The following is a 458,663-nucleotide window of genomic DNA, read 5'->3' as shown; positions in this document are numbered from 1 at the left end:
TGGCAACGGTTTTCATATTCGTTATCTGCATCAATTGACTTCGCCATGGTGGCATCTCTGCCGCTAGCGAGCTTTCAGAATCAGCCGAGGTATACCGATGATCACGCCTAAAGCACCTTCGCAGCCGAGAAGCATAACTATCGACCCCAACCCCAAGGGTGAATTAAAGCGCATTGGCGGCAGCTTGGCTGATGAATGGAATTTGAGGCTGCTTAACCTTGTGGGCGGCTCAATGCCAATCGATCATTCTGACCGCGAAACCAGCAACGAGGCGATTAAGGCGGTGATCCAGGCGACGGCGGATATAGCACCGGCTGATCCGATTGAGGGAATCCTGATCGCACAATTGATGGCGGCAAACGAGGCATCGCTGGCGATGTATCGGAAGGGATGGGCGCAGCCACCTGAGTATTTCGCAGCAAGGACCAAGTATTTGCAACTGGCGGATAAAGCCACTCGCACCGTCATGATGCTGACGGAACGGCTCGACCATCACCGGGGCCGAGGCCAACAGCAGATCACCGTCAAGCACGTGACCACGAATAACGTCACAGCAGACCAGGCGATAATTGCCGATAGCGTCGCAAAGGGCGGCGCCACCCGAAGCAATGTCGCGTCTCCTGCGCTCCTAGCCACTAGCTCCGAGCGACCCATGCCGATGCTGATCGAGGCAGGGCCCGATCCTGTGGGGGCGGGGGGAGGTACCAAATCGAAATGACCATCAACCCCATGCAAAGCGCCCACGACGCGCCTCGGTGCACAGCCACATCCAAACGGACGGAAAAGCGCTGTCGAGCGCCTGCGGTCCGCGGCTGTCGCGTCTGTCGAATGCATGGAGCCAGAGGGGGCGCGCCGAGCGGCCAGCGCAACGGAAATTTTCGTAATGGCACTCGAACGAAGGAGGCGATCCAAGCAGCGAGATTAATCAAACTTCTTTCGCGCTTTGCTCGGAAACCTTGAGAAAGGCGAGTTGTCTGGCACCGTGGTTAGTCAACGTCTGGGTCGCGAATTACTTTCGGAGCCTGAAGTACGGCGCTCTGTTAAGCTGCGTTTCGCCAGCATGGCTATCGGCCTCAATCCGCTTCAAACGCCTGGCTGTAGTCCTGCTTCAACGCAGGGTCTTGCTCCCTCTTCTCGAGCACGCATTCGCCTATGACGAGCACGTCGAGCTCGTTGCCCATGAAGCAGCGGAAGGCGTCTTCCGGCGTGCAGACGATCGGCTCGCCGCGCACGTTGAAGCTGGTGTTGACCAACACGGGGCATCCCGTGAGTTCCTTGAAGCGGCTCAGCAGGCGGTGAAACAGCGGATTGGTGTTGCGGTGCACGGTCTGGATGCGCGCGGAATAATCGACATGTGTCACCGCGGGGATTTCCGAGCGCGACACGTTCAGCTTGTCGATGCCGAACAGCGCCTGCTCCTCCGTGCTCATCTGGCGGCGCTTGCTGTCCTTCACGTCAGCAACAATGAGCATATAAGGGCTGTCGGATTTCAGGTCGAACCAGTCGGCGACATCCTCGCGCAGCACCGCGGGCGCGAAGGGACGAAAACTCTCGCGGTACTTGACCTTGAGATTGAGGTTCTTCTGCATAGCGGGCGAGCGAGCATCGCCGAGGATCGAGCGCGCGCCGAGCGAGCGCGGGCCGAACTCCATGCGGCCCTGGAACCAGCCGACGGCTTTTTGATCTGCGAGCGCTTGCGCGGCGGCATCGATCATCGCGGCCTCGCCGAGCACTGAAAATTTCGCCCGTGCTGCGGTCAGCCGCCGCTCGATCTCGGCCTGCGAATATTGCGGGCCAAGATAGGCGCCGGCCATGCCATCGGCGCCATTCGTCTTGCGCGGCTTTCCGACAAAGCCGTGATAGGCCGAAAGCGCCGCGCCCACCGCGCCGCCGGCATCGCCTGCGGCCGGCTGAATCCAGATATTTTCGAAATGGCCGTCGCGCAGCACTTTGCCGTTGGCGACGCAGTTCAGCGCCACGCCGCCGGCGAGGCAAAGGTTGCGCGATCGGGTTTGTTTGGCGAGGCTGCGCGTCAGCCGCAGCACGGCCTCGTCTAGCACCGCCTGGATCGAGGCTGCGACATCCATGTGGAACGGCGTCAGCAATTGATCCGGCTTACGAACCGGCTGGCCGAACAGCTTTGCGAAGCGTTCGTTGGTCATGGTGAAGCCGGTGCAATAGTCGAAATAGGAGAGATCGAGACGAAACGAGCCGTCCGCCTTCAGATCGATCAAATGATCGAGGATGAGATTTGCGTATTTCGGCTCGCCATAGGGCGCGAGTCCCATCACCTTGTATTCGCCGGAGTTAACCTTGAAGCCAGCGTAATAGGTCGCCGCCGAATACAACAAACCCAGCGAATGCGGGAAATGGATCTCCTGGAAGATCTCCAGCTTGCTGCCGTCGCCGGTCGCCGCCGACGTCGTCGCCCATTCGCCGACGCCATCCATGGTGAGCACGGCGGCGTTCTCGAACGGCGAGGGATAGAAGGCGGAGGCGGCGTGGCTCAGATGGTGCTCGCAGAACAGCAGTTTCGTGCGATCGAATTCCGGCGCGAATTTCTTCAATTCGTCCGCGAGCAGGCTCTTCTGAAACAGCTTTTCCTTCAGCCAAAGCGGGATCGACATCTTGAAGGAGGAAAAGCCGCGCGGCGCCAGCGCGACATAGGTCTCCAGCAGGCGCTCGAATTTCAGGAACGGCTTGTCGTAGAACACGACATGGTCGAGCGCGTCCATCGTGGTTCCGGCTTGCGCAAGACATGAGGCGATGGCGTTGTGCGGGAAGGAAGGGTCGTGCTTCTTGCGGGTGAAGCGCTCCTCCTGCGCGGCGGCGACGATGCGGCCGTCCTCGATCAGCGCCGCGGCGCTGTCGTGATAGAAGGCGGAGATTCCGAGGATGCGCATCGGCTAAAAATCCGCTCGCTCAGAACAGCGTGTAGATGAACGGCGCGATTGCCGAGCCCTTGGTCAGCACAACGAGGCCGCCGAACACCACCATCATGGTCAGGATCGGCAGCAGCCAGAATTTCTTGCGCACACGCATGAAGCGCCAAAGTTCTTTCAAAAAATCCATTCCGCGTACTCTCTAGAATTGATCCTTCATCGTCTCAGGCGACGGTCCGGGCGGCACGCGCACGATCCAGTAACTGTTCGCATCGGGCTCGCGCTTCAGCCGCAGTAGGTCCTTGCCCATGGCACGCAGCACAAGCCCCGTAGGCAGCACCGTGCCGTAGAACAACAGCGCCATGACCAATGGATTGACAATCTGGTGCAGCAACAGGCCGAATTTCAGCCAGATTCGGTTCAGAGGATTAAGCACGGCCGGCTTCAGCAGCGATGCGATCAGGAAGCCGGCGGCGAGGCTCGCGGTCCACGGCCAGATGCGACCTGCATGCCAGGCGTTCAGCACAGTGACCACCGCAAACGCGCCGGCCATCACCAGCCCGAATGAGCGATCGGTGCCGGCTACGATCTGCTCGTCGCGCTCAAAGGCTTCATGGGTCGCCGGGGTACGCTTGTTCATCGGCCTAGTGTCTCATATTGCTTCGCAATCTCGCCGGCCAAGCGCCGATATCCCTCCGGGGTGTAGTGGTTCTTGATCCGGAACGGGAAGTAGCTCAGCGGATCGTCGGATTCGTCGAGCACGCGGGCGAAATCCACGGTCGGGAAACCCAGCCGCCGCGCGATTTCGAGCACCGGCTGGCGATTGGGGGAGGGTGCCTTGGCGTAGTGCTCCCATTCGGGCAGGTAGACGAAGACGATGCGGCCGTTCCATCCGGAAGCGACTGAGCGCGCCTCCCGCAGCACCTGCTCGAAGAGCGCGAGTTGAGCCTCGGGCTTCTTGTTCGGATTCCAGCTGTCGCGGTCGAGACGGAGAAAGCGGCGAAGCCTGCTGGCGGTGAGGAATCCTCGGATTCTGTCAGCGATCGGCACGGGTTCCTTTAGCCGTTGCTGCCATTCGACCTCCTTCGCATCGATGAACGATGTGAGCAGCGCGTCGAGCTCGGCCGTTCGCGCCGCGAGGTTCTGGGTGCGTCCCTCAAGATATCCGCGCAGCACCGGGTTGTCGCGTTCGAACGCGAGGTCGGACAGGTCGTTGCCGTTGAAGTAAAGCCATAGCACGGTCTTCGGCCGGAGGAGCGATCCATACTCCATGAGGCTCGCCAGGGCGAGGAGCGCCCCGTTCCCGCCCGAGCCGACCGAAACGGCACTTTGCCCGTGCGCCCGCAATTGCGCCGCGACGTCGTCCTCCGGTGGCACGCAGAAGCCCTGTGCGTACGAGTCGCCGACGACGAGAGTGTCGACCGGCCTGTCGTACGCCGCGTCGTCGTTCTTGAAACCGTAACGATCGCTGTTGAAGAGCGTGTATGTCCCGGTCTCGTTGCATAAGACGCTGAGCACGCGAGTGACACCGCCGAGCGGGACCACGCCGCGCAATGCGCTCATCGAAGGCGGATCATTCAGCAAGTCGCCGACATGGACCGTCGGGTAGGCACGACGACCTTCGGCGCGGAGGTCCGCCACTACTTGGTACTTGCTGCGTTCGTCGAACGGCACTCCCTGCTCCCGTGCGATCTTGATCCCCTCAGGCGGCCTTTCCCAGCCCCGCGGACGGAAAAACTCGAGATAAACGTTGGCGGCGAAGAGGCAAAGGAGGATCGATACAATCGAAAGCGCGCCGTTGGCCTGCCGATCCGTGCCGCCGGCCGCGAGGAACCCCGCAAAAGCCACGAGCGCGCCGCCGAGAACGAGGAGAACGACGCCCCATTGCCATTCATCGGGAGAAAAAGTCCAAATCCCGTAGGAAACAATGAGAATTCCTGCGGTGCCGAGCAGCCGTATCAGAAAGGTCGCGATGCGCTGCAGCCATCTCGGCGCTTCGATCCCGCGAACAGGTCGGTGAACGGAGGAAGAGCTATCGGACATGGAAAATCCAGCGCGTCAAGGCTGCGACAGAGGCCCAGTTCAGGTGATCAGGATCAGTGAAGTCGCTATCCTGTACGGGCGGGCCGTCCCGTCCCGGTCTTTTTGGTGTCACAGTTGAAAAATTGGTGTCACAGTTGAAAAAACTTGATTGCGCCACGTGACGGAAGAGCCAACGGCCACGAGGTTGCAATCCTCAAGAGAGGTCTCACGCATGAACTTGAACTTTTCATCGTGCAGTTCGTCGCGGTTATCGGAGGTGGGGGGTGACGATCAAGTCGACCGAGTTCCCAGAGAGCGACAGCGTCGAAAGCGACGAGTGCGAAGCAGCACGCCGCCAGCGCAAGATTGTAGCGGATGAATTGATTGTAGCGTATGAATTGCGCCATCCGAAAACTCCAAACGAACATGCGCCGACCTTGCGGTCGGCGACCGTCGGATCAGATCGGGATGGAGCTAGGTGGGACTGACAGGAACGCGGCGCTGTCCTCGGCGACCCACAACAGCTCGCAGAAACAATCTCGGACGCCGATGGCTCGGCATTCGGACGCACCAGAGCCCGCTGCGCAGATCTCGGCAATTTTCATAGACGGCTCCTGGTCGGGCTGTCCAAATGCGCACGTATTGGGCCTCCAAGCTGAACATTAACGCGTTCTCGATAAGTATTCAAGTGGCGTCGCGGCTCAACTCAACGAGGATCACCCCGCTTGGTGCTAAGGCACTAAAGTGGGGTCGCTGTTGGGCTTTCAAGAGGGGTGAACCGACGACCCCTTATCGGCCGAGCTGTTTGGGACTCACTGGCCGACCTGATTCAACGGCCAGGTGCCCGCGTGGTTTCTATTAAATGAGAGGCGGGGCCGCCGGGAGGAGCTCAATCTGCCCACGGCCCCGATCGACCGCGGCTGACCTGGATGTGCGGGCGACCTGATTCAACGGCCGGTGCCCGCGCGAGTTTCCACTAAAAGAGGCTGAGAGCGGTGAAGCTGATCGAGTTAAATGAGTGGGCCGCCGGAGGGCCTCTCGATACCCCTGACGGCCCTGTCGACCGCTTCTGGAACCCGTAGTCGCGGCCAACACGATCCAACAGCGACGTGCGCGCATAGTTTCTAGCCCTTTACAACTGTCGTCAATACAGTCATGATGTCGACAGTTGATCTGCTCTAAGGGGAATTTGCCAATGAATATGGTTGTCCAATTACGGGCCTCGCAGTCTGAAAAGCCGACAGTTCGCGGCGGTCGGGCTAAGAACGCTGATTACCGGCAGCGCGAGTACCTGACGGAGGGCGAGATCGATAGCCTGCTGGCCACCGCCGGCAACAGCCGTAACCCGGTCCGCGATCGGCTGCTCATCCTCATGGCCTTCCGGCACGCCTTGCGGGTCAGTGAGCTGGTCGACATTCGCTGGCAGCAGATTGATCTCGATACCGCGACCGTCCATATCCGCCGCGCCAAGAACGGCACGCCTGGCATCCACGGCTTGCAGGGTGACGAGCTACGGCTGTTGCGGGCGCTACGGCGCGAGCGTCCTCACGCTGATTTCGTGTTCCTGTCCGAGCGCAAGGCGCCCCTATCCGTCGACGGTGCTCAGAAGCTAATAGAACGGCTTGGCGTGGCCGCTGAGCTGCCATTCCCGATCCATGCTCACATGCTGCGCCATGCTGCGGGGTACGCCCTGGCTGGTCGAGGGATCGATACAAGGACGCTGCAGGCCTTTATGGGCCATCGCTCGATCGCGAACACGGTTGTCTACACCGCGGTGGCTGACAAGCGCGTCCGCAACATCTGGGGCAAATAAGATGAACCCTAAGTTATTCAGAGCGCTCTCGTGGATCGTGCTGATCGCTGGCGTCGGCGGGCTGATCACCGGCTATATCAACCTCGAGCGTTGGCCGAAGGACGCCCAGGTCATGGTTTTTTTCTTAGCCTGATGTCTTTTTTGCCCCTTGAGGGATGATTAGTGCAGAGCGCATTCGTTGGCTTTGGAGGGTTGAGCGAATGAGAGCGGGGTACTTGCGTGAGGCGATCGCACTGCTGGAACGTGCACAACAAACTGAAGATCCTCGGGAAGCATCAGAGCTGGTCAAGCAGGCGGCCGATATCCTGGCGTTGGTTGCGGAGTTGAGTGCGTCCGATAACCCAGACGTCGGGGTCCGCTAATGCCCACGGCCTCCCGCAGCCTTAGAGACTCGCTGAGAGTCGTTTGAGTGCACGGCTAGGTGTATAGCGGCCAGCCATCAAAACGCATGGACGGCCCGCGCTGAGTCATTGAGGGCACGTAGGAGGGAATTGGAGTGAAACATATTCAACTTGCTCTGCTGATTGTCGCCGGGGCTCTCGCTACCGCATCCCCGGCCAGGGCCGAGTTGGCGGAATAAGAGAAGCTATTCGTCCAGCTCCTGGTGACTGCAAATTTCGTTTCGGTCAAATGCAGGGGGTACGATACAGACGTCGATGGAACGGTGAAGTACGCCGATAAGATCGGGGTGAATGGTCCGCGCCTGTCACTCGCTGCCATAGCTGCTGCAGCGGCAGGGAGCGGCAGAGACTACGATCGCTCCGAACTCATTCCGGAGTGACGAGGCTTACGCGTGCCACGATGGTATCACTCATGAACAAGCAAGAAAAAGGCGTTTGCGCCAACGCTTCTAAGCTGCAGCAACTTGGGTTATTGAAGCAATAATGAGCCTCATGGACGGCCTGCGCTGAGTCACGGCGGCCATATTCTTATTTGAGTGTGTTGCGTAGAGCGTTGCCTTTCAACATTAAAGGATATTCATCACATGACCGGCAACTGCCGCGCCACTGCGCTTCAACCGCCTCCGCGGTTGGACGGGTCAAGATTTCTATTCTGCTCCGGAGGTATGGGCGGATAGCCGGGAAACTTGTACCACCCCCGGGGGACGGCCTCATCTTGGCTAGGACGAACGATGACATCTCGCGGTTGGGAGTGATGCGGACCGGAGCGATGCACTTTTGCAGCGTTGGCAGAAGTGCAGAGGGCGATCAAAATGCCTAAGGCAAAAATAGCACGCATTGCATTTGCTCTGTTGCTACGCCTCGAAGCTTTGACGGCACCCGCCGCGCTGGCGTCACAGAGGGCCGGTTCGGGTTCGTGACTAGGGAGCAATCCAGATCCAGATCCCGATCCCGATCACCAGCAATACGAGGATTACCAGCACGTCAATCGTCAGCCATGTGGGTATGCGCTTCTCAGGTTTTTGAGTCATGGCTTGGTCCCTCCTGCGAGAATTTTGCAATGGAGGTCCGCGAGTGGCAGTGAACGAGTTCACATGCCCTGGGGATTGATGGGATAGGCCGCAGAGAGCGGCCATACGACCGCCGCACCGCCAAGAAGACTGATGAAATCGCGCCGTCTCATGCAGCCCTCCAAGGAGGCTCAGGACCACGCTAAATTCAGGTCGAAGCATACCACATCGGGGCATGGGAGTCCGGGGAGTTGGAGGCGCAAAATGTCGAGCGCGGCAACCCGCTATTCTGCGTTGCGCCATGACCGTTAAGGGTCAATCGCGTCGTTCTGGTCGTCGGCCGACTACTTCCGGTCTTCCCCTGGAAACGGACATCGTCAGGGTCGGTCGCCATGTCTCAAAGATGCCAGAAGCTGCCCTTCACTTGCAGCGTGGTGTTTCCCGGTGCTCTCCCGGCCATTTTTGCGGTAGGCTCGAGCGCCTAGGGCTCTGAAGATTACGGCAGCAACACCTGAGAATGGGAGACGTACAATGTTGATCTTTCTCAAGACAGGAGAGCTTGGCATATGTTTTGCAACAGCGATCCTACTCGCCTGCTTTGCCCCAACCGCACGAGCCCTGGATAAGCTCACCGACCTGCTGGACATCGATCCAAAAAAGTTCACCCGGCCGACCATCATCGACAACAAGTGGATGCCGCTGAAGCCCGGCACGCAGCTGGTGTTTGCTGGGACGACGGTCGACGACAATGGCAAGCGCAAACCACATAGCATCGTGTTCACGGTCACTGACCTTGTAAAAAAGATCAACGGGATTGACGTCGTCGTCGTCTGGGACCGCGATCTAGCCGACGGCAAGCTCGAAGAAAGCGAGCTAACCTTCTTCGCTCAAGACGATGATGGTAATGTCTGGCATCTCGGCCAATACCGAGAATTGTACGAGGGTAACGATCTGGTCGGCGGACAAGCTTGGATGGTCGGCCATTTGAACGGTGCCAAGGCCGGCATCATGATGAAGGCCGACCCGAAACAGGGCACGCCGAGTTACTCGCAGGGCTATGCACCACCACCGTTCAATTGGACCGATCGTGGCCAGGTGTTCAAGATGGGCCAGAAGGTCAAGGTTCCTGCCGGTATCTTTGAGAACGTCCTGGTGACCGAGGAATGGGCCCTGTCAGAGGCGAGTGGCGCTCGTCAACTCAAGTACTATGCCCCGGGTATCGGCAACATCAGGTCGGCTATGCCGGCAACGATGAGAAAAAGGAGATGCTCGACCTAATCAAGGTCGTGCAGCTCAGTCCCCAGGAGATGGACGAGGTGCGTGCCGAGGCGCTGAAGCTGGACGGGCGCAACTACGTCTATGGCTCGACCGAAAAAGCACGGCGCCGTTCGCAATAAACGGCGCGCGCCGCCGCCGTTCCCGTACGTGGTTGCGGCCGCGCGCTGTCCTGCTCGCGCCTGGATGCGAATCAGGGCGCTGCCGCAGACCGTGGTCATCGGCCATCCACTTATGCTTCGGCCTCGCGCCGAAGCGTAAGCGGCTTCGGACGTGATTACGCCGGTCTTCGGATCGGCGTGAAAGTCCATCTTCTGGCCGTTCTTGATGCCTTCGCCTTCCCATTGATCGTCGTCGGCTTCTAGTTTGGGGCAATCAAGCTTTTGATGAAACGATACGCCGTCGATCTGACAGATGTCCAAAAGCAGGGCTCCAAACCGAGGCGCAGATTTCTGCTCGGAGCATGGTATACAGACGAATAGGGCGCCTCTTGAATCGATGGCCCTTCCTTTGCAATATCGCATGCTGGCACCTGGGTGGCCATGGACAGGATGATTGGGGCGGTATTAGGCTGTCCGGCTTTCATTATTGCTGCAAGGGATTTCCAGATGCCGACAACTTGGCTTCACGAACTGGGGCATTGGCTAGGCTCCCTTGAGCCAGCGTTTGCTTTTTTGCTTGCCCTTCCATTTTTGATTGCCTTGGCTGGCCTAATTTCGCTGTACATAGGACCGCATCGCCATAAGCATTTCTGAATGAAGAGATGACACTGGCCTGCGTCCGGCGGTATTAAACGCGCGTTCATCTCAGGAGGAAAATGAATGCTGCGCGCGGCCGCTATTGGCGTGACACTCACGATGGCTTTTCCGACCATAGCATCTGCAAGCGAGGGGGCCCATCTAGTCGGTTCACAGCTAAGCTTGCTGTGGGGACTGCCGTTCGTCGGCATCCTAACGTCGATTGCGCTCTTTCCTCTAATCGCGCCAAAGTTCTGGGAGCATCACTTCGGCAAGATCGCGGCGTTCTGGGCCGCAATGCTCTTGGTGCCGTGCGCCATATCCTTAGGCCCTTTGGTCACCGCAACCGAGCTGCATCATACGGCCGTATTGGAATACTTTCCGTTCATCATCCTTCTCTTTTCGCTATTCGTCGTGGCAGGCGGGATCCAGCTTGTGGGAAATCTCATCGGCAATCCCGCAACGAACACCGCGATGCTGGCCATCGGGACAATGGCGGCAAGCCTCGTCGGCACTACTGGCGCATCGATGTTATTGATTCGTCCTCTCATTCGCGCGAACCAAGATCGTCACCGTAACCGTCATGTGTTCATATTCTTCATCTTTCTTGTCGCTAACATTGGGGGCTCCCTGACGCCCCTTGGCGACCCTCCGTTATTTCTTGGTTTCTTGAAAGGCGTGGACTTTCTCTGGACGATGACGGCGATGTTTCCGCCGATGCTTGTCGCCAGTGCTGTTCTATTAGTGCTCTTCTATTTCATAGACCGCCATCATTGGCGGAAGGAAGGGGCTGACTGGCCGATCAGTCACCTGCCGCGTCAATTGAGGATAGAGGGCTTGCATAACATCGTGTATCTGGCGGGCATCATAGCTGCGGTTCTCTTGAGCGGCGTGTGGAAGCCGGACGTGGACATCCCACTTGGTTTGGGTGTCGCGCTGCCATTGGAAGGGCTGGTCCGGGACATCATTCTTCTGGCGCTCGGATACCTTTCTTGGCGCACGACGCCGCGATCGATTCGTGTCGAAAACGCGTTCGCATGGACGCCCATTCAAGAGGTGGCATTTCTCTTCGCCGGGATTTTCGTCACCATCATTCCGGTGCTGGCGATCCTTCGCGCAGGACGAGACGGTGCTTTGGCGCCGCTCTTGACGCTCGTCACCACGCCTGACGGACGCCCGATCGAGGCCGCCTATTTTTGGCTCACGGGGGCGTTGTCAAGTTTTCTCGACAACGCACCCACTTATCTCGTTTTCTTCAACTTAGCAGGAGGCGACGCACAACTACTCATGGGGCCGCTGTTTAATACATTGCTCGCCATTTCGGCAGGCGCGGTGTTTATGGGCGCCAACACCTACATCGGAAATGCGCCGAACTTCATGGTGAAAGCCATCTGTGAAGAACGGGGCATTCGGATGCCGAGCTTCTTCGGCTACATGCTCTGGTCAGGCGGAATATTGCTTCCCTTGTTTGCAGTGCTCACCCTTATTTTTTTCAGGTGAGGGACTGGAAAGAATGTACGTACCATCTCCCTGCATTTACAGCCCGCCGATGAATGAGTTGAGGGCTATCGATGATTGAGAAGATCAAAGAGGAAGTCGAAAATCTGCTCTATCCGGAACTGCGCCGTTACGGGCGCAATGATCGCACTCGTTTGTTGCGGAAGGCTTCCGAGACGCCCCTCGACTTTATTGAATGGGTCGGCATCCTTGCTGCTCTCCTCATTGTCGTCGCCGTAACGCGCTATGGCGTGGCCGATTTTGGTCTAGTAGATCGGATCGTTGCAGGCCTAGTCAACTTTCTCGTTGCGATTCCACTGCTTGGCCTCACCGCCGGACCGTTTCTGGTGCGACGAACGAGACGCGGGCTACGTTCCCAGTTGGGCTGAGCACCCGCCTGCACGGAGCCTCGCATGCACCGCCGAACGTAGCGCCTGCTGAAGGGCCTGACTTCCGCAGTTGGCACGAAACAGACTCGCCCGCGCATTTCGCCGATGTCCGTAGTTGATGGCAGAGCGGACCAAGCGCGTCCGGCGCCGGAGGTCAGTTGATGACCCACAACGGACATCACGAAACCGCGTACTCGATCACCTCGCCTTGCGCGGAGGAAAACGGCTGGTTGCAACACGGGCGCGGACATCATTCCGGAAGGCCCGCAAGCCGCAATCCACGGTACAGGGATTCGGCGATACCTGGTCTCTTGAAAGGGCTATTCATGTCGAACTCGTGGTGCCTGCGCACCTCGGATACGGTGTAGCCCGGCGCATGCTCGAGCAATCGGGCGATGACCTGCCGCGCCTCGTCTGTGCGGCCGAGAAGAGCGAGGCTCGCCGCGCGGTAGCGAAGCGCGCCCGCGACATTGGGGCGCTCGCGAAGGATGCGCGCCGTCCAATCCACGACTTTTTCATGATCGCCCGCGCCAAAATAGGCAATCGGGTAGGCCACACTCCCACTCCAGCCCGCGTCCAATGGATTAAGGCGCTCGCATTGCTGCAGATGCTCGACCGCCCTATCGATCTCGCCCCTATACGCGTAGAGATTCCCCCCACCCGAAACGCTTCGGCATTGTTGCGATTGAGACCTATGGCCTTCTCCACTAAGGCTAAGCCGGTCTCCATGTCGCCCGACACACCGAGGATAAGGGCAGCGACGGCTACGACTTCGGAATCGCCCGGGTCGAGCGCGACCGCCCTTTGAGCCACCTCGTTCATATCTGCGACTAGAGGGTTGTCTCGATGTCCGAAGCCCTGAGCAATGAATATCCAGCAACAGAGCGATAGATTGGCCATGCCTCGTGCGTAGCTCGGATCAATCTGCACCGCCTGTCTAAGCAGGCCGAGCGCCTGCTCGACCTCCGGCCGCCGTCGGATTCGCGTCAGCGCAACGGCGCGCAAGACCAGGTCGTACGCCTCCAGATTGCGCGCAGGCTTGCTTCGGGCGCGCTCGATCTCGGCCTGTTCCACCCGCGGCGCGATGATGCCAACTACGTTTTCGGTCACGCGGTCTTGAAGCTCGAACACGTCTTCGAGCGCGCCATCAAAGCGGTCTGCCCACAAATGTGTGCCGTTAGCTGCGTCTATCAGCTGTCCGGTGATGCGAATGCGATTGCCCACCTTGCGGACGCTACCCTCAAGCACATAGCGCACCCCGAGTTCGCGCCCGACTTGCCGGATGTCTGGCGATTTGCCCTTGTACACGAAGGTCGAATTTCGCGCGATGACGAAGAGCGACTTGAAACGTGAAAGCCCCGTGATGATGTCCTCCACGAGACCATCGACGAAATATTCCTGCTCCGGGTCGCGGCTCATATTCTCAAACGGCAGCACGGCGATGGACGGCTTGTCGGGTAGTGTCAGGAGCACGTCAGTGGCGTGGGGCGGGGCCGCCGTGGCCGGGATACCGTCCATCTGCACTCCAAAGGCGCGCACCGGCCGCTCGATGTTCTTAAGCGACAGCTCTCCCAAGGCCACGAACGTCGCCTTCAATCGGCCAGCGACGGCATTGTGCAGGTCACCCGAAATCACGATGCCACCCGGCGTCGCTTCGGCCTCCAGCCTCGCGGCTACGTTCACGCCGTCACCGTATAGATCGTCGCCGTCCACGATCAGGTCGCCGAGATGCAGGCCGATCCGGAACACGATGGCATCGCCTTGGGGCTGGTCACGATTGGCCTCGGCCATGACCTGCTGGAATTCGATGGCAGCGCCTAGTGCATCGACGGCGCTCGCAAACTCGACCAGCGCGCCATCGCCGGTCAGCTTAACCAAGCGGCCGCCATGGCCGGCCAGCACAGGTTCCAGGTGCAGTTTGCGGTGTTCCCGCAGGCGCGCCACGGTACCACTTTCGTCCCGCCCCATCAGGCGGGAATAGCCGACCACGTCGGCTGCAAAGCGGCGCTGCTCACGGGTCAATGGAGTATCTCCGCCTCCCCATTTCCTGATCGTAAAGGGGCTTCGCCGACTGGGCAATGATGCGGCCGCCGTGGAACGGTCATGTCGGTTAATGGCCACCTCTGAGACATGCTACCGCCAATGAGAAGATCCGCTAAATCGGGTAGATCGGGAAGTGAGCGGACGCACGGTCAGAACGGCGCGAATGACCCTGGGCCGCAATGCAAGGAGCCGATTTGATGCGATCACCTGCTCGCCGCGGGCAAGCAGCCTGAAGCTTTCGTCGCTTCCAGTTCGGCGGCAAGGGGAGTTTGACCTCCCCCTTCTTCTTTGCCGGATGAAATCTTCATTCCTTCAGGTTGGTGATCCGCATGATCCCGACCACGTTCCCGTCATTGTACGCTTGCTCATTTGTACCTTTGTTGCAGGTCCAAACGAAATTCTTCTTGGCCGTAAACGTCTTTCCTTCCTGCTCGATCCGAAGCTCCCCTTCGGGGATATGGCAGACCATGGCGTTCATCATCGGCGGACCGGCAGTCTTCGATCCAGGCTGCATGATGACGTCAAGCATGGAGACCGTCTTGAAACCGGGTATGATGGATGGTGTCTCGCCATCGTAAGCACGCACCACGACGCCTGGCCATGGCGTGGTATCCTTGTAGCCGATGGTTTGAGCGGCGGCGGGCTTCATCATGGCCGCCGAAGCCGCTGCCAACCCGATTCCCAGTGCTGACCTTCGATCGATCTTGTTCATCGCTGTTCTCCTGAGGTCGCGCAACGAGCCGCCGCAGAGGCGGCGCGCGCTTTTCGTGGAATGTGAATGGCGGTGCGAACCGAAAAAGCGTCGGTCTAAGGAGTGTGCCTGCCGATGGCATCAGTGCTGCTCGTTCGCCCCGGACGGCGATTTCGGCTGTCCCGTTTCAAGGGCAACTACATTCTACGCGACCCGACGCGCCTGAGAAACAGGTGGTTTCGGCCGAAGGTCCGATTGGCATACCCTGCGGACGCCCGAAGTGCTAAAAAAGAGTAAACATTCAATCAAACGAACGGGGGAATCACTCATGGTGTCGATCACGGCAGTTGCCAATGATTTCTTTGCCGCCTGCGAGACTGGAAAGGGTTGGGAAGTCTGCAGGACTTACTGTACTCCAAACGCGACCTTCGCTGCTCAGGCCGAACCGCTTGCAGAGATCAAAACTCTTGCAGAATACGCGGATTGGATGAAGGGGCTAATGACGATTATGCCGGACGGTAGCTACGAGGTGAAATCCTTCGCCACAGACTCCGAGCGAAACAATGTAGCTGCCTATGCTGTCTTTTCGGGTACTCACACCGGTCCCGGCGGTCCGTGTGAGCCGACCGGCAAGAAGACGACGTCGGACTATGTCTACGTAATGCAATTTACTGGCGACAAGATCAGCCACATGACGAAGATCTGGCATTCTGGTATGGCCCTGAAGGAATTGGGATGGGTGTGAGCGGCGCTGTGACCGCGCCGCGCTGAAAAGAAGTGTGTAGGTCAGCATTTGGGCGAAAAAACGTGGAGACGCGGGGTAGGTTGGTCAGCGCAGCTGCCCGATACCCGACCCGGGTTGAGGCTCACGCATCGACCAAATGTCTCTAAGCCCTGGACGGGGAGTTCGTTATAATTGCTGACCGAGGCAGTGCTTGCGTGTATCCTGACGCACTGACGCACATACATAGCCAAGACCTACGTCGAACTCTGCGAGGGCGCCAATATGGCACAACTTCGCGAGTGGCTGGAGGCGCGAGGACTGGGGCGCTATGCGGACGCGCTACTGGCTCAGGACATCGAATTCGACATCCTGCCCCAACTGACAGATGCAGACCTGACGGCGGCCGGTCTGCCGGTTGGTGCTCGCAAGCGCCTGCTCCAGGCGATTGAGGGACTGCGCAACCTCGCGGACCCAGCGATGCAGTCAATGGGGTCGCCGACGATCGTCCCGACAACGGAGCCGGCAACTGAAGCGGAACGACGGCAACTGACCGTTCTTTTTTGCGACGTCGTCGGCTCGACCCACCTCGCGGAGACGTTAGATGCGGAAGATCTGCGAAATCTGCTGCTGTCATTCCAGAAGGTGTGCGCAGAGGTGGTTCAGCGCCATGAAGGGCAAATCGGCCTTTTCATCGGCGACGGCGTGTCCGCCTATTTCGGTTATCCGCGGGCCCATGAGGATTCCGCCCAGCGTGCAGTCCAGGCGGGCCTCGACATCCTGGCCGGGTTGACAGAGCTTGGGACAGAAGGTCTCGAAGCCCGCTGCGGTGTCCACACTGGCCCGGTCGTGGTAGGCGAAATGGGAGTAGGCGAGAAACGCCTTCGTGACGGCATCGTTGGCGAAGCGCCAAATATTGCCGCACGACTGCAAGCCTTGGCACCGCCCGGTAGTCTGGTCATGAGCGAAGCGACGCAGCGCCTCGTGGAGGGCTTCTTCGAGGTTGAGCCGCTTGGCGCGCAAATGCTCAAGGGCGTCGGCGCACCGGTTGCAATCTATCGGGTGCTGCGCCCCAGCGCCGCCCCCAACCGCTTTGAGGCCAAACGGGGACAATTCTTGACCCCACTCATCGGCCGCGAGAGCGAACTCGGCTTTCTCACCCGGCAGTGGGAGAACGCGATGAAAGGCGAAGGCCAGGCCGTGCTGCTTCAGGGAGAAGCCGGCATCGGCAAATCCCGCCTGCTGCAGGCGCTTCGCATGCAGCTTCGCGAAACGCCGCACTTCGAGATTGTCTTTTATGGTTCTCCCCAACATCAGACCAGCGCGCTTTGGCCGGTGATCCAACAATTGCACCGGGCGCTGGGTTCTGCCGGCGAAAAGTACGATGTCGCGCGGCGCGAACGCCTTCGACACTTTGTCGGCGATCTCGATTTGGACAGTGCCGATGTGGTCGAACCGCTCGCTATGCTGCTGGGTCTTTCTCCGGATACCGGGTGGGATGCCGGCCCAGCCGATCCTGAACAGGTTCGCCGAGCTGTCTTCGCTGCCCTGTCGCGGCTTGCCTCAGCGATGCAGCGGCGAAGTCCACTGCTCGTGGTTGTCGAGGATGCCCACTGGATTGATCCCTCGACAACAGAACTTGTCGGTCAGATGCTTTCTGACATGGCGTCCCAGCGGCTTTTCGTGCTGCTGACCGCCCGACCGGAGTTTCGGGCGCCGTGGTCGAACTCATTGCAGGTGGCTGCCTTGCCGCTCGAGAGGCTCAGCCGCCACGAGACCGAAGCGATGATACATGACGTCGCGCCCGATCTGCCGGCAGCCATGTTGGCGCAATTGGTCGCCAGGACCGACGGTGTGCCGCTATTCATCGAAGAGCTAACCAAATCGGTCGCCGAAAGCAGGAGTAATTTCGGCTTCGGCGCGGCCGTCGAGATCCCTGCGACCCTGCAGGCCGCGCTTCACTCCCGTTTGGATCGTCTGGCGCCGATCCGGCAAATCATTCAGGTGGCGGCGCTCTTGGGTCGGGTGTTCGACGCCGATCTTCTGGTCGAGGTGAGCCAGCGAGATGCTGCCACGGTGAAACGGGCACTGCACGACCTGATCGAGGCTGAGCTTATCTACCCGCAAGGAGACCCCCACTGCGAAAGCTATCAGTTCAAACACGCCCTGATTCAGGACGCGTCCATCGGCACCCTTCTTCGCAACCAGCGGGCCCAATTACACCGCCAGATCGCGGTTACCCTGGTCGAGCTTCGCGCCGATGCGGTCGAGCGTAATCCGGAGTTCCTGGCGCATCATCTTCAGGAGGCCGGCGATTGGGGCGGCGCGCTCGAACACTGGCAAAAGGCGGGAGCGGCCGCCATGGCCAGGGCTGCCAGCCAGGAGGCGGTATCGCACTTTGCCAATGCGATCAACTGCAGCAAGAGACTTGATGATGTGTCCGGCGGCGCCGAGCGGATGGCACGTCTCCACTTGGCGATGGCCAATGCCTTGATGCAGGTGGAAGGCTATCGTTCCGAGCGCCTTGGTCTGGCGCTTGAAGATGCACGTCGTGCCGCCGCGGACACTGCATCGGTCGAATTGCAGTGTGAAGTGGCGCTTGCGTCCGCTGCGTTTCTTTTTGCCACCGGGCGCAATCGCGATTATCTGGCGCTCGCCGATCAGCAACTGGGAAATCACGCCGGTCTGCTACCTCCGGCCTATGTGAGCGGCCTTTGGTCGTCAAAGGGAGTTGCTCATTTCAACCGGGGAGAATGGCGCCTCGCGATAGAGGCGCTGCGTAACGCCCGAGATCTGATCGATCAGATTGACGCCAGCCGTCGTATTTTGCTGGGAGGCGCGGATCAATCCATTTCGACCCAGTCTTACCTTTTCCGATCCCTGGTTGCGATGGGCTTCATTGATGAGGCCGTCGAAACCGCAGAGCGCTTTGTTCAAACGATTGAGCGGATGGAGAAGCCCTTCGACATCGCTTGGGCTCTTTTCTTGAGGTGCAATTTATCCGCGCTGCTCGGCCGAAACGATGTGCTACTGCAGGACACTGCAAAGATAATCGAGATCAGCGAACGCCACGGATACACGACCCGGCTTAGCTATGGTCTTTCATTGCGCGGACTTGCGCGCTCGCGATTGGGTGAACTGAGTGCCGGCATCGACGATGTCCGCGAGGGAATGGTGCTTTGGCGTGGTCAGGACGTCGTATTTAATACGCCAGAGCGAATATGCTGGCTCTGTGATCTTCTGGTGCAGGCGGGCCGCCTCCAGGAGGCATCACAACTGCTGGATGAGGCCGATGCCCTCGTTATCGATACCGACGAAGCAGGCGCCTTGGCTGAAGGCATCCGCATTCGCGGCCAAATCGCCGCTTGCGGAAACGATCTGACGGGCGCTGTTCGCTTATTCGAAAAAGCGATTGCCATTTCCCAGCGCCAGGAAGCGCGACTGTTCGAGCTGCGCGCCACCACACAACTGGCATCAGTCCTCGCACGTCAAGGGCGTGCCCAGGCGGGTGAGACGCGCCTGCACGCCATCATCGACGCATTCGACACCAAGCACGAAATCGTTGATCTTGCCGCTGCTCGAAAAGTTCTGGACACGTTGCACAGATAGATTCGACCCTCCACGCGGATGCGTGGAATGAGGAAAGCGAACTAGCGATCATGTAGCGTAGGAGCAAATGCGAAGTGCCTGCTGATCTGGACAACTCGGAGGTGGATGGCGAAGTCAAGTTGACGCATTTCTGTCGATGTTGAGGTCCTGCAAATAACAATCTGAGTCCGGATCATTGCCAGAGAGGAGAGCATGCTCTCCGAGCGTTCTTTCTACGGAGGTCCGCGATGCTAATGCGCCATGCACTCAAACTAGGCGTGCTTTTGCTCTCCCTTGTATCGGGTGGCGTTGCGGCCGAGCCAATCGTCTTCGGCCAGACGTTGCCCTATAGCGGTCCGACCTCTGGCTGGAGCGCTATGGGAAAAGTACAAGCCGCCTACTTCAAAATGATCAACGCGACCGGAGGCGTTAGGGGGCGTCAGCTTCAGCAGCTGTCTCTTGACGATGCGTATACCCCGTCGAAAACGGTAGAGCAGACCCGAAGGCTCGTCGAGTCGGAGAACGTGTTGTTCATGTTCGGATCGCTAGGAGACACCACCCAAGCGGCGGTTCAGAAGTACCTCAATTCCAAGAAAGTTCCCCAAATCTTTATCTTCGCGGGGGGCACCCGGTGGAACGATCCGGAGCACTTCCCTTGGACCATGCAATGGCCGCCTACTTTCAGGACCGAAGCCCTATTGTACGCAAAGTACATCCAGCAGAGTCATCCGAACGCGAGGATCGCCGTCCTCTATCAGAACAGCGACTTTGGAAAGGACTATCTGAAGGGACTGGAGGCGGGGCTTGGCGCGGCAGCAGGGCGTATGATCGTAGCCCGAGCATCCTATGAGCCGACGAGTCCCACTGTCGATTCAGAAATGGCCACCCTTGCGTCGTCGAAGGCGACCGTTTTTTTCAACGCGAGCACCCCCAAGTTCGCGGCACAAGCGATCCGAAAGGCGGCCGAACTCAATTGGAGGCCAACGCAGGTCTTGGCCCTTCCGTCAGCATCTATCCAGACCGTGCTGGAGCCTGCCGGTCTGGACCATTCGGTCGGCATTATTTCCAGCACGTACATGAAGGACGTCCGGGATCCGCAGTGGGCAAGCGACGCCGGCCTGAAGAAGTACCGCGATTTCATGAGCAGATACGTTCCGGGTGCCAACGCAGCCGACGTTTTCAATGTGTCTGGCTATCTTGCTGCTCAAGCGCTAGTTCACGTTCTGCAAGAGTGCGGCGATGACCTCAGCCGGGAAAATGTAATGAAGCAGGCGACGTCCATTTCCAACCTGGAATTGGATATGTTGCTGCCGGGGATCAGACTTAACAATAGCGCGAACAACTATTCCCCGATAGGTCAGCTGAGAATGATGCGGTTCAATGGTTCGAGCTGGGAGTTGTTCGGCGAAGTGCTCGCGGAATAATAGCAAGAGCACCTCGGAAGAGTTGCCGAAGGTGCTCCAGCTGGATTCGCCTGACTCGCGGCGCGTTCAATCGCTAGACGACGTAGCGAAGGCAAGAGCAGTCGAACGGGCTCTCTACCGACTTTTTCTCGGTGTCAACGACGTGCGGATTGCGCGCGAGCGTTGTTTGCTGCACTGCATGAGTCCGTTCATGGCACCTTTGAGACATGCCCGCCTATCCTGAGAATGTCCGTTCATAGGGGTGGACCGGAAGTCGCCATGGTCCGGTCAAACCGAGGCGATCGCGCCAGATGCGCCCTATCGGTCGGGGCCATTGAAGGCGTGGCTCAAAGTGAAAAGGTCATTCGCGTCGCCAGCCATTGGCAGGACGCGCCCGGCATGCATCGCGTCATTTCGATGCGGAATTTGGTCGCTATCGGGGCATTGGGACTTGGCGAGCCGTCAGCCCGGCAGATTATGGGTTCACGCCTAGTGTCTGTCCGGTGCCGGGTCTAGTTTCTGGCCGTGCATATGCGCCATCACCTGGGCGAGGCCGCGCATTTCGATTAGCTCGCCGCAGACAGTACAGTTTCCGAAATGCTCGATCTCCGGCCGGTCCGGATCATCCATGTCGACGCCAGTGTAGCGCGGCAACTGCTGAGAGCTTTCGACGTCAACCTGAAATCCGCCGTCGAAAAAGCGCGACTGAGCAGCGCTTTGATTACAAGAGAGAGACGCGGGCGGCCAAAGTACAATCCGACCAGGCGGCGAGATCGGAATTCACTCCTCGACCGTCATCGCCAGCACGCCAGCAGTGGCGACTATGCAGACCAAGACAAAGCCAATGGCGCGCGATTGCCAGTTCCCGTTCGCCATAGGCGATGCATAGGCATACGACGCGGCGAACGCTCCAAGCAGAACGAAGGTTTTCATGATTCTGCCCCTTCAAGCAGAATTCTTGCCACCAATACATTAACAACTTGGAAACCACTTGATGACCGGGCAATATAGCCGGAGCTAATGACCGGCAACATCACTTAGGAAAGGGCCGGTAGGATTCGCCATCGCAACGATCCTCAATTGACCAGCGCTCGCCGCTGGATTTCTGAGAGACCAATGGCAATCGCGTTGACGACGACTAGCGCGATCAGAATTGTTCGAGTGTCTAACTGTACCGACATCGCCCTTCCCAGCAATTGATCTGATTACTCTGCGCTGGCGCTAATCTCGCAAGAATCGGCGGCTGCGCAACGCGACCACGAGTATAAAGTGGGCAGCCATGCTCGGCCAGAGCTGGCCCGCTTCTGAATGAGAAACGGCCCCAGCTGGGGGCCGGGGCCGTTATTCCATTGCGCCAAGTCAAAGGGGCGACAATGACTGGCGCCAGCATCAACGCGGCTAGCAACCGCCTGTTCCGGTTCGTGCTGAAGGAAGCCGCTGTGTTGTCTATCGGGCAGGCCACACCACCTGTGAATGCAAATGTTGCGATATGCAACGGTCGATTCCTCGCATCATTTTGGAGACCATCGCGATGGCCGCGATGGTCGTTCTTTTACTGTACCTCCTATACGGACCGCCGACTTAAGCGCAGCAATCGCTGATAGTCAGGATCGGGGGCAACGGATGCGCCTGACCCGCCACTCGCCGGAATCTGAATGAGAAACGGCCCCAGCTTGGGGACAGAGCGCTGGGGCCGCCACTTTCTCCCGGTTTGTCTCCACGATCACCCGGGAGCGATGGAATAGACTCTGGGCAAGGCTGCAGGTTCCTAAGAACGGCACCGACGCAGGGGCTGGCGGGTTCAACAATCGACTGCCCTTCTGTTCACTATTGGACAGACGTTGCCACTTTTTCCCGCTTCTATCGGTACGCCAGATGGGTACCCACACTACTCCGTCTGGCACGTTGAATGGGAATACTTCAGATGGCCTCGGCGCAGAACCTCCGCGCTGGGGCCATTTTTATTCTGCGCCGATCACCTCGTACTCAAAGGCCACGCCTTCAGGATCGTTTTCCTCAAACCACTTTTCCGCGGCATCCGTGGTGGCGAACACCTTGATGTGCTCAACGTCACCGACCTGCTTGCTTGTGTTGACGTAGACAAAAACGGTCATTGGTCTCTCTTCAGCTTGCGCTTGCCCCAATGATGACTTTTGCGCTCGGAATTAAAGACCCGTTCGACGTGACGATTCAACGCCCGCATTACGCCGATCCGGGCCAACATCGTGGGGCCGTCGTTCTCTGCAACGAGGATTAGCGCCTCCATGGCGGCCTGCCATTCGGGCGCGGAGAGCCCGGCTTTTGACAGCTTCGTGATGTAGTTGGCGGCATCCCTCAAGGTGAGGAGCTGCAGGCCATCCGGAAGCGGAAGCGGGTCTTCAAACGGTGTGGACCAGGGCAAGGAAACCTTCAAAAGAACAGGAGCAGCAGAATTTCTTGCTTAGGCGGTCCAAGTGTGATCTCCGCACTGCAGGCATTCAAACGTTTGAATCACAACTCCGCTTTCAGATTCCACGATTGTCCGGACGAGAGTGAGCTTTCCTCCGCAGAAACGGCAGTCATAATTTGATTGGTAGTGAACAGTGGCAATCTTCTCAGCTCGAAATAGCTCCATGACGGGCCCCACCCTCTATACGGAGCATCGGTTTCGGAAGCTTTACGGCGCCGTTGTCTTACGGGAGGGTGGGCTCCGGCTCGGAAGTTGGGAGTGCGCGTTCCGGAGCCGTCCTCTTGCGCGCCTGTCCGAGCGCACAATCTACACTATGGGGGAAAAGAAGGGCCGGGCCGGCTACTTTGTCCGCAACTCTGGCGGGGTAATCCCTTGGACATAAGCTTCGTGGAACTTGACACCGATCAAGCGTTCCATTCGCCATATCACCGTGCACCCGTACCTCAAGCGATCAGCAACGATCAGAAGGTTAAATTGCGCCGGGACGCCGAGGGCGCTGGCCACCTCCAGCGCCGCCCCAGTATCGGACTGGTTACGAATGAGACAGGCGATCGTGCCACCGTTGAAATCGATGCTTCCTCGCTTCAAATCCGCTTCACTCCAACTCGGCATTATCTCGTCAACTGACTCCGCTGACAGCCGCGCGTTCCTAATTAATTTGCAGGTCCTTCCCGATCAGTCCTCGCCACCAGTATCCAAATAAGAAACGGCCCCAGCTGGGGGGCCGGGGCCGTCATTCCAATGCGCCAAGTCAAAGGGGCGACAATGACTGGCGCCAGCATCAACGCGGCTAGCAACCGCCTGTTCCGGTTCGTGCTGAAGGAAGCCGCTGTGTTGTCTATCGGGCAGACACCACCACCTGAGAAGGCAAATGTTGCGATATGCAACGGTCGATTCCTCGCATCATTTTGGAGACCATCGCGATGGCCGCGATGGTCGTTCTTTTACTGTACCTCCTATACGGACCGCCGACTTAAGCGCAGCAATCGCTGATAGTCAGGATCGGGGGCAACGGATGCGCCTGATCCGGATCGGCTTCGCAATCCAACATTAGCCATGCTCAGCCACTATCCTGTTGGATGTCTTGGGACGGGACCGCAGTTGACGCAGCTTGTGGTTTCGTAACAAGGAGAGCCGTCGCTGACCCTAACCAGCGGCGGCTTTTTTTGTAGCGATAGGCGGAAGCCCGCCGGTTCACGCTGGCGGGCGTTTTCGTTTCCGAAAGCGACGCTTTAAAGCCGGAGCTATTGATCGCGAGCCGGACTTTCCAGCTTGCGGATCAGCTCGCGCAGGTCATCGACATCTATGCCGGCCTCTGCCATGCCGTCTCTGACGGCTTCACGCATCTCATCGGGCCAGAAGGCACCGCAAACCGCGGCATACCGAAATACGTCTCTGCCGTGTACGCGCCTTTAGTCGGGATCGCTGCGATCACTCGATCTAGGTTAAAAAACCGTTCCACCGACTACTACCAAAACTGGTACATTCAGACTGCCGGCTTTCCGAACGGCGTTTCAATTTTCATGGTATGCGCGCCTCCGGCGAGAAAACCGCATTGGTTCAAATCGTCTTAGACCGCGCGCGTATCTCGTCGGAGCACCTGCTTATGGCGAATACTCGCCCAGTTTTCAGGGCGAGCTAGCGAGGCTTACAATGATATCTTGGACCACCCAAAAAATCTCCCTGCTCACCGGCCTTGGGCCGAACGCATCAGCCGGGCAAATCTCGAGGCGGTTGAACCGCTCGCGCGCGTCGGTATGCGGAAAGGCAATACGGCTGCGCCGCCGTGATTTGTTGCCGGCCGGCGTGGAAAAACATCTTGAGGTGAAACCGGTGCAGACGCGGCCGAGTTCCACCACGACAATGGTCACATCGATCATGCTGGCAAAGCCGACACCACCGGTCGATGACACTGTGCCGCCGCGGGAAATGCGGCGCTGCTCGCTACTCGAACTCGATAACGGCGAATGCCGCTGGCCGCTTAGCGACGTACACCAGGCCGTGGCGCTGTTTTGTGGCGAGGCCGCGGTGCCAGGCTTTCCCTACTGCGGGTATCATCTGCGGATGGCGCGATACGACAGCGGTCTGCCGCAATCCGAGCGCGGTGCATTTCGGGTTAGCAGAGGTTCCAGTAGGATTGCCGTGGGTTCGCTGCCGGTTGGCTGAGGTTAGCGGAAAACAATCCCCGCCCGTGACACCGACGAACCGAGAACTGCATGACGCTACAGCGACCGCTATATGGCCTGTCGGTGATCTGCTTACCGGGGCAGCTCGGGCTGCACAGAGTATGACGCCTGGGTAGGTTTGCTAACAATAAGTTGGCTTCATATCCGCCCCTTCACGCAAGGAGAACGATAATGGAACCTATAATCCTCTTGTGGTTCGTGTTCTTCCTCGTAATGGCCTTCATCATGAAGCGGTCGATGGGCGAGGAGGGTTAGCCCAAATGTTAGCTAGGCGACGCGACGCCTATCGCGCGCGGTCTGTGCGCGACAGTGCCACAGCGCTCACGGCGACCTCGATGCACTCGTGGTCATCCGGCCCCGCGGCTCTCCCGCGCGGTAGGTTTACGGTGCAGTGAGGAGTGGGCCGTAAACCAGCCAAAAGAAAGCCCCGCCTGGCAGAGGAAACGGGGCAAGTTGATCAGGGCCTCGGAAGCGTCACTCAGACATGCACGAAATCGTCGACATCGAAGTATTTTGAGTCGTTGAGCACGTCGTTCAGGTGGGCGGTCTCGATACTAGCCTTGATGTGAACATCCCCGCCTTCCGCATTGCTGTGGTCTCCGCCTTCGCCGCCGATGCCGGCCATCACCATCTGACTCTGGTCCGCATCGAGCCAGTTTTCCTGATAGGCCTTCGTGTTGGCATCCACGTCGGACTTGTTATGGCCACTGTACGATTCCTGGTCGCCATTCGATTTGGCAGTTCCGCCCTCCGCCTTGGCATCCTTCTCCGCCTTGGCGTCGGATTTCTTATGACCGCCGTACGATTCCTGGTCGCCTTTCGATTTGGCAAGTCCGCCCTCTGCCTTGGCATCCTTCTCCGCCTTGGCGTCGGATTTCTTATGACCGCCGTACGATTCCTGGTCGCCTTTCGATTTGGCAGGTCCGCCCTCTGCCTTGGCGTTCGCGCCGCCGGCGTCCCAATATGCCTTCTGGGAAACGTCATCGCCGTTTTTGACGTGGACGTCGGCACCTTCCGCCTTGTTGGTCGGCTCGAACTTGATACTCGGGTTGCTGATGATATTGCCCTCGTTGTAACCGTTTCCACCGTTCCCTGCGCTGTTGCCGGCGGTCGAAACCTTGAACGCGATAGTGTCGGAAGGAAACATCGGTTTACCCATGTGAAGTCTCCCTGAGTTGGTTGCACGCTGTGCGTCCCAATTTGGACGGTCCAACTTTGGTTTTGCGCACCGTAACGGCCAAGATGCCAAAACTGGTACCACCCCGACCCGAAGGGATTACGCCCATGTCGCTGCCAAGTCCGCTGAGTTGCTGGCTATCCAGCCCTCGACATCATCCCTCATCGAATCTTCCTTAGCCATCGGTCCGCCTTTCTGCAGATAGCGGCACGGACTGTCTCGCAACTCAGGCGGGAGAGCAAGTACACGCGCCGAAGCGCCCCCCGAAAGGGCAAGCAACAGCCGCCGGAGATGACCCATGCGCCTGATCCGGCTCTATGGGACGCGTGCCTGTTTCCGGGTGAGCAGTTGGCTTGCGAAGCTCGGGAGTGGCTCGCTGGCTTCTAGATAGCAAGCCAGGGCGGCGCTTGCCACAACCGCCCCGGCTCTAACCCGAGCCACAAAGGTTGCTGGAATCATGACGCCACCCACAAAGCGGCGCGGGCGCTCGCGGCCCTTGCCCGACCGGTGGAGCTTGAGATCGTGGGACATCCTGCACTCAACGGAGAGTGCACTCAACGGAGAGTATGCCATGACCCTGCTCATCAAGACGCTTGCCACAGTCGCGGTTGGAACTGTGTTCGCTACGAGCGCCTTCGCCCAGAGCGCGAGGGAGATCCGCGGCGCTTCGCCGTTCGAAACAATCGCGAACGAGCCCGCGGCCAAACTGATTGTGGATCCACCGCCTCCCGGTCCGCTGGCCCAGGGCCAATTCCTGGCCCAGTACCGGGTGGAGAACGTGCGTCTCTTACAGGTATTCGGGCCGGGCGCCCTCAGCGTTCTGAGGCCACGCCGGAAGCCTGTGCGACCATTGCGGCCGGCGTCGCCATCCTGCTGAAAGCTGAAGGTCGCGCCGCGCACTTACACGACGCTGCCGGCATTCGCAGCGAGGGGAAAATTCCCGTACTGATCGCGCTGCTCGGTGATCCGGAGACCATGACGATGACGACGACCGGCGTGAATCGGCCGACGATGCATTGAGGGCCGCGCGCGATGTGGCTGATGGATGAATACCAGACCGTGGTGTTTCTGACGCTGGTAGCGGCCTTGGTAGCGGCTGTGGTGTGCTAGGATCCTGATCGCCGCCGATGTGATCTCGGCGGCTACGGACGTGCGCCGGCCTGCAGGTGGCCCATGCTTGCGGGCCTGGCGCGCTTCCTATCATCAGTCGCCCCTGGGGGTGTTTCGGGCCTGAAGGCTTCACGAAAAAGTAACCCTGCCAGCCATCGCAGCCGGAACTTGACGGCACTACGTGAATTACGTATATACGCATGGTACGTTAATTACGTAGTAACGGGGCCATGCATACTGTTGCACAAACCAAGTCGTTTGACGCTGCCGCCAAACAGGCGGGTCTGACTGAGGACGAGATTTCCGACATCGTATCCTATCTGGCGGAACATCCTGAAGCCGGCGAGGAAATGGTTGGCACCGGGGGGTGCCGGAAGCTCCGGTTTGGCGGTCGCGGCAAGGGCAAGCGCGGCGGCTACCGGACGATCACGTTCTACTCTGGTGAGATCATGCCTGTGTTTCTCATCACAGTGTTTGCGAAAGGCGAGAAGGCAACGTTGACGGCGAAGGAATCGGCAGCGCTGAAGGTGCTGACCAAACTGATCGCGACGGAATACGAAAAGAAAATCTCCAGCTTGGAAAAGCGGAAAGTGTTGGCGGGCTGAAGCAGGGTTTAGCTCGCAGAGTAGAATCGGGAGAATACCATGGCTAAGAAAGCATTCGACAAGATCGCAGGCGGACTGACCGAAGCGCTGGCCATTGCGCGCGGCAACGCCAAGCCCAGCAAGCTGCACGTTCCGGCCGAGATCGATGTTCGCGGCATTCGCAAAGGGCTTGGACTGTCGCAGGACGAGTTTGCGCAGGAGTTCGGCTTCACCATCAACCAGATCCGCGACTGGGAGCAGGGCCGCACCCGACCGCTGGACGGGTTGCGCGCGTATCTGATGATCATCGAGCGCAACCCGCAGGCCGTTCTCAATCTGCTTCGCAACAATGCCAAGGTGGCGCGGAAGACCCGTAAAGCGGCCTAAGCCACGGCCAGCCGTAGCGTCAGCTGACGATCTCGGCCTGCGTGACGATCGATGAAGTCCTTCAGCGACGGCGTCACGCTGCGCCCTTCAAGACTGAAGCGGCGCAGCAGATCCTGTGCTACGGCATGCGAAACATCTTCGGATTGATGGGTCTCGGGATTGAACATGATCACCCGCAGAGGATCACAATGCTGTCCGCTCATCAGGTCGGCAATAGTGGATTCATAGTTGGCGCGGTCGAGGTCGGTTTCCGCAAACGCGGTGCCGAACCGGCCATAATGATTGACGACAATATAAAGATCTTGCGGTTCACCCGGAACAATCGAGGGCCATTTACGCATTACGCAACTCCCGCTGTTGTAGCCTGAAAGCTATACGGGCGGCGCTTGGATTGGGACTGGCGTTTTTGGCATGGAGGGCTTGCCTTTGACGGCTAGCGACAGTCCGCTCTTGAGGGCACAACGGACGTACCGTGCAGACAAGAACGGACATTCCTTGATCTGGATCAACCCCCTACGTCCCGAACAGCCGTTGTTCGACAAGACGTGAAAGCTGTCGGAACATCGAGCGGATCGCCGCTCCAATGAAGAAGGAGCGAAGCCATGAAAAATCTTCGTGTTCAAACCTGCGTGGGCTTGCTGCTTATCGCTGCCAACAACCCCGCACCTGCGCAGGCGCAGCCCGACCCGCAAACGTCGGCCCACGGCGTCCCGGTCAAGCGCTAAAGAATATTTCGCAAGGCAGACGAGCCTACAAAGTCACGCAGAGGAGACAGCATGATCGAACATCAAGTTTTTAAGTCGCGTCGCTGCGCTCTACAATCGCTTGCTTGGGTTTTTGGAATAGCGATGATGCTGCCAGCAGAGGCGCAGGTGCTCAATCTCCAGCTCAACTACGTAAATAGAATCGGAGCCGGCTACAACGAGTCCACGCAGACTTACGACCCCGACTTTATCAAAAGCAACATCACCGAACCGAAGCATCGACCTGTGCACGCAGATGTATGCAGCGCTCTAGAGAGCGTCAAGATCAAGATGACCTCTACCGAGGATGGCGTCCGCTGCAAAGATGAAACAGTTCAGACATTGCCTAACGGGGTGTCTTCGATCGTTCTGACGCTCTCAGGGCCAAGCCCGATGCCCAACAAGAGAGTTGAGCTGAAGCAGTTCGTTGTCTCGTCAGAAACGTACCGAGGAATCGGCAGATGCAAGCCGACGAAACTTGTTCAAAGGGCAACGGAATGCGGCAACACGTTCGAAGTACCTTTAGCGTCCGGAATTGCCGTGGGTGCCGAGCCTCAACATTCCTTCACGGCAGAAATGCGCGCGGGAGACCGGATTCTCAAGACGCAATCTAAGGCTATTGCGGTTCCCAGTCGCGTTCCCCTGATTGTTTCCATCGGTGAATCATTGGCCTCAGGTGAAGGAAATCCTGATATACGTGGACGCTCCAGAAGGCGCGTGCTCGATCCGACAAGTCAGAGGGACTGCTTTGACGACACGACCGTCATGATCAACTTCGAGAAAAAGCCGGACATGATGAAGCAGGCGAACTGGTACGACGATCGAGATCACCGCTCGTTACGCTCCGGCCCGGCTCTGGCCGCGCGAAAACTGCTCGATCGTTGGCCCTACATCATGTTTCTTACCTTCGCCAAGTCCGGCGCGACTGTCGCGGACATCGTGGGACAGCTTGGCAAAGTTAAAGCCGCGGTTGGCGATCATAAGATCGACGCCTTGCTAATTTCTGCCGGCGGTAACGACGTTGGTTTTTCCGACGTATTGAAAGGTATGGCGGGTGACTTCATCGACCGAGGGGCAGAGCGGGCTATGTCGCAGTTCAATCGGAAGCTCCTAATACTTCGCAATGAGGAATACCCAAAACTCAGCAAAGCAATTGGAGACCTAAATCTCAATGTGTCTAAGGTACTAATAAACGAGTATCCGGGGAAGCTCTTCAATCGCACGGACGGTCAACCGGCCAGGGGGTGTGGCGTATTCAAGACTCTGCTATTCTGGAGCGTAAAGAAGCGGGATGCAGTTGCTATGAACACCATGGGAGATTTGCTGAACGACGATGTCAAATCACTCGCAAAGAACAACGGCTGGAACCTAGTACAAGGCATCAGCAATCAGTTTGCGACTCACGGCTATTGCAGTTCTCGAAGCTTTTACAGAGCGGCGGAACAGTCATGCGATATGCAAGGAGACTTCCAGGGCACGATGCATCCAAACGAGGAGGGAACCGAGGTATACGCGCGCGCTCTGGAGCGTGAGTTGCGCAAGGTTCTTCCTGAACCTGCGGAACGACCCGAAGTTGAACAGTGAATTGGCGACCTGATGAATGAGATAGATGACAAGTCGTAGAGTCATAAACGGTTAGCCGGATCGCGGGCGAGGTTGAGAACGCGCCCAGCAAGGCCCCAAACCGCCAAGGGCGGCAAGATCGGCGCGCATCAGAGCAAACCAGCCGTACCTCTTTCGCGTTCTCTATGGAATACTGCGCGCGGTCTCCTCACGCCGAGCTCGATTGATCTTCCTCATGGCCACGACTCCCGGGCCGGGGCCTCTCACGGGGCCCGGTTCAGCGCCTTCATGACCGCGATCCGCGCCAGCATTTCCGGCCCGTCGCGCTCGGGCAACCAGCAACCGCTTGAACCACGCCATTCAGCCGGTGCCCATGCGGGCGCGCGAAAGCGCCGGCCGCACTTCCGCCCCATTAACGTTGCCGTTAACATTCCCTTAACCGATTGGGTGGACCATCGGCCCGTCCTTTGTCTGGACACTGTGCTGAAACGAGGAGCCGTCGCCGTATCCCTGACACCGGTGACGGCTTCTTGCCGTCGCGACATCGCCGCGCTTGCCGCAGGCGGTGCAGACGAAACCTGACTCAATGTCCGACAGCCGGACATGATCAGGCCAGCGGTCGGCGCTGACCTCGATGTGGTGGCTGCACTTGTGGTCCCGGCAATAGCTTTCGATCAGTCCGCACACCGCGGCGCACGCCGGACTGACGTTCGATCAACTCCGCCTGTTTGTCAGCGGATCCTTTCTGCCGAACGATGATCAGCTCGCCGCACTGGCGCGATATCTGAAAATGAAGGGAGACGATATCCGATGACCGAAATCATCACAGGCACCGACGCGATCAGGCAAGCATTGAAGGCACGATCGAAAGACTCCCGAGCCGTCAACATCGCGCGCGATGTCGGCATCTCTAGCCAGCTGTTGAACAACTTTCTCGATGGTAAAAACAATTTGTCGCCGGAAATTTTGAACGCGCTGACGACTGAGATCTGGCACGGTCATGCGCTTTACGACGCCGAAACCGACCGCCTGGTCAGCGCCAACCGCGAACCGCCAAAAGCGTTCGCGACCATCCGGCCGGAGCCTTTCAATGCGGACGCACATCCGTCTTATCACGTCGCGCCAGCCGGCGCCTGGAGTCAGTTCAGTGGCGTCAAAGGATTGCCACCGCAGGCATATCGTAAACCTCCTGGCTGGGCGGATTAATGAAAGGCCCGACCATCCCGGAACAGATCGCAGCCGACAAGGGGCCATACTACAAGGCGCTGGAAGCCGCGGATCAACATCTGATCGACGGCAAGGTCGGCGTTAGCGATCTGGAAACGATGTTGAATGCGATGCTCGCGAAGCAACTGCTGAACGCCGCAAAGCAGGCCAGCGGCGCGATTGCCAGCCCGAGCGCAGTTCGAAACTTTCACTAGGTCGCTGCCGACGCGAAACGTCCAGCGGTTGTAGGCTATGCCACGGCCAGCCGTAGCGTCAGCTGACGATCTCGGCCTGCGTGACGATCGATGAAGTCCTTCGGCGACGGCGTCACGCTGCGCCCTTCAAGACTGAAGCGGCGCAGCAGATCCTGTGCTACGGCATGCGAAACATCTTCGGATTGATGGGTCTCGGGATTGAACATGATCACCCGCAGAGGATCACAATGCTGTCCGCTCATCAGGTCGGCAATAGTGGATTCATAGTTGGCGCGGTCGAGGTCGGTTTCCGCAAACGCGGTGCCGAACCGGCCATAATGATTGACGACAATATAAAAATTTTCCGGTGCACCCGGAACAATCGACGGCCATTCACGCATACTTAAACTCCCGTCTCTCACGACCGGGAGGCTATCCGGACGGCGCCAAGTATGGGACTCGTATTTTTCGCATGCAAGGGCTGCTTGACCGGCGTGTTCCTTCAAAGCATTGGCGTCTTTCCCACCAGCAGGTAGTAGACGGTTTCCTTCTCAAGTTTAAGCGCTACCCCGATGTCATTGTATTCAACCGACTTGGTCACACCCGCAATCGTCGATTTGTTAGGGGAGCCAAGTTTGCGAAGCATGTCGGCTTCCGAAGTGCCATCCTTCACGTCACCGATCGCGGGAGTACCAAGGTGAGCTACGAAGAAATGAGCAACCGGGGCAAAACGTCCGCGGAAAATCTAAGACTCGGGTGAATTCAAGCCGGCTGGCTCACGCCGGCATGGCGATTTTATCCCCCGCGGACCACGATTGAACATGGATCCACCAGCGGGGTTCTACGTGGGTTTGGATGCAGGGACCACAAACGCAAACCCCTGCCGGTGAAGTCGGCAGGGGTAAGCAAACGAGGTGGATGACAAGCGCGCGAGCCCTAAGACCCGGTGGCCCGTCAAGGACCCTTGCGGCACCATAAAACCGATCACGCCCGGCCATTCAATGATACTGATGTATACGTGACCGCTTTTGACTCGCTTGTCCAGCAGCCGCGGTCTGCAGGCTCCCGTTGGTCTGCAGGCTCCCGTTGGTCTGCAGGCTCCCGTTGAGATAATCGAGGTGAAGGCGGCGGTGATCGTGCGGCTGCTTGGATGACGCCCACGCGGTGTGGTGCCGCATTCTCGAAATGAGCCGATCTACTAGTGCCGGTTTCCGGGCTCAGTGGCCTAAGCAGAAATACGGAATGGCTAAAATCACGGAGGAACGGAACGCGCTCGTTGCATGAACTTTTGTCGTCCACCTTACCGGGTGCAATTGACCCGAACTTATTACATCAGGCCGCCAACCACCAAGCGGGCTGGCACGGTTCGGTCCCGGGCCTCACTGCCCCCGAGGTCCAATTGCGGTTGGAAGATGGCCCCAGCCTGGGCCAGGCAAGCTCGACTGGGGCCGCCCGAACCGCGTGCCGCTACTTCCACGGACACGCGGTGGGGCCAATGCGCACCGCCCGCGATCGTTCCCGGCGAGCCGGCGCATAATTCAACGCTCCCGTAGTCATACGGGGTAGCGACGAAATGAAACAGAAACAGAGCTGAGGTTTAGTATCCAAGCACCGAGGGCGGCGATTTCAACACGGCAGAATTATTTTAGTCGGTGGGCCGCAGAGCAATCTGCGGCCATTTTTGCTTTCAATGCAGCGCCAGCGCAGCGGCACACGACACGATTAGCAGGGCGAATCCGGTGGCGGTGAGGGCGAGGGAGGTGCAATCCATGCGAGGGATCTCTGGAGCGTTGCCACGGCAATGTGTTTCCCCGACAATCGTTCCGACTCGGCTCATCAGGTGGCTTGAGTTCGCTTGAGAGCCATCCCTTGGACGCTTCCATAGGGTCAGTAACAACGTGTCGGCGGCGAGCCGGGAGCAATGCTGCGGGATCAGTTCGCTTGATCCTCACGAAATCGAGGCCCGCCGGTTCACGCTGATGGGTTTATGCTGCCAAGATAAGGCGAGGGCAGTCCGACCCGCGCTTCAGTGAAGCGAAACCCCCATCTTAGTAAGGCAGTAGTTCGGAAGCTTTTGCTCCGGTCAGGCTGTGGAAATTCTTGCAATGACCTATGACTGTAGCGGCGGCATGACGCTCGGTCGAAGGTGATTGCGACCACAGCATGGTGGTTGCAGCAATGAGAAGGGTAACGGCTGCAATTGCGGACACTATTAGATGCTTCATGGGAAGCCTCCGGTTTCCGCCCGATACATGATCAAACCCCGTTGTTTGATCAGGGGCGATGGGAGCACTGGTTCGTTTCCGGGTGACTTCGTCGAGCTAGAAAAATGGTTTCGTCGGCCCCAGCATCGGGGGTAGGGCTGCCCGACGACCGCATTTCGCCGAGAATGATTTTTCGTGGGGGCTGCATGTTCCATCCGCTGCGAGTTGAACCAGTTTTGGCCAGAAACGTCTTACTTGGACGGAGATGGTCGATGGACCAGAGCGAAGATCCTCGGGAACTTAGAACGCAAGATCGAACAAGCGAGTCGGATCGCCTCGACTCTCACTGACCAAACGACCATAGAGCGGCTACGGGGCTGGGTGGAGCAGCTGAGGCAGGGTTTGAGGCAACGGTCCGCCACTCACCGGACGCACGAAGAGATCAAAGCACGCGCTCGGGAACTCTGGGAGCAAAACGGTTGCCCCGCAAGCCGCCACCTGGAGTTCTGGCTTCAAGCCGAGTCTGAAATCAAGGCGCGTGAACGGCAAGCGTGAGGCTATCGCGCTCGCCCTGTGCCTTGACCGTCCCCATCTGCCGATCCAGTTGCCATAGCTCGACGTCGTGGCCGTCCGCAAGCTAACACGAGGCCTCGATTCCGGGACGATCGGCCCAGCCAGTTCTTTTATTTCGACGACCTTCCTTCCCGGCGGCTCAGGCCGGAAACGTTGGACCGAGAAACTGCGCTGGAGATGGCGAAGGCGGTAGCGAGAGCTGCGCGGGAAGAGGGCTAGGTGTTTAGTCCCGAGCTTTGATGGTGCATTCTTATCGCACGATTCGAAGGATGCGCTATGGGACAAGTTTTACACGGCTGCGCCACCACGACGGAGGCAGTCCGTCGAGCAATACAGAATAGTCAAGAGAGCCTGAGGGCGCTCGCCAAGCGCTACGGGATCAACCAGAAGACCGTCGCGAAGTGGAAGGAGCGCGAGACTGTCGCCGATCTCCCGACAGGCCCGAAGGAAGCCAAATCGACCGTGCTTTCCATCGAGGAGGAGGCGATCATCGTCGCTTTCCGGCGGCATACGCTATTGCCGCTCGATGATTGCCTCTATGCGCTCCAGCCGACCATCCCGCATCTGACGCGATCATCCCTGCATCGCTGTCTCCAGCGCCACGGCATCAGCCGATTGCCGGAGGTCGAAGGCAGCAAGCCTCCGAAGAAAAAGTTCAAGGCTTACCCGATCGGTTATTTCCACATCGACATTGCTGAGCTCCAGACCGCTGAAGGCAAGCTCTACCTCTACGTCGCCATCGATCGCACCAGCAAGTTCGCCTTCGTGCAACTGGTCAGGAAGACGGGAAGGACCTCCGCCGCGGCCTTCCTCGAAGCTCTGATTGCGGCTGTCCCCTACAAGATCCACACGGTTCTCACCGACAATGGGATCCAGTTCACTTTCCCGCCGCGCTACGCAGACGGCCCGACGGCAAGATACGTGACACATATGTTCGATATGCGCTGCCAAGAGAATGGCATCGAACATCGGCTAACCAAGATCAAGCATCCCTGGACCAATGGCCAGGTCGAGCGCATGAACCGCACGATCAAGGAAGCGACCGTCCAACGCTACCATTACGATCGACACGATCAGCTCGAAGCACACCTTGCCGACTTCATTAACGCCTACAACTGCGCTCGGCGGCTGAAGACCCTGAAGGGTCTCACGCCCTACGAATACATCTGCAAATGCTGGACTTCCCAGCCAGAACGATTCAAACTTAATCCGCTCCAGAAAATGCCGGGACTAAACAGCTAGGTGGTGTGGACTCTAAGGATTCCTTTTTAGGAGCAAATCAGATTCAAGGCTGCTTTTGGGGAGGCAGCCTTGGGTGTGATGGACCGGTTGGTTTTGAGCGACGCGGCGTGGGAGCGGATGGCGCCGCTGATCATCGGCCGACCTGACCAGAAGGGTTCGACGGGCCGCGACAATCGGATGTTTGTGGAAGGTGTGCTGTGGATCGTGCGTACGGGCTCTCCCTGGCGTGATCTTCCGGAAGCGTTCGGGGAATGGAACAGTGTATTCCGTCGCTTCAGTAGATGGAGCGTCAAGGGTGTTTGGTGGCGCATCTTTGAGGCGATGTCCGATGATCCGGATTTCGAATATCTGATCGTCGACTCCACCATCGTCCGAGCCCACCAGCACGCTGCCGGGGCCAAAAAAGGGGGTCTGAAGATCAGGCGCTCGGCCGCTCGCGCGGTGGCCTGAGCACCAAGATACATCTGGCCGTTCGAGGCTTGGGATGTCCCGTGCGGTTCATCCTTACCGCAGGTCAGAAGGGCGATGCACCGCAAGCCGCCGCATTGATCGAGGGATTGGCCGCCGAAGTCGTCATGGCCGATACGGCCTATGACGCCGATCACTTGCGCCAGGCCATCGCTGCCAAAGGCGCGCTCGCCGTCATCCCTAACAATCCGTCACGCGCGCTCAAATATCCGCTCGACAAGCATCTCTATGCCCAGCGCCATCTCGTGGAATGCTGCTTCTCAAAACTCAAGCAATTCCGCCGCGTCGCAACCCGCTTCGAAAAGACTGCCCGAAACTACCGTGCCGTCGTCACTCTCGCAGCCATCATCTTATGGATGCGGTAAGTGTCCACACCACCTAGGGCTAGCTGAGCCGGGCAAGCCTTCCAGCAGAATACTTGCCCGGCTCGCTGTCCTGAATGGCGGCGAAGCTAGAGGCTACCCGACTATCCAGGCGCCGGAGAGCCGGGATTCTATTCGGTGACGGATGACGTTCTGACGATGCACGACGAGAGCGGCAAGCCCATTGGCAAGCCCTACAGTCGTAAGGAAAGCGACGCGTCCGACTTCAATCGACCGCTGCGCTATCGGCCGCTTGGGATTGCCTGAGTCGCGGCATTACGGCCTAAGTTTTATTGCGTCTGTAACCTTGGATACTGAGGAAACCCAATTCTTTGTGTCGCCGCAAACCCAGCCAATCAAATTGATTGCATCTTGAAGCTTTCGATTCGGGCCCTTATCAAAAATTGCCCGATGATGCGCGATGCGGTTGCGCCAACGACGAACGCTTTCGATCAGTTCATGGAGATCGACGTACGTCATCTTCTTAGGGGCGTTTGGAAAAGCAGAGTAATGGCGGCAAGGACGAGTTCGTCCATATCTCGGCCGTCGAGAGAGCAGGTTTGACCAGTCTGAATGAGGGCGCAAAAGTGAGCTACGAAGTCTTAGCAAAAGGAATCCGCCGAAAACCTCAGGGTAGGTTGATCGGCGCAGTCATCCGGCGTTCACGCTGGCGGGCCTACCCCTTGTCAGCGGCCCGGACAGACGAGGAGCCGGACGTGGGCCTAGTCTCTGCTCGCCCCGGCTGCATCCCTCCTCACGCCCCCGGCTGGGGCAATCTCCAGTGACTGGCGGCCGCGTTGCGTATTGCCGGGCCGCTAACCGATCGATTCAACGCACAACGCACGACATGGATTGCCGACTCCATCGGTGATATGGGCCGCAAGGCGGAGATGGCTGGGATGTGGCCGGGCACACGTTCCGAACGGGCAAACCTTGCTGCCATCCATCACGGACGCAAGCCCCTTCAGACGTGCTGCTGCACCCGACTCCACATCCGCCCCCGGCCAAAGCTGGTTCGGCAAGAGCAAAAGCTACAAAGAAGGCCCCTACGCAAGCAAAGCGGATCATCATGGCGGCTCCTCGTTGTCTTGAGTGCACGGGTAAAACTGGCGCCGTGATTATCGTTCCTTGCTCTGCTCGGATGCAAGCTGCCGCCGGTTCACGCTGGGCGGGCCGCTTGCAAAACGGCCCCAGCTAGGTTTCCAGCGCAAGCTGGGGCCGCACTTTCTCCCGGCTTGGCTCCACGATCCGCCGGGAGCGATGGAATCGACTCTCAGCAAGGTTGGAGGTTCCCAAGGACGGGCCGACACAGGGCTGGCGGGCTTTCCGCGCTATGTTCACTGTTGGGCAGACGTTGCCACCTTTTCCCGCTTCTATCAGGACGCCAGATGGGTACCCACTACTCCGTCTGGCATTCTGAAATGGGAATACTTTAGATGGCCTCGGCGCACCGCCGCGCGCTGGGGCCATTTTTATTCTGGGCCGATCACCTCGTATTCAAAGGCCACGCCGGAAAGTAGTATCGAAGCGTCAACCGAATGGCGACGTACAGCGCAATGCAAATTCCGACCAAAATGAAAGCTGTATGCATTTCGACCCCCCGCGGTTCGACTGCTACCGCTTTTGCTACCCAACTAGGCAGCACGCGGCGGGACCAGTCAGCACCGGGAGGCAAAAGCGCGGCCAAAAGAGCAATGGAAACGGTTAATTCGGCACCGCGCGGCACTTGCCGGCACACGAATTAGCGAGCTGCAAAACCGTGTACACCAGTTCAATTCTGGTCGTGGCCTCCATCCATATAATCAATGGCTTAGACCTGATTATAGGAGAGGCCGCGGCAAACGGCTTCGGGTCAGCAAGCGGCGTACCAGCCCTCAGGGAACGGAACCAGCGGCCAAGAGGCTCCATTGTCGTTAGCGGCGCGTGGCGACGGATAAAAGCGCTGGGTCTGGACCACGAAATCATCCTCCGGGACTGGCGCAACGGCCGTCTGCACGGCTTCCAGCAGCAAATCGTATTCAACTTCGCTCATCGCGCTCTCCGGGTTCCAGAGGCGATGATCTCAAAAGTATTTTGTTCTCAGATTGAGCGGATCGTTCGATTTTTATCGATTCGGCGCCCGCGGCAAAGCTGGTTACTAAAGTGTTGAGTTTACTGTGCGAACGCTAGGCCCGCACACGCGCGGCGCGTGTGAGAAAAATCACATTTTGCAAAAATCAGTTCGCGTATTCGGCTGGATAGCGCCTGCCTTGTCAAGGCGGGCATGGTCCGGGAGACGCAATCATGAAGGCAAGGTTTGCGCGAAGTGCGGCTCTTCTCTGTCGTTCTCGCCGGGCTTCGACGCTCGGTTTCCTGCTCACGCTGATGGCGAGCGGCCCGGCCCATGCCCAACAAGGCACACCCGAACAGCGCAGGGCCTGCACGCCCGACGTCTACCGGCTCTGTGCCGGCGAGATCCCGAACGCGCGTGCGATCACCGCATGCCTGCGCCGGCAGAAGGCGAGCCTGAGAGCCGCTTGTGCTGCGGTGTTCGAGCGGTAGGGGCGGGGCACGGCATCCGCCGACGTTCTCACATCTCCAGCGCCGCCAGATTCTTCGGCAGCATCCGCTTGAACAAGGTAAGGATGCGGGCAGCCTCCTTTGTGTCCTGCGTGATGGCATGGCGGACGGTCGCCGCAATCAGCGTCATCATCAGCCGAGAAAACGAGGCCAGCGCAGTTGCGGGCGCATCGGGTGCGATCCGCCGCAGGGTGTCGCCGAGCAGCCCGGCGAGATAGGCGCCGTCCTCCTCGTCAAGCTTTTGCAGCGCCCGGTCAGCCTGCGTCGCTTGCCAGATGTCGCGCATGAGCGGCACTTCCATGAACATCTGATAGTAGCTGTCGGTAATGCGGCACAGGGCCGGGTGCAGATCGCGGGTAGTCTTGACCACGGCGAGATCGCGCCGGACGCAATCTCGGCCGATCTCGTTGTAGCGTTCCGCGAGCGTGCCGATGATCGCGGTCTTGTCCGGGAAGTATTGATAGAGCGAGCCGAACGGCACGCCGCTGCGTTCGACGACGTCACTCATGCGGAAGGCTTCGCTACCTTTCTCGGCCATCAGCTCTGCCGCGCATTGCAGGATTTTCTCGAACCGCTCGCGGCTGCGCTGCTGGGTCGGAACCAGTCGCGCGAACACGGGCGCAGCCGTTGCGGCCACGTTCTGTCCGGCTTTTCGCCTTGCCATCGGTCCTCTCACGTAAAAGCGACTTGACGTTACCAATACGAGAGTTTATCGGATTTGGCAAATGCGAGATATTCTCGTATTGCATTCAGAAAGGAGGAAGCCATGTCAGAACTCCCGATCCTGATCGTCGGCGGCGCGGGCAAGACCGGCGCGCGAATCGATGCGCTGCTAAAGGCGAGCGGCATCCCGACGCGGCTGGCGTCACGTTCGACACCTGTCCCGTTCGACTGGACCCGGCCCGAGACGTGGCCGGCGGCGTTTGCCGGCGTCGCGATGGCCTATGTCACTTACCAGCCGGACCTTGCGGTCGAAGGTGCCGCTGATGCGATCGCGGAAGTGGGCCGGCTGGCGCGCGAGAATGGGCTCGAGCGCGTCGTATTGCTGTCGGGGCGCGGCGAACCGGGCGCGCAGCGGGCGGAAGCGGCGCTGCAGCAATCCGGCGTCCCCTGGACCATCGTGCGCGCAAGCTGGTTCGATCAGAATTTTTCCGAGGGTCATCTGCTTGAAGGCGTGCTCGCCGGCGAAGTCGCTTTGCCGGCCGGCGACGTGCCCGAACCGTTTGTCGACGCCGACGATATCGCCGAAGTCGTGGTCGCGGCGCTGACGGATCGGCGCCATGCCGGCAAGGTCTACGAGGTGACGGGACCGCGCGCGCTGACGTTCGCGCAAGCGGTCGCCGAGATCGCCGGTGCCGCCGGCCGCCCGGTCCGATACCGGCAGATCGCAGCGGAAGATTTTGCGGCCGGCATGCGGCCCCATCTGCCCGACGACGTCATCGAACTGATGTTGGAATTGTTCACCGTCCTGCTCGACGGGCGCAATTCGGCTGTCGCACACGGTGTCGAGCAGGCGCTCGGGCGTCCGGCGCGGGATTTTTCCGATTATGCCCGCCGAACCGCCGCGACAGGTGTCTGGAGGGCATGATCATGCTGCAGGTGTTGATCACCGGGCTGCTGTGGTTTTGCGCCATCGGCTGCGGTCTGCTCGCCGGCCTCTACTTCGCGTTTTCGACCTTCGTCATGACGGCGCTTGGCCGGATCGGGCAGGCCTCCGGTATCGCGGCAATGAATGCGATCAACGCCACGATCGTGCAGTCGCTGTTCATTCCGATCTTCCTGGGAACGACGGCGGCAAGCGCGGTGCTGGCAGTGACCGCGCTGTTGCGCTGGAGTGAGCCCGGCGCGATGGCGATGCTGGCCGGCGGTCTGCTCTATGTGCTCGGCATGTTCGTCGTGACAATGGTCTTCAACGTGCCGCTGAACAACGCGCTTGCCGCGGCTGATCCCGCAAGCCCCGAGGCCGCCTCGCTGTGGGCGCGCTACCTGACGGACTGGACACGCTGGAACCACGTGCGGACGGTCGCATCCACGGCGGCTTGTGCGCTGTTCATTGCCGCGATTGCGGCGCGGTAGGGCGCCGGAGCTGCCGGCAAACAAAAGCCGCCCGGATCACGGGCGGCTTTCGCGTTGTTTTCGGGGAGTGAGATCAGGCCGCGGGAAGCGCGTTTCCACCGCGCTTGCGGCGATAGGCCATGAAGCCGACGCCGGCGAAGCCTAGGATCATCATCGCCCATGTCGAGGGTTCCGGGACCGGCGGGGCAGCCGTAAAGTCTGCCACGATGTAAAGCGTCGACGTCCCGTACTCCGGGTTGATCCACTTGCTTCCATTGTACCATCCATCACCGACTTCAACGAAGTGAATGTCGGAAACCGTAACGCCGTTGAGCGTGAATGGACCAAGATTGCTGAGCGCGGTCTGGCCGATGTTGAAGATGTTGTCAGCCGACGGATTGGTCGTCTGCCGGATGTTCAGGTTGAACACCTGTGCATCGGACGTCACGCTCGGCGAGGTGAAGCTCAGCTTGAACTCATAATTGACGTTGAAGTTCTGATCGGTGTTGTAGGTCGCGAGATTCACCCAGGTGATTTTGCCGATGACGAAGTCGTTCTGATTGGTCGGGACATTGGTGCCGACGATGTCCGTGATGGTCAGCGTGCTCGGCTGGTTCGTCGGCCACGCGGACCCCGACATTTTGAGCACGTTCTTGTCGGGGGAAATGGAGCAGCCAGGGCTACCGTTGTTGCAATTAGAGATATTGGAGAAAGTGCCGTCGCCGGTGAAGCTCACGAGCGCTGCGTTTGCCGGCGAATGAAAGATGCCGGCGAGCAAACCAGCGGCCAAAAATTTAAATATCTTACCCATAATAGACACCCCAATTTTTATCGATTTATTAAATGGAACTCTCTCAGATATTATATAAGCGGTCAAGTGTGGTGTAATTAATTTCCAAAAATTAAATACGGGGCCGCCAGGTTGCGTGAGGGCCCGTATTCGCCCATAAGGGGGTCCTCGGCGGTAACGAACCCGAAGACAACGCCTTACCTCGGCCGGCCTCTGCCGCGCTGATTGCGAATGTCCCGTCGTGTCGGAAAATAGAAAAGCCGTAGGCTGGCTCCCCGGGCTGGATTCGAACCAGCGACCATTCGATTAACAGTCGAATGCTCTACCGCTGAGCTACCGAGGAATAGGCGAAAGAAGGTTCGCGAGCGGGCAGCGTATAACAAAGCCTTTCGGGCTTGCAAAGGACCAAATCACAGGCTGCGCATTCGCTTGAAGCGGGGCCGGAAAGTCCCCGCACTACAACGATTTGTCGCAGCTTTCGTCCTCCGGGCAGACGGCGGACGGAACCGGGCGCGGGCAATTGCGTCATCTATAGGGGGCCCCTGGACCGGGCCGCCAATTCGACTCAATCGGCCCGGAGCCTCCGTGGTGCCGGGTTTCAGGGGAGCTGATTCGATGCCACCCATTGTGACCGAACTGACACGTGCGGCGCCTCCGATCGTTCCGAGCGACATTCCCGCCATGAGCGACGACGAATGCCTGCTTCGGCTCGCGCAAGCCATTGAAGAACACGATAACGAACATCTGGATGATAACGAACATCTGGATGATAACGAACATCTGGATGAGGTGGCGCGGCTGATCGCCCGATTAGCCGTCACGATAGAGTAGCGAGAGCAGCGGCTTTACCCGGGACCGGCGGCAGTGGCTCGCAACAGGCGCCCGCATGTTGCGTTTTGCCGGAGCTTGTACCAAAGATGGCCCCGGTTTCAGCTCCCCGGCGGCAACGCCGCATGCTTTCAGGGTCTTCGCCTATGTCCGGTTTTGCGACCGCGCGCCAGAAAATGGTCGATGGTCAGGTGCGTCCGAGCGACGTGACCGATATCCGAATTATCGATGCCATGCTGGCGGTGCCGCGCGAGGCCTTTGTTCCCGAAAACAAGCAGGCGCTGGCCTATCTGGATCTCGATCTCGACGTCAGCGAAGGGGGCTCAGCCAAGCGCTTCCTGATCAAGCCGGCGGTGCTGGCGAAGATGCTGCAGGCGGCCGAGATCAGGCAGACCGACCGCGTCCTCGTGGTCGGCTGCGCCACCGGCTACGCCGCCGCCGTGATCGCCCGATTCGTTACCCAAGTGACCGCGACGGAGAGCGATTCGGCGCTGGCGGCGAGGGCACAGGCGATTCTGGCCGCCAATGGCTATGGAAACGTGACGGTTCGGACCGCGGCGCCGGCCGATGGAGACCCGGCGAACGGGGCTTGGGACGTCATCGTGTTGAACGGCGCAACCGAGATCGTGCCGGAACGGCTCTACGGGCAATTGCAGAATGGTGGCCGATTGGTAGGCGTTTTTGCGACGTCGCTGCCCGCGCGGGCCACCATGGTGACCTGTTGGCACGGCGATTTCGGTCACCGGACGCTGTTCGATGCCGTTGCCCCGGTGCTGCCCGGCATGGAACTTGTTCCGGCCTTCGTTTTCTAGCCTTTCAGCCGTTTCCGGGCCCAATAATCGCCCGCCGTGGCCAGCTAAATCCTCTTCGAAATCAGAAGTGTGGCCCGATTGCCCCACGTGAAGAGTTTCGACGGGGTTTGCTTGCTGGGGTGTTCCGTCCGACCTACGTGCGGAATAAGGTGAGCCGGGACTCACTTCGAGTGAAGCGACGTTCGGTTAATAATCATGTGTGATCATGATCATTGGCCGGGCGGACCAAAATGATTGGATTGCTTGGGATGCGTGGGGTGAAGGCATTTACCGGGGCTGCGGCTTCGGCCTTTCTATTTGTGTGCTTGGGCCCGATGCCCGTCCTGGCCGACACGATTGAGGCGGCCTTGGTGCGCGCCTATCAGAATAATCCGCAACTCAACGCGCAGCGCGCGCAGGTGCGCATCACCGACGAGAACGTGCCGCAGGCGCTGTCGGGCTATCGTCCCCGGGTTTCGGTCACCGCAAGCGCGGGCGTCCAGTATATAGACGCGCTGAGCACGCAGGGCGGCACCCCTACCAATCTCGTGAGAACCCCTATTACCGGAGCCAATGCGCCGCGGAGCATCGGTGGGACCATCACGCAGACGCTGTTCAACGGTCAGCAGACCGCGAACAGGACCAGGGCGGCGGAGGGCCAGGTTTCCGGCGCGCGCGAGGCCCTGCGGGCACTTGAGTCGACCGTCTTGCTCAGTGCCGCGACCATCTACATGGACTATCTGCGCGATTCGGCGATCGTCGAGGTGCAGAAGAGTAACGTTCGCGTGCTGGAGCAGACGCTGAAACAGACGCGCGACCGCTTCAATGTCGGCGAAGTCACGCGCACCGACGTTGCGCAATCGGAAGCGCAACTCGCCGCCGGCAGGACGCAGCTCCTGACCGCGGAAGCCAATCTGACGACAACGCGCTCGAACTTCCGCCGCATCATCGGCAACGAACCGCAAGCGCTGGCGCCGGGCTCGCCGGTCGACCGCTTCCTGCCGTCGACGCTGCCGGCCGCCGTCGAGCTCGGACTGATACAAAACCCGAATGTCACCGCGGCGATGTTCGGCATCGACGTCAGCTACCTCCAGGTCAAGGTCGCCGAAGGCGCGCTGCTGCCGACGCTCACGATTCAGGGCTCGGTCCAGCAGGCCTATGAGCAGAGCCTGATCCAGTACCGCTCGTTCGGCGCATCCGTGACCACGCAGCTCACGGTGCCCATTTATCAGGGCGGCACTGAATATTCGCTGATCCGCCAGTCCAAGGAAACGGCGGCGCAACAACGTCTCGTGCTCGATCAGACCCGGGACCAGACCCGCGCCAACGTCGTTACGGCATGGGGGCAGCTCGTCGCCGGTAAAGCGCAGGTCGCTTCCGCCCAGGCGCAGGTGCAGGCGTCTGAGATCGCGCTCAACGGCGTGCGCGAGGAAGCCAAGGCCGGACAGCGCACGACGCTCGACGTGCTGAACGCGCAGCAGGCGCTGGTCAATGCGCGCGTTGCGCTGGTCACTGCCCAGCATGATCGCGTGGTGGCGTCATATTCGGTGCTGGACAAGATTGGACGGCTGACGCCGCAGGTGCTCAACCTGCCCACCACGATCTACGACCCGAGCGTTCACTATCATCAGGTGCGCGATAGCTGGGCTGGCGTTCGCACACCCGACGGCCGCTGACACCCGAGTAGATTCCCGCACAGGCGAGATGAAATCGTCGCCCGGCGCCTGAAGCGCCGGGCGCTTTGCTTGCAATCATTTGTGGCCATGACGTACCGTTTCCGGGGCGAGCTGAGCGATTCGCGGCCTGCGTCTTTGCATCTCACGGACGCGCGTCGGGTTGTGTTTTGAGGGGAGCAGACCTCCCGCGCGATGTCGCGGGCGGGCTTGATCTGGGGACAAGTCAGGCTTGTGCGGTGAAAATCCCGGCCTGCATATCCGGAACCGGCAATTCCCTCTTGGCTTTGGTGTAAAATGGTTTCGATGTGGAGTCGGAGATGACGCAACCTGCAAAGGTCCAAGAGCCCTCGATGGAGGAGATTCTGGCGTCGATCCGTCGCATCATTGCCGACGACGAGGCAAAGCCTGCCGCTGCCAAGCCGGAGGCCGCCGCGGCGCCGCCACCAAAACCGGTGATGAAGGATATTCCGCCGTCGGCCATTGCCCCCAAGCCGGCTGCTCCGAAGCCCGCGCCGGCCCCGCCGCCGCCTGCACCCGCGCCTGAACCGGCCATTAGCAACAGTCAGGACGACATCGACGCGATGCTGGCGAGCCTGGACGCAGCAACGCCCGAGGCGGAAATCAGGCCTGCGCAGCCGGAAGCCGACGTGTTCGAACTTACCGACGAGATGGCGGTGCCGGATCCGGCGCCACCGAAAGCCTCCTTCAACAAGATCGAGCCGGAGGACGACATCGAGTTCAGCGAGTCCAAAAGTGGTCGGCAGCCAGCCCACGAGCCGCCGTCGTTCGAAGCACCGCAGCAGCCGATCTTGTCGCGCTCGACCGTCTCCGCGGTCGAATCCGCCTTCAATTCGCTGGCCAATACCGTGCTGAGCAATAACGCGCGGACGCTGGAAGATCTGGTCAAGGAAATGCTGCGGCCGATGCTGAAATCCTGGCTCGATGACAATCTGCCGGGATTGGTGGAGCGGATCGTCAAGGCCGAAATCGAGCGGGTTTCGCGCGGACGCTAGCTCCGGGCGGTTCGGGCGGACGCTGATCGAGATCCCCATTCGGACATTCAAACCGGCGTTATCGCGGGCCTCCCGCCGCCCCGGACTGAGTTGTCAGGTTGACTTGAGGCGCTGTGGCGGCTTTCTAGGGGCCGGCCCGGCGCCGATCACATCAGAACCGGGCGCTACCACGTTGATTTGATGCGTATTCTCTAAGCAGACCGGCGACGGCTTGCTCGAGAACGCCCCCGACATCCCAATTGCAGTGCCATGATCGAAAAAAACTACCAGCCCGCCGATATCGAAAGCCGTATGTCACGGATCTGGGAGGAAAGCGGCGCGTTCAAGGCCGGCCGCCCGGAACGGAAAGATGCCGCGCCATTCACGATCGTGATCCCGCCGCCCAACGTGACGGGCTCGCTGCATATGGGCCACGCGCTGAACAACACGCTGCAGGACATTCTCTGCCGCTTCGAGCGCATGCGCGGCCGCGACGTGCTGTGGCAGCCCGGCACCGACCATGCCGGCATCGCGACCCAGATGGTGGTCGAGCGGCAATTGATGGAACGGCAGGAGCCCGGCCGCCGCGACCTCGGCCGCGCCAAATTCCTCGAGCGCGTCTGGCAGTGGAAGGCGGAGAGCGGCGACACCATCGTCAATCAGTTGAAGCGCCTCGGCGCCTCCTGCGACTGGTCGCGCGAACGTTTTACGATGGACGAGGGGCTGTCGCGCGCGGTCGTGAAAGTGTTCGTCGAGCTGTATCGCGACGGCCTGATCTATAAAGACAAACGGCTGGTGAACTGGGATCCGAAGCTGCTCACTGCGATCTCTGATCTCGAAGTGCAGCAGGTCGAGGTCAAGGGCAGTCTCTGGTACCTGCGCTATCCGATCGCGGGCAAGACATTTAGCCCCGACGATCCCACGAGCTTCATCGCGGTCGCGACCACACGGCCCGAGACGATGCTCGGCGACACCGCTGTCGCGATTCATCCGGAGAACGAGCGGATCGGGCACCTGATCGGGCAGCACGTGATCCTGCCGCTGGTCGGCCGCCGCATCCCGATCATCGGCGACGACTACGCCGATCCCGAAAAGGGGTCGGGCGCGGTCAAGATCACGCCGGCGCACGATTTCAACGACTTCGAGGTCGGCAAGCGTCACGGCCTGCCGCAGATCAACGTGTTCGATCGCGAGGGCTGCATGGCGCTCGTCGACAACGAGGATTATCTGCGCGGATTGCCGGAAGGCGCGCTGATGCTCGCGGAAGAGTTGCACAATGTCGAGCGCTTCGCTGCGCGCAAGAAGATCGTGGCGCGGCTGGAAGATTTCGGCTTCGTGGAGAAGATCGAGCCCAACACGCACATGGTGCCGCATGGCGACCGCTCCGGCGTCATCATCGAGCCCTATCTGACCGACCAGTGGTATGTTGACGCCAAGACGATGGCGCAGCCGGCGATCGCGGCCGTGCGCTCGGGCGCTACCAGCTTCGTGCCGAAGAACTGGGAAAAGACCTATTTCGAATGGATGGAAAATATACAGCCCTGGTGCATCTCGCGCCAGCTCTGGTGGGGCCACCAGATCCCGGCGTGGTACGGGCCTGACGGCAAGGTGTTCGTCGCCGAGACGGAAGAGGAAGCCGTCGGCAACGCGCTCGGCTATTACGTCGAGCAGGAAGTCATTACGCCCGAGCAGGGGCGCGAGATGGCGCAGGACCCCGCCAAGCGCGAGGGTTTCATCACGCGTGACGAGGATGTGCTCGACACCTGGTTCTCATCCGGGCTCTGGCCGTTCTCGACGCTCGGCTGGCCCGACGACACGCCGGAAGTGAAGCGCTACTATCCCACCAACACGCTGGTCACCGGTTTCGACATCATCTTCTTCTGGGTTGCGCGGATGATGATGTTCGGCCTCCACTTCATGAAAGAAGTGCCTTTCTCGACGATCTACATCCACGCGCTCGTCCGGGACGAGAAGGGCGCCAAAATGTCGAAGTCGAAAGGCAACGTGATCGATCCCCTCCATCTCGTCGATAAATTCGGCGCCGACGCGTTGCGCTTCACGTTGTCGGCCATGGCCGCGCAGGGCCGCGACATCAAGCTCGCCGAGAGCCGGGTCGACGGCTATCGCAGCTTCGCGACCAAGCTCTGGAATGCCTCTCGCTTCGCCGAGATGAACGGAGCCGCGCTGACGGAAGGCTTCGAGCCGACGAAGGTGAAGGAAACGCTGAACCGCTGGATCATGCACGAGACCGCGCTTGCGACTCGCGAGGTCACCGAGGCGATCGAGGCCTACCGGTTCAACGACGCGGCTGGGGCGATTTACCGTTTCGTCTGGAACGTGTTCTGCGACTGGTATGTCGAGCTGACGAAGCCGCTGCTGATGGGCGAGGACGGACCTGCAAAGGCCGAGACCCGCGCCATGATCGCGTGGGTGAGGGACGAGATCCTGAAACTCTTGCATCCCTTCATGCCCTTCATCACCGAGGAATTGTGGGCGTTGACAGCCCGGCGTCAACAACTGCTCGTGCTGACGCCATGGCCGCGCAAGGCCGGCGCGCTTACGGCTGAGCAACTCGCGACGTCGATGGCATTTCCGGATGCACCGCCGATTCCACCGGCGCTGCTTGTGCCGGAGACGGAGGAATTCAGCGATCCCGAGGCCGAAGCGGAGATTGGCTGGCTGGTCGACCTCGTCTCCGCGATTCGTTCGGTGAGGGCCGAAATGAATATCCAGCCGTCGACACTGACGCCGCTGGTGATCGTGGGCGCGTCGGCCGAGACGAAGGATCGCGCGCAGCGCTGGAACGACGTTGTCAGGCGCATGGCGCGGCTATCAGACGTGTCCCTGGCCGATGCCGCGCCGGAAGGCGCGGTGCAATTGCTCGTGCGCGGCGAGGTCGTGGCGCTGCCGCTCAAGGGCGTGATCGATCTGTCGGCCGAAAAGGCCCGGCTGGACAAGGAAATCGTCAAGGCCGACGCCGACATCAAGCGCGTCGACGCCAAGCTCGGCAACGAGAAATTTGTGGCCAACGCGCCCGAAGAGATCGTCGAAGAGGAAAAGGAAAAGCGCGAGGCGGCGGTGGCGCGCAAGGCAAAACTGCAGGAAGCGCTGGAGCGGTTGAAGAAGGCGTCGTAAGCGAGGCGCTGACCCATCCCCGTCATTGTGAGAAGCAAAGCGACGAAGCAATCCATCTATCCGTTATGCGGCGATATGGATTGCTTCGCTTCGCTCGCAATGACGGCGGAGGTTTCTCCGTCACTATCGAGGATCGATCGATGCTGGACCACGTCTCCATCACGGTTTCCGATTTCGCCGCCGCCGAACGCTTCTACGACGCGATCATGGCGGCGCTCGACGTCATCAAGGTCGGCCGCAGCGACCGCTGGCTCGGCTATGGCGAACGGGCTGACGCCGAACATCCGGATCGCGTCTACCTCGCGATCTACCGGGGCGCGGAGCCGGACGAAGCCTCCGGTCGGCACTGGTGCTTCAAGGCGAAATCGCGCAGCGAGGTCGACGCGTTCTGGCGCGCCGGCATTGCCGCCGGCGGCACCGATGATGGGCCACCCGGCTTGCGTCACTACCACGCCGCCTATTACGGCGCATTTCTGCGCGACCCTGATGGCAACAAGGTCGAGGGGGTGTGCCATCGCGCGGAGTAGCGCATGATGATTCTTGATAAGATCGATTTGGCCGCAGACGCGCTTCACCTCTCCCGCTTGCGGGGGAGGTCGGCGCGAAGCGCCGGGTGGGGGCTCTCTCCACTCGGGCAGTGTCGCCCGCGGCGACACCCCCACCCCAGCCCTCCCCCGCAAGCGGGAGAGGGAGCGCACCTTCGTCGTGGTCGCAATCAAATCCTATTTCATCATGCTCTAGTCGCGCGATGGCTGTCAGAATCAAGCGCTTGCCTGGGAGTCGTGCATCAGACGAACAGAAAATCGCTGGCGTGGAGCTGGCTCATCGTCCTGTTCTGAATCTCGATCGTAGTATTGGCGTCGACCGTGATCACGACACTGGTGCCAACCTCGGCCATGTGGGATTGCAGCGCGCTAAAGTCGGCAAACACGGTCTTGGCGAACTGAATGATGTCCTGCACGCCTTCGGTGTTCTGGAAGTCGGCAACGGTGTCCTTGCCGAAGCCGGGGGCGAACACGAATGTGTCGTTGCCGGTGCCGCCGGCCAGATAATCGTTCCCTGCGTTACCGGTCGGCCGATCGTTGCCGCCACCGCCATAGAGGAACTCGTTGCCGGTGCCGCCCTGCAAACTATCGTTGCCGTCGTCTCCGAACATTTGGGTTGCCGCCGGGCCGCCTTTCAGCTGGTCGTCGCCGGCGTTGCCGTGCATCGTATCGAGTCCGCCGCCGCCGGAGAGATAATCATTGCCGTCACCGCCGTTCATGACGTTCGCGACCCAGCCGCCATAGAGCTGGTCCTTGCCGCTGCCGCCGTCGAGCAGGGCGCCGGTGTCACCGGTGCTGGCCTTGACGATGTCGTTGCCGTCGTCGCCGTAGAGCTGATCGGTGGCCGTGGTGATGCCGGCGCCGCTGTTGATCGTGTCGTCGTCCGCCCCACCGCGGATCACATCCGCGCCGGGACCACCATTGAGGGTATCGTTGCCCGCGCCGCCCTGGATCATGTCCGTCCCGGCGCCGCCATTGATCACGTCCTTGCCTATTCCTCCATCAAGGCTGTCATTGTCCGTCGATGACCCGAAGAACAGGTCCTGGCGAGCAGTCATGTCATAGTGGATGGACTTGTTCTGGTAGAGATTCCACGTTCCCGGCGAACTCGGATTGACGCCTTCCGACACGGCAAGATGCTCGCCGTTGACGGTGATGTCCTTGACATAAAGGTTGCGGTCGCCATTGGCGTTGGCGATATCGTTGATGAAGGCGAGATCGAGGCTGGAGACGGTTGCCGGGTTCGCGAATGTGAATGTGAAAGTCTGGAAACCCGATGGATCGGTCGCGCCATGGAATTCGACCGTGCTGCCGATCTGCTGCCCGTTGATCAGGAGCTGCATTTTGGCGCCGACGCCGTCGACGACGGAGCTGTAGCCCGTCACCGTGACTGATGTCTGCGTGAGTTTCGGAATTGTATCGGGGCCGCCGGTAATGGTGTCGTCACCCCCGTCTGCCTTGATCGTGTCATTGCCGACCTCGCCCGACAGCACGTCATTGCCGCCGCCGACATCCATCAAATCGGCGGAGGGAGAACCCGTCAGGGTCTGGCCGGGCGGCTGGTGCTGACCTCCGTACCATTCAGTAATCAGCCCCTGCGCAGGCTTGCCTTCGGGCGAATAGCCGATCGGCGAATACTTGTTGTTCGTATCCCAGTTCCAGATCGACGCGCCCCTGAACCAGCTTCCGCCTTCCGATCCCCACACCTGAAAGAAGGCGTTGAAGGCATCGTATTGCTCCTGGACATCTTGCGTCGTGCTCTCGGCCCAGCCACCGGGACTGATATTGGTTCCGTCGACACTGCGGTAGCCGGTTTCGGTGAAGAACACCTGCTTGTCGTACTGCAAGGCAAGGGAATGGAAGAAATCGACCGGCGACATGTGGTTCATCACCTTCGCCCAGTAGTCGTCGGTGGACATGTTGTTCCATGCATTGACCATCTCCTCGACGGTCGGGTCCGTTTTCGTCGTCAGCGGCGGATATGCATTGATTCCGATGACATCAACCTTGTCCCAAAAGCTGACATTGATGGCCTCGTCGGTTGCGGCCGCATAGGTGATCTCGCCGTGGAACACGGCGCGTACGGAATCGATGAGGTCGACCCAATAGCTTCGGTATTCAGGGCCGGAGAGCTTGCCGAGCTCATTGCCGATCACAAGCATGCTGACGCCTGCTTGTTCGGCGATTTCAGCCATACGAACCATGTGGTTCTTGTAGGAAGCAAAGAAGGCGGCGGGATCGCTCGGATTGAGCACGTATGCAAGCGAGCCATCGAGGGCCGAGACCATGGGCTTCAGCGTCACCGAAAGGCCGAGCGCCTGCGCATTTGCGATGGCCTGCAGAATATTGGCGTCGCTCTCGGTCTTATTCGGATCGGCGAAGACGTCACTCGACGTCCTGGTTTGCATAAACAGCCGCGGAGCGAGCTCGATCGAGTTTGCATTGGTGCCCGCGATCGCCTGCATGGCGGCCTGCGCGGAACTGGCGACGAATGCACCATTGTAGTTGGAGAGGAATCCAAATCCCTGAACAGGAAACACGCCGGCCATCGTACAGCTCCTTTTCTTTTGAAGTTTCTGCTGTTTGGTGGCTACGTGGTTTGCGCAGACCCATCACGCTGCGTGTTCCACGTATTCGACGCGGCACAATCTATGAGCACTTCACTCGCGCAAAGCGAAACAGCAGACCACACTTACGTGTTCAACGTGGGCGTGTCGTGACGAGATTGAGTCGATGTTGCGATTGTGGAAAGGGTGATGCTCGTTGTTAGCGCATCGTTATAGCTCGACTCAAACCGAAAGGGCTTGCTCAGGAAATTCGAGACCTTCACGCTGTAGCAAGCGTCGCGCGGATGAGCAAAGCGAGATCCGGGTCTGATCTATCCTTCATTGCTAGTTATTTGCTGGTGGTGGCGTCATAGCCGCCAGTTCCGTCATTGCGAGCGGAGCGAAGCAATCCACGCTTCCGCTTGCCGAGCGGCGTTGGTGTCGAAGGAAATCAATTGAGTGCTCTGTCTTCAGAAAGAAAAACCGCAAAGTCCGGATAGCGGTCGCGGACCGGCGCCAGCGTGGTCACGCGGTCATCGCGCTCGCCGAGCTGCGCCCGCACGGCAGATCAGCGCCCAGTCGCGCGGGCGGCTGACGAGACCGGCGCGTACGGGGTTGAGCGCCGCGGCGAGATGCTCGTCGTCCAGAGCGACACATCCGAAACGCCCCTGCCGAAATGGCCGGTGTTTGTGGCGCACGTCGATGGGTGAGCCCTCGGGTTCGACCCGCGTGGAAAGTGGCTTGACAACACGTAAGCATTGCCTTACGCGTTAGCGATGGCTTACGCGAAGAGTGGGTGGACGGCGCTCGCTGACCCGACCAGGCGCACGATATTCGAGCGGCTGGTCGATAATCCGAGCTCGGTCGGTGGACTTGCGCGTGCCCTGCCGGTCAGCCGCCCCGCCGTCTCGCAGCACCTGAGGGTCTTAAAGGACGCCGGACTCGTGGTCGACGCGCCGGCCGGCAAACAGCGGATCTACCGCGTCGATCCCGCCGGGTTGGCTGCCCTTCGTGCGGAACTCGACCTGTTCTGGAGCAAGACGATGGCAGCCTACAAGACAGCCATCGAGCAACCACCGGAGGAGCGGAAATGAGCACTCAAGCAGCAATCACATCCGTCAAGCACTGTGTCGTGGTGGAGGCGCCGCTCGAGCGCGCGTTCAAGGTCTTCACCGAGGACTTTGGCCGTTTCAAACCCGCCGAGCACAACCTGCTGGGCGTGCCGATCGCCGAGACGGTGTTCGAGCCTCGAGTTGGTGGCCATCTGTATGACCGCGGCATTGACGGCAGCGAGTGCCTATGGGCGCGAGTGCTGGATTACGAGCCGCCCAATCGAGTGCTCCTGAGCTGGAACATTAGCCCGCAATGGCAGATCGAGACCGATCCGAATAAGACCAGCGAGTGGGAAGTGCGATTTACCGCCGAGACGGCGCACCGGACACGCGTTGAGATCGAGCACCGACACCTGGACCGCCACGGCGAGGGGTGGCAAAGCGTGCGCGATGGGGTTGCGGGTGATCAGGGTTGGCCGCTGTACCTACAGCGCTTCGCTGATCTGTTAAGCCGTCCATCCTGACGGTCATCCCGCGTAATTTACGGTGATAGTGCAGTCCAGCACTGTCACCGTAGTTCGCTTCAACGAGTTGTCTCTCGGAGTCAGTTCTTGCGTTGAAGATGCCGCAAATCAACCGATGGGACGAATCAATTCGGATTTTCCGAAATCGTGTCAAGCCCCGGAGTCAAAAATATTCCGCTTCTCGGGCGACCCAAATCACCCGTAAAACTCCCGCCATCCTGTCCCGAAGAGAGGGGCGTTGGCCATCGTCACTGACGTTGGGGCGGGTTGCGGTGGACGCGGCAGCGTCAGGCGCGAAGGGTGTTTGCAGGGCGGTCTTCCGTGAGCGAGCACTGGCCGCGCAGACGAACGGCGCTTAAACGCTTTCGCCATCACTTCGGCCGGCACGCACTTGGCTGGTCGAGGTCTGTGGCGAGGGAAGCTGCGTACGGCAAAACCGTGTGGTCCTGGCACCCGTGGCTGGTGTCAAGCTGGCGGAGGTTTGCAGGCGCCCAACCGGGTCATGCGAGCCGTCAATTCGTCAGCGATGGAGGCAAGAGGAATTCGTCTCCAGGGAGAGCGCGGCATAAGCCGTAAAACCATTGCGCGGGGAATGCCGGGATGCTCCGGCTGTACCTGTATGCTCGTGTGCGCATTCTTGAGTGCATCTTGCACACGAGACCGCGGGTGCCAGCCGGCACCCGGCATTCCCTGCGCCCTCTCATTTCGAGGGCGGATGATTTGCAAAAGCTCGGGCGCATTGTGTCGCGAGAACGCGGACGCGTAATCAGTCGTCATCGCCCGGCTTGACCGGGCGACCCAGTATTCCAGAGACGTTGATGATAGAATTTATAAGCCGCGGCGTACTGGACCACCCGCCTTCGCGGGTGATGACGGCTAGTGATGTTGACTCAGGCCACCCATCAAAACGGCTTGCTCAGAAACTTCGACCCCTTCAACCCGTAACGCCACGGCAGTTCGACCGCCTTGGTGATGCCGATCCGCACGCCGGCGGCGATATCGGGTTTGGCGTGCCGCGCATGCAACGCGAACGGCGGAGCGTCCAGCGGCAGCTCGTTGTGCTTGATCGTGATGCCGAGCGCCTCGCAGAGTTTGCCGGGCCCCGAGCACAGCGCGCGCTCCTCCTGCAGGCCGCGGCGTCGGCGCATCGCTCCTATGCCGTGAGTCGGCTCCAGCGCGCGGATCAGCACGGCGCTGGCCGAGCCTTCCGCCTCGGAAACGAAGTTCACGCACCAGTGGATGCCATAGGAGCGATAGACATAGGCAAAACCCGGCGGACCGAACATCACGCGGTTGCGCGGCGTCGGCCCGCGGAACGAATGCGCGGCCGGGTCCAGATGGTGATAGGCCTCGACCTCGACGATGATGCCGCCGACGCCGTCGACCAACAGCGTCGCGCCGATCAGGTCGGGCGCGACCTCATGCACGCTGCGGTTAAAAAACGAGCGCTTCAGCGGCTTGCCGAGGCGAGGGGGGACGGCATCGGCCGGCCTCGAGATTTGAGCCATTTCCAGGTGAGAATCGTTCGCGGAACAGATGAAAACCGTCAACATCTTGCACGTTCCTGCTAGGTTCCGCGAGCTAGGTTGCGGTTTTCCGCAACAGAGTTGCAGCCATCTGCAACACGGATTAGCTAAGTGTTCTCGCAATATCCGGACTTAACATGGTCGTGCTCGTCGATACCGTTTCCCTGAACCAGGTTCGCCCGCGTCACCCCGAAAAGGTGAACCGGCCTGATGCGTTGTCGCCGCCGAAGCCGGACTGGATCAGGGTGCGCGCGCCGAACACCCGCGGCTATGCCGACACACGAAAGATCGTCAAGGAGAACGGCCTCGTCACGGTGTGCGAGGAGGCCGGCTGCCCGAATATCGGCGAGTGCTGGGACAAGAAGCACGCCACCTTCATGATCATGGGGGACACCTGCACGCGGGCTTGCGCATTCTGCAACGTCAAGACCGGCATGCCCGGCGCGCTCGACGCCAATGAGCCGGAACATGTCGCGGAGGCGACCTTCAAGCTCGGGCTGACCCACGTCGTGGTGACGTCGGTCGATCGCGACGACCTCGCCGACGGCGGTGCGGAGCATTTTGCCCAGACTATCCGCGCCATCCGCGCACGCTGCCCGACCACGACCATCGAAATCCTGACCCCGGACTTCCTGCGCAAGGAAGGCGCGCTGGAGGTGGTCGCGGCGGCCAAGCCCGATGTATTCAACCACAATCTGGAAACCGTGCCGGCGCGTTATCTCACCGTGCGGCCGGGCGCGCGCTACTTCCATTCGATCCGGCTGTTGCAGCGGGTCAAGGAGATTGATCCCACGATCTTCACCAAATCAGGCATCATGGTCGGCTTGGGAGAGGAGCGCCACGAGGTGCTGCAGGTGATGGACGATCTGCGTTCCGCGGACGTCGATTTCCTGACCATCGGCCAATATCTGCAGCCAACGCGCAAGCACCACGCCGTCATGCGCTACGTGACGCCGGACGAATTCGCGGGCTACGAGAAGGTCGCCTATACCAAGGGTTTTCTGATGGTGTCGGCCAGTCCGCTGACCCGCTCGTCGCATCATGCGGGTGAGGATTTTGCCAAGCTGCAGGCGGCGCGCATTGCGCGGGCCCGCTAGCCTCGGATTGCATCAATGCAACGCGTTCTCGTCATGGGATCGTCGGGATCCGGCAAGTCGACATTTGCCAGGTGGCTGTCGGATATAACAGGCATTCCCTTCATTTCGCTGGATGCGTTGTACTGGAGATCCGGCTGGGTCACTTCCGACAATGCCGAGTTCGGACAGCGCGTGGCCGAGGTTGCGCGTCAGCCGCAATGGGTTATCGATGGCAATTGCACTAGGTACGGCGCCGGCGAATTGCGCCGCGAAGTCAGCGACACCGTCATCTGGTTCGACTTGCCGCGCAGGACCTGCATGTTCGGCATCATGAAGCGAATCGCCAGCAGCTACGGCCGTGTTCGCCCGGAAATGGCCGAGGGCTGTCCCGAGAGAATCGACTTCGAGTTCTTTCACTACGTCTGGACCTATCGCCGGCAACAGCGGCCGAAACTTTTGGAGTATTTTCAGGGACTGCGCGCCGACCAATCGCTCGTCTGTTTTACCGATCGGATGCAGGCGGACGACTACCTGAGGGAAATTACGGTGAAGCAAAGCCGGGCGAGAATCCACTGATGCCTCGCTTTTCCAGCAAGCGCCGGGTTCATCATACCGCGTCGCACATGTTCGATCTGGTCGCCGATGTCGAGCGCTATCCGGAATTCGTGCCGCTGTGCCAATCGCTGAGGATACGGCAGCGTACGCAGAAAGCTGACGGCACTGAAGTCATCGTCGCCGACATGACGGTATCGTTCAAGCTGGTGCGGGAGTCCTTCACCAGCCGGGTGACGCTGGACCGGCCGAACCTGAAAATCATGGTCGAGTATTTGAAGGGTCCTTTCAGCAATCTGGAAAACCGCTGGACGTTCGAACCGAAATCCGAAACCGACTGCGACGTCGGGTTCTTCCTGTCCTATGAATTCAAGAGCCGGATGCTGGCGATGCTCATGGGGACGATGTTCGATACGGCCTTCCAGCGTTTTGCCGCCGCGTTCGAAAAGCGGGCGGACGTGATTTACGGGAAGCCCGGAGCGGGGCCGGCGAAAGCCGGCTAGACGTCAGCAAGGTCGGCGGGATCGGCCGAGCATCGCACCAGTACAAATCCTCCAACAGTGACGGAAGCCCAGAGATGACGACATTCGAACGCGTTGGCTTTATCGGCCTCGGCGGAATGGGACGCGGCCTGGTCAAGAACCTAGTCGCCAAGGGCGTGGCGGTCACCGCCTACGATCTCAATCCCGCCGCTATGGCGGTTGCCACATCCTTTGGTGCGACGGCAGCCGGCAGTCTGCAGGAGATCAGGGACAATTGCCGCATCGTCATGATCTGCGTCAACGAAGCCGAGGATGTCGAGGCGTTGATGACTTGCGGCGATGGGCTGCTCGCCGGTCCGGCGCCGGGATTCATCATCGTGGATCATACCACCGGCAGCCCGCAGATGGTCGCAAAGCTCGACCGCATGGTGCGGGCAGCCGGCGGCCGGTATGCCGAAGCGCCGATGACGCGAACCCCGAAACACGCCGACATCGGCAAGGTCAACGTGCTGTTCGGCGGCGAGCGCGACCTTCTCGACGACCTCAGGTCCTATTTTGAGCTCTATGCCGAAAACATCTTCCACATCGGGCCGCTCGGACACGCCATTCGCATCAAGCTTATTCACAACTATATCGCCTTCGCCAATGTGGCGGCGTGGTGCGAGGGGTTTGCGCTAGCGGCCAAGGACGGGCTCGACCTCTCGCAACTCATCGGCATCATCTCGGCCGCAGGCGCCAAGAGCGGCATGCTCGACCTCTACGGCCAGGCCACGCTCGATGGCGACTTCACCCCGCTGATGTCGCTGGCGAACGCCCGCAAGGATGTCCGCTACTACGCGCGCTGGCTGGAGGAGGCGGGCCTGCCCGGGTTCATGGCTGAGGCCGTGCACCAGACCTACCGGCAGGCGGCGCTGCTCGGGCACGACGGCGAGTCCTGCACCGCCGTCATCAAGGCCTATGAGACCGTGACCGGCGTGGCCGCGCGGGTAGGACCGAAAGACTGACAATAATGCCCAGCGGCATATCTGATCTCGCAGGAAACCGGTTGCTGGTGCCGACGCCAGTCTTTAAGCCGGTCGCAAATCCGTAATCCCCGACACGGAGGGACAAGGCATGGACGCAAATCTTCGAACCGGTGGCCATATTCTCATCGAGCAATTGGCCTTGCACGGCGCCGACACCGTGTTCGGCGTGCCCGGCGAGAGCTTCCTGGCTGCCCTCGACGGCATGTACCAGAGCCAACGCGTGCGGTTTATCAATGCCCGGCACGAAGGCGGCGCTGCCATGATGGCGGATGCCTATGGCAAGCTGACGGGACGGCCCGGCATCGTATTCGCCACCCGCGGCCCCGGCGCCACCAATGCATCCTCCGGTGTCCATGTCGCGTTCCAGGACTCGACGCCGCTGATCCTGCTGCTTGGCCAGGTCGGACGCGACATGATGGAACGCGAGGCGTTCCAGGAAATCGATTACCGCCAGATGTTCGGGCCAATGGCGAAATGGGTCGCCCAGATCGACGATGCGCGGCGGATTCCAGAGTTCATTTCGCGCGCCTTCTTCACCGCGACCTCGGGCCGTCCCGGCCCGGTCGTGCTGGCGCTGCCCGAGGACATGCTCACCGATACCGCCGAGGTGGCGGATGCGCCGCCCTACAATCCGATTCCGGTCGCGCCGGATGACGGCGCCTTGCGGCAATTCCATGCACTGCTGTCGGAGGCGAAGAAGCCGTTCCTGATCGTCGGCGGCGGCGGATGGAGCGATCAGGCCCGCCGCGATCTCGAAGCATTTGCGTCGGCGCATGAAGTGCCCGTCGGCGTGTCGTTCCGATGCCAGGACTATTTCGACAATCTGCATCCGGCCTATGGCGGCCATGTCGGTATCGGTCTCGACGCAAAAATCGCCGACCGGATCCGCACCAGCGATCTGGTGATCGCGCTCGGCGCGAGACTGGGGGAGGCCACCACGTCCGGCTATACGCTGTTCGATATTCCAAAACCGAAACAGCCATTGGTTCACATCTATCCCGATCCGGAAGAGATCGGCCGCGTTTATTCGCCGACGCTCGGCGTGGTCGCGAGCAGCGCGACCTTTGCAGTCGCCATCAAGCGGCTGGAGCCGAAGCATCAGTCGCGCGCCGACTATGTCAAGGCGGCGCATGCCGACTATCTCGCCTTTACCGAGCCGACCCGCTCGCCCGGCGACGTGCAGCTCTCACAGGTCGTGCGTAGTTTGAGCGATCGCTTGCCCCATGACACCATCATCTGCAACGGCGCCGGCAATTATGCCGTCTGGGTGCATCGCTTCTGGCGCTATCGGCAGTATCGCACCGAACTGGCGCCAACGTCTGGATCGATGGGGTACGGCTTGCCCGCGGCAGTTGCCGCCAAGCTGCTGCACCCCGAGCGAACGGTGATCGCGTTCGCCGGCGACGGCTGCTTTCAGATGACCGGGCTGGAGTTCATGACCGCGGTCGAAAACCGGCTGCCGCTGATCGTGATCGTCTGCAACAACGGCATGTACGGTACCATCCGGATGCACCAGGAGCGGGCGTATCCCGGCCGTGTCTCCGGCACCGACCTGGCCAACCCCGACTTTGCCGCACTGGCACGCGCCTGTGGCGGCTTCGGCGCATGTGTCGAGCGTACCGAGGATTTCGCGCGCGCGTTCGACGAGGCTGTCGGAAGCGGACTTCCGGCCATCATCGAGCTTTCGATCAGCCCAGAGGCGTTGACGCCGGTGAGCTCGCTGAGCGAAACGCGTGCTAAGGCTTTGGCCGCGGCGGTTTGATACTGATTTATGGTCGCGTCGGCCGGCGCCGTTTAACGGCACTGCGCCGCGCCGTACGGGCCACCCGTGGGCGTAGCCGGCTCATCGTTTCGCGTCGCGGTTTGACCGGCGGCTGCGGTCCGCGTGCGAGTTCCATCAGCATCCGCAGCGCTTCCACTACCGAGCGCTGGCGCACAGTGGTGCGGCCGACGGCGCCAAAACGGAATTCGCGGTGCAGGATCTTGCCGTCGCGCGACGCAACGGCGAAATGTACGAGGCCGACCGGCTTGCCCGGCGTAGCCCCGCCGGGGCCGGCGATGCCGGTGATGGATACCGCAAGATCTACGCCGGCCTTTTCCAGCGCGCCGACCGCCATTGCAGTCGCGGTTTCCTTGCTGACGGCGCCGAAGGTTGTCAGCGTTGAGGCTTTGACGCCGAGCATCGCGCGCTTGGCTTCATTGGAATAGGTGACGAAACCGCGGTCGATGACGTCCGAAGAGCCGGGAATATCGGTCAGCGCGCCGGCGACCAGGCCTCCCGTGCAGGACTCCGCGGTGGCAATCGTCAGCTTGCGCATCCGGCACAAATCGAGCAGCGAGCGGGCGAGGGCGCGGGCGTCGCTGCCGCTCATCTTACTCGCTCCAACCCTTATCGTTCCAAGGCAGGCGGATCGTGGCGCTCGCGGTTGCGGCGATGCCTTCCTCGCGGCCGGTAAAGCCGAGCCGTTCGCTGGTCGTCGCCTTCACCGCAACGCGGGAGATGCTGAGCCCCGTGATCTCGGCAATGCGGGCGCGCATGACATCGCGCAGCGGCCCGATCTTCGGACGCTCGCAAATCATCGTGACTTCGAGATTGGCGATTCGTCCGCCCCGCGCGGTGACGCGATCGACGGCATATTTGAGAAACTTGTCGGACGCCGCGCCCTTCCACTGCGGGTCGCTCGGCGGAAAGTGCGAGCCGATATCGCCGTCGGCGAGCGCGCCGAGGATGGCGTCGACCAGGGCATGCAGGCCGACGTCGCCGTCGGAATGAGCGAGAAAGCCTCTGACGTGCGGCACGCGCACGCCGCAGAGCATCAGATGATCGCCGTCGCCGAAGGCGTGCACGTCGTAACCGGTGCCGGTCCTGATGTCGCCGAGTTGGGCGGCGAGCCGGGCTTCTTCACGAATAAAATCTTCAGGCGTCGTCAGTTTCATGTTTGCAGGATCGCCTTCAAAGGTCGCCACCGTCAATCCCGCCCACTCCGCGAGCGCCGCATCATCGGTGAAATCGCTGCGGCCGTCGCGCGCGGCGCGGCGATGGGCATCGAGAATGACATCGAAGCGAAACGCTTGCGGCGTTTGCGCGATACGCAACCATGCGCGTTCGGGCGTCGCCTCGACGTGACCGGAATCACCGACCTGCTTGATCGTATCGGTGACGGGAATTATCGGAATAGCAGCGCCCGTTCGACCGGCGGCATCGATCGCACGCGAAATCACCGCGGAGGTCACGAAGGGCCGCGCGGCATCGTGGATCAGGACGATGTCGGGCTTCGCCGCAGCCAGCGCCTCGAGCCCGGCATGCACCGACGCCTGACGGGTGGCCCCGCCACTGGTGGGAGGTTGATGGCGCAGTCCTGCGACGGCTTCGTTGAAGATGACGGTGTCATCGCGATTCACCACCGGTTGCACCGCGAAGATATCTGGATGCCGGCTGAACGCTTGCATGGCGCGGAAGATCACCGTTTGCCCACCGATCTCGCGATATTGCTTGGGTCCCCCGGCGCCGGCGCGAAGCCCGCGTCCGGCGGCGACGAGAATGGCTGCGGTACGCTCAGGTCTGGGCATCGTGCTCAAATACGAACGATCAGGGGTTGATTAGGGGCGGGTGCGCTGGCGCACAGCCCTTACCACGCCGAATAGGGAAAAACAGAGCGATTCCCACTACCTGTGGGAAAAGCAGTTTTTGTTGCAGTGCACTTGCGCAAATGATAGATCTGTCTAAAGTGTAGGCAAGAAGCTTGACTGCCCAAGATTTGTGCTCACAATATGCGTCGACGGTTGCAATGACGCCGCCGCCCTAACCAAGAGAACGCCGTGACCGGCCCGGAAAGTTCGCGCTCTAAGCCGTTGAAAATAGGCGAGATTGCTGTCGCCAACCGGGTCCTTCTGGCGCCGATGTCCGGCGTCACCGATGCCCCCTTTCGACGCCTCGCCGCCACGCTCGGCGCCGGACTGGTCGTCTCCGAGATGACCGCCAGCGACGAACTCGTGCACGGCAGGCCGATGTCGATTCTGCGCTGCGAGACGGCCGGTGTCGGACCGCATGTCGTTCAGCTTGCGGGCTGCGAGGCGCACTGGATGGCGGAGGGGGCAAGGGTGGCCGAAGCCGCCGGCGCCGACATCATCGATATCAACATGGGCTGCCCGGCGCGTCATGTCACCGGCGGCCAGTCCGGCTCGGCGCTGATGCGCGATCTCGATCATGCGCTCAAGCTGATCGAAGCCACGATCGCGGCGGTCAAGGTGCCGGTGACGCTGAAGATGCGGCTCGGCTGGGACGATCGCTCGCTCAACGCACCCGAGCTGGCGCGCCGCGCGGAAGCCGCTGGGGTGCAGATGATCACCGTGCACGGGCGTACACGCTGCCAGTTTTACAAGGGCGTCGCCGATTGGGCCGCCGTGCGCGCGGTCAGGCACGCGGTTTCCGTGCCGCTCGTCGTCAACGGCGACATCACCTCATTCGAGCAGGCGGTCCGCGCACTGGAAGTGTCGGGCGCGGACGCCGTGATGATCGGGCGCGGCGCGCAGGGCCAGCCCTGGCTGCCGGGGCAGATCGGCCGTCGGCTTGAAACCGGACAGGCGGAGACTGCGCCGTCGCTGGCCGAACAACTCGCGCATGTGCGCGCACTCTACGACGAAATCTGCAGCCATTACGGGCTGCGCATCGGGCTCAAGCATGCGCGCAAGCATCTCGGCTGGGCGCTCGAGGTCGCGGCGCAGTGCAGCCGCGCGCCGGCGGAGACGCTGAAGGGCTGGCGGCAGAAGATTCTGACGTCGGAGAATCCGCACCGCGTTCACCGGTCGCTGCAGGACGCGTTCGACGATTTCGCATGGAGTGCTGCTGCATGAATTCAGCCGCAGAATATCGCCGCGCCGTCCCCTCCGAGAGCGAGGCCATCCTCAATGCACTGCCCAATCCGGTGCTGCTGGTGGCGCCGGACGGCCGCATCGTCGACGCCAACATCGCCGCTGAATCTTTCTTCGAGATCTCGACGCAGTTCCTGCGCCGGCAATCCCTGAAAGAGCTGGTCCCGTTCGGCAGCCCGCTGCTGGCGCTGATCGAGCAGGTGCGATCGAGCGGCTCGCCCGTCAACGAATACAAGGTCGATCTGGGTACGCCCCGTATCGGCGGCGATCGCCAGGTCGACCTGCACGTCGCCCCGCTCACTGAGCGGCCGGGGCACATTGTTGTCATGCTGCAGGAGCGCACCATCGCCGACAAGATGGACCGGCAGTTGACGCACCGGAGCGCGGCGCGCTCGGTAATCGCGCTGGCCGCGATGCTGGCGCACGAGATCAAGAACCCGTTGTCTGGGATCCGCGGCGCGGCTCAATTGCTGGAGCAGCAGGCCTCATCCGAGGACCGCATGCTGACGCGGCTGATCTGCGACGAAGCCGACCGAATCGTCACTCTGGTCGACCGCATGGAGGTGTTCGGCGACGACCGCCCGGTGGCGCGCGGGCCGGTCAACATCCATTCCGTGCTCGACCATGTCAAACGACTGGCGCAGTCCGGCTTCGCCCGCAACATCCGTTTCATCGAGGAGTACGATCCGTCGTTGCCGCCGGTGCTGGCCAATCAGGACCAGCTCATTCAGGTCTTCCTCAATCTCGTGAAGAACGCCGCCGAAGCGGTCGCCGATCTCGGCAGCGATGCGGAAATCCAGCTCACCACCGCTTTTCGTCCTGGCGTCCGCCTGTCGGTGCCGGGCAAGAAATCGCGGGTGTCGCTGCCGCTGGAGTTTTGCGTCAAGGACAACGGATCCGGCGTGCCGGAAGACCTGCTGCCGAACCTGTTCGATCCCTTTGTGACGACCAAGCAGACCGGGAGCGGGCTGGGTCTCGCGCTGGTTGCCAAAATCGTCGGCGATCACGGCGGCATCATCGAATGCGAATCCCAGCCGCGGAAGACGACGTTCCGGGTGCTGATGCCGATGTTCAATCCCGCCAAACAGTTCGACCAAAGCAACCGCGACGGCGTTCCGGGTACGCTGCCGCCTGCCTCACAGGACGCAAGATGAGGAATACCAATGCCCGCAGGTAGCATACTCGTTGCCGATGACGACACCGCCATCCGCACGGTTCTGAACCAGGCTCTTTCGCGCGCCGGATATGAAGTGCGCCTGACCGGGAACGCCGCAACGCTGTGGCGCTGGGTGAGTCAGGGCGAGGGCGATCTCGTCATCACCGACGTGGTGATGCCGGACGAGAACGCGTTCGATCTCCTGCCGCGCATCAAGAAGATGCGGCCAAACCTTCCCGTCATCGTCATGAGTGCCCAAAACACCTTCATGACGGCGATCCGGGCCTCCGAACGCGGCGCCTATGAATATCTGCCGAAGCCGTTCGACCTCAAGGAGCTCATCACCATCGTCGGCCGTGCATTGGCCGAGCCGAAGGAGCGGGTGACGAGTGCGGCGGACGAGGGTGAGTTCGATTCGATTCCGCTGGTCGGTCGTTCGCCGGCGATGCAGGAAATCTATCGCGTGCTGGCGCGGCTGATGCAGACCGACCTTACGGTGATGATCTCCGGCGAGTCCGGCACCGGCAAGGAACTGGTTGCCCGCGCGCTTCACGACTACGGCAAGCGCCGCAACGGCCCGTTCGTCGCCGTCAACATGGCGGCGATCCCGCGCGACCTGATCGAATCGGAGTTGTTCGGCCATGAACGCGGCGCGTTCACCGGCGCCAACACCCGCGCTTCCGGCCGGTTCGAACAGGCCGAGGGCGGCACGCTGTTTCTCGACGAGATCGGCGACATGCCGATGGAAGCACAGACGCGGCTGCTGCGGGTGCTGCAGCAGGGCGAATACACCACCGTCGGCGGGCGTACCCCGATCAAGACCGACGTACGGATCGTGGCGGCCAGCAACAAGGACCTGCGCATCCTGATTCAGCAGGGCCTGTTCCGGGAAGACTTGTTCTTCCGCCTGAACGTGGTGCCTCTGCGCCTGCCGCCGTTGCGTGAGCGGATCGAGGATCTGCCCGATCTTATCCGGCATTTCTTTTCGCTCGCCGAAAAGGACGGCTTGCCGCCGAAGAAGCTCGACACCCTGGCGCTGGAACGGCTCAAGCAGCACCGCTGGCCCGGCAACGTGCGCGAGCTCGAAAACCTCGCGCGCCGACTGGCCGCGCTTTATCCGCAGGACGTCATTACGGCCTCGGTGATCGATGGCGAGCTGGCACCGCCGGCGGTCACCTCGGGCAGCAACGCCCCGATGGGCGTGGAAAACCTCGGAGGCGCGGTCGAGGCCTACCTGTCCTCGCATTTCTCGGGCTTTCCGAACGGCGTGCCGCCGCCGGGCCTCTACCACCGCATCCTCAAGGAAATCGAGGTGCCGCTGCTCACCGCGGCGCTGGCGGCCACGCGCGGCAACCAGATTCGCGCGGCCGACCTGCTCGGCCTCAACCGCAACACGCTCCGGAAGAAGATCAGGGATCTCGACATCCAGGTCTACCGCAGCGGCGGCTAGGGATTGCATCGGCCGCCTCGCTGCAATGACAACGGGTGGTCATTGCAGGGTCCAGTCCGCCATCGATGGCAATTGCGGTGACAACGACTTTCCTCCGCGGCCGAATGGCGAGGTGGTTGACGAAGTTTTTTCAGGCCATCGTTGGGCACCCGTAACATTCTAGCGAACGAGAACTGCCGCTGCCCCAGAGCGATTGATCTACTTACAGAGCGATCGCTGCTAGCGCGCGCCGTCGTCAATTGCGGGGTTTCGCCGGTCAGCCGCCTGGACGCCGTGGTGACGGCTCTGCGAGGCATACCAAGCGCCGTCGCGACCGACGCGTCAGTGTCGCGCGGCATGCATTGTGCGATGACCGTCACGCCGTTAAGGTTCCTCGTGCGAGGATTGATGTCTCGTCAGGCTCGGCGCCGTCGAGAAAGACTTTCACCGCGGTGCGGGCGCGCTTGTCGATCTCGGAAAGCGTCGGTATCTCGCCGAGTTGAAGCACAGCTTCCAGATGGACGTTTCCGTGGAGCATTCCAAGGAACTGGCGGGCGCCGGCTTCGCAATCCGCAAGATCGATTTCGCCGGCCTGCTTCGCTTGCGCGAGAATTTTTGTAAGGACCGCGATTGCCGGCGTAGGGCCATGTTGCGCATAGGCCTGCGTCGCGTCTGGGTAGCGGTCCGCTTCGAGGATGGCTGTGTAACAAACTTCCAGCAACGGCGGTGTCATCATCGTCTCGAGAAGATTGCGTCCAATGATGATGAGCAATTCCCTTAGTGGCAAGGAGAGCTGGTCGGCACTGACACTCAGTGCATTGGACGAGTAATGGCTGACGACTTTGGTGAATTGGTCGACGAGAAGGTGCTGCACGTTCTCGCGCCGCGTTGATCTTTCGCGGAGTAGCTGCCGGTAGAGACCGTGCGGCGTCCATGTCCAGCTCGGTCGGCCCAGCAAGAACGCCGAGAGAACCGCGCAGTTAGACCAACCACGAAGCTGGCTCGCTTTGCCCGGGACCGCTTCGCGGACGCGAAGAATATCGCCCGTCGCACCCCACCGGAGAAATCTGACGGCATCAGCCGGCGGCAGGATGGTCACCATCATTCGCGTCCACCACGGCTCCACAAGCAGCCAGCTCCCCGTGCTTATGGGTCGCATGGCAAAGACATGCTTGTGCCTGTGATGGACGAAGCGATGCCACCATTGCCGTCGAAGGCCGGGTACGAAACAGACGATCCAGTCGGCGGGGTCGACTGTCACCAGGGATCCATTCTCGTCGATGTTGTTCGCCAGGTCCGGCGGGACATCGCCGACGACCTTCAGTCTTGAAGGTCTCTCTCTCGGGCCAGACCGTCTTAACCGGGCAATATCATTAGCTACTCTCATCGCTTGATGCTCCTCGTGCTCGCGCATCCATGAATGAAGCTTTCGATGCTGGCTCTGACGCGGTCGGCAGCTCCTCCGTCCTGGCGCATTGCAGGAGTCAGCATCAGTGCCTGATAGAGCGGTTCCCTCAGCAGTCCCAGCAATTGCTCGGCGTATAGCTGAGCGTCCGATATCGACAGGATCCCCCTCTCATTTGCTGCGGACAGAAACTTCCGTAGCTTGAGTGTGACAATCGCTTGCCCCGCCTCGTGCACCCGCTTCTTGAGCGCAGGATTGCGTGCACCTTCGGTCATCATCATCCGAATGAACCCGACCAGGGTGGTCGAGTATTCCTTCCAGGCAACGCGTCCGAACGCGATGAGTGTTTCGCGTGCATCGTCTACGGTGCCGGGGCGCGCTCTCCTCACCAAAGGCTGCGATATGAGGGAGGCTTTGTGTTCGGCGATCGCGACGATGAGATCGTCGACGCTCTCGAATGCCGATAGAATGTCTTCCTTCGAGTATCCGCTTCGATCCAAGATACTATCGAGGTCAGCGGGCGCGCCGTTCGGATTGGCGAGAGCCTCGCTGACCGCCAGCACGATCTCGGCGCGAGGGTCTAGCCTCGATACGGCATTGCCTTGTCGGGAAGGTTTCTGCGCGGGATGTGTCATGTACGGCTCCTCGGTTCGGGCTAACTGCGCCACGCGCTTCTTCGCGTGCAGGGCGAAAGCGATCTTGATGGTGACCAACACTGGCGCAGCGATGATGAAAAAAAGAGCGACTGCAGCGAACGCGGTGTCGAAAGCGATCACCGTGGATTGACCAGTGAGGGTTCGACCCAACAGACCCATCGCAGCCCGGCCGGCGGCCACGCTGTCCATCCCTCGTGCCGCGAGCATGGCACTCATCGTCGTCAGCCGCTCGCTGACCGCAGGAAGGCCTGCGGTGACACTAGCGCCGAGCACCGTGGCATTGGCAGTGACATTGTGGTCGATCATTGTCTGGAGCCCGGCTACCCCCATGAGGCCGCCGAGCTGGCGCCCCGCGTTGAAAAGACCGATGCCGGACGCTCGATTGCGGTTGTTGAGGTCGCTGAAAGCGATAAGGGTGATCGACAGGAAGAGGAAGCCAAGTCCAAAGCCGCGTAGCAGGATGGCGGCCATCATATCGTCGGCGCCACTTTCGCTGGTCGAGCCGGACAGCATCCACATCGCGGCCATGATCATCAGGATTCCGAACGGCACCGTAGCGATAGGGGGAGCGCCTCTGACCTGCATGAGAAAGGCAGCAATGAGGAGCGCGCCGACGAAAAGCGCGCCGCTCGGCAACAGGAGCTGGCCGGCGTCGATAGGCGTGAACGCGAGTACGGACACGGCAAATGACGGGATCAGGAACGCGCTCCCGAACAAGGCGGCACCGGCGACGAAACTGACGATGAAGGCGAAGGAGAAATCGCTCGACCGGAACACGGTGAAATCGACCAGGCCTTGCCCTCTGGCAATCACCTGTCGGCCGAGAAACGCCAGCAAAGTGGCTGCGCCGATCAGGGTTAGCCACACGATGCGAACCACCGCCATCGGCTGCCTTGGTTGAGAACACAGGTGAAGCAGAAGAATGTGACTGAGATCAGCAAGAAGCCGGTCCAGTCGAACGGAAGGCGCGAGGTCGCAACGGGTCTCGGAGCGTCCGCGATCAACAGAAGTCCGACAGCGGCGAGGGCAACCGGAACAACGCCGAAGAAAATCCATGCCCAGGACTGGCTGTCGATCAACCATCCCTGGAGCGCCGGGGCGATGGTCGCAGGAGCGACGACAGATCCCATCGCAAACAGTGCCTGCAGGATTGGCTGGCAGGATCGCGGATAGGCGAGAAAAATGATCGACTGCCCCGCGACAAGCAAGGTGCCGCCGGAGAAGCCCTGCATCATGCGGAGTGCGACCAGCAGGTCTAACCGATATGTGATCGCGGCGATGCCGCAGGCCGTGCCCATGACCAGCGTCGAACCGATGATCAGGCGGCGCGGACTGGTGCGCGTCATGAGCCAGGAGGCGGCCATGAACCCGATCAGCTTCGTAGCGGTGTATCCGACGTCCAGCCAGGCGAACTCGTCGGGAGTTGCATGGGTGTCGCCAATGATATCGTTGCCTCCGAACGACAGGACAGTGCTTGCGATCGCCTCCGTCAGAGTAGCGAGCACGATGCCCGCGACAAGAATACTTCCTGCCGCGCGCCTGTCGTAGCCTGGCGTGGCGTCGGCGATCGCGGTCATGTGCCGCTTCCTCGATCTACCTCGACACGCGCGGACAGGCCGGGCACGACGCGGCCGGGTAATGGATTTCTGGCAAAGCGGATTTTCACAGGCACGCGTTGAACGACACGAATGAAGTTCCCCGTCGCATTGTCAGTGGGGAGCAGGGTGAACGCAGACCCGCTGCCGGGCGCAAAGCTGTCCACCACACCTTCAATCGTCTGGTTCGGATAGCCGTCCACTTTGATGCGGGCGCGCTGTCCTGGCCGGATATGTTCGATCTGGCTTTCCTTGAAGTTCGCCACCACCCACACGTCCTTGACCGGAACGATGTCGAGCAAGGAGGTACCCGGCGCGACAAGCCGGCCGACGCGGACCTGGCGGTTGCCGACAACGCCGTCGACCGGCGCATGCACCACGGTGTGGTCGAGATCGATCTGGGCGAGATCGCGTGCGGCGTGCGCCTGCGCCACTGCAGCAACTGCAGCTTCGCGCTGGCTGGCAAGGACGGCGATGCGTTGCCGCTGGGCCTCCACCGTTGCCGACGCCGCCGACACGCCCGCCTCGGTTCTCGATAGCGCCGCATCGCTTTCATCGACCTGCGCCTGGCTGACGGCGTTGGTGCGGATCAGCTCACGGCGGCGATCGGAGGCCTTGCGGGCCAGATTCATCTCGGCCACGCTCGCAAGTCTTTGAGCTTCGGCCTGCCGTATCAGGGCATGCTGGAGTTGGGTCTCCGCATCGACATTGGTGAGGCGAGCTTGGGCGGCTTCGACATTGGCCTCGGCTTGCGCAAGGCGTGCGCGGTAGTCGCGATCGTCGATCCGGAAAAGAATGTCACCGGCGCGAACGGTCTGATTGTCCTGCACCTCGACGGCCGTGACGTAGCCCGCAACTTTCGGCGCGAGCGACGTCATGTCGCCACGAATGTAGGCGTTGTCGGTGAACGTCTCGTTTGAATGGGCATAGACCCATCCGCCGGCCACGACCGCGACGGCGCTGAGGCACAGCAACAAGCCGACCACCTTCTTCTTGTTAAGATGCACCACGACTCCTCCTGCAACAGTTGTTTCCGCTGAAGCGACCGCTCATTCGTCGCGCCTACCTTGCGGTCCAGCCGCCGTCGACCGAGATTGCGGTGCCCGTGATCTGCTCCGCCGCAGCCGAGCACAGAAAAGCGACGGCGCCGCCAAGTTGCGCCGGCGAGGCGAAGTCGAGCGAGAGGTCGAGCTCCAAAAGGGTTTTGGGTGAGCGGGCCGCGCTCCGGCGCTGGTAACGCGGCCCGTATCGAATGAAGCGCTTACGAGGCGCCTCTCGTTCGGACCGTGCGGTCAGTAGTCCCAGAAGACCGGCACCCAACGAAAGGCGTCGCCGTCGACTGCCACGTGGCCGACGGACGGGAACGGCAGGTGGGTGGCCACCAGCAGCCCACCGGTCTCAGCCAGTTCCCGCAAAAGACTGATACGAACGCGGGCCGACTCCTCGGGGTCGTGTTCGAAGCCGTTGTACCATTCGGGGTGCTCGAACCCGACCGCGAACACGAGGTCGCCGGCGAACGTCAGCCGGTCGCCGCCGGACGCCACGCGGACCACGCTGTGTCCGGGGGTGTGGCCGCCGGTGCGAGTGACGACCACCCCCGGCGCCACCTCGTACTCCTCCTCGAACGGCCGCAGCTGGCTGCGGTACTCTTTCACGAACCGCTTGGCGGTCGATCGAAGCGCGTCCGGGAATCCCGGCGGCATGGAGACGTGGGAGAAATCGGGCGCCTCCCAGAACTTGACCTCGGCGGCCGCCACATGGATCCGCAGGTCCGGACGCAGCCGTTCCTTGACCCCGTCGACGAGCAGCCCGCCAATGTGGTCCATGTGCAGGTGGGTCAGCACCACGTCGGTCACGGACGCAAGATCGATGCCGGCGGCCTCCAGTCGCTTGATCAGTTGCCCGGCCCGCGGCAAGTGCAAGTCCGGATCGAGCCCAAGCCCAGCATCGACGAGGATGGTCCGGTCGCCGCTACGCACCACGACCACGTTCAGCGCCCAATCGTAAGCGTCCGGCGGCAGGAACATGTCTTTCAGCCAGGTCGCCCGGACGGCCGGGTCGATGTTGTGTGCCAACATTGCGGTTGGCAGCGGTAGCACGCCATCGCTGACCACCAGGACGTCGATGTCGCCGACCCGCACCGCGTAGCGCGATGGAACCAATTCGTCAGATCTCGATCCGCCGGGGTGTGAGGTGTTGTCCAGGCTCATGTTGTGTAGGTTCATGTTTGTCTCCTGTTTCATGGTAGAGGCTACTTGCTGGTCTCGGTTGAGCAGGCCGCGCAACCAGCGCTGAGCGCGGCCCGTTTCGCGTGACGGGTCTAGAAGAAGCCACTCACGTCAGTCACACGCTCCGGATCGGCCGAGGCCAGCGCGGCAGCGCGCTCGGCACGCGGCGGATAGATCCAGACGGTGTTGATTTCCTGCTTGGTCTTCTTGCCGACGTCGCCGACCATCTTGACCTGGCGTTCCCAGCCAACGGTGAACAGCGCGCCGGCTTCGCCGAGATCGAGGCAGGTGACGTAGCCCTTCTGGTGATATGGCTTGGTCGGAACGCCCAGCAGTTCGGCGGCGGCGTTGTTGCCGGCAAAAGCGCCCATCCGCGTGGCGTGCTGGCACGACATCAGCGCGTAATTGCCGATATCGTCACATGCCGCGCGAGCGGCGTCACCGGTGGCAAAGACGCCATCCACCGACGGCACGCGCAAATCCCGGTCGACAAGCAGCCGGCCGAAATTGTCGCGCTCGGCGGGAATCTGCTGGGTCAACGGGGCGGCACGAATGCCCGCCGCCCAGATCACGGTCTCGGCTTCAATGCGCTCGCCATCGGAAAGCGTGACGCCGGATTTGTCGAGCGACGCGACGCCGGCGCCGAGCCGGGTCTCAACGCCGAGCTTGCGCAGGGCGTTCTGAATGACGGGGCGGGGGCCTTCGCCCATATCGGGAGCGATCGCGCTGTTGCGGTCGACGATGATGACGCGCGGCTTGGCGTTTTTGCCGAGGATCTTGCGCAGCCGCGCGGGCATCTCGGTTGCCGCTTCGATGCCGGTGAACCCGCCGCCGGCGACGACGACCGTGTCGCGCCCGTTCATTGCCGGACGATTGGCCAGGCTCTGCAGATGCCGGTCGAGGGCAATCGCGTCGTCGAGCTGGTCGACGCTGAAGCCGTGCTCGGCAAGACCGGGAATATTCGGGCGGAACAGGCGGCTGCCGGTAGCCACAACCAAGCGATCATAGGAGAGAGTCTTTCGGGTGCCTTTGGCCGTAGCGACTTGCACCACGCGAGCCTTGGTGTCGATCGCTTCGGCGCTGCCCTGCACGTAGACAACGTCGATGGCGTTGAGGACATCGAGCAGCGGCGCCGTCAGGGTCTCGGGCTTCGATTCATAGAGCCGCGGGCGAACTACCAGCGTCGGCTCGGGTGCGATCAGCGCGATTTCGAGATCCTCGGGTGAGACGCCTCGGATGTCGCGCAGGCGGGCAGCGGAAAGTGCGGCGTACATGCCGGCGAAGCCGGCGCCAATGATGACTAGTCGCATGTGTTTGCTCCTGTGGGTTGAATTTTCTCGAACGTACGCGCGTCATCGCCGCCGCTCTGCATTGGCGGTAAACCTCTTGCGATCGATGATGCAAAGATGATGTGAAACGAATCCCGGCTGTTACGGCGCGGGGCAGTCCAGCATTAGCGACTTTGGCATGGGGCGTTCACATGCCGCTCGACAGCCTCCGGACCCCAAAAGCGAGCCGCGTTGGAAAGCCATCAACGGAGCGGGCTTCGCGGGCCAGTCCTTGTAGAAGATGATCGAACTGACGGGGCTGGCGGTTTGGAGGGCATGTGCCGGAACTTCCGTTTCTTCGCCCGCTGCCGAGGTGAAGCGAACGCTCAACGAAAGTCCGTACATGAGTGCGGTCGCGACCACTCTCCGCCGCGGTGCGATTGCAAAGGGGTTAACGACGTTCATCCAGGCCATCGTTTGTCTCCATCCGGTGTTGGCGTTGGGCGTAACGCTGATTTAGCGAATTAGCTTTGCGACTGCGCCAGAGCGATTGCCGTACCTGTAGAGCGATTGCTGTTACCGAATGCGTCGCCGCCAATCGCTCGGCGTCTCGCCGGTCAGCTTCCTGAATGCCGCAGCGAAGGCGGTCTGGGAGGAATAGCCAAGCGCGGCTGCGACCGAGACGACCGACGCGTCCGTATCCCGCAGCATGTTCATGGCCTGCTCGAGTTGGTGCTGGCGTAGCCAGGCATGCGGCGAAAGCCCCGTACTTTCCTTGAAGGCGCGGCAGAAATGGAAGCGCGACAGGCCAGCATCGGAAGCGAGCGCCGCGAGCGAGACATCCGCGTCGGCATCCGAACGCAAACGCTCGATAGCGCGGCCGAGCACCTTCGGCGACAACCCGCCCATGACCGGCTGGATCGTGGTTGGCGAGCCGGTGTGCGCAGCCAGCAGACGCGTGGCCAGGAGGTCTGTCAGTTGCTGCCTGAACAGCGCATCCAGGGCCTCATTGCCCTCGAGGACATCCGCCGCGCTCAGGAGTAATCGGGATGTAATGGGGTCGGGATGCGCCGTTCGCTCCACGAGATTGGTCGATGTGGCGATGTCGGCTTCGTCGGCAACCCGCTTCAGCGTTGTGTGAGGAAGATAGAGCTGTATGACATCGACAGGCTTCGGGATATCCCATCGGGAGCTTGATCCTTCCGGAATGATTATCAGAACCCCGGGACGAAACGTTCCAATGGCAACCGATCTTCCTGACCGCCGCTCCATGCGCTGAACCGAGCCGTTGTAAGCCATGATGACGTGGTGGGTCATGGGCTCGACGACGTCGTGCAATGGCTCATGTTTCCAGTGGGCGATCCCAGCACCGGAGGGGTCCAAAGCCATGCGGAGTGGTTTGGTGTGGAGCACGCGTGCCATCTCCGCATCGGCAGTACGGGACTCGGCGCTCGGCGAAGGATCCGCGTCCGACGCGGTGTGGGAATTTTGCGAAGAATTGCGCAGGATTGGCTTGCTCATGACAGTTGCTCGCTTGAAGGGGTCTTTCGCTCGCGCCGCCGGGCCTGACTTGCGGTGCTGACGCGAAGCTGTTGCTTCCTGTCTGCCCGTACTGATGCCGCCAAGCGTCGTGAGCTTTCGGTGCGCGTTCTAGGCGCGTCGAACTACGGGGTCTTTCCCAAAGCGGCCGTGCTTTGCCTGATCTTGCTGCAAGCGGTCATCAAGCGTTTGTGACCCGCGTCGCGCTCAACGAAAGCGCAGGGGCGGCCTCTGCCGTCGAATGAGGCAATCGGCCGCTACCAATGCGTGTACTTGAGCGGGAGTGTTGCGAATGGACAACAGCGCTGCCACTCCAGAGCAAGCTGTTGAGCTTTGCGTCACAAAACTGAGGACGTAGCGGCCTCGCCAAACGTCGTAGACGGCCGCGCGGCGAAAGCAGATAATATGCATGCATTTCGCTGACGGCGATGAGCGGCACTTTCCGACTTCACAAGTGAGATCGACGCATATGGCACAGGCGGGCGCGTTCGGCGCGAGGCTCGGGCAATTCCTGCACCTGAAGGATGCGCCGCCGTCGCTGGTCACGCGTTCACTGCGCGGCGTCGAACTTGCGGTCACCGAAACCCGCGACGATAACCCCGTGCCCGGCCTGTCCGGCTCGCTGACATCCGAGGATGCCTTTCTCGTCAGCCTGAAGCTTCACGATTATCCGGACTGCGAGCTCTGGGAGCGCGGCAAGTGCATCATGAAGAGGGATGTCCGGGCAGGCGCAACCTATCTGTACGATCTCAAGCGCGATCCGCGTTATGTGATCGACAAGCCCTTTCATTCCCTGTTTTTTCACCTTCCGCGCTCGGCGCTCGACCGCATCGCTGAACAGTCCGGCGCGCCGCGCATTGGCGATCTTGCGTGTGAGATCGGCGTCGGCCACGACGACACGGTCATCCGTCATATCGGCGCCTCGTTCCTGGAAGGATTACGGCGGCCGTCCGAGGCCAACCAGCTTTTCATCGATCACATGATGCTCGCGCTCACCGCGCACGTTGCCCAGACCTATGGCGGACTGCGGCGCAATACCGAGCTGGCCCGCGGCGGCCTTGCGCCGTGGCAGGTGAAGCGCGCCTGCGAAAGACTGGAGGCCGACCTCGGCGGGACACTTTCGTTGCAACAGATCGCGGCTGAATTCGATCTCTCGGTCAGTCACTTCTCGCGCGCCTTTCGCATCTCCACCGGCCTGCCGCCGCACCAGTGGCTGCTGCGCCAGCGTGTGAAGGCGGCCAAGCAGCTGATGACGGTTCGCGACCTGCCGCTGTCCGAAATTGCGGTGTCAGCGGGGTTCGCCAATCAGAGCCACTTCACGCGGGTGTTTACCTCCGTGATCGGCGTCAGCCCGGGAGTGTGGCGCCGCGAAACGCAGGGCGCGCCGGAAAGCGAAGCGTGATCGGAGCCACGGCAACAGCCTCGTCCGCTCAGCGACGCCGTGTCTGTGAGATAGCGTAGGCGGCGCGGCGGGCCGCAAACATCTCGTCTGACGGATGACCGATGCCTTCGGCCAGGGTTGCCGGGTTGAAGACGGGTTCATCGCACGCATCGTTTGCTTCAACACCGGTGATCACGATGGTTCCCAGCCGCACCGCCTCGCGTCCGGCCTCATCGGGCCATCGGATGGTCACGTCCATGACGGGGTCGCCCGGACGATCCAGCAGCGCCATCACGCTGAACCTCATATCGCGAGCCGCGATCCGGGATTCGAGGTCGTCGTGCAGGAACTCGGCAGGCTTTGCCCCGGCCGCTGCCTCGGGCTGCGTCGCCTGTTCGCCGACCGGCGTGACCTTGAACTTGATGAACCGTGTCTCACCTTTTGAATTCGTGGCGGGAAACGCGTGCACGCCCCAATAGGTTGTGCAGGCAAAGCTTGCGGGCGGCGGATGCGCGGCGATGTAGTTTGCTTGATGCAGCGTCTCGGGATTAGCAGCTGAGAATGCCTCGACCTTTTCCACGTCCGGCTTGCCGTCCGGTCCTGGAATGCGCGCTCGGAGGAAAGCCAGCATCTGGTCAAGCGTCCTCGCGAAATGAACCGGGGCGCTCTGCGTGAAGATCTCCGAGCGCTGGCCATCACTGCCGAGCCGGAAGCTGAAGCCGCGCAGCAACAGGTCGGTCGTGCCCGGGCCTCGCTCCACCGAGAAGCGCGCCAGCACGCGCGATGGCTTGGTGAAGCTACAGGATTTCGTGATCTCCTTGGCCTGATCCGATGGGGCATAGGTGCCGCGAACGCATCGGCCCCTGGTAAAGCTAGCACGTGCCTTTGGCGGAAGACCGGCTACCCGCTTCATGGCGGCGACGATGGATGCGGGGCGGGCAGGGCCGCTCGGGAACTTGGGCAGGACGGGACCTCGGGTTCGAACGTCGATGCACGTCTCTTGCGCAGGACAGTTTGGGCGTCTTTCCCGAATCCCCCATGCCTTGTCCGATTCTGCGACAAAGCTTGCCGATGGCAGCCTCTCCGATGTGTCACCATTTCGCACGAACTCAGTCCGCTTCTCGCCGCGAGCCTGCGAGCAGTCTCGGCATCGCATGTAAAGTGAGGACCGCATTGGCGATTCGGTATTTTGGCAATTTTACCACTTACCGGAAGAGAATTGCGGTAAGCGATTGAAAAGACGAGCATCTTACTGATGCCGCATTTCAGCAACATTGTGATATGAATGCATCAGTCCGCAACAGGCGGGCCTAAGCTCTTTCAGCTCACCGATTGCCGGAATGACCACCGCAGACACCTCGGCACCACCGTTCGATCCATCACGTACCGAATCCGGAGGGGGGATCCTGCGGAAATGGGTGGCGCCGTTTGCGGTCGGGATCGCGCTGCTGTCGGCATTCCTGACCTTCATCGTCCTGAGCGGCCTGACGCCGATCGAGCCGACCCGCCACGTCGTCTATTCGTTCCTGCTGATCAACACGGCGACCATCCTGTTGCTGGTCGGGATCATCATCCGCGAGATCTGGCAGGTGATCCAGGCACGGCGCCGAGGCCGGGCAGCGGCAAGGCTACATGTGCAGATCGTCAGTCTGTTTTCGATCATCGCCGTGCTGCCAGCGGTGCTGGTTGCCATTATCGCCAATGTTACCCTCGATCGCGGTCTCGATCGCTTGTTTTCGGGACCGACGCGAGCGGCGATCGAGAATTCGCTTAACGTTGCCCATGCCTACGTCAATGAGCACGCCTCCCTGATCAATGGCGACATTTTGGGGATGGCCAACGATATCGCCAATGCGCGGCCGCTGTTCGACCAGGACCGAAGCACGTTTCGCGAATTGCTGACGGCAAGTGCTGCAGCACGCAATTTGCCAGGTGCAATGCTGATCGACAGGGATCGCAATGTCCTGGAGACCGCACAGACCGGTATTCGGCAGGAATTCACGACGCCGCCGCAGGACTTCCTCAGCAACGTCGATGAAAACAAGCCGGAGATCGCAGTCTTCCCGGAAGAGAACTACGTCGCCGCGGTCATTCGTCTGCGCGCGTTCAGCGACACGTTCCTCTACGTCGCGCGTCTGCTCGATCCGCGGGTGGTCGGCCAACTCAAGCAGACCCAGGCCAACGTAGCGGAATACGCCGCGATCGAATCCCGAAGACTCGGTATCCAAGTCACTTTCGCGCTGATGTTCGCTGTGATTGCGCTAACGATCCTGACCGCATCTGTGCTGATCGGCTTGAATTTCGCCAACTGGCTGGTGGCGCCAATTCGCAACTTGATGAGCGCGGCCAATATCGTTTCGACCGGCGATCTGCATGTCCAGGTGCCGGTCCATAAATCCGAGGGCGACCTCGCCCAACTCGGCGAGACCTTCAACAAGATGACTGCCGAATTGCGCACCCAGCGCGACGAGCTGGTCAGCGCCTCGGACCTGATCGACAGCCGCCGTCGTTTCATCGAGGCGGTGCTGTCCTCGGCCAGCGCCGGCATTATCGGCGTCGACGCCTCGGGTAGCGTCGGAATTCTGAACCGCTCGGCCGAGAAACTAATCGGCCATGCCGAATCCGAGACGCTGGACCATCCGCTGTCGGACGTGCTGCCCGAGCTCGACGACATGATGAAGACCGCTCGCGAGGGTACGCAGCGCCTGGTGCAGGGCCAGATCACGATCATGCGCGACGGCCATGAGCGCAACCTGTCGGTCCGTGTCAGCGCCGAGCAGACCAGCCACTCGCGCGATAGCTACATCATCACGCTCGACGACATCACGGAGCTCGTCTCCGCGCAACGTACCTCGGCGTGGGGCGACGTCGCGCGCCGCATCGCCCATGAGATCAAGAATCCGCTGACGCCGATCCAGCTTTCTGCAGAACGCATCCGCCGCAAATTCGGCAAGGTCATCACCGAAGACAAGAACATCTTCGAACAATGTACCGAAACCATCGTGCGGCAGGTCGACGACATCAGGCGGATGGTTGATGAATTCTCCCGCTTCGCGCGCATGCCAAAGCCGGTCATGGAAGGCGAGGACGTCGCCGATACCGTGCGGCAGGCGGTATTTCTGATGAAAGTCGGGCATCCCGATCTCGATATCGAGGCCGATATCAAGCAGGACCCGATGCGTGCGCAGTTCGACCGCCGGCTGATCTCACAGGCGCTGACCAACATCATCAAGAACGCGACCGAGGCGATCGAGCAGGTGCCGCCGGAAGAACTCGGCAAGGGACGCATCGACGTCATCGCCGCGCGCGAGAACGACGACATCGTGATCGACGTAATCGACAATGGTATCGGCCTGCCGAAGGTGAGCCGCGCGCGGTTGCTGGAGCCCTATGTGACTACGCGCCAGAAGGGCACCGGTCTCGGGCTCGCCATCGTCGGCCGCGTCTTGGAAGACCATGGCGGCCGCATCGAGCTCAAAGACGCTTCCGATTTTCGCCCCGGACAGCGCGGCGCCTGGATGCGGCTGCGGTTCGCCGTATCCGGCCATGCGCCGAGGGCCGACGTGAAGCAACCGGCTGCAGAGGCAAAACCACAGATTGATGAAACCAATAAGGCGGCATCCGCGACCAATGATGAAACAAAAACCGAAGCCGCAACAGGCAGCTGACAAGGCAGGTGTAACCCATGGCCAGTGACATTCTGATTGTCGACGACGAAGCCGATATTCGTGACCTCGTTGCGGGCATCCTGGAAGACGAAGGCTTCAATACCCGCACCGCACGCGACAGCGATTCGGCGTTGGCCGAGGTCGCCAACCGCCGCCCGCATCTGGTGTTTCTCGATATCTGGCTGCAGGGCTCCAAGCTCGACGGCCTGCAACTGCTCGAGCAAATCAAGAAGGAGCATGCCGACGTTCCGGTCGTGATGATCTCCGGCCACGGCAACATCGAGACCGCGGTGGCAGCGATCAAGCGCGGCGCCTATGACTTCATCGAAAAGCCGTTCAAGTCCGACCGGCTGATCCTGGTAGCGACGCGGGCGCTGGAGACCTCGCGCCTCAAGCGCGAGGTGAAGGAACTCAAGCAACTAGCTCCCACCGCGAGCGTTCTCACCGGACGCTCGGCCTGCATGAACCAATTGCGCCAGACCATCGACCGCGCGGCCAAGGCCAACAGCCGTATCCTGATCGTCGGCCCTTCCGGTTCGGGCAAGGAACTGGCAGCGCGCACGCTGCACAATGCATCGAGCCGTGCAGAAGGCCCGTTCGTCGTCATCAACGCCGCGGCGATCACCCCGGAACGGATGGAAGTCGAGTTGTTCGGCATCGAGCAGACGAACGGCGAGCAGCCGCGCAAGCCTGGTGCGTTGGAAGAGGCACACGGCGGCACGCTGTTCATCGACGAGATCGCCGACATGCCGCGCGAAACCCAGAACAAAATCCTGCGCGTGCTGGTCGATCAGACCTTCCAACGCTCAGGAGGCGCCGCCAAGATTCATGTTGACGTCCGAATCATCTCCTCGACCGCGCGCAATCTGGAGGAGGAGATCGCGGAAGGGCGTTTCCGCGAGGATCTCTACCATCGACTGTCCGTGGTGCCGATCCGTGTTCCCCCGCTGTCGGAACGCCGCGAGGACATCCCCGAACTGATCGACTATTTCATGGATCAGATATCGGCGGCGACGGGCTTGCCGAAACGGCAGATCGGCCAGGACGCAATGGCGGTATTGCAGTCCCACGTCTGGCCCGGCAACGTCCGCCAGCTCCGCAATAATGTCGAGCGCGTCATGATTCTGGCCGGCGGCGGCCCGGAAGCGATCATCACCGCCGATATGCTGCCTCAGGATGTCGGCTCGATGGTGCCGGCGATGCCGACCAGCAACAATGGCGAGCACATCATGGGCTTGCCGCTGCGCGAGGCGCGGGAAGTGTTCGAGCGCGACTACCTGATCGCGCAGATCAGCCGGTTCTCGGGCAATATTTCGCGTACGGCCGAATTCGTCGGCATGGAGCGTTCGGCGCTGCACCGCAAGCTCAAGGCGCTGGGCGTTGGCTGAGGCTGATTGAATCTCTATTGAATCTCTTATGCGATACGAATCGAACGCGCCCCCAACGCAATGGTGTCTCTCCGATCCATGCATCTGCTTGGGAATATTTATCTCTTTCCGGACACTTGCGGAGAATGGCCACTGGGTTCCGCGCCGGTGGCGCCCGAACCGGCTTGCCTATTAACCCCGCGTACCCTCTAATTGTGCTGCCAAGCCGACCGGAGGGGGATCTCAGGGTAGGCCGGCAGGTCGGGGGGCAGGCTCCGCGAGAGAGCAACAACCGGCTTAATAAAAAGAAGCACAAGACGGCGGGACAAAAACAATGGCGGCAGACCGCGCACAAAACCTACAAGACACCTTCCTAAATCACGTTCGTAAAACAAAAACGCCACTGACGATCTTTCTGGTCAACGGGGTAAAGCTGCAGGGGATAGTCACCTGGTTCGACAATTTCTGCTTGCTGCTTCGGCGCGACGGCCACTCGCAGCTAGTCTACAAGCATGCGATCTCGACCATCATGCCTGGCGCTCCGATCCAGTTGTTCGAGGGCGGCGAGGATGCTCCGGCTTGAGAGTGAACTGATTGGAACCCTTCGACCGTGAAGGGAGCGCCGACCGTCCGCGGTCGGCGGGGGCCAAACAAAGCGGGCGGGTGATCGTCATCGGCCCATATCTGCGAATGCGCCGCGGCGATGCTGATGCGCAGGCGAACGAGGCTGCGCGCGATTTCGAGGCCCGGCTCGAGGAAGCGACGGGTCTGGCGCGCGCCATCGACCTCACGATCGCCGACGCGCTGATTGCGCCAGTGACCCAGATCCGTCCAGCGACTTACCTCGGCAAGGGCAAGGTCGAGGAGATCACCGGCCTGATCGCGGGCCATGACATCGAACTTGTCGTGATGGATTGCGCGCTGTCGCCGATCCAGCAGCGCAACCTCGAGAAGGCCTGGAACACCAAGGTGCTCGACCGCACCGGACTGATTTTGGAAATTTTCGGCCGCCGCGCCAAGACCAAGGAGGGCGCGCTGCAGGTCGAGCTTGCGCACCTGAATTATCAGCGCAGCCGTCTGGTGCGGTCCTGGACCCATCTGGAGCGCCAGCGCGGCGGTTTCGGCTTCATGGGCGGCCCCGGCGAGACCCAGATCGAGGCCGACCGCCGCCTGATCGGCGACCGCATCACGCGGCTGGAAAATGAACTGAAGAAGGTGCAGGCGACGCGGCGGCTGCATCGCGCCGGCCGGCAGCGCGTGCCATATCGCGTGGTGGCGCTGGTCGGCTACACCAATGCCGGCAAATCGACCCTGTTCAACCGGCTCACGCGTGCCGACGTGCAGGCGGCCGACATGCTGTTTGCGACGCTGGATCCGACCTTGCGCGCGCTGAGCCTGCCACATGGCGGCAAGGCGATGCTCTCCGATACTGTCGGATTCATCTCCAACCTGCCGACGCAGCTCGTCGCTGCCTTCCGCGCCACGCTGGAAGAGGTGCTGGAGGCCGATATCATTCTCCACGTGCGCGACATTTCGCATGAAGACGCGGAGGCGCAGGAGCGCGACGTTGATGCCGTGCTGCGTCAGCTCGGCATCGATCCGGATGCCGGTGCACGTATCCTCGAGGTCTGGAATAAGATCGATCGCTTCGATCCCGAAGAACGCGAGAACCTGCGCAACATCGCCGCGCGCCGCCCGCCGGAGCGGCCATGTTTCCTGGTCTCCGCCGCGTCAGGCGAGGGGATCGATGCGTTGCTGACCGCGATCGAGGACCGCTTGGCGGCGACGCGCACGACGCTCGACCTCTCCATCGACGCTTCCGACGGCGCCGGCATCAGTTGGCTGCATCGAAATGCCGAAGTGCTAAACAAAGAGCTCCGCGACGGACGCTTCGACATGACGGTGCGCGTCGATGAGACCAAGCGCGACATCGTGGTGTCGCGGTTTGATGCCGTGCCGAGGGTCGCGTAATTATCGCGCGAACGCGCACTCTATCTTCGATCACTTCGCGCTGAGGCTGATGCGGCCGGCTGTTCAGCTTCCTTGGCCTCGTCCCACAACGCATCCATTTCGGCGAGGGTTGCGTCCTCAAGCGAGCGGCCTTTGGCCGCCAGCACGCGCTCGATATAGGCAAAGCGGCGCTCGAATTTAGCGTTAGTGCCACGCAGCGCGGTTTCGGGATCGGCGCCGACGTGCCGCGCCAGATTGACCAGCGCGAACAGGAGATCGCCGGTTTCGGCCGCGAGTTCGTCAGGCTTGCCGTTGTCCAGGGCTGCTTCGATCTCGTCAGCCTCCTCACGAATCTTGTGCAGCACCGCGCGGGGATCGTTCCAGTCGAATCCGACGGTCGACGCCTTGCGCTGCAATTCCATCGCCCGCGTCAGCGCCGGTTGACCCGCCTTGATGCTCGACAGCAGCGATTTGTGCGTGGTGTCCTCCGTCGGCCGCCGTGCCGCGCGTTCGGCCTTTTCCTCGGCCTTTATGCGCTCCCAGGCGCTCTTGACGCCAGCGGGAGCGATGTTGCCGTCCTTATCGGCGAATACATGCGGATGACGGCGTATCAGCTTGCCTGTGATCGCCTCAACGACGTCGCCGAAGGCGAAGGCGTTTTGCTCTTCCGCCATGCGGGCGTGGTAGACGACCTGCAGCAGGAGATCGCCGAGTTCCTCGCGGAGATCATCGAGATCGCCGCGTGCGATCGCGTCCGCCACCTCATAGGCTTCTTCGATGGTGTAGGGCGCGATGGTCGCAAAGTTCTGTTCGAGGTCCCACGGACACCCCGTGACCGGCGTGCGCAACGCCGCCATGATCTCGATGAGGCGGGAAATATCGCGGGAAGGGGTCATGGGATTTCCGTCGCTTGGAGGGGCAGGCCGCTTTATGCCGCAAGCGGTCGACCGATCCCAGCGGAACAGGCCAAAATCGAGGCAATTTCCACCGGTTGGCCTGAAGCCGCGGGAGTGCTAATTGCCCGTCATGAGCGACCAATCATTGTCCGAAACCGCGCTGGTGCTGTTTTCCGGCGGGCAGGACTCCACCACCTGCCTGGCCTGGGCCTTACAGCGCTTCGCCCGCGTCGAAATGCTCGGCTTCAGCTACGGCCAGCGCCACGCGATCGAGCTGGAATGCCGCGACCGGCTGCTGTCCGGCCTGAAATCGTTGCGACCGGATTGGACGGCAAAGCTCGGCGAGAGCCACACGCTGGAAATCCCGACGCTGGCCGAAATTTCCAATACCGCGCTGACGCGTAACGTCGCCATTGCCATGGGCGCTGATGGCCTGCCCAATACGTTCGTGCCCGGCCGTAACCTGGTGTTTCTCACTTTCGCCGCGGCGCTGGCGTATCGACGCGGCATCGGCCACATCGTCGGCGGCATGTGCGAGACGGATTACTCCGGCTATCCTGACTGCCGCGACGAGACCATCAAGGCGCTGCAATCGGCGCTCAATCTCGGCATGGCCAAGAACTTTGAGCTGCATACACCGCTGATGTGGCTCGACAAGGCTTCGACCTGGAAGCTCGCGCACGACCTCGGTGGAGCAGGGCTGGTCGACCTGATCCGCGAACACTCTCACACCTGCTATCTCGGTGAGCGCGGCGCGCAGCACGATTGGGGCTATGGTTGCGGTGAATGCCCGGCCTGCGCGCTGCGGGCGAAGGGCTGGCGGGAGTATGTGGGGGCGTAATGTACGCGCCGCACACTCAGTTGTCGTTACCCGCCTTGTGCGCAATTGCGCACTGGGGCGGGTGACCCAGTATTTCCAGAGACAGTAGCAATTGAACCGAGAAGCCGCGGCGTACTGGCTCTCCGCATGCGCGGGGATGACGTCCTAGTGTGGGCGATAGCGACCGCTAGCCAAAATCCTCCGCTCTCAACTCGATCGGCGCGCCGTGCGGGGTGCGGTCGGCGGCATGGTCCCAGGCGTCGCGGTAGCGATGCAGAACATCCGATGTGGTGACGCCTTTGGCGGCGACGAGCGTTTCCAGCGTCGCGAGCCAATGCCGGTAGTAGGTTTCGCCGGTATCAGGATCGCCTTCAGCCTGCGCGCGCTTGATTTGCGCGCCCAGCGTCTCCGCCCATTCCTTCCAGGTGAAGACGCCGGCCTCATGCAACGCCAGCGCCATGGCGAAGGCGCGCGCCTCCCACGGCTCGCGAAACACCGGGCCGTCTTCATCGCGCGGCACGCCGGGGACAGCAACCGCCGCCCGCATCGCCTGTTGCGGGGTTAAATCCATCACGGGCGCTCCAGATAGGATTCCCAGGCGTCGACGGAGACGCTCAGCGTCGGGTCGCCGTCCTTGCCCCACAATTCCGGCCCATCGAACCTGACGGTATAGAGCCATTGCGGGTCTTCACCTTGACCGAGCGAGTTGGTGTCTGGGAAGACGTGGCAACCGTGGTTGAGCTCGATGGTGCCGAGGTGGCCACGGACATATTGCGGTAGCCGGGTATGCGTCACGGGATGGATATCCTTCATCCGCACGGTCTCGCCGACCGCGAACATCGCAGGCGCTTTCGGCTCGCGCTCGGTCGGGCCGCCGCGGCGGATCGCCGGCGTGACTTCATCTGGAGCGATCGGCTTGACGCCAGGCTTAGGCGGCGACAGCACCTTGCCGGCCTCGATCTCCTCGCGCGTCACCAGCCCGCGCTCGATCATCAGCGTTTCCAGCCCGGCCAGCCAAAGCTCGAAGTAGCTCTTGCTGAGGTAATCCTCGGGCGGCCGGTTCTCGCGCGCAAACCGCGACATATCGATGTTCCAGCCGCCTGGGCGCGCCATAGCAACTGTCAGCGCAAAGGCGCGACGCTCCCAGTCAGCATGAAACACCGGCTCGTTCGGCTCGGGCACAACAGGCCCAAAACCCTTCGCGCCGCCCATGTCATGCGCGCCGTCCATCAGCCAATCTCGCTAGGTTGTTTCGGCAGCCCTGTGCCGATCATGCTGTCGCGGGTGACGAGTTCGGCGAGCTGTTCTTCGCTCCAGCCCTCGGTACCCTCAGGCCGCATCGGCAGCACGAGGTAACGGATTTCGGCTGTGGAATCCCAGACCCGGATTTTGGTGGTGTTCGGCAGCGTCACGCCGAAATCCTTCAGCACGCCGCGCGGATCGGAGACGGCACGGGAGCGATAGGGCGCGGATTTGTACCAGACCGGCGGAAGCCCCAGCACGGGGTGCGGGTAGCAGGAGCATAGTGTGCACACGACCATGTTGTGCTGTTCGGGCGTGTTTTCCACGACGACCATATGCTCGCCCTGGCGGCCGGAATAGTCGAGCTCGGCAATCGCAGCCGTTGCATCTTTCATCAGCCGTTCGCGATAGGCGGAATCGCTCCACGCCTTGGCCACCACGCGAACACCGTTGCGCGGTCCGATCTTCTTTTCGTAAAGATCGATCAGGAGGTCGAGGGAGGCCGGATCGACATAGCCTTTCTTGGTCAAGATCGATTCAAGCGCCCGCACACGCAGCTCAGTCTCCGATAGTTCGGAGTGGTCGTGATCGTGGTGGTGGCCGTGGTGGTCGTGATCATGGTCGCTCATGCCCTGAGGATAGGCGCAAAATCCGGGCTATGTCGAGGCAGGGACTCTCATTGTAGGCCGCCCTTTAAGCCGGCTGCAGCCGCTCGCGCGATCGCGGCGGCAGTGGCGGGAAGGTCAGCGCAATCGCCATCGCGCCGAGGCCTACGCTGAACGCGCCGATGTAAAGCCAGCGGTAATCGTGGAAGGTATCGAAGATCATGCCGCCGGCCCACGGTCCAAGCGCCATGCCGAGGCTTGATACCATGGTGGCCGCGCCAAACACCGTTCCCATGATCCGCGGGCCGAAATATTCGCGCGCCAGCACGGCATAGAGGGGCATCACGCCGCCATAAGCCGTTCCGAACACGATCGCGAGCGCGTAGAACTCGCCGAGTTTGCTGACATAGAGATAAGTCCCAATCGCCAGCGCCTGCACCAGGAGACCGCCGATCAAGACGCGCTTCGCGCCCAGGCGATCGGCGAGCACGCCAAGCAGGAGGCGGCCGCCGAGCCCGGACAATCCTTCCACGCTGTAGATGCTGACCGCCGTCATTGCCGGGATCCCGCAAAGCATCGCGTAGCTGACCATATGGAAGATCGGTCCGGAATGCGCGGCGCAGCACGCGAAGAAGGTCAGCGCCAGCACCAGGAATTGGGGCGAGCGAAGCGCGTCCGCGACCGACCATTCCGCGCCCAGATCGCTGCCAGCGCCCGTCGCCGGCAAGGCGGATGGGCGCGGCACCGGGGGCTGTCGGACCAACAGCGCGGCCGGTATCAGCAAGGCCCACGCCATCAGGCCCACAATCATCATCGCGGTACGCCAATCATAGGTCGAGATCAGCCAGCGCGCGAATGGCGAGATCGTCATCGGTGCCACGCCCATGCCTGCAGATACCAGCGAGACGGCGAGGCTGCGGTTGTTCTCGAACCACACCGTCGCCGCTGCGATCATCGGCGCGAAGAAAGCACCTGCGGCAAGCCCAACGAGAATGCCATAGGTGAGCTGGAATTCGATTAGCGATGTCGCGCGGCTGGCGAGAAATAGACCCAGGCCGAGGAGGAGGGCGCCGCTCAGGACAACAGGGCGCGTGCCAAACCTGTCGCTGGCGGCTCCCCAAGCGAAGCCCGCAATGCCCATGGTCAGGAAATCGATGGTCATCGCACCCGAAATTCCGGCGCGCGACCATCCCGTTTCCGTCGAGATCGGTTCCAAATAGACGGCCAGCGAGAACATGGCGCCGATGCCGATGCATGTCATTAACGCGCCGACGCCAACGATCACCCAGCGATATGATGGTCCCATCTGCAAAATGCTCCTTGTTCGCCTCCGATCCGCGCCGAGCGGATGCGATGGTTTCGCGAACAAAGACGAATAGGAACCGACGAAGGATTCAGGTTCGCCGAAATTCTTTCTGGTCTAAACTTTCGAAAAGTGACGGACAGGGAGCGATGGATTGACCGGATTTGTGACGATTGAAAAAGGCCTCGGGCCGGACGACCGTATCGCTGTCGTGCGCTTCGACCGCGGCGACGGCATCAATGCGCTGTCGCCGGAAGCGCTGCGCCAGCTCACCGACGCCGCCCGCAGTTTTGAGGATGATGGCGACACCTCGGTCGTGGTGCTCACGGGCGGCGCCAAATCCTTCAGCGCCGGTTTTGACCTGAAGGACCCCGAAGGCCGCTCGCGCAAGACCATGGATCTCGGCGCCTTGCGCCGGCACTTAAAGCTCGGGCCGCGGCTGACCCGGGCCTGGCAGGATATGGAGCAGATCACGATCGGCGCCATCGAGGGCTTTTGCGTCGGCGGCGGCGTGGCGCTCGCAGTGGCGCTGGACTTCCGGGTGATGGCCCGCGACGCCCATATGCGCGTGCCGGAGATCGGGCTCGGCATGAACATGAGCTGGCAGAGCGTGCCACGCATGCTGCATTTGATGGGACCGGCGCGCACCAAGCAGGCGGTGATCCTGGCTGATCAGCGCATCACCGCTGCCGAGGCTTACGAATGGCGTCTGGTGGAGGAGGTGGCCGATCCCGGCAAGGCCTTCGATGCCGCGATGGTGCTCGCCGCCAAAATCGCCGCGCAGCCGCCGCTATCCGTCGCCATGACCAAGCTAACGATCAATCGCCTTGCGCACGCGCTCGATGATCTCGCCAGCCACATGGACGTCGACCAATTCGCGCTGGCGAGCATGACCGAGGATCACAAGGAAGGCCGTCGCAGCGTTTCTGGAGCGACGCAAGCCGAAGTTCAGGGGGAAATAGCGCGAACAGTTTGGATGTGCGAACGGGCCACCAACCAAGCTGCTGCAAAAGATGAGGATTTTCGCGGTGTGCTGGCGTCAGCAAAGGGGTGGAATTTGCTGCGACAAGCAGTGGGATTGCCACACCCAAAAATATAGCGCAGCATCCTTCGATTGCATGATCGAAATTAAAATGGGATGGGCTATTAGCCCCTTGCAACCTGCGAGCATTGCGTGCCTTGCGGGAGCTTAGATTTAGAACACCGCCGCGCTGGCGAGCCCACATATGGAGAAGGCCCAATGAAAACTGTACAAACGATGCTCGCCGAAGCCGATGCGGAAGTCCCGCGCATCAGTCCCGATGAAGCTAAGGGATTGCTGGGAAGGACCGATGTGCTTTTCCTCGATGTTCGGGAGCCGGCGGAAGTCACTGCCTCGGGAAAAATTCCGGGTGCCGTCGCCGTACCGCGCGGCCTCGTGGAATTCCGGGCGGATCCTGCCTCAGCGCTGCACGATACGGCCTTCGACCGGACCAAGATGGTTGTTGCTTACTGCGCATCCGGCGGGCGTTCCGCGCTGGTCGGAAAGACGCTGAAGGATATGGGCTACGACAACGTACGCAATCTCGGCGGCTTCAAAGGCTGGTTGGACGCAGGCGGAGACGTGGAAAAGGGGTGAGCCGCAAAGCATCGCTGAAACGAAGAATCTCACGCCCGCGACAGTCCACTGCGCTGGCGTGAAGTCCGGGCCTTTGTTGATCTCAAGAGGCACACGAATGGCCTCACCGCGCCACCGCGCTGCCGCCGACATTCCAGCCGCGGCTGCCTTCGCCGAAGATCTCGTAGCCTGTTGCCGTCACTGCGACCGTGTCTTCGAGCTTGATGAAGCCGCGGCGCGGATGTTTCATCGTCGTCTCGATCGACACCACCATGCCGGTCTCCAAGGGCCGGCGCGCGTCCGCGTCATCATAGGGAATGGGGCCTTTGGCCGTCAGGCGAGGGGCCTCGTGGCTTACTAGCCCCATGCCGTGCGCCAGGAAGTCGGTGCAGTCGCGCTGGCTCGACTGCGCGAGCCGCTTTTCCGCCGCAGCATAGATATCGCCGCCCATCGCGCCCGGCCGAACTGCGGCGAATGCCGCCCGCTGGATGGCTTCGATTTCCGCCAGCAGGTCCTTCAATTCGCTGTCCGGTTCGCCCAGCACGGCCATCCGCGCGAGGTCGCCAATATAGCCGTGATAGTTGCCGCCGGAATCCAGCGACAGCACGTCCCCGGTTTGCCAGCGGTCTGCGGAAGGCGCCCGGTTATGGCTGGCGCCGCAGGCCAGCAGGCAATACTCGAAAGTCAATCCGCGTTTGACCTCTGCGATCCTCAACGCGTCGAAAAGCTGCTGCTTGGTAGTACCCGGGCCGTGGCTAGCGATCACCTCGTCCATGGATTCGATCACCAATTCCGAGGCCTTCTTCAGCTTGGCCAACTCTGCCGGCGATTTCACGGCGCGCAACCGCTCCAGCACCAGCAGCGCATCCTTGATCTCGCTACCGGGCAGGGCGTCCGAAAGGGCCCTGCCGGCGTCCATCGGCAGGAATGGCATCTCCACGCCGACCCGCTTCATCGGCACAGCCGCCTCCTTGATCAGGCCCGCCCCGAGCGAAATGGCGTCCACCGAACCGTTGCCCTCGGTGCGGACCTGCGGAACCCACAGCGGCGCCACGGCCCGCTGGTGCGTTTCCAGCCGGTGCCCGATATAGGCCGCTTTGTCGGGCGCGCCCTTCGGGTAGATCAGGACGGGCAAGTAACGGCTGATGCCGAGCGCGTCCATGTAGTCGAAGAAAATCGCCCGCTCGGCGTCGAGCAGGTACTGAACGTTGTGCTTGGAGGTGGCGACCAGGATATCGAGTCCAGCCGCCTCCATAAGGGAATCGAGCTTGGCGGTGTCGAATGGAATGGCGCGAGATTCGGTCGGACGACTGACACGTTCCTGCATGATGAACCTCCGTTGCGGCCGGCTTGAACCAACCGGCCTCGGGGCTTTGTGTTTCGCCTGGAGCCGCATTGTGGGTGGGAAGCGGGGGTTCGTACCAGCGATGAAATCAGCGGGGCTCCAATGCAGATTGGTGAACACTGGCTGCTGACGGCCAAACACCCCGAATTCGCATAAGGTATATTATGGAATATCTATATCTACAATTAGATCAAATATTTAGCCGGATATGCTGGCAAATTCAGTCAGCTCTGAGACCAAAACGGCCGCCTTGGGCGCCATGACATTCCTGATCTGCTGCCTCCCGGCCATTCCTATTGCCGACACTTGCTGACGCTGCAATAAGCGCGCGAATGCGGCGATCGCTGATGATCCCGTGGACCGCAGGTCCGTGTCTCGGACCTCAAGAACAATAACTCTCAAGGGAGAATGAGATGAGCTTTTCACGACGCACGCTTCTTAGGGCATCCGCTGCGTCAGCGGTTTTGGGCGGCATTGGCGCGCCGTTGGTGGCGCGGGCCCAGACCGCCGAATTTACCTACAAATACGCCAACAATCTTCCGGACGGCCATCCGATGAACGCTCGCGCCAAGGAAATGGCGGCGGCGATCAAGGCCGAGACCAATGGCCGGTTCGACCTGCAGATTTTCCCGAACAACCAACTCGGTTCCGATACCGATATGCTGAGCCAGATCAGGTCCGGCGGGGTCGAGTTTTTCACGCTGTCGGGATTGATTCTGGCGACGCTGGTGCCGGCGGCGTCCATCAGCGGCATCGGCTTCGCATTCCCGGATTACGATACGGTCTGGAAGGCCATGGACGGGGGCCTGGGCGCCCATATCCGCGGCGAGATCACCAAGGCGAACCTCGTGGTGATGGACAAGATCTGGGACAACGGTTTCCGCCAGACCACATCCTCGACCAAGCCGATCAACGGCCCGGATGACCTCAAGGGCTTCAAGATCCGGGTGCCGGTGTCACCGCTCTGGACCTCCATGTTCAAGGCGTTCGATGCAGCGCCCGCCTCCATCAATTTCAGCGAAGTCTATTCGGCGCTGCAGACCAAGATCGTCGAGGGCCAGGAAAATCCGCTGGCGATCATTTCGACGGCAAAACTATTCGAAGTGCAGAAGTTCTGTTCGCTGACGAACCACATGTGGGACGGATTCTGGTTCCTGGCGAACCGCCGCGCCTGGGAAAAGCTGCCTGAGGATATCAGGACAATCGTCGCCAAGAACATCAATGCGGCGGCCATCAAAGAGCGCGAGGACGTCGCCAAGCTGAATGCCGGGCTGCAGCAGGAATTGGCCGGCAAGGGTTTGACCTTCAACCAGCCCAACGTGACGCCGTTCCGCGACAAGCTGCGCTCGGCCGGCTTCTACGCGGAATGGAAAGGTAAATACGGCGACCAGGCCTGGGAGCTGCTCGAGAAATCCGTGGGCAAGCTGTCCTAAGCGCATGTGAGGGGCCGTCGTGGCTCATGCCGAACTGAGTGAAATGGTTGGCGGTGAGGTGGCTCAGCCCCCTCGCCGCCGTTCGTTGCTGGCTTCGATCGAACAAGCCCTGGGAATGCTGGTCGAGCTTCCCGCAGCGCTGCTGGTCGTCGCCGAAATCATCATCCTGTTTGCCGGCGTGGTGGCGCGCTACGCGCTGCATCGGCCGCTGATCTGGTCTGACGAGCTGGCCTCAATCCTGTTCCTGTGGCTCGCCATGCTCGGCGCCGCGGTTGCGTTCCGCCGCGCCGAGCATATGCGGATGACGGCGGTAGTCGCTAACGCGAAGCCCGCGATGCGTGCCTATCTCGATCTGGTGGCGACAGCAGCCGCCCTGGCGTTCCTGATCCTGATTGCCTGGCCGGCCTATGAATACGCCTACGAGGAAAGCTACATCACCACGCCGGCGTTGCAGATCCTCAATAGCTGGCGTGCCGCGGCGCTACCGGTCGGGATTGCGCTGATGGCGCTGTTTGCTCTCCTGCGTCTGGCCCGCGTCGGCAACGTTCGCATGGTGCTGGGCGCGATCCTGTCGGTCGCACTCGTCATCGGGATATTCTGGCTGCTCAGGGGCTCGCTCAAGCCGCTCGGCAACCTCAATCTGATCATCTTCTTTGTCGGCGTGGCCGGCTTCTGCGTCTTCGCCGGTGTACCGATCGCGTTCGGCTTTGGCTTGGCGACCTATGGTTATCTGGCACTGACCACGGGCACGCCGCTGATGGTGCTGGTCGGCCGCATGGACGAAGGCATGAGCCACCTCATCCTCCTGTCGGTACCGCTGTTCGTGTTCCTGGGCCTGCTGATCGAAATGACAGGCATGGCGCGTGCGATGGTGGCGTTCCTGGCAAGCCTGCTCGGCCATGTCCGCGGCGGGCTGCATTACGTGCTGGTCGGGGCGATGTACCTGGTATCGGGCATCTCGGGCTCCAAGGCCGCCGATATGGCTGCCGTGGCGCCGGTGCTGTTCCCGGAAATGAAGGCGCGGGGTGCCAAGCCGGGCGATCTGGTCGCCCTCCTCTCCGCGACCGGCGCGCAGACCGAGACCATTCCGCCGAGCCTGGTGCTGATCACCATCGGCTCGGTCACGGGAGTATCGATCGCGGCGCTGTTCACCGGCGGCCTCCTGCCGGGCCTGGTGCTGGCGATCACGCTGTCGGCACTGGTGTGGTGGCGTTACCGGAACGAGGATCTGCGGCACGTCACGCGGGCGAGTGTCACCGAGATCGTCCGCGCGTTTGCCATCGCCCTGCCCGCCATCGCGCTGCCGTTCGTGATCCGTTACGCCGTGGTCGAGGGCATTGCGACCGCAACCGAGGTTTCCACCATCGGCATCGTCTATGCCTTTATTGTCGGCTACCTGATTTACGGTCTCTTGATCTACCGCAATTTCGACTGGCGGCGGATCGTGCCAATGTTGGTTGAGACCGCGTGCCTGTCGGGCGCGATCTTGCTGATCATCGGCTGCGCTACCGGCATGGCCTGGGGCCTCACACAGTCCGGCTTTTCGCGGACGTTGGCGGCCGCCATGACCGGCCTGCCCGGTGGCTCGGCAACGTTCATCGCGGTCTCGATCGTGGCCTTCGTGATCCTGGGCAGCGTGCTCGAGGGCATTCCGGCGATCGTACTATTCGGGCCGTTGTTGTTTCCGATCGCGCGGGCGGTCGGCGTACACGAGGTCCATTATGCGATGATCGTTATTCTCGCTATGGGTATCGGGCTATTCGCGCCGCCCTTCGGAGTAGGCTATTATGCAGCTTGCGCCATCGGGCGCGTCGATCCGGCCGAGGGTATCCGGCCGATCTGGGGCTACCTGTTGGCGCTGATGGTCGGCCTGATTATCGTGGCGATCTTCCCGTGGATTTCCATCGGGTTCCTGTAAGTCAAATTTTTGTAGATGGGACACAGCCAATGAGCGCAGCCCACAACCAGTATTCGATCGGATTGGACAAGACGCCGGCGAATTACGTACCGCTGACGCCGCTGAGCTTCCTTGCCCGCAGCGCCGCTGTTTATCCCGATCACGTCAGCACAGTCTACGAGGGCCGCAGCTTTACCTGGGCTGAGACCTACGAGCGCTGCCGGCGCTTTGCGTCCTGGCTCGCTGGGCGGGGTATTGGTGTCGGCGACACGGTCGCGGCGATGCTGCCCAACGTACCCGCCATGAACGAGGTGCATTTCGCCGTGCCGATGGCCGGTGCCGTCCTGAACGCGCTGAACATCCGGCTCGACGCACCCTCAATCGCTTTCCAGCTCGACCATGGCGGCGCGAAGATCATCCTGGTCGATCCAGAATTCGCCGGCGTGATTGCGGAAGCGATGACGCTGATGAAGGGGCCAAAGCCTTTCGTCGTCGATGTCGACGACGCGGCGTTTGCAGGCGGCAAACGGATTGGTGAGATCGAATACGAGGCGGCGGTCGCGGCCGGCGATCCGGGCTTCGTCGCCAGGTTGCCCGCCGACGAATGGGACGCGATTGCGCTCAGCTATACCTCGGGCACCACGGGCAATCCGAAAGGCGTCGTGACCCATCACCGTGGCGCCTACCTCAACGCCATCAGCAACATCCTGGCGGGCACCCTCGGCCAGCATCCGGTGTACCTGTGGACCCTGCCGATGTTCCACTGCAACGGCTGGTGCTTCCCGTGGACTGTTGCGGCCTCGGCCGGCACCAATGTCTGCCTGCGCAAGGTCGATCCGGCAAAAATCTTTGAGCTGATCCCGAAGCACGGCGTCACCCACATGTGCGGTGCGCCGATCGTCTACAACACGCTGATCAACGCGCCCGGTGCGCCCAAGGGCGACAAGGCGCGCCGCGTGGTCGGTTTGATCGCGGGTGCAGCGCCGCCGGTCGCCGTGCTGGAAGGAGCCGAAAGCATCGGCATCAAGCTGACGCACGTCTATGGCCTGACCGAGGTCTACGGCCCCGCTTCCGTCTGCGCCGAGCAGCCGGGCTGGGACGAACTGCCTCCTGACCAGCGCGCGCAGCTCAAGCGCCGGCAGGGCGTGCCCTACCCGCTGGAAGAAGCCGTCACCGTGCTCGACCCCAAGACCATGCAGGAGGTGCCGCGCGATGGCGAAACCATCGGCGAGGTGATGTTCCGCGGCAATATCGTGATGAAGGGCTATCTGAAAAACGAGAAGGCGACGCAGGAAGCCTTCGCCGGCGGCTGGTTTCACACCGGCGATCTCGGTGTGCTCGACGAGCACGGTTACGTCATCATCAAGGACCGCTCCAAGGACATCATCATCTCCGGCGGCGAGAATATCTCTTCCGTCGAGGTCGAGGACGTCCTCTACAAGCACCCGGCCGTGCTGTTCGCGGCCGTGGTCGCAAAGCCCGATCCCAAATGGGGCGAAGTGCCCTGCGCTTTCGTCGAGCTGAAGGAAGGCGCCAAGGCGACGGAGGCCGAGATCATAGCTTTTTGCCGCAGCCACATGTCCGGCTTCAAGACGCCCAAGGCAGTGGTGTTCGGCCCCATCCCGAAAACGTCCACCGGCAAAATTCAAAAATTCATGCTGCGCAACCAGGTGGAGTCGGCGAAGGCGATATCGGCGTGATGCGGGCCAACAGGGCGTGAGACCGATGCAGGATTTGGCCAACGACCCGCGCTGGCGTCGTCTATGGGATAGTCCGTGGTCCTGTAGTATCTGCGGCGAAACGCATTATGGCTTGATTGACCTGGCGTGCGGCAAACCCGCACAATGGCCAGGTAGTGAGGACAAGGCGCCCAACAGCGCTCTTGATCTCAGTGGCGACTTCCTTTCTGAAGATTTCTGTGTGCTGGAGGGGCAGCATTTCTTTGTGCGTGCGGTGCTCGAACTGCCGATCCGGGGCAGCGGCGGGCAACAATTCGGCTTCGGTGTGTGGGCGACGCTGTCACGCGAGAACTTTGCGCGCTACATTACGGCATTCGATAACGGCGAATGCGACGAACTCGGTCCATGGTTCGGGTGGTTCTCCAATCGGCTTGAAGGCTATCCCGATACGCTGAACCTCAAATGTCAGGTTCATCCAGTGAGTGGACGACAGCGACCGCGCGTGTTGTTGGAGCGCACTTCCCATCCTCTTGCCGTTGAGCAGCAGAGCGGCATCACCTTCGATCGACTGCTTGAGCTCTATGCCATCAACGGCCACGACATAAGGACTTCGCTCGGCGACTGAGTGTCATTCACGCTCCTTCTTATACTCGTTTTGCAGGCGGGTAGTATTGCGGCACCTCAGTGCGTTCGAACATGCCGTAATCGCGCATGACCTCGAAAACGCGGAAATACTCGGTTGTCGGATCAGCAAACAGCCTGGCGCCGAATTCGATGCCGGCTTGATCGTTTGGTAGATCGATCAGGTGCGCGAAGTGCCCCTCACGATAGACGCTTGCGAAAGCGTCACGGCGCCATTCGGTCGCTGCCGGTAGCGTGGCATTTTTCGATTCAGCCGCCAGCACATAAGTCGGCTTGCGCCTTGCGGGATCGTTGTAGGGCGTGCGCCGCTCGGGTTGCCAGATCGGCTGCCCGGGCTTTGCTTCGTGGATCACTTGGGCGACCCGGATGCGATAGTCCGAAAATATCTTCTCGCGGCCGATTGCCTGAACATCGTGATGGTGAGCATGGGCCCGCCACGCCGTCAGGGTCCCCTCGTCCTGCCATATCTGATACGACAGCAGCAGGTCTTCCCGTGTCAAACTCCTGAAGCGATCGATGAAGAGGCAGCCACCCATCGCCTCAAGCTCAGGCTTTAGCGAGGCTGCAAGATCGAGATATTGATCGCGGTGCCCGGGCCTTGTCTGGACTTCAAAGAACAGGCCAATCATCGACGTTCCTCCGCGTCCGGCGATCAGACTTGCGCCGCAGGCTCAGCCTGCGCTGTTCAGCGTCAGCCGCAAGCCATCATAGGCGGGGATCACGCCAGGCGGCAGGCTCTGGCGTAATACCTCGTAGTCGAGGTCGGAATGCATGTTGGTCATGACGGCCTGCTTCGGCTTGAAGCGCTCGATCCACGACAGCGCGTCGTTGACGCTGAAATGGCTGGGATGCCCGGCGTAGCGCAGCCCGTCAACGATCCAGAGGTCGAGGTTTTCGAGCGCCGGCCAGCTCTCCTCGGGAATGTCGTGGAGATCGGGCGTGTAGGCGGCGGCCCCGATGCGGAACCCAAGCGCGGGAATCTTGCCGTGCTGAACCAGGAACGCAGAGAGTTTCAGCGGCCCGCCCCTCCCCTCGGTGGTGTGGCTCTCGCCCGCTTCGATCGAATGGCGCGTCAGGATCGGCGGATAATCGCTGCCTTCCGGCGAGATGAAGCAATAGGAGAACCGCGCCATGATGTCTTTGGCGGTCGACTGGTTGAAGTAGACGGGAATGCGGCGGCGCTGGTGCAGCACGACCGAGCGCAGGTCGTCGATGCCATGGGTCTGGTCGGCGTGCTCATGGGTCAAAAACACCGCGTCGATGTGATCGACTTCGGCGTCGATCAACTGCTCGCGCAGGTCAGGTGAGGTGTCGATCAGGATCCGCGTGGTGCCGTGCGCACCCGTGCGCTCGACCAGCAGCGAGCAACGGCGGCGTCGATTCTTCGGATTGTTGGGATCGCAGGCGCCCCAGCCGAGCGCCGGGCGGGGCACACCGGCGGAGGAGCCGCAGCCGAGGATCGTCAGCGTCAGCGTCATGCCGCGACTTTCGGCGCGGGGACTTTGGAGAACAGGCGGAAGAAGTTTTCGGTCGTCTGCCGGGAAATCTCTTGCAGCGAGACGCCGCGCGTTTCCGCCAGCACTTTGGCGACTTCGACCACGTAAGCCGGCTCGTTGCGCTTGCCGCGAAACTTGCCGGGCGCCAGATAAGGCGAGTCGGTTTCGACCATGATGCGATCAGCGGGCAGTTCGGCCGCAAGCTCGCGCAATGCCTCGGATTTCTTGAACGTCAAAATGCCCGTGAACGAGATCGACAGACCCAACGCAATCGCCTTCATCGCGAGTTCGCGGCCACCGGTGTAGCAATGGAGCACCGCCCGGAACGGTCCCTTTGCCACCTCGTCTTCGAGGATGCGGCCGCAGTCCTCGTCGGCGTCGCGGGTATGGATCACTAGCGGCAGGCCCGTGGCGCGCGCGGCCGCGATATGCGCGCGAAAGCCGCGCTCCTGCGCCTCTCGCGAACCGTGCTGGTAGAAATAATCCAGCCCCGCCTCACCGAGCGCCACGACCTTCGGGTGCTTGGTTAGCTCGATCAGCTCGCTTGTGGGAATGCCATCTTCCTCATCGGCCTGATGCGGATGGGTGCCGACCGAGCAATAGACGTTGGGGAACCGCTCGGCGACGGCGAGCAGTCCGCCGAGCCGCTTCACCCGGGTCGAAATCGTGATGATGCGGCCGATCCCCGCGGCCTCGGCACGCGCAACGATGGCGTCGAGATCATCGGCAAAATCCGGGAAGTCGAGATGGCAATGGCTGTCGACGAGCATGGCTTGCAAACGGCCTAATCTGCCTTTGGTTCGATGTAGCGCGGAAATACGCCGACCGGCGGTGGCAATGTCGTTCCCGGCTTGATCCGCGTGGCGAGCGCCGCGAAATCGCGCGCTTGTTTCTCGTTGGGAATGCCGAGGCTATCCAGCAGCTTGGCCGACGCATCCGGCATCACCGGCTGGGTCAGAATCGCGACCTGGCGCACCACCTCCGCCGTCACGTACAGGACGGTTTTCTGCCTGTCAGGATCGGTCTTGGCCAGCGCCCAGGGCGCCTCGCCAGCGAAATAGCGGTTGGCCTCCGCCACCACGGCCCACACCGCGTTCAGCCATTGATGGATCTGTTGCGTCGCCATCGCGGTGCGCGAGGTTTCCAGCATGCTGTCGGCCTGCGCCAGTATTGCCTTGTCGTTGTCGGTGAATTCGCTGGGCTCCGGCAGCACGCCGCCAAGCTGCTTGGCGATCATCGACAGCGAGCGCTGCGCCAGATTGCCGAGATCGTTGGCAAGGTCGGCGTTGATGCGCGCGACGATGGCTTCATGGCTGTAGTTGCCGTCCTGTCCGAACGGCACCTCGCGCAGGAAGAAATAGCGCATTTGGTCGACGCCATACTGATCGGCCAGATTAAAGGGATCGACGACATTGCCGACCGACTTTGACATCTTCTCGCCCCTGCTGAACAGGAAGCCGTGCGCGTAAACCCGCTTCTGCACGGGAATGCCGGCCGACATCAGGAATGCCGGCCAGTACACCGCGTGGAAGCGGATGATATCCTTGCCGATGATATGCACATCCGCCGGCCAGTAGCGCCAGTTCGGATCGCTCTCGTCGGGAAAGCCGACGCCGGTGATATAGTTGGTCAGCGCATCGACCCAGACATACATCACGTGTTCGGGATCGTTCGGCACCTTGACGCCCCAGTCGAACGTCGTGCGCGAAATCGACAGATCCTTCAGGCCGCTCTTTACGAAACTGATGACTTCGTTGCGACGTGAATCCGGACCGATGAAATCCGGCTGGCTCTCGTAGAGCTGCAGCAAGCGGTCTTGATAGGCGGACAGTCTGAAGAAGTAGCTCTTCTCCTCGACCCATTCGACCGGCGAGCCTTGCGGGCCACGCCGCACATTGTCCTCGCCGAGGACGGTTTCCTCCTCGGCGTAATAGGCTTCGTCGCGAACCGAATACCAGCCTGCATAGGTATCGATATAGATATCGCCATTCTGCTGCATCCGATCCCAGACCACCTGAACCGAACGATGATGGTCAGGCTCCGTGGTGCGGATGAAGCGGTCGAACGAGACGTTCAGGCGCTCGTCCATCTCCTTGAACCGGCCGGCATTGCGCGCTGCCAGTTCAGCAACACCCAGTCCTTCGGCTTCAGCGGTTTGCACCATCTTCAGGCCGTGCTCGTCGGTACCGGTGAGGAAAAAGACGTCCTTGCCGTTGAGCCGCTGAAACCGCGCGAGCGCATCGGTCGCAATTGCCTCGTAGGCGTGGCCGATATGCGGAAGGCCGTTCGGATAGGCGATCGCGGTCGTGATGAAATAGGTGTTGCGTTCGACAGCCGCTGCCGGCTTGGCGGCGGGAGCCGGCTTCCCGCGTGGCGCGGCGGGCTTCGAAATTTCTGCGACCGGCGCCGCTTGAACGGCAGGGCTCGCTTCCTGTGGCGTTACCGCGCGTTTTTTCGACGGAGTTTTGGTAACGGATTTCTTCGCCGGTTTCTTGGCGGCTTTCTTGGCGACTGTTTTGGTCGACTTCTTCGCCGTTTTCTTCGAAGCCTTCTTTGCGGCCTTTTTCGAAGCCTTGCCGCGCTCCTTCACGACGCGCTTGCTCTTGGTCGCACTTTTCCTGGCTGCACGCTTTTTCGCCGCCGCCTTCTTGCTGGCGCTGACGGGCGGCGATTTGCGAGCCTTCTTCGCCTTCTTTTTCGAAGCTTTCTTTGCAGCCGTCGCCACCACGAATTCCTTTATTGCTCATAGACTGTCGGGATTGATATCTGGCGGAGGGTTACCGCGTCGCGTCCGCGAGCATCCCGAACACCGAGAAAACCAGCGGTTTTCGCTCCAGATTGTATGCTTCGGTGTCGCGCGCGGCGCAGACGATCTTTTCCCATACCTCCGCCAGCCGTGCAAGGCGGGGTAGATTCGCGTTGGCGTCGTCGACGCGCAGCTTTTCGCCGATCCAGCGATCGATGCCGTCGATGAAGGCAGCCAGCGCCACCCGGTCGCTGGTGCCCAGCGCATCGCCAAGCGCATGCAGCTCACGCGGGTCGACCTGCGGCAGGGTCGCCAGCAGCGCCGCGGTCCGCTGTTGCAGCTTCAGCGCGTCGCCGCCGAGCAGCGTCAGTGCGCGGGACACGCTTCCCTCCGAGGCATCGGCAGCTTCCGACAGTGCGGGATCATCGGGTGCGATGTCGGTGGCCCGCGCTGCCGCACGAATGACGTCGTCGGTCGCAAGCGGCCGCAGCGGCAGCTTGCGGCAGCGGGACAGGATCGTCGGCAGGGCGCGCGCCGGCGAATGGCTGACAAGCAAAAACAGCGATCGGTGCGGCGGCTCCTCGAGGATCTTGAGCAGCGCGTTCGCGGCGTTTGGATTCAGCTCGTCGACGGTATCGACAATACATACGCGCCAGCCGTCGACCGCCGCGGTCGAGCCGAAAAACGAAATCGTCTCCCGCGTCTCATCGACGGTGATGACGGTCCGCATCACGCCGCGATCGTTGAGGCCGCGTTCCAGCACCAACAGCCCGCCATGCGCGCCGGCGGTGATCTGACGCGCAACGGGATCACCCGGATCGAGTGCCAGCGTCTCGGCGCGCTGAACCGAGGACAGCAATGGATTGGGATTGGCAAGCACGAAGCGGGCCATACGATAGGCCAGTGTCGCCTTGCCGATGCCCTGCGGGCCTCCGATCAGCCACGCATGCGGAATGCGGCCGCTGCGATAGGCATTCAGCAACGCCGTCTCCGCCTCGCGGTGGCCGAACAAATCGGCCGTTTCGCGGGGATGCCTGACCGCCGTCTCCTGCTCGACCTTGCGCGCGCTCATGTTGTCCCCGCCGGGCTCGGGATTGCGAACACGCGCTCGCGCAACGCCGTCCAGACGCGGGCAGCAACCGTGTCGGCATCGGCATTGGCGTCGATCAGCACACAGCGCTGCGGGTCTTCGGCGGCGATTTGCTTGTAGGCGTTGCGCAGGTCCTGATGGAATTGCAGGTTTTCTGACTCAAAGCGGTCAGGTACGCCGCTGCCGCGGCGAGCGGCCGCGCGCTGCAAACCAACTTCAACCGGGATGTCCAGAATGATGGTGAGGTCCGGCTTCAGATCACCGATGGTGACGCGCTGCATGGCGTTGAGCACGATCGGAGAGACCTGACCCAGGCTGCCCTGGTAGGCGCGGGTCGAATCCGAGAAGCGGTCGCACAGCACCCATGTTCCCTGGCTGAGCGCGGGCTGGATGACGGTGCGAACGTGATCGTCGCGGGCGGCGGCGAACAGCAATGTCTCCGCGTCCGGTCCCAGCAGCTTGCCCATTCCCGACAGCACGAGATGCCGCATGATTTCGGCGCCCGGCGAGCCGCCGGGCTCGCGGGTGACAATCACGCGCAGCTTTGCCGCCGTAAGGCGCTCGGCGAGCTTCTTGATCTGCGTGGACTTGCCCGAGCCCTCGCCGCCTTCAAACGTAATGAACTTCCCGCGTCCGGAGGGCCGGTGCAGCGTTGCCTGGGTCATGCTCAGAGCTTCTCTGCGCTCGCGCGGAACACGCCGATGACGAGCTCGCTGACCCCGTCGATGGCGCGACGCACGGTCGAACCGGTGCCGACCGCTTCAGCCGCATAGACCGGCGCCTCCACGGCGATGTTTTGGCCCCGCCACACCTTGACGACGCCGACCTTTTGGCCGGATTGGATCGGCGCACGAACCGGGCCGTTGTAGACAATGCGTGCGATCAGTTTCTCGTTGCCGTTCTTCGGCACCATCACCTTGATCGGCTCGGGGCTGGCAAGCTTCACCGAGCGGCTTTCGCCGCCAAATACCTTGGCGTAGCCGACCTGCTGGTTGGCCGCGAACAGCGTGCGCGTCTCGAAATTGCGAAAACCCCATTCCAGCATCTTCTTGGCCTCTGAGGCACGATCGTCGGGATCATCTAGTCCGTTGATCACGACAATCAGCCTCGTGTCGTTCTGCACAGCCGAGCCGACCATGCCGTAGCCGCCCTCCTTGGTGTGGCCGGTCTTCAACCCATCAGCGCCATTCAGCGTGTTCAGCAGCGGATTGCGGTTCTGCTGCCGGATCTTGTTCCAGGTGAATTCTCGCTCGCCGAACAATTTGTACATGTCCGGATAGGTCAGGATCAGGTGGCGGGCGAGTTTGGCCAGTTCACGAACCGTCATCTTGTTGGCAGGGTCCGGCAGCCCGCTGGAGTTTCCGAAGGTCGATCTCGTCAGGCCGAGTTCGCGCGCCCGTTTGGTCATGAAATCGGCGGCAAAAATCCGCTCGTTGCCGGCCATGCCTTCGGCAAGCGCAATGCAGGAATCGTTGCCGCTCTGGATGATCGCGCCCTTCAGCAGGTCGTCCACCGACACCTTGCTGTTGAGAATGGCAAACATGGTCGAGCCGCCGGCCGGCGCGCCACCCTTGCGCCAGGCGTTCTCGCTGATCCGATATTCGTCTGTCGGTTTGACCTTGCCCTGCTTGATGGCATCGAACACCACCTCGACCGTCATCAGCTTCATCATGCTGGACGGCGCCCGCAATTCGTCGGCGTTCTTCTCGAACAGCACGCTACCGCTGGAAGCCTCGACCAGGATCGCGGTCGGCGCATCGCCATCGAAGCCGCCGTCGTCCTTCTTCGGTGCGCCCTGCACGCTGTTGTTGGCGGCATACACGATGCCGCCCCAGCCGACCGAGAGCGCGAAGACGGCGGCCATCAGGCCGCGCCACGGGAAGATGGCCGCCGTGTCGGATTCGCGGGAAACGGAAGTCTCTGCTGCCATCGGCGATGTCCTGAATCCGTGCGTTCTAACAGTTGGAAGTATCGCAAACAACACAGGTTTTTGGACTTGTGGCGGTGTCGATTGGATTGCGGTGCCGAACGAAGAAACGTATCGTTGCGATGCTGCAATTTCCGGACAAGATACGAAAAACAGGGCGGAAACGCGATGCCAACCTCACGCACTCTTTCCGTCAACGGGCTCGACTTCTTTGTTGTCGAACAGGGCCAGGGGCCGCTGGTGCTGCTCTGCCATGGCTGGCCCGAGCTATCCTACTCCTGGCGGCACCAGGTCGGAGCCATCGCGGAAGCCGGTTTCCATGTCGTAGCCCCCGACATGCGGGGGTTCGGCCGGACCAGCGCGCCGGCGGACGTCGGCGCCTACACCATCTTCCACAATGTCGGCGACATGGTTGCGCTGGTGGCGGCACTTGGCGAAAAGCAGGCCGTCATTGTCGGTCATGACTGGGGCGCGCCGGTTGCCTGGCACGCGGCGATGTTCCGGCCCGATATCTTCACCAAGGTGGCGGGCCTCAGCGTTCCGCCCCCCTCCCGCGGACGCGGCCTGCCGCTGGAGACCCTGCGAAATAACGGCATCACCAATTTCTACTGGCAGTATTTTCAGGCGCCGGGTGTGGCAGAGGCCGAATTCGAGCGCGATGTCGCAGAGACGATGCGAATCGTGCTGGCCGGGCGCGGGTTCTCTGATCCGGCGGCCCACCAATTTGTTCAGGAAGGCAAGGGATTTCTCGCTGGCGCCGATCCGAATCGGCCGTTGCCGGGCTGGCTGACCGAGGCCGACCTCGCCTATTTCGCGGCTGTCTATCAGGAGTCCGGCTTTCGCGGCGGACTGAATTGGTATCGCAACATCGACCGCAATTGGGAACTGACCGCACCCTGGCAAGGCGCGCAAATCCACCAGCCATCGCTGTTCATCGCGGGATCGAAGGATGGTGTCATCACCGGGCTGATCGGCGCCAAGCTGGTGAAGGAGATGGAGCGCGTGCTGCCGAACTTGCGGCAAAAGCTCATACTCGACGGGGCCGGTCACTGGATTCAGCAGGAGCGGCCTGATGAGGTCAACGGCGCCCTGATCGCGTTCCTGAAAGGCTAGTACAGCCCGCGGCCGCTGAGCACTTCGCTTGGACCGCGTGGATCGACCGGCAGGTAAGCCTGGCGTGGCGCCACATAGCTGGCCTCGTTCTCGTAGGACACGGCCCGCGGATTTTCCGCGGCACGGCCGCGCGAGCGGCTGGAGGCCGACATTTCCGAGGTCGCGTTGATCGAGGCATGGTCCGCTGCGGTATTGCCGAGGCTATAGGGGCGTCCCTCCGGCATCGGCACCTCGCCCCGGATTCGGCCCGCGGACGACGGCATCTCGGGAACAAACGGGCGGGCCGAAGCGACCCGGACCGTGGCCGGGGACGGCGCGGGCTCGCCGGTCCGCAGCGTCGCCAGGAGCTGGCGGTCGTCGGAACCCTCAAGCGGGGCGCGGCCGACATATTCAACCCGCACCCGAGCGACGCCATTTGCTTTGAAATCGAGCAGTTCCGCAGCCTTGTTCGAGACGTCGATGAGGCGGTTGCCGTGGTAAGGGCCGCGGTCGTTGACGCGCACGATCAGCGACTTGCCGTTGCGGACATTGGTGACGCGGGCGTAGCTCGGGATCGGCAGGGTCGGATGGGCCGCCGTCAGCGACGTCATATCGAAAACCTCGCCATTGGCGGTCAGCCGGCCGTGGAAATCATCGCCATACCAGGAGGCCATTCCCTCCGCGCGATAGTTCGGATCCTCTTCCGGCACGTAGGCCCGACCCGCGACGGTGTAAGGCTTGCCGATACGGTAAGTTCCCCCGCCCTTCGGCACGGGCTCTCCAAACGCCACCACGCGGGGGCTGGAGGAGACACCGTATTTGGGATCGATCCGCCTGGCGAATTTGTCTGATGAGGCGCAATTGGCGAGGACAAGGCATGTTGCCACGGCAACCGTACCACGAACCGCCAGAACGATTGTTGTTGGCCGTCGAATCCCCATCACCCCAACTACCATTTTCAGCGGCCGACTGCCTGTCGAAGCATTGCGGCCTTACCCCACGATGCGCCCCACCTCCGCATCAGGTGGTGAAGATATCGCAACCGGAACACGGCGGAAATGGGGTCTGGTCTTGCGTGGTGAATGAATGGTTGCTTTGCGTCCCGTCGAACTATGGCGGCAACGCTTCGATTCGCTGTGTGTGCGCCCTTCGTCGTAGCCGTCCTGTGCCGCTTTCAGACAATCTGTTGCATCAAATCATCACTCACGACCGATATGCGATTCTGGCCTGTGAATCTTTTTGACTGTGCAACGGTGCAGTCGTTCTGTGCGCTGCAGGGGCGCAAAGGATTTGTGCGATGATCGAGACAGTAACAGCGGTGATGGGCCTAGTGAGCGCAGGCATTTTCCTTGCCCATGCGTTTGAAGGCTATCGTTACCGAGCGTGACGTTTGAAGGGCCGGCGGCGCTAGCCGCCCGCGCTTCAGAGAGAATGGCTCGGTAGGTCCGATCAGGGATTCGGAAAGCTTAACGAGCATCTGATGTGGTAGGTGTCTCATGCGCAACCACGACATTGTCTCCAATGGATTTCTTGCCCTGGCAACGGCCAGCTTCGTGCTGCTGTGCTCCGGCCTGCTGGCCGTTGCTTTCGGTTAAGCAGTACACGAACCAATTGCCGCGACGGGGCTAGACGACGCGATCCCGGCAAGAATTGACAAGCGCCCGCTTTGCGGCTGATGCCGCCCCATTCGTAACCTGCGGGCAGGTGACCTGCTGTTCTTGATGTTCACGCGCTAAGGCGCCCCGCGGATCAGCCCGGCACCGAGAGTTGCGGGAGCGGAGGCATCGGCCGCTCCCTCGACCGCTGTCTCGAAGATGCCGCGTGTCCTGCGCCGCACTTCAACGGCCGTGGCTTGTGCCGGCCGGTCGATTTGCGGAGCGCATTGATTGATGCCATCGGGCGATTGTCGATCTTGCCCGACGGGACGGCACCGTTTTCATCGCCCCTTCCCGGCTAGGGCGCCAAATCCAATTTCTTCTCTTGTGTTTTCACCTTCGCATCGGCTAAGCGCTTGATCGTAAAGGCAAGGAAGGGTGGCCGAGTGGTTTAAGGCACCGGTCTTGAAATTCTACTGCCGATGTCCCGCCTAGACCCTCCTAACCCCTTATCGAATTGATTTGTTTTGTAACTTTGACGTATTCAGCGTTCTCTTTTCGTTGCCTTCCCTAGTCGTACCCGGCTGTTCAGTAGCAATTTCAGTAGCAACGCAGCGCCAAAATTCTCTCCCGGCCTACCTAAAGCTCCGGTCAGGGCGCGCGAGCCTTGAGAGTTTCAGACTTGGTATCCACCATCACATCGCTGGGATTATAGTCGCGGCAGTTCGTATCATGGGACAAGTCTGCTGCTTCGCCCTAGCCGGCAGTGGGGACGGCCGGTACGCTGCGAGCAATGAGAAATCTATAAAGGAAAAACAGCGCCTTCGGTGCACAACCGGACGTGGCGCGACCGAATTTCGCTCTATGATAGCGAATCACAAATTTCGCTATTTTGCGCCACAACACCATTCGGGAACGTCTTGCCAAAATCCGCCAAAAAGAAACCCGCGAAGAAGAAGCCGTTGCGTTCGAAGCGCTCCGGTATTGATCCCATTGGTGCGTCAAAGGATGGTCATCAATTTCATGAAGCGTGGCTAGCACGGCGGTCTCTCGAACTCATCTATTCGCGCGAAGGACTCTGCGGCATCACGGTCGAAGGCTTGTCGAAAGACATCGAAGATGGCGCGCCGACGGAAGCGATCGAGATCGCCGACGCCACATTTTACTATGGCAAGCAGCCGACCTTCGCAAAAGCCAGTCGTATCGACGTTACCCAGTTCAAGTATTCCGTTGCCCGTGACCAAACTCCCATGCGGTTTTCAGATGCGAAGAAAACCATAAAGAAATTCGCGACCGCTGATGCGGGCTTTTCCCGAAAGCACGGCACCGCGCCCACGCGCGAAAAGTTCCGCTACACGCTCTTCACTAATCGCCCGATCTCAGATGATCTTGCCGACGCCCTCACGGCGGCGCGGTCCGGCAGCAAACCTCAGAGTAAGGGCGCAAAGGCACAGCACAAGCAGCTTCTTAATGCGCTCCCATTCAAGGGCAAGCCACTGACCGCTTTTCTTGAACGCGTTGATCTAATCGGAGGTTCGGACAAGTTGGCGTCCGTCGAGCGGGGTACAGAGCGTATTATCGCCGATTGGTCTGCATCGAACGATATTATGGTACGCGCTCGCATTGGAGATTTAAGAAAGCTCATACGCGACAAGAATGGCGCCGAGGGGCAGAAAAATAAGCTCATTGTTAAGGTCGATGTCCTGGCCGCCCTTATCCCTGATCAAGAGGAAGATGATCTTCTGCCTACCCCCGATGCGTTTCCACCCGTTGGCGAGGTTGTCGAGCGCACCCAACTCACCAGCTTTCTAAGCGGTCTGAGATCGAATGGCCGCTGGCTCATTCATGCTGAAGGCGGTGTCGGCAAAACAGTGTTTGTACAAAGCGCGGCGGCGCAACTCAGATCGACCGACGAAGTCGTGTTGTTCGATTGCTTCGGCGGCGGCGCATATCGATCGCCCATCGACGAACGCCATAGGCCCGAGCGTGGGCTGATGCATATCGTCAATGAATTGGCGTGCCGCGGCCTGTGTGATCCAATTCTGCCTCGGTCGTCTGAACCAACCGAAGTCATCCGCAGCGCGATCGAACGGTTTGGCCAAGCGTTATTGGCGTTGCGCAGGACCAAGCCGTCGGCGCGACTTGTTGTCATTATGGACGCAGCCGACAATGCGGCAGATGAAGCTGAAAAGCGGAGCCAACTGTCCTTCCCGAAGGCGCTCCTCGAAAGCCTGACCCTTCGTGCCCCCATCGACGGACTGATCGTGATTGCGACAGCGCGGCCCGAACGGCAAGACCTGGCAATTGGGACGGCCGAGTGCAGTACATTTAAGATCGAGCCGTTCACGGCCCAGGAGACTGCAGCCTTCGTTCTCGCGCGACGGCCCGAAGCGACCCCAGCCCAAATAACCGCGCTTCGCAGCCGGTCTGAAGGCAATCCGCGCGTTCTCGCCAACTTAATCGAACCAGACCGCTCGTTGGCCGGTGAAACAGAATCTACGGAGAAAGTGCCCCTCGACTCCTTGATCGAGGACAGGATAGAGCGCGCCATTAAGCTTGCTGATTCCAAGGGAGCGAAATCAGGTGCAATCGATAGCTTCCTTTGCGCGCTGGCTGTCTTACCACCTCCCGTACCCGTTGATGAAATGGCTTTAGCGTTCCGGTTGTCAAAAGAGGAAGCATCGAGCCTTGCTGCCGACTTGGCACCCCTACTTGAACGGACCAAGCACGGCTTAATCTTTCGCGATGAGCCAACTGAAACACTGGTAAAGCGCAAATACGCGTCCAAGCTTAGCTTGATAGATGCGGTGGTGGCTCGGCTAACCGACGCGCAAGGCACATCAGTCTATGCGGCCCGCGCCCTCCCGCCGCTGCTTTCGGCCATGGGTCGCGTCGATGATCTGCGAAGGCTAGCGTTCGACACGCGCTTCCCGCCGGAACTCGATAGTGAAGTACCAAAACGCGCAATCCGGCTTGTTCGCGTTAAAATGGCGCTAAGGGCGGCCGCCAAGGTTAGAGACTTCGACGCCGCAACGGATCTCTTGGTCGAACTGTCTGCGCTAGCGCTTGTCAATCAGCGCGGCGATCAGTATCTCGCCAACAATCCCGATCTCGTTGTTGGGCTTGCCGATCCTGAATCCCTTCGCCGTCTCTTCGAGATGAAACTCGGTTGGGTTGGTGAGCGCCATTCACGGCTTGCGATAGCTTACACGCTGGATCACGACCTTGGCACCGCCTATGGCCATGCCGTGCGCGCCGATGAGTGGATACGGTGGTCCTACAATCAAGACGACGACACGATGATGCGCAAGCATCGCGCAGACGAGGACGAGCACGTCGCGATCCCATTCTATCTAACGGTAGACGCTCGGCAAGCGGTCGCGGCCCGGTATGTCGGGCAGTTCAACGCCGATTTTGGCTATAAGCTTGCTGGCCGGCTTCTCTCACTTCTCAGCATGGCCAACATCCTCGGGAAGCTTCCGGAGTGGTCCGCCACGATGGAACAGTTCGCGCGAAGCAAAGAAGCGCCGCCAGCGCTTCTTTCGGCCGCCCTAAGTTATGTAAGCAGCGATGTCGATGCTACGCTTATCTTGCGCCAACTCGCGGCGCGACAAAAGAAGCCGACCGATCCCCAAGCCTATGTTCCCCGCGACCAAGATTCGTTCCGGGCGTCTTTGCTGCGTTGCGCCCTGCGCGCTTGTGTTCTCGACTTAGGTCCAGAGGCAAAGGCAATCCTCGAACAAGCATCGCCACGGCGTTACGATTTTTGGGGGTTGTCGGACCCGTGGCCAACGAGCTACGTCTTGCCGTGGACCCTTGCCGCCTCCATTGAGGCAGTGTTATCCGACCGCGAACTTACATTGTTTGATTGCCTTCCTGCACAGTTGTGGCGCGTCGTTGAAGGCGTCGATGTTCCTGAGGACCTCGCGGCCCAAGAGAAGCTTCTTCACGATGCGCTGAAAGCCGATCCGCCCTATGAAAGCCGTGCAGTTCAGCGCGAAGGTGCTGCGGCGAGCAAATCGCAGCTATCGTCATCAGACAGGCACCGTGTTTCCGACAACGTCAGGGACCGCGTGCTGCCGGTATTGCGGCTTGGTCACCGCGTCGTCAGCTTGCTGAGGGCAAAAACACCTGCTGACAAGAAAGCCGCGACGATCGCTTTCTTTGCTTCCTGGCGAGACGAACAGAAGGCCGTCCAAGAGAGTATTTGGTCTCGACAGAAGCATCAGCGCTTTCTTGATGAACTCCACAGCACTTGCGCACTGTGCCTTCTCCCATCGATCGCCGTTCTCGATTCTGAAACGGCCGCGTTGCTGGAGCAGTGTATTGAGAAAGCCGACTATATATACGCCCACGCACGTATTCAGTTTGTGGAACTACTATCCGGATACCCCGAATGCCACGCTTTTGCTGGCCGCGCAGCCACCGCAGCGTTGAAAGTCATTAGCCTTGAAGATGAAGTGCAGCAGCGCGCTGGCTTGTTCGCGCGTCTTGCACGGGCGCTCCTTCCAGCAAACAAGACCGAGGCGAATTTTCTGTTCAAACGCGGCTTAACCGAGCTTGATGCTATCGGATCCGGCGATCATGCCTTTATGAATGAGCTCCTTGCCTTCGCGGCGTCTGTGCAGGGTGGGCCGGTCAATCCAGCAGCGGCGCTACGCCTTGCCAAGATTTGTGAATTGAACAACTACGATTCGCACAAATTTCCGTGGCCTCTTACAGGCAAAGCATTCTCGCGCATTTGGGGAACAAAATACCTCGCTCAAATCGCACGTTGGCATGATCGCGACAAAGTCGATCTTGAACTTACATTGCCAGCAGCGCTCTCGTTCCTCGTGCGCGATCGGAAGCTCCCTCCGGCAGATTGCGTTCTTTTGTTGGGCCTCACTGAGCCTGTCGGGATGTGGGATTGGGGTTGGCGCGACCTATTTGATTCATTGCTCACTGCAACGACCGACGTTGCAGTCTTTCATGAGGTGCTCAACCAGTTTGAGCGCGCGTTTCCAACGGGCTCCTATGTTCGCTATTTGACGGAAATCCGTGAGGTCCTGCTAAAGAAACCAGAGATCATGTCGGCGCTTAGTCCGCGTCTCGACAGCCTCGAAGCCGAGGACAACGCACGGCGACGGGTGGATAGAAACTCGCGTTCGACACCACTAGATGCCGAACACGTGGCGGCATCTGTTCGCCGCCAGCATGAGAGTCAAGCCGAGATCAAGGCGGCAATCGCCGCGACCGATCCCCTCGACGCGGCGGCACTTGAAACACTAGTCGAGAAGCTTGAGCAACATGATCGTGCGCTCGATGCGAAGGTCGTTGCCTTCAAAGCCCTTTGGCCGCGTATTGCCTATGCTGACCGCGAGAAGCACATCGAGGCCGTTGCGCTATCGCGCAATCTCGAACTGTTTTCGAAGAACGAGCTACTAAAAATCATGAAGGAGGTATGGCAAGCCGATTCGCCGAGTGCGCTTGCCTCAGTCGATGGCCTCGCCAAACGTCTCGTAAGCGCACATGCAGAACAATTGATGTCCGCGGATTGGGGATTCAGTTGGGAATTGAACAAACTCGCGGAACTCACCCGTGCCAGCCGGACCGATCTTGCCATTGATCTTGTGACCGAAGCTATCACCCGCGACCTGGAGGCCGCCGCTACGACGTGGCTTAATTTAGCTAGTCTTACATCGACGGCGGCCGATCCATCCGTGCCGACGGCGGCACTTGAACGATTGCTTGATGACGCAACAGGACGCCTTGCCGACGAAGTTGGCGATGGAGTCTGGCGAACCGATCTTGATCCTGGTGATGACCCGGAAGGGGTTGTCGCGGGCCTGATCTGGTTTTGCCTCGGCTCTCCTGAAGCGTTGTCACGATGGCGTGCGTCTCATGTGGTTCGCGCTTGTGCTCGTAACGGTCGCTGGCCGCTCATCGCGAAACTCTTTGGCAAATTGAGGACCTCTGGCGCAGGTGCGTTTCAGGATCAGGCAATTCCGTTCATGGTTCTCCACGCCAAGTTCTGGTTCCTTCTGGCGGTCGCCCGCGTCGCGCTTGATTTTCCCAACGATGTCGCAAAGTTTGCTGGACCGCTTGAAGCAATTGCGCTTGATGACTCATTCCCGCACGTGGGTATTCGCCAGGTCGCGCTTACGATTTTGAAAACCTGTCTTGGAAAAAGCAAGAACAGCGGAGCCGAGGCGATCTTAAAGCGAATTGCATCGGTGCATGTGTCCAAATTTCCAAAACCGGAGAAGGCACAGTATGTGTCCGGCGAACTCTGGCATCGCCCTAAAGATGTTCCCGAGCCCCAGCCGCATTTTCATTTTGACTACGACTTCGAGAAATACAAGGTGACGGGCCTAGGGCGCCTGTTCGGACTACCGCAGTGGCAGACTGGAGACCGCTGCATAGGCTGGATCAGGAAGTTATGGCCGACTGCAACGTCCATGTACGACTACGCGGGCCGACGGAAACCAGGCGATGACTATCGCGAGGGCACGAAAGATCGGCTCCACAGCTACGGCATGTACCTCGCGTGGCATGCCTTAGCGCTCACCGCTGGTGAATTGTTTCTGGAACGGCCGGTTGCACGCGTCGAGAGCTATGAAGATTCATGGGACGATTTCCTTTCAGATTACCGGGTTACACGACGCGATGGGTTATGGCTTTCTGATGGCACGGATCGCTATCCCGCGCGGGCGCGCGAGGAACTTATGGCAGAGGACGATAAGGATAAGCGTCCAACCGACGACCAAGATACACTCTTGAAACTTGCTGGAATTTGCGAGGAGCATAAGCTGAGCGCTGATTTTATTGCTTCCGGGAATTGGAGTTCACCAGATAATATTCGGGTTGATATCTCAACCGCGCTCGTTCCGGCTGACAAGGCCGATCGCGCTGCTGTGGCGGTCGGCACTTCGCCGGAGTTCCACATGTACCTACCGACGGCCCAAGCATACGAGAATGAGGACGAGGACGAAGATGACAATTATCGGCACCGTGATAATGCGCCCTGCATAGAGTGGATGAGCCGGCGCGAAGCCTATGCCAAGCTCGACGAATACGATCTCTATGGGTCGCGCGCCGCCATTCAGCGCGACCGGCTGACGATGGCATTTAACAAAGAGTACTGTCTGGTGAGCAGTGATCCTTGGTGGGCTACTTGGCGCAACCCGAGCAATGAGATTGCGTACACAGCCGAAGCGTGGGGCGTGCATCAAGGCGAAGGAAGGAGCGCGAAGGCCGAGGAAGGCGATACCGTTACCTGCCGGACCGATTTTCTGCTGAAGGTGCTTCAGAAATCCGGCTGCAGTCTCCTCATACTCATCAAACTGGAATTGTTCATCGAAAGAAACCGGTATTCGGATGACGAGGGAGAGAGCAAGTTTGTCCACAGTTGGGTAACGGCAATTGTCGATCAGGAAGGTACGGTAAAGCTTATCAGGCCAACGGATGCCGATCGAACAATCGTGGAGAATCTTCCTCACGAAGCTAAATACTCGCTCAGCAAGCGTTTCGCTGCGTTGACCAAAGGTAAAGGGAATTGAAGTTCAGCTAGCCTTTGCGCGTAGGAGCGTACTGAGGGGCGATCACCTCGTCGTCCGTGTCTTCCGGCACCGTCGGCTTTCGCTGAAGGTAAGATCGAGCGCAAGGATCAGCTCTTCGCGCGACCATGCCGCCTTGCTTGGCTTCTTCATGTCAGGGCTTCGTTCCCGCTAAAATGCTATCGTCTGCGTTGCCGTCAAGCCAATCAACGATCGCATTCAGGCGACGAGTCGCCTGGGTGAACTCACTATGCCAGATCGCCACCCGATTCGGCGAACACACTTCGAAGCCGCTCTTGTCGATCAATTCGGCGATGTCGGGTGGCGACGGGTGGCCTGGTTCGCGATATTGGGCGGGGGCGTGCAATGCAAGACCGACCATCTCGCCCAGGACTTTCTCGAAATTTGGCCAAGGCTTGATGCTGTCTAGGCTGGCCGCGTAATACTGTTCCACCCCATTCCAGACGGCTCGGTAATAGTTCTCCAGTCCAGGGGCTGGCGACCAGCCATCGCTCCACTCGAACATTTTCTTGTCGAGATCCGAGACCGACGGCATTCCGACCGGAATGCTGTTACCTGCGCCAAGAATGATAAGGAGCTTCTTCATCCTGAGGGCCTCACCCAGGGGCTGATCTTGACAATGGCGATAAAGTAACGGGCCTGCGGCCCCCGGCTGCCAAGGCCAAGGCGAGCGCCGCAACAGCGGCGGCCTGTGCCAGCCTATCCCCACTCACTAGCGTTCAACCGGAAGCAAGAAAATTGGGGTAAAGTCTGGCGCTCTACTCCCAAGGCGGCTTTTCTTTTGATTTTGGCCCTGGCCTGCGACGATCTCGACGCCGTTTCCGATGAGGCTGTCCTTGCTTTTTAGCCGCTGGCGAGGGTGTGCTGGCTTTCCACGGAGTTTTCGGATGCTCGACGACGCTGGCCGGTGGCTTGCGGACGGCAAGCGCAGCATTGATCTTATTTTTCGCAGCTTCAAGGTCGTGGATGACCAACTCATAAACGCCGTCGAGAAGCAGCCCGTATCCTGACCCAACTCCACCTAGAGTGAGATTGAAGCGCTTCAGTTCCTTTGTCAGGCGCTCGCGCCTGCTGCTGGCCTTGTGGCCCGCAAGAACGCGCAGTTCGTAGAGCGAAAAGAGACGTTCGATCGGTTGCGCTGGCTCTGTTCCGTCACGCTGAAGTCGTTGCCAGACCTCTCTTCCCTGACGCGGTAACTCAAGGCCTTTCTGTTCAGCAAGCTGTGCCATGCATAAAAGAGAATCTAGCAGCTTGAGCGCACGCAGCTTTTCGACCGCCTCCTCCGGAACGCCGAGCGCTCTGAGGACGAGGCGCAGGCTTTTCTCGGACAAACCTTCCGTGACGAGCTTATTGAGGTCCATGCACCGATCGAGAAAGCCGTCTTCCGTCAGCGCCAGCGGAATATGCCGGGCTATGGGCTCGATGTTATCGAAGGTCCACCAGCCGTGATATTCGAGCGCCTTCCTTCTCAAGCCGACGAAATCTTCCGGCGACAGGCCCGCCAGGGGTATCGCCTCGGCAAGACGGGACAGGCTCTCGCCCAGCGCGACGAGCGCAAACACTAGCTGCTCCGCCCGGGTGCCAACATCGCGTTCCTTAGCCATGCGTACGAGCTCGGTCTTTGAGGGGGGCGCGACGGCATGGCGATGCCAATCCCTCGTGATATGTGGCGGACACCCCTCATAAAGCTTCTTCAGCTCAAGCCTGATGAGATCCCGCCCGATCCGGTCACAGAACCCGACGGTCCACTGCGTCCCGAAGCCTACCGAGCCACTCTTCGGATTGACACGAAACTCGGGTCTGCCTTCATATCCGGCAAGCACTGTGTCGCTGACGTAAACCATATCGATCACGCCCATCTGCATTGCCATGGCGTCCGTCACGGGCTCCTTGTAGCCCGGCCAGATCAGACCGTCCTTTTCCAGTGCGTTCTCGGAGATCGGCAATGCGCCGGGCTCCGCGATCACGCGCGCTCCCCAGACTTGCGCCGCAATGACCGCTTTGTCGTCCCACGACCGGCGCAAAGCGTACCGGCGATCCATGAGATGGATATCCACGCCTTCGGTACCTCCAAGTCTGGTCTCGATCGCCCTGTCAGTACGCCCCCAGCGCATTTCCCAGTAGACCTGCACCAATGCCATCTGGCGCAGGGTGAGATAATCCCGCAGATAATCCCTTTTCACGGTGACACACGCAGTCGTTCCCGAGGGAAAATCCCAGACGGACGGAGCGGAGACGCTAGCGACGTCGTAGATTGGGGCCGTCGGATCATCCCAGCGCGTTTCCCCGTTGCCGAGGTGCCGTGGCACAAGGCCGTATGTCATGGCGAAGCCGGGGTCGAGCTGAAGGACCGTCTTGTCGTGTGACCTCCAGCTCAGCACGAGCGGCTCGTAGGTGCGTCTGGGCGGACCTTCTGCCTCGATCCAAAATTTCGGTGTGTAGGGATGACTGGGGCTAGCCGACGGGTGGGGACCGCTCGTCTGAAGGCCGTATTCAAACCGGGCGAGATTCTTTTCCAACTCCGCCAGGTCGGAGACAGGAACGAGCGCGGAGAAAACATGACGATGCCCAGTATGAGGCGAATCATCAAAGCTCCGAATTTCCGCGACCACGACATCTGTGTCGGCCCAGGGATCAACATCCCGGACATGCGCGAGTGGTTTCGGCCACCAATGTTCGCCTAGCTTATCGTCGTCGGTCATCAGCGCATACCCGCGCTTTCTTGTTGCAAACCATTTTATGTTTTCAGCAACCCACAGTAGCTGCTATGGCTTGTCACGCAAGATGATCGCGCGATGCCGCCATCGCAGCAATACAGTTGGTCGCGCGCTAAAATGCATATATTAGCTAACGTTCTGGCCGCCTTTCCCCTCAGAGGCGTGGTGCGGCTACCCCTGCTCGCGGCACTCTGAAAAACTCCCAAATGTTGGAAGGGCAGCAGCTAGCCGCTCTAAAGTTGCGACTATCGGGTTTTCCAGCTCACGGCCTTCCTATCATCGGGTTTTCGATGTTTCCGATCACGGCTTGACCTCCGTCGCGAACGTCGACCCGCTCGATGCGGATTGTCTGTGAACCGCCGTTCCTGAGCCGGCGCAATGTCTCGACCAAAATGGCGAACGATCGCGATAAGCGGCCTGCCGCTGTCGCAGCCGCAAGGACATGACGGTCACCGCCATGGCCGCCGCCCAATCGACCAAGAACTGCCATGGTGGCTGCATGCAGGCAGGCCATTTGCAGCACTATGGCGCATTCAGTCTCGCCTCTGGGCCTTTCGCCCTCGATCAGAGCCAATGCGGCATTGACGGCGATTTCCGACAGCCCACTGTTCGGCAGGCGCGCTGCGGCCTGTAGCTGGTACAAGGTCGCGTGGACGAACTCGATCGAGGCAGTGCCGAGTGCGGCTTGGAGCCGATCAAGCCAGACTTGTTCGTCGCCATCAGGTGGAAGTGACCTGGCAACGTCGCAGTTGATGCGCTCCAGCTTCACCCGAACGGCATCTTTCTTAGCAAGTGCCCGGACTTGGACAGATTTCCTTTCGGTCACGCTCATGACGGCTCCCGCTTTGCGTAGGTGTGAACGACCAACGTCAGCCACTGCCTCTCCTTGATGGCCTCGGCAGTGAACTCTCCGGTCGTGAAGTTGCCGTTGCCCTGTCCCTTGGGCGCGCCGGTGCTACGCCCACCGTGCAGTCGGCAGCGGTTCCGACCGCGCATCGCCGGGCACTGACAGGGCGTGCCCGCGCGGTTTCGTGCGCCGCAGCGGGGCGCCGACCTGATATTCGTCAGCTGTGTCGTGACACGGCTCTGGTTCATGGGGTTGCTTGTCAATTTTCAATGGCTCCCCTGGGGAAGTCGGAGGAACTGATTCTCGTCCTCCAGGGCGGTTCATGTGCGCCCAAGGTAATCAGCGGCGCCCGTCCGGTGCTGGTTGCGCACAGCGTGCTCATGTTGTTGTCGCGGAGTTTTCGTGATCGACCGAATAGAAGCGCTTACATTCCGGATGCAGCCGGACACCCTTCCCATTCATGGTGTAAAACTGCTCTTTGCCATCCGGCTCTCCACCACATTGGGCGCATCCTTGCGCGCGGTCTTCTTGCTCCACAGATTCATGTGCGGGATTTGCGTCCGTATCGTCCGCACCCGCACAACCATTAGTTTCCAATGGGTTGGCGCGGACTGGCGGTTCATTTGCCTCGCCACTACCGTCTGCGTTGTTAGCTACCGTCCGCAGGGTTGTTGAAGCCAAGCCGTTTGTGGAACTGGATTTCGCCTGGGATGCAGACGATACGGACGGTGCGGGCGGTTCTTGCCCACCATTTTCTGGCGTGGCTTGAGTCGGAAGCGTGGTGATTTTGATCGTGCGAGTTCGTGCCCTTCCCTCACGCCCGAAGCTGATCTCGATGCCGATCTTGCGCAGGAAAGTCGCCGCACGGCGCAGCCTGCCCGCCAACCCCCGAGGGCTATCGGGCCAAGCCTTGGACTTAAGCGCGCGCTCATCCAATAACTCCGCTAAGGCGGCCAGAAGGTTCGAGGCATTCCCAGTCCACACCGTTCCTTTGGCCATCAACGCGCGCACGGCGACGGCAACTGGATCGGCGTCGATCACGCCTTCCACCGCCTCCTCGCGGTTGCCGCAATAGGCCGACCAGAAGGTGCCGGCAGACCACAGCGCCGGCTCGCAGGCAGTTGCCCACAGTGCGAAATCCGCCATCCGCGGCAGTTTTTCGAGCCGCGTCTCGGGTAGCCGCTTCAGGCCCTCCACCACGGCGGTGAGCAACGCGCCGAGGATGAGGGGACGCACAGCCTCGAACGCCCCCCACATTTCCTGCTCAGGTCGACGCCTTTCCTCAGGAATCGGTTCCAAGGTCAAAAACAGGCCGCGGTCGGCGAGGTCCGGCCGGGTAACGATTTCCTCGATGCCGTTCAGCATTACGGGGCGCGCGGCATCGAACAGCACCTCGTCCTGATCAGTGTAGAGCTGGCGCACGGCGAAGCCGCCACCGGTGGCGAGCCGACAGAATGTGTCCGAAATCCACGCGGGAAGTCCTGACACGTTGTCGAACGCAAGGACGTGACCGTTGTTTGCGGAGATAAATAACTCGCGATCTTCGCGTGGTAGGGCGCGCAAGGGTGCAGTGTTCGGATCGAGCAGCGCCCGCAGGATTGCGAAGAAGGTGGACTTAGCCGAGCCTTGCTCTCCCGACACCACCATCACCGGGTACGGGCCGAAATTACGCAACACGGCGAGCGCCCAGCAGATCACCAGCACGAAGTCGGCGTCGGATTTGACATTTAGGAAAGAACGCAAGTCCTTAACCGACCCTCCGGCTACGGGATCGGGGAGAGGTTTCATTCCCGCGGCGCGGCGGAAGCGCACCGGCGGGTTGTCGATTACACGCCACCCTGAAGCGTCGATCTCTACAGCGCGCCAAGCTGCGTCACACAAGTCGAGGTACAGTCGGCCGTTAAGCCCGCCGACTCGGATATTGACTTTACGTTCAGGTGCATCGAAATCTGCCTTGGCCTCGATCACGTTCAAGGCGGATTGCATCGCCTCGGAGTTCGGCGCGCCGCCGGTACTTTCGAAGAATCGGCGCGTGAGCCAGCGGCGGAACCCCCTGGCGCGGATCGGCCATGTCTCCCGATGACCGTCGATGTTGAGGTCGGCGAAGCCGATCCCATCTTCGGTGTGAAACAGTTCGGCGGATTGCGCGAGTTCGATCAAGATGTCCGCCTGCTTGGGCCGACCGCCGCGGATATCGTCGCTGGCCGCGACGACGGCTTTGTCGAGCGCCGTAACCCGGCAGCCCGCCTTCTTCAGGTCCGAGCGCAACATCTCAAAGCTGGCAGGGTCGTCCTTCTTGAGGGCTGCTAGACGGCCGAGCATTTCGGGCGCGAAGGCCGCGCCGGCGTTAGTTGCGGTGCGAGCGGCCAAGTCGTTCAAAGGATCCCTAAAATCCTCAGCGGCGTCGATAGCAGCAGCGATACGACCTATTCCTACGCCGCTCATTTCGCGCGCTCCCCGGATGCGCGAACACCGCAGAGAAGAACGTCGTTGAAATCCTTCCCTTTCGGTGGCCTGGCGATACGAACGCGGCGCCCTTCGCCTACCCAGCGCCGCGCGGCGGATTGGGCAGCTTCTTCTCCTGGCAGATCGCCATCGGCAAGAATGACTACTTCTTTGACGTGCTCTGGAATTTCAAGGCTGCGCAGTCCCGCGGTGGAAAGTGCCGCCCAAGCCGGTTGCCCCGTAGCCTGCATTGCGGACAAGCACGTTTCGATGCCCTCGCCTACCATTAAGAGGTTGGCCGCTTCAGCCAAACGGACAGCGCCGCGGCGAGATGGGCCGAGCGTCATCCTCGGCGTATCCACCGGCGCCTTGCCGTTACCGTCAACGGCCAGAAACGTCCGGTGCACGGCGCAAGGTCGTCGCTCCGGCCAGACTGTCACCGCAGCGATCATGGCTGGTAGCGATTGATCGGTCGGACTATGCTTGGCGACAGACAGAAATCGTATTGTCGGCGGTATCGGCGCGACGATGCCACGGCTTCGCAAGTAGACGTCGACCAGCGTCCCTTTGGCAGCAGCCGCCTGAATCCACAGTTCACGCGCCCTTACGCCAGCCCGCGACAATTCGAGCGGTTGCGTCTGCGCGAGGTTAGCTTGGGTATTGGCACGATGATGCCAAAGACCGCGGCCGCGAATCGCAGCCAGAACCGCGTCGATGTCCTGGCAAGCGTGGCAATAGACCAGCGGTTGATCCGCTCCATCGCAAACAATAAACGAATTTGGATACCCGCAAGCGGGGCACGAGCCGACATAACGCCGGCCCATACGGCGCAAGCCGAGCGCTTGGGCAAGGCGCTCGGTGCTTGTGAATGCTGAGGGCTGCGAGGCCATAAATCGGTTCGTTCTTATTCTTTGCTTTCGCCACGGCGGTTTTCCACGCCGTCAGCCGAAAGCATCTTCAAGAATTTAGCCTTCGGAACACGCAGCTTTTTGCCAAACCGGATCGTTGGAATTTCGCCGCGCCGCGCCGCCGCGTAGGCAGCGTTCTTAGACAGGCGTACCTTGCTGCCGGCCTCGGGTACGGACCAGGTCAGCTCGTTTTCGTCAGTCTCGGGAAAGCTCATCTGAATCTGTCCTGCGTCGATTTGACGAAGGCTATCATCTGGCGTATCCATTAGATACGCCTATTCGGAATAGGCGTAACAAGCGTAACAAAGGCGTAACAGCCATGATCCCCGTGATGTTGAATTGGCGGCGGGATGCGTTGGGCTACCGCCTAGCCGACATGGGCCGCTATGGTCAGACGATCATTCGAAACGGCGGCGAATGGATCCAGACAACGCCGCTGGTCAAAAACGAAATGCTCTATGCAGAATTTGCAGGAGTTAGATCCCCGGAGCACGTGCTCAACTTCGCTAATCGCCACGGCTATTTAGCACATGAAGATACCCCTAGCGGCGGCAGTTTCTATCCAACCGACACCGGCGGTGTCGTTAGTCGGGACGATGGATATAGCGGCGAGAAGGTCGAGGATATTTTGGAGGCCGCGCGCTTGGTTCGCCAAGTGATGAAAGCCGAAAATTCAGGCAAGAAATCAATCCCGCTCAAGGATGCCCTTATCCTTACACGTCTTCTGGAAGAAGAGGATGTTGGGCGCTTTCGTCTCATCGCCGATCGAAAACGCGGCTTTCGGTTCATTTTCGAAGCGACGAGCCTGCTGAATGCGATTTGGATCCAACTTGCAAATAAGGCGGCGGGCGGCGTCAAATTCGGTACTTGCCGATATTGTGGGGCTTGGTTCGAAATGGGGCCAGGCACTGACAAGCGAGCCGACTCCCAGTTTTGCAAAACGTCGCATCGCGTTGCGTTCAACCGTCAGCAGCAGGGTAAGCGAGGCTAACCATGCGTCCAACCGGCCACATCCGACAACGCTCGCCGAAATCCTATGAAATCCGATACAGCTTGGGGACTGACAAGGCCACCGGCAAGGACCGTTACGCCACTGCCACAGTGGTCGGTACTCGCAAGGACGCCGAACGCGAGCTACGCCGACGCCTCCGTACTCTCGACACCGGCGAGCACGTCGACCCAAATCGTATTACCCTCGGCAAATGGCTGGTGGACTGGCTCGCCACCGTCCGGGGCGAAGTCGCTCCTAAATCCTACGAACGTTACGCCGAGGTGGTCGATGGCTATTTGACGCCGGCGCTGGGTAAGTTGCCGCTAACCAAGCTGACGCCGTCCCACATCCAAAAAGCATATAACGTTTGGGCGACCGGTGGCCGGCGCGACGGCAAGGAAGGACCTTTGGCGCCACGCACCCGACAGCATATCCATCGTATACTGAACTCGGCGTTGGCACGCGCGGTTGAGCAACAGCTGCTGACCCGCAATCCGGCTGACGCATTCAGGAAGCGGCAGCCAAAAGTTGAACGCAAGCCGATGGCGGTGTTCACGGCCGAACAATCGGCAGAGTTTCTGAGTGCGATCAAGCACACCCACACCTATTGGCCGGTGTTGATGGCCCTCGCGACCGGAATGCGCCGCGGCGAGGTGTTGGGACTGCGCTGGAAGAATGTCGATCTCGACCGCGCATCCCTGCGGGTAATGGAAAGTGTCGAGCAGACCAAGGCTGGGCTACGGTTCAAAGCCCCCAAGACCGACCAGGCCCGCGCAGTCACCCTGCCCGCCTTCGCTGTCGACGAATTGCGCAGGTTGAAACGTCAACAGGCCGAGAACCTGCTCCAGTTGGGCGTCAGGCAGACCGGTGAGACGCTGGTGTGCTGCCGCGAGGATGGGGAGGTCTTGCAGCCGACCAGCCTCACCCACCAGTTTACCTACCTGATGGGGCGCCAACCGGATTTGCCGCGGCTGCGGTTTCACGATCTGCGCCACAGCCACGCGACCCAGCTTCTGGTAGAAGGCGTCCACCCCAAAGTGGTCCAGGAGCGCCTGGGACACTCCTCGATCGCAATCACCCTCGATCTCTATTCTCATGTTATCGGGACCTTGCAGGAAGACGCGGCTGCGCGGCTCGACTTGGCGTTTGCCCCTGCTATAACGCGCCTGTCACTGGCACCTAAGAAAACTCAGTAGCAATTTCAGTAGCAACAGGCACTTTGCCAACCTGGCTGAAATCGTTTTCGCTAATAATGTCAATGACTTGGAAGGGTGTCCGAGTGGTTTAAGGAACCGGTCTTGAAAACCGGCGTGCCTGCAAGGGTACCGTGGGTTCGAATCCCACCCCTTCCGCCAACATCCCTGAATTTATTGAGTAATTTAGCACTTTTCCTTCCGACCCACACTCATTCCCATACATGTCATTGCGCTTACCGGGAATGCAAAAAGGGTCCGCCATGGGCCTGCGGAGCCCGTGAGCTGTGACTTTGGTCAGGATCGCACCGACCGCCGCGGTGCGCTGGTCAAAACAAGTCGCGCAGCCGGAGCCGCTCGGCGTCTGTCAGTCCATCGAGAAAGCTCGCCGTCACCGCACCGACGTCGATCGCCGTCTGTTGGCCAAATCTACCGAATACCGAGTCCTTCGGCGCCTGGCGCCTCGTGAGACTTTCACTCGATCCAACGGCCAAAGCACGAAGACCGGCGTCCTCATCGACGTGGAGATCGAACCTTTCGTTCATCGCGCGTAGATAGACACGCGGGTCAACACCATCGGAACGTGAAACGGCTAGGATTTCAATCAATGTGTTCGCAGGTTATTAAAGCTACCAGAATTGTTTGGCAGTCCCGTTCAATTCCCTCGATGTGATACCAGGCATGCCTGGCTGACTTCTTGATAATTCGCGCCGCTGCGCTTCAAACTGAGTTGTAAGACCTGCGGCCACCTTGAGCTGACTTAAACGTTCGATGGCCGGCCGGCGACAGCACCATGCTGTAGGGTGAAGCTCTATCCCACTCATCGGTGGCGACGTCACACCCGTCGTCCGATACCTTCATCATGCGGCGCCGCCTCTTGTTCGTCGCCATCGCTTAACGTTCCGCTTTTAGCTGTCAGCAAGCATCGACACACGATTCGCAGGAGGGTCAATCAGGCCAGGTATCTTACTGCTCGAGCTCTAGAGTTATCGGGATCGACGTTGTCGTTTCGCCATGCGGAGACCTGGTCCACCATCGTTGTCGGAAAGAAACTTGATCCCAGCCTCCTGCAGCGTGGTTACGAGAGCCTTCCGGGTTTCGACCCGACCACCAATCTCTCCGTCCGTGGCTTCCAACCTCTTGATCGTCGGAACCGAAATGCCGGAGTGAACGGCTAGGTCATCCTGCGACCAGCCCAGCAAAGCTCGTGCAGCTTTTATCTGACGAATTGATACTTTTGGTATTGACACCGCTCAACCCCGTACGATACTTTTCGTATCAATAATCAGCTCCCGTGGCCGACCTTGTACCGCTTACCGCTTACGGCTTCGCAAGTTCTTTCTAACGTTGCACTCAAGACTAGACGCGTTGATTCAGATGGCACTTTTTCGCTCGGTTTTGGCAAGGCAATCGATGGGGTCCACAGAAATGATGGGATCTTGGGCATGGAAAATTCTGTCGCACTCAGTCGGGCAGCGCGCCCGTCGCGCGAATTCCGCGTCTCCTTTTCTGCTTGGACTCGTCGGAAAACCTTCGCCAATTTTTTACCGATCAACTGACGCAAGGGCGCTTTGCTTTTATGGGCCACGTTGGCCGGGGTGGTCCGTGGCCCGGCACGGCACCCGCCTCCCCTAGCCCAGTAGCAAGGCGGGGCCGCGCTCTAGAGGGGCGCGCCACTGCCCGCAAGGACAGGCCCAACTACATGAGTCATACGAATGAGCAAGAAATCGAAGCTCCGAGTTGAACGGGCTCATGAACCCGATGGGCTTCCTCACCCGCGAGCATTAAACGGTCCAGCCGCACCCTTTGAGACTGAAATCGAGTTGCCCGGTTGAGCTATGTTTCAGCACCGCTGAACCACTCCGCTGTCCGCCTCACCGCCTCGCAGAAACCATCCGACAGCTCCCCTTTTCGCCCGAACAGAAAAAGGGCCGCTCTAGGCGGCTTTTTTTGATCAATAGCCGTAATAATTGTTGACCGTGCGGTTTCGGCTTGCGTCTGCCCAGTTCCAATCATTGTCGTTGCCGAACTTCGGGGCGCCGCGGAGCTGTTGTTCTGTGACGTTCGTGCGGTAGCCACCTAGTGTCGTGTCATATTCCAACGACTGCCAAGGCAGAGGATAATAGTCGTCTCCGATTCCTAAGAACCCGCCAAAGCTAAGTACGGCATAGGATACCGTGCCGCTGAGCTTATCGATCATCACCCGTTGAATGGATCCGATCTTGTTGTTGTCAGGTCCATACACCGCAGTTCCTTCGACCTTGTCGCTGCCGATCAGGTTCCCAGTCTCTCTTTCATTTGCTGCCATTGCCATTGTGGCCTCCTCCTAGGGGGTGGAGAAAGGCCAACGAAGAGCCGAATCAACCGTTCCGCATACAGGCTCAATCTTGCCGTGCGGTGCATGGGATCGTTACTCGGAGTTGGTTGATAAACACAGGCGTAAGCTGCGGCTCCAGTATCTGTGCACGAGCGCCGTCGCGCTGCGCTCCGGTGGAGCGGCATTTCAGCGCGGTGTAAGGATCGGAACTCTTGTCAAAATTACCGTTTTCGTCCGAAAGCCACATCGTCAAACTAGAGGATGGGTCGACGTGGCAGATTTCGCCGGCGATGTAGACCAGCATCCCGCCGACCACCGTTGCGGCTTTTCGAGATAAACGATGAAGTCGCCTCGCACGCGCTAATTCCGACGACGGAACCCGTGTGCGCGTACGGAGGCGTATTTTTCGAAAAAGGGCTGCGCGGTCCTGTTGCAGCCGACCCCCGAGGTGATTCATACGTTCAACAGCTCGCATGCGAAGAAGATCGGCCTTTTTCACGTTACCTGCTGAATCGGGCCGGCCGCGACTGCGCTGCGGCGGATGAGCAAAAGCCCGAGAGCGCATTGAGAACATCGAAGCACGCTCGTGCGTGCTGCCGGCGGCGAAAACCACCATCGTCTAAGTCCAAGAGGTCCTGACCGCGCTGAGCCCCGAATGTCCGCACTGACGTGAGCAGAGCGGACTTGCCGAGAATCGCCCTCGGGTCAATCTGCGACCAAGCAGCATGTCCGCGACGGGTCCGCTTACCGATCAATAGCGAACATTACACTCGGCTCTGGCGGCGCGGCCTTTTTCTTCTCCTCGGCAAACGCACTGTCGCCACGACCATGGGAACGCTAAAAATTCTGCAAAGCGAACGCCGAGGGGAATCATGATCGTGGGTTCCCGCTCGCCCGCCAGCCTCAGCGTACGAGCACAGAATAGTTCACCTTCGCATCTTTGATTGTCATTGCGACTTTGCGATGCGCTGTGACGGGTGCCACCAGAGCTTGCGCTTAAGCGGTTTCAGTATTTCTCTTCTTCGACCGTTAGTGGTTTCCAGTGCGTCGGCGGCTCCGGACTGATTACGCGGTTTTCGATGCCCGGGATGCGCGTGTTGGCAGACCAGCACTGACTTCCCTTGTGCCAAAATCCTTCCACATCGCTCGACCAGCAGTCATTGTGCAGCAGAACGAACACCCCGTCTCTAGGTGCGGTACTGATGTCCCGCCATTCGCTCATTGTGCGGGTCCCTCGCTCGATTCCGTTTAGTGAATGCCTCAAAGCATGCTTCGAGTCTATCGCGCTCCTCACTTGGGCAGTGCCGGCGGTGTAGTCGAATGCTCCACCTCATAAGGTTTGCGACGGGGACAGGACGTTGTTCCTTCACTCCGCCGCATCGATCAAGCAGCCCTCGAGCGGCAAGGCGACCCGGCGCCAGACATCTGTAAGCGCCTCTGCCAATTGATCGATCAAAACATCATCGTGATAGGGCGTCGCCGTAATGCGCAGCCGCTCGGTTCCCCTCGGCACCGTCGGATAATTGATTGGTTGGAGATAGATGCCATGCTCGGAGAGCAACAAGTCGCTCGCGCGCTTGCATTTCTCCGGGTCGCCGACCATGACCGGCAGAATATGGGTCTCGCTCCGCATGATCGGCAGACCTGCCGCCGTCAGTGCGGACTTCGCGCGCGTAGCACATTCTTGTTGGCGCGTTCGCTCCGATTGCGAGCTCTTCAGGTGGCGAATAGCGGCCGTTGCCGCCGCGCAAATTGCTGGCGGCAGCGCAGTGGTGAAGATGAAGCCGGGAGCATAGGAGCGGACCGCATCGACAAGGTTCGCGCTACCGGCAACGTAACCGCCCAGGCAGCCGAATGCCTTCGCGAGCGTCCCCTCAATCACATCGATGCGCTGCATCACGCCCTCACGCGCCGCAATCCCGGCTCCGGCAGGGCCGTACATGCCGACAGCATGGACTTCGTCTAGATACGTCATCGCATCGTATCGTTCAGCGGTTGCCATGCCGGTTTGGTTCGACACGTAACCCGATGTGAAGACGAGCGCCGCCTCCTTGCCATGAAGGTCGGCGAGCTCGCGCTCAAGCTCCACGAGAGGATGATTCGTGCCAGAAATATTGCGCGTCCCACCGGCGCCCGTTCCCATCCTTGTCGCGATCTCGACCATTGCGCCAATCACTTTCGGATGTTGGCCCATGCCGAGATAATCGTTGGAGCACCAGATCACGACCTCACGCGGGCCTTGCGGTGAATGCCAGATCGCGCGAGGAAGTCGGCCTGCGATCCGCTCTAGGTCGGCGAACACGCGGTAACGCAACTCTCGCCGCACGCGCCCGATCGCGTCCGTGAAAAAGGCGTCATAATTCATGCGGCGGCCGACTCCTGCGGCCCTGGCGGCTCCCACCACCATCGTAACACCACGTCAGCATCTTATCTGACCCCCTCGTTCGTTCGGACGCGAGATTGTCGCACAAGTTCGCGCAACGTGGCGGCAACGCGATCGCCCGGCGTGTCCGCGTCAAAGGCCCGCACGAATTTCCCTTGCGGGTCCATCACATAGAGATAGGAACTGTGATCGACGACGCGATCTTCGGCACCCGCGCCGTATGTGCGAGTGACGTAATAGACTCCGTACTCCTTGGCTGCCGCGGCGATTTGCTCCGCGTTCCCGGTGAGCCCGACGATCCGTGAATCGAACGAGCGGGTGTATTCTCCGATGACGTCGGGAGTATCGCGCTGCGGATCGACGGTGATAAAGAGCGGCTGCACCTCGGCCACGTCCGGGCCAAGCTTCTCAAGTGCGATGGCGACCTCATGAAGAGTCATCGGGCAGGTATTCGGACAGGAAGTGTATCCGAAGAAAACCAGCAACCATTTGCCGCCGTAACTCTGATCCGTCACCGTCGCGCCGTCGGGAGCTATAAGCGTCCATGGGCCGCCGATCGTGACTGGCGCGGCGGCTGGCACGTACGGGTAACTCGTCGTCAGCGCCGCTGCGAACGCGATGCTGGCAAGCGCCTGCGGACGGATCAACAATCGAACGAACTTACGCGCGCGATTCATGTACATCAGTGTCCCTCCCTTGCGGGATCACCAACCGCCTTTCGCGGACCGGCACGGGCACCGTCCAGGTCGAGCTAAAATTTGCCCGGCGTCAATACCGAGCCGCTGTTCGACCAGTAAATGTACGCTTCCAAGGCCTTCATCGCCTCGGAGCCATCATCGATCTTCTCGCCCTGGTTGGGCTTCTCGATGCACCAGTTGATCATGTCGCGGAGTGTCGCGAATTTGGCCATCTGCGCTTGGAACTTCGGGAATGTGTGCGGGTGGGTATCCGCAGTTTGGGGATGGCACATGGCGCATGCCATCCCAGTGGTTGAGAGCACGACCCCCATTTGTTTAGCCATCGCTTCATCGCCGTGGAAAAGGAGATCGCCCTTTCTGACCTCCTCCATGAAAGCGTCCTGGTAGGCTTTCAGCTGTTCCTGCTTTATCGGCGTCTTATGAGCATCGACCGGACCCACAAGTACAGCAACAGTTCCAAGGACCCCAATCAACAACACGGTTCGAGAGCATGTCGTTCGGGTGATCATGGTGCGCTCCCTAGTACGGCCAGATCGTGTCGGCGATTCGTGGGCGCAGGACCTCAGGAATACTTTTACTGGCGTCCTCCGGGGACTGGGCGAAGACCTCCTTCCGCCCCCACATCACGTATTCGACGTCGACCTTGTCCCCTTCGGTCACGTCAACTTTGCCCCATCCGACGCCGTCGTAGATGTCGCCTGGGTCGACGCGGATCATCGGTTTGGTAAGCTTGGGCACACCCTCCGGCGCATAGGGCCAAGGCCACGCGGTCGCCAGCATGCCGATCGAGCGTACGTTGCCGATCTCGTTATAGAGCACCTGATGGACGTGACCGTGGATGTTGGTGACCTTGGCATAAGGCTTCAGCACGTCATTGACTTCGCGCCAGTCACGCACCCAGAAGTTCCAAGGTGGATAATACTCGTAAAGCGGATTATGGCTGAAAATGACAACGGGCCGGTTTCGATCCCATGTGGAAAGCGTCTTCTGCAGCCAATCAAGTTGATCGCGGCCAACCCCGGCCCACGGGCCAGCGACAGTGCCGTCGAGGACCGACATGTGCGCCATGCGCTCCTCGGGGCTCATTTTCTTCATGCTCCAATAGTCCGGAGCGCGGCTGACCGTGTCGAGGCCGATGAATCGCACCCCCTTGTGATCGAAGGTCCAGTTGGCCGGGCCGAACAGCTCGCCCCACTTCTTGCCCATGTCGAGGTACCAGTCGTGCTCGCCCGGGATGAAGACCTTTCGAATTTTCACTTCCTTCAGGATCTCATTGCCGAGTTCGAGCTCCTCAATCTTGCCGAGCTGGGCTAGGTCGCCGCCGAAAATCATAAAGTCCGCCGGCGGGCTCATGGCCTGGACTTCCTTCGCTGCGCGCACTGTCTTTTCGACGAAGCGCGTGTTGAGAGACTTCGGATAGAGATGGGTGTCGGAGATCCAGGCGAACTTGAAGGGTTGCTCGGCAGCGTGGGCGACGTCGATGGTATTCATCAGCGGCCACCAAGCGAAGGTCTCTGCCACACTCGCCGCGCCCACCAGACATGACCGATGAATGAACGTCCGCCGGGTAATCCGCAGCGTCGGATCAGGTCGCACCCCGGGTTGGTTAAGCTCCGTAGCTATTTCGCGCCGATCTTGCTCGAGCTCAGACATCGGTGCCTCCTCCGATGGGCATCCCCCCGATGGAAGTCGGTCCCTTTGTCCCGGCTGTCCGACGCGCCGAAGTCTAGGGCTTCTTCAATTCGATTGTGAGAGGCGTCGGCTTTCCCGCCGCCACGGTCACGGACTGCTGGACAGGCCCGATAAAGGGCTGAAATGCCACGAGCGTATAGTTGCCGGGCGGGACGTCCGTGATGCTGAACTTGCCGTCGGCGCCGGTGATCGTGTAGTAGGGATTATCGGTCACGTAGATCCAACCTTCCATCCAGCCGTGTGCATCGCAGTCGATGCGCACGACACCGGACCGCGGCAACTCGACCGGAATTCGCTGTCCCTGGTTCGGCAGGGCGAGATTGAAGGCGGTGCGCTTGCCGTAGTAGCCGTGCGTGTTGTGAAGCATTGGGTCGCTGTTGACGACGTCCAGCTTCCCCGCGCGGATCACCTGAACCTCGGGCACGAAGCGGCACTTGACGTTATCGATTTCTGGCGTCTTGGCAGTCGGCGGCCAAGCTTTTCCCTTCGTTACCTGGGACAGGTACACCACTGCATTCTGTACGCTTTGGTTGGGCCCAATCTGCATCACCGGCTCCTCGCGGGCGCCGCCGCAGACCTCAACATCTTTTGTTGGGATGATCTTCCGTGTTGGCACTGTGTCGCGGAACACGACCGTGCCTTCGAGCGCTCCGCCACCTGCGACCGGACCCTCTTCGTATGCTTGCGCAGGTATGCTCATTCCCGCCGTGAAGGCGGCTGCGAACAGCAGCTTGGCGACACTCATAGCCGACCTCCCCTATCCACGAAAATTTGTGGGGAATCGACAATTAATTGTGGATGACAATCCTAAATGATTGTCTTAACATAAGAAAAGAGTCAAGAGAAATTTTGGAGCGTTGCGCATTCCGGATCGTGCCCCGCATGCGGAGGGGCATGATGGCCTCACGGAGGCCGCTGCGGAAAACGCGCTGAGAATTGGCCCCAGCCTACCGTCGGATCGGTTAGCGGAGGGGACGCGCCATGACCGAGACGTTGCACGGCAGGTTCACCGGCATCGATCTGGATGATCTGGTCGACTGGCGGGTTGTGCGAACGTGGCTTTATTTCGGGATGTTCTGGCTCCTTGTCACGCCATCGATCGGCGTCGCCCTCTCAAGCCTCTTCAATCATCCCGATTATCTCGGCAACGCAATAGGGCTCACCTTCGGCAGGCTGCGGCCTGTGCACGTCAATGGCGTCATCTTCGGCGCCTTTTCGACGCTGTTCATCGGCGAATGTTATTACCTTGTGCCGCGCCTATGCGGCGTTCGCGTGGTCTGGTCGCAACTGGGCGTTCCGCTGGCCTGGCTATGGAGTATCGCCGTTTTCGCCGGTCTGGTGTCGCTGGCATTCGGCCAGAATCACGGTCTTGAAGCTGGCGAGCTTCCGCTGTTCGCCGAAATCCCGATCTTCATCGTCGTCGCGACGGTGACCGCGCAATTCCTCATCACCATCGGGCAGCGACTGGAGCCGCCGCTTTATGTTGCGCTCTGGTACCTGATCGCCACCTTCATCTGGACGACGATGAATCTCGTCCTCGGCAGCTTTATCTTGCCCTACACGATTTCCGGCATCAACAGCGCGGCCTTTCATGGTCTGTACATCCACTACATCGTCGGGCTGTGGCTGACGCCGGCGGGCTATGTGCTGATCTACTATTTTCTCCCCGTTAGCGCGCGCAATCCGCTGTTTGCGCACAAGCTCTCTTTGGTCGGCTTCTGGTCGCTCGCCCTGTTCTATCCCTTCGTCGGCATCCATCATTATCTCTACAGTCCAATTGCCGACTGGGCCGAAACGCTGGCGGTCATCACCTCGATGCTTCTCATCATTCCGGTGTGGACCGTGCTGGTGAATTTCTTCGGGACGATGACGGGCAAGTGGCACGAGTTCGGGCGCAACCTGCCTGCCAAGTTCCTGATCATGGGCTCGCTAATGTATCTCATCGGGTGCTTCCAGGGCTCGACCGAAGCCTTGCGCGCAGTTCAGCAGCCCACCCACTTCTCCGACTTCGTCATCTCCCACTCGCACCTCACCGTATTCGGGACCTTCGTTGTCTGGGCGATGGGCGGTCTGGTCTATGTCTGGCCGCGGGCATTCAAGCGCGAATTATGGTCCTTCAGGCTTGGCAACTGGTCGTTCTGGCTGATTACCGTCGGCATTGCCACCATGGGCCTGGTGCTGACCGCCGCCGGCCTGCAGCAGGGCTTTCAGTGGATGAGCGGCACCGACTGGCTCGACACCGTAGTGTGGATGCAGCCCTACTGGCTGGTGCGCACAATGTCCGGCATCAGCATGGATGTCGGCATGTCTCTCTTGGTCATCAATCTGGCGATGACGGCGCTGACCAGTCGGGTCGTGGCCCCGGCGCCGTCGATTGAGCCCGCAGCGATCCCGGTTGGGAGGCCGGCCGAATGAGTGCGCATGACGACGGCACTCGGCCACATGGTGGAGGCGGCGAAAGCCGCGCCGCCCGGTGGCGTGCCTGGTGGCGCTGGAAGCCTGAAGCCATCAGCGCGCGCTTTGTCGCACTGGTCGCCGGCATCATCTTCTTCTTCCTCGCCGTCCTCACCCAGGGCGTTCTCCCCTTCATTGAGCCCTCGGCCCGGACCAGCGAGGTGACTGCAGTCGTCCGTACCGACTACGGCCAGCTCAAATGGATGCTCAGCGACGCCACCGATTACACGCCGACGCAGCGGCTCGGCCGCCAAGTCTATCTGCGCGAGGGCTGCTGGTATTGCCACTCGCAATATGTGCGCCCGGTGACCGGCGAGACGCGCCGCTGGGGCCCGGTGAGCGAGGCCGGCGAATACGCCTATGACGTGCCGCATCTGTTCGGCACCCGGCGCATCGGGCCGGACCTGACCCGGGTCGGGCTCAAATTCAGCAACGAGTGGCATTTCGCCCATTTCTGGAATCCGCGCGAGCTATTGCCTGACTCGATCATGGCGCCGTATCGGGGACTGTTCGACACGCCCCGGGATCCGGTCAAGATCGTCGATGACGGGGCCGGAAATCGCACGCTGGAAAATAATGCGATCACGCAAAAGCTCTTCGACTTCGCAAGCAAGGTGCAGATCAAACTTACGCCGAACCCCGGCGGACTGCTGTTCGTACCGTTGGAAGCACGCGATAAAGCCCCGGTGATCCTGATCCCAAACAACGAATATATCGGCAACACGGTCATGATCGCGGCCGAGACGAAAGAACTCGAAAGTCTGATTGCCTATCTGCAAAAGCTCGGCATGAACCGTGGCAAATGGCGCGACGTGTTCGAGCCGCAGCAGCTTGAGGTGACGCAGGCCACGCTGCCGCGCTCTTCCGAGTGGATTGCCTATGGCCGTGTCGTCTATGAGCGGCGGTGTCTCGGCTGTCATGGCGTCAAGGGCGACGGGAACGGCCCCGCTGCGACGTTCCTGTATCGGCAGCGGCCGCGAAGCTTCGCAGCGGCGGTCTTCAAGTTCAGGCTGACCAAGGAACCTGTCCCGACCGATGGCGATCTCTTGCGCACGATCACGCGGGGCGTGCGCGGCACCGCCATGCCGCCCTGGTATGAGCTGCCGCTGACGGATCGGCTCGCGGTCATCCAATACATCAAATATGAGCTGGCGGTCGACCGCTCCGATCCGGCGAAGCCGTACTCGTTCTTCATCGAGGAACCGCCGGGCGCTCCCTTATATATCCAGCGGCCGCCGGCCCCGTCGCAGCAGATCCTCGCCCGCGGCAAAGAGGTCTGGCGGATCGCCAAATGCTGGGAGTGCCATGGCAATACCGGCAAGGGCGATGGCGAAAAGGCTGCTGGCCTGAAGGACGATCTCGGCTTTCCGATCCCGCCCGCCGATCTGACCACCGGCCAGTTCAAATCGGGTCCGGCGGTCGAAGACATCTTCCGCACCATGACGACCGGGCTGAGCGGCACGCCGATGCCCAATTACCGCGACTCGCTGCCCGAGGAAGACCGCTGGGCACTCGCCTATTACGTGCTCTCGCTCTCCGCCTTCACGGATCCCATCACGGGCGAGCCGCTCCCGATCGCATCCGCGGATCGCACCGCGCTCAACGATCCTAAACTGCAAGCGGACACGCCGGACAAAGCCTATATTCCGAACGGGCGCGCGCAGAGGACCGGCGGATCGAAGGCGGCGCGTGGCAATCCGCGTGAGGAGGCGACGGCCAAACAACCTCAAGCGGCCGCCAAGGAGAATGAACGATGATCACCAATTTCGAAATCGTCGGACCCTATCTCGCCGCCTTGATGATGAGCCTCGGTGCGGTCTGCATCTTCGTTTGGGGCGTATTCTCGGGCGCGTTCCGCGGGGCAGATGAAGCAGCGTTACGGTTTTATCAACGGGAGGTCGGCGATGACGGACCTACAGCAGAGCGACCCGGAAAGCCCGACGCACCCCAGGCTGGAGGTGCGTGAGAGCTCGCCTCCGGATCTGGAAGAATACGCTGGCGGCACTATTCAGGCCCGCGTCGGATATATCCCGGCGTGGCTGCTTGTCACCTACGCAGTCCTCTTCGCATGGGGCCTGTACTACATGTACGCCTATTGGGGCGGCGTTGGGCCGGGGCGGCCTGACTAGGCCCGCTGAATCCGGGGACTTGTTAGGGAACTCGTTAGAGGGAGAGCGGACATGCTGGCAGCGAAGATTGTTCTCGTGGTCGCAGGCGTGAACCTGCTGTTCCTGGCGGGCGAAGTGGCCATGAACGTGGTGCTGATTTCCCTGCGCTGACGGAGGGGACCATGCTGGAAAACACGGCTTTCTTGTTTGCTGATGCAGGCCCATCCCAAGTCATCGCCTTCGTGATCTATGCGACCTGCACCGTCGGCTTCATTGCCTGGCTGATTTACCTCGTTCGAGAATAGGGGACCTCGCGGCTGAGGCGTAGGGTCATGAGTAAACAGGGCGTCTGCGATGACCGCCTATATTGTCATTTTCGCAGCGGGGTTCGCAGGCAGCTTCCACTGCATCGGTATGTGCGGCGGCTTCGCCTGTGCGCTGGGCCGCGATCCGCAAGGAAGCGGTGCGACGCTGCTGCGCCACCTTCTGTACAACACGGGCCGGCTGACGAGTTATTGCTTTTTGGGCGCGCTCGCGGGGGCGCTTGGCCAGGTGATCTGTACATCGCAGGGGACGACGGCGCCGCTGCTAAGCGGTCCGCTCGACAGTGGCCAGCGTATTATGGCCATTGTGGCCGGGCTGCTCATGATCGGCATGGCGCTGCAATTCTTCGGGCTGCTGCCGGGCCTGCATCGCCTCGCGACCGGGTTCGGCGGTAGCACGCTCGCGGTATCGTTGCGCAACCTCTTGAAGGCGCCGGGCCATGCGGCGGCGCTGGCATTCGGCGTGTTCAACGGCTTCCTGCCTTGTCCTCTGGTGTACGCGTTCGCCGCCCAGGCCGCGAGCACCGCCGGAGCCCTCCCCGGCTTTCTCACCATGGCGTCATTCGGCCTCGGGACCTTTCCCGCCATGCTGCTGATGGGCGGCGTCGGCTACACTCTTGCGCCTGCGTGGCGGCAGCGTGGCGTCTGGCTGGCTGGCACATGCATCCTTATGCTGGGATTGATTACACTCGGGCGCGGGCTGTTGCCCTTCGCCGGACATGTCGCCGATAGCTGGCACGGGGGACACGCCATATGACGGCAGCCGACGATACCTTGTGCCGGCATTGCCTGTTGCCCACCGGGCGGCGCGCGATGCGACGCACGGTGAATGGCGAGAGCTGTACGTTCTGCTGCTACGGCTGCTGCATTGCCCATCAGGTACAGAGCGGAAATCGCTACGAATGGGACGCCGCGTGGTTGCTGGTCCGGCTCGGCGTCGGGGGCTTTCTCTCTATGAACGTCATGATGTTCAGCCTGCTGATCTACACCGACCCCTTCGCCGGCGTCGATGCGGATATGCTTCCGTGGATTCATCTCCTGCTCTGGCTGTTCGCTACGCCTGCCGTGGTCATTCTCGGCGGACCGTTCCTGCGCGAGACATGGACCCATGCCACGCAGGGACGGCTGACCGCCTCGGCGCTGATCGTGCTCGGCGTCGGTGCCGCCTACGTCTATTCCATCTTCGCAACGATCGAGCGCAGCCCGCAGGTCTACTTCGATACCGCCTGCATGGTGCTGATGCTGTTCACGGTCGGCTACTATCTCGACGCCGTCGGGCGCGCACGGGCGGCGCGCGATCTGCAGCCGCTGTTGGCAGCGGAAAGCGAATTGGCCACCGTAGTCGATGGCGACGCGGAGCAATGCCGGCCGGTGCGCGAGGTTAGGGCTGGCATGCTTGTGCGGGTTCGGCCAGGGGAGCGCATTCCCGTCGATGGCGTGATCGTCGAAGGGGCATCGCACACCGATGAAGCCGTGATTACCGGGGAAAGCCGGCAGATCGCTAGGGGCGTCGGCTCGCCGGTCGTCGCAGGCAGCATCAACCTCGACGGCCCGCTTCTGATCCGAAGCAGCGGCGCGGGAACTGCGACCCGCTGGGCGCAGATCTGCCGATCAACTCGCGAAGCTTTACTCCGCCGGAGCCCAAGCCAGCGCCTCGCCGACGGTATTGTCGGAGCGTTCGTGCCGCTCATTCTGCTGCTCGGCGTGGGGACCGCGATTTATTGGGCGCAGCACCTGCCGTTCGACCGTGCGCTGCTCATTGGCCTCGCCGTACTGGTGGTGGCCTGTCCCTGCGCGGTGGGCCTTGCCGCACCGATGGCCACATCGCTCGGCATCGGACAACTGGCCCGGCGCGGCTGCTTGGTCCGCGACCCGGTCGCACTGGAGGCGCTCGCGCGAACGCGAGTGCTCGCCTTCGATAAGACCGGCACGCTCACCTCAGGCAACGCGCGTGTCGTCGGCATCGATAGCGAGGGGGTCGACACGAACGAAGTGCTCACGCGCGCCGCCGGCCTGGAACGCCATTCCGAGCACGGCTTTGCCCACGCCGTCGCCGTGGCGGCCGCCGCGCGCGGACTCGAGCCGGTCCCCACCCGCGACGTGCGGACCGTGCCCGGCCGTGGCATCTGCGGCAGCGCCGAAGGTCATCCAGTGGCGGCCGGAAGTGGCGCCTTCATGCGCGATCTAGGCTGCTTGCTGCCGCCGGCCCTGGCCGAGCAAGGGCGATCGCGCGAGGCGAGCGGTCACTCAGTGGTCTATGTCGGTTGGGGTGGGCGGGTGAATGCCGTGTTGTCGCTCGACGATACGCCGCTGCCAGAGGCGCGCGCGACGGTCGAAGCACTACGCTACCGCGGCCTGCGCGTGATGCTGCTGACCGGCGATCTTCCTGCTGCGGCACAGCGAATCGCAGCCGCGGTCGGGTTCGAGACCGAAGATATCCGGGCGGGCCTTGCGCCGGAGGCCAAGTCGGTGGCCCTGGACCGGTACCAGAAAACCTACGGCGTTGTGGCGATGGTCGGCGACGGCCTTAACGACGGACCTGCTCTGGCCCGAGCGGACGTCGGAATTGCCGTTGGTTCGGCGACGGACCTCGCCCGCGAGACCGCGGCGCTCGTGCTGCCCGCTGGTGGGCTTTGGATGCTGCCGTGGGCGGTCGACGTCGCCCGCGCGGTTCGCATGACGATCCTTACCAACCTGATGTGGGCGTTCGGTTATAATTGCATCGCCGTGACCCTGGCGATGCTCGGATGGCTGCAGCCTGTGCTGGCGGCCTCAATCATGGCCGGATCGAGCATCATCGTCGTTTTAAACTCGCTGCGGCTGGAGCGACTGCCGGATCCCGTTCCGTCGGCGGCTCCGGATCAATCGGCGGCGGTTGAAAGCGCTCCCGCCATGCACGCGTCCAGCATTCCGGTTATCGCTGGCTAGGCGATTCCCTGAACGCCACTCGTCAGCCGAACACGTCGCGGGTAAAAGCTTCGTACCAGCCTTCCGCTTCACGCGCAGCACGGCGGCGCATCTCGGAGCTTTCGTCCACTTTACTAATAAACGCATGCTCGGTTCTGATCGTCCCGGCGAGAGGCTTGTAGCTGATGGCGTTGCTCCATGCGTCGTCTGGGGCGAGAAACGTATAACAAGTATTGAACAGATGCGGCGTGCTACGCGAGGATCCTGTCAGTACCGACGCGACGGAGAAGGCGCACGCCTTAGCTTGGCTGTTCGCGGAAAAGGCGGATTTCGGCATATCGCCGGCGATGATCGCATCGCCCACGAGATGGATGCTGGGTTGCAGCGTCGACTCGAACGTGATCGGATCAACCGGACACCACCCCGATCGGTCAGCGAGACCCAGTTGCTGGGCCAGATGCCCAGCCTTTTGCGCCGGGATGACGTTGGCGACCGCAGCCTTGAACGTCTCTTCTGCCGTTATCACCGATCGGGCCTTGACGTCGACCGCCTTGACCCCGCCGGTGAATTCGGCCGGGAGCCATTCTATCATTCCCGGGTAATGGCGCTGCCAGGCGTCCTGGAACAGGTCCTGCCCCGTGAATGTGCTCTTCGCGTCGAGCACAAGGATCTTCGACCGTGGCTTATGCCGCTGGAAATAGGACGCAACCAGGGACGCCCGCTCGTACGGCGCGGGCGGGCAGCGGAATGGATCTGGAGGAACGACCAGCACGAAAACACCACCGTCCTCCATACTTTGCAATTGTTTGCGCAGTAGCTTGGTTTGTGCCCCCGTCTTCCACGCGTGGGGCATGATCTGCATGGCCGCCGCGTCATAGCCGTCGATGGCACGGTCTTGGAACGCGATACCAGGAGCCAATACGACGCGGTCGTAGGACAGCTTTGCGCCGCTGCTCAGGCCGACAATCTTCGCCACCGGATCAATCATCGCCGCGGAATCGTGGACGACGGCGATGCCGTATTGCCGCCTCAGGGTCTCATAGCCGTGGGTGAGCGATTCGAAAGAGCGAAGCCCGGCGAGATAGTGGTTGCTGAAGAAGCAGGTCGAGTAAAGTCCGCTCGGCTCGACGAGTGTCACTTCGACCGGCGCGGTGCCAGAGGCCAAATATCGGGCCACCGTTGCGCCGCCCACCCCGCCGCCGATCACGGCAACTTTCGCCTTGGCCTGAGAACGCGCCCTTCGCGGACGGAGCGCTGTCAAAACCGCTGCTCCCGTCAGGCCACCGAACTCGCGACGCGTCCAGGACTTCATGGGGGCTCGGCCTTCTTTCCCTGCGCGGCCAGAAAACGTGCCACGGTCGCGATCTCCTCATCGCTGAGCGACAGGGCGATGGCTCGCATTATATGGCTTGATCGCTCGCCCGATCGGTACGCGAGCATCGCACGTGTGAGCCGGTCTTCATCCAGGCCAATCATGGACGGAATGCCCTTCTCGCCCCCATCCAGGCGATGGCAGGAGGCGCACACTGCTGCGAGTTGCCCGCCTTGATCATTGGCGGCCGCGCGTGCTGAAGCGGCAAGAGGGATCGGATTCGCAGCAATCGCCAGCACGAGCAAACGCCCAGGAATTTTAGGAGTGCGGAATCCCGCACGGCATGCGGCCAACATTTTGCATTTCGACCGCCAGCCGCGCCAGGCACCGACGAGCACCGCGACGCTTGGTCGTCGCGCCGTCATCACCCGACCAGGAGATCGTGTCTCAACGCGAAGACGCGGCCACCATCCTCTTTCCAGACGAAGTCAAGCCGCCCACTCGTTGTCGCGCGGAGGTAGAACTCAAAATAGGGATTGGCAGCCATGGCCTCATTCAGGTCGACGCTAAACACCACCTCGTCGTGGTAGCGGCAGACAAACTGGTTGATGATCTTGCGGGGAATCACCTCGCCGCTGCTGTCACGGCGCAGACCCGTCTCCATTTGATGTTCGATCAGGGCCTTGATCTTAATAATCTCGCCCTTTACTGCGGTGCGGGGCACTTGCACGCGTGGTGTCGGAGTGGCCATTCTCCGCCTCCTTTCTACATCAGGCGCACCCGTTCGTAGCAACCTCGACCCAGGCTCTCGTCATCAGAAGCGTACCGTCATTCATCTCGGCGACCGCCAGAACATCTTGCGGTTGGGCCAGGCGGATCCGTGTCGACACCCGGGGTTCGCTGCGCTGCGGAACGAAATGAAAGGTCGCGACAGTGATGAGCGGATTTCGCGGCGCCAGCACACGGACATCCCGCACATGATCGGATTCAGTCATGGGGCTATCGATCACGAGCGTAAGCGGCACGGTGTAGCCGTTAGCGAACACCCGCGGCATCGCAAGCTGAAGGCGATCTGACTCCGTCGGGGTTTTTCCGATCAGATGCTTGATTAGCTCCGCCGCATCGTCGCTGGCGTTCGCCGGTGAGGCAAGCATGGCGCCCGCAATACCAGCGCCCCCCGCAACCGCCGCGGTCAATACGGCCCGGCGCGTAAGGCCGGCTGCCCTGATCTCCTCAACCACGCCACCCTCCCTGCGCCACTAAGGCGATAGACCGGCAGACGTCTCAAGAAAGCGATCAGACTTGTTACTCCCTAAGGTTATCCTACCTCGGACGGCCTCACAAGGCGCAGTGGCCGTTGCGGCCGCGCCAGGCTTCTTCGGCTCTCGAAGCATCTCGGGCATTGATCTTATCGACACGGATCGGACAGGCTGTTCCGGGACCAGTCCTGTCGCGACCTCCAATCGGCTCAGAACTCTATATCGCCGTGGTGGGGGCCGTGGCCATGCCCTGGTAGAGGTGGAGGCGGCGGTTTCGGCAGCTCGGCAACCATTGCCTCGGTCGTGATCAGTAGACCGGCGACCGACGCCGCATCCTGCAACGCGGTACGTACCACCTTGGTCGGATCGATGATGCCTTTCTGGATCAGGTTGCCGTACTCGCCGGCCTGCGCGTCATAGCCGAACGCGTACTGCTCTTTCTCCAGGATATTGCCGACCACGATCGAGCCGTCCTCCCCAGCATTGAGCGCGATCTGACGCGCCGGCCAGGAGAGCGCCTTCCTAACGATCTCGATTCCGGTCTTCTGGTCTCTGTTGGCCGCGGTCAGCTTGCCGAGCGCCTTGGTCGCGCGCAAGAGCGCGACCCCGCCGCCCGGCAGGATGCCTTCCTCGACCGCGGCGCGGGTCGCATGGATTGCGTCGTCGACGCGATCGACGCGATCTCTTACCTCGACCTCGGTCGCGCCGCCGACGCGGATCACCGCCACGCCGCCGGCGAGTTTGGCGAGGCGTTCTTGCAGCTTCTCACGATCGTAGTCCGAGGTGGTCTCCTCGATCTCTGCCTTAATCTGATCCATGCGCGCTTCGATGCCGGTCTTCTTGCCGGCGCCGCCGACGATGGTCGCGTTATCTTTCTCGATCGAAACCTTGTTGGCGCGGCCCAGCATGTCGAGCTGGACGCTTTCAAGCTTGACGCCGAGATCCTCGGAAATCGCCGTGCCCCCGGTCAGGATGGCTATGTCCTGCAATATGGCCTTGCGACGGTCACCGAAGCCCGGCGCCTTCACCGCTGCCACCATCAGGCCACCGCGCACTTTGTTGACGACGAGGGTTGCAAGCGCCTCGCCCTCGACGTCATCAGCAATGATGAGCAGCCGCTTACCCGTCTTCACCACCGCTTCGAGCAGCGGCAGCAATTCCTGCAGGCTTGAGAGCTTCTTCTCGTAAATCAGGACATAGGGATCCTCGAGCTCGACCGACATCTTGTCGGCGTTGGTGATGAAGTAAGGGGAGATGTAACCACGGTCGAACTGCATGCCCTTGACCACGTCGAGCTTGGTCTCGATCGACTTCGCTTCCTCGACTGTGATTGCGCCTTCGTTGCCGACCTTCTTCATCGCCTCGGCGAGAAAACGGCCGATCTCCTGGTCACCGTTCGCCGCGATCGTGCCAACCTGAGCGATCTCCTCGTTCGAGGTGACCGCCTTGGAGTTCGCCTTCAGATGATCGACCACCGCTTTGACAGCGAGGTCCACGCCGCGTTTGAGATCCATCGGGTTCATGCCGGCAGCGATCGCCTTTGCGCCTTCGTGAACGATGGACGCTGCCAACACAGTTGCGGTGGTGGTGCCGTCACCGGCAACGTAGGAGGTCTTCAACGCCACCTCGCGCACCATCAGCGCCCCCATGTTCTCGAATCTGTCCTCGAACTCAATCTCCCTGGCGACGGTGACGCCGTCCTTGGTGATACGGGGCGCGCCGAATCCCTTGTCCAACACAACGTTGCGACCCTTCGGACCGAGCGTGACCTTCACCGCATCGGCGAGGATGTCGATGCCACGCAGCATCTTTGCACGGGCCTCGACAGAGAATTTGACGTCCTTGGCTGACATGGAAGCTGCTCCCACGTGTCCAGTTGGCGGAAACCCGTCCGCGCAGCGACATCTTGATGAAGCGGGCTCGGTGCCCGCGGCCCTATCGCCGCGCCTCGTCGTAGCGGCGACGCGCGAACACCATTCCTCGCCCCCTCCAACCCGTCAATAGCCGACCGCATAACGGAGAAGACCAGCCCAAGCGGCGCGACCGCACTCGTCCCGTAACGATAGCACTTGTAAAAGCTGAACAGTTGGACGAGCATCAGGATCATTTCGAGTGGACACGACAATAATCAAGGTCCGCTCGGTGAATGAAGCAACCGATCGCACCGTCAGGCTGCCGGTTCCGACCGCCATGACCGCGACCGACATGGTGACGGGAGTTTATGCTTCTCTTGCACCGCTAAGGGGCTGGCCGATCACCGGAAGCGTGGGGTTCAAGGCTGAACGTGCGCGTGTGTGTGTGCACCGAAAAGCTTAAACCCGAACGTAGCGATCCGCCCAGAAGAGCGTGTGAAGTCATGACGCCGGTGGCTGAGCCGGGAAGATTGGCGCATCTTTATTCAAAAACCGATGCGTTCTCACGCCGTTTTAGCCCGCCCGATGCCAACGCACCAGCGTCTCGAGACGGACGTTCCAGGGAACCGGCGCTCGTGACCCATTCCGGGCGTGTAGCGCCCCATAACACTTCAGCCCGATCTCGCGCTTGCTGGATGGTGGGCTTCGCCATACCTATGCCGGAAGGGAGCAATCCCGGGAAAGGGATTGGACGCGGGGCCAACAGCGCGGATGCACGCCTCCGCCGAAGCTGGCCGACACGGGGTGGAGCGATCTGTGGAGTCTGGCGAGCGACGCGAAGCAGCGGTGCCCTGACATCGATGCCAGGCTCGTCTGCCGACACGGAGTCGGGGCCTCGTGCCGAGTTCATGAGGAGGTCAGGCCATGGAGATCGAACGCACTACATTCGGCACCATCACGATTGACGGAAAGACCTATGAACACGACGTGATCATTCGTCTGTCCGGCGAAGTGGCAAGGCGGAAGAAAAAACTGTCGAAGAAGTACTACGGCACCTCGCATGTCCTCTCGAAGGACGAAGCGAAGTTCGTCTTTGAGAACGGATGCGAGCAGCTAATTCTTGGCTCGGGCCAGATGGGCAATGTGCATCTATCGCCGGAAGCTGAGGCGTATTTTGCGAAAAAGGGCTGCGCGGGCCGGGCCAGCAGCAAGTCCGCCCATGTCTGCAATGCCACCGAAAGCGGACGTCGCGGGCTCAACGGCAATCTTATGAATCCAACGTTCAGGTGCCGCCATGGCGCGACCTGTCAGACCGTCTTGCCGTCAGCCCCGATGAAGCGCACGACAACGGGGGCAGGTCATCGTCTCACAACCCGCCGCGAAGCAATTCGCTGATCACCACGAACTGGTTGTCGCGAAACTCGACCACATAACGGTCCTTGATCGGACGATAGTCCGAAGGTGTGGTGTTGAGCTTGACGCCCGGCAGCAGCAGCGGCAGTGAAACATCCTTCAGGTTCGCCGCCTGGGCCATGATGTTCTCGCGGCTCAGATTGTTCTTGCACTGCTCCAGCACCACCACCAGCGCCACCATATAGGCTTAGCCGGCGGCGAAATTGGATGGATCGACATTCGGCACCCGCGCCTTCATGAAATCGCGATAGCACCGGCGTGGGCGGCCCGCCGCCCCCGCGCCAACGCGACCTCGTCAGGTAATCGCGATCGGGCAGCCGTTGCTTCCCGTGGCGCCCTTGATCGGAGCAGGGGTAAAGCAATAGACGAACTGGTACTTCCTGTCGGCGATCAGCTCGTCGAATATCAGGTTCTCGTGGTTGAGGATGCCGTGCTTGGTCTGCAACTCGCCATGGACCGCGAAGGCGAGCGACTTGTCAGGATTGGGCACCACTTCGACCGCCCAGGTGTCCGCCGCGGTGAGCGCGAGGTCCTTTTCGATCACCCATTTGGCGGCGTCGAGGCCGATGCCCGGTTCTCCGCTGTTGTACCGATCATTGTTCTTCATCCATAGCGAGCCCCAGCCGGTATGGAACATGATCGCATCGCCGGGCTTGATGTCGCTCTCGGGGATGTTCTGCTTCTGAAGCGCCGCCTTGATATCGGCTGAGGTAATCTCCTGGCCAGCATCCATCATCCCGCCCTTGAGTGCGACCATGTCGACCAGATGCGCACGGGTGAAGAGGGGCTTGAGCTTCTCGGTGCCGAGCTTCTTGAGACCGTACGCGTCGCCGATCTCCTGGGCGGTGAAGCCGTTGTAGAACCGCATCTCGCTCTTGTCGCCGTCCTTGCCCATCTGGATGCCGATGTGGCCAAGACCATCGAACTGCGTGCCGGTCTGGCCGATCTCGGTGGCGAGAAATTCGTCATGATACACAAGCTTGTTATCGCCGAACGGGCCGCCGGTCGGACCACCGAGAATGCGCAGCGAGAACGCACGCGCGCCGAACAGCGGCATGCCCTGCTCGTAGACCCGGCCGATCTTGTAGATCTTGCCGTCCTTGATCCATTTCGCCGCATCCAGCACTTTTGCCGGCGTGATGTGGTTGGATGCGCCGGACTCGTCGTCCTTGCCCCATTTCGAGGGCCACCATGGCCTGTCGACGCCCTTGGGCATAGCGGCCGTCTGCGCCTCTGCTGCCGTGATCGGTGCGAGCGAGAACTTGCCATGCACCGCGCCAGCGAGCGCCGCTCCGGCGGCGCCGGCGAGGCCGGCTGTACGCAGCAAGGTCCGGCGATCGGTTTCTGCGATGCCGGCTTTCGTCTCTTCGCCAGCTTTCTTTTCTTCACCCCTGACTAGATCGTCCATCGTTCTCTCCCAGGTTGGCCCTTGAGCTGGGCTTAAAAGACCATTTTCGGCATGCTCCTCCTCCGCTAGGCTGTTGTCCAGCGACAAAAGTAAAACGACAGGGACGAGGGCGCTGATGAGCTTATTCGAGAGCGACAAGTCCGCCGAGCGGCTGCCGGTATCATTGGTCACCGGGTTTCTCGGCAGCGGCAAGACCACGCTGCTCAATCGCCTGCTGCGCCACGACGCCATGAAGGACAGCGCCGTCATCATCAATGAATACGGCGAAGTCAGTCTCGACCATCTGCTGGTCGAGCGCATCGATGGCGAGGTGGCCGTGCTCGCGAGCGGCTGTATTTGCTGCACAATCCGCAGCGACCTCGAGGAGACGCTGCGCACGCTGCTGGTGCGACGCGACCGTGGCGAGGTGCCGCCATTTCGTCGTATTCTCGTCGAGACAACGGGCCTGGCAGATCCTGCCCCGATCGTGCAGTTGCTTCTGAACAACCCATTGGTGTCGCATTTTCTGCGGCTCGACACCGTGGTGACGACGGTCGATGCCGCCAATGCAATCCATCAGCTCGACCATCAATATGAAGCGGTGAAGCAGGTGGCGCTGGCCGACCGGCTGTTGATCACAAAGTGCGATTTGGTCAGCAATATTGCCGCATTGGAGCAGCGTCTCCGCAGGCTCAACCCCGGCGCGAGGATCGAAAGCGTGATGCATGGCGAGATCGATCCGGCGGGGCTGTTCGGTGCTGGCCTGGTCGATCCCGAGAAAAAAGCGGTCGACGTTGCGCGCTGGCTTAACGAGCAGGCATTCGCAGGATCCCGCGAGCCGGCGCACGAGCACCATGATCATGCCCATCACGGCCACGATGGAGGGATCACCAGCTTCATGCTCGCGTTCGACGACCCGCTCGACTGGATGGCCGTCTCAAACTGGCTCGCCTATCTGCGCAGCGCACGCGGCGCGGACCTGCTGCGGGTCAAAGGCATTCTCAATCTCCGCGGGGAAGCAACGCCGGTCGTGATCCACGGCGTCCACCATGTCTTCCATCCGCCGGTCGCACTCCGCGACTGGCCCGACGCCGACCGCCGCTCGCGCATCGTGTTCATTACCCGCGGCATCGCCCGCGAAGAGGTGCTCGCGCAATGGCAGGCAGGACGCGTGGCAGCTTGAGACAGCCCATTGGGCTCTCATCCGCCCCACGAACTATGTCCGCTATTCCCCGATAGCGACCAAATTCTGCAGGGCAGCGAAATGACGCGATGTGCCAATAGCGGACGATCGCTGGTTATCGGAGGGCCGCCCATCATACCGGGCACCCGCGCTGAGGCAGAGTCTATCGGTGCAACGTGTCCAGCACTTTTCGAGCAGCGGCAAGATCGACGATTTCGTGTTTGGTGTCGAATGCGTCGATGATGGCGCGCAGGCGCTTCTCACCCTCCTGAACAAGATCTTGGCCTGCGAGGACCGATGTTAGTTGTGCTGTAGCGCGGAGCTCGAATAGTCGCGCTTCCTGCCGCTGGGCGTCCCAACCTGCTTGACCCTCGCGCCGTGCGCGGGGCCGTCAAGGCGCAGCCTGGCAGCAGAGAGCAAGACGTCAGGAAAGCACGACGGCCGGCCTTGACGACCCCTTGCGCGCGGCGCGTCTGCGCGCGCAGGCCGGGACGAAGGAACGACCGCCAGGCACAAACAAAGGAACAGCGCGAAGTGAGGAGCTATCGATGACGTAACAACACCCTTACCCGCCGAGGTCTGCGAGAAGATGAGACGACGATGGAGAATCGGTCTTCCCGGCGCATGCGAACACTGGTGACCCAAATGGCCCGGTCGAGGCCTGTCCGCTAACCAGATCACATGCGCGCTGATATCCATGATGGCCCGGAGCACTGCGCTCCAAGCAGAGGCCGGATACATTGATGCAAGACCGCATCTACCGGATCATCGAAATCTTCTTGCACCGCACGGCCGGACCATACATTCGGGTCAAACTGAGAAGAACTCAGTATGGGCGAATGTCTTCCGAGTTACCCCTGAAAGCGGACATCGCTCAAAACAATCGGCATGTCTCAAAGGTGCCATGTATGGACGGCGCCCGCGGTGCAAGAGGAATCTGACGTTTCAGCGAAGCGTTCGGGTGCAGCCATGTATTCGGCCTTTGAATGCAGCCGCTTTGGCCGCTGGCCTTGATGTGATCCGCTGATCGGGTCCCAAACAAAAGCACGCGTTCTTTCCTCGCGTGGCACCTTACGGGTTTTCCCAATCGACGGTCTCGACCGTTTCGCATCAATGTCGTCTTCACCCCTGCAGTTCGTGAACGCACGGACGCAACCTCATCCTCCCATTGCCGAGCCCTTTGTTAGATTGCCACAAGTTGGGGCGCCCGGTAGGTCCCACCCCTGGCCAGCAATGCCCAGGCGATCCGCGCCATCTTGTTGGCCAGCGCGACGGCGACGACCTTGAACGGTCGCCGAGCGAGAAGCTGAGTGAGCCAGGGATACTTCTCCGGCTGCTGGCGCGCACGTCGCAAGACAGAATGGGCTCCGACAATAAGAATACGCCTGAGGTATTGGTCACCCTGTTTCGAGATCGGCCCGAGCTTCTGTTTGCCGCCAGTCGAATCCTGCCGCGGCACGATCCCGATCCAGGCCGCAAAATCACGACCCGACCGGAATGCCTTCGGGTCCGTGACGACGGCGGTGATGGTCGTCGCGCCTACGACGCCGATACCGGGGATGGTCTCGAGCCGCTGACTTGCCTCGTTCGAGCGATGCTGCGCAACGATCCGTTTCTCGATCGATCCGATCATCGTCTGCACAGCCTGAAGCTGCGCCGCTAGTACGGTCAGGCTGGCGTGGGCGTCGATCGGCAAGCGCGAACTCTCATCCTGTGCGACGATCGCCAACAACTCTTTGATCCCTTCGCGCCCCTGTGCAGCCGTAACGCCGAACTCGGCCAAATGCGCCCGTAATGCATTGATCAACTGGGTGCGTTGGCGCATCAGCAGGTCGCGGGCTCGATGCAGCATCAACTGGCCCTGCTGCTCGGCCGACTTAATCCGCACGAAACGCATGGTCGGGCGCCGCACCGCCTCACAGATTGCCTCCGCGTCGGCGGCATCGTTCTTATTGCGCTTGACGTAGGCCTTCACATCCTTCGCTGGCATCAGACGGACCTCGTGGCCCAGCTTCGTCAACTCGCGCGCCCAATGGTGCGACGTGGCACAGGCCTCCATGCCGACCAGGCACGGCGCCAGAGCTTCGAAGAACGCTATAATCTGGCCGCGGCGAAGTTGCTTTCTGACGATCACCTTCTCGGCCGCGTCAATGCCGTGAACCTGGAACACGTTCTTGGCGATATCCAAACCGATCGTGGTAATTTGCATGTGGACGGCTCCCCTCATGTGATTCGTTTCGACGAACCACCCTATGGCACTGCGATGCCGGGAGCGGGCGCCGTCCACCACATCACGAGCAGACTTGGCAAAGCTGCTTTTGAGGCGGATTGGCTTCGCTAGGCTAATGCCGACACAAGCCACAGACCCACATGCAGGCCGCGCCCGTCTGCTCCGATATTTGCGGCGAGCGCGTTGCGAACCGCTTCTGTGGCGCGTATCCGTTGCTCGCCCGAGGCATTTTCGAGGAGCGCAGGCAACGGGCCAGCCTGCGTGATGAACGCCATGCTTTGCGTGGTGTCCTTGCCGTGAATCGGCACGTTGGTCGCCTTGAGCGCCACCTCGCGAAACCCAGCCTCAGTCAGGATGCCACGTAGGCGCTCCTCGCGCGCGAGCGAAAACATCCCCGGTGCCAATGGATCCACCGGCGGCTGAGGCGGCACATGCGGCCGTGCAGCCTCGATCGGCACGCGAAACCATGGACTCTCCGGCATGGTCCGAAAACAGACGAACACCAGCCGCCCGCCTGCCTTCATGCCGCTGCGGATATTCGTGAAGGCCCTGATAGGGTCATCGAAGAACATCACGCCGAATCGCGAATAAACTAGATCCGCCCAGCGCGGTTCAAAGGCGTAGCTCGTCGCGTCGGCCAGTGCAAAGGCTGCGTTGCTAAGTGTCGCCTCGGTGGCACGATGCTTGGCGAAGTCAAGCATCGGGACCGAGACGTCGACGCCCAACACAGCGCCTGATGGTCCGACAGCCTTAGCAAAGGCCAACAGTGTGTCGCCGGTTCCGCATCCGATATCGATCACATGCTCGCCCGGCTTTGCTGCCGCGGCATCTAAGCTGACGCTCGTGACCGACGTGAAGACGTCACTGATCACGGCTTGCTGCGAAACCCATGAGTGACCCATGGTGCTGTTCCAAAACTCTGCTCCACGAGGGTTTGGCGTAGGCGATGGCATTTGGCGAATGTCCTGGTTCTAAAAAAAGGCCTATGGAGTTATCCTCATAGGCTGCACGATATCTCAGATCGAACGCAAGGCTGAAATGTCCGCAACGGGTCATCTACGGAAGCTGAGGAGAGCCCTGCCCTCGTCCGCTATCCCCGCAAGAGCTGACATCCACCGACAGGCCAGCAATGTTGGCTTGGGGGCCAGAAGCGGGCGTTGCTATGAGTTGGCACCGGTGGCTTCATGCGTTCACACTCGACCAGAGGTGCCGGGCACGCCCCCGCCCTCGAACTGCTGAGCCGCGGTCTTCTGGCGGCCATCGGGGCTGCTCTTTCGCGCAATCCGCGGTGAGCCACACCGTCACGATGTTTGTCCGTGGGACTTGTGGCGGGTCTCGTACCGTGCCCGCCTCACGTTGTTCGCGATGGTCTACGCCCTGGCAAACGGTGTCCCACCGGCCGGCGTTGCTTTCGCCGCCGCGATGCTGCTGGCTGTCGCCCTGACGCTCTGCGTCGTTGCGTTGCTGACGATCTTCGCACGCGAATGGTGCGTGCGCAGCTGGATCCGGCATGGCGCATCCCTAGCCCATCTGTCCCGTCTCCTGGAAGGTGCGACGGGCGTCGCCCTGTTGCTGATCGGTCTCGCGCCGTTCGTTTCGGTGATCTGACCGCGAAGGATATGTCCGTCGTATCAGCGCCGACGCTGAAAACGCTGCACATTTGAGGACAAGGAAATGCTGGACCGACAAGAACGCCATGGCGGTGAAGAGGCCGCTGCTTTTCCGCCCTTTCGACCCATGGTGGTTGGCACTTACCCCAAAGGGGAGTAGCTTCGCCGGACGGTCGTCAGGACGAGATCTTGATCTCCTCATCGTGCCGCCGGGCGCCCAAGGCGTTGCCGATCGTCGTCCCGACCAGAATAGGGTCACGATTCTGCTGAGGGAGGAGCAAATGATGCAATCCGGGCAATTCTGGATTATCACTGCGGCCGCGACATTGCTGCTCAGCGCAACCGCAGCGCATGCGGACACGACGTCCGTTAAGGCGTGGCAGGTTGTGCGCGTCGCGAAGACCGGCGCGCACTGCGTCGACGACAAGAACTGCATGAACCGCATGCACCCGGCCATTAAGCCGGTGAGTCGCGCCAACCCCGGTCAGCATATCGTCTTTGAGACGCGCGACGCCTTCGACTCCGACTTCAACCTCGGCTCCAAGCCCGAGGATGTGTCGGCGGCCGATCTCAATCTCGTCCATCCGCTGACCGGCCCGGTCTTCATCGAGGGTGCCCAGCGCGGCGACGTACTGGCGGTGACACTCCTCGACGTACAGCCGGACGACTACGGCTACACCGTGATCGTCCCGGGCTTCGGTTTCCTGCGCGATCGCTTCGCCAAGCCGTTCATCGCCAATTGGAAACTCAACCGCAAGGAGGCGGTCTCCGACCAGATCCCGGGCGTCGTCATCCCCTTTAACGGATTTATGGGCACGGTCGGGGTGCAGCCGGGCCAGCCCGAGGTGGCCACGATCCTCACGCGCGAGGCGGCGCTGCAGAGCGCGGGCGGCGTCGTGCTGACTCCGCAGCCGCTCGGTGCGCTGCCGAGCGATGTCTGCGGTCAGAACGGAAGCAGCAAGAATGAGTGCCTGCGCACCATTCCGCCGCGCGAGAACGGTGGCAACATGGACATCAAGCAGATGGTGGTGGGCACGACGCTGCTGCTGCCCTGCTTCGTGGACGGGTGCGGGTTGTTCGTCGGCGACGTCCATTTCGCGCAAGGCGATGGCGAGGTCTCCGGCACGGCGATCGAGATGGGGGCGACGGTCACGCTGGTCACCGAGATCCGCAAGGCGCAAGCCGCAAAGGTCAAAGTCCCGCACTTCGAAGGCGGCGATCAGCTCATCCGGTTGGCGCCGACCGAGTTCTACGCCACCACCGGCTTCCCGCTGAAAGCCAAGGGCCAGATCCCACCTTACCATACCTACCTTGACAGCCAGAAAATCGGCCCGCTCGAGAACCTCTCGGAGGATCTGATGCTGGCGGCGCGCAACGCCCTGATCGAGCTGATCGACTGGATGGTTAGCGAGAAGGGCCTTACGCCGGAGCAGGCATATGTCGTGGCGAGCGTGGCCGCCGACCTGCGTATCGGCAATGTCGTCGACGTGCCGAACTACGCAGTCTCCGCCATCCTGCCGACCACCATATTCCGCAAGTAGTAGCGTGTGGCATAAGACCGAAGGTCCTGAGGTTGGCGGGAGGCCGAGCCGCCGGGAATTCCTCCGAACGGCGGGGGCCGGCGCCGCAGCCATGTTCCTTTGTGGCCACGCACCCTATGGCCAGTGGGGCGTCTACCGCCGGCGTCACCTGCTGATCCTGACTTCGCGCGCCGATCCTCCCTCGTTCGAGCTCGGCAAGCGGGTAGCTGAGGTCCTCGCGGATCGCTTGCCGAGCAGCAAGGCTCAGGTGAGCAGGGCGCCGCACAAGGAGCGCATCGCCAGTCTGATCAGCTCGCAGCAGTTGGACGTCGCGCTGATGCGGCGCGACGATGCGGCAGCCCTTCGACAAGGGAGACCCCCCTTCGCCGAGCACGGACCAGTCAAACTGTTCACCGTCGTTGGCATCGGAGAGTATTTGTTCGTCTGCCGCGACGACTTTGCAGCACGCCATGCCTGGTTGATCGCCGAAGCGTTGGACAAGAGCCGCAGCGCCCTTCCCGAATTGCTGCTGCCGAGCGGTTCGTCCTCCGAGCCACCCGACTCGCGCATCCCGCTGCATCCTGGCGCTCTAGGTTATTTCACGGGCGCGCCCATGCCGGGCCTCGAGCCACATGCCCATGAAGATTACACCCACGAGGTTGATGTCCCGCAATGAGCCGCGGCCCTAAGCTGGAGGCCGTCCAGACCTCTGCTTCTTCATCAATTGCGAGCCTCGTCGCGCCCTCGCAGCACTTCAGAAAAGGGTCATCTACGGAAGCTGAGGAGAGCCCTGCCCTCGTCCGCTATCCCCGCAAGAGCTGACATCCACCGACAGGCCAGCAATGTTGGCTTGGGCCAGAAGCTGCCTTCACTTGCAATCAGCTCGTGGTGTTTCCCCGTGCCTTGCCGGCCATTTTGCAGTAGGCTTAAGCACCTGGTGCTCTGAAGACGGGAGCCGGAGGCGCCCATGGACGTCGCGGCCTGGCTGTGTGGTCTGGGGCTGGGACAGTACGAACAGGCGTTCCGGGAGAACGACATCGACGCCGAGGTCCTCATGGACCTTACGGCCGAGGACCTGATCGGGCTCGGCATCGGCTCGATCGGCCATCGCCGCAAACTGCTCGCCGCCATTGCCGCCCTGCGCGCCAGCTCATTTTCGGCGACCACCTCTGTTAAGGCCGCACCCGCCGCTGTGTCCAGCAAGGTGTCGCTTGCACCCGAGGCCGAGCGCCGCCAGCTCACCGTGATGTTTATCGACCTGGTCAACTCGACCGCGCTCGCGGCGCGGCTCGATCCGGAGGAAATGGCCGAAGTCCTTCGGACCTACCAGAGCGCAGTGGCGGGCGCGATCTCGCGGTTCGAAGGGCACGTGGCGAAATACATGGGAGATGGTGTGCTGGCCTATTTCGGCTATCCGCGCGCCCACGAGAATGCGGCCGAACGCGCGGTGCGGGCCGGTCTCGCCGCGGTCGCGGCAGTGCACAGCCTGGGATCGGCGCATGGCGAGACGCTGGCGGCCCGTGTCGGCATTGCGACCGGCCCGGTGGTTGTCGGCGAGTTGATCGGCGAAGGCGCGGCGCGCGAGGAGACGGTGGTCGGCGACACGCCGAACCTCGCGGCGCGGCTGCAAACCCTGGCCGAGCCGGGCACGCTGGTGATCTCCGCCCGCACCCGGGAGCTCATTGGCGGGCTGTTCGAGCTCGCCGAGCTCGGCATGCAGATCTTGAAGGGATTTCCCGTTCCGGTGCGGGCGTGGCGCGTGGTCGGGGAAGGCGCGGTCGAGAGCCGGTTCGAGGCGTTGCACGGGGCCGGCCTGACGCCGCTGGTCGGTCGCGAGAATGAGGTGGGCCTGCTGCTCGAGCACTGGGAGCGAGCCAAGGAGGGTGAGGGCCAGGTGGTGCTGCTCGGGGGCGAGCCCGGCATCGGCAAGTCGCGCCTCGTGCGGGCGCTGCGCGGGCGCCTTGAAAATGAGCCGCATACGGCCCTGAGCCACTACTGCTCACCGCACCATCAGACCAGCCCGCTTTATCCGGTGATCGGCCTGCTGGAGCGGGCAGCGGGCTTCACCGCAGATGATCCTGCCGCAACGAGGCTCGAGAAGCTCGAGGCGCTGCTTGCACTCTCGACTGATCGCGTCGCCGCGGTGGCCCCGCTGCTCGCGGCATTGCTGTCGCTCGAGACGGCCGCGCGCTATCCACCGCTCGACATGAGCCCGCATCGGCAGAAGGAACGGACGCTCGAGGAGCTGGTCGATCAGGTCCTAGGGCTCGCGAGTTGCCGGCCCGTCCTCGTCCTGTACGAGGACGTGCACTGGGCAGATCCCACCTCGCTCGAGCTGCTCGATCTCATGGTCGACCGGGTGCAAGGCGCCCCCGTGCTCGTCCTCATCACCTTCCGGCCCGAGTTCGCGCCGCCCTGGACGCGCCATGCCCACGTCACCGCGCTGACCCTCAGCCGGTTAAGCCGCCGCCAGGGCGCGGCCATGGTCGCGCGGCTGAGCGGCGGCAAGGCGCTGCCTCCTGCGGTGCTCGACCAGATCGTCGCCAAGACGGACGGCGTGCCCCTGTTCGTCGAGGAGCTGACGCGGACCGTGCTGGAGACCAATCTGCTCCGGGATGAGGGCGACCACTACGCACTCGCGGGGCCCCTGCCGCCCATGGCTATCCCAACCACGCTCCAGGAGTCGCTGCTGGCCCGGCTCGACCGGCTGGCCCCGGCCCGTGAGGTCGCCCAGGTCGCGGCCGCTATTGGCCGGGAATTCTCGCACGAACTGCTCGCGATAACGGCGGCGCTGCCGGAGAGCGATCTGCAGGCGGCGTTGGACGACCTCGTCGGCTCGGGCCTGGTGTTCCGGCGCGGGACGCCGCCTCAGGCGACCTACAGCTTCAAGCATGCACTCGTGCAGGACACCGCCTATGCGACCCTGGTGCGTGCGAAGCGGCAGCGCTTGCACGCCCGGATCGCCGCCGCGCTCGAGCAGCATTTTCCGGAGACCGTGCAGGCGCAGCCTGAACTACTGGCCCACCATTTTATGGAGGCAGGACTGGCCGAACCGGCGACCGACTATTGGTTGAAGGCAGGACAGCGAGCCATCGCCCGATCGTCTATGGCTGAAGCGCTTGCGCAGTTGCGGAACGGGTTGAACCTGCTTGCGGGCCTGCCGGAGGCCGATCGGAGGTGGCGAGAACTTGACCTCCAGGTGGCGTTGGGCGTGGCGCTGATGGCTACGCAAGGCTGGGCAGCGCCGGAAGCTGGGCGGGCCAACGCACGTGCCCGCGAGCTCTGCGAGCAGATCGGGGCCACCTCCCAACTCTGGCCCGTGCTTTACGGTCAATGGGTGTTCCACGGCGTACGCGCCGAGCACAACGCCGCGCGAGACGTGGCAGACGAGTTTCTGCGCCGGGCGCAGGACCATCAGGAAACTTCCGCAACCCTGGTGGCTCACCGCGTCAGCGGGACCGGTGCCCTTTGGCGCGGCGAGGTCGCCGCTGCCCGCCCCCATCTGGAGCGGACGCTCGCGCTCTATGACCCTGAGCGGCATCGCTCGCTCGCCTTTCTCTACGTACAGGATCCGCGGGTGGCGGCGCTGTCCTCGCTATCTTGGACGTTGTTGGCGCTGGGCTATCCGGAGCAGGCCTTGGCGCGGAGCCGAGAGGCGCTCGAGGCCGCCAACGATCTCACTCACCTCAACACGCTGGCGTACGCTCTCTTGTTCGCGTGTCTCTTCGAGCAGTACCGCCGGGCGGGGCGCGAGGCCCGGGATCGAGCGGAGGCACTGGTTAAGCTCTCGACCGAGCAGGACTTTCCACATTTCCTCGCGGCGGCCACGGTGATCCGGGGATGGGCTCTGACCGAGTCAGGTGAGTTAGAGACAGGGCTCGCTCAGCTTCGGCAGGGTCTGCCGGCTTGGCGTGCCACCGGGGCAAGTGTCTATGAGCCGCATTTCCTCGGCCTCCAGGCCGAGGCGCTCGGCCGTTCCGGCGCAGTGGAGGAAGGCTTGGATTTGATCGCAAAGGCGCTCGACCGCGTGGAAGAAACCGGCGAGCGGTGGTTCGAGGCCGAGCTCCATCGGATGATGGGCGAGCTGATGCTGCGGCTGCCGAGGCCCGACCCGATTGCCGCGGAAGCCCGGTTCGAGCATGCGGCTGCAACGGCGTGCCAGCAAGGCGCCAAGCTGTGGGAGTTGCGCGCAGCGACACGCCTTGCAAAACTTTGGAGAGAACAGGGTCGGCGCGGCGAGGCTCACGATCTGCTCGCCTCGCTCCATAGCCAGTTCACTGAGGGCTTTGGGTCACCGGATCTACAAACTGCCAGAGCAATACTTCGAGAGACCACTGCCAGCTCCGAGCCGAAGATGGATCCCAAACACCAGTAGTGAATGCGGATACGAGCATGGCAGGTCTTTAGGGCACGTCGCCTGCACGGGATTTCGCCGGTTGTCAGTCGTGGCATGAGGCCGCCCGCGTTTGACGTCTGCTTCGGGCCGATTGTGTTGAAAAAGTCTTCGGTTGCGCTGGTTGATGTTCGCTGATTCAGTCGTTGCGAGAGGACTGAATCATGATGGGACATCAGCGAGTTGAGCAGGTCGCGTTGTTCTATGAGTTTTCGCTCGAGCGGCACGTTCCGGCCGATCATTTGTTGCGATCGATCGACAGGTTCGTGGACCTCGATGGGTTAAGGCGAGAGCTATCCCCCTTCTACAGCACGATCGGGCGGCCCTCGATCGCGCCCGAGCTGATGATCCGGATGCTGTTGGTCGGTTACTGCTTCGGCATCCGCTCGGAGCGGCGCCTGTGCGAAGAGGTTCACCTCAACCTGGCATACCGCTGGTTCTGCCGCCTTGGGCTCGATGGTGACGTGCCCGATCATTCGACCTTCTCAAAGAACCGACATGGCCGCTTCCGCGATAGTGATCTGCTGCGACGGCTGTTCGAAGACGTCTTGCGCCGCTGCATCGACGAGGGTCTGGTTGGCGGAGAAGGCTTTGCGGTCGATGCTAGCCTGATCAAGGCCGATGCTAACCGGCAGAACGGCGTCGAGGGCGAAAAGGGGTTGCCGCCAAAGCCGCAAGCCGTGCCGTCGACGAGTATCTAGCTGTCCTGGACGATGCGGCGTTTGGGGCCGCGACCGAGATCGTCCCCAAGTTCATCTCACCGGCTGATCCTGCCGCGCGCTGGACCGGTGCCCATGGCGGACAGGCTTTCTTTGCCTACTCCACGAACTATCTGATCGATGTGGAAAATGCGATCATTGTCGACGTTGAGCCGACCACAGCGATCCGGCAGGCAGAAGTTTTCGCTGCCAAGCGCATGATCGAGCGGACCGCAAAGAACTTCGGTCTTCACCCGTCCAGGCTTCTCGGTGACAGCGCCTATGGTTCAGCCGACATGCTGGGCTGGCTGGTCGATGAGCACGGCATCGAGCCGCATGTGACCGTATTCGACAAATCAGCGCGCAAGGATGGGACCTTCACACGGGAGGACTTCAACTACGATCCAGTCAGCGACGTCTATATCTGTCCTGGCGGCAAGACGCTGACCACAACAGGGACGCGTGTGAATGATGGCGAGACGTTGCTTTATCGAGCGAGCAAGGCTGACTGTGACGCCTGCGCCTTGAGGCCACACTGCTGCCCGAACACGCCTGCTCGAAAGGTGCCTCGCTCGATCCATGAGAGAGCCCGCGACATGGCGCGGGCGATTGCTAAATCCTGGGAAGGTCGAGCATCGCGACGGCTACGTAAGAAGGTCGAAATGTTGTTCGCTCACCTCAAGCGCATTCTCAAGCTCGACCGACTGCGATTACGTGGACCAAACGGGGCTCGCGACGAGTTCCTCCTTGCAGCAACCGCCCAGAACCTCCGGAAACTAGCCAAGCTGGTCCCAATGCCGCAGCCAAATCCGGCCTGAGAAGCGGTCGGCTGTGCCGCATTTGCGGCTCGCCTCGCTCGCGGGCCGACTTCTTCAACGGAATCGGCCATTTTCAGACTCATGCGCTGCAATAAGCAGAACGGGTATCCTTGAACGTCATCCCCCAGGCACCCCTCCTATCCGCATGCCCTCAATGACGCGTTCGCGCCCGGCAAGGAACGCCGGATTCTCGCTCCATGTAATGGTCGTACGCAAGCGGCGGACAGTGAAGCTTGGATCCCATCTGCACCACCGCCCGTGCCTGGTGCGCAAGCGCCGCGGCGAGATGGAAATGCGCGACTGAATAATTTCGGTTTGCCTCGAGGCCCGGTGGAACCCGCGACCGGCTTTATTCGTCCTTCCATTTGATCGAGCAGCCAATAGACGCCTTTTGGTCAGCCGGCCCCACACCGGTGGTCGCAATCGCACGCATGGCCTCGACAAGCTCTCGGGGCGCCCCCGCGCGAGGCGGAGTTGTGCGGCCTTCGTCGAGCCGGCCGCGATACTTGAGCTTGCGGTCGGCATTGTAACCGAAGAAGTCCGGCGTACAGACCGCTCCATACGCCCGAGCGACTGTCTGGGTCTCGTCGTGGAGATATGGAAACGGGAAATCATGAGCCTTCGCGAAACGCTTCATATTCTCAAATGAGTCTTCGGGATAGCTCGCCGCATCGTTCGAGCAAATCGCCGCAAAGCCTACGCTCTCCGACATCAGCACGCGGGCGTCCGAAACCATACGGTCGATCACCGCTTTAACATAGGGACAATGGTTGCAGATGAAGACGAGGACCGTGCCTTTTTCGCCCGCAACGTCGTCCAGTGCGTAAGTCTTGCCGTCGGTGGCCGGAAGCCGGAACTCCGCCGCCGGCGTATCAAGAACGACTTGAGTAGCTGTTGTCGCCATATCGCACCTCCTTGTGCCCAAATATATGCTGACGACGGCTTGCCGGGGCACAGTTTCCCAAGCCTGCTCGCAGGACGCGTCGTTTCGGCCATACGTCAGCCATTTCCCGTCTACCCCCTGACAGCCGACGTGGAAAGAAGAGTTCAGGTTGGTCGGTCAGGGCCACAAGCGGACTACCTATAAATACGCGGCGACCATATTGTGAACGGAAAAACCAACTCTCCGGCATCGGTGAGACCGAAAGACACCCAAACCCCGCGCGAGGACGCGGTCTCGCTGTTAAGCGAGTACACATGCATCTTCGGTCCATTCATCGATATGCTCCGAAAATACCGGGATGTCTTCACAATGGGGAGAAACGTCATCCGCGCTGCAGCGGTTGATTGGGAAATGGCGATGCAACACCCGCGTACACGTCATTAGGTTGCGTGGGTTTCTCGCCAGCACTTCGTCGAGATCAATGATGAGCCCCTTGAGCTTGGTCGCACAATCGAGTTCTGGCGTGCGCTCAAGCTTGCGCAATGGCGATGGTCGCCTGCTGCGTTGCCATTGCTGACGTGTGGGAGATGACGATTACTGTCGTGAGCAGGATGAGCCGAAGTGAGTGCATCTTGGATTTCACGTCCTTCATACGATCTGCATGATCGGCCATGAGTAATGCCCGTGCAGAGAATCTATCGGCGGAAAAACGCAAGTAATTTTAATCTATTCCAAGGGGTTTGCCGTTCTGAGAACCCAGCGGTCAGAGAATGGCGGCTTAGGGTCATGTGTGGACGACGCCCGCGTTGCAAGAAGAATCTGACGTTCGGCTTGCGGCCCTGATGTGTCCGCGGATCGGGTCCCAATCATTTGCACGGACTTTGACGCCCATGACCCAGAAGCGGATTGTCCCAATCGACGGCTCGACCGTTTCGCATCACGCCATCATCACCCTCGCAATACGGCGACGAGCTTGGCCGGCTTCTTGGCCAGCAGCCTCATGACTCAAGGATGCTTTTGCGGCTGCTGCCGGGCGTGTCGAACAACGGCTGTTGCACCGATGACGAGCAACCGTCGGAGATAGCGATCTCCTTGCTTGGAGATGCCGCCGAGCCGCTCCTTGCCCCCCGTCGAATGCTGCCGCGGCACAAGGTTGGGATTTTTGATGTGGGGGTAGTCTTGTCGGCGTGTGTTACGCTACGGCTTTCGATTTTCGGCAGCATGAATTGCGCCCGGGGCAGACTGGCGTTGTAGCGCAGAATACTAGACGTCTTGATTAGAAGATCCTTGCCGCGCTTGCGGCCTTCGATCTCTCCAGTATGGACAAGCTCTCGCAGCTTCGTTCCGCCGCAACACATCATGCGGGCGGCGGCCTTGGACTTCATGTAGAGTGGGAGGCCGAGTCGAACCGCCTCGACCTCGAAGTCAATTTCCATCGTCATCGTGATCGCCTTCGATCTTGTGCAACACTACTGCACAAGAATTACTGAGCGCGCCTCAGCGATCACAAGCGATTGATTCCGCGCGGTACCGAAACGTAAATCGTGAACGCTCGCTGCTGCTTTGGAAAAATTCAATACGATCAATGCCGCCGTTTCAATCGACCCGTCGGGGACGGGAGGATTTGCAATTTCATCCCGTCCCCGACGGGATTCACGAAGTTGTGTTCAACGGTCGTTATATGATCGTCGTCAGGTAATCGTGTTTTTCGCCTCTGATCGGCACGATTTTTGAGGTGGACGACGAGGGCTGATTCGCGAATGTCGACCAATCCTGCATCATGCGACGGCGCCTCTCGCGCATGTCGCCACGACGATAGGCGGCCTCGACCTTGTCGGAGACCGTGTGTGCAAGAGTCATCTCCGACATCTCGTTCGGGTACGCCGTGCACTCGCTCGCTCAGTCCTTGAAGGTAGATCGGAAACCGTGGACCGTGAGGCCAGGACGGAGTCCACGAAGGCATTCCAGCATCGCCATGTCACTTAGCGGCGCGCCCTCATCACTCGCGAACACGTAGCGGCGCCCCTCGATTGACAGGTTGCCGATAATCTCCAGTGCTCGATCGCAGAGCGGTACGACGTGGTCGCGTTTTCGCGCGCCCTTCTTGCCCTTCAGACGACCTGCCGGAACTGTCCACAGTCGTTGATCGAGGTCGATTTCAGAAGGTGGAGCGCCGATGGTGTCGCTGGTGCGCGCGGCCGTCAAGATCGTGAACTCGAGCGCCCTTGCGCTGATGCTGTCGAGCTGGCGCAATTCGACCATGAACTGCGCAAGCTCAGCGTATCGCAACGCCTCGTGGTGCTCGACGGGCGCAACCTGCGACCTCCTTGGAAGGAGTTGGTCTAAGTGACCGGTCCATCGGGCGGGGTTCTCGCCGCTGCGCAGCTTGAGCGCCTTGGCACAATCCAGCACCTTCTCGATTCTGCCCCGCACCCGATTGGCCGTCTCTGTTTTCGTTTTCCAGATCGGTTCGATGATCTTCATGACGTGCACGGTCTCGATGACGTCAACCGGCAGAGATCCAATAACCCGGTACGCATAGGTCAGAAGCGTCGACTTCCACTGGTCAGCGTGCTTGACACTCTTCCACCCGGAGCGGTTTGCTTCGATATAGCTCTCGGCGCATTGCTCGAAGGTCATCTTGCGGGCGGCGCTGACAGCGGCGGCGGTTCTTGCAGCTATCAGCTCCTCGATCGGGTCGACGCCGTCAAGCAGCTTCTGGCGAGCTTGGCGAGCGCGCTCACGCGCCGCTGCCAGCGTGACCGTCGACAGAGGCCCGAGCCCCAGATCGCGCAGGCGTCCGTGGCGCCGATAGCGAAAGATCCAGGAGCGCGCGACGCCGTCGCCGGCCTTCAAAGGCCGCACACTCAAGTAAAGGCCGCCGCCGTCGCAATGAAAGCCGACGGGTGCGGTCTTGATAAACAAGGGCGAGAGCGCCCTCTCCTTTGTGACTGGCATGTCGCGGTGCAGGAAATGCCCGCCAAGATGAACAAGACGGCCCTAGCGAGATGCGCCAGAGCCGTCCACTTCCGGCGGGAGCCTGTTTGGCGACACAAACCGGAAGCAACTGAATCGACTCTCGGAAGCCAACATCGTTCCTAGTAGAGGGCCCGACGCACGACGATTTCGCCTTACCACCCCGGTCACCCCCACCGGAATGGTCTATTCAGGCTTGGGTGTGTGATTCTTGGCAGAATTGCGCGTCATGCAGAAACCCGCCGGGGTTGAGTATCGGCGGGTTTCCGTACTCTCGCGGGGGGCTCGGGGGACTTTCCCGCGATTGGGCAATTCGTAGCAATCCGAGATTAACGATTTATTAAGCTAACCCGACGTCCTAGGGCTTCTTGAGAAGTAATCGCGGTTGCTCTGCGTACTGGTCGATCGCAACGGTGATCGCCTAGACGTGCTGGTAGCAGTACCCCTCGCGCACCGCGCTGACGCAACTCAGCAAGCGCGTCGAGCACGCCGATTGTCGGCCTTGTCGTCGTACCATTTCAGTTGATCGCGCATCACCGACTCCGGCCCCCAAGACGCGTCCCTTCGTTGGACCGCCCTCCTCCTTCTTGAGCCGGTCCCGCAAGGCGTGGCGTTTGAGTATGAGGTTCTGGAATGAACGGCATTGGCCGCAGGACCGCTTACGCCATGTTGGTGATCTTGGTGCTGGCTATCGATCGGCAGACGCCGGAGTCGCTGTAGCCTACAAAAAGCCCGGCCAGTGGCCGGGCTCACTCGGAAAGTAACTGCACGTGCTGAAACCGGGACATTGAAGCATCAAGAATGAGGCACGTCTGTTAGGAAGCTGACACTGGAACAATGATGCGACACTGTGCCCGGGAAAAACTGGCAGGCGTGAAGCTAATATGACAGCGATGGCTTGCCGGGTAGCCTTTGCTGCCAGCTCCGCGAGGGTGCCCAAAGCCATTGGGTTAGCGGCCCTGGCGCAGCGTTGCGTATTCGCGCCGGGGTCGCTGGCCGCAATGAGCCCGCCAGCGTGAACCGCGGGCCTCAGACGGTCAGGAATCCAATTTCTCTAGCGTCCTGCTCCAATTATGCTTCAACCTTGCCGACAAAGCCGGACAGCCCCGTAACAGCAACGCCCCGTTAAAATGTGACCAGTGGCCGATTCGCCCGTGAACGAGAAAGGACCGGCGTGGCGGGCGCATGTGGGCCTGCAATCGTCGACGTTCTCGTGATGGGCGCCTATGGGCATTCGCGATGGCGCGAATTCATCCTCCGCGACGCCACCAAGGGTCTGCTTGCGAAAGCCGCCGCTCCCGATCCTGTTTTCGCACTGACTGCGGCCGCCGACGAACGCGCGCGGCGTGATCATCCGGCGGTCGCGACGCGCGCTTGAGGATAGCTAAAGCGCCAGCCTGACGTTGCAGATGTCGTGCTCCTGCGGGTCCGACTTCACCTCGAAGCCGAGGCTGCGGCACATCGCCAGCATTACCGTGTTCTCGGTCAGGACGTCGCCGGAGATCGCTTTCAGGCCTTCCGACTTCGCATATTCGATGATCATCTGCATCAAGGCCCAGCCGAGCCCCCTGCCCTTGAGGTCCGATCGCAACAGAATTGCGTATTCGCCGCTCTCATAGATCGAGTCCGAATGGATTCTGACAACACCGACCAACTCGTTGGTCGCCTCGTCGAACGCGACAAAGGCCATCGCGCGAGCGTAGTCGAGCTGGGTCAGGCGGGCGATGAATTCATGGGAGAATTCCTTCATCGGAGCGAAAAAACGCAGCCGCAGGTCGTGCATCGTGACGTGTTTCAGCATCTCGTGGATCAGCGGCTCGTCCTCAGGCCGGATCGGACGAACAAATACGCGCCAACCGTCCTTGGCCTCGATGTGACGCTGCCATTGCGAGGGATAAGGCCGCACGGCAAAATTCGCAGGGCCCGAGCCCCGAAACTTCCGCTCCGCGCGCCCGATCACCACCCGCGCGTCGACCGCGAGCACGCCCGCCCCATCCGCCAGCAGCGGATTGATGTCGAGCCCACGGATATCGGGAATGTCGGCGGCCATCTGCGCCAGCTTGACCAGAACCATCGCGACGGCGTCCTGCTTCACCGCTGGCACGTCACGATAGGCGCGCAACAGCCGCGAGACGCGGGTGCGTTCGATCAGGCTACGCGCCAGTTGCAGGTCGAGCGGCGGCAGCGCCAAAGCTTTGTCGTTGATGATCTCGACTGCCGTTCCGCCACGGCCGAACACGACAACCGTGCCGAAGGTCGGATCGTCGGCGAAGCCGAGAATGAGCTCGCGTGCCTTCGCCCGCACCACCATTGCCTGCACCATCACGCCCGATATTCGCGCCTCCGGCCGCAGTGATCTTGCCCGCGCGAGAATGTCGGCCGTCGCCTTGCGCACCGCATCGGCGCTGGTGAGATTAAGCACCACGCCGCCGACGTCGGATTTGTGGACGATATCGCGCGACATGATTTTGAGCACGACGGTCGCCCCCTGCGCAAAGATCGCATTCGCATGCGCAACCGCCTCTTCGGCATCGGCGGCGGCAAAGGTCGGCACGGCTGCGATATCGTAGGCGTCAAGGAGCCGCTTGACCTCGATCGGATCGAGCCATGAACGGCCGTCGGCCAGCGCCGCGGCAACGATCTGCCGCGCTGCATCGACATCGGGAGCGAATTCGCTCGGCATGGCGGGCGGAACCTGCGCCAGTGCCTCCACCACCTCGCGATGGCGGACCAGATGCATGAAGCCGCGCACGGCATCGTCCTCGGTCGGATAATTCGGAATGCCGGCCCCGCTAAAGAGATCGCCGATCGACGGTTCCGCGCCGACCCACACCGCGAGAACGGGCTTCGGCGACATGCGCTGTCCGGCGCGATATTTCTGCACCACTCCGGTCATGGCCACGGCGATTTCGTCGGCGCGCGCGATTGCCGTCTGCACGTTCATGACAAGCACGGCATCGTTTTCGGAATCGGCCAGCAACGCTTCGAGCGCTGCGGCATAGCGCGCCGGATCGGCATCGCCGACGATATCGACCGGGTTCGATTTCGACCATGTCGACGGCAAAACAGCGTCCAGCTTCTCGCGGGTCGCCGACGAGAGACCCGCTGGAATACCGCCGAGTTCGACCAGCCGGTCGACTGCCAGCACGCCGATGCCGCCGCCGTTGGTCAGGATCGCAAGCCTTTTTCCCGACGGCGATTTGACCCGCCCGAGCGTCTCGGCGCAGTCGAACAATTCGCGAAGATCCGATACGCGCAGGATGCCGGCGCGCTGAAACGCTGCATCGTAGACGGCATCCGCCCCGGCCAACCCGCCGGTATGGGTTGCCGCCGCCCGCGCTCCTTGAGCCATGCGGCCCGACTTGACGACTACGACCGGCTTGATTCTGGCGGCGGCCCGCGCCGCCGACATGAACTTACGGGCATCCTTGATCGCCTCGATGTAAAGCAGGATGGCGTGGGTCTTTTCATCCAGCGCGAAGTAATCGAGCAGATCGGCGATATCGATATCGAGCTGGTCGCCAATCGAAACGATGCCGGAAAAACCGACAGCCCGCTGTGCCGCCCAATCCACCATGCCGGCGGCAATGGCGCCGGACTGCGAGATTAGCGCTAAATGGCCCGCGGCCGGCATATGCGCGGAAAAGCTGGCATTGAGACTGACGCCCGGCATCATGATGCCCAGGCAATTCGGGCCGATCAGCCGCATGCCGTATTTTTGCGCGGCGCGCTCCGCCGCTTCCGCTAGCGAACCCGGACCATACCCGAGCCCGGCGCTGACAATGACGGCGCCGGCCGCGTCGCGACGGCCCGCCTCGTCTATCAGGCCGGCGATGGTGCGGGCCGGCGCGGTGAGGATAACGAGTTCCGGCGCAAAAGACAGCTTTGCGATGCTGTCAGCGGCCGCGACACCGTCGATCTCATGATAGTGCGGATTGACGAGGCCGAATTCGCCTTTGAAGTGGGCCTTGCGGATGTTGTTGAGAATGGCACGGCCTACCGAGCCGTGACGTGGGCTCGCCCCTACCAGCGCGACGGAATGCGGCGAGAGCAGATTGTTCAGACGATAGGTGGACATCGTTCTTCAGTATCGGCAGGTCGCGGTCTAATGCGAAGCGGCAAGACCGTAACTTATCGCCGTCGGCAGGGGCGATTCGCACTGCATGCTACTGGCCCATCAGTTCAAGGAGCGGCCACTGATTAAGTTCGACGTGGCCGCGATCATCCGCTCGGCGTGCCTGAACAGCCGTTCGGAGTCGCGGCGGAAGAAGTCGAGCTGATGCTGGCCGCATTCCTCGCACATCGTCCTGATGTCCCGCACCGAATGCGCGCTCGCCATCTTCGCGACGAACTCAGTGTACAAGTGCATCTCGGTCTGCGTTCGCTCCAACATCTCGTCGCCGAGGAACACTAATTCCTCGAACATTATCCTCTGGGCGCCGAGCATAAATTCCAGCGCGCCCCGGTTTAGCTTGGTGGCCTCCGCTTCTGTATTTGCGGCTGCTGGAAAGGAACGGGAAGCAGCCCGCTCAGACAGCTCTGACATGACAATCTCCGATTTTCGAATTTCCGCCGAAAACGACACTGACCGGCTTCGGATCGAACATTGACGTGCATCAAATCGGTGTTATTGCGACCGCAGCACCGCCGCAAGGAGATGAGACAAGGAACTCACGGAGACCAAAGGTCACATCCCCCTGCCCGCCTGAAATCAGTGCGACATCAGCACCGGCACCGTCATGCACTTGAACATGCTGCGCGTAACACCGCCCAGAATTCGCTCCTGCAGCCGCGAATGGCCGTAGCCGCCCATCACCAGGAGGCCAATGTTGCTTTCAGCCGCGACCGACAGAATGGCGCCCTGAACATCGCTGCGGTCCGTGATCAACCGCTGCACCCGGGCCGCAATGCCGCGCCGCTCCAGATGCGCGACGAGCTGGCTCGAGGAGGCTTCACCCGCCTCCTCATTGACCGCAATCACGGTCACGGCCTTCGCGCCCATCAGAAATGGCATAGAATCGCGCCATGCGCGGGCTGCAGGACGGCTGCCGTCCCAAGCGATCCCGACATGGTGGGCATCGAGCGGCCCCTTGTGGATATAGGGAACCATTAGCATCGGTCCGCCGGAATTGAACAGGATCTGCTGCGGAATCTCGTTGTCGTAGCTGGCCTTCGCTGGATCCGGCTGCAGCACGATCGTCATGTCGTAAAGGCGGGCAAGCGCCCCGATGGTCTGGCCGGCTTCGGCGGGAATCGCCGTAAAGGTCCTGATGCCGTAGGCGATGTTGGCGAGCTTCGCCTCGATCTCGAACACGCCGATTGCGGCATTCGCTCGCTCCTGGGCACGCTCCTGTTCTGCCCCCATCACGGCGGCAACGGCGGCGCCGCCGCCTTCCGCAATCATCCCGGCGGCGCTCATCGATTCATAGCCGATGGCTACGGCATCGAGATGCGACCGCCGCGCACTGGCCAGAGCAACAGCGACGTCAATCACCGGCCTCACCGGACGCTCGGAGGAAATATGAACCAGAATATTCCTGAACATCGCCATTCTCCCATGCGTTGGCGAGGGCTTAGGGCCCCGTCCTGGATTGCTGCCAGGAAAGTAGCTGCTGACGGACGACGAAACTTGACGCACATCAAACGGACAATGTCGCGTGGAAGCGCTGCGAACGATGACGTCAGCAGCCTCCGGCGTGCCTTAGCTCACGATAAGACGCGATGGCGACGCCGAGCAGCTTATCCCTTCGATAGCGATAGCCCACCGGTGGCGCCTTACTCCGTTTACCGTTTTCGGCCTGCGGCGATCCGCTGGCAAGGCCGGCGAAACGCTTGAGGTCACGGAGCTCGCCCAAAGCCCGTTGCAGCCGCTTTGCCGGCCGGTGCAGCTGACGCAATTCGCCGCGGTTCCAAACCGCGACGGTCTCCGTGAGCGCTTCCAGCATGTAGCGGAAGCGTTTAACCCTGATCCGCAGCCGGTGACGGCGCGATCCACCCAGCGCCTTCAGGTGGCTTCCCTTGCGGATCACCCGTCCGTGCCAACGGTTGAGTTCGCGAGCGCAATAGACTTGCAGAGTTTCTGCCCCTTTGTTCCGCTTGCACCGCGCCAGCCACGCTCCCTGTCTGATCCAGCCTGCGAGTCCCGAGATCAGGCGTTGCGTCCGAACGGAGCGCAGACAGCGAACCAGGCGGCGGTGATTCTGCGTCTGGCGCCGATCGACCTGCTCGCTGATATGCTCCGCCCAGGCGCGGTAACGCTTGCGGCGCGCATATTCGACGAGGACGTCGTTATCGCGCGCGGCGCCGAGTGGACCATTCAGCCAGGCAATTTCCTTTTTCAGGCGTAGCCATTCCGCATCGACCACGATCGGCGCGAAGAACGCCACAGCGGCGCGCAACCGTGTGATCGCGACCCGGATCTGATGCACGGCCTCGGCATCGCCGGCGCACGCGCTGCTGTGCTGGGCCTTGATAGAAGCAATGCAGTCGAGCGCGATCGTCTGGAATGCGGTTGCACAGTCGAGACTCGCCGCTTCAGAGGCCTTGCGCCGGCTGGACGTTCCGGTTGGGTGGACTCTCATCGTCAACGCTCGTTAGGCACCGCAAACAAAAAAGTACGGGCGCTGCGGAGCGATCGGTCCGGCGTCCCCGAGGCATCAATTATATGCCAGTCTATAGCGCCGAGCGCGAAAGTCTCCTGCTTCAGGGCAACGTTCCGTGTCGCATCGGATGCGTCGCCCCTGCGCTGTTCGATCCGCGCCAGCCGCGTCGCGAGGTCCGCCGTGAGAAACAGGCCGGCAAAACGTATGCCGCAAGTGGCTGCGAGATGCGCGATTTCCCTCCGTTCCGATTCCTGCAGGTAAGCAGCATCGAGCACGACCGAGCAGCCTTGGGCGAGGACACGCTGCGCGGTGCTCGAAAGCATGCCGTAGACACGCTCAGTGACGTCGGGCCCATAGGCGGATTCCGGCAGAGCCGTGGTTTCATCGGCGCCGAACAGGCGCTTGCGAACGACATCCGAGCGGACAATGAGCGCGCCGGGCGGCGGCTCGATCAGCCCCGCGAGCCCGCGAGCCAGCACCGACTTTCCCGTCCCCGAGTGCCCGCCGATTGCCACCAGCAGCGGTGGCTTGGGCGTGATGAGGCGTACTGCCAGATCAAAATAGCGCCTGGCCTCCTGCCAGACCGCATCATTCCCTCCACCATGTTCGCTCTTCACGAACAGGACATGCGCGCGGATCGCCGCCCGCATTGAGAGAAACAGCGGCAGCAGGCGCAGGCCGTCGAGATCTTTGTCCCCCGCCTGCGCAAGGTAGCGATTGAACGTCGCGTTTGCTGCCGCGCCTTGATTGAAATGGATCATATCCATCAGCGTAAAAGCAAAATCATAGAGGACATCCGTCGTGGCGATGACCGGATCGAACTCGATGGCATCGAACAGCAGCGGCCGGCCATTCACCAATGCAATATTGGCAAGATGTAGGTCACCATGGCAGTGGCGCACGAACCCTTGCTCGGCACGCTGCCTGAGCAGCGGCTGCAATATCGCTACGGAGCCGCGACTGGCGGCATCGAGTTGATCGATCGCAACCGACTGAAGTCCGTCCACGGCTCGAAATTTTGCGGTGTTGCGGTCGATGATGGGTAGAATGGAGGCAAGCCAGCTTTCACCGTCGTGGCGCGGTGCCCTGTCGTGGGATCGCAGAACCGCGTCAGCCACGGCCGTCGCAAGCGATGGATCGATCGTCTTCGATGCAGCAATACGGTCGAGCGACTGCCTCTCGTCGAACCGCGCCATTTCGACCGCCCATTCGACCGCTTTGCCCGAGCCGCCGATTTCGAGAACGCCCTCGGAATTGCGCGTGATCGGAATAACGCGCCGGTAGATTTCGGGAGCGTTGCCGGCGTTGACTTTCAGCTCCTCCTCGCAGGCACGCTTGCGCTTCTCCAGCGTCGAATAATCGAGGAACGGCAAGCGCACGGCACGCTTGATCTTCAATGCCCGATCAGCTCCGAGAAAAACTATGGAGGCATGGGTATCGATCCGCTTGCCGCCCCCGGCCGCACCGAAGCTGGAGCCATCGAGGAAATCGAGCACGTGCTGCTGTTTCTCGGCCTCGGCTGCGACAGTGTCGGCGGGCAATCGCTCAGTCATGGCTGCAGCACAGCGGCGCCCGTGATCTGCCCGGCGCGCAGTTTCGAGAGCACTTCATTTGCTTGCCGCAACGGAAACACGCTGGTGTGCGTCCTGACGCCGGCTTGCGCCGCAACCTTGAAAAACGCGATGCCGTCGCCGCGCGTCAGATTGGCAACCGAAAGCAACTGCCGCTCCTCCCACAGCATATCGTAAGGAAATGAAGGAATGTCCGACATGTGAATGCCGGCGCAGACCACGCGTCCGCCTTTGCGTACAGCGCGCAATGCCAATGGCACCAGGGAGCCGACCGGCGCGTAGATGATGGCTGCGTCGAGCGGCATCGGCGGCTGATCCTCCGACCCACCGGCCCATTCGGCGCCGAGTGATATCGCAAAGCGCTGCGCCGCGACGTCGCCCGACCGGGTGAATGCGATGACCGATCGTCCCTGCCAGCGCGCTACCTGCGCGATAATGTGGCCTGCTGCACCAAAGCCGAAAATGCCGAGATGCTTTCCATCACCCGCCATCACCAGCGAGCGCCAGCCGATCAAACCCGCGCACAGCAAAGGAGCGATAGCGACGTCGTCGTCGGCCTCGCCGAGTGGAAAGCAATAGCCGCCATCCGCGACGAGATGCGTGGCAAAGCCGCCGTCGCGGGTGTAGCCGGTGAAGAGTGGGCGGTCGCAAAGGTTTTCGCGGCCGCTCCGGCAATAGGGACATTTGCCGCACGTATGACCGAGCCAGGGAACGCCGACCCTTTCGCCGATCCTTAGAGACGTCACACCGGGACCGAGCGCATCCACTCGGCCAACCACCTCATGCCCCGGTATGATCGGATGGAAAATATTCGGCAATTCTCCGTCGACGACATGCAAATCGGTGCGGCACACGCCGCAGGCACCGACCTTAATGCGCACTTCGCCGGGCCCGGGTACCGGATCCTCGCGCAGCTCAAACTGCAGTGGCGCGCCGGGCGCTTTCAGGACCATGGCGTGCATTTCGTTCGATATCCTCACGCAAAGCCAGTGCAGTCTATTCGGGTGCGAACGGGTCACGCTTGATCCTCGTCAATCGAACCCGCGCGGACCTTCCCTAACATGGCTACGTCGGCAGCGCAGCGCCAGCCGCGGCGTTCTGATGGCATGGAGCTACTGCGTCAACTGAATTCGGGCCCGCGAAAGCTTCCCGTTATCGTCATGACAGGCCACGGCGACGTACCCCTCGCCGTCGAAGCGATGAAGCTTGGCGCGCTCGATTGTCTCGAAAAGCCGTTCGAGGATGACCGGCTGATCGCATGGTCGAGACCGCGCTCGCGGAGAGTGAGAGCAGTTCGAAGAGCGGGGCGTTGTCGGCCGACATGGCTGCCCGCGTCGCCAGCGTTACCCAGCGTGAACGCCAGGTGATGCAGGGGTTGGTGACGGGGCAATCGAACAAGGCAATCGCCCGAGAATACGATATTAGCCCGCGCACGGTGGAGTTCCATCGGGCGAATGTGGTGACCAAGATGCAGGCCGGTAACCTTTCCGAACTGGTTCACTTTGCGATCCGCGCCGGGATCGTCAACGATTGAGCCAAATCAATTCGGGACCTCGAAAAACCTCTATTTTGTATTTTGTCGGCATGATCGACATCCGAAACAGCGCCACCAGTGAATCCGAAGCTGGCATTCCGCCCCGGAAATCGATGGTCTACGTCGCCGATGACGACGTCCGGACAAACCCCGTAAGGGCTCCTCCTTAGGATATCGACCCAAACTTCGCGCTGCAAAAATCCCGGATAGCCATCCCGCATCGAGGAGATGGCAAATGCTCACCCAGACGATCACCGCCCCGGCGGTTTCAGCAGCCAAGGTTTTCCCCGCCCCACGCACCCAGGGTGTTCCGGCCGTCGACCAGTTCAGCGTGATCGCGACCTGCGCGGGTGTGATTGCCAGCGAGTTTTCCTACCGCAAGGACGAGGCAGACGTCCAGGTCGCCCGTAACCTCTGGATCGTGATGGCAAACGACCCCCGGCACGCCGAAGACCACATGCTGCTTCTGGGCCGCAATACCGCGATGGAAAAAGTTGCCACTTTCCTGCTGGAAATGGACCGCCGGCTCACCAAAGCTGGTATGATGGCTTTGCCGATGTGCCGCCGCGACATCGGCGACTATCTCGGCCTGACGCTGGAAGCCGTTTCTCGGGCGCTGTCGCAGCTTAGCGACCAGTGCATTCTGGTGTTTTCGACGCACGTCAAATCGTGCTGCGCAACCGCCAGCGGGTGGCGGACATGAACGCTTGAGAGTAAGCTAGATGACAGGATGCCGGAAGGATGGGAGTGCCAGATGAACAATTATCGCGTCTCCTTCTACAAGGATCTCTGTAATTCCGACGGCCACAGCTTCAAATGCCTGCAACGCCAGATCGAAGTGCAATCGGTCGGCCCATCGCAGGCGCTGGTGCTTGCGGAAGGCTTGGTCGACAACGAACGCCTCAATGCCGATTGCGTCGAAGTCGTGCAGCTGGCGGGCCATGACGAGTTCGAACATCCGGCGTGCTACACGCCCGCCCCCGGCAAGCACGCCTGGAACCGCGTCGCGTGATGAACTGACCGCAACGTGAAATCGAAGCCCAAGGGACGCGCCCACGCGGCCGGCTATTCCAGCGCGCTCGTTGTCAGGGCAGGCGTACCTGCTGTTTGATCCAGGTCAATGCGAACGCCGCCGAAAGAGTGCAATGTCGGTTTACATGATGCCGGACGACGTCCGTATCATTCGGCGATCTCGCCGTTTTCTCCCAAGACTGCCCCGCCATCGTTGGTCGCAAAGACCGCGTTGCGGGGCATTTTTATCTGATGCTCACAAGTCCCCAATTAGCCCAGGTCGATGCCGACGACTATCGATTGGACTTCGCCTCCAATTCGCGGACGGCCTTGAAGCCGTGCGAGGCCGCCTGCAGCGCCTCGTCGATATCGGCTGGGCGATGCGCCGAGGACAGAAACATATTGTGCTGGGGATGAAAGAACGCGCCGTGGCGTAGCGCGGCTGTACAGAACGTCCGGCCCTTCATTGCGTCTGGGTCGGCCTCGAACAGCATCAGCGGCATTTGCGGCGGGCCGCTTTGGCGGATCGCGATGCCGTGCTCGCTCGCCAAGGATGCCAATCCCTCGCGCAGCCTCATGCCCATCGCACGAATATGCCCGGGCACATCCTTCTCACGCGCGATCCGCAGCGTCGTTCGCGCCGCCGCCATCGCCACCGTGCCGCACCAGAACGACCCGGTAACGAATATCCTGGTGGCGGCTTCGCGGAAGCGGTCGTTGCCGGTAACGGCGGCCAGTGCGTAGCCGTTGGCGATCGCCTTGCTCCAGGCGCACAGGTCCGGATGCACGCCGAGCGCTTCCCAGCTCCCTCTGGTATCGAGACGCAGGCCGGCCCGCACTTCGTCGATGATCAGAGCGGCGTCAGCCGCGTCGCATGCGGCCCGCGCGGCCGCCGCGAATTCCTTCGTCGGCAGTTCGAGATCGCGTCCCATGTCGTGGCGGAAAGCCGTCACCAGGATTGCTGCGAGATCCTTGCCCGCTTCCTCGACCGCCGCTCGCAAGCTCTGCACGTCGTTGTACTCGAAGTGCATCAGATGCGCGCGGTCCTCGGCAGTCACGCCGGCAATGCTCGGCGAGCACCATGGCAGCGCGCCATGATAGCTGCCACGCGCGACCAGCACCTTGCGGCGTCCAGTGCCGGCACGGGCGATCGTCACGCAGCACGTGGTCGCATCGCCGCCGTTCTTCTGAAACATCGCCCAATCGGCATGCGGCAGCATGGCGACAAGATCCTCGGCAAGCTCCACCATTACCTCGCCCGGGCCGTTCAAGCAGTCGCCTTTGGCGGCCTGCGCCTCGGCCGCGGCCTGAACTTCGGGATGCCGGTGGCCGAGCAGGATCGGCCCCCAACTGCACATGAAGTCGATGTATTCGCGCCATCGACGTCGCGCACGCGGCAGCCTTCCGCGGAGGCGAAGAATTGCGGATAGCCTCCCGGAAGCCGCGCGCATTCAGGTGACCCCACATACCGCCGGGAACGACCCTCCGGGCCCGCGCCCGCAACATGGCATCCGCTGTCTGCGTTTCGCTCAACAGCGCGGTGTCCTGGGTCATGACGTTCTCTTGTTGTATTTCGCTGGGTAGAGTCGAATCTTGGCCCGCTTGGATCGTCGGCGCAGGCGTCACGCTTGCATCAAACCATCGGTCATGACGGACGACAATATTCCTTGCACGGCGCGGCCGCAAATGGCGACAGTTCCCGGCGCGCAATCAATCTGATCGGGTGGCTTTTGGCTCGCTAAGCCAATAAAAGACAGTTCCGTTGCACGATCGCTTACCAAATTCGGGTTCGGAGCCACGTTGAACGCCTATCGTCCCATCGCCGTCATCGCGCTCGTTGCATTCGCGTCGCTCGCCTTCGCGGGCACCGCGTTGGCGCAAAGCGCGATTGCCGCCAATGTCGCGAAGCCGGTATCCCTCCCCGACATCGCCATCGGGTCTGCGAAGGCGCCGGTGACGATTACCGAATATTCTTCGATGAGCTGTCCGCATTGCGCGGCGTTCAGCCTGAATGTGTTTCCGATGCTGCGTTCGAAATATATCGAGACCGGCAAGGTACGCTTCGTATTCCGCGAGTTTCCGCTCGACATCAAGGCCGCCGCAGCCTCGATACTGGCGCGCTGCATTGGCAAGGACGATTCCGAAAAATACCTCGGCGCAGTCGACATGTTGTTCAAGCTGCAGGACCGGCTGATGGCGCAGACCAAGGATACGCTGATCTATGTCGGGAAGCAGCACGGTATGAGCGAGCAGGACGTCAAGACCTGCGAGGAAGATCAGGCGCAGTTTGACAAGCTGAACGCCGATCAGCAATACGCCCATCGCGAATTGAAGGTTACCTCGACGCCGACTTTCTTCCTCAACGGCGTGCGGCTGCTGCAGGGCTCGATGTCGTTCGAGGAGTTGGAAGAACGGCTCAAGCCGCTGCTGAAGAAATAACGCTCGCCGGCCATCGCAATAGCCCCTTGTTCGGCGTCGCGGCCTCGCCGATGATAGCTCCAACAAACATATTGGGGAGAGCGCCATGGCCATGGCTTTGCGGGTCTTATTGGCAACCGCGTGGCTGCTGTCCGGCGTCCTGGCGTCGTCGGCGCAAAACTATCCAAGCAAGCCGGTGCGCGTCGTGGTCGGTTTCCCGGCGGGCGGACCGACCGATGCCATCGCCCGCATCGTGGCGCAAAAGCTCAGCGACCATCTCGGCCAGCAGTTCTTCGTCGAGAACATCGGCGGCGCCGGCGGCAACACCGCAGCCGGCCAGGTCGCGCGCGTGACGCCGGACGGCTACACCATCATGGTGGTCAGCACCGGCTTCGTCGTTAATCCCAGCCTGTATGCCAAGGTGCCATACGATCCGGTCAAGGATTTTGCGCCGGTGACCCTGGTTGCGGTCTCGCCAAATGTCGTCGTGGTCAACCCGCAAGTGCCAGCCAAAACGTTACCGGAACTGGTGCAGCTCGTCAGGGACAATCCCGGCAAGTACAGCTTTGCCGGCCCCGGCGTTGGATCGACGCCGCATCTGGGTGGCGAGCTGTTCCGGCTGGCTTTCAAGCTAGACCTGGTCCACGTCCCGTTCACGGGCGCTGCCCCGGCCATTCAGGCGACCATCGGGGGGCACACGCCGATCGCTTTTACCGCGCTGCCGCCTGCCCTTTCGGCGGTGCAGAGCGGACAATTGCGCGCGCTTGGTGTGGCTTCGATCGAACGGGCCGCGGGCCTGCCTGACGTACCGACCTTCGCCGAAGGGGGAATCAAGGATCAGGAGGCCGATACACTCACCGGGATCGTCGCGCCCGCAGGGACGCCGAAAGAAATCGTCGATCTGCTTCATCGCGAGATCGCCAGGATTGTCGCACAGCCGGAGGTGAAGGAACGCCTCACGACGCTCGGCTTCAAGGCGGTCGCGAACACGCCGGATCAGTTCGGCGCGCGCATCAAGCTGGAGATGGATAAGTGGGGCAAGGTGGTACGCGATGCGAAGCTGCGGATCGAATAGTGTGCTCAGCGCGTCCCGTCCGAGGTTGGCCGATCCATAACCGCGTCCACCATCCTGATGAAGGTCAAGCCGATACGATTCTTCTGGATCCATGCTACCCGGCACTCGTGCACGATCGATGGATCCTTTGCCATCACCAGGCGAAAGCGCTGCGGGAAGAAGGCCGGATTGTCGACATCGATCGCAGCGCCCTCGCGCGAGATGTTCCGCACCACGCAACCCATCACGGAACCACCCGACGAAACATAGGCAGGCTGCTCCATCTCCGTTGCGGAAATTTTCGCCGCTCTTCCATCCGTCGCCCCATCCCGGATCGATTCCGGCCAATCGCAAGGCTAGCTGAAAATCTTAAACAAGTCGGACACATGCGCCGCAGCCTTCGCCGGATATCGGACCCCATTGTGCAGAGCGGCACGAATCCCATCGCTTATGCGCAGGCGTGCTTCGCATCGCTATGGACTTGCCGATCGCGGCGATGGCGCGATAGCCTTATCTACTGATCACTGGCGCATCCACTGATCGAACCGGCAGGCTGGCCTTGAATACACCGATCGCAAACTCTGCCGATCTTGCGGGCGACCAGGCAGTGATCGCCCGGGCCGAAGCCATACGTTCCGACGTCGCGGCAGCTTCCGATGACATCGAGACGACCCGCCGGCTGCCGCCGGCGCTGCTCGGCAAGCTGCACGATGCGCAACTGTTCCGGCTGTTGCTGCCCCGCTCGACCAACGGGATCGAAACCGATCCCGTGACTTTCTTTCACGTCATCGAAACCATCGCCAAAGCCGATGCCTCCACCGCCTGGTGCCTCAGCCAGGCCGGTGGTTGCGCGATGTCGGCGGCCTATCTCGATCTGCCGGTGGCGCAGGCGATCTTCGGCGATCCGCGAGCGGTACTGGCGTGGGGACCTGGCCTCAAGGTTCGGGCGGTCGAATGCGACGGCGGCTACCGGGTAACCGGCGTGTGGTCCTTTGCATCCGGCGGCCGGCATGCGACCTGGCTCGGCGCGCACTGCCCGATTTATGCGGCCGACGGTTCGCCCAGATACGATGCCAATGGAGCCCAGCTCGAGCGCACCATGCTGGTACGCTCCGAAGACGTCGAGTGGACCGACATCTGGAACACCGTGGGCCTTCGCGGCACCGCCAGCGACCAGTTCGCGCTCAACGAATTTTTCGTGCGCGCCGACCATTCGATTACGCGTGAGTTCGACCGGGAATGCCGCGAGCGCGGCCCGCTCTACCGCATGAGCAATCACACCTGCTATCAGGTCGGCTTTGCCGGTGTCGCCTGCGGCATCGCCCGCACCGCCCTCGACAACTTCGTCGATACGATGCGTAACAAGGTGCCGCGTGGCGCGAAGGTCTCGCTGCGCGACAATGCGGTGGTCCAGAGCAACCTCGCCCAGGCGGAAGTCAATCTCCGCGCCGCGCGGGGCTACGTCTTGCAATCGATGGCCGACACCTGGAAGGATCTCACCGCGGGCGCCACCATCACGGTCGCGCAGCGCATGAACATCCGCATGGCCTCGACCCATGCCATCCACAAGGCGCGCGAGGCGGTCGACTTTGCCTACAATGCCGCAGGCGCCACTGCGATCTTCGAGAACCATCCGCTGGAGCGCCGGTTCCGCGACATCCATACCGTGACCCAGCAGCTGCAAGGCCAGCTCAGGCATTTTGAAACCGTCGGCGCCTGGATGATGGGCGTCGATACCGACCTCAGCTTCGTTTAGGGAGAACGGCCATGGGACTTGGCGGACTGCAGCACTACACCATTGAGCCCGCCGATCTTGAGCGCACCAAGGATTTCTATTGCGATGTGCTCGGGCTGGAAAACGGCGATCGTCCGCCGCTCGATTTCCCCGGCTACTGGCTCTATTCCGGTGGCACGGCCACGGTGCATCTGATGGGCACGCGCAAGCCGCGTGAGGGCATCGTGGTGCGCGGCACCGAGAAAAAGTATGAAGATACCGGCCGGCTTGACCATATCGCCTTTGCCGCCACCGATGTCGAGGGTATGCGAAGGCGACTGCAGTCGAAAGGCGTCAAATTTCGCGAGAGCATCGTGCCGCGCACCGGCGATACGCAGTTCTTCCTCTACGATCCCGATGGTGTCGGCGTGGAGCTGAACTTTCCGAAAACCTGAGGCCTCGCTGCATCAACGGGTCCGGACCTTAATTCTTCGGCGGCGTCCGACTCGGCCGAATTGGTTTTTGGTGCTGTGGTGGCATGGCGCAATGATGTTGGGACGCCACACCGCCCCTCAAATAATGAAGTTCCCGACAACGCCGCAAGTCAGCCATCAGTAAGGCGCGAGTCCGTCAGGGTTTCATCATCATTGCAATGAGATTGGGAGGTGCCGCGCCGCTGCGGCAGAATAGCCGGGTGCCGTGCCTTTCAACCTACCCCAGGGCACACGTACCCGGCTATTCGTCCGGCCGACCCACCTTAGTCGAGCCCGCGCTCATGGCTCAGATTGACCATTTCCTGAATGAAGACCGCCTTTTGTTTGTCGTTCAGGCTGGCAAATAGCGGCTCGGCGGCATCGGCCACGTTGCGCTGATCGACGGCGCGGTCGTTGAGAAATTGGGCCTCGTTGCGCATCTGCTCGATGATGTCGTCGGGAGGATCGCGCTTGGCGCGCGCAATGCGCAGATTGAGGCGATCGGCGCCGTTATGGCCGAGATAGTGCATCGCACTGTTGAACGCGGCCCAATGCTTCTCCTGCTCGGGCGTGAGATTCAGCTCCTTCTTGATCCGCTCGATATTGGCGTCGCTGTTGGCGACGATCTGTTCGGCTGTCAGTTGCGGCGCGCCGGCTTGGGTGAGGACGGCCGGCTGCTGCGGTTGTTGCTGCTTTGCGGTTTTCGTCGCTTTGGACCCCTTCGGAGGCTTCGAGGCCTCACCCTGCTTTGAAGGCTCGCCCTGCTTGGATTCCTTCGCTGCCGGAGCCTGTCCGGCCTTGGTATTGTTGTTGCCCCCGGTCAGAACGCCGGTGACGCCCGTGACCACGCCTACGACGCCGCCGATCGCGCCGCCCAGCACGCCACCGACCGGGCCGGCAGCCTTGTTGCCTTCGCGCGCCCCTTGCTGCACGCCCTGCACCAGCCCTTGCGCGTTCGCCGTCGCACACGCGCCAAGAGCCAGCACGACGATGGCGCCAAATACAAAACACCAGCGCGACGGCATCGGCGCAAGCTGTTGAGGACGTGTCATTGTCGGGTCTCCATGGTCGATCGTGAAATTTGCCACGCGCAATCGCCAAAGCGCGCGAGAATCTTTCGGCGCCTAAACTATCGTTTCCGCCCCAAACTCGTCCACCGCTGCGCCGGATAGTTCCCCGGCAGGAAACAGCTTCCGCGCAAGCAGTTACGCGTGCCGTCGGTCGGCTGCGGCCCAATAGCGCCCCCCTGCTCGAATGCAAAGTGTGCGCCGCAATATCACCTGTCAATTATTGACGATATCGAGGACACGACATCGTCGCTCCCGCTGCCCGGAATTTCCACGCAACGTTAGTTCAATAACGGTGGCCGCTGTGTTTTCTCGACAGATGCAAACAATTCTGGTCTGATCCGATTACAAAATCTCCGCTGGCCGCCGCCTCGAAGCGGCTTCCCGCCAGACGGAGAAGAATAACAAGAACCAAAATCTGGCTCAGCAAAGAGGAAACGTTATGTCACGCAGGAAGCTTTCTCGCCGACAATTCGTTGCTGCGACAGCGCTATCATCCGCAGCGCTCATCACCGCGCCGTATGTGCGCGGCGCTTATGCCGCCGGTAAGCTATCGATCGGTTTCTGGGACCACTGGGTTCCCGGTGCCAACAAGGCCTCGACAGATATCGTCAATGCCTGGGCGGAAAAGGAGAAGGTCGAGGTTCAGATCGACTACATCCCGAGCCAGGGCAACAAGAACCTGCTCACCATCGCAGCCGAAGCACAGGCGAAATCCGGCCACGACATTCTTGCCATGCCGACCTGGTGGCCGCATGCGCAGGCCGAGCTGCTGGAACCCATGAACGACGTCATGGAAGGCCTCATCAAGCAGAACGGCGAACCCAATGGTACCGTGAAATATCTTGGCCAGTCCAAAGGCAAATGGCTGGCGGTGCCCGCGAGCGTCGGCAGCCAGATCAAGGGTCCCTGCTCCCGCATCGACCTGATGAAGCAGCATGCCGGCATCGATGTGCAGGCACTGTATCCGGCCGGTGCCCCGCCGAAGGCCGACAGTTGGACCTTGGACACCTTCCTCAAGGCCGCGGAGGCTTGCCAGAAAGGCGGCGTTCCGTTCGGCATCGGACTTGGCGAGACCAGCGACAACGTCGATACAGCGGGCGCAATCTTCCAGTCGTTCGGTGCAGCCCTCGTTGATGAGAAGGGTAACGTCACCGTCAAGACCGACGCCGTGCGTCAGGCGCTCGAATACTACAAGAAGCTGATCTCCTTCCTGCCGCCGGACGCCGGCGCCTGGGACGACTCCTCCAACAACAAATGGCTTGTCTCCGGCAGGGGCGCACTGATCATGAACCCGCCGAGTGCCTGGGCCGTTGCCAAACGCGACGCGCCGCAGGTCGCCGAGCAGTGCTGGACTCACGGCTTCCCGGTCGGGCCGAAGGGCCGTTATGCGCCATACCTGTCCTATTTCTGGGGCACCTGGTCGTTCTCCAAGAACAAGGAAGCGGCCAAGAGCGTGCTCAGGGCTCTTTCGCAACCGGATGCGATCGAGAAGATGTGTGTGGCGAGCGGCGGCTACGACCTGCCCTGCTACGAAAAGCTCACCACGCTGAAGGTCTGGCAGGAGGAAGGGCCGCCGAAGGGCACGCTCTACCACTACCCGAACCCGCACAACCACCAGACTCTTTCGATCGCCGCGGCGCCCGCCCCGCCGAAGATCGCACAGCAGATCTATACGCAGGCGACCCTGACCAAGATGTGCCTGCGCTATCACCAGGGCGAAGCGATGGAAAAGGTGCTCGCCTGGGCTGAAGGCGAGTGCGAAGGCTTCATGCGGAGCTGACGGACGGGATACTCTGGCGGCCTGCCTGATCGCAGGCCGCCATTCCCATTCCACCTTCAATCGCAGGCCCGGCAAAGCCGACAGAAACGTTATAGGGATGAAAGCACACCATGGCTGACGTCGCATTGCAGCCGAACCGGGGCGCCGCACAAGCCGCGCGCAAGCGCTCGAGCCTACACAAAATGCTCAGGCGCAAATCAAGCGTGGCGTTCCTGATGACGCTGCCGCTGATCCTCCTGATCGCGACTCTCGTGATCTATCCGGCCTTCTATGCGCTGCACCTGGCCACCTTGAACAAGTCGATGCAGCGCTTCGTCGGGCTCAGCAATTTCGAGTTCCTGTTCAGGCGCGAGACGTTCTGGCTCGTCGTGAAGCAATCCTGCATCTTCGCGATCACGGCCGTCGTCTTCAAGGCGCTGCTGGGCTTTATCATTGCGCATTTCGTTCACAACATTCCGGCCAAGGGCCAGCGTAAATGGCGCGGCATGCTGCTGGTGCCGTGGGTGATTCCGCCGGCGATGAGCACGCTCGCCTGGCTGTGGCTGTTCGATCCCTCCTACAGCGCATTCAACTACACGCTCTCGTTCTTCGGCATCGGGCCGATCCCATGGACCGGCGATGCCATGTGGGCGCGCTTCTCGGTCATTCTCGTCAACATTTGGGTCGGTGCGCCGTTCTTCATGATCATGTATCTGGCGGCGCTGAAATCCGTGCCGGAACAGCTTTACGAAGCCGCCGCTATCGACGGTGCCAATTGGTGGCAACGCATCTGGTACGTGACGCTGCCGATGATGCGAAACATCATCGCGATTACGACGCTGTTCTCGTTGATCGTGACGTTCGCCAATTTTGACATCGTGCGCATCCTGACCGCGGGCGGCCCGCTCGATCACACCCATATCTTCGCGACGTGGGCGTTCCGCATTGGAATCGAGGGCAGCGATATACCGCTGGGCGCCAGCGTCTCCCTCTTCATGGTGCCGATCCTGGCGATCGCAGCGATTTTCATCCTGCGCGACATCAACAAACGCGGGAACGAAGCCTGATGACAACAGTAACAATCGACAAGACCGCGCCGACCCGCAAGGTCAAGTACGGCAGCATGAGCCGCGATCGGGCCTGGGCGCTGCGCTGGTCCTATTTTTTCCTGGTGATCTTCGCCATTTTCTCGCTGACGCCTCCGATCTACATGCTCATCACTTCATTGAAGAGCAGCGCCGAGATTTCGGCCGCGACTAATCCGTGGTGGGTGTTCCACCCAACGCTCGAGAACTATGTCGGTCTGCTGACGTCGAACCAGTTTCTGCGCTTCTTCTGGAATTCGGCAATCGTCTCGATCTTCGTCGTTACCATCACCATGCTGATATCGGTGCCGGCGGCTTTCGCCCTGGCGCGAATGCGGTTCTGGGGTTCGGCAACGCTCGCGACGGGCGTGTTCCTGACCTATCTCATTCCAGAGACACTGCTCTTCATTCCGCTTTTCAAGATGTTCGCGGTGATCGGCGACTGGACCGGCATCCAGCTCATCAACAGATGGTACGTGCTGCTTATTCTCTATCCGACGCTCACGGTGCCGTTCTGCACATGGATCATGATCGGTTACTTCGCCTCGATACCGAAAGAGCTAGATGAAGCCGCCGTCATCGACGGCGCGTCCTGGATCCAGACGCTGACGCGGATATTCATTCCGGTTGCCTTTCCCGGCATCATTGCGGCTACCATCTTCGCTTTCACGGTGTCATGGGCGCAATTCCTCTATCCGCTGGTGTTCACGACATCGACCGACCAGTTGGTGATGCCGGTCGGCATCATTACCTCACTGATCAAGGGCGACGTGTTCAACTGGGGGCAGATCATGACCGGCGCCCTGCTCGGTGCTGCGCCGCCGCTCATCATCTACGCATTCCTGATGGACTATTACATTGCCGGCCTGACCGCCGGTGCGACAAAGGGTTGATCTCATGGCTGACGTGACGTTGCGTAAGGTTGTGAAGCGCTATGACGAGGTCGAGGCGGTGCGCGGCATCGACCTCGACATCGCGGACCATGAGTTTGTCGTGCTGGTCGGACCATCGGGCTGCGGCAAGTCGACAACGCTGCGGATGATCGCGGGCCTGGAAGATATCTCCGACGGCGACATCATGATCGGCGGCGACATCGTCAACGACGTGCCGCCGAAGGATCGCGATATCGCGATGGTGTTTCAGAACTACGCGCTTTATCCGCACATGACGGTTGCGGAAAACATGTCGTTCGGATTGCGGCTGAAGCGCTACCCGAAGGCCGAGATCAAGAGCCGTATCGACGAGGCCGCGCGCATGCTCGACATCGTCGAACTGGTCGACCGCAAGCCGAAACAGTTGTCCGGCGGCCAGCGCCAGCGCGTCGCCATGGGCCGCGCCATCGTGCGTAACCCAAAGGTGTTTCTGTTCGACGAGCCGTTGTCCAATCTTGACGCCAAGCTGCGCGTGCAGATGCGGATCGAGATCAAGAAGGTGCACCAGAAGGTCCGCACCACGACGGTCTACGTGACCCACGACCAGGTGGAGGCGATGACGCTGGCCGACCGCGTGGTGGTGATGAACCATGGCCGCATCGAGCAGATCGGCACGCCGAACGAGCTCTATCACAAGCCGGCGACGAAATTCGTCGCCAGCTTCATCGGCTCGCCGGCGATGAATTTCATCCCGTGCCGGTTGGAGGATCTCGCCGGCAAGGTGCACATCCGGTTGACCGACCGCATCGCCTTCCCGCTGCCGCCGGCCCGCGCCGCCCGCTATCAGGGCATTCCGCGCACGGACAAACTGCTGCTGGGGCTGCGACCCGAGCATATCACCGAGGCTCGGCCGCATCTTGCACCCGGCGTGGAGGCCTTCGACACGGTGCTCGATGTCACCGAGCCGATGGGAATGGAGACGCTGATCTATTTTACGCTGGAAGGCTCGCAGGTCTGCGGCCGAGTCAATCCCAATGCTGGCGCGCAGGATGGCGCCCCTCTCCGATTGGCTGTGGACCTCAACAATATGCACCTGCTAAACGAGGTGACCGGCGTCGTCCTTTGACGGCGCAATTGCGAGGTTACTAAGGGCAGGAAATGGCTACCAACAAGAAGAAAATCTTCATCACTGAATCGATGTCACAGCAGGGAAGAGCGCTGCTTCACGCGCGAGACGACATCGAGCTCGTCGAATTTCCCAACATGATTTCGCAGGAGGATTTCAATATCAAACTGAGGGAGCATGCGCCGGTCCACGGCGTCGCTCTCGGTGGCACCCGTTTTGGCGAGCCCGAGCTCGAAGCCTCGAAAGACATGCTGGTGGTGACGCGGATCGGTGTCGGGTTCGACGCCGTGGACGTCCCCGCGCTGAGCCGCCGCAAGGTGCCGCTGATGGTGGCCGGCACCGCCAATTCGCCGTCGGTTGCCGAACACGCGCTGTTCATGATGCTGACGCTCGCCAAGCGCGCAACGGAAATGCATTCGCTCGTAAGGGACGACAAATGGGCGGATAGGCTCGGGATGCTGCCTTATGACCTCTTCGGCAAGACCGTCCTGATCGTAGGTTTTGGGCGCATCGGCACGCGCACCGCCAAGCGCTGCATCGCGATGGAAATGAACGTCCTGGTTTTCGACCCTTATAAGCATCCCGCCGATATCAAGGCCGCCGGTTGCGAGCCGATCGCCGACCTCAACGCGGCGCTGCCGCGCGCCGACTTCGTCAGCATCCATTGCCCCAAGAATCCGGAGACTGTCGGCATGTTCAATGCCGACAGGCTGAAGCGGATGAAGCCGACTGCCTATCTGATCAACACGGCGCGTGGCGGAATCGTCGACGAGGCCGCGCTGCACGCCGCTCTGGTGTCCGGCAAGCTAGCCGGCGCGGGCCTCGACGTTTTTGAGCAGGAGCCGCCGCCGGCCGGTCAGGCGTTGCTCGCCCTGCCGAACGTCATCATGGCGCCGCATGTCGCCGGCGTCACCGTGGAAGCCGTGGACCGGATGAGCGAGCAGACGGCCCGCAACATTCTGAGCGTATTGGACGGCGATCCCTTGCGCCAGAACGTGATTAATCAGGACGTACTCGGCTAAATCGTCGCAGTAAATGGCCCCAGGCATGGCCGGTCTATCGGCCGGCCGGCAAGCGAGGTGTGTGCATGGCCTTCAAGGAATACGGTAATTACGACGCGATTGGCCTTGCCGAACTGGTTCGGAAGAAGGAGGTCTCGGCCAAGGAATTGCTCGATGAAGCCATCGCCCGCACCGCAAAGGTCGATCCGCAGATCAACGCAGTGGTCGTCAAGCATTACGACTATGCCGAGCGTCAGATCGAACACGGCCTGCCCGATGGTCCCTTTACCGGCGTGCCATTTCTGTTGAAGGACCTCGACCTCCTGGAGGGCACGCGCACGACCTCAGGCGCGACGGTCCTGAAGGATTTTGTGGCCGATCATACCGGTACGCTGGCGCGGCGTTTCCTCGAGACCGGCGTATCCATCTTCGGCAAGAGCTCCAGTCCCGAATTCGGCCTGATGCCGACGACGGAGTCGCGCCTGTTCGGGCCGACCCGCAATCCCTGGAATCTAGAGCATTCTTCCGGCGGGTCGTCCGGCGGCGCCGCGGCGGCGGTTGCCGCTCGCATCCTTCCCGTCGCGCACGCCAGCGATGGCGGCGGCTCGATTCGCATCCCCGCCTCGGCTTCCGGCGTGTTCGGCTTAAAGCCGACCCGGGCGCGCAATCCGCTCGGTCCCAATCGCGGCGAAGGCTGGGCCGGATTCTCCTGTGGCCATGTCGTGAGCATCAGCGTGCGCGACAGCGCGGTGATGATGGATGCGATCCACGGGCCGGAGTCGTCGAGCCCCTACGTCGCGCCGCCGCCGGAGCGGCCGTTTTCGCAGGAAGTCGGCCGCGATCCGGGCAAGCTTCGTATCGCGTTCACCGATAAATCGCCGTATGGCGATGCCATCGATCCGGAAATCGCTGCAGCCGTGCGTGAGATCGCAAGCCTTCTGGCGGGGCTCGGCCATCACGTCGAGGAACGGGCACCGGCGCTTGCCGCCGATCCGGCCGCGGTCATGACCACTATCGTCGGCGGCAACACCGCACTAACGGTCCGCTTGATCGAGCAGCGGCTCGGGCGAGAGATGACGGACAATGATCTCGAGATATTGACGCTGGCGCATTCGCGCAACGCGAAGCGAACCTCGGCGACCGACTATGTCGCCGCCCAGCTAGCTGCCTTCCAGATTTCCCGCTCGCTGGCCACCTTCTTCGAGAGCTGCGATGTCTTCCTGTGCCCGACCTTGTGTACGCCGCCGCTGCGCATCGGCGAACTCAACACCATGTCAAATGATCTGTCGCACGTTGCCCCGATCCTGCGGCGCTACATGCCCGGCACCTCCATGTTTAACATGTCCGGGCAGCCGGCGATGTCGGTGCCGCTGGCATGGAATAAGGCCGGATTGCCGCTCGGCATGATGTTTTCAGCGAGGTTCGGCGACGAGGCCACCCTGTTCCGGCTGGCCGGCCAGGTCGAACAGGTCCGGCCCTGGAAGAACAAAATACCTCCGGTTTGCGCTTAAGCGCGCGCCTCAAAAAAGCCACGGATTGACAAAGCCCAGCTTTATTCGGAAGCAATGCAAGGGCCTTGAGCGGCGACGCGTACTGATTCCGCAAACGGGCTCGATCCGGAGGCTGAATCGTGACCCAAAGCGACCCGACCGACAACGCCCTGGCGACGATCGCCAGCATTCTCGACCCGCCGGAAAGCCGTCGCAAACCCGAAAAGCCCGCGGTCGCGGAGCCGATGCCGGTAGTCCCTCCGCCCATCCCCACGTCTCCTCCGCCCATCGAGGCGCACGGCTACTGCAAGTTCGGGCCCGGCCCAATGACCGCGATCCGTTTCAAATGGACGGTCCGGCTCGACAATGGCAACTACTATGTCGACGAGACCATCGGGGAGAACTCCACGCCGATCGTCACCGGGCCGATGTCGCGGGAAGCCGCGATCCAGATGGTCGACGATCGCGAAAGTGACGCGCGCCGACGCTTCGAGCAATTGAAGAGCGAGATGAGCGGGCGTAGCGCCGCAGCCAATCTGGCCCGCAAGGACAGCGGCGAGGCGTAACCTGCGTGGTTGAGCGCGGCACGCTGCGGATCGGTTGATGATGACGGACGCTTCGGAGACCCGCTACCACCAGCAGAAGCAGCACGCGAGCGTGCTCTGCGCGGTGCATCCCGACAAGCCGTTCGATTTTGCCGAGAAGGCCTACTGGCTTCAGCGATATCGCGCTGAAGGCCTTGTCGATCAATGGCTGCACATTGCTATCCAGGACGGAAGCTTTTAGGAAATTTATGCCTCGATTGATTCTCGGTTGGAGAAGCCTGTTTCCGAGGAAATTGACCGTCCATTGGGCGCAATTTAGACTGCCGCGGTCGAATTGAACCAAAGCCGCTAGTACACGACTTATAGTTTGAAAGTGATCTGGATCACGTTGAGTGAAGCTGCGGCTGCGTAGTAGCTGCGGGAATCCGGATTCCCTGTTCAGGAGGTCGTCATAATGAAGAAGTGCCTCGCTATCGCCGCGCTCTTGCTGGCTGGCACCGTCACCGCTGCACAGGCGCAGTACACTTTCGAGTATGGCGGTCGCACCATTACGATCGATCCCGATCGCGGCACCGTTTCTATTCCCGGCGTCTACGACAATACCGGCAAGAAGACCAAGCGCGCGCGAGGCGAGGAAGGCGATCTTGATCGTCCGACCAGGAAGACTCCGCAGCAGGCAAAGACCGCCCCGCAAGCCGCACCCGAGACTGCGCCAGCGCCGGCCGTGCCGGCTCCAGCGGAGCAAGCGGCTGCCCCTGCGACTGCGCCGGCACCTGCCGCCCCTGCTCCAGCCGCTGTACCGGCCACGCCGTCGAGCACGACGGCAGCCGTTGCGCCGGTAGACGCCGCTGCGCCTGCGGCAGCACCTCCTGCTCCCCCGGTGCAACAGAACGCCGCTCCGGCAACACCGCCAGCATCTGCTCCCGTTGCCGCGCCAGCGCCACCGCCGCCGCAACAGAAACAGGCGGCGGCACCGGCAGCTTCGGCGCCGCCGTCTGCGAACTCACCGCTCGGCATTTGGCTCACGGAGGAGAAGGAAGGCAAGGTGCGGATCGAACAATGCGGCCCCAATCTCTGCGGCTATTCCGTCGACAAGAAGTCTAACCAGAACGGCGAGCAGGTTCTAATCAACATGAAGCCTGGCAAGGACAAGTGGAGCGGCCGGATTTTCGATCCGAACACCGGCAGCACCTACGATTCGACGATTGCCCTCAAGGGCACCGACAGCCTGCGCGTTCAGGGCTGCGCCTTCGGCGGCATGTTCTGCGGCGGCCAGACCTGGACCCGCGTCAACTGACCAGCAGGCACTGCGCATTCGACCGAAGCCCCGCCGCTGCGCGGGGTTTTTCATGGAGTCTTGAACGCGTGATGGCAATCACAGTTGTCGTGGAAGCACTGTGAGATCGTGATCGGGTCCAAATCAAAGGGGCTCGTCATGGTAAAGTCTCGGAAATCCGTGGTCGCCGTTTCGCTGCTTGCTGCGCTGGGCTTTGCGACACCATCTGCCGCTGCAACATTTGATGGCGACTGGAATGTGCAGATCACCTCGTCGAATGCCGCTTGCAGCAGCGGCGCCTCGGTTTCGATCGAAATCAGCAACGGCCAGGTCGCCTCGAACAGCGCAGCGGTAACGGCTTCCGGCCGCGTGGCCGAAGCCGGCACGATCAATGTCACGCTGGCGAGCGGGATGAAGCGCGCAGTCGGTTACGGCCGACTCGCGGGCACGTCGGGATCGGGCACATGGCGCGCGGCACTCTGCTCGGGCACCTGGACCGCGCAGCGGATTTGAGGCTGCAGCCTAACCCAGCTTCGCCGAATATTCGTCGTCGGTCACGTGCTCCATCCACGTGACGTAGCTTCCATCGACCGCTTCCTGCATGGCAATGTGGGTCATGCCGTTGGTCGGCGAAGCGCCATGCCAGTGCTTCTCGCCGGGCGGAATCCAGACGACATCACCGGGATGAATTTCCCTGATCGGACCGCCCTTGGCCTGCACCCGTCCGACCCCTGAGATGACGTAGAGCGTCTGACCCAGCGGATGCGTATGCCACGCCGTGCGCGCGCCGGGCTCAAAGGAGACGCGCGTCGAGGCCAGCCGTGCCGGCGCCTCGGTCTGGATGATCGGATCCTGCAGCACCGTGCCGGTGAAATATTCAGTCGGCGCCCGGCGCGTCGGCCGGGAGCCCGCGAGATGGATTTCCATGGAGTTGCCTCTGCCTGTTGACGTTACTTCTTCGTCGCAGCGTAGCGCGCCTTGGTCTCGGCGTTCATCGGATAGAGGCCGGGCAATGCCGCCCCGTTATTCACCTCGTTGACGATCCAGGCTTCCATCCGCTCCTGCTCCGGCCCTTCGGCCAGCACGTGATCGAGCGACGCCTGCGGGATCAGCACCGCGCCATCCTGGTCGGCGACGATGATATCGTTCGGAAACACGGCAACTCCGCCGCAGCCGATCGGTTCGCCCCAGCCCACGAAGGTAAGGCCCGCGACGGAAGGCGGCGCGGCGAAGCCGTCGCACCAGACCGGAAGATTGGTGCCGAGCACGCCTTCGACATCGCGCACCACGCCGTCGGTGATCAGTGCGGCAACGCCGCGCTTGACCATGCGGGCGCAGAGGATGTCGCCGAAGATGCCGGCATCGGTGACGCCCATGGCATCGACCACGGCGATGCAGCCTTTCGGCATCGCTTCGATCGCGGTGCGGGTCGAAATCGGCGATGACCAGGATTCAGGCGTGGCGAGATCTTCGCGCGCGGGCACGAAGCGCAGCGTAAAGGCCGGTCCGACCAGCCGTGGCTGCCCCGGCCGCAACGGCTTGGTGCCGCGCATCCAGACGTTTCGCAGACCCTTCTTGAGCAGCACAGTGGTGATGGTGGCGGTGGACACGCCGGACAGGGTTGCGACGGCTTCGGGGGACAGGGACATCTGGAATGCAGGCTCCGGAGTATGGGTGAAAGGTAGCGCATCTTGCGAAGCGCAGACATCGCGTCAAGGGCCGGAGGAAAGAAGCGCGATCACAATATCTTATCATCGGAATGCAGATTAATTTATTGAACTTACTGGCGGATTTCGCGCGAAGCGAATTCCACTCGCGCCCAAAACACGCTACAGGTTGAGCTGAGCACGAGAGCTGCGAAACAGTTTAGAGGCCATGGCCGTGACGCTACCCCCGCCCCGCCTGTTGCCGAGTGGCGACAGCGCCATCACGGTGGAATTCAGCCGCAACATCGACGATGCCGCCAACCGGCGGGTGCTGGCGCTCGACCGTGCGCTGGCTGCTGAACCCATCGCAGGCGTCACCGAGACCGTGCCGACCTATCGTTCGCTGCTCGTCCATTACGATCCGGTCCAGATCGATTTCGACAAGCTTGGTGAAAAGATTCTCGCGCTCGCGCAACTGCCGGTGCCGGCCGCAACAAAGAGCCGGCGCTGGCGCATTCCGGTGGTCTATGGCGGCGAGCACGGCATCGACCTCGAGGACGTCGCGAAAACCCTCAACACCACGCCCGACGAAATCGTGGCGCGGCATGTCGCCGGCGACTACCGGGTCGCCATGATCGGTTTTACGCCCGGCTGGTCCTATCTAAGCGGGCTTGCGGATAGCCTGCACATGCCGCGGCGGCAGAACCCGCGCTTGCTGACGCCGGCCGGCACCATCTCGATCGGTGGGGTGCAAACCGGCGTGCAGTGCCTCGCCGGCCCGAGCGGCTGGCACCTTCTGGGACGGACCGCGGTCCGCACCTACCAGCTTCACCGCGACCCGATCTTTTTGCTGGAGCCCGGCGACAACGTCACCTTTACGCCTGTCGATGCCAAGACGTTTGCGGAGCAGGACCGCGCCGCCGAAGCCGGCGAAATCATTGCCGAGCAGACCGCCGCATGAGCAGGCTCGTCATTGCATCGATCGGCCCGGCGAGTTCAGTACAGGACGGCGGACGGCCCGGCGCCCAGCGCTACGGCCTAGTGCCGAGCGGCGCGATGGATCGGCTGGCGCTGGCGGCCGCCAATACGCTGGTTGGCAATGAAGCGTTCATGGCGGTCGTCGAAGTCGGTCCGTTCGGCGCAAAATTCACCGCGCGCGGCGGCGCGGTGCGCGTCGCGCTGACGGGAGCCCCGCGCAATGCTGACATCGCCGGCCGCACCATGGCACCCGATACGTCCGCAACTCTCGCCGATGGCGAGACGCTGACGCTTGGCTTCGCCCGCGGCGGCGCCTTCAGCTATCTCGCGATCGAAGGCGGCATTGCCGGCGAGCCGATGTTCGGCAGCCTCGCCGTCAATGCGCGCGCCGGCCTCGGCAGCCCCTATCCTCGCCCACTGCAGGCCGGCGACGAACTACCGGCGAAGGCCGCAGTCGGCGCGGCGGCGGAACGGCGGATCGAACTGCCCGCGGCAACCGATGCGCCGATCCGTGTGGTCTGGGGACCGCAGGACGACGAATTCGCCGAGGAAACCAAAAAGCTGTTCGTCGACAGCGAATGGAAGATATCGGCGACCAGCGACCGCATGGGCTACCGGCTTGAAGGCCCCACCCTCAAGCACCTCTACGGCCACAACATCGTCTCAGACGGTACCGTCAACGGTAGCGTGCAGGTGCCCGGCAACGGCCAGCCGATCGTATTGATGCCGGATCGCGGCACCAGCGGCGGTTATCCCAAGATCGCGACCGTGATTTCGGCCGATCTCGGGCGGTTGGCACAGATCCCCGCCGGGCGCGCCTTTCGTTTCAGGGCCGTCAGCATGGCCGAAGCGGAGGCGGAAGCGCGCAAATTTGCGGAACTGCTGCGCACGCTGCCCGAGCGGCTGCGGGCAATCGAAAGCGTTGATCTCAACATCGACGCCCTGCACGATGCCAATGTCGCGGGCCACGCTGTCAGCGCAGTCGATGCGGGAACCTGGCACGCGGTATCGATGGCCGACATAGCGGGCCCGGACTGACCAGCAATCCACTCACGAGAAGCGGACGGACAACATGACAACCATCGACCTCAATTGCGATCTCGGCGAAGGATTTGGCGCGTGGGAAATGGGCAATGACGCCGCCATGATCGAGCTTGCGACGTCGGTGAATGTCGCCTGCGGCTTTCATGCCGGCGATCCCGACATCATGCGCCGCACGGTCGAACTGGCGAAAGCGCGCGGCGTCTCGGTCGGCGCGCATCCCGGCTATCGCGACCTGCACGGGTTCGGTCGGAGGCCGATCCCGGGCCTAAAGTCTTCGGAGATCGAGAACCTCATCGCCTATCAGATCGGCGCCTTGCAGGCGATTGCGACCGCGGCCGGATACAAGGTCACCCACGTCAAGGCGCATGGCGCGCTCTCCAACGTCGCCTGCGAGGATGACATGACCGCAACAGCCATCGCCAACGGCATCAAGGCGGTCGATCCCAATCTGATCTTCGTGGTGCTCGCCAATTCCAAGCTGGTGCAGGCGGGAGAAGCCGCCAACCTGCCGATGGTCCACGAGGTGTTTGCCGACCGCGCTTATGAAGATAACGGCTCGCTGGTGTCGCGCAAGAAGCCCGGCGCAGTGCTGCACGATGCGAAACAAATCGCCGATCGCGTGGTGCGGATGGTGCAGGACGGCGCAGTGGTCTCCGTCACAGGCAAGGTGATCAAAATGCGCACCGACACCGTGTGCATTCACGGCGACACGCCGGGTGCAGTCGACATCGCACGCGGCGTGCGTCAGGCGTTGAAGGATGCGGGGATTACGGTGGCGCCATTCAAGACGGCGCATTCGTCCTAGAACGGATGCACCGACAGCGTGCCGAACACGATGGCGGCAATGAGCGCGAACGCACTGTAGAGCGCGGCGGTGTGAAAGCCGGTGCCGGAACGGCGGGACACCGAGCGTGCGTAAAGGTGCAGGCGGGCTTCCGCCGATAGTTCGCGCATGATCGATCTCCAACGCGGCATGGAGTGCATATGGAATATCGATCGCGCCCGGATGCAAGACATCCGCCGAAATAGCGATACGGGCGCTCCGGCGTGCACCATTTCGAGGGGAAATTTCCCTTCTTTCCGACCAGAGCGAGAATTTTATTCGGCCCGATTTGAGCAAGGTGGAACCTGGATTAGTAAACGTCCTGCTGGAACCGGCCGTTCTTCTTGAGTTCCCCAACGAAGTTAACAGCCTCGTCGGTGGTTCGGGCGCCGAACTGGGCGATGATGTCGACCAGCGCGCGCTCGACGTCCTTGGCCATCCGCTTGGCGTCCCCGCAGATGTAGATGTGGGCACCCTCCGCGAGCCACGTCCATACCTCGCGGCCAACCTCCCGCATGCGGTCCTGGACGTAAAACTTCTTCTCGCCATCGCGCGACCACGCCAGCGACAACCGCGTCAAGAGGCCCGAGGTCTTCATCGCATTGAGTTCGTCGGCATAGAAGAAATCGCAATCGCTTCGCTGATGGCCGAAGAACAGCCAGTTCTTGCCGGGTGCGCCGGTGGCGCGGCGATCGAGCAGGAAGGCGCGGAACGGCGCGATACCCGTGCCGGGACCAACCATGATGATCGGTGTCTTGGGGTCCTGCGGCAGTGCGAAGCCATGGGCCTTCTGTACATAGACCTTGACCTCGTCGCCGGGGTTGATGCGCTCGGCAAGGAACGTCGAGGCCAGTCCGAGACGTCGTCGCTTGTTGACCACATAGCGCACGCAGTCGACCGTCAGCGACAGCTTTCCGGGGGTGGCATTGTGCGACGACGAGATCGAATAGAGCCGTGGCTGCAACGGCTCCAGCGCCTCGACAAAGGCCTCGGGATGCGGACGGACGCGGGAGAATTTCTGCAAGACCGCCATCACGTCGAGCGTTGCCGCGTCGCCATCGGGATCTTCGCCTTGCGCCAGCGCGCGGGCTTTCTCGCGCAGGGCGCCGCCGGTCAGATACGAGATCAGTTCGAACAGCGAATCCGGTGCTGGTGACAGCGAGACGTCGTCGCGCAACACTTCGCGCAGCGTCTTTCCCCTCACCTCCGTTGTATGCCATGCGCCCAGAAGTGCGATGATCTGGTCGACCAGGCCGATATCGTTGCGCGCAAAAATGCCGAACGAATCGCCGACGACATAGTCGAGGCCACATCCGGACAGATCGAACTCGATATGCCAGGTCTCCTTCTCCGAGCCCTTGCCGTTGAGCAATCGCCGCGAGAGGAATTTTGCGTTCGCGGGATTGTCGCGCGAACGGCCAGGTTCGCCTGGAGCCGTCGGCGCAACCGCAGCCGCCGCAGGCGCCGATGACGGCGCGGGTGCCTTGTCGATCTCCTCATAAAGCGATTTCAGCATCCGGGCGGTTTCCTTGCCGCCGGGGACGCAGAGGTTGAGCCGCGCTTCGCTCTTGTTCGCGATTGCTTCCGAATAGTTGTGGCAGTCATAGCCGCACTGGCCGCAATCCTGCTGCGCCATAGCCGCCATCATCCGCCGCCGCAACGGCCGGCCTTCGGCAAGCTTCATGCGATCGGCAATCGGCATGGTCTGGTCATGCCACGGCGCTTCGCCGTCATCGCCGTCGCCGGCTGCGCCCTGCATGACGGCCGCGCCTTGTTCGGCCGACAGCGGCGTCGCGTCTGACAGAAGTCCGGCGAAGAACCCGTTCAGCCACGAGCGCTGCGCTTCGGAGAATGGCGCGTTCGAGGGAATGATCTCGATCTTGGGTGGAGGCGTGATCTGGTTCATGCGGACACCTCGGCGTCGGTCAGCTTGCGCAGCGTCTCGCCGTCATGGCGGCGCGCAAATGTCAGGAACGTCTCATCGGGCGATGCGCGATGCGTGAGATACGCCTTCAGCAGTTTCTCGACCGTCCTCGGCGCATCCTCGGCCTTGAGATCGTGATAGACCTCCTGCCCGATGTCGGCATCGGGTCCAAAGCCGCCGCCGGTGAAGAGATGATAGCCCTCGACTGGATCGGCATCCTCGCCAACATCCACTTTCGCCGCGATCAGGCCGATATCGCTGATGTAGTGCTGCGCGCAGGAATGATGGCAGCCAGTGACGTGGATGTTGATCGGCGTCTCGATATTGACGCGCGGCTCGCACCAGTCGCCGATTTCCGCGGCATGGCGTTTGGTGTTCGAGGCGGCAAATCGGCAACCAGTATTGCCGGTGCAGGCGATCAGCCCGGCGCGGATTTGCGACGCCTCGACTGCGAGCCCGATCGCCTGGAGCGCGGCGACCGCCAGCTCGACGTTGTCGTCGCGCACACCGGAGATCAGCAGGTTCTGCCACACCGTCAGGCGGATATCGCCGTCGCCAAAATCCTGCGCGATTTTGGCTAACCCCCGCATCTGCTCGCAGGTGACTTTTCCAAGCGGCAGTGAGACGCCGATCCAGTTCAGCCCCTCCTGCTTCTGCCTGTGCACGCCGATATGAGCCATGCGGTCGAACGCCGGGCGCGGCGCGAGCGCTTCCGGCGGCACGCGGGTGAAGGGCTTGCCGAGCCGCTCCTCGACCAGCGCGTGGAATTTTTCGTGCCCCATCCCGTCGAGCACGTATTTCAGCCGCGCCTTGTTGCGGTTGGTACGGTCGCCAAGCTCGATGAAAATGCGCACGATCGCGTCAGCGACCTTGGTGGCGTCGGGCGGCTTGACGATGATGTCGGTGTATTTTGCAAAATCCTTATGACCGGTAATTCCACCGATCCCCAGCCGAAACCAGACGCCGGGCTCGGCGCCAAAACCGTCCCTCACCTCGACCGCCGTGAATGCGATGTCGTTGGTGTCCTCCAGCACGGCGATCTTGCCTGCGCCGTCGAAGGCGACGTTGAACTTGCGCGGCAAACCGTACAGCGAGCGGTCGTTGAGGATGTGGTAGTGCCACTCGCGGGCATATTCGCGGGTGTCGATCAGTTCCTGCGGATCGATCCCCGCCGTCGGCGTGCCCGTGACATTGCGGATGTTGTCCGCACCGGTGCCGCGCGAACAGAGGCCGAGGTCCTGGATGCCCTCAATCAAAGCCACCGCATGCTTGGGCGGAATTTCGCGCACCTGCAGATTCGCGCGCGTGGTGACGTGGCAGAACGGCCCGCACAGCCGCTCGGCGAGATCGGCCAATCCCGAAAACTGCCAGTGCTTCAGGATTCCGTTCGGGATCCGCAGGCGGCACATGTAGGAATCCTGCGCCGGCGCGACGTAGAACAGGCCGTAATAGCGCCAGCGGAAATTATCCGCAGGATTCGGCGGCGCGTTATCGAGCGCCTGCTGCTTCAGCCGCGGATAGGCATCGAACGGATGCTCCTCGCGCTTGAACTTCTCGGGATCGGCGAGCTTCTTGCCGGCGGCGATCACCTTGTCCTGCGCCTTGATGTGCGCAGCATCCGGCCCGGTCGGTTCGGCATTCGCCTTGCTCGCGCTGCCGCCGAGGCCGCGCCCGACCCGGCTGATCTGTAAGCCCGCGGTAAAGCCTTCGAGGTAGCGCTTCTGCTCGTCGGTAAAGTCGACTGTGATCGGTTCGATTTTCATGCGCGACGAAACTCCTGCGGCCACGGCAAGTGGCGTCAACGAATGGGGATTGACCGCCCAGGAGATCGGCCCGGCGTGGTTGCCGGGCTGAGATTCCTGGTATGCGGTCCGACCAGCTTCGTTGCTGCGGAAATCCATCTTGGACGTAGGCCGGCAGGCATCAACGACGAGCCGACCGCACTGCACCATACAAGTTGCGTGCCAGATGGGGTCGCGACGAATCTCTTGAAATTGCAATCTGTTCCGAGGAGGAGCTCGAAATTATGAAGCGAGCTTCATAGATGATTCCTGAGCAGCTTGCCTAATGAATAGACAGTGCGGACGATTGCCTAATATTGCTTCAATCGACCGGCTCAGGGCTTCCAGTGCCCAATCTTAAAAGCCGCCAGATGCCCGGCGATATCAGCGGGGTCGAACGCGGGGCCGGCAAAGGCGCCGATGGCACCAACCGCGTCGGGGACCGCCCCCGGACGCCCCATGGCGGCGTCGTAGAGCTCGGGCCTGAAGACCGCCATGGCGGTCCGAAGCGCATCCGGCCGCATCTCCGTCTGCCCCCAGCGCACCATCTGGGCGTAGAGCCAGGCGGCCTGCGCCGGATCGGGCCGCCCCGCCCCCTCGCGCCCGACCAGCAGATAGCGGCCGCTCTCGCGCCGCTGGCCGTCGGGTGAAACCTTCAATCGGCCGTCGAGGGTGCGCTGGATCACCTCGGCGCCGACGCCGAGCCGTTCGGGCCGCGCTAGGACATGAGCGGCTTCGGCGCGGTTTCCGGGCTCCTCAATGTATTCGGCGGCCTTGGCAGCCGCCCGGATCAGGGCAGCCAGCACGTTCGGATTTTTTTCCGACCAGCTTTGCCTGACCGCGAGAACCTTTTCGGCCGCGCGCACCAAAATATCAGCGACGAAATGCAGGATGTGGCCGACTCCGAGATCGACCGCAACCGAGTTCCAGGGCGCGCCGACGCAGAACGCATCGACATGGCCGTTGGCGAGGCTGTCCACCATGTAGGGCGGCGGTAACACCACCAGGCGAACGTCTTCGTCGGGATCGACCCCACCCGCCGCCATCCAGAACCGGAGCTGGTAATTATGGGTGGAGAACGGAAACGTCATTCCGAACGTCAGCGGTTCCGCGCCGCTCTTGCGCCTGGCCGCAACGACGCGGGCGAGTGCCAGTGCAGTGGCCATGGGATCGAGCGGGTCGCCGTCGATCTCGCTCATGATTGCGCCATGCAGCGCCGGCGATACCGTGATCGCGTTGCCGTTGAGCCCCAGATTGAATGGCGCAACGATCGGCACCTTGACGTGGCCTAAACCCAGGCTCGAGGCGATCGCTACCGGCGCCAGCAGATGCGCCGCGTCGAACATGCCGATATTGAGCTTGTCGCGGACGTTGGACCACGACACTTCACGCACCAGCGTGACATCGAGACCTTCGGCGGCCGTAAAGCCCTTATCGACGGCGATGATAAGCGCGGCCGCGTCGACCAGCGGAATGAAGCCGATATGCAGCGGTGTCGTCATTTCAGCAGCTCCGACGCGGTCAGGATCGACTGCGCGATCTCGCCGATTTTCTTCTTCTCGCGCATCGCGGTGGAGCGCATCAGCACATAAGCCTCCTCTTCGGTGAGGCCCTTCACCTTCATCAGGATGCCCTTGGCGCGGTCGATCACCTTGCGCTCCTCGAGCGCCGACTTGGTGCGGTCGAGCTCGTCCTGCAGCTTGGAGAAGGCGTTGAAGCGGGAAATGCAGAGGTCGAGGATCGGTTTGATCCGCTCCTTCTTCAGGCCGTCCACGATGTAGGCGGAAACGCCGGCATCGACGGAGGCCTGGATCGAGGCCGCGTCGCTCTGGTCGACGAACATGGCGATCGGCCGCCGCACCGCGCGGCTGACCTGGAACATCTGTTCCAGCACGTCGCGGCTGGGATTTTCCAGGTCGATCAGGATGACGTCGGGGTCGAGCGCATAGATCCGCGCCAGCAGGCTCTGCATCTCACTGATATGGACAACGCCGGTAAAGCCCGCCTCCCGCAACCCCTCTTCCAGGATTGCGGCCCGGATCGGACTTTCGTCGACAATGACGATTTTCGGCGACGACTCAGCGCTCATCGATCAACTCATACCCCGGCCGGGCATCCATAGCACGTCAGAAGTTGGCGCAAAGCCTTGTAATTATGGGCCATTAGGACTAGTTCGTGCCGATCAATCAGGCAGATGAAATATGCAACAGGCCGCTGCGCCCAAAGTCAGCTTTGTTTCCCTTGGGTGCCCCAAAGCGCTGGTGGATTCCGAGCGCATTATCACCCGGCTGCGCGCCGAAGGCTATGAGCTGGCCCGCAAGCATGACGGCGCCGACATCGTAATCGTCAACACCTGCGGCTTCCTCGACAGCGCCAAGCAGGAATCGCTCGGTGCCATCGGCGAAGCGATGGCCGAGAACGGCAAGGTCATCGTCACCGGCTGCATGGGCGCGGAACCCGAGCAGATCGAAGCGGCCTATCCAGGCGTGCTCTCGATATCGGGCCCGCAGCAATATGAGAGCGTGCTCGAGGCCGTGCACCGGGCGTTGCCGCCGGTCCATAACCCGCATCTCGATCTGGTACCGCCGCAAGGTGTCAAGCTGACGCCGCGCCACTACGCTTATCTGAAGATTTCCGAAGGCTGCAACAATCGCTGCAGTTTTTGCATCATCCCGAAACTGCGCGGCGACCTGGTGTCGCGCCCGGCCAACGACGTGCTGCGCGAGGCGGAGCGGCTCGTCGCAGCCGGCGTCAAGGAATTGCTTGTTATCTCGCAAGACACGTCAGCGTACGGCGTCGACGTGAAGTACGCGCAAAGTCCGTGGAAGGACCGTCAGGTCCGCGCAAAATTTTTCGATCTCGCCAAGGAACTAGGCGATCTCGGCGCGTGGGTGCGGCTGCAATACGTCTACCCCTACCCGCATGTCGACGAAGTCATCGGCCTGATGACCGAGGGCAAGATTCTGCCCTATCTCGACATTCCCTTCCAGCATGCGAGCCCGGACGTCCTGAAAGCCATGAAGCGTCCCGCCGCGCAGGAAAAGACGCTGGCGCGGATCAAGAAGTGGCGCGAGGAATGTCCTGACCTAACGTTGCGCTCGACCTTCATCGTCGGCTTTCCCGGCGAGACCGATTCCGATTTCGCCTATCTGCTCGACTGGCTCGAAGAAGCCGAGATCGATCGGCTCGGCTGCTTCAAATACGAGCCTGTCGCGGGCGCTGCATCGAATGCGATCGGGAATGCAGTCGCGGATGAGGTCAAGCAGGAGCGCTGGAACGCGCTGATGGCCCGGCAGCAGAAAATCTCTGCCCGCCGCCTCAAGCGCAAGGTCGGCACCCGGCAGCAGATCATCATCGACGAAGTCGGCCCGACGGTTGCAAAGGGTCGTTCAAAGGCCGACGCGCCACAGATCGACGGCGCGGTCTATCTTTCCAGCCGCCGCCCGCTGAAGGTCGGCGAGGTCGTCACCGCGAAGATCGAACGATCTGATCAATACGATCTGCACGGCAGCGTCGCGGGATTTTGAAGACCCGACGCCGCTTGACATGGTGCACGGTTCGGCTGTATGGGCCATTGCCATGAAACTGAACCGGACCAACCGCCGCGCCTGCCTGCGTCGTCGCTCCCGCGACGATGATGGGGCGCGCCATGTCCGACGACAACGCTGATTAGCTAGTTCAGCCACGTTTTCGAGAAGGCCGCACCCTCAAAAGTGCGGCCTTCTTGCGTTTCGGCCTGCCCCTTCCCCAAAAACCTGAGGAGATCGACATGACCCATGCTGCCCATCCGTTCGACGCGCTGATGAACATCACCGCCCGCCCGCAGGCCGTGTTCGTTCGCGGCGAAGGCGCGTATCTGTGGGACGAGGCCGGCAAGCGCTATCTCGATTTCATGCAGGGCTGGGCCGTCAACTGCCTCGGCCATTCGCCACCGGTCGTCGCCGAAGCGCTTGCCGCACAGGCCAAGCTTTTGCTGACGCCAAGTCCCGCCTTCTACAACGGCCCCAGCCTGAAGCTCGCGCAAGCACTTTGCGAGAAGAGCTGCTTCGATCAGGTGTTCTTCGCCAATTCGGGCGCGGAGGCCAATGAAGGTGCCATCAAGCTCGCGCGCAAATACGGCACGAAATACAAGAACGGCGCGTTCGAAATCATCACGTTCGAAGGTGGATTTCACGGCCGCACGCTTGCGACCATGTCTGCATCGGGCAAGAAGGCGTTCGAGCCGCTGTTCGAGCCAAAGGTATCAGGCTTCCGCAAAGCCAAACTCAACGATCTCGGTTCAGTAAAGGCGCTGATTTCTGACAACACGGTCGCCGTGATGCTGGAGCCGATCCAGGGCGAAGCCGGCGTCTGGCCTGCAACCGATCAATTCCTGAAGGAACTGCACGCGCTGACGAGAGACCACGGCCTGCTCCTGATCGTCGATGAGATCCAGACCGGCATGGGCCGGACCGGAAAACTGTTCCACTACGAGCATGCTGACATCGAGCCGGACATCATGACGCTCGGCAAAGGTATCGGCGGCGGCGTGCCGCTGGCAGCCCTGCTCGCGACCGAGCATGCCTCTTGCTTCGAGCATGGCGACCAAGGCGGAACGTTCAACGGCAATCCGTTAATGTGCGCTGCGGGGCTTGCGGTGCTCGAGGAGGTTTCGAAGCCGCAATTCCTGAAAGCGGCTGCGGATGCCGGCCTGTTCCTGGAAAGCGAATTGCAGAAATTATCGGCGCGGCACGGCCTCGGCGAAGTCCGCGGCCGCGGGCTGTTGCTGGCGCTCGATCTGAAGCTGCCGATCGGTGCGGCGATCGTGGCCGAGGCGCTTGCTGACGGCGTGCTGATTAACTCGCCGCAGCCCGATGCGCTCCGCTTCATGCCGGCGCTCAACGTCACGCGTGAGGAGATATCACTGATGATCGATTGTCTTGATGCGATTTTGGTGAAGGCGGGCGCGGCACGGAGAGTGGCTTAGCCTCGATCGCCATTGCGAGCGAAGCGAAGCAATCCATACTTCCGCGGTGGAGGAATGGATTGCTTCGTCGCTATCGCTCCTCGCAATGACGGCTCGGCTTACGGCCTTAAGATCGCCGCGCCCGTCGTCGCGCGGCTCTCCAGCTCGGTATGCGCCTTCGCCGCGTCCTTCAGCGCGTAGGCATGGTTGATCGGCACGTGAAGTTTGCCGTTGATGACGGCGGCGAACAGCGTGTCGGCGCCTTCGAGCAGGTCCTTGCGGGTGCTGACATAGTCATTGAGCTTCGGCCGGGTCGCAAACAGCGACCCGTGGTTGTTGAGCTCGGCGAGCGGGAACGGCGGCACCGGACCGGAGGCATTGCCGAAGCTGACGAACAGGCCGCGTGGCCGCAAGCACGACAGCGAGCCCGGGAAGGTGGTCTTGCCGACGCCGTCATAGACGACGTCGCAGAGCTCGTTGCGGCTGATCTGTTTCACGCGCGCGACGAAGTCCTCTTCGTTATAGAGGATGACGTGATCGCAGCCATTGGCGAGCGCGAGGTCGGCCTTGGCCTTGGAGCCGACGGTGCCGATCACATGCGCTCCGAGCGCCTTCGCCCACTGGCAGGCCAACAGACCGATGCCGCCGGCCGCGGCATGGATCAGCACGCGATGGCCGGGTTCGACCTTGAAGGTCTTGTGCAGGAGGTACCAGACCGTCAGCCCCTTGAGCATCAGGACCGCGCCCTGCTCGTAGGTGATATGGTCGGGCAGCTTGACCAGCTTGTCCGCCGGGATCACCCGCTCGCTGGCATAGCCGCCGAGTGTGAAATAGTAGGCGACGCGATCGCCGGGATGAAAATTGGTAACGCCCGGGCCCACGGCCACAACCTCGCCGGCGGCCTCATTGCCGGCAATGAACGGCAATCCGGGGGCCTTGTAGAGGCCGGTGCGGAAATAGACGTCGATGAAGTTGAGTCCAACGGCATGCTGGCGGAGGCGAACCTCGCCCGGCCCCGGCGCCGGGACCTCTACGTCCTCGTACACCAGGGCTTCCGGTCCCCCCACCTTGTGCACGCGCACAGCCTTGGTCATGACAGTCTCTCCCTTGGTATTTGCTGAACGCCCCAACTACGAAGCGAAACGAAAGCCATCGCCGTCGCCTTGTCAACTGATCGGTCGAAAACGCCTATTTGGCGGCGGCTTTTCTCCGGTTGCGCCTGGCGAGCACATTGAACAGTTCGACGGCGGCCGCGAACAACATGGCAAAATAGATGTAGCCGCGCGGGATATGGAATTTGAATCCATCGGCGACCAGCGCCACGCCGATCAGCACCAGGAACGCCAATGCCAGCATTTTGGTGGTCGGGTGATTGGCCACGAACCGGGCCACCGGGCCCGACGAGACGTACATGACGACGCATGCGATCACGACGGCGGCGATCATGATCTCCAGATCCTGCGCCATGCCGATCGCGGTGATGATCGAGTCCAGCGAGAACACGATGTCTATGACGATGATCTGCATGATTACCCAGAAGAATACGCTGGCTCTAGGTTCGGCATTGGGCTCGCCATCGCTCGCCTCGACCTCGCCATGAATTTCATGCGTCGCCTTCGCGATCAGGAAGGCTCCGCCGGCAATCAGGATGATGTCCCGCCAGGACAGTTCGACATTTCTTACCGTGATCACCGGCTCCGTCAGGCCGATCAGCCACACCAGCAGAGTGAGCAGCACGATGCGGAACACCAGCGCCAGCAACAGGCCGATCTGGCGCGCCCGTTTGGCCTGCGCCGGCGGAAGGCGCGAGACGATCACGGAGATGAAAATGACGTTGTCGATGCCGAGCACGATTTCCAGCGCCGTCAACGTCAGCAGCGCCGCCCAGGCTTCCGGGCTGGTCAATAATTCCATCATGCCTTGAACGACTTGATTTGCCGGATCACGGCGTCACTTCCTATTACGTAAGCCGCAATGGCGCAAAGCGCGGCGATGATGGGAGCGCCCACGTTGAAATCGCAGATGAGCGTATAGATCGCCAGCACGGCTCCAATGGCCATCAGCCACAGGGTCAGCCAGCGTAGCCGCACCACCCGGATCGGATGCAGCACATGAAACGGGGCGAATGTGAGGGCGATCAGGATTGCGATTCCGAGAGTGGAAAGTATCGGCGGCAGGTGCAGCAAGAACAAATAAAACGCCGCCGCGTTCCACAGCGCCGGAAAGCCGCGGAAGTGGTTGTCAGACGCCTTCATGCGCCGGTCGGCGAAATAGAGCGCACCGGAAACCATGATGCCGATGCCAAGCAGCGGCGCCACCTCCGGCAGCAGCATCCCGCTCGCGGTGATGGCATAGGCCGGCACGAAGACGTAGGTCACGAAATCGACCACGAGGTCGAGCACCTCGCCCGACCAGTTCGGCTGCAGCCGCACGACGTCCAGCTTTCGCGCCAGCGGCCCGTCGATGGCATCGATGATCAGGGCGACGCCAAGCCAGCCGAACATGTTGGCCCAATGCCCGCGCACGGCCTCCAGCATCGCGAGCAGCGCGATGCCCGCCCCCATCGCCGTGAAGACATGCACGGCGAATGCTGCTGTCCGCATTCGGCTGGTCGATGGGACGGAATCTGGCTCTGTGGTCTGGTCCATTGTCCGGCAGTGCTATCAGGAATCGCCCCGATTTGCATATCAGCGCTTTGCGGCGTTCCGCCACGTGATTGAGCGGAAACATTTCGGCCGGTTGGTGGCTTGAAAATGCGGGGCCGAGCGTCAATTGTCCCGATATGAATGATGCATCGCAAGTTTATGACGCTGCCGTGATCGGCGGCGGGCCGGCGGGCCTGACCGCGGCCGTCGCGCTGGCCGCTACCGGCGCGAAAACCGCCCTGCTCGCCCGCCGCGCGCCCTATGCGGACAACCGCACCACGGCCCTGTTGGGGGCTTCCACCGAGTTGCTCGAACGTCTCGAGGTCTGGCCGCGCTGCCGGGACAAGGCCGCCGCCTTGCGGACCATGCGCCTCGTTGACGACACTGACCGGCTGATCCGCGCGCCCGAGGTGCGATTTTCCTCGGACGAGATCGGTCTCGAACAGTTTGGCTACAACATCGACAACCGGTCGTTAATGGTTGCCCTCGAAGAGCGCGCCGCCGAACTTTCCAATTTGACTCGATTTGACGATGACGCTGCCGCGATCGACCCGCAGGATGCGACCGTCGCCATCCGTACCGGCAAGGGCGAGCAACTTTCCGCGCGGCTCGTGATCGGCGCAGATGGTCGGCAATCACCGTCCCGCGAGGCGGCCGGCATCAAGACCAGCCGCCGCGACCTGCACCAGTCGGCGTTGACCTTCAACATCTCCCATTCTCGGCCGCACAACGGCATCTCCACCGAGTTTCATACCGCGCAAGGACCATGCGTATTCGTGCCGCTGCCCGGCAACCGCTGCAGCGTGGTGTGGGTTTCGGAAACCAGGGAAGCGGAGCGGCTGATGTCGCTGGGCGACGAGGAATTGTCGGAAGCCGCGGAAAGGCAGTCGCACTCCATTTTCGGCCGTGTCCAGGTTGAAGCCGGGCGCAACCTGTTTCCGCTGACGATCGAGCGTCCCGAGCAATTCGCCAGCCATCGCGTCGCGCTTGTCGGTGAATCCGCCCACGTCGTGCCGCCGATCGGTGCGCAAGGCCTCAACATGGGATTGCGCGATGCGGCTGATATCGCCGACATCGCCGGCAATGCGATCTCGCTCGGCGAGGATCCAGGGTCGCCGGCGGTGCTGGCGCGCTATCAGTCCGCGCGCCGTGCCGACGTCGCAAGCCGGCTGATCGCGATCGATGTCGCCAACCGTTCCCTGCTCAGCGATTTCCTGCCCATGCAATCGCTGCGCGCGGCCGGCATGCACCTGCTCGGCTCGTTCGGCCCGCTGCGCCGGCTCGCCATGCGCGAGGGGCTGGCACCGACCTGGAAGCGCGTCAGCTAATCCCTTCGGCTTACGGAAACGCCAGCCGTCCGCTCTGGATGAACCACATCACGCTGGTCAGCGTGACCACGGATGCGAAGGTCCCGATCAGGACGGCGACAGACGCCGGCTCGATCCAGGTGTTGTTCTGCCGGGCGATCACGAACACGTTCAGCGCCGGCGGCAGCGCGGCCATCAGGACGGCGGTCGCGGCCCAGGGCTGCGCGAACGGGCCGAACAGCAGCATCAGCCCGAATACGATGAGCGGATGGATCAGGAGCTTGATCGCGATCACGCCGGGCACTTCCCAGGGCACCCGGTCGAACGGGCGCAGCGCCACGGTAACGCCCAGCACGAACAGCGCCGTCGGTGCCGCCGCGTTCTGGAGAAACAGCAAGGTCCTGTCGACAGCAACCGGTACTTGAATGTGCAACGCCGCGACGAGCGCCCCCGCGGCGGCCGACATGATCAGCGGATTGAGCACGATCTGCCGCGCGGCGATGCCAATGGCGTGCAGGAACGACGGATGCTTGCGATCGCTCAGCGCCATCAATAGCGGCACGATCGTGAACAGGAAAATGCTGTCGCAGCAGAAGATCAGCGCGGTCGGCGCCGCTGCCTTGGCTCCGAGCACCGCCAGCGCCAGCCCGGGGCCCATATAGCCGATATTGCCGTAAGCGCCGGCAAGGCCCGCCATCGTCGCCTTGCGCAGCGACAGTTCGCCGATGATGCGGCCTGCCACCATGGCAAGCACGAAGGCGCTCACGGTCGCAAGCGTGGTTGCGATCAGGAATGGCGGGTTGTTCAGTTCGGAAAATGGCGTCTCCGACATGATGCGGAATAGCAAGGCCGGCAGTGAGACGTAGAGCAGAAAGAAGTTCATCCAGGCGAGGCCCGATTCCGGCAGCTTCCTGGTCTTGCCGCAGGCAAAGCCGATGAAGATCAGGCCAAAATAGGGAAGCGCGAGGTTGAGGATGTCGACCATCTAGTACAGTGTCTTTTCATCAGTGATTTTGGGGAGATGGCGCCGGATATGGCCACCGCGCGTAAAGGTTAATTCGTCCTATTGCCCCTAGCATCGGCCACAATCATGGTCTATTCGACGGGACATGATCAAAGCGCGCACCGCCAAATTTCAGATCGGCCAGATCGTCCGCCACCGGGTGTTTTCATTCCGGGGCGTGATTTTCGATATCGATCCGGAATTCAACAATACCGAGGAATGGTGGCTGTCGATCCCCGAGGAGGTTCGGCCCCACAAGGATCAGCCCTTCTATCACCTGCTCGCGGAAAACTCGGAGTCCGAATACGTCGCCTACGTCTCCGAGCAAAATCTGCTTCCGGACGATTCCGGCGAGCCGATCCGGCACTCGCAGGTGGCCGAGATCTTCGTGAAGGACAAGTCCGGCGGCTACCGCCCGCGCAATCCGTCGCTGAACTAGCAATCTCTGCCGCAACGAAAAAGGCGCCCCGGTGGGGCGCCTTTTTGTTTTGTCCAATGGCGCGGCTGTTACTTCGCCGCCGGATTTGCCGTAGCGCCGCCCGGCTGGGTACCCTCCAGCTTCTTGCGCTGCTCTTCAGCGCGCTTCTGCAGCTCTTCCTGCAGCTTCTTCTGGTTTTCCTCGAACTGCTTCGGATCGGTCGGCGGACCGTCATAGGCCTTGGCGAATTCACCGGCCAGCGGCAGCGGCAGCGTCAGCGGTGCGCCGTTGGAATTGATCGCCTGAACAACGAGGTTTTGGCCCTTCTTCAAGTTGGCGATCAGCTCGGGCGTTGCTTCGTAGTCCGACATACAGCCGTTCTGGAAGCAGATCACATAGGGGCCCTGCTGCGGCGGATTGTTATCAACGATGATCCGGGTTCCGTGCACGAGCTGCATGCCGAGCGGCAAGGTGACGCGCAGGAGCTTCTTCGGCTCGCCTTCCGGCTCGATGATGACGGCGGCGATGACGGGCTGGCCCGACTCGATGCGGCCGTCCTTGCCGGTGAAGCAAACCTGCTTGGCGCCGGCTTCCTGACCCTTGAGGCAGAACTTGGTCCAGGGTGCGTAGATTAGCTGGACCTGCTGCTCCTGTGGCGGAGGGGTGCCGGCGGGAGCGCCAGCCGGAGGCGCTTGCGCCGCGGGAGCGCCGGCGGGACCCTTGGGAGCAGCCTTCGGAGGCGCCTTCGGAGCGGCAGGCGCGGGGGCAGGAGTAGCCTTCGGGGCGCCCGGCGCCGGCGCGGGCTGCTGGGCGTGCGCGCCCGACGCGATCAACGTTGCCGACAATGCCGACGCCGCCAACAGGGCCAAGACCTGCCCACGCGGCCGAATCGACGCGGCCAAGATACGGAAATTCATTGCGGAAAACCCTTTCTGAACCGGAGCGCCCGAAACCGCTACAGGCACCGACACCAAGCCGCGCTGGGGCGGCTGTCTCGTTGGCAATTGAGGCGGATACGTGACAGGCGTTCCCGCCGTCATCAACTGCCCGCCTTCAATACAGCGGCAGACGAAAAGATCAATGCCGACAAGCATCTTTGGGTGTTCCTTGCAGGCCAAGGCCGAAGCCTATGGTAAAGCTTTCTTCGTGCGCATTTTCGAATCAGATCCCTGCCCGCCTGTGAACCGCTCCGGTCGTATCCCCCTGCATGTGCTCGCGGGAAGTGCCCTCGCGCTGGCTGTGACGCTGCTCGCGCCGATCCACGAAGCCAAGGCGGCCGAAAGCCACGCGCTGGCGATGCACGGCGCGCCCGCTCTGCCCGCCGGTTTCACGCATATGCCCTACGCCAATCCCGACGCGCCGAAGGGCGGACGGCTGGTCTGGGGCGCCCTCGGAACCTTCGACAGCCTCAACCCCCTGATCGTCCGCGGCCTCGCGGTTCAGCAGGTCAGGGGCTTCGTAGTTGAGAGCTTGATGGCGCGCGGCAACGACGAGGCTTTCACGCTCTATGGCTTGCTGGCGAAAACCGTCGAGACCGATGACGCGCGCAGCTACATCACCTTCCACCTCGACCCCAAAGCGCGCTTCGCCGACGGCAAGCCGGTCACGGCAAAGGACGTCCTGTTTTCGTGGGCCTTGCTGCGCGACAAGGGTCGCCCCAATCACCGCCAGTATTATTCCAAAGTCGTAAGGGCCGAAGCGCCCGATCCGCTCACCGTGCAGTTCGATTTCGGTGGCGCCAACGACCGCGAGCTGCCGCTGATCCTCGGGCTGATGCCGGTCTTGCCGCAGCACGCGGTCGATCCGGCGACGTTCGAGGAAACCACGATGACCGGACCGGTTGGTTCCGGCCCCTATCGTGTCACCGCCGTCAAGCCGGGCGCCAGCGTCACGCTGACCCGCAATCCCGACTACTGGGGCCGCGACCTGCCCGCGAATCGGGGATTGTGGAACTTCGACGAGATCAGGCTCGACTTCTATCGGGAGTCCAACGGCCAGTTCGAGGCATTCAAGCGCGGCCTCTATGATTTTCGCATCGAGCATGAGCCGCTGCGCTGGCATGAGGGCTACGATTTTCCGGCCGCCCGCAACGGCGAAGTGATCCGCGACACCATCAAGACCGGAATGCCGCAGCCCTCGGAATTCCTGGTGTTCAACACGCGGCGTCCGATGTTTTCAGATATCCGGGTGCGGCAGGCCCTGACGCTGCTGTTCGATTTCGAGTGGGTCAACCGCAATTACTTTTTCGGACTTTATGCGCGCGCGGCAGGCTTCTTCGCAGGGTCCGAACTATCCGCCTATGCCCGCCCGGCCGACGGGCACGAGCGCGAACTCTTGAAGCCGTTCGCCGAACGCATCCGGCCGGATATTCTCGATGGCACGTACCGCCTGCCCATCACCGACGGATCGGGCCGCGATCGAACAACGCTGCGCAGCGCACTCAAATTGCTGTCGGAAGCCGGCTACGATCTCGACGGATCCATACTGCGGCAGCGTTCGACTAGGACGCCGCTCACCTTCGAAATCCTCGTGACGACGCGCGACCAGGAGCGGATTGCGCTGTCCTATCAGCGCGACCTCAAGCGCGCCGGCATCGAGGCCAGCGTCCGCACGGTCGATCCCGTGCAGTTCGACCAGCGCCGGCTCGGCTACGAGTTCGACATGCTGCAGAACCGCTGGGACCAGTCGCTATCCCCCGGCAACGAGCAGTCCTTCTACTGGGGCACCCAGGCCGCCGACATTCCCGGCACCCGGAATTACATGGGCGCCAAGGAGCCCGCGATCGACGCCATGATCGCTGCCCTGCTCGAGGCGCGCGAACGCCCGGCTTTCGTCTCCGCGGTGCGGGCGCTCGACCGCGTCCTGATGTCGGGCTTCTACGCAATTCCAGTGTTTAACGTGCAGGAGCAATGGATTGCGCGGTGGAATCGGATAGAACAACCTACAGCGACCGCGTTGACGGGCTATCTGCCGGAAACCTGGTGGCAGAAGCCGGAAATGAAGTGAACTCGCCAAAGCGATCCAACCTCCGTGACAGAGCCGAAGTAACGCCGTGACCCAGCCCACCGCTTCGCCAACGCTCGATACGTTGTTCAAACGGAACCTGGCACGGCAGCCGGACGCGCTGGCGCTGGTCGATCCCCCCAACAAGCAGCGCATCACCGGCCAGCCGCCGAAGCGTCTTACCTTCGCGCAGGCCGACCGCATGATCTCGTCGCTGGCCGCGCACTTCATCGAATCTGGCTTGCCGTCCAATTCCGTGATCGCGGTTCAGCTGCCCAACACCATCGAATTCACACTCACCGTGCTTGCCGCCTTCCGCGCCGGCCTCGTTGTCGCGGTGCTGCCGCTGCTCTGGCGCCAGTCGGAATTGACCATGGCGCTCAACCGCACCGCCGCCCGGGCGATCGTGACCTCGGGCAGAATCGATGGCGTGATCTACTCGGATCTCGCCATGAACGCTGCCGCCGAAGCGTTCTCGATCCGCCATGTCTGCGGCTTCGGCGGCGACCTGCCCGAGGGCATGGCCTCACTCGACAACGCCATCTTCCGGGAATCCCCGACCACGCGCGCCGTGATCCAGGACGGCCGCAAAGCGGCGCTGATTTCCTTCGACGTCACCTCGGATGGCTTCCGGCCGGTCCCGCGCGCCCATCTCGGCCTGATCGCCGGCGGGCTTGCCATTTCGCTTGAAAGCGACGTGCCGCAGGGCGCAACCATCCTGTCGGCCTTCTCGCCGATGTCATTTGCCGGCCTCGCCTCGTCGCTGGCGATCTGGCTGCTGTCGGGCGGAACACTGGTGTTGCACCATCCGTTCGACGACGAGGTGCTGGAACAGCAGCTCAACGAACAGGCCTGCGATACGCTGATCGTACCTGCTCAACTGGCGCTGCGGCTGGACGAACTGGACCTCGGCGCGCGGATGCCGAGCCTGCGCAATGTCATCGGTCTGTGGCGCACCCCGGAGCAGGTCGGCTCCAGCGCGTGCTGGGCCGCGCAGCAGGCGACGCTGACGGATGTCTATCTGTTCGGCGAGGCCGGATTGTTTGGTGCCCGCCGGATCGCGGAAGACGGCTCGCCGGCTCTGATCAAGCCCGGCCCACACGGAGCGCCGCGCGATTTGCCGGGATCGTCGATCGCGGGCGAGATCCTGCTGACGCCGCGCGGCACGTTGGGACTCCGCGGACCGATGGTGCCGGTCGCGGCCTATGCGCCCCCTCCGCCGCCGAGCGACTCCCTGATCGCGTCGCCGCCGCGCGACTATGTGGATACGGATTACGCGGCGCGGCTCGACCGCGTCACCGGTGCGGTCAATATCACCGCGCCGCCGTCCGGCGTCATGGCCGTCGGCGGCTACCGCTTCCTGGCGCAGGACCTGCAGGAGTGGGCGCGACGGCTCGGTCAGGGTGCGCTGCTGACCGCGCTGCCGGACCGCCTCAGCGGCCACCGGCTTGCCGGCCGTGCGCTCGACAACGCCCGCGCCCGTGACGCGCTGACAGAACTCGGCCTTAACCCCTTGATGGTGGAAGCATTTCGGGATCGGAGCAACGCCGCCTGAGAAGCCGCTGGCGGGCGCCCGTTGACGCCACATTAAGCGCCACAAACTAGGATGCGGCTCAAATTGCTCGCCTGATCCGAGTTCTCAGATGTCCCAGCAAGGTCCGATCCTCGTCGTATCGACCGCGAAACGGCCGTCCTTTGCCGCCACCCTCGACGTCGCGAGACTGTTTCCGGTGGTCGATACCGGGTGGACGGATGCGGCGCGCGCGGTCGAGCAGGTGCAACCGGCGGCCGTGCTGGCCGAAACCTCCGGCACCGACGCAGCCGGATTGGCGGAGCTGGCCGTGCGGGTCGCAGCGCGACAGCCCTATCTGCCGCTGATCTCAGTCGATCCGCAGATTCCTGTTCCGGACAACGTCATTCCCTTCTTTCAGAGCCAAGTCCCACACGCCCAACGAGGCGGCTCCGACCGGCTGGCGGCTCGCCTGCGCGCCGCCCTGCGCGTGCGGTCATTGCATGCAACGGTGATGCGCCGGCTGGTACCGATGGCGCCGATGGCGTTGTCGCATATCGATCCGGCGCGCGACGCTACCGTGCTGCTGATCGGCCGCGGCGGCGCCTATCCCGCGCTGTCGGTCGCGCTTGGCGAGCGCACCGGCGTGGTCGGCGCGCTTTCGATCGAGGCGGCTGCGAAGCATCTGAACGCCAGAGATATCGACGGCATCGTGCTCGGCGAAGGATTCAGCCTGCGCGTGGTCGACGCCTTCCTCACCGTGCTGACAGAGGACGCCCGTTTCCGCAACCTCCCCGTCGTCGTGACGGCAGGTGATCTGGCGCCGGCCTATGATTTGCCAAACCTCGAGATCATCTCCCGCGACGCCGCCCGGGTGGCAGCGATCGCGCTGCCGCTGATCCGCCAGCACGCCTTCGAAGCGCATCTCAGCCGCACACTGAAAGCCATCGACGCCGATGGCCTGATCGACGCGCGCACTGGTCTGCTCACCCCCGAAGCCTTCGAGCGCGACTTTGCCAGCGCCATCTACCAGACGCAGCAACGCGGCGGCGGATTGTCGGTGGCACGCTTTGCGTTCGATCCCGACCATCCCCGCGCGCAATTCGACGGCGCGCGGATCATCAGCCGCCTGATGCGGCAAATGGATTTCGGCGCCGCCCAGGAAGACGGCTCAGTTGTCGTGGTATTTGCCGAAGCCGACCTGAAGTCGGCTCACGCCATCGCGCGGCGGTTGTCAAGCGTGATGCGCCATACCAGCCATGGCCAGCGCGACGCACGGTCGGAGCCAACCGTGACGGTGGCAACGCTGCTGCCGAACGATTCCGCAAAGTCGCTGCGATCGCGGCTGCAGGACGAGGCGCAACGGGCGGCGTCGTAGAGCCTCGCCGTCATTGCGAGCGAAGCGAAGCAATCCATCTCTCCGCATATGCGGTAGGCATGGATTGCTTCGTCGCTTTCGCTCCTCGCAATGACGGGGATGGATCGACGCGATTCACGCCGCCTTCTTGCTCTCCGCGAGATTGGCGAGCTGGCGCAATATCTCGGTTGTACCCATCAGCCGCTCTTCCGGCGTCTTCCATTGCTGCAGGAATACCACCTTCATATCCGGCCGCACCTTCGCGGCCTGGCCGTGCTGGCGGATGAAGGCGACGAGGCGATCCGGTTGGGCAAAGCTGTTGTCGCGGAACGAGATCACCGCACCCTTCGGACCGGCGTCCACTTTCTCGACATTGGCTCGCCGGCAATAGGCCTTGATCGCCGCGACCTTGAAGAGATAGCGGACTTCGTCCGGCAGCACGCCAAAGCGGTCGCGCATCTCGGCGGCGAAATTGTCGATTTCCTCGTCGGTGTCGAGATCGGCGAGCCGCCGGTACAGCGACAGGCGCACCGAGAGATCGTTGACGTAATCCTCGGGGATCAGCACCGGCATGCCGATGGTGATCTGCGGCGACCAGCGGTCCGCGGCGGGCTCGACGACGCCGGCCTTGAGGTTGAGGATCGCCTCCTCCAGCATCGATTGATAGAGCTCGAAGCCAACTTCCTTGATATGACCGGATTGTTCTTCGCCGAGCAGATTGCCGGCGCCGCGGATATCGAGATCGTGCGATGCGAGCTGGAAACCCGCGCCCAGCGTTTCCAGCGACTGCAGCACCTTCAGCCGCCGTTCAGCCTGCGCGGTGATCTTCTGCTGCGCCGGCAGCGTGAACAGCGCATAGGCGCGGAGCTTCGAGCGCCCCACCCGTCCGCGCAACTGATAGAGCTGTGCAAGCCCGAACATGTCGGCGCGATGCACGATCAGCGTATTGGCGTTCGGAATGTCGAGGCCGGATTCGATGATCGTGGTCGAGAGCAGGATGTCGTACTTGCCGTCGTAGAACGCCGACATGATGTCCTCGATCACGGTCGGTGCCATCTGGCCATGCGCGACGGCAACCTTCATTTCCGGCAGGTTCTTGTCGAGGAAGTCCTTGACGCCGGCGAGGTCCTCGATCCGCGGCACCACGTAGAACGCCTGTCCGCCGCGGTAGCGTTCGCGCAGCAGCGCCTCGCGGATCATCAGGGGATCGTGCGGCGCCACGAAGGTGCGCACCGCAAGGCGATCGACCGGAGGCGAAGCGATGATCGAAAGATCACGCACGCCGGTCAGCGCAAGCTGCAGCGTCCGCGGGATCGGCGTGGCGCTCAGTGTCAGCACATGCACCTGCGCCCGCAACTGCTTCAGCTTTTCCTTGTGGCTGACGCCAAAGTGCTGCTCCTCGTCAACAATCAAAAGGCCCAGATCGCGGAACTTGATCGATTTGCCGAGCAGCGCATGCGTGCCGACCACGATATCGACATGGCCTTCGGCCAGTCCCTTCTTGACCTGCGTCAGCTCCTTGGCCGGGATCAGCCGGGAGGCCTGCGCGACATTGACTGGAAAGCCGCGAAAACGTTCGGCAAAATTCTTGCTGTGCTGGCGGGCAAGCAACGTGGTCGGCACGACGACGGCGACCTGTTTGCCTTCGAGCGCCACTGCGAACGCCGCGCGCAAGGCTACCTCGGTCTTGCCGAACCCGACGTCGCCGCAGATCAGCCGGTCCATGGGACGGCCGGTTTCAAGGTCTTTCAGTGTGGATGTAATGGCGCCAAGCTGGTCCTCGGTCTCCTCATAAGGGAAGCGCGCACAGAATTCGTCATAGACATGCGGCTGCACCGGCATTTTCGGCGCTTCGTGCAGTTGCCGCTCAGCCGCGATCTTGATCAGTTCGCCGGCGATCTCGCGGATCCGGTTCTTCAGCTTGGCCTTGCGGGCCTGCCAGCCGCCGCCACCCAGCCGGTCCAGTTCCACATTGGCGTGGTCGGAGCCGTAGCGCGATAACAGCTCGATATTCTCGACCGGCAGGAACAGCTTTGTTTCGGCGGCATAATGCAGCTCGAGGCAGTCATGCGGCGCGCCGCCGACTTCGATCGTCTGCAAGCCGACAAAGCGCCCGATGCCGTGCTCGACATGTACCACGAGATCGCCGGTCGAAAGGCTCGTGACTTCGGAAATGAAGTTGTCGAGCTTGCGGCTTGATTTGCGCTGGCGCACTAGGCGGTCGCCGAGGATGTCCTGCTCGCTGATGATGGCGAATTCGTCGGTCTCGAAACCGCTCTCCATGCCGACCACGGCCAGCATGGCCTCGTTGCGCGGCGTTGCCTGCACGGTGCGCCAGGTGTTGACGCTGGTGATATTGGCGAGCTTGTGATCTCGCAGCATGCTGGCCATGCGGTCGCGGGAGCCTTCGCTCCACAGCGCGATCACCACCTTCTTGCGCTGCGCCTGCAAGGCCAGCACATGGGCCACTACGGCTTCAAACACGTTGACGGAAGTGTCGGCGCGCTCGGGCGTGAAATTGCGGCTCTGCCGCGCACCGGCGTCGAACACGTCGCCGGTGCCCTCCGGCACGGCAAACGGCGTCAGCCGCGCCACCGCGGCGTCGCCCAGCCGCGTCGTCCACTCCGTTTCCGTCAGATAGAGCCGGTCAGGCGGCAACGGCTTGTAGATCGCGCCCGACCCCGGATGCTCCAGCGCCTCGCGCCGTGCCTCGTAGTAGTCCGCGATCTGCTTGAAACGTTCGCGCGCGGCGTCCTCGCCTTGCGGTTCGATCGCGACCGGCGCGCCGTCGAGATAGTCGAATAGCGTATCCATCCGCTCCTGGAACAGCGGCAGCCAATGCTCCATGCCGGGATGGCGGCGTCCTTCGCTGACGGCTTCATAGAGCGGATCGTCGCGCTCGGGTGCGCCGAAGGTCGCGACATAGCCCATGCGGAAGCGGCGGATGGTTTCGGTGACGAGCTGGAATTCAGAGATCGGCACCAGATCGAGCGCGCGCATGTCGAGAAGCGTGCGCTGGGTTTCGGCATCAAACGTCCGGATCGATTCCAGGGAGTCGCCGAAGAAGTCGAACCGCACCGGCTGATCGAGCCCCGCCGGAAACAGATCGAGGATGCCGCCGCGCACGGCATATTCGCCGGGCTCACGCACGGTCGAGGAACGATTGTAGCCATTGTGCTCCAGCCAGGCGATGATCGAGTCCATCGGCACGATATGGCCGGGCGCAACCGACAGCGCCTGCGCCGCCACCACCTTGCGCGCGGGCACGCGCTGCACGATGGCGTTTACCGTCGTCAGCACGATCAGCGGCTTATCGCTGCCCTGCAGGCGCGACAGCCGCGCCAGCGTCGTCAGGCGCTGCGCCAGGACGCCGCCATGCGGCGACACCCGGTCATAGGGCTGGCAGTCCCAGGCCGGAAACTGCATCACCGGCAGATCGGGCGCGAAGAACTCCAGCGCCCGCGCCAATTGCTGCATGCGCGGGCCGTCGCGGCAGACCACGGCAAGGCTCACAGCCGGCGGTTTCGGCCTGGCCGCGACCGCGCGCGCGAGGTCGGATACGACCAGCCCCTCCGCGCCCTCGGCGACATTGGCAAAAGTTAGCGCGCGGCCGGGAACCAGCAGCGCGGCGGGCGATTTGACGGGCGCCTTCATGCGTCGTGATCCACGGCGCGAAATGCCTTGATGCGATCGAACAGCACGGTCGCATATTCCGGATCGAGTGGCCTGTCGCCGGTCAGCGCGGCATAGAGATCGGGATCGGGCACCTCGATCAGGCGTTCCAGCTCGGTCAGCTCGTCATCGCGCATGCCCAATATCTCGGCATCCGCAAAGCGGCCGAGGATGAGGTCCATCTCACGGGTGCCGCGATGCCAGCAGCGAAACAAAAGCCGCTTGCGGCGGTCATCGAGGCCACCGCTCGATCGTGTCGTACCCGTCATTAGTCTGGTCCCATCCGAACGCCAAAAGCCCGGACGTGCCGGGCCGGGTTGATATAGCGGTCGAGGTGACGAATGTCAGCCCCAACAGTTCCGTGAATTACTACTACGGTGTCATTGCCGGGCTTGACCCGGCAATCCATCATCTTTTGAAGAGTGATGGATGCGCGGGTCCCGTCTCCGCCAAGGCTTCGCCGGGCCACGAGCGTGCTTGGCCGCCGAAGCCTTGGCGAAGGCGGCAAGCCCGCGCATGACGCACGATGTGCGATGAGAGAGCTGATGCGCCCCACCCTGCTCAATCCCTTGTTTGCGCCGGTCACGAGCCTGCCGGGCGTCGGGCCGAAGCAGGACAAGCTGTTGCGCTATCTGCTCGGGCGCGATGAGACGCCGCGGCTGGTCGATCTCTTGCTGCACCTGCCGGCCAGCGTGATCGACCGCCGGGCACGGCCGAAGATCCGCGAGGCGGTACCGGGAACCGTGGTGACGCTGGAGGTCACCGTGGACCGTCACCGGCCGCCGCCACCGCGCAGTGTCCGCGCGCCCTATCTCGTCTATGCTAGCGACAATACCGGTGACGTGGTGCTGACGTTTTTCCGCGCCAAGCCCGGCTATGTCGAAAAGCTGCTGCCGGTCGGCGAGAAGCGCTACGTTTCCGGCACGCTGCAGATGTATGACGGCATCCCGCAGATCGTGCATCCCGACCGCGTCGTCGACGAAGCGGCGTTTTCAAAATTGAGCGGCATCGATCCGGTCTACCCCCTGACCGAAGGCCTCGCGTTGGGCTCGCTGCGCCGGGCGATCGCGCAGGCGCTACAGAAGTTGCCGGAACTGCCCGAATGGATCAGCCCGGAAGTGATCCGTCGCTGCAAGTTTCCACCCGTCCGGGAGGCGCTCACCCGTGTGCATGCGCCGGTCGAACTCACGGACATTTTGCCTGATGGACCGTTCTGGTCGCGGCTCGCCTTCGACGAACTGCTCGCCGGTCAATTGGCGCTGGCGCTGGTGCGCGCGCAACTACGGCGTCCGGCCGGCGACCGCAACGCCGGCGACGGCCACCTGCGCCACAAGATCATCGATGCGCTGCCTTATGCGCTCACCGCCTCGCAGCGCGCGGCGGTCGCCGCCATCACCGAGGATTTGCTCCAGCCGGTGCGGATGTTGCGGCTGCTGCAGGGCGACGTCGGGTCCGGCAAGACGGTGGTGGCGCTGCTCGCCGCGGCTGCCGTCACCGAGGCCGGCAAGCAGGCCGCGCTGATGGCGCCGACCGAAATCCTCGCGCGCCAGCATATCAAGACTATCGCGCCGCTGGCCGAAAGGGCGGGCCTGCGCGTGGCGATCCTGACCGGCCGCGAAAAGGGCAAGGAGCGGCGCGAGATACTTTCGCAGCTCGAAGCCGGCGAAATCGATCTTCTGGTCGGCACCCACGCGCTGATCCAGGACGACGTGATCTTCAAGGCACTGGCGCTCGCCGTGGTCGACGAGCAGCATCGCTTCGGCGTGCGCGAACGGCTGGCGCTCACCAACAAGGGCGAAGCGGTCGACGTGCTGGTCTTGAGCGCAACGCCGATCCCGCGCACGCTGGTACTTACTTATTTCGGCGACATGGACGTCTCCGAATTGCGCGAGAAACCGGCCGGCCGCCAGCCGATCGACACCCGCGCGGTTCCGGCCAGCCGCCTCGATGAAGTCGTCGATGCCGTCGGCCGCGCGCTGAAGGCCGGCAAGCTGGTCTACTGGATCTGTCCGCTGGTGGAGGAATCCGAGGCCGAGGGTACCGAACATCTCACCAACGCAACCGAACGCTTCGAGAAGCTGCAGAAGCGCTTTGGCGACCGCGTCGGATTGGTCCATGGTCAGATGAAGGGCCCAGATAAGGATCGCGTGATGGCGCAGTTTGCCGCCCACGAGATCGGGCTGCTGGTCGCCACCACTGTGGTCGAGGTCGGCGTCGACGTCCCCGCCGCGACGATCATGGTGATCGAAAATGCCGAACGCTTCGGGCTCGCGCAATTGCACCAGCTCCGCGGCCGGATCGGTCGCGGGTCGGAATCCTCGACCTGCCTGTTGCTGTACAAGGAGCCGCTCGGCGAGATGTCGGCGGCGCGGCTGAAGGTGATCCGGGAGACCACCGACGGCTTCCGGATCGCCGAAGAGGATCTCAAGCTGCGCGGCGAAGGCGATGTGCTCGGCATCCGCCAGAGCGGCCTGCCCGGCTATCGCATCGCCCGCTCCGATGTGCACGGCCAGCTCATCACGCAGGCGCGCGACGAGGCGCTGCGCATCATGAAGGACAATCCCAAGCTCAAGGGCGAGCGCGGCGAAGCGCTGCGCTGTCTGCTCTATCTGTATGAGCGCGATGAAGCGGTGCCGCTGATCGGGGCCGGATAACTCGCTGCGACCGTGGCAAGGCGAAGCCGGTAATGCTCGGTGCCCTCGACGATCTTGTCCAACAGCGCATCCAGCGCCCAGAATTTCTCGCGTATATCGAAGGTGACGGCGCGGCTGTCGGTGCAGGAGAACGTGCCGAGGCGCTGGTGGTAGAGCTTTGCGAGCTTCGGATAGCCCATCGGTTCGGCCATCGCCGACAGCGCGAGGTAGACGGAAAGTTCGTCCGCCAGCGCCGGATGATAGGCATGCTCGGTCATCAGCCACTTGTAGAGATCGGGATGAAAGTTGGTGAATACGCCCGTGAAGCCGCGTGAACCGGCTTTCGATGCCTGAAAGGCAATCGCCGCATTGGCATTGACGATGGCAAGCGGCGTGCCCCTGGTCAGCGTCACGCGGCGCCTCACCGTTTCGAGGTCGCAGGACACGTCCTTGAGGATGACGAAGCGGCCGGTATTGGCGCAGAACTTTAGTTCATCATCGGTGAGCAGACGACGATAAGGCGCCGGGCACTCGTAAAGACCGAGCGGAATTTGCTTCGGCAGCCGATCGAGCAGCCAGGTCAGATCGTCGATGAACCTGCTGCCACCTTCCCGTTTGGCGTCGAGCCGGTTGGTGACGAGCACCATGCCGTCAACTCCGGTTGCGACAATCGCGGTCAGCTCGGCAAGCTGGTCATCCAGGCTTTCGCTGATGTGACCGGAAGCGATCACCGGGACACGGCCGCTCGCGGCCTTCTTGACGAAAGCGGCGAGCTCAACCCGTTCGTCGAGACTGAGAAACTGCATCTCGCTGGACTGGCAGACCGCAAACAACGCGTCCGAACCATGGTCGATGTACCATTCCACCAGCCGGCCGAGGCCGGGATAGTCGATCTGGCCGCTTTCGGTGAACGGCGTGATCATCACCGGAATGATGCCTTCGATCTTGTTGGTCATGATGTCGGCCTGTCAGCTCTGAGGATTGTCGGCCGTCATTGCGAGCCACCCAGTCGGCGCGAAGCGCCGCCGGATGACAGGCTCCGCGAAGCCATCCATCGTGCCACGGAAAGAAAGACTGGATGCTTCGTCGCTGCGCTCCTCGCAATGACGGCGGAAAGAACGTCACGCGCCCTACTCCACCTTCACCTTTGCTGGAGCCCGCGCCAGCGCGGCCGAATTCGCCACGCGGGCCGCATTCGCCATGCCGGCCAGCGCGGCGTTGCGCTTCTGCGGATCGGAGCCGGGCTGCACCACGCCGGCCGACATGATCAGCGTCGCGGCGTCCTCGGTCGTCATGTCGACTTCGATGATCTTGCTCTTCGGCACGTAGAAGAAGAAACCCGTGGTCGGGTTCGGCGCGCAGGGCAGGAACACCGAGATATGCTCCTCCTGGTCGGGAAGCTGGCTGGCGATGTTCACGCTCGGCGGCTGCGAGATCAAAACGATCGACCACATGCCCGGCGAGGGAAATTCAACCAGGCCGACCTTGCGAAAGCTCGACCCCTTGCCCGAGAACAGCGTCTCGAACACCTGCTTCAGGCCGCGATAGATCGCGCGCACCACGGGCATGCGGCCGAGCAGCCGCTCGCCGAGGTCGACCAGCGTCCGCCCGATCAAATTGGCGGTGAGGAAGCCGAGCAGCGTAAGCGCAACCACCGCGACGATCAGCCCCGAGCCGGGCAGCCCGAACGGCAGATAGGTTTCGGGACGGTAGGCCGTGGGCACGAACGGCCGGACGATATTGTCGACCCAGTTAACGAACCACCAGGTCAGGTACAGCGTGATCGCGACCGGCCCTGCGACAATCAGTCCGGTCAGAAAATAGTTCCGGAAACGGGCCATTAGCCCGGGAGGGTGAGCCTCTGGGAGAGGTTCATCCAGGGGCGCGGTCGGGGGCAGTTCTTCGCGGTTCATTCTGGTTCCAGGTCGGGGCGGCGGGCTTCTATGCCAGCTAAGCCATCCTAGCAGGTTTTTGAAGAGCCAACGTGACAGCCAATGGGCTCACGCCTATTCGACGGTTACCGATTTGGCGAGATTTCGCGGCTGATCCACGTCGGTGCCCATCACCACGGCGGTATGATAGGCTAGGAGTTGCACCGGGATGGCATAGACCATCGGGGTGAACGCCGCCGCCATATCGGGCAGCACGATGGTGACAAGTGAGTCGACGGTGGCTTCCGCCGCTCCCCTGGCGTCCGTCATCAGGATGATGTTGCCGCCGCGGGCCGCGACTTCCTGCATGTTCGAGACCGTCTTCTCGAACACCCGGTCATGCGGCGCGATCACCACCACCGGCATGGTCTCGTCGATCAGCGCGATCGGCCCGTGCTTGAGCTCGCCGGCGGCATAGCCCTCGGCGTGAATGTAGGAAATTTCCTTCAGCTTGAGCGCGCCTTCCAGCGCCAGCGGATAGCTGGTGCCGCGGCCGAGATAGAGCACGTCCTTCGATTTCGAGATGTCGCGCGCCAGCTTTTCGATCTGCGGTTCCAACGTCAGCGCCGCCGCCATCAGCCGCGGAATCTCGACGAGCCCGTGAACGAGTTTGGTTTCGTCCTCATCCGACAATTCGCTGCGCGCCTTCCCGGCGGCGACCGCGAGCGAGGCCAGCACCATCAACTGGCAGGTGAAGGCCTTGGTCGAGGCGACGCCGATTTCGGGGCCGGCCAGCGTCTGCAGCACGGTTTCGCTTTCGCGCGCAATCGTCGAGGTCGGCACGTTCACCACCGACAGGGTGTGAACGCCCTCGGCCTTGGCATAGCGCAGCGCGGCCAGCGTATCGGCGGTCTCGCCGGACTGCGAAATGAAGATCGCGAGATCGCCCTTGCGCAAGGGCGCCTCGCGGTAACGGAATTCGGAGGCGACATCGACCTCGACCGGCACGCGCGCCAGCCGCTCGAACCAGTATTTGGCGACGTAGCCCGCATAGCTCGCGGTGCCGCAAGCCGTGATCGAAATGCGCTGGATGTCCTTGAAGTCGAACGGCAGCTTGACAGGCAACAGGACGCGCTCGCTCGGCATATCGACGTAGCGCGCCATCGTGTGCCCGACCACTTCCGGCTGCTCGTGGATTTCCTTGGCCATGAAGTGGCGATAGTTCGCCTTGTCGACCAGCGAGGTCGAGGCGCTATGCTTGACCGCATCGCGGTGAACGATCGCGTTGGTCTTGTCGTAGATGACAGCGCCCTTGCGCGTCAGCACCACCCAATCGCCGTCTTCGAGATAGCTGATCGTATCGGTGAACGGCCCGAGCGCGATCGCGTCCGATCCCAGATACATTTCGCCGTCGCCGTGACCGATCGCCAGCGGCGGGCCGTTGCGGGCGCCGATCATCAGATCGTCGTCGCCGGCGAAGATGAAACCGAGCGCGAATGCGCCGCGCAATTCCGACAGCGTCGCCCGCACCGCTTCGACCGGCTTGATGCCCTTCTGCAGCAGGCTATCGACGAGATGCAGAACGATCTCGGTATCGGTCTCGGTCTTGAAGACCGTGCCCTTCTTCTCCAGCGCCTCGCGCAACTCGCGGAAATTCTCGATGATGCCGTTGTGAACCACGGCGACGCGATCGGTCGCGTGCGGGTGCGCATTGTTCTCGGTCGGCTTGCCGTGCGTCGCCCAGCGGGTGTGCCCGATTCCGGTGTGCCCCTTCAGCGGTTCCGCATCCAGCCGCTTCTCGAGGTTCTTCAGCTTGCCCTCGGCGCGGCGGCGCTCAAGGTGATCGCCTTCCAGCGTGGCGACGCCGGCGGAATCATAACCGCGATATTCAAGCCGTTTGAGTGAATCTACCAGGAGCTCCGCGACTGGAGCGCGTCCGAGAATGCCGACAATGCCGCACATGCGGTTCAAAATCCCCAAATCGACGAAATGCGTCGCAAACCCGCTAGTCTCTTAACGGTAATGGCGGGCCGACAGATACTCAATAATTGTTGCGTATTGAGACAGTCTTAAGCGGAAAGCTTAACGGAATACGGGTCCGCGATCTCGCGGCACGACCTGCCCGAGCTTTGGCCTTGGTTCCCCCCGAAGAGACTAGCTGATTCACACATCTTTGAGGGTCTCCCAGGCGGAAGCCACGCCCAAGAAGTATTGGAGGCCATGCCTCATGGTGATGGGGCCGGGTTTGGTGCGAGGGTATCCATCCCATCCGCCGAGGCGAGCAATGATCCATGAGGCCCAAGCCAAGGTTTGCGGGCGATGTGGATTGCTTTGGAGTTTGGTTCTGCCTTCGTACTTGGTGGCCAGTGCGGCGAGCAGCTTGATCTGCTCTTTGTTGAACGCGTTGCTGGCAGGTTCGGCGCTGCGTCCGTCGCGAGCCTGAACCAGTTGCAGGATCACGACGGCAGCCTTGGCGGCGATCGCGGTGAGCTTGAGCAGCCGATCGGCGGTTTCGATCCGGCTGTCTTCGAGTTGCAGCCCCTGCGTTTTGATCAGGCGGAACAGCTGCTCGATAATCCAACGCTTTTTGTACCAGTTGACGATCTGCCAGGCAGACGCGACATCGTTCACGTCATGGGTCGTCAGCAGGTACCAGTGCAGCGGCTCGACGCCCGCTGGCGGATCGACTTCAACGACCTCGACCAAAGCGAGTTCGACTGTCCGCGGTAAGTCGGCAGACGCGTTCTGCGGCCTTCTGAGGGTGACCCGACCCAACCGCAGCACCAGCTTGGCCTGTCGGGCGGGCCGATCGGCACGCGCCACAACGTCGATGGTGGCAGTGTCGACGACGGGCCAACTGCTGGCGGTGGCATACATGCTTGCACCGTCGGCCAGCACGCGATCATGCATGCTCCGCGTCAACAGATGGAAGTTTGAGGCCGATACGCTCGCCCATTTGGCATAGATGTCGCCCTCGCGATCGTCGATCACCGTGACCATCGTGGCCGCAGAGAGCACCTGCTTGGCTCGATGGGCCGTGCTGATCCAACGTTCCGACTCCTTCTGCTCCAGTGGCCGCTGATCGTGCGGCACCGTAACCCGGCCCTGGCGCGTCCAAATCTTCCCGCCTACCAGCCCCAGACAGGCGTCACTGGCGGCATCCACGGCGGCCATCGCATGCAACAGCAAGCCGTGGCTGTTCCCTTTGCCGATCTCACCCAGCCCGCGCCGACGCTCGGGTTGGGTCCTAAAGTTGATCTCGCTTGTATCCTGGATCGCCAGCACGTGCCGGCCGGCCGCCGCAACCGCCGTCTGTTCGCCCCAGCCTGCGAGCAGTGCTTCCAAGCTCACGTTCTCATTGGCGAGAAATCGGCCGTATCGGACTATCTTGGCCCGATCACCATCCGCCGCTCGACGCAAGCACGAGCTGGCGCGCGTGACCATCCCTTCGAGCAGAGCCGCCCCCCTTTATCGAGACGGCCATCCCCGAACCGACCAAGCCTGAATTGTTCGTTCAACATCTTGGCACCTCAATGGAATCGAAGTGCCAGATACAGAATCACAGCAGACCGTCGCTGCGGAAGGCCAAATCAAGACATCGAGTCATTCCGTCGCAGCCGGCAATGTGTGCATCTGCTAGCCCGAAGAGAGGGAGCAGGAAATGCCGGATGCGCGCTGCACCCGCGGTCTCGTGTGCAATGGGTAGAAGGAAGCGCACACGAGCATACAGGTTCAGCGGAGGCAATCCGGCATTCCCTGCGCAATGGCCTTACGGCTTATACGTGCTCTTCCCGGCGACGAATTCCTTTTTGTCACCGTCACCAGCGGATTGAGATTTGTCCAAGCCCGGTCGGGCCGACGCGTCTCCGCTGGCTTGACATCAGCCACGGATGCCAGAACCACACGACTTCGCCGTACGCAGCGCCCTCAACCGTCACTCCGATCGGCGAGATGCCGACTGAGGTTCTGGCGAAAGCCTTGAAACGCCGGTCGTCTGCGCAAACGTAAGATCACTCACGGGAGAACCCGCCCTGCGACCACGATCGCGCCCGACGCCGCTGCGTCCACCGCATCCACCCCGCGTCCGTGACGATCGCGATACGCCCCTCTTGCCGGGGTGGACGCGCGAAGTGATAGCGGTGATTTGCCCGAAGGTGGAAGCGGAATATTTTTTCGGGGGAGGCTGGACCGCTAGCATCAGCTCGATCTGGTTCAATAAATTGCCCTGAACGCGCAGGGCAAGACAGCTAATTCGCACGGCGAGAAGGGCAGAATTATAAATGCACTATCACCGTAATTCTGATGCGTCCCACCGTCATCACTCGGATGACCCCCGTCGTCCGTTCGCGGTAAGCTTTGCTTGCTCAGAAGCAATTGGAGGATAATTCGAATGGCTGACGCTCGATGCAGCTGCGGTGCAGTCACGCTCTCGCTTCCAAAAGAACCATCCAGGCTAGTCGTTGCTTGTCACTGCATCGACTGCCAACGCCGAACCGGCGCGCCGTTCGGTGTAGGCGCTTATTACCACGCTGATGTTGTCACCATCTCAGGAACCTCAAAGGAGTTCACGCACGCCGCCGCAAGCGGCGGGAAAATCCATAACTATTTTTGTCCACAGTGCGGCTCAACAGTCTACTGGAAACTCAGCAATCTGCCCGCGTGATCGCCGTTGCAGTCGGCGCGATGGCAGAACCAAAATACCCAGCCCCCGTCATATCGGTTTTCGAACAGTCGAAACATGATTGGGTTCAAATTGATGGTGCCGTGGAGCACTTCCGGCGAAGCGGCCTCCCAAAAAATTCAAACTGAGACACAACCGAACTACAACGCGCGAGGCGCGAGTTCGCAATTAGGCTAATCCATTGCTGGGCGTCATCAGGCAAATCAGCGGCAGCTAGATGCAATTTACGTGCTTGATGCGGCACGTGCCCGCCGGCCCTCCAGCCGAACAGCCCTGCATGGCAATCCTCCGAACGGCTCCCATGTTCTCGCCGTAGGCGTGGCCATACCAATATCCGTTGCTCGAGCTGTCGGCGAACGCGACACATCGGCCGCGACCGCTCATGACGACGCGGCAATTGCCGCCACAGCGGTTTACGGCGTCCGCCCCTGCGGTGCGCGATGTGGGCTGGCCCAGCGACGCGCCCCATCCGCCGCGTCCGTCCACTGCGACGGCCGCGTATCCCGACGATTTCGCTCTCGCGTCAACATATGCTTCGCCCGGCCCGTCACTGGTCCTTGAGCAAACCTGCTCCTTGAGTTCAGGAGACCAGCGACACGCCGCGCCGGCCGGCGCGATCTGGAATGCAAAAAACGGGAGCAGGGAGATCAGCCAAATGCACCTTTTCACCACGACACACCTCCTGATTGAAAGTCAAATCACACCCACACTCATCCCGAAGCCGTCGCGCGGGGAAGCAGTCTGTTTGCCAGACTGTCCCATGCATCCGGCGCGTTCTTGTATGAGCTATCCCACAGTCGGACGATTCGATCAGGTGACCCAGAATTACGGTGACAAGAATTACGGTGACAGTGCACTTAATCGCCGCAGGCGAAGTGCAATTGAGTGCACTGTCACCGTAATTCCCTTAGTGACGCCCATCACAGTCTGAGGAGCTGATCTCCCTTAACGTCCTCGCATCATCAACTGACGGGATCGCTTATTCGAGGAAGGGGAGGAAGAGCTGTGGGCGCATTCACGAGCGAACTGACGATTACGCATCTCTCCGGTAACGATACGCATGGCTGGCGCTTATGGCGCTTGGCAGAGCCCCTCATCTATGAGGTCGGAGGCCGCGGCTCCGGTCGCGTCATCCTCGTTTCGAAGGGCTTCGTCACAGACGGTCCATCCATTCCACGATTGCTGTGGTCGATCCTACCAGTTTGGGCAAGCTGGAGCCGCGCGGGCGTCGTTCATGACTACCTGTGCTACCGAATCGCGCTCAACAATCCCCATCCTGAAGCACCGACGCGCGACCATGCCGACCGAATTTTCTTCGAAGCCATGGAGCTCCTCAATGTCGGCTGGGTTCAGAAGTACCTGCTCTACTGGGGCGTACGCTTTGGGACTTGGTATAACGTAAGGACCACCATGATCGACCACAACACCACCCCCCACGCTACGCAAGTAGTTAGGCGGTAGCGTCGATGCCCCTACTTGCTTCCGACGTTGTGGCCGGTGCGCGGAGCCAGACGCTGGCGCTGCACCTTGGCGACGACACCGGCCGATGATGCCGAGACCGATCGGCGCGAAGTCGCCGTCCTCGCCGTTCGCTAATTTCTTCGCGACGTCCTGCGCCTCGAAGAATGTCAGGATCGTCTTGCCGTTGGCCTCATCGAAGTCGTCGGCCTCGGCAATGGCCTTGGTCCAATAGGCACCATGTCCATTGCTGTAATTACGGTGAGAGTGCTTAAATGCGTTACGCGAGCAAATCCTCGGCCGGATTAAGTGCACTGTCACCGTAATCTCAACGCCGCCGCGGTCGTTCCTTATGCCGGCTTCACGGCCAGCCCCCTCAACGCCGCCAGCCCGAGCACCGGCCCGGGCACCAGCATCAGGAAAACATGCTGCGGTCCGGCGGCTTCGATCAGCCAGGCAAGCAGCGCGATCGAAACGATCGTAATCGAGAAGCCGATGCAATTGGCGATCGTCAGCGCCGAGCCGACGAGACTCGGTGGGGCGAAACGGGCGTTGAGCGTGGAGAATTGCGGCGAGTCGCCGGCAACGACCACGCCCCAGAACAACAGGAAGGCGAGGAACACCGGCAAGGGTGCCAGGAACGCCAGCGGCGAGACGAGGCAGCACAGGCCGGACGCCGACAATTGCATATAGGCAACGCGCGCGCTGCCGATCCCCCGCGAAAGGTAGCCGCCGACCATGCAGCCGAGAAAGCCGGTGGCGATCGCCGCGAAGCTCCACACCGAAACCGTCGCGGCGTCGCTGCCGAGGCGCGCCGCCAGCAGCACCGGCAGGAACGCGTAGAAGGCGTAGAGCTCCCACATATGGCCGAAATAGCCGAAGGCCGACGCCCGGAATTCGGCCGAGCGGAAGATCGTCGCGAATGCGGCCGGGTCGAACTTCGCGCCCGCTCTGAGATGCGGCCCGTCTGGCACGAGAAGAAACATTGCCAGACCGCCGGCGATCGATACCGCCGAGACCGACAGGATCACGCCCTGCCAGGGCAGATCGCCGCCCAGGCCGCGGATGAGATGGGGAAGCGCCGTTCCGAGCACCAACGCCCCGACCAGCCAGCCGAGCGCGAGCCCGAGGTCGCGGTCGCACCAGCCCGACGCGATCTTCATGCCTACGGGATACATGCCGGCGAGAAAGAAGCCGGTTGCGAACCGCGCCGCGAGCAGGGGCAAGAACTCGCCGCCGCTCGCCAGCGTCGCGGCATTGGCCGCCGCCCCGGCGAGCGTGGAAAGGAAGAAGATGATACGCGGCGAGTAGCGGTCGGCGATCGCTAGCCAGGCGAAGACCAGCGTGCCGGCGATGAAGCCGAGCTGCACGGCGATCGTGATGTCGCCGACGGCGGACGCCGGCAAGCCGGCGCTGCGCTGCAGGTCGGGTATCACCGCATTGCCGGCGAACCACAGCGATGTCGCGGCGAACTGCGAGATGACGATCGTCGGCAGGATGCGGGCAGGAACGGCGGGCAAGGCGGAATTCTCATCATAAGGCTTTGAATGGTTCCTAACACGCTGCGGCGCGCGGCAGCAGTGACAGGGTGCCGGCGGCCTATCCCTAGGGCTTCCGACGTTCGCCCTCAGCCTACAAGGCGGCCTTCACCGGAGGGATACGTCCGGAGCTCCTCCCCGATCCGGCAGCAAGGGCTGGGACGTCCTCCCGAAACAAATCCCTCCCCTGAATCCAATCCTCGCGGCCAACGTGCCCTGAAGGCCCTGTGCCGGGCGGCAAACAAAAAGAACGATCCCAGCGCTAAGGGGGGCAGCGGGCTGGGACCGTTCAGGTCGGTGCCCCGGCGGTGGGCACCCGACTATTTCAAAGAATTCTGTCGTCTCAAAAGTTCCGATTCAGGGAAAGCTGAACAGCCGTTAATGGAACCGGAACGAAAGTCCTCATCGCGGAATTGTTGATGTGAGGCCGTCGCCCGCCGTCAATGAACGGCGCATGTCGCGGATAGCCAAAGGTCTTCGGACCCGCTGTTCAAGAACAAGCGCTCGCGCAAGATAGCCAAAGGCGACGGTCTCCGTCTTATCTGCAAGCAGGAAGAAGGCCCTCGATATTACTGTCGGGCGTCGTTGGGTCGTGCGCGCTGGAGAACTGTTATGCGAAACACTGTTGAGATCGACTCCTGACACAGTCGCGCGATCGTTCAAAAGATTGGCGAAAGACTACGAGCGTCGATAAGGGAAGATCGAGAGATACCCGCGAACTTCAAAATGCAAATCGATCGACTTCGGGAGTTAGAAGACGAGACGAAGCTCAGAGGTTAAGTCACGTCCGTTCGGGTCGGCTCCTCTCTCACGACTCCTCTCTGAACACGACCGCGCACTATGCGGCGCGGATATCGCGGGCGGCTTCCAGCTCTGGGTTCAGAAAGCAAATGGCCGCAGATTGCTCTGCGGCCCACCGGATAAAAAATCGTCTGTAATAAAATCCTCTAGCTCCGGTGCGACCCCGCGCTCTGCCGGTATGCAAGGTGCGCCGGCCCCGCAAAGGTGCGAGGGTTCGGTTCCAACAGGACGAAAAGTGCGCGCCCGTACTCTTCCGGATAGACGGTCCCGAAATCCGCATCAGAATAGCCGCATTGCAGCGGCGCGGCATTGAGTTCACCTAGTATTTGCGTTTGGCCCGGCAGTCCGAAATGGCTGCCGGGCTTTTGCATGATTTGGCCGCAGAGGCACTTCACCTCTCCCGCTTGCGGGGGGTCGAGACGAGCGAAGCTCGCTCTTAGGTCGGCGCGAAGCGCCGGGTGGGGGCTCTCTCCACTCGGGCAGTGTCGCCCGCGGAGACACCCCCCACCCATAGCCGATGCTCCGCATCGGCGTTCTACTAAAGAACGGCGGCCATGGGCCGCCTATGCCTCCCCCGCAAGCGGGAGAGGGAGCGCACCTTCTTCGTGGTCGCAATCAAATCCGATTTCATCATGCTCTAACGGGCGGTTGCAATTCAGCCAACGCCAGCCGGGTTGCAGGTCAAATACCGAACGAGTGCCTGATCTGCCTCAGCATCGATATGGAGGCGTCGGTATACCGACCGTGGGTGAGATACTGGTCTAGCTGCGACGCACCAAGCAGCATCAAGGCTGCCATTACAAAGCCTTTGAACATAGTGGGCCTCTCCAAAGGAAAGAGACCGCCAACCGGGCTGGTCGGGTTAGAGCCTTTCGGAATTCGCTGTCGCCGATCGCGACCTGTCTGCAATGGACGGAATGCTGCCACCAATTGGTAGCCAAATTGCTAAATCGTGCTGCGATGGCATTGCGGCGGGCTTCGCGAGTGTCCGCAATGTGCCGGGCCATTCACGGCATTTTCGACCGAAAACCTTATTGCCGATTGAGACAGTCTTAAGCGGAAAGCTTAACAAGCCCGCGCTTAACCCTCTTTCTTAGCCTTCGCCCGCATCTTCATTTCGCGGTAGCGCGCGGCGCCACCTTCGCGGTTGCTTTGCGGGCTGCGCTCCACGGCCATCGCGTCGTCGGGCACATCCTTGGTGATGACGGAGCCCGAGCCGATATAGGCGCCCTTGCCGATCTTCACCGGCGCCACCAGCGATGAATTGGTGCCGACGAACGCGCCCTCGCCGATCAGCGTCTTGTGCTTGAAGAAGCCGTCATAGTTGCAGGTGATGGTGCCGGCGCCGAGGTTGGAATTGGCGCCGACATGGGCGTCGCCGACATAGGAGAGATGGTTGACCTTGGCGCCCGCCTCAATCGTCGCGGCCTTTGTCTCGACGAAATTGCCGATCCGAACGCCATCGCCGAGCGAAGTGCCTGGGCGCAGGCGCGCATAGGGACCGATGGAGGCGTGTCTGCCGATCGAGGTCTGCACGATATGCGAGAATGAATGGATCACCGCGCCGTCGGCGATGGTGACGCCGGGGCCAATCACCACGAACGGCTCGATGGTGACGTCGCTGCCGAACTTGGTATCGGCGGCGAGATAAACCGTCTCCGGCGCGATCAGCGTCACGCCGGCATCGAGCGCCGCCTGGCGCAGCCGCGCCTGCAGCACCGCTTCGGCCTCCGCGAGCTGGGCCTTGTTGTTGATGCCGCGCACTTCGTCCTCGCTGGTTTCGATCACGACGGCCTCCAATCCCATTTCCCTGACAATTGCTACGGCATCGACCAGATAATATTCGCCCTTGCTGTTGGCATTGCCGATCCGGTCGAGGATTTCGAGCGCTCTGTGGCCGTCGAACGCCATCACGCCGGCATTGCACAGCGTGACCTTGCGCTCTTCGTCCGTCGCGTCGGCATGTTCGCGGATCGCCATCAGCCGATCGCCCTGAAGCAGCAACCGGCCGTAACCGGTCGGATCGGCGGCGCGGAAGCCGAGCACGGCGAGCGCCGCGCCTTCTTGCAGCGGCGCGCGCAGCCGGGCGAAGGTCTCTGGCGAAATCAGCGGCGTATCGCCGAACACCACCAGCAAATCGTCGGCACCACGCGCAATGGCGTCGCGGGCGGCCAGAACGGCATGCGCGGTGCCGAGGCGCTCGGCCTGAACGAAGGTCGCCGCATCCGCGCGGACGCGCTTGACCTCCTCAGTGACCGCCTTGTGGTCCGGCCCGATCACGACCGCGAGCGAGGCGCCCGCGCCGTGCGGGGCCGCATCCAGCACATGCGCCAGCAGCGACTGGCCGGCGACCTGGTGCAGCACCTTCGGCAGCGAGGATCGCATGCGCGTGCCCTCACCGGCCGCGAGCACGACAGTCAGGCTGGATCGAGCGGTCATTCTGGTCCTCAGGCGAACTAGGTTGCCGGCCGTCTTTAATTGTTTTCCCCCGGAGATCAAACCGATTCGCCGCCCCGAAAACGTCCTGAAACAAGTGGGCGTCGCTTTTCCTGTTAATGTTTGCCCTGTGATTCGGCGGGCCTTGAGGAGGGCCAGGGGCGCTTGGCCAGGAAACCAGACCATCTCGCAGACTTCGAGGCGGATGACAGCGGCGGCGTGCTGAGCAACCTGTTGGCCGACGAAGATGAGCTCGACCGCCGCGCGCTGTGGCGGATCGGATCCTGGGGTGTCGGCGCCACGGCTGCGGTGATTCTGGCCGTAATGGCCAACCAGTCATCCTTTGGATTGAAGCGCGAACAGGTCGCCGCCGCCGATATCACCCGGCAGGCGCAGCAAATTCAGCTCGTGGCCAGGGAAACCCAGAATGAGGCGCGGCGGCTCGCCGCCGCGATCGATACGCTGAACGGCGACCGCGACCGGCTGTATTCCCGTGTCACCAGCCTGGAACAGGGGCTCGAATCCGTCACCGGGGCCATCGCCCGCCACGGTTCCGCGCAGGCTTCGGCGCCCGTTGCAAATGCGGAACCGCAGGCCGCCCAAAAGCCGCCGTCGCCAAGCGTCGCACCAGTGGCAAGTACGCCCGCCGCGGACAAGCCCACTGCCGCCAACGCCGAGCCCTCCCCGGCAACGGTTTCACACGCGGCAAAGGATGCGGCGAAGACCGACGCTGCCAAAGCGGACAGCGCCAAGCCGGAAACGGCCAAAGCCGAGATGGTAAAGGCCGACACCGCCACGCTGGAGCCCGCCAAGCCGGAGCCCGCAAAGCCTTCGCCCGCCACCCCTCTGATGGCGGCGCAGTCTATGATGGCTCCGCCCGATCCCGCCGCCGGGAAGCTGATCGAACCGGGCAAGGCCTCAGGCCCGGTGATCGCAAGCCCGATTCCCGACGTCGTGGCGTCGGCGCCATCAGATGCGGAGGCGGACGACGCCACTGCGCCAAAAGTATCGCTGCAGCGGACCGAGTTCGGGGTCGATCTCGGCAGCGCCAATTCGGTGAACGGCCTGCGCGCGCTGTGGCGCGGGCTGCTGAAATCCAGATCGAACGCGCCGCTGACGGCACTGCGCCCGATCATCGTCGTGAAGGAAGGCACCAACGGCCTCGGCATGCAGCTTCGCCTGGTCGCCGGTCCGCTGAACGACGCCGGCGCCGCCGCCAGGATCTGCGCCATCATGGCCGAAAACAACCGCCCCTGCGAAACCGCGATCTTCGATGGCCAGCGGCTGTCGGTGAAATCCGATGATCCCCCGCCCACTGCCGCCAAGCCTGGCCCGCGGCGGCGCGCGATTGCCAAGCAGTCGGCGGCGACAGTCGTTGAGGAGGTGCAGAACAAGCCCGAACCGCCGCCGGCCACAACACAGCCGACATTGTCGTCCATTTTCGGCAGGAAGAATCCACAATAAGCTTTTGGCTACAGGACGTTACGACGAAATTCTGACTTGCATTCTCGTTGCGGGCGAACGCTTGTCCCGGCCGCCAATCCCGACCATATTGCGCCGATGAAAAAATCCCCGTTCCGGCTCACGCCCTATCAAGTCCAATTCCTATTGGTGGTCGGCTTCCTCACCGTCGGCTACGCGCTCTATCTGCGCTACCTCGCGATCGAGTTCTCGACCGTGGCGCTGGCCTGCGACGCCGGCCTGCAGACCATGCTGTGCAAGTCGCGGACGCTCGCCACCTATTTGTTCAAGAATTCGGTGTTCGGCATCGTCGCGCTGATCATTGCGACGCTTCACGTCATGCGGCCGTCGATCGTGCTGTTGACCGGCGGGCTGATCGCGGCGGGATTCGGGATCGTGCTCTACAATATCGCGCTGTCGGGAATTGCGATCGGCCTGCTCATTTTGGGATTTGCAAGGCCCGCGCCCGCCACAGCGTGAGCGCCAGCAGCAAATAGATCGCGCAGGTCCACATCGCCTGCCAGTTCTGATTGCCTTCGTTGAAGCCGGTGAAGAGCGCGGCCACGACCAGCAGGCCGGCAAACGCGGATTCGGCAATCGGGCGAACGCCGTCCTTCGGCCGGTTGAGCAGCATCAGCGCCGCGAACGGCACCACCGCCATGGTCAGCGAAGCGAACGGAAAATCGCGATAGCGCGGATCGAACGTAAAGCCGAGCGCGGTTTCGGCTGCGATCAGCGTGGTGACGACAAGCACGAGCCCCAACAGCGCCGTCAGCACCGACTTGGTCCGGCCCTCGCGCGGTCCGAACAATTCGAGAAAGGTCGGCAGCGACCGCCCCGACATCGCGGCGTTCGCACACAGCATCGGTGACGCAATGGCGGCCGCCAGCAGCGCGCCCCATTGCAGCCAGCCGCCGGCGCCGTAGCTCTCGTAAAACATCTTGTCGGCGGCGACCCCGAGCAGCATGCCGGCGGTCGTCGCCGATGTCCCGACCGCGATCCAGGCTGCCAGCCCGGGCTTCCACGGCCGCCGCCGCAACGTCAGCCAGCCCGCCAGGAAGACGAAGCCGCTGAGCGCCATCCCGCATCCCATCTGCAGTTTCCAGAACGGATAATTGCTGATCGGCTCTCCGGGCGGATATTTCACTGCCCGCTGCGCGTCATTGATCATGCCCCAATAGCCGCCGACGGTGCCTTCGAGCTGACGCTTCCACGGCTGGTCATAGGCCTCGATCAGGTTGACCCGAAATTTTTCGCGCTTGGCCAGATCAAGGATTTCGGACACCACGCGCGCCTGGTTGGTGCGCGACGGCAGCGCGCCTTCGCGCATCCGCCCCGCACTCGGCCAGCCGGTTTCGCCGATCAGGATTTCCTTGTCAGGAAATGCCACCGCCATCCGCTTGCGGATATCGTCGACATGGCCGGCGGCGTGCTTCGCGCGCACCGGCATGTCTTCCCAATACGGCAGGATGTGGATCGTGACGAAATCGACCGCGTCATAGATTTCGCGGTTACGCAGCCAGAACTCCCAAACGTCGGCATAGGTGACGGGCACGGTGACCCGCGACTTGACCGAGCGGATGTGGGCCGCGAGATCCGATGTCGTCATCTCGCCGCGCAGCAGCACCTCGTTGCCAACTACCAGTGCGGTAATTGTGTCCGGGTGTTCCTTGGTCAGTTCGATCGCAACCGAAATCTGGGCAAGATTCTTGATCCGGTTGCTCGAGAGCCAGATCCCCTGGATCACCTTCAGCCCGACTTTGGCGGCCAGCGCCGGGACCTGGTCGAGCCCATTCTCGATCGAATAGGTCCGCACGCAGTCGGTGATCTTGGCGAGTTGCGCCAGGTCCTCCGCGATCTGTTCAGGAAGGATCTGTGTGCTCGGGATCAAGGGTGTCTGCGCGCCGCGGAACGGTGCGTAAGAGACGCATTGCAGCTTGGCAGTGGGGTCGATCGGCGCGCGCGGAAGCGTAATCGGCGAGGCGAGCCACCACCAAAGAGCCGCGATCATACCTAGCGATGAAAGGAGAAGCGCCAGCGGCGTACGAAGAGAAATCGGTTCCATCCTCCGGGCGGGGACCGTCGATTACCCGTTCATCGGCGTTCTGCCAAGATGCACGATCGCCCTATTCTGCCGCCGTCCCTGCGGCAGTTTACCAGCGCCCGTGATAAAGTTGTGACTTTGCTGGACAAAATCTGAAATACCCGTCATGTGAATCGCCGGATGTTTCCGCCGCATTGGGGACCTATTTGGGCGGCAACAAGCCAGAACACCACACCAGCCGTTCGCGGCAGGAAATTGATCGGGGAATGTATGCGTCGACGGTTGCTTGATCCAAGAGTTGCGGTTTTGAGGCGCTTCGCCGCTGCCGGCCTGGCCCTTCTGATCGGATCGGGCGGGGCGTTTGCCCAGAGCGGCAGCCCGGCCCCGCAGGATCAGCAAGGCAAGGCGCCGGCCGCCGACGCCAACAAGGACAACCAGCGCAAGACCGACGAATTCGTCGAGGCAGCCCAGGTTATCAACGGCCCGGCCGGAAATCCCGAATGCGTCTGGCTCGGCCGCCGGGTGGTTCGCCTGATGTGGCGAGACGACCTGGATACCGCGTTCCGGCACCTCGATCTCTATGACCGGTTCGGCTGCCCAGGCGGGCATGTCCAGGCCACCTTCCGCTGCCTGACCCGTTTTGGCGGACAGATCGATCCCAAGGTGGCGGAAACCCTCGACAGCCGCATTCACGTCTGCTGGATCAATCCGGGCGCCCAGCCGCAGGCTGCAGCAGCCAGCCCGGCACCTGCGACCGCCGGCAATGCGCCGCCTGCGCCGGCCGCTTCGCCCTCGCCAGCCCCCAGCCCCGCGCCTACCCCAGCGAAATAGACGTCCGGCATTCAGGATACGTTCAGAGGAACGATCCTATTGATCCGGCGTTCGGATGGATTGCTCGCGCCCTTAAAACGCCGTCCTTAAAAAAGTCATGGCGTCATACCAGTTGTGAAAACGCAGGGCAGGACTATCCTGATGATGCCGCCGTCTCGGTCGAACCTAGGGGACAGGTTCGCTTCCCATAAATTGCAGCCCCGTATGGTTTAGCCTCCGATGCGCGCTGTCGTCGCCGTTCTGCTGTTTGTGACCGCAGCTCACGCCGGGCTGTGGGGCCTGTTCCAGGAAAAGCAGGCGGCGCCCGATTTCAGAGGCATTCTGCCGAGCGTCTCCTATGCGCCGTTCGAGGGTTCGGCGCATCCCGACATCGACAATATTCCGCAGATCGAAAAGATCCGCGCCGACCTGAAGAAGCTCTCGACGATCACGCGCGCGATTCGTCTCTACTCCTCGACTGGTGGCGTCGAACTGGTGCCGCCGATCGCTGCCGAATTCGGCCTGAAGGTCACCGTCGGCGCCTGGATCGACAAGAATTCCGATCGCAACAAGCGCGAGATCGAGGCGGCGATCAACCTCGCCAAGCGCAACAGCAACGTCAACGGAATCGTCGTCGGCAACGAAACGATTTTCCGCGGCGAGCAGAAGATCACCGACCTGGTCGAGCTGATCAAGCAGGTCAAGAAATCCGTCAACGTTCCCGTGACGACCGGTGAGATCTGGAACATCTGGCGCGACAATCCGGAACTTGCGTCCTCTGTCGATTTCATCGCCGCGCACGTGCTGCCCTATTGGGAGAACTTCACCGACAAGCAAGCCGTCGATCAGGCGGTGGCCATGTTCCAGCTACTGCGCGATCAGTTTCCCGGCAAACGGATCGTGATAGCCGAGTTCGGCTGGCCGAGCGCCGGATACAATTTGAGGAATGCCGAGCCCGGCCCGTTCGAGCAGGCCTCGGTGCTGCGGAATTTCGTCACCCGCGCCGAAGCTATCGGCATCGACTACAACATCGTTGAGGCGATCGATCAGCCCTGGAAATTCTTCGAAGGCGGCGTCGGCCCCTATTGGGGCATCCTCGATGCCAATCGCGAACCGAAATTCGCGTGGACCGGCCCGATCGTGAACGAGAATTACTGGAAGCTGGCTGGGATCGCGCTGCTGATGGGCATCCTGATGTCGCTGCCGATCCTGCGGCTCGAGCAGCCGACAATCATGCAGGCGCTGGTGCTTTCAGCGGCAGCGAACGGCGTCGGCGCCTGGGTTTCCACCGTGTTCGCCTACTGGGCCGGGCATTATTTCGTGTTCGGCTCGGCATTTGCGCTGACGCTTGGCCTGATCCTGCTGGTTCCGCTGATCCTGATCGCGATGGCGCGCATCGACGAAATCGCCGCGATCGCCTTCGGCCGCGGCCCGCGCCGGCTGATCACCAAGAGCGCGCCGTTAGCGCCCGCCACCATCGGCGAGAACGTCGCCTTCCCGAAGGTTTCGATTCACATCCCCGCTTACTACGAGCCGGTCGAGATGCTGAAGCAGACGCTCGATGCGGTGTCGCGGCTCGACTACCCGAATTTCGAATGCGTCTGCATCATCAACAACACGCCCGACCCGGAATTCTGGCGGCCGATCCAGGACCACTGCCGTGCGCTCGGCGAACGCTTCAAGTTCATCAACGCCGAGAAGGTGCAGGGCTTCAAGGCCGGCGCGCTTCGCATTGCCATGGAGCGCACGGCTGCGGATGCCGAGATCATCGGCATCATCGACGCCGACTATGTCGTGCATCCGGATTGGCTGAAGGATCTCGTACCGGTGTTCGCCGATCCGCGCGTCGGCCTGGTGCAGGCGCCGCAGGAGCATCGCGACGGCGACCGCTCGCTGATGCACTACATCATGAACGGCGAATATGCCGGGTTCTTTGACATCGGCATGGTCCAGCGTAACGAGTTCAACTCGATCATCGTGCACGGCACGATGTGCCTGATCCGCCGCTCCGCGATGGACATGGCCGGCGGCTGGTCCGGCGACACCATCTGCGAGGACACCGATCTCGGCCTGACCATCCAGGAGCAAGGCTGGCTGACGCACTACACTAACGTCCGCTATGGCGAGGGCCTGCTGCCCGACACCTATGAGGCGTTCAAGAAGCAACGTCACCGGTGGGCCTATGGCGGCTTCCAGATCGTCAAGAAGCACTGGCGGCGCTTCCTGCCCGGCGCGAGCCGGCTGACTCCGGACCAGCGCCGCGAATTTTCGCTGGGCTGGTTGAACTGGCTCGGCGCCGAAAGCCTGGGCGTCGTCGTGGCGATCCTCAACCTGATCTGGGTGCCGATCGTGGCCTTTGCCGACATCGCTGTTCCCGACAAGATCCTGACGCTGCCGATCATCGCCTCCTTCGCCGTCTCGCTGATCCACTTCCTCGCGCTCTATCGCTTGCGGGTGAAGATCAAGGCCGGCCAGATGCTGGGCGCGATGATCGCGGCCATGAGCGTGCAATGGACGGTGTCGCGCGCGGTGGCGCAGGGCCTGATCACCGAGCATCTCGCCTTCGCCCGCACCTCCAAGGGCGGGCTGTCGCGGATGTCGATCGAATTCCAGGCGTTCTGGGAAGCCGTGATCGGCATCCTGCTGCTGATTGGCGCCGCGGTGCTTGTCGTCACGAACGGCTACAAAGAGGTGCGCGAGATCTACATCTTCGCGGGCGTGCTGGTGCTGCAAAGCCTGCCGTTCCTCGCGGCGGTCGCGATCGCGGTATTGGAAAACTCCCGTATCAACTCCTTCGCCTTCTGGCGGAACAGCGCGGTGCGGACGGCGGAACTGATCGGGCTGCGCCCGGTCACCCTGCCGACGGTCAACACCCAGTCCCAGCCGGTCGCCTCCGAGATTCGCCGCGAGGTCAAGTAACCGCCGCCGCTTGAAGAGTCCGAACTAACCTTTAGCTACCTAAAGGGAATTGGGAGCAAGCGAACCACGAATTTGCCGCGCTTGTGCTATTGACCCGCAGGGGCCCGCCCCCTACACAGCGCGGCGAGTGAGCGCGTAGCTCAGGCGGTAGAGCACGTGACTTTTAATCATGGGGTCGAGGGTTCGAGTCCCTCCGCGCTCACCAATGAAATCAAATGCTTAGCCGATATCTTGGCCTTCGCCGAAAACTCTCTGTCTGCACTGTGTCTGCAAACCAGTTGCGCAACGACGGAGGTTCATGATGGAAAGTGTCATCATCGGCGTGGAGATCGTTATCGCCCTCTACGTCGCATCCGGTTGACGCTGCGCCACTACTTCCCGCCCGATACATAGTCGCGGTGCAGGAATGCTCCCCGGACTCAGCGGGGCCCGTAGAGCGGAATGCCGCCGCCCATACTGTAGGAACGATGGCTGGGCTACCTAATTGAGTCCGCGCTCAGTAGGCGCGTACCATGAACAACACGGATCAAGAGACTGTATTGCGAGCTATGGAGGATGCCAGGCGCATCCTCGGAGAATACATCGCGCCAGGCCCACGAGACGCCACGCATACAGTGCACCGGCTCATCGCGGTCCTCGATAGAGATGAGGTTGTCCACGCTCTCGATCGAATGAGAAGGCGCCGGACCCTTCGCCTTGTGGAATAGAGTGCCGGGTGAGCAAGGCGGCCCGACGCACGACGTTGCCGGACGACATACGCCGGGCCGTACCACTGCGGTCGCGCCTATGGAGATTTTGCGTTTGCTCGGAACGTTCGAATAAACGCGCTGGTTGTTCTATCATTATGAAAGGACAACCCATGAAGCTCACGACAATCGCTTTGGCCTCAATCCTGACGCTCGGGTCCACACTCGCATTTGCACAAGCTGGTAGTTCTAGCGATGCCGCTGCTGCCGGCGGCGCGACGGGTGGACCGGCCGGGGCTGGTTCCTCCACCGCAGTCAAGGGCGACACGACGGGTTCCAGCGGCACCCGGGACAGCGCGCAAGGCTCCGGTTCGGGCGACGCCTCAGCCGCTGCCGCCGGTGGTGCGACTGGTGGGCCAGCTGGGGCTGGTTCCTCCAGTGCTGTTAAGAGCGACACCAACACCACAGGCTCTTCAACAGACCCCGTGCGGCGCTAACAACCATCAGAAGAGAATGAAGCGAGACACAGTTTTTTGCTTCGACCGGCGAGTTGCGCGAGTCGGGGCCTCTTCGGTGCCGTCGTCTTTTGAGGCTCAGCCTACGCCGTGGGGCTTGTTGAGAAAGTAATCGCGGTTGCCGAGCGCCTTCTCAGCGTACTGATCGATCGCGACCGTGATCGCCTGGACGTGCTGATAGCAGTAGCCTTTACGCGCGGCCGCTGGCGCAACTCGGCAAGCGCATCGAGCCACGCCGAATTGTCGGCCTTGTCGTCGTACCATTTCAGTTGATCGCGCATCACCAACTCCGGCCCCCAAGCACGCGCCCCTCGTTGGACCGCCCTCCTCCTTCTTGAGCCGGTCCCGTTCGTCACAAAGGCCCTCAATCTTCGCCAACATCCGCTGCAGCAAAAGCTCAGCCGCTGCAGTCGATATGCCGGCGCGCTGAAGCTGCAGAATTTCCTTACGCTGGCGCCCGACCTGGGTGCGCATGTGTTCGATCTCATTCCGGATGAAGTCGATGTCCGGCATTGCCGCGTCTCCCGTGAGGCGACAATAAGAACAAAAGGAGAACAATAGCGCAAGCCGCTACGAATTGGTGGTGCCGAAAACGGAACACCTAAGCGCGCGGTGGAATCGGCTTTCGGGCGGGGAACCGTGCCGGAAACATCGGCGCGGCCTGGTTCGGTTGGCCTGGCCGGCTCGGGGATGCGGCTGTTTCGGCTCCGCCAAGCCGCCAGATAGCTCCATCGACGATATGGCGGAAGTTGGCATCTTTCATAAAATCTTAATAATAATGACGCGACAGTGACGCGACAGACGATCCACACTCCTGGCGAGCGGCAACGCCGCTAAATAAATAACAGGAGATTTTCGTCGATGAATAAGGTTTTCCGCTTTCTGGCGACGCTCGGCTTCGTTTGCGCGGCCGGTTCGGCTCACGCCGCAGTCCTCACTGAAAGCTTCGATAGTCCGAACTTCGCCGACTGGCAAAGCCGCTGGTTTGGCCAGAATAGCAATGCCAAGCCTTTCTTCGCCAACCCGAACGATCGCGGCAACAACGTGACCGGCCTGACCATCTATGACGGCAACATTAACGATGGTAACGCGGTCAAGATATTCTTCAACGCCGCATTCGCGGCGACCATCACCAATTTCTCGTTTGACATGCTGAATTACGCCAGCGGTCTAGCTCAGCAGCTCGAAGTGTTCGACAAGGACGGCAATACGCTGTTCGGCACGGTATTACCCGTGGTACCGCAGGATCCGTCGGCCGATAACGGCAGCAACAACGGCTTCGATTTCGCAGATAGCAAATACACCCGCTACAGTGTCGACTCAACCAATGGAATTGGCGGCTTCCGCATCCTGCCGTTTGGTTCCGAGGGCAATGTCTCGATCGATGACCTCAGCGCAACCATTGCTGCCGTTCCCGAGCCGTCGACCTGGGCCATGATGATCCTAGGCTTTGCTGCTGTTGGCTTCCTCGCCTATCGTCGTCGCAATCAAGCTGCCGCTGCCTGATCCCCCAACCTCTCGATCAGAGCGACAGAGAGACCGCCTTCGGGCGGTCTTTTTACTATTGGCGCCTTAGATCACTGCATGCCAATCAGGATGCCCGCGGAAACCTGGTTCGAGGAAAACGATCCCGAAGGCGTGGCGTTTGAGTACGAGGTTCTGGAGTGAACCCGCGCCAGTCGCTATGCCACTAGGAACAATCGAAGGGTAACCCAATTGAATCCGCACTCAGTAGTGCGCGTACCAATGACCGAGCCGGATCAAGACACCGTGTTGCGGGCTAACGAGGATGCCAGGCGCATCCTCGGGGAGTACATTGCACCTGGCCCGCGCGACGCCACGCATACGGTGCACCGGCTGATAGCCGTTCTCGATAGAGATGAGGTTGTCCACGCTATTGATCGAATGAAGCGGCGCCGAACCCTTCGCCTTGTAGAATAAATACCCGCCCGGGAGAGCCACTGCCCATCTCCGTATTGCTACTGGCATAGACTCCGCCGTCTCCACATGGTTGTATCCGCGCGCAAATTAAACCAATGGGGAGGGACTGGGAATGAAGCAGATCATTTGGCTGCAGCCTTGACGCTGACCGCCACCGCCGCACAGGCGCAGCTCTACGGCACCGGCTCGAACTCGCGCAGCCACGCCGTGTCACCCTACGTCAACAGCCACGGCACCTATGTGGGCGGCTCGCGGGCGACCAATCCCAACAACACGCAGATGGACAACTACGGCACCCGCGGCAACGTGAACCCGTACACCGGCGCCGTCGGCACGCGCACGCCGCGGTATTGATCCACCGCAGCGAGTTTCCTGGCAGATGTAGGCTGCCATCTGAGGCGGCCTAATCTCGAATGGCCCTAGTCGATGGCTGTACGGTGAGGCGGTAAGCGACGAACCTGTTGCCGTCGAGCTTCTCTATGACCTCACCACAGGCGGGGCATTGGTATTCGCCCTTGGTGCCCGGCTCCATCGCAAGCTCAAGTCGCTTGAAACCAGCCCCGCACGAACACGTCACGTCGCCCTTTTTCATATGCACTCCGTGGAATCACGGGCGCACCTCTAACATACGGTGGCGTGGAACTCGGCGTATACAAAGATTTGTTCGGAAACTGGCCATCGGCGCCTGCGTGCGAATTAGGACACCGCGAAATTCAACTTGGGACACTCAAATACGGACAGTACCCTCGCCCGATAGAGGACAAATCCAGAAACAAAAACGAAAATGGCAGCCAGCGTGAACCGGCGAGCCATTTAACTAGCCTCAGGGGCGAAGGGCAATCTCGCAAAAAATTAATGTCGTCGGTATGCCGAGAGCTTCATTGCTATCAGACGGTACCGTTATTCAAATGGAGTTTCGAGCGTCTGATCAATCCACAACAACGCTGCGCTTTGCACCTGAAGCGCTGGAGCTTTGGGCAGCAAGAGCTGTAGAATTGGTTGCTCACGCTAAAAATCAAAAACTAGCCATTGGCGACCATTTCTCAGTTCGTGCCGCGGGGGTGGTAGCCGTGACGGCGGCTGCTCCGGCAGGCGGCAGCAAAGTGATACTTTCAATTCAGGGGGACAATGGCATTCCGGTGCATTATGCGCTTGATCCCGAACATTCAGAACAATTGCGTCCCGTGTTACGAAAGGCCGAAGCTTCCGCAAAATCCCAGAAGAGCCAAACACGCCAGTGATCGCTCTAATTATTTTCATTACGAAAAGCTCCGTCCGCACGATCGCGACCGTGATCGCCTGGACGTGCTGATAGCAGTAGCCTTCACGCGCGGCCCGCTGGCGCAACTCGGCAAGCGCATCGAGCCACGCCGAATTGTCGGCCTTGTCGTCGTACCATTTCAGTTGATCGCGCATCACCAACTCCGGCCCCCAAGCACGCGCCCCTCGTTGGACCGCCCTCCTCCTTCTTGAGCCGGTCCCGTTCGTCACAAAGGCCCTCGATCTTTGCCAACCTCCGCTGCAGCAAAAGCTCAGCCGCTGCAGTCGATAAGCCGGCGCGTTGAAGCTGGAGGATTTCCTTACGCTGCCTTCCGACTTGGACGCGCATGTGCTCGACTTTGGAACGGACGTGATCCAGGCCTATCCTGTGATGATCCGCGGCATCGAAATTTACAATTCCAGGCATTACAAGCCAACACCCACATCGACGTGGGAAAGGCGGCAAACACCAGCCCTGAGCTTTTTGTGCACCAATCATACTTGGGAAAGGGCAAGCTGAAGAGAGACCAGTGACTGTCTTTGTTTACGTCAACACCAGCAAGCAGGTGGGAGATCCCGAGCACAGCAAGGTGTTCGCCAATGTGGACGCCGCTGAAAAATGGTTCGAAGAAAACGATCCTGAAGGCGTAGCCTTTGAGTATGAGGTCTTGGAGTGAACCGCTGCCTTCCAATTTCAACTAGCGGAGAGCGAAATGGCTGAGAGAATAGACGTTGAGGTTACCGGCAAATCGCAGTTTGAAGTCGCCCACGACATGGCGAGGTTCATTCTAATTAATATGGAAGGGCGTCAGGTGAAGCGCATAAAGCGGCAAGAGTTCTTGCATTTGGTGGCTGACTGCATCGAGGCCTTGCGCGGCATCAAGGTCAGGGAGATTGTCGGCTAAAAGTGAGGCACTCCTGCAGGCTCCAGCCTCCACTTGTCCGCACAAGCAATCAAGTTGGTGACAAGGTTTGCGAGCGAGGACGCCGCGGAAAATGGTTTGAGGAGAATGACCCTGAAGGCGTGGCGTTCGAATATTCGGTAATCGGCAGCGCTTTGAGACCGTCAAACAAACTGACCGGTAGGTTCCCGAGTTGCGAAATCTTGTTTTTTGCACAGCGGAACTCAACCGCCGCTAGCATTTCGCCCCCCGCGCCCGTAAAAAATCAGCGGGCCGCTGGGGAAAATCGATGATCAAGGTATTGCCGACGACACGCGCCGCAGCCTTTGCGGTCGCGCTACTTTTGCCCGACTATCCTGGTGCTGACCTACGGCCTCGCCGGATCCAGCGGCAACAGCCTGGCGACGGGCGCCGCGATCACCGCCTCGATCACCGCGCGGGCGCTGTTGGCGCTGCGGCAGCCGATCCGGCTCGACATGACCGATCTTGCTTTCGGTGCGCTCGCCGCGGCCGCCGCGATCTCGAGCGCGGCCGCACCTGCCGCGCGCAGCGAAACGATCGCGTTGGCGCTGACGTTGGCGAGTTACCTGGCCGCGCGCCGCCTCGCAGATCCGTTTTGCACTGATGGCGACTGTCGGCGCCGTCCTGGTCGCTGCGGCGATCACCAGCTGCAGGCAGCAACGCCGCGGCGCGATCGTGCTGGCGCTGACGATCGTCGTCGCCGCGGCTTGCGGCCTTGCCGCCCGGCACCAGACATCGGCCAAGTTCATGCGGCAATTCCAGGCCGTCGCCGACGGCGCGATCGCGCTGGCAATACCGCCGGCCGCGGCCGCGTCAAACTACGTCCCAGCGAGCGACGTCCGCACCGCCTGCGGAATCGAGACCGACAATTCGCTGGCAATCCGGAAATTGCTGATCGGCGAAGCCCTCGGCCTGGTGCGCCAGGCCGGCCCGTTCGGCGTCGGCCTCGACGGCTTCCTGCAGCGCTCTTGTCTTGGCATGGTGCCGCACAACGCCAACCTGCAGGCCCTGATCGAACTCGGCTGGATGGGCGGCGGCGCGCTGGCGCTGTTGATGGCCGCGACCGCGCTGCGCCTGGTGCCGTTCGCACGTCAGAACCCGCCGCGGCGTTTTTGTTGTGCCCGCTCGCCTATGCCAGCGCGCTGTCGATGGTGCATGGCCGGTTGAGCCGGCAAGGCGAGCTGTTTCTGCTGCTCGGAGCTAGCGTTGGCATTCTCGCCAGCAACCGGCATGCGCGCCAAGATTCGCAGCCAGCCCCGTCCATGCGTTATTTCGGCCCCGGCCGCAGATCGGTAGCTCAGGAACAGCAATGAAACCCTTCGATCGATGGGCGATAGTGGGAGCAACAGTCCTAGTCTTAGGTACCTTTGGCATAATCTATTGGAAGGACATCGGCTTAATTGCAGTGTGTATGTTTGGTGGTACTGGCTGCCTCTGATGAACGGCGCCAGAAGAGGCCGTCAATCACCACTTGGCCGAAGCCGGCCGTCCAGCCCGGTATCCGGGCTGCAGGCTACAAAGATGGGCGGCGCTACCGACGGCGCTCCGACGGAGGCGCTGGCCGGGCTGGCAAGCTCGTCATCCCGGAACAAAAAGTAAGGCCCCGGATCGCGCCGAGGCCCTACCGCAGTGGCGAAGGGGTACATCCGTCCTCCACCTCTCTTGTACAAATTTTTCCCCACACAGAGTCCAGTCTGTCGGGTACCGAAATTCTGGCGCAAAAAATACGCCGCAGAGAACATTAATCAGAAAGGCGCGGGTAATGCGCTGATCAGCGCGAAATTCCCCGTGGACACAATGTGTCCACTTTTGGAGATTCGCGCGATGTCCACAAGCCTGAATGATACCGCCCTCGATCGCGCAGTGGCGCTGGCAATTGCAATTCGCTCTCGTTTGCGCATCCTATTGGCCCAAAAAGGAACGCTCGGCTTGGCGATGCAGCGCGCTCAGAAAATCACGCTCGGGGAAATGCGAGAGTCTGGCCTCACCCGGCTCATCGTCTACTGCGGCGATTGCCGGTGTGCGCATTCCGTCTTGATCGACGCCGGCCGCTGGGGCGACGACGTTCGCCTGTCCGACCTGGAACCGAAATTCACCCGCCAGGCATGCCGCCACCGTGGCTCGGATATCAGACCGCTTTTTGAGCAGGCGCGTATGGGAACGTGAGGTTGCTAGGCGCGCTGGATGCTGGCGCCTTGATCCTGCGTGTTAATGCTGCGTGAACGTCCAATTCAGCCGCCCTACAGGTGAAAAAGCATAAACTCCGATGGCACTTCCCCGCTCACCGGAGGGATTAGAAATGCTCTTAAACGTTGCCAGCGTGGTGCTCGCGCTGCAGCTGGGAGTACCTGCTCACCCCCTGAACGATAGCGAGCTGCCAGCCCAGGAAATCCAATACCGCGTGCCCGTCCGTCCGCCGCCGTGCGGCCATGGTTGGGATATCAGTGCTCGCGACGGCATGTGCTATCCGACCGGCTCTCTTCACCCGAGGGATCAAGCGGCGCGACAATACCGCAGGTATCGCGGCGACAGATACTATGACGACTATCCACGGCCGCGTCGCCGCCACTACTACGACGATTGAGGGGCCCACGATCGTCTGGCAGGTGCTGGGTCGCTGTAGGCCCGGCCTGCACCTTTGCGACACCAGCCGGGGGATTTTTTCAGAGCGGACATTCCGCGTTAGGCATCCAGAGGCTCCTTGATGCCACCAGGTTCTCAGTTAGAAACTGACGCCAGTCACGCGTTCGCCTCCCGTGTCCGATTGTCTGCACTGTATCTGCAAACCAGTTGCGCAACGACGGAGGTTCGTCATGGAAAGTGTCATCGTCGGCGTGGCGATCGTTATCGCGAGCTATGGAGGATGCCAGGCGCATCCTCGGAGAATACATCGCGCCAGGCCCACGAGACGCCACGCATACAGTGCATCGGCTCATCGCGGTCCTCGATAGAGATGAGGTTGTCCACGCTCGCGATCGAATGAGAAGGCGCCGGACCCTTCGCCTTGTGGAACAGAGTGCCGGGGTGAGCAAGGCGGCCCGACGCACGACGTTGCCGGACGACATACGCCGGGCCGTACCACTGCGGTCACCCACCGGAATGGCTAATTCAGGCTGCGGCCGATTCTTGGCAGAATTGGGCAACTCAGGTGCCTGACGCTCGGGCGCGGCCTCCAACTCGACGTTAGCTTCGTCAGCGTGCCGGAAGTAGCTGGTCCGACCACCATCCCATTTCACTTTGATCAAACCATCTTGTTCGGTGACGGTCCCGCGTTCCTCGCTATTCTTGCGGGCTACTCTCTGGCCCACGCGCCATGTCGAGCGCTTAGCGCTAGCTGCAACCGTTGGGATGGTACTTCTCCGGAATCTCGCCGTACGAGACAACGAATACCCTGTCCCATAGTTGCGGAACTCGGCAGCTTGGATCCGAGCAGAGCAAGGAACGATAATCACGGCGCCAGTTTTACCCGTGCACTCAAGACAACGAGGAACCGCCATGATGATCCGCTTTGCTTGCTTAGGGGCCTTCTTTGTAGCTTTTGCTCTTGCCGAACCAGCTTTGGCCGGGGGCGGATGTGGAGTCGGGTGCAGCAGCACGTCTGAAGGGGCTTGTGTCCGCGATGGATGGCAGCAAGGTTTGCCGGTTCGGAACGTGTGCCCGGCCACATCCCAGCCATCTCCGCCTTGCGGCCCATATTACCGATGGAGTCGGCAAGCCATGATGTGCATACCGCGCTAAATCGACCGGTTAGCGGCCCCGGCCATACGCAACGCACCGGGGCCGCCGCACAGAGGCCCCCGGCGGGGGCTTTGGGGGCATTGCCGGGGGAACGTTCAAAATAGTCCGCCATCAGAACGTCGTCTGTACGGCCGCCGACAAAGGAAAGGCCCGCTAGCGTGAACCGGCGGGCTTCCAGCGCATCAAGACCCGCTTCGTGCTCGCCCAATGGAAGGCCCTGCGCACGACGTTGCCGGACGACATGCGCAGAGCCATGCCACGCCAGGGCACTCCCCTTAAATGGCTTATTCAGGCTGATTTCGATTCTTGGCAGAATTGGGCACGAAGCTGCGCGCGCAGAAAATCACATTCCAAGAGATGCGCGAATTCGGTGTCGTGGTATGCGGCGATTTTCACTGTGGCCACTCGACGGTTCTCGACGCCGATCGCTGGCGGGACCATGTGTGGCTGTCGGACGCTGAGCCTCAGTTCGTCTGCTGGGCGTGCAGCAAGCAGGGCTCGGGCCGCTATTAGAAGGCACGATGTGGTTGAAACGGGTTCCGTGTTTGGAACGCTTTAAGAGTTCAGTGCTACTAAGCGGTGTTTTAAAGTGGATCTATTGCGATGGTGAATACTCGGATCGCTCCACGTGTTCGCGTGATGAAGCCGGCCAAAATCGATTACGGCGGCGACAAGTATCCTTGTATCGTTCGTGATATATCCAGCACGGGCGCGGCGCTGGACTTTTCCGAGCTGATCCGCATTCCCGATGAGTTCACATTGATCTTACCGGATGACAAGCTAAAGCTTCCTTGTCGCGTTGTGTGGCGCAGAGAGTACAGAATTGGCGTGGTCTTCGACCTGTAGCTCTACGCAGCCGCTCGGCTCCCGATGTCCGGCTGCTCTACCCTCGCCGCCCCAATGGGCATTGGCTTACGCTCTTCGCCTTCGCGCTAACAATTCGAAGCGGACAAGAATAGCTGTGCAAGCGCCCAGCGCGGCCAAGGCCATCAAGAGAACCGTCGTGAGCATGGCAAATCTCCAGCCCGATGATTCGCAATTTCTTAAACTCTGAATTATCTCAACCAAAAGCTTAAGAAAAAGTTAACGCCCACCTTCTAATGAGCCGTTGCTCAGCTCGGGATCCGGGTTGAGCCTGCCACCTCCAATGCGGTGTAAAAACGCGCACTCGCTTTCTTGTTCTCGTTGATCAATGCGAAGGTCGGATTGACTTCAGTCGCGGTCGAAGTCCCCGGGACGATCGCGCCGCTCAAAGCTGCGCTTACAAACACCTTGCACGTTTCCCGGTGATGGGCAGTCGCCGCCGCCCCAGGGTATTGATGCGCACTTCCGGCTTGTCCGGCAGCTTTTCCGCGCTCAGCGGAACGTTTTCGCCCGATGCGAGTCTTAGAGGCGATCATCGACCCCGATCTTCCATTTCCGTTTGGGTAGAGCATGGAAAAAGCGGCTGCCCATGCGATCTCGCTCGGAATTACCGGCTTTGGTGTCTGGATCCTCATTGCCGGCTCAGGCTCCAGCGTACCCGCGTTATGGATTTGCCTCGGCCTCATCACCATACTGATCGGGCTTCTGAGCGCCTTCGGTCCAACTTAGAAAACCGAGCTCCTTGTCGATTAATTGCGCTGGCAGATGCAGGGCCTGAGTCGCGGCAAGGCCGTGGCGAAGATTGGGGAGATCGGACGAATGCCCCCGTTGCCACACGTTCAAGTTGCCGTTGGATAGAGCACCAAAAGCGTCCCCAAAATAAATATGCACCTTGCGATGTATCGCACGCTGCGCCATCATTAATGGGCAGTTAATGCGGGGGTATTTAAATTTTATTTTGCGGGCAACTGCTCGGGACCCGTTTGTCCGTGATTTCTACGTTACGGGTCATTTTGCCGTCAGGAGGCCTAGTCGCTGATTTTCTGATTGGAGAAAGCATATGTTCCGTTCCTTTGCCGGTGCTACCGGACTTCTTGTCTTCGCCCTTACTTTGTCGAGCGCCGGCGCCCGCGCTGACATTTTTCTCCACGCCGACCTGAGTAATTCGGCTGAAAACCCTGCGGCAGCGCCTACAACAGGACTCGGGGCGCCGCGCCCTGCCTCGTTCGGAACGGCGGACTTCGTTCTAAACACGGCCCAGACGGCACTCAGCTTCACGGCGACGATCTTCAATATCGACTTCACCGGCACGCAAACTGCTGACACTAACGACAACCTTGTCGCCGCGCACATTCACGCCGGCCCGCTGGTAACACCGACCACTAACGGGCCTGCTGTGTGGGGATTCTTCGGTGCGCCTTTCAACGACAACAATCCGAACGATATGGTATTTACGCCATTTGCAGTCGGCGTCGGCGGCACCATCAGCGGGAAATGGGATGCGCCGGAAGGCAACGGAACGACGCTTGCCGCACAAAAAGCAAACATTCTGGGCGGCCATTCGTATATCAATTTTCACACGTTACAGTTCGGAGGTGGCGAAATTCGCGGCAACATCGGCGTCGCCGCCGTCCCTGAGCCCTCCACATGGGCGATGATGATCTTGGGCTTCGCCGGCGTCGGCTACATGACCTATCGGCGGAAGCGCCGAGCAGCGTTATTTGAAAAATAGATTCTGACGTTTGTTTTTGGCGCATTGTTAATGGGGCACTTGAAGCAACCGCCTCCATTATCAATGTCGGCCCTTCGCAGTATGTGCGTCCGAATTAGACTCAGGTAATTAGCTACAGCAGGGCTTGTTTGAATTGGCTTACTTTACCCCCAAACGGGTGAAGCGCGCTGGGGCTATTGCGCTCTTTAATCCTCGATTGACAGGCGTGTACTGCCTGCTCAAACTGAATGCTCGGCATATTTAATCAAATTCATTGTTGGAGGCAGTAATGCAATTATTTGAATCGCGGCGCGGGAAGCTGGCTACCTTTGCAATCGCGGCTTTGATTGTCGCACCAACGACCGCTCAAGCCGACATAATCGTGCAGAATACTGGAACGCCTGGCTTCCCCGGCACCTACAACTTCATTGGATACAACTCCTCCAACGTGGCATTCGGTCAGCCCGTTGCATCTCAGTTCCTGGAGTTCGGCGGACGATTTCATCCAAGCCTATCGCCGACCGCAGATCAAACCTTCGGAGCCAACACGACAGTTACGGCAAAGCAGAACGGCGTTACGATTAACGTGCCCTATGCCAATTCCATTCCCGACCCGAATGTCTTTGATAAGAAAATTGCCTACAACCCGAACCTTCTCGGATCTTGGCAGCTCACCGTCAGCAATCCGAACTACACCAACACGCTCACTGTCAATACAGCCGCAATCGACCCAACCATCGGGGTACCTCCCTTCATCACGGGAATAACGATCAGCGGCGCCTCGAACACAACTACGACGCCGACGATTACCTGGAACGCACCGACCTATAATCCGCCAGGCGGCTACCAGCAGGCGACGCGGGTCTTTATCGTGGATCTCAATAACAATAGACAGCAGATCTTCAGGATAGACCTTCCATCAGATCAGACGAGCTTTACCGTTCCCGCTTCGGCGAACCTCTCTCCTAACGGTCATTACGGCGTTGTGATCCGGGCTGATTTCAGAACCCCCAGCAATGCAACCACCGGCGCCAGTTCGCATAGCTTTTTTGATTTTCATCCCAGCGCGATATCGCAACTCGATGGCCCCATTTATGTGCCGGTCTCGTCGGCCAACGCAGTCGGTGACACCGTCTATAGCTTCCATATCGACGTCACCCACGGCCAGACCTACAACTTGGATCCGGCCGCCGCGGTGGGCTACATCTTTTCGACAGGCGATAGCGGTCCGAACTTCGCAAGCGTGAAATTGCCAGACTTGGGCTTGGGCCACCCCTACGGCCTCTATATCTGGAACGGTAGCAGTTACGTGCATGCCGCAGATCTTCTGGCCAACACCTTGTTTGACTTCGGCCCGGGCGGCGTCAGCAAGTTCAAGGTCTTGGGCATCGACGAAAGCTTAGGTCTCGATCCCAATAATTCGACGGCGTTTGTGACTCAGGTGACCTTCACCGACGACGGCGTTTTCCGGGGCACCATGACAGCGATCACTGCCGTCCCTGAACCTTCCACATGGGCGATGATGATCTTGGGCTTCGCCGGCGTCGGCTACATGACCTATCGGCGGAAGCGCCGAGCGGCTGCTGCTCTGGTCTAGGGCCGCGGTCGGTTTCTTGGTGGAAGGCCGTCGTAAGGGGCGGCTTTTCTTTTGCTAAGCGATTCATTGCGTCGCGTCACGTCGTTGCCTTGGGGCTGGGCATGAAAGACCGAGAACTGGAGAAGATGGAGCTGGACGATCTCTGGGACCTGCACCAGAGGATCATTGTGATCCTGGATCGAAAACTAGAGAACGAGAAGCGGAAGCTTGAAAACCAGCTTGATGAGCTTGGTCGCAAGTTCGGTAGCTCTCCTAGTGACCTCCCGCAACGTAGGCCTTACCCGAAGGTAGAGCCCAAGTATCGAAACCCGAACAATCCGTCACAGACGTGGTCAGGTCGGGGCAAAACCCCGCGCTGGGTTGCAGAATTGATTGCGGCTGGCAGAAACCTCGATGAGTTTAGGATTCAATAGATACCTGAGCGACCAGCCTGTCAGAGATGCACGGAGACCGCCTTCGGGCGCTCTTTTGTTGCACTAGCCGCACTACTCTACTGTCGCAGGAAGGTGAAATGGAGTTGAGACCGAAGACATCGCGGTCGGTAAGGTTGATTGGTTAGGTTAAACTGCGAACTCGATTGCCGCGCTCTGCGGCTACACCTAGTGATCAGCCACCGGACAATTCCCCAAGCGTCCGGGCCCACACCAGCAAGCCGTCAGGCGGTCATACTTCGCCTGACGGCTTTGTCCTGGAGGACGATCGGTGCACCACCTATGGCTGAGGGTGAACTACTTTATCGCTGTCGTGATCGCGATGGCCGGTTGGCTGTTCCTCATCGTCTGGATGGTGAGGCAGTTGATTTGATCGGCCGCAACAAGTACGCCGCGAACAACAAAGGCGGTCCCCACAAAGCCAGCAAGCCGTAAATTACGAGCTCCACAACGTCCATGCTCATCCCCAATGACATGTCGCTGGTCAAGCTCTGCGTAGATTCGCGCCCGGCGAAAGTAAAACAGTTTGTGCGGTGCACTCTGACGGCTAGCGCTGATCCGGTTGCCAAGTCTCAAATTCAGTGAGAGGATCATCACCGGTCACAAGACTTTGGAGCGATGCCAAATGCATACGCGATCCAAACGATATGTCAGGCGCCAGCGCGGACGACAGAAGGCGGCCGACCGTCGAGCTCACGCCAAGTACGCCCCAGCGACGCGATCCGAAAATCGCCTGGCCTTCCAAGTTGCCGCTGGGATGAAGAAGCGCTGGCCGAACGTCCTCCCCTTTTCCACTTAGCTCTGCTGTTCCTCGCCAAACCTCGCGTTCGAGATTGCTCGACCGCTGGCTGAAACAAACGGCTGCGTACCTGGTTAGTAATTAAAACACAGGAACACCGAACAAATGATCGAGCTCTCAGCGATCCTCGCCCTGATTAGCGTGGGGATCTTCGCCGCCCACGCGCTGGACGCCTACCGCACCGACTAGCGCCCAGCGGAAAAAACGTCGCCTTAGGCGCCGCGGCAGCGTTTGTCGAACGTCTGCTGCCGCTTGTCGATTTGCTGTCTGGTCGAGGTCCGTGGCCGCCGGACCGGTGAGCTGTGACCGCGGCCTTACCCTGCCGTAAAGCCCACCCCACCCATGAAGGCCGCCTCACCCAGGGCGCGATCCATCTTCTCTGCAAATTGCTTGGGCCGAAAATGGAAAGTTCCATAGCTCCGGTCCGACCGCCGATGCCGGCGCTACGGCCGGACCAATAGCGCGATAGCTTCGGCAACGACCTCAACGAGGGGCATTGGATTTGGCGGCCGCCCGAGCAGGCCTGGCTCCGTAGTGAGTGCGTCGTCATGCGCACTCGCAACCTTCATCGGTGCACACAAAATCGCTAGCGGAGCGTACAATCCGCCGTCGCCGTTTCCGGAGAGATATCGGGCAAAGTTTTGGTGTTCACCGGAGGACCGAAAGATGTTCGCCAGCATTGCCGGGATAGCCCTCGCGCTACAATTGGGAGTGCTTGCTTACCCGCAGAACGAAAGCGCCCCCTTAGCCCAGGAAATCCGGTACCGCCGTCACGGCCATCCACCGCCGTGCGGCCACGGCTACGATCTCGATGAGCGGGACGGCAAGTGCTACCCGAACGGAATGGTCCCGCCGCGGTTTCAATCGGGGCGGTATTACCCCCTGGAGTACGGCGGCGGCCGGCGGCCGGTACCATGCGGCCATGGCGCGGACGCCGATATTCGCGATGGGCTCTGCTATCCGACGGGCACGGTGCCACGGCAATACCAGGCAGGCCGCCCGGGCTATCACTATCGACGTAACGGCTATTACGAAATGCGATAGTGCGGCGATGCTGAACGTCTGCTCGCCGATCCGCAGCTATCCCGGGACTGTCATTGCCGGGATTTGACTTCCGATATCTGAATGTGTTCATGGGATATTCAGGGCGTATTTCGATATATTTGCATCGATGCAACAGCAGCCTCGTGATCGGGCGACCGGTCAGCGCGTCGTGGAAGCGCCGGCAGCTTCTGGTTTGATCGGAGACCAACTAATGATCGTCAGCATTGCCGTCGCAGCACTGGCCGCTCACTTGAGCATGACGCCCGAGAGCGCTGCTGAACCTGTCCTGCCTCAAGCCGTGCAATACCGCGTACCCGCCCATCCCCCGCCATGCGGCCATGGCTGGGATCTGAGCGCGCGCGACGGCCTCTGCTACCCGAACGGCTATCTGCATCCGCAGGAGCAGGCCGCAAGGCAGTATCCGCGTTACCATCACGGCGACGGCTACTATGGCGGCGGCCGCTACCCTGTTCGGTGTGGTCACGGCGCGGACCTCGATATCCGCGACGGTCAATGCTACCCGAACGGAACGGTGCCGCCGCAGTTTCAGGCGGGGCGCCAACGTCATTACGGCGGCGGATATGAAGGTCGCCGCTACTATTATCAGGACTGAGCATCGCGCGACGCCTCCGCTAAGACCGGCGCAATAGCGCGAGCGCCTCGACGACCACCGATACCAGCGACGCCGTCGTGTACGGCTTCGGCAGCCATCCGAGCGGGGCGTAGGGCTCGGCGCGCCCGCGCGTGTGCACATCGTCGTGCGCGGTCGCAAAGATGCAGCGAATGGCGAAGTCCTGATAGAGTTGCCGTGCGGCGTCGATACCGTCGCGGGTGCTGGCCAGGCGAATATCCATCACGGCAAGTGTCGGTTGGGCCTCGCTGGCGAGCGCGACGGCTTGCTCGGCGGTCGTGGCCGGACCGACAACTTCAAAGCCGGCTGCCGTCAGCGCGACTTCGGATTGCATGGCGATCAGGAAATCATCCTCGACGACAAGAACCCGCAGCGGATCCTGCTTCCCTTCCATGCGGCGGGTCTCTTCAGCAGGTGGTAACGAGTTCCGGTCCGGCTCGGATGGCAACGCAACATTCCCTGCGTTCTGGTGGGGCGTCGTCATCGATCACCGGCCTAGCTCTTGGCAGCAGGGAAATCGAGGCACGCCCGCGAAGGGCTTTTCGTGACGTGAAGCGTTCCGTGGAGCTGGCGTGCGAGGCCGAGTACGAGCTGGAGCCCGGACGAGGTCTTGCGCACGGCCTCGAGGTCGAACCCCTCGCCGTCATCCTCGACGCAGAGCGCCAGCCGTTCGTCATGCTCGGTCAGGCTGACCCGGACGCCCTGCCTCGCGTGATCCTTGACGCCGTGCTTCACCGCATTCGTCAGCAGCTCGTTCAATATCAGCGCGAGCGGCATCGCCACGTCGTTGGAAAGCACGCCGTGCGCCGCGCCACACTCAATTCGGGCATCCGGCGGCAGCAATTGCCGAATGGTTTCGCAGACTGCCGGCAGAAATTCCTCCGCAGCGAAGCGGCTGGCGTCGATTCGGCCGTACAGTACGCGCTGCGCCGCCGCCATGGCTGCGATCCGCGCGCTGGCTTCATTCAGGACTTTGCGCGCCTCCTCGCTGTGTGCGGTCCTTGCCGCGGAGAAAAGCAGCGACTGCAGCATCTGCATGTTGTTCTTGGTGCGATGATTGAGTTCATCGAGCAAAAGTCGTTGCTGGGTTTCGGCCTGCCGCCGCTCGCTGATGTCAACCAGCATGTTGATTGCGCCGGTGATCTTACCGGAGGAGTCCCGCAGCGGCGTCGGGAACGGAATGAACGGCACCCGCGTCCCATCCGGCCGTTCGGCAACTGCCTCGGCGCCGCGCACGGCGCGTCCTTCCTTCAGCGCAACCGCCATCGGACACTGGTCGTGCGGAAGTGGCGTTCCGTCGGGATTCAAGAGCTTCCAGGTGACACACCATTCGTCGCTGCCGAGCGCGGGCGTCCGCCCCGAGAATTCGACTGCCGCCGGATTGAAATAGGTAATTTTCCCCTGCGCGTCGGTCGTGTAGACCGCGGCGGGAATCGCCGCGAGCAATTCCGAAAGACGCTGCTCGCTCTCCCGCAGCTTGCGTTCGGCTTGCTTGCGATCGGTGATGTCGCGGGCGATCTTCGACGCGCCGACGATAGTTCCTGCGCGGTCGCGCACGGGCGAGACGGTCAACGAGATGTCCAGAAGGCTCCCGTCCTTCCGCCGGCGAACCGTTTCGTAATGGTGGATGCGCTCGCCTCGCCGTATGCGCGCGAGAATCCCCGGCTCCTCGTTTTCGCGTCCTGGCGGAAAAAGAATCGTCACGGGCTTGCCGATGACCTCGCCGGCGGTATAGCCGAACAGCCGCTCGGCGCCTGAATTCCAGGTCTGGATAATCCCGTTCATATCCTTGCTGATAATCGCATCGTCGGAAGATTCCACGATGGACACGAGTTGTTGCGCACGCTCTTCGGCGACGCTCCGCGCCTGTTCCTCCCGCAGCCGCGCGATGCCAAAGCCGAGTTGCCGCGCAAGTGTCAGTGCGACGTCGATCTCCGGTTTGGTGAAGTGATGCGGCCCGTCGTAATAGGCCATGAATTTTCCGGCGAGCCGGCCGCCGATCAGGATCGGAATGAAAGCAACGGCTGCGATATGTTCTCGCGCGATCGTTTCCTTGAGGGTGTCGGGAAGATCGGACATGCCGACGTCCTCGAAACAGACCGGTCGCGGACTTCGCTCATCCCTGCCCCATGGCGAGTGGCCTTCAACGGCCTTCCGATATCCGTCCGAAAGACCCCGCCATCCAACGAAGCGCATCACGTCGTTGTCGTCAAACAGGAGAATGGAAGCGCGCTGGCAGGCGAGCGCGCCGAGGATAGCGTCCAGGCCGGCGTCGTAAACGTCTGGAAATGATGTGGCGGATTGCAGCCCTTCCGAGAACTGGAAAAGCGCCGCCTGCTCTTCGCTGCGCCGCGCCAGCGCCTGTTCGGCTGCCTTGCGGGCGCTGATGTCGTGCTGAACGCGCACCGCATAAAGAAAATTTCCAGACGCATCGCGAACGCTTGAGGACGTCACCTCCGCCCAGAAGTACGAGCCGTCCTTGCGCGCGACACGCTTTTCGATGGTGTAGCGATCGATTTCACCCGCGATCTGTCGCCTGAACTGCGCGAGATCCCGCGCGACGTCCTGTGGCGAGGTCTCGTCAAAAATGGAGCGGCCGAGCAAGTCGGCCGCTTCTCGTCCCACCAGTTCGCAGGCCTTCTGATTGACGCGCAGCATCCGCCCGGCCTCATCGATCTCCACGATGCCGACGCCGACACGTTCGTAGGTGACAGCCAGCCTGTCTTCATGGCGAGGCAGATGAGGCACGTCCAGGAGGGCGGACCGGCCTGGCTGGGAGAAAGTCTTCGCCGTCCGTCGCTGGAAGTTCATTCCCGCCATCCCCGCCAAAGGGCAATTTTGCGTTGCACGATACTCGGTGTCGGCACATGGAGGGACCAGCACGCACGACCGCTGAGCGTTTGACCTTGGACAAATCCGGCAAGAGAAAATTTGTTCCTAGCTGTGGCCGGGCGCGGAGTATCAGTCTTCCGGCGCGCTTCGTGTCCCGCAGGATGGATCGGAATTGATCGCTAGCACCCGCGGCAGATCCCGGTGAACGAACTCACCTCGGGCCGCCCCCGCGGGCGAACCGGCGGCGGCTTGCGCGGGCGGGCCTTGCGCGCACTGACGATCCGCTGCGAGGCGGTTGGATATGGCGGCGTCACGACACGTGCGCGCGGCGCCTCAACTGCGCCGTAGGAGACGGCCGGCGGCGGGGGGTTGGCGCGGAGCGGTGGCACGTTCGCGGCATTGCCGATGCCGCTGGGATCGGAGAGCGCCCTGGGGTTGGCCGGTCCGAACGGCACGCCCGATATCGGCGAATTCCCCGCGCCAGCCGAGCCGGCTGGCGGCGTCAGTTGTGCGAATGCCTTTACGGGAACGATCAGGCTGAGCGCCACGAAGAGAACAAGCGCCGGATTGCGGGACATCGAGGTCTCTCCAGGAGGCGTCCATCCAATGAATATGTAGGGCGCGCGTTCCCCAGCTTCCAGGCGGGCCCATTTCGTGCTGTCCGCCCTGTTACGGAGTAGGCGTCGGCGGGAGAATCAGTCCTAATCAAGGCGCGATCACGTTTTGGGATTCCGGCGGCATGAACCAGCCCGAAGTGCTCGATTCCGATATCCGCGCCCTGCAGCAATGGCTGCGCGCTGCCTGGCAGCAGCTTGGCGATCCCACCCTCACCGCCTTCGCCCGGCGCGAGCTGCGCAACCAGATGAAGCAGTGCAGCGCCGACTTGCGGGTGTGCCTGCAAAGGGTGGCTGAACAACAGCCCGAGCCGGCCCGATCACCGGCCTCGCCCCATTCCAGGCCAGGACTGCGGATCCTGTCATGGTAACGGAACAGGATTAGGCGCCTGCCGCTCCGCCTGTGCTCAGCCGGTCGGCCCTGTTGATAACCCGCGAGCCTGTTGGCGAGCATCGAAACAGGCCGGCATCGTGTGCTATCGGCATATCGGCCTGATTAACGACGGACGGAACACATGCGGATTACCCTGGTCGGTTCCCGCCATTTTGGCGTGACGACATTCAACACGCTGCGCCAACACGGGGTCGATATCATCCGCGTTGTCGTCCACGATGGCGAGGACCGGCTTGCCGCCACCGCGCGGGCCGCCGGGATCGAGGTCGTCGTGCAGGCCCATCCGAAACGGGTGCTCGCATCGGAAATCGGGCCCGGTACCGACCTGATCGTAACCGCGCACAGCCATGCCCGCGTCACCAGGGAAGCGCTGGCCACCGCCAAACTCGGCGGCATCGGCTATCACCCCTCGCTCCTGCCCCGGCACCGCGGCATCGCCGCCGTCGAATGGACCATCAAGGAAGGCGATCCGATCGCCGGCGGTACCGTCTACCACCTCGCCGACCGGATGGATGCCGGTGCCATCGCCGCGCAGGAGTGGGTGTTCGTCAAGAAGGGAGAGACCGCGCGCGAGCTCTGGGAGCGAGCGCTGGCCCCGCTGGGCCAGAAACTGCTCGCTGACGTCATCTTTCACGCCAAGACCCACAACAACCTTCCTGCGACACCGCAGGAAGAGGAGTTCGCCACCCAAGCGCCGAGCCTGCCCGACAGTAAGCATTGATCACTACTATAATACCGTTGCGCCCTGTAAATAGGTCGCAAACGAGACCAAATTGCGAAGTTTTCGTTCCACGGCCGGAACTGGATTCACCTTGATGTGTTTGAGATCGCGGGAACTTTCCACAGTGTTGCGGCGCACCCAAGTTTGGACACATTGTGACCAGATAAGGCAAGCCATCACACACATTTCGGGGACTTGATCCATGCGCTCCAATCGCATTCACAACCTGTTGTTTGTTTCGTTGCTTGCTTCCGCCGCCACCTTCGCCACCGCTCCCGCCTCCGCCCAGTCCCCCTATGACGGTCTTTGGCAGGTCACCGTTGTCACAAAAACGGGCAATTGCGATGCGCAGACTACCTCGACCGTGAATGTCACCGGCGGCAAGATTTCGGGCGGTCCCGTCTCTGGCAGCGTCGGCAGCGGGGGACTTGTGCGAGTCTCGATCAATGGTGCATATGCGAACGGTCAACTCAGTGGCAACTCCGGATCGGGGAAATGGAATGGGGCTTCAGCTGGTGTCGCATGTAGCGGTCGATGGGAAGCGTCCCGTCAGTAAGGCAAGCCAGACTTTTGAATTTTCTGCCCAAGCGCGGCGGCTGACATTCGCAGCCGTCGCTTTTTTTATGACGGCACTTTTTACGACGGTGTTGGCCGCTTCCACGAGCTACGCTCAGTCCAGTACGTTCGCCGGCATGGCCGGCACATGGTCCGGTCCCGGCACGGTGACCTTGGACGACGGTTCGAGCGAGCGGATCCGCTGCCGCTCCACTTACAAGGTGAGCGGGGCCAGCATGGAAATGGTTCTCACCTGCGCCAGCGACGCCTACAGGTTCAACCTGCAAGCGGCGGTGGTCGCAGCCGGCGGCGAAGTCAACGGCACCTGGACCGAAACCAGCCGGAATATCGGCGGCAGCATCCAGGGCCGCGGGGCTAGCGGCAGTTTCCAGGTGATCGCTCAGGCGGCCGGATTCACCGCCAATATCTCGCTGAAGACCACCGGCAACAAGCAGCAGATCGCCATGAGGGCCGACAGCCAGTTCCGCGCTGCCAGTATTTCGCTGTCGAAGTAGGTCAATCCGCACCGCCACCCTGTCATCGCCCGCCAGCGGGTCGCGCGAATGCGTGCCCGATGACAGGCTCCGGCGGGTGATCCAGTATTCCAGAGATATTCGGGATAACTCGATGGGCCGCAGCGTACTGGATACCCCGCTTTCGCGGGGTATGACGGCGAGCGATTATTCGCGCTCTTAACTCGTCTTCGGCTTCTCGAGCTTCGCCGCGGTGTCCTTGATCGTCTTGGCGATCAGTAAGGCCTGCTCCTTGTTGAACGCAAAGTCCTGCACGCCGCGGTGCGTGGTCAGCGACAGTACCATGATGTCGGGCTGGTGCTCGGGCCAGCCGGTTGCGAAGGCGGTCACGAAATCTGCAGAGGTCGATCGAGTAGTGGTCATTGGCTCACGGTATCCTTTTGCCTTTTCCGGCGCGCCTGATCAAACGGACAGCGTCCCTCCGGTGGGTGTGATGTCTGGTTACGCCTTCGGAACAAAGGCGGTGACTTCGATTTCGACCTTGGCCCGGACGTCGACCAGCCCGTCGATGTAGAGCAGCGTTGACGGCGGGAAATTGCGCCCCAGTGTTTCCTTCCAGGCCGCACCGATGCCGGGACCTGCGGCCTCGTATTCGCTGCGGCTGGTCAGGTACCAAGTCAAGCGCACGATGTGCTCTGGGCCGGCGCCTGCTTCCCCAAGCAGCTTGACGATGCGCTTGAGCGCCGTGCCGACCTGCGCGGCCATGTCGGGAGCATAGTCGCCCTTCTCGTCGCCGCCGGTCTGGCCGGCCAGCACGATCCATTTACCGGGGCCGTCGACCTCGACACCATGCGAGAAGCCGCGGGGTTTCGACCATTCGGCCGGTTGCAAGATGCGCATGCGTAAGTCCTCCCTTGAGACCGCCGCTCTTAGCACTGAACGGGGAGCGGCTCCCACAGCGAAATTGCGATGGCGTGCATCGCTGCCCCCGCGCATTTGCGCGTTGCAAATTGTGGCGCGCGCGCCGATACCGGCCTGCCCTCAACCGATCTCCCCCCGAATGGACCGCACACCCTCCAAAACCCTGGCCGCGCTGTGGATGGCCGGCTGGCTGACCCTGATGCTGATCATCGCGATCGCCGGACGCGAAGCGGCGCGCGAGATCAACGTGTTCCAGCTCATGGAGATGCGCTCGGTCCTCGGCTTTCTGATGCTGTACCCGCTGATCCGCGCCAGGGGCGGATTTGCCATGATGAAGACGGCGCGGCTGCCGCAGCACGTTGCACGCAACCTCATTCACTACGGCGCGCAGCTCGGCTGGTTCCTTGCGCTGACGCTGATCCCGATCGGTCAGGTGGTGGCGATCGAATTCACCATGCCGATCTGGACCGCGATCCTGGCCGCGACGTTTCTCGGCGAGCGCACGACACCCTGGAAGATCGCCGCAATCGTGCTCGGAATCGTCGGCGTCTTCGTGATCGTTCGTCCTGCTGCCAGCGAGATCAATCCGGGGCAATTGATCGCGCTGGCAGCCGCGGTCGGGTTCGGCGTTTCGGTGGCGATGGTGAAGTCGCTCACCCGGACCGAGCAGACACTCTCGATCCTGTTCTGGATGCTGGTGATACAGTCGGCGGCCGGTCTCTTCCCCGCGCTCTACGTCTGGACGTGGCCGCCAGCCCATCTCTGGGGCTGGGTGGTGGTAATCGCGTTTTGCGGCACGTTTTCCCACTACTGCATGGCGCGCGCGATGCTGCACGCGGATGCTACCGTGGTGATCCCGATGGATTTTCTGCGGGTCCCATTGAGCGCCGCCGCTGGCTGGCTGATCTATTCGGAACGGCTGGATGCATTCACCGTGCTCGGCGCGGCGCTGATCCTCACTGGCAATCTGTTGAACCTGAAACCGAATCCTTCGCCTGCGCGCGTGCAAGGCTGAAGTTTATTTTCCCGGCTGTGATCTAGATCACGCTACGCCGCGTGTCGCGACGGTAACGGATGGCTCCGGATTTGGCCGTTCGGCTGCTTTTTTGTGGTGCGAAGCGGGCGATATTTGTAATGTCCAGCCAGCGTTACAGCCAAAGCCTTTGTTGATTCTGCAGGGGGATTTCATATGCGTTACCCAACGCTCATTTTGTCCGTCATATGCACGGTCTTTGCGGCCGGAACCGCTCAAGCCGAAAAGCGCGTCGCTTTCGTCGTCGGCAACGGCACCTACAAGAACGTCGCTCCGCTTCCGAATCCTTCCGTGGACGCAAAGGCGATGGCCGCCGCGCTGCGCAACGTCGGATTCGAGGTGGTCGAAGGCTCCAACCTCACGCGCGACAAGATGACCGAACGTTTGCTCGACTTCGGCAAGAAGGCGCAAGGCGCCGACGTCGCGCTGTTCTTCTATGCCGGCCACGGCATTGCGATCTCCGGCACGAACTATCTGTTGCCGATCGACGCCGACATCAAATCCGAAATGGATGTCAAGCTCGGTGCCGCGATCAATATCGACCTCACTCTCGAGCAGACGATGGGCGATGCCAAGGTCAAGCTGGTGTTCCTCGACGCCTGCCGCGACAACCCGTTCGCAGCCAAAATCAAGTCGAACTCCGCCACCCGCAGCGTCAATGTGCAGACCGGTCTGGCCGAGATGAAGTCCGGCGAAGGCACGCTGATCGCCTTTGCGACCGGCCCGGGCCAGACCGCGCTCGACGGCCAGGAAGGCGGCAACAGCCCGTTCACGCGCGCCCTGCTCGCCAACCTCACCCAGCCCGGCGTCGAGATCCAGCAGGCGATGACCAAGGTCCGCGCCCAAGTCAACGAAGAGACCAACAAGGGTCAGCTCCCCTGGGGTCACACCAACCTGATCGGCGCGGTCTACCTGAACGGCGCGCCCGCGCCCGGCGCCGTGGCGGCTGCAGCACCGGCGGCAGGTGCAAAGCCGGGGTCCGACGTCGAACTGGAGTTCTGGCGCTCGATCAAGGATTCCAACAAGCCGGAAGAGTTCAACGCCTACTTGACCAACTATCCTAACGGTCAGTTCCGCTCGCTGGCGCTGTCGCGGATTGCCTCGCTCGAGAGCGGCGCAAAGGATGCAACCCGCAACCTGAGCACGGGCATCGATCCCGCGACCTTCAAGGAAGAAGCAAACCAGACCACCGAGGATCAGATCGGCCTCGACAAAGGCCAGCGCCGCGACGTGCAGCGCCGCCTCAACGGGCTCGGTTTCGATACCAAGGTCACGGGCCAGTTCGACGCCCCGACGCGCGCCGTGATCACGCGCTGGCAAGCGGCGCGCGGCTATCCGAAGAGCGGCTATCTGAACAGGCTGCAGCACAAGGCGCTGCTGACGGAGATCGTGGCGGCTGCACCGACTGCGAGTTCCGATGAGGAGCGTCCCGCTCCCAAGCGCCGCGCCCCCAGCACCGTTCAGGCGCAGCCTCAAGCGCAGCCGCAGCAGCCCCCGCCGCAGCGCCAGTACAGCAACCCCGGCCCCGATCCGGCCGGTGCCGGACGCTTCATCGGCGGCGTCGTCGGCGGCATGTTGCGCTGACGGCAAGCGACCCATCTGCCAAAAAGGCCCGGGATCATCCCGGGCCTTTTCATTTGGCACGCCGCAGATCAATGCAGCCTAGAGCATGATGAAATTGGGTTTGATTGCGATCACGAAGGAGGTGCGCTCCCTCTCCTGCCTGCGGGGGAGGGCTGGGGTGGGGTGTCTCCGCGGGCGACACTACCCGAGTGGAGAGAGCCCCCACCCGGCGCTTCGCGCCGACCTAAGAGCGAGCTTCGCTCGTCTCGACCCCGCAAGCGGGAGAGGTGAAGCGCGTCTGCGGCCCAATCGATCTAACCAAATCATCATGCTCTAGTCTAAGAGCGCTCTATTTGCCTGCAGCCTTTCGCAGCGCCTCGTTGATGCGATCCTGCCAACCCGGACCACCCCCCTGAAACCATTCCAGCACATCCTGATCGATCCGCAGCGTGACCTGCTCGCGCACGCCGGGAACAGCGGCTTGTTTGGCCGGTGCTTGTGCCACCTTGGCGGTCGCGCGCTTGAATGCGGCCTCGGCTTCGGTGCGCGCATCGTTCAGGGTTCTCGGCCGCCGCGGCTGGTCCGCCATCGCTAAATTCCTTCAAACAAGGCCGTCGACAGATACCGCTCGGAGAATGACGGCACGACAGCCAAAATGGTCTTGCCGGCGCTCTCGGGACGCTTGCCGATCGCAAGCGCCGCCGCGATCGCAGCACCTGAGGAGATGCCGCCGGGAATGCCCTCCATGCGCGCCAGCGCACGCGAGATTTCGATCGCCGTCGGGCCGTTGACCCTGACGATCTCATCGATCACAGAGCGATCCAGAATGTCCGGAATGAAACCGGCGCCGATGCCCTGGATCTTGTGCGGCGTATGCTGGCCGCCGCCCAGCACCGGGCTTTCCTCCGGCTCGACGGCAACGATCCGCAAAGACGGCTTGCGCGGTTTCAGCACCTGGCCGACGCCGGTGATGGTGCCGCCGGTGCCAACGCCGGCGACGAAGAAATCGATATTGCCGCCGGTGTCATTCCAGATCTCTTCCGCTGTGGTGCGGCGGTGAATTTCGGGGTTGGCGAGGTTCTTGAACTGCTGCGGCATCACGGCGTTCGGCGTGGTCCGCACCAGTTCCTCAGCGGTTGCGATCGAGCCCTTCATGCCCTGCGCGGCGGGCGTCAGGATGATCTCGGCGCCGAGGAACGCCAGCATCTTGCGCCGTTCGATCGACATCGATTCCGGCATCACCAGCTTGAGCCGGTAGCCGCGCGATGCCGCGACAAACGCCAGCGCAATGCCGGTATTGCCTGACGTCGGCTCGATCAGCACGGTGTCGGCGTTGATCACGCCGGCTTTTTCCATCGCGATCACCATCGCCGCGCCAATGCGGTCTTTGACGCTCGCGGCGGGATTGAAATATTCGAGCTTGGCCAGGATGGTTGCGCTAACACCATGCTGCTCCGGCAGTTTGCGCAAACGAACGATCGGCGTGTCACCAATCGCGTCGACGATGGAGTCGAAGACCCGTCCCCGCCCCGGACGTTGCGCTGCACTCGCGGCTGAGGACGCATCCATCTCAACACTCCTGTGACGACTATGTGCGGGGAATTGGCGGCTGTTCCTACTTAGGAGGCGCTAGCATTGATGCGCAAGCTGAAATCAACGCACTGAAGAATTCGCTGCATTGCAAAACAAGAACGTCGCTAAATATCGCGAAATGAACGCATTTGTGTTGCCACATCGTCAAAGATTTTGGTGTATACTTTCGTAGTGAGCTGAGCCTGAGGTTCAGATCGCTAGGAGGTCACGATGCCAGCTATTGCTGAAATCCGGTCGACCGTGCCGCTTGGACCAGATCCGCGTGGATGTGATCTGCCGACGTGCCCTGTGTGTGCCGACACAATGGTGGCTGCGGAGGCTTCAGCCTACCTCAACGACAACGTGATCAGCTATCTCTGGACATGCGACACCTGCGGTTACGGTTTTGTGACCAAGCATTCGGTCAAGAGGTTCGCCTGCAACTGAGATTTATCTCGGAGCTATGTCACCGCGCGCCCAACCGGCGCGCGTTTGCTTTTGGAACGTCTCGAACGTTCCGCTCGCGATCGCGTCGCGCATGCCCCGCATCAGGTGTTGGTAGTAGGCCACGTTGATCTCTGATAGCAGCATCGCGCCGAGCGTCTCTCCTGACCTCACCAGATGATGCAAATAGGCGCGCGAGATGTTGCGCGCCGACGGCCATTCGCTTTCCTCGTCGAGCGGCCGCGGATCGTCGGCGTGGCGGGCGTTGCGCAGGTTGATCTGCCCGAAGCGGGTGAACGCCATGCCATGGCGCCCGTTCCTTGTCGGCATCACGCAATCGAACATGTCAATGCCGCGCGCCACCGCTTCCAGCAGATCCTCGGGCGTGCCGACACCCATCAAATAGCGGGGACGATCCGCAGGCAGCGCCGGCGCGGTTTCGTCAATCATCGCAAGCATCACCGACTGCGGCTCACCCACTGCAAGCCCGCCGATCGCGTAGCCGTGGAAACCTATGTCGACCGACTCGCGCGCGCTGATGTGGCGCATCTCGGGAATGTCGCCGCCCTGCACGATGCCGAACAGCATGTAGCCTTCTGGCGCGCTCTCGAACGCCCGCTTGCTGCGCTCCGCCCAGCGCAACGATAACCGCATCGCGCGCTCGATGTCCGTAATGCTGTGGTTACTGCGGTCCGGCGAAAGCCGCACGCACTCATCCATCTGCATGGCGATGTCGGACCCAAGCAGCCGCTGCACCTCGATCGAACGCTCCGGCGACAGCTCGACCTTGGCGCCGTCGATATGCGAGCGAAACGTCACGGCCTTTTCGCTTACCTTGCGCAGGTCCGATAGCGACATCACCTGGAAGCCGCCGGAATCTGTCAGCATCGGCCCGTTCCACCCAGTGAAGGCTTGCAAGCCTCCGAGCGCCGCGATCCGCTCGGCGCCCGGCCGCAGCATCAAATGATAGGTGTTGCCGAGCACGATATCGGCGCCGGCATCGCGTACCTCGCGCCAGTGCATGCCCTTCATCGCCCCCGCCGTGCCCACCGGCATGAAGGCTGGCGTGTGCACCACACCGTGCGGCGTGGTCAGGCGGCCGGTGCGGGCTGCGCCATTGGTCGCGAGCAATTCGAAATGATTGGGAAGACTCATGGCGCTGCTTATTACGTGCCGGGAACGGCCAATCAACCGCCCTGTGCGCGTTCCGAGCAGTCTGTGCCCCACGCCGGACACAATTGAGCCGCCGTGCCTTCAGCCCTGGCTTGTTAAATAAAACGACACCGTATAGTTTTATAAATAGGGGACGCCGCGGGCGATGAGGCCGGCGGCGGCAAGTGCGTGTACGGTGACTGACGCGAATGTCCTCCATCTCTTTCCTGACTGGATCAATCCTCTCCGACGGCCGGATCAGGAGGGCAGCCTCACGCCTGCTCAGGTCAGCCGTCTTGTTGTGCAGCCTCGCGCTAGCCGCCTGCACCTCCCTGCCGCGGACGCCCTACAGCGCTGCGGATGCCTCTGGCTCCCGCGTGCTCGATATCGACGGCCTGCGGCGCTACACCGACGAACCCGTCACAAAATTCCGTTTCGAGAAAGACGATCTCTCCTCAACCAGGACCTATCTCGCGCTCTCCGGCGGCGGCGCCGATGGCGCCTATGGCGTGGGCGTGTTGAACGGCTGGACCGCAGCCGGCACCCGCCCGACCTTCTCGGTCGTCTCAGGCGTAAGCACCGGCGGGCTGATTGCGCCTTTCGCGTTTCTCGGGTCCCAATATGATGACACGTTGAGCGAGGTCTACACCAGCGGCATAGCGGAGAGCCTGCTCGCTGATCCCAGCATCATTCGCGTGCTGTTCGGATCCGGCCTGTTCGGCAATACGCGACTGCGCGAGCTGGTAGCCCGCTATGTCGGGCCGGAGATCCTGGCCGCCGTTGCACGCGAAAATGCCAAGGGCCGAAAACTGCTCGTGGTTACGACGGATCTCGACACCCAGCGCACGGTCGTTTGGGACATGGGGAAAATCGCCGCGGTCGGTTCGCCCGAGGCGCTGCGCCTGTTTCGCGACGTGATGGCGGCCTCCGCCAGCATTCCCCTGGTCTTCCCGCCCATCCTGATCGAAGCCGAAGGCCAGGGCCGGCGCTTTGAGGAGATGCATGTCGACGGCGGCGTGACCGCTCCGGTCCTGACGCTGCCGGATGCCCTGCTCTTCCAGGGACGTCTGCCTGGAAACAGCCGGATGAACATCTACATCCTCGTCAACAAGAAGCTCGAACGAACTTTCGAGCTCGTGTCCAACAGCACGATCGATGTCGCCTCTCGCAGCCTGTCGTCGATCACCCAATCCCAGACACGCTCGGTCATCTTCTCGACCTACGATTTCGCCAAGCGCAATCGGTGGGGCTTCCATCTGTCCTATATTGAGCGTGACTATCCGGCGTCGCCCTCAGAGGGATTCGATACCGCCTATATGCGCGCCCTTTATTGGTATGGCTATGAGAAGGCTGCATCGGGCCGCGCCTGGACCTCGACGCTTCCATGAGCCGCTTTAGGAGCGGAACGAGGACCTGCCTATAGCGTTTTCGCGCGAAGTGGAGACCGGTTCGCGTGAAGAAAACGCGTCAAAACAAGACTCTAGGTGGTGTGGACACTTACCGCATCCATAAGATGATGGCTGCGAGAGTGACGACGGCACGGTAGTTTCGGGCAGTCTTTTCGAAGCGGGTTGCGACGCGGCGGAATTGCTTGAGTTTTGAGAAGCAGCATTCCACGAGATGGCGCTGGGCATAGAGATGCTTGTCGAGCGGATATTTGAGCGCGCGTGACGGATTGTTAGGGATGACGGCGAGCGCGCCTTTGGCAGCGATGGCCTGGCGCAAGTGATCGGCGTCATAGGCCGTATCGGCCATGACGACTTCGGCGGCCAATCCCTCGATCAATGCGGCGGCTTGCGGTGCATCGCCCTTCTGACCTGCGGTAAGGATGAACCGCACGGGACATCCCAAGCCTCGAACGGCCAGATGTATCTTGGTGCTCAGGCCACCGCGCGAGCGGCCGAGCGCCTGATCTTCAGACCCCCTTTTTTGGCCCCGGCAGCGTGCTGGTGGGCTCGGACGATGGTGGAGTCGACGATCAGATATTCGAAATCCGGATCATCGGACATCGCCTCAAAGATGCGCCACCAAACACCCTTGACGCTCCATCTACTGAAGCGACGGAATACACTGTTCCATTCCCCGAACGCTTCCGGAAGATCACGCCAGGGAGAGCCCGTACGCACGATCCACAGCACACCTTCCACAAACATCCGATTGTCGCGGCCCGTCGAACCCTTCTGGTCAGGTCGGCCGATGATCAGCGGCGCCATCCGCTCCCACGCCGCGTCGCTCAAAACCAACCGGTCCATCACACCCAAGGCTGCCTCCCCAAAAGCAGCCTTGAATCTGATTTGCTCCTAAAAAGGAATCCTTAGAGTCCACACCACCTAGAGCTTCGGTTCTGATTCAATCAGAACCGAAAATGCTCTAGACCGTTGGCGATATGGCCAATTCGGCCAGATTCGCGATGACGCCCCTGTTACTGCGCGTTATAGAACAATGACGAGTATGCGCAGGAATCGATGGGCATGGGATTGACTGCGACCAAGGCCAGACCGGCAAGACGAGACGTCCCGAAGTCGCGCGGCGGCCGGCCGACGAAGAGCGCCGCCATCGAGCGCGATCAGCGGCTGATCGAAGTCGCCACCCGCCTTTTCTTGGACCGGGGCTACGATGCCACCTCGCTTGATGCGGTCGCGGAAGCAGCCCGGGTCAGCAAGCCCACCGTCTATTCGCGCTATGGCGACAAGCGCGGACTGTTTGCGGAGGTACTGAGGCGCGAGATTGCGCGCTGGCTTGCTCCGCTTGCTGAAGCGGCGGAGGGGCAGCTCACGCGTTCCTCGGAGATTTCGGTCGAGCAGCGCCTGATAGAGGTCGGGCGCGAGATGCTGACGTTCACTTGCGGACCCGATGCCGTCGCGTTCAGCCGCATGATGACGTCACAGGCCATCAACTTTCCCGATATTGCCCAACTTGGCAAGGAAGAGGGCTGGTTGAAGGCGGTTTCCACGACTGCGCGCTTCTTTGATCATTTGGTCGCACAAGGCGCCATGGACGTCGAGGATACCGGCATCGCCGCTGAGGTCTTTCTCGACATGGTCGTCGGTCACGCGCACCGGATGGCAACGTTCGGAACGCCGCTGGAGATGAAATCCGCGGAGAAGCGCATGCGCTCGGCGATCAGGCTGTTCCTGGCCGGTGCGCTTGGGCCACCGAGCCGATTTCAGTCCACCCCCAAAGGAACCATTCGGCGGCGCCCTTCCCGCTGACAATTCCGTGAGAACGGCGTTTCACGTGCGTTACGCCATAACGGCATCGTTGACAAAACAAAACGATACGGTATGGTTTTGTTGCAAGCGAAGTGCGGTTTCCGCTTTCAGTGGTCCCAGCGGGGCGCGCCGCTTCGATCGTCGCAAACGACGGTACTTGCGACGTTCCGCGGCCGACCCGTATGCCTCCAAAGGGTCGGCCGCGCTTTCTTCGAGACGATCCGGCCCAACGCCGGCAGAGACAGCCTCATGATGGAGACTGCGCAATGCATGCGCCGAGATCTTGGAGACAGTTGCTTGCAGCAATCCTGGTGGCGATCATCCTCCCTGCTCCGATCTATGCCACCGCGTCGCCGACCGGTGGACCAGCCTCGCTTCGCAATGAGACCGAGGATGGCGCCGCGTCCGACCAGCAGGCGGTCAGCCGCGAGCTCGCGCTTTTCCGCGGGTCGGCGGTCTCGCTGACCCAGGCGATGGCCATCGCGGAAGCCCTGCATGCCGGCGCGACGACCGCCGATGTCAGCTTCGACGGTGCCCCGGATTCACCGGTCTACCGCGTCAAAACCCTTCACAACGACCGCATCTGGCACCACGCCATCGACGCGACGACTGGCAAGATCGTCGGCGGCGAAGCCGCACTGCCCCTGAAGGAGTTCGACGCCGAGGACCGCAGCAACCTCGTTGCACTCAAGACAATCCGGCAGCGCCTGGCAGATGCCGTTCGCGTTGCCGAGCACGCGGCGTCGGGCAAGGCTATCAGCGGCGGGTTGATCCGCGAACGCGGCCGGCTGAGTTTCGCGATCGTCGTCATGAGTGGCAACGACCTGAAAGAGGTGATCCTCGAGCCTCCTGGCGCCGCAAGGCGGCGATAACGGGGCTCGTCTGCCCCTGTTGCAGCCCGGATGAGGCCAAAACCCGTTGACGGCGGCCCCGAGCTGCCGCATAAGTCCGGGCCATGACGACTTCGACCAAAGCGACCACGAAAACCAAAGCACCCTCCGGGGGCTCGGGAGCCGTGCGCGCGTAGTCGAACGATCGCATTATCTGAACCGAAGCCCCGCCTGAAAGGACCGGGGCTTTTTTATTGCCCGCAAACACATGCTTAACCCAGAGGACAGACCCGTGAGCTATCAACCCGTTGTTGCCATCGTCGGCGTAACCGGCGCGGTCGGCGCCGAATTCATCGCCACCATGGACAGGCGCGCTTTTCCGGTCGGCAAGCTCAAGGCGCTGGCGAGCGCCCGCTCGGCCGGCAAGACCATCGATTTCCGCGGCGAGAAGATCGTCATCGAGGAGCTCACTGAAAAGTCCTTCGAGGGCGTCGACATCGCGCTGTTCTCGGCCGGCGGCAGCATCTCGCGCAAGTTCGCACCCGCCGCCGTGAAGGCCGGCGCGGTCGTGGTCGACAATTCCTCGGCGTTCCGGATGGACCCGAACGTGCCGCTGGTGATCCCCGAGATCAACGCGGACCGCATCCGCGATCACAAGGGCATCATCGCCAATCCGAATTGCTCGGCGATAACAGCGCTGGTGCCGCTGTGGCCGATCCACCGCCAGAACCGCATCAAGCGCATAATCGTCTCGACCTACCAGGCGGCGAGCGGCGCAGGTGCGGCCGCAATGGAAGAGCTCGTGGAGTCGACTCGCGCCTATCTCGACGGCCGGCCGTTCACGCCAAAGGTGATCCCGCTGCCTTATGCGTTCAACGTCTTCAGCCACAACACGGCAATCGATCCCGAGACCGGCTACAACGGCGAAGAGACCAAAGTGATCAAGGAGACCCGCAAGATCTTCGAGGATGATCAGATCGCGATCGGCGTCACTTGTGTGCGCGTGCCGGTGCTGCGCGCCCATTGCGAGGCGATCACCTTCGAATGCGAAAAGCCGATCACCGAGGATGAAGTGCGCGCGATCCTGTCGAAGGCGCCGGGCGTTCGAATCGTGGATGATCGGGCGAAGAACTATTTCCCGATGCCGATCGATGCGTCGGGCCAGGACGACGTTTTGGTCGGCCGCATCCGCAAGGATCTGAGCGACGCCAGCGGCCACTCGATCTCGATGTTCGTGTCGGCCGACCAGCTCCTGAAGGGTGCGGCGCTCAACGCGATCCAGATCGCGGAATTGCTGCCGCAGCGCGCGATAGCGTGAGAATTTGGCGGGCAACGGCGCTCTTGCGCCGTGCCCGCCATCGAGCACTCGGGCTCGCGATGGTGCGCACGCGGAGCTTGTCGGGCGCGCATTCGCGCGACCCGGTGGCTTTGTCCACCCTGCGCAGCAACAGCGAGCGACATCGACACGCTGTTTCGGCGCCAACACGAACTCTGGGAAAGGTCACCATGCCAAGCACGCGGATCACGACAGGAAGCTGGGCGAGAGGCCGTGAGGCCAGCGTTCTTGAAGCCGTTCAGAATGCTCTCCTCTCTGCGCTGAAAATCCCCGATTACGACCGCGATATCGTGCTGGACCTGTATGATGCGAATAGAAGGATTATTCCTACCGGGCGATCCGAGCGGTACACGCGCATCGAAGTCGTGCTGTTTTCCGGGCGATCTCTCGATGCCAAGAGGTCGCTCTATCAGGCGGTGGTTGCCAATCTGCATGATCTCGGAGTCCCCGCGACTGAAATCAAGATCGTTCTGATCGAGGCTTCTCCCGAAGACTGGGGCCTGCGCGGCGGCCAACCTGCTTCCGAGATCGATCTTGGATTCCGCATCGACGTCTGACCACCGCCCGCGCCACGTAGGCATCGCTGGTCACTTCGGAAGCGCAAGCCACTACGCACCTCTCAATCAGTGCCCATCTTGATCCAATGGGACATCGACCTTTTTTGCTCTCCGGTAAGTCAACCGCTCTGACTTATGGTTCGCCGGTCGCGGATGATGTAGTTTCACTCATGTGAGGTCACGAAACACCGTCAAGCCAGGTTGGGACAGTTCAAGTTCAATTTATGAGCCCAGGTGACATCGATTACCTGACGCCAAACCACGCAAGTCTAATCGCTCGCATTGCAAGAGGCCGTCTCATATCTGGCCGTATTCGCAAGGAAGTGCGTCATGCGATCATTAACAAGAGCAGCTAGTGCAGCGCTTGCCCTGTGCATGGTGCTGCTATCATTTGGCTCCAGCGCTTTGGTCGAACCGAAAACGGAGGTAGCGGCAGCGGCCTCGGCATGGGGGCAAGCTATTGGCGGAGGCGATCCCGAAAAAGTCTTGACGCTCTATGCGGACGACGCCGTGCTCTGGGGCACGCTGTCGCCGACCGTGCGTTCCGATCGGGCGGCGCTACAAGATTATTTCGTGAACGCCTTCAAGGTTCTGCCCGGCCTGAAGGTCGCCTTCGGCGATCAATTGGTCCGCGTGTACGGGAATGCGGCGATCAACACTGGCTACTACACGTTCTCCTATGTCAGGGATGGCGAGGCGAAGACCTTGCCCGCGCGTTACAGTTTCACTTACGTCAAGAACGGCGAGCGTTGGCTGATCGTCGACCACCATTCCTCGGCCATGCCCTCAACACCGAAATAGCTCACCAGCTTTCAATTGGTGATATCGGTAGGAACTCCGCTGCAGCCGGGTCGCGGCTCGTCTGGATTGATCCTGAGCCGCGGTCGCAGCCCACGAGCCGAGCCGGCTCAGCCCCGTCGATCGCCCGTCACGCGCCAGATGACATTGCCGACATCGTCAGCCACCAGCAGCGAACGGTCGGGACCAAGCGTCACGCCGACTGGCCGCCCGTACGAGACATTCTCATCCGGTGCGAGAAACCCCGTCAGAATATCCCGTGCCGGACCGGATGGCCGGCCGTTCTCGAACGGCACGAACACGACGGCGTAGCCGCTCAGCGTGCTGCGATTCCAGGAGCCGTGCTGGCCGATCACCATGCCGTCAGGAAAACCGGGCAGCGTGCCTGCCGGCATCCAGCACAGACCGAGCGAGGCGGTGTGGCCGCCGAGCGCATAGTCCGGCGTGATTGCCTTGGCGACCATTGCCGGATCCTGCGGCACCCGATCGTCTACCGTCTGTCCCCAGTAGCAATAGGGCCAGCCGTAGAAGCCGCCGTCGCGGACCGAGGTCAGATAGTCCGGCGGCGTTTCGTCACCCAGCCCATCGCGCTCGTTGACCACGGTCCAGAGCACGCCCGTGTTGGGCTCCCAGGCGAGACCCACAGCGTTGCGCAGCCCGCTGGCAAATATGCGGTTCGTGCCCCGCGCAAGATCGAGCTCATAGATCGCGGCGCGGCCCTCCTCCACTTCCATGCCGCTTTCGGCGATGTTGCTGAGCGAGCCGACGCCGGCATAGAGTTTTTTGCCATCCGCGCTCGGCAGCAGGCTCCGCGTCCAATGACCGCCGGGCTTGAACGCGACGAGTTTCCGTCCCTCGGCGGTGATGCGGTCCGCGCCCGCGACATAGGGAAAGGCGACCACGCCGTCGGTGTTGCCGACGTAGAAGGTGTCGCCCACCAGTGCCATGCCGAACGGCTGGCTCAGTCCCTCCATGAAGATCCCGCGCCCCTCCGCAACGCCATCGCCGTCGCGATCGCGCAACAGCGTGATGCGGTTGGCGCTGATACCGAGCGCCGCGGCGCGCCGCATCGTCGCCTGCATCGCATAATGAAACACGGTTCTGATCGGGCCGGGGATCTGCGTCGCCTCGGCTATGAGCACGTCGCCATTGGGCAGCACGTTGATCCAGCGCGGATGGTCCAGGCCCGTCGCAAACGCGTTGACCTTGAGCCCTGGCGCTGCGGTCGGCTTCTGCCCGTCGCTCCAGCCCTGCGCTGTCGGCATCTTGAGCGTCGGGATCGCGCCTTGCGGCTTCGCCGCCGGAATTGCCGGCGTGTTCCCCCAGGCCGGTTTAGGCGCGGATCCCTGCAGGCGGCGCCACAGCAGCGCAGCGGCGCCGATCAGAGCGACTATTCGCGCAAAAATGCCGGAGAAGTTCATGTAAGCCCCTGTTGTTCCGCGCATCGATGCGCCGAGAGACGGTAGTTATACGATCTTGGCGACATCAGCCGAATCAAAGAGACAGGCGTTTGCGCTTTATTGTCAAAGCGCTTCCTCCCTGAACCTTTGCCCGCCCAATTGGCGGGCCTCTTTTTCGAGCGAGGACGCCTGGCCTTGCCTCAGTCCCGCGAGCGAAACAACAGGCAGGCATCGCCGTAGGAATAGAAACGGTAGCCGGCTGCGATCGCGTGCGCATAGGCGCGCTTCATCGTGTCGAGACCGGAGAAAGCCGACACCAGCATGAACAGCGTCGAGCGCGGCAGGTGGAAATTGGTCATGAGGATATCGACCGCGCGAAAGCGATAGCCCGGCGTGATGAAGATCGAGGTCTCGCCGTCGAACGGCTGAACCGTGCCGTCTTCGGCCGTGGCGCTCTCCAATAGCCGTAGCGACGTGGTGCCGACAGCTATGATGCGCCCGCCCTGGGCGCGGGCGGCGTTCAGCGCGGCGGCGGTATCGGCCGAGATCGATCCCCATTCGGCGTGCATCCTGTGCTCGGAGGTCTCCTCCACCTTCACCGGCAGGAAGGTCCCTGCCCCGACATGCAGCGTTATCCGATGCAATTCGACGCCGTGGCGGCGTAGCGCCGTCTCGAGCTCAGGCGTGAAATGCAGTCCCGCCGTCGGCGCCGCGACCGCTCCCTCGTTTGCGGCGAACATCGTCTGATAGTCGGCCGCATCGCGATCGTCAGGCGTGCGTTTGGAGGCGATATAGGGCGGCAGCGGCGGCGTGCCGAGATCGGCGATGGCTTGGTCGAGCGCCGGACCGTGAAACGAAAACGACAGCGTGATTTCGCCCTCTTCGCCCTTGGCCTCGACCTCGGCGTCGAGATGGCCGAGCAGGCAGACCTTGCCCTCGTTGCCGAAGCGAACGACGTCGCCGGGCGCGAGCTTCTTCGCCGGCTTGACCAGCGCGCGCCAGCGCGAGCCGTCCAGCCGCTTGATCAACGTCGCCTCGATCTTCGGCTCGGTCTCGCGGCCGATGCGGCGGCCCTTGAGCTGCGCGGAAATTACTTTGGTGTCGTTGACGACGAGCTGGTCGCCCGGCTCCAGCCATTGCGGCAGCTCGGCGACGGTTCGGTCGCGCAGCACGCCGTCCGGCTGCACCACCAGCATGCGCGCAGCATCGCGCGGGCTCGCAGGCCGCAGCGCGATGCTGGTCGCAGGAAGTTCGAAATCGAAGAGATCGGTGCGCATGGCCTAAGCCGTCATCGCCCGCCTTGTGCGCAATTGCGCACTGGGGCAGGGCGATCCAGTACTCACAGACCTCTCTTATAGCGAAGGCTGGCGAGTACTGGATGCCCCGCTTTCGCGGAGCATGACATTGGAGTTTGTTTCTCGCAGCTCAAGCCGCGTCCACTGCCATCCGCGCTTTGACGATCTTGTCCGGGTTCTGCACCGGCTCGCCGCGCTTAATCTTGTCGACATTTTCCATGCCGGACGTCACCTTGCCCCAGACCGTGTACTGGCCGTTGAGGAAGGAGGCGTCATCGAAGCAGATGAAGAACTGGCTGTCGCCGGAATCCGGGCTCGCGGCACGGGCCATCGAGGCGGTGCCGCGCACATGCGGTTCCTTGTTGAACTCGGCCTTCAGCTTCTTGCCGGAGCCGCCGGTGCCGGTGCCGTGCGGGCAACCGGTCTGCGCCATGAAGCCTTCGATGACGCGATGGAACACGATGCCGTCATAAAATCCTTCGCGCACCAGTTCCTTGATCCGGGCGACATGGCCCGGCGCCAGATCGGGGCGCATTTCGATGGTGACGGGGCCCTGGGTGGTTTCAAGGATCAAAGTATTTTCTGTATCAGCCATGCTCTTGTCTCTTCTGGTTTGGGTGGACGTTTGCGGGTTCTGAAAGTGACCGCGAAAGGCCGGCCGGCGACCGCACCGCCGAGTCCCTCGGTAAATGGCAACGGCGTGCAGCGTTGCAATGTCTCCATGACGGCAGTTCGGTAGGCAACCCGGTCGTTATCGTTGGCGCGTTCCGACTCGTAGGTGATCCTGGGTTGCCCCAGAATGGCGCCCTCGCGGTTGAAGCTGACGACGACCGTGATGTCCATCGGGTTGGCGCGCGAGTAAGGCGGCGGCCGCCAGCAGGAATACAGTTTGGCAAAGACATCCTTGATGGTGTTGAGTTGCTGCGGCTGAGCCTGCGCATGCGCACCCAATGCGAGCCACGCGAGAGCAGCGGCAAACCAGACGAATGGCTTGCTGCGGCCCGCCGTCATGGCCTCACTTGATGTCGGATGCGACTTGCACCTTCACCATCTTGTCAGGGTCGACGACCGGCTCGCCGCGCTTGATCTTGTCGACCACATCCATGCCCGACACGACTTCGCCGATCACGGTGTACTTGCCGTTCAGCGATGCGCCTTCGGCGAACATGATGAAGAACTGCGAATTGGCCGAGTTGGGATCGCTGGTTCGCGCCATGCCGACGATGCCGCGCTTGTACGGCACGTTGGAGAACTCGGCCGGCAGGTTCGGATGTTTCGATCCGCCGGTGCCGTTAAAATTCTTGCCGTCGCCGGTCTGCGCCATGAATCCCTCGATCACGCGATGGAACGGCACGTTGTTGTAGTAACCCTCACGCGCCAAGAGCTTGATGCGCTCGGCATGCTGGGGCGCAATGTCGTTCCGCAGCTTGATCACGATGCGGCCCTTGGTGGTGTCGATTACGATCGCATTTGCCTTGTCGAGATTGGCAGGGAGCGGCTGCGCGATCGCGGGGGCCACAAGGAACAGCGCGGCGAGAACGGCGAGAATTCGGATCATGAAAGCTCCGGTCATATGGAAACAGGACAGCGCGTAAGAGCGCGTTAACCCGCGAATTTGGCCTTCAGCCTCGCGGCAATCTGGGGCGGCACGAAGGCGGAGAAGTCGCCACCCATGCCGGCGATCTGGCGCACCAGCGTGGCGGTGATCGGGCGGACCGCGGGTGACGCCGGGACGAAAACGGTGTGCACCTCTGGCGCCATCACCTCGTTCATGCCGGCAAGCTGCATTTCGTAGTCCATGTCGGTTCCGTCGCGCAGGCCACGAATCATGATGGTCGCGCCGACCTGCCGCGCCGCAGCTACGGTGAGGTTGTCGTAGGTGGTACAGTCGAAAGCGCAGCCGGCCTTTTGCGCAATCGGCTCACATACCGCCCGAACCATCTCTAGCCGCTCCTCGGTCGAAAACAGCGGCTTTTTGCCGGAATGGACGCCAATGGCGACAACCAGCCGGTCGCACAGCGTCACGGCGTGCCGCAGCACGTCCAGATGGCCGTTGGTGATGGGATCGAATGAACCGGGATAGAGCGCAATACGGGACATAGGTCCCTCCTACCCCGCCCCGGGCGGCCCGGCAAGCGGGGCCAGGTTCCCGCTGAGCCGGCTTTTTACCTCGAGTCGGCCAATGAACCAATCCCGAGGCCCCCTGCGTCTCGGGCGGGCCGGTAGTGTTTCGTCCGCCAATGAACGACGAAACAAAACTCGGCCCTGACGAAACCATTTTCCGCGCCCGCGAAGACGGCCGGAAACTTGCTCTGTCTTACAAGTCCTCCCAACGAAACGACGGGCCGCGAAGGCCCATGACAGGGGACCGTCATGATCAAGGCTTTTTCCGCCATCGCTGCTGCCGCGTTCATTGCTGCCGCGCTCACTGTATTGCCCGGCTTTGCCCCCCAGGTCGAAGCCAGCGTGCCGCAGGCGCTTGCCAAGGGTGACCGCCTGGATATCCGCACCGTCGGCAAGGATTGCTCGCAGCAGGCCTGGCCGAATTTCGAGGCTTCGTGTCTGCGCGCCGCCGGCTCCAAGGCCGTGGTGAGGAAAGCCCGCCTGGTGACTGCCGACCGCACTCCGTAACGGCGCAATTTTCGTTCCGCTTAACCTCCAAGGAACGCTGTAGTGGCGAGTAGGGATGCCCCCTGCTCGCCATTGGCGTTCTGGAGGCTTGGATTGCGCGAAATTCTCCTGCCTGCCTCAAACGCGCGAGCACGAGTTCGAAGTCTTCGCGGCCGCGCTTGACGGATTTGTACATATCAATCAGATGGCCGGGCATTTGACAGGGAGGAAACAAGCGGGTGGCCAGCACGATGTTCGACAGCGCCCTCTATCGCGACGTTTTCTCGACGCCGGCCATGCGGGCGGTGTTTTCCGACGAGGCCCAGCTCAAGGCCTATGTGCAGGCCGAGGTGGCGCTTGCCACCGCGCAAGGCGAGACCGGCGTGATTCCGCGAGAGGCGGCCGAGGCGATCGCGCGTCAGGCGCCGGCGATCGCGCTCGATATCGAACAGTTGAAGCGCGACACCGAGAATGTCGGCTACCCCATCGTCGGCCTGGTCCGCCAGCTATCGGAGCGGCTGGGCGACGCCGGCCGCTATCTGCATTGGGGGGCGACCACCCAGGACATCATGGATACGGCGACCGTGCTGCAACTGCGCGAAGCGGTCGCGCTGATCGAAACCCAGCTCACCGAGGTCATGGCAACGCTCGCCAACCTCGCCCGCCTCCACCGCGATACACCGATGGCCGGCCGAACCCATCTGCAGCAGGCCCTGCCGATCACGTTCGGACACAAGGCAGCGATCTGGCTCTCGGCGCTGCAGCGCTCGGCCGACCGGCTCGCGCAGGCCAAGCCCCGCGCGCTTCAGGCGCAGCTCGGTGGGGCGGCGGGAACGCTGGCTTCGCTCGGCGAGCGCGGACTGGATGTGCGTGCGGCTTACGCGCGCGTGCTCGGCCTCGCCGAACCTGACATCACCTGGCATGTCGCCCGCGAAGGGCTGGTCGAACTGGTGCAGACGCTGGCCGTGATCTGCGGCGCGCTCGGCAAGATCGGCTACGACGTCATGATCCTGATGGCGACCGAGATCGGCGAGGTGTTCGAGCCCTTCTCCTCGCATCGCGGCGCATCCTCGACCATGCCGCAGAAGCGCAACCCGATCTCCTCGGAAATTCTGCTGGCGAACGCAAAGGCATCGCGCGACACCGCTTCGCTGATGCTGGACGCCATGGTTCAGGATCTCGAGCGCGCCACCGGGCCCTGGCACTGCGAATGGCTCGCCCTGCCCCAGATTTGTCTGCTGACGGCCGGGTCGCTGGCGCAGGCGCAATTCATGCTGTCCGGCCTGATCATCGAGCCCGCGGCGATGAAGAAAAATCTCGATTCCACGCGCGGGCTGATCGTCGCCGAAGCGGTTATGATGGGGCTTGCGCCCGCACTCGGTCGCCAGTTGGCGCATGACGAGGTCTATGCCGCCTGCCGCGACGCGTTCGACCGTGGCGACGCGCTGCTCGATGCCTTGCTGCGGCGCCCGGCCATCGCATCCGCCCTGCCGCGCGATCGGCTCGCCGCCTTGTGCGAACCGTCAAACTATCTCGGCACAGCGGGAGCGATGGTGGACCGCGTGCTGGCGCGTCAGCGCCAGCGATAAGCACGATCAATAAACATCCGGGAGGATCGATTCATGGCGACCCGCGCCAGCCAGGCTTTCCGGTCTGGCTCGGATTCCTGAACCCAGTGGGGGTGCCCCAGCTCGATCATAGACCGAGAGGGACCCCCCAGAGGTTGGACCTTCAAGCTTGAAGAAGGTCGCGAGATAGAACACGGCAGCCAAAACGACGGGGATACCGACGACTGTTAAGGCAGCCTGTTAGTTGAAACGTCGTGCATATCAACGCCTCCCTTCAGTTGGACACGCCTAGTACCGTCAAGGACCGCTTGTTGTGGCCCGGCGTTTGAAATTCGATGGCTTGGCCAACCGACAGGCCGATCAACGCAGCTCCGACCGGCGTAAGAACCGAGACGCGCTTTAGCGTTATGTCCGCTTCGTGGGGATAAACCAATACCACGTCCCGGACTTCACCGGTCTTGTCATCGCAGTACCGGACCTGCGAGCCCATGTGGACCACGCCGCGTAGATCGGAAACGTCCGCCACCACGCGTGCACGTTCTATCTCCCGTGCAAGGAAGTGAGCCACGCGCGGGAACAGCACCGCGCTCGAACTGGCCAGAGCGTTGAGGCGCCTCGCCTCATCCTCCATCACCGTGATGGGCGGCAACACGATTTCGGGCTTGCCCTTGCGATTAGTCTTGCTCATTGCCTTCTCTCCTTTCCTAAGCGGCTGATGGTCCCGGATCATCGTCATCAAAGAGCTTCTTGCCCTTGACCACCGGATTGCGAAACAGAACCCTGACAACATCATTCGGATCACCTCGACTGACGCGTTCGATCTTGACGACGTTGGTGCGCCCGGCGGTGAAGAAGGGGATTTCGCTTCCGACCTTCAGTCCGACCAACGCTGCGCCCAACGGTGACATCACGGGGATTTGGGTTCGCTCGGACGTGTAGTCTTCGGGGTACACCAGTTGCCTCGTCTCGCGGGGGAAGCCCCAGGTGATCCAGAACGTCACCCACGAACCCATGGTGACGATACTGTCCAATCTGGCAGCGCGATCAGGGACGACTTCCGCACGGTTGATCTCGCTCAACAGAAAGCGCGCGTCCACGTCGCCTTGATCTGCGCCCAGCTGCGCGAGCCGTTCCAAGCGGCGATGGTCAGACGTCGGAAGAGTGACGTTCGGGAAAAAGGGGTTGCTCACGACATGCCTCCTCGTTTGGCCTTCCCTCGCGGGAGAGCCACACACCAAATCTGTTTGATGAAGGAAGGGGTGTCCGGACGGCACCAAGTACCGTCCGGCTAAGCTCCTGCTTGGAGCCGTCCGGCGTGCAAGCAACGCCGCGCAATGCGCGGATCGATGTCGAGGACGTGGATCATATCTTGGCCACCATAGGACCTTCCGCTGTCCCTGTAACGCGACCAAAGAGCACACACGTAGGGAGAGCGTTGTACCGGCCTGTTCTAGCATCCAGCAAGCTGCGGACCCCTTTTGAACATGGCTCGTGAAGGATTGGTCAATGTCCGTCTGGGGTCAAATTCGGAAGTCCGAGCGTGCAACTCGGCAGTCCGCTTTACAAGAACAGACATCATCAGCCGGGGCTGTCAGGTCCGAGAAGTGCAACAACGGACACACCTTGGCTTGCCCCCAACCCGATTAATTCAGCATGAATAGACCAAGCGCGGCGCGAACATCGCGCAAAGTGGCATCTGTTATCTCACGCGCTCGCGCAGTGCCTCGCTTGACGACTTGCAGCACATAGCCAGGATCACGAGCGAGTGCGCGGCGACGGTCTCGGATCGGCGCGAGAAGTGCCTGCAGCACGTCATCCAGACGTTTCTTCACAATGCTGTCGCTCAAACCGCCGCGGATATAGCGTGCCTTCAAATCCTCAACAGCAATGTAATCTTCGTCAAACGCATCCAGGTACGTGAAGACCACGTTGCCTTCGACGCGACCTGGGTCGGATGCCTTTATATGGTTTGGATCAGTGAACATACGCCGGACAGCCTCACGTATTTCATCGGCTGTGGCTGATAGCTGAATAGCATTGCCCTGCGACTTGCTCATTTTGGCTTTGCCATTGATGCCGGGAAGGCGTCCGACGCGAGGAATAAACGCGTGGGCTTCGGGCAGCACGTCAACACCAGCTTGGCGATTTATGCGGCGAATAACCTCATTGGTTTGCTCGATCAATGGAGCTTGATCTTCCCCCACCGGGACAATCGTCGCTTTGAAACCGGTGATGTCGCTGGCCTGGGCTACAGGATAACAGAGAAAGCCTACAGGAATATCTCTGCCAAAACCTCGCGCCTGGATTTCGTCCTTGATGGTTGGGTTGCGCTCAAGCCGCGCCACCGTGACAAAGTTCATGTACAGGAGGGTCAAATCGGCAAGTGCCGGGAGATGCGATTGAAGACAGATCGTGCTCTGGTTCGGGTCGATCCCGACAGCCAGGTAGTCTGTCGCGATCTCAAGGACATTGTCACGCACCCGACCAGGATTGTGCGCATTGTCCGTGAGCGCCTGGGCATCCGCCAGCAGCAGGTACTGCTGGTGCGTCGTCTGTAGGGTGACGCGGTTCTTCAACGAACCGATGTAGTGCCCCAGGTGCAGCGGGCCGGTGGTTCTGTCGCCGGTCAAGATAACAGGATGGGTGGCGGACGAATACTGCATCGCGGTTCTCGACAAGCCGTGCCGCTCCTAAGTGGAGCGCCACCACAAGTTCGCGAACGTGATCACGACGACAGTCATGCGGACGATATTGACGAAACTTCGAGGAAAGCAAGTCGGCTTGATGTCTCAAATGGGTCATCACCGGAAGTCAGAGGACGGCCTGCCCTCGTCCGCTATTCCCTCAACAGCTGACAATCTTGCATAAAGTCGTCACGTCCGAAAATTGCCAACAGCAGATAGCGCGCGCAGTGAGGCCGGAAGCAATGCGCAATTGATGGGAGCCATCAAGGTTACGCGCCTTGTCGTGGTTGATCTAAATCTGCGCTTCTCTTGTGCGATGGGGTGCATCGAGACCGCTGTCTCCATGGTTCAGGAGCAACAAACTCTCAACTAGGGCCATACCGACGAATAGGCGTTCCTTGCTGCGGTGCGCCTAACCATCGAACTATTTGATAGTGGGAAACATCGGTATTCATTCACCTTTTCCGCCACGAGAATTTCCGCATGTGCAGGAACAGAGCCGCATGAGTTTGCATTGTTCATTTGTTTTTCTATTTGTTTGTGAGGCCGCTCATGCGTCTTCTTTTTGGAATAGTCGCGATTGCGACAGTCCCGGCCTGGTTGGGCGTACATGCAAATTCTGCTGCAGCACAGACCTTCAATGATAGATGGTCCATCGTTCCAAAGGCGCACGCCGAACCGGCTCCTGAGGCACCAGACCAGACTACGCAAAATCCGCTAGAGCAACCTCCGACTGGAGAACCGACACGTCGTCCGGAAGTTCGCTCAGCCCCTCGATCTTCCAACCGGGCGTTTTCCGGCAAAGCGTCTTACTATTCATACTCTAAAGGAAAAACAGCGAGTGGTTCCTCGTTCAATCGGGATTCACTGACCGCTGCCCACCGCAACCTGCCGTTCGGCACAAGAGTTCGCGTAACTGATCTTGCGAGCAGCAAGTCTGTAGTCGTTCGTATCACCGACCGGGGACCCTGGGTTCGCGGCCGCGTCCTGGACCTTTCACTCGGCGCTGCGCGCGGTTTGGGGATAACGGACCGCGGCGTGGCCCAGGTTCGCGCTGAGGTGCTTTAGCTTGTATCTGCTAAGGAAGTCTCGGGAGCGGCCTTAACGCGCAAAACAGCGAACGACACGAATCTCCGAAAGCATTCCCAATACAATTATCGCTGCGGGGACCAGCAGATCATTGCCCATTCCACAATTTCATATGGCAAAGCCGGAGTGATCTGCAGTTTGTGCCAATCGCGGCGGAGCCCGGCACGTTGGCAAATCGCTTCAATTCTGTGACTGGACAACCGGGCCGGCGCTCTCGCGGGGGTTCGAGGCGACTTGTGGTAGGGCAAGGGTGAAAGCATCGACCAGCCGACGTCGCCAAGGTTGCGTCAGCATCGACAGCTTGCCTTCGAGCAGAGCTGCCCTTTCCCGGGCTCCCACGCTTTCCGTGCTGACTTTGAGCAATTCGGCCAAAAGCTTGTTGGTCCGTTCGCATTCTCTTTCAAAGTCGGCCCGATGGCCGCTGGCAATCACCTTCATCTCCGCCAGCTCGGTCTGCAAGGTCTCAATTCGCTGCCTTAAGGCGGTGACCACCTGGTGACCGGCCTGGGTTTGCGGCTGACGGGGTATTGGGGAATGGGTGAATTCGCTGAGATCGACCTGGACAAGCGTCTTGCCGTCGTTCGAGCGGGAGCGCGGCCAACGATGTCGTTTCACCAGAGCGCGGGCAGCCTCTGGGGAAATCTTGAGCCTTTCGCCCAGATCAGCATACGTCAGCATCTCGACGGGCATGGTATTCGCTCCCGTTGGCCGGACGGTCACCACCCGGACACAGCACATCGTATCGATCTATGGTTAAGGACTGGTTTACGGCGGACGGGACCCAGACGCGGCGCGCCGGGGTGAGCGTCCAGCGACGTTGCGTCGTAGCCCGGGTGGAGCGAAGCGGAACCCGGGAGCAGTCTCCTAGCGGATAGGCTGATCCCGGGTTGCGCTACGCTCCACCCGGGCTACCCGCTCGTTGCGCTTCACCCGGCCTACCCTTCGTCATCCGAGCGGCGCTAGCCGCCATTCCCGTTCACGCCGTTCTCGTCTTCCGAAATATGCTCGACCGATACGACGTGCTCGTCCTCGGCGGTATCGAACACGATGACGCCTTGCGTCGAGCGGCCGGCGATGCGGATGTCCTCGACGGGGCAGCGGATGAGTTGGCCCTTGTCGGTGACCAGCATGATCTGGTCGCTGTGCTCCACCGGGAATGACGCCACCAGCTTGCCGTTGCGGTTGTTGACGCTCATCGCGACGATGCCTTTGCCGCCGCGGCCGGTGGTGCGGTACTCGTAGGACGAGGTGCGCTTGCCGTAGCCGTTGACGGAGACCGTCAGCACGACCTGCTCCTGGGCCGACATCTCCGCGTAGCGCTCCTGCGAGAGCTGGAGCGAGCCCGACGTCTCCTCACCCTCGGCATCAGCAGGCTCGTCAACCGCGGTTTCGCCGGCAACCGCGCGGCGCATCTTCAGGTAGGCCGACCGTTCGTCCGAGGTGGTCTCGACATGGCGCAGGATCGCCAGCGAGATCAGTTTATCGCCCTCCGCCAGCGCAATGCCGCGTACACCCATCGAGGTGCGCCCCGTGAAGACGCGCACGTCGGTAACGGGGAAGCGGATACATTGCCCGCCGGCCGCCGTCAGCAGCACGTCGTCGTGCTCGGTGCAGATCTGCACGTCGACGATTGACTCGCCCTCTCCGAGCTTCATCGCGATGATGCCGGAGCGGCGGACGTCGACGAAGTCGGACAGCTTGTTGCGGCGAACGGTGCCGCTTGTGGTGGCGAACATCACGTCGAGATTGCCCCAGGAGGATTCATCCTCGGGCAGCGGCATGATGGTGGTGATGCGCTCGCCCTGCTCCAGCGGCAGGATGTTGATCATCGCCTTGCCGCGCGCGTTCGGCGCCGCCATCGGCAGCCGCCACACCTTTTCCTTGTAGACCTGGCCCTTCGAGGAGAAGAACAGCACCGGCGTATGGGTCGAGGCCACGAACAGCCGGCTCACAAAGTCCTCGTCGCGGGTCTGCATGCCCGCGCGGCCCTTGCCGCCGCGCCGCTGCGCCCGATAGGTCGAGAGCGGCACGCGCTTGACGTAGCCGGCGTGCGAGACGGTGACCACCATGTCCTCGCGCTGGATCAGGTCCTCGTCCTCGACCTCGCCTTCCTGCTCGACGATCACGGTTTTCCGCGGGGTCGCGAACTCGTTCTTCACCTCGGCGAGTTCGTTCTTGATGATCGCCTGGACGCGGGCGCGCGAACGCAAAATTTCAAGATAGTCGGCGATTTCAACCGCGAGCTTGTCGAGGTCTTCGGAAATCTCCTCGCGGCCGAGCGCGGTCAGGCGCTGCAGGCGGAGATCGAGAATAGCCCGGGCCTGCTCGAGCGACAGCCGCGCAGTGCCGTCCGGTGCCATCCGGTGACGGGGGTCGTCGATCAGCGTGATCATCGCTTCAACGTCCTTGGCCGGCCAGTCGCGCGACATCAGCGTGTCGCGCGCGGTGTTCGGATCGGGCGAGGTTCTGATCACGCGAATGATCTCATCGATATTCGCAACCGCAATCGCAAGCCCGACCAGGATGTGGGCGCGGTCGCGCGCCCTGTTGAGCAGGAACTTGGTGCGGCGGGTAACGACCTGCTCGCGGAACGCGATGAACAGCGTCAGCAGGTCTTTCAAATTCATCAACTGCGGCCGGCCGCCATCCAGCGCCACCATGTTGGCGCCGAAATTGGTCTGCAGCGGCGTGAAGCGATAGAGCTGGTTCAGCACCACGTCGGGCACCGCATCGCGCTTCAGCTCGACCACGACGCGGAATCCGTCACGGTCGGATTCGTCGCGCAGGTCGGAAATACCGTCGATCTTCTTCTCGCGCACCAGTTCGGCGATGCGCTCGACCATCGTGGCCTTGTTCACCTGGTAGGGAATTTCGCTGATGATGATCGCTTCGCGATCCTTGCGGATGGTGTCGATCGTCACCTTGCCGCGCATCACGATCGAGCCGCGGCCGAGGTGATAGGCCGAGCGGATGCCCTGGCGTCCGAGTATGATGCCCCCCGTCGGGAAATCCGGGCCCGGCACGATGTTGATGAGATCGTCGATGGCAAGCGCGGGATTGTCGATCAGCGCCACGCAGGCGTCGATGACTTCGCCGAGATTGTGCGGCGGGATGTTGGTAGCCATGCCGACCGCGATGCCGCCCGCGCCGTTGACCAGAAGGTTCGGGAATTTCGCCGGCAGGACCGTCGGCTCTTTTTCGGAACTGTCGTAGTTCGGCTGGAAGTCGACGGTGTCCTTGTCGATGTCGTCGAGCAGGCTCTGCGCGATCTTGGTCAGGCGGGATTCGGTGTAGCGCATGGCCGCCGCCATATCGCCGTCCACCGAGCCGAAATTGCCTTGGCCGTCGATCAGCGGCACGCGCATGGAGAATTCCTGCGCCATGCGTACCAGCGCGTCATAGACAGACTGGTCACCGTGGGGGTGGTATTTACCGATGACGTCGCCGACCGTGCGCGCCGATTTGCGATACGGCTTGTTCCACTCGAAGCCGTTTTCGTGCATGGCGTAGAGAATGCGGCGATGCACGGGCTTGAGTCCGTCGCGCGCGTCCGGCAGCGCCCGCGCCACGATCACGCTCATCGCGTAATCGAGATAGGAGCGTTTCATCTCGTCGAGGATAGAAACGGGGCGAATGTCGGAGTGCTCCGGCGGCTCGCCGGGCTTGTCGTCTTCGTTGTCGGACAAAGGGGAATCCAGTCAGTTCTCAGCTAAGAATCATATAGCGCATCGAGGGTCCGATAACCACCCCGAAGCTGTCAGGCGGAGCTGTTTTTCCGCTCGTTTTTTCATGGACTTACGGGCTCGGCGGCAGCTTCCGCGAGCGGCCGTTTGGGGACCGTAAGAGACCCCGCCCGGGACGGCGTTTTTGGCCTTCGCCTAAGGGCCGAAAACCACCGCGTGCATGATCCGGCCCGGCAGGAACGTGAACAGCCCGGCGATGATCAACCCTCCGCTAAAAATGCCGATCATGGTCTTGCGGTGACGGCTCACATTGTGCCCGCGCGCGGCAATGACCGCGACCGGCAACATCACCAGAACCAGGATCGACAGCAGATGGATCGGGCTCCAGGGGCCGAGCAAGCGGATCTCGTGGATCCAGAACGAGCTGGCGGCGACGATGGCCATCAGGCTGACCCAGATCCAGCCGACCGTCCGGTGCGGCAGGGTCCCCTTCGGCGCAGCGAACTGTACGACGCCAAGGGCGAACGCGGCCATCGCTGCCATGGCATGAACCGGTATGGCGGGCGCGGCATCCAGCAACGGAGCAAGCGACATCTGAAACTCCGGGCCATTGCGGGCTCGGCCAAAACGAGCCCTCGCGTCACGCGGCCCATGCTCGCATCAATCTTTCCATTGTCAAGTTATATCTTGACACTGTCAAGTTGAGCGTGCGCCCGCCTGGATCAACGGCTGTCGGCCAGCTTCGAGAATTGCCAACGGGTTGAAGGTGCACGATTCCGTCATGGCCTGGTTCGATCCCGACCATCACGGCTTCGTTGCTGCGGCAAGATATGCGGCCGAGGGAGGGCCTTCGCCTCAGAACGGGATGTCGTCGTCCATATCGCTGTTGCGGCTGCCCGCCGCGACCGCCCGCCGCGGCGCGGAGCTAGCCGGACCGCTCGAGCCGAAATCAGCGGAATCATCGGAGCCGAAGCTGCCGCCCCCGCCGCCGCTGCGGCCGTCGAGCATGGTCAGGTTCGAGTTAAAGCCCTGCAGCACGACCTCGGTCGAGTATTTGTCGACGCCGCTCTGGTCGGTCCATTTGCGCGTCTGCAACTGGCCCTCGATGTAAACCTTGGCGCCTTTCTTCAGATATTGTTCGGCTACCTTGCAGAGCCCCTCGTTGAAGATCACCACGCGGTGCCACTCGGTCTTTTCCTTGCGCTCCCCGGTGCCTTTGTCGCGCCAGGTCTCCGATGTCGCGATGCTCAGATTGGCGATCGGCCGCCCATCCTGTGTCCGCCGGATTTCAGGATCCTTGCCGAGGTTGCCGACCAGAATCACCTTGTTCACGCTTCCCGCCATCGCCGCTCTCCACTCAATATCGCCGGCAAAAATCACTGGTTCGGCCCGTTTCCGTGCCGGCCGTCTTCAGTTCTTGACCTGTCGCTGGTCCGTTTCCGCGTCCGCTCCCGGACGTCCGGACCCTATACACTGACAGGCCCCGCTGACTTGGCGATCCCTCGGCAAGTCGCCGGTTATCCACATATAGCATCGCCCACGTGTGCGTTCCAGCTTTGTTCCACAAACAGCCCCCGTCTGCCCTGCTGCGGCGTTGCAATCTATGAGCGACCCCCGGGAACTCACGGGGGAACCGAAAGAGACGAAACGGAACCCGAAAGTTCCCGCCTCGGTTCCAATTATACCAGATAAATCATAAGCTTCCTTCCATAAACTTGGCTGGCGCCTGTTGCATCCGGGACACGCCATTTCTGCGCGAGTCGCGCTATAGAATTCTCCAGCGGCGCGGGTGCTCGCGTCACAACAACGCTTCAGGCCTAGCGGGAAGCGGACAAAATTGGGGATAGATCATGAAGAAGTATCTGTTAGCTACAGTTGCTCTCATCGCGTTCGCCGCACCCGCGGCGGCGGCCGACCTCGCTGCGCGTCCTTACACCAAGGCGCCGCCAGCCCCGATCGCCGCTGTCTATGACTGGACCGGCTTCTACATCGGTGCCAACGGCGGCTGGGGTACGAGCCGCAAGTGCTGGGACTTCCTGCCGGTCGCCGGCGGCAGCATCGCGGAGGGTTGCCATGACGCAGACGGCGGCACCGCCGGTGGTCAGATCGGTTATCGCTGGCAGGCCGGCACTTGGGTGTTCGGTATTGAAGGCCAGGGTAACTGGGCCGACTTCCAGGGCAGCAATGTGAGCCTGATCGATCCGACACTCCGCAACGAGTCGCGCATCGATGCGTTCGGCCTGATCACGGGCCAGGTCGGTTACGCCGCCAACAACGTTCTGTTCTACGTCAAGGGCGGTGCGGCCGTCACCGCGGATCGTTACCGCATCTTTGATGTTCCCACGGGCCTCCTGGTTGCCACCACCGGCGACGACACCCGTTGGGGTGCCGTGGTCGGCGCGGGCATCGAATTCGGCTTCGCCCCGAACTGGTCGGTCGGCGTCGAATACAATCACCTGTTCATGGAGGACCGCGACCACACCTTCGTCGACACGACCGGCGCCTTCTTCGGCACCGACCGGATCAGCCAGGACGTCGATATCGTCACCGTTCGCGTCAACTATCGCTGGGGTGGCCCGGTCGTCGCGAAGTACTGATCGCAACGCCAGCGCGGGACTACGGAAAGGCCGGCTTCACGCCGGCCTTTTTGTTTGGTTGTAGCCCAACGCAATTGTCACGCGCGCTGGTTGTTCTCTCCACGGTTTTGGACCCAATGTGGTATTTCGGCGACAGCATTTTGCGGGAACTTTGCGCTATATGCCCCAGCAACCTCGAATTGACGGCTGAGGAAAGTTGCTTGGAGCCGCGAAAGGAAAAGAAAGTGAAGAAGATTCTGCTGACCACCACTGGCCTGATCGCGCTTGGGATGGCGCCCGCGATGGCCGCCGATCTTGCTGCCAGGCCCTACACCAAGGCGCCCGCCGCAGCGATCGCGATCAACAACTGGACCGGATTCTACATCGGTGCGATGGGCGGTTACGCGCAGGAAAACTCCGATGGCTTGGGTACGCTCAGCGGCGGCTTCGCCGGCGGCACTGTCGGCTACAATTGGCAGACCGGCAACGTTGTCCTGGGCGTTGAAGCCGATGGCGCTTGGGCTGACGTGGGCGCGACCCTGGGCATTCCCGGCCTCGTTTCGGTTGACTACACTATTCGCTCGATGGGCACCGTTCGCGGCCGCGTCGGCTACGCCTTTGATCAGGTCCTGATCTACGGCACCGGCGGCTACGCATGGTCTGATAACCGCCTGACTGCAACGGCACTCGGCGTAAGCATCTCGGACAGCCAATTTCACTCCGGCTGGACCGTTGGTGCTGGTGTCGAGGTCATGTTCGCACCGAAATGGTCGGTCAAGGCCGAGTACCTCTATCGCAGCTTCGAAGGCCAGACCTACTTCGCCGGCACTGTCCCGGGCGGCGTTCCGGTCGGAACGATCAATCTCAACAGCGTTCAGGTCGGCGTGAACTATCACTTCTAAGCCTTTCTGCTAAGGCTGCAGGAGCCTCCGTTCCGGCCAAACCGGAGCGGAGGCTTTTTTGTTTGAGCAGTTCCGAGCGCAACTGCTGACTGCTGCTGCCAGAAAGATCTCAGTTCAAACAATCCGTTGATGATTCGCGCGCGGCACTGGAAATTCCCTGCCGTTCTTCCTATGTTCCAGCATTCTTTTAATCGGCGCCTGATCCCGGTTCTTGCCCGGCAATGCGCGCCCAACGTGGCGCGTCTCCCACGCGTCTGGAAATGCCGATATGGATGAAGTGCTCAGGGCGAAGCGCCAACACAACGCCGGCTCCGCATCACGCGCGATAACGATCCGCGGCGCGCGCGAGCACAATCTCAAGAACGTCGATATCGAGATTCCCCGCGACAAGCTCGTCGTGTTCACCGGCCTCTCCGGCTCCGGCAAATCCTCGCTCGCCTTCGATACCATCTATGCCGAGGGCCAGCGCCGCTACGTCGAATCGCTCTCGGCTTACGCGCGCCAGTTCCTGGAGATGATGCAGAAGCCGGACGTCGACCAGATCGACGGCCTGTCTCCAGCGATCTCGATCGAGCAGAAGACCACGTCGAAGAATCCGCGCTCGACCGTCGGCACCGTTACCGAAATCTATGACTACATGCGCCTCTTGTGGGCGCGCGTCGGCGTCCCCTACTCGCCGGCCACCGGATTGCCGATCGAAAGCCAGGTCGTTTCGCAGATGGTCGATCGCGTGCTGGCGCTACCCGAAGGCACCCGGCTCTATCTGCTGGCGCCGGTCGTGCGCGGCCGCAAGGGCGAGTACAAGAAAGAGCTCGCCGAATGGCTCAAGAAGGGTTTTCAGCGCGTCAAGATTGACGGCACCTTCTATGAGCTGTCGGAGGCGCCGACGCTCGACAAGAAATTCCCACACGATATCGACGTCGTGGTCGATCGCATCGTGGTCCGGCCCGATCTCGGCCAGCGCCTCGCTGAGAGCTTTGAGACCGCGTTGAAGCTCGCCGAGGGCCTTGCCGTGATCGAATATGCCGACGCGCCGGCGGGCGCGCCGGCGGCCGAGGACAAGAAGAAGACCGCAAAGATCCACGACAAGAGCGGGCCGGAACGGATTCTATTCTCGGAGAAATTCGCTTGCCCGGTCTCCGGCTTCACGATTCCCGAAATCGAGCCGCGGCTGTTCTCGTTCAACAATCCCTATGGCGCCTGTCCGGCCTGCGGCGGCCTCGGCGTCGAGCAGCACATCGACGAGGACCTCGTCATTCCCGACAAGGAGCTGACGCTGCGCAAGGGCGCGATTGCGCCCTGGGCCAAGTCGTCCTCGCCGTATTACATCCAGACGCTGACCGCGCTCGGAAAGTTTTATAAGTTCACGCTCGACACCAAATGGAAAGACCTGCCGAAGAAGACGCAGGCAGCGCTCTTGCACGGCTCCGGCGACGATGAGATCAAGTTCTCCTACGAGGATGGCGTCCGCTCCTACGACACCAAAAAACCGTTCGAGGGCGTCATCACCAACCTCGAGCGCCGCTACCGCGAGACCGAGAGCGAATGGGCGCGCGAGGAGCTGGCCAAATATTTCTCCGACATCCCCTGCGAGGCCTGCAAGGGCCATCGGCTCAAGCCGGAGGCACTCTGCGTCAAGATCGGCGGCAAGCATATCGGCGAGATCTCAGAAATGTCGGTGAAGCGCGCCGGCGAATGGTTCGAAAGCGTGCCGAAGGCGCTCAACGATCAGCAGAATGAGATCGCCGCGCGCGTCCTGAAGGAGATCCGCGAGCGGTTGTCCTTCCTGCTCGACGTCGGCCTGAACTACCTCACGCTCTCACGCTCCTCCGGTACCCTCTCCGGTGGCGAAAGCCAGCGCATCCGCCTGGCCTCGCAGATCGGCTCGGGGCTGACAGGCGTGCTCTATGTGCTGGACGAGCCTTCGATCGGCCTGCACCAGCGCGACAATGCGCGCCTGCTGGAGACGCTGAAGCGGCTGCGTGACCTCGGCAACACCGTAATCGTGGTCGAGCATGACGAGGACGCGATCCGTCTTGCGGATTACGTGCTCGACATCGGCCCCGGCGCCGGCATGCATGGCGGCCATATCGTGGCGCAAGGCACGCCCGCCGACATCATGCGGAATCCGAAATCGCTGACCGGCAAATATCTCACCGGCGAATTATCGGTGCCGATCCCCGAGCGGCGGCCGCCGAACCACAGGCGCACCATCAAGGTCATCAACGCCCGCGGCAACAATCTGAAGAATGTCTCAGCGGAAATTCCGTTGGGGCTGTTCACCTGCGTCACCGGTGTTTCCGGCGGCGGCAAGTCGACGCTGCTGATCGACACGCTCTATCGTGCCATCGCGCGCAAGCTCAACAACGCCAGCGAAGGCGCCGCCCCCCACGACCGCATCGAGGGGCTGGAGCATATCGATAAGATCATCGACATCGACCAGTCGCCGATCGGCCGCACCCCGCGCTCCAACCCCGCGACCTATACCGGCGCCTTCACCCCGATCCGGGAATGGTTTGCCGGCCTGCCCGAAGCCAAGGCCCGCGGCTACGAGCCCGGCCGCTTCTCCTTCAACGTCAAGGGCGGCCGCTGCGAGGCCTGTCAGGGCGACGGCGTCATCAAGATCGAGATGCACTTTCTGCCCGACGTCTACGTCACCTGCGATACCTGCAAGGGCAAGCGCTACAACCGTGAGACGCTCGAGGTCCTGTTCAAGGGCAAGTCGATTTCCGACGTGCTCGACATGACGGTGGAAGAGGCCGCCGAATTCTTCAAGGCCGTCCCCCGCGTCCGCGAAACCTTCAAGACGCTGCACCGCGTCGGCCTCGACTACATCCATGTCGGCCAGCAGGCGACGACGTTGTCCGGCGGCGAAGCCCAGCGCGTCAAGCTCGCCAAGGAATTGTCAAAGCGCGCCACCGGCCGCACGCTCTACATCCTGGACGAGCCGACCACGGGGCTGCACTTCCACGACGTCGCAAAGCTTTTGGAAGTGCTGCACGAGCTGGTCGCCCAAGGCAACACGGTGGTCGTGATCGAGCACAATCTGGAGGTCATCAAGACCGCCGATTGGGTGATCGACTTAGGCCCCGAAGGCGGCGACGGCGGCGGCGAAATCGTCGCCTGGGGTCCACCCGAGGATATCGTCAAGGCGCCGCGGAGCTATACGGGTAAGTTCCTGGCGCCGGTGCTGAAGAAGGCGGAGGGGAAGCCGAGGAAGAGCACCAGCGCGAGCGAAGCGGCGGAGTAAGGTTAGCTGAAGCGAGTGGCCGGTTGAGCAGGGGCTTACAGATATTCTTCGCATTTGAAGACGAAGGCACGTCTCAGAATGCAGTCGTGTGCGCCAACATCGCGGCGAGCATTTTGAGCAAACAGGCACTTTTGGCTACCCTCGCTACAAAGCTTAGTTTTCCCGACTACTTTGGGGAGAATTGGGACGCGCTCGAGGAATGTATTGCCGACCTATCCTGGTTGCCTATCGGCCCGGTAATTGTCAGGCACGCCGACGTGCCGCTAGTTGGCGATCCGCGAAATGCGAAAATCTATGTTGACATACTGAATGCCGCCGCTCGCAAGATGTCGAAATCGGACGATCATCCGCTTTCGATCGTCTTTCCGGACGGATGTCGTGACCAAGTAGCGTGGTTACTTCGATCCAGCTTCGTTTGACGGCCGCAGGCGGAGGGCGGATTAGCCAAGCATAATCCGCCGTTTCTTCCTCCCCGCGAGTGGGTCACTCCGCCGGCGCCGCTACACCGTCCAATAATGCGGATGCGGCTGCGAGCGGTCGCCCCAGTCGAAGGCGTCGTCATCGAGCTCGCACGGGCCATTGTGCAGATCCTCCAGTGTCACGTCGGTCTGGTAGGCCTGACGCGCAGGATCAAATCGGAGTGCGTCCCAGCGGATTGGACAATGATGGTGGCTGCCGAGCAGCCCTCCGGTCTTGATCACGGCGTAGGCAACCGTTCCGCTCACCTTGTCGAGCATCAGCCGCTCGATCGAGCCGAGCTTCGTGCCGTCGCGCCCGTAGACGCTCACGCGCTCGACGCGATCACTGGGCACCAGGGTATGAGGCATGGCATCCTCCCTGCTTTCCCTTGTTCGATCGATATTATAGCACAACGGCGGTCCGGCTTGGGTGATCCGACCTGCGACAAAGTCTGCAATGACTGCCAGAAACGCTACAGGAAGGGTGGAGCGACTTGTCCGCCGAAGCTCAACGTGCGTAGGCGGAAGCGGTACCCGCACGATGCACAAGGGAGGGTTCCGCGTCGCCACCAACCCTACAAGCCCCTCACTCCTCGATCGCCGCCTGCACGAACCCGTCCGGATCGTCGCAAAACTCGCGCAGCACTTTGTAGTGGTCGGTCTCGCGCACCGTCACCGGCTCCAGGCCGTACTTTGTCAGCCGCAGCAGCGTCGCGTTGGGATAGGCCATCAGGACAGGCGAATGCGTGGCCATGATGATCTGGCAATGGCCGATCTGGTCCATCCGCCGCATCAGTTTCAAAAACTCGATCTGCCGCGATGGCGACAACGCCGATTCCGGCTCGTCGAAGATGAAGATGCCTTGGCGTTGGCAACGCTCCTCGAAGAAGCGCAGAAAACCTTCGCCGTGGGAATGCGAGAGGAAATCAGGGGGCGGCGGGCCGGGCGTTCCGATGGCCGCTTCATCGAGATAGCGGGCGACTGAAAAGAAACTCTCGGCACGAAAGAACCATCCGTTGGTGATCTTCGGCAGCCAGCTTGCGCGAAGGGCGGTCGACAACATTCCGCCCATCTTCTCCAAGGCCTTCGAATGATCGACCGGCATGTACCCCTTGCCGCCGCCGGCTTCATCATAGCCGGCGAGCACGGCAATGCCTTCCAGCAGCGTGGACTTCCCCGTCCCGTTCTCGCCGACGATGATCGTAATCGCCTTATTGAAGCTCAGCTCGAACTCATCGCGCAGCAGCGGCAGGCAGAACGGATAGGCCTCTCGGTTGGTGATCCGCGCCGGCTCGAGCCAGATGCGCTTGAGGTACGGCGCCGGCAGATTGATCGCACGATTGCGTTTGTAAGCCATGGCTCGCAGCCCCGCGGAACAAAGTCATTCGTAAGGGTTATACAGACAATGTCGTACAATCCTAGATGGCACCCCGCCCGATGCCGAGCCCCGCCTACACCCTTTTCCGCGACGCCATTCTCCGCGAGCAGCAGGTCGTCTGCGCCTATGACGGCCGCGCCCGCGAACTGTGCCCGCACATCATTGGTACCAACAAAAGCGGCGAAGAGGTCGTGCTCGCCTGGCAATTTGCCGGCGAAAGCTCAGGCCCGCTACCGCAATGGCGCTGCCTGAAGCTGGCGAATGTCAGCAATGCCCATACGCGCGGGGGCCGTTGGCACGAAGGCCGCTCGCACCGCACGACGCAGACCTGCGTCAGCAATATCGATCTCGACATCAACGTTCACGTCCGCAAGCGGCGGTGAAGCAAAGCTGTGCCCGATGGTAGCGCGTCCTGCCCGCCTTCGCCGGGGTTACGAGTTCACGTAGTTCTAGCCTTCATTGCGATAGGCAACTGGACAAACATCGAGCGAATGCAGCCGCCTATCGCGCAGCTCGCGAACGCATCTCACGCTACACGTCGCCGCACTGCTGTCGAAATAGCAACCTGCCCGCGCCAATGCGCGGACGCGCTTCGGTCCAATTTTTGCCGGCATACATGACGTATGGTTAACCTGCGAGCGACGTTCTCACATCCGCGCGAACGTCGCTTGCAGACGGCTCTTTGGGGGCGCGTTCGCGCCCGCTTTCCGAAAACGATACGTCACCATGCCGGTGCAATCGGTCCGCTATGGCGGCCTGCAGGGGGTTATACGAGTGTTCAACTTCAGGGGACAAAAAATGAAACGACTACTTCTAGCTGGCGCGGCTCTTTCGGTCGCGACCGCGGCCTCGGCCGCCGACATGCCGGCGCGGCCCTACGCCAAGGCACCGGCGGTGGTGTCTCCGGCGTACAACTGGTCCGGTTTCTACATCGGCGCGATGGGCGGTTTTGGCTGGGGCGGCAGCGATAGCGATGCCAGCGGCGGTTTCGGCGGTGGTACGATCGGCTACAACTGGCAGCTTCCCGGCAGCCAGTTCGTATTCGGTGTCGAAGTGGACGCCGCCGGCGCCAGCATCAAGGACAGCATCACCGAAGACATCGGCGGCATCCTGCTCACGACGGAAAGCAAGATCAACTCATTCGGCAGCGTGACCGGCCGCGCCGGCTTCGCGATGGATGCGGCCTTGATCTACGCCAAGGGCGGTTATGCGTGGGCCAACCACAAGGCCTCGATTTCAGCGCTCGGCACGACGTTTTCGGATAGCCAGACCCACTCGGGATACACCGTCGGTGGCGGCCTCGAATACCTGTTCACACCAAGCTGGTCGGCCAAGGCCGAATACATGTACACCAGCCTCGGCGGCGAGACCTATAATCTGGGCGGCTTGCCGCTGGATTCCGGCACGCTCGACTTCCACACCATCAAGGTTGGCGTGAACTATCACTTCAGGTGAAGTGGCTGCGTAGGGTGGGCAAAGCGCAGCGTGACCACCATTCGCAATGATGCTACTGGAGAGATGGTGGGCACGGCACTGCGTGCCTTTGCCCACCCTACAGACCGTCGTCAACCGCGACTTGTCCGCCGTAGCTCAAAGAACGAAGGCGGAAGGCGGGTGACCCAGTATTCCAGAGAGCGCAGCGATTGAGCGATGGGCCGCAGCGTACTGGATGCCCCGCCTTCGCGGGGCATGACAGCGCGTCATGGGAATCGTCGTCACACCACCTCGAGCACCAGCTCCATCGTCATCAGCACGGGATTGTCGCCGCGCATCAGCCGTCCCTCGGCGATGCCGCCGAGATAATCGACCAGCGCGACATCGAGCTCAGCCTGTAGTATGCCGTCGGCGCCAGGCGCGATCGCGCCGGCCTTGATCGCAAGCTCGGTCGCAAACGGCACCACGGTTCGGCCGTCGATGAAATGCGCGCCGATGGTGGAGCCGACGCCGCCGTGAATCCGCGCGCGCAGGATTCCGTGCTGCCGGCAGAAGGTCTCCAGCGCCGCGGCAAAATCCTGGTTCGGCCGCAGCCGCAAGGCGAAGGCGCGGCTGGTGGTCTCGGATTCCGTGCTCGCGCACGCGACCGGCCCGAACAATTTGAAATTGGTCTCGGGATCGGGCTCGGCCGTGAACATCGCACCATCGATGCCAAACGCTTCCACCGCGAACGATTCGGCGACGACGCTCTCCTCGGGAAGAATGTGGCCGCCATGCAGATGTCCGTCTGTCTCGGTCCACAGACCGTGGCAATGGAAGAACGGCGCGCCGTCGCGATCGCCGAGCGTCATCGCGCCGAGCTTCAGCCGCGTGATGCCGGCGGGCCGAAACGTATCGCTGTAGAACGCGGCATTGGCGCCGGTCTTCGACAGCGCCGGCATCACATAGGCAAACGGCCCGAGTGCCCCTCCCCGCATGCTCAACACGCCGCCGGAAAATCCGGCTTCGGCAAAGCCGCGGCGCGCAGCCTCGAGCAGCGGCAGGTCCGCCTGCAGCGTGAACGAAAACGCCCGTCCCCGTGCCTCGACCCATTGGATGCGCTCGGGCGCGGGCGGCCCGGGCTGCGCGATGCTGCGCATCGGCTCAACTGCCTGTTTTCGAGACGTTGTCATTGGACGCGTTTTCCACACGCGAACCGGGCGCCACTTCGCTCGAAAACGCTTTGGTCTCAAGCAGTCCCCTCGCCTCCAGCTCATCGCGGACCAGCCGCTTCGGAATCTTGCCGTAACCGGATTTCGGCAGCGCCTCCCAGAAGAAGAAGCGCTTCGGCATTTTGTAGCGCGGCACCTTGGGCGCCAGGAACGCCGCCAGCTCGGCCTCGCTCACCGCGGCTGCGCCCTCGCGCGCGACACAGACGGCAACCCCTACCTCGCCCCAGAACGGGTCGGGCACGCCGAGCACCGCCACCTCGCCGATCGCGGGATGGGTGAGAATCTTCTCCTCGACCTCGCGCGGATAGATGTTGGAGCCCCCGGAGATGTACATGTCCGAGGCGCGGCCGGTGATGTAGACAAATCCCTCCTCGTCCATGTGGCCGAGATCGCCGGTACGAAACCAGCCGTCGCGAAACGCCTTCGCGTTAGCCTCAGGGTTATCGTAATAGCCGGCGAACACAGCGGGACCGATCACGCAGATCTCACCGGTCTCGAACGGTTTGAGCTCGCGCCCGTCGTCGCCCTGGATTGACACCTGCATCCCGGTGCGCTCGAAGCCGCAAGTGCCGATGCGCGCCTGCGGACCGTCCTCAGCGTCATGCAGACTGGCCGGCATCACCGTGATGTTGCCAGTGACCTCACCGAGGCCGAAGTACTGCACCAGTACCTTGCCGAGCGTGTTCAGCGCCGCCTTCTGGTCCTCGCGATACATCGGCGCGCCGGCATAAATCACGAAGCGCAGCGAGGAATGATCGTATTTGTCGACGGCGGGATGCTCGACCATCATCTTCAAAATCGTCGGCACGGTGAAGATGTTGCTGACGCGATGGGCTTCAATCAGCCGGAACGCTTCCGCAATGTCGAATTTTTCCGACGGCAGCAGAATGGTCGGTACGCCCCGCGCGGCCTGTACGAGCTGGTGCACGCCGGCGCCGTGCGACAGCGGCGCGACCACCAGCGAGGCATCCATCTCGGTCGTGCCCGGCATCAAATCGGCGAGATGATTTGTTACCACAAAGGCCATCTGCCCATGGGTAAGAATCGCAGCCTTGGAGCGCCCGGTTGTGCCGGAGGTGAAGAAAAACCAGCAGGGATCGTCGTAGTCGACCGCCGCATTCTCGACCTTGGCGCCAGCGTGCTCGGCAATCACATCACTGACCGCCTTCTCGCCGAGGCCGCCCTCGCCGATTCGCCAGATGAATTCGAGCGCCGGATTGGCCACCGCCGTAGCGTGATCGGGGAAATCGCCATGGCACAAAAACCCCTTCGCGCCGGAGGCGCTGGCGAGATAGGCGACCTCGTCCGGCATCAGGCGGAAATTGGTCGGCACCCAGACCGCGCCGAGCCGAAAGGCCGCGAACATCGACCAGAACATCTCATCGCAATTTTTGGAATGGACTAGGATCCGGTCGCCCTTGGCGATACCGCGCGCGGCGAGGCCGGCGGCCAACGCCGACACGGCACCATCGATCTCGCGCCAGGTCCAGGATTTATCGCCCCAGATGAAGCCAATGCGGTCGCCATGGCGGCGGGCATTCTGGGTCAGCATATGCGCCAGATTCATCACCCGGCGCGACATCCGCGCCAGACCGCCGCGCGGGGTAGGAATGGTCACCGTTTCAGTCACAGGGAATCAACCATTACGCTTCGGATAACAGTCATAGACATCTCATTGCAACGATAGCAGAAAGCCCGCGGTCAGCTCAAATCCGCCGTCGGACGCTACTGGCCATGATAACTTCCCGGCCGGCCGACCGGCATCACCATGACCCAGCCACGCATTTGCGTCCATAAGCCCCGCGCAATGGTTTGCGTCGGCCAATGGCAGATCGATGACATCAAGGATGCCGTCGACGGCAGCCCGTGATCGGTCCGCGTCCTGTTTAGCGTCTCATTCAAGTCTTAGGATTGAATCGAGAGCCCGCCAGCCATGTGGAGCAGACGGGCTCTCCTGAATTATTGCGGATGATTGGCCAGGTCCTGATCGCTCAAGCGCCAGTCCTGCCAGAGCTGAAGGGCGCCAAGCAGGGCGACGATTCCACCGAGGGCGATGTGCCAGGCCCGAAGCATGTCGTCGCCGGCGTAGCCGAACATGAAGGGCGAGGCGGCCAGCCAGAGGCCGAGCGCGATCTCCCCCACCTCCTCCCAACGTTGCAGTGCGACATATTCGAGCTGGGCCAGACCGAAGACCAGCATGCCCACGACGAACGTATTGAGGATCATGGTGCTACGTTCGGCATCCATCACGTCGTGGCTGGAGAAGGGAAACCACGGCGATATCACGATCAGCACGCCAAGGAGCATGCCAAGCCAGTCTTCCCACGTGCGATGCTTGCTGAAGAAACCAAAGCCCGACATTGTAGACCTCCCCTTGAAAAGAGGCATACGTCGGCGGCCGCGATCACAACACTTCCGATACCTAGCCCAGACCCGGCCGCCTCAGCAGCGTATGTCACCCGAAAGACGTAGGAACCCCGCCCCCGGTTGCAAGGCCTCGCCCGCAAAGATCCTGTGCGCGTGCGCGTCCCCTTTGCGCTGCACCGAGCCGCTGCAGGCTCTCGCGATTGCACCAGCCGGCTCGTTGAGGCGGTCGGGCGCCGATATCACCGCGCTGCCCGGCAATGCTGGCGGTCAGGCTCAAGACAGCATATCAGCAAACCCCAGCGAGCCAGTTGTCCCTTCGTCGCTGGTTTGCATCGACGGGTTCATGTCCCTAAATGAAACGGTGAATGATCCGGGAATCGCTGCATGGCCGCCGTCCGCGACAACAAGACTCAAAACCGTTTCGAACTCGACGTCGATGGCGCCGTGGCGTTCGCGAATTATCGCATCACGCCCGCGGCGGTCATCATCACCCATACCGAAACGCCGCGCGCCCTGCGCGGCCGCGGCATCGCTTCTGAGCTGATCAGGGGCGCGCTCGAACTGATCCGCGCCGACGGACGCAAGGTCATCGCCGGCTGCGGCTTTGTCGTGGATTATCTGCGCAGAAACCCGGAATTTGCCGACCTGACGGCGTGATGGTTCTTGTAGCCCGGATGGAGCCAACGGGTCGCGCGAATGCGCGCCCGATGACAGGCTCCGCACAATCCGGGATCAGTTTCCCCTCGGCAAGAAGCCCCGGATTCGCTTCGCTCCATCCGGCCTACGGAATGATAAACCTTACGTAATCCGGATCGACATATCCGGCAGGCCGTCGAGCTTGCACAGGATAACGTCGCCCTTCACGACGGGACCGACGTTTTCCGGCGTGCCCGAATAGATGATGTCACCCGCCTTGAGTTCGAAAGCTTCCGAAAGCTTGGCGATTTGCTCCGCCAATTCCAGATCATATTCCGCAGATCGGAGTTTTGCTTAACGGTGCCATTCACCGCCAGCGAGATCGCGCCCTTGGTAAAATGGCCGGTCTTCGTGGCTGGATGAATCGGCCCGAGCACCGCGGAGCGATCAAAGCTCTTGCCGATTTCCCATGGCTTCTTCTCGTCGCCCATCGCCCGCTGCAGATCGCGCCGCGTCATGTCGAGGCCTAACGCATAGCCGTAGACATGATCGAGCGCCTGCTCCACGGGGATCTTGGTGCCGCCCGACTTCAGCGCCGCCACCAGCTCGACCTCATAGTGATAGTTCTTGGTCAGCGACGGATAGGGATGATCGCCAACCGTACCGATGGCGACATTTTGGATCGCGTCGGTCGGCTTTTGAAAGAAGAACGGCGGCTCGCGATCAGGATCCGAGCCCATTTCGCGGGCATGCGCGGCATAGTTGCGCCCGATACAATAGATCCGCCGCACCGGAAAAACATCGGTCTCGCCGACAATGGGTATGGTCGTCGTGCCAACCGGAAAGATCGATTTCGGGCCGGCCTGCGCTGCAGCCGTGTCATTTTGCGCCGCTGTACCCGCCAGCACCAGCGCGCCGGTGGCCAGAATGGTCCGGCGATCAACATTGCTCATTGGCATCCTCCTTGTTTTACGAGTCTTCTTGTCCACCTGCATCTACCGTGTTTTCTCCGCGAAGCGGATACCGGTTGCGCGTTTGCTGCTTTGCAATCGCACCAAAAAAGAAGGCCCGCGCCGCCGCGGGCCTTCACATGTCGGGGCGAGCGAAGCGTCAGTGCTTGATGTCGGGCGGCAGCTTGCCGCCATTGGCGGCCAACTTGGCCATGACCTGCTTGTGCAGCCAGATGTTCATGCTGGCGGAATCGTTGCTGTCGCCGGTATAGCCGAGTTCTTTCGCAAGATCCTTGCGCGCGGCGAAGCTGGAATCGATGTCGAGCGCCTTCATCAGATCGACGATCGAGGTGCGCCACTCCAGCTTCTCACCCTTGGCTTTCACCGCCTGATCAAGGATCGGCGCGACATCGACGGTCGCCGCAGGTGCCGCGGCCGCACCGGATGATCCGCCTCCCGCAGCCGCACTGCCGCCAGCCGGCGCGGCGTCTGCCTTGGTGCCGAATATCGCGCTCATGATTTTTCCGAAAATGCTCATCGTTCGCTCCCAATGAGTTGAGGATGGGGTGAGTCTTTGGAGGCACTGTTTTGACCGGCAGCACCACGCCGGGATCGCTTGCAAGTCTAACCACCCAGGCGGAGCTTGCCAACGAAACATTCACCTAAGCGTGAGTGGGTTTGTTGCTGTTTGGGAGTACGTTGTCGGGACAGTTCGCGACGTGGCTAGTTCCAACCTCTGTCTTCGCGTCTGGCCTGATCGTGATCGTTTTATGAAATGGCGCATTTGCGTCTTTCGATTGGCACAATGCGACCGCGAGGGAGACGACGACCATGGCCACATTTCACGGCAATGTCACATCAATGGCGCAGCGCGCACCGGACACCGCTGCCGCGCCAGTCATCCGAACCATCGGCTTCGCCGAACTCGGTCGCGCGTTGCGGCGCGGTTGGGAAGATTTCAAGGCGGTGCCAAGCCACGCCATCGTCCTGTGCGTGATCTATCCCGTTCTCGGACTGGTGCTGGCACGCGCCGTTCTCGGCTATTCCGTCATACCGCTGTTGTTTCCGCTGGCCGCCGGCTTTGCCCTGATCGGTCCATTTGCTGCACTCGGCCTCTACGAGATGAGCCGCCGTCGTGAACGCGGCGAGCAGGCAACCGCTTGGGACGCGCTCGAAGTGCTCCGCTCGCCGTCGTTCGGCGCGATGCTTGGACTCGGCGTGCTGCTGCTGGCACTTTTCGTGACCTGGGTGGCGACCGCGCAGGCGATCTACATCGCTGCGTTCGGCTATGCGGGAGCGACTGGCTTTTCCGATTTCGCGACGCGCGTGCTGACGACGCCACAAGGCTGGTGGCTGATCGTGGTTGGCTGCGGCGTCGGATTCCTATTCGCGCTTGTCGCGCTCTGCATCAGCGTGGTCTCGTTCCCGCTGATGCTGGACCGTCATGCCGGCGCTGGCGATGCGATGGTGACCTCGCTGCGCGCGGTCGCGTGCAACCCGGCTCCGATGGCGGCTTGGGGTTTGATCGTCGCGGTGCTGCTGGTCGCGGGAACGCTGCCGTTCTTCCTCGGCCTTGCCGTCGTCATCCCGCTGCTCGGGCACGCTACCTGGCATCTCTATCGGGAGACGATAGAGCCGGAACTCAATCCGCAGCCGCTTCCGCCACGTGCACACCGCGAACGGAAGCCTGCGGCCGATTTCCCGGCCAATCTGTTCCCCTGGCGGCGCAGGGATAACGTATAGGCCTGCACGGAACCGGATTAACCAGACCGCCGGTCGAATCCGACCGGCGGTTTGGCTGCTCACCTCTTGCTAACGATGAATTGAGCACATTCAACGAAATGGCATTGCAGGCACCTACATAAGCCTTGTTTTGGCCGACCTTGCTTCGAACATTCGGCGTGGCGTCGACGCTAACCCCGAAGACGCATCGATCGTGGAGCGAACGGCACGATGATCTCTCGCCTTTCCCTGCGCGCCCTGACCTTGGGCGCGCTGTTACTGACCTCTGCGGCCGCGCTCGCGGCGCCCTGCGGCACGGGCCCATTCGAAACATGGCTGGAAGACTTCAAGAAGGAAGCGGCCTCCAAGGGAATATCGGCGTCCGCCATCCAGGCCGGCTTGACCGGCGTCACGTTCGACAAGAGCGTGCTGGCCCGCGACCAATCGCAAAAGGTCTTCAGCCAGAGTTTTGAGGAATTCTCCGGCCGCATGGTCCCGCCCCGGCTGACGCGAGGCTCCAACATGCTCAAGCAATACGGCTCGGTGCTCGGGCGCATCGAACAGGCGTATGGCGTGCCCGGCGAAGTGCTTGTGGCGATCTGGGGCCTGGAAACCGATTTCGGCGTCAACATCGGAAAATTTTCAACGCTGCGCTCGCTGGCGACGCTGGCTTACGATTGCCGCCGCACCGACATGTTCAAGGCCGAGTTGATGGACGCACTACGCATCGTCGAGCGCGGCGATATCGCGCCGCAGGACATGCGCGGCGCCTGGGCCGGCGAAATCGGTCAGACCCAGTTCATGCCGTCGTCCTACGTCAAGTTCGCGGTCGACTTCGACGGCAACGGGCGCCGCGACCTCCTGCGCAGCCCGCCCGACGTGCTGGCCTCGACCGCCAACTTCCTCGCCAACCACGGCTGGCAGCGTGGCAAGGACTGGGAGCCCGGCGGCGCCAATTTCGCTGCGATCAAGGAGTGGAACAAGAGCGAGGTCTACGCCAAGACCATCGCCCATTTCGCGACGCAGCTTTCGCGCGCGCCTTAACACGAGTTCAAAGGGTTGGGGTCGCCGCTGCAAACCGCTTTGCGGCAGCCGCGCTGCGCGCTATCTGTCATAATGATTGAATATATATTCACTTCATTTCGGCAACGGCATGCGATTCGTGCATAAGAAAATTACAAAACGTCCGCAGTTTCCGCATGTTTTGTCCGTCTTGAGAGTCTTCGAGCTGATTTCCCGGGGTCGTTGCTCACCAGCGAAGGGTTATCTGATGATTACGAGAAACCCGCAAATCTACGGCATTATTCTACTTGTTCGACGCACGCCATCACGCACTTCTGCCGGCTAATCCGCTCCCATGTCGAAAGGTTAAGCGGCTGTTACCGGCGTTATGCGTTTTATGATTAGCTGCATCGCAACATCGAAACTTCTGCACTGCAAAATATAAGCTATATTCATTTCAACGATGAAGCCATCCTCCAAGGGCTGAATCGTAACTGCAAGGAGACTACCATGTTGCTCTCGCTCATCCGCATGATCCAGGCATTCCGGGATTATCAGCGCAATGTCAGCGAACTGTCCCAGCTCAGCGATCGGGAACTGGCCGATATCGGCCTTGATCGTTCGGACATTCCGCGCGTTGCCGCCGGAAACTATAACGGCTGATCTCTCTGTCAGCCGCCTGATGGCCGGATAACGCCCGCCCCCGCTGCGGGCGTTGTCGTGTGGGCTTTGATCTTGACGCATTTTCTTCACGCGAACCGGGATCCACCCCGGATCAAGTCCGGGGCAGGCTTTCGCTTGAAACCGCTATGGTAGGTGCGCTTGGCGCGAAAACGCGCTAACCCTGCGCCCATGATTTCCTCTACTCCCCAAACTGACACCGTCCATGTGATTGGCGGCGGCCTTGCCGGCTCGGAAGCGGCCTGGCAGATCGCCAATGCGGGCGTTCGCGTCGTCCTGCACGAGATGCGCCCCTCGCGAATGACCGAGGCGCACCGCACCGAGGGTCTGGCCGAGCTCGTCTGCTCCAACTCGTTCCGCTCGGACGATGCCGCCAATAACGCTGTCGGGCTGCTGCATGCCGAGATGCGCCGGCTGGGCTCGCTGATCATGCGCTCCGCGGACGCCAACCAAGTGCCCGCCGGTGGGGCGCTGGCGGTCGACCGCGACGGGTTTTCCGCCGCCGTCACCCGCGCCTTGCACGACCATCCCCTGATCGAGATCGAGCGTTCGGAAATCGCCGGCCTGCCGCCCACCGAATGGGGCAACGTGATCGTTGCGACCGGCCCCCTCACCTCGGCGCCGCTGGCCGAGGCCATTCGCGAATTGACGGACGAGAACGCGCTGGCGTTCTTCGATGCGATCGCGCCGATCGTGCACAAGGATTCCATCGACATGTCGGTGGCGTGGTTTCAGTCGCGCTACGACAAGGTCGGGCCCGGCGGCACCGGCGCCGACTACATCAACTGCCCGATGACGAAGGAGCAATACGACGCGTTCGTTGCGGCATTGCTGGCCGGCGAGAAGGTAGATTTCAAGGAATGGGAGACCAACACGCCGTACTTCGATGGCTGCCTGCCGGTCGAGGTGATGGCCGAACGCGGCCACGAGACGCTGCGGCACGGACCGATGAAGCCGGTGGGGCTCACCGATCCGCACTATCCGACGGTCAAGCCTTACGCCATCGTGCAGTTGCGACAGGACAATAAACTCGGCACGCTCTACAACATGGTCGGCTTCCAGACCAAGCTGAACTACGGCGCGCAGCAGCGCGTGTTTCGTACTATTCCGGGCCTCGAGAACGCCGAATTCGCGCGGCTCGGCGGCCTGCATCGCAACACCTTCCTGAACTCGCCAAAGCTGCTGGATGGCCAGTTGCGCCTACGCGCGCAGCCGCGGCTGCGCTTTGCCGGCCAGATGACCGGCTGCGAGGGCTATGTGGAATCCGCCAGCATCGGCCTGATCGCAGGTCTCTATGCCGCGGCAAATGCGCGAGGACAGTCGCTCGAACCGCCGCCTGCGACCACGGCGTTGGGCTCGCTGCTCGGGCATATCACCGGCGGCCACATCGAAACGATCGAGGCCGGAACACGCTCGTTCCAGCCGATGAACATCAATTTTGGCCTATTCCCGCCGCTTGCCAGCGCGCCGACCAAGAAGGCCGATGGCACACGGTTGCGTGGCAACGAGAGGACGGTCGCCAAGAAGCAGGCGCTCAGCGCGCGCGCCTTGTCCGATCTCGATCGCTGGATCGCCGATCATCTGCGCGTAGCAGCGGCGGCGTAGCATCATGGGCTTGCCGAAAGACGACGCTGCCATTCTGTCGGCGCGATGGATCGAAGGCGTGCTTTTGAAGCGCGACGTGTTCTCGACTGTTGAACGCGGCCGCTTTCGCGACGATTCCGATGAGGTCGATGCCGTGCTGCGCCGGCTCGATCAGGTGCCGGTCTGGTCATATCCGCTCGCCCGCCATCTATTCGTCCGCGAGCGCCGCGCGCTGGCGCTGGCGCGCGATCTCGACGTCGGCCCGAGACTGCTATGGGCCGGACGGCGGGCACTGGTGCGCGGCTTCATCGACGGCGTCGCGCTGCACCTGGCAAAACCCCATGGCGACATCGCCTATTTCCGCTCGGCCAAGCTGGCCTTGCGCAGGCTGCACCGCGCCGGCATCTGCCACAACGATCTCGCCAAGGAGCAGAACTGGCTGGTGGGCCGCAACGGCCGCGCCTACCTCACCGATTTCCAACTCGCGGCGTGCTTCAAGTCCCGCAGCCGGCTGTTCCGGATCGCGGCCTACGAGGATCTGCGGCATCTCCTCAAGCACAAGCGCAGCTACGCGCCGGCGGCGCTGACGCCGATGGAACGCAAGATTCTGGCGCGCAAATCCTTCGTCGCCAGTATCTGGCTCAAGACCGGCAAGAAGGTCTATCAGGCCATCACCCGCGGCCTGTTCAACTTCACCGATCGCGAAGGCGGCGGCCGCCGCCTGGTCAACGATGCGCCGGTGCTGAGCGCGCTGATCAGGAAAAATCCAGAAGTGCGCGATACCGCCATTGTCGCGTTCGCCGACCGCCGTACCGGTGTCGGGCTATATGCCTTCGTCGAAGCCGACGAGGTCGCGCTGGAAAAGCAGTTGCGTAGCGAGCTTTCCTCGGCCAAAGGCGTCAAACCGCCCGAGCATATCCAGGTGGTGCATGCCTTGCCGCGCGATGCCGCCGGCAAGCCGCGCACGGAGATTTTGCAGCTCGTCGCGATGAATCAGGTCGACCTGATCGAGCCGCTGATCACGAGCGATACCGACCGCGCCTTCCTGAAGGATATTTTGGAGAGCCGCAAGAATCTCCGCGACCGGTTCAATTTCGAGAGCAGCGAATTGAATTCGCGATCGAACTGATTGCTAGTCCCGGGCGCGATGCAGCGCACTTCGCGCTGCATCGCAGAACCGGGACCCACTTGGCGGTAATTATGGACCCCGGATCAGCAGCGCACCACGTCGCAAGTGCGACGCGCTGCGCAGCATCCGGGGAACGCCGGAAGCGCCGCCGCCTACCCGCCAAACTCCCGCGAGCGCGAGGCGCGCCAGAGCCTCCACAGCGTCCGGAGTCGTGACGTTACATGCGGCACGAACGGATCGACGTCGGCACGCGACATCCGCTCCAGATCGCGGCGGACCACCGCCAGCGGAAGAAATATCGGCCGCACCTGCGGCGGCACATGCGCGAGCAGCTCGAAAGCCGTTCCGAGATGCTTTCGGGCCTCGTCAATCAGATGATCAATCGCGGCACGCGCCTGCGGCGTCTGTTTGCCTGAAAAGACCTGCTCCATTCCGCTGCCATGTTGCTGCAGCAATTGCAGCGGAACGAAAAGCTGACGCCGCGCGGCATCGAGCGGCAGTGCCGCGATCACCTGCGCCATGCCCTGGGCGAGACCCGCATGGCGCGCGAGATGGTCGACCGCCGCCGACGGCTGTGCCGCAATCCGCGCAGCCAGCGAGAACAGCGCCGAGGCCGTGTCGGTGACATAGCCTTCGAGCGCCGCCATCGACGGCATCGGATCGTTGTAGAGGTCGAACTGGTGCTCCTCGATCAGCCGCGACAGCGGTTCGATGGGCAGGCGGAATTCGCCGATCGTCTGCAACAGTTCGGCGGCGACCGGATTGCCCTCGATACCTCCATGGCCGGCGCCTTCCAGCATGTCGGTCCACCATTGCAGCCGGATTTCACCCGGTAACGGCTGGCTGACCTGTTCGCGCACGCGCAAAATCTCAACGTTGGAGGCATAGATCGATAGCAGTGCGCGGCGCTGGACCTGAGGCAGGAACAGTGTCGAGGCGTAGCGGACAAAGTCGTGCGTGCGCACCAGATCGGCGCAGTACGCAGCGGATCCATTCGACGTCGCCGCGGCGCTCATGGCACCGCGATCAATGCCGCCGCGACGCGCCGCCGCTCACCCAGCATGATGTTGTAAGTGCGGATCGCCGGCCCCGTCTGCATCGCATCGAGCACCACGCGCACGGCGCGCAGCGCCTCGCGAAGGCCGCGCGGGGGCAGCCAGACTTCGGTGCCGGTGCCGACGATCAGCGTGTCGATCGCGTTGGCGGCCTTGAACACGCGATCCAGCGAGTATTGATCGATTTCGGCAGGCTTGGTCACCGGCCATGCCCAGATCGCATCCGGCAGGCACAGCAGGGAACCACGATGCGACATGTCGGCGAAGGTGAAGCCGCCCTTGCCGTAAGCTTCGATCGGCGCAGACCTCGGAAGATGCGGAGCGTCCGAGGATGAGCTTGTTTGATTGGGCATGACCTTTTCCGAAAACCTGTTCCCACCCTCGGGTCCAGCCCGAGGGCATGTTTTTCGGACTATGCGCTATTTCTTCGCAGGCTTATCCGGTGCGTCGCGGTGCTCGCCCACACCGAGATAGATCAGGATCGGCGCAGCGATGAAGATCGACGTGTAGGTGCCAACCAGCAGCGCGCCGAACACCATGACGGCCGTAAAGCTGTGGATCGCGTGACCGCCGAACAACAACAGCGCCAGCAACGCCAGCGTCACCGTGACGTGGGTGATGATCGAGCGCGACAGCGTCGAATTGATGGATTCGTTCAGGAGTTGCGGCATCGGCATTTTCTTGTAGCGCCGCAGCATTTCCCGGATGCGGTCGTAGATCACGACCGTGTCGTTCAAGGAATAGCCGAGAATCGTGAGTAGCGCCGCGATACTGGTGAGGTCGAAATCGACCTGCGAGATCGACATGAAGCCGATCGTCAGCACGATATCGTGGACGTTGGCGATCATGGCGCCGAGCGCGAACTGCCACTCGAACCGGAACCAGAGATAGATCAGGATGCCGACGATCGCGAGCATCAGGCCGAGCATGCCGTAAGCCAGCAGTTCGCCGGAGACGCGCGGTCCCACCACTTCGACGCGGCGGTATTCGACGCTGTCGCCGAGCGCGCCGCGGACCTTGGTCACCGCCTCCTGCTGCGCCTTGTCGCCACCGGGCTGTTCGGCAACGCGGATCAGGACGTTATCCGCTTCACCGAACTGCTGAAGCTGGACTTCGCCGAGGCCGAGTGTGCTGAGCTTGGCCCGCATCGCGGCGATGTCGGCGGGACCGGACTTGGACTGCACCTCCAGCAGCGTACCGCCTCTGAAGTCGATGCCGAAATTCAGCCCGTGGGTGAAGAACAGCACGATCGCAAAAATCGAAAGTGCGGCCGAAATGGGAAAGCTGATGCGGCGAAAGCGCGTGAAATCGAAATGCGTATCGTCAGGAACGATGCGCAGCGGCGGCAACAGATCGAAGATGGCGACGATGGTCAGTATGACGACCAGAACGCCCAGCGCAATGAGAACGTATTGAGTCACGGTGGGGTTCCTAGATCGGCACGGTCTTCGGCCGCTTCCACCATACCCAGCCGGCAACGATCAGGCTGGTGAGCGTAAACGCTGTAAAGACCGTGGTGATAATGCCGATGCCGAGCGTGACGGCGAAGCCGCGAACCGGGCCAGTGCCGATGTAGAACAGCACCGCAGCGGCGATGAAGGTGGTGATGTTGGAGTCCAGAATTGTCGCCAATGCGCGCCGGAATCCCGCGTCGATCGCCGAAATCGCGTTGCGCCCGCCGCGCAATTCCTCGCGGATGCGCTCATAAATCAGAACGTTGGAGTCGACCGCAATACCAACTGTCAACACGACACCGGCAATGCCGGGCAGCGTCAGCGTGGCGTTGAGCAGCGACAGGATTCCGAAGATCATCGCAACGTTGATGGCGACAGCGATGTTGGCGAACACGCCGAACAGCCGGTAGGTCAGCAGCATGAATGCGATGACCATGATCGAGCCGACATAGGCTGCGAGCTTGCCCTTCTCGATCGAGTCCTGCCCGAGGCCGGGACCGACGGTGCGCTCTTCAACGACGGTGAGCGGCGCTGGCAACGCGCCTGCACGCAACAGAACCGCCAGATCGTTGGCGGCCTGCACGGTGAAGCTGCCGGAAATCTGACCGGAGCCACCGGTGATCGGCTCGCGAATCACGGGCGCTGAGATCACTTCATTGTCGAGCACGATCGCAAAGGGCAAGCCGACATTTTCTGTGGTCGCTTGGGCGAATTTGCGTGCACCTGACGTGTTGAAGCGGAAGCTGACGATCGGCTCATTGGTGCGCTGATCAAATCCGGGCTGCGCGTCGGTGAGATCACCGCCTGACACCAGCACCTGTCGCTTGATGACGTAAGGGGTTTTTGGCGACGACGCACTCATCAGCACTTCTGATTCCGGAGGCACCCGACCCTGGGCCTGGTCTGGCGACACAGTCGTATCGACCATGCGGAATTCCATCTTGGCGGTCTTGCCCAGCAGTTCTTTCAGGCGCGTCGGGTCCTGCAAGCCCGGCACCTGCACCAGAATTCGGTCGGCGCCCTGACGCTGGATAAGCGGCTCGACCGTGCCGAGCTCGTTGACGCGCCGCTCCACGATCTGAATCGATTGCTCGATGGTCCGGCGGAGAAGGTCGGTGATCGCGGCCTGTGGCACCGTAAGCCGCAGCAGCCCGCCCCCGGCATCGGTCACGTCGAGGCTGCGCTGGCCGCTGGATCCGAGCAGCCCCCCGAGCGGTTGCGACAACTCGCGCAGCTTCGACAGCGCCGTAGGCAGGTCAGTGTCCTTCGTGATGCGGATCTCGACGGCATCATTGCGAACGTTAAGACCGGTGTAGTTTATCTTGGCGTCGCGCAGCACCCGCCGAGCGTCGTCGCGGACCTGGTCGAGTCTCTGCTTCTTCACGTAATTGGAATCGACTTCGAGCAGCAGATATGATCCGCCCTGCAAATCGAGGCCGAGCACGATGTGGCGCTGCGCCCACACCGGCCAGGTCTTCACCCGCTCCTGGGAAAAGAAGTTCGGAACCGCGAACAGGCAGACGATAAACGCGGTCAGAATGATCGCCAGCGCCTTCCACCGCGAGAAATACAACATCGAGTAGACCCGTCAGATCCAGGAAAATGCGCCGCGGCAAGCGGCGCCGAAAACTCAGCTCGCGGACGTCTCGTCCTTGGCCTCACTCTTTTCCTTGGCTGGCTCGCCTTTGGCCCGAACGCCCGAAATCATCTGCCGCATCTGGCGCACGCGGACGCCGTCCGAAATTTCGAACTCGATCTGGTCGTCGTCCACCACCTTGGTCACCTTGCCGACCAGGCCGCCCGAGGTGACGACCGTGTCGCCGCGGCGGATATTTTTGACCAGTTCCTGGTGATCCTTGATCTTCTTCTGCTGCGGTCGCAGAATCAGGAAGTACATGATCACGAAGATCAGTGCGAACGGCAGCAGCGACATCAACATGCTGTTCGCATCGCCGCCGGCTGCAGCCTGGGCGTACGCAGGGGTAATCAGCATTCGAACAATCCTCGTGAGACGGGAAAGAACCGGCCATGCCTGGGCTTAGCGCCTTGGGCAAATCGCCGGTCCGGGCAAATTCGCGCGGACTATAGCGGCGGCGGGCCCAATTGCAACGTTGGCCGCCCCCTCATTTAGGCCGCTTGCGAGAGCTTCCAAGGCCCGTTAAGGCTGCGCCGTCAGGAACTCGGGAAATGTCGAAAAAAGCCAAGAAAACTGCGGCTCAAACAGCGCCCCGCGCCACCTCTAAAGCCGTCTCGCGCGGGCAACCGAAAACCGCGACAAAACGTCCGGCAAACGCGCTTAATGGGGCCACCGCCGAGCGGATCGCAACCGCGCTGGAAGCCATCGCGGTCCACCTTTCCGCGGCCTCGCCGGCGGCGGCAAGCCCCGACTCGTTTCGCTCCGCGGACGCCTTTGTCTGGCATCCGGACGGGCGCCTTTCGCCGGTACCGCGCGTCAGCCGCGTCGACCTCGGCCTGCTCAAGGGCATCGACCGGATGCGCGACATCCTGATCGAAAATACCGAGCGCTTTGCCGACGGCCTGCCCGCCAACAATGCACTGTTGTGGGGCGCGCGCGGCATGGGCAAGTCGTCGCTGGTGAAGGCCACTCATGCGAGCATCAACGTTGACCGCAAACCGGCCGACCGGCTCAAACTGATCGAGATTCATCGCGAGGATATCGAAAGCCTGCCCGGCCTGATGGATCTCCTACGCAGCTCCGATTTCCGCTTCATCGTGTTCTGCGACGACCTCTCCTTCGACGGCAATGACGCCTCCTACAAGTCGCTGAAAGCGGTGCTGGAAGGCGGGATCGAAGGGCGCCCCGACAACGTGATCCTCTACGCGACCTCAAACCGGCGGCATCTCCTGGCGCGCGAGATGATCGAGAACGAACGCTCGACCGCGATCAATCCGGGCGAAGCCGTCGAGGAGAAGGTGTCGCTATCGGACCGGTTTGGCCTGTGGCTCGGCTTTCACCGCTGCAGCCAGGATGAATATCTGGCGATGGTCCGCGGCTATTGCGGCCATTTCGGCATCAAGATTGCCGACGAAGAACTCGAGCGCGAGGCGCTGGAATGGTCGACGACACGCGGCTCCCGCTCGGGGCGCGTGGCTTGGCAGTTCACGCAGGAATTGGCGGGACGGTTAGGTGTGAGGCTGGCGGGGAAGTGACCGTTCAGGAGAGGCTGTAGCCCGGATGGAGCGAAGCGCAATCCGGGATCAGTCTGGCCACTGGCGAGAGCCGCCCCCGGATTTCGCTTCGCTCCATCCGGGCTACGCTTGTGTCACGCCCCGTTCAGGAATTGAAGCGGGTCAACCGGCGATGATCCCTTACGGATCTCGAAGTGGAGCTGCGGCGAACTCACCTCACCCGATTGACCCGATTTGGCAATGATCTGGCCGCGCTTGATTGTATCGCCGCGCTTCACCAGCAGTTCACTCGCATGGGCATATGCGGTGACGTAACCGTTGGAGTGCCGCACCAGAACCAGATTGCCGTAACCCTTGAGCTCGTTGCCGGAATAGGCGACCACGCCATCTTCCGCGGCTTTCACCGGTGTTCCTTCCGGCACCGCCAGGTTAATACCGTCATTCGATTTGCCGTTGGTCTTGGCGCCATAGCTCGTGATCACCTTGCCGCGCACCGGCCAGCGGAAGGTCGGCAGCGCGCCGGTGGCTTCGCTGGGCTTGACCGAGGCTTGCTCGACGACGGGCTTCTCTTCGGTGACGTTGGTGGTCGCCTGTGCCAGCCGGGCGCTCTGCGGCGGACCACCGGCCGAGGCCACCTTGGTCGCCGGTGCCGCAACCGCTGCGACCGGCTGGGCGGGAGCTGCGGCAACAGGCTGAGCCGCCGGAGTTGCGGCCGTGGATTTCGAACCGGGCACGGTCAGCTTCATGCCGAGGCTGAGCTTGGCGGACTGATCGAGATTGTTGGCCTTGGCAAGTTCGCTGACCGAAACCTGATTGCGCCGGGCGATGCTCATCAGCGTATCGCCGCGGTTGACGACATGGACGGTCGGCGCTGCCCCCGTGGCAACCGGCTTGCTGGCCGCAGGCGCGAGGGCCGGCGCGGGCGCTGCCGTCGCCGTCTGGCGCGGAATGATCAGTTGCTGGCCGGGCGACAACACGCGCGGACCCTTATAGCCATTGGCCTGCAGGATCGCAGCGGCTGAAACGTTGTAGCGCTTGGCCAGAATGTCGAGCGTGTCGCTGGTGCCGACGATGATCGTGGTGCCGCCCGGCGCAGCCGGACGCGCGGCCGCGACCGAGCGCGGCGGCACCGTAGCGGTGGTCTCGATCGGCGATTGGGACGGCGGCGCATAGGACGAGATCCCGCGCCCTCCTCCCGACACCCCGCCCGAGTTTGCAGGATAGGCGGTCGGCGCAGTGACCGCGGGCGGCGGCAAGGATTGGGACTGATATTGCGGGGCCGAGGCCTGCGGCCGGGCATATTGCGGCAGCTCGCGGCGTTCGACGGCGGGAGTGCGCACCGAACCGGTCGCTTCGGGCTGAGAAGCAAAGGGATTGGAGAATGAGGTATCGGAAAAGCGCGTCTGCATATCGGCGCTGCAGCCGGCAAAGCCGACCGACATCAGCGCCAGCACCGCGGCCTGCGGCACCCGACGCGAGCGAAGCAACTCGGCGACACGGGACATGGTTACTCACTCGTACGCAACAAAATACTGTTTTGAGTAAACACGTACCGAGTAAATAACCGCTTAACCCTTGGAATAAGATGTTGGCGGGAACCGCCAATCCGGGATTCTACAGTTCGCGCGCAATTCCCGGCAGGGCCGGGACGAAGCGGACATCGACCAATTCCTTGCGCTCAAAGCCGCTGTCCGTCCTGGTCGCCCTGACCAGGGTCTGGGTGCCATGATGGGGCCCGACCGGCGCGATCAGGATGCCGCCCGGCAGCAGCCGCTCCAGCAGCTTTTCGGGGATTTGCTCCATCGCAGCCGTCACGATGATGCGGTCGAAGTCGCCGGCGCCGGGCGGAATCTGGAAACCGTCGCCGAACATCACTTCGATATTGAAGTAGCCCAGCGCTTCGAGCCGGTCGCGCGCGGTGTCCGCCAGCGTCCGGTAGCGCTCGATGGTCAGGACATGCGCGCATAGCCGCGACAGCACCGCGGCCTGGTAGCCGGAGCCGGTCCCGATCTCGAGCACCTTGTGGTGCTTCTGCAGTTGCAACTGCTCAGTCATGTAGGCGACCACGAAGGGCTGGCTGATGGTCTGCCCGCAGGCAATGCCGAGCGCGCTGTCACGATAGGCATGGGCGCGATCGCCAGCCGCCACGAAAGCCTCGCGGGGCACCTCTTCCATGGTCCGCAGCACCGCTTGGTCGCTGATCCCCCGCCGCCGCAGAGTGAGCTGAAACATCATCTTTTCGAGCGGTTCTTGGGACATAGCGGTCTCGTGGCGGGAGTCTGCCGCCAATCCAATGCTTCGGCCTCGCCGAGATGGTAATATAGCGTCCGCGCACTTAAGGAACGATTTCCTTAAAGATTGTAGTTCCTCGCCCGGAACTGAGGCCGCGTCCCGACGTTAGAGCCCGGGAAAAATCCTTCGCGAAGAGTCTTTACGCAGCGCCTACCCGCCCATACCGACATTGCACCCAGGTCCGTTTTTTGCGAACCTTGATATTCGGAAGGGCAAGGAATCCATCATGGTAGCGACACGGCCGGCGGGCTGTTCTGTTTTCCTCGTTGAAGACGAGGTCATGATCCGCATGATGGTCGCTGACATGCTGGAAGAGTTGGGCCACAGCGTAGCCGCCGAGGCCGGCGAAATCGGCGAAGCGGTCAAGCTGGTGCAATCGACCGAATTCGACCTCGCCATTCTCGACGTCAACGTCAACGGCAAGGTGATCACGCCGGTAGCCGAACTGATCACCGCCCGCAACCGTCCGTTCATCTTTGCGACCGGCTACGGCTCCTCCGGCCTGCCCCAGGAATATCGCGACCGCCCCGCGCTGCAGAAGCCATTCCAGTTGGAAACGCTGGCCCAGGTAATCGCGTCTACGTTGAAGAGCGCGCCGGTTTAAGGCGCCGCGTGTGGCCCGGATGGAGCCAACGGGTCGCGCGAATGCGCGCCCGATGACAGGCTCCGCGCAATCCGGGATAAGTTCAGCTTGCGGCACCGTCCCCGGATTTCGCTTCGCTCCATCCGGGCTACTGGCTCACGAACTTACTTCAGCGTCGACGTCAACTCTTCCGAGAACGCCTCGTCCGTGCGATCCAGCCGCAGCGGCGTAACCGAGACGTAGCGCGCTGCCAACGCCGCGAGGTCGGTGCCGTCGGCCGGCGTGTCCATCATCGCAGCGCGTTCGAAACCGATCCAGTAATACGGATTGCCGCGGCCATCGTGGCGCTTGTCGATTTTCAGGAAACCGAGATTGCGCTTGCCCTGCCGTGTCACCCGAACGCCCTTGACCTGATCGGGTGTGCAGGCGGGAAAGTTGACGTTGATGACGGTATTTTTCGGCACCCCGGCATCGATCACCTTACGCAGGATGCCGGGGCCGAATTTCAGCGCGGTATCCCACAGCGGCGCGTGACGGGTCTCGACGGAAAATTCCTGGCTCAGCGCAAACGAGGGAATTCCCAGAATCGTGCCCTCGAGCGCGCCCGCGATCGTGCCGGAATAGACGACGTCCTCGGCGACGTTGCGGCCCTTGTTGACGCCGGACAGCACGAGGTCGGGCATCTTCTCGCCGAGGATGTGGCGTGAGCCCATGATCACGCAATCCGTCGGCGTGCCCCGCACCGCGAAATGGCGCGGACCGATTTCACGCAGCCGCAAGGGATCGTTCAGCGACAGTGAGTGCGAGACACCGGACTGATCGAGCTCCGGCGCCACGATCCAGACATCGTCGGATAGCGCGCGGGCGATCTCCTCGACGATCTTCAGACCCGGCGCATGGATGCCATCGTCGTTGGTGCAGAGAATTCGCATCCGTCAAAATGCCTTCAGGTTCAGGTCGAGGTAGGCTTTTGCCTTTGGCTGTCGTCTTATCCGGCTATCGCGGCTGAGGCAAACTGGCCTATTTCCTCATGTTTTCTTCATCCAGACGCGCCAAGGGCGGGCGAATCTGGCGCCGCCATCGATTTTCATCTGCAGGTCTGGCGATACCTGTTGCGCCGATTCGACGGGCAGAGAGGGCGGGCTCGCGTCCGCTGGCTTGGGCGAAGGTGCCGCGACGGGCTCGATCGCCGGAAGCGCCGCAGCTTCCGGCGCCGATCCCGCCTCCGGCCGCTTGTGCCGCGTCCGCGCAACCGCCAGTCCCTTGTCGAAATCGGCGGCGTTGAGCCACTCCTTGGCATGCATGCGTTCGATCAGATCGTCGTCCCACAGGCGGGCGACTTCGATATCGAAGGCGCCCATCAGCCGCTGATCGATCAATTGCATCCCGTGGCCGGTGACAGCCCATTGCCTCCCGATCCAAAGGATGTCGCGATGCAATGCCATTTTTGTTTTGCGTTATTTGTCCCGCTCGATAGTTTTGAGCCCGCCCATATAGGGCTGCAGCACCGCAGGCACCGCGATGGAGCCGTCTTCCTGCTGATAGGTTTCCATGACCGCGATCAGCGCGCGGCCGACCGCGGTGCCGGAGCCGTTCAGCGTATGCACGAAACGCGGCTTGCCGTCGGGCCCTCGGAAGCGGGCATCCATGCGCCGCGCCTGGAAGTCACCGCACACCGAGCAGCTCGAGATTTCGCGGTAAGCGCCGCCCTCGCCCTGCCCGGGCATCCAGACCTCGATGTCGTAGGTCTTCTGCGCGGAGAAGCCCATATCGCCGGCGCACAGCGTCATCACGCGGTAATGCAGGTCGAGCCGGCGCAGCACTTCCTCGGCGCAGGACAGCATGCGCTCATGCTCGTCGCGACTGGTCTCAGGCGTCGCGATCGAGACCAGTTCAACTTTTGTAAATTGATGCTGTCGGATCATGCCGCGGGTGTCGCGCCCGGCGGCGCCCGCTTCGGCGCGGAAGCACGGTGTCAGTGCGGTAAGCCGCATCGGCAGTTCTTTTTCGTCGACGATGGATTCGCGGACGAGATTGGTCAGCGAGACTTCGGCGGTCGGAATGAGACCCAGACGTTCGGTCTTCAATCGCTCGTCGGGAGCCGCAAGCAATTCACCCTTGATGGCCCAGAACTGGTCGTCCTCAAATTTCGGCAATTGGCCAGTGCCGAACATGACATCGTTGCGCACCAATAGCGGCGGATTTACCTCGGTGTAGCCGTGCTCGTTGGTATGGAGATCGAGCATGAACTGCCCGATCGCGCGCTCCAGCCGTGCGAGACCTTTCTTCAGTACGACGAAGCGCGCGCCGCTCAGTTTTGCGGCAGCTTCGAAATCCATGTAGCCGAGCGCGCCGCCGAGATCATCATGCGGCTTCGGCGTGAAGGCGTAGTTGCGGATCTTGCCGTAGACGTGGCGCTGCACATTGCCATGCTCGTCGGTGCCTTCGGGCACGTCGTCGAGCGGCAGGTTCGGAATCGCAGCGAGCTCCTTCGCCAGTTCCTCGTCCGCCCTCTTTGCCGCAAGCTCGAGCTCCGGCATCGTGGTTTTGAGCTCGGCAACTTCAGCCATCAGCTTGTTGGCGCGCGCGTCATCCTTGGCCTTCTTCGCCTCGCCGATTTCCTTCGAAGCCGCATTGCGCCGCGCCTGCGCCTGCTCGGATGCCAGGATTGCTGCCCGGCGCTTCTCGTCGATCGCGAGCAGCGAAGCCGACAACGGCGCCAGCCCGCGGCGCTTCAGGCCGGCGTCAAAGGCTTGCGGGTTGTCGCGGATCGATTTGATGTCGTGCATTGCCGTGTGGTCCTCGGTCGTCGCCCCGCGCACAGTCAACGCGTATGTTGACAATTTCCACGCGGCGCGCCCCCAGTACCACACCCGTCATCACCCGCGAAAGCGGGTGATCCAGTATTCCAGAGACGCCTGTACTGAATCCGGAGGCCTCGGCGTATTGGATTCCCCGGCTTTCGCGGGGAATAACGGCCGATTGGGGGGCGAGAACGACGGCCTACTCGGCCGGATTGGCCTCTGGCGGCGGGCTTGCTGGCGGCGTGGTCGAGGCCTGCGTCGCGGCGGCCTTCTTTTCCACGATGCGGACCGCGACGATCGCGCCCTCGTAGAGCGCCATCAGCGGGATCGCGAGCGAGGCCTGGCTGATGACGTCGGGCGGCGTCAGCACGGCGGCAATCACGAAGGCGATCACGATGAAATAGCGCCGCTTCTCGCGCAGCATCTGCGAGGTGACGATGCCGATCCGGCCCAGCAGCGTCAGGATGACAGGCAATTGGAACGCAACGCCGAAGGCGAAGATCAGCGACATCATCAGCGACAGATATTCGCCGACCTTGGGCAGCAACTGAATCTGCGCGCTCTCATCGCCGCCCATCTGCTGCATGCCGAGCGAGAAACGAACCAGCATCGGCAGCACCACGAAATAGACGAGCAGCGAGCCGAGCACGAAGAAGAACGGGGTTGCGATCAGATACGGCAGGAACGCGCCGCGCTCGTGTTTGTAGAGACCGGGCGCCACGAACTTATAAATCTGCGTCGCCACTATCGGGAATGAGATGAAGGCGGCGCCGAACAGCGCGAGCTTCAACTGCGTGAGGAAATATTCCAGCAGCGCGGTGTAGATGAATTTGGAATTTTCGGCACCCGCCACCCAGACGAACGGCCAGACCAGCACGTTGTAGATCTGCTTGGCGAAGAAGAAGCAGAAGATGAACGCAATGCCAAAGCCGAGCAGCGCCTTGATAAGCCGCGAACGCAGCTCGATCAAATGGTCCATCAACGGCGCCTTGCTGGCCTCGATGTCTTCGATGGTCATGACGCTTTGGCGTCCTTGAGAATGTCGGGCGTCGCCGGCGCAACGTCCTGCTGGACGGCCTGAACTTCACGGGTGATCGGCAGCGGCTCGGAAGCGGCCGCATGCGCCTCGGCCTCGACGAAGGTTTCCGGCGTCGGCGCTGCCGGCGTGGTCGGGGTGACGGGCTCGCTGATCGCGGACGCCACCTGCGCGTCATTGGCTTGCACCGGGGCAGGCTTGTCGATGTCGCCGATCTGCAGGGCCTCGTCGACATCCTTCTGCAGGGAGGTCATGACGTTAGTGGGGGAAAGCGCTGTCGCGGTCTCCTTGACCTCGTCAAAGCTCTTCTTGAGGTCGGCCATTTCGGCCTCGCGCATGGCTTCCTGGAACTGGCCCTGGAATTCGCCGGCCATCTTGCGCGCCTTGCCGATCCATTGCCCGACCATGCGCAGCACGCCCGGCAGCTCTTTCGGGCCGATGGCAATCAGCGCGACAACCGCGATGATGACCAGTTCACTCCACCCGATGTCGAACATGAATTCTTCCGCTCGCGCGAGACGTCCGCGCCCCAATCCATCATAACCAAGATCTGGAGCAACCCGCGCCTTTTCTCAACCGGTGTCCTGAACCGACACCAGGTCCAAGATGCCCGGTTCAGACAGCCTTGCTGCCGACATCCGTTCGCGCCGTCGGCGCCGGCGTCGCATTGTGATCGATGGTCTTCACAGGCTCGGCGGGCTTTTCGGGCGCCTTCTCATCGTCCTGCATGCCCTTCTTGAAGGCCTTGATGCCATTCGCGACATCGCCCATCAGGTCTGAAATCTTGCCGCGGCCGAACAACAGCAGGACCACTGCGATCACGACGATCCAGTGCCAAATGCTAAGTGAACCCATCCTGCAACCCTCCAAAAAGAGACGGCCGGCTTCCGGCCAAGCTTTCGCGGAAGGTAGGCTCGCGGGGTGTCAAAAACAAGGACCCCTGCCGCGGCAAATCGCTGTCGCGGCTACGTATTATGGCTATTATTAACCCCGCCTGAGCGATAGCCGGAGCCATCGGAACTAGCTTTCGCTGCCGCCTTCAGGCTCGGCGGCCGGCGCCAGCAGCAGTTCCAGGTTGTCGCCAGCGTCCAGCGGGTCCTCGTCCTCGCGCAGCGCCACGTCATCCGACGGCGTCGGAACGCTGAAACCGGAAGGCAGCCGCGAATCCAGGAGCCCCGTACCCTTCAGTTCTTCCAGGCCCGGCAGGTCGCTCAGCGCCTCCAGGCTGAACTGCGAAAGGAACGCTTCCGTCGTGCCGAACGTCAGCGGCCGCCCCGGCGTCTTGCGGCGGCCGCGGGGGCGAATCCAGCCGGTTTCGAGCAGCACATCCAGCGTTCCCTTTGACGTGATCACGCCGCGGATCTCCTCGATCTCGGCGCGCGTCACGGGCTGGTGATAGGCAATGATCGCGAGTACCTCGATCGCCGCCCGCGACAACCGCCGCGTCTCCGTGCTTTCGCGCGTCATCAGCCACGACAGATCGCCCGCGGTGCGGAACGTCCATTTGTTCGCGACGCGCACCAGATTGACGCCGCGCGGCGCGTATTCCGCCTGCAACTGCGCCAGCGCCGCCTTGACGTCGACGCCGTCGGGCATGCGCTTGGCCAAGGTCGCCTGCTCGATCGGCTCCGCGGAGGCAAACAGCAACGCTTCGAGCAGCCGCAATTCGTCGGGCCGCGCGGCCTGATCGGTATGTTGGTCGATGGGATGATCCTCGGCATCTTCCATGCGTTTTTCCGCCAGGCTTGCCATGGCTAGGTCTCCTTCCACTTACTCGACCGTCATATCCGGTGCAGGCATAGCGGCCTGCGGCGGACGCTTACGAAAATACAGCGGCGCGAACGCCTCTTTCTGGTTCAATTCCATCTCGCCTTCGCGCACCAGTTCGAGCGCCGCGGCAAAGCTCGAGGCGAACACCGTCGCCCTCTGCGATGGATCAACCACGTAGCTGAGCAGGTAATCGTCGAGACAGTTCCACTCCTCGGATTCGGCCATGCCGACCAGCCGCTCCAGCGAGGCGCGCGCTTCGGCCAGCGACCACACCGTGCGCTTGGTCAAATGCACCGTCGCCAGCACACGCTGCTGACGCTGCGCGGCATAGGCGGTCAGCAGGTCGAACAGCGTCGCCGTGAATCTGGGGTGCTTGATTTCGGCGATCGTTTCCGGATTGCCGCGCGGAAAAATATCGCGCTGGAACTGCGGCCGGTTCATCAACCGGTTGGCGGCTTCGCGGATGGCTTCGAGCCGGCGCAGCCGGTTGGCCAGGGCGGTCGCCATTTCCTCGGCGCTCGGCCCGTCGGGCGTGGCCGGTTCCGGCAGCAATAGCCGCGATTTCAGGAACGCAAGCCAAGCGGCCATCACGAGGTAATCGGCGGCGAGTTCGAGGCGGATCTTTCGCGCTGCCTCGATGAAGGTCAGATACTGTTCGGCCAGCGCCAGGATCGAAATCTTGGCGAGATCGACCTTCTGCTGCCGTGCCAGCGTGAGCAGCAGGTCAAGCGGGCCCTCATAGCCCTCGACGTCGACGACCAGCGCCGGCTCGCCGTCGGTGATGTCGGCGGGCCGTCCGGTTTCAAACGATAGAATCTCAGCCGTCATGCCGTCCCTACCCGATCCATCAACGCTTCAAGTTCTGCCCGCGCCGCCTGCCGGTCGAACGGCTCAGGCTGCCTTCGCGCGGCCAGCGCCCGTGCGGCTCGGCTCAAGGCCTCGCCCGTCAGTTCCGGCGTCTCGCGCGCCACGTCGCGCATCTCGTCGAGTTTGCCGTTGCAATGCAGGACCACGTCGCAACCGGCGTTGACGATGGCGCGGGTCCGATCCGAGATCGATCCCGCCAACGCATTCATCGACACGTCATCACTCATCAACAAACCCTGGAACCCAATTACGCCGCGAATCACCTTCCGGATGATTGTCGCAGAAGTCGTCGCCGGTTGGACGGGGTCTAACGCGCTAAACACAACATGCGCGGTCATGGCCATCGGCAGGTCCGCCAGCGGTCGAAAGGCGGCAAAATCAGTCCGTTCCAGCTCTTTCCGCGCTGTATCAACGGTCGGGAGCCGGAAATGGCTATCCGCCGTCGCCCTTCCATGCCCGGGAATATGCTTCAGCACGGGCAGCACGCCACCCTGCTCCAACCCCCCGGTGACCGCCCGGGCAATCGCGGCGACCTTGCCCGGCTCGGTTCCATACGCCCGGTTGCCGATCACGGCGTCCGCGCCGGCCACCGGCACGTCCGCCAGCGGCAGGCAGTCGACGGTGATGCCGAGGTCGATCAGGTCGGCCGCAATGAGGCGAGAGCTTAGCCGCGCGGCCTTCAGGCCCAGCGCCGGCTCGATGTCGTAGAGCGCGCCGAAGGTGGCACCGGACGGATATACTGGCCAATGCGGCGGCCCGAGCCGCGCCACCCGTCCGCCTTCCTGATCGATCAGGGCCGGCGCATCGGCCTCGCCTAGGCAATATCGAAATTCATCAACAAGTGCAGATACTTGATCCGGCGCCTCGACGTTGCGCTTGAACAGGATCAAGCCCCATGGCCGCTCGCCACGGATGAATTCGCGCTCCGCGGCGCTCAGCTCCAGTCCCGATACGCCCGTGATGAATGCGCGGCTTGTCATGGGGGCCGATTAGGCCCCTCACGGCCCCCGGGTCAAGGAAACCGCCGTTAATTCCTTTGGACGAAGCACTGGCCGCCGGCAGATTTCAGACTGCTGCAGACCTGCGCTGCCTCTTCGGACGAGCCGAACGGGCCGGCGAACGCGCGGTAATAGACGCCCTTTTCGCCGAGATCGACGCGTTTCACCAGCGATGAGTGCGATCCCAGAACGCTCGGGAACTTGCTCTGCAGCGCCCGGTAGGAGGCCTGCGCGTCGGCTTCGTTCTTCTGCGAGGAGACCTGGACCAGATAGCCACCTCCGTTCGCAGGGGCGGCCTGGGTCGGATTGGTCGCCGCCATCCGGGTCGGCGGCGGAGCAGCATCGGCCTGCGGTGCCAGCGATATCGGCGTATTGGCGCTGGCATTGGCCGACGCCGGGTTACGCGCCGGCGGAGGCGGTGCAATGGGAGCAGGCCCCGGAGCGACAGCTTGGGCCGGGGCAGCAGCGCTCCGCGTCGTCGGCTTCGGAGGCGGTGCGCTGGCCCCTGCCGGAATGCCGCCATTTTCAGCCGCATCGCCCTTGACGGCGAGCGTCTTGATTCGGCGGGGCTCGTTGTTCGGCATCGTGCCGTTCGCGCCAGTTGCGGGCGGCGGACCGGACGGAGACACGCTCGCGACCGGCGGCGGGTTGGTATTCGGATTCAGCGCCGGAAACACCACGCGTGGCGCGCCAGACCTCGCATTGACGTCGACCGGCGTCTCTTCGCGCGACACCAGCTTCTCGCCGCCATCGCCCTGCAGCATGCGGTCAGGGGCCTTGGCGGCGCCCCCGTCGGACGGTGCCGGCATTACCTTGGTCGGGCTGTTGTCGGCCTTGATGATCGGCGGCTCGCCCGAGCGGGGCGAACCGACGTAAGTGCGATAGGCAAAGGCAGCGCCCGTCCCCACCACAGCCAACGCCAGCACCGCGGCGACGGTCATCAGGCCGCTCGAGCGCTTCTTCGGAGCGGGCTCCTCCTCCTCGTATTCGCCCTGGTACGCATAGGCATCGTCCGAATAGGCCGGATCGCGCTGATCGTCGTGCTCGCCATTTTCGAGCCGCCCATACAGCGCATCGTCGTAGCGCGACGGGTCCTGCTGCGGCTCGTCGGCATATTGCTGCGGAGCCTCGTAATAGTCCTGCGAGTCCTGCGCGGGCGCCTGATGCTGGGCCGCGTAGCGGTGCAAGGGATGTACCGGCGCCGGCTGGTAGTCCGGCTCGTCGTCGTAAGCCTGCTCCTGCGGCAGAGGTGATGGAAGTGGCGGCGGCGGGGTTTCCTGGCGCGCGCGCTGCATCCATGCCGGCGGGGCCGGAGGCGCGTCGAGGTCCTCCTCTGGTGGATGGTACTGCTGCGGACGCACATTGGCCCGCGACTGCAGCGGGCGCGGCGCCGGCTTGGCCGCAGCCCCCAACGGATCGCTCTGCCCGATCAGCCTTGCGAGCTCCGCAAGCGGATCGCTCTCACCGCGATCCTGATCGGCGGAGGGAAAAGGTCGTTCCTGATATCGATCAGCCATCGTGATGATGCATCCCCTTCGGGACAGCGCCAACCCGCCATGTCAAACAAACCATGACGAGCGTGGCCCCTGCCAGATACCCCCACGAACCCCCATTCGTGAAGGGCCTTCGCCCCTGCCTACCGCATCTCGGTCGGAGCGTGGACGCCGAGAACGGCTAAGCCCGATGCCAGAACCGAGACGACGCCCTGGACCATAGCCAGTCGCGCCCTCGTGATTTCTGCATCATTAGTTATAATGAAGCGTAAATAGGGCAAATCCCGCCCCTTCGTCCACAACGCATGAAATTCACTGGCCAAATCATATAGATAAAAAGCGATTCGGTGCGGTTCATGTGCGACCGCCGCCGCCTCGACCATCCGGGGATAGAGCGCCAACCGCTTCAAAAGGTCAAGTTCGGCCGGATCCGTCAGCCGCTCCACCGGGGCATCCCCCAAATAGGCCGTCCGGGCCGCGTCATCCTCGGGGAGATCCGGAACCACTTCGCGGGCATTCTTGAAAATGGAGTGGCCGCGGGCATGTCCGTACTGGACGTAGAAGACCGGATTGTCCTTCGATTGCTCGAGCACCTTGGCGAGGTCGAAATCGAGCACAGCGTCGTTCTTGCGGAACAGCATCATGAACCGCACGGCGTCGGAACCGACCTCGTCGACCACTTCGCGCAACGTGACGAAATCGCCGGAGCGTTTTGACATCCGCACGGGCTCGCCGGCACGCAGCAGGCGAACGAGCTGCACCACCTTGACGTCGAGCGCCGCCTTGCCGCCACTGACGCCCTTCACCGCAGCCTGCATGCGCTTGATGTAGCCGCCATGATCGGCGCCGAACACGTCGATCATCTCGAGGAAGCCGCGATCGACCTTGTTCTTGTGATAGGCGATGTCGGAAGCGAAGTAGGTGTAAGAGCCGTCCGACTTGATTAGCGGACGATCGACGTCATCGCCGTAGGCGGTGGCGCGGAACAGCGTTTGGATGCGGTCCTCGTAATCCTCGACCGGCTTGCCCTTCGGCGGCGGCAGGCGGCCTTCATAGATGTCGCCCTTGGCGCGCAGGAAATCGATGGTCTCGGTGACCTTGTTGTTGCCGGTCTCGATCAGCGACCGCTCCGAGAAGAACACCTCATGCTTGATGTTCAGCGCGGCGAGATCGCCCTTGATCATGTCCATCATCATGGCGATGGACTTGTTGCGGACGATTGGCAGCCATGCGCTTTCCGGCATCGCCGTGAGCTTGTCGCCATGCTCTGCCGCGAGTGCCTGGCCAACCGGCACGAGATAGTCGCCCGGATACAGCCCTTCCGGGATCTCGCCGACGTTCTCGCCGAGCGCTTCCAGATAGCGCAGGTGGGCCGAGCGCGCGAGCACGTCGACCTGAGCGCCGGCGTCATTGATGTAATACTCGCGGGTGACGTCATAGCCTGCAAAATCCAGCAGGCCGCACAGCGCATCGCCGAACACCGCGCCGCGGCAATGGCCAACATGCATCGGCCCGGTCGGATTGGCCGAGACATATTCGACGTTGACCTTGGCGCCGGCGCCGACTGCGCTTTTGCCATACGCTGCGCCTTCGCGCAGCATGGTGCGCAGTTCATCGACCCAGACCTGAGGCTTCAAGGTGAGATTGATGAAGCCGGGCCCGGCGACCTCGACGGCGGCAACCAGATCGTCGGCGCGCAATTTTTCCGCGATCTTGTCGGCGAGTTCGCGCGGCTTTGCCTTTGCGTCCTTGGCCAACACCATCGCGGCATTGGTCGCCATGTCGCCATGGCTCGCGTCGCGCGGCGGCTCGACCACGATGCGGGAGAAATCGGTGCCGGCGGGCCACTGGCCCTCGGCCGCGAGCACGGCGCAGATCGCCTGCACGCGCGCCAGCGCGTCGGCGAACAGGTGTTGTGTAGCTGGCTTGTCGGACATGGCCGCCGCCTAACGCAAATCCGGGGTCGAGTCAAAAAGCCGTTGATGCTCCATCAGGGCGTAGCGGTCGGTCATGCCGGCGATGAAATTGCCAATCCGGCGCGCCCGTTCGCCGTCCGTGACGCGTTCGGTACCCTCCACCCATTCGGCCGGCAGGTCTCCCGGCGAATTCTGGTAGCGCGCGAACAGGTCGAACAGGATGCCTTCCGCCTCGCCCATCACCCGCATCACCCGGTGGTGGCGGTACATGTGCTGTTTCAGGAACGCCTTGATCGCGGCCTCCTCCTCGGCGACGTCGGGCGGGAAGGCGATCAACGGCTGATGGTAGTGGCGCACGTCGTCGGCTGATTGCGGCTTCGCCGCGGCAAGACGGCTGCCCGCCTCCGACATGACCGCCCCGATCATGTAGGAAATCAATTCGCGCACCAGTTCCGCGCCGCGCCTGGCATCGTCGAGATTGGGATAATGCCGGTCAATTTCGGCGATGATGGACTCAGTCAGCGGCATCACCTTGAGGTCGTCGACGGCAAACAGCCCGGCGCGCAGGCCGTCGTCGATGTCGTGGGCGTCATAGGCGATATCGTCGGCAAACGCTGCGGCCTGCGCCTCCAGCGAGGCGTAGCTCCACAGCTCCAGATCGAATTTTTGATCGAAATCGGAGATGCCGACGGGGATGCCACTGTCGCGGTAAGGCCCGGCGGGGCCCCCGCCCCGCTCGGTCAGCGGGCCGTTGTGCTTTACGATGCCCTCCAGCGACTCCCAGGTCAGGTTCAGCCCGTCGAACTCGGGATAGCGATGCTCCAGCGAGGTCACGACTCGCAGCGCCTGCGCGTTGTGATCGAAGCCGCCGTGATCCCTGAGGCATTTGTCGAGCGCCCGCTCGCCGGCATGGCCGAACGGGGGATGGCCGAGGTCATGGGCCAGCGCCAGCGTTTCGGTGAGATCCTCGTCGAGTCCAAGCTGGCGCGCCAATGCGCGGGCGATCTGCGCCACTTCCAGCGAATGGGTCAGCCGGGTGCGGTAGTGGTCGCCCTCGTGGAACACGAAAACTTGTGTCTTGTGTTTCAGCCGCCGGAACGCGGTGGAATGGATCACCCGGTCGCAATCGCGCCGGAACGGGCTGCGGGTCCGGCTCGGCGGCTCCGCGAACAGCCGCCCGCGGCTCCGGTCAGGGTCGCAGCCATAAAGCGCGCGGGGGGCAGCCATTCCGACCGACACGGTTTTTTAGTCCTTATCCATTTGATTCCGCGAGAATACGCACTTAACTATGTCTAACGCGCCATACCAAATGAATTGGTATGACGGGGCCGGAGACCATGCCATGACCACTGCCATCACCGTCAGCGAGCGGGCTGCCCGCCGCATCGGCGAAATCCTTAAGAACGAAGGCGACGGCGCCATGCTGCGCATTTCCGTCGAGGGCGGCGGCTGCTCCGGCTTCCAGTACAAGTTTGACGTCGACCATGCCAAGGCGGAGGACGATCTCGTGATCGCGCGAGAGGACGCAGTGGTGCTGGTCGATCCGGCCTCGGTGCCGTTCCTCGCCGGCTCCGAAGTCGATTTCGTCGACGATCTGATCGGCGCTTCGTTCCGCGTGGTCAATCCAAACGCCACGGCGTCCTGCGGCTGCGGGACCAGTTTCTCGATCTGAAGGCAACAGCGCTCGTCCCAATCAAGGTTCGTCATACCCGTGTACGGGTATCCAGTACGCCGCGGCCTATCGAATCAATCACTACTGCCTCTGGAGTACTGGGTCGCCCGGTCAAGCCGGGCGATGACAGTTCCGTAGGATGGGTGGAGCGAAGCGATACCCATCAACAACGCCGGTCCGCACGGCGATGGGTTTCGCTTCGCTCTACCCATCCTACGACTACGACCGGCAAGCGCTCTACGCCTCGCGCGCGTAGCGCGGCAGATCGGCTTTCAGCATTTCCAGAACGTCATCCCTGACCGCATCACGCGTGCCGCGCGTCCAGGCGGCGGCGAGCGGCAGCTTGTTCATGTCGGACGCCGCGAGACGGATGAAGCGGACGCCGCGCGTCGCCATGCGCGACGTCCAGCGCGGGACGATGGCAAGGCCGAGGCCGGTGGAGACAAGGTTGACGATGGTCTGCTTCTCGTCGGCGATCTGGGCGACACGCGCCTCTAGCCCCGCCTCGGCGAATAGTTTCATGGTGAGGTCGTGGCTGTGCGGACGCGAACGTCGTTCGGGTACGATCAACGGCTCGTTCTCGAGATCGGCGATGGTGACGCGCTTGCGCGACGCCAGCGGATGACGGTCGGCAACCGCAACGACGGCGGTCTCGTGCAGCAGAAAGGCAAATTCCAGCCGCTTATCCGGCCGCTCCGGCGGCCGCACGAAGGCGAGATCGAGCCGGCCGGACAACAGGCGCGGCAGCAGGCGGACCGTTTTGTCCTCGACCAGTTGCACGGTGACGTCGGGCCGGCGCTGCCGGAAATCATGGAGCAGTTTTGGCAACAGTCCCGCGGCGGCGCTGTCGATCGCGCCGACGCGAATGATTGCCGCGCGTTTTCGGCCGCGCGTACGAAACTTGCCGGCTAGTGCATCTGCCTGCGCCAGCAAGGCAAGCGCGTCCTTGAGCAGCACCGCGCCATCGTCGGTCAGCGCGACGCTTCGCGTCGTGCGAGTCATCAACCGCGTGCCGAGATCCTCTTCAAGCAGGCGAATGAAACGGCCGAGCGCCGACGGCAGCATGTCGAGCCGCTGCGCCGCCCGGCCAAAATGCAGTTCCTCGGCGGCAGCCACGAAGCAACGCAAGTGATGCAGATCCATCGGCCCTCCCGCGGGGCGATTATATCAATTTTTTGTATAAATGCCAGGCAATTGCCGATCGATAGAAGCGGCCGCAGGATGCGCGAAGCGTAGGACCTGCGGACGTTCCGCGCCCTCATTGCGAGGACCGAAACGACGAAGCAATCCATGCCTCGGTTTGCGGCGCTATGGATTGCTTCGCTGCGCTCGCAATGACGTGGGTAGGGCGCGGGCCCAGACCTTCCAAGGAGACTTCGATGCGTGAATATTCAATCGCCGCCATTCCAGCTGACGGGATCGGTCCGGAAGTCATTGCCGCCGGCGTCACCGCGCTTGAAAGCCTCGAAAAGCGGCTCGGCGACGTCAAGTTCAACGTCGAAACCTTCGACTGGGGCTCGGCCTATTACCGCAAGCACGGCGTAATGATGCCGGCCGACGGCCTCGCCACGCTGAAAAAATTCGACGCGATCTATTTCGGCGCGGTCGGCGCGCCCGACGTGCCCGATCACATCACGCTATGGGGCCTGCGCCTGCCAATCTGCCAAGGGTTTGACCAATACGCCAACGTTCGCCCGACCCGGATCCTGCCCGGCATCACCTCGCCGCTTCGCCATGCCGAGGTGGGCGACCTCGACTGGGTGACCGTGCGTGAAAATTCCGAAGGCGAATATGCCGGCTGCGGCGGGCGGGTGCATCGCGGCCTGCCGGAGGAAGTCGGCACGGAAGTGGCCATCTTCACCCGCGTCGGCGTCCAGCGGATCATGCGCTATGCATTCCGCCTGGCGCAGTCTCGACCACGCAAGCTGCTCACGGTAGTGACAAAATCGAATGCGCAGCGGCATGGCATGGTGATGTGGGACGAGATCGCCGAGGAGGTCTCGAAAGAGTTTGCTGACGTCACCTGGGACAAGATGCTGGTCGATGCGATGACGGTGCGGATGACGCTGAAGCCGCAGAGCCTCGACACCATCGTGGCGACCAATCTCCACGCCGATATCCTGTCCGATCTCGCCGGCGCGCTCGCCGGCAGCCTCGGGGTGGCGCCGACCGCGAACATCGATCCCGAGCGGCGCTTTCCCTCCATGTTCGAACCGATCCACGGCTCTGCGTTCGACATCACCGGCAAGGGTATCGCAAACCCGGTCGCGAGCTTCTGGACGGCGTCGCAGATGCTCGATCATCTCGGCGAGGCTGAAGCCTCGGCACGGCTGATGCACGCCGTGGAGAAGGTCACGGGCGCCGGCATCATGACGCCCGATGTCGGCGGCACCGCGACGACCAGGGATGTCACCGCGGCTGTTGTGGAGGCGATCCATAGCTCCAACGTGTGACGGTCCGCACGACGAACCGGTCGTGGGCAAGAGGCCTGTGTTAAAGGCCAAACAAAACAAACTCTCCGGGAGGCACCTATGAAGAAAACAGCCGTCATCGCCGCAGCGTTTGCGATGCTCAGTTCGGCCGCTGTGGCGCAAAACTATCCCAGCAGACCTATTACGTTGCTGGTTCCCTTCGCTGCCGGGGGCGCTACCGACACGGTGGCGCGGGTGACAGCGCAATCGATGTCAAAACTGCTGGGCCAGACCATCGTCATCGAAAACGCCACGGGCGCCGGCGGCACCATCGCGGCGACGCGCGCCTCGCGCGCGGAGCCGGACGGCTACACGCTTTTGATCCACCACATCGGCATCTCCACGGCGGCGACGCTATACCGCAAGCTGCCCTACGACACCAAGACGGCGTTCGCGCCGATCGGCCTCGTCACCAACGCGCCGATGACGATCATCGGCCGTCCCGATCTGCCGCCGAATACGCTGGCCGAACTCGTCACCTATATGAAGGCCAATGGCGACAAGATGACCTTTGGCAATGCGGGCCTCGGCGCCGCCTCGCATCTCTGCGGCATGCTGTTCATGACCGCGGTCGGCAAGGAAATCCTCACCGTGCCCTACAAGGGCAATGCGCCCGTGATGAACGATTTGATCGCCAAGCAGATCGATCTCTCCTGCGACCAGACCACGAATACCACGAGCCCGATCGCATCGAAACTGGTGAAGGCCTACGCCATCACGACGAAGACACGGCTGGCGTCGATGCCGGATCTGCCGAGCGCGGATGAGGCCGGGCTGAAGGGCTTTGAAGTCGGCGCCTGGCACGGCATCTATGCGCCGAAGGGTACGCCCGACGAGATCGTTCAAAAGCTGTCCAAGACGCTGCAGGAGGCGTTACGCGACCCGGATTTGGTGAAGCGGTTCAACGACATCAACACGGAACCTGTCCCGCAGAGCGAAGCGACGCCGGAAGCCTTGAAGGCAAAACTCATCAGCGAAGTCGATCGCTGGGCGCCGATCATCAAGGCGGCCGGTCAGTTTGCGGATTGAGCGCTAGCCGCTACAACGTCGGTTGTCCGAGGGGGCCGGACTCAACTTGGCGCTTGCCTTGACACCGCTGCTTCTTGATCCCTGAAGAGACATCGGGATGGAGGCAAGGAGCCGCTGGCCATCGATCATCAACGAAAAGACGTTTGCCGATTTGAAGCGCGTTACTGAGCCAGACCGGCATTCTGACCAAGGAGCCGCATCATCCGCCACAGGAGTATTGATGTCCCTGCGCATCATCCATATTCCACGACGCCAAGCGGCTGGCGTTGACGCCTGAGCGTTTTACCGCCATATGCAGAGCATGAATAAGCTTCTGTCAGCCGCATTGACCACCACGGCGACCGCTTACGGCGGATCGCCTGCTGGTTGCGCGCGCTAGAGACAAGCGTACTTCACCCAGAAAAGGCCCCGCCGGCGACGGACGGGGCCTTTTCTGGTTTTTGATGGTCCCCGTCCGCGCTTTTTCCCATCACAAGGAACACAGCCATGGACGATCTCGACCACAGAAATCTCGGCGTGCAGCTCAAACTTTGGCACCTTCAGGAAGATGCGCCGGGCATGGTGTTCTGGCATCCGCGCGGCTACGCGGTCTACCGGGTGCTGGAGGACTATCTCCGGCGCAAGATGCGCCGAGCCGGGTATGCCGAGGTCCGGACGCCACAGCTGCTGCCAAAGGAGTTCTGGGGCCGCAGCGGCCATTGGGACAAGTTCGGCGAGCACATGTTCCGGGTCGACGACGGCGAGCTGGCGATGGCGCTGAAACCGATGTCGTGCCCGTGCCACGTGCAGATCTTCAACAAGGGGCTGCGCTCGTGGCGGGAGCTTCCGATCCGCTATGCCGAGTTCGGCGCTTGCCACCGCAATGAGCCTTCCGGTTCGCTCCACGGCATCATGCGGACGCGCGCCTTCGAGCAGGACGACGCCCATGTGTTCTGCCGCGAGCAGGACGTGGAGAGCGAGGTCGCACGCTTCATCACCCTGCTGGGCGAGGTCTACCGGGACCTCGGTTTTCCCAGCTACGAAGTGGCGCTGGCGACGCGGCCGGCGGTGCGCGCCGGCGACGACGCGACCTGGGACTGGTCGGAGGCGAAGCTCGGCGATGCCGCACAACGTTGCGGCCTCGCGCCTCAAATCAACCCCGGCGAAGGTGCATTCTACGGACCGAAGCTGGAATTCGCGCTGCGCGACCGGCTGGGACGATCCTGGCAGTGCGGCACAGTGCAGCTCGACGGCGTGCTGCCGCAGCGGCTCGAGGCGTCCTACGTCGCCCCCGACGGCAGCCGCGCGAGGCCCCTGATGATCCACCACGCCATCTTCGGATCGCTCGGCCGCATGATCGCGATCCTGCTCGAGCACCATGGCGGCGTGCTTCCGTTTTGGCTGTCACCGGACCAGGTCGCGGTCGCGCCGATCTCGAAAGACCAGGCCGGATACGGCGCGGACGTGCTGGCGGCGTTCGAGAGTGCCGGGATCCGGGCCGTTGCCTATGACGGCGCCGATACCCTTCCGCGGCGCATAGTGGCCGCGCATGAAATGGCGGTGCCGGTGATGGCTATCGTCGGCGGGCGCGAGATGAGGGACGGCCGGGTGAGCCTGCGCGAACGCGACGGCTCACAAGCCGACGTTCCGCTGGCCGAGGCGGTATCCCGCCTGCAGGCGAGGGCCCGGCCGGGCGCCCCTGTGGTTGAAGCCTTGTAGCCCGCGGACGCAAGCTGGCTTGAAAGAGTTCGCACTTCAGCGCGAACTGACTTTTCAAAAGTATCCGCTAAAAGCGGGCAATTTTGAAATGATCAGCTTTCGACCTAAGGCCGACTTCTGCGGACTGTATGCGCCACTCGGGCCTTGTGAAACGACGTGATTGCTGCCGTCTTTGCGCGCGATGCCTTGGTCTGCATGATTGCTTACAAGGAACTTTCGATCATGTGCGGCGTCATAAGTGACGCGGCCAAGGCCTGGCACGGGAGGTGCCATGTCGAAGTTCGGCGTTACAGTAATCGCTGTCGTACTGGTGACCGCGCTGTCGAGTGCCGCCACTGCGAAACAGCGCGGACATTTTGGTCTCGGCCCATTTGGCACCGTGAAATCCGCGTTCGCCCGCGTGTTGGCGCCAGGGCTGCTTCACAGCCGCCCCACGCATCACCGCCGGGTGCACGTCCGTCGGGCCAAAAACGCTCCCGTCGCTTTAAAAAGTGCTCCCGTCGCGTTACAAAAAACATCCCGGCCGCGACGAACCAGCCCGCCGGCGAGGACGAGTTGGTTGTTGGCAAGCTATTCACTGACCCTGCGGCACGCAGGCAGATCGCCGCAACTGCCGCACTTGCTCACTGGCGGGGTGACCGCAACACTACAGAGGGGTGGTGGTCGCATGGCCATGGCGGATATGGCTGGGTTGGGCCACTGTTCTGGCCGTTCGCCTACAATGATATCTATGGTTATGCCATCTTCGGCGATAGCATGGGCTTCTGGGACTACGGCTACCCCGACATTCATGCCGGAATTTTTGGGCCTTACGGCAGTGACGAACTAGCGGCTTATATGGCGCCGGTCTCTTCCGGCCAAAGAGAACGAAGGATCCCGCCGCTGCAGCAGCTCTGCGGTGATGCCGGCCGCGAGATTACCAGTTTCGCCGTTGATCAGATTCAGCGGGCGATTCAGCCGACCGAGGCGCAATGGGCCGCGCTGGACCATCTTGCCGACGCGTCGAACTCGGCCGCCCAGATCATTCAGGCATCTTGTCCGACGCAGCCCGCATCAACGGCACCGGCTCGATTGGCCCTGATGCAGCAGCGCACTGCGGCTATTCTCACTGCAGTAATATCCCTGCAGTCGCGGCTGGGGGACCTTTATGATCTGCTGAATGACGAGCAGAAAACACGGCTCAACGCACTCGCTGACGATCAGCTCAAGACGGCGTCCGCAAACGGGACCATGAAGGCGCCGGCCCAGGGCTGCGAAGCGTCCCTGCCAGCCGCGTTGCAATGGCCGGCTGGCGAGATCGAGGCCAGGCTACACCCAAACGATGCCCAACGCGACGCGCTTGAACGGCTGCAGCGTGCCAGCGCCAGAGCTGTCGAGATGCTGAGCTATGAATGTCAGCCGAAAGATGCGATCACGCCACCCGCTCGCCTCGCCGCGATGGATGGTCGGCTCGGTACCATGCAACAGGCCATCAATCTGGTGAGCGACGCGCTGGAGGACTTCTATACTACACTGAGTGATGAGCAGAAGTTTCAATTCGAGCTGATCGGACCAAAACGAGCGCCATGATTGCCATGTATTCCGATCGGCGAAGGAATCGGAGACGTGTTCAGTGGACGATGGCGTCGTGACCTCCGACCGACGCGCAGGAGTTGATCAGCATCCGCTTTTGCCCCAATAACTACCGTTCCTAGAACGTCAGCTTCCGGCCCAACCCCGGACCTACGGGCACGCTCGCTCTTGCGCCGCTCTTGGGGAACAGGGCGGACACCGAACGCACCTAGCCGAACGTCCGGTTTATAAGTACACGGGCTAGTGGCCAGGACCGAACAGCGCCCGCGCATTGCCATGGGCAATCTGCGCAGCGACCTTTGGCGGTAGCTGCGCGAGCCAGGCACGGTACTCCGCGACGATCTCGCCGTAGCTCTCCCAGCGCTCGTTGATCCAGGTGTCGGAGCCGAGCAGAAAGCGGTCCGGGAAGCGCTCGAACAGCGTGCGCCATTCCGCCGTCAGCTTGCCGCTGCCGCCAACGATGCCGCCACGATAAGACAACTCGCCCCACAGCTTCGGATATTTTGTGAGCATCTCGGCGACGCGGTCGGTCGAGAGACCAAAACCGGTATGGGCCCAGATGATGCGGGCGCGCGGATTGTGGCGCATCAGGATTTCGACGGCCACGTCATCGGCATGGGCATGCAGATAGAGGTCGTGCTCAACCGCGAAATCGACGGTCTTCTTCACCCACTCGGTATCGGCCGCCTTGCCCGAGATGTGGAATTCGCCGATGCCGCGGTAATAGCCGCGTTTGAACTCGTCCTGCACCAGGTCGAAGATGAAGGGGTCGCCGAACCAGGTCTGGATGTCGGCGCGCACCCGATAGGGCCGGATGAACGGCACGATCCACAGGCCCTGCGGCTTGGCGTCCATAAGCGCATGCGTGCCGGTGTTCGGACGGCTGGTCGCGAGGATACCGGTGACGCGGTGTTTTCTAAACAGCGCCAGCACCTCCTCGACGCTGTAGTGGGGCTTCGGCTCCCAATTGTAGTGTAGGTGCGCGTCGAAGATTTCGATCGGCTCGTCGGCGTCGGCGCGATCGATTGTGCCTGCGGTCCATGCGAGCGCGATCAGCAGGGCGATGAATCGCGATGCTCGCCCGAACGTCGTCATTCGGCAGCAACCACGTGCGGCCGCTCGCCCTCGCCCGCTTCTTCCAGTTGCGGTTCGAGCTTGCGCCGGAGGCGACGGTCGATGCGGTCGAGATAGATGTAGATCACGGGCGTGATGTACAGCGTGAGCAGTTGCGAGAGGCAGAGACCGCCGACCACGGCGACGCCGAGCGGCTGGCGCAGTTCGGCGCCGGCGCCGGCGCCGAGCGCGATCGGCAACGTGCCGAAGATCGCGGCGAACGTCGTCATCATAATCGGACGGAAACGCAACAGCGCCGCTTCCCGGATCGCGTGCTCAGCACTTAAGCCCACGCGGCGACGCTCCAGCGCGAAGTCGACCATCATGATGGCGTTCTTTTTGACGATGCCGACCAGCATCACGATGCCGATCATCGCAATCACGGACATTTCCATCCCGAACATCATCAGGGTCAGGATCGCGCCGATACCGGCCGACGGCAAGCCGGAGATGATGGTGATCGGGTGGATGAAGCTCTCGTAGAGAATGCCGAGGATGACGAAGGCGGCGAACACTGCGGCAAGGATCAGGACGCCCTGCCCGCGCAGCGAATCCTGGAATACCTGCGCGGTGCCGGAAAATCCGGTCGCGATCGTCGCCGGCAGATTCGAAGCCTGCTCCAGCTTCGTGATCTCGTCGACCGCGTAGCCCAGCGAATAGCCGGGCGCGAGGTTGAAGGAGATCGTCACCGCCGGTTGCTGCGCCTGATGGTTGATCTGCAGCGGACCGACGGTCGGGACCAGTTTTGCCACCGCCGACAACGGGATGGTTTGGCCGTTCTGCGTCTTCATGTAGAGCTTGGACAGATCAGACGGGTCGACGCGGAACTGCGGCTGCACTTCCAGGATGATCTGGTAGTCGTTCGACGGCATGTAGATGGTGCCGACCTGGCGCGAGCCATAGGCGTTGTAGAGCTGATTGCGGACCTGATCGACGGTAACGCCGTAGACCGCGGCTTTTTCGCGGTCGATATCGACCGTCATCTGCGGGTTCTTGATGTAGAGGTCGGTGGTGACGTCGAGCAGGCCGGGCAGCTTCTCGATCTTCTCGCGCATCTCCGGCGCCAGCCGGTACAGCGAGTCGGTGTCGCCGCTCTGCATCACGTATTGATACTGGCTCTTGGAAATCCGTCCGCCAATGTTGAGATTCTGGATCGGCTGGAAGAACGCCTGCATGCCCGGAACCTGCCGCGCATTGGCACGCAGCCGCCCGATGATCGTGTTGAGGTTGTCGCGGTCCTTCTTCGGCTTCAGGGCGATGAACAGGCGTCCGTAATTCGCCGTCGGATTGGGGCCGCCCGAGCCGACGGTGGAGTTGATGTAGTCGATCGCCGGATCGGATTTCAGCACGTCGACCAGCGCCTGCTGCCGCTCCTTCATCGCATCGAACGAGGTGTCTGTGGCAGCTTCGGTCACGCCGATCAAGAAGCCGGTGTCCTCCTGCGGGAAGAAGCCCTTCGGCACGATCATGTAGAGGTAGACGGTGCCGCCCAGCGTCGCCAGCGTCACCATCAGCATCAGGAATTTTCGGGCCAGCACCCAGTCAAGCGTCCATTCGTAGGCGCGCAGCCAGGAATCGAACATCCTCTCGAAGATGCGGAGCACGATGTTCGGTCGCCTGTTCGGATCATGCGCCCGTAGCACGCGCGCGCACAGCATCGGGGTCAGCGTCAGCGACACGAATCCGGACACCAGGATCGCGACCGAGACTGTGACCGCGAACTCGCGGAACACGCGGCCCACGATGCCGCCCATCAGGAGCACCGGGATGAACACCGCGATCAGCGAAAACGTGATCGAGATGATGGTGAAGCCGATCTCGCGCGCGCCCTTCAGCGCGGCCTCGAACGGCCGCATGCCGCGCTCGATGTGGCGAACGATGTTTTCCAGCATGACGATGGCGTCGTCGACCACGAAACCGACCGACAGCGTCAGCGCCAAAAGCGTCATGTTGTTGATGGAATAGTCGAGCGCGTACATCACGGCACAGGTGCCGAACAGCGAGATCGGAACCGCAAGCGCCGGAATGAACGTCGCGGACGCCGAGCGCAGGAACAGGAAGATCACCAGGATCACCAGCCCGATCGCGATCAAAAGCGTTTCCTCAACGTCGGCCACCGCCTGGCGGATCGAGATCGAGCGATCCATCAGTACGTTGATCGAGACCGATGGCGGGATCTGCGCCCGCAACACCGGCAGTTTGGCCAGAATGGAATCGACCACCGCCACCGTGTTGGCGTCCGGCTGCTTCTGGATGCCGAGCACGATGGAACGGTCGCCGTTCAGCCAGCTCGCAATGCGCTCGTTCTCGACGCTGTCGTAGATCCGCGCGATCTCGTCGAGCTTGACCGGGGAGCCGTTGCGCCAGGCCACCACGATCTGGCGATAGTCCATCGCCTTGTCCATTTGGCCCGAGGCCTGCAGCGCGACGTCCTGTTTCGGTCCGTTCAGCGTGCCGACCGGGGTCGAGGAATTGGCGGCCGAAACCGCACTACGGATGTCTTCGAGCGACAGCCCGCGCGCCGCGGCGGCTTCTGGGTCGGCCTGGACGCGAATGGCGAATTTCTGCGCGCCGTAGACGCTGACCTGGGCGACGCCAGGTATCTGCGACAGGGTTTGGCCGATCGTGATCTCGCCATACTCGTTGACCGCCGACAGCGGCAGCGTCGACGAGCCGAGCACCACGAACAGCACCGGGAAATCGGCCGGATTCACTTTGCGGAAACTCGGCGGGATGATCATCTCACGCGGCAACCGGCGCTGCGCGATCGTCAGCGCGGTCTGCACGTCGAGCGCGGCGGCATCGATGTTGCGGTTGAGGTCGAACTGGATGGTGATGGTGCTGGTGCCCTGCGACGAGTTCGACGACATCGACGAGATGCCGGCGATCGTCGAGAGCTGGCGCTCGATGACGCCGGCGACCGAGGCCGCCATGGTGTCCGCGCTCGCGCCCGGCAGGGTTGCGGTCACGGCGATAGTCGGGAAATCGACCCTTGGCAGCGCCGAGACCGGCAACAGGCGAAAGCCGAAGATCCCGAACGCGATGATCGACGCCGTGATCAGCGTCGTCATGACCGGCCGGCGGATGCAAAGTTCGGACAGCGTCATCGGCTACGCTCCGGCCTTTTTAGCCCGCGGCTCGACCCGCGTTCCGTCAGACAGCAGCAATTGCCCATCGACCACCACATTCTCGTCGCCGGCGAGCCCCTCCGAAATCACCGACGAGCCCTGCGACGTCCGGTCGACCGTGACCGGTTGGACCTTGGCGACCCCGTCCTTGACCATGAAGACGAAATTGCCGCTCTGGCTGCGCTGCACGGCGACGGTCGGCACCACGATTGCATCTTCGTTGCGGATGACGAGTTTGGTGGCGACTAGCGTGCCCGGCCACAGCGTCTCATTCTCATTAGCCATGATGCCGCGCACGGTGACCATGCCGGTGGTCGCGTCCACGGTGTTCTCGACCATCGCGACCTTGCCGGTCTCTGAACGCTGATGGCCCGGGATCATCGCGGTGACGGTGGGGATCCCTTTCGCCATCGACTCCCGCAAATCGACCAGCACGCGCTGCGGTACCGCGAATGTCACATAGACCGGCGCCATCTGGTTGATGACCGCAAGCGGGGTGGTATCGGCGGGGCGTACGAAATTGCCGGCCTTCACGTTGGCAGCGCTGATCCGGCCCGAGAAAGGCGCGCGGATCATGGTGTAGCTTTTCTGGACCTTCAGGTTTTCCAGCGCAGCCTGATTGGCCTTGATGGTACCGGTCAGGATATCGGACTGTGTCCTGGCGTTGTCGACGTTGACCTGCGTGGTCGCGCCCTTGGCGACCAGATCGTTGAAGCGGCGGAGGTCGCGCTGCGCGCCTTCGAGCTGCGCCTGGTCCCTGGCGAGCACGCCCTCGGCCTGTTCGATCTGGGCGTCGATCTGGCGGCTATCGAGCGTGAACAGCAAATCGCCCTGGTTGACCTTGGCGCCATCCTCGAAATGCACCGCGACGATGGTGGTTTCCACCCGCGATTTCAGCGCCACGCTGGAGATCGGTGTCACCGTCCCATTGGCGTCGACGTCGACCGGGACGGACTTGCGCTCCGCCTTCGCCAGTTCGACGGAAACCGTCCGCGGCCGCTGCGGGGCTTGAGCGCTGCTGCTGCCGCCCATCCATGAGGAGCGCGTAATGAAGCCGGCCGCCGTAGCAATGGCGATGGCGCCGGCAACAAGTATCAAGGTACGCTTTTTCATAATTTTCACGCTCGCCGGTCCTACGACGGACGGGACGGTTTACTCCTGCCCCTTGACGGCGATGTTTGCGCCTTATTCTTAAACGGTTATCACAGCCCGGCTGCACATGGTATGCCACTGCAGCAGAAAATGTGTAGTTAAGATCCGGACAGAATTCATGCGTGTTGCAACCTGGAACGTCAATTCGATCCGGCAGCGGCTCGAGCATCTCTTGACGTGGCTGAAAGACTGCTCGCCGGACGTCGTCTGTCTGCAGGAAACCAAGTGCATTGATGATGCGTTCCCGCGGCTGGAGATCGAGTCGCTTGGCTATAACGTCGTCACCCATGGCCAGAAGACCTTCAACGGTGTCGCACTACTGTCGAAACTGCCGTTCGATGAGACCAAATCGGGCCTGGCCGGCGACGACGAGGACGCCCATGCCAGATTCCTCGAAGGCGTGGTGACGCTGAAGACCGGCGTGATGCGGGTAGCCTGCCTCTATCTGCCCAACGGAAACCCGCCGGATACGGACAAATATCCCTATAAACTCAAATGGATGTCGCGGCTTCTTGAGTACTCGAAGGAACGGCTTAAGGCAGAAGAACCGCTGGTGCTCGCAGGCGACTTTAACGTCATTCCGGCTGCCGCCGACGTCTACAACCCCGCCGCCTGGGGTAACGACGCGCTGTTCCGCCCGCAAACCCGCGAAGCCTTCCAGTCCCTGCTCGGCCTCGGCCTGACCGATGCGCTGCGCGCGGTGACCGACGAACCGGGCCTCTACACCTTCTGGGACTACCAGGCGGGCGCCTGGCAGAAGAACTGGGGCCTTCGGATCGACCATCTCCTGCTGTCGCCGCAGGCCAGCGACCGCCTGACCGATGTCGGCGTCGACAGCTACGTCCGCGCCTGGGAGAAGCCGTCCGACCACGTGCCGGTCTGGGCGGATTTCGATAAGGCTTGAGCGGGACAGACGGCGGAGATTCGGGACGCGGCGCCCGAGGATGCCGCCGCTGCCTGCCATGTTCTCAGGGAATCGATATCCCGTCTGTGCATTGCCGATCACCGAAACGATCCGGTGATCTTGAACGCTTGGCTGGCCAACAAGACGCCGGAAATCGTCGCCGCATGGGCCAGGCAGCAGGGAAATTCGCTCCTGCTCGCGGTTGAGGGCGACGCCGTCCTGGCCGTCGGGTCCGTGACGGACGCCGGCGAGATCACGCTGAACTATGTCGCCCCCGAGGTGAGGTTTCGCGGCGTCAGCCGTGCCTTGCTAAGGGCGCTCGAAGCCAGAGCGGTGGAGCGAGGCAACAGCCGTTGCACCTTGACCAGCACCGAGACGGCGCATCGCTTCTATCGGTCGGCGGGATACGTCGACGAGGGCGCACCGATCAAATTCGGCACGGCTGGCGGCTATCGGATGTCGAAGGAGATTGTCGCAGAATTGTAGGGTGGGCAAAGCCAACGGGTCGCGCGAATGCGCGCCCGATGACAGGCTCCGCGTACCCACCATTGTCATCCACGGTCTCGGAGAGATGGTGGGCACGGCGCAAACGCGCCTTTGCCACCCTACGCAGCGCCGTCAGTCGCGCTTGCCCTGCACCCAGTGCTCGAGCATTTGCAGGGCCATGGCGCGGTCGTCGTCGGAGGCCTTGGCGAACGCGCGGTTGTAGCTTTCGCGGATCCAGGTTTCGTCGGGCGCGGCGTTGTCGCGCGCCAGTGTCAGCCACATCAATCCGCGGGCGGGCTGCCGCGGCAGCCGGTCGCCGTTGAACAGCATCTGGCCGAGCATAGCCTGCGCCTGGTGCTGGCCCTTCTGGGCGGCAAGACCAAGCCAGCGCGCCCCATAGCGGAAATCGTCCCGCGAAGCGTCCGGGGTCTTCAGATAAAGCCGTGCCAGATCGTATTGCGCGTCGGCATTGCCGAAATAGGACGCGGCGTAGGAGAACATCTCCCGGGCACGATCGGTGTCGGGCTTGACCTTGGAATTCGGGATGCCGTTGAGATAGTAGCGGCCCAGTGCCACGAAAGCGTTGGCAACGATCGCGGCCTGCGGCGCCGACGGGCTGTCCTCAGCATGCGCATTGGCGATGCGGCTGAAATATTCGAAGGCGCGCAGGTCGTCCTGCACCACGCCATTGCCGTCGGCATACATCCGGCCGAGCTTCCACTGCGCGACGGGATGGCCACCCTCGGCGGCGTATTGCAGCGAAGTCAGCGAAGGCGCGGCTACCTGCGTTGCCGTCGCGGCCGCAGGCGGGACCTTCTTCAGGGCCTGGGCGGTAACGGCCTGCGCGGCGGCGGGCTGGTTCATCAGGGGCAGCGCGGCATCCGGCTTCACCGGTGCGCCATCAAATGCGAATCCGGGAGCGGCCACCGGCGCGGCCCCCAACATCAACGCAAGAATGATACGCCTAGATGTCCGCATAACACTGTTTCTCGTGCGCACCGCCAGGATGGGTCACAGCCCCGTCCACCGCCGGCCCAACCTGTTGGGCATATTTCCACAGCGCACCCGACGTATGGTTAGTCTGTCGAGGTGCCCATTTGGTTTTACGTTCGGCGAGTTCGGCGTCGGTCAATTTTACGTTAAGAGTGCCGGCCTCGGCGTCGATCTCGATAATGTCACCATTTTGCAACAGGGCGATCGGACCGCCCACGGCCGCCTCCGGCCCAACATGGCCGATGCAGAACCCGCGGGTGGCGCCCGAGAACCGGCCGTCGGTGATCAGGGCGACCTTGCCGCCCATCCCCTGCCCGGTCAGCGCCGCCGTGGTCGAGAGCATCTCCCGCATGCCGGGGCCGCCGCGCGGACCCTCGTAGCGGATCACGATGACCTCACCTTCCTTGTAGGTTTTCTTCTGGACCGACTCGAAGGCGTCTTCCTCGCGATCGAAGCAACGGGCAGGACCAGCAAATTTCAACTTCGACATGCCCGCGACCTTCACGATCGCACCCTCCGGCGCGAGATTACCCTTCAACCCGACAACGCCTCCCGTGACGGTGATCGGGTTGTCGGCGGACCGCACCACATCCTGGTGCGGATTCCATTTCACGCTCTTGAGGTTTTCGGCGATCGTACGGCCCGTGACGGTAATGCAATCTCCGTGCAGATGGCCATTGTCGAGCAGCGTCTTCATCAGAAGCGGAATGCCGCCAACCTCGAACATGTCTTTGGCAACATAACGGCCCCCTGGCTTCAAATCCGCGACATAAGGAGTCTTTTTGAAGATTTCGGCGACGTCGAATAAGTCAAATTTTATCCCACACTCATGCGCGATCGCTGGCAGGTGCAGCGCAGCATTGGTCGACCCGCCGGAGGCGGCAACCACGGCGGCGGCGTTTTCCAGCGAGCGGCGGGTGACGATGTCGCGCGGGCGGATGTTGGCTGCGATAAGCTCCAGAATCTTCTCGCCGGCGGCGGCGCAAAACGCGTCGCGAATCTCGTAAGGTGCCGGTGCGCCGGCCGAATAGGGCAAAGCCAGGCCAATCGCCTCTGACACGGTCGCCATGGTGTTGGCGGTGAATTGTGCGCCGCATGCCCCGGCCGAGGGGCAAGCCACCCGCTCGATTTCGTCGAGATCGGCATCCGACATTTCACCGACCGAATGCTTGCCGACGGCCTCGAACATGTCCTGCACCGTGACCTGCTGGCCGCGGAAATTGCCCGGCAGAATCGAGCCGCCATAGATGAAGATCGAGGGCACGTTGAGCCGGACCATCGCCATCATCATGCCCGGCAGCGACTTGTCGCAGCCGGCGAGCCCGACCAACGCGTCATAGGCATGGCCGCGGACGGTCAGTTCGACCGAGTCGGCGATGCACTCCCTGGATGGCAGGGACGAGCGCATGCCGTCATGGCCCATGGCGATGCCATCGGTCACGGTGATGGTGCAGAATTCGCGCGGGGTGCCGCCGGCAGCCACGACGCCCTTCTTGACCGCCTGCGCCTGGCGCATCAGCGAGATATTGCAGGGCGCGGCTTCATTCCAGCAGGACGCGACGCCGACGAAAGGCTGGTGGATCTGCTGGGTGGTCAGCCCCATCGCGTAGAGATAGGACCGATGAGGGGCACGCTCCGGCCCCTCCGTCACGTGACGGCTCGGCAACCTCTTCTTGATGTCAGTCTTGGCGTCCATCCGCGGAACCTGTTCTCCCAGCCATCTCCCTGTCGGTCTCGGGAGCAATTTCCCGTCGCCTTCACCGGCACAGTGGCCAATCAGCAATGAAAGAAATGGTTTCATGGAGGGGTGTGGCCAAAAAGCGGCGCAAGCAAGAGGCAGGCGCGGCGGTTATCCAAATGTTCCCTTGCTGTTGCAGCCACGCAACAATCGTGGCCCGGCGGCAACCATTATCGGCTCATAAATCGGCGGTCCCCTCGAAGAACTTCGTTCCGGGAGACCAGACTCTCAATCGATCACAACCTGAGGGCGACCACTGGAGGTCCAGCGCGAGAATCGCCCCCCACGCATCCAGATCGACCCTTCCGAGCGAGACAGCCTTGCCGCGAATAGGACAGCGCAACTCGAACGACATCAACAGCGCCTGTCTTTCGATTCCGCCATTACGCACACCGAAAATTACATCCCATGCCATGCATGGCGTTCGAAAGGGATCGCGTCATTTTTGTGCGGCCGGCACTTTTTGCGCCAGTTTTCGTCACGCAATGATGCGACTCGCGACATGCGCACCGTCGGCGCTTGTCATTCATATGCGAGAGAGAACAACGCGGTACGCAATCTGTCGCAGATGTTTAGATCACCCGCTGGAATTGAGGCGCATGCCAAAGGATCGGCGCAAGAACGCCTTTCGCGTCACCATATTGCCCCTGCGCAGCGCAAATCCGCCGCGCACACGTCCAGCCACGGGCCCGTTTTGCTGTTTCTTCTTCGATGCGGGTGAGGGATCCTGCCTCACGTCCTTCCCGCGCGCATCACGCGAGGCTTTCCCAAAGTCCGTGGTCGTTTCTAGTCCGTGAGGCCTCTGAGTAAGAGGTTCGACTAATGGCACGCTTCAATCTCAACAGGTTCTTCGACGACGGCCGGCTCGATGATTTTTTAGCTAGGTTTACGGGTGGCACCGCCGACCACGATCATCTGAACGGCACGACGGGCAACAACGTCTTGTACTCCGGTGCCAAGGCGGATTCGGTCGCCGGCATGGCCGGTAACGATACGCTCAACGCCGGCTCCGGCGACGACAAGGTGTGGGGTGGCTCGGGCAACGACAAGCTTTCAGGCGGCTCCGGTGCTGACCTTCTGGTCGGCGGCTTCGGCGCTGACAGGATGGATGGCGGCTCGGGCAACGACACGTTACTCAGCCGGTCGGACGCCGGCGAGATGGTCGCAGCCCAGGACGGCACGACCCAGATCTTCGCGGAAGAAACCGCGGCATTCAAGGCGGTCAATGACACCCTCACCGGCGGCGCCGGCGGCGACACCTTCCGCTTCGAAGGCATGGTGAACGCCAAGGACGAGATTGTCGCCAAGCACGTCAATGCCGATGGCACCATCGACTGGGTTGGCGTTACCGGCGAGAACGGCGCCACGCATGATCACTGGGTCGACGGCTTCGGCAACGACGTGATCCGCGACTTCAACCGCGCCCAAGGCGACAAGATCGAAATCTCGGCGCATACCGCCGAGGTCAAGTCGATCGAGCACAAGGACAGCAACGGCGACGGCAGGAACGACTACAGCGTGATCACCGTCATCAGCCAGCAAGGCAATGCCGGTGCGCACGACGAAGATCTGCTCGGCACCATCACCGTCTACGGCAACCTGGTGAAGCAAAGCGATATCGCCGTTACCCAAACCGTGTATGGCGCCTACGAGAAGGTCGGCGAACTCGGCGGCGCGCACTTCGATCTGGAAGACGATGGCGTGCTGGCCGGGGGCGGCACCGACGGCGGCCACCACAACGAAATGACGGCGGCTGCCAACATGGCCACCTACGCGTAAGCAGCGATCCAGAAACAAGGGCCACCTCCCGGCCCTTGTTCTCCAGCGTCCGGTGTCGATTGAACAGTCACCGGCCGCTGGACTGCGTCCGCGTCACAGCAAGCCCGCATGAGCAAGCGCTATGCCGGAAGTTTTGATCCCCTGATATCGCTTCCTCTCTGGGCTACCCTTGCTGCACTACGGGCCGCTGGCGCCGTGGGTATCCGATTTGGTGCAGGTGATGGGCTTGGGAAACCGTGCGCGAAGCAAAACGGGAAAAAGTGGAACTTTCATTAGCTGGAGGCGTTGGCGGTGCCGGGGCATCGAACTGCGGGGCTGCTGCGCTGTTGTTCCTTATTCCGCAGGAGGCGAACAATGAAACACGCCCTTTTAGCCGCTTGCGTAACGCTGATGGCCGGACCAGCGCTTGCCGATCCGTGGAAGGACGAAAGCGGTAAGGGCCGGTGGGGAGCTGATCGCGATCGTGGCTACTATCGCAGCTACAATTATGAGAGGGACTACAAGCAGGAGTTCTATCGCGGACCTTGCAAGATCGAACGCAAATGGGAGCGCAACGGCGAATACAAAGAGGAAACGAAGTGCAAGGGCTACCGCTAGCAGGTAGCTAAGAATTGTCCCGTTGATGGCACCTGCTCGTAAAATTGCGGCAGGCTTTTGTGTTGTCGAGAAGTCTGTAAGCTCATGCGTGATGGCGTAGGCGCGGCTACGTGTGGCCTAGTCTAGGGTGGATCAGAATCTCTTGATGCAAGAACCTTGCTAATCCGCGGACCGTCCAACTCAACGATCCGGAATCGCCATCCCTCCCAAGCGAACTGGTCGCCAACGGCGGGTATTCTGCCGAGTAGAGCAATCGCAAATCCTGCAAGCGTGTGAAAGTCGCCTTCCGGCCTGCGACCGATCTTGAGGCGAATCAGAACTTCGTCCGCTGCCACTTTGCCATCTAAGAGGAACGTGCCGTCCTGTTGCTCAACCACCGCAGGGTCCTCACCGACATCGGGCAGATCGCCCGCAATTGCCTCAAGGAGGTCGGTCCGCGTCACGATGCCCTGAAGCGTTCCATATTCATCGACGATCACGCCGACGCGAGCAGGCTGCGCCTTGAACCTCTCGATAGCGTGAAGCACGGGAATCGATTCGGGGAGAACCAAAAGCTGCTGAACTGCAGCGAGGGGCTCGAGTGGTTCGCCATCGAGAGCCTGATCAAGCAGATCTTGCTTGCGTATGACGCCGACGATCTCATCAAGGCTACCACGGCTCACGATGACGTGCTCGTGGCGGCACTCTCGTACGGCGCGCAGGACTTCCTCCCGGCTGTCGTTAGCATCAGTCCAGTCGATATCCGTCCGCGGGGTCATGATGTCGCTCACCTCGCGACTGGTGATGTTGATGATCCGCTCGACGACATTGCGCTGCGCGCGCGCGAGCAAGCCTGCTTCCTCGGTTTCGGCTACCAGGAGCTTTATTTCCTCTGGGGAGTGGATCGTTTCCTGTTCGCTCGCCGGCCTCAACCCGGCCAAGCGGAGAACGCCGTTGCCCAGCCCGTTCAAGCACACGATGGCTGGCTTGAACAGGAATCCGAACAGCACGAGCGGTCGCACGATCAGCAGCGCAGTTATCTCTGTTCGCTGCAGCGCGAGGCTCTTGGGTGCAAGTTCGCCAAGCACGATGTGAAGCATCGTAAGGATGACGAATGCAATCGCGATGGCAATCGCGTGAGCGCCGAACGTCGAGCCGGATCCAAGAGGCCCAACCAATAGTGGCTCGATCAGGTGGGCCAGGGCCGGCTCGCCGATCCAGCCCAGCGCCAGCGAGGAAATCGTGATGCCAAGCTGGCACGCCGCAAGATTGTAGTCGAGCCGAGTAATGGCCCGTTGCAGCGCCCGAGCATTCATGCGGCCGCCGGCGACTAACTGGCCTACCCGGCTTCGGCGTATCGCAACGAGGGAAAATTCGGACGCGACGAAGAAACCATTTGCACCGACGAGTACGATAATCGCGATGATTCCAAGTATGTTGATCAAACTATCATCGCTCGTGGACATAATCTTCTCCCGTGGGCATTGACGGTTCCATTCCGTTCGACGCTGATCCATTCGGTGTGATGTGCCGCCCCCCGCAAGACTCGTGCATGCATTGATGCAACGAGGCACGTTTCGCTGCTCGTCGGTCTCAGGAGATGTGTACTTGGAGGTTTGTCGCTCATGACCGACACCGACTAAATGGCGCGCGACCACGACTAATGATGCGGCATTTGGTCAGCCGCGACGAAGGGAACAACAGGTCGTAGTCCCAGCCCGTAGCCAGTTCGAAATAGAGCATCCGATCAATGGACGGCCTAGCCGCTGCAGTCCGAAGAGATCGGACAAATCAGCACATTTACCAACCCATCTTCACGCTACTTCTTTCCGGGCGCGACCGGCGCGAGGTCAGAATCGCTGGTCACTTCTTTAACCCCGCCCAATTCCCCGCCGGTTAGAATGAATGCCGCGGCAGCCACTGCGATGATTCCGCCGAGAATGAGTCCGATTGTGCGCTTGGGTCGGTTGTCATTGTCAGCCATTGTGCGCTCCGTATACGTATAAGAATGTTAACGTCCGCGCTACCCGTAGGGTTCCCCGCCCCGTGCTTGAAGATTCGTCCGCGCGCATCCGGAGCTAGCTAATCCACCTTGACGTTGGCAGCCTTGATCATCGGCCACCATTTTTCGATCTCGGCCTTTTGCCAGGCGCCGAGAGCTTCGGGCGTGAGCTTGTCCTTGGGCGGCATTTGCAGGCCGAGGTTTTCAAGCTGCTTGCGCACCGCCGGATCGGTCAACGCCTCCACCGTCGCCGCATTCAGCTTGGCGATAACGTCCTTCGGCGTCCCCTTGGGTACCCAGAGGCCAGACCACAGCGTCATGTGGAATCCGGGCAATCCCGCTTCGTCGACGGTCGGGATGTCAGACGCCGATTCCACGCGCTTGCTATCGGTAATGGCATAGGCGCGGATGTTACCTGCACGCACCTGCCCGATTGAATTGGAGGTCTGGTCGACGATCATGTCGATCTGGCCGGCGACCAGATCGTTCATCGCAGGACCGGTGCCGCGATACGGCACATATTGCAGCTTGATGCCAGTGACATTCTCGAAATAGAGCCCGGCGATATGGCTGCCGGAGCCGGCGCCGGCCGTACCCGCGGTCGCCGGCGTTGGCTGCGCCTTCAGCCACGCCACAAATTCCTTCAGCGAGGTGGCGGGCACCGCCTTCTTGCTGACGATGATCATCGGATTGCTTGGAAGCAGCGCGACCGGTTCGAGGTCAGTGACGAGGTCGTAGCCGAGCTTGTAGATCGCGCCATTGGCGACGTGGGTGCCGAGATGGCCGAAGCTGATCGTGTAACCGTCAGGCGGCGAACGCACCGCGCGGCCGACGCCGACCGAACCGGCCGCTCCCGTCACGTTCTCGACCAGAACCTGCTCGCCGAGCGTAACCTTCATGCGCTCGGCGAGAATCCGCGCCATCGCATCCGACGGACCGCCCGCAGAGAACGGCACGATGATGGTGAGAGGACGCGAGGGAAAGCTTTGCGCAAATGCGGGGCCGGCAAACAGGAGAGCCGCAAGTATGGCCAGAACCATTCTTCGCATTATAACCTCCTCAAGCGCCCACTCCCGTCATTGCGAGAAGCGAAGCGACGAAGCAATCCATACTTCCGTCGGAGCGAGAGATGGATTGCTTCGCTGCGCTCGCAATGACGGCCGCTACAGCTTGGCGTAGTCGATCGGTTGATGGCGATCGAGCGTGCGCGTGACCGGCGGCAGCGGATATTTAAGCCCTGTCGCGCAATTGAACAGCATGACGCGATCGTTCTTCGCCACGCGGCCGTCGGCAAGGCTTTGCTGATAGGCAGCATACGTCGCCGCCCCTTCCGGACACAACAGCAGGCCCTCCTCGCGCGCGACTTCGTTGAGCGCAGCAGAAATCTTCTCGTCCGGGACCGCAATCGCAAAGCCTTTGCTTTCACGGACCGCACGCAGGATCAGAAAATCTCCCACCGCCTGCGGCACACGGATGCCCGAGGCAATGGTATGGGCATCTTCCCAGCGCGGCGCGTGCTCGGTGCCGTTCTCGAAGGCGCGCACCATCGGCGCGCAGCCGGACGCCTGCACCGCCACCATTCGCGGCCGCTTCGCGCCGATGAAGCCGATGGCTTCCAGTTCGGCAAACGCCTTCCACATGCCGATCAGGCCGGTACCGCCGCCGGTCGGATAGAAGATCACGTCAGGCATCTCCCAGCCGAGCTGTTCGGCGAGTTCGAGGCCCATCGTCTTCTTGCCTTCGATCCGGTACGGCTCCTTCAGCGTCGAGGTATCGAACCAGCCGGCTTTTGCCTTGCCCTCACCGACGATCTTGCCGCAATCGTCGATCAGACCGTTGACGCGATAGACGGTGGCGCCCTGCAGCTCGATCTCGCTGACGTTCACCTCCGGCGTGTCGGCGGGGCAGAAGATCGTCGTCTTGATGCCGCAGGAAGTGGCGTATGCCGCAAGCGCGGCGCCCGCATTGCCGTTGGTCGGCATCGCCATGTGCTTGATGCCGAGCGCCTTGCCCATCGACACGGCCATCACAAGGCCGCGGGCCTTGAACGAGCCGGTCGGCAACCGTCCTTCGTCTTTCACAATAATCTCGCCCCCGCCGAGTTTTTTCGCAAGCTTCGGAAGTCGGATCAGTGGCGTCGTCACTTCGCCGAGACTGACGATGTCGGTGACCTTCCGCACCGGCAGCAGTTCGCGGTAGCGCCACATGTCAGCGGGACGCTCCTTAAGCGCGTCCTTGGTCAGTGCCCTCTTCACGCCGGCCAGGTCGTACCGCACCAGCAGCGGCTTGCCGGCCTTGGAGAGGTTGTGGATCTGGTCGGCCTCGTACCGATCTCCTTCCATCGCGCATTCGAGGTGGGTGACGAAAGTCGGACGTTCGATGGTCAGATTGTCGTTGTCTTTCACGGGGGATGTTCTTTCTTGTTCTTGTCGCTTCACTATTAGACCCGTCACCCTGAGGAGGCCGCAGAGCGGCCGTCTCGAAGGGCGACAGGCCCCGCTGCTCGATCCGGGCCGTGCATCCTTCGAGGCTCGCTGCGCTCGCAGGATGACGGGACGGCTGCAGTGCTCTACGGCTGCCGCGCTCCCGTCGGTTAAATGTTCAACACCCGCCCGTAAGCATCGAGCACCGCCTCCTTCATCATCTCCGACAGCGTCGGATGCGGGAATACCGTGTGCATCAGTTCTTCTTCCGTGGTCTCCAGATTCATCGCGACTACATAGCCCTGGATCAGCTCGGTCACTTCGGCACCTATCATATGCGCGCCGAGCAATTGTCCCGTCTTCTTGTCGAAGATCACCTTGACCAGGCCCTGGTCCTCGCCGAGCGCGATCGCCTTGCCGTTGCCGACGAAGGGGAAACGGCCGACGCGGATTTCACGGCCGTTTTCTTTCGCCTTCGCCTCGGTCAGCCCCACGGAAGCAATCTGCGGGTGGCAGTAGGTGCAGCCGGGAATGAGGTTCTTGTCCGTGGCGTGCGGGTGCAGGCCCTTGATGGTCTCGATACAGACCACGCCCTCGTGCTCGGCCTTGTGGGCGAGCATCGGCGGGCCGGCGACGTCGCCGATGGCGTAGATGCCGGGGATGTTGGTCTTGCCGTAGCCATCGATCACGACGACGCCGCGATCGGTCTTGACGCCGAGCTTTTCGAGACCGAGCCCCTCGATGTTGCCGACCACGCCGACCGCCGAGATCACCCGCTCGAACTCGACGGTTTGCGGCTTCTTGCCGTCGTCGATGGTGGCGACCACGCTGTCGGCCTTCTTCTCGAGCTTCGTGACCTTGGTGCTTGAGAGAATCTTGATGCCCTGCTTCTCGAACCGCTTGCGCGCCAAACCTGCGATCTCCGCGTCCTCGACGGGGAGGATTTGCGGCAGCACCTCGACCACGGTGACGTCGGCGCCCATGGTGTGGAAGAACGAAGCGAACTCGATGCCGATCGCGCCGGAGCCGACAACCAGCAGCGATTTCGGCATCCGCTCCGGCACCATCGCCTCAAAGTAGGTCCAGACCAGTTTCTTGTCAGGCTCAAGTCCCGGCAGCACGCGCGGCCGGGCGCCGGTGGCGAGAATGATGTGCTTTGCCTGATAGGCGCCCTCACCCAGCGCGCCCTTCGGCGCCTCGACGGCGGACTTCTTTACGGTGACCTTGCCGGGCGCGTCGATCGACGCCTCGCCCCAGATCACCGTGACCTTGTTCTTCTTCATCAGGAAGCCGACGCCGTCATTCAGCCGCTTCGAGACGCCGCGCGAGCGCTGCACCACAGCCTTCGGATCGAACGATATTTTCTCCGCGGAGAGGCCGTACTCCTTGGCGTGCTGCATGTAGTGAAAAATCTCGGCGGAGCGCAGAAGCGCCTTGGTCGGGATGCAGCCCCAGTTCAGGCAGATGCCGCCGAGATAGGACTTTTCGATGATCGCGGTCTTGAAGCCGAGCTGGGCCGAGCGGATTGCGGTGACGTAGCCGCCGGGGCCGGAGCCGATGATGATGACGTCGAAGGAATTGTCGGCCATGGCTATGTGCTCGTTATCGTGCGACCATCAGAGTTCTCCGTCATTGCGAGGAGCCCTTGCAACGAAGCAATCCACCTTGTCGCCGATGAGATGGATTGCTTCGCTGCGCTCGCCATGACGGTGCGGCTACCCTCGCCTCACACCATCATCATCACAGGATTTTCGATCAACTGCTTGAACGCGCCGATCAGCTCGGCGCCGAGCGCGCCGTCGATGGCCCGGTGATCGCAGGAGAGCGTTACGCTCATCATCTGCGCGATCTCGATCTTGCCGGCGCGCACCACAGGACGTTCCTCGCTGGTGCCCACCGCCAGGATCGTCGCATGCGGCGGGTTGATCACGGCGGTGAAGTGATTGATGCCGTACATTCCGAGGTTCGACACCGCCGTGGTGCCGCCCTGGTATTCTTCCGGCTTCAGCTTGCGGGCTCGCGCGCGTGCGGCAAAATCCTTCATCTCGGACGAGATGGTCGAAAGCGTTTTGGTTTCCGCTTTGCGGATGATCGGCGTGATCAGGCCGCCGGGCATCGCCACGGCCACGCCGATGTCGGAATGCTTGTGCTTCAGCATACCGCCTTCAGTCCAGCTCACGTTGCAATTGGGAATCCGCTGCAGCGCGATCGCCATCGCCTTGATGACGAAGTCGTTGACCGAAAGCTTGTAGAGCGGCTTCTTCTCCTTGTCCTTGGGCGCTGCGGCGTTGATCTCCTCGCGCGCCACAAGCAGCTTGCCGATGTCGCAGTCCATGGTCAGATAGAAATGCGGCACGGTCTGCACCGAGGCAGTGAGCCGCTGCGCGATGGTGCGGCGCATGCCATCATGCGGCACGATCTCGTAGGAGCCTTCCTCGAACAGCGCCAGGATCTGCTTGTCGGACATTGACGGCGCGATGCTCGGACCCGCCGCGGGCGCGGCAGCCGGCGCCTTCAGGCCCCTGCCGGATTTCGCGTCCTCAACGTCGCGGGCGACGATACGGCCATGCGGGCCCGAGCCGTTGATGCGGGAAAGATCGATACCGGCATCCTTGGCCAGACGGCGCGCGAGCGGCGACGAGAAGATGCGGGCGTGGCCGTTACCTCTGGCAGGCGCAGCCGCCGCCTGAGGGGCAGGCGCGGGAGCCGCTGCGGGCGCAGGCGTTGGCGCCGGTGCCGTGGCGGCAGGCTTCGGCGCTTCTTTGGCTGCCTCCTTGGGCGCTTCGGCAGCCTTCGGCGCGGGCGCCGCGCCTGCCGCCTTCACGTCCTCGCCGTCGCCGGCCAACACCGCGATCACATCGTTGACGGGGACATCCTGCGTCCCCTCCGGCACCAGGATCTTGGCGATCGTGCCTTCGTCGACCGCCTCGACTTCCATCGTCGCCTTGTCGGTCTCGATCTCCGCGATCACGTCGCCGGACTTGACCTTGTCGCCTTCTTTCTTGAGCCACTTGGCAAGGTTCCCCTTTTCCATCGTGGGCGACAGCGCAGGCATCAAAATGTTGATCGGCATCGTCAGTGACCCTGTTGTGACCGGGGCGTGGTGGAGCCCATGTCGGTCGGCCGGTTAATTTCGGCTTCGAACATCTCGACAATGCGCGCGAGCGCCTCGTCCTCGGTGTAGCCGCTCTCGCGCGCATAGGCGCGGGCGGCGTGGCGGGCGATATCGACCAGCAGCAGACCCCACATGTCAGGCTCCTCGAAGGCGCGCTGAAACGCGATCGAGAGCCCGCCATCGACGACGAAAGCGCGCAGGACTTCGACGGCGTCCTCGCGGCCGATGACGTCGGGCGGCAGCGGTTGTTCGTTGGGACCGGGCATATCGACCTACCGATAGGCAACGGCCTTGGCGGCCTGGACCACCTCGGCAACGGAAGGCAATGCGAGCTTTTCGAGGTTTGCGGCATAAGGCATCGGCACGTCCTTGCCGGATACGCGCGCGACCGGCGCATCGAGATAGTCGAACGCGTGCTCCATGATGCGAGCGGCGATCTCGGCGCCGACGCCGCTTTGCTGCCAGCCCTCCTCCACCGTCACCGCGCGGCCGGTCTTCTTCACGGAGGCAATGATGGTCTCGGTATCCATCGGACGCAGCGTGCGCAGGTCGATCACCTCGGCCTCGATGCCTTCCTTCGCGAGTTCGTCGGCGGCCTTCAGCGCGTAGGTCATGCCATTCGACCACGAGATCAGCGTTACGTCCTTGCCCGAGCGAACGATACGCGCCTTGCCGATCGGGATCACGTAGTCGTCGAGTTTTGGCACTTGGCCGGTGTGGCCGTACAATACTTCGTTTTCGAGGAAGATGACCGGATTGGGATCGCGGATCGCGGCCTTGAGCAGCCCCTTGTAGTCGGCCGCCGAGAACGGCGCGATCACCTTCAGCCCGGGAATTTGCGAGTACCAGGCCGAGTAGTCCTGGCTGTGCTGGGCGGCGACGCGGGCGGCGGCACCGTTCGGGCCGCGGAACACGATCGAGCAGCCCATCTGGCCGCCCGACATGTACAGCGTCTTGGCCGCGGAGTTGATGATCTGGTCGATCGCCTGCATGGCGAAATTGAAGGTCATGAATTCGACGATCGGCTTCAGCCCCGACATCGCCGCGCCGACGCCGACGCCGGTAAAACCATGCTCGGTGATCGGGGTATCGATCACGCGCCGCGCGCCGAATTCCTGCAGCAGGCCCTGGGTCACCTTGTAGGCGCCCTGATATTCCGCGACCTCCTCGCCCATGATGAACACATCTGGGTCGCGCCGCATTTCTTCCGCCATCGCGTCGCGGAGCGCTTCGCGGATGGTTTGAGTGATCATCTCGGTGCCGGCCGGGACTTCCGGATCGGGCTCGGCGACGGCGGCGGGCGGCGCGGCTGGTGCCTTCTCGGCCTTGGGCTGAGGCGCTTCCGCCTTGGCTTCAGCGGGTGGCGCGGATTCCGCGGCCTTCGCCGCTTGCGCCGGCGCGCTGGCCTTGCCGAGATCGGCGGCGCTCTCGCCGTCGGCCAGAATGGTCGCGATCGGCGTGTTGACGGCGACGTCGGCGGTGCCTTCCGGGATCAGTATCTTGCCGAGTGTGCCCTCATCGGTCGCCTCGACTTCCATCGTCGCCTTGTCGGTCTCGATCTCGGCGATGACATCGCCCGACTTGATGGGCTCACCTTCCTTCTTCAGCCACTTCGCAAGATTGCCCTTTTCCATGGTGGGCGACAGCGCAGGCATCAGCACTTGAATGGGCATATCGGCTCCCGAAAATCACTCTTTAGATCGTTTGAGCATGATCGTTTCGGAAAACCGGTTTCCACTTTTCCGGATCATGCTCTAGTTCTGCGCGTGGTTGAATTTAGCGATAGACGTCGGTCCAGAGCTCGGACGGATCGGGCTCGGGATCGCGCTGGGCGAAATCGGCGGATGCGTTGACGATTTCGCGCACCTCGGCATCGATCGCCTTCAGCTCCTGCTCGCTGACCTTGGCGGCCAGCAGGCGATTGCGAACCTGCTCGATCGGATCCTGATCGGTGCGGATCTTTTCGACCTCTTCGCGGGTACGGTATTTGGCCGGGTCCGACATCGAGTGGCCGCGGTAACGGTAGGTCTGCATCTCCAGGATGAACGGCCCCTTGCCGGCGCGGCACCAGGCGACCGCCTCGTCGCCCGCAGCCTTCACGGCGCGCACATCCATGCCGTCGACCTGTTGGCCCGGAATGTTGAAGGAGGCGCCGCGCTTGGAAAAATCGGTCAGGGCGGAGGAGCGCGTCACCGACGTGCCCATGGCGTAGCGGTTGTTCTCGATCACGTAGATCACCGGGAGCTTCCACAGCTCCGCCATGTTAAAGCTCTCGTAGACCTGGCCCTGGTTGGACGCGCCGTCGCCGAAATAGGCGACGCTGACGAAATCATTGCCGCGATAACGATTGGCGAAAGCAAGGCCGGTCCCGAGCGAAACCTGGGCGCCGACGATGCCGTGGCCGCCGAAGAAATTCTTTTCCATGCTGAACATATGCATGGAGCCGCCTTTGCCCTTGGAATAGCCGCCGCGGCGCCCGGTGAGTTCGGCCATCACGCCGTTGGCGGACATCCCGCAGGCCAACATGTGGCCGTGGTCCCGGTATCCGGTTATGACCTGATCGCCCTTTTTCAGGGCCATCTGCATTCCAACCACCACAGCTTCCTGGCCGATATAGAGATGGCAGAAGCCGCCGATCGCACCCATGCCGTAGAGCTGGCCGGCCTTTTCCTCGAAGCGGCGGATCAGGAGCATGTCCCGCAGCGCGGCCAGTTCCTGCGCCTTGGTGAATTCCGGTGGGGACCCGTCTGCCTTCTCCTGCCCTGATTCTTTCGCGACGCTTTTCTTGGGTGCAGCCATGGCAATTCCGGGTGAAAGAGAGACGGATAGCCCTCTCTATCCCAACTCAAACCGCCGTGAAAGGATTGCGTGCGCTGGAGAAAATATTGCTATGCCGCAGTGCAATGTGGGCTGCGACATTTTCGAAATTGATTTCGCGATTTTTTGAAATTTGCGCACGCTGCATAAAAAGCAGCCGCCGGTTGTCGGACTGTCCGTGCGCTTAATTTGGCTTGACGATCCGGATCAGATCGCGCGGATTGGCGTAGTCGAGCTGGAAGCGCGCGCGCTCATCCAGCATGTCTGGGTCGACCCGGTCGGAGCGCAGCAGCGATACCCGCTGCTCGCCCTCTGCCCGCTCCCGCTTCAGCCGCGCCAGTTCCGAAGTCAGGGCAATGATTTCCTGATCAAGCTCCTGGCGCGCGTTCAAGCCGTATTTGCCGGTATAAGCATTGACGCCGAAATAGCCGACCATCATCGCCGCCACCGTATAGAGGGCGAGTCCGGTCAGGATCGATTTCAATCGGGTGCGGGAGACCATGCCGTCAAGATGCGACGGTCCGGTTAATGGAATGCTAAGGCGATGGGCACGAATGTCGCCGCCGTCATTGCGAGGAGCGAAAGCGACGAAGCAATCCAGCCATCCGTTATGCCCGGCTATGGATTGCTTCGCTTCGCTCGCAATGACGGGGAGAGAGCGGTTACCTGTTCTGCCTCTCGATGAAAGCCGCAAACGCGTCGATATATTGCTGCAGCACCTTCTGCACCGCTTCCTTCACGAGCTCGCCCTGCTCGTTAAAGGCGTCACCAACGGCGTTGAGGTAAATTTCGGGCTGTCCGAGGATCGGACCGGAGATACCCGGCAGGATGTTCTGCAAATGCTTGGCTGCGCTGACGCCGCCGAGCGCGCCGGGCGAGTTGCTGACGATGCCGGTCGGTTTGCCAAGGAACGAGCTCTTGCCGTAGGGACGCGAGCCGACGTCGATCGCGTTCTTCAGGACACCGGGAATCGAGCGATTATATTCGGGCGTCACGAACAGCACGCCGTTCGACTTCTGCAGCTTTTCGCGAAACGCCAGCCAGTCAGCCGGCGGTGCTGCTTCCAAATCCTGGTTGAAGAAGGAAATGTCATGCAACGTGGTCACATCGAGCTTGAGCGAAGCCGGCGCCAGCTTGGCGAGCGCATTGGCGACCTTGAGCGAAAAGCTCTCCTTGCGGAGAGAGCCGACGATCGTGACGATGGTATGGGTGGCCATTGGATTCCCTTTTGAAGCAAAAACGCCAGCGCTTCCTTACGCCAGATCAGCAGAAAGATGCAAGTGCATCAACTTATCTTTACAGCTGCCTCGGCATACAAAAACAGGCCGCCTGAAAGGCAGCCTGTTCGCGGCGGTAGAAGCGCGCGCTCATCCCTTGTTCGGATTGATCAGGAATTTCTCGCCGGTTGAGCGCTTGTTGTAGACGGCGATGTTGGAAAGCTGCAGTGCCTCCTGCAGCGATACCACCTGCGTGTAGTGGCTGGCAAAGGTGGTCTTGAGCTCGGAGGCCACGCGCTGGCGTAAGCGGCCGATTTCGGCGGGGCCGATCTTCTGCAGGAACGGCGTCAGGAGCCAGCCGCCAACGCCCCAGGTCAGGCCGAAGGTGCGGCTCAACTCGGTCGGACGGTTATCGAGGCTGCCATAGATATAGACCTGCTTGTACACGTTCGAGCCGTAGCGGCTGTATTCCTTGGCGGTCTTGTTGGCCGCGATTTCCATGCAGGTGAGGATCTGGCTTGCCAGCTTGCCGCCGCCGATGGCGTCGAATGCAATGGTGGCACCGGTTTCCACCAGCGCGTTGGTCAGGTCGTCCATGAATGTGTCTGACGTGGAATCGACGACATATTTGGCGCCGATCTTGTGCAGGATGTCGGCCTGCTCCTTGCTGCGCACGATATTGACGAGGCCGATGCCGTCCTTGATGCAGATCTTGTTGAGCATCTGCCCGAGATTGGAGGCGGCCGCGGTGTGCACCAGCGCCTTGTGGTTCTCGCGCCGCATCGTCTCGGTCATCCCAAGCGCGGTCAAGGGATTGACGAACCATGATGCACCGTCGGCCGGCGTTGTGCCGGGGGGCAGCTCCATGACGTCCCTGACCTTGATGGTGCGATACTGCGTATACATCGCGCCGCCGATCATCGAGACCGCCTTGCCCATCAGCGCTTTCGCGGCGTCCGACGATCCGGTCCCGATCACCACGCCGGCACCTTCATTGCCGACGGGGAGCGACTGGTCGAGCCGCGCCGCCATCATCCGCATCGCGGCTTCCGGCATCTTCGCCGTGACCACGGGCGCTTCCTTGGTGCCGGACTCCTTTGCCGTCGACATGTCGGCGGGACCGATCAGCAGCCCGAGGTCGGACGGATTGATCGGGGTCGCCTCGACACGGACCACGACTTCGTCGTCGGCCGGCTCGGGCGTTGGGACATCGACCAGCGACAGTTCGAGTTCGCCGCTCTTCTTGAGCAGCGAACGCAGTTGAAGCCCGCTCTTGCCGTCACTCATCGCCATCGTCCCCTTGTGTTCCGTTCTATCTGGATGCGCCGATGCCTTAAGCCAAGGCCTTCAGCGCCGATTTGCCGGCATATTTCGCCTGATTGCCGAGTTGCTGCTCGATACGCAGGAGCTGGTTGTACTTGGCGGTGCGGTCGGAGCGCGCCAATGATCCGGTTTTGATCTGGCCGCAATTGGTGGCGACTGCGAGATCGGCGATGGTGGAATCTTCCGTCTCGCCGGAACGGTGCGACATCACGGAAGTGTAACCGTATTTGTGGGCCAGCTCGACGGCGGCGAGGGTCTCCGTCAGCGTGCCGATCTGGTTGACCTTGATCAGGATCGAATTGGCGCGGCCGTTCTTGATGCCGTCGGCAAGACGGGTGACATTGGTGACGAACAGGTCGTCGCCGACGAGCTGGCACTTCTTGCCGATCAGGTCGGTCAATTCCTTCCAGCCGTCCATGTCATCCTCTGACATGCCGTCCTCGATGGTGACGATCGGATAACGCGAGACGAGATCGGCGAGATATTTTGCCTGCTCGGAACGCGAGCGGGTCTTGTTCTCGCCGCTGTAGACGTAATTGCCGTCCTTGAAGAACTCGGTGGCCGCGCAGTCGAGGCCGAGCATCACATCCTCGCCCGCCTTGTAGCCGGCCTTGCCGATCGCGCTCACCACGAACTCGAGCGCTGCATCCGCCGACGGCAGGTTCGGCGCAAAACCGCCCTCGTCGCCGACATTGGTGTTATGGCCGGCCTTCTTCAGTTCGCTGCGCAGCGTGTGGAAGATTTCCGAACCGCAGCGCAGCGCCTCGGCGAAGCTCGCGGCGCCCACGGGAAGGATCATGAACTCCTGAAAGTCGATCGGGTTGTCGGCATGCGCGCCGCCATTGATGATGTTCATCATCGGCACCGGCAGCGTCCGCGCCGAGGTGCCGCCGACGTAACGATAGAGCGGCATGTCGAAGGATTCGGCCGCCGCCTTGGCGCAGGCCAGCGAAACGCCGAGGATGGCGTTGGCACCGAGCCGGCTCTTGTTCGGCGTGCCGTCGAGATCGATCATGATCTGGTCGATGTGGACCTGGTCCTCGACGGCCTGATCGCTCAGTGCCTCGAAGATCTCGCCGTTGACGGCTTCCACCGCCTTCTGCACGCCCTTGCCGAGATAGCGTTGCTTGTCGCCGTCCCGTAGCTCGACCGCCTCATGGGCGCCGGTGGACGCACCGGAGGGAACAGCCGCCCGGCCGATCGAGCCGTCTTCCAGCACCACATCGACTTCAACGGTGGGATTGCCCCGGCTATCGAGAATTTCACGGCCAATGATGTCGACGATGGCGGTCATGTCTTAAACTTTCCTGGGAATGGGTGGTCCGGTTTCGGGGGCGGTCTTACACGGGGAGCAAGCAAATGTGAACGCTTGAGGAATGGCCGTTTCCGGACGGCACCGCCCGGTCAGGGTAAACTGCTCGAGGGTTGTTATCGGCGTCCAAACCTTCACGTTCACAAGCCGAGGTAACGCAATGAATCGCCGCCAGTTTCTTGGAACCGCCGCTGCCGGATTCCTTGCCGCGCCCGCGCTCCTGCGCCATGCGAGCGCCCAGGAAGGTCCGTTCCGCGTCAAATATTATCCGGTCAAGTCAGGCATGGGTTCGCGCGACACGACGCCTGCCCCCGATGGCACGATCTGGTTCTGCGGGCAGCGCAACGGCACGCTCGGGCGTCTCGATCCACGCGACGGCTCCTACAAGCTGGTCGATCTCGGCAAGGGCGCTGCGCCCCATGGCGTTATCATTGGGCCGGACGGCGCGCCATGGATCACCGAGGGCGGACAGAACGCGATCGCGCGCGTCGATCCCGGCGATCACAAGGTGACGCTGTTCCGCCTGCCTGAAAAGGAGGCATACGCCAACCTCAACACCGGCGTTTTCGACAAGAGCGGCATCTATTGGTTCACCGGCCAGTCCGGCATCTACGGCCGGCTCGATCCGAAATCGGGCGATATGACGGTGTTCAAATCGCCGCGCGGCCGCGGCACCTACGGCATGACCGTCACGCCGAAGGGCGACGTCTGGTACGCCTCGCTGGCCGGCAGCCACATCGCCAAGATTGATCCGACCACCGGCAACGCGACTGTGGTCGAGCCGCCGACGCCGAACCAGGGTGCGCGGCGCGTATGGTCGGATTCGAAGGGGCGGATCTGGGTCAGCGAATGGAACAGCGGCCAAGTATCGGTGCACAATCCCGCCGATGGCTCCTGGAAAGCGTGGAAATTGCCGGGCAGCAACCCGCGGGCCTATGCGGTTTATGTCGACGACAAGGACAAGGTCTGGCTCACCGACTTCGGTGCCAACGCGATCGTGCGCTTCGATCCAGTGACGGAGAAATTCAACGCATTCCCCAGCGATAAACCGGGCGCGAATGTGCGCCAGCTCGACGGCCGGCCCGGCGAAACCTGGGGCGGCGAGTCCGGCAATGACCGCCTGGTCGTGATACAGACGGTCGCGTGAAGTTATTCGCCGTCCTGTTGCTGTTGTTGCTTTCCCTGCCCGCTCCCGCCCTTGCGGAAGAAGACGGCGCGCGGGCGTTTGCACCCTGCCGCGCCTGCCACAGCCTCGATCGCGCCGAGCGCAGCCTGCCTGGTCCCAACCTTTCTGGGCTGATCGGCCGCATAGTGGCGGGCGATACCGATTTCGATTACTCGCCGGTGCTGCGCAAGGCCCGCGACGAGGGATTGCGCTGGGACGCAACGCGCCTGGACACCTTCCTCGCCGATCCCGCCGCAATGTTTCCGGGATTATGGATGTCGATGCGCGGGATCGAGGACTCGGCCGAGCGGCAGGCGCTAGTGCGGTTTCTCGAGGACCCCTCCTCGCGCTGAGCCGGTCCCGACGAGATTGAGTCGTTTGGGTCCCAAATCAGGCCGGTTCTAATTCAAGCTGCGTGCTGGCGAAGGAGGCCGGCGGGCACGGCGACATCTCTTTCGGTCGATCTTCGCAGGCGTGTTCTCGCCGGAGATAATACAGCCTGTGCCTGATCTGATCACGCTCGATGGAGTACATATGGCACAGAATATCTACGATAATCCGGACTTCTTCTTTGGCTATAGCCAGCTTCCCAGGCAAGTTAAGGGCCTCCACGGCGCTCCCGAATGGCCGGCGATACGTGCTCTGCTTCCTAGCATCGCTGGCAAGCGGGTCGTCGACCTTGGCTGCGGCTTCGGCTGGGCTTCGCGCTGGATGCGCGAACGAGGTGCAATATCGGTTCTCGGGCTGGACTTGTCAGAGAATATGATCTCGCGTGCAAAAGCCGATACGAGCGATGCCGCAATCACGTATCGAATTGCGGATCTCGAAACATTTAGTTTACCTGAGGCAGCCTTCGATCTCGCCTATAGTGTCTTGACGTTACACTATATCCGCGATTTCGACCGGCTCGTTTCCATGGTTCACCGGTCACTCGTGCCTGGCGCCGAGTTCGTTTTCACTATCGAGCACCCAATCTTTATGGCCGCCACTCATCCGCACTGGATGGAGGATGAGGACGGCCGCAAGACCTGGCCGGTGAATCGCTACGCCATCGAAGGTGAGCGCCAGACAGACTGGTTTGTGAAGGGAGTGGTAAAGTATCACAGGACCATCGGCACGACGCTCAATGCACTGATCCGCGCTGGATTCACAATCAAGGCCGTTGAAGAGTTCGCGCCATCGTTGGAGCAAATCAGAGAAAATCCGGATTTGGAGGAAGAAATTGAGAGGCCCATGATGCTTATCGTATCCTCAAGTCGCTAGTGCATTGGCTATTTTATCCTATTTTAGACCGCATCAACGCCAATATGCATGATCGGGCATTGTTTGACTCTCGAATTCCTTTTGAACTCATTGGTTCGGGCTTGGCAGTTGCCGAGCATTGAGCTTCCGCCACGCCGCCAACCAGACTATTGGCGTTTTCGAGCAAAGCGTGCCCTCGGACTTGAGCCGGGGGAGGACACCGGTTCGCGTGAAAGAAGCGAGTCAAAAATCACTGGAAGGACGTCCGTTCCGGGAACGGAAGTCCTGACGGGTTGACGACACGGCGCTGTTGCGGCCATGTCAGCGCTCGCAAAGGACGCTCATAATGGCCAAGAAATCATTGAACAAATCATCACAGAAATCATTGCAGCTCGGCCGCGCCGTGGAATGGCCGGACAGCCCTGAAAAGGCGCAACTCGACCGCGTGCCCAATCCGCAAACGGGCGCCAATTATCTGGTTCGCTTCACCGCACCGGAATTCACCTCGATCTGCCCGGTAACGGGCCAGCCGGATTTTGCGCATCTCGTGATCGACTATGTACCGGGGCAATGGCTGCTGGAATCCAAATCGCTGAAACTCTATGTCGCGAGTTTCCGCAACCACGGCGCCTTCCATGAGGATTGCACCGTGATGATCGGCAAGCGCATTGCGGCCGAAATCAAACCGAAGTGGCTTCGCATTGGCGGCTACTGGTATCCGCGCGGCGGCATCCCGATCGACGTGTTCTGGCAGACCGGCAAATTGCCGAAGGATGTATGGGTGCCCGACCAGGACGTCGCGCCCTATCGCGGGCGGGGATGAGCGCTAATCAGAAGGGATCCTACGAGCCGCTCGGCACCAGCCGTCCCATCAGAATTTGCGTGGATGGAAGGCCGACTGCGAGAACTCGTTGGCAGTCCGCGAAGCGGCCGAATAGATCTCTTACTCAATTACCTCATCAGCGCCGCTGACGAGTGAAGGCGAAAACTCGCGTCCAAGTAACTTGGCGGCTCTCATGTTGATGATGAACTCCACCTTGGTGACAAGCTGGACCGGAAGATCAGAGGGCTTCTCGCCTTTGAGGATCCGCCCGACATACATGCCCGCGCGCCGATGCGATTGCGCAAAGTCTCCCCCATAGCTCATCAAGCCGCCTGCGGTAGGGAAGTCTCGGGATTGGGTAATTGCGGGCACGCGATATTTCATGGCGAGCTCGGCCAGCTGTCTACTACGAAATGCGAAATAGGGGTCCGAGGTAAAGACGAGCCCACCCGCTTCCTGAGCTATGGTGGAGAAAATAGGTTCGAACTCCTTTTCAGCACTTGCGTTCAACACCTGCAGATGCACTCCCAGGGTTTCGGCGGCCGAGCGCAGCTTCTGCAATTGTGAATTGGCGGTTGGACTTGTGGGGTTGGCGACCACCGCCAATTTAGCTGCGGTCGGCAGTAGTTCATGCATCAACTCAAGCCGCTTCGGCGACACGTCGACGCTCAAGCTCGAAACCCCCGTGATATTGCCGCCCGGCCGCGGCAAGCTGTCCACGACACCTAACTGAACGGGGTCGCCACCCATCTCAAAGACGATTGCATTATTCGCGGCGGCGGCTTTCGCGGCGAGCGCAACCGGCGCCCCGCCGGGCGCGACGACGACGTCGACGTTGCGGGCGACCAAGTTGGCAGCCAAGGCAGGCAATCGTGCGTATTGCCCTTCGGCCCACTGATAGTGGATGGCGACATTACGGCCTTCGACAAAGCCGGCTTCGCCAAGTCCTTGGTGAAAAGCTTTGAGCCGACTGGCAAATAGCTCCGGAGATTCCGCGCAAAGATAGCCAATGACCGGCATCGCCAGTTTTTGCGCATGTAGCGAGGTTGTCCAAGTGGCGGCGCCCGCCATCAACGAAAGAAAGTCTCGCCGACTGACGCGTCTGCGGGACACTCTTGTATTAAACTTGGCGCTCTTCATACCTTCACCAATCGGCTGTCCGTCGGCCGCTGATCCCAGCATATCCCGCGACGCTGACTTAGTCGCGAACGGATTTCCCCGAGCCGCCGCAGTTTGCCATCGGCTATGGTGTATCGAAGGAAATTCCGAATACCGGAATAGCCTCGTCAAATCCCTTGATTTGGCGGTCTCCAAGTTCCACTAGAGACCGCTTGCCCCTAACGCATTCGGCGACTTCGGCGTCTATCAGGATTTCCCGATCTGCGGCAGATGCGCATAGGCGGGCCGCGAGATTTACCACATTGCCGATGGCGGTGTAATCGAACCGGTCCGCGTACCCGATCCGTCCAACTGTTGCCGCCCCACTGGCAAGACCAATCCCGAATCCAACCTGGTAGCCTCGCGATCGCCAGCCGGCGATTAGTCCTTGCACGCTCTTCTGCATCTCAACAGCCAGATCGACAGCCCTTAATGCCGGTTCTTCAACGGGTACGGGTGCGTTCACGAGAACCATAAGGCCATCTCCCGAGAAACTGATGAGTGTCGCCGCAAATTGCGTAATAGCTCTGCCAAGGACCTCATAGTACTCTGACAACACGCTCATGACTTCCTCTGGCGCAAGTGCTGCGGAAAATGCGGTGAAGCCTCGCAAGTCGCAAAATATAACGACGACTTCTGCGTGGCGCCCGTCCAATACACTGTCGTCGCCCGCTCGATCGACAAGGTCGGCCACCTGCGGTGCGAGGAATCGCTTGAGCTTCGCTATTCGTTCCTGGTGCTCCTGCGCGAGCGCCAACTCGGCAGCCATGTTGTTAAAGCTGTTTGCAAGACGCTGAAACTCGTCGCCGGTTTCAATGGAAATGCGGTGGTCGAAAGACCCAGCCCCGATCCTCTCAGTCCCTTCCTCAAGAACTCTTATTGGTTCGGTCATCCGGTGCGCCAGTGCGTAGGCAAGCAACGCGGCGAACATTGTGCCCGCCGCGAGGAGCGCTACGGTTCGCCACAAGACTGCATAGATCGGTGCGTAGGCTTCAGCTAACGGCTGTTCGACGACTACAGTCCAATCGGGACCCGCAACGGGAGCCGCGACGGCGGCAACCTCATGGCCGTGGACATCTCGGCTTGTCGCGAAGCCGGCCCCCGCGGGCCCGATTGCGTCGCGTATGGTGCGGAACGGCTTGGAGGTTGCTTCTTCCGCCCCACGGAGGACGAGGCTGATGTCGGGATGAGCAATGAGCCGACCCGGTCGGTCCAAAACGAAGGCGAAGCCGGTCTTTCCCACCTTTATCGCTGAAATCACATCCCAAATCAGCTTGAGATTGACTTCCGCGATAACTACGCCGACCGATGGTCGATTACCAACAACCGCAACCGTCAGGTGTGGTTCGGAGCCTCGATGGTAGCTTACGTCGCTGAACCAGACTTGTGCCGAGCGGGCGCCAATTACCGCGGGATCAGCAGATCGGTCTGTGCGGCTTTCAATTCGATTGAGTCCGATCCGTGAAACATAGAGGCGCTCCAGGCCCCTGTTGTCGAGGAGTGCGAGACTGACGATCGCAGGCGCCTGCCGAAACAAGCGCAACGCTTCGGTCCGCCGCCGCTCGTCGGGCTCGTCGCTCCAGGGAACTTGGACCAACCAGCCGAGCTGGTTTGTGATACCGTAAATGAAGTCATGAATTTCGGCTGCGGCAGATGCTGCTTGAACGCCAAGCAACTGATCAAGCCTTGCTCGCTGGTCGCGATAGCCGAACCAAGCTTCGACAATACCGTTGATCGCGAGCGGAATCGCGACGGCCATAAACAGTACGAGCAGGTACTTCTGGAAAAGACCGCGAAAACGTTCTCGGACAATCATCGCTGGTACCAGTACAAAAACAAAGTCAACAACTGCACTTGCTTCGGCCGTCCACCGGCAATCTTTATCACAGACTCCCAAGCATACAGCCGCTCCGAATGATATGGCGCGAGCGAGTCCCGTTTTCTTACATTTTAAGGTCGATCCCAAGGTCGAAATCGCGGCCTGCCTCGACATCTGGACCGGTTACGACAAGGAGGCCGAACAAGCCGACGACGATTTCCGCTCCGGAAAAATCGACCGCAAGGCCTATGATAGGTTGGGAGACCTGCGCCAGAAGGGCGAGGACGCGTACAAGCGCTGCTTCACCGAGCGCGCCGAAGCAGCTGTCCCTTGCCGAAGCAAACCAGCAGGCGCAATCCCTGCCTTCTGTCGCGCTCAATAAGCGCTGAGCAGATCGACCTTGGCATTCGCAAGGATCAGGCGCCGCCCTAGCAGAGCCGACAGATTGCGCATGATCTTCAGGGCGATCTGCGGGTGGAGCCGGCGATAATCGGCGAAACTGTCGAGCGGCAGCTCGAGGCATTTCACGGCCGTATCGGCCCAGACGTCGGCGCTGCGGAGCTTCTCGATGGTCGCCATCTCGCCGAATTCCATGCCGGGCCCGAGCGAGGCCAGCCGCATGCCGCTGGGCAGCTTCACGCTCACCATTCCGCTTTGCAGGAAGAACAGCGAATTGGCGGGCTCGCCGGCGCTGATGATGCGCTGGCCGGCCTCATAGCGCCGCGCGGTCGAGAGGTCGGCCAGCGCGGCAATCTCTTCCGGCGCCAGATCGGCCAGCAGCGCCTGCTCGCCGAGATGGCTGGTTTCCTTCAGCGAAGTGAAGCCGCCATAGCGATAGATGACCTGATCCTCGGCCCATTCGATGGCTTCATCAAGCAACCCGAAGCGCCGTAGCCGCTGCGGATCGGCGGTCCGTGCGCGCACCTCCGTCCACACCGGCGATGTCGCCTCCAGCCCGGTCAGGATCGCGGTGACGCCGGCATTGCCGAGCATGGTGAGATTCTCGCCGAGCAACTGCGCGCCCGCCGCGGTCAGGTCCGGCACCCGGCGAAAGTCGAGGATCAACAGCGGCGCGTTCGGCGGTTCGCCGGCGAGCCGCCGCGTCACGTGGTCGATCGTCGCGAAATTTAGCGCGCCGACCAGCTCGATCACCCTGATATCGCTGTGGCGCTCGTCGAGGATTTGCTGCTCATGCGGTTGCCGGCTGCGGCGCGACGAGATGCCGAAGACGTCGTAGTCGGCGATAATGCAGGTGCGGACGTCGGCGCTGCGGTTGAGCATGTGCAGGTCGAATCGCGACGACAACGCTTCGCATACTTTCAAGCCGCGCACGCTATTGCCGTGGCTGTCGAGGTTCGGCGAGAACGTGCCGAGGCCCAATTGCGACGGAAGCGCCGCGACAATGCCGCACCCGACCCCGCTCTTGGCGGGGATGCCGACGCGGTAGATCCATTCGCCGGCATAGTCGTACATCCCCGAACTGGTCATGACCGAGAGCGTGCGGGCCACGATGTTGGGCGAAATGACGAAAGCGCCGGTCACGGGATTGACGCCGCGATTGGCCAGCGTTGCCGCCATGACTGCGAGGTCGCGCGCCGTGACCAGGATGGCGCATTGCCGGAAATAGGTGTCCAGCACGGCATCGACGTCGTCCTGAAGCACCAGATAATTCCGCAACAACCAGGCGATCGCACGATTGCGGTTGCCGGTCAGCGCTTCCGAGGCGTGAACCGCATCGTCGACGTCGAGCTCGCGCCCGGCGAACTGGCTGAGCTTGGCGCGGATGCGCTCGAAGGCGTGAGCGCCGTCGACCTGATGGATCAATCCGGAACAGGCGATCGCGCCGGCGTTGACCATCGGGTTGAACGGCCGGTTGTCGTTGGTCAGCCGGATCGAATTGAACGCCTCACCGCTCGGCTCCACACCGATCGCTGCCGCCACGCGTTCCTCGCCCACCAGCTCGAGCGCCAGCGCAAACACGAAGGCTTTGGAGACCGATTGGATGGTGAAGGGCACGGCGCTGTCGCCGACCTCATAGACATGGCCGTCAATGGTCACGAGACCGACGCCGAAATGCGCCGGGTTGGCGCGCTTCAGTTCGGGGATGTAATCGGCGACCGCGCCGGAATGGTCCGATTTGAATTGCTCGTAGCAGCCGGTCAGAAAGCGCTGAAGCGGCGGCTCATTGGCATAACCGCTTTGTCTGGCCGCCAAATTGCTTTTGGGCGAATGGGTAATCTGGGCGTCCACATCATCACCTTAAATGGCAAGGAACGAAGCAACCTCCGTGCCATCGACGGCCACCTGAGCTGGACTTCCGCACGCGGCCGCACGCACCAGATGTGTGTCATCCTGACGCGAGCCGGCATTTCCTCACAAATCGAGCCTGAATTGCAGCATTGTCGCCGGGCCGGGGGAAACCAGCGCTGCCAAGGACGCGGCGCGCTACCGCATGAGCATCCCGATGACGAAGGAAACGACACCCTTATGGGTGTGGCTGTCGGTTGCGCTGTTGGCCATCGGCACCCTCGGCTATGTCACGGCGGTCTATCTCATCGAACACATCATCGGATTGTTTTAGACCCGAGCTGCTTCGCCGCCGCATCCGCCGGCGGCGTCTGGCGCAGCAGCTTCGCGCAGATAAAGCCGAGCGCGATCATCACGGCCGCTGCGGTGAGCAGCGTCGGTACCTTGCCGGCGTGCTGGATGCCGAAGCCATAGGCGATCGGGCCGACGGTCTGGCCGAGAAAGAAGAAGAACGAATGGAGCGCCAGCGCGGTCGCGCGCGCTTCCGCCGATAGTTCGCTGGCGAACACCTGGATGCAGCCGTGGATCATGTAAAAACCCCAGCCCATGAAGATCAGGCTGAGGGTTTGCAGCTTCCATTCGGGTCCCATCGCGACCGCGGTGAGTTGCAGCCCGACGATCGTCGCACCGGCGATCATCATGCCCTTGACGCCGAGCTTCGGCAGAAAGCGCGACACCGTCATGGTGTAGAACAGCCCGCCGACCGCGAAGCCGGCGATGACAATACCCGCAACCGACAGCGAGGTTTCGCCGAGTTCGAACAGGAACGCCGCGATGAAGGGAAACAGCCCAAGCACGCAGCAGCCTTCGATGAACACTGCTCCATAGCAGATGCGGGCGTTCGGATTGCTGAAGATGGTGCGATAACCTCCGCGGAGCTGCGCAAAGCTGGTCCGCTGCGGACGCGTCAACGCAGCGTCGCGGAATCCGGCCGCCACCGCGACTGACGATAGCACCACCAATCCCCCGAGCACGGCGAGCACGCCGCGCCAGCCGAGAAGGTCGCCGATCAGGCCCGCCGCCGATGCCCCCAGGATATTGCCGGCCATGGCGCCGGCCAGCGTGCGGCCGATCGCGATCTGGCGCTTGTCGGGACCGACGAGATCGCTGGTGAGGCTGAGCGCGACCGGGAATACGCCGCCGGAGCCGATGCCGGCGAGAATCCGCGAGGCGAACAGCACGCCGAACGAGGTCGATAGTGAGCCGAGGATGTGGGCGAAGCCGAGCAGCACCAGGCAGACGATCATCAGGCGCGCCTTGCCGAACATGTCGGCCATCGCACCGAGCACCGGCTGGATGATCGCAAAGGTGAAGGCGAAGACGGCGGCAAAGCTCGCGGCGGTCGCGATGCTGACGGAGAATTCCTCGGCAACATGCGGCAATACCGGATCGAGCGCGCGGGCGGACAGGCTTGCCGAAAAGGTCGCGAGCGCAATGATGTTGAGTGCCGGCGGCATGCCGCTGGCGGCGGTCACGACGAGGCGTTCTTGGCCAGCGCGTCAAAATCCATCAGCCGCTTCACCAAGGCTTCGAACTCGCGTAGCGGGACCATATTGGGCCCGTCCGACGGCGCATGATCGGGATCGGGATGGGTCTCGATGAACACGCCGGCGACGCCGACGGCGACCGCGGCGCGCGCCAGCACGGGAACGAATTCGCGCTGTCCGCCCGATGAGGTACCCTTGCCGCCCGGCTGCTGCACCGAATGGGTGGCGTCGAAAATGACGGGCGCCCCCGTCGTTTGCGCCATGATCGGCAGCGCACGCATGTCCGACACCAGCGTGTTGTAACCGAACGACGCACCGCGTTCAGTGACAAGCACGTTCGGATTACCGCAGCCGGTGATTTTGGTGACGACGTTGGTCATTTCCCACGGCGCGAGGAACTGACCTTTCTTGACGTTGACGACCTTGCCGGTTGCGGCCGCCGCAAGCAGCAGATCGGTCTGCCGACACAGGAAGGCCGGGATCTGCAGCACGTCCACCGCCTGCGCCGCCTCGGCGCATTGCGCCGCCTCATGCACGTCGGTGAGCACGGGAAGACCGAGCGAGGAACGAATCTCCGCGAAAACCGGCAGCGCCTGCGCCAAGCCAATTCCGCGCGCGGCCGAGCCCGAGGTTCGATTGGCCTTGTCGAAGGAGGTCTTGTAGACGAGGCCTATGCCGAGCCGGCCTGCGATTTCTTTCAGCGCAGCCGCCACTTCGAGCGCGTGCGCACGGCTTTCGAGTTGGCACGGCCCGGCAATGATTGAAATCGGCAGATCATTGCCGAATTTGACCGGACCGACCGAGACGACCGGAGCTGCTTCGGGTTTCGCGTTCAAGGGATTTTCCTCACGTCCGGCGCGGACCATGCCGGTCCGCGACACGCGCGTATTCCGCAAAAGTGGGCACCGGTTTTGCGACCAGAATACGCGCAATTCAAAAAGCTGAGCATTTTCTTGACAGAAATTGCTCAGGGATCAACCCGTTTAGCCCCTGAATATCAGGGTTGCGCCGCGAGCTATTTTACCGCGGAGAACGCCGTCGGCACCAGCAACTGGCTGACGATGTTGTCGATGATCTGGCCGTCTTCTTCGCTTTTAGCGCGGCCGGCGATCCAATCCGGATCGCTCTGAAACGCCGTCCATTTCTTCTCGCGCTCGGCGAGCGAGTCCCACGCGATGAAATAGGTCAGTTCCTGATTGGAGGTGCCGATCAGCGTGGTGTAGAAGCCGGCCTGCTTGATACCGTGCTTGTCCCACAGTTTCAGCGTCAGCGTTTCGAAGCGCTTCATCAGCGCCGGCAGGCGGCCCGGCAGACAGCGATAGACGCGCATTTCCATGATCATCGGCTTTGCTCCCAAGGTTATTGTTCTTGCAGGTCACGGCAGGAGTTTGTCGCAACAATTGGCACGTTCGTCAAAGGTGCAGGGTGGGGAAAGGCGCGAAGCGCCGTGCCCACCATTCTAGCCAATATGCGCCGCGAGATGGTGGCACGCTTCCGCCTTCGCTCTTCGAGCTACGGCGGACAAGTCGCTTTGCCCACCCTACAATTCCGCTGCAGGCCTACACCAACCGGCTCTGCACCACGGCGGCCTGAATGAATGACGCAAACAGAGGATGCGGCTCAAACGGCCGCGATTTCAGTTCGGGGTGGAATTGCACGCCGATGAACCAGGGATGGTCCTCGTATTCGACGATCTCCGGCAACACGCCGTCGGGCGAAAGGCCTGAGAAACGCAGCCCGTGCTGTTCGAGGCGGTCTTTGTACGCCGTGTTGACCTCGTAGCGGTGGCGGTGGCGTTCGGAAATCTCGGTCGCGCCGCCATAGACGGCCGAGACGCGGCTGCCGCGCTTCAGCGTCGCGGGGTAAGCGCCGAGCCGCATGGTGCCGCCGAGGTCGCCCGACTGCGAGCGCTTCTCCAACTCGTTGCCGCGCAGCCATTCCGTCATCAGGCCGACCAAAGGCTCGGGCGTCGGCCCGAACTCGGTGGAGTTGGCTTCCTCGATGCCGACGAGATTGCGGGCGGCTTCAATCACGGCCATCTGCATTCCGAAGCAAATGCCGAAATAAGGAACGTCGCGCTCGCGCGCGAATTGCGCCGCCCGGATCTTGCCCTCGGCACCGCGGTGGCCGAAGCCACCGGGCACCAGGATGCCGTTGACGTGCTCGAGGAACGGCGTCGGGTCTTCGTTCTCGAATACCTCGCTCTCGATCCAGTCGAGATTGACCTTCACCTTATTGGCGATGCCGCCATGGGAGAGCGCCTCGATCAGCGATTTGTAGGCGTCCTTCATGCCCGTGTACTTGCCGACAATGGCAATCGTCACGGCGCCTTCCGGGTTACGCACGCGCTCGTTGATGACGTTCCAGCTTTGCAGCGCCGGGGGAATTTTTGGCGTGATGCCGAACGCGGCCAAGACCTCGTCGTCGAGGCCGGCGGCGTGATAGGCCTCGGGCACGGCGTAGATGTTATCGACGTCCCTCGCCTCGATGACGGCGCTTTCGCGCACGTTGCAGAACAGGCCGAGCTTGCGCCGCTCTTCCTTCGGGATTTCGCGATCGGTACGGCAGAGCAGGATATCCGGCTGGATGCCGATCGAGCGCAATTCCTTCACGGAATGCTGGGTTGGTTTCGTCTTCAGCTCACCCGCGCTGGGAATGTAAGGCAGCAACGTCAAATGAATGTAGACCGCGTGATCGCGCGGCAACTCGTTCTTCAGCTGACGGATCGCCTCGAAGAACGGCAAGCCCTCGATGTCGCCGACGGTGCCACCGATCTCCACCAGCACGAAGTCGTACTCGTCATTGCCGGAGAGAACGAATTCCTTGATCGCGTTGGTGACGTGCGGAACGACCTGGATGGTCGCGCCGAGATAATCGCCGCGGCGTTCCTTGGTGATGATGTCCTGGTAAATGCGCCCGGTGGTGATGTTGTCGGCTTTGGTCGCTGGACGCCCGGTGAAACGTTCGTAATGGCCGAGATCGAGATCGGTCTCGGCGCCGTCATCGGTTACGAACACTTCGCCGTGCTGATACGGCGACATGGTTCCGGGATCGAGGTTGAGATAGGGGTCGAGTTTGCGGAGACGGACCTTGTACCCGCGAGCCTGCAGCAGGGCACCGAGTGCCGCCGAAGCCAGACCCTTTCCGAGCGAAGAAACCACGCCGCCGGTGATGAATATGTACCGCGCCATGGGATTCTACCTTTAAGGCTACTGCCCCGATTCTCCAAAACGAATCGCGCGCGCAGGCAAACATTTTGCCGGGCTGTGGGTGACGTGAATTTTAAAGCGATTTCAGAGCATTGATGGGAAGTTCTGATGCAGGACGGTAGAGGGCCGCCCTGCATAGCCACCCTGCTTTATTGCGAACGCGGCGCCTGCGGGCCGGACTGGCCCTGCTGCTCATCCACCTTCTTAAGCGTATCGAGCACACCGCCGGAGGTCGGCGGGGCGACCGGCGTCGCGCCACCGGGCTGGGACTGCGTCGCCGGTGTGCCGAGGATCGAAGCAGGCTTGCGGTCGACGCCTGCCAGCCAGGCCAGCGTCATGCTGGTCACGAAGAAAAGGCCCGCCAAGACTGCCGTGGTGCGCGTCAGCAGGTTGGCGGTGCCGCGGCTCGACATGAAGCCGGCGCCGCCGCCCATGCCGAGGCCGCCCCCTTCGGATTTCTGCAGCAGCACCGCGCCGATCAGCACGGCGACGATCATGAGGTGAACGACGATAATGACGGTCTGCATCTCAAAACCTTCCGTCACAAGCTGACAGCGCCGGGCTTCGGCTGCACCAAGGGCTTGCGGGTTTTCCTGAAGTTGCGCGGTGTTACACGATCGGACGGGGCATTGTCACCCCCAACCGCCGCGGTGGAGATAATTGCCGCAGGCGCGACGGCAAGGCCGTCCGCACCTCTCGCCCGACGTTCGCATCTGGGGCTTGAGGTCGCGCCCATTTCTCTTATAATAGACGAATGGATACTTTAGTAGACGACCTCAGCACCCGGCTCGCCCAGCGTCTGCGGCTTGAGCGCGACAGTCGCGGCTGGTCCCTGGCCGACCTCGCCGAACGCTCCGGCGTGTCAAAAGCCACCATCAGCAAGATCGAGCGCGCCGAAGTCAGCCCGACCGCGGTGGTGCTGGTTCGGCTCGCCAGCGCCTTCGACCTCACCCTTGCCGGCCTGATGCTGCGCGCCGAGGGCAACGGTGGGCGTCTTTCGCGCGCTGCCGAGCAGCCGGTGTGGCGCGATCCCGAAACCGGCTACTTGCGCCGGCAGGTGTTCAACCGGCCCGATCATCCTATTGAGATTATCAAGGTCGAAATGCCGGCGAAGCAGCGCGTGACACTGCCCGCCTCGTCCTACGCCCACATCCGTCAGGTCCTCTGGGTGTTGTCGGGCTCGCTCGTGCTGATCGATGGCGGCGAACGTCATGAACTTGGGGCCGGCGACTGCCTCGGATTCGGTCCGCCGGCGGAAGTGACGTTCGCTAACGAGACCACCGCGCCCTGCACTTACGTCGTTGCCCTTGCCCGGAGCTGACGCCGATGCTGGAGATCGTCTGCAAGAACGCCGCGACCCAGCCTGACAGCACTGACGACCCGATTCCGGCCGGCCACAATGGCGGGCCGCCGCTCGAGGATGAGCATCGGCCTGAATGGGGCGACGGCGGCATCGGCAATTACTTCTACTGGAAGGCGGCGCATCGCGCGGCCTGGCACAACCCCTCGCCTGGCATTGTCGCGTTCCGCATCCGGAAAGCCGAGCGGCTGGGCCTCACCTACGAAGAATACACGTTGGAAATTCTCGAACGCGGCCGTCACCTGCAGATCGAGGATGTCGAGCGGATTGCAGAGATCAAACGGGCGCGGGTCCAGCGCGCCGCCAATCCTCGAAGCTGAATGTTGCGGAAATTCATCCAGATGTCGGACATCCTGATCAAAGCCTTGAAACCTTCGCTCGAAACTTGCGCGATGCTCAGTGAATTGCTGATCGAAACCGTGGCCAATGGCGGCTCGGTCAGTTTCATGCATCCGCTGTCACAGAAGGCGGCCGAGGCGTTCTGGTCCAACTCGCTTGGCGCTGCAGGTCGCGGCGAGCGGATCATCCTTGGCGCCTTTGACGGGGACAGGCTGATCGGGACGGTCACGCTGTTGCTCGATCTTCCGCCGAACCAGCCGCATCGCGCCGAGATAGCGAAGATGATGACGCGCGTCAGTCACCGCCACCGCGGGATCGCCACGGCGCTGTTGCGCGAGGCCGAGCGGCTGGCGATCGCGCGCGGGCGCTGGTTGTTGGTGCTCGACACTGCCGAGGACGAAGGCGCGGCCGGCCTATATGAACGGATGGGATTTAAGCTGACCGGCGTGATTCCGGACTACGCGTTTAAACCCCATGGCGGGCTGACGGGCACGCTGATCTACTGGAAGCGGTTGCAGGAAGGCGCGCCCGCCTGAGCTAGCACGCCTCTGCAATCGCCAGGAAATCGGCTGCCTTCAGGCTGGCGCCGCCGACCAGCGCGCCATTGACATCGGCAACCGCCATCAGTTCGGCGGCGCTCGAGGGCTTGACCGATCCGCCGTAAAGAATCCGGATCTTGCTGCCCTCCGCCTTAAATCGGCTGGTGAGAACATCACGGATAAAGCGATGAACTTGTTCGACATCTTTTGGTGTCGGCGTCAGACCGGTGCCGATCGCCCAGACCGGCTCATAGGCCACCACCAGATTGGCTGATGTTGCGCCGTCCGGCAACGAACCGGCGAGTTGCGCGCCGCAAATATCCAGCGTCTGGCCGGCGTCGCGTTGCTTCTGGGTCTCGCCGATGCAGACGATCGCCACCAGCCCCGCCCGCCAAGCCGCTTCCGCCTTCTGCCGAACCTGCGCATCGGTCTCGCCATGGTCGGCGCGCCGCTCCGAATGCCCGACGATGATGGCACTGGCGCCGGCATCCGCCAGCATTTCCGCCGAGAGATCGCCAGTATGGGCGCCCGAGGCCTTGGCATGGCAATCCTGGGCTCCCACGGCGAGTTTTGAACCGAGCGCCCTGTCGGCAAAGCCGCCGATCAGGGTGGCCGGAGGGCAGACCAGCAGGTCGGCCTTGCCGGCCAACGCACCGGCGCCGGCGATCATGGCTTCGAATTCACCTAAGAAAGATTTCAGGCCGTTCATTTTCCAGTTGCCGGCGATCAGCGGCCGGATGGCGTCGGTCATGTCGATTGTCCCGCAAATGTCAGCGTTCTAGATGCGCTAGCAGAGCCACGCCGGCAGTTCCAGATACCCGTCGGGGCGATCCCGGGGCCATTAACCGCTTCAAATAGCCCACACGGGCGAGGTTGCGAGGGGGGCGCTGCCACTTTATGATGCGTTTTCAACTCGGTGACGCCTTGTTGCGGAATTCGGTCCCGGATCGAATTCCCTTGGGCACGACCCGGTTCCCCCTCTCCTTTAAAAACAAGTTGGACCCATGCTTCGAGGAATTCGGAAAGCCTCATCAAACTGGCTCGGCAAGATTATCATGGCCACCGTGATGGGCGTTTTGATTGTCAGTTTCGCAGTTTGGGGTATTGCCGACATCTTCAAGGGATTTGGCCAGTCGTCCCTTGCCACGATTGGCAAGACCGAGATTTCGACGGAGCAGTTCCGCCAGATCTACACGGAAAGGCTGCAGCAACTCGGCCGCAGTTTCGGCCGTCCGCTGACCTCTGAACAGGCGCGCGCCTTCGGCATCGATCGACAGGTGCTGCAGCAGACCATCGCCGAAGCGGCGCTGGATGAGGAAGCCCGGCGCAAGGGGCTTGCCCAGTCGCAGGACGAAACCATGCGGCTGATCTACAACGACCCGAATTTCAAGGGATTGGGCGGCAACTTCGACCCGCAGCGCTTCCAGGCCACGATTCGCCAGTTCGGCTACACCGAGCAGCGCTATCTCGCCGAACAGCGGCGCGTCGGGCTGCGGCGCCAGATCGCCGGCACCGTCTCGGCCGGGGCGGAGCCGCCGAAGGTCCTGATCGAGGCGCTAGCGCGTTTCCAGAACGAGCAGCGCTCGATGGAGTACGTCAAGCTCGACGCGGCGCAGGCCGGCACGATTGACCCGCCGTCGCCCGAGGCGCTGGCCGCCTATTTCGAGGAACGCAAAACCCAGTTCCGCGCGCCCGAATATCGCAAAGTGTCTTTTGTCGTGATCAGCCCCGAAGAGATCGGCAAGTGGACCGAGGTCTCCGACGAGGACGCGAAGAAGGCCTTCGAGCAGCGCCGCGACCAGCTCGGGACGCCGGAAAAGCGCGAAGTGTCGCAGATGTTTTTTCCGAACGAAGGCGAAGCGCAGGCCGCGCGCAGCCGCATCACGTCGGGAACATCGTTCGACGACGTCGCCAAGGAGCGCAACCTCAATCTGGCCGACGTCGATCTCGGCATGATCGCAAAGAGTGCGATCATCGATCCGGCGATTGCGGATGCGGCGTTCTCGCTGCCGTCAGGCGAAGTCAGCCAGCCGGTGCAGGGCCGGTTCGGCGTGGCGCTGGTCAAGGTCGGCAAGATCGAGCCGGGCGTGACGCCGACCTATGAAAGCGTCGCAGCGCAGGTGAAGAAGGAAATCGCGACCGAGCGCGCGCGCGCCAAGGTCAACGAAATCCAGAACAAGATGGAAGACGAGCGCAGCGGCGGCGCCAATGTGGTCGAGGCTTCCCAGAAGCTCGGCCTCACCCCGGTCACGATCGAAGCCGTTGACCGCTCCGGCCGCACGCCCGACGGCCAGCCGGTGGCGAATATTCCGCGCGGCCTCGACGTGGTCTCGCAAGCCTTCAACAGCGATATCGGCGTCGACAACGAACCGATCCAGTTTGCTGGCGGCTATGTCTGGTACGACGTGCTCGGCATCACCCCCTCGCGCGAGCGCCCGCTCGACGAGGTCCGCAGCCAGGTCGAGGCAAAATGGCGCGAAGACCAGATTTCGAACAAGCTGCGCGCGAAGGCAACCGAAATGGTGCAGAAGGTCGAGCAAGGCGGCACGCTCGCCGCCGAAGCGGCCGCAGTTGGAGCAAAGGTCGAGACTGCGACCGGTTTCCGCCGCGACGCCTCGCTTTCAGGCGTGCCCTCCGCCGCCATCACGGCCGCATTCCGGACGCCCAAGGACGGCGTCACCCAGACGCCGGGTACCGGTGGCAGCGAATGGATCGTGTTACGCGTCACCGACGTGACGGTGCCGCCGGTCGACATGGCCTCCGATGAGCTGAAGAAATTGAAGGACACGTTGCAGCGCGGCTTGACCGAAGAACAGATCGCGCAATACGTGACCAAGATCGAATCCCAGATCGGCACCTCCATCAACGCGGCCGCCTTCGCACAGGTGACGGGCGCGAACAATTGAGCATAATAACTCACCTCATCCTGAGGAGCGGCCACCTGGCCGCGTCTCGAAGGATGAGAGCCGGGCCTCATGGTTCTCCGAGCGATGCGAAGCATCGTCCGGAGACGGCGCAAGAGCGCCTCCTCACCATGAGGCCTCGATTTTGAAAGCCAAGCGATGGACGACCTCAAATCTATCATCGGAAAAGTCGCCACCGGCGCGACGCTGTCGCGTGACGAGGCAGCCTCCGCCTTCGACAGCATGATGTCCGGCGAGGCCACGCCCTCGCAGATGGGCGGACTGTTGATGGCGCTCAGGGTTCGCGGCGAAACCGTCGACGAGATCACCGGCGCGGTGGCGGCGATGCGCGGCAAGATGCTGCGGGTCAAGGCGCCTGCGGACGCCGTCGACGTGGTCGGCACCGGCGGCGACGGCTCCGGTTCGGTCAACGTCTCGACCTGCGCGGCCTTCATCGTTGCAGGCGCCGGCGTGCCCGTCGCCAAGCATGGCAACCGCGCATTGTCGTCGCGTTCGGGGGCTGCCGACGTACTGGCCTCCCTCGGCGTCAAGATCGACCTCACCCCCGACCAGGTCGGCCGCTGTGTGCAGGAGGCCGGCATCGGCTTCATGTTCGCGCCTGCGCATCACCCCGCGATGAAGAACGTCGGCCCGACCCGGGTCGAACTCGCCACCCGCACGATCTTCAATCTGCTCGGGCCGCTCTCCAATCCGGCCGGCGTCAAGCGCCAGATGGTCGGCGTGTTCTCCAGGCACTGGGTGCAGCCGCTGGCGCAAGTCTTGAAAAACCTCGGCTCCGAATCCGTCTGGGTGGTGCACGGCTCGGACGGGCTCGACGAAATCACCCTCACCGGCCCGAGCTTTGTGGCCAGCCTCGACAACGGCAAGATCACCACGTTCGAGGTGACCCCGGAGGACGCGGGCCTCACCTGTTGCAACGTCGACGCGCTCAAGGGCGGCGATGCGGACACCAACGCGCTGGCGCTGCAAGGTGTGCTGAACGGCAAGCCCAGCCCCTATCGCGACGTCGCGCTGTTGAACGCCGCGGCGGCGCTGATCGTGGCCGGCCGTGCCAGGGACCTGAAGGAAGGCGTCGCGATCGGCGCAAAATCGCTCGATAGCGGTGCGGCGGCGGCACGGCTGAAGCACCTCGTCGCGGTTTCGCGCGGCTGAGTCCAAAGAGGCGCCAGAAATGTCCGATATCCTGAGCAAGATCGAGACCTACAAGCGCGAAGAGATTGCGGCCGCAAAGCGGGCGCACCCGCTTTCCGAGATTGAAGCCCGCGCCAAAGCGGCCCCGCCGCCGCGCGGCTTCGTCCGCGCCATTCGGGAAAAACTCGCCCGTAGCGACTACGCGCTGATCGCCGAGGTGAAGAAGGCCTCGCCGTCCAAGGGGCTGATCCGCGCAGATTTCGATCCGCCGGCACTGGCCAAGGCTTACGAGGCTGGCGGCGCGGCGTGCCTGTCGGTGCTGACGGATGCGCCCTCCTTCCAGGGCCATCTCGATTTCATGGTGGCGGCGCGCGCGGCAACCAATCTGCCGGTGCTGCGCAAGGACTTCCTGTTCGACACCTATCAGGTGGTGGAAGCCCGCGCTCATGGCGCGGACTGCATCCTGATCATCATGGCTGCGCTCGACGATGCGACCGCGAGGGATATCGAGGACGCGGCAATCGCGCTCGGCATCGACGTGCTGATCGAAATCCACGACCGCGCTGAGCTCGACCGCGCGCTAAAACTTCGTTCGCCGATGATCGGCGTCAACAACCGTAACTTGCGCACCTTCGAGACGACACTTGCGACCAGCGAGGCGCTGGCGCCGCTGATCCCGCACGATCGCCTGATGGTCGGCGAAAGCGGCATCTTTACGCCTGATGATCTCGCGCGGCTCGAGCGCGTCGGCATGTCGACCTTCCTGGTCGGCGAAAGCCTGATGCGGCAGGCCGATGTGACCGCGGCCACCCGCGCGTTGCTGGCACGTTCCGATACGGCCCGCGCGACCGGGACCGGCTAGCAGATGGCGCGGAAGGCTTCCAAAGGCGACGCTGCCCTCACCCATATCGATGCCGCCGGCGAAGCGCGGATGGTTGACGTCTCCGCGAAGGCAGCGACCGAGCGCACCGCCACTGCCGAGGGGTGCGTCGTCATGGCCAAGACGACGCTCGACCTGATCGTCTCCGGCAATGCCAAGAAGGGCGACGTGCTGGGCACGGCCCGCATCGCCGGCATCATGGCGGCCAAGCGCACGTCGGAATTGATCCCGCTGTGCCATCCGCTGGCGCTCTCCAAGGTGACGCTCGACATCACGCCTGACAAGAAGCTTTCGGGGTGCATCGTCCGCGCCACCGTCAAGGTCACCGGCCCTACCGGCGTCGAGATGGAAGCGCTGACGGCGGTGTCGGTCGCGTGCCTGACGATCTACGACATGATCAAGGCGGTCGAGCGCGGTGTTCGCATCGAAGGCATCCATCTCGTCGAGAAGAGCGGCGGCAAGTCCGGCCATTATCGCGCGGAGCGGTAAGCCCCCCGGCGACGGCGTCGCCCTCGTCACGCGGGTGTGACCGGCGCGGCGAGGAATGCGCTCGGGCGTGCGGGGTTGTCTCCATCGGGACGTTCACAAGGAAGAATCCGATGTCGATCTACAGGCTTGTTGGCGCGGCAGCCGCGTTGGCCGTGATCTCGGCACCTGCCATGACGCCCGCGACGGCTCAGCAGGTGATCTACGAACCCGGCTACTGCGCGTTTTATTATCCGAACGCCAACTGTCAGAACAAGGGTCCGGGCAATCCCTACACTGATCCGCGACGATTCAGCCAGGGGTACGCAATGCCGGACGGCTCGTCCGCCGGCGCCGTTGTGAAGAAGCGCACACGTCGACCTCTGACATCCATACGGTGATTTTCGCTCGCCGGTTCCACCGTCAAGCGAGTGGCCCTGTGGTTGTCGGCGGAACCCACTGCCACCGAACTAACCATTCATTAACCAGACTTCCTAACGTCAATTCCATCCCGGCGCGGTACCGATCTATGCGCCGGATTTGGGAGGACGCCGCTTCCGGCAGCTCATGTCCCGGCAGCGATCGCGTTCCATGGCTTCAACCGGCACCAAAGCGTTCAGGATTGCGTTCGCCTTTCGCCGCGGCCCGATCCGCTGGTTGATCCTGGGCGGCACGCTTTTGATCGCCACCATCGCGATCGGCGCGACCATCATGGCCGGCAATTTCCGCGAGCGCGCGCTGCGCAATAGCGAACGCGAGCTCGAAAACACCGTGCTGTTGCTCGCCCGACATTTCGACCAGCAGCTCGAAGATTTTCAGGTCGTACAGAAGGACCTGATCGCGTTCATGCGTTCCAGCGGGATCGCTACGCCCGACAACTACAAGCGCCGGATGTCCGGCCATGACATCCATCTCGTCCTGAAATCCAAGATCGACGCGCTGTCCTATGTCGGCGGAATCAACGTTTTCGACGCTGAAGGCAATCTGATCAATGCGTCGGCCGTCTGGCCGCCGCCGCCGGTCAACTCGGCGGACCGCGCCTTCTTCAGAACATTCAAGTCCGGCCGGGAGTCGCCGGAGATGCTGGTCGAGCCGGTCTACAGCCGCATCACCGGCGCCTGGACCACCGTGATCGCGCGCAAGATCATCGGGCCGAAAGGCGAATTCCTCGGCGTCATCGGCCGCGGCATCGAGCCGGCCAATTTCGAAAAATTCTTCGCAACCATAGCCCTCGGCCCCGGCGCTACCATCGCCATGCACCACAGCGACGGAACGCTGCTGTCGCGTTACCCGCATGTGCCTGAGCTGATCGGCAAGAACTTCAACACCGGTCCAGCCGCGCAGCGGCAGGTCTTCGAGGTGCCCCGCAGCACCTCGCGTCTGACCAGCCCGATCGACGGCGAGGACCGGCTTATCGCGTCCCGCGCGCTGACTAATTTTCCGGTTGTGATCATCGCATCGACGACGACATCGGCCGCACTCGCGGACTGGCGCGAGCAGATCGGAAGCTTGATTGCGATCACCGGGCTTTCCGTGCTGGCGATCGCCGGCCTGCTGTTTCTCGTCGTCCGCAAGCTTTCCTATCAGCACCGCGCATCGAAGCAGCGGCTGACGCTGGAAAAGCACCGTCTCGACACTGCCGTGAACAACATGACGCAGGGCCTGCTGCTGTTCGACGCGAAGCAGCAGCTCATCATCTGCAACAGGCGGTATCTCGAAATGTACGGCCTGTCGGCCGAAATCGTAAAGCCGGGTTGCAGTTTTCGCGAGGTGATCGCGCATCGCAAGGAGACGGGCACGTTCGTCGGCGACGTCGATCATTACGTCGAGGTGGTGCTACGCGACATCGCACACCCTAACGCCATGGTGATATCGACCCCCGACGGACGTTCGATCCAGGTCGTCAACGAGCCGGTCGCCGACGGCGGATGGCTGGCAACCCATGAAGACATCACCGAGCGGCGGCGCGCCGAGGAGCGCATCACTCACCTCGCCCATTACGACGCGCTGACGGACCTGCCGAACCGCACCCTGTTCCACGAGCGGCTCAAGCGCGAATTGTCTTACGTCGCGCCGAACCGGCAACTGGCGGTGCTCTATATCGATATAGACGAATTCAAGAGCGTCAACGATTCGCTCGGCCACATGATCGGCGACGAACTCCTGAAATCGGTCGCCGCCAGCCTCGCCGCCTGCGCGCGGAGATCCGATTTCGTGGCCCGGCTCGGCGGCGATGAATTCGCCATCGTGCAGACCGGGATCGAGGATATCGACGACGTGATGAAGCTCGTCAGCCGCATCTTCGAGGCGATCCGCTCGCCCTACCAATGCCTCGGTCATCAGGTAACCACCGACGCCAGCATCGGCATTGCGCTCGCGCCGCAAGACGGATCCGACATCGACCAGATCCTGAAGAACGCGGATCTGGCGATGTACGCCGCCAAGGCCGCCGGCCGCCGCACTTATCGCTTCTTCGAACCGGACATGGAAGCCGAGGTCCGCGCCCGCCGCAGCCTGGAAATGGACCTGCGCCAGGCGCTCGTCGACGGTGGCTTCGAAGTCTACTACCAACCGTGCCTCAGCTTGCAGACCAACGCGATCACCGGCTGCGAGGCGCTGGTGCGCTGGCGCCATCCGCAGCGCGGCATGATTTCGCCGGCCGAGTTCGTGCCGCTCGCCGAGGACACTGGCCTGATCAACCAGCTCGGCGAGTGGGTGCTGACTGCTGCCTGCAAGGAGGCGGCGAGCTGGCCCGGCCATGTCAGGCTCGTGGTCAACGTCTCCCCAGTTCAATTCAGGAGCGGCACGCTGGCGCTGAAGGTGATGGCGGCGCTGGCCGCATCCGGCCTCGCCGCGGACCGGCTGGAGCTCGAGATCACCGAGGCGGTCCTTATCCGCGACGACGAGGCGGCGCTCGCCGTTCTGCACGACCTTCGCACCATCGGCGTTCGCATCGCGCTCGACGATTTCGGCACCGGCTATTCCTCGCTGAGTTATCTGCAGCGTTTTCCGTTTGACAAGATCAAGATCGACCGTTGCTTCATCACCGATATCGCCGAGCCGGAAGGCTCGTCCTGCATCGTGGAGGCGGTGGTGAACATCGCCGCCGAGCGCCACATGACGACAACCGCCGAAGGCGTCGAGACCGAGCAGCAGCGCGAATTGCTGCGCGAACTCGGCTGCTCGGAAATGCAGGGCTACCTGTTCAGCGCGCCGAAGCCGGCAGCGGAGATCAGGCCGCTGTTGTCAGAGCATCGTCAGCGTCCTGATGCCGGGCGCACGCGCCGTGTCCACAAGCGCAAGAACGAGGCGCGCACGGCGTAGGCCGCACGTCGTGTCGGATCACCCTTGCTGAAACTCAGGGCTAGCGCGGACTGCTACTCGGCGCCGCCCCCTGCGCGCCGCCGCTCGTGCCAGCGCCCGAACCCGTCGTTTGGCTGCTCGGATTGGGCTGTCCGGGCGGATGTGCGGAGGCACCGGGCTGTTCCTGTTCGCTTACAAGGCCGGATTGTCCGGAGTCGCGGGTCTTGATTCCTTTGTCCGCTTCCTCCTGCATCTGTTTGTCGGTTTGCACCTCCTGCTGGCCAGGCGCGGTCGACTGCTGAGCCAATGCCGGCATGGTGAGCGCGGTTCCAAAAGCGGCCATCATCAAGAGAATTGAGGTTCGCATGAGCCATCCTCCTATGGTTCTCTCCGCACAACGCGCCCGCGCGCGCGAGAGAGAGATGGTTTCCCGGCGAAGGCCGCAGCGCGGACGAACTCCGGCGATATCCGGGGCAGTGTGAGAGTTGCCCCGGATGTGGCTACACACCGACGGTACCGCATCCCATCCAGATCACCGCGACAGCCGCTCAGTCATCAGATGCGGATTGGGTGACGTTGCACTCGATTGACGGGTCGGGCGTTGGCACCTAACGATGAGCCATGCGCCGCGCCGCGATGCTGTCACGGCAATCATTAGCGAAGCACGAGCTTTGCTAGTAACCCTACTAATTCGCTCTGCCGAGAGACGCCCACTTTTGAAAATACGCGCTTGAGCAAATTCCGCGCTGTATCTTCCGCTATCCCAAGTCGCTCTGCCGCCTCTCTGGGTGGCAGGCCTGAGCCCACAAGTGCGGCGATGCGGGCTTCTCCCAAGGTGAGGCCTAAAACGTCGCGAACTAGTGTTGGATCAGGAGGTTCGTCGAGCTTCTGTTCGATGACGAGCACAATAGCTCGTGTGTTCGTTAGAAACTCCTCGGCGAGACTGGTCCGCGTCCCGATTGGAAGCAAATAGATTACCAGCCGCCGGTTCGAGTTGAGGGAGTGAACGAGCAAAGGTTTTGGCTCAGCGACCAAATCGTGACGATATCCGCGGAGCGTATGCGTGATAGCCTCATCAATCGCTTCACGAGTACTGCCGGAACCGATCCGCAATCGATCCTGCACCAAATGAAGTTCATCTCCGATGAGCCGTCGCCCTGCTGGATTTGAAAAAACGACGCGGCCGAGTGAATCCAGTGAAAAAACCCCGATTCCGATTCTCGCCAATGCTTCACCCAGTCCAAGTCTAGTTAGCTCGGCATCGAGCAGTCTGATTGACAGGCGCAGTGATTTCTCAATATGCCGGCCAATAATGACCAGCAAGCCGAGCTCATCATCCGAGAATTCCGACTTGCGGCTAGAATCGCGCTGAACGCTGACAAGAACTCCGACGTGCGGCTCCGGAGACACGGCGATTCCCGCAACCCAGCCGAGCCCTTGCTTGGCTAAGAATTGCGTGTAGCACGGGTCATTTCTGATTTCGTCGGGTGAACAGAGGTGCCGGTCAGTGATCGGCACTCCGTTAAAGAAATAGCCACGCTCTGTCGCCCGAGTAGCTCTAATATCGCGGTTGGCCCAACCACTCTCTTCGTAATCTCTTTGTGCATCTATTAGCGTATCGGATACAATCGTACCAAACGATCCATCATCCCGACGCCAAACCAACACCGCGCCCACATCCCCGAAGCAATCCGCAATTGCTCCCAACGCGGCTGGCCATTTCGATGGGTCCGTAGCTGCTTCGTATATAGCGTCGACCGCTGTTAGAAGCCGATCCTGTGATCCATAGTTAATCATCCGGACCGCCTGCGGCGCGCCTACAAAGCAACATTGCAGCCCCAATACAACCTTAACTAGTCACATTTCGGCAACAGACCCGTCATCCAATCTTCTTTTCGTAGCCTATTTGGGTCACGACAATCAACTCGAGACAATCGTAAAGCTTTGAGGACCGGCGTGATCCCGCCGTCGATCGAAATGGCTTCCCGAGATGCTCACTGCATTGTCAACCGTGGTTCGCAAGGTAGTGGCGACCCGCTCCGTTTCAGTGGACAGTTTCTTGCAGCCTGTAATCTTTGAAGGCGTCCAGTTCGGCGGCTTGCCGGCAATTAGAAAACGTGTCGAGAATGGACTACTCGTCGGAATTCCTCTGTTGGGTAGCTTTTGGGCCGGGCTTCACATAGTGCAGCACGGCGTTACATGGATTGATATTTCTGCGTTCGTGCTCTTTTACGTACTTGTCGGTTTGGGCGTCGCGCTCGGCCTGCATCGGTACTTCTCGCACAAAAGTTTTGAGACCACCCCAGCAATCGCGTTCTTGTTGGGTGCGCTTGGCTCGACGGCTTTTCAGGGGTCTATTGCACGCTGGGTTGTAGATCACAGGCGCCACCACGCCCACACAGATCAATTCGGAGATGTGCACTCACCGCTTGTTGACGAATGGGGCTCTTCTCTCAGTGGACTTCAGGGAATTTGGCACGCCCACGTCGGTTGGTTGTTTGATTGCACCACGACAGATGTCAGTGTTTACGGAGCAAGTGTTACCGACAACAGGCTGATTGCCTTTTTCCATCGAACGCACTGGATCTGGCCCGCAATTTCCTTGGCCATGCCTTACGGGTACGGTTACTTACTCGCTGGTCCGGATGCAGCATGGACTGCGATGCTTATCGGCGGATGCCTCCGCACCACGGTACTTCACAACGTTGTCTGGGGCGTCAATTCTTTCGGCCATCTCTTTGGCGAAGAGGCGTATTCGCAAGGCAACGGAAGCAAGAACAATCGAATTCTAGCAATTCTCACATTTGGTGACGGTTGGCACAACAACCATCACCGCTTTCCGCGCTCAGCTTTTCATGGGTTTACAGAAGGGCAGCTCGACATAAACGGTCACATCATCACGTTGCTGGAAAAACTTGGACTGGTCTGGAACGTCATAAGATTGCCGCGGGATCAATCAGAGACACCCGATACCATCGCAATTGGTGCCAAGCATGGATGATCGAGTGCTGATTCGAACGAGATCGGCTATCGCTGCCCCCCTGGAGCGCCTCACTAAGTTTGTTGAAGAGGGCGGGCCTCATCCGGCCGAGTATGACGAACTTTCAACCTTGTTCGACGAAATTGCTGTCCGCCGCACTGAAGGTGACCTCGAGTCCATTACGGCGTTTGCCCAAGGCTCACGGGGAGCGTTCAACTCGACGCAAACAAATCAAGGTTTCGTTTGTATTCGTCCGCATGGATACCATGGGGATTTTGAAATCATTGATCGCATCTACACCAATTGGGTATCCCCCGACCCTACACTCGAACGCTGGGATCATTTCTTCCAGAGAAGTTCGGCGGCCAAAGCTGTGCGGGCGCGGAAAGACTATTGCCATGCCGTACTCCGCGATATCGCGAGTTCCTGTCCAAGCGGAGCTCAGGTACTCAACGTTGCGAGCGGACCTGGCAGGGACATATTCGAGTTCTTTGTCAAGCATGCCGATCTAGCGCACAGGCTCCGGATCCATTTTGTTGAACAGGATCCCAAGGCGCTGGAACACGCCCGTAAGCTTGTTTCGCCTTTCCTCAGCCGGATAACGCTAGAGCACAACAATATTCTTCGTTGGCGGACTAACCAGCGCTTCAATTTGATCTGGTGCGCAGGGCTTTTTGACTATCTGACCGATGCTCTGTTTGTTCGATTGCTCCGAAAATTGGCGGGCATGATCTACCCCGGAGGAGAACTAGTTGTAGGAAACTTCTCCAATCGCAATGTACATCGCAACTATATGGAGTTCGGCGGGTGGCAGCTTTTTCACCGAGATAGCACAAAGCTCCTCTCACTTTTCAAACGGGCTAACATCGCAGACGCTTCGGCGCGCATTGGTGAGGAGCCAAATGGGGTCAATCTATTCTTGCACATCCGCAAGGCGTCACCGTAACGCGCCAGGTGGTCAGCTAACCTTCGTGTAGCCTATTTGGGTCACGACAAGCGTCCCGAGACAATCAAAGTTATGAGGACCAGCATGCCTTCGAGGTCCTGCCGTGGGTCGAAATGGAGGGGGATTTAAGTATGAGTTTTCGCCGATTCGTTGCTGCTAACATCGTGCTTGTCGTGGTGCTCTCGACAAAAGCTGCATCCGCAGATGTCGTTTTAGGCCCGGTGACTTACGGCGGCGGCTATTCCGGTCAATGGATTGATGGGGCATTGACCGGGCGAAACTACAGTGGGAGCCTCACCGCGGGAAACAATCTGGACATCACACACTCGGGCGGGAGTACCTCTGCCTTCAGGTTTCACACAGCCCTAACTCCGGCACCCTTCTTCGAAATGACTGCTGCGGCCTCTACGCCGGGATATATTCCAGGGACGGGATATGTTGGAGGAGCTAGCGCGACGGCACACTTCACTATGCAGTACCAAATCTACATAGCCGGGCAGCCGGGAGTCGTGCACACCCATATAAATGCCTTGGGCGCCGTGACTACCGAAGGAAACGTGGCGGTGCTTAGGATTGGCAACTCCTATGCCTCAGTAGGCAATTACACTTGGTCGACTGCCGCAGGCAATGGCGGGACCGGACTGGATTTTGCAGTTAATGGCAACTACGCCTTTTTGACCAACACAATCTACAATGTGATGCTGGAGGGTACCGTCTATGCTGGATGCGGATTGGAGGCTTGCAGCGCAAGTAATCGCACGATGATCGATCCTGTCTTTACGGTGCCGGACGGCTACCAAATCCAACTTAGTCCTGGCGTAGGAAACTCTATCGCCGCTGTCCCCGAGCCATCTACTTGGGCAATGATCATCCTGGGCTTTGCTGGTGTTGGCTTCATGGCTTCCAGGCGCGGTCGTCTGAATTTCAGCAAATAGCCCGCATGAGTAAAGCGATATGCGGGATCCGCACAACCAAAACCCGGACCTCGCTTCGCTCATCCGGGCTACACTTGTTAGATCAAACGGTGGTTGCGAGATGATGAGCACGTTTCAACAGGAGTTATAAAATGAAAATCTTTGTATTTATGCTGTTATCCGCCTTCGTAATCGCGACGGTTGCCACCTCCTTCTCATCTGATGCTTACGCCGCGCGACGCGGGACGATGTCTGGAGTTGATAACACCTACGGTAGCCAAAAAGGCCAGAAATGCTTCGGCGGCACTTGCACGCCTGCCGGCGCGAAGAAGGGCAGGAAGAAGCAGTAAATAATCCGACTGAGAGGCTGCCCGCCATTGGACGGCCTCTTGATCCGCCGTCCCAAAGGAGAGCGGCAGATCCTTTCCGGCTGCGGCGAAGAACGAGGTCTTTCGGCTCCTAAAGGACCGGGACGTTCGCAGTTCGTGGAGTAAGTGGTTCGCATGAGAAAGCGATATGGGGGGATCGGCACAACCGAAACCCGGATGTCGCTCGCTCACCCGGGGCACGATTGCTGCGACGGCTAGAGTCGCGCCTTAAGCGGCACCCGAAAAATCCTGAATCCTTCGATATCGGGAAACCACTCGGCCGCTTCGCGCGAGGCCAGCGTCAGCACCGCGGCCGGGACTTCGCCGCTGATCAGCCGCTCGATCGCGCCTCGCTGTCCTTCGCTGAACTGGACTTCCGCGGCCCCCGCCGCCATCAGCGCGGCGCTGACACGTCCGCTTGATGCGGATTGCTTCTCCTCGATCGCGATGTTCTTGTTGTTCAGGTCGGATAGCGAATTGATCTCCGGACGTGCGAGGACAAGCGCAACCAGATCCGGGTCGTCTGACACTGCCGATGCCGCTTTGTCGGTATCGCGGGTCTCAGCCAAATCCGTGGCCGGACTTTCCGATTTGTTGGCCGCTTCCCGTCCCGTCCCGATTGCCGTGACGAGATCGGCCATTCCCGTCGCTTCCACAAGCTGCTGCTGTATTGTTCGAGAGGCCGGAGCGGAAGCATCGGCGGCCGCAGCAGGCAACGCAGCCTTCTCGGACGCCACGGGCGTCGCGGCGATCTCGAGCGTGGCTGGTGGCGGCAGGGTGACTTCGGGTTTGGCTTCAGACTTCACCTCGGACTTGGGTGCCTCTGCGGGCTGCGACGCTGCGACGGCAACTGCCTGAGCAGGCTCCGGCCTGTTAGAGATTTCCAATTTACGCTCGGACCCCTTGCCGGCGATCGTCTTTTCGCGAGCCACTGGCGTGGCGGCCGCCGGAATGTTCTTCCTCGTTGCTGCAAGGCTGAGAGGCGCGGCCTTCTTGCCGTTCGACGGCTTGGTCTTCGACGCGGCCATGCTACCGCGCGGCGTGGCGCGGGGAACGGGTGCGCCGGCCTGCCTTGCCACGCGTGCCGGGCTGGCGTGTGCTGGTGCTGCTGTCTCCGCCTCAGCTGGCACCACGACATCAGGCTCGCGTTGCCCGCGGTGCCGGGCAGACAATGCCTGATCAGACCAGGCCATGTAGGATTGGCACGCGCGGTTGCACGGCAGCCCGTCGATATAAATGACGCCGGGTGAATCCAGCGGATTGGCCTGCAGGGCTCCACTCGAACAGAGGGACAGGATCAGGGCCGACAAGGTCCACTTTTTTGACATGACTACTCCATTTCAACGCGCATGGCGTTCAACGCGAGATACGAATGGATGGAGATGGGGTTTCAGAAAACGATCTTGTTTCCGGCATACGCTCTTGATAATGCCTCCTCGCTGCCCGGCCAGCGACCGGCGCGCGCCACATTCGGAATGAGTTGTCCCAACGGCAAGTAGCCCGGATGGAGCGCAGCGCAATCCGGGATTCCCTCCCTGTTTGAGGGCCGCCCCGGATTTCGCTGCGCTCCATGCGGCTACAAAGCTCGCTGCGCGCTGCTTGTTTCCGATATGCTTGAGGTCTCATTCTTCACTTCGGATTTATGCATCTAAATCCAGGAGGGAGACCTCGGGAGGTCCAACAGGGCCCATTGCAGAATCTCGGTGCAGGCTCCTCACCAAAAACGGAATTGCCGTCGGTCCATCCCCGACAGAATTTCAAGATCGAAGCCTCATCCCATTTGAGGCAACTTTCTTGCATTAGATCTCGGTGTGCCTCGCGACAAACCCAAGCGCTATCTTTGGACTCCCGATCGCAACTCTGATCCACAGAGTTATAGGAAAGGCAATACGGGATGGGATCATCGCGAAACTTCGAGGGATCGCCGAGCGCCTCTGTCGCCAATAGTCCAGCCGCGCCAATCAAAGCGAAAACAATGCCGCAAGTAGCCCGCATGAACGCAGCGATATGCGATGGTAGACCAAAGCCCGGATTTCGCGTCGCTCCATCCGGGCTACAAGGCTCGCAAGCGGAAGCCGGTTTCGCGACCGGCGTGAGTGAATTTAGTTCGGCACCGCCCGCTTCGCGGCCGTCACCGCATTCGCGTTCACGGTGCCCCCGCGCAGCAGGTTGAACGCGGCGTTGAGCGCCTTATCGTCCTTCTCGTTCGACGGGACGTAGGCTTGCGAGCCGGTCTGCTCGGCGCCATCGGCGGCGAGATGGCCGCGCATCGAGGCTTCGCCTTTCAGCTCGGCGCGGCCCTTGAGTTCATCGGGCACATCCTGCAGCACCTCGACGTCGGGCGCGATGCCCTGGGCCTGGATCGAGCGGCCCGACGGCGTAAAGTAGCGCGCCGTGGTCAGCGCCAGAGCGCCGTTGCCCTGTCCAAGCGGGATGATGGTCTGCACCGAGCCTTTGCCGAAGGTGCGCGTGCCGATCAGCGTGGCGCGCTTGTGGTCGCGCAGCGCGCCGGCCACGATTTCGGACGCCGACGCCGAGCCGCCGTTGATCAGCACGACCAGCGGCTTGCCCTTGGTAATGTCGCCGCCACGTGCGGTGAAGCGCTGGGTTTCCTCGGCGGTGCGGCCCCGCGTCGAGACCACCTCGCCCCGGTTCATGAAGGCGCTCGATACCGACACCGCCTGGTCGAGCAATCCACCAGGATTGTTGCGGAGGTCGACGACATAGCCCGTGAGTTTTTCCGGCGGAATTTCCTTCAAGATGCTGGCGATCGCCTTCTTCAAGCCGTCAGTGGTCTGCTCGTTGAAACGGGTGATCCTGATGTAACCGATGTCGCCGCCGTCTGTCTTGAAGCGGACCGGCCGCACCCGGATGATCTCGCGCACGATGGCGACGTCGATCGGCGCGGCCCCCTTGCGCACGACTTTGAGGCGGATCTTGCTGTTGGCGGGGCCCTTCATCCGGCTCACGGCCTGTTCGAGGGTCATGCCCTGGATAACCTCGTCGTCGATCTGGGTGATCACGTCGCCCGACAGCATGCCGGCTTTCGCGGCGGGCGTATCGTCGATCGGCGTCACCACCTTGACGAGGCCGTCTTCCATCGTCACCTCGATGCCGAGCCCGCCGAACTCGCCATGGGTGGTCTCCTGCATGTCGCTCCAGCCCTTCTCATTCATGTAGCGCGAATGAGGATCGAGCGCCGAGATCATGCCGTTGATGGCGCCCTCCATCAGCTTGGAATCGTCAGGCTTCTCGACATAGCTGGTCTTGATCCGCTCAAACACGCTGCCAAACAAATTGAGCTGGTTGTAGGTGTCGGAACGGGCCGCAGCCTTTGCCGCCGCCACCAGATGCGCCCCTTGAGGTCCGATCACGAGGGCGGTCAGACACGCGCCCGTCACCGTGCCGAGAAGAAAGGCAAAATTCCTGCGCATCGTGGGCGTCCCTCTTTCGCTTATGGACGCCCGCGATCCCAGTGAATCGGCGCCCTGTCCCGGCCCCGCCAACTCACAATGGCTTTTTGGTCGGATCAAGGCACGCCAACCCGGCGCAATACGGCCGTTTTTCAGGAGGCTTTATCCGCCCTCGTGCAACCCGTTTTGCCACGTGGACGGTAGGGTTCCAAAACCGCGCTTGGCGCGGGTGCCCAGCCAATAGCCGAATTGCGGGGGAACGTTGCGGAACGGGCCGTCCGCGCCCAGTTTCAGCGCGGCGTCCATCGGCCAATTGGGATTGTTGAGGATTTCCCGCCCTACCGCGATCAAATCGGCCTGCCCATCGCGCAGGATCTGTTCTTCAACGTGAGGCCGCGGATCGTCATCGGGGAAAACAGCAGCGTTTCCGTCATGGTTTGCTCGCCTCGCGGACGTCATTGTCCCGGCATGGCGCCGGGAAGTGCCTTCTACTTTGCTGCGCCTTCGGCGGATTTGGCCTTTGACTTTGCTGCCGGCGCCTTGGCCGCTGCTTTCGGCGGTGCGCTATCGCCGCGCATCGTCCCCCAGGGGTCGGAACTCTTCTGCTGCTCCGGGATGTTGCCGAGCGATCTCCGGTAGGCCCGCTCGGCCTCCCTCTCCGCCTCGATTTGCGAGGGCGTCTTGGGCTTGTCCTCCTCGCCATATTTGGCGGGACCTTGTTGGGCGGCAGCGGATCCGGCCAACAATGCGATCACGGCGACAGCGCCCAGAATTCTGCCAACAACTTGCATGCGACTACTCCCTGAAATTGGCCCCAAGCCTTAGCACAGCCCGCGTACGGGCTTAAGCGCCGGATTGGACTGCGACGCAAATCCCCGTGGCCGTTGCCGAGGCCGGTCCAGTTTTGTAAACGACTGCCATGAATTCGCCGCCAGCGCCCCATTCCGTCGACGCCTTGCTGTTCGATCTCGGCCGCGTCGTGCTCGACATCAGTTTTGATCAGGTAATGACCTGCTGGGCTGGGCATGCTGGTTGCGCGCCTGCCGATCTCGCCGGACGCTTTGTCGTCGACGATAGTTTCAAGCACCACGAGACCGGCCGGATCGACGATGCGGCGTTCTTTGCGAGCCTGCGCCGGTCGCTCGGCATCGGCATCACCGACGCGCAGTTCCTGGAAGGCTGGAACGCGATCTTCACCGGCGAGATGCCCGGAATTGCACAGCTTCTGGCGGGTGCTGCAAAGCGCCTGCCGCTCTATGCTTTTTCCAACACCAATCCGGCCCATGTCACGCATTTTTCGCAGGCCTATGCGGAGGTCCTCAGCCATTTCCGCGAGATATTTTTGTCCTCCAGCATCGGTCTGCGCAAACCCGACGCCGAAGCCTATGATCATGTGATAAAAGCGATCGGCGTGCCGGCGTCGCGGATCCTGTTCTTCGACGATTCAGCCGCCAATATCGAAGGTGCGCGGGCGCGCGGCCTTTCTGCCATCCACGTGACATCGACGGATGACGTGGCAAGGGCACTGACCGCACTTGGAATTTAAGCACTTGGAATTTAAGCACTTGGAATTTAAGCACTTGGAATTTAGATGATTACCCCGTCATTGCGAGCGAAGCGAAGCAATCCATGGCCAGGAAGGAAGTGTGGATTGCTTCGTCCCGCTGCTCCTCGCAATGACGTCGAAGCAGGAGTGCCAGCGTGGCCTTGATGCCGGTTGCCGATGCGCTTGCCGCGATCCTTGCCGGCGCAGCGCCGCTACCCGAAGAAATGGTGGCGCTCGACGAAGCGTATCGCCGCATTCTCGCACGCGACGTCGCCGCGCGGCGGACGCAGCCGCCGCAGGCGATGTCGGCGATGGACGGCTATGCGGTGCGCGCGGCCGACGCCGCCGATGTCGGCGCACGGCTGAAGGTGATCGGCGAGGTCGCCGCCGGCCGCCCGTTCGAGCGGAAGGTAGGCCCGGGCGAAGCGGTGCGGATCTTTACCGGCGGCGTGATCCCCGATGGCGCAGACGCCGTCGTCATCCAGGAAGACGCTGCCATCGAGGGCGATCATATCACCATCACGGAAGCTGCCGTTCCGGGGCGGCATATCCGCCCCGCGGGCGTTGATTTCCGCGAAGGCGACGTCCTCCTCAAACGCGGGCGCCGCCTCACCGACCGCGATCTCTCGCTCGCCGCCGGCATGAACTACCCGGAGCTTGCGGTGCACCGCCGCCCGAAAGTGGCGATGCTGGCGACCGGCGACGAACTGGTGATGCCAGGCGCAACCCCCAGCCCCGGCCAGATCGTCTATTCCAACGGCTACGGCTTGCGGGCGCTGGCGCGAGCCGAGGGCGCAGAAATCATCGACCTCGGGATCGCCGCCGACACCGTCGCCGCCACCACGGAAGGCATCCGCCGTGCCCGCAACGCCGACGCGGACGTCCTGATCACCGTGGGCGGCGCCTCGGTCGGCGACCACGACCTCGTCAAGCGGTCGCTGGAGGCCGAGGGCGTCGCCATGGCGTTCTGGCGGATTGCGATGCGGCCAGGCAAGCCGATGATGCACGGCAGGTTGGGCGCGATGCGGGTGATCGGCCTGCCCGGCAACCCCGTCTCCTCCTATGTCTGCGGCTTCCTGTTTCTGGTGCCGCTGATTCGCGCCTTATCAGGCCGCGACCACGTCCATCATCCGCGCGAAAACGCCCTGCTCGGCTGCGATCTCGCCGCCAACGACCAGCGCGAAGACTATCTTCGCGCTCGCCTCGAAGCGCGCGACGACGGCACGCTGGTCGCCGTGCCGGTGAACCATCAGGACTCGTCACTATCAGGGAATCTCGCTGCGGCACGGGCACTTGTGATACGTCCGCCGTTCGCGCCGGCTGCCGCAAAGGGATCGCGTTGCGAGTTGCTCCGGCTGCCGGAATGACGCCTGAACGGCGTTCCAACAGCACCTTGAACCGGAACCGCAATGCGTTCACCTGAAATTAAATGGTTGCGGAACACATATCGAACATATAGTGTCCGTTCATGATTTGTTTCGACTGCTAGTGTCTTTGGTTGAGAGTTTGGGGACTCCACGATCTGGGCGCTAAAGATTCGGAACGAGACGACGCCAACCGGGGGATTGCTCGCGATGCTTACGCGCAAACAGTATGAACTTCTGCGTTTCATCAATGAACGGCTGAAAGAGGCCGGCGTGCCGCCCTCGTTCGACGAGATGAAGGACGCGCTCGATCTGCGCTCGAAATCCGGAATCCACCGCCTCATCACGGCGTTGGAGGAGCGCGGCTTCATCCGCCGCCTGCCCAACCGCGCCCGCGCCATCGAAGTCATCAAGCTGCCCGAGCTCGCAGCCGCCGCCAACGGCCGCCGCGGCTTCACGCCGAGCGTCATCGAGGGCACGCTCGGCAAGCGCACGGTGAGCGCGCCGGCCGCCGAGGACGACGGCAATCGCCCGGTCGCCGTGCCTGTCATGGGCCGGATCGCCGCCGGTACGCCGATCGAGGCGCTACAGACCCGCAGCCACACCATCAGTGTGCCGCCGGACATGCTCGGCTCCGGCGAGCATTACGCGCTCGAAGTGCGCGGCGATTCCATGGTGGATGCCGGTATCCTCGACGGCGACATGGCGTTGATCCAGCGCAACGAGACCGCCGACACCGGTGATATCGTGGTGGCGTTGATCGACGAGGAAGAGGCCACTCTGAAGCGCTTCCGCCGCCGCGGCGCCTCGATTGCGCTCGAGCCGGCAAACGCCGCCTATGAAGTCCGCATCCTGCCGCCGAACCGGGTCCGGATTCAGGGCAAGCTGATCGGGCTGTACCGCAAATACTGACCCGTTATGCGCTCCGGCGCCGTGACGAAAGCCAGCCCCGGCCCTCGGCCGGGGTTTTTTGTTGCGCATGTGGAACTAAGGCACGTTAGCGCGTTTGTGAATGTGGCGCAGTGCGCCAGTCGCAGAATTGCCCAGAAAGAAGAAAAGGCTCTGCGCCATGTCCACTCTGATAGAGGCCTGTGCCTCCTTCTAGACACGGGTCAGCTATCTCAAACGAGGGAGCCATCCGATGTGTGACTATAGCCTGCATGCTGTGGCTACGCGGCCTGCCCAGGTCGGCGAGACGCTGATCACCACGACATTCCGCGGTACATCGACCCGCGGCTTTGCGTCGGAACGCGAGCCTGCAGTGGCGGTCTGCATGCTTCCCGGCACCGAACTGGCGTTCGCTGAGGACGTCAAATACGATAACCGGTGGATCTGGACTCGAACCACCGACTGGCGGGTCGGCAAGTTCAATCAAATCGACCCCCATATATCCGACCGTCATCATGACGCGATCGAATTCCCCGATGGAAGCCATGTGCTGGTGACGCAGCTTTGCGAAGGCCAGCGTGCGACCGTGCTGCAATTGCCGGTGGTCCAGACCGGTGGCGAGCGTGCGCCAAAGGTAACGGAAGCACCTCCGGCCGAATCGATCGTGACCGGATAAACGCCCACGCGCATACGATCCGCCGGTCCAGGCCGGCGGATCGTGGTGGTACATTTTTCAGAACTCGGCACCGCAGGGGGCAGTCGGTGGTCAACAAGGTTACGTGGCAAAAAGCCGGGCGCGTCACCGAGCCTGGGCGGTACATGTTCAGGTACGGCTGGCTCACCATCACGGCGGAAGATCTCGCAATCTGGCAGCAATTCCCCGACGCATCGTTCACGCTGGTCGCTCTGCCGTCGGCGCCTGATGCCCCGGAGGAATTCCACCTCGGTGCATTCGAAATACCAGCCAAACCCACGGTCGACGAGCACTGACGCTCGTCTACTCCTCCGCCTGAAGATCTGCCTCGGCCGGCGTGGCATCGACCGCGCGGGGCGGCACAATGCGCGGCGCAAGAACGGTGGTGTCGACGACCTCGCTCTCGTCCGCTATGGCCGGCGACCACGGGCGGTCTACGCCCCTCGGCTTGACCGCGTCGACGACAAATCCCTCCCTGCTGCGCCGCAACGCCATCGCGCCCTGCCGCCGCAGCCGTTCAGCATCGATAACGGAAGCGCCGCAGGCTGCGGGCGCCTGCCGCAGCGTCACGATCAGCGCCGCGCGCTCGCAATCGTCCGCCAGCGCCTCGGGCCTGAAGGCCTGCGCGATCAGGCCGCCACCAGCGGATTGCACCACGCAGCCAAAATCGTCGCATGAAACGCCCGATGTGAGCGACGCGTCAGCCGCCGTCCGCGCGTCCGCATCCGCCGCCAGCCACTCCTTCAGCAGGAAGGCATCCCGGGACCCTTTGACCGCGTGCATCAGGTGCAACCGGCCATCCTGGCCGCGCACCCCGACATTGCGCCCGTCGGCGGAAATCAGGATGTCCGGCTGCGGCGCCCGCGCCGCCCACAATGCCGCTGCCAGCACCAGCGCCGCACCCGACCAGCGCAGCGGAGTGCGCAACAGGCCGAGCAGGATGATGCCGAGGCTTGCCGTAATCAGCGGGCCGATGCCGAAGGCCGGCACCCGGCCGACCGCACCGGGTAATGCCGCGACCCATTGCGTGACCACGATCATCCAGTCGATGCCGACGCCCATGACCGCCCAGAACGGGCGATCGAAGCCGAACGGCATCGCAACGAGGCCGAACAGGCCCGCCGGCATTACCAGTGCTGACACCACCGGCATCGCCGCGAGGTTGGCCAGCACGCCGTAAGGCGTGACCCGGTGAAAGTGAAAGGCCGCGTAAGGCGTGGTCGCAAGCCCCGCTATCAGTGAGGCCAGCAGCAGCATGGTGACTTCGCGGCCGCCCCACAGCGCCACGCGCGCGGTTGCGGTATGATCCGCTGTCGCGAACAGGCGCGGCATGCCGATCTGCACCAGCGCCACCAGCCCGAGCGTCGCCGCAAACGACATCTGAAAACTCGGATGCACCAGCGCTTCCGGCGCGACCGTGAGCACGATCAGAGCGGCGACCGCGAGCGTGCGAAACGTAATCGCGCGGCGATCGACCATGACGGCGATCAGCACCACGGCCGTCATGAAGAACGATCTTTGCGTCGCGACCTCGGCGCCGGACAGCAGCAAATAAAACGCGGCGGCAACGAGGCTGCTGCCGCCGACCACTTCTTGATCGCGTAGCCGACGGTGAGCACGGGAAACAGCGCCAATAGTGCCCGGACCGCGAAAAACACGACACCGGCGACGACGGCCATGTGATAGCCGGAGATCGACAGCACATGGCCGAGACCGGAGATGAACATCGCGTCGTTCACCGGCGGCGAAATCGCATCGCGCCGCCCGGTCAACAGAGCGGTCGCAATCGCGCGCTTGTCGCCCTCCAGCGTGGTCCTGATCCGCGCATCGATCGTATCGCGCAGGCCTTGCATGAATGCCGAATAGCGCAGGCGGAGCCCGCCGCCCGTGGCGGGCGGCGCGGCGATTTTGACCGCGCCCATCACGAAGCCGGAGGCGCCGATGCCGGCGAAAAACATGTCGCGGCTGAAATCGTAGCTGCCCGGCCGCACCGGCGAAAGCGGCGGCAACAGCCGCGCCTTCAGCTCGACGAAGCTCCCAACCGGCGGCGCCGTGCCCTTCTTTACCGAGAGCCGTACGCGCTCCAGCTTCGTCGTTCCGCGCGCGCTTTCCATGGTGACGACGCGAAGGACAAAACGGTCGGTGCGCTCGCGAATGTCGCGCGTCTCGACAAAACCCGTCAGCGACACCGAAAACATCGGCCGCGCCAGCACGCCATGCGCGATGCGCGCGGTCTTCCAGGTCGCGACCGCAAAGCCCGCGGCGACCGCCGCGATCATTACCGCGGCGGGAAAGAATTTCTGTCGCCGCAACAGAACCGCCACCGCGCACAGCGCGATCGCCACAGTGGCAGCCACCGACAGCACCGGCTCATGATCGGCGGCGAAGTAGAGGGCAATGCCGGTGCCGAATGCGACGGGTACCCACGGCAGCAAGCGGCCGGCACCAGCTTCCGCGCGCGCCCATGTCCGCAAGGTCTCGATCAGTGGCGGCCAGAAAGCCGGGCGCGACGGCGCAAGGCCGCCGATCGGCGCCGCAGCGCGCGGCGGCCAGGTGCCGGCATAGCCCCGTTTTCGGCCCGACGTGTCGCCCTGCTCCGCCACCGAGCCTACACCTTACGATCTCGTGGAGACCGCAAGACTACCGGACGCTGTATTGCGGCCGCTAGCGGAACGGAAGCAGAAACCTGAGGAAATGCACACCGGCCGGCGTTACAGTCGAACGCTATTGGATTGAACCGAAATCAGGACAAAGAAACGACATGAAGCTTGCGGCCAGCCTTTTATTTGCGGTGATCTTGATCACCTCTCACGCCAATGCCGCAACTCCAGAACAATGCCGCTTCATCGAGGCGAGAGCCGAACGCGAAGCATGCTACCAGCGGCAGGAAACCGCGCGGGCCGCTCGACAAAAGGCCCAGGAAGCCCGACAGGCTACGCAGCAAAGGCCCTATGAGCCGATGGCGCCGGAAGATGCCCAACTCGCAAAGTCCCTGCGGAGCATTTGCCGGGGCTGCTAGGCGGCGGCGCCGGCCCACTACTGCTCAATCAACAGCGTTTTCGGCGACACATGATGGCTGACAATCTTCCAGTCGCCATCTTCGCGAATGATCAGGCCTGGCGCTGTCGCTGATCGGCGCATAGCCACCCGCCGTCGCGGCGGCCTGCGCTGTGTTGCCGCTGCTCTTCCCAGAGCCCCATCCAAACCCGGCAGCCCACCGCCCGGAAAGCACTCTTGCAAGTGCGCCGCAGCAGGATGCACACTGTGCGCAAGATCAGGTGTCAACGTCTACGGCTCTCAGTTCGACTGGAATTCACGGTTGCGCTCGGAACGAGAGGAGCATGACGCCATGCGAGAAATCGAAATCCACGACTATGCGCGGCAGTTGCTGGAAGCACACGGTGCCAAGGCTATTGCGGAAGCCGCCCAGAACGCCATCGAACTCGAGGCCAAAGGCGAGGTCGAACTGGCCAGAACCTGGCGACATATCGAAGACGCGATGAAGCTCATGCGCGGGCCCCACCAAAGCTGAGGCTGCCGGCGCGGCAACGCAGAACCAGGACCCATTGCAGGCCGCTTCGCCGCGGCTGAATGGCGTCACGACCTCCAAGATGCGGCTCTCCATAACAGGAGTGAAGCCATGTTTCCGAAGTGTGCGACAGCCGAAGATACCGTGAAGGCGATCAAGGACGAGAAGGTGCAGATGATCGATCTGCGCTTCACCGACTTGCCTGGGGTATGGCAGCATTTTTCCATCCCGCCCGGTGCGGCGAGTGTCGATGCTCTCAGCGAAGGTATTGGATTCGACGGCTCATCCATCCGCGGCTTCCAGGAAATCCAGGAAAGCGACATGCTCGTCGTGCCGGACCCGACCACGGCCTTCCTCGACCCGTATTCCCCTTCATCGACCCTGGTCCTGATCTGCAACATCAAGGACCCCGTGACCGGTCAACCCTATAGCCGTGACGCCCGTTACATCGCCCAGAAGGCCGAAACCAACCTGAGGGGCACCGGCCACGCCGATACGAGTTACTTCGGCCCGGAGGCGGAGTTCTTCGTGTTCGACGACGTGCGCTACGGACAAGGGATCAACTACGCCTTCCACGAAATCGATTCTAGCGAGGGCAGTTGGAATACTGGCAAGGAGGAAGAGCCGAATCTGGCCCACAAGCCACGCCCGAAGGAGGGATATTTTCCCGTTCCCCCGACCGACAGCATGCAGGCTCTCCGCACCGAAATGGTGCTGACGATGGAACAGCTGGGCATCCAGATCGAAGCCCATCACCATGAAGTCGCGACCGGCGGCCAGAACGAGATCGACATGCGCTTCACCACACTCACCCGCATGGCCGACAATCTGATGATCTACAAATACGTGGTGAAGAACACCGCCCGCGAGCACGGCATGACTGCCACCTTCATGCCGAAGCCGCTGTTCGAGGACAACGCCTCGGGGATGCACGTTCACCAGTCTCTGTGGAAGGGCGAGACCAATCTGTTCTACGATCAGGGCGACTATGCCGAGTTGAGCCAGCTTGGCCGCTACTACATCGGCGGCCTGTTGACTCACGCCTGGGCATTATGCGCGCTTTGCGCCCCCACCACGAACTCCTATCGGCGTCTGGTGCCAGGCTATGAGGCCCCGATCAATCTGGTCTATTCCCAGCGCAACCGCTCAGCCTGCTGCCGGATCCCGATGTATTCGCCGAACCCGCGCGCAAAGCGGGTTGAATTTCGTTCGCCGGACCCCTCCTGCAATCCCTATCTGGCCTTTGCTGCGATGCTGATGGCCGGGCTTGATGGCATCACCAACCGGATCGATCCGGGCAGCCCGATCGACAAGAACCTTTATGACTTGCCGCCCGCCGAGGCGAAGGACGTGAGGTCGACACCAGGGTCGCTGGATCAGGCGCTTGACGCGCTGGAACGCGATCACGCCTTCCTGCTCCGTAACGATGTGTTCACCGACGACGTGATCGAGACCTGGCTCGACTACAAGCGGAAGAAAGAGGTCGATCCAATACGGCTGCGCCCTCATCCATATGAGTTCCATTTGTATTACGACATCTAGAACGGGATGAATCTTCTTTCGAAGCGTCATCGCGTCCCACTCGAGCAGGACTCCTTCGACTGGTTCCCGCTTTGCGCCAACAGGCTCTTCGGGCCGGATCAGGCTCTCGCAGCGACCGCTTCGGCCGACGCGCACCTGCCTACTGCTTGAGCAGCGGCGTCTTCGACGAGACGTGATCGCTGACGATCTTCCAGTCGCCGTCTTCGCGGACGATCACCCAGGTGATTTTCACCACCAGCGGCTCGGCGCCCTCTTCGACGGCAAATGTCGCCGTGCCCGCGACGTTGATCAAGTCGGCCGCCGCCTGTGCTGTCCTGACATCGGTAAATTCAACGGATGGCGACTGCCACCGCGGCAGCCCCTCAAAATAGGTCTGCACACCGTCACGACCGCGGTAGAAGTTGGGGTTCGAGCCGAAGAAGAATGCGTTGCGTGAATAGAGCGAGGCCAGCGCCTTGGCGTCCAGTTGGCTTAACGCCGCCGCCCATTTTCCCATGATGCCGGAGACGATGTCGTCGGTAGGGCTCTGCATCGATGATCCAATCTGATGTTAAACCTCATGGTGAGGAGCGCGTCTTCGCGCGTCTCGAACCATGAGGCCACGCCAGTGCCACTCATCCTTCGAGACGCGGCGCAGGCGCCGCTCCTCAGGATGAGGGCTGACAAAACATCCGCCGCGCGAGAATCTTACCCCTTCCCGCCGACTTCCTTGGCAAAGGTGTCGCGCAGGCCAATGGTGCGGTTGAATACCGGCTTGCCGGGCGCGGAATCCTTGTCGCGCACGAAATAGCCCTGCCGCTCGAACTGCATCACCTCGCCCGAATTGTCTGATGCGACCGACGGCTCGATCCGCGCGTCAGGCAACACCTCCAGCGATTCCGGATTGAGGTCGGCGGCGAAATTCGCGGCATTCGGGCTCGGGTTCGAGAAGAGCTGATTATAGACGCGGATTTCCGCCGGCACTGAATCTTTGGCCGACAGCCAGTGCATCGTGGCCTTGACCTTGCGGCCGTCAGGGGCGTTGCCGCCCTTGGTCGCGGGATCGTAGGTGCAGCGGAGTTCGACCACTTCGCCGGCATCATTCTTGATCACGCCGGTGCATTTCACGAAATAGGCGTAGCGCAGCCGCACCTCATTGCCCGGTGACAGGCGGAAGAACTTTTTCGGCGGGTTCTCCATGAAATCGTCGCGCTCGATATAGAGCTCGCGGCCGAAAGAAATCTTTCGCGTACCCAACGATGGGTCGTCGGGATGGTTGACGGCCTCGAGCTCCTCCGTCTGCCCTTCCGGATAATTCTCGATCACGACCTTCAGGGGCCGAAGCACCGCCATGCGTCGCTGCGCCGTCTTGTTGAGGTGCTCGCGAATGCAGAATTCCAGCATGCCGACATCGACCACGCTGTTGGCTTTCGCCACGCCGATGCGCTTGACGAATTCGCGCACCGCCGCCGGCGGCACGCCGCGCCGTTTCAACCCGGCAATGGTCGGCATGCGCGGATCGTCCCAGGCGGAGACGTGACCGTCGCGGACGAGCTGCGTCAGCACGCGCTTCGACAGCAGCGTGTAGGTCAGGTTCAGCCGGGCGAATTCGTACTGCCGCGGCTTTGAGGGCACCGGCAGTTTTTCCAGCAGCCATTCATAGAGCGGCCGATGGTCCTCGAATTCCAGCGTGCAGATCGAATGCGTGATGCCTTCGATGGCGTCCGACTGGCCGTGGGCGTAGTCGTAGCTCGGGTAGATCGACCATTTGGTGCCGGTGCGCGGATGCTCGGCATGTAGGATACGGTAGAGCACGGGATCGCGCAGGTTGATGTTGCCGGCCGCCATATCGATCTTGGCCCGCAGCACGCGGCTGCCGTTCGGAAACTCGCCGGCCTTCATGCGCCTGAAGAGGTCGAGGTTTTCCTCCACCGTGCGGTCACGGAACGGCGAGTTCTTGCCGGGTTCCGTCAGCGTGCCGCGGTTGATCCGGATCTCCTCCTGCGACTGGTCGTCGACATAGGCATCGCCCGCCTTGATCAGGCCCTCGGCCCATTCATAGAGGCGATCGAAATAGTCGGAAGCGTAATAGAGATCGGTTCCCCAGTCATAGCCGAGCCAATGCACGTCGGCCTGGATGGAATCGATATATTCCTGCTCTTCCTTGGTCGGATTGGTATCGTCGAAGCGCAGATGGCACTTGCCGCCGAACTCCTGCGCGATGCCGAAATTGAGGGCAATCGACTTGGCATGGCCGATATGCAGATAGCCGTTCGGCTCCGGCGGAAATCGGGTGACGATCCGGCTGTGCTTTTTGGAAGAGAGATCGGCCTGGACGATGTCGCGGATGAAATCGCGCCCCGCCTCTGCCGTTACCGGTTCTGTGGTCATCCTGAGTTCCTGTTAGGGATTGGCGAACCTTCTGCCAAATTCGCCCCTGTGAGCCAAGCCTACTTTGCCGATGGCTTAGGCTTTAGTTATGTACCGTTCCTGTTATACACCACCGCCGTTCACCCTCAGCCCGCTCGGTAAATGACTGATTCCGTCGTCACACGCTTCGCCCCCTCGCCAACCGGCTTCCTCCACATCGGAGGCGCCCGGACCGCGCTGTTCAACTGGCTCTATGCCAAGAAGCGCGGCGGCAAGATGCTGCTGCGGATCGAAGACACCGACCGCGAACGCTCGACCGAGCCTGCCATCGCCGCGATCCTCGACGGCTTGAAGTGGCTCGAGCTCAATTGGGACGGCGACGTCATCTACCAGTTCAGCCGCGCCGCCCGGCATCGCGAGGTCGCCGAGCATTTGCTCGCCAGCGGCCAGGCGTACCGCTGCTACGCCACCGCGGAGGAGCTGACCGCGATGCGCGAGAGAGCGCGCGCGGAGGGCCGCACCCGCCTCTATGACGGGATGTGGCGGGATCGTGATCCCGGAGAAGCGCCCGCCGGCATGAAGCCGACCATTCGCCTGAAGGCCCCGCAGACCGGCGAGACCGTGATCGAGGACCAGGTGCAGGGCCGCGTGGTCTGGCAGAACGAGAACCTCGACGACCTCGTCCTGTTGCGTGGCGACGGCAATCCGACCTACATGCTCGCTGTCGTGGTCGACGACCACGACATGGGCGTCACCCATGTCATCCGCGGCGACGACCATCTGATCAACGCCGCGCGCCAGAAGCAGATCTATGATGCGCTCGGATGGGACATCCCCAACATGTCCCACATCCCGCTGATCCACGGGCCGGACGGCTCGAAGCTGTCGAAGCGCCATGGCGCGCTCGGCGTCGATGCGTACCGCGCCATGGGATATCTGCCGGCGGCGCTGCGCAATTACCTCGTACGGCTCGGCTGGAGCCATGGCGACCAGGAAATCTTCTCGACACAGGAAATGATCGACGCGTTCGACCTGCCGGCGATCGGGCGTTCCGCGGCGCGGTTCGATTTCGCCAAGCTGGAAAATCTCAACGGGCATTATATCCGCCACGCCGACGACGGCGCGCTACTGGCCCAGTTCGAGAGCGTTCTGGACTATGTCCCCGACGGCGCCGAGCTGAAGGCAAAACTCAAAGACACCACGCGCGCGCAATTGCTGCGGGCGATGCCGAGCTTGAAAGAACGCGCCAAGACCTTGATCGAGCTGATCTCGGGCGCCTATTTCATCTTTGCCGACCGCCCGCTGCAGATCGAGCCGAAGGCTGCCGCCCTGCTGACGCCGGAGACCCGCACGCTGATCGGCAAGCTCGGCACCGCGTTGGAAGGCGTCACCGACTGGCGTTCGGAGACTACGGAAGCCGCCATGCGGAATTTCGCAGAGCAGAACAACCTCAAGCTCGGCGCGGTAGCCCAGCCGCTTCGGGTAGCGCTGACCGGACGCACGACTTCGCCGGGTATTTTCGACGTTTTAGCGGTGCTGGGACGGGAAGAATGCCTGGCCCGTTTGGGCGATCAGGCGGCCTCCTGAAGGCCCTACCATATGCGGGGCTGCGGCCATCTTGCAGTGCACAGGGCAATAAGCTACGCCTTTGGCGCCGCTTCTAGACATCCGGCCTCCCTGTCCGTGCACTGAAAATGGCACCGGGGTCAGGCACGGTTTTCGTAACGATTTCATCGGGGATTCACGATGGACGCAAAATCCAGCAATAAGACTGCCACGCTCACCGTAGGTAACAAGACCTACGATTTCCCGATCCTCAGCGGCACGGTGGGGCCAGATGTCATCGACATCGCCAAGCTCTACGCCCAGGCGGGGATGTTCACCTACGACCCCGGTTTCACCTCCACCGGAAGCTGCCAGTCGAAGATCACCTATATCGACGGCGACGCTGGTGTGCTGGAATACCGCGGCTACCCGATCGAGCAGCTCGCCGAGAAGGGCGACTTCCTCGAAACCTGTTACCTTCTGCTCTACGGCGAGCTTCCGACCAAGGCCCAGAAGCAGGATTTCGATCACCGCGTGATCCATCACACCATGGTTCACGAGCAGATGGCCCGCTTCTTCCAGGGCTTCCGCCGCGACGCCCATCCGATGGCGATCATGGTCGCCGCCGTAGGCGCGCTCGCCGCGTTCTATCACGATAGCACCGACATCAACGATCCGCGTCAGCGCATGATCGCCTCGATGCGGATGATCGCGAAAGTGCCGACGCTGGCCGCGATGGCCTACAAATACACCGTCGGCCAGCCCTTCATGTATCCGAAGAACTCGCTCTCCTTTGCCGAGAACTTCCTGCACATGTGCTTTGCGGTGCCGTGCGAGGACTACAAGATCAATCCGGTGCTGGCTGACGCGCTCGACAAGATCTTCATCCTGCACGCCGACCACGAGCAGAACGCCTCGACCTCGACGGTCCGTATCGCCGGCTCGTCCGGCGCTAACCCGTTCGCCTGTATCGCCGCCGGCATCGCCTGCCTGTGGGGCCCGGCGCATGGCGGCGCCAACGAAGCGGCGCTGGCGATGCTCGCGGAGATTGGTTCTGTCGACAAGATTCCGGAATTCATCGCGAAGGTGAAGGACAAGAACAGCGAAGTTCGCCTGATGGGTTTTGGCCACCGCGTCTACAAGAACTACGACCCGCGCGCCAAGATCATGCAGAAGATGTGTCACGCAGTGCTGGCCGAGACCGGACACGGCGACGACCCGATGCTGAAGGTGGCGCTGGAATTGGAAAAGATCGCGCTCAACGATCAGTACTTCATCGACCGCAAGCTCTACCCGAACGTCGACTTCTATTCAGGCATCACGCTGAAGGCGATGGGCTTCCCGACTTCGATGTTCACCGTGCTGTTCGCGGTCGCTCGCACCGTCGGCTGGATCAGCCAGTGGAGCGAGATGATCGAGGATCCGCAGCAGAAGATCGGCCGTCCGCGCCAGCTCTACACCGGCGTCGCGCGCCGCGACTATGTGCCTATGGACAAGCGGAAGTAAGCGACGTCGCTTACGACATTCGGAAAGCCGGATGCGATCACCGCATCCGGCTTTTCTGCTTTTGACCGCAGCAACCAATCCTCATGGTGAGGAGGCGCGCAGCGCCGTCTCGAACCATGAGGCCCCGCTGGTGCCCTTCATCCTTCGAGACGCCGCTGCGCGGCTCCTCAGGATGAGGTCTGATACTTCGTAAGGTGCGCAAAGGCGTTGCGCCGCCGCCCACCATTCATTCGGCAACGCTACATGTTGTGGGCATGCTTCGCTTTGCCCACCCTACCGGCTACATTCCTATCCCCGTCGCGCCTTGTACATCGTCGCCAGCACGATATCGGCGGCACGCGCGCTGGGCTGCTGGTTGCCGGTCGACATGATGCCGTCGATCTTGCCGAAGGCCTCGAGTTGCTTCCGCCGCAGCTCGCTGTCGCCCAACACCTCGCGCAGCGCCGCTGCGAGTTTCTCCGGTGTGCAGTTCTCCTGGAGGAATTCCGGCACGACATTCTCGCCGATCACGAGATTGGCCAAGATCACCGAGTTCACCTTGATCGCCCGCCGCAAGATCCAGGCTTCCACGGCACCGGTCCGGTAGGCCGTCACCATCGGCACGCCAGCCAATGCCAATTCGAGCGTCACGGTACCGGATTTGGCGAGCGCTGCATGCGCGATCCGGAACGCCGCGCGCTTCTCCTGCTCGCCGATGACGACCTGGGGCTGCACAGGCCAGCCCTTCACCGCGTCCACGATCGCCTCCTGCAGATGCGGCATGGTCGGCAGCACCAGTTCGAACGGCGTTCCCTGCTCCTGCAGCAGTCCCACCGCCTGGCCGAATACTGTCATGTGGTGACGAATTTCGCTGCGGCGGCTTCCCGGCAGCACCAACAGCACCGGCGGCGATTCCGCCCGCCGCTTCGCCTCATCGGCATTCGGGCGCAGCGATGACAATTGCTCCGTCAGGGGGTGACCGACATAGGTGCAGGGAGGGCCGTGCAGCCTGCGATAGGCTTCGGGCTCGAACGGCAGCAGCGCCAGCACGTGATCGACATATTTTCGCATCGCGCGCGCCCGGCCGGGCCGCCACGCCCATACCGAGGGCGACACATAATCGACGATCGGAATTTTGGGATCCTTGGCGCGCACGCGCCTGGCGACGCGATGGGTAAAGTCGGGGCTATCGATGATGACAAGAATATCCGGCGACGCCTCCGTCACCACGATGGCCGTTTCCTTGATCAGCCCGAGGATCTTCGGCAATTCCCTGACGACCGCGGCCAGCCCGATGATCGAGAGTTCTTCGATCGGAAACAGCGACTCCAGGCCTTCGCGTGCCATTGCCCGGCCGCCGACGCCCTCGAACTGTACCGCATCGCCAAGGCGCTGGCGCAGCACTTTCATCAAGCTGGCGCCGAGGCGATCGCCGGATTCTTCCGTCGCGATCAGAAATATCCTCCGCTCCATCCCGGCGGTCGCGCGAGGCGGCGTCACGCGGGCAAGCCCTGGATGAACAGGCCGGCGCGATCAGCGGCCTCGATCATGGCTTGTGAATCCGCGGCAATCGTATGGCCGGCGATCACGGCAATGCCAGCGAGCCCGGCTTTTGCCACGCCGTCGATGGTTTTTGCGCCCACGGTCGGCAGGTCGAAGCGCAAATCCTGCCCGCTCTTCGGCGCCTTCACCAGCACGCCGCGGCCGGATTTGGCGCGAATGCGCCCCGCCTCACGCAGCCTCGCCACGCGCGCCAGCAGCCCGTCGGTGCCCTCGATATCCTCGACCGCGACCACATGCCCGTCGATCACGACCACGGCCTGGCCGATGTCGAACGGGCCGAGCGCGCCGAGCACCTCCCGCCCCCTGGCAATATCGGCGGCGGCGGCGGCATCCGGCGTGGCACGGGCAATCTGCCCCTCCGGCATCAGAACGTCGGGGGCGACATCCCTGATGCCGACCATCCGGAAACCGTCCTGTTCGAGGATGCGGCCGATCCCCGACAACAGATGATCGTCACCGCCGCGAAACGCCGCCCAGACGCGGCCGAGGACGCGGATCGTGCCCCAGTCCAGTCTGATCTCCGACAGCGCGGGCCGCAGCAGCGTGCCGATGAAGATCAGGTCGCGGCAGCCCTCGCTGCGGAACAGTTTTGTCGCACGGCCGAGTTGTCCGACCGAGATCCAGTGATGGCGGAAGCGGCCGACGCGATCCGGGTCGCAGGCGCCGCGGAGCGCGAACAGCACCGGCGACAATCCCCGTGCGGCAAGGGAATCCGCCACCGCGAACGGCATCGCGCCGCCGCCTGCGATGACGCCGACCGGCGATGAAATGTCGGAAGCCGCTGAGATCATGGCTGCGGCGACCCCGTCATCAAGGTTTGTTGCCGTCGCCGGCGGGCAGGCAGAGCGCGCGATGCTTGCCGTCGCCGATGAAGGCGAGGATTTCGGCGATCGCCGGATCCTCTCCGGCCAACGGTTGCACCGCGTCCAGCCGCTCCGCAAAAATACCGGGCCCGTGAAACAGCTTTTGGTAGAACGAGCGCACCTTGGCGAGCCGCTCCTTGGTGAACTTGCGGCGCTTCATGCCGATAATGTTCAGCCCTTCGAGGTTGGCATATTGGCCGTTGACGAGGCCAAATGGAATGACGTCGCCGCGCACGCCGCAGACACCGCCGACCATCACCTGCGGCCCGATCCGCGTGAACTGATGCACGGCAGACAGCCCGCCGATGAAGACGAAATCGCCGATCTCGCAATGACCGCCGAGCGTCGCCGAAGTGGCGAAAATCACGTCATTGCCGACCTGGCAATCATGTCCGACATGGCTGCAATTCATGAAGTAGCCGCGTTCGCCGACGCGCGTGACGCCACCGCCGGCGATCGTGCCAGCGTTCATGGTGACGGATTCGCGGATGATGCAGCCCGCTCCAATCTCGAGCCGGGTCAGTTCACCCTTGTAGCTCAGCGATTGCGGCGGCGTGCCGAGCGAGACGAACGGATAGATCGTGCAGCCATCGCCGATTGTGGTCTGTGCCGTGATGTGCACATGCGCGATCAGCTTGCAATTCGCCCCGATGACGACGTGCGGCCCGATGATGCAATAGGGACCGATTGTCGTCCCCTCGCCGATCACAGCGCCATGCTCAACCCGCGCGGTTGGATCGATCGTACCCATCAAGCAGCCCAGCCCATCGATTGCGCGCGAATATCTCGCGTTTTCCGGTGGTTAGCGCGGCATTTCAATGCTGTCTAGTGACGTATGATTACGTCATGTGTCGGGCGCGCAAGACCTGCGAGATCCATCCGCGGCTGCCCGATTCCCCGATCGAAGGCCGAGTCATCGCTAGGTCATGCTGCCGGGCAAAAAACAGCGGATCGTAATCCCGACCGTGCCCCACATCGGCCATACCATGGTCCGGCCGGCGCGATTTGGTTCAGTGATCACAGCATCGTCGGGGACGTCGATCCATTCGCCATGGAGCCGCACGCGGTAATGACCGTCCTTGGATTCCCAATCGACATCGGCAACGACAGAGCCATCAGCGTCGGAGCAACATGGCCCCTTTCCGCTCCTGAGGCTGTCGAACCACGACTTGAGCGGGGAGTTGGCGTAGCGACCGTCATCGCGGGCCACGGCATGTCCGCTGAGAACAATAGCTGTGCCTAGCAGTGCAACACCGACCCAGAGAAACTTCATGCGGCCATCCGGCAACAGATTCCCCACAGCATCTACAAAGCTGCTGGCCGGCTGAAGTTCCCTCGAGATGGCACAATTAGGTTACGCGGCTCGCCCAAAGTTGATGCACGGCCGAACGGCGTCCTGTTAGCTGCCGGCCAGTGCGATCCATTCGCCAGGCTGCACGCGCGCGATTAGGTGGGCCGGGCCCGAGCTACTGGTCTTGTAGACGAGCGCCTCGCCCTCGCGGATATCGGCAATTTCCTTTCCGAAGGCATCGGCGACGTTGGTCTTGTGCGTTACCGCCACGTTATTCAAGCCGGCTTTCGGAGGCGCATTGACGAGATCGCGGACGGCGCGCCCAATTTTGGCGTTCTTGCCGTCGGGGTTTGCCATCGCCGACGGACTGCCCGCGCCGCTGTCGGTCAGGGCGTCGACAGGAGACACGTCCTTGCCGCTGAGCAGCTTGCCGGTCTCGACCGCGCGGTTTAGCTGGCTGGTGTAGACCTCGCCGATCGGCACACCGAGTTTTGCGAGCGCAGCTCCAAGATCGCGCGCCAGCGTGCGGCCCTTCTCGCTCAGTTGGCGCTGCGCACTCATGTCGTCGAATTTGAAGGGGTAAATGTCCTTCTGGCTATCGTCGGTGGCACCGTGTCGAAACACGATGACGTAGCCGCCATCCTTGAGGGACGCGACAAGACCATTGAGATCTTCCGCGTAAGCTTGCGGCGGCATCAGCAGAAAAATGACCAAACACGAAATGATGGACGCAAACTTGTTCAAGGACGCCTCCGTTGAAAAGCATGGACCGAGGTCAGATCCGATCAGCAAATTTCGTCAATCGACCTCGAAAATGGATTCCACTACCAAGGATTGAACAAAGACATCAAGAACACGTCAGTTATGTGACGGACAAATTCAATCCCGCTCAATCCGTCAGCATTGCACCGACGTCGGCTTCCGCGACCACGGCACCATTCACCTTGGCGTCTCCGTGAAACCACCACATCGCCTTGCGGCGGCCGATCGAGCGCATGTGGTACTCGATGGTGTCGCCGGGCATCACCGGCTTGCGGAATTTGCACTTGTCGATCGTGAGGAAATAAACCGCGCGCGGCTTCTCGGTGCCCTCGACCGATTTGATTCCGATCACGCCGGCGGTCTGCGCCATGGCCTCGATCATCATCACGCCGGGATAGACCGGACGTTCGGGGAAATGGCCGAGAAACGGCGGCTCGTTGAAAGTAACGTTCTTGATGCCGATACCGCTGTAATCGGTCCGGATCTTGATCACCCGATCGATCAGCAGCATTGGATAACGGTGCGGGAGCGTCTTGAGGATCTCGTTGATATCCACGAGCTCAAACCTGACCGGTGCCTCCTCCATCACTCCCGCCCCTCACCTTTCGGATCGACGGTGCCACCCTGCGCCAGCCGCTCCACTGCAACAATCTCCCTGAACCACTGCTTGGTCGGTTTGGCAAAATGACCGCCCCAGCGGCCATTCGGCGGAATGTCGTCCTTGACCGCGCTCATCGCCGTGACCTGGGCGCCATCGCCGATCTTTAGGTGGTTGTTGATGCCCACCTTGGCGCCCAGCGCTACGTTGTCACCGATCGTCAGGCTGCCCGCGAGCCCGATCTGGGCCGCCAGCAGGCAGTGCCTGCCGATCGTCACATTGTGGCCGATCTGGACCTGATTGTCGATTTTGGTGCCCTCGCCGATCACCGTATCCCGCAGGCTGCCGCGGTCGATGCAGGTGCCGGCGCCGATTTCGACATCGTTTTGGATCAGGACGCGGCCGGTCTGGGGCACCTTCAGATGGCCCTCCGGGCCGAAGAAAATGAAGCCATAACCGTCCTGCCCGATGCTGCAGGCGGGATGGACCAGGACGTTGTTGCCGATCAGGGCGAACTGGATCGCGCTGCGCGCACCGACATTGCATTCGCGGCCGATTTTGACGTCGGCGCCGATCACCGCGCCGGCACCGATTACGGTGCCAGTGCCGATCTCGACCCGCGGGCCGATCACCGCGAGCGGATCGACGATGACGCCGTCCTCGAGATGGGCGGACGGGTCGATGATCGCCGATGGCGCGATGCCGTCATTGTCGAACCAGGATTGCGGGCGGAGCGCATCGGCGTGCCACTCGCGTGCCAGCTTCACGAAGGCGCGGAACGGCTGGGCAGCCCGCAGCACCGCCACATGGGCGGGCACCTGGGCCTCGAAACGCGGGCTGACCAGACAAGCGCCGGCTTTGGTGGCCTTAAGCTGATCGGCGTATTTGAGGTTGTCGAAAAACGCCAGATGCATCGGACCGGCCTCGTCGAGCGAAGCAAGGCCCCTGATCACATGATCGTCCCGCGCGGGGTCAACCAATAGAGCTCCCGTCAACGCGGCCAGCTCGGCCAGCGTCGAGGAAGGAGGTTGCTTGAAGAATATCGGCTGCGCCATTTCACCCGTCGCAGTCCGGCCGCTATTCACACCAGAGGGCCGGCTCCGAAGGAATGGAGCCGAACCCTCCTCTTGTTCCCTGGTGTTCTCGTCACGCGGACCTTAGTCCGTTTCGCTTCAAGAACCCTAGAACGATGTGCCACCGCCAAACTTGAATTCCTGCACGCGGTCAAACTGACCCTTCGTAAGCGGAACCGCATAGTCGAAGCGCAGCGGACCGAAGGGCGAGGCCCAGATGATACCGACACCCACCGAGGTACGAACCACATTGCCGTTGTCGTACTGCAATCCCAAACAGGTCCCGGGATTGGGCCCAGTCGTCGCCGTCGCCTGCGTCGGCGGGACACAGCCAGGCACATTGACCTCGCCCGTTGCCGCCCACGACGTCGGACCCTTGTAGTCGAACAGTCCGCCGGCGTCGGCATAGACTGAGCCCTTGAGCCCAACTTCCTTCGGCAGGAACCAGAACGGCATCTGCAATTCGAACGAAGCGCCCCAATACTTAGTGCCGCCGAGCGCGTCGCGCGTGCCGAACGGATTGAGATCGCGCGGACCGATGCCGTTCGGCGCAAAACCACGAACGAGGTTCGGGCCCATCTGGAAGTGATCGAGCATCCGCAGCTCGCTGCCGCCGAACTGGTTGAGAATACCGCCCTGGAGATGGATCAGGCCGACGATATCGGCGACCAGCGGGGTGTAGTACTTCGCATCGATCGCCGACTTGATGTAGCTCACGTCGCCGCCAACACCGGCAAAGTCCTGCTTCCAGTCGATCAGTAAGCCATCGGTCGGGTTCTTGTTATTGTCCAGCGTGTTGTAGTTCAGCGAATAGCCGACCGACGAGGTCAGCGTCTTGCCGCTCTGCAGTTCCTTGCGAACCGGCAGCGAAGCTTCACCGTCGAAGTAACATCCGAGACCGCTTGTGGATGTCAGGTCGATGCCGTTCAAGTTCGCAAAGGCCGGGCTTGGGTTGAAGGCGAGCAACGAGTTCGCCGGGTTATTGTTACAGTTCGCAAGCTGGTTCGGCAGCGAGATTTCCTGCTGATAGATCGAGTAGCGCAACTGAAGCGCGAGATCTTCTCGCAAGGTGAAGCCAAGCCGCGGGCTGAAGCCGAGCGTCTTGGTGCCATAGGCGATGTAGCTGTTGGCCAATTGCTCGCGGTAAAACAGATCGAGGCCGAGCGCAACGCGATAGTCCAGCAAATAGGGGTCGACGAACGACAGCGAGCCGCCGCGCGCGTACTGACCGTAGGTCACGGCAGCCTTCGCATACAGGCCGCGGCCGAGGAAGTTGCGCTCGGAGATACTGACCTCGGCCAGTGCGCCGTCCGTGGTCGAATAGCCGCCCGACACCGAGAAGTCGCCGGTCGATTTTTCTTCGAGATCGACGATCAGGATCACGCGATCGGTCGACGAGCCGGGCTCGGCGACGATTTTCACGCTCTTGAAGAAGTCCAGGTTCTTCAGCCGGCGCTCGGCGCGATCGACCAGGGCGCGGTTGTAGGCGTCGCCTTCGGACAGGTCGAACTCGCGGCGGATCACGTAGTCGCGGGTACGGGTGTTACCGCGGACGTTGATGCGCTCGATATAGGTGCGCGGGCCTTCGTCGACGGCGAACACGATCGAAACGGTATGCTGCTCGAAATTGCGATCGCCGCGCGGACGCACCACGGCGAAGGCATAGCCGCGCCGTGAAGCCTCGATCTGCATTTCCTCGACGGATTTCTCCAGTGCCTCGGCATTGTAAACCGAGCCGACGCTGACGCGCGAGAAGCTGCGCATCGAGGCGGCATCGAGGGTCGGGATCGAAGTCTGGAAATCGACGGAAGCAACGCGATATTGCTGCCCCTCATCGATCTTGAAGGTGACGAGGAAGCCCTTCTTGTCGGGGTCATACTCGGTCAGCGCGGCGACCACCTGCACGTCGGCGTAACCGTTCTTGAGGTAGAAGCGGCGAATCAGGTCGCGGTCGGCCTCGACCCGGTCGGGATCGTAGACGTCGGCGCCGCCGAGGAAGCTCAGAAGGTTCGATTCGCGCGTCTTGATGACGTCCTTCAGCCGATAGGACGAATAGGCGACGTTGCCGATGAACTCGATCGACTTGACGCCGGTCTTGCTGCCTTCGGTGATCGTGAAGATCAGATCGACGCGGTTGTTCGGCTGCTCGATGATTTCCGGAGTGACGCGCACGTCATAGCGGCCGGAGCGCCGGTAGATTTCGGCAATGCGCTGGGCGTCCGACTGAACCATCGGGCGCGAGAAAGTACCGCGCGGCTTGGACTGGATTTCAGCCGAAAGCTGCTCGTCCTTGACCTTCTTGTTGCCTTCGAAGGCAATGCGCCCGATCACGGCGTTTTCGACGACCGTCACGACCAGCCGGCCGCCGACCTGGTTGATTCGCACGTCCTGGAACAAGCCGGTCTCGATCAGCGCCTTTAGGCCGTCGTCGATCTGGGCCTGCCCGAGGCGGCCGCCGGGGCCCGGCTTGAAGTAGGAGCGAATGGTCTCGACCTCGACGCGCCGGTTCCCTTCGACCGTGATTGACGCAGCGGTCTGGGCCGCAGCCGGCACAGAGATCAGCGCGCCCCCCATCGGCGCGGCAACCATGATCAGAGCGGCCAGCAAGCCCCCCCGCACTCGCATTCCAAACATCATCCGCAACGCGCCCTCGTCATTGCAATGCCGGCCCGTACCCCTACGAACCGGCAGATTCCCAAAGTTGCATTGCTTGTAGCCAATTTCGACAGGGCGGCAAACCAGACATCGCGATGCGATTCCATTTTCATTCCAAGACGTTGCCAATGGGCAACGCCATAAAAAAGCCGCTTCTACGATCTCCCGAACAGCCCCTTCAACCACGGCACCTGATGGAAGTCGTTGTAGAAGGCGAACACCATCAGCATCAGCACCAAAACCAGCCCGACTCGGAACCCGTATTCTTGGGATTTTTCCGACAATGGACGCCCGCGGAGCACCTCGGCCGTGTAGAACATAAGGTGACCGCCGTCGAGCAAGGGCACCGGGAACAAATTCAATAGCCCGATCGAAATGGACAGCACCGCCGCCAGATGCAGCAGCGGGATGATTCCCAAGGTAGCCACCTGCCCCGAAATCTGCGCGATCCGAATCGGCCCACCGATCTGGTCCGCACTTGCCCGGCCGGTAAAAATGTTCCCGATATAGGCGAGCGTCTGCTCGATGACGAACCAGGTTTCCTTGATTCCCAGCCAAAGTGCGGTGGCCGGATTGACCTTCTCCGTGGTGACTTCGCCAGGCGTTGTCGCACGGGTAATGCCGAGAATTCCGAGCCGCTGGGTATTGCCGAACGGATCCTTCACTTCACGCAGTTCCGGCGTGCCATTCAATTGCAGCGTGGAATCACCGCGCTTGACGGTGAAAGTCATGGTCTCGCCGGCGCGAACGCTCACGAAGCGCTGCATGTCGGAGAAGCTGCCGATCGTCTTGCCGTCGATGGCGGTGACGATGTCGCCGACCTGAAAGCCCGCCCGCTCGGCAGCGCTGCTGGCTTCGATCTTGTCGACGCGTGCCGTCGTGCTCGGCTTGCCGAAGAAAGTGAAGAGACAGGTGAAAATGACGATCGCCAGAATGAAATTCGCAAGCGGACCGGCGGCCACGATGGCTGCGCGCGCGCCGACCTTCTTGTGATGGAAACTGCCCGCGCGCTCTTCCTCGCTCATGCGAGCGAGCGATTCGGCCGAGGCCGGCGTCGAGGCTTCCGATTCGTCGCCGAAGAACTTCACATAACCGCCGAGCGGGATCGCGGAGATTTTCCATCGCGTGCCATGACGGTCGTTGAAGCCGGCAAGTTCCGGCCCGAAACCGAGCGAGAACGTCAATACCTTCACGCCCGCCCATCGGGCGACCAGGAAATGGCCGAGTTCATGGAAGAACACGACGATGGTCAGAACGAACAAAAAGGGAATGATGTAGCCGATGAGCCCGTGGCCCAACGTATTGAAACTATTTAGCAAAAGTTCTGACATCAGGTTCCCCTCGACAAGAGCCGATGGCTCCGTCCCCAACCCTCTAGGATGCCTTTAAGGCAATTTGAGGCAATAGGGAGGCAGCTCGATTTCGCGCATTATGGTCAACGGAAATGGCGTCGTCGGCCGAGCTCAAAGGCGCAAGGTTCCCGGCACGAATCCAGTCGTTGATGGTGGCTTCGACGAGGCGCGCGATCGACCCGAACTTGATCTTTCCGGCGATGAACGCCGCCACCGCCACCTCATTGGCAGCATTGAATACCGTGGTCGCGCCACGTCCTGTACGTAACGCCTCGTAGGCCAACCGCAAGCCCGGGAAGCGCTCGAAGTCCGGCGCCTCGAACGTGAGCTGGCCGATTTTTGCGAGGTCCAGCCTGGCTGACGGGCCGACGATTCGATCGGGCCATCCAAGGCAGTGCGCGATCGGGATGCGCATGTCGGGCGCGCCGAGCTGCGCAACCACAGAGCGATCGGAGAATTCGACCATGCCGTGGATGATCGACTGCGGATGCACGAGAACGTCGATCTCGTCGGCCGAGAGTGCAAACAGATAGGAAGCTTCGATGACTTCGAGGCCCTTGTTCATCATCGAGGCCGAATCAATAGTGATCTTCTGGCCCATGCTCCAGTTCGGATGCTTCAAGGCCTGCTCAAGCGTGGCCCGCTCGATGTCGGCCGGCGCCCAGGTGCGGAACGGGCCGCCGGATGCGGTGATGATCACGCGCACCAATTCCTCGCGATTGCCGGAAGAGAGCGCCTGAAACAGCGCGTTGTGTTCGGAATCCGCCGGAAGGATGCAGGCGCCGGCCTTCGCCGCGCGCTGCATGAAGAAATCGCCGGCACAAACCAGGCATTCCTTGTTCGCCAATGCGACGGCGGCGCCGCGGTCGACCGCAGCGAGCGCGGGCTTCAGCCCGGCCGCGCCGCTTACCGCCGCCATCACCCAGTCGGCGGGACGCGCCGCGGCCTCGATGATCGCGCTTTCGCCGGCGCCGCATTCGATGCCCGTGCCTGCCAGCGCATCCTTCAGTTCGGCAAGGCGCGCGGGGTCGGCGATCGCAGCGAATCGCACGCCAAATTCCTTCGCGAGCCTGGCCAGCGCTTCGACATTGGTATTCGCGGTCAGCGCCTCGACCTGATAGCGGTCGCGCGCGCCGCGCAGCAAATCCATCGTGCTGTCGCCGATGGAGCCGGTGGCGCCCAACACCGTAACAGTGCGCACATCCGATAAAGCGACCTTGTTGTTACGCAATGGAACTGCGCTCATCGTTTCACCAAACCATAAGACCGCGGCCGACGCCATCGGCGCCGCCCCGCAGAAAGCCGAAAAGTGCCGCCACGACGACGGCTGCGACAAACCCGTCCAGACGATCCATTAGTCCGCCATGGCCGGGAATGATGTGACTTGAGTCCTTTACGCCAAAACGGCGCTTCACGGCGGATTCGAAGAGGTCGCCGAGCTGCGAAGCCACCGAGAGGGTCGCCGAAAGCATCAATAGCGGCCCTATTCTGCCCAGATCGAACGCGGCAAATCCGCCTGCCACAGCCAGACTGGCGGCAAAACCGCCGACGGCGCCGGCCCAGGTCTTTTTCGGACTGACGCGCGGCCACAGTTTCGGTCCGCCAATACCGCGGCCCGCGAAATAGCCGCCACTATCGGTCACCCATACGATCAGCAGCACGAGCATCAGGGCGGCAAAACCCTTTACGGAATCCAAACGCACCAGCACCGAGGCAATCTCGGCCGCCGCCGCGTACAGAAATCCGGCTGCCGCCCAGTTTCGCCGTTCCGGCGCGATCGACACGACCGCGACAAAGCCGATGCCGAGTACGATCAGGGCGGCATCGAGCCGGCCGATCGCAAAGCAAACCCCGCCGAGCGCAAGCGCGGCCACGCCGGGGACGATCACACGCGTTGCCCCGGCGAGACCCACGATCGCGAGCCATTCGAAGAACAGACCGATGGCCGCCAGCGTCACCAGCGCGGCCCACAGCCAGCCGCCCGCATAGGCGATGGCGACCGCAAGCGGGATCAGCACCGCGGCGGCGGCGATACGCATCACGAGATTGCGCGAATCGGGCGCGCTTACTGCCGCCGGCGAGGGCTCGGGGTCCGTCACGATCCGGTTTTCGCGGCCAGACCGCCGAAACGGCGTTCCCGTCTGGCATATTCGGCAATCGCGCTTTCGAGCGCGGCCTTGTCGAAATCCGGCCAGTGGATCGGCACGAACACGAGCTCGCTATAGGCCGCCTGCCACATCAGGAAGTTCGACAGCCGCTGTTCGCCGCTGGTGCGGATGATCAGGTCGGGATCGGGAATCTCAGGCGCATCGAGATAGCGGCCGAGCGTATCGGCATCGATCGATGCGGGGTCACGCTTGCCCTCCGCGACTTCGCGCGCCAGCCGTTGGGCAGCGCCGGCGATTTCCTGGCGCGATCCGTAATTGAACGCGACCACGAGGTTGAGCTTGGTGTTGGCTCTCGTCAGTTCCTCGGCCTCGTTCAACAGCGTGCAGATATCGGGCTCCAGCCCCTCTCGTTCGCCGATCACGCGCACGCGCACGCCGTCGCGGTGCAGCGTCGCCAGATCATTGCGGATGAAGCGGCGAAGCAGACCGAAGAGATCGCCGATTTCGGTCGCCGGCCGCGACCAGTTTTCGGAGCTGAACGAAAAGATCGTCAGATAGAGCACGCCGAGTTCATGGGCTGCGCGAACGACGCGGCGCAGCGCCTCGACGCCGCGACGGTGGCCTTCGGTGCGCGGCAAGCCGCGGGCTGCCGCCCAGCGCCCGTTTCCGTCCATGATGATCGCCACATGCAACGGGACGGATCGATCCGGTCCTTCCGTGGCGGGGGCGGCGGCGTTCGGCATTATCTCAATTCCAGTGCCAGTCTCACTCGTGAACGTTGCCATCAAACGGTGAGGATTTCCTTTTCCTTCGCCGCCAGCAACTGATCGATTTCGGCAATCGTCGCGTCGGTCGCCTTCTGCACATCATGGGCCAAGCGCTCCTGATCGTCTTCGGAGATCTCGTGATTCTTCTCGAGCTTCTTGACGATATCCAGGCCGTCACGACGGACGTGGCGAACGGCAACCTTGGCGGCCTCGGCGTATTTATGCGCGACCTTCACCAGTTCCTTGCGCCGTTCCTCGTTAAGCTCGGGAATCCGCAGGCGCAGCACCTGCCCTTCGGTCGCGGGCGAAAGGCCGAGATTGGAATCGACGATCGCCTTCTCGACGGCTTTCACCATCGACTTGTCCCACACCTGGACGGAAAGCAGCCGCGGCTCGGGTACGCTGACGGTGGCGAGCTGGTTGAGCGGCATGTGCGAGCCGTAGGCCTCGACCTGCACCGGCTCAAGCATGGACGCCGCCGCGCGGCCGGTCCGCAAGCCGCCCAACTCGTGCTTGAGCGCATGGGTGGCGCCTTGCATGCGGCGCTTCAATTCATTGATGTCAAAACCGGGCGTGGGCATAGCGCTCTCCCCTCCTTAGAAACCAGCCGCCGGCGTCTTGAAGCCGCGGTTCGAAACTGCAACCGGCCTATCAGCCAGCAACCACCGTGCCGCGGCCGGTCCCGCGCAGGATCGCGCCGATCGAACCCGGCTCGGCGATCGAGAATACGATGATAGGCAGTGACGTCTCGCGGGCAAGCGCGAAAGCGGTCGCGTCCATCACCTTGTAGTCGCCGGCGATCGCCTGCGAATGCGTCAGCCGATCGAACCGTTTGGCCAACGGGTCTTTTTTCGGGTCGGCGCTGTAAACGCCATCGACATTGGTGGCCTTGAGCACCGCCTGCGCCCCGATTTCGGCCGCCCGCAGCACCGCGGTAGTATCAGTGGTGAAGAACGGATTGCCGGTTCCACCGCCGAGCAGGACGATTCGTCCGTCCGCGAGATATTTGTGCGCTGCACCACGGGTGAACAGCTCCGAAATCTCCGGCATCACGAAAGCCGAAAGTGTCCGCGCCGGCGCTCCCTTGCGCTCGATCGCGGCTTCGAGCGCCAGACAGTTCATCACAGTGGCGAGCATGCCCATGGTGTCGCCGGTCGGGCGCGACACGCCGCGCGAGGAGACCTCCACGCCACGAACGATGTTGCCGCCGCCGATCACGACGGCCACCTCGACGCCGAGCTTCTTCGCCGCGATCAGGTCGTCGGCGATACGGTCGATGGTAGGCTGGTGGATACCGAAAGACTGACTGCCTGCGAGATACTCGCCCGAGAGCTTGATCACGACGCGACGATAGACCGGCTCAGCCATTGCTTATCGCTTCCTTGTCCCGCGCAGGTAACTTCCGGCGCTTTGCGCCGGAAGACTGTGACCGCAGCGGTTACTTTTTGCCGCTGGCCGCCGCGACTTCGGCTGCGAAATCGGATTCCTGCTTTTCGATTCCCTCGCCGAGAGCATAGCGCACAAATCCGGCAATCTTCACAGGTGCGCCGATCTTGCCTTCGGCTTCTTTCAGAGCTTGCGCGACCGACTTGCCCTTTTCGTCGTGGATGAACGCCTGCTCCAACAGACAGACTTCCTTGTAATAGGTCTTCAGGCCGGACTCGACGATCTTTTCGATCACGTTTTCCGGCTTGCCCTGCTGGCGATACTTGTCGGCCAGCACGTCCTTTTCGCGCTTAACGATCTCGGGGTCGAGGCCGGACGGATCCAGCGCCTGCGGATTGGTCGCCGCCACATGCATCGCAAGCTGACGTCCGAGATGCGCGAGTTCATCGGTCTTGCCGGTGGATTCCAGCGCGACCAGCACGCCCATCTTGCCGGCGCCATCGATCACGGCGCCATGGATGTAGCTTGACACCACGCCCTTGCCGACCTCAAGCGAGGCAGCACGGCGCAGCGTCATGTTCTCGCCGATGGTGGCGATCGCGTCCGAAATCGCGGTTTCGACCGTGACGCTGCCGACCTTCGCCGCCTTGATCTTCTCGACGTCGGCGCCAACGTCGAGCGCGACCTGCGCGATCATCTTGACGAGGCCCTGGAACTGCTCATTGCGGGCGACGAAATCGGTCTCGGAATTGACTTCGACCACGACGCCCTTGACGCCCGAGGTGACCGCGCCGATCAGGCCTTCGGCCGCGACGCGGCCGGCCTTCTTCGCGGCCTTCGAGAGGCCCTTCTTGCGCAGCCAATCCTGGGCGCCCTGCATGTCGCCCGCGGTTTCGGTGAGCGCTGCCTTGCAGTCCATCATGCCCGCGCCAGTCGACTCGCGCAGTTCCTTGACCATTGCCGCAGTGATCGTTGCCATCGTCGAATATCCTTCTTGCCTGTGAGCCGCAGGCGCGGCGCGCGCCTTGCGCCGTGCCGTCGTCAGCTACAGGGAACGCCGTATCTGGGGAGCAGGACCGGTGGCCGGAAGACCCGGCCACGCGGAGAACCAATTATTCCGCTTCCGCGGTCAGCGCCTTGGCCTGGGCGACCCAGGCATCGGCCCGGCTCGGAAGACCAACCTCTTCACCGATCTTGTGCGCGGTGTCGTGGTCGAGTTCGGCAAGCTGCCAATAATGGAAGATGCCGAGGTCGTTGAGCTTCTTCTCGATCGTGCCCGACACGCCGGTGAGCTTCTTGAGATTGTCGGCGGTGCCGCGCGGACCAGCCAGCCCCTGGAAGCCTGAAGTTTCCGGCGCGGTCGGAATTTCCTCGCGGACCGGCTGAACGGCGGCGCCGATGTCGATGCCGGACTCGCCCTGGGCGCGCGAAATGCCGTCGATGGCGGCGCGGGCCACCAGGTCGCAATACAGCGAAATGGCGCGGCCGGCGTCGTCATTGCCCGGCACCACATAGGTGATGCCCTTGGGATCGGAGTTGGTGTCGACGATCGCGGCAACGGGAATGTTGAGACGCTGCGCTTCCTGGATCGCGATGTCTTCCTTATTGGTGTCGATCACGAAGATCATGTCGGGAAGACCGCCCATGTCCTTGATACCACCGAGCGAGCGGTCGAGCTTGTCGCGCTCACGCTGCAGCGTCAGTCGCTCCTTCTTGGTGTAGGAGTTGGCCTCGCCTGAAGACAGCACCTCATCAAGGTGACGCAGCCGCTTGATCGAGCCCGAAATCGTCTTCCAGTTGGTCAGCGTGCCGCCGAGCCAGCGCGAATTGACGAAATACTGCGCCGAGCGCTTGGCCGCCTCGGCAACGCCGTCCTGCGCCTGGCGCTTGGTGCCGACGAACAGGATGCGGCCGCCCTTGGCGACGGTATCCGACACCGCCTGCAGCGCGCGATGCAGCATCGGCACAGTCTGGGCGAGATCGATGATGTGGATGTTGTTGCGAGCACCGAAAATGTAATCCGCCATCTTCGGATTCCAGCGGTGCGATTGGTGGCCAAAGTGGACGCCAGCTTCCAAGAGCTGACGCATGGAAAAATCGGGTAGCGCCATCGTGATAGTTCTCCGGTTGGTTCCTCCGGAAACGTGTGAGCAAACGAGCCTGATTGGCCCGGTTGCCACCGGACGGCCTTTGAGAGCCATGTTTCCGTGTGAGATGGCGCGCTATATAGCCGGATTCCAGCCGGAAGCAAGGAAATACGGCCGGATTTTCGGTCTTCCAGCCCCGCGATTTAGGGCCGCTCCGGCCGGATCCGAAGACCCGGCCCGTTAACAATCAGCATCGAGCACCCGGCGGACACGCCCTCGCCGCCGCTGCCGCCGGTGGCGCCGGTGGCGCTGGACGCGGCGGGGGTGGCGCAGCCATCCGCGGCGGCGGTGGCGGTGGCGCAGCCATCCGCGGCGGCGGCGGTGGAGCTGCCATCCGTGGCGGCGGCGGTGGCGCCGCCATACGCGGAGGCGGCGGCGCCGCCATACGTGGGGGTGGCGGCGGTGGTGCTGCCATCCTTGGCGGAGGTGATGGCGCGGCCATCCTCGCCGGTGGAGGCGGCGCAGCCATTCGCGGCGGCGGAGCCGACGGGGCGACGCGAGCTGCCGGCGGCGGTGGGGGCCTTGCCACATGCGCCGCCGACGGCGGCGGGGCTCGCCGCAATTCCGGCTGCGGTTGAGGTCTCGGGGCAACCGTAGCGGTCGGCTTTGGTGGCGCGGCGGCGCTGGGTGGTGGCACGGCCGCCCTTTGCTGTTGGCCAGCCGAAGCCGGCGGAGCAGTCGCCCCGATGGCTGGCCTGGGGCCTGCAGCCGCGCCGGGCGTTGCCGGCGCGGCTGATCCCGGACGGGGCGCTCCCGGCGCAAGCCTCGCGCTCGGATTGACTGCCCCCGGTGACACCGCAGCGCTGGGAGGCGCGGCTGGCGCCCCCTTCGCGCCTGGAACTGGCAGGGCATTGCGCGGCGAAGGCTGTGTCGAAGGCAGCGCGCCTGGCGCGTTCGCCGGTTGGGTCGCGTTCGGCCTTCGGGTCGGTCCCGCCGGAGCGCCGGGCAAACCAGTTCTCACGGCGGGATTGATCGTGGCGCTCGGCGGCACCGGCGCTTTGCCCTGCTGGATCAAGGTGGCCCGTTGCGCCACGGCAGGCGGCAGCGTCGGCGTGGCGCTCCCCTGGCCCGGCCTAACCGCCGCCGCCGCCGCCGGGGAGCCGGGGCGTCGGGTGGCCCTATCGCCAAGTCCCGCCGCAGGCAAAGCGGGCTGCGGCGGCCTATTGATGACGTTGTTGATGACGGCCCGATTGTGGATGTTGGCAAAGATGATGTTGTTCGGCGGCGGCGCCACATAGCGCGGCGGCCTCACATAGACCGGTATCGGCACAAAGATCGGCTGCGGCAGGATGAACAGGCCGATCGGCGGCGGTGGCGGCTCCAGCACCACGAAATCCTCCGGCGGCGGCGGCAGGTAGTAGACTGGCGCAGGTGGCGGCGGGACAAAATCGAACTCGGGATCGAAGAAGGCCAGAACCGGACGATCGACATAGATAAACTCGTCCGGTGGCGGCGGCGGCACGTCGTATTCGATGACTTCAAATGTCGGCGGCGGCTCGAGCGGCGCGGTGAGAATGGCCAGCCGGCGGCGCGCGTCGGCCGCATGAGGCCCGCGCGGGTAGCGCTGCAGATACGACCAATAGGCGTTCGGGGTGTCGGCGCGATAGGTACGGCGCCAGGTGATCGCTTCACGCCGCGCCGCCACAATCGCCCTCACCCGCTTCGCCAGCGGATCGCTCGCGTGGGCGGCGAGGAAATCCTCGTAGGCCTGCAACGTGTCGCGCTCCAGCGCTGCAGCATAGGCTTCCTGCACGCCGAGATCGCGGATCGGCTTGTCCCTGACAGCGGCGACCTGATCGGGCGGTGCCGGAGCCGGCGCATCGGGAGCGCGCTCGAAGAACGTGAAGCTAGCGTCGATCTTCTGGCTGTCCCAGGGTACCTGCGCGCCCTTGCTCGCTTCGTTGACGCGGAGCCGTACGCGATTGAAGACCTCCGGCAGCGGCAATCCACCGGTCCGGATCATCTCGGCCAACGACTGGGCGTAAATGCCGTACGGTCCCTGCTCGGTCGGCGCCACGGTGCCGGGCGCCGCATTGAAAGCGATCAGCATGCGCGGATCGGCCTCGACCAGAGCGAGGCCGCTCGCGATCTGCCCATCGACGAACGGCTGCTGCCGCGCCGCGTCCAGCACGACGATTCCGGCCTTCAGCGGCAGCGAGGCGAGTTGGCGCATGTAGTCGCCGGTTCGCAACGCCTCGGTCGGAATATCGGCATCGCGATTGATCGCGGAATCGACCGGCACGAAATAGTTCTCGCCGGCCAATTGCAGCCCATAGCCGGCCAGATAAACCATCGCGACCGTGTCCGGCCCCGAGCTTTCGGCCTTCCGGATGAAGTCGCGGAAACTCTTGCGCAGCGTGTCGCCATCGAGGTCGCGGGCGCCGATCACGTCGAATCCCGCCGCCTGCAAGGTTTGGGCGATCAGTCCGGCATCGTTGGCCGTGGTTGCCAGCGGCGATTTCGCATAGGCGGCATTGCCGACCACCAGCGCGATGCGCTTTTCCTGTTGTTGCGCAGCGGCGGAGCTCAAATGACCGGCCAGCCCGGACATCGCGACGAGGCACACCGAGAGGATCGACAAACTTCTTGTTACCCGCATGGGATCCCACCCTGTCACCGCCCGCGCTGTATGGGACGCGCGTTGAGCTGAACCTTTCTTGAACAAATGCGCTCTCAGCAAGGCATGCCGCAAGTGAAATCGAGCCCGGGATTCTGCTCCTCCCGGTTCCGGCACCGAGATTCGCATTGTCGCGGCGCCCCGGCAGGCGTATCCTCTCGTCGAGATCGTGTTCGCCCGCATCGTGAGGCGACTGCGCGAGTTCCTCCCGGTGTGCGGAATGCCCATGCAATGGAGGAAATTGCCATGACCGTCGCCCCGACCCTGCAGAAATACCTGGATCAGAGCGTCACCTACGACCTGATCCCTCATGCTCCCACGAAGTCATCGACGCGTACAGCGGAAGCCTGCCACGTGCCGGGCGACGCGCTGGCCAAGGCCGTCGTGCTGCGCCGTGACGGCGGCTACATGATGGCCGTTCTTCCGGCCTCCCATCACCTGCATATGTCGGCGCTGAGAAGTCAGCTCGGCCACAAGGTCGACCTGGCGAGCGAGAAGGAGATCGCGGAGCTGTTTGTCGACTGCGACATTGGAGCCATCCCGCCGGTTGGCGAGTGCTATGGGCTCGATGTCATCGTCGACGACAGTATCGACGCACGACGGGACATCTACATGGAAGGCGGCGATCATTCGACGCTGATCCGCATGGACGGCGACCAGTTCGCCAAACTGACGGCGAAGGCCTGGCGCGGCCACTTCAGCACGCACGATTGAGGCCGCCTGATCCCCCCGACGGCCCGCATCGATTTCGACGCGGGCGCCGGTACTCGTAGCGCGAGGGCCGCCGCGCGTCAGTGATGGGCGGAAACGCTCTTCACGCACCCGGCCAGTAAATCATTGGGCGCCAAGCGGCCGACGTCGCCGAGGCTGATCATGCCGACCATTCGCTTGTTCTTGTTGATCACCGGCAGCCTGCGAACCTGCAGCGCCTCCATATGATGGACGGCCTTGGCGAGGTCGTCGTCCTCGCGGCAGCAGTGGATGCCTTCGGTCATGACGTCGCGCGCCTGCGCGCGGCTGGGGTCGAACTTGCCGTTCGCAAGCCCTTTGCAGACGATGTCGCGATCGGTCACCATCCCGATCAGCTTGTCGTCCTCTCCGATCGGAATGCAGCCGATGTCATGTTCGCGCATCAGCTTCGCGATTTCGGTAATGGGGGTGTCGGGATTGACCCAGTCGACGCCCTTGTGCATCGCGTCTTTGACTTTCATGGCGGACCTCCGTTACTGCGATTTCAGGTGATACTCCGTGATGCAGCACAGTTCCCCCTCGGCTCGATTATATGATGGTTCGAGCAGGTCGGCATCGAAAAGGCAATGACAAGTTCTTGAATTCGCCAAACGCGTCGTTGCGCGAGTTGAAGTACTCCCGCGCAACGCCGACGTAGAAGCCGCCGGCCAGGTCGCCCGGCAGTTCATTGCGCGCCCGGCCGGCGATGAAAATTGGACGACCGGCGCCAGGAAGCAACCACAGCCGATGTAGCGGCTGAGCCATGCGCGATCGTCGTCTGCACCTGACTGGCATGATGTTTGGTGGTCTGCGCCACGCTCCATCCTCCCGCGTAGGTCAGATATTCGGCCCGGGGGCGGTTGGCGATTGATCCAGATCAACCGCGTGCGATCTTGACCGTCTCTGCCCTCGAGCCGGCAACACCTGATGTACGTTTGGCAGCGTGCCCTGATGGACTTTAGTGGCTTGATGACGGGGCGGATTAATGTCGCGCGCAGCGGCTGCTCGATCTCATTCAGCTCTTGCCTGGCTCTTCCGGTTCGGCCCGCGTTTGCGCCGGCGCGCTATTCGCCCAGCTTGAGCTCCGCAATGGTTGTTCTCGCGGCCGCATCGTCCAGAGGAAAAAAGTCGATCGGCCCGGGATTGTCGTAGCCCCAGGTAAATGCAGTGCCGAGCGCCAGCCCCAATATTCCGCCTCCGGTTCCGGCCGCGGTGGCCATCAAGGCGTTCTTTCGCTTACTTGTCCGCGCCACGAAAAAATAGGTTTGGCCGGATTGGACTGTGATGTCGTGTTTGGTCACGCCCGGGAACGCGGCCTCGGTGGCCGTCAATTGACGCGGGCCGTGTGGGCGATCGACGAAGACAAAGGTGCCGGTCTTGAGGCCGGACAGCGGCGTTCCGTCGAGCTGAACTTCCCACGCCCCATCGACGATGCCGCCATAGCCCTTTTCGCGCAGCACGACGATCCGCGCGTGCCCTGATGGGTTTGCCAACGAGCGCGTTGTGCATTTGGGGCCGCACTCGCCGCCAGCGGCGCAATCAACTACTGGATCGTCTCGTTTGGCCTGGCATGCACGCGATCGCTGTCGAGCCTGGTTTTGAGATTGGCGATCTCGCCAAAGAATACGTTTTGCTCAGTGAGCTGGACCGCACGGAACGCAGGCGGCATGAGCTGGTGCGTGGTGTATTGCCGCCCGTAGTCGGAAAAAGCCTCGGACCGCTGCAAGGTCTGGAACGCAATCGCCGTAACGAGCAGCGCGACCACGATGGCGCCCTTCAGCTTCAGCCGGGTTCGGCCTACCTCGCGCAGATGCAGGAAGCACGTGGCGGCCAGGATCGACCACGTCGCAACGTATTGGTACGTGCTGGCCCCGGACCAGGTCCACGCAAACGCAAAAACCCGGGCAAACTCGTGGTAGAGCGAGAAAGCAAGGCCGCCCGCCAGCGTGATGAGCAGGTTGCGCAAGAGATGCGAGCTGCCGGAAAATATTCGCGACAGCAGCGCCCATACGCCAGCCCACACGAGGATCGTGGCGACGATCCAAAGCAGCGGGGTGAGATAGCTCGAAGCCCGCAACTCGGCCGTCTGGGCGAGCCAGATCTGAAGCGCGCTCAGTCCCAACAGCGACGCGCCGAGCGCTGCGACCGCGGCGATCGGCAAGGTCCGCCACTCCGGCGGGGCCACGCGTTCGCGTTCGACCTCATGGTGGATCTCGCGAATGCGCAGCCAGGTTTGGCCGATACGAATCGGCTGTTTGCCGTCAACGACGATGCGCGCGAGCCGGTTGCGGCCGCCGTCGAGAAACGTGCCGTTGGCGCTGCCCAGATCCTCGGCAACAAGTTGCCCGGCCTCGTCACGGAAAACGCGCAGATGCTGTGCGGCAACATAGGGGTCGTCGATGATGACGTCGTTGTCATAGCCGCGGCCGATGCGCGCCTCTGGAGCGGCGATCCGGAAACGCGCGGCAATATCGCGGTGACGCGACAGTACTTCTACCCAGATCATTTGCTCGACTGCACCGATTGAAGGAAGCGCTTGCCGAGCGCCACGGCGTCGTCATAGGCCACGGCCTGAAGGCTCAATCGCGAGACCAATGCCTCGCTGGCCTGGTCCTGGGTCACGGCGATCAGGGCCACGTCGTAGAGCCCTTCGAATTCACGATAGGCCTGCGCGCACCAGATAACCCTGAGCGGTGGGTGGTCCGACGCCGCCGCGGCACCGACAAAATCCTCGTGGCAGCGCTGCGGCGTATACCACTTGCGGAACGGGCCGCCGCCGACAAGCCGCGGCTGACTCATCTGCGTCAGAAGGGTTGCAAGCTGGAACTGATTGAGATCGGTGGCCTTGACGTAGGAATGATCGATCTGGATCGCTCCCGTGTTCAGGTCGGGAGCGACATACAGGCCGGTATCGGCCTTGCAGTTGATCGAATTGATGCTGGCGCGCGGCCTGGGCGTGGCGCCCGCATTGGTATTCGCCCAGCAATTGAACCAGGGCGCGACCGTCTCGGGGGCCAGATACGGCCCGAGCGCGGTCGAACGAAATCCTTTCTCGGCAAACGATCTGTAGAGGGCCGACTGCCAGGCGGCGAGTTGTCGTCCGACCTCGGCCCGCAGATCCGGCGGGGTTTTCTGCTCGCGCACCCGCTGCAGCAGCGCCGCCGCATAGCGCGCCGGGACCAGAAAGCTGAGAAGTTGGCCGCCCCTGCGGGTGGCGACATTGACGCCAACCACCTGTCCCTCGGCGGAAACGGTCGGGCCGCCACTCATGCCCGGGTTGAGCGCGCCACTGAAGTGCACACGATCATTGTAGGTGCGGTCTACCAAGCCGTTATAGGTGCCTTCGACGATCGTGAATCCGAGGTCGAGCGGGTTGCCCATGGAATACAGGCGCTCGCCCTTGGAAGGCGCGCCTTCCATTGCGGCGCTGTCGAAGGTGAAAAATGGAGCGTCATGCTTGGCAAGGCGAACGATCGCGAGGTCGTTTGGCAGATCTACGGCCACCACGCTGAGCTCTCCGCGACCGCCGTCGGCCGCGGTATACTCGAGCCGAAAGGTTTTCGGCTCGAGTACGGCCTGCGAAATCACGTGGTAATTGGTGATCGCCAGCCCGTCGGCGGACACCAGGAAGCCGGAGCCGATCGACGCCTGCTGTCCTGCATCCGCGACCAGCGTCCGAATCTGCAGCAGTCGCGGCGTATATGCCCTCCGCGATCGAAGATGCGCCCTGCGCCGTCCACGCCGTGCCGCCATCAAGGGCAAGGAACAGCAGCAACCATGTTAGCGCGCGCACAACCCTGGCAATCGAAACAGCCACGAAGCCCCCCTGGCCATGCCCACACGTCAATGATGGCTCTCGCCGTTTAGCCAAAACGCGGCGTGGTTGCAATCGTATCCCCATGCGCGCGACAAACGACGCCGCATATTGCGTTAACGGGTACCGAAGGGGTGCGATACCTTGAACGAATGCCAATCGTGCCTGCTGCAATTTCGGTCGGCCGCGGGAGCAGCTCCTTGCCACGACCTACAGCGTCTGCACATCCACGACGCCGGCAACCGCCTTGATCGCGCCCGCGATCTGCGGCGAGACCTTGAAACGGCCCGGCAGCTTCATCTCCACCTCGGTCTGCAGATCGAGCATGATGACGAGCGAGACGTCGCCATCGGCGCCGCCAGATGGCGCGGGCGCAGGCTTCGCCGGCAGGCCCTTGCCCGGACCGTTTTGCGCCGATGCTTCCGGCATGTTGAGCCGTCTTGCGATCGAATCCAGCGGCTTGGTGTCGCGAACGAATATCCGCAGGCCCTTTTGGGTCTTGGCCGCGGCGTCATCCAGCGGCTCGGCATGCAGCACCCGCGCGCGCACATCCTCGCCCTGCAACTCGGCGCCGAGCTGCAGCAACACGGCCGCCCCCGGCTCCAGCACGTCGCGATATTGCGCCAGGCCTTCGGAAAACAGCACCGCCTCGAAATGTCCGGTCGGGTCTGACAGGCCCATGATGCCCATCTTGTTGCCGGTCTTGGTGCGGCGCTCCATGCGCGACACCACGGTGGCCGCAACCCTGCCCGCGGTCGCGCCGGTCTTCACGGCACGGGAGAATTCCGCCCAGGACTGCACCCGCAGCCGCTTCAGCACGGTCGCGTAGTCGTCGAGCGGGTGGCCGGACAGGAAGAAGCCGACGGCGTCGTATTCGCGGCGGAGTTTTTCGGCCGGCAACCACGGCTCGATCTGCGGCAGCATGATGGTCGGCGCGTCGGCAGCATTGCCGAACATGTCGTTCTGACCGATCGTTGCGGCCTCATGGCTGCGCTGACAGGCGGCGAGAATCGCGTCCGCCCCGGCAAAGACACGGGCGCGATTGGACTCGAGCGTGTCGAATGCGCCGGCCGCGGCCAGGCTTTCGATGACACGCTTGTTGATCGCACGCGGATTGACGCGGGCGGCGAAGTCCGCAAGCGAGGTAAACGCGCCCTTCTTGCGCTCCTCCACGATCTGCTCGACGGCCTGCAGGCCGACGCCCTTCAGCGCGGCCAGCGCATAGTAGATGGTCTTCTCGCCGACCTCGAAAGTGGCGCCCGAGCGGTTGATGTTCGGCGCCTCGACCTTGATGCCGAGACGCTGCGCCTCGGCGCGAAATTCCGAAAGCTTGTCGGTGTTGTTGAGTTCGAGCGTCATCGACGCCGCCAAGAATTCCACCGGGTAATGCGCCTTCATGTAGGCGGTGTGGTAGGACACCAGCGCGTAAGCCGCGGCGTGGCTCTTGTTGAAGCCGTAGTCGGCAAACTTGGCGAGCAGTTCGAATATCGTGTCCGCCTGCCCCTTCGGCACGCCATTCTTGACCGCGCCGGCGACAAAGATCGCGCGTTGCTTTTCCATCTCCGCGCGGATCTTCTTGCCCATCGCGCGGCGCAGCAGGTCGGCGTCGCCGAGCGAATAGCCGGCCATCACCTGCGCGATCTGCATCACCTGTTCTTGATAGATGATGACGCCGAACGTCTCTTTCAGGATCGGCTCCAGGATCGGATGCAGATATTCCGGCTCCTCGTCGCCATGCTTGCGCGCGCAATAGGTCGGGATGTTGGCCATCGGACCCGGGCGATAGAGCGCCACCAGCGCGATGATGTCCTCGAACCGGTCGGGGCGCATGTCGATCAGCGCGCGCCGCATGCCCTGGCTTTCCACCTGGAACACGCCGACCACGTCGCCCCGCGCCAGCATCTGGTAACTCGGCGCATCATCGATCGGCAGCGTCGCCAGATCGACATGGATGTTGCGCTGTTTGAGCAGCTTCACCGCGACGTCGAGCACGGTCAGTGTCTTCAGGCCGAGGAAGTCGAACTTCACCAGTCCGGCCGGCTCGACCCATTTCATGTTGAACTGGGTCACCGGCATGTCGGATTTGGGATCGCGATAGAGCGGCACCAGCTCGCTTAAAGGTCGGTCGCCGATCACGATGCCGGCGGCGTGAGTCGAGGCGTGGCGGGTCAGTCCTTCGAGGCGCTGGGCGATGTCGAAGGCGCGCGCGACCACCGGGTCCTCGTCGCGGAACGCCTGCAGCTTGGGTTCACCCTCGATCGCCTGCGCCAGCGTCACCGGCGCGGCAGGATTTTGCGGCACCAGTTTTGTGAGCTTGTCGACCTGCCCGTAGGGCATCTGCAGCACGCGGCCGACGTCGCGTAGCACGCCCCTCGCCTGCAGCGTTCCGAACGTGATGATCTGGGCCACCTGATCGCGGCCATAGCGCTGCTGCACGTAATCGATCACCTCGCCGCGGCGGTCCTGGCAGAAGTCGATATCGAAGTCCGGCATCGAGACGCGCTCGGGATTGAGGAAGCGCTCGAATAGTAGCCCAAAGCGAATCGGATCGAGGTCGGTGATGGTGAGCGCGTAGGCGACCAGCGAGCCGGCGCCGGAGCCGCGGCCCGGACCGACCGGAATATCATGGGCCTTGGCCCATTTGATGAAGTCGGAAACGATCAGAAAGTAGCCCGCATAGTTCATGCGGTTGATGACGTCGATCTCGAAGGCGAGGCGCTTGTGGTATTCCTCTTCCGTCGTGCCGGGCGACAGGCCATGAACCTGCAGGCGCCGTGCGAGCCCCTCCTCGGCCTGACGCTTTAGCTCCGCGGCTTCTTCGGTTGCCGCGTCGGAGCCCGATCCGGCGCCGACGGTGAAACGCGGCAGGATCGGCTTTCGCGTCTTTGGCCGGAACGAGCAGCGCTCGGCGATCTCGATCGTGGAGGCCAGCGCTTCCGGAATGTCGGCAAACAGCACCGCCATTTCGGCGCGGGTCTTGAAGCGGTGGTCAGGCGTGAGCTGCTCGCGATCGGTCTCCGCGATCAGCTTGCCGCCGGCGATGCACAACAACGCATCATGGGCTTCATAGTCGTCGTTCGACGCAAAATAAGGCTCGTTGGTCGCGACCAGCGGCAGGCCCTTGGCGTAGGCAAGATCGATCAGGCCGGCCTCGACGCGACGTTCCTTGTCGACGCCGTGGCGCTGCAATTCGACATAGAGGCGATCGCCGAACAGGTTTGCCAGCCGGTCGATACGAGCGGCTGCGAGCGCCGCGTGATCGGCATTGAGCGCCAGCGAAATCGGGCCGTCGGGGCCGCCGGTCAGCGCGATCAAATCCTCGGCATCGCCCTCCAGCCATTCGAGCTTGATGTGCGGCGATTGATGGACCGGCGTTTCCAAAAACGCTCGCGAGTTCAGCCGCATCAGACTGCGGTAACCGCGCTCGCGCGCCGCCAGCAGCACGATTCGCGACGGCGTGGCGGCCAGCGCATTACGGGCGTTGGGATCCTGGTCGCCGAAATCGACCGCGAGCTCGCAGCCGACGATCGGCTGGATACCGTAGCCGGCCATCTTGTCGGAGAATTCCAGCGCTCCGAACATGTTGTCGGTGTCGGTCAGCGCCAGGGCTGGCTGGCGGTCGGCTTTCGCCAGTTCGCCGAGCTTGGCGATCTTGATGGAGCCCTTCAGCAGCGAATAGGCCGAATGAACGTGGAGATGAACGAATCCGGCACTGGACATGCGCTAAGGGAGCTCTTGCATCATGATGGGGAGCGATCGCCGGCAGCTAAGGGAGCGCCGACTCGCTGCCACAATGGTGATGCCTTGGCCGGACGGAGTCCACGCGGATCGCGCGGTGCGCGCGCGCCATCCGGCTTTTCCCCAGCCCACCCGCAAGCCGGATCGGGCCGGGTCTCCGCCCCGCCTTAAAGCTGTGGAATCACCTGGGCCCAGACCGCGATCATCCCGACAAACAGCGTAATCGACGCCAGCGCCGCCGCTTCTTCCACGAACATCCGCAACATGATCCGACTCCCTCGGTCCAAGAACATACGAGGAACATTGTTCCTTTTTTGTTCCTAGAGTCAAGGGCGGCAGCGGCCTCAGTTGTCAAATGCCCTCCGAAGAGATCGCTTGGTTAATTCCGAAGGTCAGGAAAATCGATTGCAGGCACTAGCCATCGACAAGGTCGAACAAAAAAGCAGCCGCTCAGGGCGGCTAACGACTCTAGCGTTTCGCGCCCGGAGCAGCCTGCCCCGTCGCGCTACGCGATGTTAGCCTTGGCAACCTGGCTGGAGACCCCCGGGGTGTTCGAGGATTACTCGAAGCGCCTCATAAGTCGCTCGATGTAGTCGTTCACAGCATCAGCAAAACTCAAATCCAAACCGGGACATTCCTCCTTGTGCGCCTGGACGGCTTGCTGGACGTTAGTGAGGGCATCTTTCTGATCCGGTGGCGGTGTCGCGGCGACGTATTCGTTGACCGCTCTTTCCGCCGCTCCAATGCCGTTGGCGTCGCCCTCTGCGATTAGCGAGCGCAAGGCCGACATACATTTGTCAAAGGTTTCCATCCCGCCCAATATGACCCCGAACCGGGTCGATTTCCAGGCATCCGGACCGTCACGATCAAAGTGACGCAGTACCCAGGGGCCCTCCTTCAGACCGGATTGGCCGTCCGTTCACAATGGGCTAGCCGCCCCGTCTCAAGAAAAAAGGCCCCGGGACTGCGCCCGGGGCCTTCATTGTTTCGCAAGTCGCGCGAGATCAATACCTCGCGACGCCCGGGCCGCCGAACTTGTAGTTCAGACGGGCGGTGACGAGATCGACGTCCTGACTGATGCGGTCGGCGCCGAAGAAGCCGCCGGCCGGCGTGGTGAAGGTGTAAGTACGGTCCTGCATGAACAGGTGATTGTACTCGACGCCAATCGACCAGTTCGGCGCGAAGGCGTATTCGAGGCCAGCGCCGATCGTGCCGCCCCAGCGGGTGTCGTCGCCGGTGATACCAGTGACCGCGCCTGCAAGGTTGGTGATGCGGTAGCTGTTCGAGGTCACAGCGGCACCGCCCTTGACGTAGAGCAGGACGTTGTTGACGGCATAACCAACCTGACCGGTGAACAGGCCGAACGCGTCGACGTTCGTGTGGTTGCGGGAGCCGGCGAACAGCGTGCTCACGTTGCTGCCCGAGAAGTCGGCCCAGTTGCCCTGGGCTTCAAGACCGAACACGAAGGTGCCAGCCTGCCAGCGGTAGCCGACCTGGCCACCGACCGTTCCGCCAGTCGCATCATGGGAGCCCTCGGGGCCAACCAAAAAAGCAGGTGGAACCGAATCCCAGGAGTTGCGGCTCGAGCCCCAGCCGCCGTTCGCACCGATGTAGAATCCGGTCCAATCATACACAGCAGCAACCATCGGGGGCGCCTTCGTGTAAGGACGCGCCGCGAGATCCGCAGCGAGTGCCGGCGCAGTCGCGCCGAGCGCGATCAGACTGGCCGTAACAAGCAAAACCTTCTTCATTCTTATTCCCGTTCCTTTTTGAACAGCCCCCAAGGCCGCGGCATGCTCATAGCATCGTTGGCTCGAATTGCTGTAACCTCGCTGCAACAGCACACACCAAACGGCCTCCGTGTGGACGCAAGTTAATGTTGTCTTGCAGGCGTTTTTCGAAACTTTGCGCCGGAGCTCGCCGCAAAAAACTCACATTTTGTTTTGCGGCCGTATTTGCAAAGCGGATTGGCTTGACGGAATTGCAGAGCTGCGGCTTGTGTCGATCAGAATGAACGCGAAGCGCCAATGCGCCGTGAGGGAGATTCGAATGCGTAGAGCGATTCTGGCCGTGCTGACCGCGATCGGATTGGCAGCTATCGGTGCTGCGCCTGCCGAAGCAGTCGGCACTCGATATCCGTTCTGCCTTCAGGGCGATGAACATCCGGGACTGAGCTACTGCACGTTCACGAGTTACGAGCAGTGTCAGGCGACCGCTTCGGGACGCTTTCTCACCTGCATTGCCAATCCCTACTATATTGGTGAGAGCGAACCCCCGCCCTCCGCGTATCGCCCGCTGCCCGGCCGCGCGCTGCCGCCTGCTCCCGGCTACGGCAGGTACTGAGCAGCGGCGCCTTTCGCCGCCGAGACATTTCCGCCTACGCGAGCCTCCGGACCCTTGCACCTACAGCGCGTGAACGTGATTTGACGCCGGACTGCGTCGAATGTCTGCTGGCCGTCAGCACACGCGGACCGACGCAGTTCTCAAGGAGATTTCGATGCGTATTCTGGCTTTGGCGATTCTGGCAGTCGGGGCGGCCTCGACGGCTGCACCGGCGCAAGCACAGACGTACGATCCCAGTTATCCGGTTTGCCTGCATGTCTATGGCCGGATCAGCTACTACGAATGTCGTTATACATCGCTGCCTCAATGCAACATGTCGGCGTCGGGCCGCTCGGCGCAATGCGTCATCAATCCCTATTTCGCACATGCTCAGGGACCGTCGTCACATCGCAACAAGCGGTACCGCAACGTCTACTGAACGCCCTATTCGAGTTCGACGACCCGGCCGTCGACCAGCGACACCCGCCGGTCCATGCGGCCGGCGAGCTCCATATTGTGGGTGGCGATCAGCATCGCGACCTGCGTCGCCTTCACGAGCTGCATCAGCGCCTTGAAGACGTGATCGGCGGTATGCGGATCGAGATTTCCGGTCGGCTCGTCGGCGAGTAGGGCCCGCGGCGCATTGGCGACCGCGCGCGCGATGGCGACGCGCTGCTGCTCGCCGCCGGACAGTTCGGCCGGACGGTGCGAGATGCGATCGCCGAGGCCGAGATAGGCCAAAATCTCCTGCGAGCGCTTGATCGTCTCGGAACGTTTGAGGCCGCGGATCATCTGCGGCAGCATGACATTTTCGAGCGCGGTGAATTCCGGCAACAGCCGGTGCGATTGATAGACGAACCCGATATCGGAGCGCCGGATCTGGGTGCGGTCGATGTCTGACAATTGCGAGGTCGGCGTGCCCGCGACATAGACCTCGCCTTCGTCGGGGCTTTCGAGCAGGCCCGCGATGTGCAGCAGCGTCGACTTGCCCGACCCCGAGGGCGCCACCAGCGCTACCGACTGCCCCGCCCACAGCGCAAGCTTGGCGCCGTTGAGGATGGTCAGCGTCGCCTCGCCCTGCCTGTACTCGCGTTTTATCTCGTGGAGATAGATAACCGGTACATCTTCCGCCTCCTCGGCCATCTCGTCCTCACTCGTACCGGAGCGCGTCGACGGGATCGAGGCGCGCGGCGCGCCAGGACGGATAGAGCGTTGCCAGGAACGACAGCGTCAGCGCCATGATCACCACCGCAGTGGTCTCGCCGAAATCGATCTCGGCCGGCAGGCGCGAGAGGAAATAGAGTTCCGGCGAGAACAATTCGGTGTTGGTCATCCAGGACAGGAACTGCCGAATCGATTCGATATTCAGGCAGATCAGCATGCCGACGAAAAATCCGGTCAGCGTGCCGACCACACCGATCGCAGCGCCCGTGATCAGGAAGATCCGCATGATCGAGCCCTGCGAGGCGCCCATGGTGCGCAGGATGGCGATGTCCTGGCCCTTGTCCTTGACCAGCATAATCAGGCCGGAGACGATGTTGAGCGCGGCAACCAGCACGATCATGGTCAGGATCAAAAACATCACGTTGCGCTCGACCTGAAGCGCGTTGAAGAAGGTCGAGTTCCGTTGCCGCCAATCGACCAGGAACACGGGCCGCCCGGCCGCCTCCGTCACGCTCTTGCGGAATGCATCGATTCGATCGGGGTTGGTAGTGAATATCTCGATCGCGGTGACGTCGTCCTTGCGGTTGAAATAGGCCTGCGACTCCGGCAGCGGCATGAACACGAAGCTGGCGTCATATTCCGACATGCCGATCTCGAACACGGCCGCCACCTTGTAGGGCTTGATGCGCGGCGTCGTACCCATCGGCGTCACCGCGCCCTTGGGCGCAACCAACGTGATGGTGTCGCCGGCATGCAGCGACAATTGATCGGCGAGCCGGCGTCCGATGATGACGCCCTGCCCCTCGTCAAAACCTTCCAGCGTGCCCTGCTTGATGTTCTTGGCGATCGAGGTGAGGTTATTGAGGTCCGCAGAGCGCATGCCACGCACCAAAACGCCGGCGGCGTTGAAAGCGGAAGACGCCAGCGCCTGACCGTCCACAACAGGCGCGGCAAGGCGGATGCCCTCGACCTGGCTGATGCGCTCGGCGACATCCTTCCAGTCGGTCAGCGGCGATTCCAAGGGCTGCACCAAGATGTGGCCGTTCAGCCCGAGTATCTTGTCCAGCAGTTCCTTGCGGAAGCCGTTCATCACGGCCATCACGATGATCAGCGTGGCAACGCCGAGCATGATGCCGAGGAACGAAAAGCCGGCGATGACGGAAATGAATCCTTCCTTGCGACGCGCCCGCAGGTAACGCCCCGACAGCAGCCATTCGAAGGGCGCAAAAGGCGGAGTTCGGGCTGTCTCGTTCATGGTCTCATCCATTACTCGATAATCCCATGATTCGGGCCAAATGTGGCCGTATTGGCCAACATATCAGCCGCGGTGGATATCTTATCCCGCGATCTTCGCCACCACTTCCGCCGGACTGAGATTCTCGCGCGAGCCGTCGCTGCGCCGCTTGATCTCGAGCTTGCCCTCGGCGAGGCCCTTCGGCCCGACCAGTATCTGCCAGGGGATGCCGATTAGGTCGGCGGCCGCGAATTTCGCGCCGGCCCGCTGGTCGGTATCGTCATAAAGCACATCGACACCCTTGGCCTGAAGCTCGCGATAAAGCTTCTCGCAGGCGCCGTCGACGGCAGCATCCCCCTGCTTCAGGTTCAAGATCACAGCCGTGAACGGCGCCACCGCCTCCGGCCATTTGATGCCGGCATCGTCGTGGCAGGCCTCGATGATAGCGCCGACCAGCCGCGAGACCCCGACGCCGTAGGAGCCGCCATGGATCGGCACGTCGACGCCGTCAGGGCCGGCGACCAGTGCCTTCATCGCATCGGAATATTTGGTGCCGAAATAGAAGATCTGGCCGACCTCGATGCCGCGGGTGTTGACGCGCTTGTCGGCCGGCACTTCGCGCTCGTAACGAGCGGCATCGTGGACGTCCTCGGTTGCGGCATAGACCGACGTCCATTGCTTGATGATGTCAGTCAGATCGCCGTCGTAATCGACATCGTCCGGCGGGATCGGCAGGTTCAGCACGTCGCTGTTGCAGAACACGCCGGACTCGCCGGTTTCCGCGAGCACGATGAATTCATGGCTGAGATCGCCGCCGATCGGGCCGGTCTCGGCGCGCATCGGGATCGCCTTCAATCCCATACGCGCAAAGGTGCGCAGGTAAGCGACGAACATCCGGTTATATGAACGGCGCGCCGCCGCCTCGTCGATGTCGAAGGAGTAGGCATCCTTCATCAGGAACTCGCGGCCGCGCATCACACCGAAGCGCGGGCGCTGCTCGTCGCGGAACTTCCACTGGATGTGATAGAGATTAAGCGGCAGGCTCCGGTAGGATTTGATGTAGGCGCGAAAAATCTCGGTGATCATTTCCTCATTGGTCGGCCCATACAGCAACTCGCGCTTGTGGCGGTCGCTGATGCGCAGCATTTCCGGACCATAGGCGTCGTAGCGGCCGCTCTCGCGCCAGAGGTCGGCGAGCTGCAGCGTCGGCATCAACAGTTCCAGGGCGCCAGCGCGGTCCTGCTCCTCGCGGACGATTTGCTCGATCTTCTTCAAAACCCGGAAGCCCAGCGGCAGCCAGGCGTAAATGCCGGCCGCCTCCTGCCGCATCATGCCGGCGCGTAGCATCAGCCGATGCGAGACGATCTCCGCCTCTTTCGGATTCTCTTTCAGGATGGGTAGAAAAAACCGCGACAACCGCATGGGACAACTCGAGGAATCAGTGGGCTACCGGAAGAGGTGCAGTGAAACCGGATCGGCTGCGAAAACACAAGGCCGGAAGCCGCGAAAAAGCCGCTGAAAACGCCGATTTGTCGGTCGTTTTGACGGTGAATTGTTGGTTTCCCAATCCGTAGGATGGGTGGAGCGAAAGCGATACCCATCATGCCCGCGACACGGATTCATGCGATGATGGGTTTCGCGGAGTTTATCATCGGGCCGGCCAAAGGCCGGACCCGTTGGCTCTACCCATCCTACAAATTCCCCGCAAGCCGCTTCCTATTTCTTCATGCCGGAATGATCGTGCTTCATTCCCATATGGCCTGAGTGATCCGCGCCTGCCGGCCCCTGCGCACCGACGCCCTGGACGTCGAGCGACAACGTTACTTTTCCAGCCTTCTCGAATTCAAGCGTGACCGGCACTTTGTCGCCCTGCTTGAAGGGCTGCTTGAGATCCATCAGCATCAGATGATAACCGCCCGGCGCGAGCTTGACGGTCTTGCCCGGCTCGATCGGCAGGCCCTTGTCGAGCGGCCGCATCGTCATGACGCCGTTTTTCATGGCCATCTCGTGAATCTCGACCTTGCCGATGTTATCGCCTGAGCCGCCAACGAGCTTGTCCGGCGCACCGCCCTTGTTCTCGACGGTCAGATAGCCGCCGGCGATTTTTGCACCGCTCGGTGTAGCGCGGCTCCAGGCTTGCGTGATGACGAGGTCTCCGGCCTTGACCTCCTGGGCGTGCGCGGGCGTGCCCAGGAGAGCAAACAGGGTGGCGAAGGCGAAGATTGGCAAGACAGGTTTCATCGGATGTCTTTCGATCTATGAAGTATGGCCGGCACAACGGACGGCCGAGGGCCGCCGTTGCATTAACGTGAGAATGCAACGTTCATGTTCACAATAGCGGGATTGCGTCCTTATTTGTTCGCGGCTTTTTGCTGAACCAACCATTTTTCGAGGTCCGCTATTTCGGCCGAACCTTCGATTGTGGTCACGGTTCCATCCTGCCCGATCAGGAGCGTGCGCGGGATATCCCCCTGCCAGGCGGGATCTATCTCGAACCGGAGGCGTTCGACGAAGCCGTCGCTGAAAATCCAGTTCTCCGCTTTACCGAGCCCGGCCTTCTCCAGCATCGCACGCGTTGCGCTGTCCAGATTCGGAACAAGGTCGGCGCTGATCATCACAACGTCGATCTCGGAATGATCCTTCATGAATTGTCCGAGCAGCGGCAGTTCGACCTTGCAAGGACCGCAGGTGACGCCCCAGAGATGCACCAGCGTCGGCCGCCCGGCATGCGAACGTAGCACGTCCTGCCAGCTTCCCCGCACGAACGGCTTGAGCGTGAGCTCGGACGGCGTCCCGGCTCCGGGCGCGGCGCCCAGATACGCAACGAGGAATAGTGCGGCGAGCAGGAGGCGTTTCATGTTCCATCTCCGATCGGCAGAAGGCGATATCCGTCGGCCTTGGTCATCCAGGACAGGTAGGTCTTCTGCCCGTCGCTGACCAGCAGCGGGTGGTCGGACGTATCCGTCGTCGTGGCAATCGCGACCGGCGTTGACCAGCTCTTGCCCTCATCATGCGAGGTCATCGCGTTCACCGCAGTCTTTTCGCCGTCGAACTCCTTCCAGACCATGGTGGTGCCGTGCGGCCCGGCAAGAACGTAAGGTCGCGTCGGATTGCGGTCGGCGCGGCCGAGCGGAAGCGGATCGGAGAACGTGCGACCCTCGTCTTGCGAGCGGGCATAGAACAGCCCCTTGCGGGCCTTGCCATTGGTGTACCAGGTCACGTGGTAAGTGCCCGCGAACGAGATGGAAAGACTCGGACCATGATGCGGGCACGCGGCGATCTGCCAGTCGTCATTGCTGACGCGGCGAACTTCGCCCGGCATCGCCCGATCGGCGAACGTCATGATCGCGTGATCCCGCACACCGCCTTCGAAGATGTTCCTGAACACCACCACGGGACGGCCCGGACCTGCGAACGCGAGGCCGAGCCGGCAGCATTCGCAGGTGTTGTCGGCTGCGAGGTGCGTCTCGGAATAGGTCGCGCCGCCGTCCTTCGATGACGCGAAGAACAGCCCTGCCCCTTCGTATTTCCTGCCCTCCCGCTGCGCGGGCACCCGGTTGCGCTTGTCGATCCAGGCCGCAAACACCAAACCATCCGCATCGAGGCCGAGCGCGACAAAGCGCTGGCTCTCGTTGCTCGACGTGATCGGCCGCAACTCGGCAAAGCTTTGGCCGCCATCGGCCGATCTCGTGGTGAGCACCTGGCCGTTGAACGCCTTGTCCCTGAAGAGCGAAAACGCAAGTGCAATGCCGCCGTTCTTCTCGACGACGATCTGGGGTCGGGCATCCGGGCCCCAATCGAGCTTGAGCTTCTCCTTGGTCACCTGCACCGGCGCGGCAAAGCTCCGGCCGCCATCCTTCGAACTTGCCACCGATATCTGGCCCCCCGCCATCCAGGCGAGCCACAGCGTTCCATCCGGCGCGAAGGCCGGCGTGACCTTCGACGCGCAGCGCAAGGCGACCTCCTCGCACGCCGCTTCCGAGGCATGCTGATGATGGCTCATTTGCGCGTTCGCTGCGCTTTGGCAAAGCGAGAAAGCGAGCGTCGCGAGCAGGCTCATTCGCAGCATGGCTTTACTCCTCTTGTGTTGTTGTCCGATCATTTGAACGCCAGCTTCATTCCGGCAATGAACGCGCGCGGCGAGCCGGCGTAGATCGTACCGCTCGTGCTGAGACCTTGAATGCCGCCGGCCGTGACCGAATTGCCGAGATTGTTGGCGGAGGCAATGTAGGTCCGGTCGAACACGTTCCTGACTTCGACATACATGCTCAAGGACCTGAAGTAATCGGACACGAGGTCCGTCGTGTAGTGCACGTTGAGATTGACCAGCTCATAGCCTGGCGCCTTCTGCAAATTGGCGTTGTCCATCCAGAACGAGTCTTTCCACTGCACCTCGACAAACGCTCCGAGGCCGGCAAGCGGTCCCCACATCTGCTCATAGCCGAGCCGCGCGGTTAGTTCGTGCGGCGAGATGCCGGGAATCTTGTTGCCCGCACGGTTGAAGCTGAAAACCGTCCCGCCTGCGCCTTGGCTTCTGATGTCTTCCGTATATTCGGTGTAGTACTGATCGAGATAGGTATAGGCCGCAGTGAATCGCCAGCCGGGATAGAATTTCCAGTCAGCGGCTAGCTCCACCCCGCGATGCTCGGATCGCGGTGCGTTGAACATGTAACTGACGCCGGCTGTGCGTGTCGCCTGGCTCACCAGTTCGTTGCGGAAGAACTCATAGAAGCCGGTCGCACTGAACTTGAGCGCGCTGTTTGGCGTCCAGTCGAAGCCGAGATCGTAACCAAGGTTCTTTTGCGTCTGGAGCTGTGTGTTATTGCCGGGGCTACCGTCCGAAAGGACGAACAAGTTGTTGACCTGCGGCGTGCCGTATCCAGTAGCGGCACGCGCACGGAACAGCCACTCGGGATTCAGCTTGTAGACTAACGCCAGCTCGGGCGCTGTGTTCTGGAATTGCCGGTCGGCGGTCGTGGGGATGATCGTCGGGTTCGGAACCGGCGAAGTTCCGTAATTATAGGCGGTATTGATCCCCTTCAGGTGCGTGGTTTCCCAGCCGATGCCAGCAATGGCGGTCAGTTGCGGGGTCAGCTTCAATTCTTCGCGCGCGCGAACGCCGTAGTTCGTGGTCTCGCTCCAGGTATTGCTCTGCAGCCTGCCCAGCGTCGCGTTACCGCCTGGCATCACGAATCTCGAGTCGCTCGACGCGGTCAGCGTGTTGTAAAAGGCACCGAAATAGGTGGTGGACTCCAAGCCGAGAATTTCACCGCGCTTGGTGATATCGCTCATGTAGTTGTACGACGGAAAATCGCCGATCGCGCTGGTGGCGCCGGTCGGCTGATTGATGTTGCGGTCGTCGAACACGAACTGGTTGCGCCAGGTCGTCGTGTTGTCGAAATCATGCTCCCATCGCCCGCCGATGATCGTTCGCCTGTCGTCACGGCCAAGGCCTGCCTGAGTAGCGGTCTGAGGTGTTGTCGTGCCGTTAAAGCCATTGATGAACAATGGCACCGTCGGGCATCCGGGCGCGGCGGTCGCGCCCGTCGTGCAGCCCTGCTGAAACGGATTTTGATAATACTGGCTGAGCGTCTGGCGGAGCGGCAGCCTTGTGTCGAGATTGTTGTTGATGAACTTGACCGTGAAGCGATCGTCAGGCGTCGCGTGCAAGGTGCCGAGAAAATTCACCGTCTGGGTATTGAACCAGCTATTGCCGATAAATCCGTCGCCGCGCGCGTCGCTGGCAAACAGCGAGTACTCGAAATTGCCGACCTGCTTGCCCGCGGCGAGATAATTGTTGAGATAACCGAAGCTGCCGCCATCGACGCCGTATTCGATACCGTCGATGGTTCGGCCCGGGCGGGTGCGGAAATTGAGCGCGCCGCCGGTTGCATAATTGCCATAGAGCGCCGACGATGGCCCGCGGATCACGTCGATCGCGCCATAGGCCTTGGGGTCGATCAGGTCGCTGCGGGAAAGCCCGTCCGGCTGCGTAACCGGAAAGCCGTCGTCAAAGATCACCAGATTGCGGATACCAAAGCCGTTGCGGGCATTGGAGCCGCGGATGGAAATGCCGACATCGCGCGGCCCGTTGCCCTGTTTCACAGAGATACCGGGACTCTCGCGCAGCACGTCGGCCACGGAGAATGACGGCCGGTTCTCGAACCGGCTGCGATCGATGGTGGTTTCGGTCTGACCATTGGGCGCCTGGTAAAGGAGCGCGCGCGCCACGCTCGGGGTAATGCCCGCTATTAGCGACGACGCGGCAGGCGCCGGGTTGGCCGAAGGTGGCCTTGCCTGCGTCCGGGCAGATGCACGAACGGCCGGCTTTCGGGCCGCAGGTCTGGCGGTCGCGGTGCGCGGCGCATCGACGGTGACCGCCGGCAATGCCGTTTGGGCGGTCGCATTCGACGGGTCAAGGGATAGCGCGCTGCCAAGCACAAGCAGGCTCGCGCCACCCAAGGCGTGATAACGATACATAAGATATTCCTGACGCCAGCTCTTCGGCCGGCTTGAATGACTGCACCAACCGGCACGGCTGTCGCCGCACCGGTCATTGGGTGTTCCAGCTCGTCAGGAAATGGAGGGAGGGGCGCGCGCCTGCGCTTGGCTGCCGGCTCTAGCATTCGTCAGCCGGAAAGCAAAATCGAACCAGGCCACCCGCTTGGCAACCCGATCGACGTCGACCGCCGCAGTCTGCGGCCCATCGACCGGCGCACCGGTGTGCAGCATGCTGCAAACCGAACAGCATCCGTCATGCGCGCGGTGGTTGGCCTGATCGCTCTGCCCTGCACCGGGCGCACCGTTGCCGTGGCAGATCACGGCGCCGGCGAGCGGATCGGAGCTTGCGATGCTCGCCGCCCAGCATGCGCCGATCGGTGCAAAAATCTGCACCACCAGAGCAATCAGGACGATTGGCAGGAAATTCTTCAGCCGTCGGCGCATCGCAAACCTATCCGCCTCAGACCTTAATCACCCTTGGTGTCCGAAGTCGAGAACAGGTTCCCGGAACTATGTTGCAGCTTCAAGGAATAAACCTGGCGAAAAGCGATGCGTTTTGCAGCATTTGGAGGGCGCCCTACCCTGATACCAAGCCTCGGGCGAATTGGGGCTAAATCCACAACCTTCAGTCGTAAATTCCCAATCATTTCGCAGAGTGCTGGAATTTTGAACAAACGTTGCCGAAAATGGTGACAAGACGAAAAAGATGGTCTACCAATTCAAGCTTAGGCTTGCCGAGAGGCAAAGCTTGGTGGTCCAAGTCTCGGGAGGAGCCCTGACGCGCACAAGCAGCGTCGCCTCGACAATCAAGATCAAATCTCAATTTTCGGGGAAATTAAGGGTCGACACAATTTTTGAGCAGGGCTTGGTGCCCTGCTTTTTTTTTCGAGACGATCGCAAACGACAATGACGGCATCGTCAAATCCGATCGAGCGAAGTTTTGAACTGGCCGCCGAGCGCTGCGAAGATCTGACCCCGCTGGTCTATCGCCGCCTCTTCAAGGCGCATCCCGAAGCGCGGACGATGTTTCGGACCGAGGGCAGCGAACTCGTCAAGGGCTCGATGCTGGCCCTCACGATCGAGGCCATGCTGGATTTCGCCGGCGAACGCCGCGGCCATTTCCGCCTGATCGGATCGGAAGTTTTCTCGCACGATGCCCGCGCGCGATCAGCAAAAGTGGAAGCCGGTTTTGCGTCCGATCGCGCGCTATTCTCTTGAATCAGCGCATGATCTTGTCGCCAAACCGCGCACACTTTGGCGGATCATGCGCTGGCACGCCCCGTGAATTGTTCGTCGCGTTCTTCGGCATCATCGCGCAGACGCTACGCGAAATCGCCGGGCCGGACTGGTCGGACGAAATCGATGCGGCGTGGCAAGAACTGCTCGGCGAGATCGAGGGCCTCGTTGCAGCGCAGTGAAGTGACGAGACCAAAGTCTCCCGGCGCTCATTGGTACCGACGATCAAGTCATCCGGTGGCGGAAACGCGCCGAGTGTGAAAGACTGCCTCGATCCGCGGTGCGTGCAATCGACGCCGACGGCGATAACAAACGACAAGCGAGGGAGCAAACGATGTCCGGAACTGACAAAACGGCAACGACCAGGCGCGACCTTCTTCAGGCCGCAGGCGCGGCTGGCGCAGCCACCGCCCTGCTCGGGGGACTGGGTATTAATCCAGCGCTGGCGGCGGCCGCACGTTCAGAGAAACCGCTGAAGGCTGCGTTCTCCAATGCAGGCCTGCAGGCGACCTGGTGCGCCCAGGGCAAGCAGGCCGCGGAATGGTGGGGCAAGCTGTTCAACGTCGAGGTCACCTGGTTCGACGGCCAGCTCGATGCGGTCAAGCAACGCGCGGCGATCGACAACATGGCGTCGCAAAAATGGGACTTCGTCGCCATCCAGGCATTCGGCATCGGCACGCTGACCCAGCCCGTGCAGAAGATGATCGATGCCGGCATTCCTGTGATCGACATGGACACGCTGATCGCCCCGCTCGATCAGATCAAGGTTCATTCGTTCCTGGCGCCCGATAATGAATTCATGGGCGCTTCGGTGACCCAGGCGCTGTGCAACGCCATGGGCGGCAAGGGTAAGATCATCATGACGCAGGGCGCGCTCGGCCATACCGGCGCGCAGGGCCGCGCCAAGGGTTTCAACACAGTGGTGAAGCAATTCCCGAATATCGAGGTGCTGGACACGCAACCGGCCGATTGGGACGTCTCGAAGACGGCGCGGCTGTGGGAGACCTATCTGACAAAGCACCCGCAGATCGACGCGGCCTTCTTCCACAATGACGACATGGCGCTGGCCGCCTACAACATCATGAAGGCGCGCAACCGCACCAATATCCTGATCGGCGGCGTGGACGCCATGCCGCCGGCGATCCAGGCGGTGAGCGAAGGCCGCATGTTCGCGACCGTCCGCAACCCCTCCTGCCGCATCCACGGCGGCGCCATCATTGCCGGCGTCGCCGCGGTGACCGCGGGCGAGAAGAGCGGACAGGGTATTCCAAAGCACGTCATCACCGACGGACCGGTGGTGACAAAGGCCAATGCGGCTGGCATGCAATGGATGCAGGACCATTTCCTGATCTGAACCAGCATGCCCGCGGGACTTAAGCCCATCCTCGAACTGCAAGAGATCACGAAGGCCTTCGGCGGCGTCGAAGCCCTTCGTGGTGTCGACTTCGCGCTTTCTCCCGGCGAGATCCACGGCCTCGTCGGCGAGAACGGCGCGGGCAAAAGCACGCTGATGAAGATCATCGCCGGCGTGCATGCGGACTTCTCCGGTCGCTTCATCCTGGACGGCCGCGAAACCCGCTTTCGATCGGTGCGCGATGCCCATGCGGCGGGCATCGCCATGGTCCATCAGGAGCTCAGCGTGGCGCCCGATCTGTCGGTGGCCGAGAACGTGTTTCTGGGCAACCAGCCGACCAACCGCTTCGGCTTCGTGCAATGGCGGCGCATGGCGCGCGAAGCCGGCGAGCAACTCAAACGCTTCGGCATCGATGTCGACCCGATGTCGCGGCTCGGCGACCTTCCGATCGGCCTGCAGCAACTGATCGAGATCGCCCGCGTATTATTTTCGGGGGCCCGCATCATCATCCTTGATGAGCCGACCTCGGCGCTGTCGCCGCCCGAAGTCGAGCGGCTGTTCGCGACGCTGAAGCGGCTGCGCGAGGAAGGCACCAGCATCGTCTTCATCTCGCATTTCATCGAGGACATCCTGCGCGTCTCCGATATCGTGACGGTGTTCCGCAACGGCAGGAAGGTCGCCGAGACCAAGGCCGCCGAGACCAGCAAGCCCGCGCTGATCGAGGCGATGATCGGCAAGGGCCGCGAGGCGCTGGAGGAGACCTATACCCACGACATCATGCTGCCGCCGCCCGCCGAGAGGCCGGTGGTGCTGAACGCGAGCGGGCTGTCGCTCGCCCGCAGCCTGCGCGACGTTTCGTTCGAGGTCTGCGCCGGCGAAGTGCTCGGCATCTACGGGTTTATGGGATGCGGGCAGCTCGAACTGGCACGGATCCTGTTCGGCAAGCTCCGGCCCGACCAAGGCACGCTGGCGATCGCCGGCGAACAAAGAGCCTTCCGCAGCACGGCCGGCGCGCGCCGCGCCGGCATCGCCTTCGTGCCCGAGAGCCGGCGCGACATGCTGTTCCACCAGGAGCCGGTCTACAAGAACATCTCGATCAGCGTCCTCGGTCGCATTTCATCGCTGCTGCTGAAGCCCTCGCGCGAACGCGAGATCGCCACGCGGCAGGTCGACCAGTTGCGGATCCGGCCCGCAGCGGTCGAACTCGATCTCGGCATGCTCTCGGGCGGCAATCAGCAGAAGGTGGCGCTGGCGAAATGGCTGAGCTATCCGCCGCGGCTGCTCGTGCTGTGCGAGCCGACCCGCGGCATGGATGTAGGCGCCAAGGATGACGTCATCCACATCGTCAGGGATTTGCGCGCCAAGGGGCTCGCCGTCATCGTGCTCTCCACCGAGCCGGAGACGGTGCTGTCGCTTGCCGACCGCATCATCGTGCTCAAGCGCGGCGCGGTGGTGCGGGAATTTTCAAACGAACGGATCAGCAAGGACCGCCTGCTCGAAGCGGCGTGAGGAGACCGACATGACTTCAGGTGAAAGCGTGACAGTCCCCGCTTCGGATCGCAAACGCTCGCACCGGCTCGCCGTGATGCTGCGCTCCCAGATGCGCAACATCGCCCCCTTCCTGACGCTGATCTGCCTGTTCGGCTTCTTTGCCGCCGCCAGCCCCTCGTTTGCAACGCTGGACAATCTCGGCAACATCCTGACCCAGATTTCGGTCACCGGCATCATCGCCGTCGGCCTCACCTTCGTGATCCTCTGCGCCGAAATCGATCTCTCGATCGCCGCCATCGCCAACGTCACCGGCATTGCGGTCGCCTATTTCACGCTGCAGGAATCCTACGTCAACATTGCCAACGTCCCGATGCCCGGATGGGCCGCGATCCTCTTGGCGCTGGCGCTTTGCGCCCTGCTCGGCCTCGTCAACGCGTTCGGGCTGACGGTCATCGGCATCCCCTCCTTCATCATGACCTTGGCCATGATGCAGATCGCGGCCGGCATCTCGGCGCTGTTGGTGCGCGGCCAGATCGCCTACAAAGTGCCCCCGCTGGTCACAACGCTCGGATCGACGTCGATCGGCGGCATCCCCTGGATCGTGATCGTGGCAGCCTTGATGCTGCTCGGCGGCCATCTGGTGCTGACCTACACGCGCTTCGGCCGCTACGTTTACATGGTCGGCGGCAACCGCGAGGCCGCCGAATATTCCGGGCTCAACGTCAAGCTCATCCTCGGCAGCGTCATGGTGATATCAGCCGTCTGCGCCGGCATCGGCGGCATGCTCGGCGTCGCCCATTTCGGCAGCGCGCAGCAGAACGAGTTCGACACGTATTTGCTGGATTCGATCGCCGCCGTCGTGGTCGGCGGCACCAGCCTCTTTGGCGGCCGCGGCGGCATCGGCAACACCATCGTCGGCCTGTTCGTGCTCGGCGTCCTCAACAACGGACTCGATCACGTCAACATCGACAGCTTCCTGAAGATTTTGATCCGAGGTCTCATTCTGCTGGCCGCGCTCATCATCAACGTGTATGCGCAGCGGTTGCGGGAGCGGACCGCCGAATAAGACCGGGGCAACTCGGCTTTATTCCCCGGCTTTGGCTTCGGCCATGGCCGGAGCTGCAATCTTGTCCTTCATTTCCTCGCAGATCTTGCGGACTTCCGCCGTCACCAACGAACAGCTCTCAATTTGAACGAAGACACGTTTAGCCTCCGCGCGGTAGCGCGCTGCGGTCTCCTTCAGTTCTTCAGTCACCGCGAGCGCCTCGCGAGTCATGGCCTCGCATTGCCTGGCCTGCTCGATAAGCTCAACGCCCAAGGCTTCGATGTCCTTCGCCGCGGCTTCATATTCGCGGACGACAGCTTCCGCTGACAGCTTGCCGATCTCCGTGGCCCCGTCGCTATGCTCCACATAATCCGGCATCCCCAAATCCGGAGCGCGTACCGAGGGCGGCGCGAAATCGGTCGGTTGGGATTCGTGAATTGGCAGCTTGCGAAACTCTTCTTCAATCTCGCGTTCAAGATCGAGCGTATTTAACATCGGCGGTTTTACTGAACGTACCACGGGGATGCTCCTTGAATGATAATGTGAGCAGACACCAAAAATCTCTCGAAATGCAGCTTAGACGGTTAGCTCTCCTGTGGAGGCGAGCAACCAAATCCGTTAGGTAAGCTTGTTATTTAACCTTGATGTCCGCTTTGGCGGTTAATTCGGGAACCGATCGGGCGAGCGGACTGCCGAATAGTACCTTGCTAGCCGTGTCCCGGACGCGGCGCAGCGCGCTGCACTGTATTCGGGAAGGCCTGTCCCTCCAGGTGATCTGAAGCAATTATGTAAAATCCAGGCACCAATCGCGCACGTCGCGCCGCTTTCGTCACGGCGCCGATCGCTGGAAACGAGCACGTGCATCTGCGCGTGATCATCACGCCACGCTCAAATTGCCTGATGCCTCCACCACGGCTAGCCGCTATAATCTGTAAGTACTTATAAGGTGGTGCAATAAATGGCGCGCGGGAGCTTCGACGACCTTCCCTACCTCATAGCCGTCGCGCGGGACCAAAGCTTTACAAAGGCGGCGGGGAAGCTCGGCGTGTCGCAGTCGGCTCTCAGCCAGACGATCCGCCAGATCGAGGAGCGTCTGGGCGTTCGGCTTCTCGCCCGCACGACCCGCAGTGTCTCGCTGACCGAAGCGGGCGAGCGGCTGGTGCGGACGGTGGCACCTCGCCTCGAGGAGATTGATGCCGAGCTCGAGGCCTTGAGCGAACTCCGGGAAAAGCCCGCTGGCACCGTGCGGATCACGGCCGGGGACCACGCAATCAAGTCGGTCCTCTGGCCGAAGCTGCAGAAATTTCTGCCGGATTACCCGGACATCAAGGTCGAAATTGTTATCGACTATGGTCTGACGGATATCGTTGCCGAGCGCCATGATGCCGGCGTGCGCTGGGGCGAGCAGGTTGCGAAGGACATGATCGCGGTGCGGATCGGACCCGACATCCGCTTCGCCGTTGTCGGCACGAAATCCTACTTTGCGAAACGAGCAGCTCCACGAACGCCGCAGGATCTGATCGACCACAACTGCATCAACCTGCGCCTGCCGACCTATGGCGGCATCTATGCCTGGGAGTTCGAGAAGGACGGGCGCGAGCTGAAAGTGCGCGTCGAGGGCCAGCTCGTCTTCAACGGCATTTTCCAGGTGCTGGATGCCGCCGCTGCCGGGCTTGGACTAGCCTTCGTGCCGGAGGATATCGCGCAGCCTTATCTCGCAAAGGGGCGCCTGAAGCGCGTGCTTGAGGAGTGGTGCCCGCCTTGGTCGGGCTACCACCTCTATTATCCTCATCGCCGTCAGTCTTCACCGGCCTTTGCCTTGCTGGTCGACGCGTTGCGCTACCGGGGATAACAGCGTTCAAGAGGAGCCGTACCGTTCCCCTACTTCGCCTTGGCGCCGAGCATAATGGGGACGGTCCGGACAAGTTTGAGTGACTTGACCATCTTCTCCGTCGTGGTCTTGTATTTTTTGAAATGAGCGGATTCCAGATGCGCCTTGTACGCATCCGCGTCCCTATAAATTTCAAAAACTCTGATGTTGGCGGGATTATCCTTTTCAGACACGGCGTATAAGACCAGAACTCCTGGCTCCAGGCGAATAGCAGCGTCGATTTGCTCCAGAACCGCAGCCTTGTAGCTTTCCAACTGAGCGGGATCAATTTCCAGTTCTGCTAGCTGCACGTATTGGCCTTGCGTCTCCTGGGTAAGCGCGGGCCCGCACAGACATAGCGTCAGCACCGAGGCGCCAACAATTAGAGACTGCTTAATGTTCATGTCGCCCTCCTGAATTAGCGGGGACGTTTCTCGAAGACATCTTTCGCGACCGGCAGCGCCGAGAAGGCGTTGGGCCAACCCGCGTAATAGGCGAGGTGCATGATCGCTTCAGCAGCCTGCTCTTGCGTCAGGCCATTATCCATCGCCCGATTGAGATGGTAGGGCACCTGCGCGACCTGGCCCGATGCGATCAGCGCGCTCACGGTCACGAGGCTCCGGTCACGTGGTGCCAGGTCGGGGCGCAGCCATAGGTCGCGGAACAGGACGTCGGTGGTATGTTGAACGAGTCCCGGAGACGTGGCGCCGAACTGCTGCCCGACCCGTGAAGCGCGGTCGGCTTCCGCGGTTTCGTGTAGCGGCAGGAGCTGAGGTGACGCCGGCGGGAGCTGATCAGGTCCGATTCCGCGCTGGGCAAAGACGCCCCTGGCGGGTCCTATCGCCGCAAAGGCGTTCGCCCAGCCCGAATAGAAGGCCAGATGGGTAATGATCTCCGAAAGCTCACCTGGCTTAACGCCGTTGTCGAGCGCCTGATGGAAATAGTAAGTCATCGGCAGGGTCAGCTCGCGGGCGATGAGCGCTGCGACCGTGACAATGCTTCGATCGCGCGGGCTCAGACCGGGCCGTTTCCAGACCTCGCCGTAGAGGCGTTCCTGCGTGTACTTCTCAAGAGCTGGAGCAACACGCCGGACGTCTTCCGGTGACAGCCTCCGGGCCGTGACATTGGATTGCTGCGCGTGCGCGAATGACGATGCCATCAAGAAGACCGATGCGATCGCGGTGCGAAGAAATTTC

The 458,663-nt window shown here is 61.9% G+C and carries 411 protein-coding genes, 3 tRNA genes and 22 pseudogenes; 203 read left to right on the top strand and 233 right to left on the bottom strand.

Annotated elements, in window-relative coordinates; all coding sequences use genetic code 11:
- Nucleotides 1-97: 97 nt before the first annotated feature.
- On the top strand, nt 98-718 hold the full coding sequence (locus RX328_RS26155) for a hypothetical protein (protein WP_213247145.1): 621 nt from the start codon (nt 98-100) through the stop codon (nt 716-718).
- Nucleotides 719-1,073: 355 nt separating this feature from the next.
- On the opposite strand, the gene RX328_RS26150 is transcribed toward RX328_RS26155, so the two are convergent.
- The 4 genes from RX328_RS26150 to RX328_RS26135 are packed head-to-tail and all read right to left on the bottom strand — an operon-like array spanning nt 1,074 to nt 4,556.
- The gene (locus tag RX328_RS26150) at nt 1,074-2,903 is read right to left on the bottom strand and encodes a carbamoyltransferase (RefSeq protein WP_213247143.1); all 1,830 of its coding nucleotides are present in this window, start codon (nt 2,901-2,903) and stop codon (nt 1,074-1,076) included.
- A 19-nt stretch (nt 2,904-2,922) separates the two neighbouring features.
- On the bottom strand, nt 2,923-3,072 hold the full coding sequence (locus RX328_RS26145; RefSeq protein WP_213247141.1) for a DUF5989 family protein: 150 nt from the start codon (nt 3,070-3,072) through the stop codon (nt 2,923-2,925).
- Between the two features lie 12 nt (nt 3,073-3,084).
- Nucleotides 3,085-3,522, bottom strand: a complete 438-nt coding sequence (locus RX328_RS26140) for a hypothetical protein (RefSeq protein WP_213247140.1) — start codon at nt 3,520-3,522, stop codon at nt 3,085-3,087.
- The gene (locus RX328_RS26135) at nt 3,519-4,556 is read right to left on the bottom strand and encodes an SGNH/GDSL hydrolase family protein (protein WP_317258507.1); all 1,038 of its coding nucleotides are present in this window, start codon (nt 4,554-4,556) and stop codon (nt 3,519-3,521) included. Before RX328_RS26135 ends, RX328_RS26140 begins: the two co-directional genes overlap by 4 nt.
- A gap of 632 nt (nt 4,557-5,188) precedes the next feature.
- On the opposite strand from RX328_RS26135, the gene RX328_RS26130 reads away from it, so the two are divergent.
- From RX328_RS26130 to RX328_RS26110, 5 genes are all read left to right on the top strand, one after another.
- Nucleotides 5,189-5,392: a hypothetical protein gene (locus RX328_RS26130; protein WP_213247136.1), complete on the top strand. Its 204-nt coding sequence runs from the start codon at nt 5,189-5,191 to the stop codon at nt 5,390-5,392.
- Between the two features lie 707 nt (nt 5,393-6,099).
- Nucleotides 6,100-6,717 carry a tyrosine-type recombinase/integrase gene (locus RX328_RS26125; protein ID WP_213247134.1) on the top strand — a complete coding sequence of 206 codons (618 nt, stop codon included), beginning with the start codon at nt 6,100-6,102 and terminating at the stop codon, nt 6,715-6,717.
- A 1-nt stretch (nt 6,718) separates the two neighbouring features.
- Complete coding sequence (locus RX328_RS26120; protein ID WP_283772333.1) at nt 6,719-6,850, top strand: hypothetical protein; 132 nt, start codon at nt 6,719-6,721, stop codon at nt 6,848-6,850.
- Nucleotides 6,851-6,932: 82 nt separating this feature from the next.
- Entirely contained in the window at nt 6,933-7,079 is a 147-nt protein-coding gene (locus RX328_RS26115) for a hypothetical protein (protein ID WP_213247132.1), read from the top strand.
- Nucleotides 7,080-8,659: 1,580 nt separating this feature from the next.
- Nucleotides 8,660-9,406 carry a hypothetical protein gene (locus RX328_RS26110; protein WP_213247130.1) on the top strand — a complete coding sequence of 249 codons (747 nt, stop codon included), beginning with the start codon at nt 8,660-8,662 and terminating at the stop codon, nt 9,404-9,406.
- Here RX328_RS26110 and RX328_RS26105 read toward each other — a convergent pair.
- Nucleotides 9,403-9,825, bottom strand: a complete 423-nt coding sequence (locus tag RX328_RS26105) for a hypothetical protein (RefSeq protein ID WP_312017944.1) — start codon at nt 9,823-9,825, stop codon at nt 9,403-9,405. The two genes, RX328_RS26110 and RX328_RS26105, sit on opposite strands and share 4 nt — an antisense overlap.
- A gap of 399 nt (nt 9,826-10,224) precedes the next feature.
- Here RX328_RS26105 and RX328_RS26100 point away from each other — a divergent pair, with 399 nt between their 5' ends.
- Nucleotides 10,225-11,640 (top strand): sodium:proton antiporter, encoded by a 1,416-nt coding sequence (locus RX328_RS26100; RefSeq protein WP_213247128.1) that lies wholly within the window; start codon nt 10,225-10,227, stop codon nt 11,638-11,640.
- A 71-nt stretch (nt 11,641-11,711) separates the two neighbouring features.
- Nucleotides 11,712-12,026 carry a hypothetical protein gene (locus tag RX328_RS26095; RefSeq protein ID WP_213247126.1) on the top strand — a complete coding sequence of 105 codons (315 nt, stop codon included), beginning with the start codon at nt 11,712-11,714 and terminating at the stop codon, nt 12,024-12,026.
- A gap of 324 nt (nt 12,027-12,350) precedes the next feature.
- Here the strand turns inward: RX328_RS26095 and RX328_RS26090 are convergent, their stop codons facing one another.
- Both RX328_RS26090 and RX328_RS26085 read right to left on the bottom strand, forming a co-directional pair.
- The gene (locus RX328_RS26090; RefSeq protein WP_317258506.1) at nt 12,351-14,048 is read right to left on the bottom strand and encodes an adenylate/guanylate cyclase domain-containing protein; all 1,698 of its coding nucleotides are present in this window, start codon (nt 14,046-14,048) and stop codon (nt 12,351-12,353) included.
- Between the two features lie 325 nt (nt 14,049-14,373).
- Complete coding sequence (locus RX328_RS26085) at nt 14,374-14,781, bottom strand: hypothetical protein (RefSeq protein WP_213256773.1); 408 nt, start codon at nt 14,779-14,781, stop codon at nt 14,374-14,376.
- A gap of 307 nt (nt 14,782-15,088) precedes the next feature.
- On the opposite strand from RX328_RS26085, the gene RX328_RS26080 reads away from it, so the two are divergent.
- The 3 genes from RX328_RS26080 (at nt 15,089) to RX328_RS26070 (ending at nt 20,493) form a co-directional block, all read left to right on the top strand.
- Nucleotides 15,089-15,505 (top strand): ester cyclase, encoded by a 417-nt coding sequence (locus RX328_RS26080; protein WP_213256771.1) that lies wholly within the window; start codon nt 15,089-15,091, stop codon nt 15,503-15,505.
- Nucleotides 15,506-15,766: 261 nt separating this feature from the next.
- Nucleotides 15,767-19,090, top strand: a complete 3,324-nt coding sequence (locus tag RX328_RS26075) for an ATP-binding protein (protein ID WP_213256769.1) — start codon at nt 15,767-15,769, stop codon at nt 19,088-19,090.
- A gap of 233 nt (nt 19,091-19,323) precedes the next feature.
- Nucleotides 19,324-20,493, top strand: a complete 1,170-nt coding sequence (locus tag RX328_RS26070; RefSeq protein ID WP_213256768.1) for an ABC transporter substrate-binding protein — start codon at nt 19,324-19,326, stop codon at nt 20,491-20,493.
- A 468-nt stretch (nt 20,494-20,961) separates the two neighbouring features.
- On the opposite strand, the gene RX328_RS26065 is transcribed toward RX328_RS26070, so the two are convergent.
- The 4 genes from RX328_RS26065 to RX328_RS26050 form a co-directional block, all read right to left on the bottom strand.
- Nucleotides 20,962-21,126, bottom strand: a complete 165-nt coding sequence (locus RX328_RS26065; protein WP_317258505.1) for a hypothetical protein — start codon at nt 21,124-21,126, stop codon at nt 20,962-20,964.
- 126 nt (nt 21,127-21,252) lie between these two features.
- Complete coding sequence (locus RX328_RS26060; protein ID WP_213256764.1) at nt 21,253-21,405, bottom strand: hypothetical protein; 153 nt, start codon at nt 21,403-21,405, stop codon at nt 21,253-21,255.
- A 1,028-nt stretch (nt 21,406-22,433) separates the two neighbouring features.
- Nucleotides 22,434-22,586 carry a hypothetical protein gene (locus RX328_RS26055; protein ID WP_213256762.1) on the bottom strand — a complete coding sequence of 51 codons (153 nt, stop codon included), beginning with the start codon at nt 22,584-22,586 and terminating at the stop codon, nt 22,434-22,436.
- The gene (locus RX328_RS26050; RefSeq protein WP_312018151.1) at nt 22,583-22,810 is read right to left on the bottom strand and encodes a hypothetical protein; all 228 of its coding nucleotides are present in this window, start codon (nt 22,808-22,810) and stop codon (nt 22,583-22,585) included. Before RX328_RS26050 ends, RX328_RS26055 begins: the two co-directional genes overlap by 4 nt.
- 498 nt (nt 22,811-23,308) lie before the next feature.
- Between RX328_RS26050 and RX328_RS43850 the strand changes: the two genes are divergently transcribed.
- The 3 genes from RX328_RS43850 (at nt 23,309) to RX328_RS43845 (ending at nt 25,087) form a co-directional block, all read left to right on the top strand.
- Nucleotides 23,309-23,548, top strand: a complete 240-nt coding sequence (locus tag RX328_RS43850; protein WP_213256760.1) for a hypothetical protein — start codon at nt 23,309-23,311, stop codon at nt 23,546-23,548.
- Nucleotides 23,549-24,168: 620 nt separating this feature from the next.
- Complete coding sequence (locus RX328_RS26040) at nt 24,169-24,495, top strand: hypothetical protein (RefSeq protein ID WP_213256758.1); 327 nt, start codon at nt 24,169-24,171, stop codon at nt 24,493-24,495.
- Between the two features lie 79 nt (nt 24,496-24,574).
- Nucleotides 24,575-25,087 carry a GcrA family cell cycle regulator gene (locus RX328_RS43845; RefSeq protein ID WP_213256756.1) on the top strand — a complete coding sequence of 171 codons (513 nt, stop codon included), beginning with the start codon at nt 24,575-24,577 and terminating at the stop codon, nt 25,085-25,087.
- Between the two features lie 498 nt (nt 25,088-25,585).
- On the opposite strand, the gene RX328_RS26030 is transcribed toward RX328_RS43845, so the two are convergent.
- Nucleotides 25,586-26,266, bottom strand: a complete 681-nt coding sequence (locus RX328_RS26030) for a hypothetical protein (protein ID WP_213256754.1) — start codon at nt 26,264-26,266, stop codon at nt 25,586-25,588.
- Nucleotides 26,267-26,855: 589 nt separating this feature from the next.
- Here RX328_RS26030 and RX328_RS26025 point away from each other — a divergent pair.
- The 3 genes from RX328_RS26025 to RX328_RS26015 all read left to right on the top strand — a co-directional run bounded on the left by RX328_RS26025 (nt 26,856) and on the right by RX328_RS26015 (nt 28,365).
- Entirely contained in the window at nt 26,856-27,161 is a 306-nt protein-coding gene (locus RX328_RS26025) for a DUF6130 family protein (RefSeq protein ID WP_213256752.1), read from the top strand.
- Nucleotides 27,162-27,624: 463 nt separating this feature from the next.
- On the top strand, nt 27,625-27,999 hold the full coding sequence (locus tag RX328_RS26020) for a type II toxin-antitoxin system RelE/ParE family toxin (protein WP_213256750.1): 375 nt from the start codon (nt 27,625-27,627) through the stop codon (nt 27,997-27,999).
- 39 nt (nt 28,000-28,038) lie between these two features.
- Complete coding sequence (locus RX328_RS26015) at nt 28,039-28,365, top strand: helix-turn-helix domain-containing protein (RefSeq protein ID WP_213256748.1); 327 nt, start codon at nt 28,039-28,041, stop codon at nt 28,363-28,365.
- Here RX328_RS26015 and RX328_RS26010 read toward each other — a convergent pair.
- Nucleotides 28,362-28,706, bottom strand: coding sequence for a hypothetical protein (locus RX328_RS26010; protein ID WP_213256746.1), 345 nt, complete (start codon nt 28,704-28,706; stop codon nt 28,362-28,364). The genes RX328_RS26015 and RX328_RS26010 overlap by 4 nt on opposite strands.
- A 261-nt stretch (nt 28,707-28,967) precedes the next feature.
- Here RX328_RS26010 and RX328_RS26005 point away from each other — a divergent pair, with 261 nt between their 5' ends.
- From RX328_RS26005 to RX328_RS25985, 5 genes are all read left to right on the top strand, one after another.
- Nucleotides 28,968-29,090, top strand: a complete 123-nt coding sequence (locus RX328_RS26005) for a hypothetical protein (RefSeq protein ID WP_283772454.1) — start codon at nt 28,968-28,970, stop codon at nt 29,088-29,090.
- 51 nt (nt 29,091-29,141) lie between these two features.
- Nucleotides 29,142-30,692: a hypothetical protein gene (locus tag RX328_RS26000; protein ID WP_213256743.1), complete on the top strand. Its 1,551-nt coding sequence runs from the start codon at nt 29,142-29,144 to the stop codon at nt 30,690-30,692.
- A 267-nt stretch (nt 30,693-30,959) separates the two neighbouring features.
- Nucleotides 30,960-31,253, top strand: coding sequence for a hypothetical protein (locus tag RX328_RS25995; RefSeq protein WP_213256741.1), 294 nt, complete (start codon nt 30,960-30,962; stop codon nt 31,251-31,253).
- Nucleotides 31,254-31,481: 228 nt separating this feature from the next.
- Nucleotides 31,482-31,877: a hypothetical protein gene (locus RX328_RS25990; RefSeq protein WP_213256740.1), complete on the top strand. Its 396-nt coding sequence runs from the start codon at nt 31,482-31,484 to the stop codon at nt 31,875-31,877.
- The gene (locus tag RX328_RS25985) at nt 31,877-32,092 is read left to right on the top strand and encodes a hypothetical protein (protein ID WP_213256738.1); all 216 of its coding nucleotides are present in this window, start codon (nt 31,877-31,879) and stop codon (nt 32,090-32,092) included. The genes RX328_RS25990 and RX328_RS25985 overlap by 1 nt, the downstream gene beginning before the upstream one ends.
- Before the next feature lie 35 nt (nt 32,093-32,127).
- On the opposite strand, the gene RX328_RS25980 is transcribed toward RX328_RS25985, so the two are convergent.
- Both RX328_RS25980 and RX328_RS25975 read right to left on the bottom strand, forming a co-directional pair.
- Nucleotides 32,128-32,472: a hypothetical protein gene (locus tag RX328_RS25980; protein WP_213256736.1), complete on the bottom strand. Its 345-nt coding sequence runs from the start codon at nt 32,470-32,472 to the stop codon at nt 32,128-32,130.
- A gap of 101 nt (nt 32,473-32,573) precedes the next feature.
- Nucleotides 32,574-32,744 (bottom strand): hypothetical protein, encoded by a 171-nt coding sequence (locus RX328_RS25975; RefSeq protein WP_213256734.1) that lies wholly within the window; start codon nt 32,742-32,744, stop codon nt 32,574-32,576.
- A gap of 1,726 nt (nt 32,745-34,470) precedes the next feature.
- Here RX328_RS25975 and RX328_RS25970 point away from each other — a divergent pair.
- The 5 genes and pseudogenes from RX328_RS25970 to RX328_RS25950 all read left to right on the top strand — a co-directional run bounded on the left by RX328_RS25970 (nt 34,471) and on the right by RX328_RS25950 (nt 37,562).
- Nucleotides 34,471-34,830: a DUF2934 domain-containing protein gene (locus tag RX328_RS25970; protein WP_312018182.1), complete on the top strand. Its 360-nt coding sequence runs from the start codon at nt 34,471-34,473 to the stop codon at nt 34,828-34,830.
- Nucleotides 34,831-35,124: 294 nt separating this feature from the next.
- Nucleotides 35,125-36,090, top strand: a complete 966-nt coding sequence (locus RX328_RS25965) for an IS481 family transposase (protein WP_317258503.1) — start codon at nt 35,125-35,127, stop codon at nt 36,088-36,090.
- 69 nt (nt 36,091-36,159) lie between these two features.
- Nucleotides 36,160-36,923, top strand: a protein-coding gene (locus RX328_RS25960; RefSeq protein WP_317258502.1) for an IS5 family transposase whose coding sequence is annotated in 2 segments (ribosomal slippage) — nt 36,160-36,495 and nt 36,498-36,923 — 762 coding nt in all. Because the reading frame shifts where the segments join, the coding sequence is not laid out codon by codon here.
- Between the two features lie 135 nt (nt 36,924-37,058).
- Nucleotides 37,059-37,187, top strand: coding sequence for a hypothetical protein (locus tag RX328_RS25955; protein ID WP_283772460.1), 129 nt, complete (start codon nt 37,059-37,061; stop codon nt 37,185-37,187).
- 227 nt (nt 37,188-37,414) lie between these two features.
- Nucleotides 37,415-37,562, top strand: a pseudogene (locus RX328_RS25950) (cold-shock protein).
- A 1,210-nt stretch (nt 37,563-38,772) separates the two neighbouring features.
- Here RX328_RS25950 and RX328_RS25945 read toward each other — a convergent pair.
- The gene (locus RX328_RS25945) at nt 38,773-38,952 is read right to left on the bottom strand and encodes a hypothetical protein (protein ID WP_213257085.1); all 180 of its coding nucleotides are present in this window, start codon (nt 38,950-38,952) and stop codon (nt 38,773-38,775) included.
- A gap of 251 nt (nt 38,953-39,203) precedes the next feature.
- On the opposite strand from RX328_RS25945, the gene RX328_RS25940 reads away from it, so the two are divergent.
- Entirely contained in the window at nt 39,204-39,461 is a 258-nt protein-coding gene (locus RX328_RS25940; RefSeq protein ID WP_213257087.1) for a hypothetical protein, read from the top strand.
- 28 nt (nt 39,462-39,489) lie between these two features.
- On the opposite strand, the gene RX328_RS25935 is transcribed toward RX328_RS25940, so the two are convergent.
- The gene (locus tag RX328_RS25935) at nt 39,490-40,143 is read right to left on the bottom strand and encodes a TetR/AcrR family transcriptional regulator (protein ID WP_213257089.1); all 654 of its coding nucleotides are present in this window, start codon (nt 40,141-40,143) and stop codon (nt 39,490-39,492) included.
- Nucleotides 40,144-40,245: 102 nt separating this feature from the next.
- Here RX328_RS25935 and RX328_RS25930 point away from each other — a divergent pair, with 102 nt between their 5' ends.
- Together RX328_RS25930 and RX328_RS25925 are read left to right on the top strand one after the other, a co-directional pair.
- Entirely contained in the window at nt 40,246-41,067 is an 822-nt protein-coding gene (locus RX328_RS25930; protein ID WP_213257091.1) for an NmrA family NAD(P)-binding protein, read from the top strand.
- A 2-nt stretch (nt 41,068-41,069) separates the two neighbouring features.
- On the top strand, nt 41,070-41,555 hold the full coding sequence (locus tag RX328_RS25925) for a DUF1772 domain-containing protein (RefSeq protein ID WP_213257093.1): 486 nt from the start codon (nt 41,070-41,072) through the stop codon (nt 41,553-41,555).
- A gap of 73 nt (nt 41,556-41,628) precedes the next feature.
- Here RX328_RS25925 and RX328_RS25920 read toward each other — a convergent pair whose 3' ends face one another.
- Together RX328_RS25920 and RX328_RS25915 are read right to left on the bottom strand one after the other, a co-directional pair.
- Complete coding sequence (locus tag RX328_RS25920) at nt 41,629-42,345, bottom strand: choice-of-anchor K domain-containing protein (protein WP_213257095.1); 717 nt, start codon at nt 42,343-42,345, stop codon at nt 41,629-41,631.
- Between the two features lie 247 nt (nt 42,346-42,592).
- Nucleotides 42,593-42,667: transfer RNA gene (locus tag RX328_RS25915), tRNA-Asn, on the bottom strand.
- Nucleotides 42,668-42,939: 272 nt separating this feature from the next.
- Between RX328_RS25915 and RX328_RS25910 the strand changes: the two genes are divergently transcribed.
- The 6 genes from RX328_RS25910 (at nt 42,940) to RX328_RS25885 (ending at nt 50,273) form a co-directional block, all read left to right on the top strand.
- Entirely contained in the window at nt 42,940-43,155 is a 216-nt protein-coding gene (locus RX328_RS25910; protein WP_213257097.1) for a hypothetical protein, read from the top strand.
- 143 nt (nt 43,156-43,298) lie between these two features.
- Nucleotides 43,299-43,964 carry a protein-L-isoaspartate O-methyltransferase family protein gene (locus RX328_RS25905; RefSeq protein WP_213257099.1) on the top strand — a complete coding sequence of 222 codons (666 nt, stop codon included), beginning with the start codon at nt 43,299-43,301 and terminating at the stop codon, nt 43,962-43,964.
- A gap of 248 nt (nt 43,965-44,212) precedes the next feature.
- Nucleotides 44,213-45,619, top strand: a complete 1,407-nt coding sequence (locus RX328_RS25900) for a TolC family outer membrane protein (protein ID WP_213257114.1) — start codon at nt 44,213-44,215, stop codon at nt 45,617-45,619.
- 317 nt (nt 45,620-45,936) lie between these two features.
- Complete coding sequence (locus tag RX328_RS25895; RefSeq protein ID WP_213257101.1) at nt 45,937-46,632, top strand: PopZ family protein; 696 nt, start codon at nt 45,937-45,939, stop codon at nt 46,630-46,632.
- A gap of 249 nt (nt 46,633-46,881) precedes the next feature.
- Nucleotides 46,882-49,746, top strand: a complete 2,865-nt coding sequence (locus RX328_RS25890) for a valine--tRNA ligase (RefSeq protein ID WP_213257110.1) — start codon at nt 46,882-46,884, stop codon at nt 49,744-49,746.
- A 140-nt stretch (nt 49,747-49,886) separates the two neighbouring features.
- Nucleotides 49,887-50,273 carry a VOC family protein gene (locus tag RX328_RS25885; RefSeq protein WP_213257112.1) on the top strand — a complete coding sequence of 129 codons (387 nt, stop codon included), beginning with the start codon at nt 49,887-49,889 and terminating at the stop codon, nt 50,271-50,273.
- Between the two features lie 260 nt (nt 50,274-50,533).
- Here the strand turns inward: RX328_RS25885 and RX328_RS25880 are convergent, their stop codons facing one another.
- A complete protein-coding gene (locus RX328_RS25880) occupies nt 50,534-52,840 on the bottom strand; it encodes a glycoside hydrolase family 113 (RefSeq protein ID WP_213253090.1) in 2,307 nt (768 codons plus the stop codon).
- A 773-nt stretch (nt 52,841-53,613) separates the two neighbouring features.
- Between RX328_RS25880 and RX328_RS25875 the strand changes: the two genes are divergently transcribed.
- Both RX328_RS25875 and RX328_RS25870 read left to right on the top strand, forming a co-directional pair.
- Nucleotides 53,614-53,931, top strand: coding sequence for an ArsR/SmtB family transcription factor (locus RX328_RS25875; RefSeq protein WP_213253091.1), 318 nt, complete (start codon nt 53,614-53,616; stop codon nt 53,929-53,931).
- On the top strand, nt 53,928-54,413 hold the full coding sequence (locus RX328_RS25870; RefSeq protein ID WP_213253092.1) for an SRPBCC family protein: 486 nt from the start codon (nt 53,928-53,930) through the stop codon (nt 54,411-54,413). The genes RX328_RS25875 and RX328_RS25870 overlap by 4 nt, the downstream gene beginning before the upstream one ends.
- A 902-nt stretch (nt 54,414-55,315) precedes the next feature.
- Here RX328_RS25870 and RX328_RS25865 read toward each other — a convergent pair.
- Nucleotides 55,316-55,921, bottom strand: coding sequence for a DNA-3-methyladenine glycosylase (locus RX328_RS25865; RefSeq protein ID WP_213253093.1), 606 nt, complete (start codon nt 55,919-55,921; stop codon nt 55,316-55,318).
- Between the two features lie 155 nt (nt 55,922-56,076).
- Here RX328_RS25865 and lipA point away from each other — a divergent pair, with 155 nt between their 5' ends.
- The 5 genes from lipA to RX328_RS25840 all read left to right on the top strand — a co-directional run bounded on the left by lipA (nt 56,077) and on the right by RX328_RS25840 (nt 60,836).
- Nucleotides 56,077-57,036 carry a lipoyl synthase gene (gene lipA, locus RX328_RS25860; protein ID WP_213253094.1) on the top strand — a complete coding sequence of 320 codons (960 nt, stop codon included), beginning with the start codon at nt 56,077-56,079 and terminating at the stop codon, nt 57,034-57,036.
- A gap of 15 nt (nt 57,037-57,051) precedes the next feature.
- Entirely contained in the window at nt 57,052-57,591 is a 540-nt protein-coding gene (locus tag RX328_RS25855; RefSeq protein ID WP_213253095.1) for a DNA topology modulation protein, read from the top strand.
- On the top strand, nt 57,591-58,070 hold the full coding sequence (locus RX328_RS25850; RefSeq protein ID WP_213253096.1) for a type II toxin-antitoxin system RatA family toxin: 480 nt from the start codon (nt 57,591-57,593) through the stop codon (nt 58,068-58,070). Before RX328_RS25855 ends, RX328_RS25850 begins: the two co-directional genes overlap by 1 nt.
- Nucleotides 58,071-58,144: 74 nt before the next feature.
- The gene (locus RX328_RS25845) at nt 58,145-59,053 is read left to right on the top strand and encodes an NAD(P)-dependent oxidoreductase (RefSeq protein WP_213253097.1); all 909 of its coding nucleotides are present in this window, start codon (nt 58,145-58,147) and stop codon (nt 59,051-59,053) included.
- 109 nt (nt 59,054-59,162) lie between these two features.
- Nucleotides 59,163-60,836 (top strand): thiamine pyrophosphate-binding protein, encoded by a 1,674-nt coding sequence (locus RX328_RS25840; protein ID WP_213253098.1) that lies wholly within the window; start codon nt 59,163-59,165, stop codon nt 60,834-60,836.
- A 7-nt stretch (nt 60,837-60,843) separates the two neighbouring features.
- On the opposite strand, the gene RX328_RS25835 is transcribed toward RX328_RS25840, so the two are convergent.
- The gene (locus tag RX328_RS25835) at nt 60,844-61,446 is read right to left on the bottom strand and encodes a CinA family protein (protein ID WP_213253099.1); all 603 of its coding nucleotides are present in this window, start codon (nt 61,444-61,446) and stop codon (nt 60,844-60,846) included.
- Nucleotide 61,447: 1 nt separating this feature from the next.
- On the bottom strand, nt 61,448-62,644 hold the full coding sequence (locus tag RX328_RS25830; RefSeq protein WP_213253100.1) for a bifunctional 2-C-methyl-D-erythritol 4-phosphate cytidylyltransferase/2-C-methyl-D-erythritol 2,4-cyclodiphosphate synthase: 1,197 nt from the start codon (nt 62,642-62,644) through the stop codon (nt 61,448-61,450).
- Between the two features lie 282 nt (nt 62,645-62,926).
- Here RX328_RS25830 and dusB point away from each other — a divergent pair, with 282 nt between their 5' ends.
- The 3 genes from dusB to ntrC are packed head-to-tail and all read left to right on the top strand — an operon-like array spanning nt 62,927 to nt 66,552.
- Complete coding sequence (gene dusB / locus RX328_RS25825; RefSeq protein WP_213253157.1) at nt 62,927-63,928, top strand: tRNA dihydrouridine synthase DusB; 1,002 nt, start codon at nt 62,927-62,929, stop codon at nt 63,926-63,928.
- Nucleotides 63,925-65,100 carry a two-component system sensor histidine kinase NtrB gene (locus RX328_RS25820; protein WP_213253101.1) on the top strand — a complete coding sequence of 392 codons (1,176 nt, stop codon included), beginning with the start codon at nt 63,925-63,927 and terminating at the stop codon, nt 65,098-65,100. The genes dusB and RX328_RS25820 overlap by 4 nt, the downstream gene beginning before the upstream one ends.
- A 9-nt stretch (nt 65,101-65,109) precedes the next feature.
- Nucleotides 65,110-66,552 (top strand): nitrogen regulation protein NR(I), encoded by a 1,443-nt coding sequence (ntrC, locus tag RX328_RS25815; RefSeq protein ID WP_213253102.1) that lies wholly within the window; start codon nt 65,110-65,112, stop codon nt 66,550-66,552.
- Nucleotides 66,553-66,907: 355 nt separating this feature from the next.
- Here the strand turns inward: ntrC and RX328_RS25810 are convergent, their stop codons facing one another.
- The 8 genes and pseudogenes from RX328_RS25810 to RX328_RS25775 all read right to left on the bottom strand — a co-directional run bounded on the left by RX328_RS25810 (nt 66,908) and on the right by RX328_RS25775 (nt 75,204).
- Nucleotides 66,908-67,636, bottom strand: coding sequence for a TetR/AcrR family transcriptional regulator C-terminal domain-containing protein (locus RX328_RS25810; protein ID WP_317258501.1), 729 nt, complete (start codon nt 67,634-67,636; stop codon nt 66,908-66,910).
- A gap of 278 nt (nt 67,637-67,914) precedes the next feature.
- The gene (locus RX328_RS25805) at nt 67,915-68,211 is read right to left on the bottom strand and encodes a TetR/AcrR family transcriptional regulator C-terminal domain-containing protein (protein WP_249726672.1); all 297 of its coding nucleotides are present in this window, start codon (nt 68,209-68,211) and stop codon (nt 67,915-67,917) included.
- A 393-nt stretch (nt 68,212-68,604) separates the two neighbouring features.
- A pseudogene (locus RX328_RS25800) lies at nt 68,605-70,169 on the bottom strand (MFS transporter); the annotation flags it as partial.
- The gene (locus tag RX328_RS25795) at nt 70,166-71,197 is read right to left on the bottom strand and encodes an HlyD family secretion protein (RefSeq protein ID WP_213253104.1); all 1,032 of its coding nucleotides are present in this window, start codon (nt 71,195-71,197) and stop codon (nt 70,166-70,168) included. The pseudogene RX328_RS25800 and the gene RX328_RS25795, both read right to left, overlap by 4 nt.
- Before the next feature lie 52 nt (nt 71,198-71,249).
- On the bottom strand, nt 71,250-71,384 hold the full coding sequence (locus tag RX328_RS25790) for an SDR family oxidoreductase (protein WP_213253105.1): 135 nt from the start codon (nt 71,382-71,384) through the stop codon (nt 71,250-71,252).
- A 95-nt stretch (nt 71,385-71,479) separates the two neighbouring features.
- Nucleotides 71,480-72,412, bottom strand: a complete 933-nt coding sequence (locus tag RX328_RS25785) for an MBL fold metallo-hydrolase (RefSeq protein ID WP_213253106.1) — start codon at nt 72,410-72,412, stop codon at nt 71,480-71,482.
- Between the two features lie 95 nt (nt 72,413-72,507).
- Nucleotides 72,508-73,725, bottom strand: coding sequence for an NAD(P)/FAD-dependent oxidoreductase (locus RX328_RS25780; protein WP_213253107.1), 1,218 nt, complete (start codon nt 73,723-73,725; stop codon nt 72,508-72,510).
- A 534-nt stretch (nt 73,726-74,259) separates the two neighbouring features.
- Nucleotides 74,260-75,204 carry a helix-turn-helix transcriptional regulator gene (locus RX328_RS25775; RefSeq protein ID WP_213253108.1) on the bottom strand — a complete coding sequence of 315 codons (945 nt, stop codon included), beginning with the start codon at nt 75,202-75,204 and terminating at the stop codon, nt 74,260-74,262.
- A 487-nt stretch (nt 75,205-75,691) separates the two neighbouring features.
- On the opposite strand from RX328_RS25775, the gene RX328_RS25770 reads away from it, so the two are divergent.
- Entirely contained in the window at nt 75,692-76,624 is a 933-nt protein-coding gene (locus RX328_RS25770; RefSeq protein ID WP_213253159.1) for a helix-turn-helix domain-containing protein, read from the top strand.
- Between the two features lie 28 nt (nt 76,625-76,652).
- Here RX328_RS25770 and RX328_RS25765 read toward each other — a convergent pair whose 3' ends face one another.
- Nucleotides 76,653-77,516: a catalase gene (locus RX328_RS25765; RefSeq protein WP_409410853.1), complete on the bottom strand. Its 864-nt coding sequence runs from the start codon at nt 77,514-77,516 to the stop codon at nt 76,653-76,655.
- 427 nt (nt 77,517-77,943) lie between these two features.
- Here RX328_RS25765 and RX328_RS25760 point away from each other — a divergent pair, with 427 nt between their 5' ends.
- The 4 genes from RX328_RS25760 to hflX all read left to right on the top strand — a co-directional run bounded on the left by RX328_RS25760 (nt 77,944) and on the right by hflX (nt 83,609).
- On the top strand, nt 77,944-80,271 hold the full coding sequence (locus RX328_RS25760) for a sensor histidine kinase NtrY-like (protein WP_213253109.1): 2,328 nt from the start codon (nt 77,944-77,946) through the stop codon (nt 80,269-80,271).
- Between the two features lie 17 nt (nt 80,272-80,288).
- Nucleotides 80,289-81,659, top strand: a complete 1,371-nt coding sequence (locus tag RX328_RS25755) for a sigma-54-dependent transcriptional regulator (protein WP_028346102.1) — start codon at nt 80,289-80,291, stop codon at nt 81,657-81,659.
- A gap of 313 nt (nt 81,660-81,972) precedes the next feature.
- Nucleotides 81,973-82,221 (top strand): RNA chaperone Hfq, encoded by a 249-nt coding sequence (gene hfq, locus RX328_RS25750; protein ID WP_006020546.1) that lies wholly within the window; start codon nt 81,973-81,975, stop codon nt 82,219-82,221.
- Nucleotides 82,222-82,232: 11 nt separating this feature from the next.
- Entirely contained in the window at nt 82,233-83,609 is a 1,377-nt protein-coding gene (gene hflX / locus RX328_RS25745; protein WP_213253110.1) for a GTPase HflX, read from the top strand.
- A gap of 20 nt (nt 83,610-83,629) precedes the next feature.
- Here the strand turns inward: hflX and mazG are convergent, their stop codons facing one another.
- Nucleotides 83,630-84,484, bottom strand: a complete 855-nt coding sequence (gene mazG, locus RX328_RS25740) for a nucleoside triphosphate pyrophosphohydrolase (RefSeq protein ID WP_213253111.1) — start codon at nt 84,482-84,484, stop codon at nt 83,630-83,632.
- Between the two features lie 130 nt (nt 84,485-84,614).
- Here mazG and queC point away from each other — a divergent pair, with 130 nt between their 5' ends.
- Nucleotides 84,615-85,325 carry a 7-cyano-7-deazaguanine synthase QueC gene (queC, locus tag RX328_RS25735; protein ID WP_213253161.1) on the top strand — a complete coding sequence of 237 codons (711 nt, stop codon included), beginning with the start codon at nt 84,615-84,617 and terminating at the stop codon, nt 85,323-85,325.
- A 166-nt stretch (nt 85,326-85,491) separates the two neighbouring features.
- On the opposite strand, the gene RX328_RS25730 is transcribed toward queC, so the two are convergent.
- The 4 genes from RX328_RS25730 to RX328_RS25715 all read right to left on the bottom strand — a co-directional run bounded on the left by RX328_RS25730 (nt 85,492) and on the right by RX328_RS25715 (nt 88,457).
- Nucleotides 85,492-85,875, bottom strand: a complete 384-nt coding sequence (locus RX328_RS25730; RefSeq protein WP_213253112.1) for a nitrile hydratase accessory protein — start codon at nt 85,873-85,875, stop codon at nt 85,492-85,494.
- On the bottom strand, nt 85,875-86,534 hold the full coding sequence (nthB, locus tag RX328_RS25725) for a nitrile hydratase subunit beta (RefSeq protein WP_213253113.1): 660 nt from the start codon (nt 86,532-86,534) through the stop codon (nt 85,875-85,877). The genes RX328_RS25730 and nthB overlap by 1 nt, the downstream gene beginning before the upstream one ends.
- Complete coding sequence (nthA, locus tag RX328_RS25720) at nt 86,534-87,175, bottom strand: nitrile hydratase subunit alpha (RefSeq protein ID WP_213253114.1); 642 nt, start codon at nt 87,173-87,175, stop codon at nt 86,534-86,536. The genes nthB and nthA overlap by 1 nt, the downstream gene beginning before the upstream one ends.
- Nucleotides 87,176-87,239: 64 nt before the next feature.
- A complete protein-coding gene (locus tag RX328_RS25715) occupies nt 87,240-88,457 on the bottom strand; it encodes an MFS transporter (RefSeq protein ID WP_213253115.1) in 1,218 nt (405 codons plus the stop codon).
- Between the two features lie 151 nt (nt 88,458-88,608).
- Between RX328_RS25715 and RX328_RS25710 the strand changes: the two are divergent.
- Both RX328_RS25710 and RX328_RS25705 read left to right on the top strand, forming a co-directional pair.
- Nucleotides 88,609-89,416: pseudogene (locus RX328_RS25710) on the top strand (enoyl-CoA hydratase/isomerase family protein).
- Nucleotides 89,417-89,694: 278 nt separating this feature from the next.
- Complete coding sequence (locus tag RX328_RS25705) at nt 89,695-90,072, top strand: rhodanese-like domain-containing protein (RefSeq protein ID WP_213253116.1); 378 nt, start codon at nt 89,695-89,697, stop codon at nt 90,070-90,072.
- Nucleotides 90,073-90,175: 103 nt separating this feature from the next.
- Here the strand turns inward: RX328_RS25705 and RX328_RS25700 are convergent, their stop codons facing one another.
- Complete coding sequence (locus RX328_RS25700) at nt 90,176-91,378, bottom strand: M24 family metallopeptidase (RefSeq protein ID WP_213253117.1); 1,203 nt, start codon at nt 91,376-91,378, stop codon at nt 90,176-90,178.
- Between the two features lie 431 nt (nt 91,379-91,809).
- Here RX328_RS25700 and RX328_RS25695 point away from each other — a divergent pair, with 431 nt between their 5' ends.
- The 4 genes from RX328_RS25695 to RX328_RS25680 are packed head-to-tail and all read left to right on the top strand — an operon-like array spanning nt 91,810 to nt 97,030.
- On the top strand, nt 91,810-92,829 hold the full coding sequence (locus RX328_RS25695; RefSeq protein WP_213253118.1) for a TRAP transporter substrate-binding protein: 1,020 nt from the start codon (nt 91,810-91,812) through the stop codon (nt 92,827-92,829).
- 19 nt (nt 92,830-92,848) lie between these two features.
- The gene (locus RX328_RS25690) at nt 92,849-94,747 is read left to right on the top strand and encodes a TRAP transporter large permease subunit (protein WP_213253119.1); all 1,899 of its coding nucleotides are present in this window, start codon (nt 92,849-92,851) and stop codon (nt 94,745-94,747) included.
- A gap of 29 nt (nt 94,748-94,776) precedes the next feature.
- Nucleotides 94,777-96,426: an acyl-CoA synthetase gene (locus RX328_RS25685; RefSeq protein WP_213253120.1), complete on the top strand. Its 1,650-nt coding sequence runs from the start codon at nt 94,777-94,779 to the stop codon at nt 96,424-96,426.
- A gap of 25 nt (nt 96,427-96,451) precedes the next feature.
- On the top strand, nt 96,452-97,030 hold the full coding sequence (locus RX328_RS25680) for a DUF2199 domain-containing protein (RefSeq protein ID WP_213253121.1): 579 nt from the start codon (nt 96,452-96,454) through the stop codon (nt 97,028-97,030).
- 19 nt (nt 97,031-97,049) lie between these two features.
- On the opposite strand, the gene RX328_RS25675 is transcribed toward RX328_RS25680, so the two are convergent.
- From RX328_RS25675 to RX328_RS25645, 7 genes are read right to left on the bottom strand one after another with little or no spacing between them, the layout of a single operon-like run.
- A complete protein-coding gene (locus RX328_RS25675; protein ID WP_213253122.1) occupies nt 97,050-97,676 on the bottom strand; it encodes an antibiotic biosynthesis monooxygenase family protein in 627 nt (208 codons plus the stop codon).
- 42 nt (nt 97,677-97,718) lie between these two features.
- Nucleotides 97,719-98,525 carry an MBL fold metallo-hydrolase gene (locus tag RX328_RS25670; protein WP_213253123.1) on the bottom strand — a complete coding sequence of 269 codons (807 nt, stop codon included), beginning with the start codon at nt 98,523-98,525 and terminating at the stop codon, nt 97,719-97,721.
- Nucleotides 98,522-99,313: a TatD family hydrolase gene (locus RX328_RS25665; protein ID WP_213253124.1), complete on the bottom strand. Its 792-nt coding sequence runs from the start codon at nt 99,311-99,313 to the stop codon at nt 98,522-98,524. Before RX328_RS25665 ends, RX328_RS25670 begins: the two co-directional genes overlap by 4 nt.
- A gap of 14 nt (nt 99,314-99,327) precedes the next feature.
- Complete coding sequence (gene metG, locus RX328_RS25660; RefSeq protein WP_213253125.1) at nt 99,328-101,268, bottom strand: methionine--tRNA ligase; 1,941 nt, start codon at nt 101,266-101,268, stop codon at nt 99,328-99,330.
- A gap of 52 nt (nt 101,269-101,320) precedes the next feature.
- Nucleotides 101,321-102,361: a DNA polymerase III subunit delta' gene (locus RX328_RS25655; RefSeq protein ID WP_213253126.1), complete on the bottom strand. Its 1,041-nt coding sequence runs from the start codon at nt 102,359-102,361 to the stop codon at nt 101,321-101,323.
- Nucleotides 102,358-103,044: a dTMP kinase gene (gene tmk, locus RX328_RS25650; protein WP_213253127.1), complete on the bottom strand. Its 687-nt coding sequence runs from the start codon at nt 103,042-103,044 to the stop codon at nt 102,358-102,360. Before tmk ends, RX328_RS25655 begins: the two co-directional genes overlap by 4 nt.
- 2 nt (nt 103,045-103,046) lie before the next feature.
- Nucleotides 103,047-104,243: a D-alanyl-D-alanine carboxypeptidase family protein gene (locus tag RX328_RS25645; protein ID WP_249726675.1), complete on the bottom strand. Its 1,197-nt coding sequence runs from the start codon at nt 104,241-104,243 to the stop codon at nt 103,047-103,049.
- A gap of 231 nt (nt 104,244-104,474) precedes the next feature.
- Between RX328_RS25645 and RX328_RS25640 the strand changes: the two genes are divergently transcribed.
- Nucleotides 104,475-105,419, top strand: a complete 945-nt coding sequence (locus tag RX328_RS25640; protein ID WP_213253129.1) for an alpha/beta fold hydrolase — start codon at nt 104,475-104,477, stop codon at nt 105,417-105,419.
- Here RX328_RS25640 and RX328_RS25635 read toward each other — a convergent pair.
- Nucleotides 105,416-106,339, bottom strand: coding sequence for a septal ring lytic transglycosylase RlpA family protein (locus tag RX328_RS25635; protein WP_213253130.1), 924 nt, complete (start codon nt 106,337-106,339; stop codon nt 105,416-105,418). The genes RX328_RS25640 and RX328_RS25635 overlap by 4 nt on opposite strands.
- Nucleotides 106,340-107,913: 1,574 nt before the next feature.
- Here RX328_RS25635 and RX328_RS25630 point away from each other — a divergent pair.
- Entirely contained in the window at nt 107,914-114,534 is a 6,621-nt protein-coding gene (locus RX328_RS25630; RefSeq protein WP_213253131.1) for a hypothetical protein, read from the top strand.
- 151 nt (nt 114,535-114,685) lie between these two features.
- Here RX328_RS25630 and RX328_RS25625 read toward each other — a convergent pair whose 3' ends face one another.
- From RX328_RS25625 to RX328_RS25595, 7 genes are all read right to left on the bottom strand, one after another.
- A complete protein-coding gene (locus tag RX328_RS25625) occupies nt 114,686-115,138 on the bottom strand; it encodes a hypothetical protein (RefSeq protein ID WP_213253132.1) in 453 nt (150 codons plus the stop codon).
- Between the two features lie 172 nt (nt 115,139-115,310).
- Complete coding sequence (locus RX328_RS25620) at nt 115,311-117,254, bottom strand: hypothetical protein (RefSeq protein ID WP_213253133.1); 1,944 nt, start codon at nt 117,252-117,254, stop codon at nt 115,311-115,313.
- Between the two features lie 277 nt (nt 117,255-117,531).
- A complete protein-coding gene (locus tag RX328_RS25615) occupies nt 117,532-118,101 on the bottom strand; it encodes a hypothetical protein (protein ID WP_213253134.1) in 570 nt (189 codons plus the stop codon).
- Nucleotides 118,098-118,265, bottom strand: coding sequence for a hypothetical protein (locus tag RX328_RS25610; protein ID WP_317258500.1), 168 nt, complete (start codon nt 118,263-118,265; stop codon nt 118,098-118,100). The genes RX328_RS25615 and RX328_RS25610 overlap by 4 nt, the downstream gene beginning before the upstream one ends.
- Before the next feature lie 229 nt (nt 118,266-118,494).
- The gene (locus RX328_RS25605) at nt 118,495-120,561 is read right to left on the bottom strand and encodes a hypothetical protein (protein ID WP_249726669.1); all 2,067 of its coding nucleotides are present in this window, start codon (nt 120,559-120,561) and stop codon (nt 118,495-118,497) included.
- Complete coding sequence (locus RX328_RS25600; protein WP_213253135.1) at nt 120,558-121,451, bottom strand: toprim domain-containing protein; 894 nt, start codon at nt 121,449-121,451, stop codon at nt 120,558-120,560. The genes RX328_RS25605 and RX328_RS25600 overlap by 4 nt, the downstream gene beginning before the upstream one ends.
- Nucleotides 121,452-121,465: 14 nt before the next feature.
- The gene (locus tag RX328_RS25595) at nt 121,466-121,735 is read right to left on the bottom strand and encodes a helix-turn-helix domain-containing protein (protein WP_213253136.1); all 270 of its coding nucleotides are present in this window, start codon (nt 121,733-121,735) and stop codon (nt 121,466-121,468) included.
- Between the two features lie 53 nt (nt 121,736-121,788).
- On the opposite strand from RX328_RS25595, the gene RX328_RS25590 reads away from it, so the two are divergent.
- From RX328_RS25590 to RX328_RS25580, 3 genes are all read left to right on the top strand, one after another.
- A complete protein-coding gene (locus RX328_RS25590) occupies nt 121,789-122,460 on the top strand; it encodes a hypothetical protein (protein ID WP_213253137.1) in 672 nt (223 codons plus the stop codon).
- 2 nt (nt 122,461-122,462) lie between these two features.
- Nucleotides 122,463-123,656, top strand: a complete 1,194-nt coding sequence (locus RX328_RS25585; protein ID WP_213253138.1) for a tyrosine-type recombinase/integrase — start codon at nt 122,463-122,465, stop codon at nt 123,654-123,656.
- Nucleotides 123,657-123,725: 69 nt separating this feature from the next.
- Nucleotides 123,726-123,815: transfer RNA gene (locus tag RX328_RS25580), tRNA-Ser, on the top strand.
- A gap of 824 nt (nt 123,816-124,639) precedes the next feature.
- Here RX328_RS25580 and RX328_RS25575 read toward each other — a convergent pair.
- From RX328_RS25575 to RX328_RS25535, 9 genes are all read right to left on the bottom strand, one after another.
- Nucleotides 124,640-124,903: a multiprotein-bridging factor 1 family protein gene (locus tag RX328_RS25575; RefSeq protein WP_213253139.1), complete on the bottom strand. Its 264-nt coding sequence runs from the start codon at nt 124,901-124,903 to the stop codon at nt 124,640-124,642.
- Between the two features lie 704 nt (nt 124,904-125,607).
- On the bottom strand, nt 125,608-125,961 hold the full coding sequence (locus RX328_RS25570; RefSeq protein WP_213253162.1) for a PRC-barrel domain-containing protein: 354 nt from the start codon (nt 125,959-125,961) through the stop codon (nt 125,608-125,610).
- Nucleotides 125,962-126,034: 73 nt separating this feature from the next.
- Nucleotides 126,035-126,586, bottom strand: coding sequence for a hypothetical protein (locus RX328_RS25565; RefSeq protein WP_213253140.1), 552 nt, complete (start codon nt 126,584-126,586; stop codon nt 126,035-126,037).
- Between the two features lie 390 nt (nt 126,587-126,976).
- The gene (locus tag RX328_RS25560; RefSeq protein ID WP_213253141.1) at nt 126,977-127,192 is read right to left on the bottom strand and encodes a hypothetical protein; all 216 of its coding nucleotides are present in this window, start codon (nt 127,190-127,192) and stop codon (nt 126,977-126,979) included.
- A gap of 144 nt (nt 127,193-127,336) precedes the next feature.
- Nucleotides 127,337-128,335 carry an aminotransferase class I/II-fold pyridoxal phosphate-dependent enzyme gene (locus RX328_RS25555; RefSeq protein ID WP_213253142.1) on the bottom strand — a complete coding sequence of 333 codons (999 nt, stop codon included), beginning with the start codon at nt 128,333-128,335 and terminating at the stop codon, nt 127,337-127,339.
- A 62-nt stretch (nt 128,336-128,397) separates the two neighbouring features.
- Nucleotides 128,398-129,036, bottom strand: coding sequence for an SCO family protein (locus tag RX328_RS25550; RefSeq protein ID WP_213253143.1), 639 nt, complete (start codon nt 129,034-129,036; stop codon nt 128,398-128,400).
- 68 nt (nt 129,037-129,104) lie between these two features.
- Nucleotides 129,105-129,560, bottom strand: coding sequence for a c-type cytochrome (locus RX328_RS25545; protein WP_213253144.1), 456 nt, complete (start codon nt 129,558-129,560; stop codon nt 129,105-129,107).
- A gap of 10 nt (nt 129,561-129,570) precedes the next feature.
- Nucleotides 129,571-130,704 (bottom strand): metallophosphoesterase family protein, encoded by a 1,134-nt coding sequence (locus tag RX328_RS25540; protein ID WP_213253145.1) that lies wholly within the window; start codon nt 130,702-130,704, stop codon nt 129,571-129,573.
- A gap of 73 nt (nt 130,705-130,777) precedes the next feature.
- Nucleotides 130,778-131,488: a carboxypeptidase regulatory-like domain-containing protein gene (locus RX328_RS25535; RefSeq protein ID WP_213253146.1), complete on the bottom strand. Its 711-nt coding sequence runs from the start codon at nt 131,486-131,488 to the stop codon at nt 130,778-130,780.
- A gap of 236 nt (nt 131,489-131,724) precedes the next feature.
- Between RX328_RS25535 and RX328_RS25530 the strand changes: the two genes are divergently transcribed.
- The 6 genes from RX328_RS25530 (at nt 131,725) to RX328_RS25505 (ending at nt 138,556) form a co-directional block, all read left to right on the top strand.
- A complete protein-coding gene (locus RX328_RS25530) occupies nt 131,725-133,158 on the top strand; it encodes a cbb3-type cytochrome c oxidase subunit I (RefSeq protein ID WP_213253147.1) in 1,434 nt (477 codons plus the stop codon).
- Nucleotides 133,155-134,954, top strand: coding sequence for a cbb3-type cytochrome c oxidase subunit II (locus tag RX328_RS25525; protein WP_249726670.1), 1,800 nt, complete (start codon nt 133,155-133,157; stop codon nt 134,952-134,954). The genes RX328_RS25530 and RX328_RS25525 overlap by 4 nt, the downstream gene beginning before the upstream one ends.
- A gap of 147 nt (nt 134,955-135,101) precedes the next feature.
- Nucleotides 135,102-135,326 (top strand): hypothetical protein, encoded by a 225-nt coding sequence (locus RX328_RS25520; protein ID WP_213253148.1) that lies wholly within the window; start codon nt 135,102-135,104, stop codon nt 135,324-135,326.
- A 161-nt stretch (nt 135,327-135,487) separates the two neighbouring features.
- Nucleotides 135,488-135,610 carry a hypothetical protein gene (locus RX328_RS25515; protein ID WP_283772390.1) on the top strand — a complete coding sequence of 41 codons (123 nt, stop codon included), beginning with the start codon at nt 135,488-135,490 and terminating at the stop codon, nt 135,608-135,610.
- A gap of 49 nt (nt 135,611-135,659) precedes the next feature.
- A complete protein-coding gene (locus RX328_RS25510) occupies nt 135,660-136,385 on the top strand; it encodes a sulfite exporter TauE/SafE family protein (RefSeq protein WP_213253149.1) in 726 nt (241 codons plus the stop codon).
- Nucleotides 136,382-138,556 (top strand): heavy metal translocating P-type ATPase, encoded by a 2,175-nt coding sequence (locus RX328_RS25505; RefSeq protein WP_249726671.1) that lies wholly within the window; start codon nt 136,382-136,384, stop codon nt 138,554-138,556. Before RX328_RS25510 ends, RX328_RS25505 begins: the two co-directional genes overlap by 4 nt.
- A 22-nt stretch (nt 138,557-138,578) precedes the next feature.
- Here RX328_RS25505 and RX328_RS25500 read toward each other — a convergent pair whose 3' ends face one another.
- The 5 genes from RX328_RS25500 to groL form a co-directional block, all read right to left on the bottom strand.
- Complete coding sequence (locus tag RX328_RS25500; RefSeq protein ID WP_213253150.1) at nt 138,579-139,847, bottom strand: NAD(P)/FAD-dependent oxidoreductase; 1,269 nt, start codon at nt 139,845-139,847, stop codon at nt 138,579-138,581.
- Entirely contained in the window at nt 139,844-140,146 is a 303-nt protein-coding gene (locus tag RX328_RS25495) for a c-type cytochrome (RefSeq protein WP_312018052.1), read from the bottom strand. Before RX328_RS25495 ends, RX328_RS25500 begins: the two co-directional genes overlap by 4 nt.
- A gap of 125 nt (nt 140,147-140,271) precedes the next feature.
- On the bottom strand, nt 140,272-140,598 hold the full coding sequence (gene soxZ / locus RX328_RS25490) for a thiosulfate oxidation carrier complex protein SoxZ (RefSeq protein ID WP_213253151.1): 327 nt from the start codon (nt 140,596-140,598) through the stop codon (nt 140,272-140,274).
- Between the two features lie 19 nt (nt 140,599-140,617).
- Entirely contained in the window at nt 140,618-141,088 is a 471-nt protein-coding gene (locus RX328_RS25485) for a thiosulfate oxidation carrier protein SoxY (protein ID WP_312018053.1), read from the bottom strand.
- Nucleotides 141,089-141,315: 227 nt separating this feature from the next.
- Nucleotides 141,316-142,959, bottom strand: coding sequence for a chaperonin GroEL (groL, locus tag RX328_RS25480; RefSeq protein ID WP_213253152.1), 1,644 nt, complete (start codon nt 142,957-142,959; stop codon nt 141,316-141,318).
- Between the two features lie 924 nt (nt 142,960-143,883).
- Here groL and RX328_RS25475 point away from each other — a divergent pair.
- Nucleotides 143,884-144,354, top strand: a complete 471-nt coding sequence (locus RX328_RS25475; RefSeq protein WP_213253153.1) for a hypothetical protein — start codon at nt 143,884-143,886, stop codon at nt 144,352-144,354.
- On the opposite strand, the pseudogene RX328_RS25470 reads toward RX328_RS25475, so the two are convergent.
- Together RX328_RS25470 and RX328_RS25465 are read right to left on the bottom strand one after the other, a co-directional pair.
- A pseudogene (locus RX328_RS25470) lies at nt 144,326-144,622 on the bottom strand (branched-chain amino acid ABC transporter substrate-binding protein); the annotation flags it as partial. The gene RX328_RS25475 and the pseudogene RX328_RS25470 overlap by 29 nt on opposite strands.
- A gap of 45 nt (nt 144,623-144,667) precedes the next feature.
- Nucleotides 144,668-145,780, bottom strand: coding sequence for a cyclase family protein (locus tag RX328_RS25465; protein ID WP_213253155.1), 1,113 nt, complete (start codon nt 145,778-145,780; stop codon nt 144,668-144,670).
- 115 nt (nt 145,781-145,895) lie between these two features.
- Between RX328_RS25465 and RX328_RS25460 the strand changes: the two genes are divergently transcribed.
- The gene (locus tag RX328_RS25460; RefSeq protein ID WP_213253156.1) at nt 145,896-146,942 is read left to right on the top strand and encodes a CobW family GTP-binding protein; all 1,047 of its coding nucleotides are present in this window, start codon (nt 145,896-145,898) and stop codon (nt 146,940-146,942) included.
- Between the two features lie 169 nt (nt 146,943-147,111).
- Nucleotides 147,112-147,246 carry a hypothetical protein gene (locus RX328_RS25455; RefSeq protein WP_317258499.1) on the top strand — a complete coding sequence of 45 codons (135 nt, stop codon included), beginning with the start codon at nt 147,112-147,114 and terminating at the stop codon, nt 147,244-147,246.
- Between the two features lie 879 nt (nt 147,247-148,125).
- Here RX328_RS25455 and RX328_RS25450 read toward each other — a convergent pair.
- A complete protein-coding gene (locus tag RX328_RS25450) occupies nt 148,126-149,151 on the bottom strand; it encodes an IS110 family transposase (RefSeq protein WP_213257643.1) in 1,026 nt (341 codons plus the stop codon).
- 128 nt (nt 149,152-149,279) lie between these two features.
- Entirely contained in the window at nt 149,280-150,074 is a 795-nt protein-coding gene (locus tag RX328_RS25445; protein WP_213257322.1) for a class I SAM-dependent methyltransferase, read from the bottom strand.
- Nucleotides 150,075-150,537: 463 nt separating this feature from the next.
- Here RX328_RS25445 and RX328_RS25440 point away from each other — a divergent pair, with 463 nt between their 5' ends.
- The 6 genes and pseudogenes from RX328_RS25440 to RX328_RS25420 all read left to right on the top strand — a co-directional run bounded on the left by RX328_RS25440 (nt 150,538) and on the right by RX328_RS25420 (nt 158,211).
- A complete protein-coding gene (locus RX328_RS25440) occupies nt 150,538-150,780 on the top strand; it encodes a hypothetical protein (RefSeq protein WP_213257324.1) in 243 nt (80 codons plus the stop codon).
- A 283-nt stretch (nt 150,781-151,063) separates the two neighbouring features.
- Complete coding sequence (locus tag RX328_RS25435) at nt 151,064-152,323, top strand: acetamidase/formamidase family protein (RefSeq protein WP_213257326.1); 1,260 nt, start codon at nt 151,064-151,066, stop codon at nt 152,321-152,323.
- Nucleotides 152,259-152,399, top strand: a pseudogene (locus tag RX328_RS43840) (hypothetical protein); the annotation flags it as partial. The gene RX328_RS25435 and the pseudogene RX328_RS43840, both read left to right, overlap by 65 nt.
- 15 nt (nt 152,400-152,414) lie before the next feature.
- Entirely contained in the window at nt 152,415-152,978 is a 564-nt protein-coding gene (locus tag RX328_RS25430; RefSeq protein WP_249727339.1) for a hypothetical protein, read from the top strand.
- A gap of 291 nt (nt 152,979-153,269) precedes the next feature.
- Nucleotides 153,270-156,677, top strand: a complete 3,408-nt coding sequence (locus tag RX328_RS25425) for an adenylate/guanylate cyclase domain-containing protein (protein WP_213257330.1) — start codon at nt 153,270-153,272, stop codon at nt 156,675-156,677.
- Between the two features lie 182 nt (nt 156,678-156,859).
- Nucleotides 156,860-158,211: pseudogene (locus tag RX328_RS25420) on the top strand (transposase).
- A 349-nt stretch (nt 158,212-158,560) separates the two neighbouring features.
- Here the strand turns inward: RX328_RS25420 and RX328_RS25415 are convergent.
- The 6 genes and pseudogenes from RX328_RS25415 to RX328_RS25390 all read right to left on the bottom strand — a co-directional run bounded on the left by RX328_RS25415 (nt 158,561) and on the right by RX328_RS25390 (nt 162,052).
- Nucleotides 158,561-159,115: a thioredoxin family protein gene (locus tag RX328_RS25415; protein ID WP_213253754.1), complete on the bottom strand. Its 555-nt coding sequence runs from the start codon at nt 159,113-159,115 to the stop codon at nt 158,561-158,563.
- Between the two features lie 279 nt (nt 159,116-159,394).
- Nucleotides 159,395-159,637 carry a hypothetical protein gene (locus tag RX328_RS25410; RefSeq protein WP_213253755.1) on the bottom strand — a complete coding sequence of 81 codons (243 nt, stop codon included), beginning with the start codon at nt 159,635-159,637 and terminating at the stop codon, nt 159,395-159,397.
- Nucleotides 159,624-159,767, bottom strand: coding sequence for a hypothetical protein (locus tag RX328_RS25405; RefSeq protein ID WP_213253756.1), 144 nt, complete (start codon nt 159,765-159,767; stop codon nt 159,624-159,626). Before RX328_RS25405 ends, RX328_RS25410 begins: the two co-directional genes overlap by 14 nt.
- 356 nt (nt 159,768-160,123) lie before the next feature.
- A pseudogene (locus RX328_RS25400) lies at nt 160,124-160,246 on the bottom strand (transposase); the annotation flags it as partial.
- Between the two features lie 525 nt (nt 160,247-160,771).
- Complete coding sequence (locus RX328_RS25395; RefSeq protein WP_249726860.1) at nt 160,772-160,954, bottom strand: hypothetical protein; 183 nt, start codon at nt 160,952-160,954, stop codon at nt 160,772-160,774.
- Nucleotides 160,955-160,993: 39 nt separating this feature from the next.
- Entirely contained in the window at nt 160,994-162,052 is a 1,059-nt protein-coding gene (locus RX328_RS25390; protein ID WP_249726861.1) for a tyrosine-type recombinase/integrase, read from the bottom strand.
- Nucleotides 162,053-163,274: 1,222 nt separating this feature from the next.
- Between RX328_RS25390 and RX328_RS25385 the strand changes: the two are divergent.
- A pseudogene (locus RX328_RS25385) lies at nt 163,275-163,389 on the top strand (universal stress protein); the annotation flags it as partial.
- 65 nt (nt 163,390-163,454) lie between these two features.
- On the opposite strand, the gene RX328_RS25380 reads toward RX328_RS25385, so the two are convergent.
- The 6 genes from RX328_RS25380 to RX328_RS25355 all read right to left on the bottom strand — a co-directional run bounded on the left by RX328_RS25380 (nt 163,455) and on the right by RX328_RS25355 (nt 171,205).
- Nucleotides 163,455-166,148: a bifunctional acetate--CoA ligase family protein/GNAT family N-acetyltransferase gene (locus RX328_RS25380; RefSeq protein ID WP_213253757.1), complete on the bottom strand. Its 2,694-nt coding sequence runs from the start codon at nt 166,146-166,148 to the stop codon at nt 163,455-163,457.
- A gap of 99 nt (nt 166,149-166,247) precedes the next feature.
- Nucleotides 166,248-166,655: a hypothetical protein gene (locus tag RX328_RS25375; RefSeq protein WP_213253758.1), complete on the bottom strand. Its 408-nt coding sequence runs from the start codon at nt 166,653-166,655 to the stop codon at nt 166,248-166,250.
- Nucleotides 166,656-166,781: 126 nt separating this feature from the next.
- Nucleotides 166,782-167,615, bottom strand: a complete 834-nt coding sequence (locus tag RX328_RS25370; protein WP_213253759.1) for a universal stress protein — start codon at nt 167,613-167,615, stop codon at nt 166,782-166,784.
- Between the two features lie 136 nt (nt 167,616-167,751).
- A complete protein-coding gene (locus RX328_RS25365) occupies nt 167,752-168,651 on the bottom strand; it encodes a CHAD domain-containing protein (protein ID WP_213253760.1) in 900 nt (299 codons plus the stop codon).
- Nucleotides 168,652-168,653: 2 nt separating this feature from the next.
- On the bottom strand, nt 168,654-170,225 hold the full coding sequence (locus RX328_RS25360) for an AAA family ATPase (protein ID WP_213253761.1): 1,572 nt from the start codon (nt 170,223-170,225) through the stop codon (nt 168,654-168,656).
- Nucleotides 170,222-171,205 (bottom strand): zinc-dependent alcohol dehydrogenase family protein, encoded by a 984-nt coding sequence (locus RX328_RS25355; RefSeq protein WP_213253762.1) that lies wholly within the window; start codon nt 171,203-171,205, stop codon nt 170,222-170,224. Before RX328_RS25355 ends, RX328_RS25360 begins: the two co-directional genes overlap by 4 nt.
- A 138-nt stretch (nt 171,206-171,343) precedes the next feature.
- Here RX328_RS25355 and RX328_RS25350 point away from each other — a divergent pair.
- The 3 genes and pseudogenes from RX328_RS25350 to RX328_RS25340 form a co-directional block, all read left to right on the top strand.
- Nucleotides 171,344-171,777 (top strand): annotated as a pseudogene (locus RX328_RS25350) (LuxR C-terminal-related transcriptional regulator); the annotation flags it as partial.
- Between the two features lie 235 nt (nt 171,778-172,012).
- Nucleotides 172,013-172,488, top strand: a pseudogene (locus tag RX328_RS25345) (helix-turn-helix domain-containing protein).
- A gap of 43 nt (nt 172,489-172,531) precedes the next feature.
- On the top strand, nt 172,532-172,789 hold the full coding sequence (locus RX328_RS25340; RefSeq protein ID WP_213253765.1) for a hypothetical protein: 258 nt from the start codon (nt 172,532-172,534) through the stop codon (nt 172,787-172,789).
- A 292-nt stretch (nt 172,790-173,081) separates the two neighbouring features.
- Here RX328_RS25340 and RX328_RS25335 read toward each other — a convergent pair.
- Nucleotides 173,082-174,342: pseudogene (locus RX328_RS25335) on the bottom strand (aminotransferase class III-fold pyridoxal phosphate-dependent enzyme).
- Nucleotides 174,343-174,588: 246 nt separating this feature from the next.
- Between RX328_RS25335 and RX328_RS25330 the strand changes: the two are divergent.
- Nucleotides 174,589-175,227: a DsbA family protein gene (locus tag RX328_RS25330; RefSeq protein ID WP_213253766.1), complete on the top strand. Its 639-nt coding sequence runs from the start codon at nt 174,589-174,591 to the stop codon at nt 175,225-175,227.
- An 85-nt stretch (nt 175,228-175,312) separates the two neighbouring features.
- Nucleotides 175,313-176,281 (top strand): Bug family tripartite tricarboxylate transporter substrate binding protein, encoded by a 969-nt coding sequence (locus tag RX328_RS25325; RefSeq protein WP_213253767.1) that lies wholly within the window; start codon nt 175,313-175,315, stop codon nt 176,279-176,281.
- A gap of 5 nt (nt 176,282-176,286) precedes the next feature.
- On the opposite strand, the gene RX328_RS25320 is transcribed toward RX328_RS25325, so the two are convergent.
- Nucleotides 176,287-176,544 carry a PilZ domain-containing protein gene (locus RX328_RS25320; protein WP_213253768.1) on the bottom strand — a complete coding sequence of 86 codons (258 nt, stop codon included), beginning with the start codon at nt 176,542-176,544 and terminating at the stop codon, nt 176,287-176,289.
- A gap of 275 nt (nt 176,545-176,819) precedes the next feature.
- Between RX328_RS25320 and RX328_RS25315 the strand changes: the two genes are divergently transcribed.
- Together RX328_RS25315 and RX328_RS25310 are read left to right on the top strand one after the other, a co-directional pair.
- Nucleotides 176,820-178,016: an acyl-CoA dehydrogenase family protein gene (locus RX328_RS25315; RefSeq protein ID WP_213253769.1), complete on the top strand. Its 1,197-nt coding sequence runs from the start codon at nt 176,820-176,822 to the stop codon at nt 178,014-178,016.
- Nucleotides 178,017-178,027: 11 nt separating this feature from the next.
- On the top strand, nt 178,028-178,429 hold the full coding sequence (locus RX328_RS25310; protein ID WP_213253770.1) for a VOC family protein: 402 nt from the start codon (nt 178,028-178,030) through the stop codon (nt 178,427-178,429).
- Between the two features lie 302 nt (nt 178,430-178,731).
- On the opposite strand, the gene RX328_RS25305 is transcribed toward RX328_RS25310, so the two are convergent.
- Complete coding sequence (locus RX328_RS25305; protein ID WP_213253771.1) at nt 178,732-179,499, bottom strand: Spy/CpxP family protein refolding chaperone; 768 nt, start codon at nt 179,497-179,499, stop codon at nt 178,732-178,734.
- Between the two features lie 457 nt (nt 179,500-179,956).
- Here RX328_RS25305 and RX328_RS25300 point away from each other — a divergent pair, with 457 nt between their 5' ends.
- The 10 genes and pseudogenes from RX328_RS25300 (at nt 179,957) to RX328_RS25255 (ending at nt 189,184) form a co-directional block, all read left to right on the top strand.
- On the top strand, nt 179,957-181,297 hold the full coding sequence (locus tag RX328_RS25300; protein WP_213253772.1) for an ABC transporter substrate-binding protein: 1,341 nt from the start codon (nt 179,957-179,959) through the stop codon (nt 181,295-181,297).
- A 110-nt stretch (nt 181,298-181,407) separates the two neighbouring features.
- On the top strand, nt 181,408-182,343 hold the full coding sequence (locus RX328_RS25295) for a carbohydrate ABC transporter permease (protein WP_213253773.1): 936 nt from the start codon (nt 181,408-181,410) through the stop codon (nt 182,341-182,343).
- A complete protein-coding gene (locus RX328_RS25290) occupies nt 182,343-183,254 on the top strand; it encodes a carbohydrate ABC transporter permease (RefSeq protein ID WP_213253774.1) in 912 nt (303 codons plus the stop codon). Before RX328_RS25295 ends, RX328_RS25290 begins: the two co-directional genes overlap by 1 nt.
- A 4-nt stretch (nt 183,255-183,258) precedes the next feature.
- The gene (locus tag RX328_RS25285; RefSeq protein ID WP_213253775.1) at nt 183,259-184,359 is read left to right on the top strand and encodes an ABC transporter ATP-binding protein; all 1,101 of its coding nucleotides are present in this window, start codon (nt 183,259-183,261) and stop codon (nt 184,357-184,359) included.
- 32 nt (nt 184,360-184,391) lie between these two features.
- The gene (locus RX328_RS25280) at nt 184,392-185,381 is read left to right on the top strand and encodes a hydroxyacid dehydrogenase (protein WP_213253776.1); all 990 of its coding nucleotides are present in this window, start codon (nt 184,392-184,394) and stop codon (nt 185,379-185,381) included.
- Nucleotides 185,382-185,446: 65 nt separating this feature from the next.
- Complete coding sequence (locus tag RX328_RS25275; RefSeq protein WP_213253777.1) at nt 185,447-186,871, top strand: amidase; 1,425 nt, start codon at nt 185,447-185,449, stop codon at nt 186,869-186,871.
- 119 nt (nt 186,872-186,990) lie between these two features.
- Nucleotides 186,991-187,416: a hypothetical protein gene (locus RX328_RS25270; RefSeq protein ID WP_213253778.1), complete on the top strand. Its 426-nt coding sequence runs from the start codon at nt 186,991-186,993 to the stop codon at nt 187,414-187,416.
- Nucleotides 187,417-187,450: 34 nt separating this feature from the next.
- Nucleotides 187,451-187,636 (top strand): annotated as a pseudogene (locus tag RX328_RS25265) (amino acid ABC transporter); the annotation flags it as partial.
- Between the two features lie 213 nt (nt 187,637-187,849).
- Complete coding sequence (locus RX328_RS25260; protein WP_213253779.1) at nt 187,850-188,692, top strand: DUF2147 domain-containing protein; 843 nt, start codon at nt 187,850-187,852, stop codon at nt 188,690-188,692.
- Nucleotides 188,693-188,830: 138 nt separating this feature from the next.
- Nucleotides 188,831-189,184: a hypothetical protein gene (locus tag RX328_RS25255; protein ID WP_213253780.1), complete on the top strand. Its 354-nt coding sequence runs from the start codon at nt 188,831-188,833 to the stop codon at nt 189,182-189,184.
- A 9-nt stretch (nt 189,185-189,193) separates the two neighbouring features.
- Here RX328_RS25255 and RX328_RS25250 read toward each other — a convergent pair whose 3' ends face one another.
- Nucleotides 189,194-189,598: a cupin domain-containing protein gene (locus RX328_RS25250; RefSeq protein ID WP_213253781.1), complete on the bottom strand. Its 405-nt coding sequence runs from the start codon at nt 189,596-189,598 to the stop codon at nt 189,194-189,196.
- 23 nt (nt 189,599-189,621) lie between these two features.
- Nucleotides 189,622-190,320, bottom strand: a complete 699-nt coding sequence (locus RX328_RS25245; RefSeq protein ID WP_213253782.1) for a ribonuclease activity regulator RraA — start codon at nt 190,318-190,320, stop codon at nt 189,622-189,624.
- Between the two features lie 226 nt (nt 190,321-190,546).
- Here RX328_RS25245 and pxpB point away from each other — a divergent pair, with 226 nt between their 5' ends.
- From pxpB to RX328_RS25230, 3 genes are read left to right on the top strand one after another with little or no spacing between them, the layout of a single operon-like run.
- Entirely contained in the window at nt 190,547-191,278 is a 732-nt protein-coding gene (gene pxpB, locus RX328_RS25240; protein WP_213253783.1) for a 5-oxoprolinase subunit PxpB, read from the top strand.
- Nucleotides 191,275-192,333 (top strand): biotin-dependent carboxyltransferase family protein, encoded by a 1,059-nt coding sequence (locus RX328_RS25235; RefSeq protein WP_213253784.1) that lies wholly within the window; start codon nt 191,275-191,277, stop codon nt 192,331-192,333. The genes pxpB and RX328_RS25235 overlap by 4 nt, the downstream gene beginning before the upstream one ends.
- Nucleotides 192,334-192,367: 34 nt before the next feature.
- Nucleotides 192,368-193,144, top strand: a complete 777-nt coding sequence (locus RX328_RS25230; protein WP_213253785.1) for a LamB/YcsF family protein — start codon at nt 192,368-192,370, stop codon at nt 193,142-193,144.
- Here RX328_RS25230 and RX328_RS25225 read toward each other — a convergent pair.
- The 5 genes from RX328_RS25225 to RX328_RS25205 all read right to left on the bottom strand — a co-directional run bounded on the left by RX328_RS25225 (nt 193,141) and on the right by RX328_RS25205 (nt 198,956).
- Nucleotides 193,141-193,293, bottom strand: coding sequence for a hypothetical protein (locus RX328_RS25225; RefSeq protein WP_176721835.1), 153 nt, complete (start codon nt 193,291-193,293; stop codon nt 193,141-193,143). The two genes, RX328_RS25230 and RX328_RS25225, sit on opposite strands and share 4 nt — an antisense overlap.
- 179 nt (nt 193,294-193,472) lie before the next feature.
- Nucleotides 193,473-195,068 (bottom strand): sulfite reductase subunit alpha, encoded by a 1,596-nt coding sequence (locus RX328_RS25220; protein ID WP_213253786.1) that lies wholly within the window; start codon nt 195,066-195,068, stop codon nt 193,473-193,475.
- Nucleotides 195,065-196,849, bottom strand: a complete 1,785-nt coding sequence (locus RX328_RS25215) for a NirA family protein (protein WP_213253787.1) — start codon at nt 196,847-196,849, stop codon at nt 195,065-195,067. Before RX328_RS25215 ends, RX328_RS25220 begins: the two co-directional genes overlap by 4 nt.
- A 353-nt stretch (nt 196,850-197,202) precedes the next feature.
- Nucleotides 197,203-198,369, bottom strand: a complete 1,167-nt coding sequence (locus RX328_RS25210; protein ID WP_213253788.1) for a CmpA/NrtA family ABC transporter substrate-binding protein — start codon at nt 198,367-198,369, stop codon at nt 197,203-197,205.
- Nucleotides 198,366-198,956, bottom strand: coding sequence for an ANTAR domain-containing response regulator (locus RX328_RS25205; protein WP_028346026.1), 591 nt, complete (start codon nt 198,954-198,956; stop codon nt 198,366-198,368). The genes RX328_RS25210 and RX328_RS25205 overlap by 4 nt, the downstream gene beginning before the upstream one ends.
- 112 nt (nt 198,957-199,068) lie before the next feature.
- Here RX328_RS25205 and rimO point away from each other — a divergent pair, with 112 nt between their 5' ends.
- Nucleotides 199,069-200,394 (top strand): 30S ribosomal protein S12 methylthiotransferase RimO, encoded by a 1,326-nt coding sequence (rimO, locus tag RX328_RS25200; protein WP_213253789.1) that lies wholly within the window; start codon nt 199,069-199,071, stop codon nt 200,392-200,394.
- A gap of 242 nt (nt 200,395-200,636) precedes the next feature.
- Nucleotides 200,637-201,833 (top strand): acetylornithine transaminase, encoded by a 1,197-nt coding sequence (locus RX328_RS25195; protein WP_213253790.1) that lies wholly within the window; start codon nt 200,637-200,639, stop codon nt 201,831-201,833.
- Between the two features lie 98 nt (nt 201,834-201,931).
- Here the strand turns inward: RX328_RS25195 and RX328_RS25190 are convergent, their stop codons facing one another.
- The 3 genes from RX328_RS25190 to pcsA all read right to left on the bottom strand — a co-directional run bounded on the left by RX328_RS25190 (nt 201,932) and on the right by pcsA (nt 204,460).
- Nucleotides 201,932-202,906, bottom strand: coding sequence for a quinone oxidoreductase family protein (locus RX328_RS25190; protein ID WP_213253791.1), 975 nt, complete (start codon nt 202,904-202,906; stop codon nt 201,932-201,934).
- Nucleotides 202,907-203,000: 94 nt separating this feature from the next.
- Nucleotides 203,001-203,729, bottom strand: coding sequence for a TerC family protein (locus RX328_RS25185; RefSeq protein WP_213253792.1), 729 nt, complete (start codon nt 203,727-203,729; stop codon nt 203,001-203,003).
- Nucleotides 203,726-204,460 (bottom strand): phosphatidylcholine synthase, encoded by a 735-nt coding sequence (gene pcsA / locus RX328_RS25180; RefSeq protein ID WP_213253793.1) that lies wholly within the window; start codon nt 204,458-204,460, stop codon nt 203,726-203,728. The genes RX328_RS25185 and pcsA overlap by 4 nt, the downstream gene beginning before the upstream one ends.
- A gap of 134 nt (nt 204,461-204,594) precedes the next feature.
- Between pcsA and RX328_RS25175 the strand changes: the two genes are divergently transcribed.
- Complete coding sequence (locus RX328_RS25175; protein ID WP_213253794.1) at nt 204,595-205,785, top strand: UbiH/UbiF family hydroxylase; 1,191 nt, start codon at nt 204,595-204,597, stop codon at nt 205,783-205,785.
- Between the two features lie 10 nt (nt 205,786-205,795).
- Here RX328_RS25175 and RX328_RS25170 read toward each other — a convergent pair whose 3' ends face one another.
- Nucleotides 205,796-206,749, bottom strand: coding sequence for an AEC family transporter (locus tag RX328_RS25170; RefSeq protein WP_213253795.1), 954 nt, complete (start codon nt 206,747-206,749; stop codon nt 205,796-205,798).
- 124 nt (nt 206,750-206,873) lie between these two features.
- Here RX328_RS25170 and hspQ point away from each other — a divergent pair, with 124 nt between their 5' ends.
- Nucleotides 206,874-207,206 (top strand): heat shock protein HspQ, encoded by a 333-nt coding sequence (gene hspQ / locus RX328_RS25165; RefSeq protein ID WP_027537766.1) that lies wholly within the window; start codon nt 206,874-206,876, stop codon nt 207,204-207,206.
- A gap of 68 nt (nt 207,207-207,274) precedes the next feature.
- On the opposite strand, the gene RX328_RS25160 is transcribed toward hspQ, so the two are convergent.
- The gene (locus RX328_RS25160) at nt 207,275-208,102 is read right to left on the bottom strand and encodes an invasion associated locus B family protein (protein ID WP_213253796.1); all 828 of its coding nucleotides are present in this window, start codon (nt 208,100-208,102) and stop codon (nt 207,275-207,277) included.
- Nucleotides 208,103-208,265: 163 nt separating this feature from the next.
- On the opposite strand from RX328_RS25160, the gene RX328_RS25155 reads away from it, so the two are divergent.
- The 3 genes from RX328_RS25155 to RX328_RS25145 all read left to right on the top strand — a co-directional run bounded on the left by RX328_RS25155 (nt 208,266) and on the right by RX328_RS25145 (nt 213,076).
- A complete protein-coding gene (locus RX328_RS25155; protein WP_213253797.1) occupies nt 208,266-210,191 on the top strand; it encodes an extracellular solute-binding protein in 1,926 nt (641 codons plus the stop codon).
- A gap of 46 nt (nt 210,192-210,237) precedes the next feature.
- Nucleotides 210,238-211,743: an AMP-binding protein gene (locus tag RX328_RS25150; protein ID WP_213253798.1), complete on the top strand. Its 1,506-nt coding sequence runs from the start codon at nt 210,238-210,240 to the stop codon at nt 211,741-211,743.
- Nucleotides 211,744-211,831: 88 nt separating this feature from the next.
- Nucleotides 211,832-213,076, top strand: coding sequence for a GGDEF domain-containing protein (locus RX328_RS25145; protein ID WP_213253799.1), 1,245 nt, complete (start codon nt 211,832-211,834; stop codon nt 213,074-213,076).
- Nucleotides 213,077-213,190: 114 nt separating this feature from the next.
- Here RX328_RS25145 and mfd read toward each other — a convergent pair whose 3' ends face one another.
- Nucleotides 213,191-216,709: a transcription-repair coupling factor gene (gene mfd / locus RX328_RS25140; RefSeq protein ID WP_213253800.1), complete on the bottom strand. Its 3,519-nt coding sequence runs from the start codon at nt 216,707-216,709 to the stop codon at nt 213,191-213,193.
- Nucleotides 216,706-216,996, bottom strand: a complete 291-nt coding sequence (locus RX328_RS25135; protein WP_213253801.1) for a succinate dehydrogenase assembly factor 2 — start codon at nt 216,994-216,996, stop codon at nt 216,706-216,708. Before RX328_RS25135 ends, mfd begins: the two co-directional genes overlap by 4 nt.
- Before the next feature lie 276 nt (nt 216,997-217,272).
- Between RX328_RS25135 and recG the strand changes: the two genes are divergently transcribed.
- Nucleotides 217,273-219,381, top strand: a complete 2,109-nt coding sequence (gene recG, locus RX328_RS25130) for an ATP-dependent DNA helicase RecG (protein ID WP_213253802.1) — start codon at nt 217,273-217,275, stop codon at nt 219,379-219,381.
- Here recG and RX328_RS25125 read toward each other — a convergent pair.
- The 4 genes from RX328_RS25125 to RX328_RS25110 all read right to left on the bottom strand — a co-directional run bounded on the left by RX328_RS25125 (nt 219,333) and on the right by RX328_RS25110 (nt 224,582).
- Nucleotides 219,333-220,316 (bottom strand): dihydrodipicolinate synthase family protein, encoded by a 984-nt coding sequence (locus RX328_RS25125; RefSeq protein ID WP_213253803.1) that lies wholly within the window; start codon nt 220,314-220,316, stop codon nt 219,333-219,335. The genes recG and RX328_RS25125 overlap by 49 nt on opposite strands.
- 174 nt (nt 220,317-220,490) lie before the next feature.
- Nucleotides 220,491-221,273 carry a DUF502 domain-containing protein gene (locus RX328_RS25120; protein ID WP_213253804.1) on the bottom strand — a complete coding sequence of 261 codons (783 nt, stop codon included), beginning with the start codon at nt 221,271-221,273 and terminating at the stop codon, nt 220,491-220,493.
- A gap of 93 nt (nt 221,274-221,366) precedes the next feature.
- Nucleotides 221,367-223,193, bottom strand: coding sequence for a glutamine--fructose-6-phosphate transaminase (isomerizing) (glmS, locus tag RX328_RS25115; RefSeq protein ID WP_213253805.1), 1,827 nt, complete (start codon nt 223,191-223,193; stop codon nt 221,367-221,369).
- 201 nt (nt 223,194-223,394) lie between these two features.
- Nucleotides 223,395-224,582, bottom strand: coding sequence for an IS4 family transposase (locus tag RX328_RS25110; RefSeq protein WP_317258498.1), 1,188 nt, complete (start codon nt 224,580-224,582; stop codon nt 223,395-223,397).
- 1,039 nt (nt 224,583-225,621) lie between these two features.
- On the opposite strand from RX328_RS25110, the pseudogene RX328_RS25105 reads away from it, so the two are divergent.
- Nucleotides 225,622-226,040, top strand: a pseudogene (locus tag RX328_RS25105) (GFA family protein).
- Nucleotides 226,041-226,125: 85 nt separating this feature from the next.
- Here the strand turns inward: RX328_RS25105 and RX328_RS43835 are convergent.
- Nucleotides 226,126-226,398: a DUF4189 domain-containing protein gene (locus RX328_RS43835; RefSeq protein ID WP_410734070.1), complete on the bottom strand. Its 273-nt coding sequence runs from the start codon at nt 226,396-226,398 to the stop codon at nt 226,126-226,128.
- A gap of 519 nt (nt 226,399-226,917) precedes the next feature.
- On the opposite strand from RX328_RS43835, the gene RX328_RS25100 reads away from it, so the two are divergent.
- Nucleotides 226,918-227,373: a DUF1353 domain-containing protein gene (locus RX328_RS25100; RefSeq protein WP_213255010.1), complete on the top strand. Its 456-nt coding sequence runs from the start codon at nt 226,918-226,920 to the stop codon at nt 227,371-227,373.
- Between the two features lie 347 nt (nt 227,374-227,720).
- On the opposite strand, the gene RX328_RS25095 is transcribed toward RX328_RS25100, so the two are convergent.
- Both RX328_RS25095 and glmU read right to left on the bottom strand, forming a co-directional pair.
- Nucleotides 227,721-228,890, bottom strand: coding sequence for an MFS transporter (locus RX328_RS25095; RefSeq protein WP_213255013.1), 1,170 nt, complete (start codon nt 228,888-228,890; stop codon nt 227,721-227,723).
- A gap of 1,899 nt (nt 228,891-230,789) precedes the next feature.
- Entirely contained in the window at nt 230,790-232,148 is a 1,359-nt protein-coding gene (glmU, locus tag RX328_RS25090) for a bifunctional UDP-N-acetylglucosamine diphosphorylase/glucosamine-1-phosphate N-acetyltransferase GlmU (protein ID WP_213255015.1), read from the bottom strand.
- 162 nt (nt 232,149-232,310) lie between these two features.
- Between glmU and RX328_RS25085 the strand changes: the two genes are divergently transcribed.
- Both RX328_RS25085 and RX328_RS25080 read left to right on the top strand, forming a co-directional pair.
- Nucleotides 232,311-233,609 carry a hypothetical protein gene (locus RX328_RS25085; protein WP_213255017.1) on the top strand — a complete coding sequence of 433 codons (1,299 nt, stop codon included), beginning with the start codon at nt 232,311-232,313 and terminating at the stop codon, nt 233,607-233,609.
- Nucleotides 233,610-233,705: 96 nt separating this feature from the next.
- Nucleotides 233,706-234,086, top strand: a complete 381-nt coding sequence (locus RX328_RS25080) for a hypothetical protein (RefSeq protein ID WP_213255020.1) — start codon at nt 233,706-233,708, stop codon at nt 234,084-234,086.
- Here the strand turns inward: RX328_RS25080 and RX328_RS25075 are convergent.
- Nucleotides 234,046-235,671: a beta-(1-6) glucans synthase gene (locus RX328_RS25075; RefSeq protein WP_213255022.1), complete on the bottom strand. Its 1,626-nt coding sequence runs from the start codon at nt 235,669-235,671 to the stop codon at nt 234,046-234,048. The genes RX328_RS25080 and RX328_RS25075 overlap by 41 nt on opposite strands.
- Nucleotides 235,672-235,920: 249 nt before the next feature.
- On the opposite strand from RX328_RS25075, the gene RX328_RS25070 reads away from it, so the two are divergent.
- The 3 genes from RX328_RS25070 (at nt 235,921) to RX328_RS25060 (ending at nt 239,584) form a co-directional block, all read left to right on the top strand.
- On the top strand, nt 235,921-236,481 hold the full coding sequence (locus RX328_RS25070) for a beta-1-3, beta-1-6-glucan biosynthesis protein (protein ID WP_213255024.1): 561 nt from the start codon (nt 235,921-235,923) through the stop codon (nt 236,479-236,481).
- Nucleotides 236,482-236,700: 219 nt separating this feature from the next.
- Nucleotides 236,701-239,379, top strand: a complete 2,679-nt coding sequence (locus RX328_RS25065) for a glycosyltransferase (protein ID WP_213255025.1) — start codon at nt 236,701-236,703, stop codon at nt 239,377-239,379.
- Between the two features lie 129 nt (nt 239,380-239,508).
- A tRNA-Lys gene (locus tag RX328_RS25060) sits at nt 239,509-239,584 on the top strand.
- A gap of 1,074 nt (nt 239,585-240,658) precedes the next feature.
- On the opposite strand, the pseudogene RX328_RS43830 reads toward RX328_RS25060, so the two are convergent.
- Nucleotides 240,659-240,861, bottom strand: a pseudogene (locus tag RX328_RS43830) (hypothetical protein).
- A 580-nt stretch (nt 240,862-241,441) separates the two neighbouring features.
- On the opposite strand from RX328_RS43830, the gene RX328_RS25050 reads away from it, so the two are divergent.
- Nucleotides 241,442-242,086, top strand: a complete 645-nt coding sequence (locus RX328_RS25050; protein ID WP_213255027.1) for a PEPxxWA-CTERM sorting domain-containing protein — start codon at nt 241,442-241,444, stop codon at nt 242,084-242,086.
- A 573-nt stretch (nt 242,087-242,659) separates the two neighbouring features.
- Nucleotides 242,660-242,875, top strand: coding sequence for a hypothetical protein (locus RX328_RS25045; RefSeq protein ID WP_249727035.1), 216 nt, complete (start codon nt 242,660-242,662; stop codon nt 242,873-242,875).
- Between the two features lie 654 nt (nt 242,876-243,529).
- On the opposite strand, the gene RX328_RS25040 is transcribed toward RX328_RS25045, so the two are convergent.
- A complete protein-coding gene (locus RX328_RS25040; RefSeq protein WP_213255032.1) occupies nt 243,530-243,937 on the bottom strand; it encodes a hypothetical protein in 408 nt (135 codons plus the stop codon).
- A gap of 374 nt (nt 243,938-244,311) precedes the next feature.
- Here RX328_RS25040 and RX328_RS25035 point away from each other — a divergent pair, with 374 nt between their 5' ends.
- The 6 genes from RX328_RS25035 to RX328_RS25010 all read left to right on the top strand — a co-directional run bounded on the left by RX328_RS25035 (nt 244,312) and on the right by RX328_RS25010 (nt 249,288).
- Nucleotides 244,312-244,458: a hypothetical protein gene (locus tag RX328_RS25035; RefSeq protein ID WP_213255034.1), complete on the top strand. Its 147-nt coding sequence runs from the start codon at nt 244,312-244,314 to the stop codon at nt 244,456-244,458.
- 36 nt (nt 244,459-244,494) lie between these two features.
- The gene (locus RX328_RS25030) at nt 244,495-244,686 is read left to right on the top strand and encodes a hypothetical protein (protein WP_213255037.1); all 192 of its coding nucleotides are present in this window, start codon (nt 244,495-244,497) and stop codon (nt 244,684-244,686) included.
- Between the two features lie 621 nt (nt 244,687-245,307).
- Nucleotides 245,308-245,871: a hypothetical protein gene (locus tag RX328_RS25025; protein WP_213255039.1), complete on the top strand. Its 564-nt coding sequence runs from the start codon at nt 245,308-245,310 to the stop codon at nt 245,869-245,871.
- A 657-nt stretch (nt 245,872-246,528) separates the two neighbouring features.
- Nucleotides 246,529-246,870 carry a hypothetical protein gene (locus tag RX328_RS25020; RefSeq protein ID WP_249727037.1) on the top strand — a complete coding sequence of 114 codons (342 nt, stop codon included), beginning with the start codon at nt 246,529-246,531 and terminating at the stop codon, nt 246,868-246,870.
- Between the two features lie 133 nt (nt 246,871-247,003).
- Nucleotides 247,004-247,288: a hypothetical protein gene (locus tag RX328_RS25015; RefSeq protein WP_213255041.1), complete on the top strand. Its 285-nt coding sequence runs from the start codon at nt 247,004-247,006 to the stop codon at nt 247,286-247,288.
- 1,757 nt (nt 247,289-249,045) lie between these two features.
- The gene (locus RX328_RS25010; RefSeq protein WP_213255050.1) at nt 249,046-249,288 is read left to right on the top strand and encodes a PilZ domain-containing protein; all 243 of its coding nucleotides are present in this window, start codon (nt 249,046-249,048) and stop codon (nt 249,286-249,288) included.
- A 266-nt stretch (nt 249,289-249,554) separates the two neighbouring features.
- On the opposite strand, the gene RX328_RS25005 is transcribed toward RX328_RS25010, so the two are convergent.
- Nucleotides 249,555-249,941 carry a hypothetical protein gene (locus RX328_RS25005; RefSeq protein WP_213255054.1) on the bottom strand — a complete coding sequence of 129 codons (387 nt, stop codon included), beginning with the start codon at nt 249,939-249,941 and terminating at the stop codon, nt 249,555-249,557.
- A gap of 28 nt (nt 249,942-249,969) precedes the next feature.
- The gene (locus RX328_RS25000) at nt 249,970-250,227 is read right to left on the bottom strand and encodes a hypothetical protein (protein ID WP_213255057.1); all 258 of its coding nucleotides are present in this window, start codon (nt 250,225-250,227) and stop codon (nt 249,970-249,972) included.
- A 139-nt stretch (nt 250,228-250,366) separates the two neighbouring features.
- On the opposite strand from RX328_RS25000, the pseudogene RX328_RS24995 reads away from it, so the two are divergent.
- The 6 genes and pseudogenes from RX328_RS24995 to RX328_RS24975 all read left to right on the top strand — a co-directional run.
- Nucleotides 250,367-250,864: pseudogene (locus RX328_RS24995) on the top strand (CHRD domain-containing protein); the annotation flags it as partial.
- Nucleotides 250,865-250,933: 69 nt separating this feature from the next.
- Nucleotides 250,934-251,038: pseudogene (locus RX328_RS43825) on the top strand (PEPxxWA-CTERM sorting domain-containing protein); the annotation flags it as partial.
- Between the two features lie 1,462 nt (nt 251,039-252,500).
- Nucleotides 252,501-252,614 (top strand): annotated as a pseudogene (locus RX328_RS43820) (PEPxxWA-CTERM sorting domain-containing protein); the annotation flags it as partial.
- A 101-nt stretch (nt 252,615-252,715) separates the two neighbouring features.
- A complete protein-coding gene (locus RX328_RS24985; protein WP_213255062.1) occupies nt 252,716-253,027 on the top strand; it encodes an H-NS family nucleoid-associated regulatory protein in 312 nt (103 codons plus the stop codon).
- Nucleotides 253,028-254,510: 1,483 nt separating this feature from the next.
- The gene (locus RX328_RS24980) at nt 254,511-254,888 is read left to right on the top strand and encodes a hypothetical protein (protein ID WP_213255064.1); all 378 of its coding nucleotides are present in this window, start codon (nt 254,511-254,513) and stop codon (nt 254,886-254,888) included.
- Between the two features lie 211 nt (nt 254,889-255,099).
- Nucleotides 255,100-255,501, top strand: a complete 402-nt coding sequence (locus tag RX328_RS24975) for a hypothetical protein (protein WP_213255067.1) — start codon at nt 255,100-255,102, stop codon at nt 255,499-255,501.
- A 19-nt stretch (nt 255,502-255,520) separates the two neighbouring features.
- Here RX328_RS24975 and RX328_RS24970 read toward each other — a convergent pair whose 3' ends face one another.
- The 3 genes from RX328_RS24970 to RX328_RS24960 all read right to left on the bottom strand — a co-directional run bounded on the left by RX328_RS24970 (nt 255,521) and on the right by RX328_RS24960 (nt 258,929).
- Nucleotides 255,521-256,003, bottom strand: a complete 483-nt coding sequence (locus tag RX328_RS24970) for a response regulator (RefSeq protein WP_213255070.1) — start codon at nt 256,001-256,003, stop codon at nt 255,521-255,523.
- Between the two features lie 11 nt (nt 256,004-256,014).
- Nucleotides 256,015-258,330, bottom strand: coding sequence for a PAS domain S-box protein (locus RX328_RS24965; protein WP_249727041.1), 2,316 nt, complete (start codon nt 258,328-258,330; stop codon nt 256,015-256,017).
- 200 nt (nt 258,331-258,530) lie between these two features.
- Nucleotides 258,531-258,929, bottom strand: coding sequence for a hypothetical protein (locus RX328_RS24960; RefSeq protein WP_213255074.1), 399 nt, complete (start codon nt 258,927-258,929; stop codon nt 258,531-258,533).
- A 161-nt stretch (nt 258,930-259,090) separates the two neighbouring features.
- Here RX328_RS24960 and RX328_RS24955 point away from each other — a divergent pair, with 161 nt between their 5' ends.
- The 4 genes from RX328_RS24955 (at nt 259,091) to RX328_RS24940 (ending at nt 261,150) form a co-directional block, all read left to right on the top strand.
- Entirely contained in the window at nt 259,091-259,336 is a 246-nt protein-coding gene (locus RX328_RS24955) for a hypothetical protein (protein WP_213255076.1), read from the top strand.
- A gap of 144 nt (nt 259,337-259,480) precedes the next feature.
- A complete protein-coding gene (locus tag RX328_RS24950) occupies nt 259,481-260,080 on the top strand; it encodes a formyltransferase family protein (RefSeq protein WP_213255078.1) in 600 nt (199 codons plus the stop codon).
- A gap of 202 nt (nt 260,081-260,282) precedes the next feature.
- Complete coding sequence (locus RX328_RS24945) at nt 260,283-260,636, top strand: hypothetical protein (RefSeq protein WP_213255080.1); 354 nt, start codon at nt 260,283-260,285, stop codon at nt 260,634-260,636.
- A gap of 67 nt (nt 260,637-260,703) precedes the next feature.
- Nucleotides 260,704-261,150, top strand: a complete 447-nt coding sequence (locus RX328_RS24940; RefSeq protein WP_249727042.1) for a hypothetical protein — start codon at nt 260,704-260,706, stop codon at nt 261,148-261,150.
- A 177-nt stretch (nt 261,151-261,327) separates the two neighbouring features.
- Here the strand turns inward: RX328_RS24940 and RX328_RS24935 are convergent, their stop codons facing one another.
- Entirely contained in the window at nt 261,328-261,531 is a 204-nt protein-coding gene (locus tag RX328_RS24935) for a hypothetical protein (RefSeq protein WP_213255084.1), read from the bottom strand.
- A gap of 78 nt (nt 261,532-261,609) precedes the next feature.
- A complete protein-coding gene (locus tag RX328_RS24930) occupies nt 261,610-262,008 on the bottom strand; it encodes a RidA family protein (RefSeq protein WP_213255086.1) in 399 nt (132 codons plus the stop codon).
- Nucleotides 262,009-262,168: 160 nt separating this feature from the next.
- Here RX328_RS24930 and RX328_RS24925 point away from each other — a divergent pair, with 160 nt between their 5' ends.
- Together RX328_RS24925 and RX328_RS24920 are read left to right on the top strand one after the other, a co-directional pair.
- A complete protein-coding gene (locus RX328_RS24925) occupies nt 262,169-263,044 on the top strand; it encodes a DMT family transporter (protein WP_213255088.1) in 876 nt (291 codons plus the stop codon).
- 174 nt (nt 263,045-263,218) lie between these two features.
- Entirely contained in the window at nt 263,219-264,646 is a 1,428-nt protein-coding gene (locus RX328_RS24920) for a caspase family protein (protein WP_213255090.1), read from the top strand.
- A 328-nt stretch (nt 264,647-264,974) separates the two neighbouring features.
- Here the strand turns inward: RX328_RS24920 and RX328_RS24915 are convergent, their stop codons facing one another.
- The gene (locus RX328_RS24915) at nt 264,975-265,214 is read right to left on the bottom strand and encodes a BrnA antitoxin family protein (protein ID WP_213255093.1); all 240 of its coding nucleotides are present in this window, start codon (nt 265,212-265,214) and stop codon (nt 264,975-264,977) included.
- Between the two features lie 2 nt (nt 265,215-265,216).
- Nucleotides 265,217-266,194, bottom strand: coding sequence for a cysteine synthase A (gene cysK, locus RX328_RS24910; protein ID WP_213255095.1), 978 nt, complete (start codon nt 266,192-266,194; stop codon nt 265,217-265,219).
- 234 nt (nt 266,195-266,428) lie between these two features.
- On the opposite strand from cysK, the gene RX328_RS24905 reads away from it, so the two are divergent.
- Nucleotides 266,429-266,644, top strand: coding sequence for a hypothetical protein (locus RX328_RS24905; RefSeq protein ID WP_213255098.1), 216 nt, complete (start codon nt 266,429-266,431; stop codon nt 266,642-266,644).
- Between the two features lie 3 nt (nt 266,645-266,647).
- On the opposite strand, the gene tgt is transcribed toward RX328_RS24905, so the two are convergent.
- Entirely contained in the window at nt 266,648-267,796 is a 1,149-nt protein-coding gene (gene tgt, locus RX328_RS24900; protein ID WP_213255100.1) for a tRNA guanosine(34) transglycosylase Tgt, read from the bottom strand.
- 206 nt (nt 267,797-268,002) lie between these two features.
- On the opposite strand from tgt, the gene RX328_RS24895 reads away from it, so the two are divergent.
- Nucleotides 268,003-269,181 (top strand): patatin-like phospholipase family protein, encoded by a 1,179-nt coding sequence (locus tag RX328_RS24895; RefSeq protein ID WP_213255103.1) that lies wholly within the window; start codon nt 268,003-268,005, stop codon nt 269,179-269,181.
- Nucleotides 269,182-269,290: 109 nt separating this feature from the next.
- On the opposite strand, the pseudogene RX328_RS24890 reads toward RX328_RS24895, so the two are convergent.
- Nucleotides 269,291-270,006 (bottom strand): annotated as a pseudogene (locus RX328_RS24890) (IS5 family transposase).
- Nucleotides 270,007-270,264: 258 nt separating this feature from the next.
- Here RX328_RS24890 and RX328_RS24885 point away from each other — a divergent pair.
- From RX328_RS24885 to RX328_RS24865, 5 genes are all read left to right on the top strand, one after another.
- Entirely contained in the window at nt 270,265-271,005 is a 741-nt protein-coding gene (locus RX328_RS24885) for a TetR/AcrR family transcriptional regulator (RefSeq protein WP_213256535.1), read from the top strand.
- A 311-nt stretch (nt 271,006-271,316) separates the two neighbouring features.
- Nucleotides 271,317-271,877: a PepSY domain-containing protein gene (locus RX328_RS24880; RefSeq protein ID WP_312018145.1), complete on the top strand. Its 561-nt coding sequence runs from the start codon at nt 271,317-271,319 to the stop codon at nt 271,875-271,877.
- 226 nt (nt 271,878-272,103) lie between these two features.
- On the top strand, nt 272,104-273,153 hold the full coding sequence (locus tag RX328_RS24875) for an aspartate-semialdehyde dehydrogenase (protein ID WP_213256539.1): 1,050 nt from the start codon (nt 272,104-272,106) through the stop codon (nt 273,151-273,153).
- 59 nt (nt 273,154-273,212) lie between these two features.
- Nucleotides 273,213-273,728 carry a tautomerase family protein gene (locus RX328_RS24870; protein ID WP_249727229.1) on the top strand — a complete coding sequence of 172 codons (516 nt, stop codon included), beginning with the start codon at nt 273,213-273,215 and terminating at the stop codon, nt 273,726-273,728.
- 330 nt (nt 273,729-274,058) lie between these two features.
- A complete protein-coding gene (locus RX328_RS24865; RefSeq protein ID WP_213256541.1) occupies nt 274,059-274,529 on the top strand; it encodes an SgcJ/EcaC family oxidoreductase in 471 nt (156 codons plus the stop codon).
- A gap of 107 nt (nt 274,530-274,636) precedes the next feature.
- On the opposite strand, the gene RX328_RS24860 is transcribed toward RX328_RS24865, so the two are convergent.
- The 6 genes from RX328_RS24860 to coaD form a co-directional block, all read right to left on the bottom strand.
- Nucleotides 274,637-275,947: a PQQ-dependent sugar dehydrogenase gene (locus RX328_RS24860; protein WP_213256574.1), complete on the bottom strand. Its 1,311-nt coding sequence runs from the start codon at nt 275,945-275,947 to the stop codon at nt 274,637-274,639.
- Between the two features lie 179 nt (nt 275,948-276,126).
- Nucleotides 276,127-277,203 carry a tRNA preQ1(34) S-adenosylmethionine ribosyltransferase-isomerase QueA gene (queA, locus tag RX328_RS24855; protein ID WP_213256543.1) on the bottom strand — a complete coding sequence of 359 codons (1,077 nt, stop codon included), beginning with the start codon at nt 277,201-277,203 and terminating at the stop codon, nt 276,127-276,129.
- 148 nt (nt 277,204-277,351) lie between these two features.
- Nucleotides 277,352-277,816: a peptidylprolyl isomerase gene (locus tag RX328_RS24850; protein WP_213256545.1), complete on the bottom strand. Its 465-nt coding sequence runs from the start codon at nt 277,814-277,816 to the stop codon at nt 277,352-277,354.
- A complete protein-coding gene (locus tag RX328_RS24845; RefSeq protein ID WP_213256547.1) occupies nt 277,792-278,232 on the bottom strand; it encodes a hypothetical protein in 441 nt (146 codons plus the stop codon). Before RX328_RS24845 ends, RX328_RS24850 begins: the two co-directional genes overlap by 25 nt.
- Before the next feature lie 4 nt (nt 278,233-278,236).
- Nucleotides 278,237-278,779 carry a peptidylprolyl isomerase gene (locus RX328_RS24840; RefSeq protein ID WP_213256549.1) on the bottom strand — a complete coding sequence of 181 codons (543 nt, stop codon included), beginning with the start codon at nt 278,777-278,779 and terminating at the stop codon, nt 278,237-278,239.
- 44 nt (nt 278,780-278,823) lie between these two features.
- Nucleotides 278,824-279,321 (bottom strand): pantetheine-phosphate adenylyltransferase, encoded by a 498-nt coding sequence (coaD, locus tag RX328_RS24835; RefSeq protein WP_213256551.1) that lies wholly within the window; start codon nt 279,319-279,321, stop codon nt 278,824-278,826.
- A 273-nt stretch (nt 279,322-279,594) separates the two neighbouring features.
- On the opposite strand from coaD, the gene RX328_RS24830 reads away from it, so the two are divergent.
- Nucleotides 279,595-279,852, top strand: coding sequence for a hypothetical protein (locus tag RX328_RS24830; RefSeq protein ID WP_213256553.1), 258 nt, complete (start codon nt 279,595-279,597; stop codon nt 279,850-279,852).
- Between the two features lie 230 nt (nt 279,853-280,082).
- The gene (pcaB, locus tag RX328_RS24825; RefSeq protein WP_213256554.1) at nt 280,083-281,420 is read left to right on the top strand and encodes a 3-carboxy-cis,cis-muconate cycloisomerase; all 1,338 of its coding nucleotides are present in this window, start codon (nt 280,083-280,085) and stop codon (nt 281,418-281,420) included.
- Between the two features lie 253 nt (nt 281,421-281,673).
- Here pcaB and rnk read toward each other — a convergent pair whose 3' ends face one another.
- The 3 genes from rnk to trpS form a co-directional block, all read right to left on the bottom strand.
- Entirely contained in the window at nt 281,674-282,087 is a 414-nt protein-coding gene (gene rnk, locus RX328_RS24820; protein WP_213256556.1) for a nucleoside diphosphate kinase regulator, read from the bottom strand.
- A gap of 16 nt (nt 282,088-282,103) precedes the next feature.
- On the bottom strand, nt 282,104-282,589 hold the full coding sequence (locus RX328_RS24815; RefSeq protein WP_317258497.1) for a GreA/GreB family elongation factor: 486 nt from the start codon (nt 282,587-282,589) through the stop codon (nt 282,104-282,106).
- A 453-nt stretch (nt 282,590-283,042) separates the two neighbouring features.
- A complete protein-coding gene (gene trpS, locus RX328_RS24810; RefSeq protein WP_213256560.1) occupies nt 283,043-284,062 on the bottom strand; it encodes a tryptophan--tRNA ligase in 1,020 nt (339 codons plus the stop codon).
- Nucleotides 284,063-284,635: 573 nt separating this feature from the next.
- Between trpS and RX328_RS24805 the strand changes: the two genes are divergently transcribed.
- Nucleotides 284,636-285,151, top strand: a complete 516-nt coding sequence (locus RX328_RS24805; RefSeq protein WP_213256562.1) for a septal ring lytic transglycosylase RlpA family protein — start codon at nt 284,636-284,638, stop codon at nt 285,149-285,151.
- Nucleotides 285,152-285,352: 201 nt separating this feature from the next.
- On the opposite strand, the gene RX328_RS24800 is transcribed toward RX328_RS24805, so the two are convergent.
- The 4 genes from RX328_RS24800 to RX328_RS24785 form a co-directional block, all read right to left on the bottom strand.
- Nucleotides 285,353-285,862, bottom strand: coding sequence for a hypothetical protein (locus RX328_RS24800; RefSeq protein WP_213256564.1), 510 nt, complete (start codon nt 285,860-285,862; stop codon nt 285,353-285,355).
- A gap of 269 nt (nt 285,863-286,131) precedes the next feature.
- Nucleotides 286,132-288,858: a DNA gyrase subunit A gene (gene gyrA / locus RX328_RS24795; RefSeq protein WP_213256566.1), complete on the bottom strand. Its 2,727-nt coding sequence runs from the start codon at nt 288,856-288,858 to the stop codon at nt 286,132-286,134.
- A 192-nt stretch (nt 288,859-289,050) separates the two neighbouring features.
- On the bottom strand, nt 289,051-289,449 hold the full coding sequence (locus RX328_RS24790) for a DUF2306 domain-containing protein (protein WP_213256568.1): 399 nt from the start codon (nt 289,447-289,449) through the stop codon (nt 289,051-289,053).
- A gap of 261 nt (nt 289,450-289,710) precedes the next feature.
- Nucleotides 289,711-290,199 (bottom strand): single-stranded DNA-binding protein, encoded by a 489-nt coding sequence (locus RX328_RS24785; protein ID WP_213256570.1) that lies wholly within the window; start codon nt 290,197-290,199, stop codon nt 289,711-289,713.
- Nucleotides 290,200-290,705: 506 nt separating this feature from the next.
- Here RX328_RS24785 and RX328_RS24780 point away from each other — a divergent pair.
- From RX328_RS24780 to RX328_RS24765, 4 genes are all read left to right on the top strand, one after another.
- Nucleotides 290,706-291,452 carry an outer membrane protein gene (locus RX328_RS24780; protein ID WP_317258495.1) on the top strand — a complete coding sequence of 249 codons (747 nt, stop codon included), beginning with the start codon at nt 290,706-290,708 and terminating at the stop codon, nt 291,450-291,452.
- A gap of 224 nt (nt 291,453-291,676) precedes the next feature.
- The gene (locus RX328_RS24775; RefSeq protein ID WP_213250100.1) at nt 291,677-292,333 is read left to right on the top strand and encodes an outer membrane protein; all 657 of its coding nucleotides are present in this window, start codon (nt 291,677-291,679) and stop codon (nt 292,331-292,333) included.
- Between the two features lie 268 nt (nt 292,334-292,601).
- Nucleotides 292,602-295,583, top strand: coding sequence for an excinuclease ABC subunit UvrA (uvrA, locus tag RX328_RS24770; protein ID WP_213250102.1), 2,982 nt, complete (start codon nt 292,602-292,604; stop codon nt 295,581-295,583).
- Nucleotides 295,584-295,606: 23 nt separating this feature from the next.
- Nucleotides 295,607-296,002: a barstar family protein gene (locus RX328_RS24765; protein ID WP_249726263.1), complete on the top strand. Its 396-nt coding sequence runs from the start codon at nt 295,607-295,609 to the stop codon at nt 296,000-296,002.
- An 81-nt stretch (nt 296,003-296,083) separates the two neighbouring features.
- Here the strand turns inward: RX328_RS24765 and RX328_RS24760 are convergent, their stop codons facing one another.
- Together RX328_RS24760 and RX328_RS24755 are read right to left on the bottom strand one after the other, a co-directional pair.
- Nucleotides 296,084-296,410 carry a PRC-barrel domain-containing protein gene (locus RX328_RS24760; RefSeq protein WP_213250103.1) on the bottom strand — a complete coding sequence of 109 codons (327 nt, stop codon included), beginning with the start codon at nt 296,408-296,410 and terminating at the stop codon, nt 296,084-296,086.
- 217 nt (nt 296,411-296,627) lie between these two features.
- Complete coding sequence (locus RX328_RS24755) at nt 296,628-297,398, bottom strand: AAA family ATPase (protein WP_213250105.1); 771 nt, start codon at nt 297,396-297,398, stop codon at nt 296,628-296,630.
- An 80-nt stretch (nt 297,399-297,478) separates the two neighbouring features.
- On the opposite strand from RX328_RS24755, the gene RX328_RS24750 reads away from it, so the two are divergent.
- Complete coding sequence (locus RX328_RS24750; protein WP_213250107.1) at nt 297,479-297,802, top strand: hypothetical protein; 324 nt, start codon at nt 297,479-297,481, stop codon at nt 297,800-297,802.
- A 415-nt stretch (nt 297,803-298,217) separates the two neighbouring features.
- Entirely contained in the window at nt 298,218-298,874 is a 657-nt protein-coding gene (locus RX328_RS24745) for an outer membrane protein (RefSeq protein WP_213250109.1), read from the top strand.
- 260 nt (nt 298,875-299,134) lie between these two features.
- On the opposite strand, the gene RX328_RS24740 is transcribed toward RX328_RS24745, so the two are convergent.
- From RX328_RS24740 to RX328_RS24730, 3 genes are all read right to left on the bottom strand, one after another.
- Complete coding sequence (locus tag RX328_RS24740; RefSeq protein WP_213250111.1) at nt 299,135-299,992, bottom strand: PCC domain-containing protein; 858 nt, start codon at nt 299,990-299,992, stop codon at nt 299,135-299,137.
- Nucleotides 299,993-299,996: 4 nt separating this feature from the next.
- On the bottom strand, nt 299,997-301,646 hold the full coding sequence (locus RX328_RS24735; RefSeq protein WP_213250528.1) for an acyl-CoA synthetase: 1,650 nt from the start codon (nt 301,644-301,646) through the stop codon (nt 299,997-299,999).
- A gap of 377 nt (nt 301,647-302,023) precedes the next feature.
- The gene (locus RX328_RS24730) at nt 302,024-302,425 is read right to left on the bottom strand and encodes an SPW repeat protein (RefSeq protein WP_213250113.1); all 402 of its coding nucleotides are present in this window, start codon (nt 302,423-302,425) and stop codon (nt 302,024-302,026) included.
- 390 nt (nt 302,426-302,815) lie between these two features.
- On the opposite strand from RX328_RS24730, the gene RX328_RS24725 reads away from it, so the two are divergent.
- On the top strand, nt 302,816-303,088 hold the full coding sequence (locus RX328_RS24725) for a GNAT family N-acetyltransferase (protein WP_213250115.1): 273 nt from the start codon (nt 302,816-302,818) through the stop codon (nt 303,086-303,088).
- Nucleotides 303,089-303,229: 141 nt separating this feature from the next.
- On the opposite strand, the pseudogene RX328_RS24720 reads toward RX328_RS24725, so the two are convergent.
- Together RX328_RS24720 and RX328_RS24715 are read right to left on the bottom strand one after the other, a co-directional pair.
- A pseudogene (locus RX328_RS24720) lies at nt 303,230-304,020 on the bottom strand (fumarylacetoacetate hydrolase family protein).
- A 157-nt stretch (nt 304,021-304,177) separates the two neighbouring features.
- A complete protein-coding gene (locus RX328_RS24715; RefSeq protein WP_213250117.1) occupies nt 304,178-304,555 on the bottom strand; it encodes a DUF3597 domain-containing protein in 378 nt (125 codons plus the stop codon).
- Nucleotides 304,556-304,848: 293 nt separating this feature from the next.
- Here RX328_RS24715 and RX328_RS24710 point away from each other — a divergent pair, with 293 nt between their 5' ends.
- From RX328_RS24710 to RX328_RS24690, 5 genes are all read left to right on the top strand, one after another.
- Nucleotides 304,849-305,760 carry a DUF2189 domain-containing protein gene (locus tag RX328_RS24710; protein ID WP_213250119.1) on the top strand — a complete coding sequence of 304 codons (912 nt, stop codon included), beginning with the start codon at nt 304,849-304,851 and terminating at the stop codon, nt 305,758-305,760.
- Between the two features lie 210 nt (nt 305,761-305,970).
- Nucleotides 305,971-306,783, top strand: a complete 813-nt coding sequence (locus RX328_RS24705) for a lytic transglycosylase domain-containing protein (RefSeq protein ID WP_213250121.1) — start codon at nt 305,971-305,973, stop codon at nt 306,781-306,783.
- Nucleotides 306,784-307,251: 468 nt separating this feature from the next.
- The gene (locus RX328_RS24700; RefSeq protein WP_074278622.1) at nt 307,252-307,404 is read left to right on the top strand and encodes a DUF1127 domain-containing protein; all 153 of its coding nucleotides are present in this window, start codon (nt 307,252-307,254) and stop codon (nt 307,402-307,404) included.
- 189 nt (nt 307,405-307,593) lie between these two features.
- On the top strand, nt 307,594-309,027 hold the full coding sequence (trmFO, locus tag RX328_RS24695; RefSeq protein WP_213250123.1) for a methylenetetrahydrofolate--tRNA-(uracil(54)-C(5))-methyltransferase (FADH(2)-oxidizing) TrmFO: 1,434 nt from the start codon (nt 307,594-307,596) through the stop codon (nt 309,025-309,027).
- Between the two features lie 4 nt (nt 309,028-309,031).
- Entirely contained in the window at nt 309,032-310,135 is a 1,104-nt protein-coding gene (locus tag RX328_RS24690; protein WP_213250125.1) for a serine/threonine protein kinase, read from the top strand.
- A 152-nt stretch (nt 310,136-310,287) separates the two neighbouring features.
- Here the strand turns inward: RX328_RS24690 and RX328_RS24685 are convergent, their stop codons facing one another.
- From RX328_RS24685 to yajC, 5 genes are all read right to left on the bottom strand, one after another.
- Nucleotides 310,288-311,151: a phytoene/squalene synthase family protein gene (locus RX328_RS24685; protein WP_213250127.1), complete on the bottom strand. Its 864-nt coding sequence runs from the start codon at nt 311,149-311,151 to the stop codon at nt 310,288-310,290.
- Nucleotides 311,148-311,543 (bottom strand): Mth938-like domain-containing protein, encoded by a 396-nt coding sequence (locus tag RX328_RS24680; protein ID WP_213250129.1) that lies wholly within the window; start codon nt 311,541-311,543, stop codon nt 311,148-311,150. Before RX328_RS24680 ends, RX328_RS24685 begins: the two co-directional genes overlap by 4 nt.
- Nucleotides 311,544-311,609: 66 nt before the next feature.
- The gene (secF, locus tag RX328_RS24675; RefSeq protein WP_213250131.1) at nt 311,610-312,611 is read right to left on the bottom strand and encodes a protein translocase subunit SecF; all 1,002 of its coding nucleotides are present in this window, start codon (nt 312,609-312,611) and stop codon (nt 311,610-311,612) included.
- A 10-nt stretch (nt 312,612-312,621) separates the two neighbouring features.
- A complete protein-coding gene (secD, locus tag RX328_RS24670) occupies nt 312,622-314,220 on the bottom strand; it encodes a protein translocase subunit SecD (RefSeq protein ID WP_213250133.1) in 1,599 nt (532 codons plus the stop codon).
- Between the two features lie 54 nt (nt 314,221-314,274).
- Nucleotides 314,275-314,637, bottom strand: a complete 363-nt coding sequence (gene yajC, locus RX328_RS24665) for a preprotein translocase subunit YajC (RefSeq protein ID WP_028345926.1) — start codon at nt 314,635-314,637, stop codon at nt 314,275-314,277.
- Between the two features lie 194 nt (nt 314,638-314,831).
- Between yajC and RX328_RS24660 the strand changes: the two genes are divergently transcribed.
- Entirely contained in the window at nt 314,832-315,815 is a 984-nt protein-coding gene (locus tag RX328_RS24660; protein WP_213250135.1) for an ATP-binding protein, read from the top strand.
- Between the two features lie 113 nt (nt 315,816-315,928).
- On the opposite strand, the gene RX328_RS24655 is transcribed toward RX328_RS24660, so the two are convergent.
- Both RX328_RS24655 and RX328_RS24650 read right to left on the bottom strand, forming a co-directional pair.
- Nucleotides 315,929-317,299 (bottom strand): peptidoglycan DD-metalloendopeptidase family protein, encoded by a 1,371-nt coding sequence (locus RX328_RS24655; protein WP_213250137.1) that lies wholly within the window; start codon nt 317,297-317,299, stop codon nt 315,929-315,931.
- Nucleotides 317,300-317,408: 109 nt separating this feature from the next.
- Nucleotides 317,409-318,053: a protein-L-isoaspartate(D-aspartate) O-methyltransferase gene (locus RX328_RS24650; RefSeq protein WP_213250139.1), complete on the bottom strand. Its 645-nt coding sequence runs from the start codon at nt 318,051-318,053 to the stop codon at nt 317,409-317,411.
- A 259-nt stretch (nt 318,054-318,312) separates the two neighbouring features.
- Here RX328_RS24650 and RX328_RS24645 point away from each other — a divergent pair, with 259 nt between their 5' ends.
- The gene (locus RX328_RS24645; protein WP_082637436.1) at nt 318,313-318,690 is read left to right on the top strand and encodes a response regulator; all 378 of its coding nucleotides are present in this window, start codon (nt 318,313-318,315) and stop codon (nt 318,688-318,690) included.
- Nucleotides 318,691-318,833: 143 nt separating this feature from the next.
- Here the strand turns inward: RX328_RS24645 and surE are convergent, their stop codons facing one another.
- From surE to RX328_RS24585, 12 genes are all read right to left on the bottom strand, one after another.
- The gene (gene surE / locus RX328_RS24640; RefSeq protein WP_213250141.1) at nt 318,834-319,601 is read right to left on the bottom strand and encodes a 5'/3'-nucleotidase SurE; all 768 of its coding nucleotides are present in this window, start codon (nt 319,599-319,601) and stop codon (nt 318,834-318,836) included.
- 96 nt (nt 319,602-319,697) lie between these two features.
- Complete coding sequence (locus RX328_RS24635; RefSeq protein ID WP_213250143.1) at nt 319,698-320,114, bottom strand: hypothetical protein; 417 nt, start codon at nt 320,112-320,114, stop codon at nt 319,698-319,700.
- Nucleotides 320,115-320,126: 12 nt separating this feature from the next.
- Complete coding sequence (gene serS, locus RX328_RS24630) at nt 320,127-321,458, bottom strand: serine--tRNA ligase (protein ID WP_213250145.1); 1,332 nt, start codon at nt 321,456-321,458, stop codon at nt 320,127-320,129.
- A gap of 214 nt (nt 321,459-321,672) precedes the next feature.
- The gene (gene tatC, locus RX328_RS24625; protein ID WP_213250147.1) at nt 321,673-322,491 is read right to left on the bottom strand and encodes a twin-arginine translocase subunit TatC; all 819 of its coding nucleotides are present in this window, start codon (nt 322,489-322,491) and stop codon (nt 321,673-321,675) included.
- Nucleotides 322,488-323,006 carry a Sec-independent protein translocase protein TatB gene (gene tatB / locus RX328_RS24620; protein ID WP_213250149.1) on the bottom strand — a complete coding sequence of 173 codons (519 nt, stop codon included), beginning with the start codon at nt 323,004-323,006 and terminating at the stop codon, nt 322,488-322,490. Before tatB ends, tatC begins: the two co-directional genes overlap by 4 nt.
- A gap of 118 nt (nt 323,007-323,124) precedes the next feature.
- Nucleotides 323,125-323,364: a twin-arginine translocase TatA/TatE family subunit gene (locus tag RX328_RS24615; protein WP_028345916.1), complete on the bottom strand. Its 240-nt coding sequence runs from the start codon at nt 323,362-323,364 to the stop codon at nt 323,125-323,127.
- Between the two features lie 165 nt (nt 323,365-323,529).
- Entirely contained in the window at nt 323,530-324,261 is a 732-nt protein-coding gene (scpB, locus tag RX328_RS24610; RefSeq protein WP_213250151.1) for an SMC-Scp complex subunit ScpB, read from the bottom strand.
- Between the two features lie 18 nt (nt 324,262-324,279).
- Entirely contained in the window at nt 324,280-325,107 is an 828-nt protein-coding gene (locus RX328_RS24605) for a segregation and condensation protein A (protein WP_213250153.1), read from the bottom strand.
- Nucleotides 325,104-326,126, bottom strand: a complete 1,023-nt coding sequence (gene nagZ, locus RX328_RS24600; RefSeq protein ID WP_213250155.1) for a beta-N-acetylhexosaminidase — start codon at nt 326,124-326,126, stop codon at nt 325,104-325,106. The genes RX328_RS24605 and nagZ overlap by 4 nt, the downstream gene beginning before the upstream one ends.
- Before the next feature lie 47 nt (nt 326,127-326,173).
- On the bottom strand, nt 326,174-327,661 hold the full coding sequence (locus RX328_RS24595; RefSeq protein ID WP_213250157.1) for an SPOR domain-containing protein: 1,488 nt from the start codon (nt 327,659-327,661) through the stop codon (nt 326,174-326,176).
- A gap of 119 nt (nt 327,662-327,780) precedes the next feature.
- Nucleotides 327,781-329,574, bottom strand: coding sequence for an arginine--tRNA ligase (gene argS, locus RX328_RS24590; protein WP_213250159.1), 1,794 nt, complete (start codon nt 329,572-329,574; stop codon nt 327,781-327,783).
- A 9-nt stretch (nt 329,575-329,583) separates the two neighbouring features.
- Nucleotides 329,584-330,792 carry a deoxyguanosinetriphosphate triphosphohydrolase gene (locus tag RX328_RS24585; protein ID WP_213250161.1) on the bottom strand — a complete coding sequence of 403 codons (1,209 nt, stop codon included), beginning with the start codon at nt 330,790-330,792 and terminating at the stop codon, nt 329,584-329,586.
- 103 nt (nt 330,793-330,895) lie between these two features.
- Between RX328_RS24585 and erpA the strand changes: the two genes are divergently transcribed.
- Nucleotides 330,896-331,225, top strand: a complete 330-nt coding sequence (gene erpA / locus RX328_RS24580) for an iron-sulfur cluster insertion protein ErpA (RefSeq protein ID WP_213250163.1) — start codon at nt 330,896-330,898, stop codon at nt 331,223-331,225.
- A 237-nt stretch (nt 331,226-331,462) separates the two neighbouring features.
- On the opposite strand, the gene RX328_RS24575 is transcribed toward erpA, so the two are convergent.
- Nucleotides 331,463-332,368 (bottom strand): LysR family transcriptional regulator, encoded by a 906-nt coding sequence (locus tag RX328_RS24575; RefSeq protein ID WP_213250165.1) that lies wholly within the window; start codon nt 332,366-332,368, stop codon nt 331,463-331,465.
- Nucleotides 332,369-332,604: 236 nt separating this feature from the next.
- Between RX328_RS24575 and RX328_RS24570 the strand changes: the two genes are divergently transcribed.
- The 4 genes from RX328_RS24570 to RX328_RS24555 all read left to right on the top strand — a co-directional run bounded on the left by RX328_RS24570 (nt 332,605) and on the right by RX328_RS24555 (nt 337,992).
- Nucleotides 332,605-333,678, top strand: a complete 1,074-nt coding sequence (locus RX328_RS24570) for a tartrate dehydrogenase (RefSeq protein ID WP_213250167.1) — start codon at nt 332,605-332,607, stop codon at nt 333,676-333,678.
- 78 nt (nt 333,679-333,756) lie between these two features.
- Nucleotides 333,757-334,725: a tripartite tricarboxylate transporter substrate binding protein BugD gene (locus RX328_RS24565; RefSeq protein WP_213250169.1), complete on the top strand. Its 969-nt coding sequence runs from the start codon at nt 333,757-333,759 to the stop codon at nt 334,723-334,725.
- Between the two features lie 486 nt (nt 334,726-335,211).
- The gene (gene thrS, locus RX328_RS24560) at nt 335,212-336,423 is read left to right on the top strand and encodes a threonine--tRNA ligase (protein ID WP_213250171.1); all 1,212 of its coding nucleotides are present in this window, start codon (nt 335,212-335,214) and stop codon (nt 336,421-336,423) included.
- A gap of 156 nt (nt 336,424-336,579) precedes the next feature.
- Nucleotides 336,580-337,992 (top strand): Spy/CpxP family protein refolding chaperone, encoded by a 1,413-nt coding sequence (locus tag RX328_RS24555; protein ID WP_213250173.1) that lies wholly within the window; start codon nt 336,580-336,582, stop codon nt 337,990-337,992.
- A 243-nt stretch (nt 337,993-338,235) separates the two neighbouring features.
- Here RX328_RS24555 and RX328_RS24550 read toward each other — a convergent pair whose 3' ends face one another.
- The 3 genes from RX328_RS24550 to RX328_RS24540 are packed head-to-tail and all read right to left on the bottom strand — an operon-like array spanning nt 338,236 to nt 343,349.
- Nucleotides 338,236-339,090 (bottom strand): amidohydrolase family protein, encoded by an 855-nt coding sequence (locus RX328_RS24550; protein WP_213250175.1) that lies wholly within the window; start codon nt 339,088-339,090, stop codon nt 338,236-338,238.
- The gene (locus tag RX328_RS24545) at nt 339,087-342,215 is read right to left on the bottom strand and encodes an efflux RND transporter permease subunit (RefSeq protein ID WP_213250177.1); all 3,129 of its coding nucleotides are present in this window, start codon (nt 342,213-342,215) and stop codon (nt 339,087-339,089) included. The genes RX328_RS24550 and RX328_RS24545 overlap by 4 nt, the downstream gene beginning before the upstream one ends.
- A 3-nt stretch (nt 342,216-342,218) precedes the next feature.
- Complete coding sequence (locus RX328_RS24540; protein ID WP_213250179.1) at nt 342,219-343,349, bottom strand: efflux RND transporter periplasmic adaptor subunit; 1,131 nt, start codon at nt 343,347-343,349, stop codon at nt 342,219-342,221.
- Between the two features lie 157 nt (nt 343,350-343,506).
- Here RX328_RS24540 and xth point away from each other — a divergent pair, with 157 nt between their 5' ends.
- Together xth and RX328_RS24530 are read left to right on the top strand one after the other, a co-directional pair.
- Nucleotides 343,507-344,292, top strand: coding sequence for an exodeoxyribonuclease III (gene xth, locus RX328_RS24535; protein WP_213250181.1), 786 nt, complete (start codon nt 343,507-343,509; stop codon nt 344,290-344,292).
- Nucleotides 344,293-344,412: 120 nt separating this feature from the next.
- Entirely contained in the window at nt 344,413-344,778 is a 366-nt protein-coding gene (locus RX328_RS24530; RefSeq protein WP_312017983.1) for a GNAT family N-acetyltransferase, read from the top strand.
- Nucleotides 344,779-344,910: 132 nt separating this feature from the next.
- Here RX328_RS24530 and RX328_RS24525 read toward each other — a convergent pair whose 3' ends face one another.
- The 3 genes from RX328_RS24525 to RX328_RS24515 all read right to left on the bottom strand — a co-directional run bounded on the left by RX328_RS24525 (nt 344,911) and on the right by RX328_RS24515 (nt 347,924).
- Nucleotides 344,911-345,756, bottom strand: coding sequence for a tetratricopeptide repeat protein (locus RX328_RS24525; RefSeq protein WP_213250183.1), 846 nt, complete (start codon nt 345,754-345,756; stop codon nt 344,911-344,913).
- The gene (ilvD, locus tag RX328_RS24520; RefSeq protein WP_213250185.1) at nt 345,743-347,467 is read right to left on the bottom strand and encodes a dihydroxy-acid dehydratase; all 1,725 of its coding nucleotides are present in this window, start codon (nt 347,465-347,467) and stop codon (nt 345,743-345,745) included. Before ilvD ends, RX328_RS24525 begins: the two co-directional genes overlap by 14 nt.
- Before the next feature lie 220 nt (nt 347,468-347,687).
- On the bottom strand, nt 347,688-347,924 hold the full coding sequence (locus tag RX328_RS24515) for a hypothetical protein (RefSeq protein WP_213250187.1): 237 nt from the start codon (nt 347,922-347,924) through the stop codon (nt 347,688-347,690).
- Between the two features lie 407 nt (nt 347,925-348,331).
- Between RX328_RS24515 and RX328_RS24510 the strand changes: the two genes are divergently transcribed.
- Together RX328_RS24510 and RX328_RS24505 are read left to right on the top strand one after the other, a co-directional pair.
- A complete protein-coding gene (locus RX328_RS24510) occupies nt 348,332-349,288 on the top strand; it encodes a calcium-binding protein (RefSeq protein WP_213250189.1) in 957 nt (318 codons plus the stop codon).
- Nucleotides 349,289-349,642: 354 nt separating this feature from the next.
- Nucleotides 349,643-349,885: a hypothetical protein gene (locus RX328_RS24505; RefSeq protein WP_213250191.1), complete on the top strand. Its 243-nt coding sequence runs from the start codon at nt 349,643-349,645 to the stop codon at nt 349,883-349,885.
- Nucleotides 349,886-350,007: 122 nt separating this feature from the next.
- On the opposite strand, the gene RX328_RS24500 is transcribed toward RX328_RS24505, so the two are convergent.
- The 13 genes from RX328_RS24500 to eno form a co-directional block, all read right to left on the bottom strand.
- Entirely contained in the window at nt 350,008-351,330 is a 1,323-nt protein-coding gene (locus tag RX328_RS24500) for a hemolysin family protein (protein ID WP_213250530.1), read from the bottom strand.
- Nucleotides 351,331-351,683: 353 nt separating this feature from the next.
- Nucleotides 351,684-351,848, bottom strand: coding sequence for a hypothetical protein (locus tag RX328_RS24495; RefSeq protein ID WP_213250193.1), 165 nt, complete (start codon nt 351,846-351,848; stop codon nt 351,684-351,686).
- A 98-nt stretch (nt 351,849-351,946) separates the two neighbouring features.
- Nucleotides 351,947-352,915, bottom strand: coding sequence for a tripartite tricarboxylate transporter substrate binding protein BugD (locus RX328_RS24490; RefSeq protein WP_213250195.1), 969 nt, complete (start codon nt 352,913-352,915; stop codon nt 351,947-351,949).
- A gap of 114 nt (nt 352,916-353,029) precedes the next feature.
- Nucleotides 353,030-354,271 (bottom strand): threonine synthase, encoded by a 1,242-nt coding sequence (locus RX328_RS24485; RefSeq protein WP_213250197.1) that lies wholly within the window; start codon nt 354,269-354,271, stop codon nt 353,030-353,032.
- A 188-nt stretch (nt 354,272-354,459) separates the two neighbouring features.
- Nucleotides 354,460-355,878, bottom strand: coding sequence for a dihydrolipoyl dehydrogenase (lpdA, locus tag RX328_RS24480; RefSeq protein ID WP_213250199.1), 1,419 nt, complete (start codon nt 355,876-355,878; stop codon nt 354,460-354,462).
- Between the two features lie 137 nt (nt 355,879-356,015).
- Entirely contained in the window at nt 356,016-357,362 is a 1,347-nt protein-coding gene (locus RX328_RS24475; protein WP_213250201.1) for a pyruvate dehydrogenase complex dihydrolipoamide acetyltransferase, read from the bottom strand.
- A 2-nt stretch (nt 357,363-357,364) separates the two neighbouring features.
- Nucleotides 357,365-357,670, bottom strand: coding sequence for a DUF5076 domain-containing protein (locus RX328_RS24470; RefSeq protein WP_213250202.1), 306 nt, complete (start codon nt 357,668-357,670; stop codon nt 357,365-357,367).
- Nucleotides 357,671-357,676: 6 nt separating this feature from the next.
- Complete coding sequence (locus RX328_RS24465; RefSeq protein WP_213250204.1) at nt 357,677-359,077, bottom strand: pyruvate dehydrogenase complex E1 component subunit beta; 1,401 nt, start codon at nt 359,075-359,077, stop codon at nt 357,677-357,679.
- A 103-nt stretch (nt 359,078-359,180) separates the two neighbouring features.
- Nucleotides 359,181-360,203 carry a pyruvate dehydrogenase (acetyl-transferring) E1 component subunit alpha gene (pdhA, locus tag RX328_RS24460; protein WP_213250206.1) on the bottom strand — a complete coding sequence of 341 codons (1,023 nt, stop codon included), beginning with the start codon at nt 360,201-360,203 and terminating at the stop codon, nt 359,181-359,183.
- Between the two features lie 202 nt (nt 360,204-360,405).
- Nucleotides 360,406-360,723 carry an FtsB family cell division protein gene (locus RX328_RS24455; RefSeq protein ID WP_057843085.1) on the bottom strand — a complete coding sequence of 106 codons (318 nt, stop codon included), beginning with the start codon at nt 360,721-360,723 and terminating at the stop codon, nt 360,406-360,408.
- A gap of 160 nt (nt 360,724-360,883) precedes the next feature.
- Nucleotides 360,884-361,438 carry an NADPH-dependent FMN reductase gene (locus RX328_RS24450; RefSeq protein WP_213250208.1) on the bottom strand — a complete coding sequence of 185 codons (555 nt, stop codon included), beginning with the start codon at nt 361,436-361,438 and terminating at the stop codon, nt 360,884-360,886.
- Nucleotides 361,439-361,588: 150 nt separating this feature from the next.
- On the bottom strand, nt 361,589-362,725 hold the full coding sequence (locus RX328_RS24445) for a zinc-binding dehydrogenase (protein ID WP_213250210.1): 1,137 nt from the start codon (nt 362,723-362,725) through the stop codon (nt 361,589-361,591).
- Between the two features lie 46 nt (nt 362,726-362,771).
- Complete coding sequence (gene eno / locus RX328_RS24440) at nt 362,772-364,055, bottom strand: phosphopyruvate hydratase (RefSeq protein WP_213250212.1); 1,284 nt, start codon at nt 364,053-364,055, stop codon at nt 362,772-362,774.
- A 178-nt stretch (nt 364,056-364,233) separates the two neighbouring features.
- Between eno and RX328_RS24435 the strand changes: the two genes are divergently transcribed.
- The 4 genes from RX328_RS24435 to queF all read left to right on the top strand — a co-directional run bounded on the left by RX328_RS24435 (nt 364,234) and on the right by queF (nt 367,303).
- Nucleotides 364,234-365,220 (top strand): lyase, encoded by a 987-nt coding sequence (locus RX328_RS24435; RefSeq protein ID WP_213250214.1) that lies wholly within the window; start codon nt 364,234-364,236, stop codon nt 365,218-365,220.
- Nucleotides 365,217-365,591, top strand: coding sequence for a c-type cytochrome (locus RX328_RS24430; RefSeq protein WP_213250216.1), 375 nt, complete (start codon nt 365,217-365,219; stop codon nt 365,589-365,591). The genes RX328_RS24435 and RX328_RS24430 overlap by 4 nt, the downstream gene beginning before the upstream one ends.
- Before the next feature lie 181 nt (nt 365,592-365,772).
- On the top strand, nt 365,773-366,501 hold the full coding sequence (locus RX328_RS24425) for a class I SAM-dependent methyltransferase (RefSeq protein WP_213250532.1): 729 nt from the start codon (nt 365,773-365,775) through the stop codon (nt 366,499-366,501).
- A gap of 325 nt (nt 366,502-366,826) precedes the next feature.
- Nucleotides 366,827-367,303, top strand: coding sequence for a preQ(1) synthase (gene queF / locus RX328_RS24420; protein ID WP_213250218.1), 477 nt, complete (start codon nt 366,827-366,829; stop codon nt 367,301-367,303).
- Between the two features lie 120 nt (nt 367,304-367,423).
- Here queF and RX328_RS24415 read toward each other — a convergent pair whose 3' ends face one another.
- Nucleotides 367,424-368,374 (bottom strand): ABC transporter substrate-binding protein, encoded by a 951-nt coding sequence (locus RX328_RS24415; RefSeq protein ID WP_213250534.1) that lies wholly within the window; start codon nt 368,372-368,374, stop codon nt 367,424-367,426.
- Nucleotides 368,375-368,546: 172 nt separating this feature from the next.
- A complete protein-coding gene (locus RX328_RS24410; protein ID WP_213250536.1) occupies nt 368,547-370,277 on the bottom strand; it encodes an adenylate/guanylate cyclase domain-containing protein in 1,731 nt (576 codons plus the stop codon).
- Nucleotides 370,278-370,380: 103 nt separating this feature from the next.
- On the opposite strand from RX328_RS24410, the gene RX328_RS24405 reads away from it, so the two are divergent.
- A complete protein-coding gene (locus RX328_RS24405; RefSeq protein ID WP_213250220.1) occupies nt 370,381-370,662 on the top strand; it encodes a hypothetical protein in 282 nt (93 codons plus the stop codon).
- Here RX328_RS24405 and glsA read toward each other — a convergent pair.
- The 6 genes from glsA to secG all read right to left on the bottom strand — a co-directional run bounded on the left by glsA (nt 370,656) and on the right by secG (nt 377,810).
- Nucleotides 370,656-372,518: a glutaminase A gene (gene glsA, locus RX328_RS24400; protein WP_312017985.1), complete on the bottom strand. Its 1,863-nt coding sequence runs from the start codon at nt 372,516-372,518 to the stop codon at nt 370,656-370,658. The genes RX328_RS24405 and glsA overlap by 7 nt on opposite strands.
- A 326-nt stretch (nt 372,519-372,844) precedes the next feature.
- The gene (locus tag RX328_RS24395; protein ID WP_213250538.1) at nt 372,845-374,044 is read right to left on the bottom strand and encodes an MFS transporter; all 1,200 of its coding nucleotides are present in this window, start codon (nt 374,042-374,044) and stop codon (nt 372,845-372,847) included.
- Between the two features lie 14 nt (nt 374,045-374,058).
- A complete protein-coding gene (kdsA, locus tag RX328_RS24390) occupies nt 374,059-374,940 on the bottom strand; it encodes a 3-deoxy-8-phosphooctulonate synthase (RefSeq protein WP_409410771.1) in 882 nt (293 codons plus the stop codon).
- 149 nt (nt 374,941-375,089) lie between these two features.
- On the bottom strand, nt 375,090-375,416 hold the full coding sequence (locus tag RX328_RS24385) for an NIPSNAP family protein (protein ID WP_213250228.1): 327 nt from the start codon (nt 375,414-375,416) through the stop codon (nt 375,090-375,092).
- A 217-nt stretch (nt 375,417-375,633) separates the two neighbouring features.
- On the bottom strand, nt 375,634-377,265 hold the full coding sequence (locus tag RX328_RS24380; RefSeq protein WP_213250230.1) for a CTP synthase: 1,632 nt from the start codon (nt 377,263-377,265) through the stop codon (nt 375,634-375,636).
- Nucleotides 377,266-377,432: 167 nt separating this feature from the next.
- Complete coding sequence (secG, locus tag RX328_RS24375) at nt 377,433-377,810, bottom strand: preprotein translocase subunit SecG (protein ID WP_065729197.1); 378 nt, start codon at nt 377,808-377,810, stop codon at nt 377,433-377,435.
- A gap of 227 nt (nt 377,811-378,037) precedes the next feature.
- On the opposite strand from secG, the gene RX328_RS24370 reads away from it, so the two are divergent.
- From RX328_RS24370 to RX328_RS24360, 3 genes are read left to right on the top strand one after another with little or no spacing between them, the layout of a single operon-like run.
- Nucleotides 378,038-378,604: a helix-turn-helix domain-containing protein gene (locus RX328_RS24370; RefSeq protein ID WP_213250232.1), complete on the top strand. Its 567-nt coding sequence runs from the start codon at nt 378,038-378,040 to the stop codon at nt 378,602-378,604.
- Between the two features lie 5 nt (nt 378,605-378,609).
- Nucleotides 378,610-378,963, top strand: coding sequence for a hypothetical protein (locus tag RX328_RS24365; RefSeq protein WP_249726266.1), 354 nt, complete (start codon nt 378,610-378,612; stop codon nt 378,961-378,963).
- Nucleotides 378,964-378,984: 21 nt separating this feature from the next.
- Nucleotides 378,985-379,518, top strand: coding sequence for a GNAT family N-acetyltransferase (locus RX328_RS24360; protein WP_213250541.1), 534 nt, complete (start codon nt 378,985-378,987; stop codon nt 379,516-379,518).
- Between the two features lies 1 nt (nt 379,519).
- On the opposite strand, the gene tpiA is transcribed toward RX328_RS24360, so the two are convergent.
- Nucleotides 379,520-380,272, bottom strand: a complete 753-nt coding sequence (gene tpiA, locus RX328_RS24355; RefSeq protein ID WP_213250233.1) for a triose-phosphate isomerase — start codon at nt 380,270-380,272, stop codon at nt 379,520-379,522.
- Between the two features lie 253 nt (nt 380,273-380,525).
- Here tpiA and RX328_RS24350 point away from each other — a divergent pair, with 253 nt between their 5' ends.
- The 6 genes from RX328_RS24350 to RX328_RS24325 all read left to right on the top strand — a co-directional run bounded on the left by RX328_RS24350 (nt 380,526) and on the right by RX328_RS24325 (nt 388,245).
- Entirely contained in the window at nt 380,526-382,427 is a 1,902-nt protein-coding gene (locus RX328_RS24350; protein WP_213250235.1) for a peptidylprolyl isomerase, read from the top strand.
- A 156-nt stretch (nt 382,428-382,583) separates the two neighbouring features.
- Nucleotides 382,584-383,597 (top strand): anthranilate phosphoribosyltransferase, encoded by a 1,014-nt coding sequence (trpD, locus tag RX328_RS24345; protein WP_213250237.1) that lies wholly within the window; start codon nt 382,584-382,586, stop codon nt 383,595-383,597.
- A 19-nt stretch (nt 383,598-383,616) separates the two neighbouring features.
- Nucleotides 383,617-384,438: an indole-3-glycerol phosphate synthase TrpC gene (gene trpC / locus RX328_RS24340; RefSeq protein WP_213250239.1), complete on the top strand. Its 822-nt coding sequence runs from the start codon at nt 383,617-383,619 to the stop codon at nt 384,436-384,438.
- Nucleotides 384,439-384,441: 3 nt separating this feature from the next.
- The gene (gene moaC / locus RX328_RS24335; protein WP_213250242.1) at nt 384,442-384,945 is read left to right on the top strand and encodes a cyclic pyranopterin monophosphate synthase MoaC; all 504 of its coding nucleotides are present in this window, start codon (nt 384,442-384,444) and stop codon (nt 384,943-384,945) included.
- A gap of 110 nt (nt 384,946-385,055) precedes the next feature.
- Entirely contained in the window at nt 385,056-385,322 is a 267-nt protein-coding gene (locus tag RX328_RS24330; RefSeq protein ID WP_213250245.1) for a hypothetical protein, read from the top strand.
- 190 nt (nt 385,323-385,512) lie between these two features.
- Entirely contained in the window at nt 385,513-388,245 is a 2,733-nt protein-coding gene (locus RX328_RS24325; protein ID WP_213250248.1) for an EAL domain-containing protein, read from the top strand.
- Between the two features lie 40 nt (nt 388,246-388,285).
- On the opposite strand, the gene RX328_RS24320 is transcribed toward RX328_RS24325, so the two are convergent.
- Nucleotides 388,286-388,591: a hypothetical protein gene (locus RX328_RS24320; protein ID WP_213250251.1), complete on the bottom strand. Its 306-nt coding sequence runs from the start codon at nt 388,589-388,591 to the stop codon at nt 388,286-388,288.
- 287 nt (nt 388,592-388,878) lie between these two features.
- On the bottom strand, nt 388,879-390,021 hold the full coding sequence (locus tag RX328_RS24315; protein ID WP_213250253.1) for a helix-turn-helix transcriptional regulator: 1,143 nt from the start codon (nt 390,019-390,021) through the stop codon (nt 388,879-388,881).
- A gap of 193 nt (nt 390,022-390,214) precedes the next feature.
- Here RX328_RS24315 and RX328_RS24310 point away from each other — a divergent pair, with 193 nt between their 5' ends.
- The 4 genes and pseudogenes from RX328_RS24310 to RX328_RS24295 all read left to right on the top strand — a co-directional run bounded on the left by RX328_RS24310 (nt 390,215) and on the right by RX328_RS24295 (nt 393,414).
- On the top strand, nt 390,215-391,225 hold the full coding sequence (locus RX328_RS24310) for an acyl-CoA desaturase (protein WP_213250256.1): 1,011 nt from the start codon (nt 390,215-390,217) through the stop codon (nt 391,223-391,225).
- Entirely contained in the window at nt 391,218-392,150 is a 933-nt protein-coding gene (locus RX328_RS24305; protein WP_213250258.1) for a class I SAM-dependent methyltransferase, read from the top strand. The genes RX328_RS24310 and RX328_RS24305 overlap by 8 nt, the downstream gene beginning before the upstream one ends.
- 833 nt (nt 392,151-392,983) lie before the next feature.
- Nucleotides 392,984-393,085, top strand: a pseudogene (locus tag RX328_RS43815) (PEPxxWA-CTERM sorting domain-containing protein); the annotation flags it as partial.
- A gap of 131 nt (nt 393,086-393,216) precedes the next feature.
- On the top strand, nt 393,217-393,414 hold the full coding sequence (locus RX328_RS24295; RefSeq protein WP_213250264.1) for a hypothetical protein: 198 nt from the start codon (nt 393,217-393,219) through the stop codon (nt 393,412-393,414).
- A gap of 233 nt (nt 393,415-393,647) precedes the next feature.
- Here the strand turns inward: RX328_RS24295 and RX328_RS24290 are convergent, their stop codons facing one another.
- From RX328_RS24290 to RX328_RS24275, 4 genes are all read right to left on the bottom strand, one after another.
- Complete coding sequence (locus RX328_RS24290; RefSeq protein ID WP_249726267.1) at nt 393,648-394,760, bottom strand: hypothetical protein; 1,113 nt, start codon at nt 394,758-394,760, stop codon at nt 393,648-393,650.
- A 774-nt stretch (nt 394,761-395,534) separates the two neighbouring features.
- Nucleotides 395,535-396,866, bottom strand: coding sequence for a S41 family peptidase (locus tag RX328_RS24285; protein WP_213250267.1), 1,332 nt, complete (start codon nt 396,864-396,866; stop codon nt 395,535-395,537).
- 141 nt (nt 396,867-397,007) lie between these two features.
- Complete coding sequence (locus RX328_RS24280; RefSeq protein ID WP_213250270.1) at nt 397,008-397,304, bottom strand: hypothetical protein; 297 nt, start codon at nt 397,302-397,304, stop codon at nt 397,008-397,010.
- A gap of 29 nt (nt 397,305-397,333) precedes the next feature.
- Nucleotides 397,334-397,636, bottom strand: coding sequence for a hypothetical protein (locus RX328_RS24275; protein ID WP_213250273.1), 303 nt, complete (start codon nt 397,634-397,636; stop codon nt 397,334-397,336).
- A 128-nt stretch (nt 397,637-397,764) separates the two neighbouring features.
- On the opposite strand from RX328_RS24275, the gene RX328_RS24270 reads away from it, so the two are divergent.
- From RX328_RS24270 to RX328_RS24250, 5 genes are all read left to right on the top strand, one after another.
- Nucleotides 397,765-398,391, top strand: a complete 627-nt coding sequence (locus tag RX328_RS24270) for an HAD family hydrolase (RefSeq protein WP_213250276.1) — start codon at nt 397,765-397,767, stop codon at nt 398,389-398,391.
- 155 nt (nt 398,392-398,546) lie between these two features.
- On the top strand, nt 398,547-399,758 hold the full coding sequence (gene glp, locus RX328_RS24265; protein ID WP_213250279.1) for a gephyrin-like molybdotransferase Glp: 1,212 nt from the start codon (nt 398,547-398,549) through the stop codon (nt 399,756-399,758).
- 207 nt (nt 399,759-399,965) lie between these two features.
- Nucleotides 399,966-400,667, top strand: coding sequence for a transcriptional repressor LexA (gene lexA / locus RX328_RS24260; RefSeq protein WP_213250281.1), 702 nt, complete (start codon nt 399,966-399,968; stop codon nt 400,665-400,667).
- A 229-nt stretch (nt 400,668-400,896) separates the two neighbouring features.
- Nucleotides 400,897-401,319 (top strand): hypothetical protein, encoded by a 423-nt coding sequence (locus RX328_RS24255; protein ID WP_213250284.1) that lies wholly within the window; start codon nt 400,897-400,899, stop codon nt 401,317-401,319.
- Nucleotides 401,320-401,405: 86 nt separating this feature from the next.
- Nucleotides 401,406-401,633 carry a hypothetical protein gene (locus tag RX328_RS24250; protein WP_028345854.1) on the top strand — a complete coding sequence of 76 codons (228 nt, stop codon included), beginning with the start codon at nt 401,406-401,408 and terminating at the stop codon, nt 401,631-401,633.
- 7 nt (nt 401,634-401,640) lie between these two features.
- Here the strand turns inward: RX328_RS24250 and RX328_RS24245 are convergent.
- Nucleotides 401,641-403,661 (bottom strand): annotated as a pseudogene (locus RX328_RS24245) (ComEC/Rec2 family competence protein).
- Between the two features lie 1,025 nt (nt 403,662-404,686).
- Here RX328_RS24245 and RX328_RS24240 point away from each other — a divergent pair.
- Entirely contained in the window at nt 404,687-404,869 is a 183-nt protein-coding gene (locus RX328_RS24240; RefSeq protein WP_212419094.1) for a hypothetical protein, read from the top strand.
- Between the two features lie 108 nt (nt 404,870-404,977).
- Nucleotides 404,978-406,408, top strand: a complete 1,431-nt coding sequence (gene glnA, locus RX328_RS24235; protein WP_213250287.1) for a type I glutamate--ammonia ligase — start codon at nt 404,978-404,980, stop codon at nt 406,406-406,408.
- Nucleotides 406,409-406,547: 139 nt separating this feature from the next.
- Here the strand turns inward: glnA and RX328_RS24230 are convergent, their stop codons facing one another.
- A complete protein-coding gene (locus tag RX328_RS24230) occupies nt 406,548-406,940 on the bottom strand; it encodes a YybH family protein (protein WP_213250290.1) in 393 nt (130 codons plus the stop codon).
- A 155-nt stretch (nt 406,941-407,095) separates the two neighbouring features.
- Nucleotides 407,096-408,778 carry a glutamine--tRNA ligase/YqeY domain fusion protein gene (locus RX328_RS24225; RefSeq protein ID WP_213250292.1) on the bottom strand — a complete coding sequence of 561 codons (1,683 nt, stop codon included), beginning with the start codon at nt 408,776-408,778 and terminating at the stop codon, nt 407,096-407,098.
- A gap of 141 nt (nt 408,779-408,919) precedes the next feature.
- Here RX328_RS24225 and gltX point away from each other — a divergent pair, with 141 nt between their 5' ends.
- Nucleotides 408,920-410,344, top strand: coding sequence for a glutamate--tRNA ligase (gene gltX / locus RX328_RS24220; RefSeq protein ID WP_213250295.1), 1,425 nt, complete (start codon nt 408,920-408,922; stop codon nt 410,342-410,344).
- Nucleotides 410,345-410,503: 159 nt separating this feature from the next.
- Nucleotides 410,504-411,808: a citrate synthase gene (gene gltA / locus RX328_RS24215; RefSeq protein WP_213250298.1), complete on the top strand. Its 1,305-nt coding sequence runs from the start codon at nt 410,504-410,506 to the stop codon at nt 411,806-411,808.
- Nucleotides 411,809-412,096: 288 nt separating this feature from the next.
- Here gltA and lpxB read toward each other — a convergent pair whose 3' ends face one another.
- From lpxB to RX328_RS24130, 17 genes are all read right to left on the bottom strand, one after another.
- On the bottom strand, nt 412,097-413,260 hold the full coding sequence (gene lpxB / locus RX328_RS24210; protein WP_213250545.1) for a lipid-A-disaccharide synthase: 1,164 nt from the start codon (nt 413,258-413,260) through the stop codon (nt 412,097-412,099).
- Between the two features lie 23 nt (nt 413,261-413,283).
- The gene (locus tag RX328_RS24205; protein WP_213250301.1) at nt 413,284-414,141 is read right to left on the bottom strand and encodes an LpxI family protein; all 858 of its coding nucleotides are present in this window, start codon (nt 414,139-414,141) and stop codon (nt 413,284-413,286) included.
- Nucleotides 414,142-414,160: 19 nt separating this feature from the next.
- The gene (lpxA, locus tag RX328_RS24200) at nt 414,161-414,964 is read right to left on the bottom strand and encodes an acyl-ACP--UDP-N-acetylglucosamine O-acyltransferase (protein WP_213250303.1); all 804 of its coding nucleotides are present in this window, start codon (nt 414,962-414,964) and stop codon (nt 414,161-414,163) included.
- Nucleotides 414,965-415,132: 168 nt separating this feature from the next.
- A complete protein-coding gene (locus RX328_RS24195; RefSeq protein ID WP_213250306.1) occupies nt 415,133-415,486 on the bottom strand; it encodes a hypothetical protein in 354 nt (117 codons plus the stop codon).
- A 126-nt stretch (nt 415,487-415,612) separates the two neighbouring features.
- Entirely contained in the window at nt 415,613-416,248 is a 636-nt protein-coding gene (locus RX328_RS24190; RefSeq protein WP_312017984.1) for a histidine phosphatase family protein, read from the bottom strand.
- A 145-nt stretch (nt 416,249-416,393) separates the two neighbouring features.
- Nucleotides 416,394-416,852 carry a 3-hydroxyacyl-ACP dehydratase FabZ gene (gene fabZ / locus RX328_RS24185; protein ID WP_028345839.1) on the bottom strand — a complete coding sequence of 153 codons (459 nt, stop codon included), beginning with the start codon at nt 416,850-416,852 and terminating at the stop codon, nt 416,394-416,396.
- Nucleotides 416,852-417,919, bottom strand: coding sequence for a UDP-3-O-(3-hydroxymyristoyl)glucosamine N-acyltransferase (gene lpxD, locus RX328_RS24180; protein WP_213250308.1), 1,068 nt, complete (start codon nt 417,917-417,919; stop codon nt 416,852-416,854). The genes fabZ and lpxD overlap by 1 nt, the downstream gene beginning before the upstream one ends.
- Nucleotides 417,920-418,045: 126 nt before the next feature.
- A complete protein-coding gene (bamA, locus tag RX328_RS24175) occupies nt 418,046-420,574 on the bottom strand; it encodes an outer membrane protein assembly factor BamA (protein WP_213250311.1) in 2,529 nt (842 codons plus the stop codon).
- Between the two features lie 173 nt (nt 420,575-420,747).
- Nucleotides 420,748-421,923, bottom strand: a complete 1,176-nt coding sequence (gene rseP / locus RX328_RS24170) for an RIP metalloprotease RseP (protein WP_213250313.1) — start codon at nt 421,921-421,923, stop codon at nt 420,748-420,750.
- A 43-nt stretch (nt 421,924-421,966) separates the two neighbouring features.
- Nucleotides 421,967-423,190, bottom strand: coding sequence for a 1-deoxy-D-xylulose-5-phosphate reductoisomerase (gene dxr, locus RX328_RS24165; protein ID WP_213250316.1), 1,224 nt, complete (start codon nt 423,188-423,190; stop codon nt 421,967-421,969).
- Nucleotides 423,191-423,194: 4 nt separating this feature from the next.
- A complete protein-coding gene (locus RX328_RS24160) occupies nt 423,195-423,983 on the bottom strand; it encodes a phosphatidate cytidylyltransferase (RefSeq protein WP_249726281.1) in 789 nt (262 codons plus the stop codon).
- Nucleotides 423,984-424,039: 56 nt separating this feature from the next.
- Entirely contained in the window at nt 424,040-424,795 is a 756-nt protein-coding gene (locus tag RX328_RS24155) for an isoprenyl transferase (protein ID WP_213250322.1), read from the bottom strand.
- 41 nt (nt 424,796-424,836) lie between these two features.
- Entirely contained in the window at nt 424,837-425,400 is a 564-nt protein-coding gene (frr, locus tag RX328_RS24150; protein ID WP_065729162.1) for a ribosome recycling factor, read from the bottom strand.
- A gap of 70 nt (nt 425,401-425,470) precedes the next feature.
- Complete coding sequence (gene pyrH, locus RX328_RS24145; RefSeq protein ID WP_213250326.1) at nt 425,471-426,187, bottom strand: UMP kinase; 717 nt, start codon at nt 426,185-426,187, stop codon at nt 425,471-425,473.
- A 70-nt stretch (nt 426,188-426,257) separates the two neighbouring features.
- Entirely contained in the window at nt 426,258-427,184 is a 927-nt protein-coding gene (gene tsf / locus RX328_RS24140) for a translation elongation factor Ts (protein WP_213250329.1), read from the bottom strand.
- 133 nt (nt 427,185-427,317) lie between these two features.
- Nucleotides 427,318-428,316 (bottom strand): 30S ribosomal protein S2, encoded by a 999-nt coding sequence (locus RX328_RS24135; protein WP_213250331.1) that lies wholly within the window; start codon nt 428,314-428,316, stop codon nt 427,318-427,320.
- Nucleotides 428,317-428,539: 223 nt separating this feature from the next.
- Nucleotides 428,540-430,951 carry a caspase domain-containing protein gene (locus RX328_RS24130; RefSeq protein WP_213250333.1) on the bottom strand — a complete coding sequence of 804 codons (2,412 nt, stop codon included), beginning with the start codon at nt 430,949-430,951 and terminating at the stop codon, nt 428,540-428,542.
- Nucleotides 430,952-431,215: 264 nt separating this feature from the next.
- Here RX328_RS24130 and RX328_RS24125 point away from each other — a divergent pair, with 264 nt between their 5' ends.
- Nucleotides 431,216-431,683, top strand: a complete 468-nt coding sequence (locus RX328_RS24125; RefSeq protein ID WP_213250335.1) for an aminoacyl-tRNA deacylase — start codon at nt 431,216-431,218, stop codon at nt 431,681-431,683.
- A 77-nt stretch (nt 431,684-431,760) separates the two neighbouring features.
- Here the strand turns inward: RX328_RS24125 and RX328_RS24120 are convergent, their stop codons facing one another.
- The 7 genes from RX328_RS24120 to RX328_RS24090 all read right to left on the bottom strand — a co-directional run bounded on the left by RX328_RS24120 (nt 431,761) and on the right by RX328_RS24090 (nt 441,001).
- Nucleotides 431,761-432,180, bottom strand: a complete 420-nt coding sequence (locus RX328_RS24120; RefSeq protein ID WP_213250337.1) for a CBS domain-containing protein — start codon at nt 432,178-432,180, stop codon at nt 431,761-431,763.
- 582 nt (nt 432,181-432,762) lie between these two features.
- The gene (locus tag RX328_RS24115) at nt 432,763-433,158 is read right to left on the bottom strand and encodes a hypothetical protein (RefSeq protein WP_213250338.1); all 396 of its coding nucleotides are present in this window, start codon (nt 433,156-433,158) and stop codon (nt 432,763-432,765) included.
- Nucleotides 433,159-433,241: 83 nt separating this feature from the next.
- Nucleotides 433,242-434,204 carry an FHA domain-containing protein gene (locus RX328_RS24110; protein WP_213250339.1) on the bottom strand — a complete coding sequence of 321 codons (963 nt, stop codon included), beginning with the start codon at nt 434,202-434,204 and terminating at the stop codon, nt 433,242-433,244.
- A complete protein-coding gene (locus tag RX328_RS24105; protein ID WP_213250340.1) occupies nt 434,201-435,451 on the bottom strand; it encodes a S1C family serine protease in 1,251 nt (416 codons plus the stop codon). Before RX328_RS24105 ends, RX328_RS24110 begins: the two co-directional genes overlap by 4 nt.
- 271 nt (nt 435,452-435,722) lie before the next feature.
- Nucleotides 435,723-439,232 carry a DNA polymerase III subunit alpha gene (gene dnaE / locus RX328_RS24100; RefSeq protein ID WP_213250341.1) on the bottom strand — a complete coding sequence of 1,170 codons (3,510 nt, stop codon included), beginning with the start codon at nt 439,230-439,232 and terminating at the stop codon, nt 435,723-435,725.
- A gap of 577 nt (nt 439,233-439,809) precedes the next feature.
- Nucleotides 439,810-440,061 carry a hypothetical protein gene (locus RX328_RS24095; protein ID WP_213250342.1) on the bottom strand — a complete coding sequence of 84 codons (252 nt, stop codon included), beginning with the start codon at nt 440,059-440,061 and terminating at the stop codon, nt 439,810-439,812.
- 193 nt (nt 440,062-440,254) lie between these two features.
- Nucleotides 440,255-441,001 (bottom strand): outer membrane protein, encoded by a 747-nt coding sequence (locus tag RX328_RS24090; protein WP_213250343.1) that lies wholly within the window; start codon nt 440,999-441,001, stop codon nt 440,255-440,257.
- A 298-nt stretch (nt 441,002-441,299) separates the two neighbouring features.
- Between RX328_RS24090 and RX328_RS24085 the strand changes: the two genes are divergently transcribed.
- Nucleotides 441,300-441,593, top strand: a complete 294-nt coding sequence (locus RX328_RS24085) for a DUF3551 domain-containing protein (protein ID WP_213250344.1) — start codon at nt 441,300-441,302, stop codon at nt 441,591-441,593.
- 154 nt (nt 441,594-441,747) lie between these two features.
- Nucleotides 441,748-442,011, top strand: a complete 264-nt coding sequence (locus RX328_RS24080; protein ID WP_213250346.1) for a DUF3551 domain-containing protein — start codon at nt 441,748-441,750, stop codon at nt 442,009-442,011.
- Between the two features lie 5 nt (nt 442,012-442,016).
- On the opposite strand, the gene RX328_RS24075 is transcribed toward RX328_RS24080, so the two are convergent.
- The 8 genes from RX328_RS24075 to RX328_RS24040 all read right to left on the bottom strand — a co-directional run bounded on the left by RX328_RS24075 (nt 442,017) and on the right by RX328_RS24040 (nt 450,915).
- The gene (locus RX328_RS24075; protein ID WP_213250349.1) at nt 442,017-442,715 is read right to left on the bottom strand and encodes an ABC transporter ATP-binding protein; all 699 of its coding nucleotides are present in this window, start codon (nt 442,713-442,715) and stop codon (nt 442,017-442,019) included.
- A 7-nt stretch (nt 442,716-442,722) separates the two neighbouring features.
- Nucleotides 442,723-444,003, bottom strand: coding sequence for a lipoprotein-releasing ABC transporter permease subunit (locus RX328_RS24070; RefSeq protein ID WP_213250351.1), 1,281 nt, complete (start codon nt 444,001-444,003; stop codon nt 442,723-442,725).
- Nucleotides 444,004-444,072: 69 nt separating this feature from the next.
- Entirely contained in the window at nt 444,073-445,392 is a 1,320-nt protein-coding gene (proS, locus tag RX328_RS24065) for a proline--tRNA ligase (protein ID WP_213250354.1), read from the bottom strand.
- 294 nt (nt 445,393-445,686) lie between these two features.
- Nucleotides 445,687-446,211 (bottom strand): copper chaperone PCu(A)C, encoded by a 525-nt coding sequence (locus RX328_RS24060; protein ID WP_213250357.1) that lies wholly within the window; start codon nt 446,209-446,211, stop codon nt 445,687-445,689.
- Nucleotides 446,212-446,321: 110 nt separating this feature from the next.
- Nucleotides 446,322-446,828, bottom strand: coding sequence for a TlpA family protein disulfide reductase (locus RX328_RS24055; RefSeq protein WP_213250359.1), 507 nt, complete (start codon nt 446,826-446,828; stop codon nt 446,322-446,324).
- A complete protein-coding gene (locus tag RX328_RS24050) occupies nt 446,825-448,039 on the bottom strand; it encodes a sialidase family protein (protein WP_213250362.1) in 1,215 nt (404 codons plus the stop codon). Before RX328_RS24050 ends, RX328_RS24055 begins: the two co-directional genes overlap by 4 nt.
- A gap of 29 nt (nt 448,040-448,068) precedes the next feature.
- Nucleotides 448,069-450,450: a TonB-dependent receptor family protein gene (locus RX328_RS24045; RefSeq protein WP_213250365.1), complete on the bottom strand. Its 2,382-nt coding sequence runs from the start codon at nt 450,448-450,450 to the stop codon at nt 448,069-448,071.
- Between the two features lie 93 nt (nt 450,451-450,543).
- Nucleotides 450,544-450,915, bottom strand: a complete 372-nt coding sequence (locus RX328_RS24040) for a DUF2946 domain-containing protein (protein ID WP_213250368.1) — start codon at nt 450,913-450,915, stop codon at nt 450,544-450,546.
- A gap of 462 nt (nt 450,916-451,377) precedes the next feature.
- Here RX328_RS24040 and RX328_RS24035 point away from each other — a divergent pair.
- The 5 genes and pseudogenes from RX328_RS24035 to RX328_RS24015 all read left to right on the top strand — a co-directional run.
- Nucleotides 451,378-451,631, top strand: a pseudogene (locus tag RX328_RS24035) (globin); the annotation flags it as partial.
- A 66-nt stretch (nt 451,632-451,697) separates the two neighbouring features.
- Nucleotides 451,698-451,889 (top strand): hypothetical protein, encoded by a 192-nt coding sequence (locus tag RX328_RS24030; RefSeq protein WP_213250371.1) that lies wholly within the window; start codon nt 451,698-451,700, stop codon nt 451,887-451,889.
- A 152-nt stretch (nt 451,890-452,041) separates the two neighbouring features.
- Nucleotides 452,042-453,061 carry a sugar ABC transporter substrate-binding protein gene (locus RX328_RS24025; RefSeq protein WP_213250374.1) on the top strand — a complete coding sequence of 340 codons (1,020 nt, stop codon included), beginning with the start codon at nt 452,042-452,044 and terminating at the stop codon, nt 453,059-453,061.
- Nucleotides 453,062-453,067: 6 nt separating this feature from the next.
- The gene (locus RX328_RS24020; RefSeq protein WP_213250376.1) at nt 453,068-454,570 is read left to right on the top strand and encodes a sugar ABC transporter ATP-binding protein; all 1,503 of its coding nucleotides are present in this window, start codon (nt 453,068-453,070) and stop codon (nt 454,568-454,570) included.
- Nucleotides 454,571-454,580: 10 nt separating this feature from the next.
- The gene (locus tag RX328_RS24015; protein WP_213250379.1) at nt 454,581-455,618 is read left to right on the top strand and encodes an ABC transporter permease; all 1,038 of its coding nucleotides are present in this window, start codon (nt 454,581-454,583) and stop codon (nt 455,616-455,618) included.
- An 18-nt stretch (nt 455,619-455,636) separates the two neighbouring features.
- Here RX328_RS24015 and RX328_RS24010 read toward each other — a convergent pair whose 3' ends face one another.
- A complete protein-coding gene (locus RX328_RS24010) occupies nt 455,637-456,116 on the bottom strand; it encodes a hypothetical protein (RefSeq protein WP_213250382.1) in 480 nt (159 codons plus the stop codon).
- A 439-nt stretch (nt 456,117-456,555) separates the two neighbouring features.
- On the opposite strand from RX328_RS24010, the gene RX328_RS24005 reads away from it, so the two are divergent.
- Nucleotides 456,556-457,449 (top strand): LysR family transcriptional regulator, encoded by an 894-nt coding sequence (locus RX328_RS24005; protein WP_213250385.1) that lies wholly within the window; start codon nt 456,556-456,558, stop codon nt 457,447-457,449.
- Between the two features lie 29 nt (nt 457,450-457,478).
- Here the strand turns inward: RX328_RS24005 and RX328_RS24000 are convergent, their stop codons facing one another.
- Entirely contained in the window at nt 457,479-457,871 is a 393-nt protein-coding gene (locus tag RX328_RS24000; protein WP_213250387.1) for a putative quinol monooxygenase, read from the bottom strand.
- A gap of 14 nt (nt 457,872-457,885) precedes the next feature.
- Complete coding sequence (locus RX328_RS23995; RefSeq protein ID WP_249726283.1) at nt 457,886-458,626, bottom strand: carboxymuconolactone decarboxylase family protein; 741 nt, start codon at nt 458,624-458,626, stop codon at nt 457,886-457,888.
- Nucleotides 458,627-458,663 lie beyond the last annotated feature (37 nt).

Source organism: Bradyrhizobium sp. sBnM-33, from assembly GCF_032917945.1.
Classification (GTDB): Bacteria; Pseudomonadota; Alphaproteobacteria; order Rhizobiales; family Xanthobacteraceae; genus Bradyrhizobium.
This window is presented reverse-complemented; position numbering and strand designations above follow the sequence as displayed.

What these genes read in the sequence shown, in the direction of transcription:
- RX328_RS25560 (WP_213253141.1), bottom strand. Translation starts at nt 127,192, where the DNA reads ATGAGCGAATGGCGGGACATCAGTACCGCACCTAGAGACGGGGTGTTC.
- RX328_RS24915 (WP_213255093.1), bottom strand. Translation starts at nt 265,214, where the DNA reads ATGGCGGACCAGCCGCGGCGGCCGAGAACCCTGAACGATGCGCGCACC.
- pyrH (WP_213250326.1), bottom strand. Translation starts at nt 426,187, where the DNA reads ATGGCTGAGCCGGTCTATCGTCGCGTCGTGATCAAGCTCTCGGGCGAG.
- RX328_RS26140 (WP_213247140.1), bottom strand. Translation starts at nt 3,522, where the DNA reads ATGAACAAGCGTACCCCGGCGACCCATGAAGCCTTTGAGCGCGACGAG.
- RX328_RS25405 (WP_213253756.1), bottom strand. Translation starts at nt 159,767, where the DNA reads ATGGCCGATCATGCAGATCGTATGAAGGACGTGAAATCCAAGATGCAC.
- RX328_RS25585 (WP_213253138.1), top strand. Translation starts at nt 122,463, where the DNA reads ATGCGTCCAACCGGCCACATCCGACAACGCTCGCCGAAATCCTATGAA.
- secG (WP_065729197.1), bottom strand. Translation starts at nt 377,810, where the DNA reads ATGCAGACCGTCATTATCGTCGTTCACCTCATGATCGTCGCCGTGCTG.
- RX328_RS24055 (WP_213250359.1), bottom strand. Translation starts at nt 446,828, where the DNA reads ATGAAACGCCTCCTGCTCGCCGCACTATTCCTCGTTGCGTATCTGGGC.
- RX328_RS25900 (WP_213257114.1), top strand. Translation starts at nt 44,213, where the DNA reads ATGCGTGGGGTGAAGGCATTTACCGGGGCTGCGGCTTCGGCCTTTCTA.
- RX328_RS25610 (WP_317258500.1), bottom strand. Translation starts at nt 118,265, where the DNA reads ATGCGCGGTCGGAACCGCTGCCGACTGCACGGTGGGCGTAGCACCGGC.
- RX328_RS26120 (WP_283772333.1), top strand. Translation starts at nt 6,719, where the DNA reads ATGAACCCTAAGTTATTCAGAGCGCTCTCGTGGATCGTGCTGATCGCT.
- RX328_RS24305 (WP_213250258.1), top strand. Translation starts at nt 391,218, where the DNA reads ATGGATGATCGAGTGCTGATTCGAACGAGATCGGCTATCGCTGCCCCC.
- RX328_RS25755 (WP_028346102.1), top strand. Translation starts at nt 80,289, where the DNA reads ATGGCCAGTGACATTCTGATTGTCGACGACGAAGCCGATATTCGTGAC.
- RX328_RS24095 (WP_213250342.1), bottom strand. Translation starts at nt 440,061, where the DNA reads ATGGAAACCTTTGACAAATGTATGTCGGCCTTGCGCTCGCTAATCGCA.
- RX328_RS26020 (WP_213256750.1), top strand. Translation starts at nt 27,625, where the DNA reads ATGCATACTGTTGCACAAACCAAGTCGTTTGACGCTGCCGCCAAACAG.
- surE (WP_213250141.1), bottom strand. Translation starts at nt 319,601, where the DNA reads ATGCGAATTCTCTGCACCAACGACGATGGCATCCATGCGCCGGGTCTG.
- rseP (WP_213250313.1), bottom strand. Translation starts at nt 421,923, where the DNA reads ATGTCAGAACTTTTGCTAAATAGTTTCAATACGTTGGGCCACGGGCTC.
- RX328_RS25080 (WP_213255020.1), top strand. Translation starts at nt 233,706, where the DNA reads ATGAAAAAATCCCCGTTCCGGCTCACGCCCTATCAAGTCCAATTCCTA.
- RX328_RS25640 (WP_213253129.1), top strand. Translation starts at nt 104,475, where the DNA reads ATGCCAACCTCACGCACTCTTTCCGTCAACGGGCTCGACTTCTTTGTT.
- nagZ (WP_213250155.1), bottom strand. Translation starts at nt 326,126, where the DNA reads ATGACAAGCCGCGCATTCATCACGGGCGTATCGGGACTGGAGCTGAGC.
- RX328_RS25570 (WP_213253162.1), bottom strand. Translation starts at nt 125,961, where the DNA reads ATGGCAGCAAATGAAAGAGAGACTGGGAACCTGATCGGCAGCGACAAG.
- RX328_RS24595 (WP_213250157.1), bottom strand. Translation starts at nt 327,661, where the DNA reads ATGGCTGATCGATATCAGGAACGACCTTTTCCCTCCGCCGATCAGGAT.
- RX328_RS25730 (WP_213253112.1), bottom strand. Translation starts at nt 85,875, where the DNA reads ATGGATTTAACCCCGCAACAGGCGATGCGGGCGGCGGTTGCTGTCCCC.
- RX328_RS25655 (WP_213253126.1), bottom strand. Translation starts at nt 102,361, where the DNA reads ATGAGCGCGCGCAAGGTCGAGCAGGAGACGGCGGTCAGGCATCCCCGC.
- RX328_RS24385 (WP_213250228.1), bottom strand. Translation starts at nt 375,416, where the DNA reads ATGATCATGGAAATGCGCGTCTATCGCTGTCTGCCGGGCCGCCTGCCG.
- RX328_RS25995 (WP_213256741.1), top strand. Translation starts at nt 30,960, where the DNA reads ATGACCGCGATCCGCGCCAGCATTTCCGGCCCGTCGCGCTCGGGCAAC.
- tpiA (WP_213250233.1), bottom strand. Translation starts at nt 380,272, where the DNA reads ATGACCGACGCCATCCGGCCGCTGATCGCCGGCAACTGGAAAATGAAC.
- RX328_RS25220 (WP_213253786.1), bottom strand. Translation starts at nt 195,068, where the DNA reads ATGAACCAGATCACGCCTCCACCCAAGATCGAGATCATTCCCTCGAAC.
- RX328_RS25360 (WP_213253761.1), bottom strand. Translation starts at nt 170,225, where the DNA reads ATGACTGAGCGATTGCCCGCCGACACTGTCGCAGCCGAGGCCGAGAAA.
- RX328_RS25445 (WP_213257322.1), bottom strand. Translation starts at nt 150,074, where the DNA reads ATGGGTCACTCATGGGTTTCGCAGCAAGCCGTGATCAGTGACGTCTTC.
- ilvD (WP_213250185.1), bottom strand. Translation starts at nt 347,467, where the DNA reads ATGGACGCCAAGACTGACATCAAGAAGAGGTTGCCGAGCCGTCACGTG.
- RX328_RS24960 (WP_213255074.1), bottom strand. Translation starts at nt 258,929, where the DNA reads ATGTCCCGCAATCCGGCGCTTGTTCTCTTCGTGGCGCTCAGCCTGATC.
- RX328_RS26025 (WP_213256752.1), top strand. Translation starts at nt 26,856, where the DNA reads ATGACCCTGCTCATCAAGACGCTTGCCACAGTCGCGGTTGGAACTGTG.
- RX328_RS25695 (WP_213253118.1), top strand. Translation starts at nt 91,810, where the DNA reads ATGAGCTTTTCACGACGCACGCTTCTTAGGGCATCCGCTGCGTCAGCG.
- RX328_RS24845 (WP_213256547.1), bottom strand. Translation starts at nt 278,232, where the DNA reads ATGACGGCGGGCCGCAGCAAGCCATTCGTCTGGTTTGCCGCTGCTCTC.
- RX328_RS24470 (WP_213250202.1), bottom strand. Translation starts at nt 357,670, where the DNA reads ATGCCCGGTCCCAACGAACAACCGCTGCCGCCCGACGTCATCGGCCGC.
- trpD (WP_213250237.1), top strand. Translation starts at nt 382,584, where the DNA reads ATGGACGACCTCAAATCTATCATCGGAAAAGTCGCCACCGGCGCGACG.
- erpA (WP_213250163.1), top strand. Translation starts at nt 330,896, where the DNA reads ATGACCACTGCCATCACCGTCAGCGAGCGGGCTGCCCGCCGCATCGGC.
- RX328_RS25675 (WP_213253122.1), bottom strand. Translation starts at nt 97,676, where the DNA reads ATGATTGGCCTGTTCTTTGAAGTCCAGACAAGGCCCGGGCACCGCGAT.
- RX328_RS25365 (WP_213253760.1), bottom strand. Translation starts at nt 168,651, where the DNA reads ATGAGAGTCCACCCAACCGGAACGTCCAGCCGGCGCAAGGCCTCTGAA.
- RX328_RS25465 (WP_213253155.1), bottom strand. Translation starts at nt 145,780, where the DNA reads ATGGACGATCTAGTCAGGGGTGAAGAAAAGAAAGCTGGCGAAGAGACG.
- RX328_RS26010 (WP_213256746.1), bottom strand. Translation starts at nt 28,706, where the DNA reads ATGCGTAAATGGCCCTCGATTGTTCCGGGTGAACCGCAAGATCTTTAT.
- RX328_RS25940 (WP_213257087.1), top strand. Translation starts at nt 39,204, where the DNA reads ATGAAGGCAAGGTTTGCGCGAAGTGCGGCTCTTCTCTGTCGTTCTCGC.
- RX328_RS24380 (WP_213250230.1), bottom strand. Translation starts at nt 377,265, where the DNA reads ATGGCGCGGTACATATTCATCACCGGCGGCGTGGTTTCTTCGCTCGGA.
- RX328_RS25260 (WP_213253779.1), top strand. Translation starts at nt 187,850, where the DNA reads ATGAAGAAGTGCCTCGCTATCGCCGCGCTCTTGCTGGCTGGCACCGTC.
- RX328_RS25020 (WP_249727037.1), top strand. Translation starts at nt 246,529, where the DNA reads ATGTCCACAAGCCTGAATGATACCGCCCTCGATCGCGCAGTGGCGCTG.
- yajC (WP_028345926.1), bottom strand. Translation starts at nt 314,637, where the DNA reads ATGCTGATTACCCCTGCGTACGCCCAGGCTGCAGCCGGCGGCGATGCG.
- RX328_RS24920 (WP_213255090.1), top strand. Translation starts at nt 263,219, where the DNA reads ATGCGTTACCCAACGCTCATTTTGTCCGTCATATGCACGGTCTTTGCG.
- RX328_RS24705 (WP_213250121.1), top strand. Translation starts at nt 305,971, where the DNA reads ATGATCTCTCGCCTTTCCCTGCGCGCCCTGACCTTGGGCGCGCTGTTA.
- RX328_RS24805 (WP_213256562.1), top strand. Translation starts at nt 284,636, where the DNA reads ATGCGTCTTCTTTTTGGAATAGTCGCGATTGCGACAGTCCCGGCCTGG.
- RX328_RS25050 (WP_213255027.1), top strand. Translation starts at nt 241,442, where the DNA reads ATGAATAAGGTTTTCCGCTTTCTGGCGACGCTCGGCTTCGTTTGCGCG.
- RX328_RS25305 (WP_213253771.1), bottom strand. Translation starts at nt 179,499, where the DNA reads ATGACACGTCCTCAACAGCTTGCGCCGATGCCGTCGCGCTGGTGTTTT.
- dxr (WP_213250316.1), bottom strand. Translation starts at nt 423,190, where the DNA reads ATGAGCGCAGTTCCATTGCGTAACAACAAGGTCGCTTTATCGGATGTG.
- nthB (WP_213253113.1), bottom strand. Translation starts at nt 86,534, where the DNA reads ATGGACGGCGCGCATGACATGGGCGGCGCGAAGGGTTTTGGGCCTGTT.
- RX328_RS24040 (WP_213250368.1), bottom strand. Translation starts at nt 450,915, where the DNA reads ATGCGCCGACGGCTGAAGAATTTCCTGCCAATCGTCCTGATTGCTCTG.
- secD (WP_213250133.1), bottom strand. Translation starts at nt 314,220, where the DNA reads ATGTTGTATTTCTCGCGGTGGAAGGCGCTGGCGATCATTCTGACCGCG.
- RX328_RS24085 (WP_213250344.1), top strand. Translation starts at nt 441,300, where the DNA reads ATGCGTAGAGCGATTCTGGCCGTGCTGACCGCGATCGGATTGGCAGCT.
- RX328_RS24070 (WP_213250351.1), bottom strand. Translation starts at nt 444,003, where the DNA reads ATGGATGAGACCATGAACGAGACAGCCCGAACTCCGCCTTTTGCGCCC.
- RX328_RS25030 (WP_213255037.1), top strand. Translation starts at nt 244,495, where the DNA reads ATGGCTGAGAGAATAGACGTTGAGGTTACCGGCAAATCGCAGTTTGAA.
- RX328_RS24970 (WP_213255070.1), bottom strand. Translation starts at nt 256,003, where the DNA reads ATGACGACGCCCCACCAGAACGCAGGGAATGTTGCGTTGCCATCCGAG.
- RX328_RS25555 (WP_213253142.1), bottom strand. Translation starts at nt 128,335, where the DNA reads ATGAATTATGACGCCTTTTTCACGGACGCGATCGGGCGCGTGCGGCGA.
- RX328_RS25605 (WP_249726669.1), bottom strand. Translation starts at nt 120,561, where the DNA reads ATGAGCGGCGTAGGAATAGGTCGTATCGCTGCTGCTATCGACGCCGCT.
- RX328_RS24950 (WP_213255078.1), top strand. Translation starts at nt 259,481, where the DNA reads ATGCGGATTACCCTGGTCGGTTCCCGCCATTTTGGCGTGACGACATTC.
- pdhA (WP_213250206.1), bottom strand. Translation starts at nt 360,203, where the DNA reads ATGGCTGCACCCAAGAAAAGCGTCGCGAAAGAATCAGGGCAGGAGAAG.
- frr (WP_065729162.1), bottom strand. Translation starts at nt 425,400, where the DNA reads ATGCCCACGCCCGGTTTTGACATCAATGAATTGAAGCGCCGCATGCAA.
- RX328_RS25230 (WP_213253785.1), top strand. Translation starts at nt 192,368, where the DNA reads ATGACAACCATCGACCTCAATTGCGATCTCGGCGAAGGATTTGGCGCG.
- RX328_RS24785 (WP_213256570.1), bottom strand. Translation starts at nt 290,199, where the DNA reads ATGGCGGGAAGCGTGAACAAGGTGATTCTGGTCGGCAACCTCGGCAAG.
- moaC (WP_213250242.1), top strand. Translation starts at nt 384,442, where the DNA reads ATGGCGCGGAAGGCTTCCAAAGGCGACGCTGCCCTCACCCATATCGAT.
- RX328_RS25430 (WP_249727339.1), top strand. Translation starts at nt 152,415, where the DNA reads ATGTTCCTTTGTGGCCACGCACCCTATGGCCAGTGGGGCGTCTACCGC.
- RX328_RS24015 (WP_213250379.1), top strand. Translation starts at nt 454,581, where the DNA reads ATGACTTCAGGTGAAAGCGTGACAGTCCCCGCTTCGGATCGCAAACGC.
- RX328_RS24285 (WP_213250267.1), bottom strand. Translation starts at nt 396,866, where the DNA reads ATGCGCAGGAATTTTGCCTTTCTTCTCGGCACGGTGACGGGCGCGTGT.
- RX328_RS24455 (WP_057843085.1), bottom strand. Translation starts at nt 360,723, where the DNA reads ATGGTCTCCCGCACCCGATTGAAATCGATCCTGACCGGACTCGCCCTC.
- RX328_RS25765 (WP_409410853.1), bottom strand. Translation starts at nt 77,516, where the DNA reads ATGAAGCGGGTAGCCGGTCTTCCGCCAAAGGCACGTGCTAGCTTTACC.
- RX328_RS24840 (WP_213256549.1), bottom strand. Translation starts at nt 278,779, where the DNA reads ATGATCCGAATTCTCGCCGTTCTCGCCGCGCTGTTCCTTGTGGCCCCC.
- RX328_RS25450 (WP_213257643.1), bottom strand. Translation starts at nt 149,151, where the DNA reads ATGCAAATTACCACGATCGGTTTGGATATCGCCAAGAACGTGTTCCAG.
- RX328_RS25540 (WP_213253145.1), bottom strand. Translation starts at nt 130,704, where the DNA reads ATGTCTGAGCTCGAGCAAGATCGGCGCGAAATAGCTACGGAGCTTAAC.
- RX328_RS25670 (WP_213253123.1), bottom strand. Translation starts at nt 98,525, where the DNA reads ATGACGCTGACGCTGACGATCCTCGGCTGCGGCTCCTCCGCCGGTGTG.
- RX328_RS25930 (WP_213257091.1), top strand. Translation starts at nt 40,246, where the DNA reads ATGTCAGAACTCCCGATCCTGATCGTCGGCGGCGCGGGCAAGACCGGC.
- RX328_RS24570 (WP_213250167.1), top strand. Translation starts at nt 332,605, where the DNA reads ATGCGTGAATATTCAATCGCCGCCATTCCAGCTGACGGGATCGGTCCG.
- RX328_RS24060 (WP_213250357.1), bottom strand. Translation starts at nt 446,211, where the DNA reads ATGAAACCTGTCTTGCCAATCTTCGCCTTCGCCACCCTGTTTGCTCTC.
- RX328_RS25805 (WP_249726672.1), bottom strand. Translation starts at nt 68,211, where the DNA reads ATGACCGAAGGTGCACGCAATCCTGCGCTCAAGAAGCGGGTGCACGAG.
- RX328_RS25700 (WP_213253117.1), bottom strand. Translation starts at nt 91,378, where the DNA reads ATGCAGGAACGTGTCAGTCGTCCGACCGAATCTCGCGCCATTCCATTC.
- RX328_RS24475 (WP_213250201.1), bottom strand. Translation starts at nt 357,362, where the DNA reads ATGCCGATCAACATTTTGATGCCTGCGCTGTCGCCCACGATGGAAAAG.
- thrS (WP_213250171.1), top strand. Translation starts at nt 335,212, where the DNA reads ATGGACGATCTCGACCACAGAAATCTCGGCGTGCAGCTCAAACTTTGG.
- RX328_RS24875 (WP_213256539.1), top strand. Translation starts at nt 272,104, where the DNA reads ATGCTTAACCCAGAGGACAGACCCGTGAGCTATCAACCCGTTGTTGCC.
- RX328_RS24515 (WP_213250187.1), bottom strand. Translation starts at nt 347,924, where the DNA reads ATGGCATGGGATGTAATTTTCGGTGTGCGTAATGGCGGAATCGAAAGA.
- RX328_RS25920 (WP_213257095.1), bottom strand. Translation starts at nt 42,345, where the DNA reads ATGGGTAAGATATTTAAATTTTTGGCCGCTGGTTTGCTCGCCGGCATC.
- RX328_RS25320 (WP_213253768.1), bottom strand. Translation starts at nt 176,544, where the DNA reads ATGGAGCAGCCTGCCTATGTTTCGTCGGGTGGTTCCGTGATGGGTTGC.
- RX328_RS25515 (WP_283772390.1), top strand. Translation starts at nt 135,488, where the DNA reads ATGCTGGAAAACACGGCTTTCTTGTTTGCTGATGCAGGCCCATCCCAA.
- RX328_RS25895 (WP_213257101.1), top strand. Translation starts at nt 45,937, where the DNA reads ATGACGCAACCTGCAAAGGTCCAAGAGCCCTCGATGGAGGAGATTCTG.
- RX328_RS25550 (WP_213253143.1), bottom strand. Translation starts at nt 129,036, where the DNA reads ATGTACATGAATCGCGCGCGTAAGTTCGTTCGATTGTTGATCCGTCCG.
- RX328_RS24865 (WP_213256541.1), top strand. Translation starts at nt 274,059, where the DNA reads ATGCGATCATTAACAAGAGCAGCTAGTGCAGCGCTTGCCCTGTGCATG.
- RX328_RS24755 (WP_213250105.1), bottom strand. Translation starts at nt 297,398, where the DNA reads ATGGCTTACAAACGCAATCGTGCGATCAATCTGCCGGCGCCGTACCTC.
- RX328_RS24505 (WP_213250191.1), top strand. Translation starts at nt 349,643, where the DNA reads ATGAAACACGCCCTTTTAGCCGCTTGCGTAACGCTGATGGCCGGACCA.
- lpxD (WP_213250308.1), bottom strand. Translation starts at nt 417,919, where the DNA reads ATGGCGCAGCCGATATTCTTCAAGCAACCTCCTTCCTCGACGCTGGCC.
- scpB (WP_213250151.1), bottom strand. Translation starts at nt 324,261, where the DNA reads ATGGCAAGCCTGGCGGAAAAACGCATGGAAGATGCCGAGGATCATCCC.
- RX328_RS25505 (WP_249726671.1), top strand. Translation starts at nt 136,382, where the DNA reads ATGACGGCAGCCGACGATACCTTGTGCCGGCATTGCCTGTTGCCCACC.
- RX328_RS24110 (WP_213250339.1), bottom strand. Translation starts at nt 434,204, where the DNA reads ATGATCTGGGTAGAAGTACTGTCGCGTCACCGCGATATTGCCGCGCGT.
- RX328_RS24125 (WP_213250335.1), top strand. Translation starts at nt 431,216, where the DNA reads ATGACCGTCGCCCCGACCCTGCAGAAATACCTGGATCAGAGCGTCACC.
- RX328_RS43845 (WP_213256756.1), top strand. Translation starts at nt 24,575, where the DNA reads ATGATATCTTGGACCACCCAAAAAATCTCCCTGCTCACCGGCCTTGGG.
- cysK (WP_213255095.1), bottom strand. Translation starts at nt 266,194, where the DNA reads ATGGATGCGTCCTCAGCCGCGAGTGCAGCGCAACGTCCGGGGCGGGGA.
- tatC (WP_213250147.1), bottom strand. Translation starts at nt 322,491, where the DNA reads ATGACCATCGAAGACATCGAGGCCAGCAAGGCGCCGTTGATGGACCAT.
- RX328_RS25510 (WP_213253149.1), top strand. Translation starts at nt 135,660, where the DNA reads ATGACCGCCTATATTGTCATTTTCGCAGCGGGGTTCGCAGGCAGCTTC.
- RX328_RS26085 (WP_213256773.1), bottom strand. Translation starts at nt 14,781, where the DNA reads ATGAACAAGATCGATCGAAGGTCAGCACTGGGAATCGGGTTGGCAGCG.
- RX328_RS24870 (WP_249727229.1), top strand. Translation starts at nt 273,213, where the DNA reads ATGGTGCGCACGCGGAGCTTGTCGGGCGCGCATTCGCGCGACCCGGTG.
- glmS (WP_213253805.1), bottom strand. Translation starts at nt 223,193, where the DNA reads ATGTGCGGCATTGTCGGCATTCTCGGACGCGCTCCAGTCGCGGAGCTC.
- RX328_RS25780 (WP_213253107.1), bottom strand. Translation starts at nt 73,725, where the DNA reads ATGCGACTAGTCATCATTGGCGCCGGCTTCGCCGGCATGTACGCCGCA.
- RX328_RS25210 (WP_213253788.1), bottom strand. Translation starts at nt 198,369, where the DNA reads ATGACGACACCGCTGCATATCGGCTTCATTCCGCTGGTCGACGCGGCC.
- RX328_RS25000 (WP_213255057.1), bottom strand. Translation starts at nt 250,227, where the DNA reads ATGATGGCGCAGCGTGCGATACATCGCAAGGTGCATATTTATTTTGGG.
- RX328_RS24525 (WP_213250183.1), bottom strand. Translation starts at nt 345,756, where the DNA reads ATGCGGACATCTAGGCGTATCATTCTTGCGTTGATGTTGGGGGCCGCG.
- RX328_RS24290 (WP_249726267.1), bottom strand. Translation starts at nt 394,760, where the DNA reads ATGTCAAAAAAGTGGACCTTGTCGGCCCTGATCCTGTCCCTCTGTTCG.
- RX328_RS24955 (WP_213255076.1), top strand. Translation starts at nt 259,091, where the DNA reads ATGAACCAGCCCGAAGTGCTCGATTCCGATATCCGCGCCCTGCAGCAA.
- uvrA (WP_213250102.1), top strand. Translation starts at nt 292,602, where the DNA reads ATGGATGAAGTGCTCAGGGCGAAGCGCCAACACAACGCCGGCTCCGCA.
- RX328_RS25280 (WP_213253776.1), top strand. Translation starts at nt 184,392, where the DNA reads ATGGCTACCAACAAGAAGAAAATCTTCATCACTGAATCGATGTCACAG.
- RX328_RS25705 (WP_213253116.1), top strand. Translation starts at nt 89,695, where the DNA reads ATGAAAACTGTACAAACGATGCTCGCCGAAGCCGATGCGGAAGTCCCG.
- RX328_RS24445 (WP_213250210.1), bottom strand. Translation starts at nt 362,725, where the DNA reads ATGAGTGACGGCAAGAGCGGGCTTCAACTGCGTTCGCTGCTCAAGAAG.
- RX328_RS24275 (WP_213250273.1), bottom strand. Translation starts at nt 397,636, where the DNA reads ATGCAAGTTGTTGGCAGAATTCTGGGCGCTGTCGCCGTGATCGCATTG.
- RX328_RS25845 (WP_213253097.1), top strand. Translation starts at nt 58,145, where the DNA reads ATGACGACATTCGAACGCGTTGGCTTTATCGGCCTCGGCGGAATGGGA.
- RX328_RS25685 (WP_213253120.1), top strand. Translation starts at nt 94,777, where the DNA reads ATGAGCGCAGCCCACAACCAGTATTCGATCGGATTGGACAAGACGCCG.
- hfq (WP_006020546.1), top strand. Translation starts at nt 81,973, where the DNA reads ATGGCGGCAGACCGCGCACAAAACCTACAAGACACCTTCCTAAATCAC.
- RX328_RS24120 (WP_213250337.1), bottom strand. Translation starts at nt 432,180, where the DNA reads ATGAAAGTCAAAGACGCGATGCACAAGGGCGTCGACTGGGTCAATCCC.
- RX328_RS25290 (WP_213253774.1), top strand. Translation starts at nt 182,343, where the DNA reads ATGACAACAGTAACAATCGACAAGACCGCGCCGACCCGCAAGGTCAAG.
- RX328_RS26095 (WP_213247126.1), top strand. Translation starts at nt 11,712, where the DNA reads ATGATTGAGAAGATCAAAGAGGAAGTCGAAAATCTGCTCTATCCGGAA.
- RX328_RS24850 (WP_213256545.1), bottom strand. Translation starts at nt 277,816, where the DNA reads ATGGCTGATACAGAAAATACTTTGATCCTTGAAACCACCCAGGGCCCC.
- rnk (WP_213256556.1), bottom strand. Translation starts at nt 282,087, where the DNA reads ATGAGCAAGACTAATCGCAAGGGCAAGCCCGAAATCGTGTTGCCGCCC.
- RX328_RS25460 (WP_213253156.1), top strand. Translation starts at nt 145,896, where the DNA reads ATGAGCTTATTCGAGAGCGACAAGTCCGCCGAGCGGCTGCCGGTATCA.
- queA (WP_213256543.1), bottom strand. Translation starts at nt 277,203, where the DNA reads ATGCGCACCGATCTCTTCGATTTCGAACTTCCTGCGACCAGCATCGCG.
- bamA (WP_213250311.1), bottom strand. Translation starts at nt 420,574, where the DNA reads ATGATGTTTGGAATGCGAGTGCGGGGGGGCTTGCTGGCCGCTCTGATC.
- RX328_RS26000 (WP_213256743.1), top strand. Translation starts at nt 29,142, where the DNA reads ATGATCGAACATCAAGTTTTTAAGTCGCGTCGCTGCGCTCTACAATCG.
- rimO (WP_213253789.1), top strand. Translation starts at nt 199,069, where the DNA reads ATGCAACAGGCCGCTGCGCCCAAAGTCAGCTTTGTTTCCCTTGGGTGC.
- RX328_RS25015 (WP_213255041.1), top strand. Translation starts at nt 247,004, where the DNA reads ATGCTCTTAAACGTTGCCAGCGTGGTGCTCGCGCTGCAGCTGGGAGTA.
- eno (WP_213250212.1), bottom strand. Translation starts at nt 364,055, where the DNA reads ATGACCGCCATCGTCGACATCATTGGCCGTGAAATTCTCGATAGCCGG.
- RX328_RS25390 (WP_249726861.1), bottom strand. Translation starts at nt 162,052, where the DNA reads ATGCCAGTCACAAAGGAGAGGGCGCTCTCGCCCTTGTTTATCAAGACC.
- RX328_RS24405 (WP_213250220.1), top strand. Translation starts at nt 370,381, where the DNA reads ATGGCGCGAGCGAGTCCCGTTTTCTTACATTTTAAGGTCGATCCCAAG.
- RX328_RS25835 (WP_213253099.1), bottom strand. Translation starts at nt 61,446, where the DNA reads ATGAGCGGCAGCGACGCCCGCGCCCTCGCCCGCTCGCTGCTCGATTTG.
- RX328_RS25135 (WP_213253801.1), bottom strand. Translation starts at nt 216,996, where the DNA reads ATGACGGGTACGACACGATCGAGCGGTGGCCTCGATGACCGCCGCAAG.
- tgt (WP_213255100.1), bottom strand. Translation starts at nt 267,796, where the DNA reads ATGAGTCTTCCCAATCATTTCGAATTGCTCGCGACCAATGGCGCAGCC.
- RX328_RS25005 (WP_213255054.1), bottom strand. Translation starts at nt 249,941, where the DNA reads ATGAGGATCCAGACACCAAAGCCGGTAATTCCGAGCGAGATCGCATGG.
- RX328_RS24050 (WP_213250362.1), bottom strand. Translation starts at nt 448,039, where the DNA reads ATGCTGCGAATGAGCCTGCTCGCGACGCTCGCTTTCTCGCTTTGCCAA.
- RX328_RS25185 (WP_213253792.1), bottom strand. Translation starts at nt 203,729, where the DNA reads ATGATGGAATTATTGACCAGCCCGGAAGCCTGGGCGGCGCTGCTGACG.
- RX328_RS25590 (WP_213253137.1), top strand. Translation starts at nt 121,789, where the DNA reads ATGATCCCCGTGATGTTGAATTGGCGGCGGGATGCGTTGGGCTACCGC.
- lipA (WP_213253094.1), top strand. Translation starts at nt 56,077, where the DNA reads ATGGTCGTGCTCGTCGATACCGTTTCCCTGAACCAGGTTCGCCCGCGT.
- RX328_RS24315 (WP_213250253.1), bottom strand. Translation starts at nt 390,021, where the DNA reads ATGATTAACTATGGATCACAGGATCGGCTTCTAACAGCGGTCGACGCT.
- RX328_RS24130 (WP_213250333.1), bottom strand. Translation starts at nt 430,951, where the DNA reads ATGCGGGTAACAAGAAGTTTGTCGATCCTCTCGGTGTGCCTCGTCGCG.
- RX328_RS24650 (WP_213250139.1), bottom strand. Translation starts at nt 318,053, where the DNA reads ATGTCCCAAGAACCGCTCGAAAAGATGATGTTTCAGCTCACTCTGCGG.
- RX328_RS24945 (WP_213255080.1), top strand. Translation starts at nt 260,283, where the DNA reads ATGCGCTCCAATCGCATTCACAACCTGTTGTTTGTTTCGTTGCTTGCT.
- RX328_RS24025 (WP_213250374.1), top strand. Translation starts at nt 452,042, where the DNA reads ATGTCCGGAACTGACAAAACGGCAACGACCAGGCGCGACCTTCTTCAG.
- RX328_RS24740 (WP_213250111.1), bottom strand. Translation starts at nt 299,992, where the DNA reads ATGCGCAGCATCGCGCAGCCCGGGCCGCCCGCGCCCGAGCGCATCCAA.
- pcaB (WP_213256554.1), top strand. Translation starts at nt 280,083, where the DNA reads ATGTTCGACAGCGCCCTCTATCGCGACGTTTTCTCGACGCCGGCCATG.
- RX328_RS25530 (WP_213253147.1), top strand. Translation starts at nt 131,725, where the DNA reads ATGACCGAGACGTTGCACGGCAGGTTCACCGGCATCGATCTGGATGAT.
- RX328_RS25155 (WP_213253797.1), top strand. Translation starts at nt 208,266, where the DNA reads ATGCCGACAAGCATCTTTGGGTGTTCCTTGCAGGCCAAGGCCGAAGCC.
- RX328_RS24605 (WP_213250153.1), bottom strand. Translation starts at nt 325,107, where the DNA reads ATGACGGCTGAGATTCTATCGTTTGAAACCGGACGGCCCGCCGACATC.
- RX328_RS25770 (WP_213253159.1), top strand. Translation starts at nt 75,692, where the DNA reads ATGGCACAGGCGGGCGCGTTCGGCGCGAGGCTCGGGCAATTCCTGCAC.
- RX328_RS24975 (WP_213255067.1), top strand. Translation starts at nt 255,100, where the DNA reads ATGATCGTCAGCATTGCCGTCGCAGCACTGGCCGCTCACTTGAGCATG.
- queF (WP_213250218.1), top strand. Translation starts at nt 366,827, where the DNA reads ATGGCCAAGAAATCATTGAACAAATCATCACAGAAATCATTGCAGCTC.
- RX328_RS25160 (WP_213253796.1), bottom strand. Translation starts at nt 208,102, where the DNA reads ATGAATTTCCGTATCTTGGCCGCGTCGATTCGGCCGCGTGGGCAGGTC.
- RX328_RS26055 (WP_213256762.1), bottom strand. Translation starts at nt 22,586, where the DNA reads ATGACCGTTTTTGTCTACGTCAACACAAGCAAGCAGGTCGGTGACGTT.
- RX328_RS25870 (WP_213253092.1), top strand. Translation starts at nt 53,928, where the DNA reads ATGAGCACTCAAGCAGCAATCACATCCGTCAAGCACTGTGTCGTGGTG.
- RX328_RS25310 (WP_213253770.1), top strand. Translation starts at nt 178,028, where the DNA reads ATGGGACTTGGCGGACTGCAGCACTACACCATTGAGCCCGCCGATCTT.
- RX328_RS24685 (WP_213250127.1), bottom strand. Translation starts at nt 311,151, where the DNA reads ATGAGCGCCGCGGCGACGTCGAATGGATCCGCTGCGTACTGCGCCGAT.
- RX328_RS25025 (WP_213255039.1), top strand. Translation starts at nt 245,308, where the DNA reads ATGGCGACTGTCGGCGCCGTCCTGGTCGCTGCGGCGATCACCAGCTGC.
- RX328_RS26080 (WP_213256771.1), top strand. Translation starts at nt 15,089, where the DNA reads ATGGTGTCGATCACGGCAGTTGCCAATGATTTCTTTGCCGCCTGCGAG.
- glmU (WP_213255015.1), bottom strand. Translation starts at nt 232,148, where the DNA reads ATGACCGCTCGATCCAGCCTGACTGTCGTGCTCGCGGCCGGTGAGGGC.
- RX328_RS24415 (WP_213250534.1), bottom strand. Translation starts at nt 368,374, where the DNA reads ATGGCGGGCGCCGCCACTTGGACAACCTCGCTACATGCGCAAAAACTG.
- RX328_RS25985 (WP_213256738.1), top strand. Translation starts at nt 31,877, where the DNA reads ATGAAAGGCCCGACCATCCCGGAACAGATCGCAGCCGACAAGGGGCCA.
- RX328_RS25475 (WP_213253153.1), top strand. Translation starts at nt 143,884, where the DNA reads ATGGAGATCGAACGCACTACATTCGGCACCATCACGATTGACGGAAAG.
- RX328_RS25395 (WP_249726860.1), bottom strand. Translation starts at nt 160,954, where the DNA reads ATGACTCTTGCACACACGGTCTCCGACAAGGTCGAGGCCGCCTATCGT.
- RX328_RS26155 (WP_213247145.1), top strand. Translation starts at nt 98, where the DNA reads ATGATCACGCCTAAAGCACCTTCGCAGCCGAGAAGCATAACTATCGAC.
- RX328_RS24925 (WP_213255088.1), top strand. Translation starts at nt 262,169, where the DNA reads ATGGACCGCACACCCTCCAAAACCCTGGCCGCGCTGTGGATGGCCGGC.
- RX328_RS25340 (WP_213253765.1), top strand. Translation starts at nt 172,532, where the DNA reads ATGAACAATTATCGCGTCTCCTTCTACAAGGATCTCTGTAATTCCGAC.
- RX328_RS25525 (WP_249726670.1), top strand. Translation starts at nt 133,155, where the DNA reads ATGAGTGCGCATGACGACGGCACTCGGCCACATGGTGGAGGCGGCGAA.
- RX328_RS24760 (WP_213250103.1), bottom strand. Translation starts at nt 296,410, where the DNA reads ATGCCTCATACCCTGGTGCCCAGTGATCGCGTCGAGCGCGTGAGCGTC.
- RX328_RS24635 (WP_213250143.1), bottom strand. Translation starts at nt 320,114, where the DNA reads ATGGCATTGCATCGCGACATCCTTTGGATCGGGAGGCAATGGGCTGTC.
- RX328_RS25225 (WP_176721835.1), bottom strand. Translation starts at nt 193,293, where the DNA reads ATGCGCGAACTATCGGCGGAAGCCCGCCTGCACCTTTACGCACGCTCG.
- RX328_RS25500 (WP_213253150.1), bottom strand. Translation starts at nt 139,847, where the DNA reads ATGAAGTCCTGGACGCGTCGCGAGTTCGGTGGCCTGACGGGAGCAGCG.
- groL (WP_213253152.1), bottom strand. Translation starts at nt 142,959, where the DNA reads ATGTCAGCCAAGGACGTCAAATTCTCTGTCGAGGCCCGTGCAAAGATG.
- RX328_RS24020 (WP_213250376.1), top strand. Translation starts at nt 453,068, where the DNA reads ATGCCCGCGGGACTTAAGCCCATCCTCGAACTGCAAGAGATCACGAAG.
- RX328_RS25255 (WP_213253780.1), top strand. Translation starts at nt 188,831, where the DNA reads ATGGTAAAGTCTCGGAAATCCGTGGTCGCCGTTTCGCTGCTTGCTGCG.
- RX328_RS24005 (WP_213250385.1), top strand. Translation starts at nt 456,556, where the DNA reads ATGGCGCGCGGGAGCTTCGACGACCTTCCCTACCTCATAGCCGTCGCG.
- RX328_RS24330 (WP_213250245.1), top strand. Translation starts at nt 385,056, where the DNA reads ATGTCGATCTACAGGCTTGTTGGCGCGGCAGCCGCGTTGGCCGTGATC.
- RX328_RS26075 (WP_213256769.1), top strand. Translation starts at nt 15,767, where the DNA reads ATGGCACAACTTCGCGAGTGGCTGGAGGCGCGAGGACTGGGGCGCTAT.
- recG (WP_213253802.1), top strand. Translation starts at nt 217,273, where the DNA reads ATGCGCCCCACCCTGCTCAATCCCTTGTTTGCGCCGGTCACGAGCCTG.
- RX328_RS24495 (WP_213250193.1), bottom strand. Translation starts at nt 351,848, where the DNA reads ATGGCTGACAATGACAACCGACCCAAGCGCACAATCGGACTCATTCTC.
- RX328_RS25125 (WP_213253803.1), bottom strand. Translation starts at nt 220,316, where the DNA reads ATGACCAACAAGATCGAAGGCATCATTCCGGTGATGATCACGCCGTTC.
- RX328_RS25645 (WP_249726675.1), bottom strand. Translation starts at nt 104,243, where the DNA reads ATGGCCGCCGTCTTCGCGCTCTCGGTCGGCTGGGGCGGCATCGTGTAT.
- RX328_RS25295 (WP_213253773.1), top strand. Translation starts at nt 181,408, where the DNA reads ATGGCTGACGTCGCATTGCAGCCGAACCGGGGCGCCGCACAAGCCGCG.
- RX328_RS24395 (WP_213250538.1), bottom strand. Translation starts at nt 374,044, where the DNA reads ATGCCGCCGGCACTCAACATCATTGCGCTCGCGACCTTTTCGGCAAGC.
- RX328_RS24730 (WP_213250113.1), bottom strand. Translation starts at nt 302,425, where the DNA reads ATGTCGGGCTTTGGTTTCTTCAGCAAGCATCGCACGTGGGAAGACTGG.
- RX328_RS25425 (WP_213257330.1), top strand. Translation starts at nt 153,270, where the DNA reads ATGGACGTCGCGGCCTGGCTGTGTGGTCTGGGGCTGGGACAGTACGAA.
- RX328_RS25190 (WP_213253791.1), bottom strand. Translation starts at nt 202,906, where the DNA reads ATGACCAAGGCTGTGCGCGTGCACAAGGTGGGGGGACCGGAAGCCCTG.
- kdsA (WP_409410771.1), bottom strand. Translation starts at nt 374,940, where the DNA reads ATGGTCCGCGCCGGACGTGAGGAAAATCCCTTGAACGCGAAACCCGAA.
- lexA (WP_213250281.1), top strand. Translation starts at nt 399,966, where the DNA reads ATGCTTACGCGCAAACAGTATGAACTTCTGCGTTTCATCAATGAACGG.
- RX328_RS24690 (WP_213250125.1), top strand. Translation starts at nt 309,032, where the DNA reads ATGGGCTTGCCGAAAGACGACGCTGCCATTCTGTCGGCGCGATGGATC.
- RX328_RS24930 (WP_213255086.1), bottom strand. Translation starts at nt 262,008, where the DNA reads ATGCGCATCTTGCAACCGGCCGAATGGTCGAAACCCCGCGGCTTCTCG.
- RX328_RS25600 (WP_213253135.1), bottom strand. Translation starts at nt 121,451, where the DNA reads ATGGCCTCGCAGCCCTCAGCATTCACAAGCACCGAGCGCCTTGCCCAA.
- RX328_RS24645 (WP_082637436.1), top strand. Translation starts at nt 318,313, where the DNA reads ATGGTAGCGACACGGCCGGCGGGCTGTTCTGTTTTCCTCGTTGAAGAC.
- RX328_RS24550 (WP_213250175.1), bottom strand. Translation starts at nt 339,090, where the DNA reads ATGACGACGTTCGGGCGAGCATCGCGATTCATCGCCCTGCTGATCGCG.
- dnaE (WP_213250341.1), bottom strand. Translation starts at nt 439,232, where the DNA reads ATGTCCAGTGCCGGATTCGTTCATCTCCACGTTCATTCGGCCTATTCG.
- RX328_RS24045 (WP_213250365.1), bottom strand. Translation starts at nt 450,450, where the DNA reads ATGTATCGTTATCACGCCTTGGGTGGCGCGAGCCTGCTTGTGCTTGGC.
- RX328_RS25520 (WP_213253148.1), top strand. Translation starts at nt 135,102, where the DNA reads ATGACGGACCTACAGCAGAGCGACCCGGAAAGCCCGACGCACCCCAGG.
- RX328_RS25275 (WP_213253777.1), top strand. Translation starts at nt 185,447, where the DNA reads ATGGCCTTCAAGGAATACGGTAATTACGACGCGATTGGCCTTGCCGAA.
- RX328_RS26125 (WP_213247134.1), top strand. Translation starts at nt 6,100, where the DNA reads ATGAATATGGTTGTCCAATTACGGGCCTCGCAGTCTGAAAAGCCGACA.
- RX328_RS26005 (WP_283772454.1), top strand. Translation starts at nt 28,968, where the DNA reads ATGAAAAATCTTCGTGTTCAAACCTGCGTGGGCTTGCTGCTTATCGCT.
- RX328_RS24905 (WP_213255098.1), top strand. Translation starts at nt 266,429, where the DNA reads ATGCCAGCTATTGCTGAAATCCGGTCGACCGTGCCGCTTGGACCAGAT.
- RX328_RS25910 (WP_213257097.1), top strand. Translation starts at nt 42,940, where the DNA reads ATGCCACCCATTGTGACCGAACTGACACGTGCGGCGCCTCCGATCGTT.
- queC (WP_213253161.1), top strand. Translation starts at nt 84,615, where the DNA reads ATGAGCGACCAATCATTGTCCGAAACCGCGCTGGTGCTGTTTTCCGGC.
- RX328_RS25855 (WP_213253095.1), top strand. Translation starts at nt 57,052, where the DNA reads ATGCAACGCGTTCTCGTCATGGGATCGTCGGGATCCGGCAAGTCGACA.
- RX328_RS25905 (WP_213257099.1), top strand. Translation starts at nt 43,299, where the DNA reads ATGTCCGGTTTTGCGACCGCGCGCCAGAAAATGGTCGATGGTCAGGTG.
- RX328_RS24000 (WP_213250387.1), bottom strand. Translation starts at nt 457,871, where the DNA reads ATGAACATTAAGCAGTCTCTAATTGTTGGCGCCTCGGTGCTGACGCTA.
- RX328_RS25545 (WP_213253144.1), bottom strand. Translation starts at nt 129,560, where the DNA reads ATGATCACCCGAACGACATGCTCTCGAACCGTGTTGTTGATTGGGGTC.
- trmFO (WP_213250123.1), top strand. Translation starts at nt 307,594, where the DNA reads ATGATTTCCTCTACTCCCCAAACTGACACCGTCCATGTGATTGGCGGC.
- RX328_RS25205 (WP_028346026.1), bottom strand. Translation starts at nt 198,956, where the DNA reads ATGAGCGCTGAGTCGTCGCCGAAAATCGTCATTGTCGACGAAAGTCCG.
- RX328_RS24860 (WP_213256574.1), bottom strand. Translation starts at nt 275,947, where the DNA reads ATGAACTTCTCCGGCATTTTTGCGCGAATAGTCGCTCTGATCGGCGCC.
- RX328_RS25990 (WP_213256740.1), top strand. Translation starts at nt 31,482, where the DNA reads ATGACCGAAATCATCACAGGCACCGACGCGATCAGGCAAGCATTGAAG.
- RX328_RS25680 (WP_213253121.1), top strand. Translation starts at nt 96,452, where the DNA reads ATGCAGGATTTGGCCAACGACCCGCGCTGGCGTCGTCTATGGGATAGT.
- RX328_RS24075 (WP_213250349.1), bottom strand. Translation starts at nt 442,715, where the DNA reads ATGGCCGAGGAGGCGGAAGATGTACCGGTTATCTATCTCCACGAGATA.
- RX328_RS25235 (WP_213253784.1), top strand. Translation starts at nt 191,275, where the DNA reads ATGAGCAGGCTCGTCATTGCATCGATCGGCCCGGCGAGTTCAGTACAG.
- RX328_RS25435 (WP_213257326.1), top strand. Translation starts at nt 151,064, where the DNA reads ATGATGCAATCCGGGCAATTCTGGATTATCACTGCGGCCGCGACATTG.
- RX328_RS25625 (WP_213253132.1), bottom strand. Translation starts at nt 115,138, where the DNA reads ATGAAGAAGCTCCTTATCATTCTTGGCGCAGGTAACAGCATTCCGGTC.
- RX328_RS24830 (WP_213256553.1), top strand. Translation starts at nt 279,595, where the DNA reads ATGATCAAGGCTTTTTCCGCCATCGCTGCTGCCGCGTTCATTGCTGCC.
- RX328_RS24545 (WP_213250177.1), bottom strand. Translation starts at nt 342,215, where the DNA reads ATGACGCTGTCCGAACTTTGCATCCGCCGGCCGGTCATGACGACGCTG.
- RX328_RS25620 (WP_213253133.1), bottom strand. Translation starts at nt 117,254, where the DNA reads ATGACCGACGACGATAAGCTAGGCGAACATTGGTGGCCGAAACCACTC.
- RX328_RS25890 (WP_213257110.1), top strand. Translation starts at nt 46,882, where the DNA reads ATGATCGAAAAAAACTACCAGCCCGCCGATATCGAAAGCCGTATGTCA.
- RX328_RS26060 (WP_213256764.1), bottom strand. Translation starts at nt 21,405, where the DNA reads ATGAAAACCTTCGTTCTGCTTGGAGCGTTCGCCGCGTCGTATGCCTAT.
- RX328_RS24310 (WP_213250256.1), top strand. Translation starts at nt 390,215, where the DNA reads ATGCTCACTGCATTGTCAACCGTGGTTCGCAAGGTAGTGGCGACCCGC.
- RX328_RS24715 (WP_213250117.1), bottom strand. Translation starts at nt 304,555, where the DNA reads ATGAGCATTTTCGGAAAAATCATGAGCGCGATATTCGGCACCAAGGCA.
- RX328_RS25195 (WP_213253790.1), top strand. Translation starts at nt 200,637, where the DNA reads ATGACCCATGCTGCCCATCCGTTCGACGCGCTGATGAACATCACCGCC.
- RX328_RS25120 (WP_213253804.1), bottom strand. Translation starts at nt 221,273, where the DNA reads ATGAACCGCGAAGAACTGCCCCCGACCGCGCCCCTGGATGAACCTCTC.
- RX328_RS25215 (WP_213253787.1), bottom strand. Translation starts at nt 196,849, where the DNA reads ATGAAAATCGAACCGATCACAGTCGACTTTACCGACGAGCAGAAGCGC.
- RX328_RS25850 (WP_213253096.1), top strand. Translation starts at nt 57,591, where the DNA reads ATGCCTCGCTTTTCCAGCAAGCGCCGGGTTCATCATACCGCGTCGCAC.
- RX328_RS25665 (WP_213253124.1), bottom strand. Translation starts at nt 99,313, where the DNA reads ATGCTCGTCGACAGCCATTGCCATCTCGACTTCCCGGATTTTGCCGAT.
- RX328_RS25965 (WP_317258503.1), top strand. Translation starts at nt 35,125, where the DNA reads ATGGGACAAGTTTTACACGGCTGCGCCACCACGACGGAGGCAGTCCGT.
- RX328_RS26145 (WP_213247141.1), bottom strand. Translation starts at nt 3,072, where the DNA reads ATGGATTTTTTGAAAGAACTTTGGCGCTTCATGCGTGTGCGCAAGAAA.
- soxZ (WP_213253151.1), bottom strand. Translation starts at nt 140,598, where the DNA reads ATGGCCACTCCGACACCACGCGTGCAAGTGCCCCGCACCGCAGTAAAG.
- RX328_RS25065 (WP_213255025.1), top strand. Translation starts at nt 236,701, where the DNA reads ATGCGCGCTGTCGTCGCCGTTCTGCTGTTTGTGACCGCAGCTCACGCC.
- RX328_RS25565 (WP_213253140.1), bottom strand. Translation starts at nt 126,586, where the DNA reads ATGGTGGTTTTCGCCGCCGGCAGCACGCACGAGCGTGCTTCGATGTTC.
- RX328_RS25760 (WP_213253109.1), top strand. Translation starts at nt 77,944, where the DNA reads ATGACCACCGCAGACACCTCGGCACCACCGTTCGATCCATCACGTACC.
- lpxA (WP_213250303.1), bottom strand. Translation starts at nt 414,964, where the DNA reads ATGGGTACGATCGATCCAACCGCGCGGGTTGAGCATGGCGCTGTGATC.
- RX328_RS24985 (WP_213255062.1), top strand. Translation starts at nt 252,716, where the DNA reads ATGAAAGACCGAGAACTGGAGAAGATGGAGCTGGACGATCTCTGGGAC.
- RX328_RS26070 (WP_213256768.1), top strand. Translation starts at nt 19,324, where the DNA reads ATGCGCCATGCACTCAAACTAGGCGTGCTTTTGCTCTCCCTTGTATCG.
- RX328_RS24365 (WP_249726266.1), top strand. Translation starts at nt 378,610, where the DNA reads ATGCTGGAGATCGTCTGCAAGAACGCCGCGACCCAGCCTGACAGCACT.
- RX328_RS24155 (WP_213250322.1), bottom strand. Translation starts at nt 424,795, where the DNA reads ATGCCGAACGCCGCCGCCCCCGCCACGGAAGGACCGGATCGATCCGTC.
- RX328_RS23995 (WP_249726283.1), bottom strand. Translation starts at nt 458,626, where the DNA reads ATGGCATCGTCATTCGCGCACGCGCAGCAATCCAATGTCACGGCCCGG.
- gltX (WP_213250295.1), top strand. Translation starts at nt 408,920, where the DNA reads ATGACTGATTCCGTCGTCACACGCTTCGCCCCCTCGCCAACCGGCTTC.
- proS (WP_213250354.1), bottom strand. Translation starts at nt 445,392, where the DNA reads ATGCGGTTGTCGCGGTTTTTTCTACCCATCCTGAAAGAGAATCCGAAA.
- RX328_RS25370 (WP_213253759.1), bottom strand. Translation starts at nt 167,615, where the DNA reads ATGTTCAGGAATATTCTGGTTCATATTTCCTCCGAGCGTCCGGTGAGG.
- RX328_RS24935 (WP_213255084.1), bottom strand. Translation starts at nt 261,531, where the DNA reads ATGACCACTACTCGATCGACCTCTGCAGATTTCGTGACCGCCTTCGCA.
- RX328_RS25885 (WP_213257112.1), top strand. Translation starts at nt 49,887, where the DNA reads ATGCTGGACCACGTCTCCATCACGGTTTCCGATTTCGCCGCCGCCGAA.
- glnA (WP_213250287.1), top strand. Translation starts at nt 404,978, where the DNA reads ATGTTTCCGAAGTGTGCGACAGCCGAAGATACCGTGAAGGCGATCAAG.
- RX328_RS24295 (WP_213250264.1), top strand. Translation starts at nt 393,217, where the DNA reads ATGAAAATCTTTGTATTTATGCTGTTATCCGCCTTCGTAATCGCGACG.
- argS (WP_213250159.1), bottom strand. Translation starts at nt 329,574, where the DNA reads ATGTCCGACAAGCCAGCTACACAACACCTGTTCGCCGACGCGCTGGCG.
- pxpB (WP_213253783.1), top strand. Translation starts at nt 190,547, where the DNA reads ATGGCCGTGACGCTACCCCCGCCCCGCCTGTTGCCGAGTGGCGACAGC.
- RX328_RS24230 (WP_213250290.1), bottom strand. Translation starts at nt 406,940, where the DNA reads ATGCAGAGCCCTACCGACGACATCGTCTCCGGCATCATGGGAAAATGG.
- RX328_RS24360 (WP_213250541.1), top strand. Translation starts at nt 378,985, where the DNA reads ATGTCGGACATCCTGATCAAAGCCTTGAAACCTTCGCTCGAAACTTGC.
- RX328_RS24410 (WP_213250536.1), bottom strand. Translation starts at nt 370,277, where the DNA reads ATGATTGTCCGAGAACGTTTTCGCGGTCTTTTCCAGAAGTACCTGCTC.
- RX328_RS24745 (WP_213250109.1), top strand. Translation starts at nt 298,218, where the DNA reads ATGAAACGACTACTTCTAGCTGGCGCGGCTCTTTCGGTCGCGACCGCG.
- RX328_RS25810 (WP_317258501.1), bottom strand. Translation starts at nt 67,636, where the DNA reads ATGATGGTGACCATCCTGCCGCCGGCTGATGCCGTCAGATTTCTCCGG.
- ntrC (WP_213253102.1), top strand. Translation starts at nt 65,110, where the DNA reads ATGCCCGCAGGTAGCATACTCGTTGCCGATGACGACACCGCCATCCGC.
- mfd (WP_213253800.1), bottom strand. Translation starts at nt 216,709, where the DNA reads ATGAAGGCGCCCGTCAAATCGCCCGCCGCGCTGCTGGTTCCCGGCCGC.
- RX328_RS25440 (WP_213257324.1), top strand. Translation starts at nt 150,538, where the DNA reads ATGGTCTACGCCCTGGCAAACGGTGTCCCACCGGCCGGCGTTGCTTTC.
- RX328_RS25535 (WP_213253146.1), bottom strand. Translation starts at nt 131,488, where the DNA reads ATGAGTGTCGCCAAGCTGCTGTTCGCAGCCGCCTTCACGGCGGGAATG.
- RX328_RS25380 (WP_213253757.1), bottom strand. Translation starts at nt 166,148, where the DNA reads ATGTCCACCTATCGTCTGAACAATCTGCTCTCGCCGCATTCCGTCGCG.
- RX328_RS24940 (WP_249727042.1), top strand. Translation starts at nt 260,704, where the DNA reads ATGACGGCACTTTTTACGACGGTGTTGGCCGCTTCCACGAGCTACGCT.
- RX328_RS25070 (WP_213255024.1), top strand. Translation starts at nt 235,921, where the DNA reads ATGCGTCGACGGTTGCTTGATCCAAGAGTTGCGGTTTTGAGGCGCTTC.
- RX328_RS25175 (WP_213253794.1), top strand. Translation starts at nt 204,595, where the DNA reads ATGAATGATGCATCGCAAGTTTATGACGCTGCCGTGATCGGCGGCGGG.
- RX328_RS24465 (WP_213250204.1), bottom strand. Translation starts at nt 359,077, where the DNA reads ATGCCCATTCAAGTGCTGATGCCTGCGCTGTCGCCCACCATGGAAAAG.
- tsf (WP_213250329.1), bottom strand. Translation starts at nt 427,184, where the DNA reads ATGGCAACGATCACTGCGGCAATGGTCAAGGAACTGCGCGAGTCGACT.
- RX328_RS26030 (WP_213256754.1), bottom strand. Translation starts at nt 26,266, where the DNA reads ATGGGTAAACCGATGTTTCCTTCCGACACTATCGCGTTCAAGGTTTCG.
- RX328_RS24895 (WP_213255103.1), top strand. Translation starts at nt 268,003, where the DNA reads ATGTCCTCCATCTCTTTCCTGACTGGATCAATCCTCTCCGACGGCCGG.
- RX328_RS24500 (WP_213250530.1), bottom strand. Translation starts at nt 351,330, where the DNA reads ATGTCCACGAGCGATGATAGTTTGATCAACATACTTGGAATCATCGCG.
- RX328_RS24350 (WP_213250235.1), top strand. Translation starts at nt 380,526, where the DNA reads ATGCTTCGAGGAATTCGGAAAGCCTCATCAAACTGGCTCGGCAAGATT.
- gltA (WP_213250298.1), top strand. Translation starts at nt 410,504, where the DNA reads ATGGACGCAAAATCCAGCAATAAGACTGCCACGCTCACCGTAGGTAAC.
- RX328_RS26110 (WP_213247130.1), top strand. Translation starts at nt 8,660, where the DNA reads ATGTTGATCTTTCTCAAGACAGGAGAGCTTGGCATATGTTTTGCAACA.
- nthA (WP_213253114.1), bottom strand. Translation starts at nt 87,175, where the DNA reads ATGAGCGACCATGATCACGACCACCACGGCCACCACCACGATCACGAC.
- RX328_RS24435 (WP_213250214.1), top strand. Translation starts at nt 364,234, where the DNA reads ATGAATCGCCGCCAGTTTCTTGGAACCGCCGCTGCCGGATTCCTTGCC.
- RX328_RS24735 (WP_213250528.1), bottom strand. Translation starts at nt 301,646, where the DNA reads ATGTCGCGCCGGGTGATGAATCTGGCGCATATGCTGACCCAGAATGCC.
- coaD (WP_213256551.1), bottom strand. Translation starts at nt 279,321, where the DNA reads ATGTCCCGTATTGCGCTCTATCCCGGTTCATTCGATCCCATCACCAAC.
- RX328_RS25980 (WP_213256736.1), bottom strand. Translation starts at nt 32,472, where the DNA reads ATGCGTGAATGGCCGTCGATTGTTCCGGGTGCACCGGAAAATTTTTAT.
- RX328_RS24225 (WP_213250292.1), bottom strand. Translation starts at nt 408,778, where the DNA reads ATGACCACAGAACCGGTAACGGCAGAGGCGGGGCGCGATTTCATCCGC.
- RX328_RS25785 (WP_213253106.1), bottom strand. Translation starts at nt 72,412, where the DNA reads ATGAACCTACACAACATGAGCCTGGACAACACCTCACACCCCGGCGGA.
- RX328_RS24615 (WP_028345916.1), bottom strand. Translation starts at nt 323,364, where the DNA reads ATGGGTTCACTTAGCATTTGGCACTGGATCGTCGTGATCGCAGTGGTC.
- RX328_RS24105 (WP_213250340.1), bottom strand. Translation starts at nt 435,451, where the DNA reads ATGGCGGCACGGCGTGGACGGCGCAGGGCGCATCTTCGATCGCGGAGG.
- tmk (WP_213253127.1), bottom strand. Translation starts at nt 103,044, where the DNA reads ATGACCCAGGCAACGCTGCACCGGCCCTCCGGACGCGGGAAGTTCATT.
- RX328_RS25925 (WP_213257093.1), top strand. Translation starts at nt 41,070, where the DNA reads ATGCTGCAGGTGTTGATCACCGGGCTGCTGTGGTTTTGCGCCATCGGC.
- RX328_RS24780 (WP_317258495.1), top strand. Translation starts at nt 290,706, where the DNA reads ATGAAGAAGTATCTGTTAGCTACAGTTGCTCTCATCGCGTTCGCCGCA.
- RX328_RS24450 (WP_213250208.1), bottom strand. Translation starts at nt 361,438, where the DNA reads ATGGCCACCCATACCATCGTCACGATCGTCGGCTCTCTCCGCAAGGAG.
- RX328_RS24135 (WP_213250331.1), bottom strand. Translation starts at nt 428,316, where the DNA reads ATGGCGCTACCCGATTTTTCCATGCGTCAGCTCTTGGAAGCTGGCGTC.
- RX328_RS24160 (WP_249726281.1), bottom strand. Translation starts at nt 423,983, where the DNA reads ATGCGTATCGCCGCCGCCGCGGTGCTGATCCCGCTTGCGGTCGCCATC.
- RX328_RS24725 (WP_213250115.1), top strand. Translation starts at nt 302,816, where the DNA reads ATGGCCGCCGTCCGCGACAACAAGACTCAAAACCGTTTCGAACTCGAC.
- RX328_RS25935 (WP_213257089.1), bottom strand. Translation starts at nt 40,143, where the DNA reads ATGGCAAGGCGAAAAGCCGGACAGAACGTGGCCGCAACGGCTGCGCCC.
- RX328_RS24710 (WP_213250119.1), top strand. Translation starts at nt 304,849, where the DNA reads ATGGCCACATTTCACGGCAATGTCACATCAATGGCGCAGCGCGCACCG.
- RX328_RS24885 (WP_213256535.1), top strand. Translation starts at nt 270,265, where the DNA reads ATGGGATTGACTGCGACCAAGGCCAGACCGGCAAGACGAGACGTCCCG.
- RX328_RS25840 (WP_213253098.1), top strand. Translation starts at nt 59,163, where the DNA reads ATGGACGCAAATCTTCGAACCGGTGGCCATATTCTCATCGAGCAATTG.
- RX328_RS25415 (WP_213253754.1), bottom strand. Translation starts at nt 159,115, where the DNA reads ATGGCGACAACAGCTACTCAAGTCGTTCTTGATACGCCGGCGGCGGAG.
- RX328_RS24320 (WP_213250251.1), bottom strand. Translation starts at nt 388,591, where the DNA reads ATGCGAACCTCAATTCTCTTGATGATGGCCGCTTTTGGAACCGCGCTC.
- RX328_RS24800 (WP_213256564.1), bottom strand. Translation starts at nt 285,862, where the DNA reads ATGCCCGTCGAGATGCTGACGTATGCTGATCTGGGCGAAAGGCTCAAG.
- RX328_RS24540 (WP_213250179.1), bottom strand. Translation starts at nt 343,349, where the DNA reads ATGAAAAAGCGTACCTTGATACTTGTTGCCGGCGCCATCGCCATTGCT.
- RX328_RS24240 (WP_212419094.1), top strand. Translation starts at nt 404,687, where the DNA reads ATGCGAGAAATCGAAATCCACGACTATGCGCGGCAGTTGCTGGAAGCA.
- RX328_RS25010 (WP_213255050.1), top strand. Translation starts at nt 249,046, where the DNA reads ATGGTGAATACTCGGATCGCTCCACGTGTTCGCGTGATGAAGCCGGCC.
- RX328_RS25245 (WP_213253782.1), bottom strand. Translation starts at nt 190,320, where the DNA reads ATGTCCCTGTCCCCCGAAGCCGTCGCAACCCTGTCCGGCGTGTCCACC.
- RX328_RS24750 (WP_213250107.1), top strand. Translation starts at nt 297,479, where the DNA reads ATGCCGAGCCCCGCCTACACCCTTTTCCGCGACGCCATTCTCCGCGAG.
- serS (WP_213250145.1), bottom strand. Translation starts at nt 321,458, where the DNA reads ATGCACGACATCAAATCGATCCGCGACAACCCGCAAGCCTTTGACGCC.
- hspQ (WP_027537766.1), top strand. Translation starts at nt 206,874, where the DNA reads ATGATCAAAGCGCGCACCGCCAAATTTCAGATCGGCCAGATCGTCCGC.
- RX328_RS25170 (WP_213253795.1), bottom strand. Translation starts at nt 206,749, where the DNA reads ATGGTCGACATCCTCAACCTCGCGCTTCCCTATTTTGGCCTGATCTTC.
- RX328_RS25635 (WP_213253130.1), bottom strand. Translation starts at nt 106,339, where the DNA reads ATGGGGATTCGACGGCCAACAACAATCGTTCTGGCGGTTCGTGGTACG.
- lpxB (WP_213250545.1), bottom strand. Translation starts at nt 413,260, where the DNA reads ATGGAGCGGAGGATATTTCTGATCGCGACGGAAGAATCCGGCGATCGC.
- RX328_RS24700 (WP_074278622.1), top strand. Translation starts at nt 307,252, where the DNA reads ATGTTGCTCTCGCTCATCCGCATGATCCAGGCATTCCGGGATTATCAG.
- RX328_RS24205 (WP_213250301.1), bottom strand. Translation starts at nt 414,141, where the DNA reads ATGATCTCAGCGGCTTCCGACATTTCATCGCCGGTCGGCGTCATCGCA.
- RX328_RS24490 (WP_213250195.1), bottom strand. Translation starts at nt 352,915, where the DNA reads ATGCGAAGAATGGTTCTGGCCATACTTGCGGCTCTCCTGTTTGCCGGC.
- RX328_RS24080 (WP_213250346.1), top strand. Translation starts at nt 441,748, where the DNA reads ATGCGTATTCTGGCTTTGGCGATTCTGGCAGTCGGGGCGGCCTCGACG.
- RX328_RS25865 (WP_213253093.1), bottom strand. Translation starts at nt 55,921, where the DNA reads ATGGCTCAAATCTCGAGGCCGGCCGATGCCGTCCCCCCTCGCCTCGGC.
- RX328_RS25250 (WP_213253781.1), bottom strand. Translation starts at nt 189,598, where the DNA reads ATGGAAATCCATCTCGCGGGCTCCCGGCCGACGCGCCGGGCGCCGACT.
- RX328_RS24790 (WP_213256568.1), bottom strand. Translation starts at nt 289,449, where the DNA reads ATGTCGCTTGCTCCGTTGCTGGATGCCGCGCCCGCCATACCGGTTCAT.
- RX328_RS24680 (WP_213250129.1), bottom strand. Translation starts at nt 311,543, where the DNA reads ATGCCCAATCAAACAAGCTCATCCTCGGACGCTCCGCATCTTCCGAGG.
- RX328_RS25880 (WP_213253090.1), bottom strand. Translation starts at nt 52,840, where the DNA reads ATGGCCGGCGTGTTTCCTGTTCAGGGATTTGGATTCCTCTCCAACTAC.
- trpS (WP_213256560.1), bottom strand. Translation starts at nt 284,062, where the DNA reads ATGCAGTATTCGTCCGCCACCCATCCTGTTATCTTGACCGGCGACAGA.
- mazG (WP_213253111.1), bottom strand. Translation starts at nt 84,484, where the DNA reads ATGACCCCTTCCCGCGATATTTCCCGCCTCATCGAGATCATGGCGGCG.
- xth (WP_213250181.1), top strand. Translation starts at nt 343,507, where the DNA reads ATGCGTGTTGCAACCTGGAACGTCAATTCGATCCGGCAGCGGCTCGAG.
- RX328_RS24575 (WP_213250165.1), bottom strand. Translation starts at nt 332,368, where the DNA reads ATGGATCTGCATCACTTGCGTTGCTTCGTGGCTGCCGCCGAGGAACTG.
- RX328_RS25145 (WP_213253799.1), top strand. Translation starts at nt 211,832, where the DNA reads ATGTCCCAGCAAGGTCCGATCCTCGTCGTATCGACCGCGAAACGGCCG.
- RX328_RS25325 (WP_213253767.1), top strand. Translation starts at nt 175,313, where the DNA reads ATGGCCATGGCTTTGCGGGTCTTATTGGCAACCGCGTGGCTGCTGTCC.
- RX328_RS24325 (WP_213250248.1), top strand. Translation starts at nt 385,513, where the DNA reads ATGGCTTCAACCGGCACCAAAGCGTTCAGGATTGCGTTCGCCTTTCGC.
- RX328_RS24370 (WP_213250232.1), top strand. Translation starts at nt 378,038, where the DNA reads ATGGATACTTTAGTAGACGACCTCAGCACCCGGCTCGCCCAGCGTCTG.
- RX328_RS25595 (WP_213253136.1), bottom strand. Translation starts at nt 121,735, where the DNA reads ATGGATACGCCAGATGATAGCCTTCGTCAAATCGACGCAGGACAGATT.
- RX328_RS25830 (WP_213253100.1), bottom strand. Translation starts at nt 62,644, where the DNA reads ATGCCCAGACCTGAGCGTACCGCAGCCATTCTCGTCGCCGCCGGACGC.
- RX328_RS25615 (WP_213253134.1), bottom strand. Translation starts at nt 118,101, where the DNA reads ATGAGCGTGACCGAAAGGAAATCTGTCCAAGTCCGGGCACTTGCTAAG.
- RX328_RS24660 (WP_213250135.1), top strand. Translation starts at nt 314,832, where the DNA reads ATGTCGAAAAAAGCCAAGAAAACTGCGGCTCAAACAGCGCCCCGCGCC.
- RX328_RS25775 (WP_213253108.1), bottom strand. Translation starts at nt 75,204, where the DNA reads ATGAGCAAGCCAATCCTGCGCAATTCTTCGCAAAATTCCCACACCGCG.
- pcsA (WP_213253793.1), bottom strand. Translation starts at nt 204,460, where the DNA reads ATGGACCAGACCACAGAGCCAGATTCCGTCCCATCGACCAGCCGAATG.
- RX328_RS24655 (WP_213250137.1), bottom strand. Translation starts at nt 317,299, where the DNA reads ATGTCCCGTGTCGCCGAGTTGCTTCGCTCGCGTCGGGTGCCGCAGGCC.
- RX328_RS25875 (WP_213253091.1), top strand. Translation starts at nt 53,614, where the DNA reads ATGGCTTACGCGAAGAGTGGGTGGACGGCGCTCGCTGACCCGACCAGG.
- RX328_RS24280 (WP_213250270.1), bottom strand. Translation starts at nt 397,304, where the DNA reads ATGACGTCCGCGAGGCGAGCAAACCATGACGGAAACGCTGCTGTTTTC.
- RX328_RS25945 (WP_213257085.1), bottom strand. Translation starts at nt 38,952, where the DNA reads ATGAGCGAAGTTGAATACGATTTGCTGCTGGAAGCCGTGCAGACGGCC.
- RX328_RS25355 (WP_213253762.1), bottom strand. Translation starts at nt 171,205, where the DNA reads ATGCACGCCATGGTCCTGAAAGCGCCCGGCGCGCCACTGCAGTTTGAG.
- lpdA (WP_213250199.1), bottom strand. Translation starts at nt 355,878, where the DNA reads ATGGCCGACAATTCCTTCGACGTCATCATCATCGGCTCCGGCCCCGGC.
- RX328_RS24255 (WP_213250284.1), top strand. Translation starts at nt 400,897, where the DNA reads ATGTGTGACTATAGCCTGCATGCTGTGGCTACGCGGCCTGCCCAGGTC.
- RX328_RS25040 (WP_213255032.1), bottom strand. Translation starts at nt 243,937, where the DNA reads ATGCGCGATCAACTGAAATGGTACGACGACAAGGCCGACAATTCGGCG.
- RX328_RS25075 (WP_213255022.1), bottom strand. Translation starts at nt 235,671, where the DNA reads ATGGAACCGATTTCTCTTCGTACGCCGCTGGCGCTTCTCCTTTCATCG.
- trpC (WP_213250239.1), top strand. Translation starts at nt 383,617, where the DNA reads ATGTCCGATATCCTGAGCAAGATCGAGACCTACAAGCGCGAAGAGATT.
- RX328_RS24565 (WP_213250169.1), top strand. Translation starts at nt 333,757, where the DNA reads ATGAAGAAAACAGCCGTCATCGCCGCAGCGTTTGCGATGCTCAGTTCG.
- RX328_RS24195 (WP_213250306.1), bottom strand. Translation starts at nt 415,486, where the DNA reads ATGAAGTTTCTCTGGGTCGGTGTTGCACTGCTAGGCACAGCTATTGTT.
- RX328_RS24510 (WP_213250189.1), top strand. Translation starts at nt 348,332, where the DNA reads ATGGCACGCTTCAATCTCAACAGGTTCTTCGACGACGGCCGGCTCGAT.
- tatB (WP_213250149.1), bottom strand. Translation starts at nt 323,006, where the DNA reads ATGTTCGACATCGGGTGGAGTGAACTGGTCATCATCGCGGTTGTCGCG.
- RX328_RS26015 (WP_213256748.1), top strand. Translation starts at nt 28,039, where the DNA reads ATGGCTAAGAAAGCATTCGACAAGATCGCAGGCGGACTGACCGAAGCG.
- RX328_RS24270 (WP_213250276.1), top strand. Translation starts at nt 397,765, where the DNA reads ATGAATTCGCCGCCAGCGCCCCATTCCGTCGACGCCTTGCTGTTCGAT.
- RX328_RS25300 (WP_213253772.1), top strand. Translation starts at nt 179,957, where the DNA reads ATGTCACGCAGGAAGCTTTCTCGCCGACAATTCGTTGCTGCGACAGCG.
- RX328_RS26150 (WP_213247143.1), bottom strand. Translation starts at nt 2,903, where the DNA reads ATGCGCATCCTCGGAATCTCCGCCTTCTATCACGACAGCGCCGCGGCG.
- RX328_RS25285 (WP_213253775.1), top strand. Translation starts at nt 183,259, where the DNA reads ATGGCTGACGTGACGTTGCGTAAGGTTGTGAAGCGCTATGACGAGGTC.
- RX328_RS24965 (WP_249727041.1), bottom strand. Translation starts at nt 258,330, where the DNA reads ATGAACTTCCAGCGACGGACGGCGAAGACTTTCTCCCAGCCAGGCCGG.
- RX328_RS26100 (WP_213247128.1), top strand. Translation starts at nt 10,225, where the DNA reads ATGCTGCGCGCGGCCGCTATTGGCGTGACACTCACGATGGCTTTTCCG.
- RX328_RS24030 (WP_213250371.1), top strand. Translation starts at nt 451,698, where the DNA reads ATGATCTTGTCGCCAAACCGCGCACACTTTGGCGGATCATGCGCTGGC.
- RX328_RS25820 (WP_213253101.1), top strand. Translation starts at nt 63,925, where the DNA reads ATGAATTCAGCCGCAGAATATCGCCGCGCCGTCCCCTCCGAGAGCGAG.
- RX328_RS24090 (WP_213250343.1), bottom strand. Translation starts at nt 441,001, where the DNA reads ATGAAGAAGGTTTTGCTTGTTACGGCCAGTCTGATCGCGCTCGGCGCG.
- RX328_RS25715 (WP_213253115.1), bottom strand. Translation starts at nt 88,457, where the DNA reads ATGGGACCATCATATCGCTGGGTGATCGTTGGCGTCGGCGCGTTAATG.
- RX328_RS24425 (WP_213250532.1), top strand. Translation starts at nt 365,773, where the DNA reads ATGGCACAGAATATCTACGATAATCCGGACTTCTTCTTTGGCTATAGC.
- RX328_RS24980 (WP_213255064.1), top strand. Translation starts at nt 254,511, where the DNA reads ATGTTCGCCAGCATTGCCGGGATAGCCCTCGCGCTACAATTGGGAGTG.
- fabZ (WP_028345839.1), bottom strand. Translation starts at nt 416,852, where the DNA reads ATGGAGGAGGCACCGGTCAGGTTTGAGCTCGTGGATATCAACGAGATC.